The sequence below is a fragment of the Salinivibrio sp. YCSC6 genome (genome assembly GCF_004916735.1).
Lineage (GTDB): Bacteria > Pseudomonadota > Gammaproteobacteria > Enterobacterales > Vibrionaceae > Salinivibrio > Salinivibrio proteolyticus.
On sequence record NZ_CP039516.1, the window covers coordinates 1,612,784 to 2,074,156 of the forward strand.

The 461,373-nt window shown below is 49.5% G+C and carries 413 protein-coding genes, 9 tRNA genes, 1 other RNA gene, 5 pseudogenes, 1 riboswitch and 1 other annotated feature (2 of these 430 only partly in view); of the genes and pseudogenes, 152 read left to right on the forward strand and 276 right to left on the reverse strand.

Annotated elements, in window-relative coordinates:
* The 4 genes from E8E00_RS07360 to E8E00_RS07375 all read right to left on the reverse strand — a co-directional run.
* Positions 1–122, reverse strand: partial view of a DUF4144 family protein gene (locus E8E00_RS07360; protein ID WP_096628183.1) — the beginning only. 205 nt of this gene lie to the left of the window's left edge; 122 of the gene's 327 nt are visible here — the first part of the coding sequence; the start codon lies at positions 120–122; the stop codon falls past the left edge of the window.
* Positions 119–481: a DOPA 4,5-dioxygenase family protein gene (locus E8E00_RS07365; protein WP_096628180.1), complete on the reverse strand. Its 363-nt coding sequence runs from the start codon at positions 479–481 to the stop codon at positions 119–121. The genes E8E00_RS07360 and E8E00_RS07365 overlap by 4 nt, the downstream gene beginning before the upstream one ends.
* A gap of 185 nt (positions 482–666) precedes the next feature.
* Positions 667–3,108 (reverse strand): VolA/Pla-1 family phospholipase, encoded by a 2,442-nt coding sequence (locus tag E8E00_RS07370; protein ID WP_096628177.1) that lies wholly within the window; start codon positions 3,106–3,108, stop codon positions 667–669.
* Positions 3,109–3,121: 13 nt separating this feature from the next.
* Positions 3,122–4,363 carry an outer membrane protein transport protein gene (locus tag E8E00_RS07375; RefSeq protein WP_096628175.1) on the reverse strand — a complete coding sequence of 414 codons (1,242 nt, stop codon included), beginning with the start codon at positions 4,361–4,363 and terminating at the stop codon, positions 3,122–3,124.
* 293 nt (positions 4,364–4,656) lie between these two features.
* Between E8E00_RS07375 and E8E00_RS07380 the strand changes: the two genes are divergently transcribed.
* Positions 4,657–5,130, forward strand: coding sequence for a peroxiredoxin (locus E8E00_RS07380; RefSeq protein WP_096628173.1), 474 nt, complete (start codon positions 4,657–4,659; stop codon positions 5,128–5,130).
* A 42-nt stretch (positions 5,131–5,172) separates the two neighbouring features.
* Here E8E00_RS07380 and E8E00_RS07385 read toward each other — a convergent pair whose 3' ends face one another.
* The 6 genes from E8E00_RS07385 to E8E00_RS07410 all read right to left on the reverse strand — a co-directional run bounded on the left by E8E00_RS07385 (position 5,173) and on the right by E8E00_RS07410 (position 11,980).
* Positions 5,173–6,807, reverse strand: coding sequence for an acyl-CoA synthetase (locus tag E8E00_RS07385; protein WP_096628170.1), 1,635 nt, complete (start codon positions 6,805–6,807; stop codon positions 5,173–5,175).
* A 145-nt stretch (positions 6,808–6,952) separates the two neighbouring features.
* Positions 6,953–9,040, reverse strand: coding sequence for a TonB-dependent siderophore receptor (locus E8E00_RS07390; protein WP_096628167.1), 2,088 nt, complete (start codon positions 9,038–9,040; stop codon positions 6,953–6,955).
* A 153-nt stretch (positions 9,041–9,193) separates the two neighbouring features.
* A complete protein-coding gene (locus tag E8E00_RS07395) occupies positions 9,194–9,706 on the reverse strand; it encodes a prolyl-tRNA synthetase associated domain-containing protein (protein ID WP_096628164.1) in 513 nt (170 codons plus the stop codon).
* A 349-nt stretch (positions 9,707–10,055) separates the two neighbouring features.
* Positions 10,056–10,859, reverse strand: a complete 804-nt coding sequence (locus E8E00_RS07400) for an ABC transporter substrate-binding protein (protein WP_096628162.1) — start codon at positions 10,857–10,859, stop codon at positions 10,056–10,058.
* 83 nt (positions 10,860–10,942) lie between these two features.
* Positions 10,943–11,383: an N-acetyltransferase gene (locus E8E00_RS07405; protein WP_096628160.1), complete on the reverse strand. Its 441-nt coding sequence runs from the start codon at positions 11,381–11,383 to the stop codon at positions 10,943–10,945.
* Positions 11,384–11,395: 12 nt separating this feature from the next.
* Positions 11,396–11,980, reverse strand: coding sequence for a nucleoside deaminase (locus E8E00_RS07410; RefSeq protein ID WP_168174031.1), 585 nt, complete (start codon positions 11,978–11,980; stop codon positions 11,396–11,398).
* A gap of 292 nt (positions 11,981–12,272) precedes the next feature.
* On the opposite strand from E8E00_RS07410, the gene E8E00_RS07415 reads away from it, so the two are divergent.
* Together E8E00_RS07415 and E8E00_RS07420 are read left to right on the forward strand one after the other, a co-directional pair.
* Positions 12,273–13,307 carry an efflux RND transporter periplasmic adaptor subunit gene (locus tag E8E00_RS07415; RefSeq protein WP_240531878.1) on the forward strand — a complete coding sequence of 345 codons (1,035 nt, stop codon included), beginning with the start codon at positions 12,273–12,275 and terminating at the stop codon, positions 13,305–13,307.
* 10 nt (positions 13,308–13,317) lie between these two features.
* Complete coding sequence (locus tag E8E00_RS07420; protein WP_096628155.1) at positions 13,318–16,410, forward strand: efflux RND transporter permease subunit; 3,093 nt, start codon at positions 13,318–13,320, stop codon at positions 16,408–16,410.
* Between the two features lie 79 nt (positions 16,411–16,489).
* Here E8E00_RS07420 and E8E00_RS07425 read toward each other — a convergent pair whose 3' ends face one another.
* On the reverse strand, positions 16,490–17,383 hold the full coding sequence (locus E8E00_RS07425; RefSeq protein WP_096628153.1) for a LysR family transcriptional regulator: 894 nt from the start codon (positions 17,381–17,383) through the stop codon (positions 16,490–16,492).
* 90 nt (positions 17,384–17,473) lie between these two features.
* On the opposite strand from E8E00_RS07425, the gene E8E00_RS07430 reads away from it, so the two are divergent.
* Entirely contained in the window at positions 17,474–18,415 is a 942-nt protein-coding gene (locus tag E8E00_RS07430) for a DMT family transporter (RefSeq protein WP_096628151.1), read from the forward strand.
* Here E8E00_RS07430 and E8E00_RS07435 read toward each other — a convergent pair.
* Positions 18,408–19,100 carry a response regulator transcription factor gene (locus E8E00_RS07435; RefSeq protein WP_077765937.1) on the reverse strand — a complete coding sequence of 231 codons (693 nt, stop codon included), beginning with the start codon at positions 19,098–19,100 and terminating at the stop codon, positions 18,408–18,410. The two genes, E8E00_RS07430 and E8E00_RS07435, sit on opposite strands and share 8 nt — an antisense overlap.
* A 223-nt stretch (positions 19,101–19,323) precedes the next feature.
* Positions 19,324–20,565, reverse strand: a complete 1,242-nt coding sequence (locus E8E00_RS07440; protein ID WP_096628148.1) for an FAD-binding oxidoreductase — start codon at positions 20,563–20,565, stop codon at positions 19,324–19,326.
* Positions 20,566–20,943: 378 nt separating this feature from the next.
* Between E8E00_RS07440 and E8E00_RS07445 the strand changes: the two genes are divergently transcribed.
* Together E8E00_RS07445 and E8E00_RS07450 are read left to right on the forward strand one after the other, a co-directional pair.
* Positions 20,944–21,951 carry an amidoligase family protein gene (locus E8E00_RS07445; protein WP_096628146.1) on the forward strand — a complete coding sequence of 336 codons (1,008 nt, stop codon included), beginning with the start codon at positions 20,944–20,946 and terminating at the stop codon, positions 21,949–21,951.
* Positions 21,927–22,625, forward strand: coding sequence for a gamma-glutamyl-gamma-aminobutyrate hydrolase family protein (locus tag E8E00_RS07450; protein ID WP_096628144.1), 699 nt, complete (start codon positions 21,927–21,929; stop codon positions 22,623–22,625). Before E8E00_RS07445 ends, E8E00_RS07450 begins: the two co-directional genes overlap by 25 nt.
* 67 nt (positions 22,626–22,692) lie before the next feature.
* Here E8E00_RS07450 and E8E00_RS07455 read toward each other — a convergent pair whose 3' ends face one another.
* From E8E00_RS07455 to E8E00_RS07485, 7 genes are all read right to left on the reverse strand, one after another.
* On the reverse strand, positions 22,693–23,166 hold the full coding sequence (locus tag E8E00_RS07455) for a 2TM domain-containing protein (RefSeq protein WP_046073335.1): 474 nt from the start codon (positions 23,164–23,166) through the stop codon (positions 22,693–22,695).
* 148 nt (positions 23,167–23,314) lie between these two features.
* On the reverse strand, positions 23,315–23,530 hold the full coding sequence (locus tag E8E00_RS07460) for a VF530 family DNA-binding protein (protein ID WP_096628142.1): 216 nt from the start codon (positions 23,528–23,530) through the stop codon (positions 23,315–23,317).
* A gap of 100 nt (positions 23,531–23,630) precedes the next feature.
* Positions 23,631–24,188 carry a GNAT family N-acetyltransferase gene (locus E8E00_RS07465; protein WP_240531877.1) on the reverse strand — a complete coding sequence of 186 codons (558 nt, stop codon included), beginning with the start codon at positions 24,186–24,188 and terminating at the stop codon, positions 23,631–23,633.
* On the reverse strand, positions 24,181–24,702 hold the full coding sequence (locus tag E8E00_RS07470; RefSeq protein ID WP_096628140.1) for a GNAT family N-acetyltransferase: 522 nt from the start codon (positions 24,700–24,702) through the stop codon (positions 24,181–24,183). Before E8E00_RS07470 ends, E8E00_RS07465 begins: the two co-directional genes overlap by 8 nt.
* Positions 24,703–24,836: 134 nt before the next feature.
* Entirely contained in the window at positions 24,837–25,385 is a 549-nt protein-coding gene (locus tag E8E00_RS17305) for a hypothetical protein (RefSeq protein WP_096631368.1), read from the reverse strand.
* Entirely contained in the window at positions 25,385–25,921 is a 537-nt protein-coding gene (locus E8E00_RS07480; RefSeq protein ID WP_069361324.1) for a GNAT family N-acetyltransferase, read from the reverse strand. Before E8E00_RS07480 ends, E8E00_RS17305 begins: the two co-directional genes overlap by 1 nt.
* A 19-nt stretch (positions 25,922–25,940) precedes the next feature.
* A complete protein-coding gene (locus E8E00_RS07485; RefSeq protein WP_096628137.1) occupies positions 25,941–26,528 on the reverse strand; it encodes an N-acetyltransferase in 588 nt (195 codons plus the stop codon).
* A 210-nt stretch (positions 26,529–26,738) separates the two neighbouring features.
* Between E8E00_RS07485 and E8E00_RS07490 the strand changes: the two genes are divergently transcribed.
* Positions 26,739–27,386, forward strand: a complete 648-nt coding sequence (locus tag E8E00_RS07490; RefSeq protein WP_096631366.1) for an NAD(P)-dependent oxidoreductase — start codon at positions 26,739–26,741, stop codon at positions 27,384–27,386.
* A gap of 75 nt (positions 27,387–27,461) precedes the next feature.
* Here the strand turns inward: E8E00_RS07490 and E8E00_RS07495 are convergent.
* Positions 27,462–27,614, reverse strand: a pseudogene (locus E8E00_RS07495) (OsmC family protein); the annotation flags it as partial.
* 116 nt (positions 27,615–27,730) lie between these two features.
* On the opposite strand from E8E00_RS07495, the gene E8E00_RS07500 reads away from it, so the two are divergent.
* Positions 27,731–27,967: an RNA-binding protein gene (locus E8E00_RS07500; protein ID WP_096628134.1), complete on the forward strand. Its 237-nt coding sequence runs from the start codon at positions 27,731–27,733 to the stop codon at positions 27,965–27,967.
* 57 nt (positions 27,968–28,024) lie between these two features.
* Here E8E00_RS07500 and E8E00_RS07505 read toward each other — a convergent pair whose 3' ends face one another.
* Both E8E00_RS07505 and E8E00_RS07510 read right to left on the reverse strand, forming a co-directional pair.
* Positions 28,025–28,345, reverse strand: a complete 321-nt coding sequence (locus E8E00_RS07505; protein WP_077577889.1) for a HigA family addiction module antitoxin — start codon at positions 28,343–28,345, stop codon at positions 28,025–28,027.
* A 10-nt stretch (positions 28,346–28,355) separates the two neighbouring features.
* Positions 28,356–28,634, reverse strand: coding sequence for a type II toxin-antitoxin system RelE/ParE family toxin (locus E8E00_RS07510; RefSeq protein WP_069587542.1), 279 nt, complete (start codon positions 28,632–28,634; stop codon positions 28,356–28,358).
* Positions 28,635–28,757: 123 nt separating this feature from the next.
* Here E8E00_RS07510 and E8E00_RS07515 point away from each other — a divergent pair, with 123 nt between their 5' ends.
* On the forward strand, positions 28,758–29,009 hold the full coding sequence (locus E8E00_RS07515) for a hypothetical protein (protein ID WP_025739952.1): 252 nt from the start codon (positions 28,758–28,760) through the stop codon (positions 29,007–29,009).
* Positions 29,006–29,833 (forward strand): TauD/TfdA family dioxygenase, encoded by an 828-nt coding sequence (locus E8E00_RS07520; RefSeq protein WP_096628131.1) that lies wholly within the window; start codon positions 29,006–29,008, stop codon positions 29,831–29,833. Before E8E00_RS07515 ends, E8E00_RS07520 begins: the two co-directional genes overlap by 4 nt.
* A gap of 82 nt (positions 29,834–29,915) precedes the next feature.
* On the opposite strand, the gene E8E00_RS07525 is transcribed toward E8E00_RS07520, so the two are convergent.
* From E8E00_RS07525 to E8E00_RS07565, 9 genes are all read right to left on the reverse strand, one after another.
* A complete protein-coding gene (locus E8E00_RS07525; protein ID WP_077663068.1) occupies positions 29,916–30,476 on the reverse strand; it encodes a GNAT family N-acetyltransferase in 561 nt (186 codons plus the stop codon).
* 111 nt (positions 30,477–30,587) lie between these two features.
* Positions 30,588–31,094, reverse strand: a complete 507-nt coding sequence (locus E8E00_RS07530; protein ID WP_096628128.1) for a GNAT family N-acetyltransferase — start codon at positions 31,092–31,094, stop codon at positions 30,588–30,590.
* A gap of 62 nt (positions 31,095–31,156) precedes the next feature.
* A complete protein-coding gene (locus E8E00_RS07535; protein ID WP_096628125.1) occupies positions 31,157–31,636 on the reverse strand; it encodes a GNAT family N-acetyltransferase in 480 nt (159 codons plus the stop codon).
* A 56-nt stretch (positions 31,637–31,692) separates the two neighbouring features.
* A complete protein-coding gene (locus E8E00_RS07540; protein ID WP_096628122.1) occupies positions 31,693–32,226 on the reverse strand; it encodes a GNAT family N-acetyltransferase in 534 nt (177 codons plus the stop codon).
* Between the two features lie 360 nt (positions 32,227–32,586).
* On the reverse strand, positions 32,587–32,973 hold the full coding sequence (locus E8E00_RS07545; RefSeq protein WP_240531876.1) for a VOC family protein: 387 nt from the start codon (positions 32,971–32,973) through the stop codon (positions 32,587–32,589).
* A gap of 165 nt (positions 32,974–33,138) precedes the next feature.
* Positions 33,139–33,924, reverse strand: coding sequence for a GNAT family N-acetyltransferase (locus E8E00_RS07550; protein WP_096628117.1), 786 nt, complete (start codon positions 33,922–33,924; stop codon positions 33,139–33,141).
* 212 nt (positions 33,925–34,136) lie between these two features.
* Complete coding sequence (locus tag E8E00_RS07555) at positions 34,137–34,904, reverse strand: GNAT family N-acetyltransferase (protein ID WP_096628114.1); 768 nt, start codon at positions 34,902–34,904, stop codon at positions 34,137–34,139.
* 46 nt (positions 34,905–34,950) lie between these two features.
* Positions 34,951–35,466 carry a GNAT family N-acetyltransferase gene (locus E8E00_RS07560; RefSeq protein ID WP_096628111.1) on the reverse strand — a complete coding sequence of 172 codons (516 nt, stop codon included), beginning with the start codon at positions 35,464–35,466 and terminating at the stop codon, positions 34,951–34,953.
* Between the two features lie 182 nt (positions 35,467–35,648).
* Positions 35,649–36,059, reverse strand: a complete 411-nt coding sequence (locus E8E00_RS07565) for a GNAT family N-acetyltransferase (protein ID WP_096628108.1) — start codon at positions 36,057–36,059, stop codon at positions 35,649–35,651.
* Positions 36,060–36,207: 148 nt separating this feature from the next.
* On the opposite strand from E8E00_RS07565, the gene E8E00_RS07570 reads away from it, so the two are divergent.
* The gene (locus E8E00_RS07570; RefSeq protein WP_096628105.1) at positions 36,208–37,440 is read left to right on the forward strand and encodes an ISL3 family transposase; all 1,233 of its coding nucleotides are present in this window, start codon (positions 36,208–36,210) and stop codon (positions 37,438–37,440) included.
* A gap of 275 nt (positions 37,441–37,715) precedes the next feature.
* Here E8E00_RS07570 and E8E00_RS07575 read toward each other — a convergent pair whose 3' ends face one another.
* From E8E00_RS07575 to E8E00_RS07600, 6 genes are all read right to left on the reverse strand, one after another.
* Positions 37,716–38,414: a sulfite exporter TauE/SafE family protein gene (locus E8E00_RS07575; RefSeq protein WP_256369698.1), complete on the reverse strand. Its 699-nt coding sequence runs from the start codon at positions 38,412–38,414 to the stop codon at positions 37,716–37,718.
* 114 nt (positions 38,415–38,528) lie between these two features.
* Positions 38,529–39,134, reverse strand: coding sequence for a hypothetical protein (locus E8E00_RS07580; RefSeq protein ID WP_096628103.1), 606 nt, complete (start codon positions 39,132–39,134; stop codon positions 38,529–38,531).
* 543 nt (positions 39,135–39,677) lie between these two features.
* The gene (locus tag E8E00_RS07585; RefSeq protein ID WP_096628101.1) at positions 39,678–40,478 is read right to left on the reverse strand and encodes a Cthe_2314 family HEPN domain-containing protein; all 801 of its coding nucleotides are present in this window, start codon (positions 40,476–40,478) and stop codon (positions 39,678–39,680) included.
* A 111-nt stretch (positions 40,479–40,589) separates the two neighbouring features.
* Positions 40,590–41,651: a hypothetical protein gene (locus E8E00_RS07590; RefSeq protein WP_096628098.1), complete on the reverse strand. Its 1,062-nt coding sequence runs from the start codon at positions 41,649–41,651 to the stop codon at positions 40,590–40,592.
* Between the two features lie 471 nt (positions 41,652–42,122).
* Positions 42,123–42,213: transfer RNA gene (locus tag E8E00_RS07595), tRNA-Ser, on the reverse strand.
* Positions 42,214–42,392: 179 nt separating this feature from the next.
* The gene (locus E8E00_RS07600) at positions 42,393–43,601 is read right to left on the reverse strand and encodes a NupC/NupG family nucleoside CNT transporter (protein WP_069588359.1); all 1,209 of its coding nucleotides are present in this window, start codon (positions 43,599–43,601) and stop codon (positions 42,393–42,395) included.
* A gap of 443 nt (positions 43,602–44,044) precedes the next feature.
* Here E8E00_RS07600 and E8E00_RS07605 point away from each other — a divergent pair, with 443 nt between their 5' ends.
* From E8E00_RS07605 to E8E00_RS07615, 3 genes are all read left to right on the forward strand, one after another.
* Positions 44,045–45,316, forward strand: coding sequence for an NRAMP family divalent metal transporter (locus E8E00_RS07605; RefSeq protein ID WP_077640252.1), 1,272 nt, complete (start codon positions 44,045–44,047; stop codon positions 45,314–45,316).
* A 207-nt stretch (positions 45,317–45,523) separates the two neighbouring features.
* Positions 45,524–46,192: a Bax inhibitor-1/YccA family protein gene (locus tag E8E00_RS07610; protein ID WP_069588355.1), complete on the forward strand. Its 669-nt coding sequence runs from the start codon at positions 45,524–45,526 to the stop codon at positions 46,190–46,192.
* A gap of 192 nt (positions 46,193–46,384) precedes the next feature.
* On the forward strand, positions 46,385–46,714 hold the full coding sequence (locus E8E00_RS07615; protein ID WP_069588353.1) for a TusE/DsrC/DsvC family sulfur relay protein: 330 nt from the start codon (positions 46,385–46,387) through the stop codon (positions 46,712–46,714).
* 29 nt (positions 46,715–46,743) lie between these two features.
* On the opposite strand, the gene yccX is transcribed toward E8E00_RS07615, so the two are convergent.
* Positions 46,744–47,016, reverse strand: coding sequence for an acylphosphatase (gene yccX / locus E8E00_RS07620; RefSeq protein ID WP_069588352.1), 273 nt, complete (start codon positions 47,014–47,016; stop codon positions 46,744–46,746).
* 80 nt (positions 47,017–47,096) lie between these two features.
* Between yccX and E8E00_RS07625 the strand changes: the two genes are divergently transcribed.
* From E8E00_RS07625 to E8E00_RS07635, 3 genes are all read left to right on the forward strand, one after another.
* Positions 47,097–48,473: a methyl-accepting chemotaxis protein gene (locus E8E00_RS07625; RefSeq protein WP_069588350.1), complete on the forward strand. Its 1,377-nt coding sequence runs from the start codon at positions 47,097–47,099 to the stop codon at positions 48,471–48,473.
* Between the two features lie 188 nt (positions 48,474–48,661).
* Positions 48,662–49,849, forward strand: coding sequence for a class I SAM-dependent methyltransferase (locus tag E8E00_RS07630; protein WP_096628095.1), 1,188 nt, complete (start codon positions 48,662–48,664; stop codon positions 49,847–49,849).
* 112 nt (positions 49,850–49,961) lie between these two features.
* Positions 49,962–50,921, forward strand: coding sequence for a sensor domain-containing diguanylate cyclase (locus E8E00_RS07635; protein WP_096628092.1), 960 nt, complete (start codon positions 49,962–49,964; stop codon positions 50,919–50,921).
* A gap of 65 nt (positions 50,922–50,986) precedes the next feature.
* Here the strand turns inward: E8E00_RS07635 and E8E00_RS07640 are convergent, their stop codons facing one another.
* From E8E00_RS07640 to E8E00_RS07660, 5 genes are all read right to left on the reverse strand, one after another.
* Positions 50,987–52,918, reverse strand: coding sequence for a propionyl-CoA synthetase (locus E8E00_RS07640; protein WP_305794207.1), 1,932 nt, complete (start codon positions 52,916–52,918; stop codon positions 50,987–50,989).
* Between the two features lie 22 nt (positions 52,919–52,940).
* Entirely contained in the window at positions 52,941–54,392 is a 1,452-nt protein-coding gene (locus E8E00_RS07645; protein ID WP_096628086.1) for a bifunctional 2-methylcitrate dehydratase/aconitate hydratase, read from the reverse strand.
* A 43-nt stretch (positions 54,393–54,435) separates the two neighbouring features.
* A complete protein-coding gene (prpC, locus tag E8E00_RS07650; RefSeq protein WP_096628083.1) occupies positions 54,436–55,587 on the reverse strand; it encodes a 2-methylcitrate synthase in 1,152 nt (383 codons plus the stop codon).
* A 114-nt stretch (positions 55,588–55,701) separates the two neighbouring features.
* A complete protein-coding gene (gene prpB, locus E8E00_RS07655) occupies positions 55,702–56,571 on the reverse strand; it encodes a methylisocitrate lyase (RefSeq protein WP_096628080.1) in 870 nt (289 codons plus the stop codon).
* 70 nt (positions 56,572–56,641) lie between these two features.
* The gene (locus tag E8E00_RS07660) at positions 56,642–57,355 is read right to left on the reverse strand and encodes a GntR family transcriptional regulator (protein WP_077640358.1); all 714 of its coding nucleotides are present in this window, start codon (positions 57,353–57,355) and stop codon (positions 56,642–56,644) included.
* A gap of 229 nt (positions 57,356–57,584) precedes the next feature.
* Here E8E00_RS07660 and E8E00_RS07665 point away from each other — a divergent pair, with 229 nt between their 5' ends.
* Both E8E00_RS07665 and E8E00_RS07670 read left to right on the forward strand, forming a co-directional pair.
* Positions 57,585–58,196, forward strand: a complete 612-nt coding sequence (locus E8E00_RS07665) for a YitT family protein (RefSeq protein WP_077662922.1) — start codon at positions 57,585–57,587, stop codon at positions 58,194–58,196.
* 198 nt (positions 58,197–58,394) lie between these two features.
* Positions 58,395–59,267 (forward strand): ferric iron reductase, encoded by an 873-nt coding sequence (locus tag E8E00_RS07670; RefSeq protein ID WP_096628077.1) that lies wholly within the window; start codon positions 58,395–58,397, stop codon positions 59,265–59,267.
* Here E8E00_RS07670 and E8E00_RS07675 read toward each other — a convergent pair.
* Both E8E00_RS07675 and E8E00_RS07680 read right to left on the reverse strand, forming a co-directional pair.
* A complete protein-coding gene (locus E8E00_RS07675) occupies positions 59,264–60,379 on the reverse strand; it encodes an endonuclease/exonuclease/phosphatase family protein (RefSeq protein ID WP_096628074.1) in 1,116 nt (371 codons plus the stop codon). The genes E8E00_RS07670 and E8E00_RS07675 overlap by 4 nt on opposite strands.
* A 29-nt stretch (positions 60,380–60,408) precedes the next feature.
* A complete protein-coding gene (locus E8E00_RS07680) occupies positions 60,409–60,894 on the reverse strand; it encodes a hypothetical protein (protein WP_096628071.1) in 486 nt (161 codons plus the stop codon).
* A 317-nt stretch (positions 60,895–61,211) separates the two neighbouring features.
* Between E8E00_RS07680 and E8E00_RS07685 the strand changes: the two genes are divergently transcribed.
* Positions 61,212–61,667 (forward strand): methylglyoxal synthase, encoded by a 456-nt coding sequence (locus E8E00_RS07685; RefSeq protein WP_096628068.1) that lies wholly within the window; start codon positions 61,212–61,214, stop codon positions 61,665–61,667.
* Positions 61,668–61,731: 64 nt separating this feature from the next.
* Here E8E00_RS07685 and helD read toward each other — a convergent pair whose 3' ends face one another.
* Positions 61,732–63,813: a DNA helicase IV gene (gene helD, locus E8E00_RS07690; RefSeq protein ID WP_096628066.1), complete on the reverse strand. Its 2,082-nt coding sequence runs from the start codon at positions 63,811–63,813 to the stop codon at positions 61,732–61,734.
* Positions 63,814–64,052: 239 nt separating this feature from the next.
* Here helD and yccS point away from each other — a divergent pair, with 239 nt between their 5' ends.
* Both yccS and E8E00_RS07700 read left to right on the forward strand, forming a co-directional pair.
* Positions 64,053–66,257, forward strand: a complete 2,205-nt coding sequence (yccS, locus tag E8E00_RS07695) for a YccS family putative transporter (protein ID WP_240531875.1) — start codon at positions 64,053–64,055, stop codon at positions 66,255–66,257.
* A gap of 281 nt (positions 66,258–66,538) precedes the next feature.
* Entirely contained in the window at positions 66,539–67,708 is a 1,170-nt protein-coding gene (locus tag E8E00_RS07700) for a Card1-like endonuclease domain-containing protein (protein ID WP_077640364.1), read from the forward strand.
* A 77-nt stretch (positions 67,709–67,785) separates the two neighbouring features.
* On the opposite strand, the gene udp is transcribed toward E8E00_RS07700, so the two are convergent.
* From udp to E8E00_RS07725, 5 genes are all read right to left on the reverse strand, one after another.
* Positions 67,786–68,547, reverse strand: a complete 762-nt coding sequence (gene udp / locus E8E00_RS07705; protein ID WP_077456987.1) for a uridine phosphorylase — start codon at positions 68,545–68,547, stop codon at positions 67,786–67,788.
* 219 nt (positions 68,548–68,766) lie between these two features.
* Entirely contained in the window at positions 68,767–71,085 is a 2,319-nt protein-coding gene (locus E8E00_RS07710; RefSeq protein WP_096628063.1) for a zinc/cadmium/mercury/lead-transporting ATPase, read from the reverse strand.
* A 203-nt stretch (positions 71,086–71,288) separates the two neighbouring features.
* A complete protein-coding gene (gene gltS / locus E8E00_RS07715) occupies positions 71,289–72,515 on the reverse strand; it encodes a sodium/glutamate symporter (RefSeq protein WP_077675975.1) in 1,227 nt (408 codons plus the stop codon).
* 324 nt (positions 72,516–72,839) lie between these two features.
* Positions 72,840–74,204 (reverse strand): MATE family efflux transporter, encoded by a 1,365-nt coding sequence (locus tag E8E00_RS07720; RefSeq protein ID WP_096631360.1) that lies wholly within the window; start codon positions 74,202–74,204, stop codon positions 72,840–72,842.
* 208 nt (positions 74,205–74,412) lie between these two features.
* Positions 74,413–74,829: a CBS domain-containing protein gene (locus E8E00_RS07725; RefSeq protein WP_069588315.1), complete on the reverse strand. Its 417-nt coding sequence runs from the start codon at positions 74,827–74,829 to the stop codon at positions 74,413–74,415.
* Positions 74,830–75,212: 383 nt separating this feature from the next.
* Here E8E00_RS07725 and E8E00_RS07730 point away from each other — a divergent pair, with 383 nt between their 5' ends.
* Positions 75,213–75,977 carry a ParA family protein gene (locus E8E00_RS07730; protein WP_096628060.1) on the forward strand — a complete coding sequence of 255 codons (765 nt, stop codon included), beginning with the start codon at positions 75,213–75,215 and terminating at the stop codon, positions 75,975–75,977.
* Between the two features lie 32 nt (positions 75,978–76,009).
* Here E8E00_RS07730 and E8E00_RS07735 read toward each other — a convergent pair whose 3' ends face one another.
* Complete coding sequence (locus tag E8E00_RS07735) at positions 76,010–76,789, reverse strand: DUF2927 domain-containing protein (RefSeq protein ID WP_167314272.1); 780 nt, start codon at positions 76,787–76,789, stop codon at positions 76,010–76,012.
* A 243-nt stretch (positions 76,790–77,032) separates the two neighbouring features.
* Here E8E00_RS07735 and E8E00_RS07740 point away from each other — a divergent pair, with 243 nt between their 5' ends.
* The 4 genes from E8E00_RS07740 to E8E00_RS07755 all read left to right on the forward strand — a co-directional run bounded on the left by E8E00_RS07740 (position 77,033) and on the right by E8E00_RS07755 (position 84,395).
* Positions 77,033–79,039, forward strand: coding sequence for a M4 family metallopeptidase (locus E8E00_RS07740; RefSeq protein ID WP_096628054.1), 2,007 nt, complete (start codon positions 77,033–77,035; stop codon positions 79,037–79,039).
* A 188-nt stretch (positions 79,040–79,227) separates the two neighbouring features.
* Positions 79,228–81,027 (forward strand): Na/Pi cotransporter family protein, encoded by a 1,800-nt coding sequence (locus tag E8E00_RS07745; RefSeq protein WP_240531873.1) that lies wholly within the window; start codon positions 79,228–79,230, stop codon positions 81,025–81,027.
* Positions 81,028–81,173: 146 nt separating this feature from the next.
* Complete coding sequence (locus tag E8E00_RS07750) at positions 81,174–83,621, forward strand: M9 family metallopeptidase (protein WP_096628051.1); 2,448 nt, start codon at positions 81,174–81,176, stop codon at positions 83,619–83,621.
* 216 nt (positions 83,622–83,837) lie between these two features.
* Complete coding sequence (locus E8E00_RS07755; RefSeq protein ID WP_096628048.1) at positions 83,838–84,395, forward strand: sugar O-acetyltransferase; 558 nt, start codon at positions 83,838–83,840, stop codon at positions 84,393–84,395.
* Here E8E00_RS07755 and E8E00_RS07760 read toward each other — a convergent pair.
* From E8E00_RS07760 to E8E00_RS07775, 4 genes are all read right to left on the reverse strand, one after another.
* On the reverse strand, positions 84,392–85,363 hold the full coding sequence (locus tag E8E00_RS07760) for an ABC transporter substrate-binding protein (protein WP_096628045.1): 972 nt from the start codon (positions 85,361–85,363) through the stop codon (positions 84,392–84,394). The two genes, E8E00_RS07755 and E8E00_RS07760, sit on opposite strands and share 4 nt — an antisense overlap.
* Positions 85,364–85,516: 153 nt before the next feature.
* On the reverse strand, positions 85,517–88,372 hold the full coding sequence (locus E8E00_RS07765) for a twin-arginine translocation signal domain-containing protein (RefSeq protein ID WP_096628042.1): 2,856 nt from the start codon (positions 88,370–88,372) through the stop codon (positions 85,517–85,519).
* Between the two features lie 72 nt (positions 88,373–88,444).
* Positions 88,445–89,935 carry an aerolysin family beta-barrel pore-forming toxin gene (locus tag E8E00_RS07770; protein ID WP_096628039.1) on the reverse strand — a complete coding sequence of 497 codons (1,491 nt, stop codon included), beginning with the start codon at positions 89,933–89,935 and terminating at the stop codon, positions 88,445–88,447.
* 337 nt (positions 89,936–90,272) lie between these two features.
* On the reverse strand, positions 90,273–91,055 hold the full coding sequence (locus E8E00_RS07775) for a transcriptional regulator (RefSeq protein WP_096628036.1): 783 nt from the start codon (positions 91,053–91,055) through the stop codon (positions 90,273–90,275).
* A 374-nt stretch (positions 91,056–91,429) separates the two neighbouring features.
* Between E8E00_RS07775 and E8E00_RS07780 the strand changes: the two genes are divergently transcribed.
* Together E8E00_RS07780 and E8E00_RS07785 are read left to right on the forward strand one after the other, a co-directional pair.
* Positions 91,430–92,440: a hypothetical protein gene (locus E8E00_RS07780; RefSeq protein ID WP_371414182.1), complete on the forward strand. Its 1,011-nt coding sequence runs from the start codon at positions 91,430–91,432 to the stop codon at positions 92,438–92,440.
* Positions 92,441–92,563: 123 nt separating this feature from the next.
* Positions 92,564–93,622, forward strand: coding sequence for a hypothetical protein (locus tag E8E00_RS07785; protein WP_096628030.1), 1,059 nt, complete (start codon positions 92,564–92,566; stop codon positions 93,620–93,622).
* A 4-nt stretch (positions 93,623–93,626) separates the two neighbouring features.
* On the opposite strand, the gene E8E00_RS07790 is transcribed toward E8E00_RS07785, so the two are convergent.
* Positions 93,627–94,526 carry a LysR family transcriptional regulator gene (locus E8E00_RS07790; protein ID WP_096628027.1) on the reverse strand — a complete coding sequence of 300 codons (900 nt, stop codon included), beginning with the start codon at positions 94,524–94,526 and terminating at the stop codon, positions 93,627–93,629.
* A gap of 194 nt (positions 94,527–94,720) precedes the next feature.
* Here E8E00_RS07790 and budA point away from each other — a divergent pair, with 194 nt between their 5' ends.
* The 4 genes from budA (at position 94,721) to E8E00_RS07810 (ending at position 99,301) form a co-directional block, all read left to right on the forward strand.
* Complete coding sequence (budA, locus tag E8E00_RS07795) at positions 94,721–95,497, forward strand: acetolactate decarboxylase (protein WP_069590205.1); 777 nt, start codon at positions 94,721–94,723, stop codon at positions 95,495–95,497.
* A gap of 41 nt (positions 95,498–95,538) precedes the next feature.
* On the forward strand, positions 95,539–97,221 hold the full coding sequence (gene alsS, locus E8E00_RS07800) for an acetolactate synthase AlsS (protein ID WP_069590203.1): 1,683 nt from the start codon (positions 95,539–95,541) through the stop codon (positions 97,219–97,221).
* Positions 97,222–97,248: 27 nt separating this feature from the next.
* Entirely contained in the window at positions 97,249–98,007 is a 759-nt protein-coding gene (locus E8E00_RS07805) for an SDR family NAD(P)-dependent oxidoreductase (RefSeq protein WP_096628024.1), read from the forward strand.
* A 184-nt stretch (positions 98,008–98,191) separates the two neighbouring features.
* Positions 98,192–99,301, forward strand: coding sequence for a glycerol dehydrogenase (locus E8E00_RS07810; RefSeq protein ID WP_096628021.1), 1,110 nt, complete (start codon positions 98,192–98,194; stop codon positions 99,299–99,301).
* 93 nt (positions 99,302–99,394) lie between these two features.
* On the opposite strand, the gene yqfB is transcribed toward E8E00_RS07810, so the two are convergent.
* The 3 genes from yqfB to katG all read right to left on the reverse strand — a co-directional run bounded on the left by yqfB (position 99,395) and on the right by katG (position 103,529).
* Positions 99,395–99,709: a N(4)-acetylcytidine aminohydrolase gene (yqfB, locus tag E8E00_RS07815; RefSeq protein WP_069590200.1), complete on the reverse strand. Its 315-nt coding sequence runs from the start codon at positions 99,707–99,709 to the stop codon at positions 99,395–99,397.
* Between the two features lie 93 nt (positions 99,710–99,802).
* Positions 99,803–101,170 carry an anaerobic C4-dicarboxylate transporter DcuC gene (gene dcuC / locus E8E00_RS07820; protein ID WP_096628018.1) on the reverse strand — a complete coding sequence of 456 codons (1,368 nt, stop codon included), beginning with the start codon at positions 101,168–101,170 and terminating at the stop codon, positions 99,803–99,805.
* A gap of 181 nt (positions 101,171–101,351) precedes the next feature.
* Complete coding sequence (gene katG / locus E8E00_RS07825) at positions 101,352–103,529, reverse strand: catalase/peroxidase HPI (protein WP_136588376.1); 2,178 nt, start codon at positions 103,527–103,529, stop codon at positions 101,352–101,354.
* A 487-nt stretch (positions 103,530–104,016) separates the two neighbouring features.
* Between katG and E8E00_RS07830 the strand changes: the two genes are divergently transcribed.
* Complete coding sequence (locus E8E00_RS07830) at positions 104,017–104,934, forward strand: hypothetical protein (RefSeq protein WP_077457506.1); 918 nt, start codon at positions 104,017–104,019, stop codon at positions 104,932–104,934.
* Between the two features lie 83 nt (positions 104,935–105,017).
* On the opposite strand, the gene E8E00_RS07835 is transcribed toward E8E00_RS07830, so the two are convergent.
* Genes E8E00_RS07835 through E8E00_RS07855 form a run of 5 tightly spaced genes read right to left on the reverse strand, consistent with a single transcriptional unit; the run spans position 105,018 to position 109,188 of the window.
* Entirely contained in the window at positions 105,018–105,416 is a 399-nt protein-coding gene (locus tag E8E00_RS07835) for a VOC family protein (protein WP_096628015.1), read from the reverse strand.
* Positions 105,413–105,904: a GNAT family N-acetyltransferase gene (locus E8E00_RS07840; RefSeq protein ID WP_096628012.1), complete on the reverse strand. Its 492-nt coding sequence runs from the start codon at positions 105,902–105,904 to the stop codon at positions 105,413–105,415. The genes E8E00_RS07835 and E8E00_RS07840 overlap by 4 nt, the downstream gene beginning before the upstream one ends.
* Positions 105,905–105,932: 28 nt before the next feature.
* Positions 105,933–107,261, reverse strand: coding sequence for an anaerobic C4-dicarboxylate transporter (locus E8E00_RS07845; RefSeq protein ID WP_096628009.1), 1,329 nt, complete (start codon positions 107,259–107,261; stop codon positions 105,933–105,935).
* 46 nt (positions 107,262–107,307) lie between these two features.
* A complete protein-coding gene (locus tag E8E00_RS07850) occupies positions 107,308–108,183 on the reverse strand; it encodes a U32 family peptidase (RefSeq protein ID WP_096628006.1) in 876 nt (291 codons plus the stop codon).
* 9 nt (positions 108,184–108,192) lie between these two features.
* Entirely contained in the window at positions 108,193–109,188 is a 996-nt protein-coding gene (locus E8E00_RS07855) for a peptidase U32 family protein (RefSeq protein ID WP_096628004.1), read from the reverse strand.
* A 219-nt stretch (positions 109,189–109,407) separates the two neighbouring features.
* Here E8E00_RS07855 and E8E00_RS07860 point away from each other — a divergent pair, with 219 nt between their 5' ends.
* Entirely contained in the window at positions 109,408–109,914 is a 507-nt protein-coding gene (locus E8E00_RS07860; RefSeq protein WP_069590181.1) for an SCP2 domain-containing protein, read from the forward strand.
* A 248-nt stretch (positions 109,915–110,162) separates the two neighbouring features.
* Positions 110,163–111,776 (forward strand): ABC-F family ATP-binding cassette domain-containing protein, encoded by a 1,614-nt coding sequence (locus E8E00_RS07865; RefSeq protein WP_096628001.1) that lies wholly within the window; start codon positions 110,163–110,165, stop codon positions 111,774–111,776.
* Here E8E00_RS07865 and E8E00_RS07870 read toward each other — a convergent pair.
* Positions 111,700–112,617 (reverse strand): LysR family transcriptional regulator, encoded by a 918-nt coding sequence (locus E8E00_RS07870; RefSeq protein ID WP_096627998.1) that lies wholly within the window; start codon positions 112,615–112,617, stop codon positions 111,700–111,702. The two genes, E8E00_RS07865 and E8E00_RS07870, sit on opposite strands and share 77 nt — an antisense overlap.
* Positions 112,618–112,724: 107 nt before the next feature.
* Between E8E00_RS07870 and E8E00_RS07875 the strand changes: the two genes are divergently transcribed.
* Positions 112,725–113,363 (forward strand): NAD(P)-dependent oxidoreductase, encoded by a 639-nt coding sequence (locus E8E00_RS07875; protein ID WP_096631355.1) that lies wholly within the window; start codon positions 112,725–112,727, stop codon positions 113,361–113,363.
* Between the two features lie 7 nt (positions 113,364–113,370).
* On the opposite strand, the gene E8E00_RS07880 is transcribed toward E8E00_RS07875, so the two are convergent.
* The 4 genes and pseudogenes from E8E00_RS07880 to E8E00_RS07895 form a co-directional block, all read right to left on the reverse strand.
* A complete protein-coding gene (locus tag E8E00_RS07880) occupies positions 113,371–114,390 on the reverse strand; it encodes a S66 peptidase family protein (protein WP_096627995.1) in 1,020 nt (339 codons plus the stop codon).
* 71 nt (positions 114,391–114,461) lie between these two features.
* Positions 114,462–115,673 carry an L-2-hydroxyglutarate oxidase gene (gene lhgO / locus E8E00_RS07885; RefSeq protein WP_096627992.1) on the reverse strand — a complete coding sequence of 404 codons (1,212 nt, stop codon included), beginning with the start codon at positions 115,671–115,673 and terminating at the stop codon, positions 114,462–114,464.
* A gap of 22 nt (positions 115,674–115,695) precedes the next feature.
* Positions 115,696–116,142, reverse strand: coding sequence for a GNAT family N-acetyltransferase (locus tag E8E00_RS07890; protein WP_096627989.1), 447 nt, complete (start codon positions 116,140–116,142; stop codon positions 115,696–115,698).
* Between the two features lie 321 nt (positions 116,143–116,463).
* A pseudogene (locus tag E8E00_RS07895) lies at positions 116,464–117,096 on the reverse strand (cation transporter); the annotation flags it as partial.
* A gap of 270 nt (positions 117,097–117,366) precedes the next feature.
* Here E8E00_RS07895 and E8E00_RS17155 point away from each other — a divergent pair.
* Positions 117,367–117,513 carry a hypothetical protein gene (locus tag E8E00_RS17155; protein WP_155522538.1) on the forward strand — a complete coding sequence of 49 codons (147 nt, stop codon included), beginning with the start codon at positions 117,367–117,369 and terminating at the stop codon, positions 117,511–117,513.
* A gap of 20 nt (positions 117,514–117,533) precedes the next feature.
* Here the strand turns inward: E8E00_RS17155 and E8E00_RS07900 are convergent, their stop codons facing one another.
* The 9 genes from E8E00_RS07900 to E8E00_RS07940 form a co-directional block, all read right to left on the reverse strand.
* Positions 117,534–118,460 (reverse strand): YeiH family protein, encoded by a 927-nt coding sequence (locus E8E00_RS07900; protein ID WP_096627986.1) that lies wholly within the window; start codon positions 118,458–118,460, stop codon positions 117,534–117,536.
* 138 nt (positions 118,461–118,598) lie between these two features.
* Entirely contained in the window at positions 118,599–119,477 is an 879-nt protein-coding gene (locus E8E00_RS07905; RefSeq protein WP_069590163.1) for a LysR family transcriptional regulator, read from the reverse strand.
* A gap of 86 nt (positions 119,478–119,563) precedes the next feature.
* Positions 119,564–121,513 carry a methyl-accepting chemotaxis protein gene (locus tag E8E00_RS07910; RefSeq protein ID WP_096627984.1) on the reverse strand — a complete coding sequence of 650 codons (1,950 nt, stop codon included), beginning with the start codon at positions 121,511–121,513 and terminating at the stop codon, positions 119,564–119,566.
* 305 nt (positions 121,514–121,818) lie between these two features.
* Positions 121,819–121,905 (reverse strand) — tRNA-Leu (locus E8E00_RS07915).
* 360 nt (positions 121,906–122,265) lie between these two features.
* Complete coding sequence (locus tag E8E00_RS07920; protein ID WP_096627981.1) at positions 122,266–122,784, reverse strand: GrpB family protein; 519 nt, start codon at positions 122,782–122,784, stop codon at positions 122,266–122,268.
* Positions 122,785–122,910: 126 nt separating this feature from the next.
* Positions 122,911–123,264: a DUF805 domain-containing protein gene (locus E8E00_RS07925; protein ID WP_069590159.1), complete on the reverse strand. Its 354-nt coding sequence runs from the start codon at positions 123,262–123,264 to the stop codon at positions 122,911–122,913.
* Positions 123,265–123,410: 146 nt separating this feature from the next.
* Entirely contained in the window at positions 123,411–123,536 is a 126-nt protein-coding gene (locus E8E00_RS07930; protein ID WP_077456798.1) for a DUF2474 domain-containing protein, read from the reverse strand.
* Positions 123,537–123,544: 8 nt separating this feature from the next.
* On the reverse strand, positions 123,545–124,546 hold the full coding sequence (gene cydB / locus E8E00_RS07935) for a cytochrome d ubiquinol oxidase subunit II (protein ID WP_069590157.1): 1,002 nt from the start codon (positions 124,544–124,546) through the stop codon (positions 123,545–123,547).
* Positions 124,547–124,555: 9 nt separating this feature from the next.
* Entirely contained in the window at positions 124,556–125,920 is a 1,365-nt protein-coding gene (locus E8E00_RS07940) for a cytochrome ubiquinol oxidase subunit I (protein ID WP_096627978.1), read from the reverse strand.
* Positions 125,921–126,070: 150 nt separating this feature from the next.
* Between E8E00_RS07940 and E8E00_RS07945 the strand changes: the two genes are divergently transcribed.
* The gene (locus E8E00_RS07945) at positions 126,071–127,492 is read left to right on the forward strand and encodes a PLP-dependent aminotransferase family protein (RefSeq protein WP_096627975.1); all 1,422 of its coding nucleotides are present in this window, start codon (positions 126,071–126,073) and stop codon (positions 127,490–127,492) included.
* Between the two features lie 30 nt (positions 127,493–127,522).
* Here the strand turns inward: E8E00_RS07945 and E8E00_RS07950 are convergent, their stop codons facing one another.
* The gene (locus E8E00_RS07950; protein WP_096627972.1) at positions 127,523–128,908 is read right to left on the reverse strand and encodes a multidrug transporter; all 1,386 of its coding nucleotides are present in this window, start codon (positions 128,906–128,908) and stop codon (positions 127,523–127,525) included.
* An 851-nt stretch (positions 128,909–129,759) separates the two neighbouring features.
* Here E8E00_RS07950 and E8E00_RS07955 point away from each other — a divergent pair.
* Positions 129,760–130,902, forward strand: a complete 1,143-nt coding sequence (locus tag E8E00_RS07955; RefSeq protein ID WP_096627969.1) for an efflux RND transporter periplasmic adaptor subunit — start codon at positions 129,760–129,762, stop codon at positions 130,900–130,902.
* Positions 130,895–134,020, forward strand: coding sequence for an efflux RND transporter permease subunit (locus E8E00_RS07960; RefSeq protein ID WP_096627965.1), 3,126 nt, complete (start codon positions 130,895–130,897; stop codon positions 134,018–134,020). Before E8E00_RS07955 ends, E8E00_RS07960 begins: the two co-directional genes overlap by 8 nt.
* Here E8E00_RS07960 and E8E00_RS07965 read toward each other — a convergent pair.
* The 3 genes from E8E00_RS07965 to sohB form a co-directional block, all read right to left on the reverse strand.
* Positions 134,007–134,930 carry a TIGR01212 family radical SAM protein gene (locus tag E8E00_RS07965; protein WP_077456762.1) on the reverse strand — a complete coding sequence of 308 codons (924 nt, stop codon included), beginning with the start codon at positions 134,928–134,930 and terminating at the stop codon, positions 134,007–134,009. The two genes, E8E00_RS07960 and E8E00_RS07965, sit on opposite strands and share 14 nt — an antisense overlap.
* Positions 134,931–135,071: 141 nt before the next feature.
* Positions 135,072–137,705, reverse strand: a complete 2,634-nt coding sequence (gene topA, locus E8E00_RS07970; RefSeq protein WP_069590143.1) for a type I DNA topoisomerase — start codon at positions 137,703–137,705, stop codon at positions 135,072–135,074.
* A 399-nt stretch (positions 137,706–138,104) separates the two neighbouring features.
* Positions 138,105–139,157, reverse strand: coding sequence for a protease SohB (gene sohB, locus E8E00_RS07975; RefSeq protein WP_096631353.1), 1,053 nt, complete (start codon positions 139,155–139,157; stop codon positions 138,105–138,107).
* A 125-nt stretch (positions 139,158–139,282) separates the two neighbouring features.
* On the opposite strand from sohB, the gene E8E00_RS07980 reads away from it, so the two are divergent.
* Positions 139,283–140,026 carry a YciK family oxidoreductase gene (locus tag E8E00_RS07980; protein ID WP_069590141.1) on the forward strand — a complete coding sequence of 248 codons (744 nt, stop codon included), beginning with the start codon at positions 139,283–139,285 and terminating at the stop codon, positions 140,024–140,026.
* A gap of 43 nt (positions 140,027–140,069) precedes the next feature.
* Here the strand turns inward: E8E00_RS07980 and E8E00_RS07985 are convergent, their stop codons facing one another.
* The 5 genes from E8E00_RS07985 to E8E00_RS08005 all read right to left on the reverse strand — a co-directional run bounded on the left by E8E00_RS07985 (position 140,070) and on the right by E8E00_RS08005 (position 146,256).
* Positions 140,070–142,205, reverse strand: coding sequence for a TonB-dependent siderophore receptor (locus E8E00_RS07985; protein ID WP_096627962.1), 2,136 nt, complete (start codon positions 142,203–142,205; stop codon positions 140,070–140,072).
* Positions 142,206–142,288: 83 nt separating this feature from the next.
* Entirely contained in the window at positions 142,289–143,188 is a 900-nt protein-coding gene (locus E8E00_RS07990; protein WP_240531938.1) for an AraC family transcriptional regulator, read from the reverse strand.
* 179 nt (positions 143,189–143,367) lie between these two features.
* Positions 143,368–144,351 carry a 23S rRNA pseudouridine(2605) synthase RluB gene (gene rluB / locus E8E00_RS07995; RefSeq protein WP_077480182.1) on the reverse strand — a complete coding sequence of 328 codons (984 nt, stop codon included), beginning with the start codon at positions 144,349–144,351 and terminating at the stop codon, positions 143,368–143,370.
* 291 nt (positions 144,352–144,642) lie between these two features.
* Positions 144,643–145,263, reverse strand: coding sequence for an L-threonylcarbamoyladenylate synthase (locus E8E00_RS08000; RefSeq protein ID WP_096627956.1), 621 nt, complete (start codon positions 145,261–145,263; stop codon positions 144,643–144,645).
* A 90-nt stretch (positions 145,264–145,353) separates the two neighbouring features.
* Positions 145,354–146,256: a PHP domain-containing protein gene (locus tag E8E00_RS08005; protein ID WP_096627953.1), complete on the reverse strand. Its 903-nt coding sequence runs from the start codon at positions 146,254–146,256 to the stop codon at positions 145,354–145,356.
* A 416-nt stretch (positions 146,257–146,672) separates the two neighbouring features.
* Positions 146,673–146,767 (forward strand) — a sequence feature (Trp leader region).
* 82 nt (positions 146,768–146,849) lie between these two features.
* On the opposite strand from E8E00_RS08005, the gene aroF reads away from it, so the two are divergent.
* From aroF to trpA, 7 genes are all read left to right on the forward strand, one after another.
* Positions 146,850–147,863: a 3-deoxy-7-phosphoheptulonate synthase gene (aroF, locus tag E8E00_RS08010; RefSeq protein WP_096627950.1), complete on the forward strand. Its 1,014-nt coding sequence runs from the start codon at positions 146,850–146,852 to the stop codon at positions 147,861–147,863.
* On the forward strand, positions 147,860–149,464 hold the full coding sequence (locus E8E00_RS08015; RefSeq protein ID WP_096627947.1) for an anthranilate synthase component 1: 1,605 nt from the start codon (positions 147,860–147,862) through the stop codon (positions 149,462–149,464). The genes aroF and E8E00_RS08015 overlap by 4 nt, the downstream gene beginning before the upstream one ends.
* Entirely contained in the window at positions 149,461–150,075 is a 615-nt protein-coding gene (locus E8E00_RS08020; protein ID WP_096627944.1) for an aminodeoxychorismate/anthranilate synthase component II, read from the forward strand. Before E8E00_RS08015 ends, E8E00_RS08020 begins: the two co-directional genes overlap by 4 nt.
* A gap of 77 nt (positions 150,076–150,152) precedes the next feature.
* Entirely contained in the window at positions 150,153–151,157 is a 1,005-nt protein-coding gene (gene trpD, locus E8E00_RS08025; RefSeq protein ID WP_096627941.1) for an anthranilate phosphoribosyltransferase, read from the forward strand.
* Entirely contained in the window at positions 151,154–152,542 is a 1,389-nt protein-coding gene (gene trpCF, locus E8E00_RS08030; protein ID WP_096627938.1) for a bifunctional indole-3-glycerol-phosphate synthase TrpC/phosphoribosylanthranilate isomerase TrpF, read from the forward strand. Before trpD ends, trpCF begins: the two co-directional genes overlap by 4 nt.
* A gap of 121 nt (positions 152,543–152,663) precedes the next feature.
* Positions 152,664–153,857 (forward strand): tryptophan synthase subunit beta, encoded by a 1,194-nt coding sequence (gene trpB / locus E8E00_RS08035; RefSeq protein WP_046073436.1) that lies wholly within the window; start codon positions 152,664–152,666, stop codon positions 153,855–153,857.
* Complete coding sequence (trpA, locus tag E8E00_RS08040) at positions 153,854–154,675, forward strand: tryptophan synthase subunit alpha (protein ID WP_096627935.1); 822 nt, start codon at positions 153,854–153,856, stop codon at positions 154,673–154,675. Before trpB ends, trpA begins: the two co-directional genes overlap by 4 nt.
* 17 nt (positions 154,676–154,692) lie before the next feature.
* Here the strand turns inward: trpA and E8E00_RS08045 are convergent, their stop codons facing one another.
* From E8E00_RS08045 to cls, 4 genes are all read right to left on the reverse strand, one after another.
* The gene (locus E8E00_RS08045; protein WP_096627933.1) at positions 154,693–155,910 is read right to left on the reverse strand and encodes a GGDEF domain-containing protein; all 1,218 of its coding nucleotides are present in this window, start codon (positions 155,908–155,910) and stop codon (positions 154,693–154,695) included.
* 10 nt (positions 155,911–155,920) lie between these two features.
* On the reverse strand, positions 155,921–156,463 hold the full coding sequence (locus E8E00_RS08050) for a hypothetical protein (RefSeq protein ID WP_096627930.1): 543 nt from the start codon (positions 156,461–156,463) through the stop codon (positions 155,921–155,923).
* Positions 156,464–156,768: 305 nt separating this feature from the next.
* Positions 156,769–157,074 carry a hypothetical protein gene (locus E8E00_RS08055; RefSeq protein WP_069590104.1) on the reverse strand — a complete coding sequence of 102 codons (306 nt, stop codon included), beginning with the start codon at positions 157,072–157,074 and terminating at the stop codon, positions 156,769–156,771.
* Positions 157,075–157,297: 223 nt separating this feature from the next.
* A complete protein-coding gene (gene cls / locus E8E00_RS08060) occupies positions 157,298–158,758 on the reverse strand; it encodes a cardiolipin synthase (RefSeq protein ID WP_077458260.1) in 1,461 nt (486 codons plus the stop codon).
* A gap of 566 nt (positions 158,759–159,324) precedes the next feature.
* Between cls and E8E00_RS08065 the strand changes: the two genes are divergently transcribed.
* The 3 genes from E8E00_RS08065 to yciA all read left to right on the forward strand — a co-directional run bounded on the left by E8E00_RS08065 (position 159,325) and on the right by yciA (position 161,853).
* Positions 159,325–160,668 (forward strand): sodium-dependent transporter, encoded by a 1,344-nt coding sequence (locus E8E00_RS08065; RefSeq protein WP_096627928.1) that lies wholly within the window; start codon positions 159,325–159,327, stop codon positions 160,666–160,668.
* Positions 160,669–160,818: 150 nt separating this feature from the next.
* Positions 160,819–161,361 (forward strand): septation protein A, encoded by a 543-nt coding sequence (locus tag E8E00_RS08070; RefSeq protein ID WP_096627925.1) that lies wholly within the window; start codon positions 160,819–160,821, stop codon positions 161,359–161,361.
* Between the two features lie 93 nt (positions 161,362–161,454).
* Positions 161,455–161,853, forward strand: a complete 399-nt coding sequence (gene yciA, locus E8E00_RS08075; protein WP_069590096.1) for an acyl-CoA thioester hydrolase YciA — start codon at positions 161,455–161,457, stop codon at positions 161,851–161,853.
* A 70-nt stretch (positions 161,854–161,923) separates the two neighbouring features.
* On the opposite strand, the gene E8E00_RS08080 is transcribed toward yciA, so the two are convergent.
* The 12 genes from E8E00_RS08080 to E8E00_RS08140 form a co-directional block, all read right to left on the reverse strand.
* Entirely contained in the window at positions 161,924–162,319 is a 396-nt protein-coding gene (locus tag E8E00_RS08080; protein ID WP_136588377.1) for a DUF6232 family protein, read from the reverse strand.
* Positions 162,320–162,669: 350 nt separating this feature from the next.
* Positions 162,670–162,939, reverse strand: coding sequence for a Txe/YoeB family addiction module toxin (locus tag E8E00_RS08085; RefSeq protein ID WP_021024592.1), 270 nt, complete (start codon positions 162,937–162,939; stop codon positions 162,670–162,672).
* Entirely contained in the window at positions 162,926–163,186 is a 261-nt protein-coding gene (locus tag E8E00_RS08090; protein ID WP_096627923.1) for a type II toxin-antitoxin system Phd/YefM family antitoxin, read from the reverse strand. The genes E8E00_RS08085 and E8E00_RS08090 overlap by 14 nt, the downstream gene beginning before the upstream one ends.
* A gap of 208 nt (positions 163,187–163,394) precedes the next feature.
* A complete protein-coding gene (locus E8E00_RS08095) occupies positions 163,395–164,135 on the reverse strand; it encodes an SDR family NAD(P)-dependent oxidoreductase (RefSeq protein ID WP_096627920.1) in 741 nt (246 codons plus the stop codon).
* A 31-nt stretch (positions 164,136–164,166) separates the two neighbouring features.
* A complete protein-coding gene (locus E8E00_RS08100) occupies positions 164,167–164,562 on the reverse strand; it encodes a GFA family protein (protein WP_096627917.1) in 396 nt (131 codons plus the stop codon).
* Positions 164,559–165,056: an ASCH domain-containing protein gene (locus E8E00_RS08105; protein WP_096627914.1), complete on the reverse strand. Its 498-nt coding sequence runs from the start codon at positions 165,054–165,056 to the stop codon at positions 164,559–164,561. Before E8E00_RS08105 ends, E8E00_RS08100 begins: the two co-directional genes overlap by 4 nt.
* A gap of 21 nt (positions 165,057–165,077) precedes the next feature.
* Complete coding sequence (locus E8E00_RS08110) at positions 165,078–165,626, reverse strand: GNAT family N-acetyltransferase (protein ID WP_096627911.1); 549 nt, start codon at positions 165,624–165,626, stop codon at positions 165,078–165,080.
* 56 nt (positions 165,627–165,682) lie between these two features.
* Positions 165,683–166,021: a hypothetical protein gene (locus tag E8E00_RS08115; RefSeq protein WP_096627908.1), complete on the reverse strand. Its 339-nt coding sequence runs from the start codon at positions 166,019–166,021 to the stop codon at positions 165,683–165,685.
* Between the two features lie 153 nt (positions 166,022–166,174).
* Entirely contained in the window at positions 166,175–166,861 is a 687-nt protein-coding gene (locus tag E8E00_RS08120) for a GNAT family N-acetyltransferase (protein WP_168174029.1), read from the reverse strand.
* A 51-nt stretch (positions 166,862–166,912) separates the two neighbouring features.
* Positions 166,913–167,260, reverse strand: coding sequence for a hypothetical protein (locus tag E8E00_RS08125; RefSeq protein ID WP_096627902.1), 348 nt, complete (start codon positions 167,258–167,260; stop codon positions 166,913–166,915).
* Positions 167,261–168,043: 783 nt separating this feature from the next.
* Positions 168,044–168,346 (reverse strand): type II toxin-antitoxin system RelE/ParE family toxin, encoded by a 303-nt coding sequence (locus tag E8E00_RS08135; RefSeq protein WP_096627896.1) that lies wholly within the window; start codon positions 168,344–168,346, stop codon positions 168,044–168,046.
* Complete coding sequence (locus tag E8E00_RS08140; protein ID WP_096627893.1) at positions 168,343–168,624, reverse strand: type II toxin-antitoxin system Phd/YefM family antitoxin; 282 nt, start codon at positions 168,622–168,624, stop codon at positions 168,343–168,345. The genes E8E00_RS08135 and E8E00_RS08140 overlap by 4 nt, the downstream gene beginning before the upstream one ends.
* An 82-nt stretch (positions 168,625–168,706) precedes the next feature.
* Here E8E00_RS08140 and E8E00_RS17495 point away from each other — a divergent pair, with 82 nt between their 5' ends.
* Entirely contained in the window at positions 168,707–168,913 is a 207-nt protein-coding gene (locus E8E00_RS17495) for a hypothetical protein (RefSeq protein ID WP_371414233.1), read from the forward strand.
* Positions 168,910–169,188 (forward strand): type II toxin-antitoxin system RelE/ParE family toxin, encoded by a 279-nt coding sequence (locus tag E8E00_RS08150; protein ID WP_096627890.1) that lies wholly within the window; start codon positions 168,910–168,912, stop codon positions 169,186–169,188. The genes E8E00_RS17495 and E8E00_RS08150 overlap by 4 nt, the downstream gene beginning before the upstream one ends.
* A gap of 45 nt (positions 169,189–169,233) precedes the next feature.
* Here the strand turns inward: E8E00_RS08150 and E8E00_RS08155 are convergent, their stop codons facing one another.
* From E8E00_RS08155 to E8E00_RS08165, 3 genes are all read right to left on the reverse strand, one after another.
* On the reverse strand, positions 169,234–169,581 hold the full coding sequence (locus E8E00_RS08155; RefSeq protein ID WP_096627887.1) for a hypothetical protein: 348 nt from the start codon (positions 169,579–169,581) through the stop codon (positions 169,234–169,236).
* Positions 169,582–169,624: 43 nt separating this feature from the next.
* The gene (gene catB / locus E8E00_RS08160; RefSeq protein ID WP_096627884.1) at positions 169,625–170,257 is read right to left on the reverse strand and encodes a type B chloramphenicol O-acetyltransferase; all 633 of its coding nucleotides are present in this window, start codon (positions 170,255–170,257) and stop codon (positions 169,625–169,627) included.
* A gap of 338 nt (positions 170,258–170,595) precedes the next feature.
* Positions 170,596–171,072, reverse strand: coding sequence for a GNAT family N-acetyltransferase (locus E8E00_RS08165; RefSeq protein ID WP_096627880.1), 477 nt, complete (start codon positions 171,070–171,072; stop codon positions 170,596–170,598).
* Between the two features lie 30 nt (positions 171,073–171,102).
* Between E8E00_RS08165 and E8E00_RS17310 the strand changes: the two are divergent.
* A pseudogene (locus E8E00_RS17310) lies at positions 171,103–171,364 on the forward strand (IS110 family transposase); the annotation flags it as partial.
* 292 nt (positions 171,365–171,656) lie between these two features.
* On the opposite strand, the gene E8E00_RS08175 reads toward E8E00_RS17310, so the two are convergent.
* The 4 genes from E8E00_RS08175 to E8E00_RS08195 form a co-directional block, all read right to left on the reverse strand.
* Positions 171,657–172,178, reverse strand: coding sequence for a GrpB family protein (locus E8E00_RS08175; RefSeq protein ID WP_077640757.1), 522 nt, complete (start codon positions 172,176–172,178; stop codon positions 171,657–171,659).
* A gap of 161 nt (positions 172,179–172,339) precedes the next feature.
* Complete coding sequence (locus tag E8E00_RS08180; protein WP_069591324.1) at positions 172,340–173,284, reverse strand: D-2-hydroxyacid dehydrogenase family protein; 945 nt, start codon at positions 173,282–173,284, stop codon at positions 172,340–172,342.
* A 141-nt stretch (positions 173,285–173,425) separates the two neighbouring features.
* Positions 173,426–173,935, reverse strand: coding sequence for a hypothetical protein (locus E8E00_RS08185; protein WP_096627877.1), 510 nt, complete (start codon positions 173,933–173,935; stop codon positions 173,426–173,428).
* 148 nt (positions 173,936–174,083) lie between these two features.
* On the reverse strand, positions 174,084–174,521 hold the full coding sequence (locus E8E00_RS08195) for an NUDIX pyrophosphatase (protein WP_096627874.1): 438 nt from the start codon (positions 174,519–174,521) through the stop codon (positions 174,084–174,086).
* Between the two features lie 194 nt (positions 174,522–174,715).
* On the opposite strand from E8E00_RS08195, the pseudogene E8E00_RS08200 reads away from it, so the two are divergent.
* Positions 174,716–174,940, forward strand: a pseudogene (locus tag E8E00_RS08200) (IS110 family transposase); the annotation flags it as partial.
* 169 nt (positions 174,941–175,109) lie between these two features.
* Here the strand turns inward: E8E00_RS08200 and E8E00_RS08205 are convergent.
* The 3 genes from E8E00_RS08205 to E8E00_RS08215 all read right to left on the reverse strand — a co-directional run bounded on the left by E8E00_RS08205 (position 175,110) and on the right by E8E00_RS08215 (position 178,036).
* Positions 175,110–175,865 carry a hypothetical protein gene (locus tag E8E00_RS08205; RefSeq protein ID WP_096627871.1) on the reverse strand — a complete coding sequence of 252 codons (756 nt, stop codon included), beginning with the start codon at positions 175,863–175,865 and terminating at the stop codon, positions 175,110–175,112.
* A gap of 193 nt (positions 175,866–176,058) precedes the next feature.
* Positions 176,059–177,048 carry a DUF3644 domain-containing protein gene (locus E8E00_RS08210; protein WP_096627869.1) on the reverse strand — a complete coding sequence of 330 codons (990 nt, stop codon included), beginning with the start codon at positions 177,046–177,048 and terminating at the stop codon, positions 176,059–176,061.
* A gap of 130 nt (positions 177,049–177,178) precedes the next feature.
* Complete coding sequence (locus E8E00_RS08215) at positions 177,179–178,036, reverse strand: DUF6236 family protein (RefSeq protein WP_096627866.1); 858 nt, start codon at positions 178,034–178,036, stop codon at positions 177,179–177,181.
* 213 nt (positions 178,037–178,249) lie between these two features.
* Between E8E00_RS08215 and E8E00_RS08225 the strand changes: the two are divergent.
* A pseudogene (locus E8E00_RS08225) lies at positions 178,250–178,718 on the forward strand (transposase); the annotation flags it as partial.
* Between the two features lie 216 nt (positions 178,719–178,934).
* Here the strand turns inward: E8E00_RS08225 and E8E00_RS08230 are convergent.
* Together E8E00_RS08230 and E8E00_RS17315 are read right to left on the reverse strand one after the other, a co-directional pair.
* Positions 178,935–180,041, reverse strand: coding sequence for a PIN domain-containing protein (locus E8E00_RS08230; protein WP_096627861.1), 1,107 nt, complete (start codon positions 180,039–180,041; stop codon positions 178,935–178,937).
* Between the two features lie 187 nt (positions 180,042–180,228).
* Positions 180,229–180,468 carry a hypothetical protein gene (locus E8E00_RS17315; RefSeq protein WP_077675068.1) on the reverse strand — a complete coding sequence of 80 codons (240 nt, stop codon included), beginning with the start codon at positions 180,466–180,468 and terminating at the stop codon, positions 180,229–180,231.
* 173 nt (positions 180,469–180,641) lie between these two features.
* On the opposite strand from E8E00_RS17315, the gene E8E00_RS08240 reads away from it, so the two are divergent.
* On the forward strand, positions 180,642–181,766 hold the full coding sequence (locus tag E8E00_RS08240) for an IS4 family transposase (protein WP_240788871.1): 1,125 nt from the start codon (positions 180,642–180,644) through the stop codon (positions 181,764–181,766).
* A 238-nt stretch (positions 181,767–182,004) separates the two neighbouring features.
* Here the strand turns inward: E8E00_RS08240 and E8E00_RS08245 are convergent, their stop codons facing one another.
* From E8E00_RS08245 to E8E00_RS08280, 8 genes are all read right to left on the reverse strand, one after another.
* Entirely contained in the window at positions 182,005–182,988 is a 984-nt protein-coding gene (locus tag E8E00_RS08245; protein WP_096627858.1) for a hypothetical protein, read from the reverse strand.
* Between the two features lie 174 nt (positions 182,989–183,162).
* Positions 183,163–183,417, reverse strand: coding sequence for a hypothetical protein (locus tag E8E00_RS08250; protein WP_096627855.1), 255 nt, complete (start codon positions 183,415–183,417; stop codon positions 183,163–183,165).
* Positions 183,418–183,876: 459 nt separating this feature from the next.
* Positions 183,877–183,967, reverse strand: a tRNA-Ser gene (locus E8E00_RS08255).
* Between the two features lie 139 nt (positions 183,968–184,106).
* Positions 184,107–185,309 (reverse strand): enoyl-ACP reductase FabV, encoded by a 1,203-nt coding sequence (gene fabV, locus E8E00_RS08260; protein ID WP_077455154.1) that lies wholly within the window; start codon positions 185,307–185,309, stop codon positions 184,107–184,109.
* Between the two features lie 167 nt (positions 185,310–185,476).
* A complete protein-coding gene (locus E8E00_RS08265) occupies positions 185,477–185,701 on the reverse strand; it encodes a hypothetical protein (protein ID WP_069588915.1) in 225 nt (74 codons plus the stop codon).
* Between the two features lie 216 nt (positions 185,702–185,917).
* The gene (locus E8E00_RS08270; protein WP_096627854.1) at positions 185,918–188,218 is read right to left on the reverse strand and encodes an acyl-CoA dehydrogenase; all 2,301 of its coding nucleotides are present in this window, start codon (positions 188,216–188,218) and stop codon (positions 185,918–185,920) included.
* A 192-nt stretch (positions 188,219–188,410) separates the two neighbouring features.
* Positions 188,411–189,082, reverse strand: coding sequence for a TetR/AcrR family transcriptional regulator (locus E8E00_RS08275; protein WP_077455156.1), 672 nt, complete (start codon positions 189,080–189,082; stop codon positions 188,411–188,413).
* Positions 189,083–189,982: 900 nt separating this feature from the next.
* Complete coding sequence (locus E8E00_RS08280) at positions 189,983–190,822, reverse strand: SDR family oxidoreductase (RefSeq protein ID WP_168174028.1); 840 nt, start codon at positions 190,820–190,822, stop codon at positions 189,983–189,985.
* 322 nt (positions 190,823–191,144) lie between these two features.
* Between E8E00_RS08280 and E8E00_RS08285 the strand changes: the two genes are divergently transcribed.
* Together E8E00_RS08285 and pyk are read left to right on the forward strand one after the other, a co-directional pair.
* Positions 191,145–191,999, forward strand: a complete 855-nt coding sequence (locus E8E00_RS08285) for a MurR/RpiR family transcriptional regulator (protein WP_069588909.1) — start codon at positions 191,145–191,147, stop codon at positions 191,997–191,999.
* A 178-nt stretch (positions 192,000–192,177) separates the two neighbouring features.
* Complete coding sequence (gene pyk, locus E8E00_RS08290) at positions 192,178–193,623, forward strand: pyruvate kinase (protein ID WP_077480431.1); 1,446 nt, start codon at positions 192,178–192,180, stop codon at positions 193,621–193,623.
* 56 nt (positions 193,624–193,679) lie between these two features.
* On the opposite strand, the gene E8E00_RS08295 is transcribed toward pyk, so the two are convergent.
* Positions 193,680–194,294 (reverse strand): GNAT family N-acetyltransferase, encoded by a 615-nt coding sequence (locus E8E00_RS08295; RefSeq protein WP_069588905.1) that lies wholly within the window; start codon positions 194,292–194,294, stop codon positions 193,680–193,682.
* A gap of 34 nt (positions 194,295–194,328) precedes the next feature.
* Here E8E00_RS08295 and E8E00_RS08300 point away from each other — a divergent pair, with 34 nt between their 5' ends.
* Positions 194,329–194,799, forward strand: a complete 471-nt coding sequence (locus E8E00_RS08300; protein ID WP_240531871.1) for a methylated-DNA--[protein]-cysteine S-methyltransferase — start codon at positions 194,329–194,331, stop codon at positions 194,797–194,799.
* Between the two features lie 15 nt (positions 194,800–194,814).
* On the opposite strand, the gene tyrR is transcribed toward E8E00_RS08300, so the two are convergent.
* From tyrR to pspA, 6 genes are all read right to left on the reverse strand, one after another.
* A complete protein-coding gene (gene tyrR, locus E8E00_RS08305) occupies positions 194,815–196,356 on the reverse strand; it encodes a transcriptional regulator TyrR (protein ID WP_069588901.1) in 1,542 nt (513 codons plus the stop codon).
* Between the two features lie 340 nt (positions 196,357–196,696).
* Complete coding sequence (locus E8E00_RS08310; RefSeq protein WP_096627850.1) at positions 196,697–197,719, reverse strand: YcjF family protein; 1,023 nt, start codon at positions 197,717–197,719, stop codon at positions 196,697–196,699.
* Positions 197,720–197,730: 11 nt separating this feature from the next.
* Positions 197,731–199,122: a YcjX family protein gene (locus E8E00_RS08315; protein ID WP_096627848.1), complete on the reverse strand. Its 1,392-nt coding sequence runs from the start codon at positions 199,120–199,122 to the stop codon at positions 197,731–197,733.
* A 95-nt stretch (positions 199,123–199,217) separates the two neighbouring features.
* Positions 199,218–199,610, reverse strand: a complete 393-nt coding sequence (gene pspC, locus E8E00_RS08320; RefSeq protein WP_096627845.1) for an envelope stress response membrane protein PspC — start codon at positions 199,608–199,610, stop codon at positions 199,218–199,220.
* A complete protein-coding gene (gene pspB, locus E8E00_RS08325; RefSeq protein WP_069588893.1) occupies positions 199,607–199,837 on the reverse strand; it encodes an envelope stress response membrane protein PspB in 231 nt (76 codons plus the stop codon). Before pspB ends, pspC begins: the two co-directional genes overlap by 4 nt.
* Positions 199,838–199,857: 20 nt before the next feature.
* Positions 199,858–200,523: a phage shock protein PspA gene (pspA, locus tag E8E00_RS08330; protein WP_069588891.1), complete on the reverse strand. Its 666-nt coding sequence runs from the start codon at positions 200,521–200,523 to the stop codon at positions 199,858–199,860.
* A gap of 214 nt (positions 200,524–200,737) precedes the next feature.
* Between pspA and pspF the strand changes: the two genes are divergently transcribed.
* From pspF to E8E00_RS08360, 6 genes are all read left to right on the forward strand, one after another.
* Positions 200,738–201,751, forward strand: a complete 1,014-nt coding sequence (gene pspF / locus E8E00_RS08335; protein ID WP_069588890.1) for a phage shock protein operon transcriptional activator — start codon at positions 200,738–200,740, stop codon at positions 201,749–201,751.
* A 123-nt stretch (positions 201,752–201,874) separates the two neighbouring features.
* Positions 201,875–203,494, forward strand: coding sequence for an ABC transporter substrate-binding protein SapA (gene sapA, locus E8E00_RS08340; RefSeq protein ID WP_096627843.1), 1,620 nt, complete (start codon positions 201,875–201,877; stop codon positions 203,492–203,494).
* Positions 203,494–204,456 carry an ABC transporter permease subunit gene (locus tag E8E00_RS08345; RefSeq protein WP_096627840.1) on the forward strand — a complete coding sequence of 321 codons (963 nt, stop codon included), beginning with the start codon at positions 203,494–203,496 and terminating at the stop codon, positions 204,454–204,456. The genes sapA and E8E00_RS08345 overlap by 1 nt, the downstream gene beginning before the upstream one ends.
* Entirely contained in the window at positions 204,443–205,330 is an 888-nt protein-coding gene (gene sapC / locus E8E00_RS08350) for a putrescine export ABC transporter permease SapC (RefSeq protein ID WP_096627837.1), read from the forward strand. Before E8E00_RS08345 ends, sapC begins: the two co-directional genes overlap by 14 nt.
* Positions 205,330–206,337: an oligopeptide/dipeptide ABC transporter ATP-binding protein gene (locus E8E00_RS08355; protein WP_069588884.1), complete on the forward strand. Its 1,008-nt coding sequence runs from the start codon at positions 205,330–205,332 to the stop codon at positions 206,335–206,337. The genes sapC and E8E00_RS08355 overlap by 1 nt, the downstream gene beginning before the upstream one ends.
* On the forward strand, positions 206,321–207,136 hold the full coding sequence (locus E8E00_RS08360; protein WP_069588882.1) for an ATP-binding cassette domain-containing protein: 816 nt from the start codon (positions 206,321–206,323) through the stop codon (positions 207,134–207,136). Before E8E00_RS08355 ends, E8E00_RS08360 begins: the two co-directional genes overlap by 17 nt.
* Before the next feature lie 74 nt (positions 207,137–207,210).
* Here the strand turns inward: E8E00_RS08360 and pyrF are convergent, their stop codons facing one another.
* From pyrF to gyrA, 9 genes are all read right to left on the reverse strand, one after another.
* Complete coding sequence (gene pyrF, locus E8E00_RS08365) at positions 207,211–207,906, reverse strand: orotidine-5'-phosphate decarboxylase (RefSeq protein ID WP_069588880.1); 696 nt, start codon at positions 207,904–207,906, stop codon at positions 207,211–207,213.
* A 116-nt stretch (positions 207,907–208,022) separates the two neighbouring features.
* On the reverse strand, positions 208,023–209,192 hold the full coding sequence (gene lapB, locus E8E00_RS08370; protein ID WP_096627834.1) for a lipopolysaccharide assembly protein LapB: 1,170 nt from the start codon (positions 209,190–209,192) through the stop codon (positions 208,023–208,025).
* Between the two features lie 3 nt (positions 209,193–209,195).
* Entirely contained in the window at positions 209,196–209,483 is a 288-nt protein-coding gene (locus tag E8E00_RS08375) for a LapA family protein (protein ID WP_069588877.1), read from the reverse strand.
* A 288-nt stretch (positions 209,484–209,771) separates the two neighbouring features.
* A complete protein-coding gene (gene ihfB, locus E8E00_RS08380; RefSeq protein WP_069588875.1) occupies positions 209,772–210,056 on the reverse strand; it encodes an integration host factor subunit beta in 285 nt (94 codons plus the stop codon).
* Between the two features lie 72 nt (positions 210,057–210,128).
* Entirely contained in the window at positions 210,129–211,799 is a 1,671-nt protein-coding gene (gene rpsA, locus E8E00_RS08385) for a 30S ribosomal protein S1 (protein WP_069588938.1), read from the reverse strand.
* A 102-nt stretch (positions 211,800–211,901) separates the two neighbouring features.
* Complete coding sequence (gene cmk, locus E8E00_RS08390; protein ID WP_069588873.1) at positions 211,902–212,585, reverse strand: (d)CMP kinase; 684 nt, start codon at positions 212,583–212,585, stop codon at positions 211,902–211,904.
* Between the two features lie 158 nt (positions 212,586–212,743).
* Positions 212,744–214,027 carry a 3-phosphoshikimate 1-carboxyvinyltransferase gene (gene aroA / locus E8E00_RS08395; RefSeq protein ID WP_096627831.1) on the reverse strand — a complete coding sequence of 428 codons (1,284 nt, stop codon included), beginning with the start codon at positions 214,025–214,027 and terminating at the stop codon, positions 212,744–212,746.
* Between the two features lie 141 nt (positions 214,028–214,168).
* On the reverse strand, positions 214,169–215,251 hold the full coding sequence (gene serC, locus E8E00_RS08400) for a 3-phosphoserine/phosphohydroxythreonine transaminase (protein WP_077675816.1): 1,083 nt from the start codon (positions 215,249–215,251) through the stop codon (positions 214,169–214,171).
* A 182-nt stretch (positions 215,252–215,433) separates the two neighbouring features.
* Entirely contained in the window at positions 215,434–218,103 is a 2,670-nt protein-coding gene (gyrA, locus tag E8E00_RS08405) for a DNA topoisomerase (ATP-hydrolyzing) subunit A (protein WP_069588867.1), read from the reverse strand.
* A gap of 685 nt (positions 218,104–218,788) precedes the next feature.
* Between gyrA and ubiG the strand changes: the two genes are divergently transcribed.
* The 5 genes from ubiG (at position 218,789) to yfaE (ending at position 224,334) form a co-directional block, all read left to right on the forward strand.
* A complete protein-coding gene (gene ubiG, locus E8E00_RS08410) occupies positions 218,789–219,502 on the forward strand; it encodes a bifunctional 2-polyprenyl-6-hydroxyphenol methylase/3-demethylubiquinol 3-O-methyltransferase UbiG (RefSeq protein WP_096627829.1) in 714 nt (237 codons plus the stop codon).
* Positions 219,503–219,518: 16 nt separating this feature from the next.
* Entirely contained in the window at positions 219,519–220,178 is a 660-nt protein-coding gene (gene gph, locus E8E00_RS08415) for a phosphoglycolate phosphatase (protein WP_096627827.1), read from the forward strand.
* Between the two features lie 397 nt (positions 220,179–220,575).
* A complete protein-coding gene (gene nrdA / locus E8E00_RS08420; protein ID WP_096627825.1) occupies positions 220,576–222,861 on the forward strand; it encodes a class 1a ribonucleoside-diphosphate reductase subunit alpha in 2,286 nt (761 codons plus the stop codon).
* Positions 222,862–222,916: 55 nt separating this feature from the next.
* The gene (nrdB, locus tag E8E00_RS08425; protein WP_096627823.1) at positions 222,917–224,050 is read left to right on the forward strand and encodes a class Ia ribonucleoside-diphosphate reductase subunit beta; all 1,134 of its coding nucleotides are present in this window, start codon (positions 222,917–222,919) and stop codon (positions 224,048–224,050) included.
* Complete coding sequence (gene yfaE, locus E8E00_RS08430; protein WP_077480740.1) at positions 224,047–224,334, forward strand: class I ribonucleotide reductase maintenance protein YfaE; 288 nt, start codon at positions 224,047–224,049, stop codon at positions 224,332–224,334. Before nrdB ends, yfaE begins: the two co-directional genes overlap by 4 nt.
* Before the next feature lie 50 nt (positions 224,335–224,384).
* On the opposite strand, the gene E8E00_RS08435 is transcribed toward yfaE, so the two are convergent.
* On the reverse strand, positions 224,385–225,638 hold the full coding sequence (locus E8E00_RS08435) for a CinA family nicotinamide mononucleotide deamidase-related protein (RefSeq protein ID WP_240531870.1): 1,254 nt from the start codon (positions 225,636–225,638) through the stop codon (positions 224,385–224,387).
* 225 nt (positions 225,639–225,863) lie between these two features.
* On the opposite strand from E8E00_RS08435, the gene tyrP reads away from it, so the two are divergent.
* The gene (gene tyrP, locus E8E00_RS08440) at positions 225,864–227,036 is read left to right on the forward strand and encodes a tyrosine transporter TyrP (RefSeq protein ID WP_069588848.1); all 1,173 of its coding nucleotides are present in this window, start codon (positions 225,864–225,866) and stop codon (positions 227,034–227,036) included.
* Between the two features lie 86 nt (positions 227,037–227,122).
* On the opposite strand, the gene E8E00_RS08445 is transcribed toward tyrP, so the two are convergent.
* The 3 genes from E8E00_RS08445 to cysB all read right to left on the reverse strand — a co-directional run bounded on the left by E8E00_RS08445 (position 227,123) and on the right by cysB (position 230,253).
* On the reverse strand, positions 227,123–227,848 hold the full coding sequence (locus tag E8E00_RS08445) for a sulfite exporter TauE/SafE family protein (protein ID WP_069588846.1): 726 nt from the start codon (positions 227,846–227,848) through the stop codon (positions 227,123–227,125).
* A 142-nt stretch (positions 227,849–227,990) separates the two neighbouring features.
* The gene (locus E8E00_RS08450; protein ID WP_096627821.1) at positions 227,991–229,190 is read right to left on the reverse strand and encodes a methyltransferase; all 1,200 of its coding nucleotides are present in this window, start codon (positions 229,188–229,190) and stop codon (positions 227,991–227,993) included.
* An 88-nt stretch (positions 229,191–229,278) separates the two neighbouring features.
* Positions 229,279–230,253 carry an HTH-type transcriptional regulator CysB gene (cysB, locus tag E8E00_RS08455; RefSeq protein ID WP_096627819.1) on the reverse strand — a complete coding sequence of 325 codons (975 nt, stop codon included), beginning with the start codon at positions 230,251–230,253 and terminating at the stop codon, positions 229,279–229,281.
* A 387-nt stretch (positions 230,254–230,640) separates the two neighbouring features.
* Here cysB and E8E00_RS08460 point away from each other — a divergent pair, with 387 nt between their 5' ends.
* On the forward strand, positions 230,641–231,399 hold the full coding sequence (locus tag E8E00_RS08460; RefSeq protein WP_069588840.1) for a DNA repair protein: 759 nt from the start codon (positions 230,641–230,643) through the stop codon (positions 231,397–231,399).
* Positions 231,400–231,477: 78 nt separating this feature from the next.
* Here E8E00_RS08460 and E8E00_RS08465 read toward each other — a convergent pair whose 3' ends face one another.
* From E8E00_RS08465 to E8E00_RS08475, 3 genes are all read right to left on the reverse strand, one after another.
* On the reverse strand, positions 231,478–231,945 hold the full coding sequence (locus tag E8E00_RS08465) for a low molecular weight protein-tyrosine-phosphatase (RefSeq protein WP_096631347.1): 468 nt from the start codon (positions 231,943–231,945) through the stop codon (positions 231,478–231,480).
* Between the two features lie 76 nt (positions 231,946–232,021).
* Positions 232,022–232,327: a Dabb family protein gene (locus E8E00_RS08470; protein ID WP_069588837.1), complete on the reverse strand. Its 306-nt coding sequence runs from the start codon at positions 232,325–232,327 to the stop codon at positions 232,022–232,024.
* A 10-nt stretch (positions 232,328–232,337) separates the two neighbouring features.
* On the reverse strand, positions 232,338–233,102 hold the full coding sequence (locus E8E00_RS08475; protein ID WP_240531869.1) for a dienelactone hydrolase family protein: 765 nt from the start codon (positions 233,100–233,102) through the stop codon (positions 232,338–232,340).
* Positions 233,103–233,189: 87 nt separating this feature from the next.
* Here E8E00_RS08475 and cobO point away from each other — a divergent pair, with 87 nt between their 5' ends.
* Positions 233,190–233,780 (forward strand): cob(I)yrinic acid a,c-diamide adenosyltransferase, encoded by a 591-nt coding sequence (gene cobO, locus E8E00_RS08480; protein WP_096627814.1) that lies wholly within the window; start codon positions 233,190–233,192, stop codon positions 233,778–233,780.
* A gap of 62 nt (positions 233,781–233,842) precedes the next feature.
* On the opposite strand, the gene E8E00_RS08485 is transcribed toward cobO, so the two are convergent.
* The 5 genes from E8E00_RS08485 to apbC form a co-directional block, all read right to left on the reverse strand.
* Complete coding sequence (locus E8E00_RS08485) at positions 233,843–234,901, reverse strand: metal-dependent hydrolase (protein WP_096627812.1); 1,059 nt, start codon at positions 234,899–234,901, stop codon at positions 233,843–233,845.
* 58 nt (positions 234,902–234,959) lie between these two features.
* Positions 234,960–237,104, reverse strand: coding sequence for an AsmA family protein (locus E8E00_RS08490; protein WP_168174027.1), 2,145 nt, complete (start codon positions 237,102–237,104; stop codon positions 234,960–234,962).
* A 122-nt stretch (positions 237,105–237,226) separates the two neighbouring features.
* Positions 237,227–237,814, reverse strand: coding sequence for a dCTP deaminase (dcd, locus tag E8E00_RS08495; RefSeq protein WP_069588830.1), 588 nt, complete (start codon positions 237,812–237,814; stop codon positions 237,227–237,229).
* A gap of 83 nt (positions 237,815–237,897) precedes the next feature.
* Complete coding sequence (udk, locus tag E8E00_RS08500) at positions 237,898–238,542, reverse strand: uridine kinase (RefSeq protein ID WP_069588827.1); 645 nt, start codon at positions 238,540–238,542, stop codon at positions 237,898–237,900.
* Positions 238,543–238,686: 144 nt separating this feature from the next.
* Complete coding sequence (gene apbC / locus E8E00_RS08505) at positions 238,687–239,790, reverse strand: iron-sulfur cluster carrier protein ApbC (protein WP_096627807.1); 1,104 nt, start codon at positions 239,788–239,790, stop codon at positions 238,687–238,689.
* A 157-nt stretch (positions 239,791–239,947) separates the two neighbouring features.
* Between apbC and metG the strand changes: the two genes are divergently transcribed.
* Both metG and E8E00_RS08515 read left to right on the forward strand, forming a co-directional pair.
* Positions 239,948–241,984: a methionine--tRNA ligase gene (gene metG / locus E8E00_RS08510; protein ID WP_096627805.1), complete on the forward strand. Its 2,037-nt coding sequence runs from the start codon at positions 239,948–239,950 to the stop codon at positions 241,982–241,984.
* Between the two features lie 281 nt (positions 241,985–242,265).
* Positions 242,266–243,048, forward strand: a complete 783-nt coding sequence (locus tag E8E00_RS08515; RefSeq protein ID WP_077640828.1) for a hypothetical protein — start codon at positions 242,266–242,268, stop codon at positions 243,046–243,048.
* Between the two features lie 85 nt (positions 243,049–243,133).
* On the opposite strand, the gene serS is transcribed toward E8E00_RS08515, so the two are convergent.
* The 5 genes from serS to lrp form a co-directional block, all read right to left on the reverse strand.
* On the reverse strand, positions 243,134–244,420 hold the full coding sequence (gene serS / locus E8E00_RS08520) for a serine--tRNA ligase (protein ID WP_096627800.1): 1,287 nt from the start codon (positions 244,418–244,420) through the stop codon (positions 243,134–243,136).
* A 188-nt stretch (positions 244,421–244,608) separates the two neighbouring features.
* Complete coding sequence (locus E8E00_RS08525; protein ID WP_276306887.1) at positions 244,609–245,871, reverse strand: replication-associated recombination protein A; 1,263 nt, start codon at positions 245,869–245,871, stop codon at positions 244,609–244,611.
* 69 nt (positions 245,872–245,940) lie between these two features.
* The gene (gene lolA, locus E8E00_RS08530) at positions 245,941–246,570 is read right to left on the reverse strand and encodes an outer membrane lipoprotein chaperone LolA (protein ID WP_096627795.1); all 630 of its coding nucleotides are present in this window, start codon (positions 246,568–246,570) and stop codon (positions 245,941–245,943) included.
* Positions 246,571–246,585: 15 nt separating this feature from the next.
* Positions 246,586–249,327: a DNA translocase FtsK gene (locus E8E00_RS08535; protein WP_096627794.1), complete on the reverse strand. Its 2,742-nt coding sequence runs from the start codon at positions 249,325–249,327 to the stop codon at positions 246,586–246,588.
* Between the two features lie 239 nt (positions 249,328–249,566).
* Positions 249,567–250,061 (reverse strand): leucine-responsive transcriptional regulator Lrp, encoded by a 495-nt coding sequence (gene lrp / locus E8E00_RS08540; RefSeq protein ID WP_069588819.1) that lies wholly within the window; start codon positions 250,059–250,061, stop codon positions 249,567–249,569.
* A gap of 166 nt (positions 250,062–250,227) precedes the next feature.
* Here lrp and ald point away from each other — a divergent pair, with 166 nt between their 5' ends.
* The 7 genes from ald to infA all read left to right on the forward strand — a co-directional run bounded on the left by ald (position 250,228) and on the right by infA (position 257,801).
* Positions 250,228–251,352 (forward strand): alanine dehydrogenase, encoded by a 1,125-nt coding sequence (gene ald, locus E8E00_RS08545; RefSeq protein WP_069588818.1) that lies wholly within the window; start codon positions 250,228–250,230, stop codon positions 251,350–251,352.
* Positions 251,353–251,468: 116 nt separating this feature from the next.
* Entirely contained in the window at positions 251,469–252,428 is a 960-nt protein-coding gene (gene trxB / locus E8E00_RS08550) for a thioredoxin-disulfide reductase (RefSeq protein ID WP_069588816.1), read from the forward strand.
* 82 nt (positions 252,429–252,510) lie between these two features.
* Positions 252,511–254,280: a cysteine/glutathione ABC transporter permease/ATP-binding protein CydD gene (cydD, locus tag E8E00_RS08555; protein ID WP_096627792.1), complete on the forward strand. Its 1,770-nt coding sequence runs from the start codon at positions 252,511–252,513 to the stop codon at positions 254,278–254,280.
* The gene (gene cydC, locus E8E00_RS08560) at positions 254,273–255,991 is read left to right on the forward strand and encodes a cysteine/glutathione ABC transporter ATP-binding protein/permease CydC (RefSeq protein WP_096627789.1); all 1,719 of its coding nucleotides are present in this window, start codon (positions 254,273–254,275) and stop codon (positions 255,989–255,991) included. Before cydD ends, cydC begins: the two co-directional genes overlap by 8 nt.
* A 20-nt stretch (positions 255,992–256,011) precedes the next feature.
* Complete coding sequence (gene aat, locus E8E00_RS08565) at positions 256,012–256,731, forward strand: leucyl/phenylalanyl-tRNA--protein transferase (protein WP_096627786.1); 720 nt, start codon at positions 256,012–256,014, stop codon at positions 256,729–256,731.
* Positions 256,728–257,453, forward strand: a complete 726-nt coding sequence (locus E8E00_RS08570) for an arginyltransferase (RefSeq protein WP_096627783.1) — start codon at positions 256,728–256,730, stop codon at positions 257,451–257,453. The genes aat and E8E00_RS08570 overlap by 4 nt, the downstream gene beginning before the upstream one ends.
* 129 nt (positions 257,454–257,582) lie before the next feature.
* Positions 257,583–257,801 (forward strand): translation initiation factor IF-1, encoded by a 219-nt coding sequence (infA, locus tag E8E00_RS08575; protein ID WP_069588804.1) that lies wholly within the window; start codon positions 257,583–257,585, stop codon positions 257,799–257,801.
* Positions 257,802–257,868: 67 nt separating this feature from the next.
* Here the strand turns inward: infA and clpA are convergent, their stop codons facing one another.
* Positions 257,869–260,124, reverse strand: a complete 2,256-nt coding sequence (clpA, locus tag E8E00_RS08580; protein ID WP_077455191.1) for an ATP-dependent Clp protease ATP-binding subunit ClpA — start codon at positions 260,122–260,124, stop codon at positions 257,869–257,871.
* A gap of 43 nt (positions 260,125–260,167) precedes the next feature.
* Positions 260,168–260,488, reverse strand: coding sequence for an ATP-dependent Clp protease adapter ClpS (gene clpS / locus E8E00_RS08585; protein WP_069588801.1), 321 nt, complete (start codon positions 260,486–260,488; stop codon positions 260,168–260,170).
* 822 nt (positions 260,489–261,310) lie between these two features.
* Between clpS and cspD the strand changes: the two genes are divergently transcribed.
* On the forward strand, positions 261,311–261,532 hold the full coding sequence (gene cspD, locus E8E00_RS08590) for a cold shock domain-containing protein CspD (RefSeq protein WP_069588926.1): 222 nt from the start codon (positions 261,311–261,313) through the stop codon (positions 261,530–261,532).
* A gap of 112 nt (positions 261,533–261,644) precedes the next feature.
* Here cspD and E8E00_RS08595 read toward each other — a convergent pair whose 3' ends face one another.
* Both E8E00_RS08595 and E8E00_RS08600 read right to left on the reverse strand, forming a co-directional pair.
* The gene (locus E8E00_RS08595; protein WP_069588799.1) at positions 261,645–262,226 is read right to left on the reverse strand and encodes a thymidine kinase; all 582 of its coding nucleotides are present in this window, start codon (positions 262,224–262,226) and stop codon (positions 261,645–261,647) included.
* A gap of 129 nt (positions 262,227–262,355) precedes the next feature.
* Positions 262,356–263,939, reverse strand: coding sequence for a Na+/H+ antiporter NhaC family protein (locus E8E00_RS08600; RefSeq protein ID WP_069588798.1), 1,584 nt, complete (start codon positions 263,937–263,939; stop codon positions 262,356–262,358).
* An 85-nt stretch (positions 263,940–264,024) separates the two neighbouring features.
* Positions 264,025–264,205: riboswitch (Lysine riboswitch) on the reverse strand.
* Positions 264,206–264,481: 276 nt separating this feature from the next.
* On the opposite strand from E8E00_RS08600, the gene E8E00_RS08605 reads away from it, so the two are divergent.
* Positions 264,482–264,907, forward strand: coding sequence for an H-NS family nucleoid-associated regulatory protein (locus tag E8E00_RS08605; protein WP_069588796.1), 426 nt, complete (start codon positions 264,482–264,484; stop codon positions 264,905–264,907).
* Positions 264,908–264,985: 78 nt separating this feature from the next.
* On the opposite strand, the gene E8E00_RS08610 is transcribed toward E8E00_RS08605, so the two are convergent.
* Together E8E00_RS08610 and E8E00_RS08615 are read right to left on the reverse strand one after the other, a co-directional pair.
* Positions 264,986–265,960 carry a lytic transglycosylase domain-containing protein gene (locus tag E8E00_RS08610; RefSeq protein WP_069588794.1) on the reverse strand — a complete coding sequence of 325 codons (975 nt, stop codon included), beginning with the start codon at positions 265,958–265,960 and terminating at the stop codon, positions 264,986–264,988.
* Positions 265,961–265,972: 12 nt separating this feature from the next.
* Positions 265,973–266,248, reverse strand: a complete 276-nt coding sequence (locus tag E8E00_RS08615) for a YcgL domain-containing protein (RefSeq protein ID WP_069588792.1) — start codon at positions 266,246–266,248, stop codon at positions 265,973–265,975.
* A gap of 274 nt (positions 266,249–266,522) precedes the next feature.
* On the opposite strand from E8E00_RS08615, the gene minC reads away from it, so the two are divergent.
* The 3 genes from minC to minE are packed head-to-tail and all read left to right on the forward strand — an operon-like array spanning position 266,523 to position 268,286.
* On the forward strand, positions 266,523–267,185 hold the full coding sequence (minC, locus tag E8E00_RS08620; protein ID WP_069588789.1) for a septum site-determining protein MinC: 663 nt from the start codon (positions 266,523–266,525) through the stop codon (positions 267,183–267,185).
* A 17-nt stretch (positions 267,186–267,202) separates the two neighbouring features.
* Positions 267,203–268,015 carry a septum site-determining protein MinD gene (minD, locus tag E8E00_RS08625; protein WP_077455195.1) on the forward strand — a complete coding sequence of 271 codons (813 nt, stop codon included), beginning with the start codon at positions 267,203–267,205 and terminating at the stop codon, positions 268,013–268,015.
* 1 nt (position 268,016) lies between these two features.
* Positions 268,017–268,286, forward strand: a complete 270-nt coding sequence (minE, locus tag E8E00_RS08630; protein WP_069588784.1) for a cell division topological specificity factor MinE — start codon at positions 268,017–268,019, stop codon at positions 268,284–268,286.
* A 52-nt stretch (positions 268,287–268,338) separates the two neighbouring features.
* On the opposite strand, the gene rnd is transcribed toward minE, so the two are convergent.
* From rnd to E8E00_RS08665, 7 genes are all read right to left on the reverse strand, one after another.
* Positions 268,339–269,475, reverse strand: coding sequence for a ribonuclease D (gene rnd / locus E8E00_RS08635; protein WP_096627781.1), 1,137 nt, complete (start codon positions 269,473–269,475; stop codon positions 268,339–268,341).
* Between the two features lie 86 nt (positions 269,476–269,561).
* Positions 269,562–271,253, reverse strand: a complete 1,692-nt coding sequence (fadD, locus tag E8E00_RS08640; RefSeq protein WP_069588781.1) for a long-chain-fatty-acid--CoA ligase FadD — start codon at positions 271,251–271,253, stop codon at positions 269,562–269,564.
* Between the two features lie 121 nt (positions 271,254–271,374).
* Positions 271,375–272,319 (reverse strand): alpha/beta fold hydrolase, encoded by a 945-nt coding sequence (locus E8E00_RS08645; RefSeq protein WP_240531868.1) that lies wholly within the window; start codon positions 272,317–272,319, stop codon positions 271,375–271,377.
* A 3-nt stretch (positions 272,320–272,322) separates the two neighbouring features.
* The gene (locus E8E00_RS08650; protein ID WP_168174026.1) at positions 272,323–272,871 is read right to left on the reverse strand and encodes a Slp family lipoprotein; all 549 of its coding nucleotides are present in this window, start codon (positions 272,869–272,871) and stop codon (positions 272,323–272,325) included.
* Positions 272,872–272,893: 22 nt separating this feature from the next.
* Complete coding sequence (locus E8E00_RS08655; protein ID WP_131826808.1) at positions 272,894–273,193, reverse strand: hypothetical protein; 300 nt, start codon at positions 273,191–273,193, stop codon at positions 272,894–272,896.
* Positions 273,194–273,233: 40 nt separating this feature from the next.
* Complete coding sequence (gene tsaB, locus E8E00_RS08660; protein WP_096627776.1) at positions 273,234–273,929, reverse strand: tRNA (adenosine(37)-N6)-threonylcarbamoyltransferase complex dimerization subunit type 1 TsaB; 696 nt, start codon at positions 273,927–273,929, stop codon at positions 273,234–273,236.
* Positions 273,930–275,894, reverse strand: a complete 1,965-nt coding sequence (locus E8E00_RS08665) for an ATP-dependent DNA helicase (protein WP_096627773.1) — start codon at positions 275,892–275,894, stop codon at positions 273,930–273,932.
* A 156-nt stretch (positions 275,895–276,050) separates the two neighbouring features.
* On the opposite strand from E8E00_RS08665, the gene purU reads away from it, so the two are divergent.
* Positions 276,051–276,884 (forward strand): formyltetrahydrofolate deformylase, encoded by an 834-nt coding sequence (gene purU, locus E8E00_RS08670; protein WP_096627771.1) that lies wholly within the window; start codon positions 276,051–276,053, stop codon positions 276,882–276,884.
* Between the two features lie 39 nt (positions 276,885–276,923).
* On the opposite strand, the gene E8E00_RS08675 is transcribed toward purU, so the two are convergent.
* Positions 276,924–277,535, reverse strand: coding sequence for a VOC family protein (locus E8E00_RS08675; protein WP_205911753.1), 612 nt, complete (start codon positions 277,533–277,535; stop codon positions 276,924–276,926).
* A 245-nt stretch (positions 277,536–277,780) separates the two neighbouring features.
* Between E8E00_RS08675 and argS the strand changes: the two genes are divergently transcribed.
* Positions 277,781–279,511: an arginine--tRNA ligase gene (gene argS, locus E8E00_RS08680; RefSeq protein ID WP_096627765.1), complete on the forward strand. Its 1,731-nt coding sequence runs from the start codon at positions 277,781–277,783 to the stop codon at positions 279,509–279,511.
* A 63-nt stretch (positions 279,512–279,574) separates the two neighbouring features.
* Here argS and E8E00_RS08685 read toward each other — a convergent pair whose 3' ends face one another.
* Entirely contained in the window at positions 279,575–280,177 is a 603-nt protein-coding gene (locus tag E8E00_RS08685; RefSeq protein ID WP_069588763.1) for a DUF924 family protein, read from the reverse strand.
* 180 nt (positions 280,178–280,357) lie between these two features.
* Between E8E00_RS08685 and E8E00_RS08690 the strand changes: the two genes are divergently transcribed.
* Positions 280,358–280,789, forward strand: a complete 432-nt coding sequence (locus tag E8E00_RS08690; protein ID WP_096627762.1) for an HIT domain-containing protein — start codon at positions 280,358–280,360, stop codon at positions 280,787–280,789.
* Positions 280,790–281,118: 329 nt separating this feature from the next.
* Here E8E00_RS08690 and E8E00_RS08695 read toward each other — a convergent pair whose 3' ends face one another.
* The 3 genes from E8E00_RS08695 to znuA all read right to left on the reverse strand — a co-directional run bounded on the left by E8E00_RS08695 (position 281,119) and on the right by znuA (position 286,164).
* On the reverse strand, positions 281,119–283,827 hold the full coding sequence (locus tag E8E00_RS08695) for an AraC family transcriptional regulator (protein ID WP_096627759.1): 2,709 nt from the start codon (positions 283,825–283,827) through the stop codon (positions 281,119–281,121).
* Positions 283,828–283,943: 116 nt separating this feature from the next.
* Positions 283,944–285,281: a murein DD-endopeptidase MepM gene (gene mepM, locus E8E00_RS08700; RefSeq protein WP_096627757.1), complete on the reverse strand. Its 1,338-nt coding sequence runs from the start codon at positions 285,279–285,281 to the stop codon at positions 283,944–283,946.
* Positions 285,265–286,164 carry a zinc ABC transporter substrate-binding protein ZnuA gene (znuA, locus tag E8E00_RS08705; protein ID WP_096627755.1) on the reverse strand — a complete coding sequence of 300 codons (900 nt, stop codon included), beginning with the start codon at positions 286,162–286,164 and terminating at the stop codon, positions 285,265–285,267. The genes mepM and znuA overlap by 17 nt, the downstream gene beginning before the upstream one ends.
* Positions 286,165–286,245: 81 nt before the next feature.
* Between znuA and znuC the strand changes: the two genes are divergently transcribed.
* Positions 286,246–287,013: a zinc ABC transporter ATP-binding protein ZnuC gene (znuC, locus tag E8E00_RS08710; protein ID WP_077640810.1), complete on the forward strand. Its 768-nt coding sequence runs from the start codon at positions 286,246–286,248 to the stop codon at positions 287,011–287,013.
* Positions 287,006–287,794 carry a zinc ABC transporter permease subunit ZnuB gene (gene znuB / locus E8E00_RS08715; RefSeq protein WP_077640809.1) on the forward strand — a complete coding sequence of 263 codons (789 nt, stop codon included), beginning with the start codon at positions 287,006–287,008 and terminating at the stop codon, positions 287,792–287,794. Before znuC ends, znuB begins: the two co-directional genes overlap by 8 nt.
* Positions 287,795–287,888: 94 nt before the next feature.
* On the opposite strand, the gene sucD is transcribed toward znuB, so the two are convergent.
* The 8 genes from sucD to sdhC form a co-directional block, all read right to left on the reverse strand.
* Positions 287,889–288,761 carry a succinate--CoA ligase subunit alpha gene (gene sucD / locus E8E00_RS08720; RefSeq protein WP_069588376.1) on the reverse strand — a complete coding sequence of 291 codons (873 nt, stop codon included), beginning with the start codon at positions 288,759–288,761 and terminating at the stop codon, positions 287,889–287,891.
* Between the two features lie 2 nt (positions 288,762–288,763).
* Positions 288,764–289,930 carry an ADP-forming succinate--CoA ligase subunit beta gene (gene sucC / locus E8E00_RS08725; RefSeq protein ID WP_069588378.1) on the reverse strand — a complete coding sequence of 389 codons (1,167 nt, stop codon included), beginning with the start codon at positions 289,928–289,930 and terminating at the stop codon, positions 288,764–288,766.
* Positions 289,931–290,036: 106 nt separating this feature from the next.
* Positions 290,037–291,245: a 2-oxoglutarate dehydrogenase complex dihydrolipoyllysine-residue succinyltransferase gene (odhB, locus tag E8E00_RS08730; RefSeq protein ID WP_077640807.1), complete on the reverse strand. Its 1,209-nt coding sequence runs from the start codon at positions 291,243–291,245 to the stop codon at positions 290,037–290,039.
* A gap of 28 nt (positions 291,246–291,273) precedes the next feature.
* Positions 291,274–294,084 carry a 2-oxoglutarate dehydrogenase E1 component gene (gene sucA, locus E8E00_RS08735; protein ID WP_096627752.1) on the reverse strand — a complete coding sequence of 937 codons (2,811 nt, stop codon included), beginning with the start codon at positions 294,082–294,084 and terminating at the stop codon, positions 291,274–291,276.
* A 116-nt stretch (positions 294,085–294,200) separates the two neighbouring features.
* A complete protein-coding gene (locus E8E00_RS08740; protein ID WP_069588383.1) occupies positions 294,201–294,911 on the reverse strand; it encodes a succinate dehydrogenase iron-sulfur subunit in 711 nt (236 codons plus the stop codon).
* A 14-nt stretch (positions 294,912–294,925) separates the two neighbouring features.
* A complete protein-coding gene (gene sdhA / locus E8E00_RS08745; protein ID WP_069588384.1) occupies positions 294,926–296,692 on the reverse strand; it encodes a succinate dehydrogenase flavoprotein subunit in 1,767 nt (588 codons plus the stop codon).
* Positions 296,693–297,043, reverse strand: a complete 351-nt coding sequence (gene sdhD, locus E8E00_RS08750) for a succinate dehydrogenase, hydrophobic membrane anchor protein (protein ID WP_069588386.1) — start codon at positions 297,041–297,043, stop codon at positions 296,693–296,695.
* The gene (sdhC, locus tag E8E00_RS08755; RefSeq protein WP_069588388.1) at positions 297,037–297,429 is read right to left on the reverse strand and encodes a succinate dehydrogenase cytochrome b556 subunit; all 393 of its coding nucleotides are present in this window, start codon (positions 297,427–297,429) and stop codon (positions 297,037–297,039) included. Before sdhC ends, sdhD begins: the two co-directional genes overlap by 7 nt.
* A 400-nt stretch (positions 297,430–297,829) precedes the next feature.
* Between sdhC and E8E00_RS08760 the strand changes: the two genes are divergently transcribed.
* On the forward strand, positions 297,830–299,119 hold the full coding sequence (locus E8E00_RS08760; protein WP_069588389.1) for a citrate synthase: 1,290 nt from the start codon (positions 297,830–297,832) through the stop codon (positions 299,117–299,119).
* A gap of 60 nt (positions 299,120–299,179) precedes the next feature.
* Here the strand turns inward: E8E00_RS08760 and E8E00_RS08765 are convergent, their stop codons facing one another.
* Both E8E00_RS08765 and E8E00_RS08770 read right to left on the reverse strand, forming a co-directional pair.
* On the reverse strand, positions 299,180–299,938 hold the full coding sequence (locus E8E00_RS08765) for a Nif3-like dinuclear metal center hexameric protein (RefSeq protein ID WP_096627749.1): 759 nt from the start codon (positions 299,936–299,938) through the stop codon (positions 299,180–299,182).
* 109 nt (positions 299,939–300,047) lie between these two features.
* Positions 300,048–300,245, reverse strand: a complete 198-nt coding sequence (locus E8E00_RS08770; RefSeq protein ID WP_069588700.1) for a DUF2517 family protein — start codon at positions 300,243–300,245, stop codon at positions 300,048–300,050.
* Between the two features lie 127 nt (positions 300,246–300,372).
* Between E8E00_RS08770 and E8E00_RS08775 the strand changes: the two genes are divergently transcribed.
* A complete protein-coding gene (locus E8E00_RS08775; RefSeq protein ID WP_077640804.1) occupies positions 300,373–301,170 on the forward strand; it encodes a DUF1853 family protein in 798 nt (265 codons plus the stop codon).
* Positions 301,171–301,246: 76 nt separating this feature from the next.
* Here E8E00_RS08775 and pgm read toward each other — a convergent pair whose 3' ends face one another.
* Positions 301,247–302,893 carry a phosphoglucomutase (alpha-D-glucose-1,6-bisphosphate-dependent) gene (pgm, locus tag E8E00_RS08780; RefSeq protein WP_077640803.1) on the reverse strand — a complete coding sequence of 549 codons (1,647 nt, stop codon included), beginning with the start codon at positions 302,891–302,893 and terminating at the stop codon, positions 301,247–301,249.
* A 28-nt stretch (positions 302,894–302,921) separates the two neighbouring features.
* Entirely contained in the window at positions 302,922–303,464 is a 543-nt protein-coding gene (seqA, locus tag E8E00_RS08785; RefSeq protein ID WP_077455219.1) for a replication initiation negative regulator SeqA, read from the reverse strand.
* Positions 303,465–303,563: 99 nt separating this feature from the next.
* On the opposite strand from seqA, the gene E8E00_RS08790 reads away from it, so the two are divergent.
* The 3 genes from E8E00_RS08790 to fldA all read left to right on the forward strand — a co-directional run bounded on the left by E8E00_RS08790 (position 303,564) and on the right by fldA (position 305,272).
* The gene (locus E8E00_RS08790; protein WP_069588696.1) at positions 303,564–304,337 is read left to right on the forward strand and encodes an alpha/beta fold hydrolase; all 774 of its coding nucleotides are present in this window, start codon (positions 303,564–303,566) and stop codon (positions 304,335–304,337) included.
* A 60-nt stretch (positions 304,338–304,397) separates the two neighbouring features.
* Positions 304,398–304,619: a DUF2788 domain-containing protein gene (locus E8E00_RS08795; protein ID WP_069588694.1), complete on the forward strand. Its 222-nt coding sequence runs from the start codon at positions 304,398–304,400 to the stop codon at positions 304,617–304,619.
* Positions 304,620–304,744: 125 nt separating this feature from the next.
* Positions 304,745–305,272, forward strand: a complete 528-nt coding sequence (fldA, locus tag E8E00_RS08800) for a flavodoxin FldA (RefSeq protein ID WP_077455221.1) — start codon at positions 304,745–304,747, stop codon at positions 305,270–305,272.
* Between the two features lie 46 nt (positions 305,273–305,318).
* On the opposite strand, the gene E8E00_RS08805 is transcribed toward fldA, so the two are convergent.
* On the reverse strand, positions 305,319–305,804 hold the full coding sequence (locus E8E00_RS08805; RefSeq protein ID WP_069588692.1) for a DUF4442 domain-containing protein: 486 nt from the start codon (positions 305,802–305,804) through the stop codon (positions 305,319–305,321).
* A 196-nt stretch (positions 305,805–306,000) separates the two neighbouring features.
* On the opposite strand from E8E00_RS08805, the gene fcrX reads away from it, so the two are divergent.
* A complete protein-coding gene (gene fcrX / locus E8E00_RS08810) occupies positions 306,001–306,447 on the forward strand; it encodes a ferric iron uptake transcriptional regulator FcrX (RefSeq protein ID WP_096627746.1) in 447 nt (148 codons plus the stop codon).
* Between the two features lie 130 nt (positions 306,448–306,577).
* Here the strand turns inward: fcrX and glnS are convergent, their stop codons facing one another.
* Positions 306,578–308,245 (reverse strand): glutamine--tRNA ligase, encoded by a 1,668-nt coding sequence (gene glnS, locus E8E00_RS08815; RefSeq protein WP_096627744.1) that lies wholly within the window; start codon positions 308,243–308,245, stop codon positions 306,578–306,580.
* 212 nt (positions 308,246–308,457) lie between these two features.
* Positions 308,458–309,969, reverse strand: coding sequence for an N-acetylglucosamine-specific PTS transporter subunit IIBC (nagE, locus tag E8E00_RS08820; RefSeq protein ID WP_069588689.1), 1,512 nt, complete (start codon positions 309,967–309,969; stop codon positions 308,458–308,460).
* Positions 309,970–310,270: 301 nt separating this feature from the next.
* Here nagE and nagB point away from each other — a divergent pair, with 301 nt between their 5' ends.
* The 5 genes from nagB to asnB all read left to right on the forward strand — a co-directional run bounded on the left by nagB (position 310,271) and on the right by asnB (position 317,310).
* Positions 310,271–311,071 carry a glucosamine-6-phosphate deaminase gene (nagB, locus tag E8E00_RS08825; RefSeq protein WP_077455224.1) on the forward strand — a complete coding sequence of 267 codons (801 nt, stop codon included), beginning with the start codon at positions 310,271–310,273 and terminating at the stop codon, positions 311,069–311,071.
* 11 nt (positions 311,072–311,082) lie between these two features.
* The gene (nagA, locus tag E8E00_RS08830) at positions 311,083–312,219 is read left to right on the forward strand and encodes an N-acetylglucosamine-6-phosphate deacetylase (RefSeq protein ID WP_096627741.1); all 1,137 of its coding nucleotides are present in this window, start codon (positions 311,083–311,085) and stop codon (positions 312,217–312,219) included.
* A 7-nt stretch (positions 312,220–312,226) separates the two neighbouring features.
* Complete coding sequence (locus E8E00_RS08835; RefSeq protein WP_069588686.1) at positions 312,227–313,441, forward strand: ROK family protein; 1,215 nt, start codon at positions 312,227–312,229, stop codon at positions 313,439–313,441.
* 363 nt (positions 313,442–313,804) lie between these two features.
* A complete protein-coding gene (locus tag E8E00_RS08840) occupies positions 313,805–315,391 on the forward strand; it encodes a cation:proton antiporter family protein (protein WP_069588685.1) in 1,587 nt (528 codons plus the stop codon).
* 251 nt (positions 315,392–315,642) lie between these two features.
* Positions 315,643–317,310 (forward strand): asparagine synthase B, encoded by a 1,668-nt coding sequence (asnB, locus tag E8E00_RS08845; protein ID WP_069588684.1) that lies wholly within the window; start codon positions 315,643–315,645, stop codon positions 317,308–317,310.
* A 70-nt stretch (positions 317,311–317,380) separates the two neighbouring features.
* On the opposite strand, the gene E8E00_RS08850 is transcribed toward asnB, so the two are convergent.
* The 10 genes from E8E00_RS08850 to E8E00_RS08895 all read right to left on the reverse strand — a co-directional run bounded on the left by E8E00_RS08850 (position 317,381) and on the right by E8E00_RS08895 (position 327,913).
* Positions 317,381–318,682 carry an inosine/guanosine kinase gene (locus tag E8E00_RS08850; RefSeq protein ID WP_096627738.1) on the reverse strand — a complete coding sequence of 434 codons (1,302 nt, stop codon included), beginning with the start codon at positions 318,680–318,682 and terminating at the stop codon, positions 317,381–317,383.
* 89 nt (positions 318,683–318,771) lie between these two features.
* Entirely contained in the window at positions 318,772–319,746 is a 975-nt protein-coding gene (gene hemH / locus E8E00_RS08855) for a ferrochelatase (RefSeq protein WP_096627735.1), read from the reverse strand.
* Between the two features lie 181 nt (positions 319,747–319,927).
* The gene (gene adk, locus E8E00_RS08860; RefSeq protein WP_077455231.1) at positions 319,928–320,572 is read right to left on the reverse strand and encodes an adenylate kinase; all 645 of its coding nucleotides are present in this window, start codon (positions 320,570–320,572) and stop codon (positions 319,928–319,930) included.
* Positions 320,573–320,727: 155 nt separating this feature from the next.
* Positions 320,728–322,623 (reverse strand): molecular chaperone HtpG, encoded by a 1,896-nt coding sequence (gene htpG / locus E8E00_RS08865; protein ID WP_096627733.1) that lies wholly within the window; start codon positions 322,621–322,623, stop codon positions 320,728–320,730.
* Between the two features lie 194 nt (positions 322,624–322,817).
* A complete protein-coding gene (locus E8E00_RS08870; RefSeq protein ID WP_096627730.1) occupies positions 322,818–323,591 on the reverse strand; it encodes a DUF1524 domain-containing protein in 774 nt (257 codons plus the stop codon).
* A 172-nt stretch (positions 323,592–323,763) separates the two neighbouring features.
* Positions 323,764–324,372 carry a recombination mediator RecR gene (recR, locus tag E8E00_RS08875; protein ID WP_069588676.1) on the reverse strand — a complete coding sequence of 203 codons (609 nt, stop codon included), beginning with the start codon at positions 324,370–324,372 and terminating at the stop codon, positions 323,764–323,766.
* A 3-nt stretch (positions 324,373–324,375) separates the two neighbouring features.
* Positions 324,376–324,705 (reverse strand): YbaB/EbfC family nucleoid-associated protein, encoded by a 330-nt coding sequence (locus E8E00_RS08880; protein WP_069588674.1) that lies wholly within the window; start codon positions 324,703–324,705, stop codon positions 324,376–324,378.
* 24 nt (positions 324,706–324,729) lie between these two features.
* Positions 324,730–326,835 (reverse strand): DNA polymerase III subunit gamma/tau, encoded by a 2,106-nt coding sequence (dnaX, locus tag E8E00_RS08885; protein WP_096627727.1) that lies wholly within the window; start codon positions 326,833–326,835, stop codon positions 324,730–324,732.
* A gap of 77 nt (positions 326,836–326,912) precedes the next feature.
* Positions 326,913–327,458, reverse strand: a complete 546-nt coding sequence (gene apt, locus E8E00_RS08890; RefSeq protein WP_077456498.1) for an adenine phosphoribosyltransferase — start codon at positions 327,456–327,458, stop codon at positions 326,913–326,915.
* A 38-nt stretch (positions 327,459–327,496) separates the two neighbouring features.
* Positions 327,497–327,913, reverse strand: a complete 417-nt coding sequence (locus E8E00_RS08895) for a YbaN family protein (protein ID WP_077456496.1) — start codon at positions 327,911–327,913, stop codon at positions 327,497–327,499.
* A gap of 422 nt (positions 327,914–328,335) precedes the next feature.
* Between E8E00_RS08895 and E8E00_RS08900 the strand changes: the two genes are divergently transcribed.
* Positions 328,336–328,710 (forward strand): DksA protein, encoded by a 375-nt coding sequence (locus E8E00_RS08900; protein ID WP_136588379.1) that lies wholly within the window; start codon positions 328,336–328,338, stop codon positions 328,708–328,710.
* 114 nt (positions 328,711–328,824) lie between these two features.
* On the opposite strand, the gene E8E00_RS08905 is transcribed toward E8E00_RS08900, so the two are convergent.
* Entirely contained in the window at positions 328,825–329,472 is a 648-nt protein-coding gene (locus tag E8E00_RS08905; protein WP_096627720.1) for a DUF2057 domain-containing protein, read from the reverse strand.
* Positions 329,473–329,574: 102 nt separating this feature from the next.
* Positions 329,575–330,537 (reverse strand): porin, encoded by a 963-nt coding sequence (locus E8E00_RS08910; RefSeq protein ID WP_096627717.1) that lies wholly within the window; start codon positions 330,535–330,537, stop codon positions 329,575–329,577.
* Between the two features lie 520 nt (positions 330,538–331,057).
* On the opposite strand from E8E00_RS08910, the gene dinG reads away from it, so the two are divergent.
* The 6 genes from dinG to E8E00_RS08940 all read left to right on the forward strand — a co-directional run bounded on the left by dinG (position 331,058) and on the right by E8E00_RS08940 (position 337,681).
* On the forward strand, positions 331,058–333,130 hold the full coding sequence (dinG, locus tag E8E00_RS08915; RefSeq protein WP_096627714.1) for an ATP-dependent DNA helicase DinG: 2,073 nt from the start codon (positions 331,058–331,060) through the stop codon (positions 333,128–333,130).
* 15 nt (positions 333,131–333,145) lie between these two features.
* Positions 333,146–333,919 (forward strand): TSUP family transporter, encoded by a 774-nt coding sequence (locus tag E8E00_RS08920; RefSeq protein ID WP_069588660.1) that lies wholly within the window; start codon positions 333,146–333,148, stop codon positions 333,917–333,919.
* A 15-nt stretch (positions 333,920–333,934) separates the two neighbouring features.
* Complete coding sequence (locus E8E00_RS08925) at positions 333,935–334,489, forward strand: primosomal replication protein (RefSeq protein WP_096627711.1); 555 nt, start codon at positions 333,935–333,937, stop codon at positions 334,487–334,489.
* A gap of 83 nt (positions 334,490–334,572) precedes the next feature.
* On the forward strand, positions 334,573–335,478 hold the full coding sequence (locus E8E00_RS08930) for a histone deacetylase (protein WP_096627708.1): 906 nt from the start codon (positions 334,573–334,575) through the stop codon (positions 335,476–335,478).
* A 9-nt stretch (positions 335,479–335,487) separates the two neighbouring features.
* Positions 335,488–335,673, forward strand: a complete 186-nt coding sequence (locus tag E8E00_RS08935; protein ID WP_069588654.1) for a DUF2496 domain-containing protein — start codon at positions 335,488–335,490, stop codon at positions 335,671–335,673.
* Positions 335,674–336,250: 577 nt separating this feature from the next.
* Entirely contained in the window at positions 336,251–337,681 is a 1,431-nt protein-coding gene (locus E8E00_RS08940) for a sodium:alanine symporter family protein (RefSeq protein ID WP_069588701.1), read from the forward strand.
* Positions 337,682–337,762: 81 nt separating this feature from the next.
* Here E8E00_RS08940 and E8E00_RS08945 read toward each other — a convergent pair whose 3' ends face one another.
* The 4 genes from E8E00_RS08945 to E8E00_RS08960 form a co-directional block, all read right to left on the reverse strand.
* Entirely contained in the window at positions 337,763–337,966 is a 204-nt protein-coding gene (locus E8E00_RS08945) for a hypothetical protein (protein WP_069591341.1), read from the reverse strand.
* A 145-nt stretch (positions 337,967–338,111) separates the two neighbouring features.
* On the reverse strand, positions 338,112–338,843 hold the full coding sequence (locus E8E00_RS08950; RefSeq protein ID WP_069591340.1) for a 3'-5' exonuclease: 732 nt from the start codon (positions 338,841–338,843) through the stop codon (positions 338,112–338,114).
* Positions 338,844–338,852: 9 nt separating this feature from the next.
* Positions 338,853–340,730: a DUF294 nucleotidyltransferase-like domain-containing protein gene (locus tag E8E00_RS08955; RefSeq protein WP_077640781.1), complete on the reverse strand. Its 1,878-nt coding sequence runs from the start codon at positions 340,728–340,730 to the stop codon at positions 338,853–338,855.
* Between the two features lie 177 nt (positions 340,731–340,907).
* Entirely contained in the window at positions 340,908–342,524 is a 1,617-nt protein-coding gene (locus tag E8E00_RS08960) for a BCCT family transporter (protein ID WP_371414234.1), read from the reverse strand.
* 642 nt (positions 342,525–343,166) lie between these two features.
* On the opposite strand from E8E00_RS08960, the gene E8E00_RS08965 reads away from it, so the two are divergent.
* Both E8E00_RS08965 and yjjG read left to right on the forward strand, forming a co-directional pair.
* Complete coding sequence (locus E8E00_RS08965) at positions 343,167–344,390, forward strand: NupC/NupG family nucleoside CNT transporter (protein ID WP_096627705.1); 1,224 nt, start codon at positions 343,167–343,169, stop codon at positions 344,388–344,390.
* 143 nt (positions 344,391–344,533) lie between these two features.
* Positions 344,534–345,217: a pyrimidine 5'-nucleotidase gene (yjjG, locus tag E8E00_RS08970; RefSeq protein WP_096627702.1), complete on the forward strand. Its 684-nt coding sequence runs from the start codon at positions 344,534–344,536 to the stop codon at positions 345,215–345,217.
* A gap of 67 nt (positions 345,218–345,284) precedes the next feature.
* On the opposite strand, the gene E8E00_RS08975 is transcribed toward yjjG, so the two are convergent.
* Positions 345,285–345,590 carry a hypothetical protein gene (locus E8E00_RS08975; protein ID WP_077479139.1) on the reverse strand — a complete coding sequence of 102 codons (306 nt, stop codon included), beginning with the start codon at positions 345,588–345,590 and terminating at the stop codon, positions 345,285–345,287.
* Between the two features lie 370 nt (positions 345,591–345,960).
* Between E8E00_RS08975 and E8E00_RS08980 the strand changes: the two genes are divergently transcribed.
* The gene (locus tag E8E00_RS08980) at positions 345,961–346,455 is read left to right on the forward strand and encodes a fasciclin domain-containing protein (protein ID WP_077661768.1); all 495 of its coding nucleotides are present in this window, start codon (positions 345,961–345,963) and stop codon (positions 346,453–346,455) included.
* 127 nt (positions 346,456–346,582) lie between these two features.
* Here the strand turns inward: E8E00_RS08980 and choV are convergent, their stop codons facing one another.
* From choV to E8E00_RS09025, 9 genes are all read right to left on the reverse strand, one after another.
* Positions 346,583–347,785, reverse strand: coding sequence for a choline ABC transporter ATP-binding protein (choV, locus tag E8E00_RS08985; protein WP_096631342.1), 1,203 nt, complete (start codon positions 347,783–347,785; stop codon positions 346,583–346,585).
* Positions 347,786–347,795: 10 nt separating this feature from the next.
* Positions 347,796–348,638, reverse strand: a complete 843-nt coding sequence (gene choW / locus E8E00_RS08990; RefSeq protein WP_069588035.1) for a choline ABC transporter permease subunit — start codon at positions 348,636–348,638, stop codon at positions 347,796–347,798.
* 54 nt (positions 348,639–348,692) lie between these two features.
* Complete coding sequence (locus E8E00_RS08995) at positions 348,693–349,652, reverse strand: choline ABC transporter substrate-binding protein (protein ID WP_069588034.1); 960 nt, start codon at positions 349,650–349,652, stop codon at positions 348,693–348,695.
* A 19-nt stretch (positions 349,653–349,671) separates the two neighbouring features.
* Positions 349,672–351,396: a choline dehydrogenase gene (gene betA, locus E8E00_RS09000; RefSeq protein WP_077678252.1), complete on the reverse strand. Its 1,725-nt coding sequence runs from the start codon at positions 351,394–351,396 to the stop codon at positions 349,672–349,674.
* A 23-nt stretch (positions 351,397–351,419) separates the two neighbouring features.
* The gene (betB, locus tag E8E00_RS09005; RefSeq protein WP_096631339.1) at positions 351,420–352,880 is read right to left on the reverse strand and encodes a betaine-aldehyde dehydrogenase; all 1,461 of its coding nucleotides are present in this window, start codon (positions 352,878–352,880) and stop codon (positions 351,420–351,422) included.
* Positions 352,881–352,934: 54 nt separating this feature from the next.
* A complete protein-coding gene (gene betI, locus E8E00_RS09010; protein WP_069588030.1) occupies positions 352,935–353,537 on the reverse strand; it encodes a transcriptional regulator BetI in 603 nt (200 codons plus the stop codon).
* Between the two features lie 652 nt (positions 353,538–354,189).
* Complete coding sequence (gene cydB, locus E8E00_RS09015) at positions 354,190–355,188, reverse strand: cytochrome d ubiquinol oxidase subunit II (RefSeq protein WP_069588028.1); 999 nt, start codon at positions 355,186–355,188, stop codon at positions 354,190–354,192.
* Positions 355,185–356,528: a cytochrome ubiquinol oxidase subunit I gene (locus tag E8E00_RS09020; RefSeq protein WP_096631336.1), complete on the reverse strand. Its 1,344-nt coding sequence runs from the start codon at positions 356,526–356,528 to the stop codon at positions 355,185–355,187. The genes cydB (E8E00_RS09015) and E8E00_RS09020 overlap by 4 nt, the downstream gene beginning before the upstream one ends.
* Before the next feature lie 18 nt (positions 356,529–356,546).
* A complete protein-coding gene (locus E8E00_RS09025) occupies positions 356,547–357,110 on the reverse strand; it encodes a GbsR/MarR family transcriptional regulator (protein ID WP_069588024.1) in 564 nt (187 codons plus the stop codon).
* A 422-nt stretch (positions 357,111–357,532) separates the two neighbouring features.
* Between E8E00_RS09025 and E8E00_RS17440 the strand changes: the two genes are divergently transcribed.
* From E8E00_RS17440 to E8E00_RS09040, 3 genes are all read left to right on the forward strand, one after another.
* Positions 357,533–358,828: a PAS domain-containing methyl-accepting chemotaxis protein gene (locus E8E00_RS17440; protein WP_096631334.1), complete on the forward strand. Its 1,296-nt coding sequence runs from the start codon at positions 357,533–357,535 to the stop codon at positions 358,826–358,828.
* Positions 358,829–358,912: 84 nt separating this feature from the next.
* Positions 358,913–360,313, forward strand: a complete 1,401-nt coding sequence (locus E8E00_RS09035; RefSeq protein ID WP_240531961.1) for an HD-GYP domain-containing protein — start codon at positions 358,913–358,915, stop codon at positions 360,311–360,313.
* Positions 360,314–360,469: 156 nt separating this feature from the next.
* Entirely contained in the window at positions 360,470–360,946 is a 477-nt protein-coding gene (locus E8E00_RS09040) for a Dps family protein (protein ID WP_077640467.1), read from the forward strand.
* A 74-nt stretch (positions 360,947–361,020) separates the two neighbouring features.
* On the opposite strand, the gene E8E00_RS09045 is transcribed toward E8E00_RS09040, so the two are convergent.
* From E8E00_RS09045 to E8E00_RS09075, 7 genes are all read right to left on the reverse strand, one after another.
* Positions 361,021–363,282, reverse strand: a complete 2,262-nt coding sequence (locus E8E00_RS09045; RefSeq protein WP_240531934.1) for a glycoside hydrolase — start codon at positions 363,280–363,282, stop codon at positions 361,021–361,023.
* Between the two features lie 73 nt (positions 363,283–363,355).
* Positions 363,356–364,234, reverse strand: coding sequence for a DUF2861 family protein (locus E8E00_RS09050; RefSeq protein WP_084781316.1), 879 nt, complete (start codon positions 364,232–364,234; stop codon positions 363,356–363,358).
* Entirely contained in the window at positions 364,231–364,875 is a 645-nt protein-coding gene (locus tag E8E00_RS09055) for a response regulator transcription factor (RefSeq protein WP_069588018.1), read from the reverse strand. Before E8E00_RS09055 ends, E8E00_RS09050 begins: the two co-directional genes overlap by 4 nt.
* On the reverse strand, positions 364,872–366,269 hold the full coding sequence (locus E8E00_RS09060; protein ID WP_096631329.1) for a DUF3404 domain-containing protein: 1,398 nt from the start codon (positions 366,267–366,269) through the stop codon (positions 364,872–364,874). Before E8E00_RS09060 ends, E8E00_RS09055 begins: the two co-directional genes overlap by 4 nt.
* 173 nt (positions 366,270–366,442) lie before the next feature.
* Positions 366,443–366,539, reverse strand: an RNA gene (ffs, locus tag E8E00_RS09065) — signal recognition particle sRNA small type.
* A gap of 128 nt (positions 366,540–366,667) precedes the next feature.
* Positions 366,668–367,396 carry a hypothetical protein gene (locus tag E8E00_RS09070; RefSeq protein ID WP_069588015.1) on the reverse strand — a complete coding sequence of 243 codons (729 nt, stop codon included), beginning with the start codon at positions 367,394–367,396 and terminating at the stop codon, positions 366,668–366,670.
* Positions 367,397–367,437: 41 nt separating this feature from the next.
* A complete protein-coding gene (locus E8E00_RS09075) occupies positions 367,438–367,857 on the reverse strand; it encodes a YbaY family lipoprotein (RefSeq protein WP_096631327.1) in 420 nt (139 codons plus the stop codon).
* A gap of 99 nt (positions 367,858–367,956) precedes the next feature.
* Between E8E00_RS09075 and tesB the strand changes: the two genes are divergently transcribed.
* The gene (tesB, locus tag E8E00_RS09080; RefSeq protein WP_077457642.1) at positions 367,957–368,820 is read left to right on the forward strand and encodes an acyl-CoA thioesterase II; all 864 of its coding nucleotides are present in this window, start codon (positions 367,957–367,959) and stop codon (positions 368,818–368,820) included.
* 89 nt (positions 368,821–368,909) lie between these two features.
* Here tesB and E8E00_RS09085 read toward each other — a convergent pair whose 3' ends face one another.
* From E8E00_RS09085 to E8E00_RS09095, 3 genes are read right to left on the reverse strand one after another with little or no spacing between them, the layout of a single operon-like run.
* Positions 368,910–370,670: an ABC transporter transmembrane domain-containing protein gene (locus tag E8E00_RS09085; protein WP_096631324.1), complete on the reverse strand. Its 1,761-nt coding sequence runs from the start codon at positions 370,668–370,670 to the stop codon at positions 368,910–368,912.
* The gene (locus E8E00_RS09090) at positions 370,663–372,423 is read right to left on the reverse strand and encodes an ABC transporter transmembrane domain-containing protein (RefSeq protein WP_096631322.1); all 1,761 of its coding nucleotides are present in this window, start codon (positions 372,421–372,423) and stop codon (positions 370,663–370,665) included. The genes E8E00_RS09085 and E8E00_RS09090 overlap by 8 nt, the downstream gene beginning before the upstream one ends.
* A gap of 42 nt (positions 372,424–372,465) precedes the next feature.
* Positions 372,466–372,933 (reverse strand): Lrp/AsnC family transcriptional regulator, encoded by a 468-nt coding sequence (locus E8E00_RS09095; RefSeq protein ID WP_077457637.1) that lies wholly within the window; start codon positions 372,931–372,933, stop codon positions 372,466–372,468.
* 133 nt (positions 372,934–373,066) lie between these two features.
* On the opposite strand from E8E00_RS09095, the gene E8E00_RS09100 reads away from it, so the two are divergent.
* Positions 373,067–374,128 (forward strand): PLP-dependent cysteine synthase family protein, encoded by a 1,062-nt coding sequence (locus E8E00_RS09100; RefSeq protein WP_371414235.1) that lies wholly within the window; start codon positions 373,067–373,069, stop codon positions 374,126–374,128.
* Between the two features lie 43 nt (positions 374,129–374,171).
* Here E8E00_RS09100 and E8E00_RS09105 read toward each other — a convergent pair whose 3' ends face one another.
* The 3 genes from E8E00_RS09105 to dbpA form a co-directional block, all read right to left on the reverse strand.
* Complete coding sequence (locus tag E8E00_RS09105; protein ID WP_096631318.1) at positions 374,172–374,669, reverse strand: DUF1003 domain-containing protein; 498 nt, start codon at positions 374,667–374,669, stop codon at positions 374,172–374,174.
* 111 nt (positions 374,670–374,780) lie between these two features.
* Positions 374,781–375,197, reverse strand: a complete 417-nt coding sequence (locus tag E8E00_RS09110; RefSeq protein ID WP_069588005.1) for a nuclear transport factor 2 family protein — start codon at positions 375,195–375,197, stop codon at positions 374,781–374,783.
* 39 nt (positions 375,198–375,236) lie between these two features.
* Positions 375,237–376,619 carry an ATP-dependent RNA helicase DbpA gene (gene dbpA / locus E8E00_RS09115; protein WP_096631637.1) on the reverse strand — a complete coding sequence of 461 codons (1,383 nt, stop codon included), beginning with the start codon at positions 376,617–376,619 and terminating at the stop codon, positions 375,237–375,239.
* Between the two features lie 243 nt (positions 376,620–376,862).
* On the opposite strand from dbpA, the gene E8E00_RS09120 reads away from it, so the two are divergent.
* Positions 376,863–377,297: a thioesterase family protein gene (locus tag E8E00_RS09120; protein WP_231637397.1), complete on the forward strand. Its 435-nt coding sequence runs from the start codon at positions 376,863–376,865 to the stop codon at positions 377,295–377,297.
* A gap of 75 nt (positions 377,298–377,372) precedes the next feature.
* Here the strand turns inward: E8E00_RS09120 and E8E00_RS09125 are convergent, their stop codons facing one another.
* The 3 genes from E8E00_RS09125 to E8E00_RS09135 all read right to left on the reverse strand — a co-directional run bounded on the left by E8E00_RS09125 (position 377,373) and on the right by E8E00_RS09135 (position 378,531).
* A complete protein-coding gene (locus tag E8E00_RS09125; RefSeq protein WP_021024563.1) occupies positions 377,373–377,672 on the reverse strand; it encodes a type II toxin-antitoxin system RelE/ParE family toxin in 300 nt (99 codons plus the stop codon).
* Positions 377,660–377,917 carry a type II toxin-antitoxin system Phd/YefM family antitoxin gene (locus E8E00_RS09130; RefSeq protein WP_096631634.1) on the reverse strand — a complete coding sequence of 86 codons (258 nt, stop codon included), beginning with the start codon at positions 377,915–377,917 and terminating at the stop codon, positions 377,660–377,662. Before E8E00_RS09130 ends, E8E00_RS09125 begins: the two co-directional genes overlap by 13 nt.
* A gap of 89 nt (positions 377,918–378,006) precedes the next feature.
* Complete coding sequence (locus tag E8E00_RS09135) at positions 378,007–378,531, reverse strand: RES family NAD+ phosphorylase (RefSeq protein WP_096631316.1); 525 nt, start codon at positions 378,529–378,531, stop codon at positions 378,007–378,009.
* Between the two features lie 181 nt (positions 378,532–378,712).
* On the opposite strand from E8E00_RS09135, the gene queC reads away from it, so the two are divergent.
* Complete coding sequence (queC, locus tag E8E00_RS09140; RefSeq protein WP_096631314.1) at positions 378,713–379,408, forward strand: 7-cyano-7-deazaguanine synthase QueC; 696 nt, start codon at positions 378,713–378,715, stop codon at positions 379,406–379,408.
* An 85-nt stretch (positions 379,409–379,493) separates the two neighbouring features.
* On the opposite strand, the gene E8E00_RS09145 is transcribed toward queC, so the two are convergent.
* Together E8E00_RS09145 and E8E00_RS09150 are read right to left on the reverse strand one after the other, a co-directional pair.
* A complete protein-coding gene (locus E8E00_RS09145; RefSeq protein ID WP_096631312.1) occupies positions 379,494–382,643 on the reverse strand; it encodes a multidrug efflux RND transporter permease subunit in 3,150 nt (1,049 codons plus the stop codon).
* On the reverse strand, positions 382,643–383,764 hold the full coding sequence (locus E8E00_RS09150) for an efflux RND transporter periplasmic adaptor subunit (protein WP_096631309.1): 1,122 nt from the start codon (positions 383,762–383,764) through the stop codon (positions 382,643–382,645). Before E8E00_RS09150 ends, E8E00_RS09145 begins: the two co-directional genes overlap by 1 nt.
* Before the next feature lie 356 nt (positions 383,765–384,120).
* On the opposite strand from E8E00_RS09150, the gene E8E00_RS09155 reads away from it, so the two are divergent.
* The 4 genes from E8E00_RS09155 (at position 384,121) to E8E00_RS09170 (ending at position 384,525) form a co-directional block, all read left to right on the forward strand.
* Positions 384,121–384,205: transfer RNA gene (locus tag E8E00_RS09155), tRNA-Tyr, on the forward strand.
* Positions 384,206–384,227: 22 nt separating this feature from the next.
* A tRNA-Tyr gene (locus E8E00_RS09160) sits at positions 384,228–384,312 on the forward strand.
* A gap of 22 nt (positions 384,313–384,334) precedes the next feature.
* Positions 384,335–384,419: transfer RNA gene (locus tag E8E00_RS09165), tRNA-Tyr, on the forward strand.
* A 21-nt stretch (positions 384,420–384,440) separates the two neighbouring features.
* Positions 384,441–384,525 (forward strand) — tRNA-Tyr (locus E8E00_RS09170).
* Between the two features lie 57 nt (positions 384,526–384,582).
* Here E8E00_RS09170 and E8E00_RS09175 read toward each other — a convergent pair.
* Positions 384,583–385,557 (reverse strand): glutathione S-transferase family protein, encoded by a 975-nt coding sequence (locus E8E00_RS09175; RefSeq protein WP_096631307.1) that lies wholly within the window; start codon positions 385,555–385,557, stop codon positions 384,583–384,585.
* A gap of 242 nt (positions 385,558–385,799) precedes the next feature.
* Between E8E00_RS09175 and E8E00_RS09180 the strand changes: the two genes are divergently transcribed.
* Entirely contained in the window at positions 385,800–387,728 is a 1,929-nt protein-coding gene (locus E8E00_RS09180; protein ID WP_096631305.1) for a methyl-accepting chemotaxis protein, read from the forward strand.
* 50 nt (positions 387,729–387,778) lie between these two features.
* Here the strand turns inward: E8E00_RS09180 and arsJ are convergent, their stop codons facing one another.
* From arsJ to E8E00_RS09195, 3 genes are all read right to left on the reverse strand, one after another.
* Positions 387,779–389,005 (reverse strand): organoarsenical effux MFS transporter ArsJ, encoded by a 1,227-nt coding sequence (gene arsJ, locus E8E00_RS09185; RefSeq protein ID WP_096631632.1) that lies wholly within the window; start codon positions 389,003–389,005, stop codon positions 387,779–387,781.
* 73 nt (positions 389,006–389,078) lie between these two features.
* Positions 389,079–390,086 carry an ArsJ-associated glyceraldehyde-3-phosphate dehydrogenase gene (locus tag E8E00_RS09190; protein WP_096631303.1) on the reverse strand — a complete coding sequence of 336 codons (1,008 nt, stop codon included), beginning with the start codon at positions 390,084–390,086 and terminating at the stop codon, positions 389,079–389,081.
* A gap of 11 nt (positions 390,087–390,097) precedes the next feature.
* Positions 390,098–390,439 carry a metalloregulator ArsR/SmtB family transcription factor gene (locus E8E00_RS09195; protein ID WP_096631300.1) on the reverse strand — a complete coding sequence of 114 codons (342 nt, stop codon included), beginning with the start codon at positions 390,437–390,439 and terminating at the stop codon, positions 390,098–390,100.
* Positions 390,440–390,980: 541 nt separating this feature from the next.
* Between E8E00_RS09195 and E8E00_RS09200 the strand changes: the two genes are divergently transcribed.
* Positions 390,981–391,181 carry a hypothetical protein gene (locus E8E00_RS09200; protein ID WP_096631297.1) on the forward strand — a complete coding sequence of 67 codons (201 nt, stop codon included), beginning with the start codon at positions 390,981–390,983 and terminating at the stop codon, positions 391,179–391,181.
* Positions 391,182–391,299: 118 nt separating this feature from the next.
* Complete coding sequence (xthA, locus tag E8E00_RS09205; RefSeq protein WP_096631295.1) at positions 391,300–392,103, forward strand: exodeoxyribonuclease III; 804 nt, start codon at positions 391,300–391,302, stop codon at positions 392,101–392,103.
* An 80-nt stretch (positions 392,104–392,183) separates the two neighbouring features.
* Here the strand turns inward: xthA and E8E00_RS09210 are convergent, their stop codons facing one another.
* The 5 genes from E8E00_RS09210 to E8E00_RS09230 all read right to left on the reverse strand — a co-directional run bounded on the left by E8E00_RS09210 (position 392,184) and on the right by E8E00_RS09230 (position 397,010).
* The gene (locus E8E00_RS09210; protein WP_096631293.1) at positions 392,184–392,861 is read right to left on the reverse strand and encodes an ABC transporter permease; all 678 of its coding nucleotides are present in this window, start codon (positions 392,859–392,861) and stop codon (positions 392,184–392,186) included.
* 6 nt (positions 392,862–392,867) lie between these two features.
* Positions 392,868–393,608, reverse strand: a complete 741-nt coding sequence (locus tag E8E00_RS09215) for an ABC transporter permease (RefSeq protein ID WP_069589362.1) — start codon at positions 393,606–393,608, stop codon at positions 392,868–392,870.
* 38 nt (positions 393,609–393,646) lie between these two features.
* Entirely contained in the window at positions 393,647–394,423 is a 777-nt protein-coding gene (locus E8E00_RS09220; RefSeq protein ID WP_069589361.1) for an ABC transporter substrate-binding protein, read from the reverse strand.
* 76 nt (positions 394,424–394,499) lie between these two features.
* The gene (locus E8E00_RS09225; RefSeq protein ID WP_069589359.1) at positions 394,500–395,270 is read right to left on the reverse strand and encodes an ABC transporter ATP-binding protein; all 771 of its coding nucleotides are present in this window, start codon (positions 395,268–395,270) and stop codon (positions 394,500–394,502) included.
* A 573-nt stretch (positions 395,271–395,843) separates the two neighbouring features.
* Complete coding sequence (locus E8E00_RS09230; RefSeq protein ID WP_096631291.1) at positions 395,844–397,010, reverse strand: lipopolysaccharide assembly protein LapB; 1,167 nt, start codon at positions 397,008–397,010, stop codon at positions 395,844–395,846.
* Positions 397,011–397,498: 488 nt separating this feature from the next.
* Here E8E00_RS09230 and E8E00_RS09235 point away from each other — a divergent pair, with 488 nt between their 5' ends.
* Together E8E00_RS09235 and pflB are read left to right on the forward strand one after the other, a co-directional pair.
* Positions 397,499–399,010: a DUF3360 family protein gene (locus tag E8E00_RS09235; protein WP_096631289.1), complete on the forward strand. Its 1,512-nt coding sequence runs from the start codon at positions 397,499–397,501 to the stop codon at positions 399,008–399,010.
* 136 nt (positions 399,011–399,146) lie between these two features.
* Positions 399,147–401,423, forward strand: coding sequence for a formate C-acetyltransferase (gene pflB / locus E8E00_RS09240; RefSeq protein WP_096631287.1), 2,277 nt, complete (start codon positions 399,147–399,149; stop codon positions 401,421–401,423).
* Positions 401,424–401,603: 180 nt separating this feature from the next.
* Here pflB and E8E00_RS09245 read toward each other — a convergent pair whose 3' ends face one another.
* Entirely contained in the window at positions 401,604–403,226 is a 1,623-nt protein-coding gene (locus E8E00_RS09245) for a methyl-accepting chemotaxis protein (protein ID WP_096631285.1), read from the reverse strand.
* A gap of 333 nt (positions 403,227–403,559) precedes the next feature.
* On the opposite strand from E8E00_RS09245, the gene pflA reads away from it, so the two are divergent.
* Entirely contained in the window at positions 403,560–404,300 is a 741-nt protein-coding gene (gene pflA / locus E8E00_RS09250) for a pyruvate formate lyase 1-activating protein (RefSeq protein WP_077456180.1), read from the forward strand.
* A gap of 55 nt (positions 404,301–404,355) precedes the next feature.
* Here pflA and E8E00_RS09255 read toward each other — a convergent pair whose 3' ends face one another.
* A complete protein-coding gene (locus E8E00_RS09255; protein WP_069589352.1) occupies positions 404,356–405,261 on the reverse strand; it encodes a LysR substrate-binding domain-containing protein in 906 nt (301 codons plus the stop codon).
* Positions 405,262–405,468: 207 nt separating this feature from the next.
* Here E8E00_RS09255 and focA point away from each other — a divergent pair, with 207 nt between their 5' ends.
* On the forward strand, positions 405,469–406,923 hold the full coding sequence (gene focA / locus E8E00_RS09260) for a formate transporter FocA (RefSeq protein ID WP_371414236.1): 1,455 nt from the start codon (positions 405,469–405,471) through the stop codon (positions 406,921–406,923).
* Between the two features lie 92 nt (positions 406,924–407,015).
* Here the strand turns inward: focA and E8E00_RS09265 are convergent, their stop codons facing one another.
* Complete coding sequence (locus E8E00_RS09265; protein ID WP_096631283.1) at positions 407,016–408,203, reverse strand: MFS transporter; 1,188 nt, start codon at positions 408,201–408,203, stop codon at positions 407,016–407,018.
* A gap of 229 nt (positions 408,204–408,432) precedes the next feature.
* Complete coding sequence (locus E8E00_RS09270; protein WP_069589348.1) at positions 408,433–409,098, reverse strand: energy-coupling factor ABC transporter permease; 666 nt, start codon at positions 409,096–409,098, stop codon at positions 408,433–408,435.
* Between the two features lie 172 nt (positions 409,099–409,270).
* Here E8E00_RS09270 and E8E00_RS09275 point away from each other — a divergent pair, with 172 nt between their 5' ends.
* The 3 genes from E8E00_RS09275 to E8E00_RS09285 all read left to right on the forward strand — a co-directional run bounded on the left by E8E00_RS09275 (position 409,271) and on the right by E8E00_RS09285 (position 411,710).
* Positions 409,271–409,771 carry a YfbU family protein gene (locus tag E8E00_RS09275; RefSeq protein ID WP_096631280.1) on the forward strand — a complete coding sequence of 167 codons (501 nt, stop codon included), beginning with the start codon at positions 409,271–409,273 and terminating at the stop codon, positions 409,769–409,771.
* Positions 409,772–409,914: 143 nt separating this feature from the next.
* On the forward strand, positions 409,915–410,763 hold the full coding sequence (rlmA, locus tag E8E00_RS09280; protein WP_096631278.1) for a 23S rRNA (guanine(745)-N(1))-methyltransferase: 849 nt from the start codon (positions 409,915–409,917) through the stop codon (positions 410,761–410,763).
* Positions 410,760–411,710 (forward strand): ChaN family lipoprotein, encoded by a 951-nt coding sequence (locus E8E00_RS09285; protein WP_096631276.1) that lies wholly within the window; start codon positions 410,760–410,762, stop codon positions 411,708–411,710. Before rlmA ends, E8E00_RS09285 begins: the two co-directional genes overlap by 4 nt.
* A 165-nt stretch (positions 411,711–411,875) precedes the next feature.
* On the opposite strand, the gene yfbV is transcribed toward E8E00_RS09285, so the two are convergent.
* A complete protein-coding gene (yfbV, locus tag E8E00_RS09290; RefSeq protein ID WP_069589343.1) occupies positions 411,876–412,325 on the reverse strand; it encodes a terminus macrodomain insulation protein YfbV in 450 nt (149 codons plus the stop codon).
* A 357-nt stretch (positions 412,326–412,682) separates the two neighbouring features.
* Between yfbV and E8E00_RS09295 the strand changes: the two genes are divergently transcribed.
* From E8E00_RS09295 to E8E00_RS09305, 3 genes are all read left to right on the forward strand, one after another.
* Entirely contained in the window at positions 412,683–413,879 is a 1,197-nt protein-coding gene (locus E8E00_RS09295) for an acetate kinase (RefSeq protein WP_069589341.1), read from the forward strand.
* A gap of 107 nt (positions 413,880–413,986) precedes the next feature.
* A complete protein-coding gene (gene pta, locus E8E00_RS09300; protein ID WP_096631273.1) occupies positions 413,987–416,134 on the forward strand; it encodes a phosphate acetyltransferase in 2,148 nt (715 codons plus the stop codon).
* A 118-nt stretch (positions 416,135–416,252) separates the two neighbouring features.
* The gene (locus tag E8E00_RS09305; protein ID WP_205907390.1) at positions 416,253–417,407 is read left to right on the forward strand and encodes an amidohydrolase; all 1,155 of its coding nucleotides are present in this window, start codon (positions 416,253–416,255) and stop codon (positions 417,405–417,407) included.
* Between the two features lie 90 nt (positions 417,408–417,497).
* Here the strand turns inward: E8E00_RS09305 and E8E00_RS09310 are convergent, their stop codons facing one another.
* From E8E00_RS09310 to E8E00_RS09340, 7 genes are all read right to left on the reverse strand, one after another.
* A complete protein-coding gene (locus E8E00_RS09310; protein ID WP_096631267.1) occupies positions 417,498–419,765 on the reverse strand; it encodes a TonB-dependent receptor plug domain-containing protein in 2,268 nt (755 codons plus the stop codon).
* Positions 419,766–419,889: 124 nt separating this feature from the next.
* Positions 419,890–422,241 carry a hypothetical protein gene (locus E8E00_RS09315; RefSeq protein WP_136588380.1) on the reverse strand — a complete coding sequence of 784 codons (2,352 nt, stop codon included), beginning with the start codon at positions 422,239–422,241 and terminating at the stop codon, positions 419,890–419,892.
* Between the two features lie 203 nt (positions 422,242–422,444).
* Positions 422,445–423,995, reverse strand: coding sequence for a hypothetical protein (locus tag E8E00_RS09320; protein WP_136588381.1), 1,551 nt, complete (start codon positions 423,993–423,995; stop codon positions 422,445–422,447).
* The gene (locus tag E8E00_RS09325) at positions 423,992–424,573 is read right to left on the reverse strand and encodes an ECF-type sigma factor (protein WP_096631256.1); all 582 of its coding nucleotides are present in this window, start codon (positions 424,571–424,573) and stop codon (positions 423,992–423,994) included. The genes E8E00_RS09320 and E8E00_RS09325 overlap by 4 nt, the downstream gene beginning before the upstream one ends.
* Entirely contained in the window at positions 424,563–425,990 is a 1,428-nt protein-coding gene (locus E8E00_RS09330; RefSeq protein ID WP_096631254.1) for a chromosome partitioning protein ParA, read from the reverse strand. The genes E8E00_RS09325 and E8E00_RS09330 overlap by 11 nt, the downstream gene beginning before the upstream one ends.
* Positions 425,980–427,293: a serine/threonine-protein kinase gene (locus E8E00_RS09335; RefSeq protein ID WP_096631251.1), complete on the reverse strand. Its 1,314-nt coding sequence runs from the start codon at positions 427,291–427,293 to the stop codon at positions 425,980–425,982. The genes E8E00_RS09330 and E8E00_RS09335 overlap by 11 nt, the downstream gene beginning before the upstream one ends.
* Positions 427,294–427,360: 67 nt before the next feature.
* A complete protein-coding gene (locus E8E00_RS09340; protein ID WP_240531960.1) occupies positions 427,361–427,984 on the reverse strand; it encodes a LysE family translocator in 624 nt (207 codons plus the stop codon).
* Positions 427,985–428,250: 266 nt separating this feature from the next.
* Between E8E00_RS09340 and metN the strand changes: the two genes are divergently transcribed.
* From metN to E8E00_RS09360, 4 genes are all read left to right on the forward strand, one after another.
* Positions 428,251–429,285 (forward strand): methionine ABC transporter ATP-binding protein MetN, encoded by a 1,035-nt coding sequence (gene metN / locus E8E00_RS09345; protein ID WP_096631245.1) that lies wholly within the window; start codon positions 428,251–428,253, stop codon positions 429,283–429,285.
* Positions 429,275–429,961 carry a methionine ABC transporter permease gene (locus tag E8E00_RS09350; RefSeq protein ID WP_077661809.1) on the forward strand — a complete coding sequence of 229 codons (687 nt, stop codon included), beginning with the start codon at positions 429,275–429,277 and terminating at the stop codon, positions 429,959–429,961. Before metN ends, E8E00_RS09350 begins: the two co-directional genes overlap by 11 nt.
* 113 nt (positions 429,962–430,074) lie before the next feature.
* On the forward strand, positions 430,075–430,890 hold the full coding sequence (metQ, locus tag E8E00_RS09355) for a methionine ABC transporter substrate-binding lipoprotein MetQ (protein ID WP_069589332.1): 816 nt from the start codon (positions 430,075–430,077) through the stop codon (positions 430,888–430,890).
* A gap of 773 nt (positions 430,891–431,663) precedes the next feature.
* Positions 431,664–431,906, forward strand: a complete 243-nt coding sequence (locus tag E8E00_RS09360; RefSeq protein WP_240531933.1) for an addiction module antidote protein — start codon at positions 431,664–431,666, stop codon at positions 431,904–431,906.
* Between the two features lie 317 nt (positions 431,907–432,223).
* Here E8E00_RS09360 and E8E00_RS09365 read toward each other — a convergent pair whose 3' ends face one another.
* The 7 genes from E8E00_RS09365 to E8E00_RS09395 form a co-directional block, all read right to left on the reverse strand.
* Complete coding sequence (locus E8E00_RS09365; protein WP_096631240.1) at positions 432,224–433,324, reverse strand: reverse transcriptase domain-containing protein; 1,101 nt, start codon at positions 433,322–433,324, stop codon at positions 432,224–432,226.
* Positions 433,325–433,499: 175 nt separating this feature from the next.
* Complete coding sequence (locus E8E00_RS09370) at positions 433,500–435,617, reverse strand: retron Eco8 family effector endonuclease (RefSeq protein ID WP_096631237.1); 2,118 nt, start codon at positions 435,615–435,617, stop codon at positions 433,500–433,502.
* Between the two features lie 147 nt (positions 435,618–435,764).
* Positions 435,765–436,565 carry a TIGR02391 family protein gene (locus tag E8E00_RS09375; RefSeq protein ID WP_096631234.1) on the reverse strand — a complete coding sequence of 267 codons (801 nt, stop codon included), beginning with the start codon at positions 436,563–436,565 and terminating at the stop codon, positions 435,765–435,767.
* 159 nt (positions 436,566–436,724) lie between these two features.
* The gene (locus E8E00_RS09380; RefSeq protein WP_025674526.1) at positions 436,725–437,147 is read right to left on the reverse strand and encodes a CBS domain-containing protein; all 423 of its coding nucleotides are present in this window, start codon (positions 437,145–437,147) and stop codon (positions 436,725–436,727) included.
* Positions 437,144–437,494, reverse strand: a complete 351-nt coding sequence (locus tag E8E00_RS09385) for a P-II family nitrogen regulator (RefSeq protein WP_069587355.1) — start codon at positions 437,492–437,494, stop codon at positions 437,144–437,146. The genes E8E00_RS09380 and E8E00_RS09385 overlap by 4 nt, the downstream gene beginning before the upstream one ends.
* Before the next feature lie 9 nt (positions 437,495–437,503).
* Entirely contained in the window at positions 437,504–438,283 is a 780-nt protein-coding gene (locus E8E00_RS09390; RefSeq protein ID WP_077640423.1) for a DUF1538 domain-containing protein, read from the reverse strand.
* Positions 438,283–439,008, reverse strand: coding sequence for a DUF1538 domain-containing protein (locus tag E8E00_RS09395; protein ID WP_077457298.1), 726 nt, complete (start codon positions 439,006–439,008; stop codon positions 438,283–438,285). Before E8E00_RS09395 ends, E8E00_RS09390 begins: the two co-directional genes overlap by 1 nt.
* Before the next feature lie 235 nt (positions 439,009–439,243).
* Between E8E00_RS09395 and E8E00_RS09400 the strand changes: the two genes are divergently transcribed.
* Entirely contained in the window at positions 439,244–440,137 is an 894-nt protein-coding gene (locus tag E8E00_RS09400; RefSeq protein ID WP_077479685.1) for a TIGR01777 family oxidoreductase, read from the forward strand.
* Between the two features lie 133 nt (positions 440,138–440,270).
* Here the strand turns inward: E8E00_RS09400 and E8E00_RS09405 are convergent, their stop codons facing one another.
* A complete protein-coding gene (locus tag E8E00_RS09405) occupies positions 440,271–442,712 on the reverse strand; it encodes an ABC transporter permease (RefSeq protein ID WP_096631231.1) in 2,442 nt (813 codons plus the stop codon).
* Positions 442,702–443,388: an ABC transporter ATP-binding protein gene (locus E8E00_RS09410; RefSeq protein WP_077479687.1), complete on the reverse strand. Its 687-nt coding sequence runs from the start codon at positions 443,386–443,388 to the stop codon at positions 442,702–442,704. The genes E8E00_RS09405 and E8E00_RS09410 overlap by 11 nt, the downstream gene beginning before the upstream one ends.
* On the opposite strand from E8E00_RS09410, the gene tesA reads away from it, so the two are divergent.
* From tesA to E8E00_RS09425, 3 genes are all read left to right on the forward strand, one after another.
* Positions 443,387–444,001 (forward strand): multifunctional acyl-CoA thioesterase I/protease I/lysophospholipase L1, encoded by a 615-nt coding sequence (tesA, locus tag E8E00_RS09415; RefSeq protein ID WP_096631228.1) that lies wholly within the window; start codon positions 443,387–443,389, stop codon positions 443,999–444,001. The genes E8E00_RS09410 and tesA overlap by 2 nt on opposite strands.
* Entirely contained in the window at positions 443,998–444,858 is an 861-nt protein-coding gene (locus tag E8E00_RS09420) for an SDR family oxidoreductase (protein ID WP_240531932.1), read from the forward strand. The genes tesA and E8E00_RS09420 overlap by 4 nt, the downstream gene beginning before the upstream one ends.
* A gap of 392 nt (positions 444,859–445,250) precedes the next feature.
* Entirely contained in the window at positions 445,251–446,105 is an 855-nt protein-coding gene (locus E8E00_RS09425; protein ID WP_077479690.1) for a co-chaperone YbbN, read from the forward strand.
* Positions 446,106–446,126: 21 nt separating this feature from the next.
* Here E8E00_RS09425 and cueR read toward each other — a convergent pair whose 3' ends face one another.
* Entirely contained in the window at positions 446,127–446,573 is a 447-nt protein-coding gene (gene cueR, locus E8E00_RS09430; protein WP_077457310.1) for a Cu(I)-responsive transcriptional regulator, read from the reverse strand.
* 107 nt (positions 446,574–446,680) lie between these two features.
* Between cueR and E8E00_RS09435 the strand changes: the two genes are divergently transcribed.
* On the forward strand, positions 446,681–449,623 hold the full coding sequence (locus tag E8E00_RS09435; protein ID WP_240531931.1) for a cation transporter: 2,943 nt from the start codon (positions 446,681–446,683) through the stop codon (positions 449,621–449,623).
* Between the two features lie 12 nt (positions 449,624–449,635).
* The gene (locus E8E00_RS09440) at positions 449,636–450,073 is read left to right on the forward strand and encodes a DUF411 domain-containing protein (RefSeq protein ID WP_077457312.1); all 438 of its coding nucleotides are present in this window, start codon (positions 449,636–449,638) and stop codon (positions 450,071–450,073) included.
* Positions 450,074–450,128: 55 nt separating this feature from the next.
* Here E8E00_RS09440 and E8E00_RS09445 read toward each other — a convergent pair.
* A tRNA-Pro gene (locus E8E00_RS09445) sits at positions 450,129–450,205 on the reverse strand.
* A 126-nt stretch (positions 450,206–450,331) separates the two neighbouring features.
* Positions 450,332–450,408: transfer RNA gene (locus E8E00_RS09450), tRNA-Pro, on the reverse strand.
* A 305-nt stretch (positions 450,409–450,713) separates the two neighbouring features.
* Here E8E00_RS09450 and E8E00_RS09455 point away from each other — a divergent pair.
* A complete protein-coding gene (locus tag E8E00_RS09455) occupies positions 450,714–450,851 on the forward strand; it encodes a DUF3149 domain-containing protein (protein WP_069587366.1) in 138 nt (45 codons plus the stop codon).
* Between the two features lie 147 nt (positions 450,852–450,998).
* Entirely contained in the window at positions 450,999–451,583 is a 585-nt protein-coding gene (smrA, locus tag E8E00_RS09460; RefSeq protein ID WP_077457314.1) for a DNA endonuclease SmrA, read from the forward strand.
* A 102-nt stretch (positions 451,584–451,685) separates the two neighbouring features.
* On the opposite strand, the gene E8E00_RS09465 is transcribed toward smrA, so the two are convergent.
* The 6 genes from E8E00_RS09465 to E8E00_RS09490 form a co-directional block, all read right to left on the reverse strand.
* Entirely contained in the window at positions 451,686–452,300 is a 615-nt protein-coding gene (locus E8E00_RS09465; RefSeq protein WP_069587367.1) for a LysE family translocator, read from the reverse strand.
* A gap of 18 nt (positions 452,301–452,318) precedes the next feature.
* Positions 452,319–452,792, reverse strand: coding sequence for a Cys-tRNA(Pro) deacylase (gene ybaK, locus E8E00_RS09470; RefSeq protein WP_069587476.1), 474 nt, complete (start codon positions 452,790–452,792; stop codon positions 452,319–452,321).
* 98 nt (positions 452,793–452,890) lie between these two features.
* The gene (gene ushA / locus E8E00_RS09475; RefSeq protein WP_069587368.1) at positions 452,891–454,564 is read right to left on the reverse strand and encodes a bifunctional UDP-sugar hydrolase/5'-nucleotidase UshA; all 1,674 of its coding nucleotides are present in this window, start codon (positions 454,562–454,564) and stop codon (positions 452,891–452,893) included.
* 308 nt (positions 454,565–454,872) lie between these two features.
* On the reverse strand, positions 454,873–456,219 hold the full coding sequence (locus E8E00_RS09480) for a Na+/H+ antiporter NhaC family protein (protein ID WP_096631222.1): 1,347 nt from the start codon (positions 456,217–456,219) through the stop codon (positions 454,873–454,875).
* 321 nt (positions 456,220–456,540) lie between these two features.
* Complete coding sequence (locus E8E00_RS09485; RefSeq protein ID WP_096631219.1) at positions 456,541–458,088, reverse strand: DHA2 family efflux MFS transporter permease subunit; 1,548 nt, start codon at positions 458,086–458,088, stop codon at positions 456,541–456,543.
* A 2-nt stretch (positions 458,089–458,090) separates the two neighbouring features.
* A complete protein-coding gene (locus E8E00_RS09490) occupies positions 458,091–459,131 on the reverse strand; it encodes an HlyD family secretion protein (RefSeq protein ID WP_096631217.1) in 1,041 nt (346 codons plus the stop codon).
* Between the two features lie 131 nt (positions 459,132–459,262).
* On the opposite strand from E8E00_RS09490, the gene E8E00_RS09495 reads away from it, so the two are divergent.
* A complete protein-coding gene (locus tag E8E00_RS09495; protein WP_096631626.1) occupies positions 459,263–460,189 on the forward strand; it encodes a LysR family transcriptional regulator in 927 nt (308 codons plus the stop codon).
* 91 nt (positions 460,190–460,280) lie between these two features.
* On the opposite strand, the gene kdsA is transcribed toward E8E00_RS09495, so the two are convergent.
* Together kdsA and E8E00_RS09505 are read right to left on the reverse strand one after the other, a co-directional pair.
* Entirely contained in the window at positions 460,281–461,132 is an 852-nt protein-coding gene (gene kdsA, locus E8E00_RS09500; RefSeq protein WP_077457326.1) for a 3-deoxy-8-phosphooctulonate synthase, read from the reverse strand.
* 33 nt (positions 461,133–461,165) lie between these two features.
* Positions 461,166–461,373, reverse strand: partial view of a SirB1 family protein gene (locus E8E00_RS09505; RefSeq protein WP_069587373.1) — the final stretch only. The gene runs 599 nt beyond the window's last position; 208 of the gene's 807 nt are visible here — the last part of the coding sequence; the start codon falls outside the window, past its right edge — the gene reads right to left on this strand; it ends in the stop codon at positions 461,166–461,168.

Here is a 461,373-nt window from a genome sequence, read left to right on the forward strand (position 1 = left end):
CGATCATCTTCTGTGATCACGTTTTCGCTCAACGCCTTAAGCGACGCCGGATCGGAGGCAAACGAGAGTTCGTCATCGCCATGCCAAATCAGGAGTGCCGGATAGTTAAGAAACGTATTCATCGCTTGGGCTTAAACATGGCCAGATTGAGTTCAACAGACGAGCCCATCCAACCGACATGGTCAGTGTGATCTATATAGTCATCGCCCGTCACGCCATGCAAAAACACGGTTAAATCGCCCCGATGCGCCTCAAGCCATGCCATCACCTCATCGAAGGCAACGTTGTCAAAAGCGATCTGAAAGCTCCACTTTGGGTGTGGGCCGACACATTTGCGATGAAAGCGGCCAAGATCGATCGGCAGTGACGATGCAGCGGCTGCTTGATAGATAATATCCGCCTGCGCTTCGGTGTCGGCCTCATAGTAAACATGGGCGTGGTAAGCCTGATGAACATTGGGAAAAGCGTGTAAAGAAGACATAAGCATCATTCGATTCAACAAGATGGAATTGAGAATAGTTTACGTGAAACCAAGGCAAAGAAATAGTGACCAAGGGTGTGGCTATTCACTCATGGCGCTAATCAACGCTGCCTAACTAAAGGATAATAAGAAAAAGCGGCCGAGGCCGCTTTAGTTTGGTAACAACCTTTACGATAATGCGCCGGTTAATTCAACACACCGTTTGAGTTATCAATACTATCCAAGCTGGCGTTTCCACCAAAATCAACCGCTTGACGGATCATTTCAGCGTGCACGGCTTGTTCTGCAAGCTCCGCCGTTTGCGGGAAGATAAAGGTGCTATGGCTAGCGTTATTACCGGCAAAATCAACAAAGTTCTGGCCATCTTGTGCAGCGGGTGAGCTGGCATTGATGGTTGGCAAACCAAGTTTCGCGGCTAATGGCTCAGAGCCGGCAAAATTATCCACAATGCCCGGAACCGTGTAAGCAACGTCGTTCGGGACCGTATCATCACCATCAACTTGCAGCATATAAATCGGCGTGGTGCTGCCAGTAATATAGCTTGCATTTGTATATGGATCGACGGTATCGAGCAAGGTTTGGGCTGCATAGCTAAATTGCTGAATCACACCCTGAACCTGAGCATTTGCACTTGCTGAACCGGCTACCTCGAAGGTCTTGTAGCAGATCACATTGTTTTCTGCGCTATTATCGAGCGTACAATTGTCGCCGGCAAAGGTCTGGTAAGCGGCACTGCCTTTAAAAGCAACACTGTGCTTAATCAAAGGACCAAACTCGTCCGATCCAAGAAGCAAATTAGCAATTTGCCCCCCAGAATTTGCGACGCTTAGCGCAGAGAATTTATAAAGTGCATTCAGTTCAGTGCTGTTCGCACGGTTAGACGCGGCAAACGCAGTGGTACCAACGATACCGCCCAGCGAATGGCCTAATAAACGTGGCGCCGAGCTCACGAAAGAGGTTATCGTCTCTAATGGCGTCCCCGCGAATCCACCCGCCGACTTGGTGCGGGTCAAAGCTGCGCGCACACCCATTAGATCCAGCACACTTTGGCGTACATTGTCACGCGCTACAGCTAGGTTATTGAGGTTCAGGTACGCTGTCACATCTACGTTGGCAGAGCGCTTCGCATCTAAGCTACGCTCGCCATGAAGCGGCAAATCAATCGCCATAATGGCTTGATTGGCATTAGCAAAGTTAGGCGCAAAGAAGTAAGCATTTTCTTTTGCCGAGGTAATCCCGTGCTGATAAACCGTGAGTTGGGTATCGCTATCAACCGTTGCTGGCGTAAACAGCAAGAAAGGTACCTCTTGTACCGATTTAATCTGCGGTACAGGGCTATAACGGGTAATAATGCGCTCAGGGTCTAATTGACTGCCATCAGCTTTGGTCAGCGTCACGCCGGCCAGCTTGAAAAGCTCGTTGACGATCTGTGATTTATCGTTACCCGTTAATACAGCAACGTCGACACCCGCGCCTGTCAACTGAGCGGTGATGGTCGCCTGCTGTGCAGGGTCTTGCAGCGCATTCAGTATCTTAACCAAGCTAGGGGTGGCCGACTCAAACGGCTGACTATTCCAATTACTATCCGTTTCCAGATAGTAAGGTAGCTTGATGGTACCTTTGCTCACATTAACATTGACGCCGCTAAACGTTGTCTTGAGTATCTCTTTAATATTATCGGCATCATCGGCATCATTGGGATCAAAGTACTTAGTAAACTGGGCCTCGGCGTCCAATGCTGTGTCATAGTCCTGAGTACTGGTAATGTCGATGGTGTAGGCATCCGATAAGTCGGCATTATTAGGGTTGGCGCCCGCTTTCCATATTGCAGCAAGGTTCCCTAGAGGCGGAGTCAAAGCTTTCGCCGTCGCTAGCTTGGTGTAGTTTAAGCTGTCACCTACCGATTGGGTTGAAAACCAGGTGGAGTAGACGATTTTGGTCGGATCAACACCTTCTGCGGCTGCTACCAATTTTTCGACTCCCTGAATCACCGCTTCTGGTGCTTCAAGTAGTGAGTCCTCATAAGTGACAGTCTGGGATTTTAATCCCGCATAGCTCGATGGCATGCCAATCGGATCGCCGTTTACGTCCTGAATATCATCGGTTAGAGCAATAATGTACTCACTGCTGGCGTTGAGATCCTTAACAGGCAACACTGTCAGTGTGTCACTGGCCGCATCGCTCAGTACTTGAAAGTCGGTGCCTTGTTGGAGCACAGCTTTAACGCTAGGTGTTCCCGTCATTGATTCGGTCAGTTCAATGAGATAAACCCCATTAGTCACAAGCCCTGAATTGAGGCCTGCGCCACGGAAGTTAAATACCAAAGGCATCGAGGTTGACCAACCATCCATGGTATTCATAGCAGCCTTTGGGTTGGTAAGCGCGTTGTCACCTTCCGTGGGTATTTTTAGCGTCCCATCTTCACTGTCCATCAGCAAAAAGGTAGGAACAGGCATAGTCGGTTTAGCATCCACCAAGGTGAAGTCGACCGAAGTGGGTCGATCAATGGCGGTTTGAATATAACTTTCAAATTGAGGTGTGTTGGTATCACTGGCATTTTCATCGCCACACCCAGCCAAGATGATCGCAGTTGCCAAGACTGACAATTTTAACTGTTTTTTAAGCATCATGATATCCCGGTTAGAACTGGTAATTAAGCTGAACCGAGCTGATGTAAGCGGTTCCGTTAGAATCAAACTCGAGGTTTTGTTTCAGCGCATTTTGTTCTGTGAATGAGCCGTCACGGCTACGCACGATGGCAAAGCCGGCATCAATACTGAGATCGTTATCGTATTGGTAGGTCAAACCTGTGGCATACCAATAACGGTCAGCGTCTGGGATACTCAGCGTCGCCTCACCGGCTTGTTCGTCATAGGCAAAGCCGAGGCGGCCTGTCCAGTGTTGATTAAACTGATACGTCGAGCCAATTGACCAACGGTCGTTATCTTTGTACGACTCGTCTTTAACAAAACACACCTTGTTGTCGGTACATTCATCGGAGGTGGCGCGCAGCTCGGTAAAGCTGCTCCAATTGGTGTGTTGATAGCTATAGTGGACGGCAAACGCGTCGGTCAGTTGGTGAAAGCCTGACACTTCCCAGTAAGACGGCAAAGATAGCTCGAGGCGTCCTTTAACCGACGCTGCGTTAGTAAACATACCGTTGTTGCCATCAAAGGTCCCATCTTCAAATGTGCCGTCATCAAAATCGAGATCCACCTTGGAGCGATAGCCAACACCAAAACGGTGATTTTCATTGATTTCATACAACGCTCCAAGATTCCAACCGTACCCAAAGGTTTCACCTTTTAGACTCAGCAATTTTTCGGATGGACTGGTCGGATCTAAAGGTCCCTTATGACGGGTCAATGTTGCTTTGGCATAGGTGAGGTTAACGCCCGCGCCAAGGCTTAGTTCAGGGGTGACTTGATACGCAATCGCCGGGTTTAAGTTGGTTGAGAGCAAATCGGTGTCGCCGGCCAAGTCGCCTGCTTGAATATCGTCAGGGTAATCCGTCGCGATACCATAGGTGGTGAATAGGCCAATCCCCCACGTCCATTTACCCTCTTGCGGGCTAACATAGAAGCCTGCAGGGACGACCTTCATCGGCGCCACATCTTTGGCATATTCATTGTTGGTGCGATCTTTTACATCGACATCGGGATCAATCAGGGTCAACGCACCGGATAATTGGGCGCGATCAAATCGCATCATGGCTGCGGGGTTACGTGCCAATACGGCGGCATTATCAGCCACCGCGGCGTCGCCTGCAAAAGCGCGCCCTAGCCCTGACGCTGATTGCTCGGATACTTGAAACCCAGCACCGTAGGCTTGGGTTGCTGCAAATACGCTGAGCGCAATGAGAGAATAGTGCTTCTTGTTCACTAGTCAGACCTCCGAGGTCTTGTTTTAATATTGAGTTACAGATGTTAATTATTGGTAAACACCATGTCAAATCAGTCGATTACAACAAGATGTTAAAGAGTGCGGATTATAGAGGGCCGATATGTGAGATAAAGGAGAACTTAATTGGTAAGACCAGTTAAGCGGAAAAAGCGGCTATTTTGCAGGCAAAATAGCGAAAATCCGCAGTTATTGTCGGTATTTTTGTCAAAGCGTTAGGCGTACACTGTCACGGTAAATTATGCTTTTTTGCTATGACTTAACAAGGAGTCACCATGATTGAGCAAGGACAACCCTTACCCACTTCCACACTCAGCGAACTCACCGCTGAAGGAATGCAAACCCACAATATTCCTGACCTTTTCGCCAACAAGAAGGTTGTACTGTTCGCGGTGCCGGGTGCCTTTACCCCAACCTGTTCAGAGTCGCACTTACCGGGTTTTGTGGTGAAGGCGGATGAGATTAAAGCAAAAGGCGTCGATATGATTGCATGCGTTTCCGTCAACGATGCCTTTGTGATGCAGGCGTGGGGCGAAGCACAAAACGCCAATCAGATTCATATGCTGGCCGACGGTGATGGCAGCTTTACCCAAGCGCTAGGCCTAGAAATGGACTCAGGGAAGTTTGGGGGTATTCGCTCGCAGCGCTATGCGATGGTGATTGACAATGGCATCGTCACGCATTTGAACCTTGAAGCGCCAAAAAGCTTTGACGTCTCCAGTGCCGAGGCGATCCTCGCCCTGCTATAGCGGTGAGTTAGCGGTGGCGTTTTCTCGCCACCGCTTGATGATTTACACTGACTTTTCAGTGACTTTACGACGAAGCACATACTTTTGTACTTTGCCCGTCGATGTTTTCGGGAGCGCAGTAAAGATCACCTTTTTCGGCGCCTTGAAGTGCGCCATCTGCTCTCGGCAAAAAGCAATAATATCAGCTTCGGTGACGACGGATGCTTCGGTCGTTTTAACAAACGCACAGGGGACCTCACCCCATTTTTCATCGGGCATCGCAATCACCGCCACTTCTTCAATATCAGGGTGACGGTACAGGACATCTTCTACTTCGATACTGGAAATGTTCTCCCCGCCACTAATGATAATGTCTTTGAGTCTGTCCTTGATCTCGATGTAATTATCGGCATGCCATACCGCTAAGTCGCCAGTGCGAAACCAGCCGTTACTCATGGCGTCTTCCGTCGCGCTTGGATTCTTTAGGTAGCCTTTCATCACAATATTACCGCGAACAAAAATCTCACCCAGCGTGCCACCATTTTTTGCCACTGGTTTAAACGTCACCGGATCGGCAACCATCAGTCCACCTTGCATTGGGGCCCGTACACCTTGGCGTGCTTTCATGCGTGCTTTTTCTTGTTGCGAGAGTTGATCCCAGTGGTGTTGCCAGTCACACACCACACAAGGGCCGTAAGTTTCAGTGAGGCCATAAACGTGGGTCACTTCAACTCCCATCGCTTCCATCCCTTCAATCACAGAAGCTGGTGGTGCCGCCCCTGCGGTCATCGCTTTAACCGTATGATGAATCTCAGCTTTTAGCGCCGGATCTGCGTTATTCATCATGTTCAGCACAATCGGCGCACCACAAAAATGAGTCACTTTGTGAGTTTTTATCGCATCAAAGATAGGCTCTACTCTGACATGCCGTAGACTGACACTCACCCCCGCCGTTGCGGCCACCGTCCATGGAAAACACCAACCATTACAGTGGAACATGGGTAGCGTCCAAAGATAAACAGGATGCGCATCCATATTCCAAGACAACACATTACTCACCGCGTTCAGATGGGCGCCGCGATGGTGATACACCACCCCTTTGGGATTGCCGGTTGTGCCTGAGGTGTAATTAAGTGAAATGGCCTGCCATTCATCGTCTGGCAATGCGTACTGATAATCACCATCGCCTTGAGCTAAAAAGGTTTCGTACGTAGTCTCACTGATACATTCGCCATGTGGATAGAGCGGATCATCAATCGCAATCACCAGTGGACGGTGTTTGATCATTTTTAACGCCCGTTTTGCGACGGCTGTCATCTCTTTGTCGACGATAAAGACTTTGCTTTCTGCATGTTCAAGGATAAACGCGACGGTTTCCGCTTCCAGCCGGGTATTAATGGTATTGAGTACGCCACCTGTCATCGGCACGCTAAAATGCAACTCAAACACTTCGGGCAGATTGGGGGCCATCACCGATACCGTATCACCTAGCCCGATGCCGGCTTGACGTAATGCCGAAGCAAATTGACGGCATCGCTGATCCACTTGCTGCCAACTCCAGCATAGATGACCATGAACGCTAGCCGGATAATCTGGATAGACGCTAGCAGCTCGCTCGAGGAAAGAAAGTGGACTCAATGTTTGATAGTTGGCTGGACTTTTGTCCAAGCCAAGTTCATAGATGTTACTGGCTGACATAACGCACTCCTTGCTGACTTTGTCTAGATAACTAGATCAACCTAGCATGTCATCAAGCTTGCGCTATTCAACTTAAGTCGATATGGCGGCGATAACGCAAAAAGGCCCAGCAATGCTGAGCCTCGGTAATTAATGATGCGCGAAGTTAGAAGTGTAATGACGCGCCGAGGACGACTTTGCGCTCTTCGCCCAACGTGGTTTTATTTTGTACACCACCAGCGAGATAGCTTTCGTTGAAGAGGTTTTCAACATTCACACTCAGTTTCAAATCCGTTTGTTCACCGGCTTTGATGGTATGGCCCACACCTGCATTCACGGTGGTATAACCTGGCTTATGATAGGTATTTTTCATATCGCCATAACGATCACCGACATAACGCGCACCTACGTTCACATAGGTTTGGTTATCGATATCATAGCGAGACCAAATGCTGGCGCCCCACTCTGGCGTATCGGCAGGCTGTTTGCCATCGTTCGCAGGATTGAACGGGTCTTCGATGCGTGCATCTAAATACGTCGCTGAGCTATGCACTGACCAACTGTCAGTCACTTGACCGGCAAGGCTGACCTCAACCCCTTTATGCGTTTGTTTACCTAATTGTGTGGTGCGTGAAGTGAGACTGCCTTGTCCGGTGATTGCCTCTTTGACCACTTTATTTTCTTGTTCAATTTGGAACAAGGCGGCACTGAATAACGCTTGGTCGTTCAATAACGATTGTTTATAGCCAAACTCGTAAAGCTTACCCTTCACCGGCTTTAGCGCCATGCCGTCATTAATATCGGTATCACTATCAACCGGATTTTTTGGCTCAAAGCTCTCGGAATAGGTCACGTACAGGGTTTGTTCCGGTGACGGATGATACATTACCGCGGCTTTAGGCAACACGTTATAATACGTATCCGTCTCGTTATCCTCGCGATCGTAGCGAAGCCCTGCAAGCAGCTGCCATTGTGGATTCAATGTCATTAAGTCTTGCGCATAAAAGCCAATGGAATCAGTAGGCTCAGGGTCACGCGGAGTTGCTGTGCCATAATGAATATCCGGCTCCGGATACGCACCACCAATCACGGCGGTTTGGTTTTTCTTCATTACACGCTGACCGACATAGTCATTACGCAGCGCATTGGCGCCAATCAGCACCTGGTGGTCGATATTCCCGAACTGAAATGCACCGGTCACATCAAGATAAGCCGTATCCAGTACCCAATTGTCGTGACGGTCCATGGCAAAGTATTTGAACGATTGGGTATTCGCGTCGTATGTTTCGCGCTGTCCGAATCCTTCATGGTAATGACGTTTATAGTCTTGGCGATTGTAGCCTGATTTGACTTTCCAATCCGGCGTTAATTGGCTGACAATATCGACTCCGTAGTTCTCGACATCAATGTCCATGAACGACCAAGGCGCTTCCCAGATAAATTGGCTACCCAGTTGCGGTTTACCATTGATGATGTTGGCGCCGTTATCGCTATTACTGTCATCAATCACACGATCATAATGAAGAGAAAGCTGGGTATCGGGCGTGATGTCGTAATCTAGCATCAAGCCTGCAATTTGGCGGTCGAGCTCAGGTTCACTGCCATCTAAATAGCGACGTGATGATCCCTCGCTTTGTTTCGATAGCACCATCCGGCCACGTAAGGTGCCGCTCTCGTTGAGAGAACCCGACGCATCAGCGACGGTGTGTTGATAATCGTTAGTACCGACTTTCTGGCTGATTGACGCTTGGAACGCAGCTGTTGGTCGTTTGGTGACCATATTCACCAGACCGCCCGGTGCGGACTTGCCATAGAGCAAACCTGCTGGCCCTTTTAACACCTCAACACGTTCCATCAGCTCAACAGGATGTCGATAATAAGACCATTGCTGCTGGCCATTACGCAAGTAGCCTGTTCCGGTATCAAGTTCAAAACCACGTAGCATGAAAATCTCACGATTGCGGTCCGTACCACCAACACCAATGCTGGCGTCATTCACCAATACATCCCCTAATGTCGTGGCGTTTTGCTCTTGAATCAGCGTTTGATCCATCACAGCCACTTGGCCCGCTGTTTCTAGTTGGCTGACCTCCATTCGCATCGCCGTTTCATTGCTATTAGCCTTAAAACGTGCCTGATGGCCTTCAACCACATAGACTTCATCAACGGGTTCTGTCAGGTTGGTTGCGGCTGTACTGTTAAGGGGTGACAGCGCGACAGCCACAAAAACGGCAAGGGGGTGTTTCTTCAACATGAGACTTCCTGTAGCTAACGATTATTTGAACGCATTGGAACATAAACGATAACCAGTCTCATTTCTATTTGTTTTCACCCATACGCAACTGTTTGCGCTTTTTTTCGTCAGTATTGTATAAGTTATGTTACAAAGCTTTGAGGTTTCATCAACTTACTGATGATCTACCGTTTGATACCTTCGGCCTATACCTTGTAGCCAGCGAGCGAGATCTTGCGTGGCTATGACCCAAGTTTGATCATGACAAAAAGGCTGGCATTCCACCGCTTGGACTTGCCATATCGCATTCGCGATCACCAAACTAACGCGATGCTCAGGATCGTTCATCACATCAAATACCGATACGGCACCAGATTGCGCCTGCAAATAGGTGTCGAGTTGCTGCGATGAGGCAAACGATAAGCGAGACGTCCCCAAGGCTTCACTCAATCCGGCTAAATTAACGGTGGCTTTGCCCGGTAACACCACCAAGAAAAACTGTTTACCCTTTCTGTCTTTCAACAGTAAGTTCTTGGTCGGGTTTGCATCAGTATGCAAACCGAGCGCGTCTGCTTGTTCACACGTATAGACAGGCTGATGGCGGTATATTTTTACTGAAATACCGTGCGCTTTGAGGCTTTGAAGCAGCGCAGTCTGTTGACCTGAAAGTGGTGGCGTCCCTGTCATGCTGTTCCTTATTAGTTAGCTTATTCGTCTTCATCCGAGCCAAGGGCACAGACTGTTAGGTTTATAGTACGCCCAGCAAGCCCATATTCACTATTAGGATTTCTTATGTGACTTAAGAATAATTAAATACACTTATTTGGAATAAAAATGTAACTTTATCGCAACGTTAATCACAAGGAGAGAAACATGGTACTCAAGGTGAGTTTTCACTCGGGTCGTCAAGTGACCTATCATCGATATGCTAAAAAGCTACACACTCACTTAGCAACGACCAAGCTGCCCACACGCTGGGCCAAGCGCCCTCTACCCTCTGTGCGTAGCACACGATAACGCATTACTCTGACGTTGGTTACGGCTGGGGCTGCGAGGTAACTGACTGAAAATACTGAGCACGGAGTGCTTGTAACTCACCACGTTGAGCCGCACTGTCCAAATACGCGTCAATCTGCGCCACTAAGTCATTCGCTTGTGGCGCATATCGGCTCACTTGAGCATGAAATGCTTTCGGGTTGGGCAGCGAAATATGAGCGAGATCGCGTGAAAACTGATAGAGCCCGAGCCGTATTCCCCCTAAAACGGGCTCGATTTCACTGGCAAGAAAGCGACAACGACCCGCCTCTAACATTCGCAAGGCTTGCTGCAAAGTATTGGCTTCAAACCTCGGTCGGGGGTTGTCGCCAAATGCGGCATAGTTATAGCCGTTCACACCACAAACCGATTGTGTCGCCGATAAATTCGGTTGTGCTTGTGTGTCAGGTGCGCCCACGTACAGATAACCCAAGGATATCGAATAGAGTGGCTGCGTAAAGCGACTATATTGCGCTCGCTCGGGTTTGTAACTTGCATCCCAAGTAAGATCACAACGGCCGGATTCGCGCGCCAGTTCATGTTGCACGCGTGCCCAAGGCATAAAGACCAGCTGATAGGCAATGTCGTTACGCTCTAATGCGGTGAGCACCAAATCTGTCGCATAACCTGTCAAGGTGTCCGCTTTCTGCTGGCGCGTTTCTCCCTGCCAATAGGTGTATGGCGGCCAAGGACTACCGTCACCCACACAAACCTTAAGTGGCTGTGAGGTCGATGGCGCGGCCCATAGTTGAAAGGAGAAAAGAGTTAGCCAAATCGCAATACACGCTTGTGTCCAATGGGTCATCCAACCACTCACTATGTTGACTCGCTACGCTGTCTATAAGACTAGCATGCCATCTCTATCGACATGCTCAGGCGCTTTGCTCATTATTCGGACGTTGCGGTTAACGACAACGAAAGCGTGAGAACCGCATCTCGGCTGCGCCCTGTCTCCACAAACCCCAGCGCTTGATATAATGAAACGGCTGGATTTTCTGCAAAAACACGCAAGGCTAAATGCGCATAGCCAGACGTTTGAGCATAAGCGATCGCCCAAGCGATTGCCTCGCGGCCGATCCCTTGCCGCTGTTTACTCGGCTCTATCTGTAAATCGCGGATAAAAAGCGTTTCACCCTCTGCCTTCAAGCGAATCACACCACAACGCTTTCGCTCATGGCGAATTTCATAATTATCGAAAACTCGCCAACTTTCCATAAACCGCTGAGGGTTCCAAGCGATTTTCCTCGCTTCATAATACGGGGCCATGTTCTCTTGGGTCAGCTTTTGACTGTAATTAGCATCCGTGGTCGGACCAATCGCAACATCCATGTCGTTCTCCTCTCATTCACGCTTTGCTAAACGTGCCTTGACGGCACTTACACCTTGCCAATCTTCTAACTCTTGTTCGGGGTGATCGGCTCTAAATTGCTGATACAGCGCAATGCCCTGGGGATCTTCCAGCACATCAACCGTCACCCCTTTCGCTTGCAGCATCGTCTCGTTACCGCTCGCACTAGTGATATCTCCTACCACCACGCGAGAGAAACCGCGCATGGTGATCAGTGCCGCGCACACATCGCATGGGCTTAAACTGGTAAACAAGGTTGTTTGGCTAAAATCAATTCGCCCAGCATCGCGTATTGCCGCCGTTTCGCCGTGATTGTAGGGGTGATTTTCTTGTACCAAGGTATTGTGCCCTTTACCGACGATTTGACGTGTCTCATTGTCAACAATCACCGCACCGATGGGGCACCCTCCTTCATCAGCGCTTTTTTGGGCCAACAACACCGCGATGCGCATCAAATCCGCATCGGTCAATTTTTGGCTAAAGCTGTTATCCACCAGCACTGGCAAACTGCGCGTTGGCATATGCGCCACGGCACGCAGCGCCGCTTCCGTTACCGTGCTATTTGCATTGAGTAGCATCGACGTTCTCCTTATTCGGCTTCGCTGATGACACTGACCTGAGCTAATCCACAAGATCATCAATTTACCACCAATGAATGAACCAAACAGTGATAAGGTTTGTATTGGTCAGTTCGATATTTGTTATTGGTTAAATCAACCTTTTGCGCCTTCGTCTGTACTAAAAAGCCAAGGGTGGTGACAGCAATTCTGTTCAGGGATTTTTATGATAAAACGTTTGATTATTATGTTAGTCGCATGTGGGCTCGTTTTTGGGGGAATTTTTGCTTACAAAGCAGTAGGCAATCATTTTATGAACCAATTCTTTGACAACATGCCTGCCCCTACGGTCACCGTGACGGCCACGACAGTCTCAACCCACCCTTGGCGTGAACAACAAACCACCATTGGTAGTTTTGCGGCCATTAATGACACCCAGCTAACCACCGAGGCAAGCGGCATCGTCAACAATATCTTGTTCGACAATGCGACATCGGTGAAAAAGGGACAATTACTGGTCACCTTGGATGCCAGTGTTGATGAAGCAGAGCTTCGTCGGCTCGAGTCCGTCGCAGAGCTTGCTCAACTTGAGTTGAGACGCTATCAACGGCTGTTTAAAGACAAAAATGTCTCTGAATCTGAGCTAAAGCGCAAAGAAAGTGAAGCCAAGCAAGCGATCGCCGCCGTCGACAGCCAAAAAGCGCGCATCGAGCAAAAGGCGTTAACCGCGCCTTTCGACGGCATTATTGGGATCCGAGAAGTCAGTCTTGGCCAACTCATTGCGCCAGGGACAGCCGTTGCGACACTCACGTCAGTGACTCCCATCTACCTCAACTTTACCTTACCCGAGCAGCAGCTCAGCACGCTGAGAAATGGCCAAACCGTTTCTGCCACGATTAGCGCACAGCCCGACAAGGTCTTTACCGGCACAGTGACTGCGATTTCGCCGGTTGTGACGCCCTCAAGTCGTAGTGTCGACATTCAAGCCACCTTTGACAACCCAGATGCCATTTTACGGTCAGGCATGTTCGCACGCGTGAGTCTTGATCAAGGTGAAGAAGCTCAAAATGTCTTGCTGGCACCACAAAGCGCGATTCAATTTAATCCGTATGGCAACGCAGTCTTCGTGATCCAAGAGCAAGACGATGCATTGACGGTCCAACAGCGCTTTGTGCAAACAGGCGCGCGACGCGGTGACATGATTGTGATTAAAGACGGCCTTCAACCCGGTGACCGTATCGTTACCTCCGGCCTCCTCAAGCTCCGTAACGGCAGCAACATCAAGATCAGTGACAATGAGCGTGTTCAGCCGAGCGAAGATCTTGATCCCAACGTTGTGAATCAATAGGAGCGATTCGATGCGATTTACCGACGTCTTTATCAAGAAACCCGTCTTGGCCTCCGTGGTGAGCTTATTCATTATCTTGCTCGGCTTACGCGCTATCACGGACATGAATGTGCGCCAATTCCCCGAGATCAAAAATGCAGTGGTGAGTGTCTCTACCACTTATATCGGTGCAGATGCTGATTTGATTCAAGGGTTTATCACCACGCCGCTAGAGCGTGAAATTGCTGCCTCCGAAGGGATTGATTACTTAGTCTCGACTTCAACCGCCGGCGTGAGCACCATTGAGGCCTACTTGCGTCTCGATTACGATCCGAATGAAGCACTCACGCAAATTGCCGCACAGGTGAATAAGGTGCGCTCTGAGCTACCAGATGATGCCCGTGAGCCCGTCGTTACCCTGCAGGTGGGGGAAACCGTCGCGGCAATGTACCTCGCCTTCTACTCTGACGTCCTCACTGACAATCAAATTACCGATTACTTGGTCCGGGTGGTCGAGCCACAGCTGTCGACGATTCCGGGTGTGCAGCGTGCTGATGTGTTGGGTGCCAGTAGCTTTGCGATGCGGATCTGGCTCGACTCGGTCAAAATGGCCGCTTACGATCTCACCGGTACGGATGTGATTGCCGCCCTGCGCAGCAATAATGTGCTTGCTACGCTGGGGCGCACCAAAGGCCAAGACGTGGCGATTGATTTGAACGCTGCCACCGACATTCATGACGTTAAGCAATTTGAAGATTTGGTCATCAGCAGTGATGGCCAATCTGTTGTGCGTTTGAGTGATGTGGCAACCGTTGAGCTCGGCGCCGAAAGTTACCAAACATCGGTGAACTTTAATGGGCTTGATGCCACCTTTATCGGCATCGAAGTCTCGCCAGATGCCAACGCGCTGGATGTGATTGAGGCGGTGAATCAGGTGTGGGATGCCGACATTACCACCCAATTGCCTCAAGGGTTATCGGCCTATATCGCCTATGACTCAACCGAGTATATTGATAACGCCATTGATGAAGTGGTGATATCGATTATTCTCGCCCTAGCCATCGTGGTGTTTGTGATTTATGGCTTTTTGGGGTCGTTACGCTCGGTGGTTATTCCTGCGGTCGCGATCCCCGTATCGCTCATCGGCACCTTCTTTTTGATGTGGCTGTTAGGGTTTTCCATCAACCTACTGACACTGCTTGCCATGGTGCTTGCAATTGGTGTGGTGGTCGATGATGCGATTATCATGCTTGAAAACGTGCACCGCCATATCGAAGAAGGCAAAAGCCGAACACAAGCTGCGCTTGAGGGCGCGCGCGAACTGGCGTGGCCGATTATCACCATGTCGACCACCTTGGTCGCGGTATTCCTGCCCATCGGCTTTGTTGGTGGCTTAACCGGGGTACTGTTTGTTGAATTTGCCTTTACCCTCGCCGCGTCGGTGATCTTATCCGGTGTGGTGGCGCTTACGCTCTCGCCCATGATGTGTGCCTATGTGCTCAAGCCCTATCAGGCGGACAAAGCGACCCAAGAGCGCTCCCTTGAGCACTGGCTGGATAAGCAGTTTGACCGATTACATCATCGCTACCAACGCACACTCCATAGCTTGTTGAATACCAATGCGGTGATCCTCACGTTCGGCGCGATTGTTTTAGTGTCTTGCTATTTCTTGTTTATCACCAGTCCTTCTGAGCTTGAGCCCGCTGAAGACCAAGGGTTTGTGTTCTCCATACTCGAAGCCGACAGCCAAACCACGCTGGATGCGTTGTCTGCCAGTACTGACGAATTAAACCGACTGATTGACGATGTACCAGAAATCGACAACGTCTTTATTATCAATGGTTCTGGCGGCACCAATAACGCAATCGCGGGTATTGTACTTGCGCCATGGGATGAGCGAGAGCGCAGTACCCAAGCCATCTTGGAAAACGAAATCCAACCCTTTATGGACAGCCAACCGAGCTTAAGTAGCTTTGCCTTGGTGCCCCCTTCACTGCCGTCTCCGGGCGGCGGCACGCCGGTTGAATTTATTATCGGTTCAACACAACCCTTTGAAGCAATAAATGAAGTGGCGAACAATATCGTGGGCAAAGCGATGCAAACGGGGCGGTTTATCTTTGTCGATACCGATCTGAGCATTGACCGCCCCAAACAAACGGTCAACATCGACCGTGAAAAGGCCGCTTTGATGGGCGTGAGTATGCAACAGCTTGCCGCGGATATGGGTTCACTGTTATCCGGGGCGGATGCGGGACGCTTTTCACTGGAAAACCGCTCTTATCGAGTGATCCCCCAAGTGGCGCGTAATGAACGTCTCACGCCGGAACAATTGCGCCAGTTTTATACCCGCAACCAAAACGGTGAATTGGTTCAGCTGTCAACGTTAGTGACCTTAAAGGAAAGTGTGCAGCCCCAAGCATTGCGCGGTTTTCAGCAGCTGAATGCGGTGAAAATTTCCGGTGTGCCCCGCCCTGGCGTGCCTTTGGGGGAAGCGCTGGGTGTACTCGAAGAGATTGCGGCGACAGAATTGCCAGCAGGCTTTAGTGTCGATTATGCCGGACAGTCACGCCAATTTATGAGCGAGGGCCAGCAACTGGTCGTGACCTTCTTCTTTGCTTTGATTGTGATTTTCTTGATCTTAGCGGCGCAGTTTGAGTCGTTTAAAAACGCGATCATTATTTTGGCCACCGTACCAATGAGTGTCTGTGGCGCGCTGATATTTATCAGCCTCGGGTTTACCACCTTGAACATATACACCCAAGTCGGCTTGCTCACCCTCGTCGGCCTGATTGCTAAACACGGGATACTGATCGTCGAGTTCGCCAATCAGCTCCAGCAAGAAGGACGAACCAAACGTGAGGCGATTGAAGAAGCGACCGCCATCCGTTTACGCCCTATATTGATGACCACGGCAGCGACGGTGCTCGCCATGATCCCGCTCTTGATTGCCTCAGGCGCCGGCGCAGGCGCCCGTTTTGCGATGGGATTAGTGATTGCCAGTGGGATGACATTGGGTACCTTGTTCACCCTGTTCGTGGTGCCTGCCATGTATCTGTTCTTAGCCAAAACCATCACACCGGCATCCACCGAGTTGTCGCCAGCGCACACGCATCATGGTGATTAATCGTAAATCGTACCCATTGGGACCACTGAAACGTGGCCCCTTTATATCGGAAATCAGCCCTTTTATGCCTGATTACGCGCTAAGAGGATGTAAAACGCGCGAGGACGAATTCCACCAGCAACCGAACGCGCAAAGGCACTTGTTCTCGGTCTCGATAGAGCAAAAATAGCGTACGCGCCCGACTGCACCATTGCGGCAATACGCGCTGTAATTCGCCCTGTTCTATCAAAGGTAGCGCGGAATAATCAGGAATATAGCCGATGCCAAATCCGGCTTGCACGGCATGGGTTAACATTTGAATTTCATCCACTTCGGCACGTATGCCCGTGGTGGCTTGATAATCAAACGCTTCCCCCGTTTGCTGGTGTGTGAGCTCCCAAACCGTCATCGGATGACAAATCACCACCGGCTGACCACTCAGATCATTGGGTGAACGCACGTCGTGATAATCACTGTCAGGACTGGCACACAAAATGAAGTGAATATCGGTGAGCGGCCGTGCAATCCAATTTTCTACCACTGGATTCCCGACTCGAAACACCACATCCATGCCTTCCGCTTCAATGTCTATCAAGCTATTGGAAAAGTTAAGATCCAGTTGAATCTCGGGGTACTCACGCATAAAGTCGAAAAAGACGCGGCGTAAAAACTGTTTACCGGCATTGATCGGTGCGCTAATACGAATTTTGCCTTGGGGGTGATGCTTCTCGCTCACCAAGTCATCATTGAGTGCCTGCAACTCATCGAACAATCCGGCGGCACGATCAAAGTAGCGATGGCCAATTTGAGTCAGCGAGATACGATGTGCATCGCGATTGAGTAAACGCAGAGCAAGATCTTGTTCAAGCTGGCGAATACGACGACTTAGGGTGGATTGCGGCATAGCAAGCTGCTGCGCCGCGGCTTTAAAGCTCCCTAACTGCGCCACGGTACAAAAACAGCGCAAGTCGTCTAACGAATAGTTAGGTTTCATATTTGGAATCTACCGTTCTGATATTGCCGGTTTATTCATATTTTGAAACTTATACACTAGCGCACATCACTCAACAAGTCAGGTCTTGCTATGACAACTACTGCTTCACTGTGGAAAGCCGTTGCCCTTCTCATTTTATGTGCCTTTTTTTGGGGCAGCACGTTCCCAATTGGTAAAGATGCGCTGAATGAAGTGAATGCGCTCACCTTGGTCTTTTGGCGCTTTGCCGTCGCCGCAATGTGTTTAGGCTTTTATCTCAAGCTCACCCGTACCCGCGTCCCCACACTCAGCGCTAAACAATGGCTGTGGGCAACCACCGTCAGCGCCGTGGGGATTGGCGGCCTGAACCTCTGTTTGTTCACTGGGCTCGAGTACACCCAAGCGACCAATGGGTCATTAATCATGGCGCTCAGCCCGTTGGTGACTTCACTTATCGCCTGTATCGCAATTCGCGCATTGCCACGTAAAGGGCAAGTTTTCAGCTTGGTGGTGAGTTTATCGGGCGTGCTTGTGGTGATCACCAATGGTCAATGGCAGATGCTCAACCAATTAAACTTTAACCAAGGCGATAAGATGATTTTCACTGGCATGTTTGCATGGAGTGCATACACCTTCTTCAGCCAAGGCATTGGCCGCTGGATGCCGGTGATCCCCTACACGTTTTTGGGCATGCTGAGTGGCGCAACCGTCATTGGCATCATGTGTGCACTGACCCCAAAGGTTCATCCATTTGGCGAAGTCTGGGCTGCAAGTCCGCTGGCCGTCTCCGAACTCCTGTATATCGGTGTGCTGGGTACTGTCGCCGGTTACTTACTCTGGCTCAACGGTGTGCGCCATCTAGGCTCAGCCAATGCAGCACTCTTTTTTAACTTTGTACCTGTGTTCGCGGTACTCACCGCGTTTTTGATGGGACAAGCCGTGAGCCAACTTCAGGTAGTGGGCATTGTGATTGTGATCGCAGGGCTGTTGCTGCCACGCCTCCCTCACCCACGCTATTGGCGCGTTGCTCGAACCGCAAGCGACGCTAAATAAAACAGTAGCCTTTCCCGTGCGCAGTTTGGAGCCTTTCGGCAGGGAAGCCCGCATCGGCTAATTTTTTTCTGATCCGGCTCAGGTGCATATCCAGACTGCGATCATCTGGCGCGAAGGTTTTCTTCAATACTTGGCGATACAGCAGCGGTTTACTGAGGGTTGTGTCTTTGTGCTGCGCAAGGAGCCACAGCAACTCAAATTGAAGCGGGGTCAATTTTACTGGCTGTTCGTTAACACGCACGCGGTGCGTATCCTTTTGCATCCAGAGATTATCGATTTGTAGCTGCCCGGACGTATCTCGCATCGCAGACGTTGCATGGCGACGGTGCATGGCGATCGCTGAGCGCGCCAGACACTCTTCCAAATCAACGGGCGTCGATAATACATCATCAGCGCCAGCATTTAGCGCCGCGACACGGTCGGCCGCCGCTTGACTCGCCATTAACGCAATAAACGGGCATTGCTCACTAAGCCAGCGCAATGTTTTGGTTTGAGCACCACCTTCTGGCACCCAGCTGATTAGCTGAACCGTATCCCAATCCGGCATGGCATCATCAGGCCCAATCACAGTGACATCACAGCCATACTCGCGTAGTTTCGCTTCCAGAATGGCGATAAATGACATATTTTCCGGACCACGCACGACGATGGCGGGTTTGGCGATCGAGAAATACTCCTCGTACATGGATACTGTCCTAGCTGAGTTTGATAGCGGCGAAAATGCAGGGCCGCCATATCATCGATAGGCGACCTTGCAAGAGCAAAGCGATATTGTCTTATAGCTTCGGTATTTAAAGCAACTGAGAGTACGACGCCATTGGACGATTGGGTTCACTCATTCTGTTTAAATGCTGCGAATTTCACCTATACCAGCCCCGTTTGAACAGCAGAAACATCCGGACTCAGACTTAAAACCGGTCGACACGGTAAGGCTGCATATCGACCGATGTGTTCTCGCCATCCATCATTTGTCCGATAAGTTTTCCAGTGACAGGCCCCAGCGTAAAGCCTTGGTGCCCGTGACCAAACGCGAGCCATAATCCGGGTTTATTCGGCGTGGGTCCGATGACAGGCTTCATATCCGGCATACACGGACGCCCACCTTTCCAAGGCGCCGCATCCACGCGGTCACCTAGTGGATAGAGCTCGCGTGCTACCTTTTCCGCTGCCGATAATTGCCGCTCGTTCAAGGGAGCATCCAATGCTGTCAATTCTGCCCCTGTGGTTAATCGCACGCCCGCGCGCATCGGTGCGAGCAAATAGCCCACTTCAGCGTCCATAATCCAATGATTGAGCGGAGTGTTAGCGTCACCTTGGTAGTGCATGTGATAACCACGTTTGGTGAACAAAGGTACCTCTATGCCTTGTTGGCGTAACCAGTACGATGACCACGGTCCCATCGCCATCACAACCTGATCCGCACGAAGGCGCACGTGATCTGTTTCGATGACCCACTGTCCGTCCTCCTGCTTAAGTGCTCGCAAATTGGCACGCTTTATCTCGCCGCCTTTGGCGATAACATCGTCGGCGTAGGCTTGTACCAAGGCTCCGGGATCGGTGACAGTCCAAGGTTGTTTCCAATGAATTGCCCCCGCTAGCGGCGCGGCTAAATGCGGCTCCAACGTAGCGAGCTGCGCTTTATTGATCACCTCATACTCCACACCGTAACTGGCATAGTCAGACGCGGCACGCGAGCACTCTTCATCCAACGCTTTTTGGCTGCGGAATAACTTGAGGTAACCTTGCTTACGGATCAGTGAGGCCGCGCCCGCGGACGCGATCATTTCATCATGCGTATCGAGGCACTGCATGATCAATGCCGCATACTCGGGGACCAACTTTTTGTATTGGTTTTCACTCGAATGATGCCAATATTGCAGCAATGGATGCGCGGCACGCAGTACACTGGTGGGTCGATAGCGAATATCGACAGCACGATTAGGTAACACACGCAGCAAGGTCGCAAGGTCGCGTGGAAAGGCATAGGGTCGAACAGCTTCGCGCTGAATAATGCCTGCGTTGCCGAACGACGTTTCTTGCCCAGGCGCCATTCTATCGACGACCGTCACATCGTAGCCTCGCTTCAAAAGATGCCAAGCAACAGATACACCGACCATGCCCGCTCCCAGTACCACCACATTTTTGGCCATTTTTTCACTCCCTGAACACGCCAAGTCATTTGTCTCCGCAGCGAAATTTATTCGTGCAATCCCATGCTTTTACACATAACCAATAACGACATCAATATTAAAATGACGAGAAGTCAATCCCATCAAGACAATGATTAACCACATTTCTATTCTTGTGTCTCAAGAGCAAATCCAACTCGGTGACGCAAAGCTGGGCAAAAGACCGACATATCGCTTCTGCCTCACCCGCTGCTGCGGCACCATCCCATTGAAAGCACATTCAATGGCTTTTTCTATCTAGGTCGCAAACGGTTAATAGTTAGGCAGAAACACCTTTAATTCTGTCGATACCACCCTCATCACATTTACTAGGCTTAGCAATAAAGGTGAGGATATTAAATGAAAACGCACACATCACGACTCACCCAACCACCTCGGGAGCACAATGCGCAAGGTGAAGCGCGTCGCGTCGGAGTAGAACTTGAACTAAGCGGCATGGAGCTAGACGAGATCGCACGCATCGTCGCAGATAAGTTGTCGCTCACGGTTAAAAAAGGAGGCCGTTACGACCGTCATCTGACTGGGGATGACGCTGGCGATTGGGTGATTGAGCTTGATTATGCCAAATTAAAACGCCTTGGCCAGAGTGACAGAAGCGAGAAAACACTGGCCAATAAACTCGATCAGTCCGCCGAAGACGTTTTAGCGTGGGCAGCCAAGCTGGTCGTGCCGGTAGAAATTGTCACGCCACCTCTCCCACTAGACCGCCTCGATAGCGTCGAGGATTTAATTGCTTCACTGCGTCTACAAGGCGCCGAAGGAACCGAAGACAGCCCGGTTTATGCGTTTGGCATGCAACTCAATCCAGAGCTGCCTGATCTAACCGCCAAAACGATTTGTGCGCACTTAAAAGCATTCTTATGTTTGTATGACTGGCTTTTAAAACGCGCCGACATTGATCTATCACGGCGCCTAACTAACTATGTTGACCCTTTCCCGAAAGCATATATTGAACGTGTGCTAGCCGCTGATTATTGGCCAGATCTGACTACTCTGATTGATGACTACCTTGCGGATAATCCCACACGAAACCGTGCGCTAGATATGTTGCCCTTGTTCACGCATCTCGATCCTGAGCGCGTTAATGCGGCCGTCAACGACGGGCTGACTAAGGCGCGACCCACGTTTCATTATCGGCTGCCGGACAGCAAGGTCAGCCGGACTAATTGGGGCATTCACGAAGCATGGAACGATTGGGTGGAAGTCGAAAAACTCGCTGCCGATCCTGCGCGATTGGACGCATGTTGCAAGGCTTATTTGGGCTATCTCAGCGACCCATTAGCGCGTATCGTCAATAACTGGGCGGAAAAGGTGCACAATTTATGGATAAACCCGTCATCGCAATAACCGGCCCGAGCAAAGGCGCACGGCTGCCACGTTTTTTTGTTGCTGCGGCAGTCAAGCTCTATGGTGGCAAGCCGTTACAACTACACCCCGGCACCGCCTTAGATCCAGACGCCTATCATGGCGTAGTGATTACCGGCGGGCACGATGTCGAGCCTGTTTTGTACGCTGCGGAGCCCGAAGTCAAACCCAACTACGATTCTGAACGTGATGTTTTGGAAAGCGCGGTTATCAAAAGCGCACTGGCAAGCCAAAAGCCCTTGCTGGGGATTTGCCGAGGTGCGCAGCTTCTCAACATCTGTTTAGGCGGCACCTTGCACCAAAGCTTACGCGAGCAGCGTAAAAAAACCTCTCATCGCTGGACAATATTCCCAATGAAAACCTTGTGTATATTGCGTGATGTCAACGGCCACATCCAGCAACGGTTGGGGCAAGGCAGACGCAAAATAAATAGCCTGCACAACCAAGCGATTAACGCGTTAGGCGAGGATTTAACGGTTAGCGCACGTGATTTAGATGGCATTGTACAAGCCATTGAGTCGCCCAATCGTCCCTATACACTGGGCGTACAGTGGCATCCGGAATTTTTGCTTTATCTTGGCTGTCAGCGTGCGCTGTTCAAAGGCTTAGTCGAGCACGCAACGCGCTTCCAACAGCGACAAGCGGCATCTCAGTAAACATGTTTGTTAGTTGGTGAAAAACAAAAACGCCGAGGCACATTCGCTCGGCGTTATCAGGTAGCGATTAACGCTTAGACCGCGCGTTCAGTCGCTTCTCTATTTGGCGTTTTTCCCACTTATCACCAAAGAGATCGACAATGCCCAGAGCACTGACACCGTGGCTGACCACTGCAATCCCCCATCCCATTGCAGCCCACCAAGCCCAGTAATAGCCGGGGCTAGTTTGCCAGTTGATAATAAACAAAATCGCCATCACGACCACATAGCGCGTCAAATGAGAATAAAACCCGCCGAGGGCACGGACGCGATTGGCAATCGCTCTTTCTTCTGGACTCATTGAAGTATCTGCCTGCATGTCTGTCTCCTTTTGCAAATCACTAATGTCGATATCAAACACAGCAGCCAACGATTTCAGCGACTCCAATCCGGGTTTGTGGCCGCGCTCGATACGTTGAATCGTTCGAACACTTAACCCACTAAATTGTGCTAATTGGTCTTGCGACCACCCTTTTTGAACTCTGAGTGCTTTCACGTTCATCCTTGCTCCTTTGTGCTCTTCCCTATCGACACTATGCAAAATGGGGGCGACATTACCACGACAGCACCCCGACACCTTAATGACAGTTATTTAAAATCAATCACTTAAAAACAAAAACCACCCAATAGCCAATCCGCGTATTTTACCCTTAGCAAAAGGTATCAATATACAAGGCTTCGACCTTATCGCGCGCCCACTGCGTTTTACGCAAAAATTTCAACGATGATTTCATCGAAGGATCGTTAGAAAAACAGTTCACATTGATGTGTTGGTAGAGGCCTGACCAACCATAGTGTCCAACCAAACGGGTCAAAATGGTTTGTAGGGTTAACCCGTGCAGCGGGTTATTAGGTTGTGTATCCATAAGGGTTCTCAGCAACTCGAGCACGCGCTCGTCAATAAAAGCGCTACTCTACGTGACGATATTGCAAAACGCGAGATCAACTGATCCACTCAGTCTTATTTCATTCCGCCACTTTGGCGTATACAACAGTGCTAGAAATCGCACCGCTCGGCAAGATACGATCATTGGTAAGAATCGCCTCTTGGTGATACCCACAACGCTCGGCTACCGCGCGGCTGCGGGTGTTTTCGTAGGCGGTTTTGATTTCAACTCGCTTGGCATTAAGGCCATCAAACGCGTACTGCTCTAGCGTCCTCACCGCTTCGCTCATATAGCCAAGGCCTTCTTTGGAGCTCCGCAGCCAATAGCCTATTTCAAAATAAGGAATCGCGATGTTGCGGATGATTAAGCTGATCACACCCACCAGTTGCCCCGTCGATTTTTCAAAAATCGAGTAGCGCAGCTCATTAATAAACATGTCGAAGTCATCAATCGCTTGTTGGGTGTTTTCAATTGAGCTCGATTCGGTCAGCGCGTGCGGAAGCCAATCCATAAAAGGAGCAAGGGTGTGCTGGCTTTCCAATACGGCTTCTAAAATGAAAGGCTGATGGGCCATATTAGGCGCCACCAGCAACAGACGGTCACTGCCCAGTTGGTCCATGCGCGGGGAATCATCCATTAATGTCCACCCAGTACCGCGCCAATGATTCATTGAACACTTCACCATTGACGATGTTTTCCAACGTGCCGCCATTAGCTTCAATTACTTTGCGCGATGCCATATTGTCCTCATTCGCAGTGATGAGGGCGCGAGTGATCCCTAGCTCTCTCGCATTGGGCAGTGCTAAGGCTAACATTTGCTTGCCGCATCCGCGTCCACGGTATGACGGCGCAATATCGTAACCAATGTGTCCGGCTTCTTGAGATAGAAATGGCGTATTAATGTGATGGCGGATCCGAATCGCGCCAATGATTTGTTGCTCAGCATCAAGCAGCCAAAAATGACTACACGGCACATAACCTTTACGAAGGTTTTTACCCAATGACTCATCCGTTAACCGAGTCACGTAAGTGGGAAAATCGTCTTTCCCCGGCCGATAGTAATCGGCATTGTCGGGGTCAAACTGAACAAAGTCATCATAAAAGCGTGTAAAGGCTGCTTGATAATTGAGTGCGGGGACGACTAATTCCATGTGCTTATTCCAATTCCTGTCATAGAATAAGGCTATCTCATTGATATTGAGAAATAAACACTTATTGACCGCCTGTCATCCCACCGCCTTAGCGCTCGCCACCTAGATGTGATTGAGTTGTTGATTGCCGCGCATCACTGCCAACGCATCACCGCATCAAACGTTTGACAATGTTGAACCGCTTGCTCCGCCTCTTGCAGATAAACTTGTTGGGCACTTGAGGTTGGATAGGTTAAATACTCGGAACATTTCGCGCTTTGACCATTACCCACCACAATTTTGGCGCCCGGTTGCAAGGTGCACTGTACCAATTTATCGAGCGGCGACCATTGATAACAAATCTCATAATCTTGGCGATAATCCGCCACCAAGCCAGACGGTTGTGATAACGCCCACCAGTGACCAAACTGACTATGCGGGTTGGTGCTATTCCACGCGCGATATACTGTCACCCCTTCAGTCGCCTGATATACCTTGCCTTGGCAAAGCTTCCCTTCCAATGGCTGACCCAACGACGACGCCAGTAACGCTGGATCGTCCACAGCGACAAACTTGTCTGCCCATGCGCTTGGCAACGCCGTACTACCGACACATTCTGCAGCGTCGGTCGTTTCATTATCAACGGGCGCACTGGTACACGCTTGCAGTGTCACCATCAGTGCCCCAAGTAGTGCTTTTCTCATCATCCTTGCTCCCATTCGTGTCGTAATATGGCGTAAACCACCGTATCCCACCACCGTTCTTTAAAGAAACGATGCTGATGAAAATGGGCCTCTTGTCGCATGCCAAGTGAACGACAAAGCTTGGTTGCAGCAAGATTATCGTAAATGGTCTCCGCGTATAACCGATGCACACCCAGAGACTCAAAACCAAAGTCGGCCAGCGCGACAGCCGCCTCTCTCATTAGCCCCGCGCCTTGCGCCTCTACAGCTAGGCCGCATCCGATGGAAGCTTGATGGTTGTCCTCAAGCCTTAAACCGACGGTGCCTATACATTTTTCCGATTGCTTGCAGATAACCGCTAACTGATAAGCCACGCGTGGATTTGTGTTGGCTTGTTCGATAAAGCGCGCGTGTAAGTCTCGGTATGTCTCTGGCTGGCAGTCCGTTTCGCTATAAAAACGCTGGTACTTCTGGTGTTGCGTTAAGTGAACAAACGCCTCTTCATCGCTCGGCTGCATGTCACGCAGCACAAGTCGACGTGTTTCAATCATAAACATCCTTGTCTCTCTTGTTGTTTTAGTTCAGCGCCTTGACCATGGTGGTGGCGCCTGAAAAACCGACTAACCATTTTAGGTGCGGAAAGCGCTCTTCTTTAGTGGCGACAAAGCCTTTGGTTTCATAAAGCTTGCGGGCTCTGGGGTTACTATCAATCACATCCAACCGAACGCTTTCAAAGCCATGCGCTTGGGCATAATCCATAATGGCATCCAACAAATGGGAGCCAATCCCCTGCCCGCGTACCGCGCTATCAACAGCAATGCCATCCATCACCAATTCATTGGGTGCCGCTTTACGCTCAAACAGCGCCAATACTGCACAGGCCCAAGTACCCTTGATGGGCCCCAAACTATCGATCAACTGTTTCGCGTCCATGCCCTGTGTCAGTGCGCCGGTTTGAGTTTGAAACCCAGCCAACCCCACCACATTGCCGTTTTGCATAGCGGCAAACGAAAAGCCTGGGACAAAACACTGAGACAACACCGCCACGCGCACTGCCTGATTGGGGATTGCCCGTGCGAACTTCATCCCAAACGCCTGCTCATATAACTCAGCGACGTTTTGTGCTTGCTCAAGCGGCCATCCTTGCCGGATCGCTATCTCCATTGGCTCCCCTCTGTCTTCTTCAATAAAAAAACATCCACACATTTATCTTGACGTGAAGATTTTTGGTATTTATCTTTACATCAAGATAAATGGTTAATCACAACTTAATCAGTTCAGCATGGTTTAACCACAAGCGTATGACAGCCACCTTTTTACTGGCTATTGCGCGGCATAAGGACACACAGGAGTCATAACATGGAGACTAAAGTAATGAATATAATCGTATTTGGTGCCACGGGCGATATTGGCAGTCGAATTGTATCGGAAGCGTTGCAACGCGGCCATAAGGTCACGGCAGTGACACGTAACGAGGCAGCATTCAGCAAGCTACCCGACGGCGTAAAACCTGTCGCCGCCAATTTGAGCGATGCGGACAAGGTGGCATCGGTAATGGCTGGTCATGATCTTGCCATTACGGCGTTACGCCCACCGACAGGCGAAGAAGCGCAATTACCGGTGTTAACCCAAGCCGTCGTCCAAGGCGCAGCCCACCATCAAATGCGCGTTCTGATTGTCGGCGGTGCCGCTCGACTGATGATTCCAGGCACTGACGGTGAAACCGTGTTAAACACCGAAGGATTTCTCCCTGCTTCAGCGGTTGAGATTGCACGCGCGTGCCAAGTGCAATATGAGCAGTGCCTCGCCAGCCAAGATGTGATTTGGAGTTACCTCTCGCCTGCCGCCATGATCGCACCTGGTACTCGCACCGGTCAGTACACATTGGGGACAGACACCTTAGTGACAGATAGTGACGGACAGTCTCGCATTTCAATGGAAGACTTCGCGGTCGCCATGCTTGATGAGGCCGAAACACCTAAGCATCTGCAGCAAGCATTCACGGTGGGCTATGGCACCTAACAGGTGCTAGATCGTAAACGTAAAAAAGGAGCGCTGTGTTGAGCGCTCCTCACTATTCAATCTTTTCTTACCAGCTTAAACCACTGACAGCTCGACCTTAATATTGCCACGCGTGGCATTAGAATATGGGCAGACTTGGTGTGCTTGCTCAACCAACGAGTGCGCAGTATCTTTATCCAGATCACCGACAGAAACCGCCAACTTCACGGCAATGCCAAAGCCGCCATCACCATCGGAACACGAGTCTTTGATTCGCTTATTCGTCACATCGCCAAACTATTACTTGGTCCTGCCACCCTTTATTGAGACAATCGCCGCTGTTACTTCGACAATTACGGACAACAATGAAATTACTAGCTCGCAATCTTGCTCGCACCACTACCGAACACCAACTTCGTCAGCTATTTTCTGAGTATGGTGATGTCGCCGAATGTAATCTGGTGCTGGACCAAGAGACTGGCGAATCCAAAGGCTTTGCTTTCGTGACCATGCCTGATGACACACAGGCGAAAGCCGCGATGGCGGCGTTGCACTTAACCAGCGTTGCGAAAAGCAAAATCCGCGTTAAAGTCGCAAACTAAGCAAAAGGCTCCCTTGCACTTACATTGGCTATGAGGCGAGAGCGATAGCCAACACGATCACACGTGTTGGCTTTTGTTTATGGTCGAAACTTCTGTCCATGGGCGAATACTATTCAGCTGATCTTCGAGCTCATGTTCAGTAATTTCAGTATCATAGGCCACTTGAGCACGCAGCCAATAGCCCTTCGACAATCCAAAAAAACGGCATAAACGCAGGTCTGTATCAGCCGTTATAGCCCGTTTACCAGCAATAATTTGACCAATACGCTGTGCGGGCACTCCGATTTCTTTAGCCAAACGATATTGCGAAATCCCCATCGGGGTCAGGAACTCTTCTTTTAGTAACTCGCCAGGTGTGACAGCTTCTACAGTACGCATGAGCGACCTCTTAGTGATAATCAACGATTTCGACATCTTCCGCACCACCTTGAACCCAGCGAAAGCAAATGCGGAACTGATTATTGATTCGAATGCTAAATTGCCCTTTACGATCACCCTTTAGCGGCTCTAGTTTGTTACCAGGTGGTATTTTGAGATCATCTAAATCGGTTGAGATTTGTAGCTGGCGCAATTTTCTAAGCGCGACTCGCTCAAAATTGACGAAGCGCTTTACCCGCTTTCCCTGTGCTAGCTTTTCAGTATCTTTGCAATTAAACGTTCGAATCATAAACCCAATAGTAACGCATAACGTTAATAACGTAAAGCGTCATTAAACGATAGCTAATTGACAGCCTACGCCCGACTCGTCACTATCAAGCTTTCGGCATCTAGTGACGCTTGAGCAATCAACATGGCAAAGCCAAATAAAAAAGGGCCCACCAAAACCATCGATATTTTCTGTAAACGCTGTAATGCACCACTGTTTAAATACCGCAAAGGCGGCAAAGGTGCATTGGTGAAGTGCTTTAAAGAAAGGATTGTTGAGGATGCCACCACCACGCCGTGTCACTGCCCTCAATGCGAACAGCCCTTTGCGCGTGACACCTTGGTGCGAGGCACACCAGCCTATAAATTTATTGGCGGTAAGGTATGGTTCAAATGAAGATAACCCCTTTAGGCGATACATTAGGGGCACAAGTCGATAATATCGATTTATCCCAGCTTTCAGAGGCTGAGTTTGCGGCGCTGTACCAAGCGTTTTTACGCTACAAAGTGCTTTTCTTTCGCGAGCAGCCTCTATCTACCGACAACCATGTCGCACTGGCAAAACGCTTCGGCGAGCTTGAGCCACCTCACCCGTTTTTTCCGCACCTACCCGACAACGACCAAGTGGTCGTGATTGAAACCAGCCGCGGTAATCCACCCAGCCAAAGCTATTGGCACACCGACATGACATGGCAAGCGGTGCCGCCCAAGTGCTCGGTTTTACACGCGCAATATGTACCAGAACATGGCGGAGATACGATTTGGTGTGACATGGCAGCAGTATGGGCCGATCTCACCGACGAAGAAAAAGCCAAGCTACGCGAGCTCGACACCATTCACGCACTGCACGCCTTTGAAGGCAGTCGTTACGATCATCAAGACGCCGACGGCCAGAGTGTGGTCTCGAAACGCGCTCAAGACTACCCACCCATTCGCCGTGCCATGGTGCAAACCCACCCAGAAACCGGCCAAGAAGTACTATTTATTAACGAGCAATTTACTCGCACGATTGCCGACTGGCCAGAGGCTGACAGCCAACAACGGCTTGCGACACTGTTCAGTCAAGCACGCCAATCGAAATATCACGTTCGTTTTCGCTGGCAAAAACACTCGGTGGCAATCTGGGACAATCGCGCCACCCAACACTACGCAGTAACCGATTATGGCGACGCACCCAGACGATTACACCGTGTCACGGTTCAGGGTGAGCGGTCCCAGTAATCCAATAACGGTATTGAAGAGCTTTTGGGGCAACGGCGGATCTCATCCCAAGGCTTACATGCAAAAAGCCACATCGTTTTATCTAAGCAACTGTATCAATGTCACCGGCGCTGAATAACCACTCATGGGATAATACTGACATTACGGCTTTATCAACAAATTCACCATTGCGAAAGCCAGACTGACGCATCACTCCTTCGTGTTTGTATCCCGCCCGCTTATACGCACTGATAGCACGAGAGTTGAGAGTGCTAGCGGTGAGCTGCACGCGATGCAAACCTAGCGTTCTAATGGCATAGTCTGTGACTAATTTGGTCACAAGAGTACCTATGCCTTTTCCCCAAAACTGCTTGTTGCCGATTAAAATAAAAAATTCACCACTACGATTTAGTGTACTGATATCACTAATCCCTGCGTAACCAATCAGCTCATTCGTCGCTCTAGTACAGATCCCAAAAGAAACATTTTTAGGATCTGCATTAATGGTCGACAACCATGAGGAAATATCCGATCGAGACTGCGGATACGCATAGGCTGATAGGCTATAAATTGTTACTTCCCTATCTTGGGACCATTGATAAAAACACTCTGTATCACTGATATCCAGAGATCGTAAGTAATAATGTTCTGCTTCCAGCTGCATGGTTTACTGTATTCCCTATTATGCACCATTGCACTATGACCAAGCATAATCGCGATAGTTGAAAATAAGCTGGCTCTTGTGAACAAACAAAGAACCACTTTTGTTTATCTATTAACGGGTATATTCATACAGATTGTTGCTATGCCCATAAAGCATGATTGGGCGTTGTAGCCGAAACCCGAGCTTTTCGAGCAAGCGGTTGGAGGGTTGGTTGTCCGGTAAGGTCACCGCCTGAACCGTAGTCAGTCCGCTCGCTAACAGGGTTGCTTCAAGTACCGCCTCGGCGGCTTCTGTGGCGTATCCTTGCCCGGTATAACGCGATAAAAACGCGTAGCCTAAATCTGGGCATTCCAACTCATTGCGCTTGAGCACACCGCACATGCCGATGGGCTCACCATCTTCCCGCCGTTCTACCAGATTCAGGCCAAAGCCATGTGCTTGATAGCTCGCAAGCGGTCCGTGACGGAGATACTCGATCGCATCTTGTTCAGTACGCACCTTTTTATCTGCGATATAGCGTATAAACGACGCCTCATTAAGCAGCTCCACAATAAACGGCGCATCGTCGAGATGAAACTGTCGCACATTGAGCCTTTTTGACCGGCATATCAGTGTCATAAGCCACTCGCCTACTGAAACATTCTATCGCGCCATAATCGCATATTGGCGCGAATAAGTATCTACGCCGGCAACCAACACTGATAAAAATCAGTCTTCGCATGTTTGGGGTTAGCGCGAACAAATTCCCAGCCGTGCTGGCGATAAAAGGCTAACGCACGATGATTATCACGGCTTACAGATAACAACGCTCGCCGGCACCCCGCGTTTGTTAAGGTGGTTTCGATATAGCGCTGCAGCAAAGGGGCCAGCCCTCGACCACGAAAAGCAGGTGCAAGGTAGATGAGATGCACATAACCCGTCTCAGGCTCCGGTGACGTGCTGCGAAATTCAAGCTGCCCAGCCCATTCTCCATCGACAAAAATATGCCGATAAAACCACTCGGGCTGATTCATGCGTTCACTCACCCGTTCATAATAGCCAGTTAGAAAGTCTTCAATCCCCTCATCGGAGCCAAAGCTACACACAAAAGCGTCCCGACGTGCAGCCACACAATTAGCAAAATCGGTTTCAAGATTGATGGGACGGAAAGTCAGGTGCATGGGTGTATCCTTACTCAAGATAATCTCTATCTCCATGACGCGCGCAAAAGTCAGCGCTAGATAGCACGGGTCATCGTTAACTCATCGACTGAATGACCATCGATTCGATAACAATCCGACATATTGCCAATCACTTTAAAGCCACATTTTTCGTATAATCTATGAGCGGGTAGATTGTTAGAGAGCACGTTCAAGTCAAGCCATCTGACATGCTCTGTGTGTTGACAAAACACCACCACGGCATTAATTAATGCCGCCCCTACTCCTTGTCGCCTAATACGACTTTCAACCCCCATCCCAAGCATAACGCGATGAGCCTTGTACGGTTCGTTATACTGACGCAAGTCAATATGACCAACAATGGTATTATTCTCTTCTTTAGCCAACCATAGCTTTCTCCAGCCTGTCTGCCCCACCTCAAACTGAAAGCCGTCTTGAAACTTCGCTTTTAACTCTTCGGATACATAGCTACATGCTTTAGAAAGCGGCAGGAAGTTTGGCGCACTGTTGGTGTTATTTTCTTCAAGCTGAGCATTCAGATAGACAAAGAATGCTTCTAAATCTGCTGTCGTTGCCTCAACGATTTTCACTGGCTAGTTTCTCTGTCACATAAGTAATACAAAACATGGCGATCTTTTTACTCTTAATCACTTGACGAGCTTACTTGCATTAAACACTAAGTGACGTTTGGTTTACTAACATCACTTAACGAATGTTTTTCTTCAAAGTTATTACACTTGATATCTACTTCACGAGATAATATATCTGCGATTTTTGATGGTTCATAAAAGCTCGCTGACGGAATACGTATCAGTTTATGATGACCATAAAGCGCTTCATTTACGTACAGATCGCGTTCCTGTTTTTTCTTCCATTGAGAATCAATTCCATTGTAATTTTATTGAGATGACAACTCGTTGACTTTTTCCCTTGCTAACTCTTCTCATTCATCAAACAGGCCCACGGAGCCCAATGAGATTTCCAAATGGATCAGTGACTTGGCACATTGATAGTCCATGCTCGATCGCCATTGGACCGCGGTATAACTCAGCGCCAATCGCCTTAAAGTGATCTAGGGCGCTTAACAAGTCATCAACCTGCCAATACAGCACAGCCCCGCACTTACCATTGCGGACTTTTTCATCGGCTTGCACAATTTCCAACTGAAAACCATTTAAGTCGAGGGCGGTAAAATCAAAGTCTGGATAATAAATAGGCATTGCTTTAGGAAAAGCCTTGCGATACCACTCTAGCCCTTCATTCACGTTAGGTACATGTACAAGCAATGCAGATGGGTAAACGGACATACCATTGGAATAACCTTGTCTAGTATTCATTGAAAGTGACTCGCAAACTTCTCGATAAAAAATTAACTGTCGTAACCCAGTAATTCATCAAATCGTCTCAGCAATCAGCCGACGCCGCTATCGTTAGTGTGATTTAGACTCAATTAACATGATCTTACATGTGCCCCTAATCACACTGAGAGGGGAAGTTTAATATCAACAATGACTATCTCTATTTTTACACCATACACTTCTCACACCAACATGCCTAAAACCGACTAATTTACAGTTGCGACTACTCGTACTGTTTGGCATGACATCAGTCAGCACTACTTTGGAACCTAAAGAAATAGCATCTTCAATTCGTGCTCGAAGTAACGCAGTTTGACACCCTTTCGAACGATAACTCTCTTGTGTATACGCATTGGCGAGTATTACATATTCGCCCTCGATATAACTCGTTGCCCAAGCACATGGCTCACCGTTTATTTTCGCAACATAGCAACGAAACCTTTCTGTGCAGTAAAGCGGACGTTTCTTCTGCCAGATTTCGTTCGAACACTCTAAACCTGATGTTTTAAGTAAAGCTAAAAAATCATCAACATTATCATGTGACCATTGTTCAACTGACACTTGTTGGGATTTATCTGTACACGCTACATACTCATCAGGCTTCAGTTCGAGAAATTCATGCTCATATTCTGATACAAAGGCACGATTTAATAACCATGTTGTCAGCTCATTTGTTATTGCCTGCGGTTCGACGGATATTTCAGGGGGCAAGTCACGTGTGTAAAAACTCAGATAACTCTCTAAAGTCTCTATGCTAGAAAGTTCATGGATGATTATTTGATTATCATACTTACGTGTTTTGTCCACGAAAACAGAGCAACCCTCAGATTCAACCGAAAAAAGTTCACTGGCTAAATCAGTTGACAGTGTTCGTTCATTATTAAAGTGAAAGTAAGCGTTATAGGCGTCTCTTACTTTTTTATCTTGCATCGTTCCCTCGATACTATATTAAAAATTAACGGATTAGCCCTTTATTGATAATCAAAATCACTTAGACACGACCTTTAATACAGGAGGTAACTATATCTAAAAAATTAGTTTTAACGCTAATCTCTAAGTACCACTTTTAAGGTAACAGTATATACGCTTACTTATTGGCTGCTCTCGCGCTGAAAGAAGTGCCAGAGGCAGCTAATCGTTTATTATCTATTTGGTGAAGTGTATCCCGTTGTTGTCGCTACGACTTCAAAACCACGCTTTGATACGATTGGTTTACTCATATCTGAGGCATCGATTATAAGATATTTAACCCCTTTCGATTTCGCTTTAGAGATGCGTTTGTTAAGGACCAAACTATAATACCCATTACCGCGAAATTCTTCGATTGTGCTTCCGCCCCAAATACCGGCAAATGGGCTATTACCATTAAATGTTAGCCAAGCAGAGGTCACTGGTCGGCCATTTACATATACGACGTAGATAGATACAGAATCAGGAGAATGTTCCTTGAGGCTTACTAAGTAATTATATTGCCAATCAAAATCTCCACCCCAGACCTTTTCTTGAACTATTATTGCGTCACGAATACCCTCTCTATCAAATACTTCTGTGATCTGAGATTCATCGAAAGATAGGTTCGCTGTTTTTTCCAGGTCTAGAACCATAAATGATTCGGTATCTTCTTGTTCAAAACCATTTGCGAGTAATACACTGCCGATATTACTTGGTTTATCGGTACTGTACGTTTTCCATTCAAAGCATAAATTGCGCTTTTTAAAGTATGAAAGTTGCTCTTTAACTATTGATTCAGTGAGACTTTCGTCGAAGCTGAAGAATGAAACGTAGCTACCATGACGGTCATTTGATATGAACTTCGTCAGATTATTATCTGACTCCTTTACACCATTAAACGAGGGAAAAAGCTTTCGCTCAAACTCATTGTAGTCTCGCATTACATCCACTTTATTCAATTTATCCTCATTGATTGCTACCTTGCAGCAATACGCTAGTTATGAACTAATCAACACAACCAGGCATAGCATCCAACGTTTTTTCTAACCATATTGAACTAATATAATGTCCATTTTTTCTTGCGTACTCGTTGAAAACACCAACCTCTTTAAAACCAAAGCGTTTATGCAAAGCTATTGATGCATCATTTGGTAATGCAATACCGGACAATGCGCGGTGAACTCCGCATGTGCTTATCGATGAGAACAACTGCTTATACAGCCTAGTCCCTAAGCCTTTGCCTTTCGCCTCTGGCGCTAAATACACTGTCACCTCGACCGTATCGTCAAAAGCAGAATTCACCCTATACGGTTGGGAGCATGCAAAACCACATACTAAGCCGTTTTCTATCGCAACATAAAGCCGATGCTTCGTTCCACTTGAAAACTGCGAAAACCATTCTTGGCGATTCTCTACTGTGAAAGGATCTACCTCAAATCGAGCATTGGTATGTTCGATATAAAAGTTAAAAATGTCGGTAATAGCCGACACATCTGTATGCTTGCCAGTCCTAATTTCCATACAATATCCTTGTTCTATATCGCCGATGTTCACCATCACTCGAATTATCAAGACGACACCGTCTAGCTCGGCACTGTTTTAGGAGAAAAAAGTTGAGCTCGCCAAACACCACTTTACTCTTTATGCAGTGGTTAACTACAAAATATTCGCTAAAATTCAACGATTTATGGCATAGTCGTTCATTATGCGTGCGGCTTAAACTTTTTTGTCATACCTTCGCTGGATGGAGAGACTAGCTTGTAACCTAACTTCTCATAAAATACAGGTTCATCTGCAATCATTGATACATAAGAACCATCTAAAGCAACTGATGATAAATAACTATCTATATACTCCATAACTTTCCGGCCAAACCCTCGACCTTGGTAAGATGGATCAACTGCAACGTCTACTACCTCAAAATTACATGCACCATCGCCAACGACACGCCCCATTGCGATTAGATCATCGCCATTTCTTACTGAAATGCCGTATAAACTATTTGGTAAAGCGATTGTGGCCGCTTTAAGAGATTTTGGAGAGAGACCGGCTTTTACACGCATGTCACAGAATTCTTTTGGGCTAGGTAATTTTTCTTCAAACTTTATTGTCATCATTATGCTCCTATTGATTCACCTGAAGCATACACATTACCACTGTATAAATAAGGCTCTTCACCGGATGTGGTGGAAAGTGTTTCTTTTCAAGTTTTCCGATTAATTGGACAATAAGGAAACACTCTGCACTTGAGCCCTGAATCAGATGAAAGATACAGCACTCTATCAAGCGATCCTTGAACTGATTCCGCCATGGACTGTCGACTCTGTCCAGGTGGATAAAAAGAGCCAACGTATTACCGTGAACATCATGTACGAAAGTCCTTCAGGCGTTGCTTGTCCAACATGTTCGAAAGCGGTAAGAAAGCATGACTCTCGAAAGCGAATATGGCGTCATTTGGATACATGCCAGTACGAAACATATCTTGAGGCCCAAGTCCCACGTGCTGATTGTCCAAAGCACGGGGTTCAGACCGTTTCTGTTCCTTGGGCATCTCCTGGTAGTCGCTATACCGAACTCTTCGAGACAAAGATTATTGAAACACTTCAGTTCACTTCTCTTCACTCTGTATCTAAAGCCTTTCGACTGAGTTGGGGAGCCATTGATCGGATAATGAAAAAGGCTGTTTCACGAGGGCTCGCCCGGAGAAATTTAAATAAGGTAGAAGATCTGTTGGTAGACGAAACTGCCTTTTGCCGAGGGCATGATTATGTCACTGTGATGTCGAGCCGAACGGGCCAAGTTCTCGCTGTTGCCGACGGTAAAAGTGAACAAAGCTTAGCAAACTGCTATCGAGTGCTGCCTAACCTCGCTAGACAGCAGGTCCGCTCAGTCTCGATGGATATGAGCCAAGCTTTTATGAATGCAACCGAGTCCTTCTTTGGCTCACGATCTAAACGCTTGATTGCAGTTGATCATTTCCACGTAGCAAAAGTGCTCACCAAAGCTGTTGACGATGTTCGCAAGCAAGAGGTTAACCGTCTACCGCCATACCTTAAACGAGAGTGCTACAGAACGCGTTATGGCTGGCTAAAAAGAAATAGAAACCTCAAAGGTCGCCTGAGGGAGCGTATAAACAGATTGGCCAAGCTCATGATAGATACAAGCCTTAGCTGGTTGCTCAAAGAGCAAGCAAGACTGATCTGGTACGGAGGTTCGATCAGAAGCGCAAGGAATCAATGGCTAGAGTGGCTTGCTTTAGTTAAAGCAAGTGGAATTAAACCATTGATGACAGCAGCGGCGACAGTGAAAAAGCACTTACCAGCAATCCTTAATGCAATGCGGCTTAAGGCATCGAATGGCTTGGCGGAGGCTATAAATGCCAAGATCCAATACATGAAGCTTAGAGCTAAAGGCTTTAGAAACAAACAAAGGTTCAAGACAGCAATACTGTTCTATTTTGGGGGGCTTGATATGACTTTCCACCATGAACGATGAAGAGCCATAAATAAACAGTTTTACGATTACTCTGTTAAGCACGTATAACGAATGGCATGATATCGCTATTGAATAGGTACCATACGTGGGTACGGTTTTTATGGCATTGAACTCATTAAGCACCATTTTTCTCTTTACACGGTGGATGACTACCAAAAATCGCCATTATTACCTGTGTAAGTATGATGGTAGTGGTCTTACGTTCGATGCTTATAGACGGCGTGATGTGGGATAAAAACCTCGCTAAATTTTAGGATTGACGACATACTCGTTTGTTATAGTGCAACTTCACCTATCATTTTAACCGCAAGCAGCGTCAATAAAGCCTGGATTATTTTAATAATATAACCATTTTTTGTACTTAGTCGAAGCTTCGTTCCTATAAACGAGCCTAAAATAGCGCCCAAAACCATATAAACAATAAGATCTAAGTCAGAAAACATGCTCTCAGTGAACGACAAGTACACGGGGACTTTTGCTAGGTGACTAATTGTCATAAATAACGCGCTTGTTGCTATGATTTCATCCTTAGATTCCAGTTGTTTTGTTAACACGCTCAAACTCAAAGGTCCAGTTGCACCTACTACCAACCCTAACCCTGTTTGCAAAAAGCCGATCAGATAAAAGCTTTCGTATCGACTGACAGATGCTGAAAACTTTGGGCTCCATAGGTTAAGCAAAATATACAGGCCAATTGCAGCTGGGACATACTCCATTGAAATATGTGACAAACCATACCCGATCATCAACGCACCGACGACTGAACCAAGTAAGAAGCGAGGAACAAGCTGCCACCTAACATGTTTCAATGAAAACAGCATACGTGACGAGTTACTTGCCAATTGAACCAAGCCATGAATTGGTATGATCAAGGCAGGGCTTATGAAGACAGGAAGGACTGAAATTAGAAGCATTCCACCGCCAAATCCAACGATCCCAGCAACCATGGACGTCAGTAATGCTATTAATCCCAATAGATATTCGATCTTCGATTTCTCCTTGCGCTATAACGCCTGCAACACCGGAAAATTTTCAGCGCAGCGGAGAATTTTTCCGAGTGATTGAACTTGTTATACAAACCGTTACCCTTAACCACTAATATTGAGCAAACTGTTTAGTAAAGTAGAAAGCAACCAACCGACGAAACCGCCCACCAATAAGCCTGGAACTTGATTTTTTATCTTACTTTTTTCCTTGAGTTCTTCGGTCAAAACATCTACTTTACCTGACTGCTTGGTGATTTGCTCCGAAATCATATTGATTAAAGAGGAATCAACACCTAGCCCTAACTTCTCGATAACTTCTCGTTCCGCCATTAGTCTCGGTTTTCCATCCCTCAACGAGTACGGGCAGCCATCAGCGAATGCTAAAGAGTCTGCCTTCTCAACTTCTAATAAATATATATTCTGCAATCTGACTTGATGAGGGACACTATTAATCTCCACCCCTTCTATAAGGTTCTGAGTGTTCTTAACCAGATCAGCGTCTACATTTTGAAAACCCGAACCAACCCCCTTGTCTGAATAAGCTCCTAACAAAATATTCCCGCCAGTTTCATTGGCGATTGCAGAAATATATTTAGCGAGATCTACATCAGTTACAGATGCAGGCAATATAAATCTGTCTTCATAATTTGAGGTTTCCAGAAAACTTGAAGCCCAATCCTGGATTGATGTATCAATTCTTTTTAGCATTTTAACTCCAAAAAAGACTCCGATTTTTTATTGAATCTATAGTTTTGCAGATTTGGTATAACGAATGATATGGATTCCCCCTTTTGAAGATTTGTCACACTTAAGTGCGGCCTTTAATAACGGAGATAACCATATCTACTCAATTTTTGGTATTGATCTCGCCACGCACCACTTTTCTCTTCACGCGGTGGATGACTACAAAAAGTCGCCATTATTGCCTGTGTGCGGAAGATGGTAGTGATGTTAAATTAGATGCTCAGAGCCCGTGTAATGAGAGATAGCAATAGCGCAAAAAATTAACTATTGACGCCATTACCTCTTATTATGTTCGCACCTATAGCGCTATGACAGCCTCAATTTCTATCTGTAAATCCGCATGAATCAGTTTGGAAAATTCTGCCAATGAGAGACCTTCTATATGTGTTTGCCGTAAGCAATGACTTAATGGCGGAAATGACAGAACGAAGTAGACGACTTTGTTGTTCGAGAGCATTGGCTGCTGCGCAGCAAAAAAATGCTATTGCCTATTGACTGGAGAAGGGCTCATATGTGTTGGCTATTTTTTTCGCAGTGCAGAGGAAAATGTTGCGACACTCCCATTGCTGAGCCACGTGATAATCTAAGGTGTGTATCACGATAATGGGCATAGCAATTATCAACTAAGTTGATTGTAGCTTTTATTGCAACCAGTACCTCTTGCACAACTAATTCACTAATTTTGTCACGGGAACTTTCATAAATTCCAACTAAATCATAACCAGTATTGTCGATGACTTTGCCCTCCATCCATGACATATTTTTGAACATCTGGTCGTCACCTGTATAAAGCTCACTAAAACCTTTATGAGCTCGGTCATTGCGATCAGTCCTCAGTTCTTCACCCGTTTTATCTAAGATTATTAAGTCTTCAAGAATTTCTGGATGCTGAGCTTTAAGCGCCTTTTTCAACTGCTTTATATTCAACTGAAAATCGGAAAGCCCAAGTTCCAAAACTTCATTCACAAAGTGGAAAGCTATATCTCGCAAGCTGGAGAAACGAAATAGCGTCAAATCTACGACAGATTTAAGCCAGTCATATCTGTTTATATCTTGAACACTAGATTTCACCGGAACAGTCTCAACTCCAAGCATTTGAGGGATTACCCGTAAATCGATGAACTGTTGCTCAAGCATATTAAACCGAACATAAGTTAAATGTGCATAAGCCATGTGTGGGTCAGCTTCAGAAAACTCTTGCCAATTTTGGTAAGGCAAGTCATGGAGAAAATAACAATTTATCGAATCATATAAGACCGCTTTGAAGCGAGAATCTTCCAAATCCCACCAATAATATTCATTGTTCATAGATACTCACAATTTCCGATTGATAGCTAACACCAGCCATAAACGGCGGCCCGACCGGGACGTCCGGTGGAGGCCACGTCTTTTGTGGCCGTAACGAATTTGATGGCCTTGTTATATGTTGAATTTCTCATTCATGCGCTCGATTAAACTACGGCACTTTTCCGAATCAATGGAAACAGAAGTGCTAACCGGATGGTAGATGCCAAACTGCTGACGGACGGTCTCAGGTGAAATCCCCTCGTTTAAAGCCTTAGCGGTAGCCTTCCACTTTACCTGAAGCCTATGCCTGCAATTACCATCCAAACGGTCTCCCTTATCCCCCACTGCTATCAACCGATATTTAACAGGGTCTGTTACGACTCCCCACCCAACTGCTCCAAACCCTTTCGCGTATGCAACGACGACGTCACCCGGAATGTACCTTGTCAGGATCTTCTCACCTTGATCACCAGGCGAATCCTCGAAACAAGCCGGAATTTGCCGATTGTCTACCAGGAATGTCCACCAATCTTGGTCAGCTCTGGCAATATTGTGCCAATAGTAGCCGGGCTCCCGAACACTTGACGCAAAACTGACTGGATACAGCGCCTCGTTTGCTCTATCAAACACCACGGAAAATGAGAGTAATTTCTTGCCTTCTATTTCTACCGGGGAATAAGTTATACAGCGGAATGATATTCCTTTGGAGCTCAACCACTCCCCCATAGAGAACAGAGTTGAATCAAAGGATCTCGCCATCAAGATTACACGGGAGTTGCGGTTCAAATCTTCGATCTCGGCATTGTCCCCGACAAATCCGAGGATCATATCCTCGGAAAGCGTGTCCTTTTGTCCAAATTTCTTAACGAAATTCTTTCCTGAATAAGCTGAAAAATCCGCCAGATACTGAAGTGCTTGCGTTTCGACACCAAGATGCCCTTGGTCCCGCTTGAGCTCGATTACTACGCCGTTACCCGCTCGATCCATTGCGAGGATGTCGGCTCTTTTCTTGTTGCGAGTTCGTACTTGGTTGCTCAAAAGCAACAACGGCTCACCAAAAACAGCTTCAGAAAGAATCGGCGGGCCATCATCTTCTCTAGTGATGAGATATTTCTCTATATCGAGCTCACGCGGCATCCACGAAGATTTTACCGATCGTAGTACACCTGACTTCTCATCTACCTCGTAAAGCATCGATTACCCTCTGAGTGGATACATATAACATTGTATTAGTATGCGTGCTAGATTTGTCAAAATCGTTATACGCATCTTTTATCGTCTAAGTTACTGTTATCAAGAAAATTTTACCAATCAAAACAATCACCTCGCCTGCGAAAGTGTGCATGCCGCCTATCAAGGTTGAGGCGTTCACACCATCCGAAACGATACCAACTAACCCATCAAGCGTTACCACGCAGGAGCGTGGGAACGAGGTGACCAGCCCACAGCGACAATGAATTGGCTTTATTCCCCACGCTACCGCCCTCTGGTTGGCGGCGTCCAAAAGGCCATGTATGGGCGAGAATTTTAGGGGGCTTAGATTATCAAACGCTGGGTAATGTGTTTAGACAGAGGCGTCTAAAATGTTGGCGTGGTCAGGGTTTGGGGATTTGTGGGGGCATAAATGCAAAAAAGCCGCTGAATAATCAGCGGCTTTTAGATATGTGGCGGAGAGATAGGGATTTGAACCCTAGAAGGGCTATTAACCCTTGCCGGTTTTCAAGACCGGTGCTTTCAACCACTCAGCCATCTCTCCGGAACGCGGCGTATATTATTGGGTTCGCTGTGGCTTGTAAACCCTTTATTTGCCGCTTTTGGTCTGTTCGCTCAAGCCGTGATCAGGTTGGCGATATTGCTAGCAAAAGGCGATTAGCTTGCCGCCAATCGCCCTACTTTACTGAGACACTTTAACCGAGTCTCGTTACCGCGCAGTACTTATAGCGCGATAAAAATACCCGCCAGTGCGGCACTCATTAGGTTGGCAAAGGTGGCGGCAATCACTGCGCGCACGCCTAAGCTTGCCACATCTTTGCGACGCTCCGGCACCATCGCACCGATAGAGCCGAGCTGAATGGCAATCGAGCCGATATTCGCAAAGCCACACAAGGCAAAGGTCACAATAACTTGGCTTTGCACCGACAAGTTCGCTTTGATATCAGCAAACGATAAGAAGGCAACAAACTCGTTAAGCGCAATTTTCTGGCCAAGTAAGTTACCCACGGTGAAGATCTCGTGCACCGGTACACCGGTGAGTAGTGCCAGCGGTGAGAACAGGTAGCCAAACAGCATTTCTAGGCTTAGACCGTCAATGTCGACCAACTCACCTAAACTACTCAGCCCAGCGTTTAGCATCGCAATCACGCTGATAAAGGCCACCAGCATGGTGCCCACAGCCACCGCGACTTTCATGCCGTTCATCGCGCCGCTGGCGAGGGCGTCAATCGCATTGGCTTGGTCGCTGTCACTGATCTCTACATGGTTTTGTTCTGCGGGCGTCTGTGTTTCCGGCACAATGATTTTTGCCATCAAAAGTCCGCCGGGGGCAGCCATAAAGCTCGCGGCAATCAGGTATTTCAAATCGACACCCATCGCTGCATATCCGCCTAACACACTACCGGCGACCGAGGCCATGCCTCCCACCATCACAGCGAAGAGTTCAGAGCGTGTCATTTGGCTAAGAAAAGGGCGAACAACCAAAGGAGATTCGCCCTGAGAAAGAAAGATGTTGCTGGTTGCCACCAGAGACTCTGCTCGGCTGGTGCCGAGTAATCGCTGTATGCCACCGCCGAGAAGTTTAATAACCCACTGCATAATGCCGAGATGATAAAGGAGGGATATCAGCGCACTGATAAAAATGATTAGCGGCAGAACTTTAACAGCGAAAATAAACCCATCGTTGGCGAGAGGGCCAAATACAAACTCAATGCCTTCGTTGGCAAATGAAAGCAGCTTCGCCGCGCCATTGCTCATAGAGCCCAGCATGGCTTGTCCTACTGGAATGTAAAGCACCAGTGCGGCAAAACCCGCTTGTAGGCCAAATGCCCCAAGCACTGTACGCCAGTTGATCGCTTTACGGTTAGAGGAGAACGCATAGGCGCACAAAAACAGAGCGACGATGCCGGCCGCACTATAGAGAAGTTGCATAAATAGAATACCTTGCCGTGTTGTGTTGCACTTGCGGTACAGATGAGTACGACACGCTGCCAAGGTGGCAAGAGGTTCCATCATGCGTTTCATCGTACCGCGGGTTCGGTGAAGGTGGGCCCAACCTTGGACACTTTTTCTTCAGCCGCGAATCGCGACACAGCCACTCTTTGCCTTTGGGCTGGCGAAGAGCGCATGTTGGGCGGGCATTCTATTGTGATTTGAATCGCATTTCCAGCTAAATTTGGCCTTTGATCACATTTTATTCTCAGCCGCTCACTGAGCGCTACGACGATGGTCGGATAGGCTGCGAGACGGGTTTTTGGCAAGATTGATTGACACAGATCGCTCATATGTTATTGATAACCTGCTATTGACAATAAAATTAATCAAATAGCGATAAAAACAAACACAACAACGCAATTATTATAAAGGAAACAATCATGCAAACCGTCTCTCCTCATGAGGCCGGGTCGCGTTTATCTGTGATCCAACGTGTTCGCGCCTTGGGGCCGGGCATTATGATGGCCGCTGCAGCCGTGGGTGGCTCTCATCTGGTTGCCTCAACCAAAGCCGGTGCCATTTATGGTTGGCAATTGGCCGCATTAATCCTGCTGGTAAATCTCTTTAAATACCCTTTTTTCCGCGCAGGCGTGCAATACACGGCAGGAACCGGCGAAACCTTAGTAGAGGGCTATGCACGCCTCGGCCGCGGGTATCTGTGGCTTTTTATCGTGCTCAGCGCGGTATCCGGCGTGATCAATACAGCCGCACTGACTTTATTTAGCGCCAGCCTGCTAAGCTATTTTGTGCCGTTTGATCTTTCCCTGACCGCCCTTTCCATCATTATTGTAATGACTTGTTTGGTCATTCTAATTGCTGGCCATTACAAGGCGTTGGATTGGCTATCTAAAGTGATCATGGCGACGCTCACCTGTGCCACCTTGGTCGCGGTGACTGTAGCAATCGGCAACCCTGTCGCGGTTGAGCCTAATTTTCAGGCTCCGTCCATTTGGTCAGTCACGGCGATTGGCTTTATCGTGGTCACCATGGGTTGGATGCCCGCCCCGATTGAAATTTCTAGCATCACCTCGGTGTGGCTAAAGCGTAAAGCGCAATCTGAGCCCATTAATGCTAAAGCGGCGCTGTTTGATTTTAACGTCGGCTATATCGGCACCGCTGCATTGGCGATTGTGTTTCTATCGCTCGGTGCCCTGCTGTTGCATGGCAGTGGCGTTGAATTAAAGCAATCTGGGATTGGCTTTTCGCATCAATTGGTTGGCCTGTATGCCGCCACGATTGGTGAATGGTCCCGCTACTTGATTGCGGTAGTCGCTTTTTTCTGTATCTTCGGCAGCACCATTACCGTGATCGACGGGTATGCGCGGGTCGTGTCTGAATCGCAGCGCTTATTGCGTCGCCAGCCACAAGCCTCGCCACAGGTGACTCAAGGCTGGATGTTAATCACGGCCGTGTTAGCGCTCGGTATTGTCGCGTTTTGGACCGGTGCATTGCTAACCATGCTCGATTTCGCCATGATTGCTGCATTCGTGACCACGCCGTTCTTTGCATTGCTCAACTATATTTTGGTGACCAAACACCGCTTACCGCCTGAAGTGACCATGAGTAAGTCGATGCGCGCACTGGCGATCGTGGGCCTGATATATTTATTCGGCTTTTTAGCAGTATTTATCTGGTGGAAGTGGTTGATGTAACGAAGTTTACCTTGTTCACGCTTAAAGGGCTGGGTTAACATCCTTTTACAACTTCACCATCGGCGTTGAGCACGGATAAGGTATTATTTGCTTTATAAAAGCCAGTCATGGTTTAGGTTAAGGACGTGGGTAGCTTGAAAAAGTGAACGACTGCCCACATAACTGTCGTATTAAGAAATGGATTGTTAACCCAACCGGGAGAACGTTATGAACGATCGTATCGTTTCGCACAGCCAGTCACAGCAGAGTGCGTTATCTACTAACAAAGTGCTACGTAACACGTATGCACTGCTATCGATGACACTGATCACCAGTGCTATCGCGGCCTTTATCGCTATCGCTGTCGGCATCGGCCCAATGATGTCGCTAGGTATGACCCTAGGTGCGTTGGCGATCGTGTTCTTTGTGCTACCTCGCACTATGAACTCCTCCGCGGGTATCGTGTGGACCTTCGTGTTCACCGGCCTTCTGGGCGCCTCGTTAGGCCCAACACTGACCTATTACCTGAGCCTGTCGAGTGGCCCAGGGATTGTGATGCAGGCGCTTGCTACCACAGGTATGGTATTCCTTGGCCTGTCGGCTTACGCCATCACATCGAAGAAAGACTTCTCTTTCATGGGCGGTTTCTTGGTTGCCGGTGTGATTGCCCTACTGGTGGCGATGGTTGCGAACATCTTCCTACAGATCCCAGCGCTGAGCTTGGCGATCAGCACCATTGCGGTACTGATTTTCTCAGCCTTTATTCTGTATGACACCAGCAACATCATTAACGGCGGCGAGACCAACTACATCCGCGCCACCGTGTCGCTGTATTTGAATATCTTCAACATCTTCGTTCACCTGCTGAGCATTCTTGGCATCATGAACGACGACTAAGTGCCACACAAAAATTGTGTATGCACCACCAAAGCCGGCTATTGCCGGCTTTTTTTATAGCAGCACGCACAAGCGTGATGAAGAAACCTGTCCGCAATAAACGTCAGTTGCACTCATTCCAGTCGCTCGCTATGCTTTGCAGCCTTATCAACGGCGAGAACATCCGCTGGGATGACGAACAAAGGCAAGACTATGTTGGTGTATGAAGGTGAAACCGTTGCAACGGATGCGCAAGGGTATTTAAAAAACGTAGACGATTGGCACGAAGCGCTGGTTCCCTTGTTGGCTGAGCAAGAAGGCATTGCACTGACCGAGGCCCACTGGGAAGTGATCCACTTTGTCCGCCATTTTTACCAAGAATACAACACCTCACCGGCGGTGCGTTTATTGGTAAAATCGATGGAAAAAGAATACGGCCCAGAAAAAGGTAACAGCAAATACCTGTTTAAGCTCTTTCCGAAAGGCCCGGCCAAACAAGCGACCAAATTGGCAGGCCTCCCCAAACCCGCCAAATGTTTGTAACTAGGCCGCTTTAAAGACTGTCCTATGACCTACTGAATGGCAAACCCATCCACGGAACGCCATTCAGTATCTTCGTGTTTAACCTGATTCACGCTCGCGGTGGGCGGCCCTTGATCTAACCATGCAATAAGGGCATCAACCGACTCTTCGCGGCCACATGCCAACACCTCAACACGTCCATCTGGCAAGTTCTTCGCGTACCCAGTCAAAGACAGTTTTAATGCCTCGTGCGCGGTGTGATAACGAAAGCCAACGCCCTGAACGTGACCTGTAACATAGGCCTTGACGCATTTTTGAGACATCGGTCACCTCCACTGTATTTCCATTGCATAATGACATCTGTATAACGCTACATGAGACAGTCGTTTGACAGGATTACGTCATGAAAGAAGTAGCGTTTCGATGGATTGATAAATACCTCATCCACCTTCGGCTCCAAGAAAAATTTTACCTTATCTTTTTCCTTCCCCTCCTCGCAATGATAGTGATAGCGCTGACACTCGATGCAGCGTCGGACACGCGAGTGGCAACCAACATGCAAGCGGAAGGCCAAGCCATTCAGGCCCTAGTGGCGAAATACGATTTGCCAGCGCAAGAAGTACGCACGGTACTACAAAACCAGCAAAGCGGGTTTACGCTCACGCCGTCGGGACAGCTTGACTATCAGCCAGATGGCACCTTGTTCACCTACCTTGGCACACTCGATTGGAGCTTGCTGCTTGGCATGGTAGTGGTGATTGCGCTGTTGACCTATTACATCATGACCTTTATCGGCGGCGCGATGTACACCATGAACCAAGCTCTCTTAAAGCTAGCAGATGGGGAACTCAGCTACCGAATGAACTTCTTCCCAGTAAGGGATGAGTTCAGCCAGATCGCGATTACCATCGACAAAGTGCTTGAGCGTGAGCAAAACATGGTGAAAGCCATTCAGCAAAGCGCAGAGATGATGGATAGCTTGTCATCGAGCCTGCAGCAGCGCAGCGACGAAAGTGAATCACTGGGTGAAAGCCAACGTCAGTATCTTGATTCACTCGCCAGTGCCACCGAGGAAATGGCGGGATCGATTCGTGAAGTGGCGAGCCACGCCACCGATACGTCTACTCAGACCCAAGAGGCTACCGAGGCGGCTCAGCAAGGGCGTCAACAAGTTCAGCAAACCATGACGGCGATTAACGCGCTGGCCAGTGAGATTGCTCAAGCCGCTGATAAGGTGACCGAACTGAATCAAAATGCTGAGCAAATTGGCAGTGTGGTGACCACCATCAACGCCATCAGCGAGCAAACCAACTTATTGGCCCTGAATGCAGCGATCGAGGCTGCCCGTGCCGGCGAGCAAGGGCGTGGCTTTGCGGTAGTCGCCGATGAGGTGCGCACCTTGGCAAGCCGCACTCAAGAGTCCACGGTCGATATTCAAACCATGATTGAGTCGCTGCAAACGCATACCACTGAGTTGCGTCGCGTTATGGAGGGCACCGTCGAAAATGCGTCTGCCAGCGAAGCTGCGGTGCAAGAGATTGATGCCGAGATCAGCCAAATCGCCGCTCGTAGCAGCACGATTTCTGATCGCAGCACCGAAATTGCAGCCGCCGCCGAGCAACAAGGCAACGTGGCGAGTACGATATCACAAGATGTCGAACAGGTGCGCAGCCAGTCCACGCAAGTCGCACAAATGCTGCGAGATTCTGCGACCGAAGTCAGCGAGCTTGGCACGCAAGCCCAGCAATTGAAAACCTTGGTGGCAGGACTTCGTACCTAACTCCCTTGGTGTACCGTCCGTATGCTTCCTATCACGCGCCCACCTCTGGGCGCGTTTTTATTGCAATGACACCGGCCTTGCTCGACAATACCCGCCCTTTTTTGCTTTATCCGCAAGTCACGTCATGATGCAGGTGCCTTACTCAGCATTTTGACGTGTTTTGCACCATCAAATTGTTAGGAACGCCCATGACTGCCACTGTGTATCTCGCCAAAGGCCGCGATAAATCCATCAAACGCCGCCATCCTTGGATTTTCTCGCGCGGCATTGCCCGCATCGAAGGAAAACCTGCTTTGGGTGACACGGTCACTGTTTGTGATCATCAAGGTGAATTTTTAGGGCTAGGCGCCTATTCACCGCAATCGCAAATTCGAGTTCGCATGTGGTGTTTTGAAAAAACCCCCATCGACAGTGACTTTTTCCTTGCCCGTATTCGTGCGGCAAAGCCGCTGCGCACCATGCTCGCTCAGCGTGATGGGCTCACTGGTTATCGCCTATTAGCCGCTGAGTCTGACGGCGTCCCCGGTATCACCGTCGACAAGTACGATAACTATTTGGTGTGTCAATTGCTTAGCGCCGGCGCGGATGCTCAGCGTGATAACCTCGTCACTGCCCTGCGTACCGAGTTTCCAGAGTGCCATATCTACGAGCGTTCCGATGTGGCGATTCGCAAAAAAGAAGGCCTTAAACCGCGCACCGGCGTTTTACACGGTGAGGAACCGCCTGCGTCCGTCATCATCGAAGAAAACGGCGTGGCGATTGAAGTCGATATTGCCAATGGCCACAAAACCGGTTTTTATCTCGACCAACGGGATAGCCGCGAACAAGCGGTGAAATACATGGATGGCAAACGGGTCTTAAACTGCTTTTGCTACACTGGCGGTTTTGGCTTGTATGCGCAAAAAGGCAATGCTAAGCAGGTCACTAATGTGGATGTGTCACAGCCCGCGCTCGACAAAGCGAAAGCCAATGCGGCGCGAAACGGCTTTGATCTCACCCGCGCGGAATTTGTGAATGCCGATGTGTTCAAGCTGCTGCGCACTTATCGCGAACAAGGCGAACGCTTTGATGTGATTGTGATGGATCCGCCCAAATTTGCGGAGTCCAAATCCCAACTGACCGGCGCATGTCGCGGCTACAAAGATATTAATATGCTCGCTATGCAGCTTCTTAATCCGGGCGGTGTGCTGCTCAGCTATTCGTGCTCGGGCTTAATGGATGCGGGCCTGTTCCAAAAGATACTGGCAGACGCGGCATTAGATGCCGGTAAAAACGTGCAGTTTATTGAGCGCTTTGCACAAGCGGCGGACCATCCCACTCACAGTGCATATCCAGAAGGTTTTTACCTCAAAGGCTTTGCGTGTTTGGTGCAATAACACACGGTCTTTAACTGGTGTGCGGACGGGCGCAAAGCGCGTCCGCACTTCTGGACACAATTGTCTGATGAATCTACGTTTAAGTAAGTAGCGACCCGACAGGAGTGTTCAGATGCTAAGCCCCATTAAGCCCAACGACGAAGCTCAACGCCTCAAAAAATTACAAGACACTGGCGTGCTTGATACCGAAGACGAAGAGCGCTTTGATCGCATCACTCGCTTAGCTAAACGCCTTTTCGATGTCCCTATCGCCCTCGTCAGCCTCATTGACGATGATCGCCAGTGGTTTAAATCCTGCTTTGGCCTTAACGTGCGCCAAACGCCACGCGATATCTCTTTTTGTGGTCATGCTATTTTGGGCGATCAACCCTTTGTGGTGAAAGACGCCAGCCTCGATCCACGCTTCGCTGATAATCCCCTTGTTGCAGGCGAGCCACATATTCGCTTTTATGCCGGATACCCGCTATCGCTCGGCGACGGGAGCAACATGGGCACCCTGTGTGTGATTGATGATAAGCCGCGCCGTTTTAGCGATGAAGATCTGCGCTTTTTGAAGGATTTGGCCCTACTCGCCGAGAGTGAGCTCTCCTCAGCGCAAACCGCATATACCGATGATCTCACGGGAATATCTAATCGACGCGGCTTTATGCAGCTAGCCAGTCGCGCCGTACAGCACTGTCAGCGCATGAATTCGCCGTATTCACTCGCATTCATCGATTTAAACGATTTTAAAATCATCAATGATACTTATGGTCATTCTGAAGGGGATATCGCCCTTCGTCATATGGCTAATCTGCTGCGCGCCAACATGCGCGAATCCGATGTGTTTGCGCGGTTTGGTGGCGATGAGTTTGTGGTGTTTCTCTCCGGTGCTGGGCGTGAAGCCGCCGAGCAAGCACTCGACCGTTTTGCCGGTGTGGTGGAGCGGTTTAATCAAATCAATCGCCACACCTACCCTATCTCATTCAGTTATGGCGTGGCGACCAGTTCCATGTCGACGCCGCGCAGCTTGGATGACCTACTGGATGAAGCCGACACCAAGATGTACCAGCAAAAAAATGCCAAGATGTAAGCCAAAAAGCGGGGTGTAACACCCCGCTTTGCGTTAATACACGTGCGAATGCCTGCCTATCCCTATTAGGAAGAAGACAGCGCCGCTGCAATGGTCTCCAAACTGCTCGGATCGTCAATCGTCGAGGGGACTTGGTAAGATTCGCCATCCGCCATCTGACGGATAATACGACGCAAGATTTTACCTGAGCGTGTTTTAGGCAACTTCTCCACGATAACCGCGTGTTTAAAGCAAGCGATCGCGCCAATTTGATCCCGCACACGCTGCACCAACTCCCGTTCTATCTCGCCACTCACTGAGACAAAACCGTCTTTCAGTACCACCAAGCCGAGCGGCAATTGGCCTTTGAGCTCATCGTGCATGCCCACCACCGCACATTCGGCGACCGCTTCATGGCTGCCTAACACCTCTTCCATTTCGCCGGTCGATAAGCGGTGGCCCGCGACGTTAATCACATCATCAATCCGTCCCATCACAAATACGTAGCCATCTTCGTCCATGTAGCCGCCATCACCCGAAACATAGTAGCCGGGGAATTGGCTAAGATAGCCAGATTCAAAGCGATCGTGGTTGCGCCACACCGTCGGCAGGCAGCTGGGCGGCAGAGGACGCTTCACGGCAATGTACCCTTGCTGGTTTGGTGCGGCAGGATCGCCCATTTCATCGAGAATACACACCTGATAGCCAGGACTTGGCATGGTTGCCGATCCAGGCTTGGTCGCAAAGCAGGTTAACCCCAATGGATTGCCTGCAATCGCCCAGCCAGTTTCGGTTTGCCACCAGTGATCCACCACGGGTCGCTGGGTCTTTTCTTCCACCCACGCCAATGTCGGTGGATCAAGCCGCTCGCCGGCCATAAACACCGTACGTAAAGATGTCATCGGATAGCGCGCAAGGTGCTCACCATTTGGGTCTTGCTTTTTAATCGCCCGAAAGGCGGTAGGCGCCGAGAATAAGATGCTGACGTTATACTCATCACATACACGCCAAAACGCTCCCGCATCCGGTGTACCGACTGGCTTGCCTTCAAACATCACCGTGGTGCAGCCGTGTAGCAAAGGGGCATACACAATATACGAGTGGCCCACTACCCAGCCGACATCCGATGCGGCCCAAAACACTTCACCGGGTTTGACGTTGTAAATCGCGCTCATGCTGTACTTCATCGCCACCGCGTGGCCGCCATTGTCACGCACTACGCCTTTGGGTTTGCCCGTGGTGCCGGATGTATAGAGGATATATAAAGGATCGGTGGCATTGACGGGCACCGGCGCCGCAGGGGTGGCTTCAGCTAAGAGCGACGCCCAATCAGCATCACGCGGATTGTCTAAATTAGAACGACACATCGCACGCTGATAGACCACCACATGGTCGGGTTTGTAGCGACTGTCCATGATGGCCTGATCAACCATCGGCTTATAGGCCAAGGTTTTCGCGCCCTCGATCCCGCATGAGGCGGTGAGTACCACTTTAGGCTCCGCATCTTCAATCCGTACGGCCAGCTCGTTCGGGGCAAAACCACCAAACACCACCGAATGGATCGCACCAAGCCGTGCACACGCGAGCATCGCCACGGTGGCTTCAGGGATCATGGGCATATAAATCACCACGCGATCCCCCTTTTCAACCCCTAAGCCTGCAAGCATGCCAGCAACTTTCGCCACGTAGTCACGCAACGCGGCATAAGTGTAGGTAGTTTTTTTGTCAGTAACCGGTGAGTCGTAAATAAGCGCGGTTTGTTCGCCCCGACCTTGTTCAACATGCGCATCGAGTGCCATATAAGCGGTATTCATGGTGCCATCGGCAAACCAGCGCTCAATGCCATTATCGTCTTTGCTAAGAATAGTTTGTGGAAAGGTAAACCAATCGAGCTGCTTGGCCTGTGCCTGCCAAAATCCCTCGGGGTCACGACTGGCCCAATCCGCATGGTGTTGGTAACTTGCTTCTTGCATAAGCGGCTCCTTATCGCCCACCCTTGGCGGGCGATACGTTTGCAAGCAATGGATTCATTCCGCGTGCTTAGTTAATCACAAACAGCGACATAAATTCGTGCACCGGGGTTTTCTCCAGCGCGGCCTGATCGCTACACAAGGCAACGATTTTTTCACTCTGTGCGCGCGGGAAACGGGTCGCCAAGTTGGTGCGGAATTTTTGCTCCAGCACGGGGATCCCTTCTTCGCGACGACGGCGATGACCAATAGGATATTCCACGGCGACTTGTTCAGTGCTGCTGCCATCGGTAAAGAAGATTTGGATCGCATTGGCAATCGAGCGCTTGTCGGCTTCTAGGTATTCCGCGCTATAGCGTGGGTCTTCTTTTATCACCATTTTTTGCCGTAGCGCATCAATACGCGGGTCGGCGTGATGGAAGGCGTCTTCATAGTGCTCGGCCACTAGATTGCCGTATAGCAGCGGTACTGCCACCATATATTGCAGGCAGTGGTCACGGTCAGCTGGGTTAGCCAACTCCCCTTCTTTAGAAATGATGCGAATGGCCGATTCATGGGTGGTGATTTCAATACGTTCAATCTCATCCACCCGGTCTTTCACCTGTGAATGCAAGGTCACCGCCACTTCCACCGCGGTTTGAGCATGAAACTCAGCAGGGAAGGAAATCTTAAACAGCACGTTTTCCATTACGTAGCTGGCAAAGTCTTGTTTGACACTAAAAGCGTTGCCGTTAAATAGCACATCGTAATAGCCCCACTTAGGTGCGCTGAGCACCGACGGCAAGCCCATCTCGCCTTTCATGGTGATCATCGCCAACCGCACCGCGCGAGAGGTAGCATCGCCCGCCGCCCACGATTTGCGTGAACCGGCGTTTGGCGCATGGCGGTAGGTGCGCAGCGCACAGCCATCCACCCAAGCTTGTGAAACGGCATCAATGATCTGATCGCGATTACCGCCCAGCATTTTGGTGACCACGGCTGTTGATGCCACGCGCACTAATAAGACGTGATCGAGCCCGACGCGGTTAAAGCTATTCTCAAGGGCCAGCACGCCTTGGATCTCATGCGCTTTGATCATCGCAGTCAATACATCGCGCATGGTGAGTGGTGGTTTGCCTTCGGCCACGGCCACGCGGCTTAAATAATCGGCGGTAGCCAAAATTCCGCCCAAGTTATCAGACGGATGGCCCCACTCGGCGGCGAGCCAAGTATCGTTAAAATCGAGCCAGCGAATAATACAACCGATGTTAAACGCGGCGGTGACCGGATCAAGCTCGTGAGAGGTGCCCGGTACCCGCGCCCCGTGGCGTACTGTGGTGCCCGGCACCAGTGGCCCTAAGTGTTTGGTACATTCAGGGAAACGTAGCGCCAGCAAGCCACAGCCAAGGGTATCCATCAAACAGTTGCGTGCGGTGTTGTAGGCCTCTGCTGAGGTAATCGGCGTGCTATCGACATAGTCAGCAATTTGCACCAATAAGGCATCAGGGTCAGGGCGCTGGTTCAGTTCTACGTTGTTGCTCATGGTCAATTCCTTCTGTGATTTCAATCGGGTGAATGCGCGCTGATTAAGAGCGCTGATCGATAGGTAGCCAATCTTGGTGTTCAGGGCCGTCGTAATCGGCACTTGGGCGAATAATGCGGTTATTAGCGCGCTGCTCAAAGACATGCGCCGCCCAGCCCGTTACTCGGCTCATCACAAAAATCGGGGTAAACAACTTGGTCGGGATCCCCATAAAGTGATAGGCCGATGCGTGATAGAAATCGGCATTGGGGAACAAGCCTTTCTCGCGCTTCATCACTTGTTCAATCCGTTCAGACACGTCGTACAGCCAAGCGTCTGGTGCGTTTTTCGCCAGCTGTTCCGACCAATGTTTGATAAGCGCATTGCGGGGGTCGGACTCACGATAAATCGCATGCCCAAAGCCCATCACCTTGTCTTTATTGGCGAGCATTTGCATTAATCCTGCTTCGGCTTCGTCAGGTGTGCGCCATTGTTCTAGCATCGCCATCGCCGCTTCATTGGCACCACCATGCAATGGGCCGCGCAAGCTGCCGATGGCCGCGGTAATGCAAGAGTGCAAATCGGACAAGGTGGACGCGCACACACGGGCGGTAAAGGTCGAGGCATTGAACTCATGCTCGGCATACAGCACCAGCGAGCAATGCATCACAGATTCATGCAGTGGCGACGGCGTTTCATCAGTGAGCATTTTGAGGAAGTAACCACCAATGCTTTTCACCTCTGGCTGATAGGTATCGACTCGCACGCCATCATGCGAATAGCGATACCAATAGCAGATAATGGCCGGTAACATCGCCAACAGCGTATCGGTTTTATCCGCTTGCTCACTAAAGTCGGTTTCTTGATCCAAATTACCCAGCATCGAGCAGCCAGTACGCATCACATCCATGGGATGCGCATTGGCCGGGATCCGTTCCAACACCGCTTTTAAGGCGTCAGGCAGTCCCCGCTTGCCAACCAAGGTTTCGGTGTAGTCAGCCAGTGCTTGGCGATTGGGGAGTTGGCCTTTGAGTAGCAGGTACGCCACTTCCTCAAATTGGGCGTGATTGGCTAAATCGGTAATGTCATAACCCCGGTAGGTTAATCCAGTGCCGGTTTGCCCGACCGTACACAAGGCGGTGGTGCCGGCACTTTGGCCACGCAGGCCTGCGCCAGAGGTTGGTTTCTCGTTAGGTGCGACGGCGACATTTGTCATGATTGGCTCCTTTCCTTTGATGCCATCAGATTCAACCGCTGCATGAATCCGTGAACGTGATGATAATTCCAGTGGTGTAACCGACGTTTTCACACCGTGGGTGTGCGTCTGTGATCACTCTTTGCCAAATAGGCGATCCAATTGCTGTTCGTAGGCGTGATACCCCAAGAAGTCATAGAGCGCATCACGGGTTTGCATGGCGTCGACCACGTTTTTCTGGTGGCCATCCTCCAGCAGGTGTTGATACACATTGAGGGCGGCTTGGTTCATAGCACGAAATGCAGAGAGCGGATACAACACCATGCTGACCCCCACGCTCGCTAGTTCTTGACTGGTAAACAGTGGGGTTTGACCAAACTCGGTGATATTGGCCAATACCGGCACCTTTACTTGCTCGACAAAGGCTTGGTACTGCTCGAGCGTTTGCATGGCTTCGGGGAAAATCATGTCCGCTCCCGCTTCTACGTACGCTCTGGCGCGGGCGACGGCACTGTCCATGCCTTCCACCGCCAACGCATCGGTGCGCGCCATGATCACAAACTCAGGATCGGTGCGCGCGTCCACCGCCGCTTTAATGCGATCGACCATTTCAGCTTGGCTGACAATTTCTTTGTTGGGACGATGACCGCAGCGCTTTTGCGCCACTTGATCTTCCATATGCACCGCACCCGCGCCGGCACGCTCCATTTCACGAATAGTGCGAGCAATATTGAGCGCGCCGCCAAAACCGGTATCAATATCCACCAGCAAGGGCACGTCGGTCGCTGCGGTGATCCGGCGAACATCTTCCAACACATCGTTGAGAGTCGTGATCCCCAAATCCGGTAAGCCGTAAGAGGCGTTAGCAATCCCACCTCCGGATAGATAAATGGCTTGATGCCCCACCTGCTCTGCCATCATGGCGCAATAGGGGTTAATTGTGCCGACGACTTGCAGCGGGATATTGTTGCGTACCGCTTGGCGAAAACGTGCACCTGCACTCATAGCATTCTCCTTGTGAACTCATGGCTTAGCGGGTTTAACCGCCGGCATTTTGTAGCCAATAGCGTGTTAGTTAATCGGTAATTTGCTGTTCAATCAGTTGGCGACTGCGCTGAATATGTCGACGCATCAGCATTTCCGCCAGCTCGGCATCGCGCTCGCGAATTGCCGCTAAAATTTGCATGTGCTCTTGCAGCGCCTGCTTAGGGCGAGAATGCGCCCGCGGCGATTGAAACCGGTACATCCGCAAGAGGTGATACAACTCACCACACAACAGGTTGATCAGTTTCTGGTTATGGCTGGCTTTGATGATGCAATAGTGAAAATCAAAATCGCCTTGTTGGTGAAAGTAGGCCGCCCCTTCCACCCGTTCGATATAGGCATGGTGGGTGTCGAGCACCGCACTAAGCTGCTCAATTTCCGCATCGGTGATGTGCGCGCAGGCCAATCTTGCGGCCATGCCTTCTAACGCTTCTCGCACCGCGTAAATCTCAGCCAACTGTCGATGTGTGAGTGTCACTACTCTCGCGCCCACATGAGGGACGCGCTCGACCAACCCCAAGGCTTCAACGCGCATCATGGCCTCGCGCAGTGGCCCTCGACTGACGCCAAATGCAGCAGCCAACCCCGCTTCCGATACCTTGGTGCCCGCTGGGTAGGTGCCGGTGACAATCGCCTCGATAAGCTGCTCGGTCAGGCTGGCTGACTTGGTGGGCTCACGTGAATCAGCTGGCAACGATTGCGCGTGCTGCGCGAGAAATTGGTCATTTGTCGACAATAAAGACATAAATACCGCCTAATAACTTCAATAAAGCCAGAATAGAATAAGATTGTAGACAATGTAGATTAGACTTTGGTCTGTAGCGGCGCCTTTTTATCGTGATCAAAACCACAACGTAAATGATAATGTACGCATTGGATTGTTATTCACTTGTTATCAAACGGGCGTTTGACTCGACCTATTGCGAGAGCGGCGTATGGTAGTGCGGTCGTTTTAATAGGGATAGAACGCAAATATGGATAGAAATCATTCCAAGCGTGAAAACGCACTCGCGCTGCTTATCGGCAGTAGTTTGGTGTCACTCGGCATCTTCTTTTTCAACCAAGTAGGGTTATTGACCGGCGGCACCGCTGGATTAGCGCTGTTTTTACAGCGAGTCACTGACTTCAGTTTTGGTGAGCTTTTCTTCGTGATCAACCTGCCTTTTTATTGGCTCGCCTACACCCAAATGGGGAAACGCTTTACCTTAAGTACCTTGGTTGCGGTCAGCATCGTCTCATTTTGCGCCGATCACTTAACTGCAGTGCTAACCATCAACACCATTCATCCTGTTTATGCCGCGCTATTTGGCGGCGGGCTAATCGGCATGGGCATGCTAGTGATGTTCCGCCATCAGTGTAGTTTGGGTGGATTTAACACCTTAGCGCTGTTTTTACAGCAACGGTTTGGCATCCGTGCCGGAAAAGTGCAAATGGCGCTGGATTGCTCGATTGTGATCTTATCACTGCTGGTGGTCGAGCCTTGGCTAATTGGCTTATCGGTCGCTGCCGCGATCACGACCAATCTCGTCCTTGCTATGAACCATAAACCCGGACGCTACCAAGTTCAGCCACCCCAAGCCGCATAGCGGGCGTGACTGACACGGAAAACACAGATAAATATAGATAGAGGCGGCCTTCCGCCTCTTTTTTCAATCACTTCCTCTGCGACACCTTGTCCCCAATCGTTACGATATCGCCTCGATATCTAAATACGAATCACTCTTACAATTGATTGCTGCACATGCTAAATTTCGCCTTTTAGGCGCCAATCATAAGGAGTGTTGATGAACGCGGCCGATCCTAGCTTTGACACACCACAACTGCCTGCCGCGGTTGCACTGTCCCCTTTTCCCACTGCTTTAGGCTTGTCAGTGATCCCTGATGATGTGCAAGGCGTGTCGCTTCGGGAACAACTCACCACACCACAAGGTCTCGCACAATGTTTTGCCGCGGTAAACTCGACCTATGGCAATGCCGATAGCCGCGCTCAAGGCACGCTTTTTATCGGTGCCTATGCCTATGAGTTTTTGCTTCCGGTGCTGGCTAGCTGGCTTCAGGCTGGACAGCTCCCCTCGCTGGACTTAGATAACTGGCACGTTAAATACCAACCTACCCGCGTCACTAAACCGAATGGCAAGGAGCTGGTGTATCACAAGCCACATTTTTATCTCAATGCCTTGATTGGCTGGAAACAACCCGCGACAGAAGAGTGGCTAACTATTTTGCACGGCGCGTTGTTACGCCACTTTTCACCCATCGTCGATGCGGTCGCGGAACAAAGCGGTATGCGTGAGGGGCCACTTTGGAAAGTGGTTGCCGATTCAATCTGTATTGCCTTTTTGATGGTGGGTAAACATCGTGATTGCGAGCAGGCCGCACGTGACGCCGCGCTGTCGATCGTCCATCAACGCGGCACCCCGCTTTATAGCAAGCGCAGTGGTTTTCACGATGTCACCGTCTACGATCCGAACGACACGCAAACCGTATTACAAACCCACAGCTTCCGTTTGCGCGGCGGCTGCTGCCGGATCTTTACCGTGGATGAACACAGTTATTGTTCAACCTGCTGTTTTTTAAAGCCTGACGAACAAGCTAAGCGCCTCGCAGAAGTTGCGTGTCAGCGTGAAGGCGTGGCGCTGGATACGCAGCCTCGCTAACTCAGCGCCACATCGACCCAAACAAGACGATGATCGGAGTGAGCACGCGCATGCTCTTGGCCGTTTTTATCACAAATCAGTGGGTAGTCGGCATCATCAGGGGCAGGCCAAAATACGCCGGAGGCTATCACCGCGAGCTCACGCGAAGGTAGGACATAATCGAGACGTAACCCACCGTTATGGGTAGCAATTGCCCGTCCTTTCCCTTCGATAAAGCGAAACGCGTGAGACTGAGCCGCGTCACTTTTTGGCACCTGCGTGCCGATAGCAACCTCGGGATGCACTCGCGGATGGTGAAGCAAGGCGCCAATGGCTTGCTTATCCCCATCACCGTAGCTCGGGTCTGCATTTAAATCGCCAATCACCACAAACGGTGTCTTGGGAGAAAGTCCGCCGTGAGCGCCCTTGTCGTCCACCAACCAATCCGCGTTATCCAAAAGACCAATCAGTTGGTGAATTTCATCACTGTTGCGCCGCCAATTACGCTTTTCTGGCCCATCAAACACGGGCGGTGTGGGATGACACGCCACCACCTGTACTCGTTCATCACCAACCAAAATCGGCACTGAAACCAAGTTTTTCGAGGCGAGACGAAGCGCCTGTTGTGCTTGTTCAGTGTAATAGTCCGCAGGAAGTTGATGGTGAGGTAATTGATGCCACGCAAAGTGCTGCCAAGTGCGAATCGCATCATCTTCGATGGGGTAACGCGATAAAATCACATAGCCAAATTGACCATGATAGTCGCCAAAGCCATGACACTGCTGGGCATTCGTTAAGTGTTGATGTTTACTGACCGGCACCGTGAGTTTTAACCCTGTGTTGGTGGCGGGCAAGTAGCGATACGGATAATCAATCGGCATGTCACCGTGTTGCGATTCAGCCAAATGCCGCTCACAAAATGAGGCGAGCGCCCCATCATCACCGCCATCACCTGGATGATCAAACTCGCAAAGCACCACCACATCGGGGCGCACACGTTGTAAGGTCGCGGCGAGGTTTTTAATTTGCCGGCTGGGGGTGGGCGCTAACATCTTTGCTTTGATCTCGCCGGCCTGACGTCCCGCTAGAGACAGGTTGAATTGTGCCAACCTAAGGGTTGAAGGTGCTGTCATAACATCCCAACAATGCGCTACATGATGGGCTATTTTAACAAGCTATCGAGGGCACGACGAATTTGTCGCGCATCTTCTTCAGCACGATGCGGTGCTGGCCCCAACGCCTCCATTTCGCGGCTAAAGTCACGCCGATCGAGATCACTGTGCTTTTTTAGCCACTGATTCACCTCCATTAGGGTGAATGAAGGGCGCATGTAGCAGGCTTTGTAAAGCCGCCCCATCCAAAACAGATCCCATTGACTGTCGCACAAAACATGATCAAAAGGCGCGAGGGTCTGGTTGAGATGCTGGCATACATCGAGCACACTGATGCCTTCGCTAAAAAGGCGTTCACGCGAGATCCCATGTATTCGGGTTTCGGCTTCTTTGTCCCAGTGATTCCAGTGGCCACTGGCGGTGGAAGGGTCAATCAAAAAACTGTTGCTGTCGCCATTTGGCAACACGTATCCCACTTCGATGGGATAAGACGATAACGACAAACCGGATGCTTCAAAATCCAGTGTCACCCACATACGCGTACTCCTTGCTCATAAACTCTCCTGCATGACTAGGCACTTCCTTTGCCTTGTTAGTTAACTGTAGCCTTTTTGTTGCCACTTCGATGGGTTGTCGCGCTACTTTTGCGTGCTTGGTTAACTTGTGACTGAAAATCCTGACGTTTTTCATTGAATGCGTCAGTTTTTTCTTATTATGTGACACTCTAAACAGTGCTATGCCAAGGTTTTGTCAGCGGTACGCTATATTTCACTACCGGATTGAATTAGGCTTCGATAACACCCTGCTAAACGCAGTTTGACGTTAAACCGCCATGTTTTAAATAGGAAGCAGCATGAAACAAACGTCTCGCACCATGTCCGCGCGCAAACACGTTGCATTAGTGGCGCACGATCACTACAAAGACGCCTTGAGTGAGTGGGTGAAAGAACACCAAGATGTGCTCAGTCAGCATGAGCTTTATGCGACCGGCACCACGGGGCATATTCTTGCGCGCGAAACTGGATTAACGATCACACCATTGATTAGTGGCCCTATGGGCGGTGATCAGCAACTGGGTGCCATGATCTCTGAACAAAAAATCGATGCGATGATTTTCTTTTGGGATCCGCTCAATGCCGTCCCGCATGATCCAGATGTCAAAGCGCTACTGCGTGTCAGCACCGTATGGAATATTCCCGTTGCCACCAATCGCGCCACCGCAAGCTTTTTGATTACCTCACCACTATTTGGTCAAGAAGTGAATATTCAAATCCCTGATTATCAAGCTTATTTAGACGAGCGCTTGTAATCTTTTACCCCGCACTGTCCGTCGATGACTAATGTCGTCTATGACTAACAGTGCGGGGACTTTCTCACAGATACCCTTTCAGTTCCTCCACAAACGGTGAGGCATGGCCTTTTTGGTGTACTAGCCACACTTGTTTTTGGGCACGCGTCAGGGCGACATAAAACAATCGCCGTTCTTCTGCGTGTTCAATTGGCTCTTCATTTTTCCCTAATAAAGCCTCATCGAGTGAGAGCGAACGCGGCTTGGCAGGAAATACGCCCTCATCCATGCCGAGGATGAACACATAGTGGGCTTCTTGCCCCTTGCTGGCGTGTGCGGTGGTATAGCGAAGCGTCAATGATGGATAAGCATTCTGCCAGCTTTCTAGCGCGTCAGGACAAACGGCATGCGTACGACCTAGCAGCATCACACTCACTGCTTGCTCAGCTTTAGCGTGCTTTTTGGCAAGGCTTGCCAACGATTTTTCTAACTTGTCGTCCGTGATCACTTTGATCGCTTTAGGCGTTTTCGCCGATGCCTTGTCACGCGCGTAATCCAACTGTTTACTGAGCTGCTTGGGGTTTTGCTCAATGAACTGCTGTGCCACCTTCCCCAAAGTAGACGGATAGCGATAACAGGTGGTCAGCCAGCAAATTTCACTGTCACCGAAACGCTGCGCAAACTCTGTGGTTAAGCTGACATCGGCACCAGCAAAGCGATAAATAGCTTGCCAATCATCTCCCACCGCATATAACGAGGCGCGTGGTAATTGGGTTTCACTGTCCGCTTTACCGTGACACAGAGCCTCTAACATTGCCAATCGTGCAGGCGAAATGTCTTGGTATTCATCGACCATGACAAACTGGATCGGCGTGGTAAATTTTCGCTGCTGAAACAGCTTGGTGGCTTGGGTAATTAATCCGTCAAAGTCTACCGCGTTCTCCGCTTTTAGCGCCTGTTTGTAGGCTTGGTACAATGGCCAAATCACCGCCAGTTCATGTTTTAAGGCAGTCTGCTCCTCAAAGCTTGCCAGCTTATCGTTCAGCGCACGCTTGGTGGTATTGGCTTGGATCACTCGTGAAAGGCGCGACCAAACCCAAGTGTGTAACCGGCTGTCATGGGCACACGCAGTCAGTTCAGCGTTATCATCAAGCGGCAGTATTTGTTGCTGATGCAGTTTGTCCCAGCGTTTGCGGGTAGTGGGCTGTTGCCACTGTTCGGCGAGTGTTTGAGTCAGCCACGCCGCTTTGGCCGTCTCATCACTGGCGAGTGGAGAAATCATCGGCGCCTGCCCTTGGTGCTCGGCAAGTTGCTGGCGGGCAAAGCCATGAAAGGTAGTGACATTCACTTCATGGCCGGTTTTGGTCTTTATCCGCGTTTTCAGTTCTTCAGCAGCATCACGACCAAAGGCCAGCAGCAATAGCTGCTCTGGTTTGGCTTGACCACTTTCAATCAAGTAGGCGGCGCGTGCCACCAATACGCTGGTTTTGCCGCTACCGGGCCCCGCCACCACCAAGGTATGAGATTCATCGGTGAGCACGGCGGCGCGCTGCCCGTCATTCAATGGCGATGATTCGATGCGATCAAACCAAGCTTGCCACTGATTGAGCATCATCGCTTGCCATTGCTGATTGCGCGTCTTGAGCCACTGTTTATCCCCCCGCAAAACGGGTGCCAGTGTCGTTGCCATCACTTCATCTAAGCTAGCCAAGAATGAGGCGGGGATCCCCTCGCCTTCTAGCTTGTCGACCAGGATTTGTTGCGCCGCGCGAAATTGCGATAAGCGAACATAAGCGGGTGTATTCACCAGTGCATCATACTCTGCCAATAAACTAGGACGGATCAGCGCCAGCCGTTTTTGATAACGGGCGATATAGGCTTGATAACTGCGATAGATGGTTTGCCCTGCCTGCTGGGCGCGGTGCCAAGGCAAGCCAAAGACCTCAAAAGGCAGCGGATCGCCCTCGTCGTTATAACCGGTGAGCGAAATCGTTCCCCACAGCAACCCGCGCGACACCGTGAGCTGCCCATCCCATGCCGAAAAAGGAATGTATTGACGATGGTGGCGAGATTCGAGCAGTAAGCCGTCATCTTCGAGCTGCAAGCTGTAATGGTCGCCATAAACAAGCCATTGTGCCCAGCGGTTTGCGGAGAGTTTCATACTCATGAGTCAGTGCGTAAAAACGCGCTTTCCAGCCTTGATAAGATGACAGGCATGCTACTGCGCAACTCTCGATAAATCAATTCACTAGCAATATGGCTTCCCGCCGCATCACCTATAGCACGCTATGGATTTGACTTGTCGCAAGCTATTTCTAAAAAGCGTACGAAAACGCACGGATGACGCTTAGTTTTTCAGTATCTTTCTGCTATCTTGCCCTCATTGTTGGCTTAATCCGTGTTTTTATGTCCTTTTCGTTGCCACGCTTTCCTTCGATGCCACTGACGCTACGCGAATACTGGGCGAACCACCGCATCAATGACAGTATCCGCGTCCTAATCGCTTTAATGGGGGTTGCTCTTTACGCCGGATACGCTGGTCGCACCGATATTGTCACGCCTCTGGTGCTCGGGGTCATCGCTTCAGCATTAGCGGAAGTGGATGATCACCTATGGGGTCGGATAAAAGCCTTGGGCGTGACGCTCACCTGCTTCGCGGTCGCCTCTTTCTCGGTTGAATTGCTTTACGATTGGCCTTGGCTGTTTGCATTAGGGCTAACCGTTTCCAGTTTTGGCTTTATCATGCTGGGGGCTATTGGGGAGCGTTATGGCACCATCGCCTTTGCCTCATTGCTACTGGCGGTATACACCATGTTGGGGATGGAGCAAGGCAGTGATCTGTGGCTTCAACCCATGATGCTGCTCTCAGGCGCATTTTGGTACGGGTTACTATCACTGGCTTGGATTGTGATTTGGCCGCACCGTCCCGTGCAGCATCGGCTCGCAGCGGTCTTTCGCCAAACCGCCACGTACATGGAAACCAAGTCTAGTTTGTTCCATCCGGTTGCCGAATTGGTTCCGCAACCTACCCGCATCGCCGCCGCCAACCAAAATGCGCAAGTGGTGGCCGCGCTCAACCAAGCCAAAGCATCATTACTGGCGCGAGCACGACGCGGCCGTCTGACCCAGCGGCATCAAACCTTGCTGCAAACGTATTTTATCGCCCAAGACATTCACGAGCGGGTTAGCTCCTCCCATTATCGTTACCAAGATCTTGCCGCCCACTTTTTCCACTCGGACATTTTGTTTCGCTTCGAAGCACTGCTCAATGTGCAAGCGCGCGCGTGTCGTGAGGTAGCGCAAGCGCTCTCGTTGGGGATCAGCTATCAGCACCATCATGCAGGGCAGCAAGCGTTAACGGCTATCCAGCAATCGATGGCGTATTTGGCTAAACACCAAGACAGCCATACTCGCATCGCATTGCTAAATCAGTTGCAGTTTTTATATAAGAACCTGGAGACGGTTGAGCAGCAGTTGGCGAGTTTGAGTAACCTCGCAGTTGATAGCCGCGCCCAAGAAAATGAATTGGCTGATCCCGATGCGCGCTCGCTTGGTGAGATGATCTTTCGCATTCGCCAACAACTGACGTTTCGATCATTACGTTTTCGCCATGCGGTGCGCTTGTCGTTATCGCTCCTCGCGGGGTATGGCGTGATTCAAGGTCTATCACTCGAACATGGCTTTTGGATCTTGATGACCATTCAGTTCGTTTGCCAAACCAATTACTCAGCCACACGCAGTAAGCTTAAAGAGCGGATTGTTGGCACTGTGGCTGGCTTGCTACTCGGCGTGCCAGCCTTATACCTGTTTCCCGATCCCAGCAGTCAATTGGCCTTGATGGTCGTCACTGGGGTGCTTTTTTTCGCGTTCCGCACCGTTCAGTACACCCTAGCCACCTTGTTTATCACCTTATTGGTATTAATGTGCTTTAGCCAGTTCGGGGAGGGTTTCGCAGTGATCTTACCGCGTTTGGGCGATACCGTCATCGGCTGTTTAATTGCCGTTGCGGCGGTCCGTTATGTGTTGCCGGATTGGCAAGCGCACCGTCTCCGCGGAATCATGACAGAAGCCTTGCAAGCCAATCGGGACTATTTAGCCCACGTGATTGCTCAGTACCGAGTAGGTAAACGCGACACCCTTGCCTATCGGATTGCGCGGCGCCAAGCGCACAATGCAGATGCGGAGCTGACTACCGCGATCAGTAATATGTTGGCGGAGCCCGGCCGCTATCGCACCAATATCGAAGAAACTTTCCGTTTCTTATGTTTAAACAACGCGATGCTGAGCTATATCTCTGCCCTTGGCGCGCATCGAAGCCGGATGGATGATGAGGTCAACCATCAAAAAGTGGCCCAGCTTCACCGTGATATCCACCAAGGATTAACCCAATTAACCGAGCTACTGGCCCAGCCTACCAACCATGATGCACTGCTGGCGTTACAAACTACTGATGACATGCATCAGACTCACGGCGGCTACGGAGAGACTGTCGATAACACACCGCTGACGATGGTATTGCAGCAATTACAACTGATTCAGCGCATGCTGCCAGAGCTTAACCAGTTGACACTCACGCTGCGCCAACAGGCCTTGAAACAAAGTCGCGCATAATTAGCGGCGGGGCCAAGGTCCCGCCTTCGGTGACTCACCCTGTGTACCAATACTCGCGTTGCGTGCGGATACTCGGCTAGCACGCCAACGCTAAGTCAGCGGGATGTCAATTTACAACAATTTACGTTGTTGACGGTTGAAAGCCCTAGTCGTAGACCGGATATTATTAACAAAGCCACCTAAGTGACTTAACGCTATACCCAAATGACTCGTTTGGAAGCTAGGGTATACACTTATATTTTTAGCGGCTCGTTTAGCCGCATCGCCCGCCTGGAGCAATTATGGCTATTCATGTAGGAATCATCGACTCGGATCCCGTCCGATTGGTCACCCCCGTGTTACACCAGCAACTGCCGGTGAGCAAGTTGGTGTTAATAGGCACCCTTGAGCAAGACCTAGAATTTGAACGCCTCACTCGCGTACTTGCGCCAAAAGGCATCGAAACCGAGTTTTTTGAAATTTCCGATGATATCAATATCCGTGAATTAAAAAGCCAAGTGAAACAACTGGCCGAACAGCTTAGCACCACCTCTGAAGATATCCTTTTTAACGCGAGCTGTGGTCTCCGTCATCAACTGTTGTCTGCTTACGAAGTGTTTCGCACCTATCAATGGCCCAGCTATGTTATTGAACCTTATAGCGATGAATTATGCTGGTTGTATCCAGATGGGTTGCCACAACAACAAGTCGAAGACCATATTAGCTTGACTGAATACCTCACGATTTTTGGCGCCCGTTGTGAGCGTCATGATGACGATGTGATCGGTTGTTTAACCGATGATATTTATCGTTTGGGCGAAAAATGGGCCAGCAATGCTTATGAATTAGGACCCGGCTTGGCGACACTGAACTATTTAGCCACCACGTGTCGCAAGGAACAGTGCCTTGATGTGACCTTAAGCGAGAAACAGCAAGGCTACCGTGAACTCGGTATGCTGCTTGACGATCTGACTGAAGCTGGGCTCGCAACATACCAAAATGGGGTGCTAACCTTTAGTTGTGAGGAAGCGCGTCGCTTTGCCAATGGTGAATGGTTAGAAAGCTACGTCCATTACACCGTCACGTCTATTCAAAAAGAAATGCCAACCATTCAAGATAATTCACTTTCCGTGCAAGTGTATCGCCAGATTGGCGAGCGCGAAGTGCGTAACGAGCTTGATGTGGCGACTGTGGTCAATAACAAACTGCATATTATTGAGTGTAAAACCAAAGGCATGTCGAGCGATGGCGATGATACCTTGTACAAGTTAGAGTCACTGCGCGATCTACTTGGAGGGTTACAGGCGCGAGCGATGTTGGTGAGCTTCCGTCCGTTGCGCCATCACGATATTACTCGAGCTACCGATCTGGGCTTAGCACTGATTGGCCCTGACCAACTCGGTAACTTGCGTACCCACCTTTATGATTGGTTTGTCGCCGCCGGTGGCACCGTCGCGATTCGCACCAGCTAACTGGCGCACTTAAGACACTATAAAAAACGCGGCGCTCATGATGAGCGCCGCGTTTTTTTGATACCGCAATGTCTGAATTACAGCAGTTTACGAGCGGCTTCAACCACAATCTTGATCGAGCGCGTTTCGGTTTCTTTAAGCGTTGCGTGGTCAGGGATCTCTTTTTGGGTACGGTTAATAATCACACCCGCAACACAGCCCGCACGCAGACCTGAGCTAGCACACATGGTAAGTAGCGTGGCGGACTCCATTTCAAAGTTCAGCACGCCCATGTCTTGCCACTCTTGCATCGAGCCTTGGAAACGACGCACGACACGACCACTGAAGGTATCGTAGCGCTCTTGGCCCGGATAGAAGGTATCGCTTGACGCAGTCACACCGGTGTGAACCGTTGCGCCATCTTCATCAACCGCCGCTTTCATGGCCGTTGCCACATCGAAGTTAGCCACGGCTGGGAATTCCATCGGTGCAAAGTGGGTACTCGCGCCATCAAGGCGAACAGACCCTGTGGTGACGATCATATCGCCAACATTAATGTTAGGTTGAATAGCGCCGGTAGTGCCGACACGCAAGAAGGTACGCACACCCAATTGCGCCAGTTCTTCAACCGCAATCGAGGTTGATGGGCCACCGATACCGGTTGAGCAAACCACCACAGGCTTACCGTCTAACCAGCCTAGGTACAAGGTATACTCGCGCTGAGAGGCAAGAAAGGTTGGGTTGTCCATCAGGTTCGCGATTTTTTCTACTCGCGCAGGATCGCCTGGAATAATCGCAGTGGTGGCGCCTTGTAGGTCGGCATGGTTAACGCCAAGGTGGAATACAGGGGTATCAGACATAATCAGTCTCCTCGCTGGATGCTGTCAGCAGCATCTTCAAATGATTAAAGGCCTGCCAAAGCAGGCCTGAACTCGAAGTTGTTATGCGTCTAGGATACCCAATTCTTCGGGTATTTATGTGACTTTTATCGACCTATTACACTGTCAATCCTTACAGATTTCAGAATTTAGAGATCGCTATCACTTTATGACGGTGTATGAAGACAAGTGCTGTCAGATTTATTGGCGCTTGTCTCGCAACAGCCGTAATGCATTCAACGTGACCAGCGCCGTCGCGCCACTGTCCGCTAACACCGCCACCCAAAGCCCGGTGATCCCCAAGACACTCGTAACCAGAAAGACACCTTTTAGCCCTAACGCAATGGTAATATTTTGACGGACGTTCGCTTGCGTTGCGCGCGCCAGCTGTAAAATTCCGGGCAATTCAGTCAAACGGTTATGACTTAACGCCGCGTCGGCCGTTTCAAGCGCAACATCCGTACCACTGCCCATCGCTACGCCTAATTGCGCCGCTTTCATCGCCGGTGCGTCATTAATACCATCTCCCACCATAGCAACACGATAGTGTTTCGCTAAGGCTTCAACAGCATGAACTTTATCTTCCGGCAATAAGCCTGCGCGAAAGTCGATACCCAACTCTCCTGCAATCTCTGCTGCCGCAGCCGGATTGTCACCGGTTAGCATCACTGAATGAATGCCCAAATCACGTAATTGGTTGACGGTTTGCTTGGCATCGTCCCGCAAGGTATCACGCCAGCCAATCAGTCCGTATGGCGCGCCCTCAACCATTACGACCGCCACCGTGACACCTCGCTGTGCAATCTCTCCGGCTTGGTGTCGCTGATTCGGTGTCAACATATCATCTGTCAGTCGATCGAGTGCAATTAAGCTAATCCGGCACCCATCGACATCCCCTTTCACACCCTGTCCCGCCTGCGCTTGGATATTACGTGCTTCTGGCACTTCAATGCCTCGCTCGGCGGTATAAAGCACCAAGGATTTGGCCAGTGGATGATGACTGCCTCGCTCGATTGCCGTGGCATATTTAAGTAAATCCTTCTCGTCACCTTGCCATGTCAGCACATCAGTCACAGTCGGTTTACCCTCAGTGAGCGTGCCCGTTTTATCAAAAGTCACCGCATTGACACTGGCGAGCATTTCTAACGCCGCACCGCCTTTAATCAGTGCGCCTCGACGCGCTGCCGTCGCCAGACCTGATGTGATCGCTGCTGGCGTTGAAATCACCAATGCACACGGACAGGCAATCAATAGCAAAGCAAGGCCTCGATACAACCACTCTTGCCAACTGGCGGCAAAAAACAACGGCGGGACCACAACGACTAATGCGGCAAGCGCAATCATGGTCGGCGTATACCAACGGCTAAATTTATCGATAAACCGCTCAATCGGTGCTTTTTTCGACTCAGCCTGTTCGATTAAACGTAAGATCCGGTCAATCGCATTTTCGCCTTGTGCGGATGTGACGGTAAGCTGGACCGTTTTATCGGTCGCAAGGCTGCCTGCCATCACAGCATCACCGACCTCAATATCAACCGGGATGGGCTCTCCCGTCAGGGCGCTTTGATCAAAGCTTGCCATTGTCCCCATCAACTGGCCGTCTGCAGGCAAACGCTCGCCAGCGCTAATTTCAATCACATCCCCTGGTTGCAGTGCGCTCGCCGCCACGGTTTCACGCTCACCGGATGAATGAACGCGAGTCACTGTCTCAGGAACCAAGGCCATCAGTGACTGAATGCCATCTCGTGCCCGTGAGGCGGCATAACCTTCCAGCCTTTCACCAATCAGGAACAGTACCAGCACCATCGCGGCCTCGGTGGTCTCACCCAAGTACAAGGCCCCGAGTGCGGCGATGCTCATCAGTGTTTCAATAGAAAAAGGTGATCCGCTTTTTACCAGTCGGATCGCTTTGCCCACGATCGGCGCCAGTCCGACTAAGGTCGCCAAAGTAAACAGCGTCCCCGATAAAGGTTCAGACCAATAATGGAGTCCCCACGCCACCATCATGACCGCAATTAGCCCGAATAACAGCGCATCTTGCCGCCACTTATTCCATCCGGTTACCTCAGGTTGTGTTTGGTTGAGAGCGACGAGAGGAAAGCCCGCTTTTTGGGCGGCTTGTTCAACAGCACGTTCGGTAGAAGCCTGTGCATCGGCCGTATAAGTGACACGCAGTTTCTCCGTTGCAAACAGGACCTGTGCTTGCGCTACGCCTGACGTTGCCAGAATGGCTTTTTCGAGTTTCGCGGCACAGCTCGGACAGTCCATACCGGTCACGCCCCACTCGTGCGCATTCACTGAATCGATTGATGCGCGCTCAGAAGAGGTGTCTGCACGTTGTCGCTGAGCATGTGCGTGGCAATGCCCATCCGGGTCGTCATCGCCAGCGTTACCCTCGCCCTCCGCATGACTGCTACAACAGCCGCTGTCTTGCGCACATTGTGTGGTTTCAAGCGCAGAGGTGGTCGGATTTTGATGATGGGGTTGATGGCAATGGTGCGATCCACAGTGTTTACACATAATCGGCTCCTTATTGGCGGTATATCGAACGTTTATACCTACTATAAGGGTTGGAGCCCACTCCAGAGTCAAGCGATGATCGAAATTCATCGCATTTGTCTTACGTTGTGGGTCGGGGAAAGTGCTTGGATTAAGGGAAGCGCTGTGATGCGGGGAAAGAAAGCGAAAAGTGCGCTCAGTGATCAGCACTGAGCGCGTTCGGTTTACTGAATAATAAAAATGTAGCCCTGCAGAATGATAAGGTTCACGATATCGATGAAGAAAGCACCGACAATGGGCACCACCATAAAGGCTTGAGGTGCCGGGCCAAAACGATTAACAATCGATCCCATATTCATCACGGCTGTCGGCGTGGCACCTAGTCCAAATCCACAATGGCCACCGGCAATAACTGCCCCTGTGTAGTTACTTCCCATCAACTTAAATGTCACGTAATAGCTAAAGACACCGATTACGATCGACTGAATGGTAAGAATAATCAAGAAAGGGACAGCCAGGTCGAGAATATTCCAAAGCTTCAATGTCATCAGCGCCATGGCAAGGAATAGTGACAATGACACTGTTCCGACCATATCAACCGTTTCTGATTCCAGCTTTCTAAATTTAAAGATCTCAAGGGTATTGGTAACAATCACACCCAAAAACAAGGCATATACAAAGTCTGGGATCATTAACCACTGAATATTAAAGCTATTAACCCATTCCGATAAATAACGCGCGCCCGTAATACAAAGCAATAAGATGAATAAGACTTCGATCACTTTCTTTGCGGTTACTTTGTCTTCTTCATTTTCGTTATATGTCACCAACTCAGGATATTTCTGATGTGTCGTCGTGCCACGACCATATTCTGATTCTAATTGGTGCTTATTAATCAAGCGTTGCGCAACCGGGCTGCCGATAATGCCACCAATGACCAGGCCGAGTGTGGCGGAGGCCATTGCAATCTCGAGCGTGCTCTGGATACCGTATTCATCGGTCAATATCTGTGCCCATGCCGCGCCTGTGCCATGCCCACCAGACAAGGTAATGGAGCCAGCCACAAGGCCCATCAGTGGATCCAAGCCAAGCATCGATGCAAAGCTCACCCCAATCGCATTCTGAATAATAATGTAGAAAGAAGCGATAGCGAGGAACCAAAATACTTTTAACCCACCTTTCACCAATTGTTTATAATTAGCCGCTAAACCCACAGTGGCAAAAAACATTAGCATAAAGGTGCTTTTTAACGGCAAGTCAAATTTAAAATCTATACCGTTTGAATGCAGCACTGCAATAACACAGGCAATAATTAATCCGCCGACAATAGGTTCGGGGATATTAAATTTACGTAATGCAGGAATTTTTGAATTAACAAAATGGCCTAGAAAAAGCACACCAATGGCGATCAAAAATGACTCTAGTGCACCAATAGAATTGAGTTGATACATATAACCTCTTTGTTTCTCTCATCACATCCTCCCTGATAATCCAATTTGACCTTTGTCTTTTACCTCATGTTATTCACGTTGAAGTCAATGCTGGCTTCCACATCCCAACGACATCTCAGCATCCTGCTTATCGTTTTTAGTTGTTTAACACTGCGAGCATCGCCAACAGTTGCTTGACGCCTCGGTGTGTCTGATTCGCGGCACAATAGCAGAAATCTGTGATTTTGGCACCAAGTATCGAACTTTATGCGTCAATATCGCTGCTAATCATTGAATTAGCGAGGTTATTTACGTCATAGCCAGTGAGTAATGTTGTCGACATTTTCAGCAAAAATCGCCTACATTCGCATCTGTTTGCGACAAATGACGGAGGCGGCGCCGCAGATCGATCGCTAACCATGCCCCCACAGGTATTGCCAATGCCAAATTAGAGGCCGGATAGGCCAGCCAAACCCCATCCAATTGCCAATATGACGCAAAGAGAAACAAAAACGGGAGTTGCAGTACGATATTACCGATACTGATCATTAGCGCGGTTCGCCCGTGATGAATGGCTTGAAAGTACGCGGCGGCAACGACAATAAAGCCATCGAGAAACAGAAGGATCAGGTGCAACCGTAATCCATTGACTGTGCTATCCAGTAAGGCCGGATTGCCGCTGCCAACAAATACGCGTGCCAAGGTGTTGGGTAAGCCATTGATCACTGCCACAAAGGCAACGCCCGTCACTAAGACACAAGACAACGCCATCAATAAGCACCGCTTTATCCAGTGTGGCTGACTGGCACCCGCATAAAAGCTCACTAAAGGTTGCATCCCATTGGCTACCCCTTCGGCTAGCAAATAGTACACAATGACCACATAGCCGATCACGGCATACGCCCCTACCGCCAGTTTTCCGCCGTGCAGCATTAAAAGGTGATTGTGCACCGCCACCATCACAGCGCTATAACCGTACATAATCCAACTCGCCGCACCGATTGCACAGATATGCCGTGTGATTGACCAAGCCTGTGACCATGACGGCCAAATAACTTGCAACCGACTGCGCCGAGAAAAAAAGTAACTGACGCCTACCAGCGTTACCGCCGCTTGCGCTAACGCTGTGGCAATGGCAGCGCCGGTTAATGCCCACTCAAGCCAGACGATAAACACCAGATCAAAACCAATATTGAGCAACGCGCCTAACATCATCAATCGCGTCGCCAAGCCGGGTTGATCGTCGTTACGCAGTAAAATAGGCACCGCCATCGAACCGAGGGTAAACATATTGGCCCAAACCAGTACATCTAAGTATTGCACCGCAAAAGCCAGCGGCACCTGCTCTGCGCCTTGAAGTGCTAGTAGATATTGGCCCCACGCGACCAGTGCGAAGCTAAGAAAAACACTGAGAAGTAGCACTAATCCGATCGCGACCGCGAGCGTGTGATGCCCGGAGGGATCATGCCCTTTTCCTCGCGCAGCACTTATTTTCGCCCCAGCGCCAACACCAATCATCAGACCAATCCCTAACATGCCTGCGATCAATGGCCAAATCAGGTTAATGCCTGCCAAGCCATCAGCCCCCATGACATGACCGATAAAGATGCCATCAATGACTTGATAAAGACCATTAACCAACATAGCGGCCACGGTAGGTAACGTATAGCGCCAGAACTGACGTGACAGTGAATGAAGTTTTGCAGGCATTAATGAGCAGTGCGTCAGGGTATGATGATGAGTATCATACCCAATCGACGCCATAGTGCTGATCCCAAATCAGCACAGTTTGGGATAGCGCACGTGTGAGTGATATTGATAAGTCACATCGTTTCCTCGTACGCGAAAGCGCGCAAAGAAAAACGCCTTGGCCACTTCTCCCCTCAAAGAAACGGCACAAGACGCTTGAGTCTTTCATTTAGACAGGATGCGTGAGGCACTCTCCCATTTGAGTGCTGATCGCCCGGAGAACGTCTCGCCGAGTGATAATCCCTACCAATTTACCGTCATCAACCACTGGATACAGCTTAGGCTTGGTGGGCATCATCATTTCGGCCAGCTTAATGATACTGTCTTCTGATTGCACCGCGAGTGCATTCGGCGTCATACAATCAGACACAGAGTGGGAGTCTTGACAGTGATAGCTGTCTCTTAGCAATTGCTGCAGCATATCTTGCTCGGAAATAAACCCCACTAGACGCTTGTTGGCATCAATCACGGGTCCACCAGTTTGTTGGCTCCGCAGTAATTTTTCCAGCGCACTGGATAGCGGCATATCTGGCGAGAATGTCACCGGCCGCTTGTTCATATAATCTTTGACTTTGATCGACTCCATGTCGCCCCCTCTTCAATGCTTAACTCACGCCATATACCTGCTAACCACGTCATATCAAAATGTGTATGCCGCGTAGCGTGGCTATGGTTGTCCCGTTCTTTAAGTGTTGTCTAAGTTAGCGAAATGTCTAAATCACTTTGAACAATTTGTGTGATTGGACAAAGCAATGATGTGGCGTGATTGCTTTATACCAGCTTCACACGCCTCTCAGCCTCACTTGCAACAAGATAAGCTGGCACGCCCTTCTCTTTTTGTTTTGTCACAAATTGTTAAATAAAACAGCTAAAGAGGTAGATAGGGTTTCATCGATTTCATACCGTATCAAAACAAATGGATGATACTAAAAACGATGGCGATTCACGCATGGGGATGGGAAGAAAACGATGAAAATTATTGCGGTTTACAGTAACAAAGGTGGTGTGGGAAAAACGGCGACGTCGGTGAATATGGCACATTTGATGGCAGAAAGCGGCTATCGCGTCTTGCTTTGCGATCTTGACCCGCAAGGCGCGTCATCGTTTTACTTTAAGCTCAAACCATCCAAGCATTTAGGGCAAGACAGCTTCTTTACCCGAGATAAAAAGTTTAAAAAGTCCATTCAACCCAGTCACTACCCCAACCTTGATGTGGTGCCAGCGCACCATGACTTTAAAGACTTCGATATTTTTCTAGCTTCACAGAAAGGCGGGTCAAAAAGTCTCTTCAAACGTCGATTTAAAGCCGTTAAGGATGACTACGATATCGTGATACTCGATTGCCCACCCACTCTATCCGCGCTGTCTGATGCCGTATTCCGCCATTGTGATGAACTGCTGACCCCCGTGATCCCGACGACGCTTTCTGAACGCACACTTGAACAGCTTTATCAATATTTTATCGCCCATGATTTTGATGTGGCGCGTATTCACCCCTTTTTCTCGATGGTGCAGAAAACAAAGCGCTTACACGTCGACACCATGCATCGGATGCAGAAACAATACCCTGCTATGTTGGATGCCCATGTGCCCTTTAGTAGCGATATAGAAAAAATGGGCGTGACCTGTGCGCCTGTCACCGATATCGGCAAGGGAACCGCTGCAGCCATGTATTATCGTCGATTATGGCGGGAGTTCGCAGCGCGGGTGCTTTCCGATCAACACGCTGCATAGGCGGAGAGCCTAGGCGCGTAATCATTCGCGCATTACCAACCCAACAAGCGGTACAACTCGCCCGTTCTTACCGCGCGATGAGCCTGCGCAATGGTGCCGTCGCGCGCCCACGACTCAATAACCGGCGCAATGATTGGCTCCACCTGACGCCAATTTTGTCCGGCTTGTATGTCTGGCAAGTACAAAAGTCGCAGTAACAAGCCGTCTAAACCCGTTAATAGTTGTTCCGGTGTGCGATCATTAAAAATGGAAGGAAACACGTTATCGTCGTCATTGGGCAGCCCCATGATCTGGGTTAGCTCTTCAACCACACAGGCGACTAACTTACCTTTAGATCGCGCCAAATCAACTGGGATCACGACCGCTGCACGCCGTATCCAGCCGTTTTTATCAACGGCAAAATTAGCCGCACAGACCGCTTTGCGTAATGGGGTGACATCGTTGGTTTTAAAGTATTGTCGCGCATCGTCTAAAAAGCGTTGGTGGTTGGTAAATACAATGGTCAGATTAGCGGCTTTAGGGTGCGAAGCCGGGATAAAGTTTATCCCCGTCAAGCTTTGCAAATGGTCAAGGTGGTAGCGGACGAGTTTATCGTGAAGTTCGCTGTCGCTGACGACATGCGACACGGTATAGCGCACGGGCTCCTTCCACTTACGAACACCATGTTCACCTTCTACATATTCACTTTTCAGCGCAATGCGATAAAACGCATCTTGAATATAACTCGGTTGCTGCCAAGGTTGCTCAACAGCAAGCGTACTGAACGAGACCAGCCATACGATAAGCCCGATACTAACTCGACCCTTAAACAACAACCTTCACTACCTCAACCCCGCGCTTTCGATGCCTGTTTAGCGTAGCACACCAGTTGATAACCAACTGGTTGAATCGCGTGCTGTCTGTTTTTTCTTACCATATCTGTTGAATATGGAATAGGGATACCACTTTTCTAGACATTTTTTGAACCAGATCCTCAATTTGATAGCGATCACATTTTTAGTTATTCAGTAATGTGGATAGTAACGGGCGATTTGTCTCACTAACTCGAGGATTCTATGCGTAAAACAGCGCTCGCACTCTTACTCCCCTTTGCGTTTTCCGCCCACGCCGCCACCATCGTTGATGCCTCTGATTTGGATCTTAGCCAAGCACTAGACGCCAATACGGCACGCTCAGCAATGGCGGCAGCACCTGCACTCAGTTTTCGTGAAAAATCACGTCTGCAAGTGGGCAATCAATCACTGGTCCGCAAACAGCAACTGCATCATGGCATTCCGGTTTACGGTTATTCCGTGGTTGAAAACACTGCCGCACGGGGCTTTGCGCCAAGTGTTAAAGGTGACGTTGTCACTGATATCGAACAAGATATTGGTGGCACGCTACCCATGATTAACCAGCAGCAGGCCATTGCGATTGCTCAAGGTCAGACGGGCCAAGGCAATCGCCATTTTCATCAAGCGGATGCAAACACGGAATTGTTGATCTGGTTAGATGAACAACAAACAGCGCGTCTCGTCTATAAAGTTGACTACCTTGCCAGCGATAACGGTCATCCTTCGCGCCCGATGAAAATCGTCGATGCGAAATCGGGAAATATATTAGATAGCTGGGAGGGAATCGCACACTTAGAGGCCGGCGGACCCGGTGGTAACCAAAAAAGTGGACGCTATACCTTCGGCCCTAATACTCAACTGGGCGGCTTTGAAGTCAACCGCTACTGCCAAATGGACAGCCCCAACGTTGTCACGGTCAACATGAACAATCAGGAATGGGGTGGAAGTGTTCACCAGTTTAGTTGTCCCCAGAACAACTACCGCCAAGTCAACGGGGCTTATGCACCCATGAATGATGCGCAGTACTTTGGACAAAAAGTCTTTGAAATGTATCAAGATTGGCTCGGCGTACGCCCTATCCGTCAAAAGCTCACCATGCGTGTCCATTATGGTCAAGGCTACGGCAATGCATTCTGGGACGGACAACAAATGACCTTTGGTGACGGCAACGGCAGCATGTATCCGCTAACCACTTGGGATGTGATTGCCCATGAGGTCAGCCACGGTTTTACTGAACAAAATTCAGGGCTCGAATATCGCGGCATGTCGGGAGGCATGAACGAATCTTTCTCTGATATCGCCGCCGCGGCACTTGGTCAGTATGTTTATGGCGACTTCAACTGGAAAATGGGTGAAGACGTGATGAAATATAGCGATGCGATGCGCTATTTCATTAATCCAAGCCAAGATGGACGCTCCATTGGTCATGTCAACCGTTACTACCCAGGCATCGACGTGCACTTTAGCTCAGGCATCTTCAACAAAGCGTTTTACCATCTTGCCACCAGCGCAGAGTGGGATATCCAAAAAGCGTTTACCGCGTTTGCCACCGCCAACCAATTGTACTGGCAACCTAACTCGAGCTTCCAACAAGGCGCCGATGGCGTATGTGAAGCCGCGAAAGCGCTAAACTATTCGGCCGTTGCTGTCAGCCAAGCCTTTGCTGAAGTTGGCATCCAAACCCAAAGCTGCCAAGGAACCGGTGAAACGCCTACCCCAGATCCAGAGCCGCAGCCGACGCCTGAAGTGGTACCGCTCACTTTCGATCAGCCAGTGGAACTTCACGGCTACGCAGGTACGGCTCACCAGTTTGTGATTAAGAATGCACCACGCGGTACAGTATGGCTACAAACTTATCGTGGTCAGGGTGACATTGATTTATATACGGCGGTTGGCCGTCCAGCGAGCGCCGAAGATCATGACTGTGCGTCCACCAACGCGGGTAACGAGGAATACTGTGGTTTTAGTGAGATTCAGGGCATGGATCTATATGTCACTGTCACCAGCAAGGTGAACTACGCCACAAACGTAATCGCACGCCTTGATGACCGTGGTATCGAGCAAAACCGCTGTAGCAACGTCCCTAGCTGGGGAACCTACAACTATTACTACTCCGGCGTCAGCGTTCAATATCAAGGGCATCTGTTCCAAGCGACACAAGATAACTGGGGCATTGATCCATTCTCGAATCAATGGGTTTGGCAATATCAAGGAAGCTGCCAAGGTTAATATTGTTGTCTTGTGATTAGCGGCTAGCCACGGCTAGTCGCTTTTTTATGATTATCTCGCAGGCCGTTTCCTCACGACTGTGATCACGCCACGATTCTGCCTTCTTCTTGAAAGTGACATTCGCATTACTTCTTCTTTACATCTATGTTAATGATTATTGGTGATAATCAGATAATTGGGCAGATTGAATGCATCTGACGATTTTTTCTAACACATTTCGCGCCAAGCTTGTGGCGCTGCTGTTTTTATTGTGTTCCCCACTCGTTTGGGCCGCGCAAGGCAATGCTGAGAACATTCAGTATCCTAGCATGATCATGGGACTACTCGGTGGGCTGGCGCTGTTTCTCTATGGTATGGACAAGATGTCTAATGCCCTCAAAAGCGCCGCCGGTAGCCGCTTAAAAACCTTGCTCGCCAAACTGACCACCAACCGCGTGGCTGGGGTGCTCACGGGCGCCGGCATTACTGCCACCATTCAATCGTCTTCCGTCACCACCGTATTATTGATAGGTTTTATCTCAGCAGGCCTGATGTCACTTGCCCAAGCGACCGGGGTCATTATGGGTGCCAATATTGGTACCACGGTGACTGCGCAAATTGTTGCCTTTAAGATCACCAAAGCAGCGTACGTAATGGTCGCTGCCGGCTTTCTCACCCAATTTATCGCCAAAGCCGACCAAACCAAACACTACGGTAATATGCTGTTCGGCTTAGGTCTGATTTTTCTGGGCATGAACGTGATGAGCGATGCCATGTCACCGCTGCGCGATTATCAGCCCTTTATCGACGCGATGGCGACCATGGATAACCCTCTGCTCGCGATCTTACTTGCGGCGCTGTTCACCGCATTAGTTCAGTCGTCTTCAGCAACAACAGGGATCGTGATTGTCCTTGCCGGACAAGGCTTTATTTCGCTGGAAAGTGGTATCGCCCTTGCGATGGGCGCCAATATTGGTACCTGTGTGACAGCACTTCTCGCCGCTATCGGAAAATCCCGAGAAGCCAAACAAACTGCCAGCATTCATATTCTTTTTAATATCATCGGCGTCATGATTTGGCTGCCACTGATCTCGCTATTAAGTGATTGGAGCGTTGCACTTTCTCCAGCTTACCCCCAACTGACAGGTGTCGATCGTTTGGGCGCTGAACTGCCGCGGCAAATTGCTAACGCCAATACATTGTTTAATGTGCTCAACACACTGGTTATGTTGCCTTTCGCCGGTGGGTTTGTTTGGCTAGCGAAAAAGATTGTGCCACGCTCGAAAAAGCCACTCAGTAGCGAAAAGCCTATCATTACTCCTAAATATCTGGCGAAAGAGTTATTGATGACACCAGATATCGCGATGGATCAAGCGCAACTTGAGATTGGCCGTATTGGACGGCGGGTCTGTAACATGATGAATACCCTGCCGCCACTCACCTCGAAACTGGCAAGCCAACCACAACGCGACGCGGCGATCGCCGCATTAAAACAAATTGATGAAATTGAAAATCAAGTCGATGCCCTGCACGGACACATCCTGTTTTATTTAGGCAGACTGCGCAAAGAACCACTTAGTCACGCGCAAAGCCAACGCCAAATGGCATTAATTAGCATGACCGACCAACTGGAAAGCATTGCGGACCTGATCACTAATACGCTGCTCCCGATAATGGAAAAATCCCTCAATGCGGATATCACCATCAGTAATAAAATGCGTACGACGCTAGATGCCATGCAAGAAAAGGTGACTCATGCGCTGCTAGATTGTGTCAATGCGATTCGGCGAGGCGACGATAAGCGTGCCAAACAGGTCTTGCATGCGAAACGCGAGCTGAATGCCCTGCTTGATAAAGTTCTCGCCCATCAAGCTGAGCGTCTAGTCGAAGATGATGCCAACCGCTTACAGCTATTTAGCATTGAGATGGAGTGGACCGAGTCTCTCAAACGTGTTTATACCGTCACCAAAAGGATCGCGAAGTTGCATCTGCGCGAAAAAGAAGCCTAGTGCCGTATTGTTTGGGGAATATTGGTGCAGAAATAGCAGAATAGACAAAGAAAACGGAACCAAGCCCTAATTTTTGGGCTTTATAACCCAAGCATGTGGGTAAAATCGTTATAACGGCTCCGCCTAATGATATCTAGGAGCCTGAAATGTATACATTATTCCCTTCCCGACCTAAACCTTTATCGGCACTGATAGCCCTCGCTGCATTTAGCAGCACCAGTGCATGGGCTGATGCTCACTGTGAGATTGCCGATTTGGCAGTCAGTAACGCGCCTATCGAAGCGATTATGAGTGCTGACCGCAGTTGTTTTACCAGCTGGTATGACACCACGTCTATTCGATATAGCAACGTCTACCAAGAAACTTTTGTAAGCAAAGTAGCGCAGCGTTTATCGCAGACCATTGCCCATTATCAGGGTGAGGACGACCAAGCTCGCCAAATTGCTAACTTGGCTGAGTATGTGCGTGCCGCCTACTATGTTCGCTTCTATGGTGACAAGGCGAGTCCTGACTATTCTGACTCGCTAGGCGATCGCCTTGCGGATGCAATCAATACGTTCTTACGTTCGCCTTTCGCCACGGCGAAGGGCAGCGCCCAAACCGATGCTTTGCATGGTTTAACGCTGATGGCCGACAGCATCAAGCGCCTGCCGCAAACCCTAGACCTACAAATTCAACTGCTTGAAAATCTGAAACAAGACCGCTTAGACGAACGCCGTTATGCCGATGCACTCAATAACCTTTTCCGTGCTATGGCTGGCCACCAATCTCGTCAAGCCTTTTACGATGTGCTCGCCGCTGATCTCTCCTTGATTGACCGCCTTTATCAGTTCGTTATCAATCACCCTAAGCTGTCTAACAGCGACCACGGCGCGTTGTTGGTATCAAACACGGTCCGCGAAATGGGACGACTATTGATAGCCCCCCAAGCCAGCGTGCGAGATCGTGTGATTAGCCACTATAGAGATCTCTTACCCCGTTTCCCGTTGGGCGGTCAAAACGACGCCGTTTGGGTAGGCATGGTAGAAATGGTGGATGCTTATGCTCCCAACAAGATGGCCGAATTAGGCTTGTCTGATGCCAAAGCCACGCTAGAAGCCAAAGTGATGCCTTATCGCCACCAATGTGACGGTCCGGCGATCATTCGCTCACAGAGCATGACACAAGCACAAGCGCAACAGGCATGTGAAAGCCTGCACAACAAAGAAGTGGCTTTTCATCAAACGGTTAACTCAGGCTATCAAGCCGTCGCCGACGATCTAAACGACAACGTTGAAGTCGTGGTGTTTGATAACCCATCGGACTACAAAACCTACTCAGCATTTTTGTTTGGTAACTCAACCGATAATGGTGGCCAATACTTAGAGGGGAACCCTGCCGATCCAGACAACCAAGCCCGTTTTATCGCGTACCGGAATGATAATGGCCAATCGCTTTCGATTTGGAACCTCGAACACGAGTACATTCATTATCTCGATGGCCGATTTAATATGTACGGCGACTTCAACGACGTGCTTCGCCACGGTCATACTGTGTGGTGGCTAGAAGGCTTTGCGGAGTATATGGCCCATGGCGATGACTATGCCGAAGCAATTCGCTTAGGCAAAGAAGGCGGCTATTCACTCAGTGACGTGTTTGCCACCACCTACCAACATGATGTGAACCGCGTGTATCGCTGGGGATATTTGGCGGTACGCTTCTTGTTTGAAAAGCACCCAGAGGCTGTGGAAACTTTGCTTGATGCGGGTCGCACCGGGAAATTCGAGCAGTGGGCAAATTTAGTCAAAGACTATGGCCATCGTTATGACCAAGAGTTTGCACAGTGGCTGACCACCTTGGAAGACACCAATGGCGGCGAACCACCTCGTCCAGATCCTGAGCCGGAGCCAGAGCCAGAGCCAGAGCAACCAGAAGTAACAACACTGTCTCTCGGTCAAACTGTCACCATTAGCGGGCAAGCATACAGTGAACACCTGTATCAAATTGACCTCGCCCACTCTGCTAGCGCGCTGACATTCAGTATCGAAGGACAGGGCAACGCGGATCTCTACGTGGCAAAAGGCCGTCAAGCGCACTATTACGACTATGACGCCACCGAGTGGAACCAAACCAGTAATGAAACCGTGATACTAAATGATGTGAAGCCGGGTCGGTATACCTTAAGTGTCACCGGTCGTGGTGACTTTACCGATGTCACTGTCAAAGTGAATGCAGAAGGCCAAGTGCAACCCGAGCCAACCCCAGAACCAGAGCCTGAAACACCAGCAGGCACCGATGACTTGCGCCCAACGCAACTTAACGTCGCCAGCCCAAACAGTATTAGCGTTTATCAACGTCGCTATCTGTATGCCGATGTACCTGCGGGAGCCACCAAGGCGCAAGTGTGGGTCATGGCGGATGGTGACGCGGGGGATCTGAGCGTATTCGCCGCCGAGGATTACTGGCCCACGCAAGCACAAAACCAAGCAGCCTCTGACGTACCGGGCAGCAACCAGTACATCGAAGTTGATTTACGTGACCAGCAGCGTCTGCACTTGCTACTTGCAGGTGATGGAAGCCGAAGCCAAACCGATGTGCGTGTTTATTTTCGTTAAGCACTAAGCACTAAGCACTAAGCACTAAGCACTAAAAAAATGTTACCAAGCGCCACTGCCGAGTGGCGCTTTTTTGTTCGGTTGCCATATAAATGGGAAAAGAATAGAAAGAGGAAAAAGACGCAAGGGATGATTGCTGTTTTCTCTCCCACACAAATTGAGACAATGCGGCGAGAACCAACCTTTATCGCTATTCACGAATAATAAGGAGAAACCATGACCGAATGGGAAAAGATGTGCCAAGGACTTGTGTTTGATGACAGCGATGGCTCCATTGATATCCGACGGGACCACGCCACACGAACCTTGCAAGCATTCAACCAAAGCGTAGAGACGGCAACAAGAAAGCAACTGCTCAACACGTTATTACACACTATCGGCGAGGGTTCGGTGATCCAACCGCCGTTTTATTGTGAGTTTGGCGAAACCATACAGATTGGTAGTAACACCTTTATCAACATGAATGCCAATATGCTGGATGGGGCCCCGATCACGATTGGCAACCATGTGCTGATTGGCCCCAATACCCAGTTTTACACCGCAACCCACTCACTTGATTATCGAAGCCGCCGCGCTTGGGAAACCTGGTGTAAACCGATTGTGGTCGAAGACGATGTATGGATTGGCGGTAATGTAGTGATCTGTCAAGGCATCACGATCGGCGCACGCAGCGTCATTGCCGCCAACGCCGTGGTGAAACACGACGTGCCACCTGACAGTCTTTACGGTGGCACGCCTGCACGGTTAATCAAGTCGCTTAATCATCACGATTAATCAATATTGCGCCAGCCATTTGGCGCATTAAGTCTCCAGCGAGTAAACTCGGCCCCACTGTAAATGGCGCGTCCCTGTTTGCCATAAATCACCGAAATAGAGGACGCCTCTTCACCAGCCAGTATCCGATTGACGTACTCTCCCGCCTGAACGCCTTGCGATTCACCAAATAACACCACCCCACCTGCGGTTTGGCCTTTACCCACTGAAAAGTCCCAGAAACCAAACAAAGGGATCGCACTGTGTTGGTTGGTCCATGCCAACACCTTATCCGGGTCTACAACATTACCATTGCTATCACGGATAATTTGATAGAGTCCCACAACAATAATGTCGTAGCCATCGCTACTGTTGACCGAGGCTTTCCACGCGTCAAACGTCTCATGGTTTTCAATCGTGGCATCAATCCCCAGTTTATTCTTCAAACTTTGATACTGTTTACCGATATGGTCGGTGGCAATGGTTGCGGTTGTCCCCGCATCAAACATGATTTTGACAATCAGCTTATCTTTACCCAACATTTGCCCAATCTCTCGCATACTGCGCGCAAATAGCGGGCGCTCGAGCACACCGGTTACTCTCGCCTTACCGCTATATTTGGCCATCAATCGACGTGGGTTAGCATTGATACCTAAAAATACAATATCGATATCTTCATTTTGTAATCGAGGTAGCATGTAACCCAACGCATTATCGTCACCCAGTACCACTACATCGGGCGCGACCTGTTGATACATAGCAAAGGCTTTGTCGGCTTGACTGTCATAATCGGTTTTCGGTAAACGCTTCGTATCCATCTCAAAGGTATGTAAGGTCACATCATCGCCAAGCGTGTTTTCGAGCCCACGAATATAGCTTTTATCCCAGCCGTATTCTTTGTGATAGCTCTCAATCAATAGGACGTCAGCAGCCCATAACGGGCCTACTGAGGCAGCATAGACCACGATAATCAGTAGCCAGTTTTTCATACTCACGCTCCGTCTTTTTTCTTTCGTGCTATTAACCCTAGTCAAAAAGTGGACATCGAGAAAGCACATAGCCAGAGCGAGAAGTCAGTCATAACTAAAAAGGGAAGGAATATGGAAAAAGCCGCCACATTCGTGACGGCGATAGATAAGTGATTATCGGGGGATAAAGGTATTTTTGTAAAACCCATGGAAGCCCGAGTTCGGCACATAAAATTCGACCCCGCCGAATAAGCGCAGTGCTTTCCCCTCGCTTTGGGTCTGTTGCTTAGCCTCAATGGCACCAAAACGTTTATAGCGATTTTGTGTGACGAGAATAAATTCGTGTCTACCGTCATTGTCCCCTTCTGGTGGCGAGTAGTGACCGACAATTTGAAGCCCCCAGCTAGTCCCTCCTTCAGGTAACGGCATATCTTGCAGCAACCGTACTTGCGTAAAGTTATGTTGTTCATCGCGCTCGATAATTGTCTGATATAGGCGACGATCTTCTTCTGCAACACCATCCAGTTTAAGGGTATAGAAAATACTCACCATATCGCCAGTACAAACAGTCGTTAACGATGGGAAGTAGTCATCCGGGTAGCCATCGGTAAAATCTTCCGTGATGAGTGACACCCGTCCATCTTTGACTTGATATACATGCTTATCTTTGCATACCACAATAAAAATGCATGACTGTTGCTGGTGTACTGCAACAATATCAATAATATCCTGCGGGCGTGACGACGGAAGCTGAATGATATCGCTACTTTGTGGGGCCTCTTCGATACCTTGTGTGAAGTAAAGATTCTTCCTGTAACTACTATCTTCGCACAAGAATAGTGCCTGGCTATTGAAATAGCGGTTAACACATTCACTTGCTATTGTGCAGCGCTTTATATGCCAATCTGGGTTCCATTGTTCGTAGCTCAAACTATCATTAAAGCCATCGCTGAAAAATCGATCGGTACGACCAAACTCAGGGTAATCGAAATCACCGCCAAAGTAATAAGTGCGACCCGTGATTTGAGATGATATCATCGTTCCGAGTACTTCTCGGCCTTCAGTGTCTTCGACAGATTGAATGTACTCCCAGTCAGTATTCATTGTTTTTACATCAAATGGTCTAAAACAGACATGTCTATCCCAATATATCCGAGTGCTACAAATGTACTGACCAATGTCGGCATGAATAAGGTCTGCAGGTTGCACCACTTCATTGGTATAACGCTGTATCGGCGAAGGCTCGGGCTCCGGCTGACGTAAAGCATCGAAAATCCATTGTGCAATCGCGATCACGATCCCTACGATGGCGACCACAATACCTAGCGGTCCTGCCAGCACACTCCCCATCAGCGCCGCGACCGCAAGCCCAAATGCAGCACCCGATATCAAGAAGTTAACTGAAGCCCACACAATATCCGCTGTATCACCGCTGGCAATCGCCTGGCCGAGATTCCAGCCAGCAATACCGACTGCAATAAAGGCGAGCCCCACAAAACATTTACTCACTAGGCTCGATACTTTGCCGAGAAATAATGACTCCGCAATTCGACGCTCAACGTTGATAAACTTGGCGACACGACCGGTCAGTTTGCCCAGAAACTGACTAAATTTAGCCATCACTTTCGCGATCTCATCGGTTATCGGTGTCCCTTTACCGAATAAAAAGTGTGTCACTTTAGTCGCAAGGATCTCGTAGCTAATTTGCAGCGAGGTTTCGATAAATGCGGCTCCCAGCCCGATAAGCTCAACGGGACTATCCCACTCTTCTCTGTCTGTTGCGGATGCCCAAGTGAAATGCCCGACTCCCAATAACAAAGTCAGCGAGGATAGAACAACGTCAGTCATACTTCGCTGACCGCTGACCGGCGTTGCCAATTCAGGGTATTGTCTCGTCAACGCTTGCTGGGTGGCATCGTTACCCAAGGTCTCGTCGCGTAACCCAAGTCCTTTAAACGTATTCCAAACACTATACACGCCACCATTATTGCTAAAGAATTGCCGCCAGAATTGGCTTTGGATAGGCGAGTCATTGTTCTGCAGAATACGGGCAACGGCCAAGAAGTTCTCCTCATTGGCGAGCACGGAATACTGATCGCTCTCACTCCCCCAGCGCAAACTAAACGCGACGCCGTTAATCACAGTACCGAATAACACTCGCTCGATTTCACGCAGCGTGTTCTCCGTTTTGGGACGGCCTGCTGCAATATTTAAAGTGCGTATTTTCGCACTCGTCGCATTCACTTTTTGAACCGCAATATTGAAGCGGTTATCGGCATTGTCGTTTACCGCACAATCGTTAAGCAGCGACTCGAGCGTGCTATCTCGCTGGTAGTATGTGACCAGCTCATCTAACCAATAAGACGCATTTTGCTTGTACTGTCCCAGTACATTACTTTGACAATAGTTTGTCGCAATCGCGTAAAGCTCATCAATGATTTGTTTGAAGGTTTCCCCTTTCTCTGCCAAGTCGATATTGGCATGCGCTTTGATCATGTCCCAACTGTTATAGGCAAGGCGATCATTAACGTCCACATTCTCTTGCCCTTTGTAGCCATACTGCAAATATTGACTGATGTATTCAGCCATGTAGTCATTAAAGTAGGTTTGATAGCGCGCATAAACATCTCTCACTGACTGTTGGTTATCATGCATGGCTAACACATCATCATTTGGCTCAACCGCACCGCCTATGTCGGAACTTAGGCCACTGTGATGGATCCGAAAGTTATGTTTCATCATATTCTGAAACATCACATGCGCGAGATAATTGGCTTCGTCAGTGGGCGTCTCGAAATCCACTCGGTCTAACCCTAAACCGCGATGTTCTGATGAATCCGTGTAAAAACTGATCGCATCAAGCTCACTGAGTCCTGCTGACGTGGTCGGTGCGATCCACTGTGCCGCTTTGACAGACTTAGGCAACACGGTAGCTGCCGCCATGGTTAACACGGCCGCCGACGAGTGGGTTAAAAAACGACGGCGACTTTGGGAGCGAAGCCCTTCCCAGACATTACATTTGCTTTTCATGATCGTCCTCTTTTCAATCGGGATTATCTTGAATGGATAAAAAAACCCGCATCTTCGGATGCGGGTTTGAGGTTATTTAACCGGCTTGATGGTCAACTCGGCATTGTCGAAACCGAGGCTCGCCAGTTCATCGGGGTCAAAGTTAGAAATCAATTCCACCCCATTTGCTTCGCCAGTCGTGGTCATTGGCGAAATAGAGCGCTTAACGCGAGAGGAAGTCGCTTTGCCAATCGGCTTCGCTTGGCCAAGCTCAATGGTCCCGGCATACTGGGATTCCGCATAAAAATCACCCGACACATAGGAATAGAACGGACGCAAGCTCTTCCCTGTTGCCCACTGCATGCTTTCTAGGCCATATTTTTCAACTGCCCAGCTCCAGTCCCACCATTTTACTTCACCTGGGATGTAACGATGATGCCACTGGTAAGCAATATCGTGCTCAGGCTTGCTACTACGTCCCATCGTAAAGGTGTGGCTTCGTGTGGGACGGTTTTCAGGATGCGAATGCCACGCGTTACCTCCCCAGCGTAAAAAGCCGTCAAAGGTTACGTCATAACTAATATCGGCGCCAAAGCGGTACGGATAAGAAATGCTCGACCGATAAAGCTCAACGCGAATAGGGATCTCGGAGTTCGCCGGAACAAATGGACGCGCTTGTAACGTCACCTGCTCACTGCTCGAGCCACCATTGCTGTTAGCAAAGCTTTGATTCGCTTCAAATGAAATAGTGAGCTTGGTATCGCCAACCAATGGCCACTTAAATTCGTTTTCTGTTTGTACTTTTTGCGCAAATCCGAAGGTGTTGGTTTTCGACCAATTGGTGGCCTCATCGACCTTGAGGTCAACGACCACTTGTTGAGGCTCGTCGAGGTTGTTGCGAGCAACAGCAGAAATCGTTTTGACTAGCTGTTTATCGGACTCAACCACATCACCATGCCAGAAATCACTGTCATTTAAGGTATAAGCAAAGTTATCCACTTTGATGGTGGTTTTATCGCCACAGCGGTAGCCATCACACTCGCCATCATTGTTACCGCGGATCAACCATTGGTCACCAGAACGCCAAACGTTCATATCTTCACCGACATAATCACTTTGGTTACCGCCTACCCATGCGTAACCCAGGTAGTGCGCGAGATAGCTCAGTGGTTTGACAAATTCACTGCGGTTATTGACCAATGAATATTGGACATCGAGCTCAGTTCCTTCTGGTACGCTTTGAGCAGCGTAATCCGGAATCTCGCCCTCATCATTGATGGGATAGCACCATGTATCTTTCGTTTGGCCGTAGTGTTTGATTTCACCGTTATAGCCGCTACCCATGATCGCCCAATCGCCTTCAAGTCCAGCGATTTGCCATTTCCCCATTCGATCCATCAAAAAGTGGCGATGGGTACTCGCCTCGTCTGCTGTTAAGGGCCGATAATTAGCTCGACATTGGTCATCGCCTAAGGTATCGAGCACAATTTGGTCAGGATAGACTCTCGCCTGTGCAACTCCCGCACTGACGAGCACTGCGATGGTGGAGAGAGTCAAGGTTGTTGTACGTGAGATTGTCGCCATTTGACGTCTTCCTTTTGTTAGGTGTTATTAGAGTCTGCCGGCCATTCGAAAGCTGACCTTGTTGACCTTTTCATAGCCAATAACGAAAACAAAATGAAAAACGATGATTTAAATTCCCTTTATATTTCATTTCTTTAGGTTGAATTCATATTTATTCTAACAAAGTAAAACGTGATATTTATTCAGGAATAAAATTCACGCAAAACACAGCAAAAAAATAAATTAGAGTTAAGGCTCTATTATTTGAGTAAGGATATCTATGAGAGGAAGTCTAAATAATAAGATGTTGCAAAACACACTCGGCAAGGCTTATAAAAATAAAGCAAATACTCTATTTTTATTCCTCAGCGAGAAACTGCTCAATTTCATGAGTGGCATGCTCAATATTGAAAGGTGAATACCGGATAAGCACACTACGATTCGTCTTTCTTGAGACAAAATAAATCGTGGCATACTTGTGCTTTTTTTCTAGGTAGACGAGACAATCACACTGACTGTGAGTTAAAAATTGCTCCATAGGAAAGTCAAGGCGCGTGTCTTGGGGATAAAAAACGTAAAGGCTTCCGACTCGTTTCTGTGTCAGCCCGCCTCGCTGAACCAAATCACTCCAGCGCCAGCCATTGAGTTTTCCTACCACAAACACGCTGCTCGCCACACATGCCAATAACATCAACGCCATCATGGCACACTGACGTATCGGTTTACTCGCTACTGCCTTGTTTTCAGCATCATACCTCGACTCGTCAGTAGAGCTAGCTGTCGCGGCATTCGTCGTGACGGGGGCTACCTTAGTTTGTTCTAAGATTGCCTGTGACTCGCTGACAGTCTTGGTTTCTACCATACCCTCGACCATGCGATAGCCTTGCTTGGGTACGGTGACCACCAACGTCGGATCCGCGCTAATCGCCATGAGGCTTCGTCTCAGCGCACTGATTGATTTGGCTAACGATGTTTGACCAATGTATTCATTTCCCCACGCGTAACAGATCAAGGTTTGCTTACACACAGTCTTTGGGGCATGCAGCAACAAACATTCCAGCACTAAAGCTTCACGGAAGCCAAGTCGAGTGGATTTGTGGTCTTTATGGAGTTTCCTAGCAACAGCGTCGAAGTAAATCATAGGCTTTTTCTTTTTGATTATAAAAAACTCAATAAATCATTGCGATAGTAAACATTTTAATTCGAAACAAGATCACATTTTACATAAAAGTGAGACTCACTCTATTAATATAAAAAATAATAACCGCAATAAAATTAGGCGATTAGACGTATAAAACCGATAATAAATCGCCATCAATGGTTTATTTTCTATACAAAACAGACAAATAAATCAGATACAAATTTTGGAAAAATGTCAAATGATTGATTAGTGAGTGATTTATTACTATGGAAGTTATTGCATAGTAAGCTATATAATACTGAGTGTTTACTCAAAACAGGTTGGCAACAATAATGAAATATATTTATAAGATAACGATGGCAATCGCCCTACTTATGATGTCTTCAATAAGTTTTGCCGCCATCGGACAATACAACATTGTGTTAGTGCATGGTTTTCAACCCGCACAACTAAAAACGCGTCCCGATCACGATGAAGTCGTGCGTGATGGCAGTGACTATTGGCAAAACTTCTGGTTACAGCATGCTGATGCTAGGATTGACTGGCCTGCTCATGAACGCATCGAAGGGAAAATAGCTTCCGATTACCTATGGCCTGCATTGAAAAATCTTTCCGAGCAAGAAACCTGTCTGTCCGGCTGCATTTTAGTCACTCACTCTACCGGCGACCTAGTAGCACGCTATCTGCTCGATAACCAAGAAAACTGGCTGAGCAACGCAGGACTCGAGCCCCTCAATATTGTCGGCACCTTTGATTTTGCTGGCGCCGGTGGCGGTGTTGAGTTAGCCAACATCGCCGTTAACCTTGCCGAAGGTGGTGGCTGGTTAAACCATGCGATGAAAAAAGCCGTGTCACTTTGGATGGGACAAATGCCAACCAAAGACAACATTGGCGTACTGAACGACTTGAAAGTGGCCAATGCACGTCAATTGGCGATGTGGCCAGATAACCGTGTGCCGCGTATTCGCTTTGTGGGCAATGGTTCGGACTTTTTGGGTACTACGTCTCCCTTTATTCCGGGTAGTGATGATGGCGTGGTCGCCGCCCACTCAGCCTGTGGTGCCGCCGATGCCGATGAGTTTGACAGTTGCTCCACCACGATTGAGTTTGATGGTAAATTGGATTACGTCCATAAAGGCGTTAAACGCTTTATGCCGTTGCACTATCCGCTGTTGATGGGCGATAAGTATAGCCACCTCACCATCTTTAACCCTTGGCACAAGGGAAAAGTCACAGCAACTGATCCTGAGCTTGTGCTCGGTGATAATTCGCGGATTACCGTCGAAACCGTGGATAAAGATGGTTGGTTTGGTAAAAAATATCGCTTTGTCCGTGATTCCGACCGTGACACCTTGTCCGAGCTGGTTCATGCCCTTCCGCAATAATCTCGGTCATGCTGTGACCTGACCAACAAAGCTGCTCTTTTTTTCACAAAGAGCAGCTGGTCAGATTTATTCGCTTTTATCAGCTGTGTTAGTTTATTCACGAATCGTTAATTAGGGATTGCTATGACTAGACTGCTACTCGCAGTAACCTTGGTAGTATCTATTGGAGTTACTGCCTATCTATGGCTTGATGTTCCCGACGCTCCGCCTGCCACACTGACTGCTGAGCAGAACCATCAACCGCCGTCGCCTGACACTGCCGAATACGTACCGCCGACGCAAGCGTCTACCGCTCTAAATACGCAATATCGTCCCGAAGAGCCCGATATCGTGCAGACTTCGATGACACCCACACTCAGCTATATAGCGGCCGATTATGCGGAGCAAATCCAGCACCCCTCCTACTCGATCCCCATTCCATCAAAGCAAAGCCCTTATCTACACTGGAATCGGTATGTTTCGACGCCAATGCCTATTCTCGATGGCTCGGTAAAAGCGGCATTGAAGCTCAACCAATACCGTTACTTTTACCCAGAAAACATCCAAGCCTCACTGGTCACCCCAGCCTCTCTTAATCACGCGACCTTGTCGGTTATCGATGTCCAGTCCAATCGGGAATTGACCCGACTCGATGTCACAGATACACAGTGGAGTATTGAGCCCGAAGCCGATTGGCCTATTGAGCTTCGCCTCAAAGCGGCACTCAGTTTTGATGGTGGCGACGATGTACTCACCGCGGACTTCCGCCTCTACCAACCCATTGCGGAAGTGAAAGGGGTGAAGCCAGTTTTCGGCCGCGGGCCGGATATGGTCATTCCACTCGTTTTGGATATCGATAAAGGCGGTATCTATCGAGTGCGTGCCAATTTATTTACTGCTGACGATCAACCCGTTGCGGTGTTAACCACTAAGACACGCCTCAGTGAGGGAGAACAATCTCTGGAGCTGCGCGCATTTCGGGCTTCAATGAGCGGCTATGGTGATGAATGGCAACTGAAAGACGTGGTGATTGAACGTATGTCCGGCTATCCCGGTGAGCGAGCACAATTTGGCATCAGCCCTCAAGACCATTATTTCCTCGGCATTTTTGATACTGGGCAACTATCTGACGAGCCCTATCAAATGACTGAGCAAGAGCGGATGCAATTAGAGTTTTTACAGCATGCCGCTCAACGGTCTTAACGGCTCAGCTTGCCATCTGAGTGACTTGCTCTCGTGCGGTATGAATACATTGACGCACAACATGAGCGGTATTAGTTCGCTGCCACGCCAATACGACGTGACTCACTAAGGGCATGTCTTCAACCGCGACGACAGCGACATGGTCGCTCAGTTGCGTAGTCAATGACTCAGGTACTAAGGCAATCCCAAACCCCGCTGAAACCATCGCCGTTGCTGAATGCAATTGTGGCGCTAGCGAGGCATTCGATGGCGTCAAGCCCGCCCCTTTTAGGGCATCCACCAAGGCATCATGCAATCCTGGGCCAATATCACGCGGAAATAGAATAATCGGGTCATCGCCCAGTTGTGACAACGTCACTCTTTGTTGCTTGGCAAAAGCATGATTAGCAGGCACCACCAGCTTAAACGGATCAGGAAACAACGGCGTGTGTGCCACGTGTTCGCTGGCATAACATGGTAAGCGTAGAAAGGCGAGATCGACATCCTGTTGGCGCAAGGTTTCCACCAACGCTGGCATGGGTAACTCTATGGGTTGAAAATCAATGTCTGGATGGGCTTGCTGTAACCGCCGAACCAGTTCTAACACGGCTTGGCTCACGACCGTCGAGCTGGCAAATCCAAGCCGCAGTTGATTCCGCTCTCCTCGCGCCACTTGTTTGACCCGCTGTACCGCATGATCTAACTGCGCCAAGATCTTCACCGTATCATCATAAAGCACCTGACCGGCGGGTGTTAACGCCACCCCGCGAGATAAGCGTTCAAATAAAGGCACCCCCACCTCTTGCTCTAGCTTTTTAATTTGCTGGCTCAGTGGTGGTTGCGCAATGCCCAACTTTTCGGCTGCGCGGGTGAAGTGTCGGCACTCTGCCACCGTCACAAAATACCGTAAATACCTTAGCTCCATGACCCTGCCTTTGAGAAATCAATGATATTCAGCATCTTACCACGTTTTTTATGTGCCATATCTTTTCGATATCAAAGCCAACCTTTTTTGTATTGGATGCTATCCACGTCAGCTCGCATCATATCTATAGGTTTCATACAACAAACCGTTTGGTTATCAGAACGGTTGTTAAACACGGTTAACGAGGACGCTTTATGAGCACCCAAACCTGCCACTGTGCCGAGCACATTGCGGCCGCCTACGTTGAGCATCACCAACACACTGGAGAGGGCGAAATCTATCAAACCTCCCTGATGAGTGCCTTGATTGATGGCGTCTACGAAGGCGACACCACTATGGCCGATCTCCTCAAACATGGCGACTTCGGCCTCGGCACATTTAACCAACTCGACGGTGAACTCATCGCCTTTGATAAAACCATATTTCAGCTGCGCGGTGATGGCTCGGCGCGTCATGCCGACCCGGACCAAAAGACCCCCTTTGCGGTCATGACCTTCTTCAAGCCAGAGATCAGCCAGACTTTTGATCACCCCATGTCGCGCCAAGAGCTGCATGATGTCATCGATAGCTTGGTGCCAAGCGACAATATTTTTTGTGCGGTTCGTATCGATGGTGCCTTTGAGCATGTACGCACTCGCACTGTGCCCAAACAAACTCCGCCGTACAAACCCATGCTTGAGGCCATCGCTGCACAACCTGAGTTTCGCTTTGACCATGTCAATGGCGTGATTGCTGGCTTCCGCAGTCCACAATATACCCAAGGGATCAATGTCGCTGGCTATCACGAGCACTTTATCACTGACACACGCCAAGGCGGAGGCCATGTCCAAGACTACGAATTGGCGTGTGGCACCTTGCAAATTGGACGGGTCTCTAAACTGGTCATTGATCTTCCGACCAATGCCAGCTTCCTCGGCGCGAACTTAACGCCGGACAACATACACGCCGCTATCGAACAAGCAGAAAAATAATATCACCTCCCATCGGGAGGCAACCTCACGAGGAGCCCAACATGACTAAAAAAACACAGTGGGACAATGGCGCACAACTGATCGCAAATCACCTAGAACGCCAAGGCGTGGAATACATTTTTGGTATTCCTGGCGCCAAGATTGACCGTCTCTTTGACGCGGTTGAAGACACCAACATTAAGATGATCCCCGTTCGTCACGAGGCGAATGGTGCCTTTATGGCAGGCGTCGTCGGCCGTCTAACCGGCAAGGCGGGTGTGACCATGGTGACCTCTGGCCCTGGCTGTGCCAACTTGGTTACCGGTCTGGCAACCGCAACCTCAGAAGGCGATCCCTTGGTCGCATTAGGGGGCGCAGTGAAACGGGCCGATCAACAAAAACAAACCCACCAAAGCCTTGATACCGTGAGCGTATTCCGCTCCGTCACCAAATACAGCGCCGAGGTTCAAGCCAGCACTGCTGCGTCTGAGATCCTTGCCAATGCCTTCCGCTCAGCAGAAAGCGGCCGCCCCGGCGCAGCTTTTGTCAGTCTGCCCATGGACATTCTCAACGAACCCGTGGAAAGCGATATTCTCGCGCCAACCTTCCCCGCCCAGCCCGGCATGGCAGATACGCGAGCCATCAGCGAGGCAGCCAGTAAAATCAAAGCGGCGAAAAATCCGGTTTTCCTCCTAGGCTTACAAGCCAGTCGTCCCGAGAATGCCGCCGCTATTCGTACTCTGCTTAATCGTACCCAATTACCCGTTCTCGGCACCTATCAGGCGGCAGGTACCGTTGATATTAGCTACTACCAGCGCTTTGCGGGTCGCGTGGGTTTGTTCAACAACCAACCCGGTGATCTATTGCTTGCAGATGCAGATCTTATCATCACCATTGGCTTTAGCCCGATTGAATACGACCCTGAACTTTGGAATACCCAGCACACAGACATCGTTCATATTGATGTCGAGTCTGCGGAAATCGAGCACTACTATCGCCCCAGCGTTGAGCTCGTGGGTCAAATTGAGCCTACCCTGAAAGCACTCACCGAGCAGCTCGATCACCACTGGCTGATGCCGTCTACCACCGTCGATGTGCTCGAAGAAGTCGCCCACCAACGTCAAGCGATTCGGGCTTATAGCCAGTCACACCAAGAGTTTGCTTTGCATCCGTTACACCTAATCAAAGTGATGCAGGATGTGATCACCCCAGACACAACCTTGTGCTTGGACATGGGCAGTTTCCACATTTGGATTGCCCGTTACCTCAACTGCTTCCGTTCCCGTCAATTGTTGGTCTCGAACGGTCAACAAACCATGGGCGTTGCGCTTCCTTGGGGGATCGGTGCTAGCTTGCTCAACCCCGATCGCAAAGTGGTGTCCGTTTCCGGAGACGGTGGGTTTATGCAATCGAGCATGGAGCTTGAGACTGCTGTGCGCCTCAAATGCAACTTGCTACACATTATTTGGGTAGACAACGCCTACAACATGGTTGAGATGCAAGAGGTCAAAAAATATCAGCGCTTTTCCGGGGTGAAATTCGGCCCGATTGATTTTAAGGCCTACGCCGAAGCGTTTGGCGCTAAAGGCTTTGCGGTCACTCGCCAAGAAGAGCTCGCTAGCCAATTGAAACAAGCCATGGATACCGAAGGGCCCGCAGTGATCGCAATTCCTGTTGATTACAGTGACAACTACAAGCTGATGGCCCCTCGTGAGGCCGGCAGTATGGATCCGGTATTCGCCTAATAGATAAGCTAAATAATGGAGATAACTATGAAAGGTATTAATCAAAAAGTGGCATTGATAACCGGTGCTGCAAACGGCATTGGCGCAGCCATTGCCGATCGCCTTTATCAAGAGGGCGCTAAATTGGCCATTGCAGACTGGAACCAAGCAGCATTAAATGACACAGCCGCAAAATACGATAGTGATCGAGTCTTAAAGCTCTCTGTCGACGTATCAGACCCAAAAGCGGTAGAAGCGATGATTCAAGAGGTTGTGTCTCACTTTGGACAGCTAGATATGCTGATCAACAACGCTGGGGTCCACACACCCGGCTCTGTAATTGACGGCACATTGGCTGATTGGGAAAAAATTTCAGGTGTCGATATTGATGGTGTGGTCTTCTGTGCAAAATATGCCATGCCTGAGTTAATTAAAACTAAAGGCTCGATGGTAAACACGGCATCAGTATCAGGCCTAGGCGGTGATTGGGGCGCGGCTTTTTACTGTGCCGCCAAAGGCGCGGTTGTGAACTTGACACGTGCCATGGCACTCGATCACGGCCTTCAAGGCGTGCGCATCAATGCCGTATGTCCGAGCTTAGTGAAAACCAATATGACCAATGGATGGCCTGAGTCGGTTCGAGAAAAATTTAATGAACGTATCGCGCTTGGCCGTCCGGCAGAGCCTAAAGAAGTTGCTTCTGCGGTAGCATTTCTTGTCAGTGACGATGTATCATTTATCTCCGGTGTTAACCTCCCCGTTGATGGAGGCGCTACCGCCTCAGATGGCCAACCAAAAATCGTCTAACTCCTTCCATCCTATTTGTGTAGAACAAGGCAGCATCAAGATTGCTGCCTGTTTAAACCTCACCGCATAAGCTCAGCCATAATAATATTCGAGTCACTTCAAATATTTAGCACATAGGGCTCATTGCTTAAACCAACACATCTCTTAACATGAAGAAACTATCACAACGATAATGGAGTTCACTATGGCAACGACCCCTCGCACGGTAACCTCTCCGAAAAAATTCATCATCGGAACCGGTCTACTGGCCCAATTGCCAGAGAGCATTCAAGACTTTGGTTCTAACGCGTACATTATTTGCGATGAGTTCTTTCTCGATCAGGTGAATCAAACATCGCTTCCAGCCATTGAGCGCACAGAAGGCTTAGCCGCTCATGTCGAGAAATTTCAATACGAATGTACCCAGCAAGAAATCGATCGTAACCTTGGCATCGCCGAACAACAAAAAGCCAATGTCATTGTCGGTATTGGTGGAGGGAAAACCCTAGATTGCGCCAAAGCTGTCGCGTACGAGCGAAAAGTGCCGGTTATTTTATATCCGACCATTGCTTCAACCGATGCCCCCTGTACCGCCTTGTCAGTGATCTACAAACCTGACGGTGAGTTTGATCGCTACTTATTCTTGCCACAAAACCCAGATGCAGTGATTGCCGATACGGGCATTATTGCCAACGCGCCAGCACGCTTCTTTGCGGCAGGCGTAGGTGATGCATTGGCTACCTACTTTGAAGCACGCGCCTGTTATCGTGCTGACGGCGTTAACTTGGTCCAAAAGCGCCCTTCACGCACGGGCCTTGGCCTCGCTCAGCTTTGCTATGAGTTACTCAGCGAAAACATTGATGCCGCCATGGATGCATTAGCCAGTAAAGTCAGCACACCAGCACTGGAACAGATGATCGAAGCAACAATTTATCTAAGTGGTGTGGGCGCAGAAGCTGGCGGTCTTGCCGCCGCGCACGCGGTGAATAATGGAATGACCGCGGTGGCCGATTTGCACCATGCCCAACATGGTGAAAAAGTCGTCTTTGGCTTGCTAACCCAATTGGTACTGGAAAACGCCCCTAAAGAAGAAATTGATAATGTGGTCCGAATTATCAAAACAGCGGGTTTGCCACTCACGCTCGAACAAATGGGACTAAAAACCTTTATTGAAGAAGAGTGGCGTCAAGTTGCGCGCATCGCATGTGCAGACGGTGACACTATGGGCAATATGCCAATGACGGTCAGCGAAGACGATGTCTATCACGCCATGTTAGCCGCGAATAATATGACAAAGCGGTATTCCGCGGCCTAAACACATCAACCAACTGATTCACCAAGCGCCCGTTTTTCCCGGGCGCTTTTTAGTGGCGCACTGTCAATCCACGCGCTGCGAGCGCGCGAGCTGTTAAGCCAGATGAAAATCAATCACAAACAACGGTGGGCGTTCTGGGTAGATTTGCAAAATTAGCGCTTTCAGCTCAGTCAGCGACATTCCTTCTTGTTCAGCATGGCGGGCATTAATGTCCTCAAAAGCAAGCGGAGCAACGCTGTCGATCACAATGTCACACACATAATCATCGGTTTCTAGCTGATGCACCGCGACGCGCGAACCAGGTTGATAGTGACTTTCGGATTCATCGCGAATGGTGATGGTTTTAACACCGGCGGCCACCATGGGCGTTAAGGTGGAAAAAAAGGTGATTTTGGTCGGGGCAGTCATGTTGTTTTCTTCCAAAACTGTGTTGGCCTATAGTGCGATACGATTAAAAAAGCCCGCGAGCACTTGCACGCGGGCTTTCCATGTCTTGTGACGTTACGCCATCATCGGCACCAATACAAGCGTGCCAATAATCACGGTAATTAACCCGCAGATAACTGGTACCGAGGTGCGTTTAACCACCTCAAACGGGCTGAGTTTTGCCATCCCAGATGTCGCCACGATCACTCCCGATACAGGCGAAACCGTGCGGCCTAAATTAGATGCTTGCAACATGGGGATAATCAAAAAGGCTGGGTTAAGCCCCATCTTCGCGGCTAACGAGGGCGCGAGTTCGACAAACGCATAGAAAGGTGCATTGCCCGACCCGGTCGCAATCGCTGCCGCCACAGTGAGCAGGGTTAGCAACATCATCAGCGCGATACCGCCTGCGCCCGCACTTTCCGCTAGGCCCAATAAGTTGTCAATCGCACCAATCGACATCAAGCCTTGGGCAAATACGCCAGCAGCCACCAACAGCATCACGACGCCTTTAAAGGCGTCTGCCATGCCTTCATAGCAAGCATCGAGGTCTTCTAGCGTTCTTCTGCCATCAAATTTCTTGGTCGCAAAGTCCACCAATGCCCCCAAAAAGATCGACAAGACTACGATGGTATAAATATCAAGATATAGCCCCTCAATGGTTTTCCCATTAAATAGGAACACCCCGATAATGGGTAAAAACGGCAACACTGCGTAATAAGCAGGCGCGTGCGTTTCTATCTCAGAGACATCCACACGCTCCATCGGCGTGTTTTCTTTGTTATCCAGATATTTATTCCAAAAGTAAGCCGCGGCGGCCATCACGATGATCGCACAAATAGAGACCGGCAATACGGTTTCGACCGCAAACACATGGAGAGGCAACCCGGATTTTTCCGCCGCAATTACCACATCGCCCGACGTGGGTGACAAGATAATAGCAGCGGGAGATGCACACACCGCGGTGGCAGCAGGACGAGAAATGCCCATCGCGGTCATCATCGGGAACAAGGTGGCCATCAGAAGGACACCTAACCCAGTGGCAGAGCTGACCGCCAGCGACATCAAACAGGCCACGATGTAAGCCGCCACCAGCAGCACATAGGGTGACTTGATCACCGATAGCGGCTTAGAGAACTGTTTCACCACGACGTTGTTGGCACCAATATGCGACATATAGGCAGCAAAGCCGCACAACAACATAATTTGCATCCCGAGGCCACCACCCCGGTATTGCAGCATGTATTTCACGTATTCCAGCGAGTCAGTAAACAGATTCCCCGTTGACGTTAATTTATCCGGCAGCACACTGTGCCCGATTAACCCGGTGATAATCAGTAATAAAATCCCTGCGGTTAGCAAGGTGCTTGCAGCACGATAACCTTTGACAATGAAGTAGCCCACAGCCACTGTTACAACAAGCCCAATGAGCAGTTCTAGCATAATTCACTCCGCCAGATGATAAAGATAAAAGAATGGGATGGAATTTACTCAGCTCACTGTACTAAACCCCTGCCTGTAGCACGACAAGAACCAAACCCTGACTTGATTTAAGACAAATAAAAAGCCGCCTCTCAATAAAAGGCGGCTTGGCGATCACAGTTTGTCTTGATTAGGTTATCGGCTAGTGGTGGAGATCAAAACGGTCAGCATTCATCACTTTCGCCCACGCCGCCACAAAATCGTGTACAAACTTGGCTTGGTTGTCATCTTGCGCGTAAAACTCGGCATAAGCGCGCAAAATTGAATTAGAGCCAAACACTAAGTCGACGCGACTTGCCGTCCACTTCACCGCGCCAGAATCGCGTGCAATGATTTCATAGCGGTTGCGGCCGACGGGTTTCCATTGATACGCCATGTCTGTCAGGTTGACAAAAAAGTCATGACTTAGCTGGCCCACTCGGTCAGTCAGCACGCCTTCCGGCGCAGCGCCATAATTGGTACCCAGTACGCGCATTCCTCCCAGTAGCACCGTCATTTCAGGGGCCGTGAGTCCCATCAATTGGGCACGATCGAGCAGTAACTCTTCAGGCTGGACGGTGTAGTCTTTTTTCAGCCAGTTGCGGAATCCATCTGCAACCGGTTCTAACACCTCAAACGACGCCACATCAGTCTGCTCAAGCGTGGCATCACCACGTCCGGGTGCAAAGGGAACGTCGACGGGGAAGCCAGCCGCTTTCGCCGCTTCTTCAATGCCTTGGTTGCCCGCCAGCACGATGGTGTCGGCCAAACTAATCTGGTGCTTCTGGGCTATATTGCTCAGCACGTTAACCACTTTCGCTAGACGCTCCGGCTCGTTCCCTTGCCAATCTTTTTGCGGCGCTAGGCGGATCCGCGCGCCGTTCGCCCCACCCCGTTTATCGGATTGCCGATAAGTTCGCGCACTATCCCATGCGGTCGTCACTTTCTCTGCCAGTGTCAGATCACTGTTGGCAATATCCGCTTTTACCGCCGCGACGTCATAGTCGGTGCGTCCTGCCGGTACAGGATCTTGCCAAATCAAGTCTTCACTTGGCACATCTGGGCCGATATAGCGCGATTTAGGCCCCATGTCGCGGTGCGTGAGTTTAAACCAAGCTTTAGCAAAGGCATCCGCTAACTGCTCGGGATGTTGATAAAAACGCTCCGCAATGCTGCGATAGGTTGGGTCCATCTTGAGTGCCATGTCGGCATCCGTCATGATGGGATTACGACGAATAGAGGGGTCTTCCACATCGACAGGTTTATCTTCTTCTTTGATGTCGATGGGCTCCCACTGCCACGCGCCTGCTGGGCTTTTCTTCAATTCCCACTCGTAGTTAAACAACAGATAAAAGTAGCCGTTATCCCATTGCGTGGGATGGGTGGTCCACGCCCCTTCAATACCACTGGTGACCGTATCGCGACCAATGCCACGTGCTTGGTGGTTGTTCCATCCTAAGCCTTGCTCTTCAATCGCTGCACCTTCCGGCTCGGGGCCGAGCTGTTCCGCATCACCATTGCCGTGACACTTACCGACAGTATGGCCACCGGCGGTGAGCGCAACCGTTTCTTCATCGTTCATCGCCATACGCTCGAAGGTGACACGCATATCTTGTGCGGTTTTGAGCGGATCCGGATGGCCATCCACCCCTTCTGGGTTGACATAAATCAGCCCCATCATCACCGCTGCCAATGGATTTTCCAGATCGCGTTCACCAGAGTAGCGGCTGTTCTCAGCATCACTTGGCGCCAGCCATTCTTTCTCGGCGCCCCAATAGGTATCTTTCTCAGGGTGCCAAATATCCTCGCGGCCAAATGCAAACCCATAGGGTTTTAAGCCCATCGATTCATACGCCATCGTCCCCGCCAGCAAGATCAAATCTGCCCAGCTAATTTTGTTGCCATATTTTTTCTTAATCGGCCACAACAGGCGGCGGGCCTTATCGAGGTTGGCGTTATCCGGCCATGAGTTTAAAGGCGCAAAACGTTGATTACCGGTGGCACCGCCACCGCGACCGTCAGCAATGCGATAGCTCCCCGCGGAGTGCCATGCCATGCGGATCATCAAGCCGCCATAATGACCCCAATCGGCGGGCCACCAAGACTGACTCTCGGTCAGTAACGCTTTCACGTCCTTTTTTAATGCATCGATATCGAGGGTTTTAAGCGCGGCGTGATAATCGAAATCATCATCAAAGGGGGAGGTTTTACTGTCATGTTGATGAAGAATGTCGAGGTTTAGCGCGTTTGGCCACCAGGTTTTGTGTGCCATCGCTTCCGAGGTTTTGCTGCCGTGCATGACAGGGCACTGACCACCTGACGTTGAGCGTTGTTGAGACATTGCTTTCTCCTTGCTCTTATTGTTCGACAAGCTTTCTTCACAGCGAATCAGCTTGCGCATTGCGTTAATAGGCAATCAGGCGAAGTGCATGATTGTCCCGACTAATACAACGTTAATACGCATGAGACATCCGCGCTAATCTGTTTTGCCAATTACTGTGATTGCTGACACCACAGTTACCAGTCAGCATACGCTTAATGCCACACTGCTAATGCATTGATAAATAGACACGCCATTTCCTAACGCCTTGTGTTGTCATCAAAACACAACGGCAGCATGACTGCGTCAAATCAATGTCAATAAAAAGGCATTATATTTCAGTACTTAAAGGTAGACTCTCATCCCCCAAAGAAGATTATCTTCGTCACCTGATGGAAAATAAAACAAAGCAGACTAGCCTAATTTTGCAGGCAGGATTTTGTTGTTGCCCTAAGCGATTGAAGCTCATTCAATCACGATTCACATTGTCGCAATTAGGAACACAATTATGAACGCTTCAGATGCACAAAACCTGACATCCCAATTTGATACTTGGCTGAATAACCACCAACATTTGGTTTCTAACCAACAGCAACTGCAGCACAGCGCGCTCTTTGCAGTGCCGCGCGATGGCGACAGCACAGTATCAGGTCAAAACACCATCGGTGCCGGTAAAAATGCGCAAACAGAATCGGCGCAAGGTAAGAAATTGGATGATGCTATTAGCGCTGGCAATCACAGTGAAATTGTTCGCTTGCTCACCGAATCTACCGGTAACGCGGTGTCGAGCATTTTAGGCTTAGCTCAAAGCCGCACCGGCTGGAATCCGCTAGATCCAGATAATGACAAGAATGCCGAAGGGTTTCAGGAGTTTGTGAGCTCCATTCTTAAAGTGCCCTTTTTTAATGTCACCCAATCAGAGCGCACCACGGTGCATTACGAAGAAGAGAACTACAACTCTCTGATTGATAAAGTCGTTGGCCTCTATGATGGGATCACCGAGCAAGATGTTCCGCTGATTAAAAACAGTATTGTGAACCTTGCCAAGGCGTGTACTAGCCGAGTGAATACCCAAAACACCAAAACCTTGTTTGTCCAAAACACCATGAACGCGACTGGGACGGACATTGTCGTCGGTATTCAGCAAACCTTTATGATGATGGAGCGCAGTCACAGCTCAGGTAAAGGTGCGCCTAAAGACCAGTACAAAACTGAGATCACTGTAAATGTCATGGAATTGACCTTTAAAGGTGGCCTGTGGAATGAAAGTGCCGCGGAGAAGCTCGCCGATAAATTTGTGAAAAGCTGGGACGACTGGCTGGATGGCACTACAACGCCCGCGTCACCGAGCGCAGACCAAATTCAATTCTGCTTTGGTCCGGCACATCGCGCACGTCAAAAACAAGAAGCGGACGCGATCAAGTAATCACCCTCTGCTCCCTTTATTCAACGAGGGAGTATTGGCCCATCTGTAGGTAACACGGCAAGTCGATTGTTGGCTTGCCGTGTTTAATACGCCCACTTACGGTTTTGTAGTACCACTCGATAACCGTCTAGATCTTCAAAGGTACGCCCGTCTTTATCCCAGTAGCTATTGTAACTCGGTACAGGTTTAAACCCAGCGGCTTCAATTTGTTGACACGCAGTCTGCCACGCAGCGTGATCCGGCAAGTAAAAGACCAACAGGTTTTCCTGTGACGGTGCTGGACCGACATGGGTGCCGCGATGATGGGTGAATTCAAGGTGATAGTTGTGATGTGGGTGACCAATAATGGCACCATCAAAATCATTATGCCCAGAAAACGTCGCCAATAGCTCAAACCCCAGCCCATCACAATACATGTTAGTAATGTCGGCTAAATTGTCAGTGGGTCGTGCCACCCGCATCACGGTGTCTTTATCAATCATTGTGCTGGCTCCTCCGGCTCGCAATTCAATGTTTGCATCATGGTGATAGAGTCTGGGGAAAACCCCAGCGCATGGTAAAACGCCTGCGCATCCTGATTAAACGTCATCACTTCTAGTTTAATCACAGTGGCATGATTATCTTTCGCCCATTGGGTACACGCAGCCATTAACGCTTTGCCCGCGCCGGTTCCACGCGCATCACGGTCAACCACAATGGTATTCACATGACACATGGGATCATCGACCAGATGAGGAATGTGTACAAACGACTCCAGCCTTGCCGACAAAAAGCCAATCACTTTGTTTTGATGCTCTGCCACCCAAAAGTACTTATCCTCTTCTTGCAGCGCTTGCTGCAAAAACGCCCGACCGCTTGGGCCAGGCGTTGCAAACAGATGCGGCGCATGTTGATGGTGCATGTCACCAATTTGTACATTTAGAGCGAAGATGGCATCCAAGTCCTCAACCGAGGCACGTCTCACTTGCATCCTTGTGTCCTTTAAATCCTTTTGTGTATTAGGCGATAAAAATCTGCCCTAATACATAACCGAGCGCACAAGCGCTCACCACGCCAATTAAGCCGACCGCCATAAATGAATGGTTGAAATACCATTTACCAATTTTGGTGGTGCCGGATGCATCAAAATTCACTGTCGCAATATCTGAAGGATAGTTGGGAATAAAGAAGTACCCATACACGGCCGGCATAATACCGATAAGCAGCGCAGGTTCGAGCCCTAACCCAAGACCCACCGGCAACATCATCCGTGCGGTCGCGGCTTGCGAGTTAACAACCACTGACACGATAAACAAGGCAAGTGCAAAAGACCACGGATATTGAGTGACCATCTCCACAATTCCCGACTTAAATTGCGGCATCGCGTATTGGAAGTAAGTGTCTGACATCCAAGCAATCCCGAAGATAGCAATGGCCGCTACCATCCCAGATTTAAACACCACGCCATTCGGCACATTACGCGGATCCGTTTTGGTCGCCAGTAAGATGATCCCGCCAAAGCAGAGCATCATCATTTGAATAACCACCGACATGCTGATGGCCTTACTCGCCCCAGCTACCGTACGAATTTCTGGCCACATCGCGATAATCACAATGGTAACGATGGCACTGATGAACAGTAACACCGCATTGCGCGCGGAACGGGGTAATACCTCATCTAACGAGGTCGCGGTGGTATTTTCGATACGTTCGCGCCATTCGGGGTCTTGTAAGCGCGCTTGGTAATCCGGATCGTCATCCAGCTCTTTGCCGCGGCGCAAGCTATACAGAGACATCAGCAAGGTACCGAACAAGGTGGCGGGGACAGTCACCAACAAAATCGAGACTAACGTAACGTCATGTTGAATATCGGCAAGCTGTGCAAGGTAATACACCACCGCAGCAGAAATCGGCGAGGCCGTAATCGCGATTTGAGAGGCAACTGACGCCGCCGCCATTGGGCGTTCCGGACGAATACCATTTTTCAGTGCGACATCACCGATAATCGGCATAATGGAATACACCGCGTGACCGGTACCAAGCATAAAGGTCATGGCATAGGTGACAAACGGTGCTATCAAGGTGACGCGTTTTGGATTTTTACGCAATAATCGCTCGGCCACTTGCAGCATATACTTAAGGCCACCTGCCGCTTCCAAGATAGAGGCGCAGGTGACGACCGCAAGAATAATCAGCATCACGGTCACGGGCGGTGACGTTGGCGGCATCTGGAAGATAAACACTTCGATGACCAAGCCAATCCCTGAGACCACGCCCAGCCCAATGCCCCCGTATCGGGAGCCGATGTACAGCATTAGCAGTAAGAACAAGAACTCTAAATACAACATACCCTCACCTCTCTACCCGACTACGCAGGCTGTTTTTGTTATGCGTTTAGCCTAGAACTTGTGTCATGCCTGCCAAGTGGTGCCAATAGCCGTTGCAATCGTGGTTAAGCGGTAGCGGGTTATTGCCTGCTTGGTTAGCACGGAATTTGTCTACCCAGTGCAAGGTGTCAAGCGACAGTGGACTTAACCGCACCACATCCACCAGCCCTTGCATCGACGGTAAATCGTTAATGAGATTCGCGCACTGCCCAGACTGAGTTTGAATGCCATTCAGCACAAAGACCGCTTGCCCTTCTTGTGACTCGGTTAACCGTCCATTGGGGTAGTTGAGGCAGCACAGCTCGCAGTCATCTTTGGCACGGTTTTCTGAGCGCGCGGTAAAACAGCGTGCTGAATAAGCCAGTGGTAAGTAACCATAGCCAGTCACCTCCACCTCAAACTGGTCGCGAATACCCAGTGCATCGCAGCCGTTCAACATATTCACCAACCAATCGCGCGAAAGCTCCACCGGCATCACCCAGCGTGTCATGCCTAAGTCGACAAATTGCTTTAATGTTTGTGGGTTATAGCAGTTGATAGCGGCCCCCACCACAAAGGGCTGCCGACGCTCACTTAAAAACTGCACCGCGCTCACGTCATTCGCTTCAATGCGAATATCATCATTGTCACAGTAGCGTTTTAGCATGCTCAGCTCTGAGGGCGCTTCAATCAGCGCCATGGTCGACAGCACCACTTGTTTACCAGACTCAGCCAACTCACGCGCGAGCCCGATCCAGTCTTTGGTTTTCAGCTCTCGCCGCTTGGCACAGACGGTTTCACCGAGATAAATCACATCAGCTTGGCTGTCTCCTGCCGCTTGATAAAAGGCTTCAACCTCAGCCTTGGGCCAGTAATACAAGATCGGCCCGAGAGAAAATTGCATCATAATTCCTTATTGCCACTTGCGATGGTAAGCACCCAAACTGGTTTGCACCCCTTCAGAAAGACTATCGAGCGAGTGTGCCCAATCCGGTGCAATATCAAACGCATCAGGGTTTGCAACACAGCGATCAATCGCTTGACGCCATACCCGTGCAACTTGCTCCACATACGCAGGACTGCGCTGACGACCTTCGATTTTGACCGATTTGATCCCGGCGCGATAAAGCTCAGGCAGGACACTTAAGGTGTTCAAACTGGTGGGCTCTTCCAGTGCGTGATAGCGGTTGCCGTCAACACAGAAACGACCTTTGCACAGGGTGGGATACCCCGCTTTTTCATCGGCTTGGTACCGATCAATCAAGACGCCATTTAAGCGCGACTCCAGCCCTTGCTCAGTATCTTGCCAGCGCACGAATGCCGCCGGCGAGCAAGCGCCCACGGTATTGGGCGATTGGCCAGTAAGATAAGACGATAAATAGCAGCGCCCTTCGGCCATAATGCACAGGCTGCCGAAGGCGAATACCTCTAAATCGACGTTGGTATCGCGTGCCAGTTGTTTAACCTGATGAAGAGACAGCACCCGCGGCAATACCACCCTTTTAACGCCATATTGCTGCTGATAGAAACGGATTGCACCAGCGTTGGTGGCGGATGCTTGAACAGAAAGGTGTATATCCAAATCGGGATAGGTGTTGGCGGCGTAATCTAAACAGGCCATGTCAGCGAGGATCAGCGCATCAGCGCCATTTCCGGCGGCGCTATCAATCGCATATTGCCAACGGCGCCAACCATCAGGATGAGCAAAGGTGTTAATGGCAACGTGCAAGTCTTTGCCGTGGTCATGTACATACTGACTGGCACGCTGCAATTTGCTGTCGGTAAAGTTCAGCCCCGCAAAATGTCGCGCATTGGTATCATCTTTTAAGCCGACATACACTGCATCGGCGCCATGTTCGATCGCTTTTTTAACCGCCGGAATATTGCCCGCCGGACAAAGGAGCTCCATAACATTGCATTCCATTTTATGATTGTCCGGCTAAGATAAGGGCATTGCCAATGTGGGGGGTTGATGTGCATCAAGCTCACTTATCCATGATGATAAAAATCGCGATAAATGACGCTGTTGGCACAAAAACTCCTCTCATTTTTGACTCGGATCCAATGACGAAGCATTCAATCTCGCTACTCTAGTGGCAATCAACCATTGGCACCAAAGGAAAGCCAAATGCTCGTTAACCCAATCACCCAACAACCCCTTGCCCTGCCACTGCCTCAGCCCAACCTGATTACACCGGGGCTAAAAGCCATCACTCAGTTACCACATGGGCTGCAAGCTCAGATGCTGACCAAAGTCATGAATACCGCTTTTGCGGTGCCTCTGGCAGAGGACGAGTTCGACTTTCTTGCTGGCCGTACCATTCGCATTGGATTGCGCGATCTCAACGCGAATTGGTTCGTGTCGCTGAACGAAGACAACCAATTATTGGTCCGCTTGTCTGGGGAAGAAGACGCCAGTATCGAGGGAGATTGGTTAGCGTTTTTAAAAATGGCGACCCACTATTGCGATCCGGATACGCTGTTTTTCCAGCGCCAACTCAGTATCAGTGGTGATACCGAACTTGGGCTGCATGTGAAAAACCTGCTTGATAGCCTCGAAATCGACACCCTACCCAAGCCGCTGGCACGCTCACTGACGTTAAGCCATCACTACCTCACTAAACTCGCGTTGTAGTGCACGAGCGGCTGGGGTTGCAGACGCCCAGTCGCCTATTATATAGTTCTGTTTCCTTCCTTTAGCGGAGTCTGTGCCAATGAACAACTAACACTCATTACACCGTTTTTATATTCGGTATCTTGGGGTTAGTCGGTATTCATGGTCACTGGGCTTACGTTTTCTCTATTGCCAAACTGTCTCTACGCAGGTTTTCTGTGTAGCACATACCGCCGCCCCTTTGTGTTGCTTTACATAAAGGAGGCCTTATGCCTTACCTTATTACACATGATCTCAGCGTGACGCTGCCCGATGGGCGAGTATTGTTTGAACCTGTCTCTATCACCTTTGATCACGGCCCCATTGGCCTTGTGGGAGATAATGGCACCGGAAAATCACTCCTCCTCGCGCTGTTGGCAGGTCATACGTTGCCATCCGCGCAAGGAATTCATTATTCAGGCCATGTACAACGCGATGGCGATATTGCTTACCTATCACAGCATACTACCGCCCCAAAGACACAAACATTGGCTGAAGTACTTGGCATCAGCGAAAAGCTTCATGCGTTGTCGGCCATAGAGGCTGGAAGCGTCGACCCAACACATTATGAGCAAGTAAATGATGACTGGGATATCGCCGAACGCTATCAGGCAACACTGACCCGGTTAGGTATTGATGCCGCTTTGTCAGCGCCTTTGCATGAGCTTAGCGGTGGCCAATTAACCTTGTTGAGTTTGTATCGCGTTTTTCACTCCCAAGCGCATATCGTATTACTCGATGAACCGAGTAATCATCTAGATCGCGCTGCGCGTCATAAGCTCGTAAGCTGGATCGAAAACTATCCTGGGTTAGTGATCACAGTGAGTCACGACCAACAGTTACTTCGCCATATGCGAGCTATCTATGCTTTAACACCACAAGGTATCGCAAAATACACGGGCAACTATGACGACTTCATTCGCACACAACGGCAAGAACAGGAAGCACTCATCGCGAAACGCACGCACCTGAATCAACAGTATAAACAGGTGTTACGTCAACAGCAGCAAAGCGCTGAAAAGGCACAGAAGCGCGAAGCAAAAGGCAAACAGTTACGTAAGAAATCAAGTCAGGCAAAGTTGGTCCTAGATGGTCAAAAAGAAAGTGCGCAAGACGCTAAGTCTCGAGCGAAAACACAATTTTCTCAGCAACTTAAGCGTTACCAAAAGCAACTCGACGCGTTGGATACGCAGCTTCCGGAAAACAACCCAACGCTGTATATGCATCACTCAGAGCCAATGAAACGGCGACGGCTTATAAAAGCCACCCAGTGTCAGTTACCATTCGGACACACTGAACCGCTTGATTGGTCTGTCTACGCGGGGGAGCATTGGCTACTAACAGGGAGAAACGGTGCAGGAAAATCCACGTTACTGCGGACATTAATGGGTCATCACGCGCCTGTCAGCGGCTCAATCGACGTTGTCGGTGACTGTGTGTATCTAGATCAACACTTCTCACTACTGGATCCCAAACAAACACTGCTATCGTGTTTGCGCCATCATAGCGACTTGTCAGAGTCGGATGCTCGAACCTGCCTTGCTAGCTTGGGGTTACGTAGCGATCGCGTTTATCAAACGATTGATAGTTTAAGCGGTGGCGAAAAGATGAAAGTGGCGATGTTAGCGGTAGCCCACCAGCACGCCCAGCCACTATTACTGTTGGATGAGCCAGACAATCATCTTGACATCTCAGCCAAACACGCACTGGTCGACGCGCTTAATCATTATCAAGGTGCCTATATATTGGTCAGCCATGACGATGCCTTTACTGATGCGCTGCATCTGACCCACCAATGGGAGCTTGGATATCATGCTGCCAGCAGCTTGCCAAGTGATCGATAAAGTGGCGCACGACAGGCTGTTGATAACTACGCGATAAATAGACCGCCCACAGTGCACTGGGCGGTAAGCGATAATCGGTCAGCAAAGGTATTAACTCCCCCTGCTCCACATAGGGATTGGCTAAATCACATGGCACACGGACAATCCCTTTTCCCATTCGCGCCGCATTGACCAAGGTGCCTAAGTCGTTGGCGTGAATCGGCCCACTCACTCTTATCTCTTCTCGGCGACTGTCTTTAATAAACTGCCAATGATCACCGCTGACATGAATCAAGCACGGGTGATCAATGAGATCGCTCGGGTGATTAGGCTGGGACGCGTGGGCTATATATGCTGGTGACGCACACACGATAGAATCGATGGCCATGAGTTTGCGGGCAATTAAATGCTCATCCGGCTGAGGTGTAAAGCGCAGCGCAATATCGACCCGCTCATCTACTAAGGGCGTAAATTGGTCGGAGGCAATCACTTCAATCACGACCTCTGGATGCGCATCGGTAAATTGCGTTACTGGCGCAACAAGGATCCCTTGCGCTAAGCCGATTGGCGCAGCGACTCGAATACGACCGGTTAAGGCACCGTGTAATCGTCCAGTCGTCAACGTTAACGCCGCCGCTTCGTCTAAAATACGCTGGCAATGACCATAGGCTTGCTCACCGGCATACGTTAAGCTGACTTTACGCGTTGTTCGATGCAACAGACGCTGCGCAAGCCATTGCTCGACCTCTTGCACATGCCTTGAAACTTGCAAACGCGTTAGCCCAAGTTGTTCGGCCGCCCGCGTAAAGCTTTTGCAATTGGCCACTTCTACAAAACTACGTATTGCCGTAAGCCTATCCATATTGTCTCTTTAATTGATACAAACTGTATCTATTATGATTGTTTATCCAATAAATGGAAGCTAATAAGCTACATCCATCCAAGCAATCACAGCATGAGGAAGACAATATGAAAATCGCAATTATTGGTGCAACAGGTTGGATCGGTAGCCAAATCGTCGAAGAAGCGCGTCATCGTGGGCATGAGGTTATCGCTCTTGTCCGTCAGCCAGAAAAAGTGACCCGCAACGATGCCGAGGTGCGTCAATTCGACTTGCTGAATAACCATCACTCTGTACAACAGGCCGTTGCTGACGCTGATGCAGTCATTGCCGCCGTGGGCGGGCGCGCTGCAGGCAACCATGAGATGGTGGCAAACAGCGCTAAGCGCTTAATTGACGAATTACCCGCGGCTAACGTCAAACGTTTACTTTGGGTCGGCGGTGCTGGCTCGCTAGAAGTTTCACCGGGAGTCGAGCTGGTCAGCCTGCCCGACTTCCCTGACGCTTATAAAGCAGAAGCGCTCGCTCAAGGCGACGCTTTGAAGGTATTCCGTGAACACGCCCATACCCTAGATTGGACGTTCGTCAGCCCTGCTGCGGAGATTTTCCCGGGCGACAAAATAGGCCGCTATCGCGTTGGCGCGGATACCTTGCTTACCGATGACCATGGTGACAGCAAAATCAGCGTTGCTGACTATGCTATCGCGATGATCGACGAACTGGAAAGTGGCGCCCACCGTCGCCAACGTATCGGTGTGGCTTACTAATCCAAGCTCATTGCCCAGCGTGCTCACCCGCCAACCAAGGTTGCGTGAGTGAGACCGTCTGGGCATCAAAATCAATACAGGCTTGAGCCCCCAAAGGTATGGTTAACATCGGATGCGTATGGCAACTGTCAAAACCATCAACCACAGCGAGCGGCTTCCCATCGAGTATTTCTTCAAGAACGTTATAGGTTGAACGTCCCGTTCCTTTGTCATCAAACAGCTCGTGTTTACCAAGTAACACCGCGCCTACCGTATCAAAGACTCCGGCCAGTTTTAGGTGTGCGAGTGAGCGCTCAACCGTGGCAATATCCAACAAAGAGTCCTCAATCAGCAGAATATCGCCTGTTTCAATCGCTGGCATATAAGGCGTTCTCCAGATCCCATTCAGCGTATTGAGGTTGCCACCGATAATACGCCCATTTACCTGACCTTTACCCATAAATTGCCATGCATTCTCATAGGTCGGTTTTGCCTCTGTCTGTTCGCCCCAATCAATCATGACATCCGTCCATTGGGCAGGCATTTTATAGGTCATCGGCAGCGTTACATTCTCAGTTGTTACGGCTCGAAACGCATCAAAGGTTTCATCAACCAGTGGCGGAAACTCCCCTAAAGACGCCACTAATGCTGGCCCATAAAACGTGATTAATCCCGTTTTGGCATAGATACCGAGCAGTAAAGCAGTGAGGTCCGAATAACCCACGATAATCTTAGGATCATCAGCCAAAGCGGCATAATCGATATAGGGAAGTAAAGCATTGCTGTTCATTCCACCAATCGTCGACATGATGCAGCGCACATTCGGATCACGGATCAGCTGGTTGAGCTCTTCTGCACGCGCCTTGATCGAGCCTGAGCGATAGTGATCCGATTGCCCTGTCAATGCTCCCGTCTTCAGTTCAAAGCCTTGTGCTTTGACATAGTCCATCGCGCGTTCAAATCGTTGGGGCGCAAATACGGTGGCTGGTGATGATGGCGAGAAAAAGCCAATTGTCTCGCCTTTTTTAAGAGATGGTGGCAATAACATATTGTCATCCTTGATATTTTACCTCCCCGCCATTAAATCATCTGGACGAGATAGTCACAATACTCCGCCGATTAATCGCTGGGTGGCGTACTGATAGTCTGACAAATGTGTTCGGCAATTGGCATGGCTGAGGTCGCGGCTGGCGATGGGGCGTTACACACATGGAGACTGCGTGCAGATCGAACGAAGAGGAAATCGCCCACCAGCTCACCGCTATTCAACACCGCTTGGGCACGAATACCGGCTGGATAAGGGTGTAAATCATCCAATTGAATTGACGGGCAATACTTACGAACCTGCTTGAGGTATCCCGGTTTATAATGCGCATTCCACCATTCTTTTATACCGGTGCGCAGATTCGCTGCAGTGACTCGCCAAAATCCGCGAAAACGCAGCATATCAAGCGTATCACGCCAACTAAAATTGTATGTCGCATACCCCTCGCGTTTCCAGCCCTGAACGGCATTTGGGCCTACCGTCAAACCACCATCAACCATCCGCGTGACATGGACGCCCAAGAAAGGCAAATCTGGATCCGGTACTGGATAGATCAAATGCGACACTAACTCACGATGCTTTTCCGCTAGTTGATAATATTCGCCGCGATAGGGGATGATTTGAAACGATGTCGCTAACCCTTGCAGCTTCGCCATGCGATCAGCCATCAAACCGGCACAAACAACTAAAAATTCCGCGTGATAACGGTGCGACTCTCCCTGCGATTGGGTATCAATCACCACACCGTCGTGGTCTTCGTGTAGCTTCGTCACTTGAGTATTTAGCACGAGGTGCCCACCAGCTGCGACAAAGCGTCCGGCCATTTTTTCTGTCACTTGAGCATAATCCACAACACTGGTCGCTTTGACATAGATCGCGCCTAAACCACGCACATTCGGCTCAGCGCTGGCGAGTTGTTGGGCATCCCAACACTCACACTCGATCTCATTAAGCAAACAACGTTGATACAAATCATGCATCCTCGCCAGCTCTGTCTCTGTGGTCGCGACGATTAACTTGCCACACTGCTTATAAGGAATGCCCTCTTGCTCACAAAAAGCTTTGGTGGCAGCAGCGCCACGCTTACAAAAATCCGCTTTCAAACTACCGGGCGGATAATACACGCCAGCATGGATTACGCCGCTATTATGGCCCGTTTGATGTTGGGCCAAAGCAGGCTCTTTTTCTATCAATAGAGTGCGTTTGTTTGGATATCGCTGTTGCAACTGCCAAGCGGTGGCTACGCCGACGATACCGCCCCCAACGACCACAAAATCGTACGCCATTAGCTACTCCTTTCGTCACCCGTTAATCGGTCACGTCCAGAAAATAATACTGGCTAACGTCGCAAATAAAACCAAAAGATTCAAAAAGATGATGAGCGGCATGGTTGCTTTGATGGGTTTGTAGCAATAAGCAAGCGGCTTGGCGGGCACGAGCCTCCTTGAGAGTGTGCGAGATTAACGCCCGCGCGACACCTTGTCGCCGTGAATCCGGCTGCACGTACAAATCGTTAATAATTAAGCCACGGCGCGCCCTCGCCAATGAATACAAAGGCGTTAGGTGGACAAATCCCACCATGGAGGATTGGTAAGAAGCGGTCAATATACACGTGTCTTGCTCGCACAACCGTTGCTCAGTAAACGCCCTTGTTTGGCTGAGCGGAGGACGAATCGCAAGCCAGCGCTGGTACTGGTCAAATAACACCATGAGGGCGTCTAGATCATTTAACTCCGCTTTTGCTATATGCAACATTCTCTCTCTACTACAGCGTTTTGGTTACTTTTCAGTGTAAGCGCCGTCGCGACGTTCTGCTGTCAACACCTCAACAGACGAGCATAAAGAACAAAATGTATACCGTCACACTACGTTGAAATCGTTCACAGTATCTAGGTTAATATGAAAGCCAATTAAAAAAGTTATAGTGCATAAGGTGACATAAATAAGGCGGCTAAACGCCGCCTCAGCCTCTATCGACCCCTGCACGGATATAGGATCGTTTGGGTAGGTCCGTATTGCGTCATGTTCCGATTACGCCATTGAGCGGGTGCGATACCACTTTACTGTAACAGGCGCGAGCTCTTTTAACGCGTTACGCACCATGACGAATGGCACTTTGATGAAATAGAACGACATCAACACCATCATCATGGGATCTGCATAAACCGCATAATCCGACCAAGGTGAATGCGCCACTAACCAAGCACCTAGAAAGCCCAAGGTGACCGCCAGACTTAATAAGGTGTCCATTTGCCACTGGCGCGATTCCGCCTCTACTAACTGGCTTTGCCCTGCTTGGTTTTTACGTGCAATCATCCACCATCCGTAGCCACAGCCCACCACGTTGACAATACCAAATAGCACCGCCAATGACGGATTAACCGCACGTCCGCCTTCGACCAAGGAAGAGACCGCTTCATACAGAGAATAACTCACCAACAACATAATCACAGCGCCTTTAATGGCGACAACAAGCGGAGTAAGCAGCGCACGTGTGATCGGCCGTGCGTAACGCGAGTGGATATACCATGACGCCCCCAGTGACAACAAAGTTAACACTAGACTAATCAACGAGTAGATACCGTCGAACATAATCACTAAAGAGCCAGCAATCCATCCAACGGCAAGGCCGGCGATGGCAAACCCCAATGCGAGAAGGGCCGAAAACACTAATACTGACTTTTCATTGATCACGTTTTGAGGAGACATAAAACACCAAAAGTAGAAAACACGCACATATTCTTGGTGCTACTGCGCCGCTTTACAAACACGAACTTGCTGACATTTTCATCACTCTGTTAGGCGTCAAATAAAAATCATATTATTTCAATTAGTTACAAGAAAAAGTAACTGTCAATATTTCTGACAGTGAGTGTTCTAAACAAATTTTAGTTATGAGATAGCGCTAAATCGCATTTTGCTTGCATATAACTTTTACGCATACTAAATCTAAATTTAGATTCTTTATGGACTAAGAAGATGAGAAAAGGCGTGTTACTCGCGGCAATTAGCTTGCAGCTTTTCCTCGCGATAACCAGCACAGGATGGTGGCAGTTTGGTGCGGCACTCAGTGCGTTTCTGTTGGTCGCGGTATTACGTTTACCTCAGGACACGCCGCATGAGTGAACCTGAGGCAACGATGGAGACTAGGCAGCGAGCAGCAGCCAAGCAAGCGATGTACAGGAGATAATCACCCACAGCGCAACACCAAACAGTAAAGGCTTAGGGCCTGCCGTGCGTAGCTGGGTAAAAGAAATACTGCAGCCGATTAAGAATAAACACACCACTAATACTTGCTTTGAAATGGCGAAAATCACTTCATAGATAGGTTGCGCTTGGACAAAGACATCACTGATACCAATCGCCAGACAATAGAAAACGATAAAGTACGGAATCGTGATTTTTTTAGCGTGGCTGCGAAACATGAGTGCGCTGACAAACGCCACAGGCACAATCCATAATGCGCGCGCAAGTTTGAGGGTGGTCGCGGTCGTTAGTGCTTGCTCACCATAAGCGGACGCCGCGCCCACCACCGATGACGTATCATGAATCGCGATCGCCGCCCAGGTTCCAAACGTGTGCTGATCTAGCCCCAGCGCATGTCCTACCATAGGAAACACAAACAGCGCCAATGAATTCAACACAAACACCGTGCCTAACGCCAGACCAATTTGTTTATCATCCGCGTTGATAGCGGGAGAGACAGCTGCGATTGCACTGCCGCCACAAATCGCAGTACCTGAGGCAATCAGGTGACCGGTCTTTTTATCCAGTCCCATAAGTTTGGCCAGTAATGTGCCAAAAATCAGCGTGCCTGCAATGGTGGCAATAATCAGCCCTATCCCATCGCCTGTCACGGCGAGCGCCTCTTGCAGTGGGATACCAAACCCTAGACCCACAATCGAATAAGCCAGCAATTTTTTGGTGATTTTGGTGAGGGGGATTGCGCTTGGTACCCACCCCAAGGAGGTTAACAAAAAGCCCAGCACCAGAGCGATCGGCGAGCTTACCCAAGGGGTTAAACAGGCTAACACAGCCAATGAAAAAGGAAGATAACGCGTGTATGCGGTCATAATGATGCTCAGTAAAAATCAGTGACGGCATTGTAGCGCTCGGTAGGTGTTCAGAAAATCTTAAACTTTTTAACCTAAGTTAAGTTTTTCTTAACCTATATCGCAACCTATTGAAAAACCACTTATCGAGCCGTGTATTTAGAAATCAAACAAGTAGTTGGTAATGCTATCACTCAGCCATTGGATTCCCGGATGCTCGGCCATGCCCGAGGCGGTGAATAGACAATAGTCTTCTTGGGTCAAACCATAGGTATGTTTGATCACTGCTAAGCGCTGTTCTCGCAAGTATTGCCGGATAAGCGGCTCAGGCAACACGCCCCACGCTTCTTCTTGTAAGATGGTATTGAGCATATATTCAAAGCTCGAAAAGCCAATGTAGCGGCGTGAGAAAGGTTGAAGCTCGGGATTGTCTTTTTCATTGAGATAGACCATTACCGCTTGCATGGCATTACGCAATTGATCATCACTGACTCGACGCAATCGACTCAACGGGTGCTCACTGTTGCACACCGACATCATGCGAATTTTACCCAGCGGTTGATAGTTGATGCGCGGATCGTCAATCCGCTCGTAATCTACTCCAAAGGCAAAATCGACTTGTTGCGTTTCAACCAAATTGGCCAGGTCACCGCTCGACGCTAACACGAGGTTGAAGGACGTCGCGGTAAAGCGCTTGTTTAGCTGGTGCGCCCAGTCCTGCCAAAGTTGATCGGGGATCGCATCATCACGCGCAATCCACACTTCAGCATTAAAGCCCGCATTCGCTTGCTCGCACGTACGACGAATACGTGCCGCCGTGACCGATATGCTCTCGAAATCTTTGTACACAGCTTTGCCGATTTCCGACAGGGTTAGACGGTTACCGGTGCGATAAAACAATTCGGCGTTAAGTGATTGTTCTAGCGCTTTAATCGCCATACTCAATCGTGAACGATTCACATCCAGCTGACGTGCAGCTTCAGACACTGAGCCGGTCTCTGCGACTGCACAAAACGCATCAATTTGGGTTAGATTCATGCCGCCCTCCTCTCGCTATCCTACCGGAGTGCGGCAAAGACACAAAGCGCTATTACCGCTTGTCAGCGCTCTTGGACGCGCGGCGATTACGTATTCAACCCTTTAAACGCGCTGACTTTTTTAGTGAGCTCTTTCATGCGTAAATCAAACCCACTCACCGCCTGTTCACTTTGCTCAAACACTTCTTGAGTGCGGGTACCCTGCTGAGCAAGCTCTTCAATGCTCTGATTAATTTCATTCACCGCGCCGCTTTGCGTATTGGCCCCCTCGGCAATCCGCCCATTATGCTCAAACAATTGCTGCAAATGGCTATCCAAGGTGCGCATATTTTCTACCGCTTGTTGGTGAGTATCGAGACTATGCTGGCTATCCTGACTGACTTGGTTGATTTGCTCGGTCACATTATCCGATGCCGAGCGCAGTTGATTGATAATTTCTTGGATCTCACTGGTCGACTCACCGGTGCGCTGCGACAGCGAGCGCACTTCATCAGCTACCACCGCAAAGCCACGCCCATGTTCGCCCGCTCGCGCTGCCTCAATCGCCGCGTTTAGTGCGAGTAAATTAGTTTGCTCCGAGATGGTGCTAATCACCTCAAGCACGCGAAGAATATTCTCGATATGGTGATTCAACTCATCCAAACTGCTCTGACTCGAAGCCATGTTTTCACCCAGTTGCTCAATGTGCCGCAGGCTGGTATTCATGCCATTTAAAGCCTCTTGAAGCGCCGCATTCCCAGCCTGAGACAGCTCCCCGGCGTGATTGGCCGAATCCGTCACCTCGGTGGTGATTTCGGTGATGTCTTGACTCGCAGCAGAGATCGTTTGTAGCGACTGCTGCTGCACCATACCGGCTTGGTTCACCTCATGAGCCTGCTGCTTGAGGACACCAAATGCAGACTGTGACTCGTCCACGGTCTGGTTTACCGCTTGCAATGCATCTCGAATACGCGCCAGCAAGCCATTGATTTTGTTTGCTAGGCGACCGACTTCCGCTTGATCGTTCACTGCTATCTGGTGACTCAAGTCGAGTCGACTGGCAATTTCATCGACCTCGGCGGAAAGCTTTTTTATCGGCTGCGTCAAACTACTGATCACCCAATGGGTGACAAGGAGTGCAATAGCAATAAACACCAAGGTCACTAATAGAGACTGAATGAATTGATTCAGGATAGGCCCTGTGATTTGAGCTTTAGGGATTTCAACCACCACGAAACGGTCCAAGTCTGCGAGCCAATAAGACCCCAGCAGAAACGCTTCATCACCGATGGTCACTTCGCTGATCACTGGCTTATCCGTCCCCTTGGTTACCGCTTGGCGAAATGCGCTCGCATTATCCGCATTCAGTGCTGAATCTGTCGGTGCGACCTGCACACTGCCGTCGCGCGCGGCAAGCATGGCTCTTCCCTGCTCACCAATGCGAAACCCCTGTACCAGATTCACTAAGCTACTGACATTAAACCCTACTCCCGCTACAACGTACGGCTGACCCGTCGCAGGGTTTTCTGGCACGCTGCGATAGTTAATAAAAATCACATACTGATTGCCATTGGGATCTTTGTTCATGTTCAGCTCATAGGGCTGATTCTTACTCAGAAAATTCGGATAAAAGTCTTTGAACGGATAGGTAGTCATTGAGGCGCTGCGATGCTCGCCATCATAAGTAAAAATATACTTCCCTTGGCTGCTATCGAGCGTTGCAAATGCGTTGTCTGCCCCCAAACGCGTCTTGGCATTCGACAGCGCTTGATGAATTGGCGCGAGATTGGTCAGATCGCCGCCATTATCCACCCAATCAATCAGTCCAGAGTGATGGGCAAGAAAGTTAGAACCGGTGATCGCAGGTTGCAGTTCATTACTAATTTCAAACGCCAGCCCCCTCAGCTGGCTGGGTAATATAATATTTTTGAGATCATCGAGCTGCTTGTTTGCCGACAACATCGCTTGTTGCACCATCGCAATCAAGGTGCTGAGCACTAAGATAGTCGAAAGAACAATATAAATTCGCTTTCTGATTGAAAGAGTTTGCCAACGCATACGCCGTCCTTTTTATTATCATTACTAACCAACATATCAATATTAGTCAGCAAACTAGACAAGCATGACGGGTTAATGACAAACGACATAATATATGGTGCTTTGGTGAGATCACTGAGAAAAAGGAAGGGTATCGTCTAGAAGATCAGCACATTTACCCTACATTTCGATACAAATGTGCCATTATTCAACCCTGTTTATAACAAGGGAATTAGACTGAAAGGTTTCAAAATATGACAGCCGACACTGAAGAAGCGCGAATAAGAAAATGGAACTAAAAAATAGATAGGATAATAAGCATGCTATGGTGCCCCGGGCCGGACTTGAACCGGCACAGCGCGAACGCCGAGGGATTTTAAATCCCTTGTGTCTACCAATTCCACCACCAGGGCAACGCAGTTATGCGTGGTAGCACCATAGTCCGCAGACTGCGCTGCGAACGAGACTGTACTTTAATGAAATTTAACCCGAGGTCAATAGTCCTTTTATTCTTTTTGATTCAGATGGTTGAAAAGCAAACAGAGAAAGACGTTTCATCATCAGCGATCAATAAACACTCATGCATCACAAATGGTTTAACCGTATAAGCCTCATCATCCCTACCGGCATATGTACCATCACCAGTCAGTACCCCAGTAATATCGCTAAAACGTCCACAGCAACTGTAGTTCATCTACAAGCGTATGAATGTTTATAAGACCAAAGTATGTGATTATGATGAGCAGGCTAACGTGATCGTGGAGCGGTGTTTTTTACAAGTTCGCCAGCACCCCTTTCACAAAGGGGGCTTTGTGCTTAACGTAAACATCTTGATCACGCACACCTTGAGCGAGTATGGCGCGCTTTTCGTTTTCGTATTCAGCGCGCACACCAGGGTTATCGAGCAAATACTGTTTGTACGCAATTTGGCGATGATGCTCATCACTATCTTTTTCAATTACGTGGGCGTGCACCAGAAAACGCTCAGCTTGATAGATTACAGAGGCATCTTTACGAGGGCGGTGTTCGGGAAAAGGTTGATCGCTGTGCTGATCTTGAAAGCCGAGGGCATAGAGGTGAGCGACAGCATCGTCACGCTCGCCAGAACGATAGAGAATGGATAAATCAATAATCCCCTTCCCTCCCACTTTGGCAGACGTAGAGCCAAAATGCAGTACCTCAATACGAGGTGTCGAGATGTGGTCAGACAAGGTTTGGGCAACGTCTAAGTAAATAGGACGCCAAGGAGAGAAACTGGCGTCAACTAATTGGTAGGGCTCGAATGTGATCATGTGGCACCTTGCTGGAAAGAGGGATGCAGATAAATATGAGTAACTCGCCAAGCAGCCTATCGACTGTCATCAAGCTAGGTGTTTATCTTACCAGCAGTTCCCATGCAAACAAATCACACCTCCGTGCTAGACGCCTTCCACGAGCTTAGGATTAGAACCGTATTGATTGCTGTTTTGATCGCCTTCTAGCGCGCAGAGTACCAGTATGACTGCCATCCCAAGCAGAGGTATGAACAAAAGCAGTAGCCACCACGCTGAACGTCCTGTGTCATGTAGCCGTCTTGATGTCACCGCCAAGGTTGGCAGCAGCAAGGCTAATGAATACACCATGCTCAACACAACCAATCCCGAGAACTCTGCGACAATATTAATCGCCAACGAGATACAAAAGTTAACCAGAAAAAACATCCAGTATTCCTGGCGGTGCGCACGTCCAGAAAATGTAGCGTACTGGCGCAATACTTTTAAATACCATTCCATACGTTAATCACCTTTTAGCAATAAAGCCGATAATACGTATCTTAGAATGAGGAATGCCGTTAGGACCATGTCAGTGATAAGACATCTGACTGTTTTATCATCAGCTTGGGAGCCTTATCACTGATTTCTTACACAATAGAAGGCGGTTAGCTTTGCAAACCCGCTGCGTGCATCAAAAGCTTAAATAGCCAAGAGACAGCCCCCAATGCCGCTACACTGACTCCCCAGATAGCGATTAACCAAAGCCAACGCTGCCAAGTCGGTTTTGTCATACCAGCCATCAGTGATAGGCCTCGTCCGGATTCACTTTGCCACTAAAGACACGGTAACTCCAATAGGTGTACATCAAAATAACCGGGATGATAAATACCGCACCAATCAGCATAAATTGCAAGCTTTGTTGTGGTGAAGCAGCCTGCCAAATTGTGATACTGGGTGGAATGATATGTGGCCAAATGCTGATGCCGAGGCCAATAAACCCGAGCAGGGTGACACACAACGCCATAATAAATGGACGATGGTGAGCCTGATCAGGACGGGTACGCCAAAGACGGAGTAAACAAAGAGCGGTCAATAAAGGAACTGGGGAGAGAATGAGCAAATTTGGCAGACTAAACCAACGGTCGGCAACCCCCGGATACGCAAATGGCGTCCAGACACTGACTATCGCAATACTTATCGCCATCAACACAACCAGTCGACGGCTCAAGTGGTACATACGCATTTGCAACGCATGCTCCGTTTTCATGATCAGCCAAGTGGCTCCCAGTAAACCGTACGCAATGATCAGTCCTATACCGCAAAAGAGAGGAAACGGTGCCAACCAATCGAGGCCGCCACCAGCAAAAGCACGTCCTTCAACTGGAAAGCCTTCAATCACCGCACCCACAGTCACCCCTTGGAAAAAGGTGGCAAAAATAGACCCCGCCATAAAGGCGGTATCCCAAAAGCCATGATGCCCGGGCAACGCTTTGAAACGGAACTCAAACGCCACACCACGAAAAATAAGCGCCACCAACATCAAGGTGAGCGGGATTGTTAATGCATCAACAATCACAGCATACGCCAAGGGAAAAGCACCAAATAATGCCGCCCCACCAAGGACCAACCAAGTTTCATTGCCATCCCATACCGGCGCGACACTGTTAACCATCAAATCGCGCTCTTCGCGCTCAGTAATAAACGGCATCAGGATTCCGATCCCCAAGTCAAATCCGTCCATCACGATATACATTAAAGTGGCAAACACGATGATGCCAAACCAAATCATTGCTAAATCCATGTTTTCCCCTTAGACACGGCCAGAGACAGTTAACGGTTCATGCGGTGTATCATCATGCTGATCCGGACCTAATTTAATTTGATGGATCATATAGATGTACCCCAACCCAAAGACCAAGCCGTACACTACAAAGAAACTGATCAAGCTAATACTCATGTGCAAGTCACCGTGGGCAGACACCGCATCTTGGGTGCGTAAAAGGCCATGCACTACCCAAGGTTGGCGCCCTACCTCAGTGGTTACCCAGCCAGCTAGAATCGCGACCAACCCCGCCGGCCCCATATAGAAAGCAAAACGGAGCAGCCCTTGGTGTTCAAACAGACGTCCTTTATAGCGCTGCCACGCCGCCACTAGTCCAAGTGTGATCATCAATAGCCCTAAGCCCACCATCAGACGAAACGCCCAGAAGACCACGAGCGAATTGGGTCTGTCTTCCGCAGGGAATTCCTTTAGCGCTGGGATTTGCTCGGTCAAACTATGTTTTAAGATCAGGCTCCCCAAATAGGGAATCTCTAATTTGTAGCGGGTGGTTTCCGCCTCCATGTCCGGTAAGCCAAATAAAATAAGCGGCGTGGGTTCACCATGGCTGTTGTCCCAATGCCCTTCCATCGCTGCTATTTTGGCAGGTTGGTATTCCAAGGTGTTCAGGCCATGTAAATCACCAATAAACGCTTGAATAGGCGCGGTGAACAACAGCATCCACATAGACATCGAAAACATCCGCTTTACGGCTGGGCTGCGCTGCCCTTTGAGCAGGTGCCACGCCGCCGACGCACCAACAAATAAGGCACTGGATAAAAACGCCGCGACCACCATATGCGCTAAGCGATAAGGGAAAGAGGGATTAAACACCACCGCGAACCAATCTACAGGTACTACTTGACCATTGACGACTTCATGCCCTTGTGGCGTGTGCATCCAACTGTTGGAGGCTAAAATCCAAAAGGCAGAGATCACGGTGCCCAACGCGACCATGGACGTGGCGAAAAAGTGCAAGCGATCACCGACACGCTGCCAACCAAACAGCATCACACCAAGAAATCCGGCTTCTAAAAAGAACGCCGTAAGTACCTCATAAGTCAGCAGTGGACCAGTGATACTGCCCGCAAACTCGGAAAAGCCGCTCCAGTTGGTGCCAAATTGGTATGCCATCACCAACCCAGACACCACGCCCATCCCGAAGTTGACCGCGAAAATTTTTGACCAGAAAAGATAAAGGGTTTTGTACTCCTGCTCGCGAGTTTTAAGCCATAGCCCCTCAAGCACCGCAAGGTAGCAGGCAAGGCCGATAGTAATTGCAGGAAAGATAATGTGAAAAGAAACCGTAAACGCGAATTGAATACGGGCCAACATAAAGGCATCAAGACCAAACATACGTGAAGTCAACTTTAGTAATTAGACCAACGCGCATGGTAGAAGCCCATTTTTAATGTGCCCATACACAGACGACTCAGATTAACCTATAACAGTTTGATGTTTTCAGTGTTATAGTCTGGTTCACTTAGCGGTGATTATGGAAGGAAGATGTCTAAGTATCAGCAGCTTAGCGAGCAGATCAAACAACAAATTCAAGCCGGCATTTGGCATGTGGGAGAAAAGCTCCCCTCGCTGAGAAAACAGGCCGCTTATTCAGGGTTGAGTGTCATGACGGTACTCCAAGCCTACCAACTGCTAGAAAGCCAAGGGTGGATTGTTTCTCAGTCCCGCTCCGGTTACCGCGTCGCTCCCCATGCCGAACTCGACGATAACAAGCCAGACAGTGCGATTCACCCTGCAGAATCTGTCGATATCAATGACTATATTTTCGATGTGTTGCAAGCCAGCCGCTCGCCGGGCATGGCAAGCTATGGGCATGCCTATGTTGATCCCCTACTCGCCCCTCGCCATCAAGTAAACCGCTCGCTCACCACTGCGGTGCGTTTTATGTCGATTCATAGTGTGGTCGACAATCTTCCCCCGGGTAATGCCCAACTACGTCACCTGATTGCTCAACGCTATGCAGCGCAGGGGATGCAGGTTTCTCCCGATGAAATCGTGATCACCGCGGGCGGGTTGGATGCGCTTAACCTGAGCTTACGCGCGGTCACACAACCTGGCGATTGGGTCGCTGTTGAAAGTCCGGCGTTTTACGGTGCGCTACAAGCCCTTGAAAACCGGGGGCTCAAAGCGATGGCGATCCGAACACATCCGACGGAAGGGATTGATCTCGATGCACTTGAACGCGCCATGCAAACGCATCCAATCCGCGCTTGTTGGCTGATGAGCAATCATCAAAATCCGTTGGGATATTCGCTGTCAGACGCGAAAAAAGCACGCCTTGCCGAACTCGTCAAACGCTATCAGGTGTATTTAATCGAAGACGATGTCTATGGCGAACTCTATGATGGCGAACACAAACCGCACCCTACTAAAGCGTTCGATAACAGCGGTCATGTTTTGCACTGCTCGTCTTTCTCAAAAACCTTGGTCGATGCCTTTCGCCTTGGTTGGGTGGCAGCTGGTGATCAAGCCCAGAAACTACAAAAGCTGCAACTAATGAGCACAGTGACCACCAGCGTCCCCATTCAACTTGCCGTCGCGCATTATCTTCATAACCGCAACTATGAACACCACCTAAAGCAGCTGCGTCGCACACTGGCTGAACGAAAAAAAGCGACCTATCAGTTTCTGATCGCCCATTTACCGCAAGGCGTTAGTGTCATTAACAGCCAAGGAGGGTATTTTTTATGGATAACTTTGCCCAAAGGCAGTGATACTACCGCGCTTTACCACCTTGCACTCAAACACCATATCAGTATCGCGCCGGGTAATATGTTTGCGACACACGCACAGTTTGTTCATTGCTTTCGGTTGAATGCCTCTTACCCGCTCGATCATTCACATAAAAATGCGCTGGCAACCTTATGTGATTTGATTGCACAGCACATAAAAAAAGCTGAGCGCTAGGCTCAGCTAAAAGACAGTACCAAAAAGACCTTATTTAATGGAGAAAGGAATTGCTAAGGTTAATTTAAAATCGTCCTCATCTTGGAATAGATTGGTGTAGCCATTCCAGCTTGGTGCATCAGTATCATTGAAGTACTGCGTGAAGTAAAAACTGACCTTCGCATCTTTAAGTGCACCATTTTGAATCGCATAATTTGCAAACAGACTGTAGGAGTACTCTTTTAGATCATCATACCCTTTGGCGGATGATCCAAAGCCATAAGCACCGTTAAAGCCTGCACTAAAGCCTTTAGCCCCAATATCCGAGAAATCACGCGATAATGACCCAAATAGCGCCAGTTCTTCATCATGGTTAAAATCCGAGCGGTTATTCCACCAAATATCATAGGCACCATTAGAGCCGCCATATTGACTCGTCAAACGATACGCTAGATTTTGTACCTTAGCAGGGTCTCCTGAATCGGCCTCGGTATAAGTTGCTTCTGCTCGATACGAGTACTGACCTGATGACACACTAGTAAGCATCGCGAGTTGGAATGCCGTGCTATCATATTGCTCATCATCATCGACCACATAAAGTTGTGGCGACCAATACACGCCACCTTCGGTCGTGCCTTTCACTTTAACGTGCGCATTCCAGCGGTCACCATCAGTTAATGCACCATATGCTGCATCAATAGAAATACCGTTATCCAAAGTATAAACAGCACCTAGTGAATACGCTGTGCCAGCATCTTCTCCGTTGGTGGTTTGAAATTCATAGGTTTCTTTAAACCAAGGCGCCTTATAGCGCTCAGAAACGACAAGACCCATATTAAGATTATCGAACTTCAGGCCTAACTCCCCACCTACATGAGTGCCCGGCGCAAACGACCAGTTAACACCAATTGTGCTTGGCACAGAGGGCTGAAAATAACCAAGCTTCGCCGTGACATTGTCACCAAACTTAAATTTAGCCGCTGCGGTAGCCAGTGATACGCCATTATCCGTACATTCCTCGTCCCATGCGCCCGTACACTCGCTATCATCTGGCTGCTTGTCGTAGGGGTTATTCACGCCCCAAAAGTTCATTTCGTGGTCGGGGCCACCGTTTTGCCACATATCAAATGTACTAAAGGCCATCAGATCAAGGCCAACCACTTCCGCCGCGTAGCCTGAGTTAAAGGCAAGATTTGCGTAGATAGAGCCGTGGTCAAGGTTGGTTTCTTTGGCAGTATCGTTGCCATTGGCATCTGTACCTGCGCGATCACGGGCTCGCATCCAAAAGTTGAGATTGCCACTAATCGTCGCATCAGAGAAAAAAGGAGAGGTACTTGTCGAATAATCTGTTGTTGCTTCCTGTGAGAGTGCTGGCATTGCCACGCCAGCAGAGAGTACTGCCGCAGCTAATGCGGATAATTTAAAAATCTTATTCATGGAAAACTCCTGCTGCCTCCAAGATTTTTGGTTTTGCCTCTGTGCGTTATTTAGTGTTTTAGAGTTCAAAACCGATTTGAAAACCGAGCTTGTCGCCCGCGTTTTCGCCCCGCTGCTTACACATTTCGTGTAACCACATCTCCAGACTAAATACGCAGAGAAAAACATCAATATAATCTTATTTTTTGGTGCGAATAATATGATAGAGGGCAAGATTCTGACAGTTTCATGACATAGATCTTACTTTCAATGTAACCACTGATAAGAATATAAATAACTGATTTATAGAATAAAAAATAAATTTACGGCCAGCATGACATAGGATTCACGCTCCTGAGAGCTTGTCATCACAACCTCAGGCTTTTAATGCATAGGCTTCAACGCCTCACCGCTTAACTGACAAAAAACCTAGTAAAAACTGACGTAAAACCTCACAACTTGTTTAACGTTACAAATAAATGGCTTATTAAAACGCTCTAAAACTCTGTTAATTTACAACATAAATTATTTAATGACGCTTTTTAGCCGTGATCACCCGCACTAATTGATGAAACATGAAATTTTAAAACGAAAAATAAGTACAACTAATCAAAACCGTCCAACCATGTGCAACAGATGATAATAAGGATCGTCCGCTTAATTGAGACGTATCGCTAAACATGGCGATGGGCATGAACACATTACGGATGACAGGCAAAACGAATTAAACCATAAAAAACAAGACCATCATCAAAGGTTCATGGCGAACGTAGTCCGTCAAGCGGTGTTGCGTGATAAGTTGGTAAATACTTAACAGAGAAATCAGACACGTCGCATGTAACGTCAACCAGCTAAAAAGGGATCCACTGTAAATGAAAGGACTTCGTTGGGTTGCGCCACCACTTATTCTTGCCCTTGGCTACCTCGCCTATACGGCAATCGCTGCGACTGAACCTCAAACTGAGGCAGACGTTGTTTCACAAGCCGCGCCAGTGGTAGAAACTCAAGTCATTTCTCCGATGCAACACCAAGTTGTCCTCCGAGCACACGGTGAAGTAATGCCGGTTGAGACCACTCAAGTCGCGGCTCAGGTCTCAGGTGAAGTGGTCAGTTGGCATCCAAGCTTTGTCGCTGGCGGTATTGTGAAACGTGGAGAAATCCTTTTTGCCATCGAACCGGATAATTATGAGGCTGCTGTGCTAAGCGCTGAAGCGGATCTCGCCAGCGCCAAAGCCGCGCTGATTGAAGAACAAGCGCAAGCCGCTGTCGCTCAGCGACAAGCGAAGACACTCCCCGCCTCACAAGTGACAGATTTGTACTTGAGAAAGCCTCAAGTTCTCAGTGCACAGGCGCGCGTCAAATCCGCACAGGCTGCGCTCAAACGCGCAAAGCGCGATCTTGCTAACTGCAAGGTGACAGCACCTTATGATGCCTTAGTAGTGTCTCGCGAAATCGGGGTTGGCCAATACATCAACATCGGCACGCCTGTCGCGACACTCAACAATATTGAATCAGCGGAGATTCATCTCCCCATTCCCGGCTTTGATAGTGCTTTTCTGCCGACGCAGTTGGCTGGTATCGGGGCCACTATTACACGTAACAGTGCGCAACCCGTTTCTCGGCAAGGAAAGGTCGTTAGAGATTTAGGGGTGGTTGAAAAACGCACCCGAATGATGCAAGTGGTCGTAAGGCTTGATGACCCTTATGGGATCAATAGCGACGCAATGCCTCTTCCGTTCGGTAGCTATGTCGAAGTCACGTTTACGGGCACCACACTGAGTAACGTTTTTAAATTGCCTCAGGAGTTAATTCAGAATCGACAAGTTTGGGTGGTAAACGATAACAATGAACTGATGCCACGGACGATACGAGTCGTCCGCACGGAAGGCGAATTTATGTTTGCCGACCAAGGTCTAGAACCAAACGACAGGTTGGTCGTCACCCTACCGGAATTTCCAGAAAAGGGAACGACGGTGCGCCTCGCCTCTCAGGTAGCGGAGGCCAATAATGAGTGATTCGACACAATCACGTGGCCTGATCGCCTACTTTGCTCATAACCCGGTCGCCGCTAACCTGATCATGATTTTTATTATTGTGATGGGAGTCGCTAGCTACTTTTTTATCCAGCGTCAGATGTTCCCCAACATTGAAATCAATTATATCCATATCACCGCCGACTACCCTGGCGCCTCACCACAAGAAGTCGAAGAGAGTATCTTGGTCAAAGTGGAGGAAGCCATCAAAGATGTCAGCGGCATTGAGTCTGTGGTTTCTACGGCAAGACGAGGCTATGGCCGCGTCGCGATTGAAGTCGATGTCGGCGAAGATCTCAACCTTGTCCTTGATAGAGTCAAACAAAAAGTCGATGCCTTATCTAACTTACCCGGCAATATGGAACCACTGACTGTCGCGCAAGTTGAGTTTCGACAAACCGTGATAAGCATGGCGGTGGTAGGCGATAAACCTCTCACCGAGCTTAAGCCTGTGGCGCAGAAAATTGAAGATGAATTGCTCCAACTTGAAGACGTAACACTGGTTGAACTCAGCGCTCCTACCTATGAAATTGCGATTGAAGTCCCTCCACAGGTACTGCAGAAATACAATCTGACCTTGAATCAGGTCAGTGATGCTATCGCCCGTTATTCTGCGAACTTCTCTGCGGGTGAAGTGCGCACCAACAATGGCATGATCTCCATTCGGGTTGAGAACCAACGTTATCGTGGCGACGAATTCCGCTCGATTCCGATCAAAATTGGCCCCAATGGCAGCCGTTTGCTGCTTCAAGATATTGCCACTATCAAAGACGGCTTCACCGAAGGCGAGCTGTATTTTAAATACTCAGGGCAAAATGCCATTTTCTTAAATGTACAAGCGACAGCGTCCGAAAATATGGTGACGGTCGCCGACGCGGTGAACCAGTACATTGACGCCAAAAACCAGACCTTACCGCCAGGGTTAAAGCTAAAGTCGGTCGTTGATATGACCTACTACCTAAACGCTCGCCTCGATATGATGCTTAAAAACCTGCTTCAAGGGGCGGTATTGGTTGCGCTATTGCTTACCGTTTTCTTGCGTTTCAAGCTCGCGATGTGGGTAATGATTGGCCTACCGGTGTGCTTTTTAGGTGCCGTGATGTTAATGCCATTGATTGGCGTGAGCATCAATATTGTCTCGCTTTTCGCATTTATTATGGTGTTGGGGATTGTTGTCGACGATGCCATCGTGATCGGTGAAAGTGTCTACACCCAAGTTGAAAAAGTCGGCGGTGGCGTGGATAACGTGGTTAAAGGGGCACAACGCGTCGCGACACCCGCCACATTCGGCGTACTCACCACCATTGCGGTGTTCGCTCCCTTTATCATGTCCAGCGGCCCAGAGCGCGCCTTCTTCTTCGGTATCGCATCGATCGTTATGTTGTGTCTGGTGTTTAGCTTAATTGAATCTAAGCTGATTTTACCAGCTCACCTTGCACACACCCATTTTACGCCCCCCAAGCACCACAGTATAAGGGAGCGATTCAATCAACAGTTCCAACGTTTTATCCGTGGTCCATACCAACGAGCAGTCACATTCTGCGTGCATTGGCGCTGGTCGGTGCTTGCCTCCTTTATCACCCTGCTGGCGATTGCGATTGGTCTGGTTACTGCGAACCATGTGCGTATGGTGCCAACACCTAAAGTCCCGCATGACTTTCCCAGCATCAATCTGACCATGAATAACAATGCGTCCAGTGAACAAACCATTGACGCCCTCAAGGCTATCGAGAGCATGGTATATCGCGTTGATGACCAAATCGCGTTAGAAACTGGGCAACACATCATTAAAGATACCCTCGTATTTAACGATGGACGCACATCTGGCGAGTTGGTGATCCCCTTGGTCGATGACGACGTTCGTCCTTTCACCACCTTTGAGCTGTCTCGTCGTTGGCGCGAAGCAATGCCAGATATTCCCGGCGTGAAAACACTCACGATTCAGGATGATGTTAATGGCGGTGAAGACGGCGACGAGTTTGGCTACCTCTTGTTCGGACCCGATATCACTACCTTGAATCAAGCGGGGCGTGCACTGATGTCTCGACTTAATCAGCAGCCGGGCCTTTACGATATCTCCTCGTCAATTGACTCAGGGAGTCAAGAGGTGCTCATCTCACTGACACCCGTCGCTTATGATCTCGGGCTCGATCTGACCACCATTGCCACGCAGGTGGGAGGAAGCTTCTATGGCGGCGAAGCGCAACGGATGATCCGCGACGGCGAAGAGGTGAAAGTGATGGTACGTTACCCCAAACTCACCCGTGAAGCCTTCTCATCACTGCGTTATGCCATCATTACCACGCCATCAGGCCAACAAGTGATGCTAGGGGATGTGGTGGAGCTAAAACAACAGCCGGGCGTGAACAGTTTACGACGAGAGGCAGGATTCCGTACCGTATATGTGTATGGCGCGATCGACGAAGAGCAAGTGGAGCCTGGCGCGATTATCGACACCATCAATCAGGACATTATTCCCGATATTCTGGCGCGTTATCCCGATGTCACCACCGAGCTAAGCGGCTCAATAGAAGAGCAGCAAGCCCAGCAAAACGAGCAGATCTTGTTCTTTATTGCGGGGATGATAGTGGTGTATGCCCTGCTCGCGGTGCCGCTAAAAAGCTACACACAGCCGTTGATCATTATGTCCGTGATCCCCTTTAGCTTAACCGGCGCCATATGGGGGCACTATTGGTTTGATATCGATCTGAGCTTGATGTCGACATTTGGTCTGATCGCAGCTGCAGGTGTGGTGGTGAATGACTCCTTGGTGATGACGGATTACATCAATCGTGCTCGAGAAGCGGGAGTTGCGATAAAACAAGCGGTAATAGAAGCCGGTTGTGCGCGTTTTCGTGCCATTACGCTCACCTCTATCACCACCTTTGCAGGGGTGCTCCCCATCATGTTTGAAACCAGCCTGCAGGCACGGTTCGTGATCCCCATGGCGGTCGCGCTCGGTTTTGCAGTGATGTTTGCGACCCTACTGACGCTATTCTTGGTCCCATGCTTGTATCTTATTTTGCAAGACATTGGCCACCTTTTTCGCCGTCTTGCGGCGCGTTTGCTCCCCAAGCGTCATCACGCTAGCGAGGCATAAATGGCCGGCCGAGTGCTGCGCCTTGCGCCCCTGAGCTGTCCAGCTGGTTCGCGATTGCCGTCATCGCGAGCCAGCGGTTCTCGCACCATAAAGGGGCCAGCAATGTAGGTGGACGGGCACTGGCAGACACACGATGATATACCACCTCTGGCGGTGTTCGCTGGATCATCATGGTCGCGCTGCGTACATAGTCGTCTAAAGACATCGCAAACTGACGCCCTGCTCGCCACGCCTTCGCCATGGTACTGCCTTCGACAATATGCAATGGGTGGAGCTTAACCCCATCCGTCCCGACACCCACGACCCGATCAATGGTTTGCTGATGTGCCGCTAAGTCTTCGCCTGGCAAACCCACGATCAAATGGGTACAGACTTTTATCCCCAACGCACGCGCCTGCTGGGTAACAGCTTCATAGACGGCAACATCGTGGCCGCGATTAATGCGCTTTAGGGTTTTATCGTGAGCGGTTTGTAAGCCAAGCTCTAACCAGACCTCAAACCCTTGTTGGTGATAGTCTGCCAACAACGCCAATACGGCCTGTGGCACACAATCAGGGCGTGTACCGACACAAAGCCCCACCATATTTTCCCGCGCGAGTGCTTGCTCGTACAAGGCTTTTAAGCGTGTGACTTCGTCGTAAGTACTGGTATAGGCCTGAAAATAGGCAAGGTAGCGTCGAGCGCGATCAACTTCTTTAGCCCGTTGCTGCAATTGCTGGCTTACCGAGCCATGCTGAGCCTGCTCATCGGCAAACGAAGCCACATTGCAAAATGTGCACCCGCCTCGCCCAAGTGTGCCATCACGATTGGGACAGCTAAAACCGCCATGCAATGTGAGCTTATGAACACGTTCGCCATAACGATATTTTAAGTCTTGGCCCAGTGTATTGACTAATTGATGAAGCTCCATATGGCCTCAGAAAAGAAATGAAAGGCGGCATTTTAGCAAGTGGTATCGACAAGATATTGGGACGGATCAAGCAAAGGTTCACTCATGCCTACAACGAAAAAACCCGCCGTACTGGCGGGTTTGAATCACAAGCGCTGTGGCTTAGTCAGCCTTGGTTTTTTTCTTACGTTTGTCGGTGACTTCCCACTGACCATCAACAAAGAACGCTGACCAACCTGTCGGTTTTCCGTCTTCTTCACTGCGCACATAGTTTTCTTTTGTTTTGCGCGCAAAGCGAACCACTGTCGGACGTCCGTCCGGATCTTCCTGCGGCGCATCTGCTAAGTATTTGAACTTATCAGAAATACGGTCTTTAAAGCGGTGAAGCTCTTCAACCAAAGGTGCGCGCGTTTCACGAGATTTCGGAAAATTACTCGCGGCCATAAATAGGCCCGATGCACCATCACGCAATACGAAATACGCATCCGAGTTTTCACACGGCAACTCGGGGAAATGCACGGGATCTTCTTTCGGTGGAGCAATCTCACCATTTTTGAGGATCTTACGCGTGTTCTTACATTCCTCGTTAGTACAACCCATGTATTTACCGAAACGGCCATTTTTCAGCACCATATCGCTACCACACTTGTCGCACTCAACGACCGGGCCATCGTAGCCTTTTGGCTTGAATTCACCTTTTTCGACCACATAACCTTCACAGCTTGGGTTATTACCACAAACGTGCAGTTTTCGGTGCTGGTCGATTAGGTAAGAATCCATGGCGGTTTCGCAAATCGGACAACGCTTCATTGCTCGAAGATCGGCCGTTTCAACGTCTTCCTCAAGCACGTTGACAATACCATCTTCATCCATCAGGTTGATGGTGGTTTTACAACGCTCTTTCGGTGGTAACGCGTAGCCTGAACAACCAAGGAATACCCCTGTCGACGCGGTACGAATACCCATTTTACGGCCACAGGTTGGACAGTCGATATCTGTCATCACCATGTAGTTGGGCTTCATCCCACCGTCGTCTTCGTCTTGCTCTGCGGTTTCCAGCTCCGACGTAAAGTCGGCAAAAAAGTTATCGAGCACTGCCTTCCAATCGATATCACCGACGGCAATTTTGTCTAACGACGCTTCCATCCGCGCGGTAAAATCATAATCCATCAGATCAGCGAAGCTATGGTTGAGTCGATCGGTCACAATTTCGCCCATCTTCTCAGCGTAAAAGCGACGGTTTTCAACCCGCACATACCCGCGGTCTTGAATGGTGGAAATGATAGACGCATAAGTCGATGGTCGACCGATCCCTCTCTTTTCAAGCTCTTTTACCAGTGCGGCCTCAGTAAAACGTGCCGGTGGCTTGGTAAAGTGCTGCTTAGGATCAAGCTGCTCTAACTTGAGGGTTTCACCCACATCGACAGCCGGTAAGGTTTGATCCTCGTTCTTACCCGATGGGCGTTGAACGCGTGTCCAACCATCAAAGCGCAGCGTGCGACCCTTCGCTTTCAGCGAGAAATCACCGGCTGCGACGGTCAGTGTGGTTGAATCATACTTCGCCGGCATCATTTGACAGGCAACAAACTGGCGCCAAATCAAGTCATACAGACGATGGGCGTCTGGGTCCATGCCTTGCAGATCACTCGCGCTCACACCCACGTCAGAGGGACGAATCGCTTCGTGCGCTTCCTGTGCATTCGCCTTCGCACCATACACATTTGCAGACTCTGGCAAATATTGCTCGCCATATTCACTCGCAATATGGCCACGGGCTGCCTCGACCGCTTCTTTACTGAGGTTGGTTGAGTCGGTACGCATGTAGGTAATGTAACCGGCTTCATACAAACGCTGAGCCAGCATCATGGTCTTTTTCACCCCAAAGCCCAAGCGGGTACTGGCCGCCTGCTGCAATGTCGAGGTGATATAAGGCGCAGACGGCTTGCTGGTTGACGGACGATCTTCGCGATCGCGTACCACAAAGCTTGCATGCTCAAGCGCCGACACCGCCGCCATGGCCTGATCTTTGTTCTTCGGCTTGAACGCCTTGCCGTTTTGTTGTGCCACCAGCAAGCGAAGTGCCTGTGCGTTCGGCGTTAGGGTATCCGCATGCACATCCCAGAATTCCTCTGGAATAAAGGCTTTAATCTCATGCTCGCGTTCAACCAGCAGTTTTACCGCCACCGACTGAACACGACCCGCCGATAGGCCACGCGCAACTTTTTTCCACAGCAACGGCGAGACCATAAACCCGACGACACGGTCGAGGAAACGGCGGGCTTGCTGCGCATTGACGCCATCAATATTGATATCGCCCGGTGTTTCAAAGGCTTGTGTAATCGCATTTTTGGTGATTTCGTTAAACACCACACGTTTGAAGCGATCATGGTCGCCACCGATCAGTTCCCGCAGGTGCCAAGCAATGGCTTCCCCTTCGCGGTCCAAATCCGTTGCGAGATAAACGTGATCCGCTTTTTCCGCTAGCTGCTTGAGTTCGGCAACCACTTTCTCCTTACCCGGCAGGACTTGGTATTTCGCTTGCCAACCATTGTAAGGATCGACGCCCATCTTGTTGATGAGCGCCTTCTTTTCTTTTTCTTTCTTGATTCGCGCTTTTTCTTCGGCGCTGAGCCCTTTCGTTGACACTGGAGCGGCTTTTTTGCCGCCCTGCGTCGAACCAGTTGGCAGGTCACGAACATGCCCGACACTCGACTTCACGATGAAGTCTTTGCCGAGGTATTTGTTGATCGTTTTCGCCTTTGCTGGGGACTCCACGATGACGAGAGATTTGCCCATAATGACCTAATGTACGCCCTTTGCGCTAAAAACTGTCTATAATTCGTTGCGTTGCAAACTCATGATAGTGAGTAAGACGCTTTCTGTTTTACAATATTGAGCGAGTCTGACCGAATATCAACTAAATTCGCAGTAAAACACGCTGATTGCTTGTCCCTTCCACAATTGTTAGTTAATTGTGATCATTTATTGTGGTCCATCTTTTAAAGACAGATTCGGGAAAAAACGCGCTAATCATTACCATTGCGACCCGATAAATAGCCAAACAGAAACGATAATTTTTGGCTTGGCTCACAATATTTGTGTGTTTTGACTCCAATCATAGCCAATATTTTGCTCACTCCACGGTTGAAACCACACCATCACGGTGAAACGTGATGGTGTGGTGCCAAACAAGCGTTAAATCAAGGGACGCTGGCCGCGGCTGATCCATTTAAGTAACACGCGATCAGCAACCTCTGCTGATGCGCCTGCAAGCTTTTCTGCGATGTTTTTACGCTGATGATAGCTCACCGCAAGGATATGACGCTCGCTGTTTGCCGCCTCAAATAAGTATTCATCGCTGGTACTCACCGCATCGATAAGACCCAAGTCAATGGCTTGATTACCGAACCAATGCTCACCCGTTGCCACGGTATCCACATTTAATGTCGGACGATGCTCAGTGATAAACCCTTTGAAAAGGTCGTGGGTTTCTTCTAACTCGGTTTGGAATTTTTCACGTGCTTTATCCGTGTTTTCACCAAACATCGTCAGGGTGCGCTTAAATTCACCGGCGGTCAGTTGCTCAAACTCGATATCGTTCTTCTTCAGTAACTTATTAAAGTTTGGTAATTGCGCAATCACACCAATTGACCCGATGATGGCAAACGGTGCTGCAATGATTTTATCCGCCACACACGCCATCATATAGCCACCGCTGGCGGCGACTTTATCGACCGAAATGGTCAAACGCACGCCCGCTTTCCGAATTCTTGCTAACTGCGAAGCGGCAAGACCATAGCCATGCACCATGCCCCCGCCACTTTCTAGACGCACCAACACTTCATCGTCAGATGTCGCCACCGCGAGAATGGCAGAAATTTCTTCGCGTAACCCGTCCACTTCACGGGCATCGATACTGCCCTTAAAGGTCAGTACAAACAATCGCGGCTCTCGTGACGAGTTGTGCTCGCTGTCTTTCTTCGCCGCGGCTTTTTGGGCTTTCTTTTCCGCCTTCTTGGCTTTTTTCTCTGCCTTATCACGCGCCTTTAGCTCAGCCTCATTGTAAAGGTGGTGTTCCAGTGCTTCACGATGATGCTTAAAGCTCTCAGTCAGATCGGTGATCTTCAGGCTCCCCTTTTGTCCGCCCTTGTCGTTCGCGGCACGAACCAGGGCAACCAGTACCACTGCAGCCACTAAAAAGGTGATGACTTTGGCCAAAAACAGCCCATAATCCGCAATAAATTCCAATGTTGTATCCTCTTTGTCTCGCTTTGGTGGCAATGCCTTAATACAGCGCATCACGCGCTTGGTTGTCACACATCACCCGCAACCTTACAATAATCTACGTTTAACAATAAATAAGGATTTGTATCGTGGAATATCAAGTTACCTCAAATGCCCTAGCAGGTCGCGTCATTTTAGTGACCGGTGCAGGCGCAGGTATTGGCCGTCAAGCCGCATTAAGTTACGCCGAAAAAGGCGCAACGGTTATTTTGCTGGGCCGTACTGTGAAAAAGCTTGAAGCCGTATACGACGAGATTGATGCGATGGGCGCGCCACAGCCAGCCATTATCCCATTGGATATGCTCGGCGCCACACGTCAGCATTACATGGATATGGCCGATACCATCGAGCAACAGTTTGGTCGCTTAGATGGCGTATTGCATAACGCGGGGCTACTTGGCGTACTCAGCCCTTTCGACCAAATTGATGAGAAGTCGCACGATGATGTCATGCAGGTGAACGTCAAAGCGACCATGCTAATGACACAAGCCCTACTCCCGTTGCTGAAAAAGTCGGATGACGCGCGCATTGTATTTACCACATCAACGGTAGGCCACCAAGGTCGTGCTTATTGGGGCAGTTATGCGATATCTAAGTTTGCGACCGAAGGTATGATGCAAGTACTGGCAGATGAAATGTCTGACACCAAGGTCCGTGTTAATGCTATCAACCCGGGTGGCACCCGCACCAGCATGCGAGCCAGCGCGTTCCCCGGCGAGGATCCACAAACACTGAAAACCCCACTCGATATTATGCCGCTGTATATTTATCTGATGGCGCCAGAAGGTATTAACGAGCACGGTCAGTGTATTGATGCGCAACCGAAACGCTAATCGATAACGCCCCAAGACTGGGGCGCTTTTCGTGTTTCACTGGTTAAAAATCGACGCTGAGCTTGGCCTTGATATTTCGCTCATCGCCATACCAACAGTTCAACTCATCAAAACAGCTATATGTACTCTTATCGAACAAGTTCGTTGCAGATAGCGACACTTTCGCTCCCGAAAGCGACGAGGAAAGCTGCGATAAGTCATAGCGAATCGCGGTGTCAAACACCGTATAATCCGGCACGATAAAGGTATTGTTGGCGTTACCCTGTGACTCACCGACATAACGCACACCAACACTAATTCGTGTCCCCGCACTGACTTGATGATTCAACCAGGCACTGGCAGTTTGCTCTGGCACCCAAACAGGCGTTTTTCCCTCAAGATTAGGGTCGTCCGTAATTTCCATATCCATGTAGCCGTAAGTCAGTGACACGTCTGTGTCCACACTCAGCGCGTGATCGAGAGAGACTTCTATCCCACGAGATCGAATTTCACCGGTTTGAATTTTCGCATAGGAGTCGTTGGGATCATTGACCAAGGCATCCTGTTTTTTGAGCTCAAACAGCGCCAAATTGAATCCCGTCGTGCCATCTAGTGAAAGATATTTAAGCCCCGCTTCCCATTGTTTTCCCGTGGATGGGTCAAATACGTTACCGCGATTATCCATATCCGTGGGTTCAAAACTTTCTGAGTAGCTGAGATAAGGCGATATACCGTTGTTGAATTGATACATTGCCCCAGCACGAAATGCTAAATTGTAGTGGCGAATCGTTTTATCTGAACCACTGGGTGTCCCCGCATACAGGGTACGTTGATCGTCTTTTAACTCATATTCATCGTACCGCGCACCGGCAAGTAAAACCCATTGTTTCCAAAGGATTTGATCCTGAGCATAGATGCCTGTCTGCGCTACCTCGATATCGTGCTGATCTTGATAAACAAAGGTCAGGGCGCTTGGGTCAACCTGATGGTTATTGGGGTGAAAAATATCAATATCCGGCACGACACCCGCTAACGTGTCGTCATAGCTAACATCAGAAGACATATTCTGATAGTCGAGTCCAAATAAGGTGTAATGTTGCGCTTTCCCCCAACGTAAATCTCCTGATAGCTGGGTATCGACAACCCAAGACGTCATAGATTCGTCGGTAAGATAGGCATTGCGCGGGTAGTGCTGACCATCGCTGCTCTTCTGGTGATACATGTTTTTTTGCAGTAAATCTGCATCCGTGTAGCGTGCTGTGTGAAGCACTGACCAATCGGCAGAAAGCTGATGCTGCACCTTGTATCCGAGCATCAAGAATTCTCGATCGTAGGTGTTCCAATTATTATCACCGGAGAAACTGTCGCTCGATAAACGGCCTTTGTCACTGTGCAATACCGAGCCTTTAGCGGGTAATGAAGTATAAATCCCCGCCGCCGGATCCGCTTGGTAATAAAGGTTAACGTTCACCAAGGTATCTGGCGACACCCGCCAATCTAACGATGGGGCAACCACATACCGCTCTTCTTCCGAGTCACCCGCCTGACCGTCTTTTTGCCGAGCCAGTGCCACCATTCGATAAGCCAGTGAGGTATCTGATATTGCCCCCGTACTGTCGACCGACACTTCACGCAACGCGTCCGAATCGGTACTCACCGCCACGCGATGTGCAGCTTGCTGTTGCGGCGTTTTGGCGATCATATTCACCATGCCACCCGGTGGAATATTCCCGTATAACACCGATGTCGGCCCTTTAAAAACTTCGACTTGTTCGATGGCAATCGGATCGATTTGCGGCTGCAAATTCCACGTGTTGTATGGCACTGCGAGACCATCAAAGAAGTTTTGATAGTTAATAAAGCCCCGAATATTAAACAAATCGAGGCGCGTCACTGCCCCACCTCGCAACTCCGTATTAACGCCGGGGGTGTAGCGCACTACCTCACTTAATGAGCTGGCTTGGCGCTGCTCGATAGTGTCTCGGTCGATGACGGTAACCGCTTGAGGCGTCTCTTCTGGTGCCAGTACTGTTTTAGTGGCAGTATTTCGGTAGGTATCGCCCAGCACGTGAATGGTTTCAATATCACTCTGTTCATTCTCAGCATAGGCCAACGCACTGGTAAGTGTCCCCATGATAACAAGTGCTAACGGCGAGCGTCGCCAACCATTGGCGAATACGCGAGATGTTGGTGCCTGCATTAAAACGTCCTTCTTACAACTCAAACAACTTAAATGGAAAACGAAATCATTCGCATTGTAAGGGCAGGACTGATAAAAACTGTTCAATTTGGTGCAATGTGTGCGGTGTCGAGCGGCACCCAATAGTGCATCACAGCGTGCTTATCGGCAGGCTGATAGTGTGGAGGATAAACCTCTAACTCAACCCCGTCGGTACATGTGTAGCCAGATTGAGGCAGCCAGTGGTAGATAAAAGCCTTAAGCGTTTCCGGCAATGCACTCACCGGGCCAGTATGTGTGATCACCGCATAGGTTGTGGCAGGGATTATCCAGTGAGTAATTGCGTTGTCTTCAGGCGGATGCATTGTGACTTGACCGGCTAAATAGGGTAAAGGCTCACCCAGTGTCTCCGCTTGGGTAACGTTAATCGCGCCAATACTTTCACACTCACCGGCGTACCATAATGACTGATGGACGTGTTGCCAAAGCTCAGGCACGACATGGGTAAAGTCGGGCTGTGATGAAAATAATCCTCGAATATAGCCAAGCTGGCCTACTAGGTGCATTGGCTCTCGCGTTTGAATATGCACAGACAGCCAAGATGGTTGAGAGGTTGTCAGACTAGCAATATGCATCGGTGTGCGGATACCATCCATCACGCCGCGCTGCCGATAGTGACGCGGGGTCATACCAAAATGTTGCCGAAATGCACGCGAGAAGCTCGCCTCGGAGCCAAAGCCATACATCAACGCAATATCAATGACACGGCTTTGACCCATGACAAGCTGTTGCGCCGCTTGCCCGAGTTTTAGCTCTCGTACGTAGTGCGCAACATTGACCCCAGTTTGTTCCGAAAAAACTCGCTGCAACTGCCAACGTGACCAGCAACTTAACGCGGCTAGGTCTGCCACATTTAAGGGTTGGTCAAGGTTGGCATGAATATACGCCAACACACGTTCGATTCGGTTAAAACGTGTGGCGATGTGCTGCTCGGCCGCTTTCATCACATCCATTTACTAATAAAACGATAAGTAGCACATTATCACAAACAAGAATCGTTATCATGTAGATGGAAATAGAATGAGAGGCAATGCAGGTTGAAAAAAGGTAAAAACAGCGCATAAAAAACCCGGCAGGTGCCGGGCTTCAGGTAACGCTTTTTAAAATACCGCTTTATAAAACGTCATTTGCGGGTGCGCGGTTTACCTTTGCCACGCGGCGCGCCTGCTCGAGGGTTGCCTTGTTTAGGCTTAGGTCCACTGCCTTTCGGCCCACCAGCGGGTGCGTTACCACGACGCGCTTGGCGCGCTTTTTTCGGTTTGCTATCAGAATCAATACGTTCTTCATAGCGGCGAACAGCACGGCGAATCTTCTGGCGCGATTTTTTACGCTTCTGATCCTCTGGGGTGATCACTGTTTGCGATTCTGGTTTCATTTCAACCATTTCTCGCAAGTAGTTCACTTCTTTCAGCTCCATCTCGCGCCAGCCACCACGTGGCAAGTCTTTCTCGAGATAGATATCGCCATAACGAACACGCTTCAGACGGCTCACCGTCACCCCTTGGGTTTCCCACAAACGGCGCACCTCACGGTTGCGTCCCTCGGTGATCACCACATAGAAGGTATGATTCATGCCTTCGCCACCCGCGTAAACAACGTCCTCAAAACGCGCTACGCCGTCTTCTAGCTCAACACCAGAGACAAGATTACGCACCATGTCTTCGTTCACCTCACCAAATACACGTACCATGTATTCACGCTGCACTTGGCGGCTTGGGTGCATTAATCGGTTTGCTAATTCACCATCAGTGGTAAATAGTAGCAAGCCTGAGGTGTTTGCATCCAGACGACCGACAGCAACCCAACGGGCGTCTCTTAGCTTAGGAAGACGATCGAAGACAGTGCGGCGACCCTCTGGATCGCTACGCGTACACAATTCGCCTTCCGGTTTGTTGTATGCGAGGACTCGACACACAGACTCAGAAGGCGCACTCAGTTGAACAGGATGACCGTCTACACGCACCAGCGCACTCGGGTCATCAAGACGATCGCCAAGCTTGGCAACCACACCGTTCACACTCACACGCCCTGATTGGATATAGCTTTCCATCTCACGACGTGAACCTACGCCAGCACGCGCTAGCACCTTCTGCAATTTTTCGCTCATGTTTGTCTTACCTTACTGTCGCCTTCACAGGCGTCATCACTGTCACGGTTGGCATTAATTGGTTTGCTGACGGTTTTCGTCATCAGGAGGCGAATAATACCAAGAACCTAGGGGATAGAGAAACAGTTTCGGCTGGCTCTGACTTTTTAAAATAAAAAAACGCCCAGCAAGGCGGCTGGGCGGGAATGGAAGGTCAACATGACGCTGACACAACATCAGAACTAGCACATTGTCACAATGCAATTGCACTGTATAAGTAATTACGGCTCATGGTGACACTTGGTTCATTTTTTATTCAAATGGTTGTGGATCACCACTGCCGTGGCGGCGAATTTCTGGGTTGCCTTCACTAAAATCAACCACTGTGGTGGGGCGCTCACCCAATACGCCACCGTGCATAATCAAATCCACACTGTGTTCGAGATGATCACGAATCGCCTCAGGGTCTGATTCGGTAAAATCATTGCCCGGCAAAATCAATGACGTCGACATCAAGGGTTCGCCCAACGCCTCGAGCAAATCAAGCGCGATACGGTTATCCGGTACGCGAATACCAATGGTCTTACGCTTCGGGTTCATTAATCGGCGCGGCACTTCTTTCGTCGCCTTCAAAATGAAGGTGTAAGCACCGGGGGTGTTATTTCGAATCAAGCGAAACGCGGTATTATCCACCCGAGCGTAAAGCGATAACTCGGATAAATCACGACATAGCAACGTAAAGTTATGGTCTTTGTCGAGATCACGAATCCGGCAAATGCGTTCCAGCGCCTGTTTGTTTTCTAGTTGGCAGCCTAATGCATAGCCCGAATCGGTCGGATAAATAATAACCCCACCATTTCGGATAATCGCCACCGCTTGATTAATCAACCGCGCTTGCGGGTTCTCTGGGTGGACGTAAAAAAACTGACTCATGGTTCCTCCTGCTTTAGCTCTGCCACTTTAGGATGCTCAACCGCGATCCAGCGTTGGTGGCTAGCGCGCCGGATAATCCTTCTTATACGTCTATTGTAACGCGTCTGGCTTGTCGCTATCTAGTTGATTTACTGATTGCCATTTTTGTTCAGCCGCGTCTAACCATGTCCAATCATGCCAAACCGGCTGACTGTCTTTGGGTAGCCATAAATTGCGGCCCAGCTCTGTCCACGGAGAAGGATAATGAAAATCCGATCCCAGCGAGGCCAACAATCCATAATCTCGCGCGTAATCGGCCAGCAAACGACGCTCTTGTTGCGACTGCTGAGGAAGAGCGACTTCGATAGCATCGCCATTGGCTTCAGAAAATGCAGTCAGTAATCGTTTCAACCACTTGGCTTTGAGCTTGTATCGGCCTGGGTGAGCAAGCACCGCCTGCCCGCCGGCCTCATGGATCGCCGTAACCGCATCTGCAATCGAACACCAATTAGGCGGTGCATAGCCGGTATTTCCTCGGGTTAAAAAGCGCTTGAAACAGGCTTGCATGGTTTTCGCGTGACCCTGCTCGACCAACCAGCGTGCAAAATGGGCACGGGTCAGTGGTGCATCGCCAGCCAGTTCACGCGCACCCGCGAGCGCCCCTGTGTAATGCGAGCGCTCTAACCGCTCAGCAATCAGCTCAGCACGTTGTTGGCGTCGCTCAGCTTGCTCCACAATCAATGCGGTTAATGCCGGATGCTGGGGGTCGACATTTAATCCCACAATGTGGATATCAAAATTCTGCCACAAGGTCGAAATTTCAATGCCGTTGACCAGCGTAAGGGGCAAGTTTTGATGGTCGATTTCTGCTTGCGCTTCCACCAGCCCAGCGGTGGTGTCGTGGTCGGTAATCGCCAACACGCCCACGCGACGCTCGACAGCGCGCTGCACCAAATCTTTTGGTGATAGACGGCCGTCGGAGGCAGTGGTATGGCTATGTAAGTCAATGATCATGGTGTATCGGGTTTCCTTAATGCGCTCGCGCCCTAGCACTGTCGGTTTGTGTCTTATCAGCCTGAGGCTAAGTACGCGCCATGCGAGCTCTGTCGATGCGAATACGCCAAGTTAATCAGCGCTCGGCGGGCACGGTGAATATCTTTGTTGTTTATTATCGTGTGCTTATTCCGCACTTTTTCTGCATTCTTTTTGAATTCCCCGTTGACACAGAAGCAAAATATCAGTTTACTAGTACACAAGTTAACGCGCACCACTTCTCAGTCTCGGGGAGCAATATGGCGCTAAGGGTAACAGTCACGACGGAGTCTCGCAGCATGTATTTCAACGCCGCGTCTAGATCACATTCGATTCACACTGCACCCACTGCCGCACAGGCCGTGAGTGTGTTGGCGACATCCATGACCTCTGTTGCACTTATTTGGTGGCACGGCTCCTCACGGGCGGTGTGACGCGCTGTATAAACAGCAACCTTATTCACAACGCCCGCCACTGATGCGGGCGTTTTTGTCTCTCAGTTTTGCCATCACGCGTTATCGTGCCACTACGCATTCAGTCACGGTAACCCGCAACATAGTTGATAAGGATATTTGATGATTATTGTACTTAAACCCCAAGCCACCGAGCAGGATGCCAACGTCCTCCTCAATCAAATCGAACAATGCGGGTTAAAACCACTTTATATGCCGGGTGTAGAACGCATTGTATTGGGTGCACTGGGTGATGAACGTGTGTTGCAACAATGCCATTTTGAGGCCAACCCGCTGGTTGAGGAAGTCAAACCGATTTTAACCAAGTACAAACGCGTGAGCCGTGATGTGCAGCCGCATGACAGTGTGGTGCATATCGGCAATGTGCCTGTAGGCGGTCAACACTTCGTGGTCATGGCAGGCCCCTGCTCGGTGGAGTCGAAGTCTCAATTACTATCCGTGGCGGAGCGCGTTAAAACCCATGGTGCACGTGTATTGCGGGGCGGTGCCTTTAAACCACGCACCAGCCCTTATGATTTCCAAGGCATGGGGATTGAGGGGCTAAAGCTACTCAAACAAGCCAGTGAGCTGACTGGCATGCCAACCGTGTCAGAAGTGATGGAAATTAGCCAAGTCGACGCCGTGTGCGAGTACATTGATTGCTTGCAAATTGGCGCACGTAACATGCAAAACTATGGCTTACTCAAAGCGGTAGGCGAAACTGGCAAACCTGTCTTGTTAAAACGTGGGCTTTCCGCCACTATCGAAGAGTGTTTGCTGGCAGCGGAATATATTGTCGATGCGGGTAACCCCAATGTGATTTTATGTGAACGCGGTATTCGCACTTACGAAACCGCCACACGTAACACCTTGGATTTGAATGCCGTAGCCTTGATGAAGCAGCGTAGCCATTTGCCAGTGTTGGTCGACCCAAGCCACGGGACGGGCGTGCGAGAGCTTGTGACGCCACTATCACGCGCCGCAGCGGCCGTGGGCGCGGATGGCATCATTGTGGAGAGCCACTTAAACCCAAGCGAAGCACTGTCAGACGGTCACCAAGCCTTAACCGGCGATATGTTCGCGCAGCTAATGCAAGAACTCACCCCCTTTGTGCAAGCGGCAGGGAGAAAGCTGTGAACACTCATAATCCCCAACATGGCGAGCTCGATACGCTCCAACTCTCGGTGCCTTATGTGGCCGACCCAACCGAGTTGTATGCCGCCGTGTGCCAAGATAAGCCTTATAGCATGCTGTTGGAGTCGGCAGAGATTGACTCCAAACGCAACCTTAAAAGCCTGATGCTGATCGATGCCGCCGTGCGCATTGAATGCCGCGGGCAGCGCGTGACCTTACAAGCGCTTACCCATAATGGCAGTCATTTGCTGGAGAGCATCACCCAGAGCGCAGCGCTGAAAGCCCTCGCCTGTGAGGTAGCGCAGGCCAACGATGGAGACTTCCTCGCTTTGAAGTTGACGTTCCGCCATCCTAACGACAATGGCGCGCTGTTGGATGAAGACGCCCGTCTACGCCAAGCGTCGGTGTTTGATGCCCTGCGTGTTATCAAACAAAGTGTCGCGTTGAATAACCAACCTGACGACGCGCTCTTTATCGGAGGCCTTTTTGCCTATGATTTGGTGGCCAGCACTGAAACGCTGCCAGCGGTGGAGGGCATCGAGCACTGCCCCGACTACCTTTTTTATGTTGCAGAAAGCTTGCTGGTGATTGACCACCAGCACCGCCAAGCGCGCTTACAAGGCACCTTATTTGGGGGTGATAACGCCCGCGCCCACTATGTGGATTTATCGCGTCGTTTGCAAAGCATCAAAGAAGCCTGCTTATCGCCTGCGCCGCTTCCAAAAGCGCCCGTGATCACTGATCACAGCGTCGCGGTTTCTGTCTCTGATTCAGACTTTTGTCAGCAAGTTGACGCGTTGAAAAAGCACGTGATTGCCGGTGATGTGTTTCAAGTGGTGCCATCGCGCCGCTTTACCCTCGCATGTCCCTCGCCGCTCAATGCTTATCGAGCGTTGAAGCGTGGCAACCCTAGCCCGTATATGTTTTATCTGCGCGATAGCCAATTTAGCTTGTTTGGCGCCTCGCCAGAAAGCGCCCTTAAATATACTCAAGCGACTAATCAGGTTGAGATTTATCCCATCGCCGGTACACGCCGACGCGGAAAAATCGCCCAAGGCGACATTGACCACGACTTGGATAGCCGCATTGAGCTTGAGCTGCGCAATGATGAAAAAGAAAACGCCGAGCACATGATGCTGGTCGATTTGGCCCGCAACGATGTGGCGCGAATTAGCACACCCGGCAGCCGCCATGTTGCCGATTTGCTCAAAGTCGACCGCTATAGCCACGTCATGCATTTAGTTTCTCGGGTGGTGGGTCAGCTAAAACCCGATCTAGACGCGCTGCATGCGTACCAAGCCTGTATGAATATGGGTACGCTCACCGGTGCGCCCAAGCTTCGCGCGATGCAGCTTATCCGTGACACCGAACAGTGCCGTCGTGGCAGTTATGGCGGGGCCGTGGGCTATTTTACTGGATCAGGCGAGATGGATACCTGCATTGTGATCCGCTCTGCCTACGTTGAAAACGGCCTTGCCACCGTGCAAGCCGGTGCAGGCGTGGTGTTTGATTCTGACCCACAAGCCGAAGCGGACGAAACCCGCGGCAAAGCTCAAGCGGTGATCCATGCGATTCAAACCGCCCACCAAGGAGGCCAATCATGAGTACCCCGCAAGTGGACATCGTGCTGCTCGATAACATGGACTCCTTTACCTACAACTTGGTGGATCAATTTCGCGCACTGGGTTACCCGGTCACGGTGTTCCGCAATCATTTAGAGGCCGAGGCGATTGTTCGTCATATTCGCTCCCTGCCCCAGCCGCTGCTAGTGCTCTCGCCCGGCCCAGGTGCGCCTTCCGATGCCGGCTGTATGCCCGCGTTGATTGAAAGGCTGCGCGGCCAAGTGCCGATGCTAGGGATTTGCCTGGGTCAGCAAGCGATCGTCGAAGCGTACGGCGGCACAGTCGCCGGAGCTGGCACCATCATGCACGGCAAAGCCTCAGCCATGCACCACCAGCAACATGCGGTATTTGGCCCATTGGCATCCCCACTCACCGTGGCCCGTTACCACTCGCTGGTGGCCACTGAGGTACCTGCAAGCTTGGATGTCATCGCCACGACCTTGGATGGCGACGATCAGAAAGTAATGGCCGTGGTGAGCAATACCGACTACGTGGTCGGTTATCAATTCCACCCAGAATCTATTTTGACCGCACAAGGTGCTGCCCTGCTCACCCATACCATCGATTGGGCCAGTGGCTATTATCAGCGCTAACAACATTAGCGCTTACAACAACACGTGCCAGATAAGCACGGAGCTCGAACAGACAAATACCGAGGTTAAGTACAGTGATGGATCAACTACTAGAGACGCTCTACCAACAACAGTCACTCAGCCAAGTGCAAAGCGAGCAGCTGTTTAGTGCGATCATTCAGGGCGAACTCGAGCCAGCGCGATTAGCGGCCGCATTAACCGCATTAAAGATTAAAGGGGAAACGCCTGAAGAAATCGCAGGGGCAGCAAAAGCACTGACTGACAACGCCGAACCTTTCCCCCGCCCCAGTTATCCGTTTGCCGATATCGTTGGCACGGGAGGCGATGGCGCGAACACCATTAATATTTCAACCACGGCCGCCTTTGTCGCCGCCGCCTGTGGCGTGAAAGTGGCCAAACACGGTAACCGCGGGGTGTCGAGCAAATCGGGCTCATCGGATTTACTCGCTGCCTTTGGCATTGATTTGGCGATGCCTGCCGACCACGCCCGCGAGGCCTTGGATAATCTGGGCGTTTGCTTTTTATTCGCCCCGCAATACCACACCGGCGTACGACACGCGATGCCCGTGCGCCAAGCAATGAAAACACGCACCATCTTTAATCTGCTTGGGCCGTTAATTAACCCAGCGAAACCTAGCATCGAGCTGATGGGCGTGTACGACCAAGCCCTAGTTGCGCCGATTGCACAAACCATGCAAAACCTCAACATGACGCGCGCAGCCGTGGTTCATGGTGACGGTCTGGATGAAGTAGCTATCCACGGCCCCACAACGGTGGCAGAAATCACCCCGACCCACATTGAGCATTACACCCTAACCCCCAGCGACTTTGGTGTACCCGAATACCCGCTGGACAGCATTGCTGGGGGCACACCGGAGCAAAACCGCGCGATGATCAGCGCGATTTTGCAAGGTAAAGGCACAGACGCCCAGCAAGCGGCGGTGGCTGCCAATGTGGCACTATTGCTACGCTTATTCGGACAAGAAGACTTGAAAGCAAACACACAACAGGCCTTGGACGTGATGGCGTCGGGCAAGCCTTACACCATCATGCAAGCGTTAGCACAAAGGAGCGCAGTATGACCACCTCAGCCCTCAACGACACCATTTTAGGCCGCATTGTCGATGACAAAAAACGCTGGGTAGCCGCGCGCAAAAGTGCTCAGCCGCTGGATAGCTTTATCGACCAACTGACGCTCAGTGATCGCGATTTTCGTGCTGCACTGGCCGCGCCGGGGTCACAGTTTATCTTGGAGTGCAAAAAAGCCTCGCCTTCAAAAGGGTTGATCCGAGAAGACTTCGATCCAGCCAGTATCGCCCGTGCTTACCAACCCTTTGCCGCGGCCATTTCAGTCCTGACGGACGAGGACCACTTTCAGGGCAGTTTTGACTTCTTACCGATCGTGCGCGCACAAGTCGATGCGCCTGTGCTTTGTAAAGATTTTATTATCGACCCGTATCAGGTTTACCTCGCACGTCATTATCAAGCCGATGCAATCTTATTGATGCTGTCGGTACTCGACGACGCCGAATACCGCGAGCTGGCCGATTTAGCCGAGTCGCTAAAGCTGGGCGTGCTTACCGAAGTGAGCACCGAAGACGAGCTCGCGCGTGCCAATGCCCTAGGAGCGGTGGTGATTGGGATTAATAACCGGAATTTGCGCGATTTAAGCATCGATCGCGATCGCACCAAACGCTTAGCACCACAAGTGGGCGAAAAAGCGATCGTGATTTCAGAAAGTGGCATTCATAGCCACCGTCATGTGCGCGATCTTGCCCGCCATGCGGATGGCTTTTTGATTGGCAGTGCATTAATGGCAGAACCCGATCTGACCCTCGCGCTACGTAAAGTGATCTTAGGAGAGAATAAAGTCTGCGGGCTCACCACCGCCGACGATGCCCTCGCCGCCTATAACGCTGGCGCGGTCTACGGTGGACTCATTTTTGTTGAGCACTCACCGCGTGCTGTCACACCCGCCGTGGCCGAGCGCGTCCAGCAAGGCGCGCCGCTTCGCTATGTGGGCGTGTTCCAAAATCATGCGCTAGACACCGTGGCTGAGTACGCACAACAGCTCAGCCTTCACGCGGTGCAACTGCATGGGGATGAAGATGCAGCGTATCTACAAGCATTGCGTGAGAAGCTCCCTGAGCACTGTGAAATTTGGAAAGCGCACGGTGTCTCTGATGTCGCACCGGCTTTAGACGGCGTGAATGCTGACCGTCACCTCATCGACAGCCGAGTCGGCCAACAATCTGGCGGCACGGGTAAAACCTTTGATTGGCACCTGATCCCTAAAACTGCCAAAGACAAAGTCATGATTGCCGGCGGGCTCACCCCTGAGAATGCCGCCAAAGCGGCCGAACAAGGCTGCCTTGGGCTGGATTTTAACTCCGGTGTCGAGCATGCGCCCGGGGTGAAAGATGCCAACAAGTTAAACGCGGCGTTCCGCGCCCTTCGCCGCTATTAATTTTTCGAGATAGTTGATTTTCCGAGATGGTTGATTTCCCGAGATAATTTAGCTGAGAGGATAGATGTCGCCAAGACAGTCAACGTATCTCGGCCCCAGTTAAAGACGTAAAAGGATAATTATGAGCAAGCTTAACCCGTATTTTGGCGAATTTGGTGGTCAGTACGTGCCCCAAATTCTGGTGCCTGCGCTTGATCAGCTCGAACAGGCGTTTATTGATGCCCAAGACGACCCGAACTTTAAAGATGATTTTATCCGCCTGCTGCAAGAGTATGCCGGACGACCCACCGCGTTGACGCTTTGTCGTAACCTCACCAAGGGGACGAACACCAAGCTGTATCTTAAGCGCGAGGACTTGCTGCACGGCGGGGCGCACAAGACCAACCAAGTACTGGGTCAAGCGATGCTTGCCCAGCGTATGGGCAAATCAGAGATCATTGCCGAAACCGGGGCCGGCCAACACGGTGTGGCGACCGCACTGGCGTGTGCGCTATTGGGGCTAAAGTGTCGTATCTACATGGGGGCCAAAGACGTTGAGCGCCAAAGCCCCAATGTGTTTCGGATGAAGCTGATGGGTGCCACTGTGATCCCAGTACATGCGGGCTCTGCGACGTTAAAGGATGCGTGTAACGAAGCGATGCGCGACTGGTCAGCCAACTATGATACCGCCCACTATTTGCTCGGCACTGCGGCGGGCCCGCACCCCTTCCCGACCATTGTGCGCGAGTTTCAACGCATTATTGGTGAGGAAACCCGCGCGCAAATTCAGCAAGTAGAAGGCCGCTTGCCGGATGCGGTAATCGCCTGTGTGGGTGGCGGCTCAAACGCGATTGGCATGTTTGCTGACTTTATCGATGACAAAGATGTGCGTTTAATTGGCGTTGAGCCCGCGGGCAAAGGACTCGATACCGATCAACACGGCGCGCCCTTAAAGCACGGCAAACCCGGTATTTTCTTCGGTATGAAATCCCCATTGATGCAAGATGAATATGGCCAGGTCGAAGAGTCGTATTCTGTATCAGCCGGATTGGACTTCCCGTCGGTGGGGCCACAGCATGCGCACCTTAACGCCATTGGTCGTGCCGAATACCCGGCAGTCACTGACGATGAGGCCTTAGAAGCGTTTCAATCGCTTGCGCGCAACGAAGGCATTATTCCCGCGTTAGAATCTGCCCATGCACTGGCTCAGGCGCAAAAAATGATTGCCGCTGATCCTGAAAAAGAGCAGCTTTTGGTGGTCAACCTATCCGGACGTGGTGATAAAGATATCTTCACTGTATATGACATTTTAGAAGGCAAAGGAGAGCTGTCATGACGGCACCATCAACTCGATATCAAGCGATGTTCGCAAACCTGGATGCCAAACAGCAAGGTGCCTTTGTTCCTTTTGTCACCTTGGGGGATCCAAACCCAGAACAGTCACTCGCCGTGGTCGATGCCTTGGTTGAAGGCGGCGCCGACGCGCTGGAACTCGGTATGCCGTTTTCCGACCCATTGGCTGATGGGCCGACCATTCAAGACGCAACCTTACGCGCGCGGGCCGCTGGCACCACGCCCGATACCTGTTTCGACATGTTGGCAGCCATTCGCGCCAAGCATCCAACCATTCCGATTGGGTTGCTGATGTATGCCAACTTAGTCTACGCCCGCGGTATTGATACTTTTTACCGCCGGTGTGCGGATGTCGGCGTCGATTCGGTGCTTGTGGCAGATGTGCCGATTGCTGAATCTGCACCATTTCGTGAACAAGCCTTGGCGCAGGGCATTGATCCGATTTTTATTGCCCCACCTAACGCAGACGATGCAACCTTAGCTCAAGTGGCGGAGCTGGGCCGTGGCTATACTTATTTGGTGTCGCGCGCCGGCGTCACAGGGGCAGAGGCTAAGGCTGGCGCACCGGTTGAACACCTGCTCGGCAACTTACATCATCATGAGGCACCGCGCCCGCTGCTTGGCTTTGGCATCTCAACCCCTGAGCAAGTCAAAGCAGCGATCAGCGCCGGGGCGGCAGGCGCCATCTCTGGCTCGGCGGTGGTGAAAATCATCGAGCAACATCAACATGATGTGCCCGCGATGCTGGCGGCATTAACGGACTTCGTCAAAACCATGAAAGCGGCGACAGCACGCCAATAATATCAAGCTAGATAACACTAAGCGTTGGGCGATGTCTGTTCAGCATCGCCTTGCGAACGGCCACTTACCCAAGGTGTGGCTTCATCAAACCGCGATTCCTCACGACTGTGTCGTTTTCCATTGGGAGGCTGCATAGTGTCATGATACACGCGATATTGGTTCTTCCCTGCCCGCTTTGCCGCATACATTGCCGTGTCCGCATGAGTCAGTAAACGCTCCCCGCTCAGTTTGTCCTTTCCATGCGCGATACCCACGCTGGCCGACACTTGGCAGAGGTATGTGTCAATTGGGATTGGTTGATGCGCCACGTCGATAAGAACACGCGCAAGCAATCTCGACTCATCGTCGCGCTGATAAGGCATCACCACTGCAAATTCGTCACCACCTAACCGCGCAATGACCGCATGCGGCGGGAGTGCCATCGCTAGCTTTTCTGCCAACGCAGACAGAAAAAGATCGCCCACATCATGGCCAAAGTTATCATTAATCGCCTTAAAGCCATCAAGGTCAATCACCAACATCGCCATACTATGAGTGTTGAATACATAGCGACCGTTTAACGTATCAAACAGCCAATGGCGATTATGCAATCCTGTAAGTTGGTCTTCACGCGCTAAGCGATAATAGCGTTTGGCATCCAATGCAAGCAGCATCAATACTGTCGCGCCCACGGCTATCATCCCTAACGTCATCACGGTGGTCAGTTGTCCGAGCTGGTTAAGTAACCGCGTATGCTCGCGATAACCATGACCCGGCATGGCTAACGATTGCTGAAAAAAGCCATCGAGTAATTGACGCTGCTGGCGATAATGCGCAATCAGCTGGCTCATGCCCTGACTAGAAAAGCGCAAGGCATAGAAGCGGCTTTCATACGCTTTAAGATCAGCGAACAGGGTTTTTAGTAGCGCCGTCGGATGCCCTTGTTCCGCATCACCACGGTTCGCCATCGTGATCGCAACCGGAAAGCGGCTCCATAAGATCTCGTGCTGAATCGCCAACTGATCAAAGCTGCTCTTTCCTCCTTGGTAGCGTTCCAGCAAGGTAATCAGCGCATCGTACTCTTTGGACAAGCTGAGCATATACCACACCAACTTGCTTTGGCCGTTGGTTAGGCGCTCAGATAACGCGGTGATCTTATTGGTGGTTAACACCACACCGATTGCCATAATCGCAATACATACCACTAAAATAGTGCGTTTAATCGGCATCACCTTCAGTTGGGCATTTCTCATCATTCGTCACTCCTTAGGGCTGGCACGCTATGTCAGTCAGCTGCCACACCATTGCCGAATAAAATCGGTCATTCTGAATGGCCGGATATTGGTCGAGAGGAAACACTAACCAAAGTGGACCAAGTGTTCTGAGTGTCATCGCTTGCCCGTTGCGTTTCATCGCAATCACTGGCTGATAACGTGCCACCATGTCTGCACTGAGCATCGCTTGGTATCGATTCATCGCGCTCAGTTTTAAGTCAGCACATTCCCCCATTCCCGCAGCGTCCAAAACGTTTGATAGCGCCACACCCTCAAAACGTTGCTCACCTTGGGTAAATGGGGTTTGAGTGATGATTTGTGCCGAAGGTAAGGCCTCGAGCGCCTGTCGATTGAATCGCACACTGTGCTCTGGAGTAACACTGACGGTGAGATTGATCGGCACGCGCAAGGCGGCAACGGCGCTGAAGGTAATCAAAACGCCAATCACCACCATCGCGACATTGGGGGCTTGAACGAAACCACGCAGCAATATAATGGGTGCTGCAAGAAAGGCTGTGCGAGGTTTTTCTTTCATTTTTCACCAGTTACATCACAACGACAACCGGAGACTTGTCGGTCAGCAGCAAGGGGCTTGAGGCTGGCCTCACAAATGTAAGTCACGTGTCTGTATTACGTCACAGATGTGACGCTGTTGGGACTAGTGTGCTTGAAAGGGGTTAACGATTTATAGTGTTTGAGCCAGCATTTATTAACAAATCTCACAATTGAGATAAACTCGCAGCACAAAAAAAGTCAGGGGCTAGAAAGCAGACGGGGACAATGGGCTATAAACAAAAAAGCCTGCCGATACTCTGTGTACCGACAGGCAAACAACGCTGGTTAGCTAAGATCGCGCATTAATATTTCAAGCTCTTCCTGAGCCTGATCAATCAAGGACGCCAGCTCGTTTGCATCATCATGATGCATTGGCAGTGCCCAATTTTCTCGTCTTCCCGGCTCGACATGCTCTGCGACCAGCTGGGTGATTTTTCCCTTACGCTCAAACTTCACCTCATCAAATTCCGCGAGGTGCGGTTTTTTCTCGTTGGCAATCTGAATCAACACATTGCCATTTGGCACAACCCGCACGTGCGCCTTTCGCGCGGGCGTGGTGTTCAATGTATAACTGCGTGAACGGATAGACATGTCTACCTCCTGTCACTCGATATGGGGCATTAGTAAGTGTAGTAACTCTGCCCTCAAACGGCAGCGAAAGGCGCCGGATTTTTAGGATATAAGGGAATAAATGGTTGCCAATTGTGAGGCACTTAATAATCTTAATGCTGACAAGCGATTAGGATAACGCCCCCTATACGGTATGGCATAACCAACCGCACTGTATGCATGTTCAATCAAGTTCGCGCGCTGGTCATAACAACGGACTGAACATATAGAAAAACTGTTCAATCGGCTTGTGATAAACCGGTCGTTGTTGCCACGTTTTGGGTTCCACACGCAAAGATTGGCTGAGATAGCGCTGGTGTAGCGCGTTCACGCTGGCACAAAAATCGGGATCATCGACCGTGAGCGTTAACTCAAAGTTCAACCATAAGCTGCGCATGTCGAGGTTTACGGTGCCAATCAAACAGTACTTTTCATCAACCAACACAGATTTGGTGTGCAGTAAGCCACCGCCAAAACGGTAGATCTCAATACCTGACGCCATTAAATCGGCAAAGAAGGACCGACTGGCCCACTCAACCATTAAGGAATCGTTTTTTTCCGGCACAATCACTGTCACTTTCACGCCTCGTTGCGCTGCCGTTTGTAAGCTAAACAGTAGCCCTTCACTCGGCACCAAATAGGGCGTGGTAATGGTAATGCTGTCATGGGCTTGGTGGATAGCCAAGGTTAACACCTGTTGGATCATACCATCCGGCAAACCCGGTCCTGATGGAATGGCTTGCACAGCGTGATTGGCATGCTGGTGATCTTCAATAAGTGAGCATTCGGGTTGTGCGGGTAAATTTCGCAGTCCCGTTTCTACTTCCCAATCCCAAGAAAAAATGCTGCTGAGCACAGGAACGGTGGGGCCGGTAACACGTACCATCACGTCTACCCATTGACCCACGCCCGCATTTTGCTTAAAAAAGCGCGGATCGACCATGTTCATCGAGCCCGTGTATGCCAGATGATTATCGATGATCACCACCTTGCGGTGCTGGCGAATATCAAGGCGGCGGAAGAACATCCGAAACGGGTTGACGGCCAGAGCTTCAATCAACTCTATCCCCGCTTCTCGCATCACACTCGGCCATTTGCTGCGGAAAAACGTCTTACTTCCCGCAGAATCAAGCATGATACGAACCGGAATGCCTCGCTTCGCGGTATCACACGCGGCTTGCGCAACCTCATCGGCATGGCCGCCAGGATGCCAAATATAAAACACCATGTTTACGCTTTGCGTGGCGTGACGGATATCAAAGGCAATGGATTTGAGGATATCTGCCGGATCGGTCTGCAAGTGGAGTTGGTTGCCTGTTAATTCAGGGACACCAATCCGCGCTTGGCATAATTGGTTAACATGATGAGATTGCTCGCGCACGTGCTGAGGACGATGCGCCGGACACGCCTGTAAGCTGAGCAACCATTGCCGATACGGTTCAAACATCGCTTTGGCACGTACCGCACGCGTCTTCCCGAGATTGAGCTCGCCGAATAGCAGGTAGGCGATGACACCGACAATCGGCAGGATGTAAATAATCATCAACCATGCGATCGACACCCCGAGCGCACGACGCTTAAAGACCACACGAATAGTGACCGCCGCGATCGTTAGCCAATACGCGAGTAACAAAATAAGAGTCAGGATCTCGTAGACTTTTTCCATGCTTGTTTGCGCACACCTTATTGTTGGAATCGACAGGTTATCAACCACATGGTCTTCCCCTATTCTGCCTAGCTTGCCACTGGGTGCAAGCAGTGTTTTGTCTAGATTTATGACAACACAAGTCATCAAAAGTGAAGTGGCCCACAGTAGAAATGTCATAGATGAATAACCGACACATAAATACGTGACGCACCATCACCTTGTTAACATTGTGTTAAACCAATAATTGCGACAGAGAAAGCCACTGTGGTACTGACTATAGACAGTGAATCGCACTCGCTATCGGTGAATAAGTAAGCAGACGCGGAAAGAATATCGGGAAGTTGGCTCGTTTGGGGGTATTACATACGGCAAGATCTTCAAATTTTACGCATAAACTGTTTTACTTACGAGCCTTAGAGGAACGAATCACTAGCTTCACTCTGTAATTATAACTTTACACACCATAAGGTGTCGCTCACGCATCAGCGATGGGCATTATGAGCAGTATCAATCATCTATACCCAAGCAGCTGGACGCACTCGCGTAGAGTCAGACGGGTATGTCGCATAAACTGACGAGTAGATATGGCAAACACACAACGCGCACAATTTTCATCCCGATTAGGGTTTATCTTGGCGGCAGCCGGCTCAGCGATTGGGCTGGGCAATATTTGGGGGTTCCCGACTCAAACAGCTTCAAACGGCGGCGCTGTTTTTCTGTTCATTTATTTGATCATGGTTTTTGTCCTAGCGTATCCCCTTTTAATAGCCGAACTCACTATTGGACGCTACGGCAATGCTAACCCAGTTCGGTCTTTATCCTCAGTGGCAGGTGGGCAAAAGTGGTTGGGCCGCTTGCTCGGCTTAGTCGGTATGCTCGGAGCAACTGGTATCCTTAGCTTCTATGCCATTGTCGCCGGTTGGCTGGTCGGCTTTATGGTGTCACCACTGCTCACCGCGCTGGGCTTTGTTAATGCGGCGAACTGGTTAGAGTCATTCAGCGAAACCCGTAACCTCGCCCTCATGCTGTGCTTTATGGTACCGACCATTTTGGTGGTTCGTAACGGCATTGCTAACGGGATCGAGCGTTGGTCGTCTCGCTTAATGCCAGTACTGTTTTTACTCTTCGTAGTGATGGTGGTGTACATCTTGTTCCAACCTGGCGCGATTGAGGGATTAAAAATGTACCTGATCCCCGATCCTTCTCACCTCTCGCCAAGTCTGGTGGTAAGTGCAATGGGGCAGGCTTTCTTCTCGCTCTCCCTCGGTGTGTGCGTAATGATGGTCTATGGCTCTTACTTATCAAAGTCAGCCAGTATTCCCAAAACTGCCGCCCAAGTGGCACTGCTCGATACCGGTATCGCCTTTATTGCCGGACTATTGATTATGCCAGCGATGTTCGTTGCTCAGCATAACGGAGTGGCGATTTACAGTGAAAGCGGGGATCTACTCAGCAGCGATACGCTGGTGTTCAGCGTCTTGCCTGCCATGTTCGATACCATGGGCAGTGCTGGCTTATTTATCGGCTTCGCTTTCTTCTTACTGATGGTCATTGCGGCTCTCACATCGGCCATTTCAATGCTTGAAGTGCCCGTAGCTTGTGCAACCGAAGAACTGCGTCAGTCTCGCGAGAAAGCCGTTTGGTGGATTGGTGGTTTGATCACCCTAGCCTCTGCCACCATTGTGTATAACTTTGGCGAACTGTTCGGCTTGGTGGTTACCGTGACGACCGAATACGCACAGCCTATTCTCGGCCTGCTATTTGCCTTGGTCGCCGGTTGGTTGTGGCACCGTAATGAAATCTTGAAAGAGCTGGTGCAAGGTAGCCCTGAACTTGGCGAAACCTGGTTTTGGAAGATCTGGCCGGGTTATGTGCGGGTGATTTGCCCTATCTTAATGATCTTGGTCTTCGGTTGGGACTGGATCTAACCGCACACCGCTCAGTACATGACGTGTTATGTGCTGAGCGGTATCTTCTCTTCCCCCTTTTCAAGCCATTTCGTATTTCCTCCCCTCGCCGCAATTGGTTACACTGCCAATACATCTATTCAATCCGCCTAAAAGGCATCGTATCGTTTTATGAAACAACTGATTGATTTTATTCCACTCATTATCTTCTTCGCACTGTATAAGTTTTACGATATTTATGTCGCCACAGGCGCATTGATCATCGCGACCCTAATCCAAGTCGCCTTAGTGTGGGCGCTTTATAGAAAAGTGGAGAAAATGCAGATTGTCACTGCAGCTTTAGTGGCGGTGTTTGGGGGAATGACACTCTTCTTCCATGACGACAACTTCATTAAATGGAAAGTGACCATCGTCTACGTGTTGTTTGCGGTGGGCTTGGTAGCCTCTGAGCTGATGGGTAAACCCTTAATCAAAAGCATGCTCAGCAAAGAGCTGGACTTACCCGATCGCGTATGGCGCACCATTAACTGGGCGTGGGTGAGTTTTTTCTCGGTATTAGCCGGGGTCAATATTTACGTCGCATACAGCATGCCGCTTGATGTTTGGGTGAACTTTAAAGTGTTTGGCACCATGATCTTAACGTTCTTATATCTCATCGCGACAGGTATCTACATCTACCGCCATATGCCCAAAGAGAGCAACTCGGACCAATAAAAACTTGCCCAAATGCTGTGTCAGAGGTCACAATTCTAATCTTATCCTGAAAAAAAGGGGCCAGCCCCTTTTGAATAAGATGTGAAGAGAGCCATGTCTGACAATAAAAACAACTGCCCACGCGGCCAACTGTTGCTGCGTACACTTGCGATGCCAGCCGATACTAACGCCAATGGCGATATCTTTGGCGGCTGGATCATGTCTCAGCTCGATTTAGCCGGCGCGATCCTCGCCAAAGAAATCTCTGGCGGACGTGTCGTGACTGTCTCAGTGAACGAAATCACCTTCAAAGCGCCCGTTAGCGTGGGTGATGTAGTCTGCTGCTATGGTACATGCAGTCGCATTGGTAATACCTCGATGAGTGTCGCGCTCGAAGTATGGGTAAAACCGGTTAAGCATGACGGTGTCGGCGAACGCTACAAGGTGAGCGATGCCGTATTTAACTATGTTGCCATTGATGAAAGCGGCCGGCCGCGTCCGATCAAAAAATAACGTGTTTAATCACCAAAAAGGGCCTGTTAAATCTCAGGCCCTTTGTATATCCGCCCTATCAATAGCGTTGCTACGAGACCAACAACTGCTTTAATTGCGCGACGTGCTGCTCAAAAAGCAATTTATCCGTTTTTTTTCCACTTTTGGCGATAGCCAGCCACTGTACGCCCGTATCGTCTTGATGGTTATACTCAATACGAAGCACGTATTTTGCGCTGGTCAGCAAAGCCAACAACGCGCCTGCAACAAACCCCACGGCAGGTAAATACTCCGCGTAGGGCAGTTCACCCACTAACATAAAAAATAAAATGCTCGCGGTTAGTATCCCTAACCCTAACATCCTCAGCAGGTGATCTTTCCATGTAAGTTCTTCAACGCTGGCGTCAACAATATTGCGCATTGAATAACAATCATCATTCACACATAAATGGGTTGGCGTTTGCTTTATTACCACTGACTTTCTCATTTTTATTTCCATACTAAGATGCGTTATTGACTCACACTTTACAGGGCTCATCCGACTGCGGCGCTTATTATGTCTATTTTTGTCAACAGGGCGAGCAGGACTAAACGCAAACGTGACCCGTAACACTGAACATTTTACGCGCCCCTTGTTAACTATTTATACACGTGCTTACTACGCTTAACCCTGCTGGCAGCTTTTTCGGTCAGTGCACTGACCTCACCCATCGCCATTATTCAGTGGCGACGGTGATTTTATCCAGAGGCGTTATAAGGAGTGGTTTTGTATTGAGGGTGGTGGGCATGACGCCTCGCGCCTTCATTGTGCCATTATGCACCGTAGGCGCTAGCTGATTAATAGTGATATCGGCAAGATAGGATCGTAATAGACGTATCATCCACGGCGTAAACCAGCCGATTGGTATCATCAATACGCCGCGACCAAAAGCCGGTCAGGTTTTCTTTTAGTGCTTCGGGCTTACCTATTCCCTCGAATGGCGTTCGTTTTACATCGAGGATGAGCTTGTTGATTCGCTTGAGTGTTTTTCTATCCTGACTTTGCCAGTATACGTAGTCACGCCACGCATCATCCGTCCAGCAAAGTAAGCGACTACTCATCGTCATCGACTAACGCGTGCTCCATCGCTTTTCCCATCTTGTACTGAGTAATAGACCGATTTAGGTGCTCAGCATTGGCGGGTGAGCGCAACAGATGAACGGTTTCCATAAGGCTGTTGTAGTAGTCAAGCGACATCACCACCGCGTCTTCCGCATCACGTCGGGTAATGATAGCGGTATCAGCGTCATTAACCACCCCATCTAATACCGTTTTGAGGCTATTTCTCGCTTCAGTAAACGAAATGATTTTCATCGGATTGCTCCTATTCGTACACCATCGAAGTATAGAGCAACAAACCAGACATGTACAACTTAGAGAACATGTCTAGTGGTTATTCGCTGAGCACAACCGTCCCGCAGTGACAGCGGGCCAAGTATTCGGGTTGGATGGGTAGGCAATACGCTTATCTAGCGTTTGCATATTAATATAATTCTCTTAATCCTATTCCTATGTAAATGGCCTACACCAAAGAGAGGCCACCATCAACGACAAGTGTATGGCCGACGATATAACTGGCTTTATCCGAGAGCAAAAACTCAATGGCATCAACAACCTCCTCCACGCGTGCAAACCGCTTGGCGGGTACTTGCTCTTCAACATCGAGTTTTATTGTTGGTTGATGAGTCTGTCGCTCGTCCCACCTTGGTGTCCACGTTACGCCCGGCGCCACAGCGTTAATACGGATATTATTTCTGATTGCCTCTAGCGCGACGGATTGTGTTAGCCCTTCGAGGGCATGCTTTGCCGCACTGTACATCGCTGCATTTGGCGTTGGTCGCAAGCCATTGATTGAGCTGACATTGACAATGGCTCCACCTGTCTCCATTAACTTAATTTGGTACTGCAAGCATTGAGCGTGTCCCCAGAAGTCATTATTTAGCGTTTCTTTCAACGCAAACATATCAACTTGATGATAAAGACCACCAGAACCTAACGCCGGTGAGGCATTATTGATTGCAATATCTAACTGACCATATTGCTCGCGGATATAACGGAAAAGCTGCTCTAGCGAAGCCTGATCGGCTAAATTAGCTTGTTGATAATCAACAGCTTTAAGTACAGGGTATTCAGTAACAGCTGCCTGCCACACGTCTAGGTTGCGCGAGCACGTGATCACTTTATAACCTGCCTCAACTAGCCGCAGAACACAGCCTAAACCGATTCCTTTCGAACCACCCGATACAAATGCCAATTTCGTCATAGCCACTCCTCAAAACGATATCCGCGACATCCTAGCGATCTGCCGGATGGTGGATCCCATCCATCACAGGAATGTTCTCCAACTCAAACGGATTGACGCCATCTAAACAAGCGATATTGAATCCAAACTCACTCGGATTGGAGCGACGTTGGTGATGGGTGTAAATGCCACAGCGTGAGCAGAAGTAGTGCTTAGCCGTGTGGGTATTAAAGGAATACACACTCAGTAACTCACTGCCGGCAACGACACGCAATTGTGCAAGTTTGACCGAGCCAACAATGGCGCCGCGGCGTCGACACATCGAGCAATCGCAGCGTCTGGGGTTTTCAATGCCATTGGGTAACGCGAGGGCTAACACAACCGCCCCGCAGTGACAACGGGCCAAGTGTTCGGGTTGGATGGATGTTTGACCGACTTGTTTTATCATGCGCTTCCCTGCTCAGTTTCATGATTATCAAGCGGATAGACTTTCTTAAAACGCTCTAATACCAAAGGGGATTGAGTTGTAAACGGCACGCCAAGTGCCAGCCCCTCTTGCTCAAAAAATGCCAGATGCGCCTGCCGCCACCACGCATAACTCTTGTCGCCTTCACCTTCCGCAGCGGCAAATTCAGCAGTCACTTGATCAAATGGACACTCGCTCACTTCAGTCACCTTAATAATACAAACCGGCTGCTGCGCCCAGTTAAGCACCACGGTTAAACGTCCGACTTGCGGGTAAGGTTCGTTTTCGATCTCGTAGCAAGCTTTTAAGCTGCACGATGCGCGTTTTATGCCTTGATCAATCAAACGGGCGCATTCGTTAGCATTGTATTCATCCGCGCAAAAGTACTCAGCAATTGTTTCAGGCACCGCCTGACGTTCTGCTTCACTTAAGGTGGCAAGGTAGGCGTTTAAAAATGCCTGTTGTTCTGTATTCATGAGCATCCTTGATTTTTCTACCTAATCCGCGATTTGCCACGTAGCGCGATCTAAACCGTAAATGGCATGGTCGACAATGCGTCCGTTTAAATTTTCAGCACGACGTATTACGCCTTCGAGTGTGAACCCTAAACGCTCACAGACCTTTCGGCTTGGCGTGTTTTCCGTTGCCGCCGATATCTGTACTTTTTCCATACCAAACTGGGTAAACGCCAGCTCAATGAGCTTAGCCACGGCTTGACTCACAATCCCTTTCCCTTGGTGCAAAGAGCTCAGCCAATAGCCAATTTCCACCTTTTTAAGCGACTGATTGATAGTGTTGTAACTCACACTGCCTACCAATTGACCCTGATAAATAATGCCACATACCAATGATTTACCTTCTGCATAATCGTGAAGGGATTTTTTAATAAAGCTCAAAAAGAACGCTTCATCATGGGCATGCGGTGGCCACACTAACCATTGGCTTAAATACTCCTGATCGCGGGTAACGATATCCAGATAAATCGGCGCAAAGCGTGTATTGATAAGTTCCAGTTTTAGGTCACGATTAACATCCAATGTAAACATACTTTCCTCATTATTAATGCGACACAATTGTCGACGTTTATTATTTTCAGTACGATTTATTCAATCATCCAATTCGCAGCGCCAGCTCCCGCCTCCTGAAAGCGAAGTTTTATCGGATAGGTGTCGCCACAGCCTTCGACAATCCATAACTCTCGCCACATTCTTGTGCCTACCTCACCTGATGGCATTTCGCGCACATAAGGCACAAATTCATCCGGCTGCTCACAGCCTTGTGATGCCACCGTAACCAGCACCCCTGTCATGGCATCTTGGATCAATTTTTGATTAGCTAGCGATCCTGCTTGGATTGCGCCTTCTGGCAGCGACTGCGCCATCGATGAAAAAGAGACAGCCAAAGCCCCAAACACGAGTAAAGCCCGTAGCCAATTAATCATACTCAAAAACGCCCTTAAAAAATGAGTCATCAACAATCTCAATGGAGGGTTCTAAAGACAACATTAAATCTCCATGAATATCAGCCACAAACACCTCTCCCACTCATCATATTGCGATAACCCCACCAATGCGTATTGGGTCGTTGCCGCTACTCATAGTTTTGCCAGTATTTGAATATGACTGTGAGCAACAAAGCCTAACGACTCGCAAAGGCGTCGGGAGGCAATATTTTCCCGGTTGGCACGATATCTGGCGACACGTCCCCTCTTTTCAACCTCTTTAACCCACCTTGAAATCAGTGCCTTGCCGACACCACGCTGACGATAGCTTGGTGTCACCAAGATAGACAGCGATTCAAAGGGCTCGACGCCACAATATGACGCAATGATCCCAACAGGCTGCCCTTCTAGATATGCCATATAGAAATAGTCTGAGTCCAGACTAAAATCCGCTTTAAATAATTCTTCCTCATCAAACCTTGTGATAAATTGTTCGATGCGTTCTTGATGCGCTTCAAGCGTGAGCTGATCAATCTCTACGTTTGATTTAGCGTCACAAATATGACCTGATAGATAATAGTCAATATCATCGATATAGACCTCAAACGCTTGAGAGTTCACATCGTCGATATAGTCATACAGCGATCGCAGCTTAGATTTTTCTAGGTGTGTGCGAACGTCTGCATTGCAGCTGACCAGTGTCAGGTTATCAGACGCATACAGAAACGCTAAGTCCTCTTCGCCGCCTCGTTTATAATAGTCACAACCAGTGAAAACATAATTGCTCTCAATATAATTCACGCCCAAACGCGCAAGCCAAGATTTATCAATGCTATCCATCGCTTTATACTCCATACTTAGTCAAAAGTGCCAGCTACGCGACACGCATTATTAGTCGTACTCTCCGCGATTGTATGCCGTTAAAATAGCACGAAGCCTAGTCAACTTAACTTCTGTAAGTAGTACTGAAAAAAAAGAAGCTATAGCCATTGAAACAAATGCACAACTAATTAAAAATTTACCATTACCTTCATATATGCCCGAAAGACCCAAAAATAAAGAAAAACAAGCGAAAACCGTTATAATAGAATCGTTCGTTTTTACTTTGCATTCATCGTCAGATATATCTTTTACTATCGAAACTGGGTTTGAGAGACCGTCAAGTCTAACTGAAACTTTTCCATTTTTTACTCTGGCCTTTAAACCATTACTTTTTAATAAATCGGCTAAATCTTCCATAATGAGTATTTCCATTTATATAATGACATAAATAAAAACGAGGGTCTTATTTTGATTATTTACATTCAGTTTAATACAATTTCCAATATAAGAGATTACTATATCGAGTTAATTCTTTATAGCGTTCCTACACTCCTGCGCGGGTACGAGTTATAAACCTAGTCTAAACTTAGTGCTTGACGAAACAATCGTTTTTGATGTTAATTATTTTATTGTGAGGAAGGCTATCACCACACCGATTACTATTAATAAAAGTGGTGTATAATATCCAAGTATGATTAAATATACTGGCTCACCTCGGAATAGCCTAGTTCTTAGCTTGTCACCAACCTTAGTCGTCACATAATAGTTGCCAACCCATCCTAAAAGAAAGCATAAGAAGCTCAGAATATTAGCCACACCACCTTGGAAAAAATATGTCAATCCTGCGGGTATAAGTAGTATTACAGGAGTATATGGAATTGATGCTAATGGCCCATAGCCCATATAAGTATTCGAAAATGCGTTAACGATACTAACCTTCCGAATACTAGCTAACTTCTGCTTCAATGATGGATTACAATCTTCGCATATAGGCTTTTCCAATCCTTTCGCTCTGTAATATCTTTCTTGGCTCGGTTTATGTTTCCACCCGCATTTAGGGCATGTATATGCCATTTCCGCTCAATATCCCTTACTATATGACTAATTCTTACCATTCCGCCCAGCTCAACTGCCTGTTTGGAGCCGACAAGCGGTGGGAAGCAGAGCACCGCGGATTCAACTGCGAAGTGCAACCGCTGGTTAAGTTTCGTCACCACCGATCTCGGACATCCGCAATAACTGGCTACTGCGGCGTACTGTCAGTACATCGATCTGATCTTTGACGCTGTATATTACCCGATACGATCCAAATATTAGCTCTCTGATGCGAGGAGCCCCCACCTCAGGAACCATACGCCCGCTTTTAGGAAAATCAGCCAATCGCTCGACCGCGGCAAATAAGTCATCAACCCACTGTATCGCAGCAGCTGGGTTATCTTCTGCAATATACAGAGCAATATCCTCAACACGCTCCAGCGCAAACGGCGACCAAACTATCTTCATCGAGCCAGCCTGCTCAGAACACGTGCCTTCGCATCTTCGTGTGCAATACCATCCCCAGAGGCTATCTGTTCTTCCGCCTTATATACATCTTCCAGTATCTCCAGACGTTCCTGCATCTTCTCGTACTCGCGAACATCCAACAGTACGGCAACACCACGGCCTCTTTGTGTCAGCACCATAGGACGACGCGTTTCATGGATCTGCTTTACAAATGTCGCTACACCTGCTCGAAATTCAGACAGAGGACGGATATCTTCATCTACTCGAACCCTTGACATGAAATCACCTTAGTACGTTTATGTGTACAACTAAGAGTACGTTACTGCCCGACAGCAGGCAAGGTGTTTATAGTGGTGTCCTATATTGAGTGAGAGAATTCAACAAACTCGGCCACGATCCCCACATCATGGCCGCACGTTGAGTGATGCTTGTCGTGAACTTACTGAACAAGTAAACCATGCGGTTGAGCAGTTTGACTCAGGAAACTCCGTTTTCGTTGAGCACCAGACAGCTAAATCTCGAATGGAGGAACGCAAAGCCAAAATCCGTCATCGAGGTAAGCAGTGATTGTATGGGAAAAAGCGTCACTTAATGATCGTGAAAAGATCTTTAAGTTTCTCTATGACTTCAACCCTGAGGCCGCAGAGAAAACTGACAGCCTCATTGAAGCAAAAGTAGAAAACTTGATTGAAAAACCGCCGATGGGAGCACAGCGAGATGGTATCCGCGGACGGTTACTCATCATTCCTGAAATTTCGATGATTGTCTCTTACTGGGCTGAGGACGATTTCATCCGAGTGATGCGTGTACTCCACCAGAAACAAAAATTCCCTACGGATTAATTGCTTTCTCTGGGGAATTAACGCTAATTACAGAGACGACTCAGTCTAGTTATCAAAGCAAGGGTCTCCCTGCTGATATGACCAAGATGGCGAAACCGCCAATAATCTTTCGTCGTCGCCAAACTTCAGACCTACCCAGCCCACCCAGATACAGCCTTCTTTTTCATAAGTTTCTTGGTCTGTGACAGACTCGAAAGTAGCAACAATTTCGGCCTTTTCCTGAGAGGCTGCCAGCTTGGGTATGGAAGCCATAAGCTGCGCCTGTGTTTCCTGAAGCTTATCGATTGAGTCATCCCGATAAGCTGCCGTGATACCAGAATCTATCGCTTGGTAAAACCAAAACGCATTGGTTCCGACCAGCAGAATGATTAAGACAAATATCGCGATTTTCATAGAGACTTATAACTCTAGGACTTGGGGTGACAACAGCCGTTTGTTAGGCACCCGAGCGCTGCGAAAAATGGTACAAACCTTCAATATCGGACGAACACAAAAGAGGCATTGCTTCTTTAATTTTCTCCAACGGCCAATCCCACCACCTCATCTCTAGTAACATTGAAATTTCCTGTTCTGAAAAGCGCTTCCTTATCGCTTTTGCGGGGTTGCCACCAACAATTGTATATGGCTCTACATCTTTGGTAACCAAAGCCCGACTGCCAATTACCGCTCCATGGCCAACCTTTACGCCGGGCATAATCATGGCCTCGGACCCAATCCACACGTCACTTCCTATAACGGTATCACCTGCCTTTTGGAAAGCATCAAATGATTCCGAAAATGCCGGCTCCTCACTCATATAGAAAAAAGGGAATGACGTCACCCAATCATATCGGTGACCTTGATTGCCAGCCATGATAAAAGAAGCTCCCGATCCGATAGAGCAAAAGCTTCCAATTATCAATTTATCGACGTCATCACGATCAGGCAGGAGATATCGAGCGCAATCATCAAATGAGTGTCCATGATAATAGCCTGAATAATAGCTATAGCGGCCGACCTTAATATTGGGGTTCTTAACTTGCTCTATCAGAGTTTTCCCCTTGAACGGGCTCTCAAAGTAATTTTTCATTTAATTTTACATCCAATCCAGAATGATAACGTTGCCTAACGCCTCAATCTAGCGAACTCCCTAATAGATATCAATTGAAACAACGAGGTAGACACGCATCCCTCTCTCTTATCGAATGGATTTCGCCAAAAACACACTCGATACAGACAGATTCAATAGCGATGCTAACGATGCGTGATGACAAAGTCCTACTACAAACACTGTCAAAACAGTGCCACAAATTTCGCAAAAAGCGGCTTATGTCTCTTACTCTTGCCACTAACACTTTCTCGACGCTGCTGATTTAACCCTCACCAATATTTAGTGATTGAAGACATACTCGTTTGTTATAAAATGCCTCAAATAAAGCGCTGAAACTTACCATTATTAGCTTTAAAGCCTAGCTTGCTAAACAAAGCTTGAGAGCGGAAGTTACCCTCATCAATATCTGCAAACAATTTTTCAACCCCCAATGATTTAGTATGAGAAAATAATAACAAAAGAGCTTCTGACATATACCCCTGTCGCCAGTATGATGAATTCAGTAAGCATCCGACCTCACAGGCGTCACCGTTATCACTAAAGCTATGTAAGCCACAGGTTCCAATAACTTTATTTGTCGCTTTCTCCATTACCGCCCATTCCAAAGATTCACCTGATTTCTCTAGTCGGACGACGCTTTCTAGCATCTGAACTATCATATCTTTCGATGTAAAAACTGGATCTGAGGCAAATTCCATTGTTTGATTATCACTATAAATCTCAAACAGATCGTTGCAATCCTTAGATTGAATAGACCTCAATATGATTCTACTTCCGTGTAAATCCGGCTTCATTTTTCTCCTTAATCGTATAACGCTCAATTAATTCACGGCGGCAAAACCAAGAACGACCGCATTGATTCCTATAAGATTGCTTCTCTTCAGGGGTGGTAACTTTCCGCTAGCTTATATCTATCCAAAAGCACTGAGAGCCACTCGCGATTTGCTTCGCCGCCGAACCAAAATTATGCGTCACGGCGCTGATTTGAAAGCCCATGTCTCCAATACCTTCAGTCAGTACAATCATCCCGCACCTAACCTCCAACTGCGCTATCCCTACGCCAGAGAGCTGGTTCACAACCGCTTCAACGGACAACAACGTTGCTTACCCCAAACTGAGCCTGAAGATAACTGGAAAACAAACGTTTAGCCTTCTTTTTGAGTGGCGCCTGCTTGGGTTAACCGAATAATGTCTAATGGCCCTGTCACTGGATTGGCAGGTAGCGGTAAGACCGCAGTAAGAGACCTTCTATATGTGTTTGCCGTAAGCAATGACTTAATGGCGGAAAGGACAGAACGAAGTAGACGACTTTGTTGTTCGAGAGCATTGGTTGCTGGCGTAGCCAAAAAAATGCTATTGCCTATTGGCCTCATATGTGTTACGCAAACTTCCACGTGAGAGCCTTAGCCTCATGCTCTTTAATAAAGCTATCTTTATGGCGGCAATATACATCTATGTCATTGTTGCAGATTGCTGCACCCGTTTTCTTTAACACACCATACTCATCGGCCACTTCAGGAAAAGCAATAAGATACTCTTTAAAAGCAATGTGTCTTTGCGCTTCATGTGAACCTGTTAGAAAGGCGTGGACTTGATGAGTTCGTTGAACCCCACCTTTTTGAAAGTAGCGCCTACCCGGGATACCAAACTCACCTTTAGCGAGATAACCCAACGATTCCATCAGGTAGCTTTGCTCATCCAGCTCACTGAGACATTTAACTTCAAGCAGAATATCTATAATTGGTTTCGCACATAAACCTTCCACTGAAGTGCTACCGATGTGATGAACTCCCACCACATTTTCTTTGCTTAACGCATTACAGATTAGCGCTTTTTCTCGATTAAAATCATCAGCCCACGACGACTGAAAATCTACGACTTCAATTTTCCTTAAACTCACGTCTATCTCCATTTGCCTGAGGCTAGCCTAAGGGGCTGGCAACGCATAACAACCAAAACCAACAACTGTAATACGGTGGCTCAATGGGACTGGAAACACCATGCGTTGACAGAAGCTGCTTAAGTTTATTGTTATAATAACGGTTTCCTCGATGCTGATGTTTATGCCTTACCCCGCTCGAAAGCTAAAATATTCTCGAATGCTATTTTGAAGTAAAGCTCATAGCTGTTTTGCTCTACATACCCTAAATGTGGGGTAGCCGTTACGTTAGGTAACGATAATAAAGGTTCGCTATCAAGCGATGCTGGTTCATTGTCAAATACATCAACGGCAGCTCGCTTAGTTGGGGTCGCCACCAGTTCGTTGTATAACGCAGAGGTCGCGACAAGCTCTGAGCGACTAATATTTACAAATAAAGAGTCAGGCTTCATTAAGCTTAAGTCCTGAGCTGTTACACACGCCCTAGTTACCTCATTCAAACGTAAGTGAAGTGATACAATATCCGAACCAGAGAAAAATGCTTCCTTTGACGCAGCGGCCTCAAAGTCGTGTTCAATTGCAAGATTTCTTGATTGCGCACTCCCCCAAACAACCACTGACATTTCAAATGCTTTTGCATATTGAGCAATTCGTTGTCCAATTTTTCCGTAGCCCCAAATACCAAGCTTCAAACCCTTTAGAGTACGACCTAAACCAAGCACTCCAGAGTTTTGCCATTTATCATTTTGGAGATTAGCTGAATAAGTTGGTACGTGGCGACTTGCCGCCATAATCAGTGCCCAAGCTAATTCCGAAGGAGCAACAGGAGAGCCACGCCCCTCAAATACCTTTACTCCATATTTTTCGCATAAGCGGACATCAATATGATTGCTAACTTTACCTGTTTGACTGATGACTTTAAGGTTAGGTAACTGTGCAAGCAGTGACTCTGTAATGACTGTACGTTCTCGTATTAAAACAAGACACTCTGTGTGCTTTAGCTTAGCGACCAACTCCGACTCAGGAAATGTTTCGTTCAAAATAGACACATCGTGATGTGATAGTAATTCGAAACAATCTAACGTTCTCACCACATCCTGATAGTCATCTAAAACTGTTACGTTCACGAAAATCTCCCTGTTGTTATAATGCCGCGTTGGTAGTCAGCAGCGCTTACACCTGACCTAAACCATTACACCTTAACCACAAAATTCAATCTAAGCTGAGAATGACACGCGTTGCGAATCACTCTTAAACAGTTTGTATTGTTATGTTCGTAACTTTTGTAGTCCTCGAATCGCCCTGTTAGTCGACTCTACCAAGTCAGCCCGTTTCAATTTTTCTCGAATTGCCAATGCTTCTATGAACTGTTGCTCTGCCAGTTTATAGTTGCCAACCTCAACGTTCAATTTACCCAAATGCTGCAAGCTAAAGCTCAAAGAAAGCTCACAAGCAAAGTCCTGGCTTTTTAAGAATGCTTTTTCAGCGCCAATCATGTCACCTGAATATTGCAGAGCTATACCTGAAGTATGGGTTGACCAGAACTTGTTCTTAACACTAGACGTTGAAGTATGCACTTTGAAAGCCATCCGATAAGCTAACCTACAAAGCCCAATGATTCGTAAACAATCGGCGATCAAGATTAGCTGCCATTCTAGCTTCTCTTTTTTGTTAGAAAGCTTGAATACGAGGGCTTTATACAGCCCTACAACAAGTTTTTGAAAAACGCCAAAAGTTACCCTGTCCCTTTGATATTCCACCATGTCCTCCAAGAACATAACGCCTGCTTAAGGGGCAGACAACGCTACTACCAACTTACTGCATAACGCCGTAATCACAAAAACCAACGCATAGTAAAAATGCCACGCGTTGCGAATGATGTTGATCCACTTTAACGGACACGTCTTTCTTTAAGTACATTGTTTTTCAAAGGTTGCTATTAAGTCTTTGATTAAGCTCCCATAAGGCTATTCTGTTTGAGTCATATTTCAAAAGTTCACTCGCCTCTTGAAAACCACACCAACGAAATTTTGTATGCTCATTTGATAGCTGAGGCTCAGTAGACACCCGAACCGAAAAAGAATATTCAGGCACAACAAACTGATGATTAGTCCAATTTTCATGACCAGCATAGTACACTTTTGGGAGCATACACATTGAGTCCAATTGCTGCCAAGCACAGCCAATTAAACTAGTTTCTTCTTTAAGTTCACGCTTTGCTGCCTCGAGAATGGATTCACTATCTTCACCACCGCCTGAAATAGCTTGCCATGCACCATTATCACTTCGTTTTCCGATTAAATAACGAGGTTGTTCATTGAGTATTTGATACGGAAATACTAATACTTGAAATGGTGCTCTCATTGATTTTTCCTCTACTCGCATAACGCCTACAATAAGGTGTGCCACGTTGAACTAACCAAGCGCACCGGACTCTCTACCAAAAATACCGAGTGTAATGCATCACCTTGATTGTTTTGATACTCATTGAGCCTTCTCCTCCAGCTTAACCAGCAGGCTAAGCTGGAAGGCGACAAATCCAAAAAGGAGAAGACTCAATGAGATTTTATAACCAACAGCACGATTATTACTGCGGCATCGATCTGCATGCGCGCATTCTTTACGTCTGTATCATTGATTCTGCGGGTAACACCGTGGTTCATAAGAAAGTTGACGCCAACCCTGACGCACTCTTAGACACTCTTGCGCCCTTTCAAGACCAAATTGTTGTCGACATCGAGTGTATGCATTGCTGGTATTGGGTTAGTGACCTTTGTCGCGATAGACGGCAGTAAGAGACCTTCTATATGTGTTTGCCGTAAGCAATGACTTAATGGCGGAAATGACAGAACGAAGTAGACGACTTTGCTGTTCGAGAGCATTGGCTGCTGCGCAGTCAAAAAAATGCTATTGCCTATTGACCGGAGGAGGGCTCATATGTGTTAGGCAGCGCTACCACACAACTTTTCCACACTCACTTTGTTCAGCCGTCAAGCTCAGAACTTTAGCTTGGTAGTCGCGGACTTTAATCGGAATAAAACTAAAGTCTGCATTATTGCCATCATCGTCAGAGCAATGACCTGTATATAACCATATTTCGGGGAAATCCAACGACTCGCAATATTCTGAGACACTAGGTAACACAGAGTAAAAGTCATCCATTTCGAATGACATAGTACGGTTATCAATAATGAGCACTGTTTGCTCTTTACCCTCATGTCTCTTCGATGCCTTTTTTGAAATGCTATCCAAAAGCACTTTTTCAACAGTATCAACTTGATAAGGTAGCTTACTAATAAACAAGGCCCTTTCATTTGAAAACAAAGGGTTAAGGACTAGATTATTTTCATCAACACCTGCTTGTACAAACCCTTGAGCAATACTATTAATATCATCACGTGGAAAAAGTTTCCCTAGTTTAATAAGCTCGTGCAGGGGTATCTCTTTTTCCTGTGCCCACTTAGTGTAACGTTCTTCACTAGAGTAATTATTAAACACTTTATATGACTCAGCGATTGACGTTATTTCAATATTAAACTTTGAATTGTCGCTTGTTTCAATTTGAAAGTCCCAAGGTGCATCTCGAGAAATCAGATTAATACCTAAGTCATTGTTACAAAAATGCTTAACAAAATGGCGTAGATAATGTGTAAAAATAAGTGTTTCTCTATGAAAAGGGTCGATGACATCTAGAACAATTTTTTCCATAGCAGTTCCATCCCTTTTTATATAGTACACTCGTTTGTAGTTGTTCTTATCTTCTAGATCACACTCAGGATAGAAACTACTTTTTATCTTACTCAAATCGAATACCTCGAAGCTACTTTCGATGCCTAACGCCGGCGTAACGGGCCGGTTTGTGGAGCGGCAGCGGAACAAAGCGGTCCCGTTAACGCATTGGTTAGCTTTTTTTGGTGTAATGTTTATCAAACTCTTTGAGTATGTTGGGATTAAAGAAAACTTTGCTACCACTATCTGGATTAGATGGATTATACAATCTTTTGTGGCAGTATTTTTCATTATCTTCGTGGGACTTTCTAATTCTATGATAGTCTGCGTTAGCCTTAAAATCAGAGTATCTTTTTTTGAGGCGAGTGGTTAAAACATCGTAGTCCCAAGGATACTTATCCATTATCTCTTCTTCTGCAAGACGAACAACTGGGGCCTTTGCGTCATTTGTAATTTGAATAGGGACGCCAGAACCGCTTTTAACTTTCTTAAAGTTTACATCGATTCGGAGTGAAAGATTATAGTCAGAAAGTGACTCGTCATCGTACTCTTTCTCTATTGAGTCAATATACTCTAAAATCTTCTTCTCCGATGCATTAAGAGTTTCTCCATTAACGGAATCAAACCCTCTAAAAAAGGCCATAGGCATTAGATAAAAATTATATTTATCGAGCACTGGACCGAACCATTCTTGCACTAAATGCAAGTAGTTTTGCAGCGAAGCCGTGCCAATTTCCTGAACTTTTATAGCCAAAGTTAAGTCATCGTTTATGAAATAGATTGAGTTATCGCGTATTTCCGTAAGCGCTGCAATGTTGGTTTTTACCGCTTTATTAACCTTCACCCCATAGTCTTCAATTATGATCCTATGTGCTTCAAACAGGCTAACTGACATAGGATTCCCAGCTCTATTGGTTTTAATATATCTCTTTTTTGATTTCTTTCCTGTCTTTAATTGCCGGTGCTCCCATACGTACAAACTTGTGACTTGGTTTCTAGCAAGTTGGAGTACTTTTGCTTTAAACAGAAGCTCCCAAGAATTTATACATAAGACGGAAAAAGTTTCCGCTCTGTAGTTGAAGTCCGGCTTGTTGTATATCTCGATGGCAGAAAGCATCGCTGCGATAGACTTATCGAGCATAGTCCTTGCTCGTGACTTCATACTCCCTCCATAAAGCTAACGCCCAACTAAAGGGCAAAAACCAAAACCTATCAACTCAACTGAACCTGCCGTACCCCAAAAACAAACCAAACCAAAAATTCCGCGTATTTTTGTCCCTTTGAGTTGTTTGTTATACGAGCTCTTTCTGGATGCTTGAAAGATATGCAAAATGTTTGTACTCAACGGGTATGTTACGTCCAACGCTCAATTCGCGATAGCTAAATTTCAGTGCACATGCCCCTAAAGCTGCCACATTAAGCCCTTGCATATATGGTTGATAATTTTCTGGCAAATAACCATTACCTAACATCATTGCATTACTAACACCAAACCATGGATCAGTAGCTATTGCCGTTAAGGAACGCTTAACTCTTTTAAAGCCAGTTTCTTTCATAACGCGATTGAAATCATTTAAATCGCGATGAAGTTTATTAATTGCTTTGTTCTTTCGTTTAGGTATGTCTTGGCTTGTAACTACAGTATCTAAAATTGAATCCATGGCATCACGTAACGCTAAAAGCTCTGGTAACCTCTTATTCTTAAAGTCAATAATTTCTGGAAGAGGGACGTCACCTGTTGGAATTTGGATAGCATTATACAATTCAAATTCTAAACACCCCTGCGTTTTTGCATATTGCTGAGGAACAATTAGTTTATCCGTTGGCTGGGCAATACTCCACTCTTCATTTTCAAATTTGTTGTTTTCTTCGTAAGCTGCCATTTGAGTTGCTAGTGGTAAAAATCCATTTTGATCACCTCGTAACTCACGAAATCGTACCGCTGTAGATTTAGCAATCCCTTCCTGAATGAGGAAATCAACATCCTGGCCACCACCAATATGAATCATATTATTTGTTGGATAATCTATCTTGTCCCAAAAAAGAAGGTAGTTTCTGAGATTTATCGGCTCAACTGAGCCATTCATTTGTAATCCATGCCCATTATTCGAAATTGAATAATTTGGAGTAATTATTATACCGCGATCCATTTCACCTCCTGCTCGTATAACGCTTTGTTAAGGGGTGAGCCAACGCAACACCGATGTCTCCGCATACCACCTTAATCATTAAAACCAACGCATAGTAAAAATGCCACGCGTTGCGAATCCCTCTTGAACAACTTGATACTCATTGAGCCTTCTCCTCCAGCTTAACCAGCAGGCTAAGCTGGAAGGCGACAAATCCAAAAAGGAGAAGACTCGATGAAATTTTATAACCAACAGCACGATTATTACTGCGGCATCGATCTGCATGCGCGCATTCTTTATGTCTGTATCATTGATTCTGCGGGTAACACCGTGGTTCATAAGAAAGTTGACGCCAACCCCGACGCACTCTTAGACACTCTTGCGCCCTTTCAAGACCACATTGTTGTCGGCGTCGAGTGTATGCATTGCTGGTATTGGGTGAGTGACCTTTGTCTCGATTACGCCTTTGACTTTGTGCTCGGCCATGCCTTGTACATGAAAGCCATTCACGGCGGCAAAACCAAAAACGACCGCATTGATTCCTATAAGACTGCTTCTCTTCAGGGGTGGTAACTTTCCGCTAGCTTATATCTATCCAAAAGCAATGAGGGCCACTCGCGATTTGCTTCGCCGCCGAACCAAAATCATGCGTCACGGCGCTGATTTGAAAGCCCATGTCTCCAATACCTTCAGTCAGTACAATCCCGAATAATGTCTAATGGCCCTGTCACAGGATTGGCAGGTAGCGGTAAGACCGCAGTAAGAGACCTTCTATATGTGTTTGCCGTAAGCAATGACTTAATGGCGGAAATGACAGAACGAAGTAGACGACTTTGTTGTTCGATAACCTTGGCTGCTGGCGTAGCCAAAAAAATACTATTGCCTATTGACCGGAGAAGGACTCATATGTGTTATACCACTAATTTACCCGATAGATCGTCAAAGCATATTCATCGTATTTTTCCAATGGATTATTTTCAAATTCAAATAGATCATACGTAAAATCAAAGATACTTATATATTTTACATCATGAAAAGTATACTCCCATTCATCATCGAGTTTATGCCCTTTACTTTTGACTGCACTACTAATTAATTCATAAAAGTAGAAGTTTTCACTCAACATCTCAAACTCATGGTTACTCATCGAAAATTTACAAGTAAATTGAATTTTAACTTTTCCAGAGACAGTAAAATGCTGCCAATTTATATCTTGCTCAATGGTAGGCTCATCTACTATTTGACTATAGATAGATCCTTTATTTACCTCTGGTTCAAACCATAATTCACCGTAAAGTTCATCTTTATACAAAATCCCATCAATAATGTTAGCAACCATTTCATCAAAAAACGTTTCTAGATCAGAGCTATCAATTTTAAGAGATTTGAATGAACTATGACCCTCATGTAATTTTTGTATTATCGAAGGTAAACTCTCAGACACAAAGCGATTTTCACTCTCATAGTCAGTATGTATAGAGCTGATAGAGTCTTTATTGATTTTATTCGTATAGTCTTTGACGTTTTTGGTATATATAACAGACTCATTCCCATTGACATGCTCTAACACTGACATTGTTAGTAAAAAATCTTTATAGCCTCTTTCCATGTCCTTGTTAATAAATGGATATTTAGCATCGTACATTTTATTAACCACATTTTGATGGGAGATTTTGCAATAGGGAATAACATCAATTGATTTATCATTGATAAAATCGCTCAATACCTTCGAGTAGTATTCCTCTCTAGTAGATACCTCTTTGATCAGCTTATCAAAAGGAAAGTTATTTATATATCGATCATTCAGGAGTCGAGTTATATCTCTCTTTGATGTTTCTAGATTTCCAATAGCAGTCTTAAATGCTTTTCTATATTGACCTAAACATTCATCAATAACTATTTGGGGAATACAAACATTAACTTTATACAAACTACATATTTTGATGATTTTCCTTAAATCTTTACTTCTAAAGTCATAGTCCTTATGAAGAATGTTAGTGTCTAATATTAAATTTTTTATCATCATTAATCCCAAATTTACCAGCGTAACAGTGGTATAACGCCAAATTAAGGTGTGAACAACGCTAACCACCTACTTAAAGCATTGTGCCATAAACACTAAAATTGCTTGAAGTAAGAGCGATTAGCGTTGTGAATCACCCATAAATTCTATTGTTAGTTGTGAAACTTACCACCTGCCGAGATCTACAACCTTAATCTAGGTAGTCTGGTGTATGTAAGTTTGTACCGCAGACTTTGCACTTGTAATCACCTGAATGCTCACCTTCCATTAACGCATTCGCTATTGCTGCAAATAAGCCAGAAAAGAAACCCTTAACTTCTTTTCCCGTAGCTTCATTAGATTTAGAGAAGCTTTCATACTTATGAAGTGTCACCTTTTTGCAATTACAACAGAACGCTTTGGTCTCTTCAGCGCCGTATATTTGAACCAACTTGATTATCTCCAACAACCTAATTTTTCACCTAGCAACTAACGCTCTGCTCTAGCGAATCCCCTCATAAATATCTTTTGAAACAATGAGGTAGACACGCATCGCTCCCTCTGATCTAATGAATTTCGCCAAAAACACACTCGATACAGACAGATTCAATAGCGATGCTAACGATGCGTGATGATCAAATCCTACTACAAACACTGTCAGAGCAGTGCCCAAAAATTCACAAAAAACGGCTTATTTCTCTTACTCTTGCCACTAAAACCTTACTCGATGGCGCTGATTTAACTCTCACCAAGCTTGGGCGCGCACTTGAGACACAAACCTCAGTTAAACATGCGATTAAACGTATCGACCGCCTATTAGGCAATACGCTGTTACATCAAGAGAAAAATCTCATTTATCGCTGGCATACGCATCTGATTACGCGCGCCAATCCTTGTTCCGTCATCTTGGTTGATTGGTCGGATGTGCGTGAGCAATTGCGCTATATGACACTGCGTGCTTCTATCGCCGTGGATGGGCGTGCCGTCACTTTGTATGAGCAAGCCTTTGAATATGGCGACTATAACTCGCCTCGCACCCATCAACGCTTTCTCGATACGCTCCAAGGGATATTGCCTGACGGTTGCCACCCAATCTTGGTCACCGATGCGGGCTTTAGAAATACTTGGTTCCGACAAGTGGCACAAAAAGGCTGGTTCTGGTTAGGCCGCGTACGTGGCGAGGTCTCGATTAAAACCCATCAGCACCCGTGGCAATCCAATAAGCAGTTTTACCCTGACGCATCAGCTAAACCTCACACTCTTGGGCCCTGTTTATTAGCGAAGCGTTCGCCTCTTCATTGCTTTGCGTATCTCTACAAAGGTGCCCCCAAAGGACTCAAAGTGCATCGTCATAGCCGCACCTGCCAGCGTCATTCCGCCAACGCGCTTTATCAAAAAGGGAGCAGTGAACCTTGGTTGCTCGTAACGAATATCCCCACGCATGCAATGAATGCGGTCCAAATCACGCGGCTTTATGCCAAGCGTATGCAGATAGAAGAAGCCTTTAGAGACTTAAAAAGCACCGCCTACGGCATGGCACTTCGACACAACCGGACGCGCTGTGTAAAACGGCTCAATATCTTGCTACTCATTGCCCTGCTTGCCGATCTTAATGTGGTGGAATGGCTTAGTGGCGACCCAAGCAGGTTGGCATTATCACTTTCAAGCCAACACCATCAAGCATCGTCGCGTGCTCTCGATACCTCGTCTTGGTCGCGAGGTCAGAAACCATCGGCGATACCTGATTAAGCTAACCCAATATCAGTGGGCCATCAGGGAATATCAACGGCTAACGCATACGATGGGGCTCGGTCAATTATGAGGGGATCCGCCAGCGCCCAGTTAACCCGAAAATTACGGAGGGCGAAGCCCGGCGTGATTCTCGGGTTGAACTGATCGTTAGAACGACACTCCACCGAAACCTCTAATCGGAAAGCGAAAACAAAACCGACGAATTACCCTGATCAATTACGACCAAGCCGAAACACTAAACAAGCCCGACGTGATTCAAGGCCACGCGAGGGTCCAAATAATCATTTACATCCTCGGGAAGCACCACTTCTGCTATCTGAAGAGGCGCCTTCAGAACTGGATAAAAGCCCCTCTGTCTTTCAATGTGTTTGCCGTATATATCAGAAAAAATAGCATGAGCCTCTTGCTCTACTGATATTTCAAGAGCTAGGACTTCAATCAAGTATAACAGAGAAAGCGCCACGCCATAGAAACAGTCTTTAATGTCATCAACACCGGACTTATTGCGGATGCACAACGAAAGGGAGTGTACCTCGTTATTAAACTTGTCGAGTGCGACCGACGAATCCGCGCTCTGACTCAACATGCCAGCACCAGCGAGCAAAATATTTTTTTTAACGGAATCCTTAACAAGGTCTTGGGCAAGCCGAGCAATTATTATTTCTTCATCCCTCGAGAAAACCACCTTATCGACCGCAGGAATTTTAGAGTTGGCGGCAATTGAAAGGGGTGATCGTCGTATTTGGCTATCTTCTAAAAAAAGAAACCCCGGACACCGAGTCACGTCTCTAAGCGCAGCCCTTATATCGGGGCAGTTACTCGGAAGGCTCTCTTTTTTTAGTCTGCCCCGCCAAGCACCGAACACTTCCGATGCGGGCCCCTCATTCAACACATCCTCAATCTGTGCGACTGCCTGCCTCAGAGTACGCATCTTTAGGTTAAGAGAATTACTAAAGCGCATGAATGCTGCGTTATAGGCATCTGTGTCAGCATCATGTCTTTCAATTAAAGCTTCGTATAATCGCCTTTTGTCCCTCAATTTCTCTGCCAACTGTTGCACTGAAAGCACAACAAGAGAAAACCACAGGGGAAGCGTTGCACCAATCAACCCAAGCCAGTTACCTTGATCGACTCCAACCAAAGGAGAAAAGTACTCGGCGTTCAGCGCCATAATAATTGGGAGCAACGCTGAAACGAATATTACCAACACCCAAATCATAAGTATCCCTTTAGTTTCAGAGGCTTTCACGTCGTGGACAGGCACACATATATTCAACAACCCATTCCAACACCTTCTAACGCCCAGCTAAGCGGCGATAAAAGTTTGGCTAAAATCAAGAGGAACGAGTGAAGCCAAACTTTTAGCGTCCTTTGCTTGAGCGCCTTGTTATGTTTACCTTGCTCTCCGATCAACTTGAGTTTGTAAATCATCAAATTGCTCAGGAGTTGTCCCTTCTGGGATTATTACTTCGTAGTTTGTAGGGGAAAGCTTATTAATGACAGTCCCTTTCCATTTTTTATTAACATACGTTTTAACAGTATTTGGTTTCCAACCAGTAGCTTCAACAAGACCATCAAGGTCTATATCATTCCCTTGGTTTTCAATAAAGTAATCATAAGCTCTTTTGGCTTTATCACTTAATGGCATAACATCTCCTTGTAAACATTACATTGTATTAGTGCGCGCGCTCGATTTTCCCAAACCGTTATACGCGCCTTTTTTTATCTAACTACTTATGATTAAACATATTTTTAACGCTCGAAGCAATCACCTTGTCTGCGAAAGTGTGCATACTTTCATCTCGGCTCAAGAATCACACTTACCCCAACCATCGAAACTTATCCATAACTCGTTACCACGCAGGAGCGTGGGAACGAGGTCGGATATCACAAGCCCAATGGATTTGCTTTAACGTCCACGCTACCGCCCTTCGGTTGGCGGCATCCAAAAGACCATGTGCGGGAGATATTTAAGGGACGTAGACTACCAGAGCATGAGAAAGGTGTTTAGACAGAGGCGTCTAAAATGTTGGCAATGTCAGGATTTGCATGATTGCGGGGCAGAAAACGAAAAAAGCCGCTGATTTCTCAGCGGCTTTTCGGTATGTGGCGGAGGGATAGGGATTTGAACCCTAGAAGGGCTATTAACCCTTGCCGGTTTTCAAGACCGGTGCTTTCAACCGCTCAGCCATCCCTCCGGAACGCGGCGTATAATATGGGTTTCCCGTTGGCTTGTAAAGTAAAAAACCAACATTCGCGGTGCGTTTGGTCAGCTTTCAGCCAATAAAAAAGAGGCCAGCGTTAGGCTGGCCTCTTTGGTGTGTTTTTTAAACCGTTTTAGATGTTTTCGACATCAAATTCAACCACGGGGCTGATGTCTGCCTCGTAGTCTACGCCTTCAACACCAAAACCAAACAGTTTTAGGAATTCAGCTTTGTATTCTTTGTAGTCAGTCAGCTCACTGAGGTTATCAGTGGTGATCTGTGGCCACAAGTCACGACAGTGCTGCTGAATATCGTCACGCAGTTCCCAGTCATCTAAACGCAGACGGTTTTCGCTGTCTACCTCTGGGGCGCTGTTATCGTCTTTATAGAGGCGTTGGGTGAACATGCGATGGATTTGCTCCATGCAACCTTCATGGACGCCCTCTTGACGCATTTTTTTGAATACCATGGCGATATAAAGCGGCATAACTGGAATAGCCGAGCTCGCTTGGGTGACCACGCTTTTCAATACGGCGACGTTGGCACTACCGCCTTTTGCCGAGAGCGTATTGTTCAGTGCTTTTGCGGCGCGATCGAGATCCATTTTCGCTTTACCCAACGCACCTTCCCAGTAGATAGGCCAAGTGAGCTCGGTACCGATATAGCTGTACGCGACGGTTTTGCAGCCTTCGGCCAATACACCAGCGTCGTTCAGTGCGTTAATCCAAAGCTCCCAGTCTTCACCGCCCATCACGGTGACGGTATCTTGAATTTCTTGCTCGGTAGCCGGCTCGACACTGGCTTCGATGATTTCATCTTTGTTGGTGTCAACGGCGGTTGAGGTATAGGTCTCACCGATTGGTTTGAGTGATGAGCGCACCAGCTCGCCGCTGTCAGGTAGCTTACGCACTGGCGAAGCCAGTGAATAGACAACCATATCGATTTGCCCCAAATCTTGTTTGATCAAATCAATGGTTTTTTGCTTAGCTTCATGCGAGAACGCATCGCCGTTCAGGCTTTTGGAATACAGGCCTTCTTGCTTGGCAAACTTGTCGAATGCGGCAGAGTTGTACCAGCCAGCGGTGCCAGGCTTTTTCTCGGTGCCTGGTTTTTCAAAGAACACACCAATGGTTGCCGCACCGCCACCGAAGGCAGCCGCAATGCGTGAGGACAAGCCATAACCGCTGGATGCCCCTACCACCAAGACACGCTTAGGCGCATTGGCAATCGGGCCTTGCGCTTTGGTGTAGTCAATTTGTTCTTTTACATTGGCTTCACAGCCGATCGGATGGGTGGTCGTACAGATAAATCCGCGAATTTTAGGTTTGATGATCATATTCAACGTCCCTCACAAAATTGAGGCTAAGGATAATTACTAACGCCGACCTATGCATCCCCTTTTGCGGAAAAATGACGAAAATATCCAGTGGTTGGAGGTGTTGCAGACAAGATTAGTGGACGAGATCGCGATCAGCGCCACCGAAATGGCGCAAAGACGCACTCTTAACGACGACGGTTAAGCGGCCAATACATAAACCAAGAGGCATAAGGGTTCGGCGAGATGAATTTATCATTGTCTTGCGCGTTTTCTTTATTGCCACTTTGCTCCCACGCATTCGAGAAGATATGTTGGCCCCAGTTAAACGCAATGTTACCGGTTAAGCCAAATTCAGGGGGTGTTGGGGTTGAGCTAGCGTCTGTATCTCGTGGTTGATGGATTTTACTCACAGTGACTTACCTCTTTAGTTCGACACGCTTGATCGATGTTGGCGTCTTGCCATCACGACACTGCCAAGGAACATAATAAGTAAAAAAGAGCAGACTTGCATCATTTATGTGATTTTAATCACACTGGTTGGAGCAGTCATAGTAAGCCGCTGTCTCATAAAAAAGCGCCTGCCGAAGCAAGCGCTTTTTGTCGTCATGGTGCGGTTTTCTTCGCAGTTAAGCCGCTTTGTTTGGGTTCGGCTTTTTAATCGCACCACCTTCTAGCTGGTTAGATGCAAACCATTCCGCTTTAAAATCATCAACTTGAACCGCATATGCACGTAGCGCATCAGCCTCAAGCAGTTTCTCTCGTGCTTGCGCGGTAATGATGTTTTGATCCACGGCCTGCTGTGAGCGATCAGCCAAACTGGCTTTCCCGTCGATTTGCTTCGCTTTGGCGGCTTTGATCAACGCCTTGTCGGTATCGCGTGATTCCCACATTGCTACAAAGGCACGCTCCATCACGGCAACAGGATCTTCAGGCTTGTCACCCACATAGCAAATGTGTGTCCAGCGATCGCGATCCGCGCTCGGTGTCATCAGCTGCTCTGCAATTTGGTTAAGCAATTTATCCGATGGCATTTTGTAGTGCATGCCCAACGGGAAGAGAAGTACACGTAAGCTGCGACCCACACCGTTACGTGGGAAGTTATTAAATGCGCCATCAAAGGCTTTCGCACACTGAGCTAAACAGTATTGCAGCGCATAGTGCACCATTGGCAAATCAGCACGCGGACGTCCTTCATCTTCAAAGCGCTTCAGTACTGCAGAAGCCATATAAAGATGACTTAACACATCACCTAAACGGGCTGAGAGCATTTCACGGCGTTTCAGCTCGCCGCCGAGAGCCAACATGGCAACATCGGTGGTCACAGCCAATGCTCGGCTCATTCGTGTCAGATGACGGTAGTATTTCGCCGTTTCGCCACTCACTGGCGCGCGATTAGTCAGGGAGCCGGTTAGCGCGTTAACCAAGCCCAACACACTGTTTTTACTCGCGTGACCGATGTGCTTAAACAGCAGCTTATCGAACGCTTGCGCACCAGCTTCTTGGTCAGGGTTCGCCGCCGCTTCCATTTCTTTGAGTACATATGGGTGACAACGGGTCGCCCCTTGACCAAAGATCATCAGGTTACGGGTCAAAATGTTAGCCCCTTCTACCGTGATCGCGACCGGAATCCCAAAGTAGTGATGGCCAATATAGTTAAGTGGCCCCAATTGGATTGCACGCCCAGCATGGATATCCATGGCATCGTTTAAGATGGTGCGCGCCAGCTCTGTCATGTGGTATTTCGAGATCGCGGTGATAATCGCTGGCTTCTCACCTTTGTCGAGCGCTGTGGTGGTCAACGTGCGGGTCGATTCGAGCAAATAGGTCAATCCGCCCATCCGTCCTAACGCTTCGGCGACTCCTTCAAAGCGACCAATATGCATTCCGAACTGTTTACGTACATAGCTGTATGCACCCGTGGTTCGGCTAGCCAAATGGCCCACTGCCGTACCCAACGCCGGTAAGGAGATGCCGCGCCCTGCTGATAAGCACTCCACCAGCATCCGCCAGCCGCGGCCGACATAATCTTTGCCCCCGATCACCCAATCGATAGGGATAAAGACATCTTCGCCCTTGGTAGTACCGTTCATAAACGCCATGTTGAGCGGGTTATGGCGATCACCAATTTCAACGCCGGGATGATCCGCAGGCACCAGCGCACAGGTGATCCCGAGCTCTTTTTTCTCGCCGAGCATGCCGTCAGGGTCGTCCAGTTTAAATGCCAGACCAACCACAGTGGCCACCGGCGCGAGAGTAATGTAACGCTTGTTCCAGCTTAAGCGAATACCCAGCACTTCTTTGCCCTCGTATTCGCCCATGCACACCACGCCACGGTCAGGAATGCTTCCCGCATCCGAACCGGCTTCTGGGCCTGTCAGGCCAAAACAGGGCACTTCACGGCCATCCGCTAAGCGAGGCAACCAATAATCACGCTGTTCTTGGGTACCATAGTGAGTCAGTAGTTCACCCGGCCCCAAAGAGTTTGGCACCATCACGGTCACTGCAGCACTTAAACTACGAGTGGCAATGCGCGATACAATGGTCGAGTTGGCAAGCGCCGAGAACGCGAGGCCGCCGTATTCTTTGGGGATGATCAGTGAAAAGAAGCGCTCTTTTTTGAGGTATTCCCACACTTTTTCCGGCAGGTCTTTTTGCTCTTGAACGATTTTAAAGTCGTCGAGCATCGCCAGCAGCGTTTCCAGCTGGTTGTCGATAAAGGCTTGCTCGTCTGCGGTTAGTGATGGCTTGCCGTACTGGTGTAGGGTTTGCCAATCTGGCGAGCCGGAGAACAACTCGCCGTCCCACCATACGCTACCGGCTTCCATCGCCTCACGCTCGGTCGCTGATAGCGGCGGCAGTACCTTTTTGAAGAAAGAAAACGCTTTATCACTAATCAGTGATCGACGCATTGACGTTTGAGAGCTCATGATTCAGGTCCTTTTGTTGATCATGGTTGCACTCTTTTTGGTGTTATTGTGCGACCAGAACGGGTTTTCACTTGGCACTTAGGGTGCCGCTTACGGGTTGTTACAACAGCGCGATGCACGACTTAAATCCCATCGCTCTTTGACTGTCCCTTGCGCTTATTTTTTCGCCATCAGCCCAAAGGTAATCGTGCGTTACTCTGCGGCAAATGCCACGATGTTATCTTGCGACGCTTGTCTTGGTTTGGCGTTCATCCCTGCAGCTAGATACGGAATAAGTCGGTCAACGATCGCTTCTGAATCTAACGTGCGTCCAAAATCGTTTTCGGCGATGTCGCGTAATGCCTCACTCGACGCCATGGTGAAAATCGCCGCGCCCAAGGTGAAATGTAAGTGCCAAAAAACCGCTTCTGACGTGAGATCTGGATTGGCTTTGCGTACCGCTTGGTTAAACAATGAGAGCACATGCTCATAGCGGGTGGTAATAAACCAACGCAGGTGCCCTTGTACATCGCTGTACCCACGTCCAATTAGCTGCATAAATGTCGCGGCGCCATGCGGGCGATACTTATCAAGAGCAAGCACAGGTTGTTTTGCACAGGCAAACACTTGTTCCATCGTGCAATGGGGCTCACTGAGCAGCGCTTGCAGTTGCTCTCCGAGCGCGGGCATGAACGCCTCGAGATAACGGCTTAATACTGCCCGAACCAGTGATTTTTTATCCCCAAAATGGTAGTTCACCGACGCGAGGTTAACGCCCGCTTTGCCGGTAATCGTTCGAAGTGAGGTTTCCTTAAACCCATGCTCGGCGAAGAGTTGCTCCGCGGCATCCAGAATTTTTGCTTTGGTTTCGCCTCGTCCTGCCATTTTCATTCACCTGTATTAAACGCTTGTTTAACTTTATAACGCAATGTCAGGTTTAACAAGATAGAAACACACCATCATCACATGAGTAACATCACATTCCTGAATATCGAGCGCGGTAGGTTCAACGGTGTTATGAGCAAGACGCGTGGTAGGCACTGTTCCGAGCGACACTCGGTCATGTATTTGGGCGACTTACCGTGGTGAAAAGGAGTCACTCGACACCGAGTAGCACAAGGCAACGAATCGATAGCGTATGGTGGTTGGTAAAAAATAGGACGGTGATTTCTGCCGCCAATCCCCGCTATGACACTGAATGTCGGGGGCAAAAGAGCAACGTCAATATGCAACGAGGAGAAAAAGGCGATTTTTTGTGCAAAATTGGGAACCCTTTCGCATTAATGGCGGTCACACTCTGTGCCACTGCTTTTTCTAGAAGACTTTTCTTCTACGCCCACTCGCTCGTTGCTTGTGGGCTTTTTTATGTGCGTGCACTCAATCAGCGCCGCATCAACATGCTAACTCGCCACGCTAAGTCGGTGACGAGACAAAAGAAATATTGCCATTCACCTCCTCTAATGCACAATTTTTGTGAGAAAAATCACGAATTAATCGCGTATTAATAAATAATTGCCAGTTTTTCTCAACCTAAGGAACTTCTTCAATTTCGCCCAGTCCTAATGGGTGCATCGGTAAGAAATGCCTTATCTCCCTCAGCGATTGAGGGCGCATGATTTCTCTTTCTTTCCGACCTGCTGCTGCTTTTTCTACTCACTTTAGAGTTTGTTTGTCTCTACCTTTATTTTTTGCCCACCTTGTGTGGGCTTTTCTTTTTTTAACGGCACTAACCGCTTTTGATCTTTGCTTATTTATCTTGGGCGCACTTATCTTCGCTCACCGTGTTTAATCAGGGCTAACAGCACCATTGGCAATCATTTGATAGGGCGAGCCATATCGCAACGTCAAGCCAAGGGCCTTTAACGTTTCTGAAGCATCAATCCATTTACCATCCCCCGCACTGACGGTAAATTGCGGCGGCGTTAGGCCCATTTCCCGTGCGGCCCACGGATAATACGTCGCTTTGGGAGGATGAAGCTCTGCACACAAATGAAAGGTGTGTCCCCATTGTTGCTGATGAACAATTGCGGCAATGGTGCTAATTACATCCGCCCGGTGCACCAAATTGACCGGCTCATTGGCACCCGCCAAGTCGCTCCGCCCTGCCAATGTTTTCGACGGATGACGGTCTCCACCAATCAATCCAGCCAAACGCAGCACCGTCGAGGTATTACCGTAATGAGCACGAAGGTGCGCTTCAATCGCGTGGTGAGCTTTTCCAGATGCAGTCTGTGGTGCCGGCATCGAGTGTTCTGTCACCTGCCCTTTCAAATCACCATACACAGAGGTGGTGCTAATAAAGAGGACATGCTTAACCTCGGCGGCAAACAATGTGTCGATAAATGCGGTCATGGCCGCTTGATAGGCATTGAAGTCTGCGTTCCGCCGTCCGGCAGCAATGTTGATTACGACGATATCGCAGCCAAGTAAGGATGCCGCGGAGGTGTAATCGGGTTTCATCACATCAAACGGCACCACGTCGCACCCAAGCGTCTCGCTGAGCGCCCGTGCATCAGCCGCATCACGCTTTGTCCCTACAACATGATGGCCCGCTGCCAGTAACTGTTTGGCCAAAGACGTGCCTAACCAACCACAGCCACAAATACCTATTTTAAAACCCGTCACAGTCACTCCTTTTGTTACGTAATTATTTTTCAATGTAATGGATAACAGCGCCGTTATTTCGCCTATTTTGGTCTATTATTTATTTCACGCTGTAAATATATTCCGTGATCCTGAAAGGAAATAACCAAAAGCGTGAATGGCGACAAAGTTTTCATGCTCGAATGGTCATAATAATGTCATTAGCAGGCGCGAGAAGATAGACTAAATGCCACGAAACGGTAGTCAAAAACCGTGTTGATATACGTAGTTAACATCGAATTTGGATCGTGGATAACGTCACGATTGTTTTACATTCTGGTCACGAACTTAAGCGGTAACTCGAATGAATACTCTGGAAAAAATACAAAAAAATCTCGAAAACTTCAGCAAATCTGAAAGAAAAGTTGCTGAGGTGATTGTTGCCTCGCCACAAACAGCGATCCACTCTAGCATTGCCACACTGGCTAAGATGGCGGATGTGAGTGAGCCAACCGTGAACCGCTTCTGTCGCCGACTCGACACCAAGGGTTTTCCTGATTTTAAATTGCACCTTGCACAAAGCCTCGCGAACGGGACACCTTACGTCAATCGTAACGTAGAAGAAAACGATGGTGCTGACGCTTATACCGCTAAAATTTTTGAATCCACCATGGCCTGCTTGGATGTCGCGAAAAACAGTATCGATACCCACCAAATTAATCGCGCGGTGGATTTACTGACCCAAGCCAAAAAGATCGCTTTTTTCGGCCTCGGTGCTTCGGCGTCGGTTGCGCATGACGCACAAAACAAATTTTTCCGCTTTAACATCCCCATTGTTTGCTTCAACGACATCGTAATGCAGCGTATGAGCTGTATTAACTGTAACGATGGGGACGTCGTGGTGGTGATCTCGCATACTGGCCGCACCAAAAGCTTGGTCGATGTGGCGAACTTAGCGCGTGAAAACGGCGCGACGGTTATCGGCATTACCCAGCGTGACTCACCGCTGGATAAAGTGTGTTCACACACCATACAGCTTGATGTCCCGGAAGATACCGACGTCTATATGCCCATGGCGAGTCGCGTCGTGCAAATGACCGTCATTGATGTGCTAGCGACTGGCTTCACGCTTCGCCGCGGTCCCGGGTTTAGAGAAAACTTGAAACGTGTGAAAGACGCGATTCGCGATTCACGCTTTCACAAAGAGTCGTTGACTTAATACGCAGGAGTGCCCTCGGCACTCCTTTTTTGTGTCATACGATCGACGCTTTCCCTGCGCTACACTGGATGCAATGTGCTTGGTTGCACGTTGAGCTTCATGATGTTTTTGCTGTTGCACCTCACTATCCAGGTCTATGCGCGGTCTGGGCGTAGCCCAATGAAAACAGGAGTTAAACATGTCTGCAAAACTGAGAAGAACCAAGATAGTTACAACACTCGGCCCTGCCACTGATAAAGATGATGTGTTAGAAGCAGTGATTAAGGCAGGCGCAAACGTGGTTCGCCTCAACTTTTCTCACGGCAGTGCAGAAGATCATATTAAGCGTGCCGAACAGGTACGAGCCATTGCGGCCAAATTAGGTCGTCATGTCGGTATTTTAGGCGACCTACAAGGGCCGAAAATCCGTGTATCGACGTTTAAAGACGGAGCAATCCAACTGGCCGTTGGTGATAAATTTACCCTAGACGGTGACTTATCACCGGGTATGGGTGATCAAGATGCAGTCGGCCTCGACTACAAAGCGCTCCCTCAGGATGTGACCAATGGCGACATCCTGTTGCTTGATGATGGCCGAGTTCAACTCAAAGTGTTGGCGGTAGACGGCGCGAAAGTGCATACCGAAGTGACGGTCGGTGGCAAGCTGTCGAACAACAAGGGCATCAATAAAAAAGGTGGCGGTCTATCGGCGCCGGCATTGACTGAAAAAGATAAACAAGACATTCATACTGCCGCCAAAATTGGCGTGGATTACTTAGCAATTTCGTTCCCGCGCAACGGTCAAGATATGAATTACGCGCGTACCTTGGCCCGCGACGCAGGCCTTGAGGCGCGATTGGTTGCCAAAGTTGAGCGTGCTGAAACCGTGGCAAGCGAAGCCAGCATTGATGACATCATCGAAGCATCAGATGTGGTGATGGTGGCACGTGGCGATCTCGGCGTTGAAATTGGCGACCCTGAATTGGTGGGAGTCCAAAAGCAATTGATTCGCCGCGCCCGTAGCATGAACCGTTTGGTGATCACAGCAACTCAGATGATGGAGTCGATGATTTCGGCGCCAATGCCAACTCGTGCGGAAGTCATGGATGTGGCGAACGCCGTCCTCGACGGAACAGATGCCGTCATGCTCTCTGCAGAAACCGCGGCGGGGCAATACCCCGTTGAAACCGTTCGCTCTATGGCCGAAGTCTGTATGGGGGCGGAAAAAATGCCGTCCGTCAATGTGTCGAATCACCGTCTGGATCGTCAATTTGATAGCCAAGAAGAGACGGTTTCGATGGCGACCATGTATGCGGCGAACCATATGAAAGGGGTGAAAGCCATGGTCTCGTTGACCGAGTCGGGCCGAACCGCCTTGATGATGTCGCGTATTTCGTCAGGTAAACCTATCTTCGCGCTCTCACGTCACGAGCACACACTCAACCGTGCCGCGCTGTATCGGGGGGTCACTCCGGTGTACTTTGACAGTGATAGCGGAGCTGGCCTACAAGTTGCCGAGCGCGCGCTGCAAACCCTCAAAGAAGGTGGCTTCTTGGATGAAGGGGATCAGGTCATTATGACCCAAGGTGACCAAATGGAAGTGATCGGCTCAACCAACACGATGCGTGTCCTAACCGTGAAATAATTGAGGCTATCAGCCATGACCAAGGGCGCTGCGGCGCCCTTTTTCGTCACCAACCGTTAGCCAAGAGAGGTCGCGTTTTGCGTGCTCTCAGGACGAGGTGGCTGCCAACGCGGATTAATGTGGGCCATTAAGATATGATCTTCCCAGTGTCCGTTAATCAGCAAATAATCGCGCGCACGCCCTTCGCGCTCAAACCCAACCGCTTCTAACACCTTGGCGCTTTTTTCATTTTTCGGCATATAAGAGGCGCAGACGCGATGCATATTCACGTTATCAAACAGCCATTGGTTGGTGGCTGATAACGCGCGCCGCATAATTCCTTGCCCTTGAGCGAGCTCATCTAATGAGTAACCCACAGTGCATGAGTAAGACGGATACTGCATCATGCTGGTGTAAGAGATTACACCTAGCACCTGCGGTGAAGTTGGCTTCGCGATTAAAAAGTAATAAGCCAGCTGGTGTTTTTGCAACTCCATCAATTGCAATACGCGGCGTTTCCAGCCCTGCTCGGTATAAAAACCATCGGTGCGTGTCGGCTCCCACGGGGTCAAGAAAGTGCGATTACGTTGGAAGTATTGAACAATACGCGTCACGTCTTCGTGACAGATCGCATCAATCCGTAAATCATCGACAATGATACGCGGGAAACGGCTTATACTGGGATCAGACATTCTGTGGTTCCGAACGATTATGTTTTTTGACTGCATGACAACACCGCTAGGGCAAATCAGCTTATTAGCGGACGAACACGGACTAAGACAGCTGACCTTGTCGGTGTATCACCCCTTTGAGCCCAGCCGTGAGTGGCAACATGACCCAAGAGCACTCCACCGCTACAAAACGCAGCTGTTCGAGTACCTCTCAGGGCAACGGACTGAATTTTCACTGCCCTTGTGCCCGGAAGGCAGCCCGTTTCAATGTCGTTTGTGGCAGCAAATACAGCAGATCCCCTACGGTGATACCTGCACCTACCGAGAATTAGCCGCTGCACTGGGTGAGCCACATATGCTCAGTGCTGTATCGATGGCCTGCAACATGAATCCGATTCCCATCATCATCCCTTGCCATCGAGTCCTTAACGAGCACCACCAAGTGGGTGATTACCGTTATGGCGCTGAGCTCAAGCACGCCTTATTGGCACTTGAGCAAGGCGAGCCCCTAGAGGGGCCCGCTTAGTGCGCGTCGAGTTGACTACTTTTTGCCAATCCCGTAGTCACGCAGCTTATTCGCAATCGCGGTATGCGACACGTCCAAGCGTTTGGCGAGTTTTCGGGTCGACGGATAACTCCGATAGAGATTATTTAAGATCCCTGATTCATATCGCTTCATGATTTCATCCAGCGAACCATCCAGAGACTCTTCACTGATGAATTGGGTATTTTCGATCTCCGGTAACTGAACGTCGTCGATCGTCATCACTTCTGCGTCAATTTGAGTCATGGCATGAAGCAAAATATTGCGGAGCTGACGAATATTACCCGGCCACGCATAGTGGGTTAGGTAATCAGCCAGTGCGTTATCAATTCGTGGTTTAGATTGCCCCAAATCGGCGGCGAACTGTTTGATAAATAGTTCAGCCAAAGGCATGACGTCTGCGGTACGCTCGCGCAAAGGAGGCACGGTCAACGACAAGACATTAAGCCGATAGAACAAGTCTTCACGGAATTGCTGCGCCGCGACCAGTTCAGGCAGATTCTTTTGTGTCGAGCAAATCACGCGCACATCAACGTGCATTTCACGCTCTTCGCCAACGCGACGGAAGGTGCCATCTTGCATAAAACGCAATAGTTTTACTTGCAGATGACGGCTCATTTCGCCGACTTCATACAAGAAAACCGTCCCGCCATCAGCTTGCTCAAGGATCCCTTTTTTGGCTGTGCCGCCATTTTCCGCCGCCGCCATACCAAATAATTCAGTTTCGGCGGCGTTATCTGGCATAGACACACAGTTGACCAATAAGAACGGCTTATCCGCACGCAGCGAATGGCGATGACAAGCCCGAGCGATCATCTCCTTGCCGGTACCCGTTTCTCCTTGGATTAATAATGGCGCGTCGAGCATGGCAAGCTTTTTCGCTTGGCTAATCAGCTGTTTAAACTTGTTAGATTGGCCTACCAAATGCTCAAAACCGTGATCGCTAGGGGTACGGAACACGGTTTGTGGCGTATTGTTCATTGCCACTTGCTTGAGCTGGACAACGGCGCTGACCAGCACGGGCTGATCACTCTCATCGTTAATGTGAACCGGCATCACTTCCATCAGAAAGTCGAGCCCGGCCATCACAACCATGCGGCAACTTTGGCTTGCTTCTTCTTTTTCTAACCAGTGAGAAAATTGAAAATCAGGGAACACACTGTTGGCGTGCTCACCCACTAATTGATGCTCGCTTGAGCTAATCAAATCCAGTGCCGCTTTATTGGCCATATCGATATAACCATCGAGGTTAATCGAGAACACAGGATCAGTCAGACTTTCGAGCAGAGCGCGCAGTTCACGGTGCTCGCGTTCGGCAGGCAGAAACTGGATTTTACGCACATCGGTCACGCCTGAAATCAAACGGATTTCAGACATTAGTTGGCTAAAGGCTTCGAATTCAATTTCAGGGCAATTGAGGTAGATAATGCCGACTTGATCGATCTCGATACCACGCAGGTCGATTTCACGCCGTACCAAGATATCGAGTAGTTCGCGCGTTAGCCCGATTCTGTCTTCACAACAGACTTTCAGTCTCATAATGGATTCCTGTAACTTGACAGTGATACCCAATACCGGCTCGTCACATCGTTGGATGAGTGGGTTAAAAAAACGGCACTCATCAGTCAGTTAGGTAAGAGGTCAAACAGTTTATCTGTCGGAGCCGAATTAGCTGTCAGGATAAGTTGACACTGAAGCGGAGTTTGAGCGGGTTGGCGGAAACAGTCAAGCCCTGATGCGATTTTTGCCACCTGATATCACGTTTGTAGCACACTGTCCGTTTGGGTAAATTTTTGATTATAAAGTTGAATTACCTAACAGCTCTGAGAGTCTGTCGCGCCCTTGGCATCGCGACGAGTTCGCGGCCAAGGGCGACCCATTACGACGCTGAGCGTTCAGCTTTACCCAAAAGCCGTTTAACTAACTCGCGACGAAGTTGTGACAAACTCGGAGCGGGCTGGCCATGCCAAGGCAGCGGACGCATTAAGGTCATGGTTTTAAGACCCAAGCGTGCCGTCAGCAGCCCAATTCCCAAGCCTTGCGCCACACGTCCGGAGACGCGACCGGCCATATTCACCGACAGGACATCAAATCCCACATCGGTCATCGCCTCACTGGCGCCTGCCAAGGCCATATTGGTTAGCACCATTTTTAGCAAGGTGAAGCGTGCTTTGACACCCAATTGAATACCGTAAATCTGCGCAATCCGTGTCATTAAATGCAAGTTGCGCCAGGCCACCAGCAACATATCGGCAATCGCAAGTGGGCTGACCGCTACCATAAGTGCCGCTTCTTGCGCGTATTTGGTCACTAATAACCGCGCAGCTTTATCTTGGTCGGTTAACACATTTTGCTCATACAAGGCCAACACTTCGCCATCGTTATGCGTGGCCGAGATTTGGCTTTGCCAGTGGGCAAACCCTGCAGTATGGGTTTGCTGTGTGCGCTCAGCCAGCGTCCGACAAAAGGTCTCTCCCTGCCCAACCGACTCAGAAGCCAGTAATTGCTCGGCATGTTGGCGGGTTTGCTCGCGCTGCACTAACTTACGCATGGCTCGCCATTCACGGCCCAGCACCGCAAGCCCAGTCGCGGCCACCGCCACCAACAAGCTTTGCCACGCTAAACTCAGCCAATCTTGCGACTGCCACGATTGGTACACACTCACACCGGATTGCACAACCGCCAAGAGTACGCCGAGTAACACCAAAAAAGGCCACACACGGCGACGCCTACGCGTAGGGGTCAGCGTCGCTTCCAGATCCGATTCGAGTGTCGACGAGGCTTCAGGCAAAAAGTCAGCCTGTGCATCAAATTCAGCACGGTGTTTCACATCATGAAAAGCACTCGCCTCATCATTATCGCCATGATGAGTGAACGTTTGCTTGGGTTTATATTGCGTCATCTCACCCTCTCTTATCGAAATTTATCGCCGAGCAAATAGTCGAGCGCTTTGTCCATGCGGATGTGTGGCAACGGCGCATCTAATGGCACATGAGGTGGCCTAAATGATGGAAAATCAAAGCCTTGATGTTGCCAAAAATCCGCATCGGGGAGTTGGTTTGGTACATCGCCCGGATACAGTGTCACCCCCGAGCCGTCGTCTAATTCGCCTTTCAGTGCAGCGTGTTGGGTGCCTTTGACATCAACGAAACCGGGCGTCGTTGCCGCCACGGATGCGACACTTTGGCAGCGCATCTCTATGCCTTCGAAAGCCGCTTGTTGCCATGCTTGGTGGACAATTTGTTGCAGTAAGCTGACCATATTCGGATGTTGTTCGGGCGTAACGTGATCGGCTTTGGTTGCCGCAAACAAGACTTTATCGATCCGCGGGGAGAACAGCCGTTTGAGCAACCCAGATTTACCATATTTAAAGCTCTGCATTAATTGCTCAACCGCCAAACGCATATCGTGAAAGGCATCCGGCCCCACATTGAGCGGCTGCAACGTATCAACCAAGATCACTTGGCGATCGATCTTAGCGAAATGCTCGCGGTAGAACTGAGCCACCACGTGCTCACAATAATAGTCGTAGCGTGCCTTCAGTAAGCCATAGTTGGTGTGCTTGTCCGCTTTAGCTTTGATATCGTCAGTTAATGCCCCCATCCAAGGGAAGAACTGCACGACCGGCGCGCCGGCTAATTCACCGGGTAACACGAACCGTCCCGGCTGAACCCAATGTAAGCCACCATGCGCTTTGCAAGCATGCAAAAACTCAGTAAAGCTTGCCGCGACCTCTTCCAATTGTTTTTCATCTGCCGGCGCAAGCGGGTCCAGTTGAGCCGCTTTCGCTTGCCACACCTTGGCAAGTTCCGCGCGTTTCCCCGTTAACATACTGGACTGCTTTTGCGACCACTGGGGGTAACTTTGGCTCAGCAAGGGTAAATCCAACAACCATTCGCCCGGATAATCGACAATATCGACATACAAGGTAGCCATGTCATTCAACGCGCGCATGGCGGCAGATTGAGGGCGATAGCGCACGGCCACTCTCACCTCACTCACATCTCGCGTTGGCGAGGGCCACGTCGGCGGTGTCATTTGCAGGGCATGCATGGCGTTTTCATAATCAAACGCGGGAAGATGCATGTGAGGGTGTGGCTCACGACGTGCGCCCAGCGCGCGCCCTTGCTGCACCAGTTGCAGTAACGGCAAGTTTGGCTGGGTGCCTAAATGGGTCAGCTGATTAATGAGTGAGGTAATAAACGCGGTTTTACCCGCGCGAGATAAACCGGTAACGGCGAGACGCACATGACGGTCAGCCCCGCGGCTTACCCACTGCTTTACGCGCCTTTTCACTGATGGCATCGGTTAGATTGACTCCTTTATGACCACGCTGTCCCGAGAGAAATCCGATGGGACAGCGCGAATAAGTTCTGTGTAGCTGTTAAGTCATAAACGCTTTACAGCTTTTTAAAGGCTTGGTCGACATTGAATGCCGAGGAGGTGACATAAGCTTCCATCTGGCCAACTTTTGCTTCCATCTCGCTAAACTCGCGATCGAGATCCGCAATCAGTTGGCTCGCCGGCTTTCCCGATTGCCACGCCTTTTGTTTCACTTGGTGTTCAGGCTGCGGTGTCGCATCGGGTTGTTCATTAGGCTGGGTCGGCTTTTTATCGAGGATCAACATCGCAGCGATATACGCAACAATCACAAAAAAGCCAAAACCAATCAGAAACGCAGAAACCGTCAAGATACGCACCAACCAGGTTTCCATGCCAAAGTAATTGGCAATGCCAGCGCACACACCGCCAATGCGTCCATTTTCCGGGTCACGATACAGGGTTTGACTCATGCGCGTTGCCTCCATTGGGGTGCTTCAGCATCGAGCAAACGCTCGAGGTTATCCACACGGGTTTGCAGCTTTTCAGCACGCTGCGCCAGTGATTGCAGCGTTTCATAATCTTGTCCACTCAAGCCTTGCCCAATTTGACGCTTACTACGATAGTGCAGCATCAGCCACAACGGGGCGACAAATAGCAAGAAAATCGCCAGTGGTATGCCTAAAAAGAATGATGACATGTTCGCTCCTATCGTGGTTGTTATTGCTTATCGTTCATTTTGGCTTTTAGTGCCGCCAATTCTTTTTCAATTTCATCTTGAGCTTGCAGATCGGCAAACTCATCTTCGAGTCGCTTGCCTTTGCCCATTTGATAGCTGTCTGCTTCCGCTTCTAGTTCGTCAATACGACGCTCATATTGTTCAAACTTTGCCATTGCCTCATCAGCACGGCCGCTTCCTAAGTGGCGACGCACGTCACGGCGATTTCCGGCGGTTTCACGTCGAATAGCCAGCGACTGCTGACGCGCGCGGGTATCCGTCAGTTTGGTCTCAAGGGCGGCGATTTCACCGCTCAGCTTATCGACACTCTCTTCGATTAAGCTTAACTCTTCTTCCAGCGCGACTTTGATATCATGCGCTTTTTGTTTTTCGATTAATGCTGCTCGCGCCAAATCTTCCCGATCTTTTTGCAGCGCCAAGGAGGCTTTATCTTGCCATTCTTGGAGCTGGCGATTGACGTTTTCAATCTTACGCGCCACTTCTTTTTTATCCGCGAGCGCTTTCGCGGACGATGTGCGTACTTCGACCAGCGTGTCTTCCATCTCTTGAATAATAAGACGGATCATTTTTTGTGGATCCTCTGCCTTATCTAACAGCGAATTCACATTAGCATTTACGATGTCGGCGAAACGAGAAAAAATACCCATCATAGACTCCTTAATGATGCACCAAAGCAGTAGATTACATGCTCATTGTGCCTGATTCGTCTGAGCGCCATCGCTCAGCCATAGTTTGCTAGCCAATGTATAATCAACTAACGTGCCAACTTTTTAATCTTTATATTTCAGATGCTTAAAATTTATTGCATCCTGCCATCAAACGCGCCATGATGAATAAAACCACTATTTGGTAAAAATCGCCATGCGTGAACAAGACAATTTAATCGGAGAATCCGATCGCTTTTTAGCCGTGTTGGACCACGTCTCGCGGCTCGCGCCATTAAATCGTCCCGTGCTGATCCTTGGCGAGCGCGGTACCGGCAAGGAGCTGATTGCCCAACGCTTGCACTACTTATCACATCGCTGGTCTCAGCCCCTCGTCAGTTTAAATTGCGCCGCATTAAGTGAAGGTCTGATCGATTCTGAGCTGTTTGGTCACGAAGCGGGCGCCTTCACGAGCGCCAAAGGGCGTCATGCGGGTCGCTTTGAGCGTGCCGAAGGTGGCACCTTATTTTTAGATGAAGTCGGCACCGCCCCCTTGGGCGTGCAAGAAAAGCTCCTTCGCGTGATTGAGTATGGCGAATATGAGCGTGTGGGAGGATCTCAGCCCAAGCAGGCGGACGTGCGCTTGATTTGTGCGACCAATGAAGACCTTCCTGCGATGGCAACGCGTGGGGACTTCCGGCCTGATCTGTTAGACCGCCTTGCGTTTGACGTTGTCCATCTGCCGCCACTGCGTGAGCGGCGACAAGATATCTTATTACTCGCTGAGCATTTCGCTCTAAAAATGGCGGTCGAGTTAGGCTATAGCTACTTCGCCGGTTTTTCTGCCCAAGCCCAAGCACAGCTACTTGCCCACCCTTGGCCTGGCAATGTCCGCGAGCTTAAAAACAGTGTGGAACGCGCCTTGTATCGCCACAATGATCCCGATACGCCGGTTGAATCACTGTGTCTGGACCCGTTCACACCACCTTGGCAAGCCGAGATGATCTCGCCACGTCAAACCAATGCGGCGGCCGACAACCAAGGCGGGACGCTCCCTGCGTTACCGGTAGATTTGCGGGAGTGGCAAACCGAGATGGAAAAGGCCATGCTGATGGCGGCGATGACACAGGCCAAATATCATCAAAGAAAAGCCGCGCAGTTACTCGGCCTCAGCTACCATCAACTCAGGGGGCTGTTACGGAAACACAATGTGGGCAACGACGAACAATGATGTAAGCCAATACGTACATCACTGGGAAAATGATACGCGACATTGCCCTTACTTTGCTTGGTGGTAAGGCCGTTTCGGTGGTAGATTACGGGGTTTACTTTGATAGCTGATTTCACTTGGTTTATGCGCGTTTTCATCCAATTTTTGATCCTTGGGGTCAGCGGCTTGATCCTCGCAGGCTGTGATGCCTCCACGGACCAACGTGCGGCCGACAATCGTGGCTTTGTTTTTTGTGGCCCGGGCCAGCCCACCACGTTTAACCCTCAATTGACCGACGGCGGCCTCACGGCCGACACTTTATCGAGCCAGCTTTACGATCGCCTTTTGCGTCTAAACCCTAAGACGTATCAGCCCGAACCCATGTTGGCGAAAAGCTGGGAAGTCAGCGAGGATGGTAAAACCTACACGTTCTCTCTGCGACGGGGCGTTGCGTTTCATCGCAGTGTGCAGTTTACGCCTTCACGCTACCTCAACGCTGATGATGTGGTCTTTTCGTTTCGCCGTCTCATCGACAACAATCACCCTTACCATCCTGTCTCCGGTGGCCAGTACCCTTGGTTTGATAGCATGGACTTCTCGGGGTTATTGAAAGACGTAAAAGCTTTGGACACTTATCGCGTTCAATTTACGCTCTCACGCCCTGATGTGTCTTTTTTATCCACTTTGGCAACCAACTTTTCGGTGATCCTCTCGAAAGAGTATGCGGATCAACTTCTTACTGCTGGCACCCCAGAAAAGATAGATACCTATCCGGTCGGTACTGGCCCATTTGCACTGGCAGAGTTTCAGCCACGCGAATTTATTCGCTTGCGTCGCCATTGGCAGTATTGGCAGGGCCCAGCACCCATGGAGCAGGTGGTATTTGACGTCTCAACGCGTGGCACAGGCACCTTAGCAAAAATGCTGACTGGTGAGTGCGATGTGCTCGCCTCGCCGGTTGCTAGTCAATTGCCTGTGGTCGTCGATGACAAGCGTTTTCATTTGTCATCTCAAACCGGCATGAACGTCGCCTTTATCTCCTTGAATACCCGCCATCCGGCCTTGTCTGAAGTGGAAGTCCGTCAAGCGATTAACCTTGCCATTGATCGCAATGCCCTACTCAGCTCGGTGTATTACGGCACTGGCGCTCCGGCCACCAGTTTGCTGCCGCCCATGTCGTGGGCTTACGATCCCAACAGCCAAACCGAATACAACCCGAAATTGGCCGCCGCACTCCTTGCTAAAGCGGGCTATCGCCAAGGTTTTAGCGTTGATTTGACCGTGCCAATGAAACCCACCGCTTTTAACCCAAGCCCACGAAAAACGGCGGAACTGATTCAAGCCGATTTAGGGGCGATCGGTATTCGCGTCAATATCATTCCGGAGAAAACAGTCAACCGCGTGGCTATTCGCGAAGGCGATGATGCGCATGACATGGTGCTGACCGGCTGGGTGGCAGACAATGGCGATCCAGACACCTTTTTGCGTCCACTACTGACATGCAATGCAAAGTTTACTGGCTGGAATATGTCAAACTGGTGCAACCGCTACTTTGATCAAAAACTCAATGAAGCGATTGCGACAGAAGATACCGAGGCACGCAAAGCCTTGTATATCGAAGCACAAACCATTCTAAATCGTCGTATGCCCGTCGTACCTTTAGCGCATGGCATTCAACATCAAGTGCGTGACGCAAGCCTAAAAGGCTTAACCATGACGCCATTTGGCGCCGACAGCTTTGCTGACGTATCTCGGGGGCGCTAATGCTGATTTATACCTTACGACGCCTCAACCTGTTCCTAATCACCTTGGTGATCCTCACCTTGGTTGGCTACAACATTATGCTGTTGGCGCCTGACTCAGTGTGGCATGGCTTTGATTACTGGATTGGCTGGTTATATTACCTACGCCAATTAGTGGAGGGGCATTTAGGCATGGCCGCTAACGGCGAGCCGGTAATGGTCACCCTTACGCATGTCGCCCCAGCCACCTTGGAGCTATGCCTTGCCGCATTGGTGATAAGCTTTGTGGTTGGCGTGCCACTCGGCACCTTAGCGGGCCTGCGCAGTCAAGGGCCAACAGATAAGCTGATCTCCTCGCTCGCTGTGGTGGTTTTTTCAATTCCCACCTTCTGGCTGGCTATTTTGTTTATCATGCTGTTTTCGCTCGACTTACAGTGGTTTCCTGTGTCTGGGCGCTATAATCTTTTATATGAGATCCCTCATATTACCGGCTTTGCGTTGGTGGATTTATGGCTGTCGGATTTACCGCTTCAAGGCAAAGTCGCCACTGATATCATGCGTCATCTCGCCTTGCCAACGCTGACACTGGCGGTGGTGCCCACCACGGAAATCATCAAAATGGTGCGCAACTCGATGGCGCATGTGATGAGCCAAAATTACATCAAAGCCGCCGCGACTAAGGGCCTGTCTAAAACCGAGATCGTGTTGCGTCATGGCATGAAAAACGCCATTCCACCCATAATTCCTAATTTTGGTTTATTGGTATCAACCATGGTCACCTTCGTGATCATTGTGGAGTCGGTATTTAACTGGCCGGGCATTGGTCGTTGGCTATTAGATGCCCTGATCGCAAAAGACTACGCGTCTGTTCAAGCTGGCGTTCTGGTGATTGGTGGCTTTGTGTTACTGATAAATATCATTTCAGATGTTGTGGGTGCGTTTATGAACCCTCTGGTAAGGAAGGAATGGTATGCCCTCAAATAATGTCTATGTCGAGCAGCATATTCCCACCCAGCTCGAGCGATCGTGGGCGGCATTTCGTCGTAACAAGCTGGCCGTGATTGGTTTTTGGTGCCTTGTCGGCTTGATCTTGGTGACGATATTCGCTCCCTTATTAGCGCCTTGGAGTCCACAGCATCAAACTGGTCACCTGTTGATGGCGCCGTCTTGGGTGCAGTCGGGTCAAATTGAATACTTCTTGGGCACAGACGATCTGACCCGCGATATGCTCTCTCGCCTGATCGCCGGCTCACGTTTAACCTTTGGCTATGCGCTGATGGTGGCAATTGGCGCGGGTATTGTCGGTGTGGGCATTGGGGTGCTAGCCGGCATGACGAAGGGACTAAAGTCGAGCTTTTTGAACCATATTCTCGACAGCATCCTCTCGATTCCTTCGCTGTTGCTTGCCATCATTGTGGTCGCTTTTTTAGGAGTGGGAGAAATGCAGATGCTACTTGCAGTCTGGCTCTCTCTGATCCCTCGTATTATTCGTGCGGTGTATACCGCCGTACACAATGAGATAGAGAAAGACTACATCATTGCCGCGCGCCTTGATGGTGCTAACGACTTTTATCTGCTCTATCACTCCATTTTCCCGAATATGGCGGTGGTGCTGAGCACTGAAATGACCCGAGCAATTTCCGTCGCCATTCTTGATATTGCAGCATTAGGCTTTTTGGGCCTCGGCGCCCAGCCACCCGCACCGGAATGGGGCGCGATGCTGGGTGATTCGGTCGAACTCATTTTTACCGCGCCTTGGACAGTTACACTCCCGGGAATGGCCATTGCGTTTAGCGTTTTGGTTGTTAACCTTGTTGGTGAAGGGGTCAGCCAAGCTATCAACGCAGGAACAGAATAATGCCGTTATTAGATATTCGTCACCTGACCATTGAAATCGACACCCCGCAAGGGATGGTGAAAGCAGTTGACCGTATGAGCCTAACCATCAATGACGGAGAGATCCGTGGCTTAGTGGGAGAGTCTGGCTCAGGAAAAAGTTTGGTCGCCAAAGCCATTTGTGGGGTTACCAAAGATAGCTGGCATGTGAGCGCCGACCGGTTACGATTAGGTAATATCGATCTACTTGAGCTTCCAGCACGAGAACGTCGTCATGTGGTCGGTAAAGACATTGCGATGATCTTTCAAGAGCCCTCGACCTGTTTAGACCCCTCTGAGGTCGTCGGGCATCAGCTGGAAGAGGCCATTCCGCCTGCCTCGTTTTCAGGTAGCTGGTGGCAACGTTTAAACTGGCGCAAACAGCACTCGATTGCCTTATTGCATAAAGTGGGCATCAAAGATCATAAACGGGTGATGGACAGCTATCCGTATGAGCTCACCGATGGAGAATGCCAGAAAGTGATGATTGCGATGGCGATTGCCAACCGCCCTCGCCTGTTGATCGCTGATGAGCCAACTAACGACCTCGATCCTATCACGCAATCGCAGATTTTCCGGTTACTCAGTCGTACCAATCAGCTTTCTAACACCACCATTTTGCTGATCAGTCACGACTTAACCTTAGTAACACAGTGGGCGGATCGTATTACCGTGATGTATTGCGGCCAATCGGTTGAATCAGGCAACCGTGAGCAAATACTTACCACGCCGCATCATCCCTACACGGATGCTTTGCTGCGTGCGATGCCCGATTTCAGCCAAGATATTCCCCATAAAAGTAAATTGGAAACATTACCGGGCTCGATTCCTCCGTTACAGCACTTACCGATTGGTTGTCGCTTGGGGCCTCGGTGCCCTTACGCGCAACGTAAATGTGTTGAAGTGCCGCATACACAGAAAATCAAAAACCATAAGTTTGCCTGCCACTTCCCATTAAATATGGAGAATAAAAATGACCGCTCTTCTTGAAGTCGACGGGTTAAGCAAAGATTATTACCACCGCACTGGCTGGCTAAGAAAACGCGTCACCCATGCGGTGAAGCCCGTTTCTTTCCAGCTAGAAGTCGGCGAAACCATCGCTTTTGTGGGGGAAAATGGCTCGGGAAAATCGACCCTAGCACGTATGATTGCAGGCGTGATCGAACCAACATCGGGGCAGATTCGGGTCAATGGTGAAGAGCTGACGTTCAAAGATTACCAAACCCGCTGCAAGCTCATTCGCATGATCTTTCAAGATCCTAATACCTCGCTCAATCCAAGAAACCAGATCGGGCAAATTCTTGAAGGACCGCTGAAACGAAATACCAATATGACGCCGCAAGAGCGAGGCAAGCGCGTTAAAGAAACCCTGCTACGGGTTGGTCTATTACCTGAGCATGCCTACTTTTACCCGCAAATGCTCGCCACGGGGCAAAAGCAGCGCGTGTCGCTGGCACGTGCGTTAATCTTGCAACCGAGTGTGATTGTGGCCGATGAAGCCTTGAACGGGTTAGATATGTCAATGCGCTCACAGATCATCAACTTGCTACTCGAGCTCCAAGAAGAGATGGGACTGTCCTATGTTTACGTGTCTCAACATATGGGCGTGATTAAGCATGTCACCGACAAGGTGATGGTGATGCAAAAAGGGGAAGTGGTCGAGTCAGGTAGCACAGAGTCCTTATTCGCCAATCCTCAGCATACATTGACCCAGCGTCTGATCGATAGTCACTTTACTGCACCCATCCTTGATAGACGCTCGCGTAAATCTGCGTCGACGCGTACCTAGCTTTATCACTGATCCAGTCACGATAAAGGCCACACATGTGGCCTTTATTATCTCAAGTAGTTTTGCGCCTGATGTTACGCTAAACTTTGATTGATTTGTGCAAGGACGGCCGCCGGGTCATCGGCTTGTGTAATCGGACGCCCAATCACTAAGTAGTCGGAACCCGCTGCAACAGCTTGTTCTGGGGTCATAATTCGGCGCTGATCACCAGCCGCACTGCCCACAGGCCGGATCCCGGGCGTCACCAACTTAAAGGCATCGCCACACTGGGCTTTCAGCAAACTGGCTTCTTGCGCTGAACACACCACACCATCCAATCCCGACTGTTGCGTCAGCTTGGCAAGGTGCTGTACCTGCGCTTGTGGTGAGCGTTGTACCCCACTTTGGCGCAAATCCGCGTCCGTCATACTGGTCAATACGGTAACGCCGATAAGCAATGGACGGTTGCCGCCATATGGCTCAAGCGCCTCACGTGCTGCACTCATCATCCGCTCACCGCCTGAGGCATGAACGTTCACCATCCATACGCCTAGCTCTGCCGCGGCCGCAACCGCTTTCGCACACGTGTTCGGAATATCGTGAAACTTCAGGTCAAGAAAGACATCATGACCGTATGCGTGTAATTGTTTAACCAATGCAGGCCCAAATAAGGTGAACATTTCTTTGCCCACTTTTAAACGACACGAGCCCGGCTCAATTTTATCCACAAAGGCCAATGCTTGATTCATGTCTGCATAATCTAAGGCGACGATGACTTTCGGGTCTTGCATTATTGCTCCTGATTCCTTCACAAGGTTGTTATTCTCGCACTCCGCGTGCTCCCCAGCTGTCGCAGCCATTCGCGGTGACAGCAAGATAAAAAAACGGCGATGCCACTGCATCGCCATTATTCCCCATCCAAGCCCCGAATTGGCTTAATCGCTCCCCAATTTTTACATGAGGGGCACTGCCAATAAAGCGCATGGGTGGAAAAGCCACACTTACGACAACGGTAATGCGGCTTAACTTTAATCTGTTCTGCAACAAGGTCTTTGAGGGTATTGAGGCTGGCTTTCGCGCGCCCTTCTTCCGCCTGTTCCACATGGTATTCCATCAGCTTGTGGAAACCACGCATGGTCGGGTTACGGGTTAGTTGGCGGGTCAGGAAGCTTTGTGCCATCGCGAGGTTCTCATTGGCACTGATCACCTCTGAAAGCATCAGTTCAGCGCTGACGCCGGCTTTTTTCTCAATGCATTCTTTTAAGAAACGGACAAGCTGCATTTCGCGTCCCAAGGCGCGATAACTTTGCGCGAGAAGCGGTAAAGCCTCGCTGACAAAATCAGCATCTTGCTCGAGAATGTTTTCCAGCTGCTTAATCGCCCCTTTATAGTCCTCGTGCTGAATATCAAGCTTAGCTAGCATCAGGCTGGCTCTGACACAGCCTTTATCATAGGACAGGGCGCGCCGTAGCAGTTGTCGGGCTTTGTGCTCATTCCCCTCACCCATCTGCTGCATCGCCAACTCACAGTGAAAATGAGCAATGTCTTTACGCAGTTTGCTCTTACCCAATTTAACCAGTTTGGCCGCGGTGTCTATCGCTTTTTCCCACTCACGTGTTTGTTGGAAAATCGCCAAAAGCTGTTGCAGCGCAAACTCTTTGTAGTCAGGCTCATCGACCAATTTGACAAAGATTTTCTCTGCACGGTCGAAAAAGCCCGCCACCATGTAGTCTTTCGCCAACTGTTGCATGGCGAGATTACGTTGGTCGAGGGTCAGGTTAGGACGAGCAATGAGGTTTTGGTGAATGCGGATCGCTCTGTCGACTTCGCCGCGAGAGCGAAACAAGTTGCCCAACGCGAGGTGAGTATCAATCGTTTCATTATCGACTTGGAGCAGTTCAATAAAGAGATCGACCGCTTTATCCGACTGCTCAGACAGCAGTAGATTGAGTCCCGTGACATACTGACGAGACAGATGATGTGACTGTTCTTGCCGTCGATGACGAGCATTCCTGTTACCCATATACCAGCCATAACCGGCCGCTATTGGCAATAACAGAAACAACAGCTCTAGCATGAATTAATGTTCCTTAAGCGGGTCCGTACGCAATTTATCAAGTTCTTTGCGTTGTTTCTCTACCTGCTTACGCAATCCTCGCGCCGTTAAGCGCGCTTTGAGGTACAGCGCTCCACATACCAGCCAGCCTATGCCAAAGCCAATGACAAAGACAATGCCCAAGATGACTGACAGCTTAAATTCACCTTGCGCGATAAGATAGTTAAAGTTAATCACTTCTTGGTTTTGCGCTCCCAGCGCCAAGGTGATCAAAAAGCATAACACCAGAAACAGAATGCCGAGTATTTTCACAAGTATTCCCTCATTGCGAAAGGCCTAGCGCCCCATCAATCATGATAAACCTGCCAGATGCGAGGCATCTGTCACTGTGATAGTTCCTGTGAGTTAAGCCAAGCTGCGCACCGTATTAAAGGTGTGCGTGTATCAAGACGTAACATCCGGCGCCTGACCTTGTGATGACTGGTACGAGATCTCACACAGGAGGTATGATTATGCAGGAAATTCATCACGCAAGCTATGATCGATAGACATAAAAAAACGGCACACCTACAGCATGCCGTTTTTTTCAGCGCACATCGCTTAACTGTAAATGTTAACGCGATCGCGAAGTTCCTTACCCGGTTTAAAATGCGGAACGTACTTACCGTCCAATTCCACTTTTTCGCCCGTTTTAGGATTACGCCCCACACGAGGCGCACGATAATGCAGTGAGAAACTACCAAAACCACGGATCTCGATGCGGTCACCGCTCTCGAGTGTGGTCGCCATGTGCTCAAGGATTTCCTTGATGGCATCCTCTACCTGCTTTGCAGATAGATGGGTTTGCTGACTACAGAGCCTTTCAATCAACTCAGATTTGGTCATAAACACCCCGCTTTAGTATGTTTCTCAACAGTATAAATGCAGAGAGGGAAAATTTCCCCCTCTTATTGTGCATTATTCGCTCTTCGCTGCTTTGAACGCGTCAGCCATAGCGTTACCGAACGCGCCTTCTTCGGCTTTGTTCAGGCTAGCCATTGCTTCTTGCTCGTCAGCTTCGTCTTTCAGACGTACAGACAGGTTCAGAACGCGGTTCTTACGGTCAACACCGGTGAACTTCGCTTCAACACTGTCACCAACAGCAAGTACTTGAGTCGCGTCTTCAACACGATCACGAGCCGCTTCAGAAGCGCGCAGGTAACCTTCAACACCTTCTGCTAGCTCAACAGTTGCGCCTTTCGCGTCAACAGCAGTCACTGTACCGTTAACGATAGCACCTTTTTTGTTGGCTGCCAGATAGTTGTTGAATGGGTCTTCTTCCATTTGCTTGATGCCCAGTGAGATACGCTCACGCTCAGCATCAACCTGAAGAACCACTGCAGAGATCTCGTCACCTTTCTTGTATTCGCGAACGGCTTCTTCGCCAGCCACGTTCCAAGAGATGTCAGACAGGTGAACCAGACCGTCGATGCCGCCGTCTAGACCGATGAAGATACCGAAGTCAGTGATTGACTTGATCTTACCAGTTACACGATCGCCTTTGTTCTGAGTTTCAGCGAATTGCTGCCATGGGTTGGCTTTACACTGTTTCAGACCTAGGCTGATGCGACGACGCTCTTCGTCGATGTCCAGAACCATAACTTCAACTTCGTCACCCACGTTAACAACTTTAGATGGGTGGATGTTTTTGTTGGTCCAGTCCATTTCAGACACGTGTACCAGACCTTCAACGCCTTCTTCGATTTCAACGAAGCAGCCGTAGTCAGTTAGGTTGGTTACGCGACCAGTCAGCTTGTGACCTTCTGGGTAACGGTTAGCAATTGCTACCCATGGATCTTCACCCAGTTGCTTCAGGCCTAGTGATACGCGAGTGCGCTCACGGTCAAACTTCAGAACTTTAACGTTGATTTCGTCACCAACATTAACGATTTCTGATGGGTGCTTAACGCGCTTCCACGCCATGTCAGTGATGTGAAGCAGGCCGTCAACGCCGCCCAGATCAACGAACGCACCGTAGTCAGTCAGGTTCTTAACGATACCTTTAACTTCCATGCCTTCTTGCAGAGAAGCTAGCAGCTCGTCACGCTCAACGCTGTTTTCTGACTCGATAACCGCACGACGAGAAACAACAACGTTGTTGCGCTTCTGGTCAAGCTTGATTACTTTGAACTCGAGCTCTTTGCCTTCCAGGTGAGAAGTGTCACGTACTGGACGAACGTCAACCAGTGAACCCGGTAGGAACGCACGGATGCCGTTCAGTTCTACGGTGAAACCACCTTTCACTTTACCGTTGATGATACCCATCACGGTTTCAGCTTCTTCGTACGCTTTCTCTAGCTGGATCCAAGCTTCGTGACGCTTAGCTTTCTCACGAGAAAGCTGAGTTTCACCGAAACCGTCTTCCACTGCGTCCAGGGCTACGTCTACTTGACCGCCAACTTCAATTTCAAGTTCGCCAGCAGCGTTCTTGAATTGGTCAGCTGGGATAGCAGATTCAGATTTCAGGCCTGCGTCAACCAGAACGAAACCGTTCTCGATAGCAACAACAGTACCCTTAACAATAGAACCTGGGCGAGTTTCGATTTCTTTTAGAGACTCTTCAAAGAGTTGAGCAAAAGATTCAGTCATTATATTTAAATCTTCAATTTGATAAACGTCCACGGGTATCCTACCGCATGGGGTTGTTAAATATGTTAGCCATCATCCTTGCAGCTAACGGTTATAGACTGCTTATGCAGCCGATAATTTGCTTTCAATAAACGCCAGCGCTTGCTCGATCACCTCGTCAATTGACAGTGAGGTTGAATCTAGCACCAATGCATCTGGCGCGGGGCGTAATGGTGCCACCGCTCGGTTGCGGTCGCGGTCATCACGCTCTTGAATTTCACTTAAAAGGCGGTCAAAGGTAACATTAACCCCCTTTTCTTGCAACTGCTGCTGACGGCGGCGGGCACGCTCTTGTGCACTGGCATCTAAGAATATTTTCACTTCGGCCTGCGGAAAGACCACGGTGCCCATATCACGGCCATCGGCAATCAATCCCGGCTCGCCGGCAAACGCGCGTTGACGACGCAACAGTGCTTCACGCACACGTGGTAACGCGGCAACTTTTGACGCCTGATTCCCGACTTGTTCGGTACGTAGCGTCGCGGAAACGTCTTCGCCTTCCAGAATCACTTTTACCAGCTCACCTTCGGCGATGAACTGTACATCTAGGTTAGCAGCCAATGGCACTAATGCATCTTCTGAGGTGGTGTCCACATCATGGTGAATCGCAGCCAATGCCAATACACGGTATATCGCGCCAGAATCCAACAAATGCCACTGCAGTTTTTCTGCCAGTCGCATACATAAGGTTCCTTTTCCAGCACCACTTGGGCCATCTACTGTAATAACAGGCGCCTGTGTCGGCATAAATCTCTCCACATTTGGTTGAGTGCGTCGACGTTGCGCTATCCAAGCGCCCTCATACAAAGGGAAGCAACGCCGATAAATCGGCGCTTATTATAGAAGAAAGCGAGGAGGAAATCACCGCCACCGTCAGTTTATCCGTACGTATGGCGGTGGGATATTCAAGACTGACTAATGGCCGCGAGTTTTTCAAAGTAGTCTGGGAACGTTTTTGACGTACAACCCGGGTCATTAATGGTAACTGGCGTGTCGCTCAACGCCACCAGCGAGAAGCACATCGCCATCCGATGATCGTCATAGGTATCGATCGCCGCATGAGTGAGCTGCTGAGGCGGTTCAATGTAAAGGTAATCATCCCCCTCTTCGACCACCGCTCCCACTTTTTTCAATTCGGTTGCCATCGCATGTAAGCGGTCGGTTTCTTTTACTCGCCAATTGTAAACGTTACGAATACGCGTGGGACCTTTGGCAAACAGCGCCGCTACCCCAATAGTCATGGCCGCGTCAGGGATGTGGTTGAAGTCCATGTCCACACCATGAAGCTCGCCTTTGCGTGCAATGACGTAATCATCACCCCACTCGATGTCAGCGCCCATTGCCGCTAACGCATCGGCAAATTGGATGTCACCTTGCACACTATGACGACCAATACCGGTGACCTTCACGGCACCGCCTTTAATGGCCGCGGCCGCGAGGAAGTAAGAAGCTGATGACGCATCGCCTTCTACCATCAGATGGCCTGGCGATTGATAGCGTTGCCCCGCCGGAACCACAAACCGCTGATAGTTATCGTTATGTACCTCGACGCCAAACTGGGCCATGATCGCCAAGGTAATATCAATGTAGGGTTTCGATACCAAGTCGCCTTTAATGGTGATCCGCGTTTCTTCACGAGCTAACGGCGCGGCCATCAACAGGGCGGTTAAGAATTGGCTAGAAATACTGCCATCGATACTGACATCGCCGCCAGCGAGACCCGTGCCTTTAATATGTAATGGTGGGTAGCCTTCGCTCTCTAGGTAGCGAACCTCTGCCCCTATGGCATTGAGTGCCTCAACAAGGTGGCCAATGGGACGCTCTTTCATACGCGGCTCACCGGTTAGAGTGATCTCACCTTCACCCAAACACAGCGCGGCCGTTAATGGACGCATGGCCGTACCAGCATTGCCTAAAAACAGCTCCAGTGGCGCTTGGGTATGAAAGGCTTGTCCCAACCCTTCCACAACACACTCAGTGCGATCGTCAGACAGCTGATAAGACACGCCTAAGTCAGTAAATGCATTGAGCATATGACGCACATCGTCACTGTTGAGCAGGTTGGTTAAGCGCGTCGTACCGGATGCTAGCGCGGCCAGCAGTAAAGCGCGATTAGATACACTCTTTGAGCCGGGAAGGTTAATGTGACCATCGATATGAGAGATCGGGGAAAGTGTCAGTTGCTCCATTCTGGTTTAATTTCCGTGATGCTTTGTGCAACCAGAGTAACCAAAATACAAGCCATCTCACAATTATTATTTTTATCAAAGTAGAAACAAAAACGTCCCAGACGCAAAAAGCGGCTGGGACGCAAACCGTTTTACACCGTGTTAGGCGTATTTTTTCTCAAACTTCACCATGAAGTCGACTAATGCCTGAACCCCTTCAAGGGACATTGCATTGTAGATTGACGCGCGCATTCCTCCGACATCTCGATGCCCTTTCAGCGCATGCAATCCATGCTCCATCGCTTCGGCGAGGAAGGTGTCGTCCAGCTCACTGTTAGCGAGTTGGAAAGGCACATTCATCAGTGAGCGATTATCTGGGTGAACATCATTGCGATAGAAAGAAGAGTTATCGATGCAATCGTACAACAGCGCCGCTTTTTGCTGATTGTGCGCATAAATAGCCTCAACTCCCCCTCTCTTTTTCAGCCATTTAAAGACTTCTGCTGCCAGATACCAAGCAAAGGTGGGTGGTGTATTGAACATGGATTCTTTATCGGCCAAGACTTTGTAGTTCAGCACACTCGGCAACACATCTTTAGCAAGGTGTAATAAATCATCACGCACAATCACCAAGGTCAGCCCCGCCGGACCGATATTCTTCTGCGCCCCCGCATAGATCACGCCATACTTGGACACATCTATCGGGCGAGAGAGAATGTTCGATGACATATCTGCCACGATGGGTTTGTTGGTTTCCGGCAGATCCGTGATTTCAATCCCATCAATGGTTTCATTGGGGCAAAAATGCACATATGCGGCATCATCACTTAACAACCACTCGTTTGCCGGCAGGATAGCGCGTTTACCATCACGCTCGCGCGTCACATTGATCACATTGGGAGTGCAGTAGCGCTTGGCCTCTTTGACGGCACTCGTCGCCCAGTAACCGCCATCGACATAGTCAGCAATGGTGTTGTTACCCAGTAAGTTCATGGGTACCGCCGCAAACTGAGCGCGTGCGCCACCTTGGCAAAAGAGAATGTGATAATTGTCTGGGATCACCAGTAGTTCACGTAAATCTTGCTCTGATTGACGAGCAATGGCTAAAAACTCTTTACTGCGATGAGAGATTTCCATCACCGAGGTGCCAAGACCGTTCCAATTGGTGAATTCTTTTTGTGCTTTTAGCATTACCTCGCGGGGAAGCATCGCGGGTCCGGCAGAAAAATTGTATACCTTGTCCATGTTGTGGAGGGGCTCCTGCTGTTTTTTATCTGCAAGACGTATCTCGCGTTTTGACGAAGATACATCGTTGAAAGGCGTAGCTATTGATTTAACACGTTTGCATGGGCTTTGGAAATATAGCGCGTAAAAAAGGGCGCAGATCACTGCACCCTTTTATCGTTTTATGATTGCAACACGAAGACTTAAGCGTCTTGATCGCTATCCGTCTCACTCGGTGTGTCATCATTGTCCTCAGAGCTGCTCTCAGAGGCTGGTGCGTCACTGGTTGCATTGGCATTTGCCGCCGCTTCGTTAGCCAGTGCTTCCATTTCCTCTTCATCCGGCTCTTCGATACGCTGAAGACCAACCACTTTTTCATCATCACTGACGCGGATCAGTCGTACGCCTTGGGTATTACGGCCCACTTGGCTGACTTCTTCCGCGCGGGTACGTACCAGGGTACCGGCATTGGTGATTAACATCAGTTCATCACCGGTGCATACCTGGATGGCACCGACAACGTCACCATTACGCTCAGAGACTTTAATCGAGACCACACCCTTGGTCGCACGGCTCTTCGTTGGATATTCTTCCAGCGCCGTACGTTTACCAAAGCCGTTCTCTGTCACCGTCAGGATGTCACCATCCGACTGCGGCACAATCAGGGAAACAACTTGGTCTTTCTCTGCGAGCTGAATCCCGCGGACACCTGCCGCGGTACGGCCCATTGCCCGTACTGTCTCGTTAGACGCCACAAAGCGCACCACTTTACCGAATTGCGAGAACAGCATGACTTCGCTGTTATCATCAGTCAGCTGCGCGCCAATGAGGCTATCACCCTCACGCAGGTTCACGGCAATAATGCCCGCGCTGCGTGGACGGCTAAAGTCAGTCAGCGGGGTTTTCTTCACGGTGCCGTGCGCAGTGGCCATGAAGACGTATTTGTCTTCTGCATATTCACGAACCGGCAGAATAGTGGTTATCCGCTCATCGTCTTCCAATGGCAGCAAGTTGACGATCGGTTTACCGCGTGCGTTACGCGACGCATGTGGCAGTTGATACACTTTCAACCAGTACATGCGGCCACGTGTTGAGAAGCACAAGATAGTGTCGTGCGTATTTGCTACCAACAGACGCTCAATGAAGTCTTCATCTTTCATGCGCGTGGCTGATTTACCTTTACCACCGCGACGCTGCGCTTCATAGTCACTCAAGGCTTGATATTTCACATATCCCTCGTGTGACCATGTCACGATGACATCTTCTTCGTTGATCAGATCTTCGATATCAATGTCAGCGCTTGCCGCCGTGATCTCAGTCAGGCGCTTATCGCCATAACTATCACGAATCGCCTCAAGCTCTTCGCGGATCACTTCCATCAAACGCTCGGTGCTGGCCAAGATATGCATTAATTCAGCAATTTGTTCCAGCAGCGATTTGTATTCATCAAGGATCTTGTCGTGCTCGAGCCCAGTCAGCTTATGCAGACGCAAATCCAGAATCGCTTGCGCTTGTTGCTCAGTCAGATAGTAGGAACCGTCATCACGTGCACCAAACTCAGGCGCTAACCACTCAGGGCGTGCAGAATCAACACCCGCCGCTTCCAACATGGCAGACACGCCACCTAAGCTCCAGCCTTGTGCTTGTAGCTCTTGTTTGGCAACTGCTGGGGTCGGCGCTCGGCGAATAAGCTCGATCACTTCATCGATGTTAGCCAGCGCAACCGCTAGACCTTCAAGGATGTGTGCACGCTCACGCGCTTTGCGTAATTCATACACGGTACGACGCGTGACCACTTCACGGCGGTGATTGACAAAACACTCCAACATCCCTTTGAGGTTGAAGAGTTTTGGCTGGTTGTTATCCAGCGCCACCATGTTGATACCAAACGACGTTTGCAACTGAGTCTGGGCATACAGGTTGTTGAGAACGACTTCTGCCACCGCGTCGCGGCGACATTCGATCACAATCCGCATCCCGTCTTTATCTGACTCGTCACGCAGCGCTGAAATGCCTTCAATTTTCTTATCTTTGACAAGCTCAGCAATCTTTTCAATCAGGCGCGCTTTGTTAACTTGATACGGGATCTCATTGACAACAATGGTTTCTTTACCATGTTTATCCGCTTCGATCTCCGCCTTCGCACGTAGATAGATTTTGCCGCGACCGGTCTTATAAGCATCTTCGATGCCTTTACGGCCGTTGATCATCGCCGCGGTCGGGAAATCAGGACCCGGAATGTGCTCCATCAGCTCATCGATGGTGATATCTTCGTTATCGATATACGCCAGACAGCCGTTGATCACTTCGGTGATATTATGAGGTGGGATGTTGGTTGCCATCCCCACCGCGATACCAGAGGCGCCATTCACTAACAAGTTAGGCACGCGCGTCGGTAAAACATCAGGGATTTGCTCCGTACCGTCATAGTTAGGTACGTAGTCCACTGTTTCTTTATCTAGATCCGCGAGGAGCTCATGGGCAATTTTTGCCATGCGCACTTCGGTGTAACGCATCGCCGCGGCCGAGTCACCATCAATGGAGCCAAAGTTACCTTGGCCATCCACCAACATATAACGCAGTGAGAAAGGCTGCGCCATACGAACAATAGTGTCGTAAACCGCGCTATCACCGTGTGGGTGGTATTTACCGATTACGTCACCGACCACACGGGCCGATTTTTTATATGGCTTGTTCCAGTCGTTGCCAAGTACATTCATCGCGAATAAAACGCGGCGGTGTACTGGCTTTAGGCCATCACGCACGTCAGGAAGAGCTCGGCCAACAATGACAGACATTGCATAGTCGAGATACGAGCTTTTCAGCTCCTCTTCGATATTGACTGGCGTGATCTCTTTAGCAAGATCGCTCATGGAGCCAACATCCCTCAAATAATGTTTGCGTATTCAAATACGTGACCACGGAGGATAACACAAAGCCACTCGCTAGACACGTGAATATGGCTAAGATGTATCATAGATCTCGTTAGAAAAGCCTCTCAACGCGTCTATGCGGGTAAAAACCCATCACTTCCGTGTCTGGCTATCAAGAATTAAAAATAAAAGCCCAGAAACGTCCTCAGCGCTTATTTACTATTTCTATTTACCGTATAGCAGCGTCATCTTCACCCTTTATCGCTTCCTGTTTGCTGTCATTTCAGCCATCTTGGCCCATACTTAAATCGTGAGAACGCGTGACATACGACGCGTAGAAAGGATTGTTGTCGACACGTTCGACTAAGGAGTAAGCAGCATGCTGACTCGTATCGTGAATGCTATCGGAATGTGCTTGATTGCCGGTAAATACATGTTAGCGTGCATCATTGCTGTCAGTGCAATGATGACTGCAACCTTGTAACCACTATCACGCGGCCGGGCTGGCGAGCCGCGTTTATCGCTCACCGACACTTGGCGGGACCACTAAACTCGCTTATCCTGCAGCGCCCTTTTGCGTGCCCAATACCACCAATTACACTTCCTTTGTTCCACGCGTTCCCGAGCTGCAACGACACAGCATTTGGGTATATAATGCAGCAAAACCAATAAGGAAGCTGTATTTATGAGCCACGTAGCTAACGTTGACCCGGCAGAAATTCAAAAGTTTGAAGACATGGCATCACGCTGGTGGGATTTGGAAGGTGAGTTTAAACCCCTCCACCAAATCAACCCGCTACGCTTGCAGTACGTGATAGAAAAAGCCGGCGGCCTGTTTGGTAAAAAGGTGTTAGACGTTGGCTGCGGCGGAGGCATTCTTGCCGAAAGTATGGCTCGCGAAGGCGCCGAGGTCACGGGACTAGATATGGGCAAAGAGCCACTGACCGTTGCACGCTTGCATGCGCTTGAATCCGGTATTGACGTACAATACATTCAGTCGACCGCTGAAGAACACGCTGACAGCTACGCCGGCCAGTACGATGTGGTGACCTGCATGGAGATGCTAGAACACGTGCCAGAACCTGCCTCAGTGATCCAAGCGTGTGCGAACATGGTCAAACCTGGCGGTCATGTTTTCTTTTCGACGCTGAACCGCAATACCAAGTCGTGGCTATTTGCCATCGTGGGCGCTGAGCACCTGCTCAAACTGGTACCGAAAGGCACTCACGACCATCATAAGTTTATTCGTCCCTCTGAACTGATGGCGATGATCGATACCACTGCCCTCCAAGCGCGTGGTATGACCGGCTTACACTACAACCCATTAACCGGCATCTATAAGTTATCCAACGCCAATGTCGACGTGAATTATTTGCTCCACACTGTCAACCCCGCTTAAAGAGTTGAGGCATTGTATGACCACCCCCGCAACGGTTTTGTTTGATCTCGATGGCACGCTGCTAGATACCGCACCGGATATGGGCATGGCGGCGAACCGCGTGCTCGCAGAGTACAACTTACCACCTCTTAGCCAAGAGCAAATCTACCGCCATACCAGTCATGGGGCGCGCGGCTTACTGACCGCAGGGTTTGGTGATAAAGCCAAAGAGCAAGATCCCATCGCCTTGCGGGCCCGTTTTCTGCATCATTACGGCCAAGCGATTTGTGCGGGGACGACTTTGTACGAAGGTATCGAAGCGCTCCTCGACCTGTTAGAGCATCAGGCCATCCCGTGGGGCATTGTCACCAATAAACCTGAAGGGCTCACCCATCAGCTGTTAACCTTTTTTCCACGCCTGCAGCAGGCACAGGTTATTGTCGGGGCTGACACTTACGCGCACGCCAAGCCTCACCCATTGCCGCTTCTCGAGGCAGCGAAAACGCTTAATTGTGCACCAGAGCACTGCTTCTATGTCGGAGATATTGAAAATGACATGTTAGCCGCGCGTGCGGCCAATATGGGTGCCGCGGTCGCCGCGTGGGGATACACAGGTGGTGATGATGTAATCAGTAAATGGGAAGCAGATCATATTTTCGCCACCCCACACCATCTCAGTGCCTTTATTGGATCCTAATCACACCCCACAAACCGTGGGGTTTGTTGCCTTTTCAATCAGTTAAATCGGATCACTGTTCGAGCCCAAGATCAATCAAAATAAATTTTTTTTCTTGGCCTTTTTACTGTTTCAACGATTGAAATTCTCGCTAATCTTGGCGCACTTGGAACGCTAGGTTGGTGATTACTAACTTGCGTTATAACATCCCCAAGATATCCACACCTCATCAGCGTGTCGCTCTCTTGCAATATCGCGGTTATATCACTATCTTGTAACGCATCGACAAGCCGACCCCTATATATAGTGTATGAGCGACGCAACGTCCGCATAGAGGCCGACCAAAAAATCATCAGGCATTTTATAAAATCTTGCGAAAATAGCAGTTTGGCAAGGAAATATTGGGAAAGCACACAAAATGAACCAAGAAATAACCGTACTTAAGCGTGATGGACGCAAAGAAAATTTAAACCTCGATAAAATCCATCGCGTTGTTACTTGGGCTGCAGAAGGCCTCACCAACGTCTCCGTTTCTCTCGTCGAGATGCGCTCTCACATCCAGTTTTACGATGGCATGCGTACTGAAGACATTCATGAGACGATCATCAAAGCTGCAGCGGACCTGATTTCGGAAGAAAGCCCAGATTATCAATACCTTGCTGCTCGCCTCGCGGTGTTCCACCTGCGTAAAAAAGCGTACGGACAGTTCGAGCCGCCCACGCTCGTGAAGCATGTGAAAAATATGGTTGAGAAGGGTAAATATGATGCCCACATTCTCGAAGACTACAGCGAAGACGAGCTCGACACCCTAGACAGCTATATCGACCACTGGCGCGATATGAACTTCTCATACGCAGCCGTTAAACAGCTGGAAGGCAAGTACTTGGTTCAAAACCGTGTGACCGGTGAAATCTACGAGAGCGCCCAGTTCCTGTATATGATGGTTGCTGCGTGCTTGTTCGCTGCCTATCCAAAAGAAACGCGCCTTGATTATATCCGTCGTTTCTATGATGCGGTTTCTCAGTTCAAGATCTCATTGCCTACGCCAATTATGTCTGGGGTACGCACACCAACGCGCCAGTTTAGCTCGTGTGTACTGATCGAGTGCGACGATAGCCTAGACTCGATCAACGCGACCTCTAGCGCCATTGTTCGCTACGTATCTCAGCGCGCGGGGATTGGTATCAATGCCGGCCGTATCCGCGCGTTAGGTAGCCCAATTCGTGGAGGTGAAGCTTTCCATACGGGTTGTATTCCATTTTATAAATATTTCCAAACTGCTGTTAAATGCTGTTCGCAAGGCGGTGTGCGCGGTGGTGCAGCCACCTTGTTCTACCCTATTTGGCACCGTGAAGTTGAATCCCTGCTGGTATTGAAAAATAACCGTGGTGTGGAAGAAAACCGTGTTCGTCACATGGATTACGGCGTGCAAATCAACAAACTGATGTACACCCGCCTATTAAAAGGTGGCAACATCTCCTTGTTCTCGCCGTCTGATGTACCAGGACTGTATGATGCTTTCTTCGAGGACCAAGAGAAGTTTGAGCGCCTGTACACCCAGTATGAAGCGGATGCCTCTATTCAGCGTGAAACGGTCAAAGCTGTCGATCTTTTCTCTTTGATGATGCAAGAGCGCGCGTCAACCGGTCGTATCTATATCCAAAACGTGGATCACTGTAATACGCACAGCCCATTCGATGCGTCTGTGGCACCAATTCGCCAGTCTAACCTGTGTTTGGAAATTGCACTGCCGACCAAGCCACTCAACAATGTTGAAGACGAAAACGGTGAAATTGCGCTGTGTACCCTCTCTGCATTTAACTTGGGTGCGCTGGAGTCACTGGACGAGCTTAGCGAGTTGGCCGATCTGACCATCCGTGCGCTGGATGCCCTGCTTGATTACCAAGACTACCCGCTACCGGCAGCACGCAAAGCGACCATGAACCGCCGTACCTTGGGTGTCGGTGTGATCAACTTTGCTTACTACCTAGCGAAACATGGTGTACGTTATTCCGATGGCAGCGCAAACGGTCTGACTCACCGTACCTTTGAAGCGATTCAGTATCACTTGCTTCGCGCCTCTGTTGAACTTGCAAAAGAAAAAGGCGCATGCCCTGCGTTTAACGAGACCACCTATTCGCAAGGTATTCTGCCAATTGATACCTACAAGAAAGATCTGGATGGTATCTGTGACGAGCCTCTGCACTTAGATTGGGAGACACTACGTAAAGACATTCAAACGCATGGCTTACGTAACTCAACATTGACCGCCTTGATGCCATCAGAGACGTCATCACAAATCTCAAATGCCACCAATGGCATTGAGCCACCTCGTGGTTACGTATCGGTAAAAGCATCGAAGGACGGTATCCTCAAGCAGGTCGTGCCGGAATTCCATAAATACAAGAATAACTACGAGCTGCTCTGGAACATTGGTAGTAATGATGGCTACTTACAGTTAGTCGGTATCATGCAAAAATTCGTCGATCAGGCGATTTCCGCCAACACCAATTATGATCCGAGCCGTCATCAAAGTGGTAAAGTTCCAATGAACCAACTACTCAAAGACCTGCTCACCGCTTATAAACTCGGGGTTAAAACCCTGTACTATCACAACACCCGTGATGGTGCGAGCGATGGTCAATCGGATCTGAGTACTGCGCAAGCAGACGATGATTGTGCCGGCGGTGCATGTAAGATCTAACAAATTGGGGTAAGGGCCTGCCCTGCGGGCCCTTTTCTAGAGGTTAATAGGATTCATGACTTACAGTACGTTTTCTAAAGTCAACAACGACCCATTGAAAGAGCCAATGTTCTTTGGCCAATCGGTCAACGTGGCGCGTTACGACCAACAAAAATATGAAATTTTTGAAAAGCTGATCGAAAAACAGCTTTCTTTCTTTTGGCGCCCAGAAGAAGTTGACGTGTCAAGTGACCGCATTGATTACAACAAGTTACCCGAGCATGAAAAGCATATTTTCATCAGTAATTTGAAGTATCAAACGCTGCTCGATTCTATCCAAGGCCGTAGCCCGAATGTCGCCTTGCTTCCTCTGGTATCAATTCCTGAGCTAGAAACTTGGATTGAGACGTGGAGTTTCTCAGAAACCATTCACTCACGCTCATACACCCACATTATCCGTAATATCGTTGCCGATCCGGCGATTGTATTTGATGATATTGTGATGAATGAGCACATCCAGAAGCGCGCCAACGACATTGCGCAGTATTATGACGACCTCATTCAAACTACTAACTACTATCACCAGTTAGGGGAAGGCACTCATACTATTAATGGCAAAACCATCAGCTTAAGCCTGCGTGCGTTAAAACGTAAGCTGTACCTGTGCCTGATGTCAGTGAATGCACTCGAAGCGATTCGTTTCTACGTCAGCTTTGCTTGTTCATTCGCCTTTGCGGAGCGTGAACTGATGGAAGGCAACGCCAAAATCATCAAATTTATTGCCCGTGATGAGGCGCTTCACCTTACAGGCACCCAGCACATGCTGAATATTCTGCGTAGCGGGCAGGACGATCCAGAAATGGCTGAGATTGCCAAAGAGTGCGAGCAAGAGTGTTTTAATCTCTTCAAAGACGCCGCTGAGCAAGAGAAAGACTGGGCAGAATACCTGTTCCGTGATGGCTCTATGATTGGCTTGAATAAAGACATTCTTTGCCAGTACGTCGAATACATCACCAACTTGCGTATGTCGGCAGTCGGCCTTGCCCCTGCGTACGATAACGCCACCCAAAACCCGATTCCGTGGATCAATGCGTGGCTATCTTCCGACAATGTGCAGGTTGCACCGCAAGAAGCCGAAATTAGCTCATACCTCGTGGGTCAAATCGATAACGAAGTGAGCGTTGAAGACTTTGGTGACTTCGAGCTATGACCCGAATCACGATTGAAGTGAACGGTATCAAGGTGGGTGGCAACACCCACCAAAGTTTGCTTGAACAACTTGAGCAAGCCGGTATTCAACCCGAATATCAATGCCGCAATGGCATGTGCGGTGCGTGCCGTTGTCAATTGCAACAAGGTTCGGTCAAACAAGAAGATGCGATGGCATTTGTTCGTCCCGGCGAAATTCTTACTTGCCAAAGTGCGCCACAGACCGATGTGTCAATTGAATTTGAATACCAGCCCGCAGCGAAAGCAAAAGTCGTTAATGAGTAGTGAGCCTACGCCCACTACTCCTCTCACCTTAGCGCCCAACAAGCATCGATTTAAGCAATCGTCTCAGCATCAATAAAAATGTCATCATGGCGCGCTAATGATGCGTAATCGGCAATCACCGGCTGCCCATGAAGATAACGCCTTAACATGTCCAGCAATACCGTCGCCATATAACAGCGCGCGTTGTCATGGGAGAAATGGCGTTTAAAGCTTAGTCGCTGTCCCCACTCTCCCTCGGGGGTGGAAATCGCCACGCAAATTTGTCCATGAAGCTCAGGACCACATGCTAAACCAATTTGATGCTGGCCTTGTGCAATGGCCGCGCTGGCCATTGCTAATGAGGCAGCGAGCGGGTTGGCAACGGCTTGTTCGGGCACATGCGCATTTGACATGACCCAGCCTTGCTCGACCAAGTGTGCAGCTTGACCGTTTAACGTGCTAGCTAACCATCCGCCCGTAAATTGCTCCACCACCTTTAATACCGCACCTTGACGATTGAGATCGGCGGCCAGCGCTTGCACCATCGCTTGGTTACAACTGACAACATGATCGCCAAGGCATGATTGCACCGCATCAATGAGCTGCACTTTATCGGGATGGTCGTCAGCCATGAAGAGTTTCACTTCAATAAACGGCAGACTCGAGCGATAACCCAGCGTCACATCGTCAGGCAACGAAACAGATGCCATGGCATCGCTGATCCCCGATTCGGACAAGCCAAATGTGAACAAACGGTAACAAGAACGCGCACTGGGTGCATAGTTGTGGCTTAATTCAGGCAGAATCTGCTGCTCTACCATGCAGAAAAATTCTGAAGGCACCCCGGGTGTAAAATAGAAGTGACAGCCATTTAAGTGGCAATAAAAGCCACAGGCAGTGCCATTGGGATTATCGATGAGGCGAGCGCCCTCAGGGAGCATGGCTTGTTTTAGGTTGCTTTGCGCCATAGGACGGCCATGACGCTCGTAGCGCTGCTTTAATTCATCCAGCCAGGTTTCATTGAGTGTCAGCTCTACGCCCATCGCCGACGCCATCGCTGCCGTGGTTAAATCATCGGTGGTTGGCCCTAACCCACCATTCACAATCACCACATCCTCGGTTTGAGATAGCCGAACAAGCTCAACCGCCATCTCATCGAGCTCATCCCCGACGGTGACCCGCCGAGACATCGCAAATCCATTTTCGTACAGCATGCGGGACAGCCAAGCCGCATTGGTATCTGTGATATCGCCAAGCAAAACTTCTTCACCGGTCGACAGCATCGCGATACGTGGCATGGGTGTTTTATGTTGTTGATTGTCCACCTAGCCGCTCCTTTTGATTAGTATCCTAGAGCATTGATTATGACATCACACGCCATTACGCACTAGCCCAAGCCAATCGTACACTTTATTTTACGGTGCCGTATCTGTATCATTACACTCATCAGTTTTTTAATCTGCATAAGCAGTGCACAATACGCATAAATTCACGTTATCTTTTGTGCGAACACAACAATTAACTTTTTATTTACACTGGTTAAACATTATATGAACAAGGTACTAGGAAGTTCGCTAATCATTGCAGGTACGACCATTGGCGCAGGCATGCTCGCGTTGCCGCTTGCCTCTGCAGGAATAGGGTTTGGCGCATCGATGGCGCTGATGGGAGTGATGTGGGCCTTAATGACCTACACCGCATTGTTGATGCTAGAAGTGCACCAATACGCCGACGCTGACGCCACCCTACACAGTCTCGCAAAACAATTTTTAGGGGATAAAGGCAAATGGCTGGCATCGTTCGCGATGCTGTTTCTTTTCTACTCGCTTTGCGCTGCTTACATTGCGGGCGGTGGTAGCCAGTTGAATGAGAAACTTGCACAGTGGTCCTCGATTCAACTCCCACCCGCAGCGGGCGCGGTGCTGTTTACCTTGGTGTTTGGATTGGTGGTGACACTAGGAACCAGCAAGGTAGATTTAATCAATCGTGGGCTATTCACGCTAAAAGTGGTGTTCTTGATCTTGGCTCTAACACTACTCACTCCCCATGTATCAAGCATTAATTTGGTCGAAATGCCGGTGGAGAAAGGCTTGATGGTTGCCGCACTCCCGGTCATTTTCACCTCGTTTGGCTTCCATGGCAGCATCCCTTCGATTGTACGTTATGTGGGGATTGATTTGCCCTCTTTGCGCAAGGTGATGATTATTGGTTCAACCTTACCCCTCGCCTTGTACATTTTTTGGCAGGTCGCGAGCTTGGGGAGCGTGGCGCAGTCAATCTTGCTACAAAACGGTGAGTTGTCACAATTTGTGAAAGTCATTCAGGCAGTGGTGCAACAAGACTATATTGCCTCTAGCATTTCGCTGTTCGCAGACTTGGCACTCGCCACGTCATTCTTAGGCGTGAGTTTAGGGTTGTTTGACTTTATTTCAGACAGCTTTAAGCGTCAGGACACAGTCGGCGGTCGACTGCAAACAGCAGCAATCACTTACTTACCACCGCTTGTTTTTGCGCTGTTCTATCCACAAGGCTTTATCACTGCCCTTGGCTATGCTGCCATCGCACTGGTTATTCTTGCAGTCGTGTTGCCGGTGCTAATGGTACGTAAGGCTCGCCAGACCGTCTCTACCGACAACCATTATCAGGTCATTGGCGGTAATTTAGGCCTGAGTTTGGCGATGGTCGGCGGTATCGCTGTGGTGGTTGCGCAATTTATGGCGTAAACCTCCCGCTCACCGCACACTATCAAAACGCCCAGCTTTGGCTGGGCGTTGCTTATGGGCAATGACACGCCTATCGCTATGTGCCTCTACCCACCTAAAAGCCCTCTGACCAAGGTACTCACCCCTGCTAACGTACACAGTACCAACATAGCGCGCCGAACCAGTACAGGCTTCACCTTCGGCGCGACACGGTAGGCTAACCACGTTGCGAGTAAAACCGCGGGCACCGCGAATGCGGCTTGCTGAACATGCCACCAACTAAGATAGTCCGTCGCGCCCAGCGCAATCAAAGACAAGATACAGCTAATCACAAAGTAGCCGGCCAAGCAGGCACGCATCTTATTCACTTCCGCATGCTGTAATACCAGTGCCATCGGCGGCCCACCGATGCTGGTTGTGGTGCCCATGACCCCCGATGTAAACCCAGCAATAAAGAAGTTGAGGCGATTCGGTGCAATGTTGAGGCGTGCCATACTGGCAAACACTGCCAGTAAGACCGCCGTGCCAATGATGATTTCTAGCATTTGTGTCGTTACCACCAACATAATGGCGCCTGCTAGCATGGTGCCAGGCACACGCCCCAAGTACGCCCAGCTTAAATCACGAAAGGACAATTGGTGGCGATACTGCCACGCATTGATACTGGCGAGGGTCAGCCCCACCATTGAAATCGTGGTAGGGACCAATTTCGGATCAATCATAAGCAGCAGCGGCGCAGCGACAATCGCCATGCCAAAACCAATTAAACTTTGCACAAAACAGCCCAAGCCTAGGATCACGGCCACGGCAAATGACACGCTTAAATCTGCCATAGTAAAGCTTCTTTATATTAAGTTATTTGCGCGAAATTCTAGCGGCTAAGCGCACGCGATACTATCACTCATTAACAGATTGATTACTCAGGCGTGTCAATTCTACGTAACACGTAAGCAACGTGCTGGCGAAGCGCTTCCCTTAGCGACGCGTGGCATGAATAAGCAGGTTGCGTGGCGTTAAGCTCGGCGCACAAAACTGGACGAGATCGACGTGATAGTTATGTTGCTCAAGATACAGCACCCGATCGAGCGCTAGCCAAAGCTCTAAGGCCCGGCGGAACGCAGACTTCACGACATTGATTTGTTCCAAAATCACAAATCGCGCCTCTCCCCGAGCCAAATACGGCGAAAAGTCGGTATCGCTAGATACGGGTAAGCCTTTTTGCGCCGCGCCCCAATGACAAAACGCTTCAAAGCCATCATTCAGTTGCGACTTTTGAATCGCCGGCAGCGGTAAATACTGGTCAGACTGAAAAGCGTCACGCTGCCACTCATCAAACCCTAACCGGTACGTGACTTCTTGATAGCGCTGACGACGGACACGCTCACCACCGGTGGCCGCTTCTTGAACTGCGATTTTAAGATCGGTTTTGCTCAGGACCAACCCTGCTTGCTGCCCTGCATCTGACAGAGGTTGATCCGTCTTATCCGTGATCAATTGATAACAACACGGTGATATGCTGATCGCGTTAAGATCGGTCGCAACCGCTTGGCGCAATAGGTGCACATGCAGATCGCCACAAGCATGCAGCGCCAAGGCATGATCGCAGCGATGAATCACGGGTAATGCCGCATCACTAAAGGCATCTAGGTGATGAAACTGCATCGGCAACTGGTGCTGTTCAGCATAGGCTTGGCCTTGTTCACAAAGCGCCTGCTGCCACTCTAAACTGTCCACCCGCGCGGGTGTACTTGCCGCCACAGCCCGACCTAAATATCCTTTCCCCGCACACCACTCTAGATATCGTTGCGTTGATGGTTGTGTGGGGACGGCGCTCAAGTAAGCGTGAATTTGCGCCCACTTCCGCCCGGGGACACCCACGCCAAGCCGCTCATCCATAGCCACTGCTGCCATCTTAGCCTCTGGGACATCCGTTATGCGTGGAATCGCGGCCAACGCTGGCCACCAGTTCGCCAGTTGCTCTGCCACTTGATTCGGCGCCGCCTTCCATTGAGCGGCCTGTGAAATGTCGAGCGTTGAAAGCCATTCACACAGTTCAGGACACGATGACCAAGGCAGACGCGCATGTGCCATCGGCATGGGTCGCCATAACCACTGATACTCCACCAGCAATTCGGTCAGTTGCTTAAATTGAACAAGATATAACGAGTTAGGCATCGGGCTGGCACCTTGATTGCTCGACAAATAGCGGCGTCACTGGGATCAAAAAGGGCTGCCGAAGCAGCCCTAATGGCAATCTATTATTTTATCGAATTGGCAGTGGAATGTCCTTAAACATTGCCTCAATTTCGTCGTTAGAGCGTAGTGCAACAGCTTGGTCAACAACGTTGCGCGTCAAATGAGGCGCGAAACGTTCGATAAAGTCGTACATATAGCTTCGTAAGAAGGTTCCTTTACGAAAGCCAATCTTGGTGGTGCTGGCGCCAAAGATATGGCTCGCATCAATCGCTATCAAATCGGTATCTGTATGACTGTCCATCGCCATACTGGCAATCACCCCGACTCCGAGCCCCAATTTCACGTAAGTTTTTATCACATCGGCATCGGTCGCGGTGAAGACAATTTTGGGGGTGAGATGGGCGCGATGAAAGGCTTCATCTAGCTCTGAGCGACCAGTAAAGCCAAACACATAGGTCACCAGTGAATAGGCCGCTAAATCTTCGATGGTGATCTGCTTTTTCTGCGCCAGTGGGTGATCTGGGGTAACGATAATTGAGCGATTCCAGTGGTAACAAGGTAGCATCACCAGATCTTCATAGAGGTGAAAGGCTTCCGTTGCAATCGCAAAGTCCGACGTCCCTTTAGCGACCGAGTCTGAGATTTGCGTGGGTGTGCCTTGATGCATATGCAACGACACTTTCGGGAAACGCGCAGTGAAGGTTTTGATCACCTCAGGCAGTGCATAGCGCGCTTGGGTGTGCGTGGTTGAAATGTTCAGGTTCCCCATCTCTGGGTGGGTGTGCTCGCTTGCCACCGCCTTAATGCTCTCAACCCGTGAGAGAATATCTTGCGAAATAGAGACAATCGCCTCACCTGCTGGTGTCACTTTGGTTAAGTGCTTACCGCTCCGCTCAAAAATCTGCACGCCCAGCTCATCTTCTAACAACCTGACTTGTTTACTGATCCCTGGCTGAGAGGTATATAAACTCTCTGCCGTCGCAGACACATTCAAGTTATGATTGACGACTTCAACGATGTATCTAAGCTGTTGTAGTTTCATAGTGCAGACGCATGAGCCTCGTAATAAAAGTGACCGCCTTGGGATTTCTCTTCTTCATTTATATACCCAAATTCGATTATTTAATAGGCTTTGGTTATATAAACGTTAGTGATTGCACATTCACTAATCGATCCTGTGCCTATGGTGTGAGAAGGATGGAATATTCCTGCGAGGAAAACCCAGAATCAAGCAATTAGAGTCGCGAATTCCACCAACATGGGCCACACTCAAACAAACTGACGCGAGATCGAACGTAAGTGAGGTTGAAACTCAGGTTAGAGACGGATCACTGAACCGTGTTAACACCTGTATTCATGCTATCTCTGACCTTAGAGATCGTGTATCTTAATCAGTTGAGTTTATTACAAGGAACATCGACGCTGAATTATGAATATTGCCTTGATAGCTGGCCTTTGTGTCATATTGCTCGGCCTGATTGTCGGCTACAACATTTTGGCTCAACAGCGCAAACAGATTGAATCGCATAAGCGTCAAGAAATGGCCAAACACATTGCGGTAATCGACGCTACCGAAGAGCTAATTGGTAACGCTCACAACCTGCCTTATAGCGGGACTTTGCTGGTTTGCTTGAACAAGAAGATCCTTGATTCACTTAAAGCGATGCATGAGATCGATAACTCAGATAAATCTATTCCGCAGCGTATCAGCGCCACGCAAGCGCAAATTGACCAAATTAAACAGAGTTTCTCGAACAAAGAATCGACATCATTTCGTGTCCCAGATAGCGACCGCCAAGCCATTTCCATGCTGAAACTGGTAAAGCGCCTTCGCTCAGTGATTAAAGCAGAGCACTCAAAAGGCCGTTTACAAACCCAAGCCTTTGTGGCTGAAAATGCGCGCCTTGAGCAGATGCAGCTCAAAATCAATATTGAGAACGTGGTGAAGCGTGCTAACGAAGCGAAGCGCAAAGGCCAGTTAGGAACGGCACAACAATTGTTGAAGAAAGCGATCGATGTATTGAGTACCAAAAACGACAATTACTCGGCGCAAATGAAAGAACGCCTTCAGCAAATGCACACTGAAGTGACACAAACACTCAACACTGGTCACGAAAAGAGCAAGTCCGATCAAGAGCAAGAGAAAAGCGAACTCGACGAACTCTTCGCACCAAAGAAAAAATGGTGATGGGCTCAAAGCGAACAATAGACTCAAAAAAGGCGCTTATCGCGCCTTTTTTATTGGCTTAACGCCGACATCTCCGGCTTAAGCGCTAAATCGCATTTTGATATGGTCAAGCACCCCATCCGACGCTTCTTCCAGCAAATCCAAGACTTTTTCAAACCCCTGCGCGCCACCGTAGTAGGGATCGGGGATTTCCTGTTCTTCTCCCTCACTCCAACTTAAAAACAAAGAGAGCTTAGATTGATGCGCGTCCGGACACATCATTTGTAAGTCGGATAAGTTGCTCTGATCCGCCGCCAATATCATATCGTGTTTTGCAAAATCATCGGGCTGGATCTGTCGAGCACGAATACCTGCGAAGGAATACCCTCTCGCTTCTCCCGCTTTTTGACTACGTGGGTCGGGCGGATTACCTTGGTGGTATCCCGCCGTCCCTGCCGAGTCGATACGAACCGCCAGTCCTCTAGCCTCAGCACGTGCTCTTAGCACGGCTTCAGCTGTCGGTGAGCGACAGATATTGCCTAAACATACCACCAACACACTGGGTATTGTTGCCGCTTCCTTCATTCACTATTACTCCTTTTGCCTGCGAGCTCACAGTGTATCAGGCCGTCTATTTGCGCGACTAGCTTAGTGCCACCGTATAATCAATCACAATTAAATCCTCAATCACGGGACGAAACACTTCCTTTAACGCTTCGTGTGCAGGATGGGGCAAGTAGGTTTGTCGCGCCGTCTCATCACGAAAGGTCATTAAAATCACATGGCTGTAACCTTGGTTTTTCCCCTCTGGGCTATTGTTTTCGCCCCACTCCACAGACTCTACACCTTCAATGGTTGAGGGCATCGCCTCGAACGCATCACGGACAGCCTGAATCTGCGCATCGCGTGCATTGGGCACAAACCGTACTACCAGTACATGACGTATCATTTTAAATTCCTTATTGATTTGCCAAATCGACGCTCAATTGTTCGGAAAGGAACTGATTGAATGCTTGCCAAGACTGTTTGTCGGCTTGTTCGCGATAACGCTCCGAACCAAAGACAGTAAAGGCATGAGGCGCCCCAGCATACACTTGCGACCAGTAATCAAGGTTGGCAGCTTCGAGTTCATTAATCAGCTGCGCAAATTCACTCATGGGAACAGCTTTATCCGCACCACCGTGAGCAATAAAAAGTGGTGCAATATCTTGTGAATACGCCTGTCCACTTGGGGTTTCCAAGCCACCGTGAAAACTGGCATAACCACTGACTGGCATCTGCTGCGGATTGCGTGCCAGTTCGAGTGTCACTGTCCCACCAAAGCAATATCCTGCCACCACAGGCGCCTCAATCCCTTGCGACTTTGCCGCTTCCATGCCCGCTTGAATTAAGGTTTGCATCCGTGCTCTATCTTTATAAAGCGCGCCTGTCGCCGCCCGCTTCGCCTCTAGCGTTTGAGGCCGGTTCCCTTTACCGAACATATCAAGCGCAAAAACACGATACCCCATTCCCGCCAACATGTCCGCTCGTTGCTGCTCATACTCAGTCAGCCCATCCCAGTCATGGATGATCACCACACTGCCCTTTTCAACCGAGCTAGGAGTCGCTAAATACCCGGAAAACATCTCATTGTCCCATTGATAATCGATCTGCTCTCCCGCCAATACCGGAAGTGAGAAAAGACATGTTACTGCCGCTAGACGTCGCATTGTTTGTTTCATCATTTCATCCTTGGTTGGTCTATGTATGGGTGGTGTTCAGTGCATGGTCTCTTTACTATAGACACAGGTTCATCGTTTATTGGAAATCAAATGTCTGAACAGGGTCATAAAAAACGCCAACAAAAGCTCAAAGAGATGGTTGATGCCCGCGTAGAAGCGGCTCAGCAAGAAAAAGGATTACTGCTGATAATGACGGGGAATGGAAAAGGCAAATCAACCTCTGCCTTTGGTACAGTAGCACGAGCAACGGGCCACGGGCTCAAATGCGGGGTGGCGCAGTTTATAAAGGGAATGTGGGCATGTGGCGAGCGCGATCTGCTATCGCAGCATGGCGTTGACTTTCACGTGATGGGCACCGGATTTACATGGGATACCCAAGACAAAACCGCGGATACGGAAGCCGCGCAGCAAATCTGGCAACACTGCCAAGCCATGCTAGCTGATCCAAACTACGACTTGGTCGTTCTTGATGAGATCACCTATATGATCACCTACGGTTATATTGAACTAGATAGCGTGGTCGCCGCATTACAGGCAAGGCCCGCCGACCAATCAGTGATTATCACCGGCCGAGGTGCCCACCGCCAGTTGGTAGATATGGCCGATACGGTCTCAGAAGTCCGTAACGTGAAGCATGCGTTTGATGCTGGGATCAAAGCGCGCCAAGGTATCGACTGGTAGTTCTGGTTTAACCATAAAAAATGGGCGAATACGCCCATTTTTAGTGATGCTGCTGCCCAACCTCAGGAGGCTGAACGGACCTTTGCCTGTTGTTCCTCATTCGGGTAGCAATCTTTTTGATTACACAACAAAGCATCAATCGACTGGTCGCCGAGTAAGCGCCGCCAGAGGGCAGGGATAGTGCGTGGCAAGACCGGCCCTGGCTCTAGCTGACGCGGGGGAACAGGACGCCATTCTCCTTGGTCACTTTGCTCGGCAAGCAAAAACTGGAACGGCCGATAGTTCGCCATACCTAATCGCAAGTCTGTGACAACTTGCTGCCCCCCACGATTTTCATAGCGTAAAAAGTCTCGTGCAAAAAAGCGCAAGGCGGTCAATGATTCTGACTCCGCCAGTGGCCATCCTTGCTGCTCAAACGCCATCCAATCGATCTCTGGTGTTTTATCCAATCGCGAGGCAAGCCCTTCCCAATAGGTCTGCTCCCCTCTTACCACAATACGCCAAAGCACCGTATTAAAGGGCGTAGGGGTAATAAACATAGGCTTTCCTGCCAGCTCAGTACCTTGGGTTTGTTGCGCCACGCGCGCTTTTATTTGCTCAAGCTGATACACAGAGCTTAATAAATAAAGACTCGAGGCGATCAGTCCAATCACGCAGAGCCTTGCTGCGTTGGCTCTCCAAACTAGCGCCGCAAGCACACCGATCAGCAGTGGCAGCGTATACAAGGGGTCGATGATAAAGATACTAGCGACCGCAACAGGCGGCTTATCCAGCGGCCAAAAGAGTTGCGTGCCATACGCCGTCATAGAATCAAGCAATGGATGGGTAACCAACACACTGACCACCAGCACCATCAGCTGCCATAAAGGCCATGTTTTATCACTCAAGCGCCACCAGAGTGCCGCTATCGCGACACCCAAGGGTGGTAACACAAACAGTGAATGGCTAAAGCCCCGGTGGTTTACGGTATTCGCAACCGGATCGCCATAATCAATGACGACGTCGAGATCTGGTAAGGTTCCTAGCAGTGCCCCCGCCAAGAGCACCTTGGGGCTACAGCGTCGGCCTGCGACCATACCCGCGACAGCCGCGCCCAAGGCAGCTTGTGTTACAGAATCCATATCCGATATCTGTCCTTTATCCTGTTTGTATTAGATAGCTTGGTGCCGCATAAAGCGATCATTGAAACAGGTTGAGTAGCTTGTCAGCCGCCTCTTTCACTTTCTCGTCATCGGCTTTATCCCCGAGCAATTTTTTAATGCCGCGTTGCGCTTCTTTACGCGCTTTCTCTTCCAGCACTTTATTGCTACTCAGTAGCTTTTTAATGTCGAGTTTATAGCTAGGCGCCTGCCATGTTCCCGCAACATCAACGGGAATGGTCACATCCCGCAGTTCATCGATGTCTTTGCCGCCTTGGCCTTTGCTGGTCTCGACCACAGAGGTATACACCGCAAAATCGAGCGTCTCTTTCAATAAATCTGTCTGCCCTTCACTGCGTACGCGCAACGCAGGTGCTTCCAGCAATAAATCGTTGGTCCGCGCCACCCCATTTCCAAGCACAAAGCTTGCGGTCAGCGCACTGAAGTCTGTTTTACGAACCTCGTCAACATATTCCGACTTCTCACCTTTGAGCGTTGCCTTGGCTTCACGCAGCATCTGCGCCAAATTGATCCCATTGATTGCACCGTCTTCAAAGAAGATCGCAACACGGCCATTGATGGCTTCACGCAATGCATAAGGAGATAGCCCCTTACCTTGTACATTGACGTCAACGTTTCCTTTGCCTGCCAATAGATCAACTTCGGCAGCGCCTTGAAGCAGCGGCAGCACCTCGATACCTCGCGCGCGCTTGCTGACCTCGTACCGTGCCGGCGTGACTGACGCATCCAATACCGCACTTGCCGATACCGTACCTTGATAGGCCTCTGTCACAAAGCGCGATAAGGTGACTTTACCCCGGTTAATGACCACTTCGGCTTCAGTTTGACCGAGTTCGACATTAGCGACTTTGAGTCCTTGAAGGGCAAGGGTTCCCGCTACATCCAATTGTTGTAGCGCGGATAGATCAGGCTCTTCTCGACTCAATGCTAGCGTGGTTTGCGCTTGTGGGGCAGCCGATGATGAAGGCGCCGAAGCGGCATTGCCTTTATCTTGTTGGGGCGCCTCTGTCGTGGTGGGCAGTAATGCATCCACATCAATGCGGTTGGTGTTCAGCGCAAAACGAACTTGGGGAATATCAGTGAGCTTGACGGCCACTTTGCCATCCACGATCACTTGGTCGGTGTTTAAACGACCAACAAGATCCGTCACCGTGACAGCATTCGCGTCCATATCATAATCAATATCCGCTGACAGCTGCTGCGTAATTGACTGGTTAGGCACCGCCTCACCCGAGACCGTAGTCAACATATCCAGCCCTTGAATCGCAAACTGCTTCAAAGACGACGCAACCGTGACTTGCGCTTTACCCGACGTTTCCACGTCCATATCTGCGGTCTTTAACTTGGCGTTAAACCCAAGCGCTGAAGCTTCACCCAGCGCAAAGCTTTCTAAGGTAAGATTTGCTTCGCGCAGTGTCACGTCTCCCGATTGCGCAGATAATGCCATCGCAAACTGACGTAACTGACTTTGCATGGGATCCGTCATCAGTTTCACATCACCTTGGCCTTGCAGGGAAAAGGTTTCTGCATTTTGGCTTCCCACCAGCGAAACGCTTACCGGCGTCCACACCGCCGGTGCCAAATTGCCAATCTCTACATTCACCTCATCAAGACGCGTCTGTGTACTCGCTTGATCATCTTTGAGCAGCACACTGGCATTACTGACACGCAACCCTTGTAGCGTTATATCCCAGCCAGCAGCCTGTGTTTCGGCTGGTGATGCTGAGTTGCTCGGTGTCACAGGTGTGCTTTCCGTGGTGGTTTCAGACTCGGCTTGCTGTGGAGTAAGGTTAGTTTCACCATTGGCAAGCGTTTGGACAAAAATACGCGGGTCTTGCAGTAAGATTTCACCCACATGGAGCTGCTGAGACAGTAAAGGCAACACATCAATAGACATTTGCGCGCGAGACAGCGCGAGCAAGTTTGGCTCATCAAACCCGGGGCGGTTTTTCACTGCCACATCCGCCACTGAGAAGCCCAAGCTCGGCCAAAACTGCCAATCGATATCACCATCAATGACCAAATCAAAGCCAGTTTGCTGCTTCACTTGCTCAACTAACATCGGCTTAAATTGATTCGGGTTAATGGTGGCGACAACGGCGGCCAGACCGCCGATAAGGATGACCAGTAACCCAGCCACTATCGCCGCAATTTTCTTTACCATCACTGTATGCTCCTTGTTCGCGTGGCGAAAATAACGCGTTATATTTGATAGCGTTATCGACCACAGTTCGACAATCTGGTTCCATTTCATCAAAAAATGCGCCCGTAGGCGCATTTTGATAGTTAAGCCTTATCTTGGCTAATTCGCGAGGCGACCGCCCCTTGTTGGTTCTTATATTTGGCGTTATCACGCTTATTGTAGGGTTGCTCTGCCGGCCCTGACATGGGCTCAAAACTAAGCGCGCCAATGGGCATGCCTGGGCGCAGTGCAAGCGGCAAGCGGCCATTATTATAAAACTCTAACACAATGCGGCCCGACCAACCTGGATCGATACGATGCGCGGTCACATGCACCATCAGTCCCAAACGCGCCAATGATGAACGGCCATCAAGCCAGCCAACAATATCATCGGGTAACGTCACGGATTCATGAGTGACTGCCAGAGCCAGCTGCCCGGGGTGCAAATAAAATGCCTCTCCTTCAGCAACCTCGATTTCATCACTCATCACCTTTTCGAGTTGCGCATTGACCTCTTCTTTTGGGCCAGACAAGTCGATATAGGGGGCGCCATGATCATTAAAGACACGAAATTGGTTACCTAGAGTCACATCAGCCGTGACACCTGAAATCGATGCATCAGCCGGACGCGGATCAATTTTGATGCGGCCATCATCGAGGTGCTCTTTGATATGCCTGTCGCACAGTCGCATCGGGGTTCCTCACTGTAGATGGTTTTAGAACACGGCATCACGCAAGGTCGCATGTGCCGCTATTCGCTAGATTATCGGTTGGTTTACGCTTTTAGCAAACGGGCAATATGCGCTTTTAGCACATCAATGGCAATCCGGTTTTTACCCCCGCGAGGCACAATGATGTCTGCATATTGTTTTGACGGCTCAATAAACTGCATAAACATAGGGCGGACCGTCTTTTGATATTGCTCCATGACAGAATCCATGGTGCGGCCACGCTCGGCAACATCACGTTTCATGCGGCGTAGCAAACAGATATCAAGTGGGGTGTCCATAAAGACGCTAGCGTGGATCAAATTGCGAAGACGAGGATCGGTGAGCAGCAGAATACCTTCGAGGATAATGACTTTTTTCGGGGTCATCGTCGTGGTTTCCGCCATTCGGGTGTGCTCAGAATAACTATAAACCGGCACATCAACCGACTGACCGGCGACCAATGCTTCCAAATGCTCACACAACAGATCGTGATCCAGTGCCTGTGGGTGGTCATAATTCGTTTTTACGCGCTCTTCCATGCTGAGGTGGCTTTGATCGCGGTAGTATCTATCTTCCGTGATCACGCCGATTTGATGATCGCCGACTTTTTCCTTTAATTCCTTATAAATGGTGCTGGCGATAAGGCTTTTACCGGATGCAGAGGCGCCTGCGATGCCGATAATAACGCAGTGGTGGTTGTTATCACTCATAATATGAATACCCAGAGGAAACTTGGCGGAATCAACATAAACCGCCTGATTATAGGGAGTTGAGCCGGCTGGCGCCAGTGAAAATCTTGCTTGATCGCCACATCAGCCGGCATTCGCGTCTCAACAGCGGTCCGTGCTCAACCTCTAGGACAAGGTTTGTACAGCTATCTGTTCAGGTCGCGTTTCACCTTGCCAATACAGTTTACTCGCCACCGTGCTCGCCATATCACGATACGCATGGGTGTGCTCGCTCTCAGGACGTGCCACCACACTTGGCTTTCCGCTATCAATGTCTTCACGAATGGATACATGCAATGGCACCTGCGCCAACACTGGCGTGCCTTGCTGTTTCGCCATTTTTTCCGCGCCGCCCGTGCCGAAAATTGCCTCATGATGCCCACAGTGAGAACAAATGTGATAACTCATGTTTTCAACCACCCCTAACACAGGGACCGAGACTTTCTCAAACATCGCCACGCCTTTTATCGCATCGGCGAGTGCAAGGTCTTGCGGCGTCGTCACGACCACCGCGCCGTTTACCGGAAACTGTTGCGCCAAGCTTAATTGAATGTCGCCCGTCCCCGGTGGCATATCTACCACCAAATAATCCACGTCAGGCCAGCGGGTTTCATTGATTAATTGAGCGAACGCTTTCGACGCCATCGGACCACGCCAGACTGTCGCGTTGTCGGCCGGGACAAGATAACCAATCGAATTCGAGACAATGCCATAGCGCGACACAGGCTCCATCAGTTTGCCATCGTGGGTTTGCGGTTCGCTATGCTGTGCACCGAGCATGAGAGGCACAGATGGTCCATAGATATCTGCATCCAACAGCCCCACACTTGCCCCTTCCGCGTGCAAGGCGAGCGCTAGGTTCACCGCTGTGGTGGACTTACCAACGCCCCCTTTTGCCGAACTGACCACAATCAGGTTTTTCACCCCTTTTACCGGCGCTTTGTCACCGGCTTTCAGCGGAGCGACGCGCTGGGTCAATGAAAACTGGCTTGCGTTTTCCGGTACCTGTACGGCGAGCCAGTCAGAGAGCGCTTGGATGATCGACCCCGCGGCAAAAGGAAACACCACCTCAATACTGTTTTCATGACCCTTGACCCAATGCGGCTGGCTGGCCCATTGGTCGATCAATCCCGGATGAGAGAATTGATTGAGTAACGTCACCGCTGCGTCTTGGCTCATCACTGATGCCGCTTTTTTCGTTGATTTGTTCTTTTTGCCGCCAAAAAACATGCTTCACCGTCCAATTTATTCATTATTTGGGTCCGCGTCCCTAACCAATTATGCGTAAACGCCTTATGACACGGCCTTGCTCTAGGCAAGGCATATCGTATCAGGTAAGATTTCCGCAATCATTCCATTCATATCATAAGAGCGAACAAACAAGATTATGGCTGCAAACCCACGTAAAATTTTGGTGACCTGTGCGCTGCCTTATGCGAACGGCTCAATCCATTTGGGCCACATGCTCGAGCATATTCAGGCAGATGTATGGGTCCGCTATCAGCGCCTGCGCGGCAATACCACTCACTTTATTTGTGCCGACGATGCTCACGGCACGCCTATTATGTTGAAAGCGCAGCAAATGGGCGTGGAGCCCGAAGCCATGATCGCCGATGTGCAAAAAGAGCATAAAGCCGACTTTGATGGCTTTAACATCAGCTTTGATAACTATCACAGCACGCACAGCGAAGAAAACCGCGAGTTGGCGTCATTCATTTACACCCAATTGCGTGATAAAGGGTATATCACCAGCCGTACGATTTCACAGCTGTTCGATCCTGAAAAAGAAATGTTCTTACCGGATCGTTTCGTCAAAGGTGAGTGCCCGAAATGTCACGCTGACGACCAATATGGCGATAACTGTGACAACTGTGGCGAAACCTATGCACCCACGGAGCTCATTAATCCTCGCTCGGCGGTCAGCGGTGCCACCCCTGTGATGCGCGACTCTGAGCACTTTTTCTTTGATTTGCCGCAGTTTGAGCAAATGTTGAACACCTGGACCAAATCAGGTGCGCTGCAAAGCGAAATTGCCAACAAAATGAACGAGTGGTTCGACACCGGTCTGCAACAGTGGGATATCTCGCGTGATGCGCCCTATTTTGGTTTTGAGATCCCAGACCAACCCGGTAAGTTCTTCTACGTTTGGCTCGACGCCCCAATTGGTTATATGGGCTCGTTCAAAAACTATTGCAACAAGCACAACGACATCGACTTTGACGAATACTGGAAAGAAAATAGCGAAGCCGAGCTTTATCACTTTATCGGTAAAGATATCGTCTATTTCCACAGCTTGTTCTGGCCAGCGATGCTGGACGGCGCTGGATTCCGTAAGCCAAACAACGTCTTTGTGCATGGCTATGTAACCGTAAACGGCGCGAAAATGTCCAAATCGAAAGGGACATTTATCAAAGCCAGCACTTATCTAAAACATCTCGATCCTGAGTGTTTGCGTTACTATTACGCCGCGAAGCTAAACAGCCGTATCGATGACCTTGACCTGAGCTTGGATGATTTCATCCAACGCGTAAACTCAGACATCGTCAATAAAGTGGTCAACCTTGCTTCGCGCAACGCTGGTTTTATTAGCAAGCGTTTCGATGGTCAATTAGCCAATACCTGTGCTGAGCCTGAGCTTTATCAGTCATTTGTCGACAAAGCCGAGCACATTGGTGCGCTTTACGAAGCACGCGAATACAATCGCGCTATTCGCGAGATCATCGCCTTGGCAGACAAAGCAAACCAGTATGTCGATGAGAAAGCCCCTTGGGTGGTTGCTAAAGAAGAAGGCAAAGACGCCGAGCTTCAAGCTATTTGTTCCGTCGGCATTAACCTATTCCGCGTGCTCATGACGTATCTGAAACCTGTGATGCCTCAGCTTGCAGAGCGTGCCGAAGGATTCTTGAATGACACCCTGACTTGGGAAAGCATTGCTCAGCCACTGACAGGCCACGCCATTAGCAAGTTCAAAGCGCTGTTTAGCCGTATCGATCCGAAAGCGGTGGATGCCATGATTGCCGACAGCAAAGAAGATGTCGCGGCGGAAGAGGCAGAAAAAGCGAAAGCGCAAGGTCCTTTAGCGGATGATCCTATCGCTGAGGAAATTGAGTTTGGCGATTTTGCAAAAGTCGATCTGCGTGTGGCTAAAATTTTGGAATGTGAATCCGTGCCTAAAGCGGACAAGCTGCTCAAGTTTAAGCTCGATATTGGTGGTGAAACTCGCCAAGTGTTCTCTGGGATTAAATCGGCTTACAAGCCTGAGGATTTAGTCGGTAAACACACGGTGATGGTCGCAAACTTGAAGCCACGCAAAATGAAATTTGGCATGTCAGAAGGCATGATCCTCGCTGCGGGACCGGGTGGCAAAGAGTTGTGGATCCTTGAACCACACGAAGGCGCCCAAGCCGGCATGCGTGTGATGTAAGCCAAGACTCACTGGCACCGCGCCACCTTGCGGTGCTGAGATGAGCGTAAAAGAGAGCCTTGATGGCTCTCTTTTTTATGCGCGCTTTTTATCAGGTATCAGTGAAACATTCGCCAATGCGTCAAAACAGTGCATTACTTCACCAGCACAGTGCGAAAACGGCGCAGTTTTCTTTCATTATCGGCTGCCTAGCCCCTTGCACAGGGCGTGATAAATCTCTCATTTTAGGCACGATTCCTGCTGGATAGGCCATATCAGCGAATGAAACGCAGGGAGCGACTATGGAATGGCTATTAATGGTAGGAACATTAGCATTGAGCATCGCGGTGGTGGTAGCGGTACAGCTTTTCCGTCAGCGCCCAGATTTGCATTTACACCAACTGCATGAACTACGTGTGCTGTTACAGCATGCTCAGCACCTAGCCACCCAACCCAGTATTAGCTCAGACGACTACCAAGTGCTGTTAAGCCAAACGCGTCACCTTCACCAACTGGCTCCTCAAGCGCAAAAGCCGATGTATCGACTCTTTTTTCACCACCTTCATGCCTTACCGTCTTACGACAACGACACCCAAACCCGTATGAAAAATCGGGCTCTGCAACATATCGTCTACTTGGTGGATGAAGCAGTCCCGCCAGCATTGATTGCGCAACGCGACGACACCCGTTTGGAGAGCTATCAGCAAATCTGGTATGCGATTTTAGAACTATTACAAGCAAGGCAGCGTTACAGCCATGCGGCATACCAAGAGCAACAATCCGCGCGCAACGCCCAGCAATCTCTCACCTTGCACCAGCAAATACTCGCGAAGCGCTTACGTCAACTCCACGCCTTGTCATTGGCGGACGACATCCAAAAAGAAATCACCGAGGTGTTAAACCAGCTCGCACAGTCAGAACAACTGCCCTTTGAGCATAAAGTTGCGCTATCGCAGCGCGTAAACCGAATTATGCTTCACGTGCTCGACAGCTTTATCGCACGTGTACTGACGCGCTATCCCTGCCAACACGATGATGCACTTAGCCCCATCGCGCCGTTTCCTCAGTCAGGTTCGGGGCAATGACCTGCCTCAACAGCGTGTCGTCACCCCAATAAAAAAGGGCCGGCAATCATGCCGACCCTTTGTTCTTTAACCCTGACTCACTTCATTAGCCAATGTGCGTTTGACCGCCCATGTATGGACGCAATACCTCAGGAATTTCAATGCGGCCATCTGCTTGTTGGTAGTTTTCTAAAATAGCTACCAGAGTACGACCAACGGCCAAGCCAGAACCGTTCAAGGTATGCAGTAACTCAGGTTTTTTCTCACCTTTGCGACGGAAACGCGCCTGCATTCGGCGAGCTTGGAAATCCATGGTGTTTGAGCACGAAGAAATCTCACGGTAGGTGTTTTGTGCAGGTAACCAGACTTCAAGATCATAGGTTTTCGCCGCACCAAAGCCCATATCGCCGGTACACAGCAACACTTTACGATATGGCAGGTTAAGCAGTTGTAACACCTTCTCTGCATCCGCAGTGAGTGATTCAAGTGCTTGCATAGAATCTTCTGGCTTAACGACTTTGACCAGTTCAACTTTGTCAAACTGGTGCATACGAATCAGGCCACGGGTATCGCGACCATAGGAGCCTGCTTCTGAACGGAAACACGGTGTGTGTGCCGTCATGCACAGCGGCAAATCCGCCTCATCGACAATTTCATCACGCACCATGTTAGTCAGCGGTACTTCCGCGGTTGGGATCAAGGACATCCCTACCCCTTCTTCGGTGGCCGGTTTGGTGTTAAACAAATCTTCACCAAATTTTGGTAACTGACCTGTGCCATAAAGACTGTCTGCATTCACCAAATAAGGCACGTACATCTCAGTATAACCGTGCTCGTTGGTATGTAAGTCGAGCATAAACTGGGTCAAGGCACGATGCATACGCGCCATCTGCCCTTTCATCACGATAAAGCGTGAGCCCGACAGTTTCACCGCACTGGCGAAATCAAGCCCGCCAGAAAGCTCGCCCAAATCAACGTGATCTTTGATTTCAAAATCAAACTGACGCGGCTCACCCCAACGAGACACCTCGAGGTTTTCAGACTCGTCTTTACCCGTTGGGACTTCATCGGCTGGCAAGTTTGGCACCGCCATTACCACGTCGTTCACTTTCTGTTGCAGTTCAGCCAGCTCGGCTTTTGCAGCGTCCAGCTCGTCACCCAAGTTCGCGACTTCTGCTAGTAGTGGCGCAATGTCCTCACCCTTCGCTTTAGCCTGGCCAATGGACTTCGATCGGGAGTTACGCTCTGCTTGCAATTGTTCGGTGCGAATCTGCAGGGATTTACGTTGTTCCTCGAGTTCACGTATAGCGTCAACATCGAGCGTAAAGCCACGACGAGCGAGTTTTTGAGCCGTTTCTTCCAGCTCAGTTCGAAGTAATTTGGAATCCAGCATGCTAATCCTGTGCTTTTCGGGTTGATTAGTTGATTATCACTTGTCATCACGATTTGAAGACAAGCTGCGATCGTGCGTATTGTATAACGCGATTGGCCGAGGGTGACCGTGGATGTCACCACTACTAGGCGACTGCGCCTTGATGGTGCAGCCGCACTTTAAACCTTACCCAAAAAGGGTGAAGTTGCCTAGCGCTTTTGCGGGCTTTTTGCGTCAAGCTCGTCCAGAAAGGCGAGCTTTTCAGCGATTTTAATTTCTAGCCCGCGATTAACGGGCTGGTAATAACGCACATCACTGACTTCATCGGGCAAATAACGCTCACCGGCGGCGTAGGCATTCGGTTCATCATGGGCATAACGATACCCGTCGCCATGTCCCAAGCTTTCCATCAGGGCCGTCGGTGCATTACGAAGGTGCATAGGGACAGGTGCATTCGCCGTCGCTTTTGCATCGCGCAGCGCTTGTTTCCACGCGGTGTAGACTGCATTGCTTTTAGGAGCACAGGCAAGATACACCGCAGCTTGTGCGATCGCGCGTTCACCCTCCGCCGGCCCGACGCGGGTAAAGCAATCCCACGCGTTCAATGCAACCTGCATGGCACGCGGATCGGCGTTACCCACGTCTTCAGAGGCAATCGCTAACAATCGACGCGCCACGTACAAGGGATCCCCTCCCGCGGAAACGATGCGGGCATACCAATACAAGGCTGCATCTGGGTTAGAGCCGCGCACGGACTTATGAAATGCTGAAATGAGGTCATACCATGCATCGCCTTGCTTATCGAACTGTGCCACCTTCTCCCCAGCGACGTCTTTCAGCATCGCCATAGTCACCGCACCATCAGCCATATCAGCCAACATTTCCAACAGGTTCAAAGCCATGCGCGCGTCGCCACTACAGGTGTCCGCCAGAGCGTCTTTCACCCCCGTATCAAAACGTAGCTCTCGCTCACCGAGCCCTCGGTTTTTATCCGCCAAAGCTTGGTCAATCACCGCAATCAAATCATCACGCTCAAGCGCACTCAGCCGGTACACCCGCGCACGAGATAGCAAGGCGTGGTTTAGCTCAAAAGAGGGGTTTTCAGTCGTGGCACCAATAAAGGTGACTGTCCCCGCTTCAACATGCGGTAAAAACGCGTCTTGTTGGCTTTTGTTGAAACGGTGAACCTCATCAACAAACAGGACAGTACGTACTCCGGCTTGTTTATTCTGCTCTGCACGCAAAATCGCATCGCGAATTTCTTTCACGCCCGAAGTCACCGCAGACAATCGTTCGATTTCCGCATTGGCTTGACGAGCAGCGATATCTGCCAAGGTGGTTTTGCCTGTGCCCGGTGGGCCCCAAAAAATCATTGAATGCAGACTGCCAGATTCGATGGCGCGGCGAAGAGGCTTGCCCTCGGCCAATAAATGCTGCTGGCCAATGTACTGATTTAACGAAACCGGCCGCATGCGAGCAGCAAGCGGCCGAAAGTCGTCAGCAAAATCTAGCGGTAGTGTCGACAATCTTCTCTCCCGTGATTAACGCGGCTGACGTTGATCATCCACCAGCACCGAGTCCGGTGGCGTAAATTCAAACAAGGACGCATCCGGTGCCTGACGGCTAAACTGGCTGAGCGTGAACTGGCTTTGCTGCCCATCTTGCTCGGTCACCCGAAAATGGGTCAAGGTGCCATCCGGTTTTACCGTCACGGCAAACGTGCCAATGCTCCCTACCGTTTTGGGGGTCAGGGTAAAGGTGTCACCTTGCTGGGTAATAGTGTACATCTGCCAATCGTCTGGCTGATTGCGGGTTAACAACACAAACGGGGTTTGTGCGGTCGCATCGTCTAACCACATGGCAGTGACTTGCTCGACAAACGGGCTGTAGTACCACAATGTTTCCCCATCAGAGATCATGATATTTTCATCGGGTGTGGTCGTGGTCCAATTGAACAAGTTGGGACGTTCAATGGATAGTCGTCCTTTTGCAGCGTGGATCTGCTCCCCTTCCGGGCTGATCACAGCCTGTTCAAAATTGGCGCTAAAGGCATCCACTTTACTCAATCGGTCCATCAGCTGCTGCTGGGCAGTGGATTGCGCTTGAACAGCAACCGCAAACATCAGCGTCAGCATCGCGATTAGGTGGCGATAAAAAGCTTTCATTTTCATACAACGTCCATCTGATTACGCTTTCGGTGGCGGTGGCGCCAACACTTCTCGGTTACCGTTATGGCCCGGAGAACTTACGACACCGTGTGCTTCGAGTTGTTCCACAATTCGAGCCGCACGGTTATAACCAATTTTAAAGCGGCGTTGCACCCCTGATACAGAGCCGCGGCGGCTTTCGGTGACAAACTCAACCACTTGGTCAAACAGCTGATCCAGCTCTTCGCCATCCGCGCCCGTCGGAGTTTCTCCCGGCAATAAGCTATCGGAACCCTGATCGCCATGAGTGATCTCTTCGAGATACTGCGGCTTACCGCGCGCTTTCCAGTTGTTCACCACACGGTGCACTTCTTCGTCACTGACAAACGCACCGTGCACTCGGATAGGATGGTTAGAGCCGTTGGGCATGAACAACATATCCCCCATGCCTAACAGCGACTCTGCGCCCCCTTGGTCCAAGATGGTGCGCGAGTCAGTTTTCGTGGAAACGGTGAAAGCCATCCGGGTCGGAATGTTCGCTTTGATAAGGCCGGTGATCACATCAACGGATGGGCGCTGAGTGGCAAGCACTAAGTGAATACCCGCTGCTCGGGCCTTTTGCGCCAAACGGGCGATCAGCTCTTCCACTTTTTTGCCCACCACCATCATCAGATCAGAGAACTCATCAACGACCACGACGATATAAGGCAGCTTTTCTAGCGTAGGGGCCGTTTCATCCATGCTGTCACTCGGTTTCCAGAGTGGGTCTGGAATCGGGTTATTCGCCGCCTCAGCGGCTTTGACTTTCTCGTTAAAGCCTTTGAGGTTACGAACACCTAACGCCGACATCAGCTTGTAGCGTCGCTCCATCTCGCCAACACACCAGCGCAATGCATTGCCCGCATCCTTCATGTCGGTGACCACTTCGGTGAGCAAATGCGGGATCCCCTCATACACGGAAAGCTCCAGCATTTTCGGGTCGATCATGATAAAGCGGACATCTTCCGGCGCCGCTTTATAGAGCATACTGACAATCATAACGTTCACACCCACCGACTTACCCGAGCCAGTAGTACCGGCGACCAGTAAGTGAGGGGCTTTGCCTAAATCGGTCACAATCGCTTCACCAGCAATGTCTTTTCCTAACACCACAGAAATCGGCGACTTGCTGTTCTTAAAGCGCTCGCTGCCAACCACTTCCGACATAAAGACGGTCTCGCGGTTTTCATTGGGTAGCTCGAGTCCGATATAAGGTTTACCTGGGATCACTTCCACTACCCGCACCGCGGTGGTCGACAAAGAACGCGCTAAGTCTTTCGACAATCCAGAAATGCGCGACACTTTGACACCCGGCGCTAAGTCCAGCTCAAAACGCGTAATCACGGGTCCGGGATAAACCCCCACAACACGCGCTTGGATTTTATAATCCTCAAGTCGTGCTTCGACTAACCGCGCGATTTGTTCAAGCTCTTCCCGTGTCGCCTGTGAAGCGGTTTTTCGCGCAGGATCGAGCAAATCTAAGGTCGGGAAAGGCTCCGCAGGTTTTGGCAAGTTTGGCTCATCTTTGACTAAGAAAGGATGATCAAGCCCAGCAGCCTGTTGCTGGGCTTGCTGCGCTTTACGAATCGTTTCTTGGAACGGATCCTCATCGTCCTCAGCCGCCCCAGCGGCTTGCTCGGCACGCTCTAACTCAGACAAACCGTCTTGATTGCCATAGGTGGTTTCATGTGATACCGGCTCACTCGCCACCTCTTCACTTTCGTCACTTCCTTCACTTCCAACACTTCCATCGCTGGAAGCATCGGTCTCTTGCCACGGCGGTAATGTTTCATCCTCCGGCGCGTCATCCGGCAGTGGTGCGTTCGGTTGGGTTGGTTCGTCTTCTGGCTCGACAACCCCTTGCCACTGTCCCAAGCTAGGCTCAGGGTCATCCAGTGTTGTACCATCGTCATCGACGTGTGTTGACGCTTGTCCCCCAAAGATAATCGGCGTGCTTGGCGCGGATGATGCCCTATCCTCTGGGACTTCTTGCACGCTCGGAGACGGGGTGAAGCGGCGCAAATCACTTAATTCCATCGGCTCTGCCGCGTCAGTGGCCTTGTCTGACTCAGTGACGGTTTGTGCAGCAGGCTTGCCAAGCTCAGTCACCTTATCGCCACGGAGGCGGTTAACCAACCAAGTAGTGGCCCTTAAGGTCACCGCCCCTAGGTTATCCACAATGCTTAGCCAAGAGATCCCAGTAAACAATGTAAACCCTGCTGCCCAACAAAACAGCATCACCAATGTGGTGCCTAGTACGTTAAGCAGTGGCAATGCCAAACTGTTGGTGACATCGCCCATCACTCCCCCAGAGGAGAAATGCCAAAAATCATCAAAATTGAGATCGGCTAGCGAACAACTGGTTAGGAATAGAACGAAAAGCCCTAAGATCCTCGCGGCTAAAATCGTGTAGTTGAGTGGCTCGTCGTCGCCACGGCGGCGCAAGAAAACCCAACCACCCAGCATGGCAGCTGGCGGTAATGGGTAGGCCAAAATACCGAATGAGAAAAAGAGGCTGTCGGCGACCCACGCCCCTAATGAACCTGCCGCGTTGTGCACATCACCGTGCCAAGCAGTTTGTGACCAAGAGGGATCAGCCGGATTAAAAAACAGTAGCGCAACCATCACAAAGACGGCCGCTGCCAGCACCAAGATAAAGCCACACTCTTTCAAACGCTGAGCGCCATCCAATCGCACCTTGGGCTGAGCCGATTTGGGCTCACGACGCAAAGAAAACTCCATCATCACCTGTTTAATACTTTTCGTTATTCGCATTCCCCACCATGGTTTGAGGTTTGCATTCGCCACTGCACTGACTTTACCACATTCGTGCCTGAACGGCAGGCATGATGCGAGTCAGCGATGAATCTTTACCGAGATATCACATAATTGTTGCTGATTAAGACAAAAAAGAAACCGAGCACGGTGGCTCGGTTTCATCGTTTGGGGATCGACACCAATGTGGCGATTGGCAAACAGGTTTAGCGGGTGCGAATCACCAAATGATTGCTCTGCTTCACCTCTTCCATTACCACGTAAGTGCGTGTGTCATTCACACCGGGCAAACGCAGCAAGGTTTCACCCAATAACTTGCGATATGCCGACATATCAGCTACTCGTGTTTTAAGTAAGTAGTCAAAATCACCGGAGACAAGATGACATTCTTGGATGTCTTCCAATGTTTGAACCGCTTTATTGAATTGCTCAAACACATCTGGTGCGCCACGGTTCAAGGTGATTTCGACAAACACCAGCAATGATGCGTCGAGAAACTGGGGATTGAGCAGCGCCGTATAACCAGTGATATAGCCTTGGCGCTCCAAGCGACGGACACGTTCGAGACAGGGGGTAGGAGAAAGACCGACTCGTTTAGATAACTCAACGTTTGAAACACGCCCATCCTTTTGGAGCTCATTCAGGATGTTGCGGTCAATGCGGTCCAATTCCTTGGAGGGCTTTTTTTTGGTATCTACCATTTTTTATTCCACCTTGTTACTTCCTTGCAAAAAGATATACCGAATTAAATAACATCTTTATAAATTTTAGCATCAAATGCTGATTTTTTCCCTTTATACTAGCCTGAAAATTGACAATATCAACAACTAGCCAGCCGATAACACTGAATAAACAAGAGGTGACAGCATGATCATTGGCGTTCCAAAAGAGATCAAAAACCATGAATACCGCGTTGGTATGGTTCCAGCAAGTGTCCGCGAACTTATTTCTCACGGCCACTCCGTTTACGTAGAGACCAACGCTGGTAACGGTATTGGCTTCTCTGACGACGACTATAAAGCCGCCGGCGCATCTATCCTTCCTACCGCGGCTGACGTATTCGCCAAGGCCGAGATGATTGTTAAAGTCAAAGAGCCGCAAGCGGTTGAGCGTGCCATGCTCCGTGAAGGACAGATTTTATTCACCTATCTGCATCTTGCACCAGATTTTCCACAAACAGAAGACTTAATTAAGAGTAAAGCCGTCTGTATCGCCTATGAAACCGTAACAGATTCTAAAGGTCGATTGCCACTCCTTGCGCCTATGTCTGAGGTAGCGGGCCGTATGTCTATTCAAGCAGGTGCACAAGCACTGGAGAAATCACACGGCGGTTCAGGCATGCTACTAAGTGGTGTTCCAGGCGTTGAACCGGCGAAAATTGTGGTACTCGGCGGTGGTGTTGTCGGTTCAAACGCAGCGCGCATGGCCGTTGGCCTACGTGCTGATGTGACTATTTTAGACAAAAATGTCGACACACTGCGTCGTTTGGATGAAGAATTCCAAGGTCGCGCAAAAGTGGTCTACTCCACAGAAGAAACACTGGAGCAACACGTTCTCAATGCTGATCTGGTTATCGGTGCGGTACTGATCCCAGGTGCAGCCGCGCCAAAACTGGTTAACGAAGACCACATTAAGCGCATGAAACCAGGTGCGGCGGTCGTCGATGTTGCCATTGACCAAGGTGGCTGTTTCGCGACGTCACACGCGACCACCCATGCGGATCCAACCTACATTGTTGATGATGTGGTTCACTACTGTGTCGCTAACATGCCAGGCGCGGTTGCTCGCACCTCTACCGTTGCTCTCAACAACGCGACCCTGCCTTATATCGTGAAGTTGGCCAACAAAGGCTATCGCGATGCCTTGGTAGAAGATCAACACCTGCGCAATGGTTTGAACGTTATTCATGGTCAAGTCACCATCAAAGAAGTGGCTGAAGGCTTTGAACTTCCTTATGTGGATGCCATGGACGCATTAAAAGCCGCACATTAATGTGCGTTTTGTACCCTACAATCAAAGGGCACCGTCACGGTGCCCTTTCTTTACCCGTCCAATTTACCTACAATCAGGCCATTCAAAACGAACCTCTATCCTGCCCGGAGACGTGAATGAGTAACATTAAGCATGCTAACCTATTGATCCTTGGTTCAGGCCCGGCTGGCTATACCGCCGCTGTTTATGCGGCACGTGCCAACCTGAATCCAGTTATGATCACGGGTATGCAACAAGGTGGCCAGCTAACCACCACCACAGATGTAGAGAACTGGCCTGGCGATCCAGAAGGCCTCACGGGTCCAGCCTTGATGGACCGCATGAAAGACCATGCGGAGAAATTCGACACCGAGATTATTTTTGATCACGTCAACGACGTTGATCTGTCTCAGCGCCCATTTCGTTTAAAAGGCGACAGTGGTGAATACACCTGCGATGCCTTAATTATTTCGACAGGTGCATCCGCACAATATCTTGGTTTGCCATCAGAAGAAGCCTTTAAAGGCCGTGGGGTCTCCGCCTGTGCAACCTGCGATGGCTTTTTCTATCGCAACCAAAAAGTGGCTGTGATTGGCGGGGGTAATACCGCGGTCGAAGAAGCCTTGTATTTGTCTAACATCGCCTCTGAAGTCCATGTTGTACACCGCCGTGATAGCTTCCGTGCGGAAAAAATCCTTGTGGATCGCATGATGGACAAAGTTGAGAACGGTAACATCGTTTTACACACTGACCGTGTGCTGGACGAGGTACTCGGCGATGAAATGGGCGTCACTGCTGTACGCTTAAAAGACACCCAAAGTGATGCGACAGAAACGCTGGATGTAATGGGCGTCTTCGTCGCTATCGGCCATAAGCCAAACACTGACATTTTTGCCGGTCAATTAGAGATGGAAAACGGATACATCAAAGTGGCTTCCGGCCTGAACGGTAACGCCACACAAACCAGCATTGAAGGCGTTTTTGCCGCTGGCGATGTGATGGATCATGTCTACCGCCAAGCGATCACGTCAGCCGGCACCGGCTGTATGGCAGCGCTCGATGCTGAGCGCTACCTTGACGGGTTAGCTGAGAAGTAACCCTCGCGCGATCCCACGCAGGCTGCCCCTGAGCAGCCTGCTCTGCCTCACTCGCAGGCCTTTCATAAAATAATAAGACGATATGGATAAATCTAAACAGCGGGCGCTAACGAAATGGCTCAAGTCGCAGAGCGTGTTAGCCAAACCCTGGTTAGTTGCGACGATTGGCATAGCCTTTACATCTGGACTGCTACTCATTGCCCAAGCAGCGCTCCTCGCCCATTTGCTTTATCAGCTCATTATCGAACAAGCCGATAAATACAGTTTACTGCCCAGTTTCTTTGGTCTGGGGGCCGTAGTATTACTGCGTGCGGCCTGTAGTTGGGCCAAAGAGCGAACGGGCTATCGCTGTGGCCAAACCATTCGCCACCATATTCGCCAGTTGATCTTGAATCGTCTTCATGAACTCGGCCCCGTGAGTATTCAAGGTCGTCCGGCGGGCAGCTGGGCTAGCTTGCTCCTCGAGCAAGTCGAAGAATTACAGGACTTCTTTGCCCGCTATTTACCGCAAATGGCGATTGCCGTATTGATCCCCGTGGTGATTCTCGTCACCGTGTTCCCCATCAATTGGGCCTCCGGCTTGATATTCTTGATTACCGCGCCGCTGGTGCCCTTTTTTATGGCCTTGGTGGGGATCAAAGCCGCCGACGCAAATCGCAAGAATTTCAAAGCACTGCAACGAATGTCAGGCTATTTTTATGACCGTTTGCGTGGCTTACCGACACTGCGACTGTTCAATCGCACTGATGCAGAAGCCGAACAACTGCATCTAGCGTCACACACCTTCCGCAAACGAACCATGGAAGTGCTACGACTGGCTTTCTTGTCGTCCGCCGTGCTCGAGTTTTTTACGGCCATTTCCATTGCAGTCGTGGCCGTCTATTTCGGTTTCAGTTTCATTGGTGAACTTAACTTTGGCCACTATGGTGCCCCGATATCGCTATTTACCGGCCTATTTGTGCTGGTGCTCGCGCCTGAGTTTTACCAGCCATTACGTGATCTTGGCACGTTTTATCACGCCAAAGCCCAAGCGATTGGGGCTGCCGAATCCATCGTCGAGTTTCTCGATGCGCAACCCGATACCGGCACACAAGGCCAAGAGACACCCGATCTCGAGGCTGTGACCATCACCGCGCGCGATCTCGAAGTGCTCAGCCCTGATGGCCATGTCTTGGCTGGGCCGCTCAACTTTGACGTCAAAGCCGGTGAGCATATTGCACTTGTCGGCGTCAGTGGCGCAGGCAAGTCGAGCCTGTTGAATGCACTGCTCGGCTTTTTACCCTATCGCGGCAGTCTGGTCATTAACGGTTGTGAGCGCCGAGCGCTCTCACTCACCCATTGGCGCCAAGCGATCAGTTGGGTAGGCCAAAATCCACAGCTATTCCATGGCTCTATTCGTGACAACATTGCGCTCGCCAACCCTGATGCCACGCCAGAGTCAATTAATCATGTAATGACACAAGCCTATGTCGATGAGTTTGTCATGCGCCTGACCGACGGACTGGCTCATCCCGTTGGCGACCGCAACGGCGGACTGTCAGTCGGCCAAGCACAGCGTATCGCGGTTGCACGTGCTTTATTGCAAGACGGTGCACTATGGGTATTGGATGAGCCGACGGCAAGCCTCGATGCCCACAGCGAACAACTGGTCAATTTGAGCTTACACACAGCGACCCAAGGAAAAACCTGTATTCAGGTGTCACACCGCCTCGATGCGCTCGACAACTGCGATCAGGTTTGGGTCATGGCTGATGGCGCCATCACTCAGCAAGGCAAATTCAAAGATATCGCCGCTCAAGGGCAGCTTGCTGACATGCTGGCCTCAGCAGACAGGAGAAATCTCGATGCGTGAACTACTCCCCTACTTACGCCTGTATAAGCGTCACTGGTTTGGTCTTAGCTTGGGCATGGTGTTGGCGTTTGCTACCTTGTTTGCCGCGATTGGCCTATTAACCTTATCAGGCTGGTTTATCGCTGCGGCGGCCGTGGCTGGACTCACTGGCATGGCCACCTTCAATTACATGTTACCCGCTGCTGGCGTGCGTGGTTTTTCTATCGGCCGTACCTTTGGGCGCTGGGCAGAGCGCGTCGTCAGCCACAATGCCACGTTTAAATTGCTTGCCGACCTTCGGGTAGCGTTTTTCCGTAAGCTTGCGCCTTTGGTGCCGGATCAAACCCTGAATGTGCGTGATGGCGACCTGCTCAATCGCATGGTGGCCGATGTTGATGCGATGGATCACGTCTATCTGCGCTTGGTTAGCCCCATGGTTGTTGGCGCCCTCGGTGTCCTTGCCGTGAGTCTGTTTTTGGGTTGGTTCGACCCAACCTTAGGGCTAGCGTTGGGCGGCTGTTTATTGGCGTTACTGCTGGGGTTACCCGTTATTTTTTACCATCTTGGTAAGCAACATGGACGCCAGCAATTAGAACAAAATGCCGCTACCCGAATCGCCCTACTCGATTGGCTGCAAGGCCATGCCGAACTCGCCCTTTTTGGCGCAGAATCCCGTTATCGTGCACGGGTTGATGACAGTGAAAAATCCATGCTAGCCGCGCAGGCGAACATGGCAAACGTCACCGGCTGGGCGAATGCGGTGCTGATGGCGGCAACCGGTTTAACCTTAGTTTTGATGATTTGGTTAGCTGCCGATGGTGTGGGTGGTCGCTTGCCCGATCCGCTTATTGCAATGGTCGCGTTTACCACTATGGCAAGCTTTGAGTTGATGATGCCCATCACCGCGGCTTTCCAATATTTGGGGAAAACCCTGACCGCGGCTAAGCGGCTCAACCGGATTACAGAGCGTACACCCAGTGTCTATTTTCCGCCGCAAGGACATGCCGATGCGGTGCAAGGTGAGCTCAAGCTGGATAACGTCAGTTATCAATACCCAGAAACTGCAAACCCTGCATTAAACCACATTTCTTTGCACGTACATGCGGGGCAAAAAGTGGCGCTACTCGGTCGGACCGGATGTGGAAAATCAACCCTGCTTAGCTTGTTAACGCGCGCATGGGATCCAAGCAACGGCGAGATCCATCTTGATGGCAAGCCTTTACGTCAATGGTCAGAGCCGGCGTTACGCCAAGCGATTTCTGTCGTCACACAACGGGTAGACATGTTTAACGGCACCTTGCGCGATAACCTGATCTTGGCATGCCCGCAGGCCAGCGACGAGACGCTGACGCAAGTGTTAACCCAAGTAGGCTTGCAGACCTTGCTGGCCGAGCCAGGACTCAATGCATGGATGGGAGATGGAGGCCGACAGCTTTCTGGTGGCGAGCGACGACGGATTGGTATTGCGCGTGCCCTTTTGCATGACGCGCCTATCGTTTTATTAGATGAGCCAACCGAAGGGTTAGATGTGCAAACGGAGGCGCAGATCCTATCCTTACTACAGCAACATTGTGCAAACAAAACCGTGGTGTTTATCACTCACCGCTTGGTCGGGCTTGAGCAAATGGACACCATTTGTCTCATGGATGCCGGTGAGATTGTCGAACAAGGCGATCATGCTGCACTCATGGCGGCAAACGGACGCTATGCACAACTGCGACAACGCTTGTAACACATGGAGAGACTGCGGGTATGACCCTCTTTTTGCCGCCATTAGCGGCAGATGATTTTCGCTTTCCTCCGGTGAGCGATGCACTCGCTCATCCAGATGGCCTGTTAGCTATTGGCGGCGATCTCTCGGCTGCACGGCTCATGTCTGCCTATCGTAGCGGTATTTTCCCTTGGTTTGGTGAAGAAGACCCGTTACTGTGGTGGTCGCCAAGTGAACGGGCCATCATTCGTCCCTCTGACTTTCACGTCAGCCGCAGCTTGCGCAAAGCGGCGCGCAAAAGCCAAGTGACCGTGACCGTCAATCACGCCTTCGAGGCAGTGATTCATCAATGTGCCGCCATCAGGGGCCCTGAGCAAACTTGGATCACCGACCAGATGCGCGAGGCCTACCTCGCCCTCCACCACCAGCACGATGCGCACAGTGTCGAGGTGTGGCAAGAGGATCAACTCGTAGGGGGATTGTATGGTGTCGCCGTAGGACAGTTTTTCTGCGGTGAATCCATGTTTTCGCTTATCGATAATGGCTCAAAATTCGCGCTTTGGCAGTTTTGTCGTCACTTTCAAGCTCAAGGTGGGCAGTACATCGATTGCCAAATGATGACGCCCCACCTTGCCTCTCTCGGCGCCAAGGCGTGGCCTCGGGATGAGTTTATTCACGCCCTATACGCGGCGCGAGACACGCGCTTAAAGGCCGCATATATGCCGCACGTTATCGCGGACTTTCGTGAGAGGCAGTCATGAGCGTCGCGCTAAAAGTCGGCCTTACTCCAGCTTCTCGCTGCCAATATATATCGACAGAGAACGAACAGCTCGCGGTCGTGTTATCCCCCGACATGCACCATCCTGCGGGTTACCAACAACTGATCAACGCCGGTTTTCGCCGCAGTGGTAACATGATGTATCGCCCGCATTGTCCTCACTGTAATGCGTGCCAATCCTTGCGCATTGATGTTGGCGCGTATCAACCAAGTAAAAGCCAAAAGCGCCATCGCAGCCAACTAAAACGGCTGCGGGTAAAGATTAGCGACCAGCTCGACCCAAACTGGTTTTCACTTTACGATCAATACATCACCGCGCGCCATGCTGATGGCAATATGTACCCAGCTAAAGCGGAGGACTTTATTACCTTCACCCATAGCGACTGGCTTCACCCCTGCTTTATTCATTTGTATGAGCCTAATAACGGTGAAGAGACCTTGGTTGCGATTGCCGTTACTGATGTGCTGAGTGACGGTTTAAGCGCCTTATACAGCTTTTTTGATCCGTTCCATCGTTTTTCATTAGGACGCGTCTGCATTCAAGCTCAACTTGAATATGCCAGCGCCGAGAAAAAATCGTGGCTTTATCTGGGCTATCAAATTGATGATTGTCCAGCCATGCGTTATAAAGCGGATTACTTCCCGCACCAACGCTTTATAAATCACCAATGGCGACCCTTTAGCTTGCCCATATCCACCGCTTAGTGGCTATTTTTTCTAGCAAGCTTGGCGTCGACAGGGTAAAATTCGCACCCGAACTTTACAGACTTTCAGAATAGAGGCATTATCTGTCGGTCAAAAAATTGGCTAAAACAGTAAGCCTAAGAGGATTCAATGGCAAAAGAAGACGTAATTGAAATGCAAGGTACCGTGCTAGACACGCTACCTAACACTATGTTCCGCGTTGAGCTAGAGAACGGTCACGTGGTGACTGCCCACATTTCAGGCAAGATGCGCAAAAACTATATCCGCATCCTGACCGGCGACAAAGTCACTGTTGAAATGACCCCTTACGATTTGTCGAAAGGTCGCATCGTTTTCCGTTCGCGTTAATCCTCATAACGCGATCAAAAAACCCGGCGCATGCGCCGGGTTTTGCTTATCAGACTTATCCTACGCTTTATGCAGGTTCCATCTGGTCGCTGAATTGGAAATCCAAGCGGTTGTTTTTAAGCACAACACGCACTGTCCCACCGTTCACTAGACAGCCAAACAACAGCTCGTTTGCCAACGGCTTTTTCAGGTTGTCTTGAATCACCCGGCCCATTGGACGCGCGCCCATGGCTTTGTCATAGCCCTCTTCGGCAAGCCAGCGCTTCGCTTCGGAGGTCACTTCCAAAGAGACCCCTTTCGCATCCAGCTGAGCTTGTAATTCAACAATAAACTTATCAACCACTTGCAGAATGACCGTTTCATCAAGGTGATTAAACCAAATGATGTTATCTAAACGGTTACGGAATTCCGGTGAGAACACCTTTTTGATTTCCGACATCGCATCGTGACTGTGATCTTGTTGAATCAAGCCAATAGACTTACGGACCGTCTCTGCCACACCGGCGTTGGTTGTCATGACCAAAATAACGTTACGGAAATCCGCTTTACGACCGTTGTTATCGGTCAGCGTCCCGTTATCCATCACCTGTAACAACAAGTTGAACACGTCCGGATGCGCTTTTTCGATTTCGTCCAGTAACACCACCGAGTGTGGATGCTTGATCACTGCATCAGTTAACAACCCACCTTGATCGTAACCCACGTAACCTGGAGGCGCACCAATCAGTCGACTCACAGTGTGGCGCTCCATATATTCGGACATATCAAAGCGCTGTAACTCGATTCCCATGGCACGTGCCAGTTGCACCGTGACTTCGGTTTTACCCACACCGGTTGGCCCTGCGAATAAGAACGAACCCACAGGCTTGTTCTCCTCGCCTAGCCCCGCTCGGCTCAGCTTAATCGCTTCCGACAGCGCCGTAATCGCCTTGTCTTGACCGAACACCAGCATCTTCAGCTTATCTTCCAACGACTGAAGCACATCTTTGTCCGAGGAAGATACTGATTTTTCTGGGATACGCGCCATCTTGGCAATCATCGACTCGACGTCCGCAACATTCACGGTTTTCTTACGCTTGCTCGCTGGCGCCATCCGACAACGCGCCCCAGCCTCATCAATCACATCAATCGCTTTATCTGGCAAATGACGTTCATTGATGTATTTAGCCGACAGTTCAACCGCCGCACGGATCGCCTTGTTGGTATAGCGAACTTCGTGGTGCGCTTCATATTTCGGCTTCAAGCCCATCAAAATCTTCGTGGTGTCATCGATAGACGGTTCAATGACATCGATTTTCTGGAAACGACGTGCCAAGGCACGCTCCTTCTCAAAGATGGAGCCATATTCTTGATAGGTTGTTGAGCCAATACAACGTAACTTCCCGCTGCTTAGCAATGGCTTAATCAAGTTTGCGGCATCAACTTGTCCACCACTCGCCGCCCCTGCACCGATAATGGTGTGGATTTCGTCGATAAAGAGTACGGCATGATCTTCTTTCTCAAGCTGCTTCAAGATGGACTTAAAGCGCTTCTCAAAATCGCCACGATATTTGGTACCCGCAAGAAGCGAGCCAATATCCAGCGAGTAAATCACGCAATCTTTGATGACATCAGGGACTTGCCCTTCTACGATTCTCCATGCGAGGCCTTCAGCGATAGCGGTTTTACCCACGCCGGCTTCGCCGACTAACAGCGGATTGTTCTTACGACGGCGGCACAGCACCTGAATGGTGCGTTCCAGTTCCTTATCACGACCAATCAACGGGTCAATGCCCCCGACCCGCGCGAGCTGATTCAGGTTGGTGGCAAAGTTTTCCAGTTTATCTTCACCGGGCTCGCCACTCGCCTCTTCAGCGCCCATGTCGCTACTCGGCAAATCGTCGTTGTCATCTTTCGTGGTGCCGTGAGAGATGAAATTCACCACATCCAAGCGACTCACGTCGTTCTTTTTCAATAGGTAAGCCGCGTGAGACTCTTGCTCGCTAAATATCGCGACCAATACGTTCGCACCACTCACTTCACTGCGCCCTGACGATTGCACATGGAACACCGCACGTTGCAGTACGCGCTGGAAACTCAATGTCGGTTGCGTTTCGCGTGATTCATCATCAACAGGGATAAGAGGGGTCGTTTGCTCAATAAACGCATCGAGCTCTTTACGCAGGCCATCTAGGTCTGCGCGGCAAGCTGTCAAGGCTTCTTGAGCGGCGGCGTTGTCAATTAACGCGAGAAGCAGGTGCTCCACCGTCATGAATTCGTGGCGCTTTTCACGCGCACGTGCAAAGGCTCCGTTGAGACTCGCTTCAAGTTCTTTGTTCAGCATAAGGCACCTCCCTCAATAACCGCGCTAAAGCGTGCCGGAGAAATCATGCTTTCTCCATGGTGCACAGCAATGGATGACCATGCTCTTTGGCGTACATCATCACTTGTGCCACTTTTGTTTCCGCTACCTCTGCGGTGAATACACCGCAAACGGCTTTTCCTTCGTAGTGCACCGTCAGCATGACTTGCGTCGCTTTGTCCACGTCCATGGCAAAAAACGTCTGGAGCACTTCAATGACAAACTCCATCGGCGTGTAGTCATCGTTATTCAGCACCACCTTGTACATAGATGGCGGTTGTAGCTTCGTCTTCTCTGACGCTGCGATGTCAGCATCAGGGAGCGCCCACTCGTTCCAATTACTCATAACCACTTACAATGCATTGTTTGGGTGTCTAGGCTGTCGTTGTGGCGGGGCGTTGCTGCCATCCACTGATCCCGTCCACCTATCTTTAAAGTTAAGCCACAGATTGTATTCCAGCAACCCTTTCAATGCGAACAAAGTGTGTCTGCACAATTGTTAGTCACTTACTGATATATCTAGGGGTAACAGTGCTAAAACGTTCACTGTTCAACAAAAACATCTCAGCCCCCACCATAAAGAATGTACAAAAATAAAGACATTCCACGGCTGTAAAGTGGAAATAACTGTGTTGATGGGATTGAAAAAGGGATTTTCGCTAAATCTATCTCAGTATTTAGACGTAAGAAATTATTCATAAAACAATAAAATTTATTACACCCAATGAATGCGATTTCATTCACGCCACTAGGTTATATCATCTTGTGTAGTGAGATAAACAACTCTAGATACAACACATAAACAGCTGAATTTATACCAATTAATCGACATCTCACCTATAACAGACAGCCACGTACCGAGCATCCATAGTGAGAGGTGACTCGATAGATTCATGAAAATGACATTATTGTTTTTTATGCATTTATTGTCAGGCTCTCACACTTTTCCGGATTACTATGAAAATGTTGTTATAAGTTATTATCGATACTTGACTGCCTAAAAGTATCTACTACAGTGGGAATTGTGGTAGATAAACTAACCACTTTTTGATCGCACGCTCACCATCTTGAGCAAATGCTGTCTGATGCGTGCTAGCGCAGAGGTCATGAGTGGGCACTTAGTTTATTGCAAGGTATGCAAAAGTTTGATGCAAGAGGGATGTTTCGCATGGAAACTGGTACAGTAAAATGGTTTAACAATGCCAAGGGATTCGGCTTTATTTGTCCTGAAGAAGGAGAAGGCGACGTTTTTGCGCATTACTCAACAATCCAAATGGATGGATACAGGACGTTGAAAGCGGGTCAGACCGTCAGCTACGAGGTTCAAGAAGGACCGAAAGGCTACCATGCGAGCCAAATCGTCCCCGTTGAACAAGAAGCAGCGAAATAACAACGCGTTATTCGCGACGGTTGCAAAGGAAAAAGCGAGCGCAATGCGTTCGCTTTTTTTCGTACTCGGCGCGCTCTACCTTATCGAGACACTCGCCCATCGCAGGGCATACTCATAGTAAGCCAAGAGCTTCCTTATAGTGCAACCGGCACACCGACACATAACGCTCGTTGCCACCGATCACAACTTGATCGCCATCAGCGATCGCATTGCCATTTGCATCTTGGCGGATCACTCGATTAGCTTTACGACCACAATGACAAACCGTTTTTAGTTCTACTAACTTATCCGCCCAAGCGAGTAAGTATTGAGAGCCTTCAAATAGCTCTCCTCGAAAGTCTGTGCGTAATCCATAACACAACACAGGAATACGCAATTTATCGACCACATCAGTTAACTCAAGCACTTGCTGTTTGGTGAGAAACTGGCTTTCATCCAGTAACAAGCAGTCTACTTTTTCGTGTTCTTGAATGGCTGAAACATGTTCGAATAAATTGGTTTCATTGTGGTATAGGTGCGCCTCTGTCTCTAAACCAATTCGTGAGCTAATTTTTCCCTGACCATATCGGTCATCGATTGCCGCTGTATATAACAGGGGCTGCATGCCTCGCTCTTGATAATTAAAGGCTGATTGCAAAAGTGTTGTCGACTTACCGGCATTCATTGCGGAGTAATAAAAATAAAGCTGCGCCATTGTTATCTCGGATTATTCGGTCATCAGGCTTAAAATCAATCCAGCATGCTACCGGATCTCATCAAAAAGGAAAGCCCCGACCAGCGGGGCTTTGCGCTCAATCCTATTATGAGGTAGTCACGAGCGAGATTAGGCCATGGCTTTGCATGGGCGCTTTTTCAGCCACAGTAGCGCAAAACAAAGCGCGACAAAGGCCAGTGTCGTGGCAGCAAATGCCAACCATAGTGATGCGGTAAAGCCAAGGACCAGAAAGCCAACCGCGGACACCAGAGCGCCACCAATCGCATAAGGCAACTGTGTCGAGACATGATCAATATGCCCACAGCGTGCTCCTGTAGATGACAAGATAGTGGTATCTGAGATCGGTGAGCAATGGTCACCAAACACCGCACCAGCTAATACCGCCGACAGCATAGGTAACATCAAGGAAATTTCCGTCGCCGCAGCCAGATCGCCCGCGATCGGTAGCATGATACCAAAGGTTCCCCATGAGGTGCCGGTCGCAAATGCCATCACTGCCGCGAGTGAAAAGAGCACAACAGGGAGTAGCTCAGATGGCATATTGCCCTGCACCAATGAAGACAGATATTTACCCGTTTGCAAGTCGCCGATGATATGGCCAATAGACCATGCAAACAGCAGAATAAGAATGGCCCCAAACATGGATTTCGCCCCGACCCATAAGGTTTTGCTGATCGCAGGCGCACCAATCCCTTGTTTGATCGTCATGGCTAAAGCAACGATAAGTCCCGCTGCGCCTCCCATCAGAAGGGACATGCCTACATCAGTATTCTCAAACGCGCCGAGTACTGAGAAAGATACATCGTCACCCGCTAACGCTTGTGCACCGGTGTAGAGCATCGCACTGATGGTCGCCACAACGAGGACCACAATCGGTAACACCAGATCAGAAACCGTGCCGTGCTCGCTTTCTTCAATCCCAAGATCGTCACAAAGATCGGCACAATTGTCGCTTTCATCCCCTAAGCGACTGCCTTTTTTTGCTTGGTATTCAAATTGACGCATGGGGCCAATATCAAGCTGAAACCAAATCACTGCAAAAACCAGCAGAAGCGCAAAGATTGCATAGAAGTTCATCGGGATCATGGTGACAAAGGCGCCGAGCGGCGTGTAATCAGTCACCCCATGTGCGACTAAAATCGAGCCGATGACGGTAATGATATAAGCGCCCCAGCTCGAAGCGGGGGTGATAACACACATAGGTGCAGCAGTCGAATCGAGAATATACGCAAGCTTCGCTCGAGACACATGGAAGCGATCGGTCACAGGGCGCGAAACAGCCCCCACCGCCAAGCTATTAAAATAGTCATCTACGAAAATAAATACGCCCAAAAAAGCCGCCAGTAGCTTTGCTCCTCGTTTGCTTTTAATTCGGCTCTGTGCCCAATTTGCAAACGCTCGTGTTCCTCCAGAGAGCGACAATAAAGCGGTGATCATCCCGAGTAGTACGAGGAAAGCAAGAATACTCATATTCCAGCTATTAATGCTGCCGTCAGCCACAAATAGGCCGGCAACCACATCAAAAAGGTATTGCGCCGATGTCCCTAGGGAAAAGTCAGCGAGTAGTAAGGTACCGAGTACAATCCCCATGCCTAGCGACAACAGCACGCGGCGTGTTGCAATGGCAAGGCCCAAAGCCAGCAAGGGTGGAAGTAACGATAAAGCGGATGAAGAAAAGTCTGTTAAGTTCATGATCTCAATATCAACCAATTGGTTGGAGATCTACTGCAGAAACGAAGACTGGTAAGGCGTGGTAACACACAGCAAACAACTTGCCTCCTACAGTAGCGCTCCATAGTGTGTCCTAATTACTATGGCAGTGCTGCTCCTATTCGGTAACAGCCCCAGCACAGTCGGCATGATGGCCTTACTGGCTTCGGCGTTGGCTCCTTTCATGTGCGGTCACTGGCATCACCCTCGTGCACATTACTTATAAACAACGCACCTCTACGTTAAGAGTGGAGCATTCTACACAAGATGTTCACTATCGCAACTGTTCACGCACAAAAAGCCACCACTTAAAACGTCACACTATCAAGTGTCGATGAAATCAGTCGCAATCACTCAAAATTTGGGCATATTTAAAAAAACACCCTTAAATATGGGTAACAAATATTGCGAACAGAAAATAAATAATGAAAAATAGGCATTAACTATTTTATGTAATATTGTATATTTCACTTATACTGTTACCATCCGTTCAATTAACATATAAATCAAATAGGAACCCAATAATGTCTGATGCAATGAAAGCGTTACTTAACCTACGCAGCTTACGTGCTGTCGCGAAAGAAATGACCGCCGAGCAACTTAAAGAAGCGTTAGAAAAGCTGCAAACCGTCGTTGAAGAACGTGAAGAGATTGAGCGTCAAGCGCAAGAAGAAGAAAAAGCACGCCTAGCGAAACTAGAAAAATACCGTGAGATGTTAATCGCCGATGGTATTGAACCTGATGAACTCATGAAATTATTAGGTGGTGCAAGCAAGTCTAAATCAACAGGCAAGCGCGCGGCACGCCCTGCTAAATATCAATACACTGATAGCGACGGCTCGGTAAAAACATGGACCGGTCAAGGTCGTATGCCGAAAGTGATCCGTGAAGCAACCGAAAATGGTAGCGCGAAATTAGAAGACTTCTTGATCCCTGGTCAACAAGCCTAAGTGTTGCACATAAAGATAAAAAAAAGAGGCCGGACGGCCTCTTTTTTTGTCTGATTCGTAAAACTCTGTCATCATCCATTAACCAAACTTTATCCGGTCTGCCAAATGACTGACTGCTAACGCAAAGTAGTGCGAACGGTTCCATTTCAACAAGCTTTGATAATTGTTATAAACCAAATAAGCTCGTCCAAGTTCATCATCAGGCTGAATCAACCAAGCTTGAATATCGACATTCGGCAACGCTTGGCCATTAAGACGCGTTACACCTAATGCTTGCCATTGATTCAATGACAGCGCCTTATTACTTTCGACACCAAGTTTATTCCTATCTATATGCTTTGGTAATTTAACTTGGCGTCCCCATGTGTACGTATCGTCCCAGCCAGCTTGTTTTAGATAGTTCGCCGCAGAAGCAAAGACATCAGCTTCCGTTTGCCAAATATCTTTTTTACCATCTTGGTTCCCATCAACCGCATAATGAAGGAAAGACGTCGGCATAAACTGGCTTTGCCCCATTGCACCGGCCCATGAACCTTTCATGTTTTCAGGCGCAATATGCCCTTCTTGCAATATGGTCAGTGCTGCCATTGTTTGTTGGCGGAAAAAGGCTTCTCGACGCCCATCATAAGCCAATGTGGCCAATGCTTCGATAACATTGTAGTTGCCTTGCAGTTTGCCAAAATTACTTTCCACGCCCCACAAGGCTACAATGAAACGAGGCTGAACCTGATATTCCTCACCGACTTTTTTTAGCGCCGCATAATGTTTTTTATACAGCGCTTTCGCCTGATCGACTTTCCAATCCGGTACGGCGCGGGGAATGTATTCATCCAAGGTTAAACGCCGCTCAGGTTGATTTCTATCGGCACTGACTGCCCGTTCATGATACTCAATGCCAGCAAACGCGCGTGCCAGTATATCGTCATCAATCCCTGCTTGACGCGCTTCCTCTTTCAATGATTCGACGTACTGATCAAACCCTTCTTTTGCAAATAGCGGCCCCGAGGTAAAAACTGAGGCTGCAACCAATGCTGAAATCAAACCTTTGCGCATACGCTTCCCTAATTACAATTTTTCATTCTTGTTTCGGATAGCCTGCAACGCCGCATCCGGTGGCGGTGGTAATTGTAGAAAGAACCCTTCGTTTTGCAGACTTTGTTTCACTTTCTCAATATCAACAACCGCAAGTTTTTCTCGCTTACCGAGATCAATCATCATGGCAAACTCTGGTTGTCCAAAACTGTTCATTAATGCTTCTGGCACATCATCGAATTTATCTCTCCCCGGTACATAAAGATAGGTGCCTTCTTTCTTTTTGCTACGATAAATTGCGCAATACATCTCAATGTCCTCATCAGCATGCCATAACGATGGCGAAATAGTGTCATCGACGAGTTAAGGTTTGTTAGGCTTTGCCGCAAAATGTGTCACACAATGCTCACTAAACGCGGCTCACATCGCGCACCATGACAAGAAATCGCCAAAATTAGGGGGCAATGTCCGCCGAATATCAAACCCTGCTTGCCGCATCGATGCTGTGAATATACCATGCTATCCAACGTCTGATAATGCGCGTCTGACTCGCGTTTCAACGATATAACCGGAATCAAACAACATGCACAAACACCCGGAGTTGAAAGGCTCAACTTTTACTTTGTCTGTTCTTCATCTTGTGGATGACAATTTTACTGAAGCGGCCGCCATTTTGGCTGATAAGGTTTCCCAAGCCCCCGCATTTTTTGAAGGCGCGCCTGTGGTGGCGGATGTCAGCCGTTTAAAGCTATGCCCAGATCTCACCGCTTTAAAGCACTGTTTAAGTGAAACTGGGATGATTTTAGTCGGCCTTACTGGCGTCACGCATAACGATACCCGCCAGCAAGCCAAATCGGTGGGGCTTGCGGTACTCAAATCGAGCAAGCAATCTCGTGTTGCCGATCCGATTCAAACTCCCACTAAAGTGGTCACGAATCCCGTGCGCTCAGGACAGCAAATCTATGCCAAAAATGCTGACTTGGTGGTATTGAACCATGTCAGTGCCGGGGCGGAAGTCATTGCTGATGGCAGTATTCATATTTACGGCGTGCTGCGCGGCAGAGCCATTGCCGGCGCCAGCGGCCAGCAGCAAGCGCGTATTTATTGCCAGAATTTACAATCAGAATTATTGTCAGTAGCCGGTAGCTACTGGCTAAGCGACAAAATTCCATCTGAGTTTATTGAGCGCCCCGTCATGGTCTCGCTCAATCAAGAAAGCTTACAAATAGACCCCCTCACGCTATAACAGAATAAGGACGAGGAATGGCACGAATTATTGTAATTACCTCCGGTAAAGGCGGTGTTGGTAAAACCACGTCGAGTGCAGCACTCGCGACGGGACTCGCCATGGCTGGCAAAAAAACCGCAGTGATTGATTTTGATATTGGTCTTCGTAATCTCGATTTAATTATGGGATGTGAGCGCCGCGTGGTATATGACTTTGTCAACGTGATCAACGGCGAAGCCAACCTTAATCAAGCGCTGATCAAAGACAAACGGGTTGAAAATCTATTTATTCTTCCAGCCTCACAAACTCGTGATAAAGATGCGCTCACCAAAGAGGGCGTCGAACGGGTGTTAAAAGAGATGGATGAGCTTGGGTTTGAATACATCATCTGCGATTCGCCTGCGGGTATCGAAGCTGGCGCCCTCATGGCCCTTTATTTTGCCGACGAAGCCATCGTCACGACCAACCCTGAAGTCTCTTCGGTGCGCGACTCTGATCGCATTCTGGGCATTCTCGATTCAAAATCTCGCCGCGCCGAGAACGGTGAGGAACCGGTTAAGCACCACTTGCTCTTAACCCGTTATAACCCAAGCCGCGTGACCAACGGCGAGATGCTCAGTGTGTCGGATGTTGAGGAAATCTTACGTATCCCACTGTTAGGGGTCATCCCAGAAAGCCAGTCAGTACTGCATGCCTCAAACAAAGGCGAGCCCGTGGTTCTCGATCAAGAATCGGATGCGGGACAAGCGTATGAAGATGCCATTGCAAGATTGCTTGGCGAAGAGCGCCCATTCCGCTTTATTGAGGAAGAGCGCAAAGGTTTTCTAAAACGCTTATTTGGAGGCTAATGTGGCATTGCTAGAGTTCTTTCGGCCAGCCAAGAAAAAATCCGCCAACATTGCAAAAGAGCGCCTGCAAATCATTGTTGCGGAGCGACGCAGTGCAGATAGCCCTGCCCCAACCTATTTGCCACAGCTCAAGCAAGATATCTTAGATGTGATCCGTAAATATGTGGATATCGGTCCCGAGCAAGTCTCCGTGAGCCTCGAGCAAGGGGACGACGATCTTTCCGTCTTAGAGTTAAATGTGACTTTGCCGGAAGAAGGGAAAGAGAGCTAAAGCGTGAGCCTCGTTCGCTGATTGTAGAAAAGCGGTGCCAAGCACCGCTTTTTTAATGCGTCACTGGCGCACTGGGAATCATCGCTATCAGGCGCTTGCCAATCAGAGTATATCGCCACCCTTGTGCGAGGTCTGGGCGTTTATCCTCCGCTTTATGCTCTCGCCATACCCAACTGATCAACTGATTCAATTGCTTCTTTGAGCCAATAAACTCCGGTACAAAACCCAGCTCATCCGCACACTGTTGAACGCTTTCTTTGAGCGTCTTAATCACGGCTTTGTAACCCGGCTCATCGACTAAACGCGTGATGGGTTGTGGCCACTTCGCTTTAGGAAGCTTCTCAGCTTGCTTCGCCAGCGTGATCAAGGTTTGGGCATGATAGCGAATCTCAAATTTATCAAAATCATGCGCTTGCATTTGCTCAACGCTACGAATTCCAAATCGCGCCATTTTCCAAAGGTGAAGCTCTTTCACAATAAAATTAAGCGCGATATCGCGACGTCGTGCCTCTTTCGCGCGCCACTTTGCAAGCGATTGGAGTACCGCCAATTGATTCGGCTGCAGCTGCCACGCATATTTAATATCAAGATATGCCAGCGAATCCTCTTTAGGTTGGCGTTTTTTGTCACATAAGCGGGTACATTCTTCTTGCAACGCCGCTTGCCACTGTGTTTTTGCCAAGGCTTTCTCAAGCGCTTGGTACAGAGGCATCAAATAATACACATCCGCCGCCGCATAATGCTTTTGCTTATCGGTTAGTGGGCGCGCACACCAATCAGTGCGTGATTCGCCTTTATCAAGCGCCACTCCCACATAAGTATTCACCAAACTCGCAAATCCTTCTGATACACCGTGCCCTAAAAAAGCAGCCATCAGCTGGGTATCAACCATAGGGGTGGGTAAGGTACCGGCATAGTGTTGGAACACATCCAAGTCTTCACTACTGGCATGCAATACTTTGGTGACATTGGTGTCAGCCAGCAATGCCCACAATGGGGAAAGATCTTCGATTTCAATCGGATCGATGAGTACAAGTTGCTCACCATCATACAATTGCACCAACCCAAGTTGCGCGTAAAACGTACGGGTACGCACAAATTCGGTATCGACCATCACAGCAGGTTTCTGGCGCATTTTTGCGCATACGTCGACAAGTTGTTGATGTGATGTGAGTAGTTGATAATTCACAAGTTAGCCTATAAAGAAAATGCCGGCAATGCCGGCATTTCGTGATTCGTTACGCTCCAGTTTACCCTTTTCGCGGGCAGGACGCATCAAGCAGACGCTTTTTGCGGCGCCTTAGGGGCTTCATCGCGTAACTCTCGGCGCAAGATTTTACCTACATTGGTTTTCGGTAGCTCATCGCGGAATTCAACGACGCGAGGCACTTTATAACCGGTCAGGTGCTTACGGCAGTGCGCTATCAGATCATCACGGGTCAGCGACGGATCCTTTTTCACCACACAAATCTTAACGACTTCGCCTGAGTTTTCGTCTGGCTGACCAATCGCGGCCACTTCCAATACCTTATCATGCAGGGCGACCACATCTTCCACTTCATTGGGATAGACGTTAAAGCCTGATACAAGGATCATGTCTTTTTTACGATCGACGATGTGTAAGAAGCCGTCATCATCAAACTGCACCACATCACCGGTTGCCAACCAACCGTCTTCATCGATACTTTCACGCGTCGCCTCTGGTCGGTTCCAATAACCTTGCATCACTTGCGGACCACGCACCAACAATTCGCCCGGTTGGTTATCGGCGACATCTTCACGATTCTCATCCACAATACGGACTTCCGTAGATGGGACGGGCAAACCGATCGACCCGTTGTAATCACGCAAATCATAAGGGTACGCCGCCACAAGCGGTGAGCACTCGGTTAAGCCATAGCCTTCTAGGAGGTGCTTACCGGTCAGTTTTTTCCAGCTTTCTGCGACAGCGCGTTGTACCGCCATGCCGCCACCAACAGTAAGGCGTAAGTTGGAAAAATCTAACTCATGAAAATCTTCGTTGTGTAGCAAAGCGTTAAAGAGGGTATTCACCCCTGTAATCGCCGTAAATGGATATTTTTGTAGCTCTTTGATAAAGCCCGGAATATCACGCGGATTGGTGATCAACAGGTTCTGTCCACCCATTTCAATAAACAGCAGGCAGTTTACGGTTAGGGCAAACACGTGATAAAGCGGTAGCGCGGTCACTACCAACTCTTCGCCGACGTTTAGCACCGGTTGATAGGTGCCTTTCGCTTGGTAGACGTTGGCCAACATGTTGCGGTGCGTCAAGATAGCGCCTTTCGCCAATCCAGTGGTACCACCCGTGTACTGGAGGAAAGCGACATCATCACCTTTTAAGAAAGGTTTTACATACTGCATACGGCGGCCACGGCGGAGCGCATTACGCATCGACGTTGCGTCCGGCAAATGGTATTTCGGTACCATTTTCTTGACGTACTTGACCACAAAGTTCACTAACGTGCCTTTCGCACGAGGGAGCTGGTCCCCTAAACTCGTAAGGATCACGTGCTTAACGGGTGTATTCTCCACCACCTTTTCCAAGGTGTGAGCAAAGTTGCTGACAATCACAATCGCTTTCGCACCTGAGTCAGTCAACTGATGCTCCAACTCTCGCGGCGTATATAAAGGGTTGACGTTAACCGCCACACAGCCTGCTCGCAAAATACCGAACAACGCAATCGGATACTGCAGCAAATTCGGCATCATGATCGCCACACGATCGCCTTTTTGTAATTTCAGCTCGTTTTGCAGGTACGCCGCAAATGCGCGGCTACGCTCTTCGAGCTTACGGAAGGTCATGACCTGGCCCATGTTAATAAAGGCTGTTTGGTCAGCGAACTTTTGCACTGAGTGTTCAAACATCTCAATCAAAGAGCGATGGGCATCTGGATCTATTTCCGCCGGCACATCCGACGGGTAACGATTAAGCCAAACCTTTTCCACTGGCTTTCTCCTATGTGTTAGCTTGCAGGCTATACTGCCCGCTTCGATCGACGCGAGATTCTATTCAAACAGGTGTTTAACCCGTCCACCATAGCGTTAACATTATTTTTACACGAGCATTTTAAGTGCGCGTTTGAATTTTGGTCACAAAATCTGTTACCCACGATGCAGCCTGTTGCGGTTGTTGAAGGTGACAGTGATGCGTACCCGGCAGGTCCACCACCTGTAATTGGCGAAACCCATGCATCCGTTGCTGAGCATCCTGCGAACGCAATGCAGGATAGCCATCCGTTCCTCGAATGGCGAGAGCAGGACAGTGAATTGCCCGGATAATCGATTCACAATGCGCGGGCGACATCCGGTAAAGCGCATCCCCGCGCAAATGAGGATCGTGTCGCCAAGTGATACCTTGAGGAGTCTCCATCAATCCGCGAGCGACTAATGGCAAAAGCAGTTCAGCCGCCACTTTATTGATGGACGCGCGTAATTGTAGCGCCTGAAATGCAGAATCAAAGTAGCGTTGGCGCTTTTGACGCTGCTTTAAGCGTTGATCAAGACTTTTCGCCAATCGGTTGGTTATCTGTTGAGCAGGTTCAGCCATCGGGCCGAGCGCTTCTATCATTACCAGTGCAGCAATGCGGTCTGGAAAAGCAGCGGCATAGCAACTCGCCACCAGCCCACCGAGTGAGTGGCCGACCAAGATCAGTGGGCCGGAGAAGCGCTGTTGATGGAGTACTTGGTGCAAATCATCCAAGTAGTCGTAGAAGGGGTAGTAGTAGTCGCCCGGTTTATGTTCTGACAGACCGTGTCCGGGCCAATCAAACAATAATAATCCCCACTTGCTGGGTAAATAAGGCACCAGAGCATGGAAACTGGCTAGGTTATCTTGCCAGCCGTGAAGCATGACCAAAGTAGGCGCACCGCTTGCCGCCGGACGGGCAGCTCCCGCGACACGCGTTGAGGCCAGTGAGAGCGTGAGTGGTTCCAATCCGTTCGACAGGCCGATCATCGCTGGATTTGCCTGAAGTGCCTCATCAAGTTGCGCCGACAGTGGAGAATGCATCATTGGTTAGGGTAAAGTGATCACGCTTTGTACTCGCCCAGTCCCGACGCCTACCCGAACGCGCGAGCAATATAGTCCATAACAATAAGGGCGATCGTCATCGATAACCTTTTGCTCAATGTTCCACAGCTGGTGTCCTTTGACTGACAATACAGGGTAGGCATATTCATAGTCCCCGACTTTACCCGTTTGCTGTTCAACAAATTCACCCAGCACCGTAATAGGACGCCCTTTCGCATAGTCTGCAGGATCGACAAAACCGCTAAAAACCGCTTTAAATCGACCCAGTGACGACGCACCAATATCGGGGCGCCCCGCACTGGAGGTGGGCAACGCGACGATTTCGACTACCGAGTCCGCTTCGCGGTTTTCAACACTGGCGATCATGCCGCCCATGCGCACTTCTTCACCCTGATTGGCTGCGGTCATACTGGCTACGACCGGGTACTCAGTTACCGGCTGATCCATACGACCTTTTAAGCTATCAGGCAAGGTGCTGCAACCGGTTAACAATAGCGCCCCGATCATCAGCAATCCGGTTGATATTAGCTTCATCACACGTACTCCTCTCTCGACGTCATACATAGATATCGACCCCGACGAGGTTAAGCAGTTCCTCTCGCCGCGCATGGTTAAGCACCGCTAAGTAAGACGACATTGCCTGACGACCGCGGCCATCGGGTAAATCATACTGAATATGTTGTTTAGCTTGCTCTGCCTCTGAGACAGAGACATGTTGCACCTTTTGCCGCACTGCCTTGGCAACTTGGCTCGCTTGCGGGGTTTGTTTACGCGACGCTTTCTCCGAGGATGAAGGGCGCCGCGTTTGATTCGGCCGGTTAGGCGGTGAAGAAGGAATTCCGTTAATCGATACCATACTTGCTTCCTATGCGAGGCAAACCGACCCAAACAGACTCTTACTCGCGTCCGGGGAGCTTCTTCCACGTGACCTTGTCACGCAAGTAGGTGGGCGTCGCGAGCTCAGCGGCGACAGCCTCACCACGCTGGTAGGCGTATTTGGCAATAACCAGCATGTCTTGTGCTTGTGGATACAACACGCCCGATTCTGTGGTGGTCAGATCCAACCCTGTCGCTAATTCAGGATAGGCAGGCCAACCGGTTCCTGCCAGTGCCCACGTACCGTCGGTCGATTCAAGGCACAATGCATCAGGCGCCACAACCGCTTCATCAGCCAACGCATGCCAATCGCCATTTTCTTGACGTTGATACTGGGCAAAGTATAGCTCTCCCATTCGCGCATCAATCGCCGTGAGTACTTGCGTTGCGCCATGAGTACGGTGCGCTTGCTCGGCCATCGCCGCTAGCGTCGATACGCCCAGCACGGGTAAATCAGCACCAAACGCTAAACCTTGTGCAATCCCAATGCCAATTCGCACACCAGTAAAACTCCCTGGACCCCGGCCGAAGGCGAGTGCATCGAGTTGCGTGAGTGATACGCCCGCCTCCGCGAGTACCTCATCGACCATGGGTAAGATTTTATTGGTGTGTTCACGCGGCGCAATGTCACTGCGCACCATCATCTGATCGCCGATACACAGCGCAACAGAGCAGTTTTCCGTGGCCGTATCCACGGCAAGCATTTTTAGCGTCATTTAACCCTCAATCGGTGATTGCAATGCAGGCATCTCTGCATCGGTATGGTCAGCATTTATGGCTGATAAAAAGTCGTCAATATTATTTAGATCGCGCGTACGCGGTATGGGCGGTAAGCTGCGTAAAAAGGTGGCGCCATAAGGGCGCGTCACTAGGCGGTTATCACAAATGATCAACGCGCCTTGGTCACGCTTATCGCGAATCAAACGCCCTACCCCTTGCTTGAGCGTGATCACCGCTTCTGGAATTTGCACTTGCGAGAAGGGGTCGCCGCCTTGCAACTTACAATCTTCAATACGCGCTTTGAGCAAGGGGTCATCGGGCGACGCAAACGGCAGTTTGTCGATGATCACGCAACTGAGTGCCTGTCCACGCACATCGATCCCTTCCCAAAACGCGCCGGTTGCCACTAGCAACGCATTCCCCAGTGATAAGTATTCTGCCAACAGGCGCTGTTTCGGCATTTCGCCTTGCATCAACACGGGAATCGCGAGTTGGTCGCGAAACAATGCTGTTAAGTCTCGCACCATTTGATGCGACGTACACAAAAAGAAACAGCGCCCTTGATTACGCTCAATCACAGGCCCTAACAAGGTTGCCAGCTTATCGGCTCGCCGATAGCTATTGGTTTCAGGCACATGGCGTGGCACACACAGTCGCGCTTGTGAGGGGTAGTCAAAGGGGCTTTCTAACGTCATCTGCTGTTGTGCTGAAATGCCAAGTCGATGACTAAAGTGGCTAAAATCACCTTCCACGGCGAGTGTCGCCGAGGTAAAAATCCATGCCCCACCTTGTTCATCCATTTGTTCGCGGAAACGATCGGCCACCGAGAGCGGCGTAATATTGAGGCTGAAGTGATAGCGCGTACATTCATACCAGTACGAATAGCCTGTGATCGACGTATCACGCAGTCGCGATAAACGTGCCTTAAATAAGGTGATGCGATCAAACGCCGCATCCAATAGTTGGCTGCGACCCAATGACAGTTTGACCACGTCATGGGCCAACTCCAGTGCATCGGTTAAGCGTACTAATTCTTTCTCGACAGCCGGTGAAGCTTGAAGCTCTCGCCAATTGCCACGAAAGCCGGGCTCTCCCATCACTAAACGCATATCCATCGCCGCTTGCGATAAACGATCGGCAACTTTTTCCAACTGTCGGGTATCACGCAATTCCGTACGATAAGCAATGTGGATGTCTTTCGCAGCGTCTTGTAACTGGCGACTAGACAGCGACTGACCGAAATATTGGCTGGCAATATCAGGTAATTGATGCGCTTCATCGAACACCATGATATCCGCATCTGGGATCAATTCCCCAAACCCAGTTTCTTTGATCGCCACATCAGCCAAGAACAAATGGTGGTTCACGACCACTACATCCGCCTCCATCGCGCGACGGCGCGCCTTGACGACATAGCAGTCTTCATAGCTTGGACAGTCTTTGCCAAGGCAGTTGTCGTTGGTCGACGTGATCACGGGAATGAGCGGACTGTCTTCCGCCAACGCGTCACATTCACTCAAATCCCCCGACTCTGTATACGAAGACCATTCGCGGATTTTGACCAGTTGGCTTAGTTGGCTCGGATCGCTATCTGGGCGATGACACTCACTGATTTGACGACTCAAGCGCTCTGGACAAAGGTAGTTCACTCGCCCTTTCAACAGCGCCGTGGTACCAGTGAACCCCAGCGCCGATTTCATCAAGGGTAAATCGCGATGATAAAGCTGCTCTTGCAGGTTCTTTGAGCCCGTGCTGATGATGGCTTTTTTACCACTCAACAATACAGGGGCAAGATAGGCATACGTTTTCCCTGTTCCTGTCCCGGCCTCGACCACCAACTGTCCTTGCTCGCGGATCGCGGCATCGACCGCCATCGCCATATCGGTTTGCGGCTGTCGAGGCACAAAGCCATCAATTGCTTTTGCCAGCGCACCGGCATCAGAGAAAACCTTTCGGATCATTGGATAAATACACAGGGGAAAGCGGGCATTATGCCAAAGCCCCCAAGAGGATGAAACCACTTCCCCTCGGATGTTCGGCGATCAGGGTAAATTCACTTTGACCTTGGGGTGTAGACAGGGTAAAACCGAAGGACTATTAAGCAACATCACATCAACATGGAACGAAAAACATTACTCACGGATTGTCCCGATGCCCAAGGCCTGATCGCCAAGATCACCAATATTTGTTATAAGCACCAACTCAACATCGTCCATAATCGCGAATATGTCGACAATGCCACGGGTCGATTTTACATGCGCACCGAATTGGAAGGGATTTTTAATGACCACACGCTGTTGTTAGATCTCGACCAAGCGCTTCCTGCTGGAAGTCACCGTCAGCTTATCAGCTCACGGCGAAAGCGCGTTGTGATCATGGTGACCAAAGAGTCGCACTGTTTGGGCGATATTTTAATGAAAGCCTACGATGGCTCTTTGGATATCGAGATTGCTGCCGTGGTGGGAAACTATGACAAGCTACAGACGCTGACTGAGCGCTTCGATATTCCTTTCCACCATGTTTGCCATCAAGATTTATCGCGTGAGGCACACGAGCAGGCAATGTTAAAGGCAATCCAGCCGTACCAGCCCGACTACATCATACTGGCCAAGTATATGCGCGTGCTCACCCCCGACTTTGTCGCGCAATATCCACACAAAATCATTAATATTCACCATAGCTTCTTGCCGGCATTTATTGGCGCACGCCCCTATCATCAAGCTTTTGAGCGTGGTGTCAAAATCATTGGTGCGACCGCTCACTTTGTTACCAACGACTTGGATGAGGGCCCCATTATTGGTCAAAACGTGATTCATGTTGACCACAGTTTTAATGCGCAAGATATGTCCAAAGCCGGACGTGATGTGGAAAAAAGCGTGCTGAGCCAAGCGATTGCCCGAGTGGTGGATGACAAGGTATTTGTTCACGGCAATAAAACCGTGATCCTATAATCACATATCGCACTCCCGACAGCCCCATGAAGCCAGTGCTTAGTCACTGGCTTCGCTTGCAATAATCTCAGCCAGCGGAAAAGGGTGAAACTTCACGCAAACATCTTGATACTTAAAAGCAATGGTCGGATTAGGTAACCGCTCGCCTTTCACACAAGGTTCGCTGCACTTCACCGTGATGGTATGTCGCTGTTCTGCACGCGCAAATATGCCTGGAAACGCGCGCTGCAATGCTTGCTTTAGTCCTGCCATGTCAGCGGTGGTACAGGGCAGCACAAACTCAACGTGCTCCCAGCTTTGCCGCGGATACCGTTTGTGGTTAGGAAACGGAAGCTCAACCCAATGCGTTTGCCATTGACCAATGGTTAATGCCCGGCCCAGTGCATAAATGTGGATTGGCCGACCGTTGACGATCGCCTCAGAGCACAACTTACCTTGCGACGCGAGCTCACTGGCCAAAGATTCGGTTACCGCGATATCGTGGGTGCGTATCGCGACATGATCCAGTGTCAGCTCCGCGCAATCGATCGCAAGCAAATCAAGCAACTGATTGATTTTATCTGCAAAAGCTGCTTTATCTCGCATCAGGGTAGTTAGGTTCGTGGCATCATGCATGGTGACCTCTTGAAGGTTAAACGTCGCCCGTTTCATTTCAGCGCGTAAAGATATCAGTGTTGACGGTGAATAACTATTGCCAACCCCTGCTAGTTTATGGGTATCATTAGGGTTTACCCGCGTCAGTTGACGCCACGGTTCGCAACAATACAGCATCCCGCCAACACTGTGCTTGTACGCCCAAGGCTCAGTGCAGTGTTGGCGGATTCTTGTATCTGTAAGCTGGAAGCCCACACAACGGGCAGTTAACAATCGGCCCGGTTAGTAGTAAAGGTAAGCAAGTGAATATTCAAAGTCTTCTTAACGAGAAAGTTTCTGCCGCCATGGTTGCGGCGGGTGCGCCTGAAGGCACACCGGCGGCGGTACGTCAGTCTGCTAAACCTCAATTTGGTGATTATCAGGCCAACGGCGTGATGGGCGCAGCAAAAAAATTAGGGTGTAATCCTCGCGAGTTCGCACAAAAAGTACTAGATGCCCTCGACCTTGGCGATATGGTCAGTAAAACCGAAATCGCTGGCCCTGGTTTTATCAACATTTTCTTAAACGACCAATGGCTAGCGACGCAAGCTGACCAAGCGCTCGCGGATACGCGGTTAGGTGTCGCCACTGAAGCGACCCAAAACATTGTGGTCGATTACTCTGCACCAAACGTTGCCAAAGAAATGCACGTGGGCCATCTGCGTTCAACCATCATTGGTGATGCCGTTGTCCGCACCTTGGAATTTCTAGGCCATAAGGTCACCCGCGCCAACCATCTCGGCGACTGGGGCACGCAGTTTGGTATGTTGATTGCCAACTTGGAACTGCATGAATCTCGCGGTGATGACATCTCGATGGAACTGGGCGATATCGAAAACTTCTATCGTGAGTCCAAGCGTCGTTACGACGAAGACGAAGAATTTGCTGCCACAGCGCGCCAGTATGTAGTGCGTCTTCAGCGTGGTGATGCATACTGCAAAGAAAAATGGGAAAAATTAGTGAAAGTGACGTTGGAACAAAACCAACGTAACTACGACCGTCTCAATGTGTCATTGACTGACAAAGATGTCATGGGTGAAAGCCTTTACAACGATATGCTGCCAGGCATTGTCGAAGACTTAAAAGCGAAAGGCATCGCAGTTGAAGATGACGGCGCCCAAGTCGTGTTCTTGGATGAATACAAGAACAAAGACGGCGAGCCTATGGGTGTGATCATTCAAAAACGTGATGGTGGCTTTTTATACACCACCACCGATATTGCCTGTGCCAAATACCGCTATGAGCATTTCAATGCCGATCGCGTCTTGTATTTTATTGACTCACGCCAACATCAACACCTGATGCAAGCGTGGACTATTGTGCGTAAAGCCGGTTACGTGCCTGATTCTGTCAGCCTCGAGCACCATGCGTTTGGTATGATGCTTGGCAAAGATGGCAAGCCATTTAAAACGCGTGCAGGTGGCACCGTTCGTCTTGCTGACTTACTCGACGAAGCTGAAACCCGCGCCAAGGCACTGATCGCCAAGAAAAATCCAGACATGGATGAAGCTGAGCAGCGTGAAATCGCCACCACCGTAGCAATGGCGGCGGTGAAATATGCGGACCTGTCTAAGCACCGCACCACGGACTACATCTTCGACTGGGATCATATGCTAGCATTTGAGGGCAATACAGCGCCTTATATGCAGTACGCCTATACCCGTGTTGCTTCTGTGTTTGCAAAATCAGGCGTTGACCGTGATGCACTTGAGGGTGGAATGGTCATTGAGCATGAGAAAGAAAAAGCATTGGTTGCCAAGCTATTGCAATTCGAAGAAGCGGTTAAGTCTGTTGCTCGCGAAGGCCAACCACACCTGATGTGTAGCTACTTGTTCGATTTGGCGGGACTTTTCTCTAGCTTCTATGAAGCGTGCCCAATTCTATTGGCTGAAGGTCAAACCCGTCAAAGTCGCCTGCGTATGGCGGCACTGACAGCAAAAACGATCAAACAAGGTCTTGCGCTACTGGGTATCAATACCCTTGAGCGCATGTAACCTAACCTTGTTCAACCGATAGCTGATATGAAAGCCCACCTTAGCCGGTGGGCTTTTTAATGGTTAGCCTTGCCCGAAACGCTGTTCGGTTTCGCTTAGCCAAAGCCGCTCCTCTGGGGTGGATAAGCGCCCCATGACGGCATTACGATGTGGAAAACGGCCAAAGGCCTCGATAATGTCATAATGCTGACGCGCGTAATCGTAGCATTGTTCAAACCAAGCTTGATTCTCTGGTTCAACCGCTTGTCGAAGTTGATTAAAGCGAAACAGAGCTTCTTGCTGATCGTCTTCACCCTCTGCGTGCTCGAGCGGCATGTAAAAGAAAACACGCTGTAAAGGCGTCAGTGCCTGATCATCCCCTTTCGCTAACCCCGCCTTACAAATGGCTAATGCTAATGCATCATAACGATACGCCGCCGCTAACCCTCGGTATAAATTGCGTGGGAATTGGTCCAGCAAGATAATCAATGCAAGACGGCCTTGTGGGGTCTGCGCCCACGCATTTAATTCTCCCGCTCCCGCTGCGCTAACCCATGTTTGAAACATTGCTCGAATCTGTTCATCAGTTTCTGGATTGCCACCAAACCACAACGCATTGCACTCTGGCGCTGGCGCTTGCTCAGCGCTTTGACCAAACCAAAACGAAAGGACTTCTTGATAGTGCATCTTGCCTCCTACCCCCAGCCTTAATCGTTATCACGATCAAGCCATTCAATGCTCTTCTCTATTCAAGCGTACTTGGTTTTGGTTGTCCCCGGTTCAAATCAAACAATCTCATCGGTACTTTGTGACCCATCAGTAAGTTGTGATGTAAGCTAGAGCAATACATTTCATTAAGGAGCCACCATGTCTTTTTCTCTTCATGATCGCCTCGCCGCAGATAGTGCCTACGTGGGCGACTTTGATTTATGCCAATTACGTCTTGCCCATGCAGATTTTGGCCCTTGGCTAATCCTGATACCACGTAAAAATGATATCCACGAAGTGCATCACCTCAGTGATGAGGATCAGCAACAGCTATGGCGAGAGTCTGCTGCCGTCTCGCAATGTTTGGAGCACGGTTTCCACCCCGATAAGCTCAACATCGCGGCGATCGGCAACCTCGTTCCACAACTTCATGTCCATCATGTCGCACGCTACCAAACCGATAGTGTGTGGCCGAACCCTATCTGGGGACATCTTAATGTGGGCCCTCGCGCTGACGATAAACAAACTGCCTTGATTCAAACCCTACGAACCACGCTGATGCCAGATGGATTGCATGTTAATCCGGCATAAAACGCTTCGTTATTTTCGTCAAAATGGAAAATCATAGCGATAAAAACCAATAATTTCAGACATTTAAGAAGCATTGCACTTTTAACGAAAGATGGCGGAATTCTCCTAACCCTTCCTGAACCACACAGGCTACATTAGTGACTCTTTCATAACCTTTTCAACCGGGTGGAGTGTCCGCTCCGCCCCCGGCAGCAAGCGAAGGTGTCGTTGACACCCGTGGTATGGTCTCCCCGGTCATACCACGTTCCTTTTTCCTTTAGGTATAAATTCCAATACAGGTCACTGCCAGATAGGCACAGGCATGCATATGCCTTGTTGGCGTAGCAGATTTAATCGGTTGGGCTAGTGAGTACTTGAGGGAGGATGCGATCACGATACTGTGAGGGGCTCACACCAAAGTATCCTTTAAATCGCTGACTGAAATACGCCGGGTCACGATATCCGCACGCTTCGGCGGTCTCAGTAATACTCATCCCTTGTTTTAACAACCCGCTCGCATAGGTCAATCGCTTTTGGGTGATATAGCTGGTGACCGTGATATGAAAATACTGGCGACATTTGCGTTGTAAGTTCCGCTCCGACATCGCTAACGCGGCAGCCAGCTCATGGGTAGAAAAGTCAGGATTGGTAAAGCCGTTTTCCACCGCTTGCATAAAACGCGATATCCATGCGGAACGCAGCTGTTGACACTGAGCGCGGCGTTTAGCGTGATGCCCACTCATCTCGACGACAACAGCGTCAGGTTGAGCCGCGATGGGATCAAATATTGGCTGTGTTGTGCGATGTTGTTGAAGACGCTTGCTTTGTTGTCGGGCCTGATAGCGCTGTTTAAACGCTAATCCAACCGCTAACAACACAATACTCACAAAGACAGCAAGGATGGCCCCACTCATCATGTGTGGCAACATGGGGAGAGAAATATCAAGATTCAACACCGTGTGCGACGCACCATCGCGAGGAATGGCAATGCGCAGCTGATAATCTCCCCCTGCCATATTCGCCAGCGTAATGGTATCGCTACTGGTTTGTTGCCATGCGGCAAGCTGGCCAGCCATTGGGTTTCCCGGATGGCGCTTCGCGATCAGCTGATAGTGGACACGACTGACCTGCCGCTCGGGAGGCCAACTTCCCCATTCAAGCTGAGTCGGATTGTTTTCTAGCAATGTCATTGCCGTTTGCTGGCGCGGTGCAATACGCCAACGTCTGTCCTGTTGCCACACAGCGCCAATCACAACCTTCGGCGGTTTTCGTAGTGAGAACGCAAGTTGATCGGTATTAATCACAAAACGCTCAGCGCCGGAAAAAATGGTCAACTGATGCGGATTAGATACGCGACACACCACCTGTCCCATTGGCGTAGGTAGTCGGAATGTCCGCACAACGCCTCTTGGTGCTATATGGACGATAGCTTGGTTGCTGTACGCCCAAACACCGTCCTTATTACCGGTAATACAATGAAACTGCTCATTGTTTAACGACAGATAGGCTGCCGACACCGTATCCGGTGTGGTATGGTCATACTGATAAATGCCTTGCGCACTGGCGAGCCAAAGGCGGCCCCGTTCATCGGTATACAAATCAGACAACGGCAAGAGAGAGACAGGTAACCGAATCGCTTGAAACTGCCCATCTCGATAACGTGTCAAACCTTGCTGCTGACGGATCCAAACGCTACCGCGGCCATCATCATAAAACCCTTCAACGTCACCCTCGTCCACTTGCCATCCGGTTCCGTAGTCAACAACCGTTTCTGAAGCCGGCCAGTAACGGATTAACTGAGGCCCTTTTGCCAACCAAAGCGTCCCTGCCGCATCGGTATACAAGTGCTCAGCAGCGAAGTTGGCAATAGGTTCTGGGAGCGTTAAACGCGAACCTGTTCGGGTGTCTAAGCCAGCCACACCATTTTCTGTCGACCACCACAACTGTGTCGCTTGTCGTGCAGCACTCTTGATCTTATCGCCGTTTTGATCTGGCATACGCGCCAACCAACGACCACTCAAATCACGCCAATGACGACCTCTTAGCAGCCAAGGGTCACTGGCCTTTGCGAAGCCTTGGGTGATCGCTTGTGGAAAGGGACCATGCTGATGCGCAATCCAGCGCTGTCCGGCTGCGCGATAACGTAATGACTGGTCGGTGGAAAACCAAATTCCCCCTTCGGCATCGGCGCGTAAAAAAGTCACCCGTGTGCCATCTATTGCACTCTGACCCGGCGTCCATACCGGTGATGCACTCCCATCGAGTGACAGGAGAAAAAGCCCTTGCTCATTAGCAGCCCAAACGCCTCCCGCCCCTGAGGCAAGATAATGAAACCCACCCTGCTGCGTCAGTATATGCTGCCCCGTCACTGAGTCTTCATCGAGAGCAAGTAAATACACCGCATTGTGGGTGCTCACCCAAGCCCGCGAGTCTTGCCCTGTGATCGCAGTTATCGGAGAGTTGAAGCGGCGTATCTGGTGAATGCCTTGCTCACTGACTTGGTAGAGCGCTTGGCCGATGGCAATCAAGCGATGCTCGTTCGTCATCCAAGTCAGCTCTGCTCGCCATTGTCCTGCGCGCCAAATTGAAAAGCTGTTATCTTCCACCACATAGCGGCTGAGTTGACCGTCACTAATATGCCAAAGTTCACCGTTTATATTTGCAAGTCGTGACTGTGCATCCGATTGGCGAGCCAACACGGTCTGTGGCAGGCGATAACGTGTGACAATATGCTGTCCCGATTGGTAGCGATAAATAAAGTTCTGCCCTGCCATCCAAAGGGCATCATGCGCAAAAGCAATCGCCGTTACTTTTTCTTCGGGCAGACTGAGCACATCACTGAGTGGATGGGTTTGGTGGCCGTCAAAAAAAACGACCTCTCCTTGATGATTAAGCAACCAGACGCCACCGCCCGGCTGGTAGGCGATGTCACGCACGTTCGCGACCGCCTGCAAGCCCGGATAAGCTTGGAACGAGGTTTCCAACCCATGATTTGCCTGCAAAGGCAGACAGAAAAAGGTGCTAATTACCCAAATCAGGCAGAGCAATAGGCGTTTCATGCAACTAAGAGAGGAATAAGGGTCGCAAAATTAAGACGGGTATCATCCTGTGTAACCATACAAAATGGAACCCTGCGACCCTCAATGTGAGCTAGGCCTCACATTCTTGAGATTTATTAGCTGTTAAGAACTTGAGACAGCTGCTGATGAGCGCGTCTTGCTTGACGCTTGAAGTCGTCTTGCTCGCTACGCGGCACCGGATGCGCTTCAGGTAAAGGCACCTTCATGGCATTCACTGGATGGCCATATTTAATCAGCTCAAAATGCAAATGAGGGCCAGTCGAGCGTCCAGTGTTACCACTCAATGCGATTTTTTGCCCCATAGAGACGTGATCACCCGGCTTCACTAAAATACGGTGAAGGTGCAAATAGCGGGTCGAGTATTCGCGACCATGTTTGATCACGACATAGTTGCCTGCCAATGGATGCTTGCGCGCTTTGACCACTACGCCATCGCCTGCTGCCAAGACGGGCGTCCCCACCGGGGTGGCGAAATCGGTGCCGTTATGCGGTGAAATACGTCCGGTGATCGGATGTTTACGATGGGGGTCAAATGACGAGCTGATACGGTAACGCTTGGCGGTTGGGAAGCGACGTAAAGCACGATCCAGACTATGGCCCTGCTCATCATAGAAGCGACCATCGGTGTGGCGATAGACAAAGATATCTCGATCGCCCGCTTGATAAAGCATCGCCGTCACTTCGCCAGACGATACCGCTTTATTATCGATAAACTCTTTGTTGACCAATACTGAAAAGCGATCCCCACGATGAGATTCTGCACCAAAGTCAAAGCGCCATTGTAAGGCTGAGACCAAGTTCTGAATTTGGTTAGGCGTCAACCCTGCTTGTCGCGCTTGCTGGTAAAAACTACTTGTGACGCGGCCCGACAGAGTGACTTGCTCGTAGACTCCGGTCGTTTCAAGTTGCTCGTAGCCCACCCCATCCGCACCGAAGACATACTGATCCCGATATTTAATCGATTGATAGACAGTGAGTGAAGAAAGCTGTCCCTCATCATCAATTTGCCAATCAATTTTTTGTCCAAGCCGAATATCGCCCGCCTTCTGATTCACATCGAGGATCTGGTACATCTGACGTAGCGGTAGGCCGTACTGTGAAAAAATCGCGCCCAAGGTATCACCAGAGGCAACCGTGTGGGTGTGAATACGGGCCGCTTCTGAAGTGATATCTTGCTCGAGAGCATCTTCAGGCACTGTCAGTGCTGGATCATCAGCGTCTAAACCAACTTCAATCGGCTCACTGTTTTCCAGCGGCATCGATGCCTGTTGCTCATCGATTAGCGGCAATGAGCGACGTTCATCGTGATGTGTAAAAGGATGTGGCTGCCACATGAGTGCGGCAGCAACGAGTAACGATAATGAGGCGAGCGCCAGCTTGTGCTGGCGAGGTAGCCGAGCGGTCGCGGCTGACCAGTTAGTGAGTAGTTTCATGCTTTAAACAACGTGCGAAGCGGTTTCCCATATCTTTCAAAAAAACCTGATAACCATCAGGCGCAACTCGAATAGCAGTTGCCAACGGATCCAAAGCAATCACAGTAACGTCATCGTTTCGGGTCACAGCATCGACCAGTGAGGGATTAAACTGCGGCTCGGTGAAGATACAGGTCGCGTCATGATTTAGCAATCCTCTCCGGATAGTTACTAGGGTCTTTGCACCCGGTTTTTGGCTGGGATCGACGGTAAAGTGGCCCGTTTTCTTCAAACCAAATGCTTGTTCAAAGTAACCGTACGCATCATGAAATACGAAATATCCACTTTGCTGGCGTTGCGCCAATGCCGCATGAATATCGGTTACTGTCTCATCCAGCTGGGCGTTAAAAATGGCTAATTTATCGCGATATTGGTCAGCCTTTTCAGGCGCGGCTTTTATCAAAGCTTGGGTAATCGCCTGTGCTGCGACGCGCGCCGACTCTGGGCTCATCCAAATATGAGGGTCGATACCATGGTGGTCATGGTCGTGATCATGATGGTGGGTTTCTGCTTCACCGTCATAATGACGAAGCGGGATCCCCTCTACTTGAGTGAGGGTTAATACATTAGGCTGCTCTTGCAAAAGTTTACTCAAGAATAATTCAAGCTCCGGTCCCACCCAAACTGTCAAATCAGCCGCTTTCAAATTGCGAATATCAGAGGGTTTTAGCGCATAACCGTGTGGTGATGCGCCGGGCGGGAGCAACACCTCTACCGTATCGTCGTCTGCGACTAACCCTTTAGCAATCAGCTGCACCGGCTTAATCGTGGTCATCACAGTGACAGCCTGCGCTGGCAAGGCCAGTAACAGCGCAAAAAATAGTCCAATAACACGCACACCCATGGTTTACCCCAATTAATCAGTTTCATCAGCGATGCGAAATGTTATAATATAACAATTCCAATTCACAATGCTTTTTTCTCTATGACTGACTCGCTAGTCACCCTCGATGCGGTGACGGTGACCTATAACGGCCGCCAGGTTCTGGATAATGTGTCGCTAGACTTAAAACGCGGCAATATCACCACATTGATTGGCCCTAATGGCGCGGGAAAATCCACCCTTGTAAAAACACTGATTGGCTTGGTTAAACCCAGCCAAGGCGCTGTGAGGCTTAAAAAAGGATTAAAGATCGGTTATGTGCCACAAAAGCTTCAGCTTAACCAAACACTGCCCTTAACGGTAGACCGATTTATCCGCTTAGGGACGCGATACACCAACGCTCAAATTACGCAAGCGCTAAGCACCGTCAATGCGGCCGCACTGCAATTTTCTAACATGCATACCTTGTCCGGCGGGGAAACCCAGCGGGTATTGCTTGCCCGTGCGATACTTAAATCCCCCGATCTTTTGGTACTGGACGAACCCGTGCAAGGTGTGGATGTCAGTGGCCAGCTTGAAATGTATAGCCTTATCGCGACGCTGCGCGACACACTCAGCTGCGCCGTTTTGATGGTCTCACACGACCTGCATTTAGTGATGGCGAAAACCGATGAGGTGATCTGTTTGCAGCACCATGTGTGTTGCTCAGGGGCGCCTGATGCGATTTCTCAACATCCCTCTTATGTCGCGATGTTCGGTCGCCAAACCAGCGAACAGCTTGCTTTGTATCACCACCATCATAATCACGATCACGATTTATCTGGACAGCCTGTTAATGGCTGCCAACATCAGGAACACCAGCATGATTGAGTTTTTAATGGCACCTATTCTAGGAGGGGTGCTAATTGCCGCCATTGCAGGTCCACTGGGCTCTTTTGTGGTATGGCGTCGAATGGCCTATTTTGGTGACACCCTCGCCCATGCGTCGTTGCTTGGGCTCGCCGTCGGCTTTTTGTTGCAAATTGACCTTAATCTTGCGCTCATCGCAACCTGTCTGTTACTCGCCATTGTGCTGGTTGGCTTACAACGCCAGCATTTGGTCGCCACTGATACTCTGCTCGGTATTTTGGCGCACAGTGCTTTATCGTTAGGGCTCGTTGCAGTCAGCTTTCTTGATACGGTGCGCGTGGATTTAATGGCGTATCTGTTTGGGGACTTATTGGCCGTAACCTATACCGATTTAACCTGGTTAGCGATTGGTGCTTGCTTCACATTTGCGGTGTTGGCCTATTACTGGGAACCTTTACTCTCGATGACCGTCAGCGAAGAGCTGGCTCAAGTTGAGGGTATTGATGTAGAACGCTTACGGCTGCTACTCATGCTGCTTATCGGGCTTGTGATTGCACTGGCGATGAAATTTGTTGGCGCCTTGATCATTACGTCGATGCTAATCATTCCCGCAGCGACAGCGCGACGTCTCTCCGCCACGCCCGAGCAAATGGCGTCTTTGGCGAGTTTAATTGGTATGGGCGCCGTTTTTCTCGGTATGGCGGGCTCTTGGTTTTACGATACTCCAGCCGGTCCATCGGTCGTGGTTGCGGCCGCAGGCGTATTTATGCTGAGCCAACTGATCCCGATTCGGCGCCGCTAGCGGCTCATCCATTCTGTTAGCCTTGTGCTCAGACAATAACAATACAAAAAAGCCGCTCACACGAGCGGCTTATCATCATGCTAAAACGGCGTTTTTACCATCCAGTTTTGTCGCGTAATGCTTGACCGATTTCTGCCAAACTTTTCACTGTGGTGACGCCTGCAGCTTCAAGTGCTGCAAATTTGTCATCGGCTGTTCCTTTACCACCAGAGATGATCGCACCCGCATGGCCCATGCGTTTACCCGGAGGTGCGGTAACACCGGCAATGTAAGAAACAACAGGTTTGGTGACATGCTCTTTAATGTAAGCCGCCGCTTCTTCTTCAGCGGTACCACCGATTTCACCAATCATGACAATCGCTTCAGTCGCTGGATCTTTTTCGAACATTTCGAGGATGTCGATAAAGTTAGAACCTGGAATAGGATCGCCACCAATCCCCACACAGGTTGACTGGCCAAAGCCTTCATCCGTAGTCTGCTTCACCGCTTCATAGGTCAAGGTACCTGAGCGTGACACGATACCGACTTTACCTGGCTTATGGATATGACCTGGCATGATGCCAATCTTACATTCACCCGGGGTGATTACGCCTGGACAGTTTGGACCAATCATGCGAACGCCAGCTTCATCAAGCTTCACTTTCACTTCCAGCATATCCAGCGTTGGGATCCCTTCGGTGATACACACAATCAGCTCGATACCCGCATCAACTGCTTCGAGGATCGCATCTTTACAAAATGGTGCTGGCACGTAGATCACCGACGCCGTTGCACCCGTTGATTCCACGGCTTCTGCTACTGTGTTAAACACCGGCAAACCAAGATGGGTGGTTCCCCCTTTACCAGGAGATACCCCGCCAACCATTTGCGTACCGTATTCGATCGCCTGCTCAGAGTGGAAGGTACCCTGTCCACCCGTAAAGCCCTGACAGATGACTTTGGTGTCTTTATTAATCAGCACTGACATTGTTATTTACCCTCCGCTGCAGCAACGACTTTCTGTGCGGCTTCTGTGAGTGAGGTGGCCGCGATGATGTTCAAGCCGCTATCGGCTAGTTTCTTCGCACCTACTTCGGCATTATTGCCCTCTAGGCGAACGACAACAGGCACTTTCACGCCCACTTCTTCTACTGCGCCAATGATGCCGTCAGCAATCAAGTCACAGCGAACGATGCCGCCGAAGATATTCACCAATACTGCCTTCACATTGCTGTCAGACAGGATAATCTTGAATGCTTCAGTCACACGCTCTTTCGTCGCGCCACCGCCGACATCCAAGAAGTTAGCAGGGCTACCGCCGTGCAGATTAACAATATCCATGGTGCCCATCGCAAGACCTGCACCATTGACCATGCAGCCAATGTTTCCATCGAGGGCAACGTAGTTCAGTTCCCACTGTGCCGCATGCGCCTCACGGGCGTCTTCTTGGCTTGGATCGTGCATCGCGCGAACCTGTGGCTGGCGATAGACCGCATTGCTATCAATCGACAGTTTTGCATCCAAGCAGTGCAGGTTGCCCTGATCCGTAATCACCAATGGGTTCACTTCAACCAATGCGACGTCTTTATCAAGAAACAGCTGTGCAATCCCCATAAAGATCTTGGTGAACTGCTTGATTTGCTCACCTTCAAGGCCCAATTTAAATGCCAGTTGACGGCCTTGATAAGGCTGAGGACCGACTAAAGGATCAATCGAGGCTTTGTGAATTAATTCAGGCGTCTCTTCCGCCACTTTCTCAATTTCCACACCGCCTTCTGTTGACGCCATGAAAACCACGCGACGTGAGCCACGGTCAACGACCGCACCGAGATATAGCTCTTTGGCGATATCAGTGCAGGATTCAACAAGAATTTTGCTAACCGGTTGGCCATTCGCATCTGTTTGGTAAGTAACGAGGTTTTTACCTAACCATTGTTGTGCGAACTCGCGAATTTGTTCTTTAGAGGAAGCCAGTTTTACGCCGCCCGCTTTACCGCGACCGCCCGCGTGGACCTGACATTTGACGACCCATTTGTCGCCACCAATTTTGTCGGCTGCTTCGGCAGCTTCTTGTGGTGTGTCGCAAGCATAGCCCTCTGAAACTGGTAGACCATATTCAGCGAACAGCTGCTTTGACTGATATTCGTGCAGATTCATGATGTTCTATCCGTGTTAATGTCCATTATTGTGTCTTTGTGCTTTCCAAATGAGGGGACTCCGTCCCCTCGGCTGACAGCCAGTACATCACGTACTGGCCAGTCAGTTAAACGTCCAATAGCAGACGTGTTGGGTCTTCAAGAAGCTCTTTGATGGTAACCAGGAAGCCAACCGATTCACGGCCGTCAATCAGACGGTGATCGTAGGAAAGCGCCAAGTACATCATTGGTAGGATCTCTACCTTGCCATCTACCGCCATTGGGCGGTCTTGAATTTTGTGCATACCAAGAATGGCTGCCTGAGGTGGGTTAATAATTGGCGTCGACATCAGCGAACCAAATACCCCACCGTTAGTGATCGTAAAGTTACCCCCGGTTAGCTCATCAACGGTTAGCTTACCGTCTCGGCCTTTGACCGCGAGATCACGGATCCCTTTCTCGATATCTGCGAAGCCTAGCTTATCGCAATCACGCAGCACTGGTGTGACCAAACCGCGTGGTGTTGATACGGCCATGCTCACATCGAAGTAGTTGTGATAAACGATGTCATCACCGTCGATAGACGCATTCACTTCCGGGTAACGCTTGAGCGCTTCAACCACTGCCTTCACATAGAAAGACATGAAGCCGAGGCGAATATCATGGCGTTTTTCGAAGCTATCACGATACTGCTTACGCAGTTCCATAATCGGCTTCATGTTGACTTCGTTGAACGTGGTCAACATCGCGGTGCTGTTTTTCGCTTCTAACAAGCGCTCAGCAACACGCTTACGCAAACGTGTCATTGGCACACGTTTTTCACCGCGCTCAGCCACTGCAGGGACGTCTTGTGCAGGTTTGTCTTGCTCGCCACCTTTTGGCTTGTTCTTCAGGTAAGCATCAACATCTTCTCGGGTAATACGCCCACCCACACCTGTGCCTTTCACCGCATCAGGAGAGATATCATGCTCGGCCAGTAAGCGACGCACGGCTGGGCTCAGTGCATCATTAGATTCTTCTTCCAGTGATGCTGTATGGCGCTTATCCGGTGACGCTTCTGATTCAGCAGGCACGTCTTTGGTCGGCTCTCCTGCCACAGCGCCTTCTTTCAACTTCGCGATGGCTTGTTTCGCCAACACGGTTGACCCTTCATCTTCAATGATTGACTCCAACACGCCATCAGCAGGCGCGGGCACTTCCAGTACCACTTTATCCGTTTCAATATCAACCAGTACTTCGTCACGGGTTACCGAGTCACCTGGCTGTTTGTGCCATGTGGCAATCGTTGCGTCAGCCACAGATTCGGGTAAATCGGGAACCAGAATTTCGATTGTCATATCGTAGTTATCCTTAATGTTCTAGTTCTTACTTGAGGGTCAGAGCGTCTTCGACTAACGCTTTTTGTTGTTTCTGGTGTACGGACATATAGCCTACCGCTGGCGATGCTGATGCCTCTCGTCCTGCGTAGGTTAAGGTAGCATCATCTGGAATCGCCGCACGGAAATTGTGTTGGCTGCTATACCAAGCCCCTTGGTTTTGAGGCTCTTCTTGGCACCACACAAAGTCTTTCGCATTGGTGTAAGGGGCGATAGCGTCTTTCACCGCATCCAATGGGAACGGATAAAGCTGCTCAATACGGATAATCGCCACATTATCGATTTCCGACTTACGACGCGTTTCCAGTAGGTCGTAATACACCTTGCCTGCACACATGACGACGCGTTCAACCTTGTTCGCATCCAGCTCATCCATCTCGCCAATTGCGGGGAGGAAATCACCATCAGATAAATCTTCAAGGCTCGACACACACAGCGGGTGACGCAACAGCGACTTAGGCGACATCACAATCAACGGACGACGCATGGGACGAACCACTTGGCGACGCAGCATGTGATAGACCTGTGCAGGCGTTGAGGGTACGACCACTTGCATGTTTTGTTCGGCACACAGCTGTAGATAGCGTTCAAGACGCGCCGATGAGTGCTCTGGGCCTTGTCCTTCATAGCCGTGAGGCAACAGCATGGTTAATCCGCACATACGGCGCCATTTTTGTTCCCCAGAGCTGATGAACTGATCAATCACCACTTGCGCACCGTTGGCAAAATCACCGAACTGTGCTTCCCAAACGGTGAGACCACCAGGCTCTGCCGTCGCGTAGCCATATTCGAACGCGAGAACCGCCTCTTCAGACAACACAGAGTCAAACACTTGGAATGGCCCTTGTTTGTCGTGAATATTCGCCAGTGGCAAATAGGTACTGCCGTCGGTTTGATTGTGCAAGACCGCATGACGGTGGAAGAAGGTACCTCGCCCGGAGTCTTGGCCGGTAATACGGATACGTTTACCATCATCCACCAGCGTCGCATACGCCAAGGTTTCCGCCATACCCCAATCTAGCTTTTTCTCACCTTCCACCATGGCTTTACGATCGTTATAAAGCTTGGCGACACGGCTATGAAGCTTGTGGCTTTCTGGCAATTGGCAAATCCGATGGCCGAGCTCTTTCAGACGCTTAGCATCAAACTTATTCGCCCACTCTACGGTCCAATCGTGCCCAAGGTAAGGGGTCCAATCAACCGAGTGCAACGCCATCGGGCGCCATTCTTTGACCACACATTCACCGCGGTCAAGCGCATCGCGATACTCGTTGATAAGCTCGGTCGCTTTCTCAAGATTCGCAACACCCTGCTGATCAAGAACGTCCGCATAAAGCTTACGCGGTGTCGGATGCTTCTTGATCTTTTGGTACATCATAGGCTGTGTCGCGTTGGGCTCATCCGCTTCGTTGTGACCGTGACGGCGATAACACACCAAGTCAATGACCACATCACGCTGGAATTCGTTACGGAAATCAAGCGCTAAGCGAGAAACAAAGGCAACAGCTTCAGGATCATCCGCGTTTACGTGGAAGATTGGCGCCTGCACCATTTTGGCAATATCAGTACAGTATTGCGTAGAACGAGAATCAGCTGGGTTCGAGGTGGTAAAACCGATCTGGTTATTGATGACGATACGTACCGTGCCGCCAACTTGGAAGCCACGCGCTTGAGACATGTTAAAGGTCTCTTGCACGACCCCTTGGCCAGCAATCGCCGCATCACCATGAATCGTGATCGGTAAGACACTCGAACCGGTGGCGTCTTGGAGACGATCTTGACGAGCTCGGACTGAGCCCATGACCACAGGGTTGACGATCTCAAGGTGAGATGGGTTGAAGGCAAGCGCTAAATGCACATCACCACCTGGCGTGGCAAAATCAGACGAGAAGCCTTGGTGATATTTCACATCACCGGTGCCCCAGGTTTCGTCCTGTTTACCCGCAAACTCGTCAAACAGTTCTGACGGCTTTTTACCCAGCACATTCACCAACACGTTCAAGCGGCCGCGGTGAGCCATACCGACCACCACTTCACGAGCACCTTTACCACCAGCGTGGCGGATGAGCTCTTTAAGCATCGGGATCAGTGCATCCCCCCCTTCGAGAGAGAAGCGCTTTGCGCCTGGGAACTTCGCGCCCAAATAGCGCTCTAGTCCTTCAGCCGCGGTCAGTTCTTCTAGGAAGGTCAGCTTTTCTTGTTCGTTGAATTGCGGCTGCCCAACCACAGACTCTAATCGGCTTTGGATCCAACGTTTCTCTTCCGTGTCAGTAATATGCATATATTCAGCACCGATAGACCCACAATAGGTCTTCTGCAGTGCTTCATAAAGCTCGCCCAGCTGCATATTGTCTTTACCAATTGCAAATGAGCCGACATTGAAGGTTTCGTTGAAATCCTGCTCGTTAAGTGAGTGGAAAGCAGGTGATAGATCGGGTACTTGATTACGCTTCCATAAACCCAGCGGGTCAAGATTGGCCTGCTGATGGCCGCGGAAACGAAATGCGTTAATAAGTTGAAGGACTTTGACTTGTTTCGCGTCTACGTCGGGGTCATTGACTGAGGCATTTGCACGCGCTGTCTCGGTAGCTAAGCGTCGAAAGTAATCACGAACGCGAGAGTGGGGTTGTTCTACCGCGGTTTCATTCACCGCTGGTAGTTGGTCAAAGACCGCTCTCCATTCTTGATCAACTAACTCCGGGTCACTGAGGTACAGTTCGTAGAGGTCTTCTACGTAAGTTGCATTGGCGCCAGCCAAATGAGAAGACTCCATCCAAGCCTTCATCACGCCATTTTGCATTGTTATCCCTTAACCACTAGTTATTTATCCAAACACCGGTTCTAAGCCGGGTTACCTGTTATTTAGCCCCGTCCGTGGACGGGGCTTTATAGTTCACGTTAATGTACGAAAGCGTTTTAAACGCCACGCTGAATCAGCATCGACTTAATGTGTCCAATTGCTTTCGTTGGGTTCAAGCCCTTAGGACACACACTGACACAGTTCATGATACCGTGGCAACGGAAGACACTAAAAGCGTCGTCCAGATCAGATAAGCGCTCTTCAGTCGCGGTATCACGGCTATCCGCTAACCAACGATACGCCGCGAGCAGCCCTGCCGGTCCCACAAATTTATCTGGGTTCCACCAGAAAGAAGGGCAAGAGGTGCTGCAACACGCACACATGATGCACTCATACAAGCCATCTAACTCCGCGCGGTCCTCAGGGGCTTGTAAGTTCTCACGTGATGGCGGTGTGTCATCGTTGATTAAGTAAGGTTTAACCCGCTCGTAGTTCTCATAGAATTGACTCATATCGATGATAAGGTCACGCACAACGGGCAAACCGGGCAATGGACGGATCACAATTTCTGATTTGTCCATCAGTGATGAGAGTGGCGTGATACACGCCAATCCATTCTTACCATTCATGTTCACGCCGTCCGAACCGCACACACCTTCGCGACATGAGCGACGGAATGCTAACGTTGGATCTTGCTCTTTTAGTTGAATGAGCGCGTCCAATAGCATCATGTCCGACCCTTCAGGCACGTCGAGCGTGTAATCCTTCATGTATGGCGCATCGTCCACATCTGGATTGTAGCGATAGACTGAAAACTTAACGTTCATCGTTTTCGACCCCCTTAGTAAGTACGCGCTTTCGGTGGGAAAGCGTCACGATGCACTGGCGCCATGTTGACGTCGCGCTTCGACATAGATTCCGTTTCTGGATTGTAGATGGAGTGGCATAGCCAGTTCTCATCATCACGCTCTTGATAATCAAAGCGTGCATGAGCACCACGGCTTTCGGTACGATAGTTTGCCGCTACCGCTGTTGAATAAGCGGTTTCCATCAGGTTCTCCAGCTCCAAACACTCGATACGCTGAGTGTTGAACTCAGTCGACGTATCGTCCAATCGTGCGACTTTCAAACGTTCACGGATTTCTTGCAGTTCTTTGAGGCCTTTTTCCATCGCCTCACCTTCGCGGAATACCGAGAAGTTTTCTTGCATACACGCTTGGAGATCTTTACGGATTTCTACAGGGTCTTCGCCTTTTTGCGTGCTGTTCCAGCGGTTCAAGCGCGCTAAAGAGGCTTCAATATCAGATTCGCTTGCATCACGCGCTTCAACTTGCGCGGCCAAGGTTTCACCAAGGTGTAGACCCGTTGCACGGCCAAAGACCACCAGATCAAGCAATGAGTTACCGCCCAAACGGTTTGCGCCATGGACAGACACGCTAGCGATCTCACCACAGGCAAACAGGCCTTGTACTTCAACGTCGTGTCCCATTGGATCTTGTTTGATCGCTTGACCAGACACTTGCGTTGGAATACCACCCATCATGTAATGGCAGGTTGGAATGACTGGAATTGGCTCTTTGACCGGATCCACGTGCGCAAAGGTACGAGACAGGTCCAAAATACCTGGCAAGCGTGATTCAAGAACATCCTTACCCAAGTGGTCTAGCTTAAGCTTGATGTGTGGACCCCAAGGGCCGTCACAACCTCGGCCTTCTCGGATTTCGATCATCATTGAGCGTGCAACCACATCACGACCAGCAAGGTCTTTTGCGTTCGGCGCGTAACGCTCCATAAAGCGTTCGCCGTCTTTATTAAGCAAATAGCCACCTTCACCACGGCACCCTTCGGTCACCAAGACACCGGCACCAGCAATGCCTGTTGGGTGGAACTGCCACATTTCCATGTCTTGCATCGGAACGCCTGCTCGCAACGCCATACCGACACCGTCACCCGTGTTGATGTGCGCATTGGTGGTGGATTGATAAATACGCCCTGCACCGCCCGTTGCAAGCACGGTCGCTTTAGATTTGAAGTAGCAAATCTCACCAGTTTCCATGCACATCGCGGTGGCACCAACCACCGCACCGTCTTGGTTTTTCACCAAGTCGAGGGCATACCATTCCGAGAAGATGGTGGTTTTATTTTTGATATTTTGCTGGTACAGCGTGTGAAGCAATGCATGACCAGTTCGGTCTGCCGCTGCGGCTGTACGTGCCGCCTGTTCACCGCCAAACTCTTTCGATTGGCCACCAAACGGACGCTGATAGATAGAGCCGTTTTCAAAGCGCGAAAACGGTAGGCCCATTTTTTCGAGTTCAATGACCGATTGCGGGCCGGTTTTACACATGTACTCGATGGCGTTTTGGTCTCCGATATAATCCGACCCTTTCACCGTGTCATACATGTGCCATTGCCAGTTATCCTTGTGTGAGTTACCCAGTGCTACCGTAATACCACCCTGCGCAGATACAGTGTGAGAACGAGTCGGAAAGACTTTTGATAACAACGCACAAGACAGGCCTTGTTCAGAAATTTGCAGGGCGGCGCGCATACCTGCACCACCTGCGCCAATAACGATTGCGTCAAATTCGCGAACTGGAATACTCACTTACACACCCCACAGTACAAAGAAACCGGCAAACACATAGATCAGCAGCAAGGCAACTACACCCAATTGAAGGAGGCCACGCAGCAAGGCAGGCTTGATGTAGTCAGTTAACACTTGCCACATACCGATCCATCCGTGAATGAGAATCGACACCAGTGCCAGCATGGTAAACACCTTAGTGCTGGTTTGGCCGAAAAAAGCTGTCCATGAGGCGTACGTAATGTCCGGCCCAAATGCAGCAAATCCGACCATATAAAGTGTGTAAAGTGTGATGATAATCGCAGTGGCCCGAATGAGTACAAAATCATGTACACCATTACGCCCCACCGATGAAATGTTTTTCGCTACCATACCAAAATCCCCGCCAGTACAGACAACACGCCGGTCAATGCAAATGCCACCTGAGCGCTTTTCGCACCCGATTCTAACTCTTCAAAATAACCGATATCCTGCATGAGGTGGCGGATACCACCTACGATGTGATAGGCAAGCGCCGTGAGGATGCCCCAAAGGACAAACTTAACGAAGAAGCTATCGACGATGGCAGACGCAGTTTCAAAACCGCTAGGTGAAGAGAGAGACAGGCTAAGCAGCCACAATAGGATGGCGATCGAGACGAAGGTGATGACACCTGCTACTCGATGCATGATAGACGCAATCGCTGTGATGGGGAAACGAATGGTCTTAATGTCGAGGTTTACGGGTCTTGACTTTCTTTCTTTCACGATATTGCCCACTCAGCTCCATTGAGCATTTATAGTTATTTACACTCTCTGAACCTCAGTACTCAAAGCGTAAGACCTGCAACATCTGTGTAACGTGCTTTGCGTACCTTATTGCTATTAACTGCAACTTTGAGCAAATGGATCACGTCAATTTAGAAAGGTGTTTGAGCCCCTAAACGCTCTAGGATACTGATATGCCCAGAGACCTCGCAAAAGTATACGCGGCGTAACAAGCAATTACAAACGCTCAAAATTGACAGGAATCTCACAACAGATATTTAACCCGCATTGCAAATAAGTTATTAACTCGCGCACACATCGTTAGGTTAAAAATTGACATCACCTAGGCCGATCGGTAAAACGGTCGGGTCCGTATCCTGGATGGGATTATAAAATAACAAAGGAGATTGTTATGGCAGAGAAGAAAGCTACCCTACATATTGAAGGGCAAGCACCAATCGAACTGCCGATCATGGGGGGCACTGTCGGGCCAGAGGTCTTGGACGTACGTGCATTAGGTGCAAATGGATATTTCACCTTTGATCCGGGCTTTGTCGCCACGGCATCATGTGAATCGCAAATCACCTACATTGATGGCGCTGCAGGCGTTTTGCTGCATCGCGGTTACCCTATTGATCAACTCGCCAATAACGCTGATTACTTAGAAGTCTGTTATATCCTTCTTTACGGTGAAGTCCCTACGAAAAAGCAATATGAAGAATTCCGCTCGTTAATCGTGCGCCACACCATGGTACATGAGCAAATCGCGAGTTTCTTCCACGGGTTCCGTCGTGACGCTCACCCTATGGCCGTCATGGTCGGTGTCGTCGGTGCACTGGCTGCTTTTTACCACGACTCACTGGATATCAATAACGACCAGCACCGCGAAATCACCGCCTTCCGATTGCTCTCTAAAATGCCGACACTCGCGGCAATGTGTTACAAGTACTCGATTGGCCAGCCATTCATCTATCCGCGCAACGACCTAGATTACGCAGAGAACTTCCTCCACATGATGTTTGCAACGCCTTGTGAAGAATATGAAGTTAACCCAGTGGTTGCGCGTGCAATGGACAAAATCTTTACGCTGCATGCCGATCATGAGCAGAATGCGTCCACTTCGACGGTCCGTCTAGCCGGCTCTTCAGGTGCTAACCCATTCGCGTGTATTGCCGCAGGGATCGCGTCACTTTGGGGGCCAGCTCACGGTGGTGCCAATGAGGCCTGCTTGCGCATGCTAGAAGAAATCGGTCATGTCGATAACATTCCTGAATTTATTGGCCGAGCAAAAGACAAGGATGATCCTTTCCGTTTGATGGGCTTTGGACACCGGGTGTATAAAAACTACGATCCTCGCGCTACTGTGATGCGTGAAGCTTGTCATGAAGTATTGGAAGAACTGAGTATCCAAGACCCACTTCTCGATGTGGCGATGGAGCTCGAGCGTATTGCACTGTCTGATGATTACTTTATCGACAAGAAACTGTATCCGAATGTGGACTTCTACTCGGGGATCATCCTCAAAGCGATTGGTATTCCAACGTCGATGTTTACTGTGATTTTCGCAATGTCACGAACCATTGGTTGGATTGCACATTGGAATGAAATGCACTCCGATCCCAACAATCGTATTGGTCGTCCGCGTCAGCTCTATACTGGCTACACGCAACGTGAATTCACACCAATGAAACAGCGAGACTAACACCTTGCTTGCAGAAAAACGCCGCCTAAACGAGGCGGCGTTTTTGTTTTCGTCAATCACTTATACCGGGTTGTCGATATCAATAAAATCAACCGTTAGGCCATACTGTTCAGCCAACCACTCACCCAGCGCTTTAACACCATAACGCTCTGTCGCATGATGGCCTGCGGCAATATAGTGCACACCTTGCTCGCGCGCTGAGAACGTTGTCCGTTCTGACACCTCACCTGAAAGATAGGCATCCATATTCTGGCTAGCCGCTAAGTCGATAAAGTCTTGCGCACCGCCCGTGCATAAACCGACCATTTCAATACGACGGGTGTGGCCGCCATCAATAACCAAAGGGGCTCGGCCTAGCACCGCCGCCACTTGATGTTCAAACTGGGCTAAGGTCATCGGCGTCGAGAGCTTTCCGTAAACAGGAATCGATACTGGGTTACCGGGTTCTAACCCGCCAATCAACTCAATCCCCAATCGCTTAGCCAACTGTGCGTTATTTCCCATGGTAGGGTGAATATCCAACGGCAAATGGTAGCCATATAAATTAATGCCATTTTCAATCAACGCTTTGATCCGTTGATACTTCATGCCACGAATTTGCTGTGGTTCACCGCGCCAGAAGTAACCGTGGTGTACCAAGATGGCATCCGCATTCTGCTCAATCGCCGCATCGATCAGATCTTGGCAAGCCGTGACACCGGTAATCACTTTTTGTACTTGCTCACGTCCCTCAACTTGTAACCCATTCGGGCTATAGTCTTTGATTTGATCGGGCTTTAGCTCTGCGTTTAGGATTGCTTCGAGTTCGAGGTTATTCATGATGTCTCTTTCGTCGCTTTGAGATGTTGTATGTTAGTGTAACGTGCGGAATCGACATAAAAAAGCGGCTAACGTTTCCGTTAGCCGCTCAACCAGTAAGGCGTGATGTTTATAAAAAACCGCCCGCTTTCTCAGACTCAGCCAGCCAGACCGGCTTAGTACTATCTTTTAACCAGACTTGATGAAGATGACTATAAATACGCGATGCCAAAGGTGGCACCACTAATGTAGGCGCACATACAATACCTGCAACCACAACAGCGCTGCGACGCAAAACGACTTGGGTTTTATCGAACGGTTTATACATGACTAACCTCACTCATCTGACCAGTTGTGAGGAAAGTATACCATCCGTTTAGTATGTTTACTACATATTAGCGCAAAAATCGTTCAGCTACGACGATACAATCGATTAACAAGGTAATAAAATTACAATGACGACATCACTACTGTTTGCCCGTCGGCAGCAAATCGCAAAGGATATGGCTTGGATTCGCTCCCAACCGCCTTTGTTATCCTCAGCGGATTTCCCCATGGTCAATACCTCGACGTGGCAAGTCGCTGATAACACCTTGGCAGAGATGTCTTATCGCGGACCACACCGCATTGGCTTTTACTACCAATGGCTATTAGCAAACCTGATTGCACAGCAACCTCACCTTAATGTGGTTGCTGAAGAGATACAGATTAATGATGCAGGTAAAACGGTTGGCGCCGTGGATTTCTTGATTGAAAATGGTGAGCAACTCGAACACTGGGAAGTCGCAGTAAAGTTTTATCTTGCCCATCAAGGTCGCTGGCTGGGTCCAAATGCTAAAGATGCATTAGACATTAAAGCTGCGCGTATGATGAACCATCAGCTTGCTATGTCCGATCATCCCCGCTTTTTAGCCGACCACCCACAATGGCGACCGCAAAAGAAGCGACTGTGTATCCACGGCCGTTTGTACCAGCCGTTTCACCAAAACGCACCACTCCCAGATGCACCCAGCGTCAATCTCGATTGTATTACCGGTTGGTGGTGCTGGCCTGATGCCTTACCCCAAGACCGTCGTTATGCGTCTTTATCACGCGATCAGTGGTTGAGCATCCCTGATTTTCATACTTTACCCCGCTTTGATACAGCGGCGTTGGCTTCGCTGACACGCACTTGTCATTTGGTTGATGAGTATCTCACGCCCTGGTTTGTCGTCACCCCGGACTGGCCTCAAACTCAACCGCCTAAAGTATAGTGGCCGCCAGACGCACATAAAAAAGCCGCACCTTAACGGTACGGCCTTTACAACGCGCGAGGGGATATTTGGCGTGTTATACCCCTTGCTCAGCAAAAACGTTATCCACGATCTGTTGCGCTTCTTTTTCGATCATGCGCAGGTGCGCCTCACCTTTAAAGCTCTCACAATAGATCTTGTAGATCTCTTCCGTACCAGAGGGGCGAGCAGCGAACCACCCAGAGTCAGTGACGACTTTTAAGCCACCAATCGCTTCACCATTGCCTGGCGCGTGAGTCAGCTTTGCAGTAATGATATCGCCCGCTAACGTCTCCGCGGTCACCATTTCAGGGCTTAACTGGCTAAGCACTTGCTTTTGCTGCTTGTTCGCCACCGCTTGTAAACGGTTATAGGCGGGATCACCATGCTTATTCACCAGTGTTTGATAGTAAGCATGAGGTGTCATGCCGGTCACCGCGAGGATCTCAGCTGCCAGTAAACACAGAATAATGCCGTCTTTGTCGGTCGACCAAGGCTGTCCATCCAAGGTTAAGAAAGAGGCACCCGCACTTTCTTCGCCGCCAAAGCCAAGCTGGCAGTGATGCAAGCCATCAACAAACCATTTAAATCCAACCGGGACTTCCACCAGCTTTCGATCAAGATCCGCAACTACTTTGTCAATAATGGCACTCGACACGAGTGTTTTACCCACACCTAAGCGACTCGGCCATTGCTGACGATGGCGGAAAAGATAATCAATACAAACCGCCAAGTAATGGTTAGGGTTCATCAAGCCATCTGGTGACACAATACCGTGGCGGTCAAAATCAGGGTCATTCCCAAACGCAAGATCATAGTGGTCTTTGTGTGCTAACAATCCCGCCATCGCATAGGGTGAGGAACAATCCATGCGGATCACACCGTCGCTGTCGAGAGGCATGAAGCCAAAAGTCGGATCGACTTTCTCATTCACGAGGGTAATATCGAGCTGATAATGCTCAGCAATTTTTTGCCAATAGCGAATCCCAGCTCCGCCCAGAGGATCAACAGCCAGTTTTAATCCTGCCGCTTGAATGGCTTTAATATCCACGACACGCTCGAGCCCAGCGACATAAGGCGTCACTAAGTCTTGCTCTTGGTAGTAAGCGCTTGCTCGTGCTTCGTCGATAGCCAACCGTTTCACGCCTTCTAAGCCGGCATCAATATAATCATTGGCTCGTGCTTCAATCGATTTTGTGATAGCCCCTTCTGCTGGGCCGCCATGCGGAGGGTTGTACTTAATTCCCCCATCTTGCGGTGGATTATGTGAGGGGGTGATCACAATCCCGTCCGCTTGCTCAGCATGATCACGGTTATAAGCCAGAATTTGTTGGGAAATGCCCGGCGTTGGCGTATAGCCCTGATCTGCTTGCGCAATAACCTCTACCTGATTGGCCGTCAATACTTCAACCACGGCACCGAAAGCGGGCTCGGACAGCGCATGCGTATCTTTACCCACAAAGACAGGTCCCGTGATACCAAGCGCACGGCGCTCATCACAGATGGCCTGAGCAATCGCGTGAATGTGATCACGGTTGAATGTTGTATTTAGTGCACTGCCACGGTGGCCTGATGTTCCAAACGCAACGCGCTGCGCCGGGTTGCCGGGGGTTGGCTGGGCCTGAAAAAAGCGCGTGACTAGCGCTGGAATATTGCATAAATCAGCGGCGTCTGCGCGCTGCCCTGCTTGGGGATGCACTGCCATAAATCTCGTCTCCCATGAGTGGCATAGATTAAATCGCGTTGACAACCTTTTCGATCAAATCGCTGGGGAACTGCATTTTTTCCATCAGCTGCTCCACCATTTGGCGCTTACGGCCGGTGTTGGTGTTGGTGATCACCCAAAAAGGTGTCTCTGGAATTTGCTTCGGCTTGGTGGTTTTGCCACTTTCTAACAACGTTTGCTGATTGTCAGCAAAATACAGACGGGTACGTCCTTTTAGTGCCATCCCATCAGCAAAACCTTGCTGGTCCACACGATATAGGGTGGTCAAAACGAGCATAAAGCGGCCAATTGCACGCTCTTGCGCTGCAAACTCATCCGAGATCAATAGCGATCGCATCGCTTTAACGCGATCAACAGACGCACTGCGTCCTGCATCTTTACTCACTACGATGCCGCTGGAACGAGAGGGTGTCGGTGCAGGCTGTGTTGACTGCTGCGCCGAATCCGACAGCAATAAGCGGCGCAAAATATCTGATGCGCTCTCACCAATATGCTGCGTTTGGCTGGCAATGTACCGGTATAGCTCCTCGTCAACCTCAATCGTCTTCATTGTTTTTCATCGAGTCCTGTTTGTCGTTTAACGGGGCGATTATACAGAGATAGATAGGTATACTCTACGCCAAAGCCAGTAATCTGAGAGAAAAGCAACGTGTTATTAAACGAAAAGTCTCGCGGTGAAGGCTCACCGCTCGTATTGATCCACGGTTTATTTGGCAATCTCGACAATCTAGGCGGATTAGCAAAAACCTTGGCTGATCACTTTTGTGTTTATCAAATTGATCTACCTAATCACGGCCAGTCCTATCATACTAAGCAGGTCGATTATCAGGCACAGTCGGATGCGGTTGTCGCATGGATGGATCACCATCAACTCGACAAGGTGACGCTGGTCGGTCACTCAATGGGCGGGAAAGTTGCTATGGCTATCGCACAGCGCTTTCCTGAACGCGTGACACAGTTGGTGGTCATGGATATTGCCCCCGTCGACTATCAAGTTAACCGGCATGATGCGGTGTTTACGGCGCTAAAACGCACCCAAGACACTCCCCTGACTAGTCGCCAACAAGCACAATCGATTATGGATGAGACGATTGAAAACCCAGGCGTGACACAATTTTTATTGAAATCACTCTATAAAACCGATCAAGGTCACTACGCCTGGCGCTTCAATATTGATAATCTTTATCACGGTTATCGCGATATTATGGGCTGGCAGGCATTCGGACAGTATTCAGGCCCGACTCTGTTTGTAAAAGGGCAACAATCTGAATACATTTTGCCCGAGCATCGTGATGCGATTATAGAACAGTTCCCGCATTCGAAAGCGCACATGGTGGCAGGAACAGGCCATTGGCTACATGCTGAAAAACCTGCCGTGGTTGCCAACGTTATTGAGCGCTTTTTAATGCCAGGGGAGCGTTAACAGGTCTGTGACCCTTGTGGTATATTGCGCCGCATATGTCGGTGCTCAATGGAGGCACGCATGCTTTACGAGCACTTTCAATTGCTCGAAAAAATTGGCCTAGACCTCGTTTTTGCTGCCATTTTCTTTTTTATCGGAATGGCAATCAAAGACGTACTTAAAGAAGGCAATGTGCCAGTTTTTGGTCGACGTATTGTCTGGTTTGTTCTCACACTAGGCTGTGTTGGTTTTATTACAAAAGGGGTTATTCAACTGGTATGGGAAGGTGTTGGCATCGGCTGACTTTCCTAAACGGAGAATGATCCCACGTACGCTCTAGCGTATAGGAGTGTGAAAAAGCACCGCTTTTTCTTTAATTCGAGTTAGTTGCAAACAGCAACCCACTGAAAAAAACGGGTATTTTTTATATGGCGAGTGTAGGTCTCTTCTTTGGTAGTGACACAGGTAACACTGAAGCAATTGCAAAGAGCATTCAAAAGCAACTGGGCAAACAGATGGTCCATGTGCAGGATATTGCGAAAAGCAGTAAAGAAGATATCGATAACTTCGATCTTCTCCTGCTGGGTATCCCAACTTGGTACTATGGCGAAGCCCAGTGTGATTGGGATGACTTTTTCCCAGAACTTGAGCAAATTGACTTCTCAACCAAATTGGTCGCCATCTTCGGCTGTGGTGATCAGGAAGATTATGCAGAATATTTCTGTGACGCAATGGGCACGGTACGTGACATTGTTGAAGCAAAAGGCGCGACCATCATTGGCCATTGGCCAACCGAAGGCTATGAGTTTGAAGCCTCTAAAGCCTTGGTGGACGACAATCACTTTGTCGGCTTGTGCGTGGATGAAGACCGCCAACCTGAACTGACCGATGAGCGTGTCAGCAAATGGGTGAAACAGGTCTACGAAGAAATGTGTTTGGCGGAATTAGAAGACTAACTCGTCAATGAACCACAAAAACGCCAAGACTCTCTTGGCGTTTTTTCTATGCGGCATCTTGGGTTAGGTCACGGTATTGACGTTTTTTCCTCACATATAAGGTGCGCTTCACTTCAGCTACCACCTCCCCCTTCGCGTCTTTGACATGCACAACAAACTCGGGTAACACTTTATCCCCTCTTCCAGCCTGTTGCTGAATGTCTTGCAATACTGCATCGCTAATCACAAAGTCAGCAAATAAGTCGGTAGTGCCCGGTTTGATGAAATTAATATCCGCTTGTTTATCCCACACATGGTACTGTGGACCGAGTATGCCCATTAACATCAAGGCATAAACAGGATCGGTCAGTGAAAAGATACTGCCACCATATTGTGTTCGATTCGCGTTTTTGTTCCACCAGCGCAGTTTTAACCGCATATTGACGCACTTAAAGTCGTCACTAATAGACTCAATATGGATCCCCGCTCCCCAGAAGGGAGGCCAACTATTTAATGCCCACTTCACAATTCTTGGTTTATAGAACCGATACATAACTGATTGACGTCCTTATCTGGTCTTACCAGACAATATTTACATCTCGAAAACATTGTTGCAACCAAGAATGATCAAAATTCGTTCGTCTAAGCGTTCCTTGCTGTGGCGAGCGCCGAGCAATTTTGATAGTCTTAATAAATATTTTCCTTGCTAATCAAACTGTCTCTCGCAGGCAGAAAACAGGTAGATACACATGTCAGACAATAACCAGGCGTTGAAGCAAGCTGGGCTAAAAGTCACGCTGCCACGGCTCAAGATCCTAGAAGTGCTGCAACAGCCCGATTGCCAGCATATCAGTGCCGAAGACCTGTATAAGAAGTTGATTGATCTAGGCGAAGAAATTGGCCTAGCGACGGTATACCGCGTCCTCAACCAGTTTGATGATGCTGGCATTATCACCCGTCACCACTTTGAAGGTGGAAAATCGGTGTTTGAGTTAGCGACTCAGCACCACCATGATCACCTCGTCTGTCTTGACTGCGGTAAAGTCATTGAGTTTTCGGATGATTTGATTGAAGAGCGTCAAAAGGAAATTGCCGGTCGTTTTAATGTTCGTCTTACCAACCATAGCTTGTATCTCTATGGTCACTGCCAAGAGGGCGACTGTAAAGCCGATCCTTCGATTCACAATGATGACTGAATGATCAAAGTTTGAGTGACTTGATGTTGTCATAAAGAAGCTCTCTTTATATCAACGAATTTCAGGACGGGACAAACCCATAAAAAAGCCGGCAATGCATGCCGGCTTTTTCGTTGCGTAAAGACAAAGGTTACTTACCTTCAATCTTCGCCCATGTGTCACGTAAGCCTACGGTACGGTTAAAGACTAATGCATCCGCACGACTGTCTTTGCTATCCGCACAGAAGTAGCCCGTGCGCTCAAATTGATAGCCAGCTTCAGGCTGCGCGTCTTTCAAGCTAGGCTCAACGTACCCGTGCATCACTTGCAAAGAGTCTGGGTTAATCGTCTCTACGAAGTTTTCTGCACTTGCAGGATTTGGCACAGTAAAGAGGCGATCGTACAAGCGGAACTCAGCCGGAACAGCATCTGTGGCCGATACCCAATGGATTACCCCTTTTACTTTACGTCCATCCGCAGGGTCTTTTCCTAGCGTCTCTGGATCGTAGCTACAATAGACCGTAGTGATGTTTCCGTGCTCATCTTTCTCGCAACGCTCGGCTTTGACTACATAAGCATTACGTAGGCGTACTTCTTTATCCAACACCAAACGCTTATATTTTTTGTTAGCCGATTCACGGAAGTCTTCGCGCTCAATCCAGATCTCGCGAGAGAAAGGCACCTGACGCTGTCCCATCTCTGGTTTGTTTGGATGGTTAGGGGCACTTAGCCATTCAACGTCATCCGTTTTGTTTTCAATCACTAGCTTGATAGGGTCTAGAACGGCCATCGCACGCGGTGCGCGTTCATTCAGATCATCGCGAATACACGACTCCAGTGCACTCATTTCGATGATGTTATCTTGCTTGGTGACACCAATTCGTTTGCAGAACTCACGAATAGACGCTGGCGTATAACCACGACGACGTAGACCAGAAATCGTCAACATACGTGGGTCATCCCAGCCATTGACGAGCTGCTCTGACACCAGTTGGTTGAGCTTACGCTTCGACATCACCGTGTATTCCAAGTTTAGGCGACTAAACTCGTACTGATGCGGGGTGCAATCGATGGTGATATTTTGCAACACCCAATCGTATAAGCGGCGGTTGTCTTGGAACTCCAGCGTACATAACGAGTGAGTGATCCCTTCCAATGCATCCGAGATACAGTGGGTAAAATCATACATCGGATAAATACACCACTTATCACCCGTCTGGTGGTGATGAGCAAAACGTACGCGATAGATAACCGGATCGCGCATCACCATGAAAGGTGACGCCATATCGATTTTGGCGCGAAGACACGCAGTGCCCTCGGCAAATTCGCCCGCGCGCATTTTTTCAAATAATGCGAGGTTTTCTTCCACCGCACGATCACGATAAGGGCTCGGCTTGCCCGGCTCTGTCAACGTACCCCGGTACTCGCGGATTTGATCTGGGCTCAATTCATCGACATACGCCAACCCTTTTTCAATCAGTTCAACCGCAAAGCCGTACAACTTATCAAAATAGTCTGATGAATAGCGCTCTTTACCTGCCCACTCAAAGCCAAGCCATTGCACGTCGCGTTTGATCGAGTCAACGTACTCAACGTTTTCTTTTTCTGGGTTGGTATCATCAAAGCGCAAATTGCACTCACCTTGATAATCCTGTGCAATACCGAAGTTCAGGCAAATAGACTTAGCGTGACCGATATGCAGATAGCCATTAGGCTCCGGCGGGAAACGGGTCACGACTGATGTGTGTTTTCCCTCCGCCAAATCTTTATCAATGATTTGACGAATAAAATTGGTTGGACGAGCTTCAGCATCACTCATCAAGGTTACCTCGTATCAAAACAGTGCGAATTTTACAGCTACATGGATACTATGATCTCTTATTCCGGCACTTTACTCAACCAGTTGTTGTTAAACTCACCCTCGCATGCCCCTAAATGCGCTTTTTTTGCTCATTCCACCTGCCGTGCATAAAAAAACGCCCAGCGTTAGCCGGGCGTTTTCGGGTTAAGAGTGTCTTTGTGTGTGGTCGCTTATGGCAATTTCACTGCAGACAAATCTTCATTATCCGGGATTTGCTTCATCTCACCGGCAATGATTTCGGCCAATGGGCCAAGAATGACTTGCAAGTTGTTATCCCCTAACTTCACGACACCCATCGCGCCAATGGCTTTGAGTTTCGCTTCATCGACGATTTCACGGTTTGCTACCGATAGGCGCAAGCGTGTGATACAAGCGTCGATAGATGTCAGGTTTTGGTGTCCGCCTAACGCTTTGAGGTACTTACGTGCTAGCTCACGGTTATCGCTGGTTTCATTTGTATTCGCGTTTCCGGCAGATGCGCCTTCAATGCTGTCATCTTCACGACCCGGGGTTTTCAGGTTCATGGCCATGATAGCCGCACGGAATGTCGCGTAATAAAGCACGAAGAATACCAAGCCCATCACAGGTAGCATGTACCACTCGTTAGCAACGGGGTTTTTTGACGACAACACCAAGTCGACAAGACCTGCAGAGAAGCCAAAACCGGCAGTCCAGTTAAAGGTGGCCGCGATGAACAAAGAGATGCCTGTCAAGAACGCATGCAACACAAACAACACAGGTGCCACGAACAGGAAGGCAAACTCGAGTGGTTCAGTGACACCGGTAAAGAATGAAGCAAAACCGGCTGCAATCATGATAGATGCCACACGTGCTTTGTTCTCTGGACGCGCAGTGTGGTAAATCGCTAGTGCCGCCCCAGGTAGACCAAACATCATCACAGGGAAGAAGCCGGCCATGTACATGCCTGTGGTTCCCTTAATTGCTTCTCCAGAAGCAAGACCTTGTGCGCCCATCCAGAAGCGGCCCAAGTCATTGATACCCACAGTGTCGAACCAGAATACCGCGTTAAGCGCATGGTGAAGACCAACTGGAATCAATAGGCGGTTGAAGAATCCGTAGATACCTGCACCCGCGGCGCCTAAGTTAGTGATACTTTCACCGAAGTGAACCAGACCACCAAATACGACCGGCCATACAAACATCAACACGAACGAAATCGCAATAGCGACGACAGAGACAAGAATGGGAACCAAACGTTTGCCGCTGAAGAACGCCAGTGCTTTTGGCAACTCAACGCCGCTATAACGGTTGTAAAGCTCCGCCGATACCACACCAATTAAAATACCAATAAATTGGTTGTTGATTTTGCTAAACGCCAGCTCATTGTTGTCTAGTGCAACATCCACGAGACCAATTTGGCTTACAGCACCAGGCGCACAAAGCGTGGTGATCACCATAAAGCCGACGAAACCTGCCAAGGCAGCCGCACCATCTTTATCTTTTGACATGCCGTAAGCCACACCAATGGCAAAAAGTACGGACATATTGTCAATGATCGCTGCCCCTGATTTAATCAAGAAAGCAGCCAATGCGCTGTTACCACCCCAACCTGTTGGGTCAAGCCAGTAGCCGACCCCCATCAAGATCGCTGCGGCTGGTAGTACCGCTACCGGCACCATCAACGCACGACCTATACGTTGCGCGTATCCAAGAATATTCACCTTCGTTCCCCCTATGTGTTCTCAGAGCCATGCCGCAGTATTTGTTGTTTTCTGCGTCTGGCGTATCGCGTGAGATAATGACCAAAGCACTTTTTTTGTCAAACAATGTTAGTCAATTGCAGTTTATGCCAATAAATTCGCCTCGCAAATTAAAACCCCCTTATTTGTGAGATTTATCACCGATCCACACCAAACACAGAGAAATATGTTAGCCAGATCATAAAACTTATTTTATGATAAAAATAAATGAGCATATTCGTTATGCTGTACCCGTAAGCCCACTGATTTATCGAGGTGTCCTGTGCGACTCATTCCATTACAAACCAGCCATGAGGTCGGCCTATGGTCGGCTAGATATATCGTTGATACTATTAATAAATTCGCTCCAAGCGCCGAACGCCCATTTGTGCTCGGATTGCCAACAGGCGGTACGCCACTGAATACTTATAAGCAACTGATCACCCTGTTCAATCAGGGCGAAGTGAGCTTTGAGCATGTGGTAACGTTCAACATGGACGAGTACTGCAATATCCCAGCCGATCATGACCAATCATATCGCACCTTCATGTATGAAAACTTCTTTAAGCATATTGATATTAAAGAAGAAAACATCAACTTACTGAACGGAAATGCGAGCGATGTTGATGCGGAATGCAAACGTTATGAAGACAAGATCAAATCCTACGGCAAGATCCACCTCTTTATGGGCGGTGTAGGTAACGACGGTCACATTGCGTTTAACGAACCTGCCTCTTCGCTGGCTTCTCGGACACGGATCAAAACCTTGACCGAAGATACCCGTATGGCAAACTCTCGCTTCTTTGATAATGATATCAATCAAGTACCTAAGCACGCGCTTACCATTGGCGTCGGGACGCTACTCGATGCTGAGGAGATCATGATTTTGGTCACTGGCCACAATAAGGCTCAGGCGCTTCAAGCAGCAGTGGAGGGGTCAGTCAATCACTTATGGACTGTTTCCGCGCTGCAGCTGCACCCTAAAGCCATGATTGTGTGCGATGCGCCTTCAACTGCCGAACTAAAAGTAAAAACAGTGAAGTATTTTCAGGAGCTTGAAGCCCAGAACATTCATAATTTATAAGGAATAACAGCATGTATGCGTTAACCCACTGCCGGATTTTTACTGGTCATGAAGTGCTTGATGACCACGCTATTGTCATCCGTGACGGCGTGATTGAGGACGTTTGCCCGCAACATGCGCTGCCGACAGAGATAGAAAAACGCTCACTCGACGGAGCTTACGTTAGCCCGGGCTTCATTGATCTGCAGCTTAATGGTTGCGGTGGTGTCATGTTTAACGATGCGATCACAACAGACACTATCGAAACCATGCACCAAGCAAACTTGAAGTCTGGGTGTACCAACTTCTTACCAACTCTGATCACGAGTTCAGATGATGACATGCGTGCGGCGATCAACGCGATGCGCGAGTACAAAGCCCACCATCCGCATCAAGCCTTAGGCTTACACTTAGAAGGGCCTTACTTAAACAGCGCAAAAAAAGGGATCCACAGTCTCGACTATATTCGCCCCAGCAACGACAAGATGATTGCGTATTTGTGCGACAACGCCGACGTGATTACCAAATTGACGCTGGCGCCCGAACTCGCTCCCAAAGCGCACATTCAGGCGCTCACCAAAGCAGGCATTATCGTCTCCGCTGGCCACACTAACGCAACCTATGAGCAAGCACGCGAAGGCTTTGCTAATGGGATTGGGTTTGCGACCCACCTGTTCAATGCAATGACGGCGACTACCGGTCGAGAGCCCGGCATGGTTGGCGCGATTTATGATACGCCCGAGGTTTACACCGGCGTTATTGCTGACGGCTTCCATGTGTCTTACGCCAACATTCGTCTTGCACATAAAGTAAAAGGTGAGAAATTAGTGCTAGTTACTGATGCTGTGGCACCAGCAGGAGCCGACATGGATCACTTTATTTTTGTAGGCAAGAAAGTATATTACCGTGACGGCAAGTGTGTTGATGAGAATGGTACACTTGGCGGCTCTGCACTGACGATGAACGAAGCGGTTCGTAATAGTGTTGAGCATATAGGTATCGCCTTGGATGAGGCCCTGCGCATGGCAACGCTGTATCCTGCGCGCGCTATTGGTGTCGATCAGCTTTATGGCAGTATTCGCCCGGGGAAAATTGCGAATCTTGCTATTTTTGATCGTACACTCAACATCCAAGCGACGGTGGTTAACGGACAATATACACATAGCTAGGACATTTATGACTGGCGGACAAATCGGGAATGTCGACCTGGTAAAGCAGCTCAACGGAGCTGCCGTTTATCGGTTGATCGATCAACAAGGGCCCATCTCTCGCATACAAATTGCAGATGTGAGCCGTCTAGCACCCGCAAGTGTGACAAAAATAACCCGCCAATTGCTCGAACGTGGCTTGATCAAGGAAGTGGCTCAGCAAGCGTCAACCGGCGGTCGCCGAGCTATTTCTTTGACCACAGAGTGCGCCCCATTCCATACCCTTGCGGTAAGACTGGGGCGTCATTTTATCGAGCTTTCACTCTATGACTTGAGTGGGACATCGCTTGCTGAACACGGGGAAGCTTTTCACTATCACGATCAGAACGAGTTAGTGAACGGCCTGATTCAGATTCTGAGTCAGTTTATTGACACCCACCAACAATCCATCAAAGAGCTGATTGCCATATCGGTCGTGATGCCCGGCCTGATTGATCCTGAATCTGGGGTCGTCGAATATATGCCTAACATCACGATTCAACAGCTGGCCCTTGCCGACACACTCCGTGAGGAGTTTGGTGTGCAGGCGTTTATTGGTAACGATATTCGCGGACAAGCATTGGCAGAGCACTACTTTGGCGCCAGTCAAGCCTATTACGATTCGATGCTAGTCAGTGTACACCATGGCACTGGCGCTGGGATTATCGTAAACGGGCAAATATTCTTGGGCCATAACCGCAATGTAGGCGAATTGGGCCATGTGCAAATTGATCCTTTGGGCAAGAAATGCCAATGCGGCAATTTTGGTTGTTTAGAAACAGTGGCCTCTAACGAAGCCATTATCGAACATGCACAACAGCTATTGGCCCAAGGACACCCGAGCACACTCAAACACGATGACAGTTTAACGATCGAAGCCATTTGTGAGGCCGCCGAGCAAGGTGACGAACTGGCAAGACAGGTATTGGTAAAAGTTGGCAATCATCTTGGCAAAGCCATTGCTATGACCGTTAACCTGTTCAATCCTCAACTTGTGGTCATTGCAGGTAAAATTACCGCAGCACAAAGTGTCGTTTTCCCTGCCATTCAGCGCTGTGTTGAAAACCAGTCACTGCCGAGCTTTCATCAAAAGCTAGAGATTGTAAGCGCGAAGCTAGCAGAAAAGCCTACCATGGCCGCTTTCTCGTTAGTTAAACGGGCCATGCTCAACGGCGAACTGTTACAAAAACTGCTCGAAGAGTGATCGTTTAGCGGGTTTGACGTCTTGCTACGCAAACCCGTTTTCTCCACAAATAAAATCTCACACTTTCCCTATCTAGCGTGTACATTATATACCCAAGCTACGGTGCGCGATAAGTTGGCAATGCGCCACGATCCTATCTCTTTTTTCAAAGTCGCATAGGCATCAACGCGTCTTGCTCCTTATCGCTAAACCTCAGAGGAGCCAAGCTCAAACAAGCTATTACTAAGGAGACCCATCAATGTCTCAAATTCATATCTTTAGTTGATTCAAAACTTTAAGATAATTGTCGATGCTGTGTTTATTGGCTTTTGCACAAAAACACGGATTCTGTTTGCTCGCTAACTCACATAATAAGCATACGATATGGAATTGGTTTACATCTCAGCAGCCTTCATCAGCGGCTATATTCTGATGCGTTGTCACTTGCCACCTCTCGTTGGCTTTTTGATTGCCGGCTTTGCGCTACATGCGTTTGGCTACGAATCAACCCCTGTGATCTCTGATCTGGCCGATTTGGGTGTCACCTTGCTGCTTTTCTCAATTGGATTGAAGTTGGATGTCAAAACCCTACTGGCCAAGGAGATTTGGTTTGGTGCGACCGCCCATAACCTGCTGACTACGGGGTTGTTCACGCTGTCCTTGCTCGGCTTGAAAGCCCTAAGCGTGCCTATGCTTGCTGGATTGAGCTTATCAGAGTTAGCCCTGTTGGGTTTTGCCCTCTCCTTCTCCAGCACCGTCTTTGCCATTAAGGCACTCCAAGAGAAAGGGGAGCTTAACGCCACCTATGGGACTCTGGCGATTGGCATTCTGATCATGCAAGATATCTTTGCGGTAATCTTTATCACCGCCACGTCCGGAAAAACGCCTGAGCTCAGTGCATTACTGCTTTTTGCATTGCCTTTGCTTAAACCAGTGTTCAACAAAATACTGGACAACGCGGGGCACGGTGAGATGTTGGTGCTCTATGGCATTTTCTTAGCGTTAGTGGCGGGAGCAGGCTTGTTTGAGCTTGTTGGCGTTAAACCCGATTTAGGGGCGTTAATTTTAGGAATGTTATTGGCAAGCCACCCTCGCGCCTCGGAAATGGCCAAGTCGCTCTTTAATATGAAAGAGCTTTTCCTCGTGTGCTTTTTCCTCAACATTGGCTTGTCCGAACAACCTACGTGGCAAAGCTTTAGCTTTGCGTTAGTCATCATGCTGCTTTTGCCTATCAAAGGGCTCCTCTATTACTGGATTGTCAGTGGTTTCCGCTATCGCGTTCGGACTGCCATGTTCACTACGCTCACTTTATTTAACTTCAGTGAGTTTGGCTTAATCGTGGGGGGCTTTGCGTATAAAGCCGGTCTTATGCCTGGACCTATATTAGTGTCCATCGCTATTGCAGTGTCATTGAGTTTTGCGTTCTCCGCCCCGCTCAATACCTTCAGTAACCAGCTCTATACTTGGGCATCGCAGTGGTTAAAAGACAAACACCCCGATAAGCTTCATCCTAGTGATCAGCTGATCAATCTCGGTGATGCCTCAATTCTGGTGCTTGGAATGGGTCGAATTGGTTCAGGGGCGTATGACGAGCTCTCTGCCACTCATCACCAACCCATTATTGGCATTGATAACCGAGAAGATTCAGTGGCACGCCATCAAGAGGAAGGACGACGTGCGATTCTTGGCGATGCCACCGATCCTGACTTTTGGTCACGCGCCATTTCTGATGGGCAGATCAAATTAATCTTACTGGCAATGCCACACAGTCAGGCCAATATGCTTGCGCTAGAGCAAATCCGGCAAACCAACTTTAAGGGCAAGGTCGCCGCCATTGCAAAATATGAGGATGAAATTGAGCAGCTCAAAGCGCTCGGCGTTGACGAAGCGTTCAATATCTATCAAGAGGCCGGTAGTGGATTTGCTCGACATGTGCGAGAGCAGTTTACCACGCCAGCCAACAACGCCTAACCCACCGTTATTCCAATACCCAGGCCGCTCTTTCGAGCGGCTTTTTTCATCGATGTATAGTCATTTTGTACACACACTGCACCGTAATTAAATTTCATTCGGTAAATAGGATTTTATTTCGAATAACATTCACCCAAAGAGGCTTTTTGATAAAGAAATGCTTTTTGAGGCTTGTCTATCCTGACCGTGCAAGGCAGAGTGGTTGTCAACCTGTTATCGCCTTGTTGGCTTGATGAATTTGAGAGGAAAGTATGTGTTCAGTGTTTGGGGTGCTTGATATAAAAACCGACCCACAGCAGCTCCGTGAAGTAGCTTTAAAGATGTCCAAAACCATGCGTCACCGTGGTCCTGACTGGTCGGGTATTTACTCATCCGAGAAAGCTATTTTGGTCCATGAGCGTTTAGCGATTGTCGATCTAAACAGTGGGGCCCAGCCTTTATATAACCAAGATAAAACCCAAGCATTAGCGGTCAATGGCGAAATTTACAACCACAAAGAATTGCGTGCTGAGTTTGCTCCTGACTATCCATTTCAAACCGAGTCGGATTGCGAAATCATTCTCGCTTTGTATCAGCAAAAAGGCCCTGAGCTGCTTGACTACCTCAACGGTATCTTCGCGTTTATCCTTTATGATGAGGAGCAAGATGCCTACCTGATTGGCCGTGACCACATTGGTATTATTCCGCTTTACCACGGTCATGATGAACACGGCAACTACTACGTGGCTTCGGAAATGAAAGCCTTAACGCCAGTGTGCAAGAGCATCAGTGAATTTCCTCCGGGCCATTTCCTATGGAGTAAACAAGGCGAGCCGGTGCGCTATTACAAGCGTGATTGGATGGACTATGACAGTGTGAAAGAAAACACAACCGATAAAGCGGCGTTGAAAGAAGCACTCGAAGCCGCAGTTCACCGCCAACTGATGACCGACGTACCTTACGGCGTGTTGCTTTCTGGTGGACTCGACTCGTCCGTGATTTCTGCCATCACCAAACAGTTTGCTGCCAACCGCATCGAAGATGACGATCAAAGCCAAGCATGGTGGCCTCGTCTTCACTCGTTTGCTATCGGCCTTGAAGGCGCCCCCGATTTGAAAGCTGCCAAGGAAGTGGCGGATCATCTTGGCACGGTTCATCATGAGTTTACCTACACCATTCAAGAAGGGCTGGATGCGATTCGTGACGTGATTTATCACATCGAAACCTATGACGTCACCACGATCCGTGCCTCCACGCCGATGTACCTGATGTCTCGTAAGATCCGCGCGATGGGAATCAAAATGGTGCTCTCCGGTGAAGGTGCCGATGAAGTGTTTGGAGGGTATTTATACTTCCATAAAGCCCCAAGCGCTAAAGAGTTTCACGAAGAAACGGTGCGTAAGTTACTTGCTCTCAACATGTTTGACTGCGCACGTGCCAACAAATCCATGGCAGCATGGGGCGTGGAAGCACGCGTACCTTTCCTCGACAAAGCCTTCTTAGAAGTGGCGATGCAGATCAAGCCAGACGATAAGATGTGTGGCAACGGAAAAATGGAAAAGCACATTATCCGCGAATGCTTTGGAGACTTACTTCCTGATTCGGTAGCATGGCGCCAAAAAGAGCAATTCAGTGATGGCGTTGGATATGGTTGGATTGATACCTTAAAAGCGATTGCCGAAGAGAAGGTGACGGATCAGCAGCTCGAGACCGCGGCTTTCCGGTTCCCTTATAACACGCCAACCACTAAAGAGGCGTATATGTACCGCGAGATCTTTGCAGAGCTCTTCCCGCTCGACGATGCGGCGAAATGCGTGCCGGGCGGCCCGTCAATCGCGTGCTCAAGTGCTAAAGCGATTGAGTGGGATGAGTCTTTCAAAAACCAAGCTGATCCGTCTGGTCGTGCCGTACGCACTGTGCACGAAAAAGCGTATCAGTAATCGCAAAATGATGGGCACACCATCGATTAGAAACAAAAAAACCGCCGATTGGCGGTTTTTTTCTAGCGGCTTATCGCTCCCAATACGCCTCTTCAAGGCTATCCTCTCGCTCTGGCAGCCCACGTGATAAACGCGGTGAGTGCTGCGCCAACACTTCATAGCTGACGCGGTTGGCATACTTGCACACTTGCGAGAAAGAGGAGTAGGTCATAAATGGGTATTGGTGCTTACTCGAATTGGGCACATTGTCACGATGATAGCGATTCGCAGACATATCATGCAGCAACGCTGATAGAGCACCATCTCCAGCACCATTGGTGTTCTTAATCCGCTCAGGCCCCCCCATATAGGGAGCAATGTGAGAATAAATTTTAATCGGCGTTTCACAGTCCGCTTTCATCATCGGACGGCTGAATTCATACATGTTGAATTCAGGGATCGCACCTGGCAGCAACGGCAAGGTGGTTTGACGTTTAGACTTATCCTCGGTGTAACCGGCCATATACAAACCAATTGGCCCTGCGGTACACAACACCATATCCACCCACTGCAGTGCAGCATCGGCCGCCAAGAGCGGATCGCTCTCACCAGTTAAGGCTTCACCTTCATCTTCATTCATCGCCACGACGCTAACGTGCTCGGAAAGAAAATCACGCCACCATTGTGGGTTTTGCTCAATCACAAACTTGGTGCCAAGCGTCATAACCACGGGCACGTTGTACTTTTTCGCATATTCAATGGCGCGCATGGTCGCTTGCGGCATAGGATCACCTTCTTTACAGCGAACCAAATACGCAGTGAGTACCAACGCAGAAGCGTTTTCAAAGATATGCTCAGGAATCGAATCAGGATGGAGTTGGTTCATCAAGCCTTCGTTGATGGCGAACGTGCGCTCACCACAATCGCCAATCAACGCGTAGCAACGACCAATCGGGCCTTGCACCGGCTGCAGGTAATTAAGATCCATCCGGCTTGAGGTGTTGCACAGGTAGCGGTAAGAATAGCTACCAATTCGAATATCTTGGCTCATCACCCCCAGCAAGATAGATTGGTCATCCGCCAGCGCTGAATAGTTGTGCAAGGTGTTACCGATGGTACCCCCCGCAAACTCATGAGTGACAAGGTTGTTATCTTTCAATTCTTGATACAGTGCTTCTGCGCGCTCATCGTCGATGACGAGCGAGTGCCCTTTACTTAACTGATACCGCTCCAGAAATTCATCAGGCACTTTTGCTTCAATGTCGACCAAGGTTTGGTCGATACCAATCACGTGCGGGCGCTTAAAGCCACGTTCGCTGGCTGGGTTGAGCAAAGGATCACGGGCGTGAACCGGAAAATAGTGCTTAGACTTACGTTGTCCTGGAAATTTCATGGTTCGTGTAACTAGCTAATGGAAGGGAGGCGCGAATTCTATCACAGAATTCGCGCATGCGTAGCGTCTACACGATGAAATTTATTGCCCTACCAACCTTGTGTATGTTGGGCCACCAGCGACGCCATCAGGTGAATATGAGCCTCATCGTCGTTTAAGCATGGAATAAATCGGAAGCGTTCGCCACCTGCCTCGAGGAAGGTGTCACGACATTGCTCGGCAATTTCTTCTAGGGTTTCAAGACAATCAGCGGAAAAAGCTGGGGTCATAATATCGAGGGTTTTCACCCCTTTGCTGGGTAACGTCTCTAAGGTCTTATCGGTGTAAGGCTTGAGCCACTCTTCTCGTCCGAAACGCGACTGATAGGTCATCATGATCTCGTTATCCGCAAGCCCGAGTTCCACTTGTAGCAGCGACGTGGTTTGCTCACAGTGCCGAGGGTAAGGGTCGCCATTATCGGCAAAACGCTGCGGTATGCCGTGATAAGAACACAGTAGCAAGTCACCTTTCCCATGCGCTTGCCAATGCTGCTTCACCGATTGGGCTAACGCGGCTTGATAAAACGGATGATCATGATAGTGGTTCACGTACCGCAACGCAGGGATCACTGGGCGCCCTTTCAATGATTTAGCCACTTTATCGAACACCGCCGCAGTGGTGGTGGCAGAGTATTGAGGATAGAGCGGCAAGACCAACACCTTGTCGCAGCCCTTTGCTTGCAGCTCATCAAGCCCTTGAGCAATGGACGGATTACCGTAGGTCATTCCAAGCGCAACCGGAGCCGACACCTGTTCAGCCAGCGCTTTTTGCTGACGCTTGGCATACACCATCAGTGGCGATCCCTCCTCCATCCAAATACTTTGATACAGCTTAGCCACTTTCGGTGAACGAATCGGCAATATCACACCGTGTAACAATGGGCACCATAACCACCGGGTTAAATCAACCACACGATGATCATGCAGGAATTCAGAAAGAAAGGCTTTCACTGACTGTGATGTCGGCGCTTCTGGGGTTCCGAGGTTGACCAATAGCACACCGACTTGATTGTGTTTTTCCGTCATTTTGATTGTATTCCTTGGCGGCAATCTTAGAACAGACTGGCGTATAAACGATTTACCCGAACCAGTACGGTAACAATTTGATTTTGGGCTAGCTTGCCATAAAAAAACCGGAGCGACTAATCGTCTGCTCCGGTTTCTGCAATCGATATACTCAATCTTCTCCTTGGGAGAACATCCAGTGTTAGCCTAGGGCTTTTTCAATCTCAACACTGACGTCTGCTACCGCTTGGGTACCGTCAAAGGTGAAGTACTGCGTATTGCCTGCATCTGCTTCTTTTTTGTAGTAAGCAATCAAAGGCGCAGTTTGATCATGATAAACCTTCAGGCGCGCACGCACTGTTTCTTCTTTGTCGTCATCACGAACAACGAGCTCTTCGCCAGTCACATCGTCTTTGCCTTCCACTTTTGGTGGGTTATACACCACGTGGTAGGTACGGCCCGAAGCCAAGTGAGCACGACGACCACTCATACGCTCCACAATCACATCGTCTGGCACGTCAAACTCGAGCACGTAATCAATCGCTACACCGATTTCTTTTAGACCATCCGCTTGTGGAATTGTACGTGGGAACCCATCTAGCAAGAACCCTTTGGCACAATCATCTTGCGAGATACGCTCTTTAACCAGACCCAGAATGATGTCATCTGACACCAGCTCGCCAGCATCAATAACCGCTTTGGCTTGTTTGCCCAGCTCAGTGCCCGCTTTAATCGCGGCGCGCAGCATGTCACCGGTAGAAATCTGCGGAATCCCGTATTTTTCCATGATGAACTGCGCTTGCGTCCCTTTACCCGCGCCCGGTGCACCCAACAGAATGATGCGCATAGTGATCCCCTTTTATCGTTTTTGGAGTTTCGTAAAACTGCGTCTATTCGCAAAGACCCGAAACATACACGCTTCACGAAACGCTATCAAGCCCGGCAATCCGGCCGGGCTTGTTGGTCGCTGTTCAGTATGTCGCTTTCACAGCGCGTTGTCGATTATACCTTAGTCAGAAGCTTGTTCACCGACGCCAAGAACTCAGACGGATCATCCATGCTTCCTTTTTCTGCCAGCATCGCTTGACCTAGCAGCATTTCCACCCAGGTACCAAACTTCTCTTCATCGCTCTCATCCGCCATACGCTTGACAAGATCATGCTCTGGGTTGAGCTCGAAGATGTACTTCACTTCCGGTGCTTGTTGCCCCGCAGCTTCAAGCAGTTTCGCCATCTGAGTACCCATCTCAAACTGGTCAGTTACCACAACTGCAGGCGTACCGGATAGTTTGAACGTTGGACGAACATCTTTCACGCGCTCACCTAAATGAGACTTCACGCGCTCAACCACAGACTCAAACGCTTTTTCGGTTTCTTCACGCTTGGCTTTGGCTTCTTCGTCATCGAATTGGCTAAGATCGAGGTCTGCTTTGGTAATCGCTTGGAATTGCTTACCATCAAACTCAGTGAGATAGCTCATCAGCCACTCATCGATGCGATCGTACATCAAGATAACTTCAATGCCTTTAGCCTTGAATTGCTCAAGGTGAGGGCTGTGCTTCGCAGCGTTGTAGCTATCTGCAGTGATGTAGTAAATCTTCTCTTGCTCGTCTTTCATGCGCGACACGTAGTCCGCCAATGAAACGGTTTGCTCCGCACTGTCTTCGTGCGTCGATGCAAAACGCAACAAGCCCGCAATTTTTTCTTTGTTGCCAAAGTCTTCAGCCGGACCTTCTTTAAGTACCAGACCAAACTCACGCCAGAAGGTTTGATACTTCTCCGCGTCGTTTTTAGCCAGCTTCTCGAGCATAGATAACACGCGCTTAGTGCAAGCACTGCGCAGTGATTGGGTGATCTTATTATCTTGCAAGATCTCACGAGAGACGTTGAGCGGCAGATCGTTCGAGTCAATCAGACCACGGACAAAGCGCAAGTAACTTGGCATAAATTGCGACGCATCATCCATAATAAACACGCGTTGCACGTACAGTTTCAAACCGTGTTTGTGTTCACGGTTGAACAGATCCCACGGCGCTTTTGACGGGACGTATAGCAAGCTTGTGTAGTCATTTTTACCTTCGACACGGTTGTGGCTCCATGTCAGTGGCTCCGCGAAATCGTGTGAGACGTGCTTATAAAACTCTTTATACTCGTCAGCGCTAATGTCTGATTTAGAGCGGGTCCACAAAGCTTGAGCTTTATTGACCTTTTCCCATTTGCCTTCGCCAGTTTCCTTGCCTTCGTCGTCTTTTTCGACAGTCCACATTTCAACCGGAATACCGATGTGATCAGAGTATTTGCCAATCACCTCGCGCAGGCGCCAGTCGTTGAGGAATTCTTTCTCATCGTCATTGAGATGCAAGATAATATCGGTGCCGCGTTCAGCTTTCTCGATAGGCTCTAGGGTGTATTCGCCCTCACCCGTAGATTCCCAGCACACGGCTTGGTCTGCCGCCAAACCGGCAGCACGGGTGTGCACGGTCACTTTGTCGGCAACGATAAAGGCAGAGTAAAAGCCCACGCCAAACTGACCAATCAAGTTGGAATCTTTGCTTTGATCTTCATTGAGTTGCTTTAGAAACTCTTCCGTCCCTGACTTAGCGATGGTCCCAAGGTTGGCGATCACATCATCTCGGCTCATACCAATGCCGTTATCAGAGATAGTCAGCGTACCTGCATCCTTGTCTACTGAGAGGCGTACGCGTAAATCCCCATCATTTTCGTACAATTCAGGGGCCGAAAGTGCTTTAAAACGAAGCTTGTCAGCCGCGTCTGACGCATTCGAGACCAGCTCACGCAGGAAAATCTCTTTGTTTGAGTAGAGTGAATGGATCATCAATTGCAACAGCTTGGATGTATCAGAGCCAAACTGGTGTTTTTCTGGGGTTTTCACGCTCATGTCAATCTACCTAAAGCTATGATAATTAAACGCCAAGTGAGCCCGAAGCGGACTACCTGATGACGAATTGGATAAAGTCTCTTTGGATATAGGGGCCGCTCGCGACGCTTTCAAGGCTTAACTGACCAAAAATAAATCACTTAGTCATCTATTCGCGTCATCAAGCAAAGCAGCCACCAGTTGACCCAGCCTTGCTATCCCCGCGGCCCGTAACCACAGGCAGCAAGCCAATGGTTTACGGCCTCGCGCTCACTGGGCACGTAGTGGAGTTGGTAACGGGCGACGATACGATCAAAACGATAGACATAGTCACAACGTAGTGTCTCGACCGGTGGTAGCCATTCATCTGGCCCTTTCGCGCCTTTTTGTGCATTCAGCGCATCATCGGCGATCAGCAGGTTGTCGGGGTCATTGGCAAATTGGGCTTTTTTCTTCCGAGACCATACCTCGCCACCGTGACCGTGGGCCCACTTCAATGGCACAAGGTGATCAATGTCGACATCACTGGCTTGGGTAAACGACTGGCCCGTCAACGCGCCAACCCATAATCCCGTGGCAACCGTGCAGCGATTATCCCGTGTGTAGGTCACAGGCACTTGGCTCCGGGCAATCAGGACTTCAGCACGGGTGTTTTGGCAATCTTTGTCCTCGTCCAACCAATGGGGCCAATGGTCTCGCTGATAGGGTCCAGAGAAAGGACGCCCATCGCGCAACGCCGCGTTGGTTTCTTGATGGACAAGCGCTTTTGGAGAAGACGTCGCACGCTTAGGTAAGCGCCCGCCTGCCTCAAGACAGGCTGACAGCGAATCGAATGCGGTAAATCGCGTGACGCGGGTGTAATAAGGACTATTGGTGTCGTGACAAATGCCCGATTTCGAGCGCTTGACTGGCTCGGCCTGAGCCAAGTTACTGACCAATGCGCTTGCGAGAAAGAAGTTTACAAGAAAGAAAGAGAGAAGACGCTTCATACGTTAAGCACGTTTAGTAATGAGTGCTTACACAACAGCGTTTAACGACTAGTTTGTCAACAAACAAATGATTGATTGCACATTTGCTCGTCAAAGCGGAGAAAAAAGAAAAGCCTGACCAAGTCAGGCTTAAAGATTAGTGCGTCACGGTACCGCGCGTCATGCTTCTCAGCTAGTTATAGCTTAAGCGCTGCCGGCCAATGATCGAGTGTGACAGTGTGGTACCGTCCACCAACTCAAGCTCTCCACCCATCGGCACACCGTGGGCAATACGGCTGGCTTGCACATCGTGTTCTCGACACAGCTCGGCAATATATTGCGCCGTAGCTTCGCCTTCAACGGTTGGGTTGGTAGCGAGGATCAATTCTTCAATGGGCTCATGCGTGAGGCGTTTTTCCAACACGTCTAAGCCGATATCGGCAGGACCAATACCATCTAATGGCGACAAATGCCCCATTAGCACAAAGTAACGCCCAGAATATTGCCCGGTCGCTTCAACCGCAGCGATATCCGCAGGGCTTTCAACCACACAAATCAACCCCGTTTGCTGACGTCGAGGATTGTCGCAAATCGCACAAACCTCTTCTTCAGTGAAAGTTCGACACTGGCTGCAGTGACCAATCTCTGTCATCGCTGCAGTCAGCGCTTGCGCCAACTCGATACCACCTTGACGATTGCGTTGAAGCAGATGATAGGCCATACGCTGCGCTGATTTGGGGCCGACCCCAGGTAAGCAGCGCAGCGCGTCCATCAGTTGTTCAAGTAACTGACTGGTACGCATGGATTAAAACGGCATTTTCATGCCTGGTGGTAACTGCATACCACCTGTCACTTCGGCCATTTTCTCTTTTTGCTGCTCTTCGGCACGACGTGCTGCGTCATTGAATGCGGCTGCAATCAGATCTTCCAGCATGTCTTTGTCGTCTTCCATTAGGCTGTCATCGATTTCAACTCGACGAACGCTATGGCTACCCGTCATGGTGACTTTTACCATGCCTGCGCCTGACTCACCGGTGACTTCCATATTGGCAATTTCTTCCTGAACTTTTTGCATGCGCTCTTGCATTTGCTGCGCCTGCTTCATCAGGTTACCCATTCCGCCTTTACCAAACATAATTCTCTCTCTTGGTTAGGTGTTCTAAATTGGTCGAATGCTGTCTTCATCCAGTTCCGCAGCAAAACGCTGAAGAATAAAACCGACATTCGGATCATTATGCAAGCTCTGTGTCGCCTGCGCTAATTTTTGTTGATAGAGATGTTCTCGCCACTCTAATGGCGTTCGCCCGCTATCGCCTAAATGGACTTCTAATGTTATGGGGGCATTTAGGGCCTGAGACAAGGCCTGTGCGAGCTGTTGTTGTGCTTTTTCTTTATTGAGGTGAGCCTGATCAGGACGTAAGGTCAACACTACCGTATTGCCCTCACGCACCATCGACGCATTCAGTGCCATTTGCTTCACCAAGCGCGGCACCGCCAAACTGTCTGCCAACGCACACCAGTGATCCTCCGCGTTAGCTTCTTGGACAAGCTTATCCCGCATCGCTGGTGTTTTTTCATGCTCTAGCGCCTTTTTCAGCGCATTTGGCGTTAAATGCGTGGCTGTTTCTTTCTCGGGCTGCGGTTGAGTCGGCGTCCATTGATAAGGCTCGTCAGACACCGGCGCCGTTTCAGCCGTTTTTTGATGAGACAATGCCGCCGGCGCTTGCTCAAAAGACGAGTCGGACACCGGCGACGCAGGCTGGGTATTCGCAGTAATACGATCCAGCACTGACAACGCATCTTGCTTGGCCGATGTCCGTTCAGTCTTTTTTGGCGTGTTATCCGTCTGACTCGATTGACGTTTCATACGACTACGAAGTTGATTCCGCGCCTGAATCAAACTAGATGCCGCAGATTGAGGGGTAGTCTGTGCTTCCTCCGCCCTATCCGGCTGCGTCGACGCTGGCTGTTGCGCCTGTGGCTCAGGTTGTGATTGATGTGGCGCCGATTGGGGAGCTGGCGCAGTCTGCTCCCTTGGAGCCGATGTTGCTTGCTGCACCTGCGCTTTTAACGCCCCAATCGCCTGAGACGGATCGGTGTGCGGTTTCTGAGTCGCAGCCTGTTGCGTTTGAGGGGCTTGGGCCGGCACAGAAATCGCTTTGGGTTCATAGGGGACAGTTTTGACCGGCTGGAATGCCAACATCCGCAACAACACCATTTCCAGCCCCGCACGTCCATCGGGAGCATACGGTAAATCTTGACGACCCTGCAGCGCCATTTGGTAGCACAATTGCACATCTTGGGGCGATAGTCGGGTCGCCAGTGCATGCAAGCGTGCTTTGTCCGGTGACGCCTCGCTATGCGTATTAGGTAACGCTTGCAGTAAGGCGATTTGATGCAGTTGCCCAGCCAGCTCTTTGAGTAAACCGTCCCATTCAACGCCAATGTGCGCAATCTGCTCTAAGGCACTCATCAGCTCCACCGCATCATGGTTAACCAGCGCCTCAAGTAGCAGCAATGCGTGATCGGTGCTCAGTGTACCCAGCATGTCGCTAACCGATGCCGTAGTAATTTGGCCGTTGCCTAGCGCAATCGCTTGGTCGGTTAAGCTCAGAGCATCACGCATGCTGCCTTCAGCCGCGCGAGAAAGTAGCATCAACGCACGCGACTCAGCGTCTACGCCCTCTTGCGCCAAGATGGTTTCTAACTGGGTTTGAATTTGGCTGGCACCGAAATGTTTTAAGTGAAATTGCAAACAGCGTGACAGGATAGTCACCGGCAGCTTTTGCGGATCCGTAGTGGCCAATAGGAATTTCACATACTCAGGCGGCTCTTCCAGCGTTTTGAGCAGTGCATTGAAACTATGACGAGACAACATATGGACTTCGTCAATCAAATACACCTTATAGCGACCACGCGCGGGCTTGTACTGAACGTTATCCAGTAACTCACGGGTATCTTCAACCTTGGTGCGCGATGCCGCATCGATCTCTAATAAATCGACATAACGCCCTTCATCAATCTCTCGGCACGTTTGACACTGACCACAAGGTGAAGAAGAGACGCCTTGCTCGCAATTCAGCCCCTTGGCAAAAATACGCGCGATGGTGGTTTTACCTACCCCACGGGTACCGCTAAATAAGTAAGCATGATGCAAACGGTCGTGGTCAAGTGCGTTGGCAAGCGCAGTCAGCACATGTTGCTGCCCTGCCACGGTATCAAAGCTATGTGGCCGCCATTTACGTGCGAGTACTTGATAACTCATGTTTCTCGGCTTCCTATTTGAATATCCAATGAGGCGGAGCGTAACAAGGGCGCACAGCGCCCCGGTATGGAGAGAGGCTAGTGACCATCAAATTGGCACAGGCTGAATACGTTAACACCCATTTGGGCAAGTTTATCCTCACCACCAATATCGGGTAGGCTGATGACAAAGCCCGCATGCTTCACCTCACCGCCTAGACGACGCACAAGTTTTACTGTCGCCTCAATGGTACCACCGGTCGCCAGTAAGTCATCAATGACAAGCACGTTATCACCGCTGCTAATCGCGTCACGATGAATTTCTAGCGTGTCTTCGCCATATTCAAGTTGGTAGCTTTCACTAATAACTTCACGGGGTAGCTTACCGGGTTTTCGTACCGGGACGAACGGCAATTTCATCGCCAGTGCCAGTGGAGCGCCAAATAAAAAACCGCGCGATTCGGTACCGATGATTTTGGTGAACCCCATGTCACGATACTGGTTCGCGAGTGTATCTATGGTTGCCTGATAGGCGATTGGATCTTCCATCAAGCTGGTTACGTCGCGAAAAAGGATCCCGGGCTTTGGGTAATCAGGAATGGTTTTGATGCTTTGTTTAATGACATTCAAGCTGTCGTTGCTCATGGCCAATACTCGCCGGTAAAAAAACGCAAACCGCAATGTTATGAATTTTCAGCCGAGGCGGCAACAGATTCTGTCTCGGGCAGACGGAGAAACCAGCATAACAGCACAATTAAGCAAATTAGCAGCATGACTTTTAGCCAAGCAAAGCTGACGATATAAATAGAAAAAGTGAAACTGGCCAGTATCATCACGGTGGCCCGTATTTTTACCTTACGGCTAATGGCGCGTTTTTGATACCAATCAGTCAAGATAGGCCCAAAGGTAGGATGTGCATGCAGCCAGTTAGCAATACGAGGCGAACCACGCATAAAGCAGCCACTCGCGAGTAGTAAAAACGGCGTCGTCGGTAGCACCGGTAAAAAAATACCCGCTGTGCCTAAACCGACCCACAGCCAACCAAGGCTATTCCAAAGCCAGCGCCAACGGGGGGAAGAAGATGGCAGTGAGTGTTGCATGCTGTGGTCTCGCAAAGTTCTGGCCTGACAGTGAAATGAAACACATTAACAAGTGTAGTGACCCTCACCCGGCCAGTACAGCACAATACCGCATTTAACCGCTGAACGCGGTCTATCAGGATAATTAACGACCAAATACAATACCAATCCAAGTCAGGCTTGCTGGCAAGGTGGGAATAAGGAGTACCAGCAAAAATCCAATGAAATACTTCAGACTATACGGCTCTTTAAAATCATGTTCCATTTTGTTATCTCTACTCACAACAACTTAACAACAGTGAAGCGCTACTATAGCTCAGCTTTCGACCGCTAAAAACGGACCTTTTGTAAGGTTTTATCGCTATTCTTGATTTACATCAGGGTAACAAGTGGGGTGGGTGATCCATGATAAACGTCATTTCAGCCAATCAAGCGAACTGACCATGGATACAAAAACCCTCGCACAGCTTCGGTGTGAGCTCGAAACCGAGCAAGCGGAGCTGATCGCAACCTTAACCACTCGATTACGAGAAGATTGGGAAAAGGAATGCGATAATCTCAATGTGACTGACTTAATTAAAGAAAGTCAAAGCCTGCCAGGCGCGATTCGTTGCCTAGGCGATCGTTTGGAGAAAGTGGACGCCTCTTTGTGTGCCATGGATTTGGAAATCTACGGCCTGTGCGCCGATTGTGAGAGCCAAATACCGCTCAGTGATTTGATGCAAGATGCGGCAGAGCAACGTTGTCCTCAATGTCGTACATCAAATTATTACCATCACGATCCCGCGCAGCGTCGTGTTGCGACGGACCCTCACTAAATCGGTGATGCTGTGTCGGTCTACTTTCGCTTGTAGCCTGTCTCTCGCTGTTTAAGCGACGAACGCCCAGCTTTGGCTGGGCGTTTTTTTGCGTTTGAGCCAAACGAAGCCACATTATTCTTGGTCGATAATCCAGCGGCGGAAAGACTTGCGTTCTTGATCGCTAGCTTTGGTATACCAAAGTTTAAGTTGTGAGAGCGCATCGCCCTTGATGGATGCTTTGCCTTCCTCATCCACCTCGACCAAAACATCATTGAGGTTTTTGCTTTCACCTTGGTCGAAAATAATGCCATTGGCACGGTTATAGTCAGCCACTAACGCTTCCATATCCGCGTAAGCAGCAAAGCCGTCACCTTTAAGCTCAGTCGCGTTCAACGGCATCACCTCTCCACTCTCAAACTCCGCTTGCCATTGTGGGCCTGAAGCAAAATAGCTCGACGCTTGGCTTTGTGCCGAAAGGCGGGTATCAATATCAATGGTGGCATCACGTCCATCGACATTAAAATCAAACACATAAGGGCGAGAGGTAAATACAACATCTTTGCTGCCGCGCTTCACTTCCCCTTCATAGCGCATCACTAACTGGTGTGTGCCATCGCTTAGTTCAACACTTTGCTGAGGCGCCCAGCTGTCAAATTTCACTTCGGTGCCATCAATCACCAAAAACTCAACACCCCGTGCTGAGGTAATCGTTGCGGCCTGAGCGACACCTGACAACAAGGTGACACCCAACGCTAGTCCAGCCCATTTCAACTGCTTCATTATTCTTTTCTCACTGATTCGCCAAAACCATGAATAAAAAAGCCGCCCGAAGGCGGCTTTTAAAAAGAGCACTACATACTGTAGCGGTATCGTTAAGCTCGATTAGAACTTAACTTCCATACCTGCAACGTAGCCCCAATCGTTGTTGTCAGCGTCGTTATCGCCTACTTCAGCGTACACTTTAGCATTGCTGTGCAGTGCATAAGTTACGTTCGCGTAGTAACCAGTCTTGTCTTCAGTGCTGTCGTTGTCTTGGTTGTCAACACCGATAGCAAAGGTAGTTTTGCCCATGGTGTAATCAGCTGCAACAGAGAAGAAATCTGTTTCAGTTTTTACTGAACCAGTGTCGTTAGTGTTAACACCGTAAGAAGCCGCTAGACCTACGTTTTCGATACCTTTGTATTCGATTTCGAAGTTGTAGTTTTCTACGTCACCTTTTGAGTTGTAGGCGTAGTCATCATTGCCTAGGTTTGCAGCAGCATCATCTACGTAGAAATAGTAAACACGCATATCGATGTCAGCAACACGGTAACCTAGACGACCGTCATAGATTTTGTACTCGTCAGTACCTTCTTTACCATCACTGTTTTGCAGAGTAGAGAAACCTGCGTAGAAAGTGCCGTTGTCGTAAACGTACTTAGCAACTTGATCACCCTCGGTACGCAAAGTACCGTTGTTCGCAGATGCTAGCTCGTAGTCTTTGGTGATACCCATGTCATCGTTGATCAGCAGTTGACGACCGAAGGTGATAGTACCCCAGTTGCTACCTTTAAAACCAACGTATAGCTCGTCGTTTGTGGTCGCGCTTTCTTCGAATTTAAATGCGAAGTGACCGATAGCTGCTAGGTCGTCAGAAACCGCAACTTCAGTGTTAACCGCGAAGTCACCGTCATCTAGACGCCATTGACCGTCTTGGTTCTCACCGATAGCTTGGAAATATTGAACTTCTGCTGCACCAGACGCGTCTACTTTAACGCCGTCTGCGTCATACAGGTTGATGCTTGCAGATGCTGAGCCAGCAGCCAGCAGAGCTGGAACTGCCATTGCTAGAATAGTCTTTTTCATGGTTAATCCACTGCCTTTTCTATTTAGTCATTATGAGTTCCTTCGTGGAACTCTGTTTTATGGTGGCTGTCATAATGTTGCGAAGAACAAAATGCCAGACCACTGAAACTTCGTGGCTAATCGTGCAGAACATTCTGGATTCTGTCAACTAGCCCGAAACCGCGCAAATCATAACCCACAAAACATAAAAAACAAACAGTTAGCCACTCCACCTGAATTAAGATCACAGTTTACGATTACAAAATCAGCAGATTTGATGAAAGTTAACAACACAACAAAACAGATTAATATATCGAAAGATCAACTTATAACCATAAAATTCAGAATATATAACCAATCAATTACTTAAATCAGGTGTATTAGTAATCACAAGACAGATCAGCAAGATAGGGTTGATTGGTTCAATATAAATTCGTGACTGCGATCTCATTAATGTAAAGAAATCTTGCAGTTCGGGATCGTTTTCACGTTTTTGAGTCGTGTTATACTGCCCGCCACTCTTCCTTAGCCGGACTTATTGATGCTTAGCCCTGCCGTAAAATCAGACATCCGTGCGTGCTATCAAACCCTACAAGCGCAACTTCCCCATTTTGTCCCTAGAAAGGTACAAAACTATCTCGTGGCAGAACTTGCAAAAACGCTAGCAGGCGATTACGACAACAAGCGCCGGCTATTTGTGGCAGAGGCGGGTACGGGTGTGGGCAAATCGATGGCCTATCTTATGGGGGCCATCCCCTTTGCGCTAAACAACAATAAAAAAGTGTTGATTTCGACCGCGACAGTGGCTTTGCAAGAGCAGTTAGCCAATAAAGACATTCCATTTTTTCGTCGCATCTGCCCAAAACCGTTTGATTTTATTCTGGCAAAAGGGCGTCAACGATATTGCTGTGCACACAAATTGAGTGCGGTGGCGGATACAGACAGCATCCAAGGCGCGCTGTTCACCCAAAAGCCCAAGCAAAACGAGCAACGGCTACTCAATGACATGTACTCGGCATTTAGCCGCGGAAAATGGGATGGCGACCGCGATAGCTGGCCCAAGCCGATTGCCGATCATCTCTGGCAAGCCATTGCATCGGACAAACATACTTGCCACGCTGGATTGCACGCTCATCGTCAGTGCCCCTTCGCCAAAGCGCGCGAGGCGATGGACAAAGCGGATGTCGTGGTCGTCAATCACAGTCTATTATTGGCCGATCTCGAGCTAGGTAGCGGGGTGATCTTACCCGAGCCAGAGCAATGTCTTTATATGATTGATGAAGCCCACCATTTGCCGACGGTCGCACGCGACTTTTCTGCCGCCAATGCCAGTTTACTCGGGGCGACTGGATGGCTGGAAAAGCTCAACCAAACCACGGTTAAGCTCGGTAATACCGCGGATATGAAGCGCGCAAACCGCTTCGTGGATAGCTTATTAGACGCGATCCAAGTGCTGATCCCCACTTTACGCGACACCAACCAAATTATTAGTGGCTTACCCCTCAATGAGGATGGCTGCTACCGTTTTGTTGATGGCGAACTGCCTGACGCCTTGGTCGAGCCCTGCCAGCAATTGAAGCAGGCGAGTAAAAAAGCCAACCAAAGCTTGGCGAAAATTCACGATTTGATCAACGAGCGACTGAAAGAAAATGACATATCGGCCAAGCTCGCCGACCCTGCGCTTGCGGAAAGTGCCTTTTTCTTACAACGGCTTGAGAACCTAGAAAAAGTCTGGTCACTGATGGCACAACCCAACGCAAACAAAGGTGCACCTCTCGCGCGCTGGATACAGCGTTGCCAAGAGCGCGAAGATGACCGCTGGGTCCACGTCTCGCCGTTGGAAGTCGGCTGGCGTCTTGATCAAATGCTGTGGTCGCGGGCAGCCGGTGTCGGGCTGTTTTCTGCCACATTGCGCGCACTCAATCGGTTTAGCTATTTTTGTCGCCAAGTCGGTCTAAGCGAAAGCGATGGCACGCGCTATTTGGCGTTACCCTCCCCCTTTGACTATGCCAACCAAGCAAGGCTGATAGTGCCTGCGATGCCCTGTGAGCCACAAGCAAAACAGTTTACCGATGTGCTTGGCGACAAAGTGCTTGAGTATTTGGAAGGCGAAACCGCATCACTGGTGCTATTCGCCTCCTATTGGCAAATGCATCAAGTGGCTAAAACCTTGGAGCCGCACTGTCGCCGTCATCAATGGCAACTACTCTGCCAAGGCACCCTGTCACGTAGTGCACTGTTAGATCAACACAAAGAGGCGGTTGCCGCCGGGAAAACCAGTATTATTTTTGGGACCGGCAGTTTTTCTGAAGGGCTAGATTTACCCGGCAAACTACTGACAAACTTGATTATTACCAAAATTCCCTTTGCTGTGCCCACCTCACCGGTGGAAGAGGCCCACGCCGAATACATTGAAAAATGTGGTGGCAATCCGTTTTTGCAAATTTCGGTTCCCGAGGCAAGTAAAAAGCTAGTGCAATCGGTCGGGCGTCTACTGCGAAAAGAGGAAGACTCTGGTAGAGTGGTGCTTCTTGACCGGCGTATTATCACCCGCAGATATGGCCAATCATTACTCGACTCGCTACCACCCTTTAAGCGCGTCGTCGAACAATAACTAGAAAGAATTCGCATGCTTGAACTGATTGACCTCTCTACCCTGATTATTTTAGGGCTTACGGCGTTTGTCGCCGGCTTTATTGATGCGGTAGCTGGCGGTGGTGGAATGCTCACTGTTCCCGCCTTGCTTTCCTTAGGCTTGCCGCCACATATTGCCTTAGGGACCAATAAACTTGCCGCCACTTTTGCGTCAAGCACCGCGGCCTTTACCTATTACAAGAAGCGGCTTTTTTCGCCTCGGTTCTGGCAGCATGCCTTTTGGGGGACCTTAATCGGTGCCACGTTAGGCACTTTGTTGGTCGACGTATTGAGCACCGAGTGGCTTGAAAAGGCGATTCCTTTGGTGGTGCTGATCGCTGCGGTTTATACGGTATGGCACCCTCAGCCCAAGGTCGATAACCATAAATTGCCCACGCCCTGCCCGAAGCTCCCCATTAAGCAATGGGGGCAAGGCCTATCACTAGGCTTTTATGATGGGGTGGCAGGACCTGGAACGGGCGCGTTTTGGACAGTCTCGACCATGTCGATGTATCGCATGAACATTTTGCTGTCATCAGGACTTGCCAAGGCGATGAATTTTACCAGTAACTTCACCTCCTTGGTTGCCTTTGCACTGCTGGGGCATGTTAACTGGGCACTCGGGCTAACCATGGGTGTCTGCTTGATGTTAGGCGCTTTTATTGGGGCCCATTCTGCCATTCGCTTTGGTAGTCGATTTATCCGTCCGATTTTTGTCACGGCCGTGGTCGTGCTCGCGGGTAAGCTTGCATTAGACGCATGGTTTTAAGGTAATTTAATCATCATGAAAGCCCAGCTCGAAACAATGCATCAGTTACTCGACCAACTGGCCAAGCGTGCCGCTGAGGTCGATAGACGTCGCGGAGAAGCAAACGCGCCTTTGTTCTCTATTCAGCTTTTTCAGTGCCAAGGCAAGCTGCTTACCCCTTGTGTAAACGAAGCGCAAGGGCTGCTTAATGTGATGCGACGCGACGACGAACAAGGGCTATTGACCGAAGCACGAGCGACACACATTTGTGAAACCTTATTGGCACAAATCAGTGCACTGCAACGTGAGCTGGCAACGCTACCATTACGTAAACAAGAACAAGCGACCCGTGGACGTCGACGCCAATCCATAGGTGAACTTTACCAAGAGCTCGCCAAACACCAAGATTGGGAACGACGCTTGGAAGACAAGCTCAGAGATGCGAATGCCAGCGTCGATGCATCAAGCAGCCCGGCAGTCCGCCAAGACTACCAGAAGCAAGTTTTAGCCTTAGAGCAACGCTTAGCCCGTTGCCGCCAAGCTCGCGAGCGTATTGAAAGTACCATCAGTTATCGTGAGCGCAAGACCTAGGGGCGCACGGGGTAAATCCAACATCATAGTAAATCTGTTACGGCATTAGCCAATACGCGCAAATCAGCACAAAGGAGCTTAGGGTGTTACCTCTGATTTACCATCCTATTTATTCTGACTTCCCGCTCCCTGAAGGTCATAGGTATCCCCTTCAGAAGTACCGCCTTCTATACGAGCGTCTCAGCGCATGCAACTTGCCAGTCACGTTCGATCAGCCGACAGCGGCAGACCGTCGGGTGATCGAACCCGTGCATGACCACGGCTATATCAGTCACTTAATCAAAGGCGAGCTACCGCTGGCCAAAATGCGTCGAATCGGTTTTCCATGGAGTGAGGCCTTAATCACGCGTAGTCTTACCTCGTTAGGCGGCACTACATTGACCGTTGACCATGCGCTTGAGACCGGACTTGCTATTCATCTAACCGGTGGTTACCACCACGCTCACTACGATTTTGGCAGTGGTTTCTGCTTATTTAATGACTTAATGATTGCGGCACGCCACGCATTGTCTCACCGTGGTATAGATAGGGTGTTAATTGTTGATTGTGACGTACACCATGGCGATGGAACAGCCGCTTTAGCGGCAGATCACCCTGATGTCATCACGTTTTCAGTTCATTGTGAGAAGAATTTCCCCTCGCGTAAGCCACCGTCGACGATCGATTTACCGTTACCTAAAGGCACCGGTGATGATGACTACCTCAGCGCATTTTTGCCCTTGCTCGAACTCGCCATCGCTCAGTATCGTCCTGACATGGTCATTTATGACGCCGGGGTCGACATTCATCGGGACGATGCACTCGGCTATCTCGACGTCTCAACAAACGGCATCTATCAGCGCGATCTGGGCGTACTCTCGTGTTGCAAGCACAACCAAATCCCTGTCGCGGCAGTCATTGGTGGTGGTTATCACGATAATCACGACACCCTCGTCCCACTTCATGAACAACTGATCCGTGCCGCGTTACACGTGACCGAAAAGCAATAAGGAGCCCTCATGAACAAAGACGCCTCCCACACTCCGAGCGGCCTTGAGAACGCTCCCGATGACGTTAAGCTCGCCGTCGACCTGATTTATTTGCTCGAAAGCCATCACATTGATGTCGACGTTGCACTGTCAGCGCTTGACATGGTTAAAGCGGATTTGCTCAATAAAAAAGGCAGCGCATCAACACAAAACTAGGCAGGCATGGCTTGCTCACTTCATTCGTGTGGCGACATTTTCATCAAACCCACGTGTTTTTGATCACAATTTTACGCGCGCTGACATAGTCCGTCTTTAGTCGCTTTTAACGAAAATTTATGCAACATAGCATTTTACTAAATCGCGTAAGTTCAAGTAATTAGCATGAAAAGCATTACATTTTATTTACAGTCAATATCACCAAAATCAACATATTGAGCAGGTTAATTTTTAATCAAACCGCCCTTCTCATAGTGTTTTGTCTCACAAATATCGGTATTATCCGGTGCGCTCCGCGTTGTGTACCTACTCATTCAATCATGGTGCATAACTAACGTGAGAGCACTCTGGCAACAGTCGAGCATGGATTCAAAATGCTGTTGCACACCACGCTGGTTCCACGTTAGGCCACCAACCTAACCGCCCCTCAAGATGGGGACCAGCTGTTCGCCTGCATGGACTGCAGTTAAGTCACATGGACAGTGGTTGTCGGCCTTGACACTTGTCGTCACCTTTGCAAACACTCGACTTTTCAAGCTCAAGGCGTCTCCCAACAGACGAAAAACAGAGTTTTATGATGGAACTACTAGAAAACCTATTTGTGTCCATAGTCGATACAGGTAACAGCCTCCTTTGGGGAAGCGTACTGATTTACTTATTGATTGGTCTAGGTCTGTACTTCACTGTACGTTCCGGCTTTATTCAATTCCGTAACTTTGGTCACATGTTCAAACTCATGGCCAATAGCCGCGATGGCGCCTCAGGCGGCATTTCCTCTTTCCAAGCATTTAGCACCAGCTTGGCAGCACGCGTGGGTACCGGAAACATGGCCGGTGTCGCTGTGGCGATTTACTTAGGTGGCCCTGGCGCTATCTTCTGGATGTGGTTAACCGCATTGGTCGGTATGGCCACCAGCTTTGTCGAGTCCACCCTCGCGCAAGCTTATAAAGTCAACCACAAAGACAACAGCTATCGTGGTGGTCCGGCGTATTACATTGAAAAAGGTCTTGGCCAGCGTTGGCTCGGTATCGCCTTCGCCGTGTGTCTGATTATTGCATTCGGCTTGGCCTTTAACGGGGTACAATCCAACTCAATTGCCGCTGCAATGAATACGGCATTTGGGGTCAATGAACTCGCTGTCGGGATCGCAATTACACTGGTCACCGCACCGGTTATTTTTGGTGGCATGCGCTCAGTGGCACGTGTAGCGGAGCTTATCGTTCCGTTCATGGCACTTGCATATCTTGCCGTGGCACTGTTTGTCGTTGCGATGAATATCGAGCAGCTTCCTGCCGTTATCTCGATGATCGTTAAGAGTGCACTGGGCGTTGAACAAGCTGCCGGTGGTGCAATGGGTTATGCTATTGCGCAAGCAATGATGCAAGGTATCAAACGCGGCCTGTTCTCAAACGAAGCCGGTATGGGTTCCGCACCCAATGCCGCAGCAACAGCCACCACTAAGCCTAACCACCCTGCTGCACAAGGCTATGTTCAAATGTTGGGGGTGTTTGTCGACACCATTGTGATCTGTACTGCAACCGCCTCGATTATCTTGATGTCTGGCATGCTCGACCCAGAGAGTGGTCTTACCGGCATTGCACTGACTCAAGAAGCGTTGGTGAGCCAAGTGGGTGACTGGGGTGCAGGCTTTATTGCCATTGCAATTTTGTTGTTCGCCTTTACGTCTATCATTGCGAACTACTCGTATGGTGAATCTAACATCGAGTATATCTTTAAGTGTCGTAAAGCCATCACTTTGTACCGTATCGCGGTTCTCTCTATGGTATTGGTGGGGTCAATTACTGACTTGCCGTTGATCTGGAGTTTTGCTGACTTATCGATGGGTATGATGGCGGTGATCAACTTAGTGGCGATTGCGCTACTATCTGGCATTGCGTTTGCGTTGATGAAAGATTATGAAGACCAACGCCGAGCGGGTAAGAAGCCAACGTTTGATCGTACTAAGTTCCCGAAACTGGACAAGCAAATCGATAAAGACGTGTGGTAACGACACCGATCTGTCGGTATCAACCTACAAAAACCACCGCTCAAGCGGTGGTTTTTTTATCGTTAAAGTAAGCGCGAATCATCACCAAGTGAGCCAATAGGCAATTAACAGCGCAAACACAATGCACGCACCAGCATAAAAGCCCAACTCAATTTTACGTGCCGTCATGTCTTCCGCCTCTTCAGGCTTTAACGTGAGTCCCCAGTAAGCAAAGCCAATGCCTGATGACAACAACAACACCCCAAGGCCAAACACGAGCCCTTCTACTGCATGGATAAATGTCATGTGCTTTCCTCTGATTATCAGTCGCTGGTGTTGTAGCACATTATTATTGCACTGAAAACCAGCACGCGACGTGCTATTACCTATCAACAGGTTTACGAACCATCCGCGTCTACGGTTCAATAACAAAGCGATAGCCGTCTAGACCTTAGCTCCATACGTCGCTAATCGGTGTGTCAGGGGAAAAGTCGTGGGCCACTTGTGCTTGCAACAACTCTGCCGTGGCGATGGCATCGGTCAAGGCGTGATGACTTTGATAAAAAGGCAACTGATACCGAGTACGGCTATCGGCTAACCGAATCGACGCCAGGGGACGACGCATAATACGGTCCATCAAGCTGCGCTTCCCAGTACGGTGTTTCCGCGCCTCAAGCTCCATGGTGTCGACCATCGGAAAAATAATCCCTTCCCCTAAACGCTGCTTAATCGCGCGGTCAAGGAACTCTCGCTCGATACGGCGGTAATGCACCACAACGATCGCACCGGCGAGCGCACTTAGCAGTGGTTCAATCACATGAGAAAAGTCTGGTGCATTCATAATGTCTGAATGGGTGATCCCATGAATAACAATCGAAGACTCCGCCAGCGGCCGATTGGGATTCACAATCCAGTGCTGCGCCTGTTGGCAGCGAATACGACTAAGGGTAAAAGGCACCAGTCCAATACTGACAATGGCATCCTTTTCACTGTCTAGACCCGTAGTTTCAAAGTCGAGTGCGACAAAGGGCACATCCTTAAGAGGCGTATCTGGTGCTACCCAGCCTTGTTGATAAAACGCTTGTAGCGTTTCATGTTTCACCTGCTCACGTTTGGTATCCAGCATGGCTTGCCAGTCCACGTGTTGCGCCGGGGCTTTCTTTTTCAGATCCAAATGCAACATGCCCTCCCCTTATGACCGATTCGGCTGATAGCGGAATTTCAAGAACTTCTGAGCGTTACTTAAAATCTGGAATGCATCTTTGAGGTTACGGCGCTCAAAATCAGATAAATTCTCCGGTTCCACATTGTTATCTGGTTCACGTCCCGCTTCGATATCCAGCGCTTGGTGACGAATACGCACCATGGAAATAAACTCCATCGCATCTCGAAGGTCAGGCCCTCGGCCTTTGGGCAAGATCCCAGATTCAATAATGTCATCTAAGCGCTCAAACGAGTTTTGTGAGCGTGAATCGATAGCCAATGCGTGTACACGGATAAGATCGGCTAATGGCGCTGTGCCGCGGCGTTTGAGGTTAATAGAGTTATTGTGTCGCCCATCTTGCTCCATCACGAAATCTTTAAAAAAGCCCAAGGGCGGTGTGCGATTTAAGGCATTGCGCGCCATTGATGCTAAAAAGCGATTATTGCGACGTGCACGGCGACCAATGAAGGCTTTGAGTTGTTCAGCCCAGTTAGTTCGACCATAGACACCATCTAAATCAAAGAAAATATTGCTGTCGAGTAACGAGCGTGGGCTCGGATTATCAATCCAATCGGCGAAGCATTGTTCCCACTCTTTCAGTGTTTTCCGCCACTCAGGGTTAGTCGCCATGATATTACCAGTACAATAGGTATACCCGCAGGCATCGAGCCCATCAGACACGCGCTTCGATAGTGCCTCAAAATACGCGTTATGCTCGTCGTGGTTGAAGCTATCATCCAAGATAATGGCATTATCTTGATCGGTCACAATCAGCTGCTCATCGCGTGCCATCGATCCCATCGCCAAAAAGCAATACGGGATAGGCGGCTCACCCAGTTCTTCTTCTGCCAACTCCAACAGGCGCTGCTTAAAACTGCGGCCAATCACAGACATCGCAGACCCTATCATGTGTGAGTTCGCGTCCTCATTGACCATGCGTACAAAGCAATCTTTGACTTGTTTCGCCAACACCACTAAATCGTCTACCGATTGTTGACGGAAAATACTGGCGACGAGGAACAAGCTGTTTTGCGATTCGTAACGTGCAATATCTGATAGCGCGACCACACCCAGTGGTTTGCCATGCTGTAATACCGGTACGTGGTGGAGGTTTGAGCGCAGCATAGTGAGCATGGCTTCAAAGATGTAAGCATTATGATCGAGGGTGATCAGCTGGGGCGACATGATTTCTTGTACCGGCGTTTCATAAGGCAAGCCTTCTGCTAACACGCGATTACGTAAGTCACGATCAGTAATGATCCCCAGCACGGGATTGAAGCCGGTTTCGGGATCGGGCTCATCGCCCATCACCAAAATTGACGAGACCGCTTCTTGCGACATAACTTGCGCTGCATATTGTACCGAGTCGGTACTATCGATCATCACGGGGTCGCGAATAATCAGCTTCTTAACTTTGGACGTCGTCAGATCATTGGCTTCATTATGGCTCGATACCGCCTGACGTAATCGCGTCCGGTCTTCGACCTCGACAAAATCGGCAAAGTGTTCAAATTCATCAAACAAGCGGTTAAATGTCGCCTCAGGGATGAAGTACACCAAGGTGTCTTCGATCGCCTTGGCGGGCATACGCACCCGGTTGTTCATCAAAAGCCCCATCTGACCGAAAATATCCCCCTCGGCGATACGGTTGTACAAGGTGCCATTACGACGATACAGCTCGACAGCACCGCTACGGATCATGGCTAAATCATGAATCTCATCGCCGTAGGCAAAAATCGTCGTGCCCGCTCGGTGATAACTAATTTCGATGCTTTGCGCGACCTCAGCAACCACCTCTTCGGGAATCGATTCAAAAGGGGCGTATTGGGAAAGAAATGTCGCAATTTCAACTTGTTCAGCTTCCATGATGCTCACCTAGCGTTGCGAGAAAGTGCAAGGGTATGCGATTGAATATTCACAATAGATGAAACCTAAAAGCTTAGTCTCACCCATCACATATCAAGGTTGTTGGTAATAAAAAAGGCAGTCCCGAGGGCCTGCCTTTTTCATCATAGCTAACTGTTAGTTACTTAGCACGTACAGTTACTTAGCGCGCGGCTCTGATGCTAACCCTTTGAACAAGGAAGCAGTCGCTACCAGTAGTACAATCGTGAACGGGAAGCCAGTTGAAACCGCCATCGCTTGTAGGGCAACCAAGCCACCACCAAGGATAAGCGCCACCGCAACTAGGCCCTCGAAAGACGCCCAGAAAACACGTTGTGGCACTGGCACGTTCACTTTACCGCCTGCAGAGATGGTATCGATAACCAGTGAGCCTGAGTCAGACGAGGTCACAAAGAACACGATAACTAGAATGATACCGATGAATGAAGTAATCGATGCCAACGGCAAATCATCCAACATTGCAAACAGTTTCAGTGACAGTTCAGCGTCTACAACTGCGGTGTAACCTTCGTTCACAAATTGACCAATCGCGGTACCACCGAATGCGGTCATCCACAACACACAAGCAGCAGATGGGATCAGCAATACGCAGGTGATGAACTCACGCACTGTGCGGCCACGAGAAACACGCGCAATAAACATACCTACAAATGGAGACCATGAAATCCACCATGCCCAGTAGAACGAGGTCCAGCCTTGCGTAAAGTTGGCATCTTCACGTGCAAACGGCATAGACAGCGCAGGCAAGTTTTCTAGGTACGCGGCGAGGTTACCAAAGAAACCGGTCAAAATGGCTAGCGTTGGACCCACTGCAATCACAAAGATAAGCAGTAGCAGTGCAAGCAACATGTTGACTTCGGAGAGGCGTTTCACCCCTTTATCTACCCCAGCAACCACAGACAGGATGGCCATACCGGTGATACCCATGACAAGCAGCACCTCTGTGGTGTTACCCAGTGGCGTATCAAACAGATAGTGAAGACCAGCAGACGCCTGTGAGGCGCCAAGGCCTAGTGAGGTTGCAAGACCAAAGAGGGTCGCGATGATCGCAAGAATATCGATCACGTGGCCGGTCCAGCCCCATACACGCTCGCCAAAGAGCGGGTAAAAGACTGAACGCATGGTCAAAGGCAAGCCTTTGTTATAGGCAAACAGAGCCAAACCTAGCGCCAAGACAGCGTAGATGGCCCAAGGGTGAAGACCCCAGTGGAAAATCGTTGCAGACATACCTAGGCGTCGAGCCGCTTCAGCATCTCCGGCTGCTGCGCCCAACGGTGCCCAGTCGGTACGAATACCGTTTGCATCAACAGCGGTACCGCCCAATGACGTTTGGAAGTGTGTTAACGGCTCTGATACACCGTAGAACATCAAACCAATACCCATACCGGCGGCAAACAACATCGCAAACCAACCCGCATAGCTATAATCCGGCTTAGCTTCTGTTCCGCCGAGACGAACGCGACCCAAAGGTGACACAATCAGTACTAGACAGGCGATAACAAAAATATTACCTGCAGAAAGGAAGAACCAGTCTAGATTCGAGGTCAACCAACCCCGAAGATCACCAAAAACAGGGCCGATTTGGTTTTGAAATGCCAAAGTGACAAATACAAAGGCCATAATGGCCAGCCCCGAGACCATAAATACTCGGTTGTGAATATCAAAACCAAACGGGCCAAGTTTAACGGCCACATTATCCTGACCGACCTGGTAGTCAGTATCGATCGGGTTAACTTTCCCGTCCGGTTTCATCATATCTTCATGGCTTTTATCGCTCACGAGTTAACTCCTTAGTCCGTTTGTTCGGAAGCCTGTGAGTGTCGGTGGCCTGTGCGCTCAATTGGCCTTTTCATCGCAAAACGCGGATAAAAAAGTTGACCAGCAGCAAGAACCGCAACATCCACACAGCTCACTACCCTAACATAAATGCGTAACGATTTAATTAGGGTACTAACCAAATGTCGATTTTATAACCAGCTATTAATCAATATATCCACTCAAACCCCAGCCTAGACGCGGCCTAGAACTCATTTGAACTCTTTATTTCAGAGCTATAAAGGATCGTGTCATACACTTTCCTCTTCTAGGTTTAGCGGAAATACGCCGTATCATAAAAAGAATTCATTGATAGTGCTCACAAAAAATACCTATGTTCACCAGCAAAACTTTTGATGGATCACAAAGACATCGTGAATAGCATGCGTCTGTTCAAGTACCTATCGTGAAGCCGCTCTGAGCTCACACGACTCGCCTACGAGCACATAACCTCCAGGCCACAAAAATGCAAAACAATGCAACAATATGATTTATTCGTGATACTTGTCACACTGAGAAAAATAAGTACAATACCGCCGCAATCGTTTTCCATCCCAGTTTAACGTTTGCGGAGCAAGCATCATGCAATTTGGCATCGGCCTTTTGGGGATTAGCGTCCTCTTTCTAATCGCGATTGGATTTTCAGAAAATCGTCGTGCGATCAACTGGCGTACCGTCGGTGGCGCTTTCATTATTCAAATCGTCTTTGCCGGGTTTATTATCTCCGTCCCGCTTGGTCAGCATATTCTGGCTAACGCATCAGAAGCCGTGTCCGCAATTATTAGCTTTGGCGATATTGGTGCTGAGTTTCTGTTTGGTGATCTCGCGAAATTTAAACTTGGCTTTATCTTTGCTTTCAACGTTTTACCAACTATCGTCTTTTTCTCCGCTCTGATCGCCGTGCTTTATCACTTAGGGATCATGGCTTGGATTATTCGCCTGATCGGTGGCGTACTACGACGCGTACTCGGCACTTCGCGCACTGAATCGATGTCAGCCACTGCCAATATCTTTGTCGGATCGGTAGAAGCCCCTCTTGTCGTGCGCCCTTTTCTCGCCTCAATGACGCGCTCAGAATTATTTGCAGTCATGGTCGGCGGATTAGCCTCCGTGGCTGGAGGCACCATGGTTGGATACGCAGGCCTCGGTGTTGAAATGAAATACCTGATCGCTGCCGCTTTTATGTCCGCACCAGCCGGTCTAATGATGGCAAAAATTATGGTCCCGCAGACCGAAACGCCTATCAGTCATACCCAAGCGCAAGCCGAGCAAGATAACCACGATAAGCCTGTCAACTTGATCGATGCAGGTACACAAGGTGCTTTAAGTGGATTACAAATTGCGATGGCAGTCGGGGCTAGCTTGCTGGCCGTGATCAGCATGATTGCGCTGATCAACGGCGGGTTGGGCAAACTTGGCCCGATGATCAATATGCCTCAATTGAGTCTGGAGTGGATATTCGGCTATGTGTTTGCACCAGTCGCTTGGCTCATCGGTATTCCGTGGGGGGAAGCAATGACTGCTGGTACCTTGATTGGTAAGAAAATTGCGGTGAATGAATTTGTGGCGTTTGCTGATTTTATGAACCTAAAAGGTGCACTTTCTCCCCATAGCCAAGCCATTGTTACCTTTGCACTGTGCGGCTTTGCCAACCTCACTTCGATCGCGATGTTGATGGGCGGACTGGGCGGTATTGTTCCAGAGCGCCGAGGTGATATCGCCAAATTAGGAATGCGTGCCATTCTTGCCGCCACCTTAGCGAATCTGATGAGCGCAACATTGGCAGGGCTGTATCTGACTTTGTAACCTCAATCACGCTGGATAATTTTGCCATCACTTTGACGGTGCAGTGTTTCTCACCAAGGACGGTGAGTGCACTAAAAAGTCTCGAAGAGAAAGGGCTTTATCTGTTACACTTCATTTACTTAACGTAAAGAGATGTAGTCACCATGCGGTATCCTTGGGTTCTTTTTGATGCAGATGAAACACTGTTTCACTTTGATGCGTTTGCAGGACTGCAACGCATGTTTTCACACTATGATGTCGATTTCGACCAGCACGCCTTTGCCGAATATTCAGAACTAAACAAACCTTTGTGGGTGCAATACCAAAATGGCGAAATAGACGCACACACGCTGCAAACCAAACGCTTTACCCACTGGGGAAAGCAGCTCAGGGTGGCTCCGACAACGCTAAACCAGCATTTTTTGGATGCGATGGCCGAAATCTGTGAGCCTCTCCCAGGCGCAGAAGCACTGCTAAACGCGATTCGTCCACACGCACACATTGGTATTATCACCAATGGCTTTACCGCGTTACAGGATGTGCGCTTGGAAAAAACAGGGTTCAAGCCCGCCATATCTACTCTCGTGGTATCCGAGCAAGTCGGTTTTGCCAAACCTGACCCTCGCATCTTCGAGCATGCATTTGCAAAAATGGGCCATCCACCTAAGTCTCAAATCCTCATGGTCGGCGATAATCCAATGGCAGATGTCCTCGGTGGCATGCGCGCAGGCATAGACACATGCTGGTTGAATCGCGACAAAAAGCCACTACCAGAAGGCGTGACGCCTACCCACCAAGTGGACTCACTGCATGCACTCCAAGCGTGGCTCATGCCTGACAACGCCTAATCATAAAAAAAGAGAGCCAATGCTCTCTTTTTTGCTTTCCAACGATGTCTTTGCCTAGTGGGGCAAATTAGCTGCGGTCACCGGCAACAAAAGCGGCTTTTTCTGCTTGTTGGCCTTGGTCGGTATTTGCAACATAAGTCACTGAACCACTGTTTTGGTCTTGGCTGTAAATGAATACACGACCTGATTCGTCAGTCACTTTGCTGTCCATGCTCTTTGAGCTGGTTACTTTCGCGCCTTTAACGGCTTGACCTTGTTCAGTCACTGATACCCAAGCACCGCCTTCTGCAGGTTGTACGTCAAGGTTAAGGCCGCTCGCCATTACTGAGGTTGATGCGAGTGTCAGTGCAAAAATAGCTGCTAATTTTTTCATGGTTGTTTCCTCTCTCGTTGTCGATTGATTGTTATTAAACGCCAATCTCGGTGACCAATTGTCACCACAATGTCTCTATTTAAAGATTTTCTTTGCGACCTTTCGTCGCGGGACGAGAGAGAATGTACGCCGATAAAAGTGTGCTCACAATCACAGTTATGCGAATGACTTGTTCGAAAAATTGCACGTGATTTCACGATCAATCAAGCGTAGAAGATCACAGATATGTGCCTATCCTTACCTCCAAAAGTGATCTTCTTTCTCCTTTCACCCGTTTTGCCAAGAGCCACGACATTCCTGAGCAGTCACTCACTGTCATTGCTGATGATGGTTTGGTGAGGAATGATCAATCGATGAAAAGGAGAGCAACATGTTAAAACGTACCTTCACGAAATTTGCGGTGACTGCCGCCCTGATTCTAGGAATGGGAAGCGCGATGGCTGCGCACCACAAAGGCGGCCACGATATTGTGGACACAGCTGCAAAAAATGATGACTTTTCTACCCTTGTCGCCGCCGTCAAAGCTGCAGGGTTAGTGGATACCCTCAAAGGAGAAGGGCCATTTACGGTCTTTGCGCCCACGAATGCGGCATTCGCTAAGCTGCCAGAGGGGACGGTCGACATGCTTCTCAAGCCCGAAAACAAGGATAAGCTGGTCGATATCCTCACCTATCATGTCGTACCGGGTAAGGTGACCGCAGAACAAGTGATGGGTATGTCGTCCGCCACGACGGTACAAGGCAGTGACATTATGATTAAGACCTCTTATGGCAAAGTTAAAGTCGATAACGCGACCGTGACCAAAGCCGATATTATGACGTCAAACGGCGTGATACATGTGATTGATACCGTGATCATGCCTTAGCGACCACGCTACTGAGCCTACGACTGTACAGATAGTGACTTGACCTGTGCGGTCAGTCGTCAGTGATAAAAAAGCCTGCTCCATGAGCAGGCTTTTTCGTTAGTTAGGATTTATTCGCTGACGTGAGTCAAGCCGCTTGGCTATCGCACGGCTGCTGATACTTGCCGAGCAAGGCATGGTAGAAATCGTGATCGGAAAGCGTGCCAACCAATTTGCCATTTTCTACCAGTAGTACGGGTTTGTTGGTGTGATAGCGGATTTCAATCGCATCACGCATTTCGATATCAGGCGATGCCATTACAATGGTATCCGAGCTTACTTGTGACAAGTCTGCCATGTCTTTTTTCCACTCAGCCACACGCAAATGCTGTGTGCCCGCCATGGCCGACAATGCACCCTGAGGCTCTACTGTCACCCAGATATCACGCTGATCGCACACCTTCCAACGGTTTTCAACGTGCGGCATGGTGTCGATATCTTTCATCATTGAGCGACCTTTCAGTACGTTCAACGGATTAGTGTGCGCCACAAAGTCGCGAACATAGTCCGTTTCTGGGCGCAAAACAATGTCTTCAGGTTTACCGTGCTGAATAAGCTGACCGGACTCCATGATGGCAATGTTGTTACCAATTTTCAGTGCCTCGTCCAGATCGTGGCTCACAAACAAAATCGTTTTGTTGAGTTTTTTCTGCAGCTCCAGTAGCTCGTCTTGTAGCTGAGCACGGATCAAGGGATCCAATGCGGAAAACGGTTCATCCATCAGTAGGATGTCACTGTCCATCGCAAAGGCACGGGCCAAGCCAACACGCTGCTGCATACCGCCAGACAATTCGTGTGGATACTGATAGGCCCAATCCGCCAATCCCACCATTTCAAGTTTTTCTAATGCTTGCTTACGGCGTTCTTTTTTACTGATGCCTTTCATTTCTAGACCGAAGGCAACGTTATCCACCACGGTTAACCAAGGCATCAGAGCGAATTTTTGGAATACCATTGAGGCACGGTTGGTACGCAGATGACGCAGCGTTTGTGCATCCACACTCGCCATATCCACCATTTGGTCACCATCGCGCACTTCAAGGCTGCCACGGCTAATCGGGTTAAGGCCATTCACTGCCCGTAATAAGCTCGATTTACCTGAGCCAGATAGGCCCATCAATACGCAAATCTCACCTTCTTTTACATTAAGTGACACATTGTCCACACCCACGACTTGACCAGTTTGATCGATGATCTCTGATCGCGTTAAGCCTTTGTCGAGCAGGTCGAGTGCTGGTTGTACGTTGTCACCGAAAACAACATCAAGATTTTTAATTGCGATTGCGTCCATGGTATCCCCCTTATTCATGGCCTTGGTTTGGTGCTTTACACAGGCGGTCAAGAATGATGGCTACCAATACAATCGCCAGACCCGCTTCAAAACCTTGAGAAATGTTGACAGTGTTTAGTGCGCGAACCACTGGCTTACCGAGGCCGTCAGCCCCCACTAGTGCGGCGATAACTACCATCGACAGTGACAACATAATACATTGCGTCACGCCCGTCATAATGCTTGGCAGTGCCGCGGGCAATTCCACTTTAAACAAAAGCTTCATGCGGTTGGCGCCAAATGCACGGCCAGCTTCCACCAACTCCTCTGGCACACGTGTAATGCCGAGATAAGTCAAGCGAATCGGTGCTGCAATCGCAAAGATGATGGTGGAAATCAGTCCCGGTACAATCCCTAAGCCGAAAAGAACCAGCGTTGGAATCAAATATACAAAAGGCGGTACCGTCTGCATTAAGTCCAAGAGTGGACGCATGATGGTATACGCTAAGGGCCGGTGAGCAGCCATTATCCCAAGCGGTATGCCAATTAATACGGAAATCGTTGTCGCGGCAAACACCAGAACAAAGGTTTCCAGCATCTCTTGCCAGTAGCCCAGGTTGAGGATCAACAAGAGCGCACTCACAACAAAGATCACGATGGAAATTCGACGCTGCAGGTACCACGCTAACGCAGCAGTCATGATGATAGGCATTGCAGGTGGCATCCATTTAAAGATGTCGACCAAAAACATGATGCTGGTATCTAAACCAATCGAGATGGCATCAAAGAAGCCCGCGGCGTTCATGGTTAACCAGTCAACGCCATTTTCCATCCATTGACCGAGTGGGATCTTGTTATCTGTAATAATATTCACAATAAAACCTTAGGGGGCGGCGATTAAACCGCCCTCTCCTTCTACACTTTTTTGTTACGCTTCAGTCTTTTTAAGATATTCAGTCACAGCTTCTACGGCGTTTTTACCGTCTAGTGTGGTGATACCGTCTAGCCACTTGTTCAACACACTTGGGTTGTTACGTAGCCATTCGCGCGCTGCAACCTCTGGCTTCTCGCCGTCGTTCAGGATTTTGCCCATCATTTCGTTTTCCATCTTGAGGCTAAACTCAAGTTGCTCGAGCATTTGACCCACATTCGAACATTGCTCGACATAGCCACTACGAACATTGGTATGAACCGTGGCACCGCCGTAGTTAGGGCCGAAGTAGTCATCTGCACCAGACAGATACTTCATATCAAAGTTGCTGTTCATTGGGTGTGGAGCCCAACCTAGGAAAGCAACCCATTTGCCACGACGAATAGCACGTGAAACTTGCGAAATCATGCCCGCTTCGCTTGATTCGATCAGACGGAAATCACCCAAATCAAAATCATCGGTATCGATCATTTTTTGAATTTGCGTGTTGCCATCATTGCCTGGCTCAATGCCATAAATGCGAGAGTCAAACTTGTCAGCGTATTCCGCGATATCTGCAACACTGGTCACACCCGCATCGTAAACGTACTTAGGCACGGCAAGGGTGTATTTCGCACCCGTTAGGTTGGCGCGCAGGCTATCTACAGTGCCGTTTTCAATATACTTTTTGATATCGCCCGTTTGGGTTGGCATCCAGTTACCGAGGAATACGTCGATGTCGCCCGACGCCAGAGATGAAAAAGTCACAGGCAGTGACAGCAAGTCTGTCTCTGTTTGGTAGCCCATGCCTTTTAGCACTTCTGTGGTGATGGCTGTGGTTGAGGTCACGTCCGTCCAACCGATATCCGAGAAACGTACCGTCTCACATTGGTTGGCAGCGGCGCTAAACGCCACCATAGAGCTCAGGCCAACCGCGGTCATCAGGGTTTTGGTGGTCTTACGTTTGTTCATTGACATCTTGGATTCCTTGTAATGCTTACTGATTAGTTTCCAGTGAAGGCGCACCTTCGGTGGCTTTCTCACTTTGCGCGTTCTGATTGCGTTGCTTTTGCTGCCACTCAGCCGCAATCCATACTGGCACCTGCTCAGCAGGCAAGAGTGGCTTGTCGAGAATCATGTCAGCGGCGCGCTCCGCTACCATGATGGTTGGGGCATTCAAGTTGCCATTTGGAATGGTGGGGAAAATCGATGAATCCACCACGCGCAAACCTTGAATCCCTCGAACACGGCACTGCTCATCGAGTACCGCCATCGAATCGTTGTCTGCACCCATTTTGCAGGTACACGATGGGTGATACGCACTTTCCACGTTCTCTTTCACCCAGCGATCAATCGCTTCGTCTGTGGTGACATCACGACCCGGTTGAATCTCTTCACCACGGAAGGGATCCATAGCACTTTGATCCATGATTTCACGGGTCAAACGAATGGTGTCGCGCCAGTCTTGGCGATCTTGTTCGGTAGTAATGTAATTAAACAGGATCGACGGTTTATCTTGCGGATCCGCTGACTTGATACGTACGTGGCCGCGGCTTTCAGGCTTGTTTGGGCCCACATGGACTTGGAAACCATGCCCATCAAACGCCGCTTTACCGTCGTAACGCATCGCTGCAGGTAAAAAGTGGTACTGGATATTTGGCCACTTCAACCCTTTGCGTGAACGGATAAAGGCACATGATTCAAAATGGTTGGTGGCACCCAAGCCTTTACGGGTCAAGATCCACTCGGTCCCGATCATTCCCTTGCTAATTAATCCCAGCTTGCTGTTGAGCGTAATCGGCGCTTTACAATGGAATTGGAAGTAAACTTCAAGGTGGTCTTGCAGGTTTTCACCCACACCCGGCAACTCGTGCTTGACGTCAACACCGGCATTTTCCAGTACGTCACGCGCACCAATGCCTGAAAGTTGCAGCAGTTGCGGTGAGCCCACTGATCCCGCGCTGGAAATGACTTCTTTGTCTGCCATCACGCGTTCAATTTTGCCGCCCTTTTCAAATTCCACACCTACCGCACGTTTGCCTTCCAGCAAGACACGACGAGTCACAACACCCTTTTTCAAGGTCAGATTGCTGCGCTTCAGCGCGCGACGTAGGTAGGCATTTGACGTTGAAGCACGCACACCCTTATCAACCGTCATATGCATCGGCCCAAAGCCTTCTTGCTGATAACCGTTGTAATCTTTGGTTTCTGGGTAGCCCGCTTCGACACCCGCATCAATAAAGGCTTGATAAAGCGGGTTGAGTTTCATGTCGTTACCGTTACAAGTACCGACAGGGCCCTGACCACCACGGTAAGTATCTTCACCGCCCGACCAGCTTTCTGCACGCTTGAAGTAAGGCAAGCAGCTAGCGTAATCCCAGCCATTGGCTCCGTGCTCAACCCATTCTTCAAAATCGCATGCGTGACCACGCACATAGACCATGCCATTAATGGATGAACTACCACCCAGCACTTTACCGCGTGGGCAATGTAGCTGACGGCCATCCAAGCCTGGCTCAGGCAAAGACTCAAACTGCCAGGCATAGCGCTTGGTATTCATGGGATAAGACAGCGCCGTCGGCATCTGAATAAAAATGCTTTTATCGGTGCCCCCGGCTTCAAGCAATAGCACTTGATGTTCGCCGGACTCGGTGAGCCGATCCGCCAGCACACAGCCGGCCGAACCCGCGCCGACGATAATATAATCGTAGCGTTGTGACATATTGGTCGCTCCGTTAACTGAGGTTAGGCGTATGGGCTAGCGAAATCGCCTAGCTCAATCAGCACACTCTTGGTTTGGGTATAGTGAGTCAGGGTCTCGACACCATTCTCACGGCCGATGCCTGATTGCTTGTAACCACCAACAGGCATTTCTGCTGGCGAATCACCCCAGGTGTTCACCCAACAAATACCGGCTTCAAGCTGATGGATCACGCGATGCGCGCGCGACAGGTTTTGGGTAAAGATGCCAGCGGCCAAACCATAATGGGTATTGTTGGCACGGCGGATGACCTCTTCCTCGTCCGAGAAACGCAACACTGACATCACAGGGCCAAAGATCTCGTCACGCACATGCGCCATGCTGTCATCACAATCGGTGAAGATAGTCGGGGCCACAAAGTTACCTTTGTCGAGACCATTCTCCATTAAGCGTTCGCCGCCAGTTAGCAGAGTTGCACCACTTGCTTTCGCGCCTTGAATGGCCGTCATCACTTTTTCAAGGTGCTCGGTTGAAATCAATGCACCGACTTGGGTGTTCATATCCATTGGATCACCGACGACCAGTTTCTCGGTGCGCGATTTCAGCTGCTCGACAAACGCGTCATAAATGCTGTCGTGAACAAAGACACGGGTACCGTGTGTACATACCTCACCTTGAGTATAGAAGTTGGCGACCATAGCCGCAGATACCGCATTGTCTAAATCCGCATCATCAAACACGATACAAGGTGACTTACCACCCAGTTCCATGGTGACTGACTTCAGGGTCTTTGCGGCATCACCCATCACGGTTTTACCGGTACCGACTTCACCGGTGAAAGAAACTTTGGCAATCTCTGGGTGTGCTGTCAGCATTTGGCCAACACGGTAATCACCTTGAACCACGTTGAATACGCCGTCAGGCATACCGGCTTCAGTGAAGATCTCTGCCAACTTAAGGGCTGTGAGCGGGGTTTCTTCCGATGGTTTAAACACCATGGCATTACCTGCCGCTAATGCTGGCGCTGATTTCCACATCGCAATTTGAATTGGATAGTTCCACGCACCAATGCCTGCACACACGCCAAGTGGCTCACGACGGGTGTAGAAGAATTGGTTCTCAGACAGCGGTTGCTGCTCACCTTGCATGGATGGCACCAGATTAGCGAAGTATTCAATCGCATCAGCACCGGTTACCACATCAACCTCAATCGCTTCTTGCAACGGCTTACCCGTATCAAGGACTTCCAGCTTCGCCAGTTCATCATTGCGCTCACGCAATAAAGCAACCGCCTTCAATAGAATTCGGCTACGCTCCATCGCGGTCATGCGAGACCAAACGGCAAAGCCTGCTTTTGCGGCATCAATCGCTTTCTGCACATCGTCTGCAGAAGCTTGGCCGATCTGTGCCAGTGTTTCACCCGTTGCAGGGTTCACGGTGGCAAAGTATTCACCACTGGATACGTCAGTTAACTGACCATTAATAAAAAGCGTTTTCGCGTCCATGATTAATCCTGAATTCTTTTCTGTTCGTGTGTGCATGTCAGCTGCTATCCCGGGTTAGCCCTGAGGACGACCATAAAAGGTCAGTTGCTTATCTAAATAGTCATTGATAATGGTGCGAGCGTTATTGGCATCAATACCTTTAGGGTTCAATGCACCGCGCAACCAAATACCATCAATCAATGCTGCAATCCCCTGAGCAACCATGACAGCCTGCTCGACCGGCAATAGCGCTTTAAGCTCAATGCGCAAATGCGACAGCAAGCGCTTCTCGTTCACGCGCTGTAAACGGTGTAACTCATTGTCATGCATGGCATATGACCAGAACGCGAGCCAAGTTTTCACCACATCAGACTGGGCCTGAAAACCTTCAAAGTTCGCGTTAATGATCGCATTAATACGCGCTTGGTGGTGGTGACGAGGGATCCCACGCAGCGTGTTAATGACAGTGGCTGAAAGCTCGCGCAATACCACGCGCATTGTTTCTTCCAGCAAACCATGCTTACCACCAAAATAGTGGTTGATAATGCCTGTTGATACGCCGGCTTCCTTACTAATCAAAGAGATACTTGCCGCATGCAGACCAACGCGGCCAATCACAGTCATGGTGGCTTTAACGAGCTGCGGTTTACGTACTTCCGGCATCCCTACCTTAGGCATTGTTGCTCCCATTCGTTTTTAATTGAACGATTAGTTAAATATAATCTTACACGCTAATATTTAGATCTCAAATAGATTTTTTAACCAAATCGCTACACGACCAACCCTCGAAAAACAGAAACATACAAATACAACAATGATTTAGGTCAATTTCAAAAAGGTTTGTTCCAGATCAAATCTTTTGTACTGATAGCAGTATTTATGAACAAATCGGTTAAAATACCACCAGAAAAACATAGTAACGCAGGAAATGATAAGGGGAGTAATGATTCATTTTCACTCAATGCTGGCCAAAACCAACCGCGAGTCAATGCCTCACACTAAGTAAGAAATGCGAAGAAAAATAAAAATAAGCACCATATGACCGACATTCGCTACAAAAAGGGCAGATTGCCGTTTTGAAAGCACGCATCAGGTGATAACAAATCATGATGGGCCACTCCGGTTAGAGCGTCGAGAAGCACAAACTATAACGAGATATAACCTTTCGCGAGACCAATATTTAGGTCCCGAAAGATTGATCAAAAAGACAGGTTACCGCTAACCGTTTTATCGTGACGGGCATACCATCGCTATCACACTCAAAAGCCGAGCAAAAAAAAGCCCAGCGTCTATCGCTGGGCTCATCGATTAGAGGTGTGTTACGTATGGCTTACTCGTAGTTAAGCTCGGTGGCTTTTCCTGAGAAGACACGGTACACAAAGAGGGTGTATAAGAAGATCATCGGTAGCACGAACATCGCACCATAACCGACAATCAACAAGGTGCCAGTGGCACTCGCCGCCTCTTTCGCCGTCATCACGCCGGGGATAATGTCAGGGAAGAAGCTGTATGCTAAGCCAAAGAAGCTCATTGCAAACAAAATGATCGCACCAATGAATGGGAACTGATAACCCACATCATTTTCGACCGGCACGTGGCGCAGATAGCGGTCTACGAGCAACATAATTGCAAGACACACCAGTGGCACGGGTGCCAGTAATAAAATCTCAGGGAAGCCAAACCAACGCTCGGCCACTGTCTCACTCACTAGCGGATTGACAATACTGATGGCTAATACGCCAAGCGCCGCAAGCCAGCCACCGCGGCGAGACCATTTCGCCGCGCGCTTTTGCAAGTCCCCTTCCGTTTTCATCACCAGCCAAGTCCCACCAATATAGATGTAGGCGGCGGTCACACAAAGGCCACTTAACAGTGCAAACAAATACGCACCTGTGCTGTCATCAAACGCCAGTACATAGCGGCCAATCATGTAGCCTTGTGTCATCGACGCGATAAATGAGCCCGCTTTAAAGCAGCGGTCCCAAAGGTCTTTGCGCTCTGGTTTCACTTTGGCACGAAAATCAAACGACACGCCACGTAGAATAAGACCCGCCAACATCACAGACGTAGGCAAATACAATTCGGTCAAAATCATGCTGTGTGCCGCAGGGAAGGCAATCAACAACAAACCTACCGCCAGTACCAACCAAGTCTCGTTCGCATCCCAGAATGGGCCAATCGAGGCAATCATACGGTCTCGCTGCGCTTGGTTGCAGCTCGGCAACAGCATCCCTACGCCAAGGTCGTAGCCATCGAGCACGGCATACATAAATACCGAGAAACCAAACAGCAGCAGATAAATTTCAGGCAGATAAGGAGTTATGCTCATGCGTTCACCTCTTTATTCGGCTGAGCGTGGTTGTCTGACTGGTACTCGGGCAGACGTTTTTTGGCTAAGAAGAACAAGGTACGGATGTACGCTACCATCAACACTACATAGAGTGTGAGGTAGATAGTCAACGTAATGCCGACATGCGAGCTTGCCACGGGTGTCACCGCATCCGCCGTTTTTAGCACACCTTGTACTAGCCAAGGCTGACGACCGATCTCTGTGACATACCAGCCCGAAAGCGTCGCTACCCAGCCCGAGAATGTCATGGCGACCAGCCCCATCAAGTGCCACTTCGGCATCGGTTGATTACGCCAAACGCGATATGCGGTAAACCAACTCACCACCAGCATAAGCACACCCACTCCGACCATGATGCGGAAGCCGAAGAACAACGGCTTCACCGGTGGATGATACTTAAAGCTTTCTAAGCCTTTGATCTCACCATCGAGTTTGTGAGTCAAAATGAGGCTTGCCAGATTCGGGATCCCCACTTCAAAGTCGTTAGAGCGTGTTTCTTCGTTTGGAACCGCAAACAGCAGCAAAGGCGCACCTTGCTCGGTTTCCCACACACCTTCCATCGCCGCAATTTTTTGTGGTTGATGCTCAAGTGTGTTTAGGCCGTGCATGTCACCAACCAGTACTTGTAATGGGATCAGAATTGCCGCAGCAGTGATACCCACTTTTAAAGGCTTGTCCGATACACCTGAGGTCGGTGACTTTAATTTCTGATAAGCAGAGATCCCCGCGATTAAGAAAGAAGCCGTCAAACCAGACGCTAATAGCATGTGGCTTAAGCGATATGGCATCGACGGATTGAAAATCACTTCAAACCAGCTAGTTGGGTGCACCACACCATCAATGATTTCAAAACCGGTTGGGGTATGCATCCAGCTATTGAGCACCAAAATCCAGAATGCAGAAATGGTGGTACCAATCGCTACGAGCAAGGTTGCGAGGGTATGAACCCAATTCGGCACACGGTTCTTACCAAACAACATAATGCCAAGGAAGGTGGCTTCCATGAAAAATGCCGTCATCACTTCATAACCCAATAATGGGCCAGCGATGTTGCCGACTTTCTCCATAAATCCGGGCCAGTTGGTCCCGAATTGGAAGCTCATCGTGATGCCGGACACTACGCCCAGCGCGAAGGTCAACGCAAACACTTTGACCCAGAAGTAATAGGTATCTAGCCAGATTTGCTCACCGGTACGGTTATATCTGAACTTGAAAAACACCAGCATCCACCCTAAGGCGATCGTTATAGTGGGAAAAAGGATGTGAAAGCTGATGTTGGCCGCAAATTGGATCCGCGACAACATTAAGGTATCTAACATGACATTACCCTCAGGAGTTTAACTGCCCGATTGTTCGTTGGACTTACTGTGAAACAACTTGCCAGACAGCTCGAGAAGCTTGCCGACACTGCTGCCCAGTTTCATCAGGTTCTTCAAATGCTCAGGTTTCATTTGCTGAACATCGTCAAACCAATGGTTAAACAGCTCGAGAAGATCGTGGATCTCATGTAACTGCTTAACCGAATGACTCTCAGCGTCATCTTCACTTCGCATAAAGTGTGCACGCAGCATAGATAAGGTGGGATCCACCTCTCGCTTCTTCCTCTCAGCGAGTACCTGCTGCGCCAACTCCCAGATGGTGCCGTTAGGCACAAAGTAGTCCTTTCTGTCTCCGGGGGTACGCTGTGAGCGAATCAAGTTCCAGCCATGCAATTCCTTGGTTGCCATGCTGACATTGCCACGAGATATGTTGAGCGCCGACACAATATCATCGGCACTTAACGGTTTTTCACTCAACACAATCAGTGCCAGCATTTCGCCGACCGAGCGGTTAAATCCCCACCGACTTCCCATTTCGCCGAAATGCATCACCACATTTCTTAGCTCTTGCGACAGCTCCATCTTGATCTCCCTCACAGTGCTTCTGGGGAATGATACGGAGTTTCTTTGCTGAGGATCAATGAATATTTCGAATTTTCAGAAATTATTGAAAATAAAAAAGTCGATTTGTAACAAGGAATGAAGAAGGGTTATGAATACGTTACATTTGCGGGCAGATGAATCGACTAAGACCGCATAGGTTAAGCGCTTTCGCCGCACAGCGAAAGAGCGATGACACACTCAGATACATATTTGATAGATTTATAAACAACGGTAGTCGTTTGAATCGCCAACAAATAAGGTAGCTATCATTATTAACGATGAATAATTTTCTGGAAAAACTACGTTTAGCCTGCCCCTGACATCTACACTTTTACGAGCAGATGTGAAGTCTATAAAAAGATAATGACTTCGCGGGTTTGGACAACGGGAAGTAAGTAGTTATGTTCAAAAAGACTCAACGCGCGTTAGACGCTTGCCAGAAAGAAAAAGCAGAGCTTGAAGCAGAGCTCAGCGCTCTCCAACAACACATCGCCTCAATTTTATTTACGCCCGACGGGACGGTCATCGATGTGAATGATCATTTACTTGCCATTATCGGTTACCAGCGAGACGAGGTAGTCGGTCAGCATCACCGCGCAGTCTGTTTTGAGGACACGGCAAATTCGTCAGAATATCGCCAGTTCTGGCAAGCACTGGCGCAAGGGAAACCCCAGCAAGGCATATTTAGGCGCCGCCACAAAGAGGGACATGAAATCTGGATGGAAGCGACCTATGTTCCTATCAAAGATGAAAATGGGAAAGTCACTAAGGTGCGTAAACTTGCTGCTGACGTTACCGAGCGGCACCAGCAATCAAAACGTCAAGACGCCATATTGGAAGCCATTGATCGCTCGTTGGCGGTAATAGAATTTAAGCCTGATGGCACCATTATTCGCGCCAATAAAAACTTTCTCAGTACGGTCCACTATAAAGACAGTGAGATTACCGGCCAGCATCACCGTATCTTTTGCGACCAAGACTTCTACGATGAGAACCCCCACTTTTGGCAATCACTGGCTGACGGTCAGTTCACCGCAGGACAATATCTTCGCCGCGACAAGTACGGCAATGAGGTATGGCTAGAAGCCACGTACAACCCTGTGTTCGATGCCAATGGACAGGTGGTGAAAGTGATTAAGTTTGCCACCAACATCACGGATACCGTCAAGAAAAATCAGGCTGTGAATCATGCGGCCGAACTGGCGCAAGCGTCGTCTGAGCAAACGCTAAAAGACAGTGAAAGCGGCAGCGTACTATTGCAAGAAGCGGTACAGCTGTCGCAAAACGTTTCTGAACAAGCGATAGAAGCCTCGAATCAGGTCAACCAACTGAACCAGCATGCACAAAGCATTGAAAATATCGTCACCACCATCAAACAGATTGCCGAGCAAACCAATTTGCTCGCATTGAATGCCGCTATTGAGGCTGCTCGCGCCGGCGAACAAGGACGCGGCTTTGCGGTTGTAGCCGATGAAGTACGCGGTTTATCACAGCGAACCAGTAAATCGACCACTGAAATCGCGGATGTGGTTGATGAAAACCTGCAACTGATTAAGGGAGTCAGTGAGGCGATGGAGAGAGTGAGTGAACAGTCCTCGCTCGGGCAAGAGAAGGTGACAGCGGTCGATGAAGTGATGAAAGATATCCATGCCGGCGCGCAAGAAGTCTCAGATACGGTTCGAGGCCTGACTCACTGAATGAACGATACATCGTCAACTGGCGTATAGTTAACTAATAACCTAACACCGAGCCATTGGATTATGCATCAGCAATCAGATCAGATGAGCGTGCCAGATATAACTTGCCAACCATCGTCTGAGTTACGTCTATCGGAACTCATCGTTGCGCTGAGTACTGCGCTCGACATGACCGAAGGCCAGCCCCCCGAGCACTGTATGCGTTGTGCTTGGATGGGCATGAAGCTGGCCGATGCGCTCGATTTTTCGCCCCAGCAACGTCACGACCTTTTCTATACCTTGCTATTAAAAGACGCAGGATGTAGCAGCAATGCCGCACGGATCTGCGAACTTTATCTCACTAACGATTTAGCCTTTAAACAAAGCTATAAAATCGTCGATGGCAGTTTGTCTAGTGTGCTCAATTTCGTGCTCAAAAATACCGGTGTCAAACGGGGCTTCATGGAAAAGCTTTCTACGACATTAGATATCATACGAAACGGTGATATGTATGCCCAAGAGCTGATTGAAACACGTTGTACGCGTGGTGCAGAAATTGTGCGCGAACTGAGGTTTAGCGAGGCAGTTGCCAACGCGGTTTACGCTCTAGACGAACACTATGATGGAGGCGGACGCCCTGACGGTTTAAGCGGTGACGCGATCCCTCTTTATGCACGTATCGCCTTAATGACCCAAGTGATTGATGTTTTCCGCACCGAATCCGGCATTGAAGCGGCACTGCAAGAAATTAAAGCGCGGCGTGGCACCTGGTTTGATCCTCACCTGGTAGATACATTTATTGAATGCGCGAGCGCCCCCCACTTTTGGCAGCATCTTGATGCCCCCCAACTAAAAGAACAAGTCCTATCGATGGCACCCGCTACCGCAACGATTTGGGTGGATGACGACTATCTCGATGCGATAGCCGCTGCCTTTGGCCGTGTTGTCGATGCCAAAAGCCCGTTTACGTCCGGACATAGTGAACGTGTCGCTGTGTATGCAAGTTTAATCGCAGACGCGCTTGGCGTGAGCGAGCAGGATAAAAAGTGGCTAAAACGCGGCGCGTTGCTCCATGACATCGGTAAACTGGGTGTTAGCAACGATATTCTTGATAAACCCGGTAAACTTGACGACGACGAGTGGGAACAGGTCAAGCAACATGCCGCCTTGAGTAAAACGATTCTCTCGAAGATCCAGCAATTCCACGATCTCGCCCAATTCGCGAGCGCGCACCATGAGAAGCTCGATGGTACCGGTTATCCCGATGGAATACAGGGCGAGCATATATCGCTTCTAACACGCATCATTACTACCGCAGATATATTCGATGCCATTACTGCAGAGCGGCCGTATCGTGGTCCTATTCCCGTGGATAAGGCGCTGAGTATCATGCGCGAAGAGGTGGATACGGCAATCGACCAACGCTGTTTAGACGCGCTCATTGCTGGACTCGACACCCTGCCCGATCACTTTATGGTCCACGACGCTACGTCGATCACATCATAGGCACGCCCTATCAGCTATATAGGTTTAACCCATTTTCTTTTTTGATATCGGGTAGTTATCCTATTTCCATCATTTGAAGCGACACCGTTTCCAGTGCTTGGCGTTTGCTATCTGTAGACGTCAAACACATTGATTTTGCCACTAAGGAGGCATTAGATGAGTAAACAAGCAGCATTGATTGGACTAGACAGCAGCAAAGCCGCCGATCTGGGCGCGCGTTTGGATACGCTATTGGCGAACTATCAAGTGCTTTACACCAATGTGCGTGGTTTTCACTGGAACATCAAAGGTAACGATTTTTTCGAGTTGCACACTAAATTTGAAGAAATTTATACCGATCTTCAAACCAAGATTGATGAAGTGGCTGAGCGTATTCTCACCATCGGTGGTACCGCTGAGCACCGCTTCAGCGAGTATTTGAAAGTCAGTGAGATCAAAGAGCACGATCCTGAAGCGAATGGTCAAGCCGGTGTGCGCGCACTGGTCGAAGGCTTCAGTGTTCTGATCGCCCTACAGCGTGACATCATGAACCTAGCCGGTGATGCAGGCGACGAAGGGACATCGGCGCTGATGAGCGACTATATCCGAGAACAAGAAAAACTGATGTGGATGCTCAACGCTTATCTCAACTAATCATCAATCAGTAGGATTCAGCAAAAAGCCCGCGCAATGCGGGCTTTCTTATATCCTGTTAGCGTACCTTAATCCTACTCAGACACAGACCAAACCACTTGCGTTCCATCACTCAACTGCGCCACCAAACCTTTTCCGGGCACAGTGATGTCTGACATACCGACTGGTTGGTCGGTAAAGTTGGCGGTTAGCGTCGACCCATCGCTAAATTGGGTCTGCTGCACGCGTCCGCGTTCGTCCAACCAGCGAAAGTCTACCAAGGCTTTGTCCCAAAGGGCTTGATGAATTGGCATAAAGCCCTGTTGGTAATGTTTAATCGCACGAATCCGAGGTTGCGATGGCGACGTTGCTTCATCACGACTTAAATGCACCATGGCGGGCACATTATAAAGCATGGCTATTAAGTCTCTCTCAGCACGCACATTGGTAAACTTTAGGCTATCGCTATGCCAATGGTGGCTATTGATCACCTCATCATGGAACACCGCTTGATAAAGTGGAATACGATATTGCGGATCAAACAAAAGAGCTTGATAAAGCGGCTTCACTTTCGCCGACTGAAAGAAAAAGGCGGGCTTGTTGTCAGGAAACCAAGGGCCAAGGTAATAGGGCGAAGAGCGATTAGACTTCATGTCTTCATCCCGCCATCCAAAACCAATCGTTTCTAAACCATGTGCAAAAGCGATGCCCTGCGTGGTCAAGCTATTGCCATCTTCCGACCCCAACACCACCGCTTGACGATTTACGATCGATTTCATACGTTGGTTGAACGCCGCGAGCATATCGACTTCGCGCGTATCACGGCGATAATCTTCTCGCGCCATCGCCGTCGCATCCACATCAATGAACAAACTATTAAACTGTCCATATTTAATAATATCGGCGACACGCTGCGCGACATAATCGGCATCACAGGCAGGGTTGAGATAGAAGCCGTTGCCACGGAACCCTTTTTTCAAGTTGCCATTGCGCTGTTCAATCGCACACGATGTGCGCATCGCATCCGGTAATTGTGCAGTCAGCCAGCTATCGTTCACCCCACGTGGGATCGCGGTATTGTAAGAGTCATAGGGACCAATTAAATAGCCCGCTTGCTTGGCCTTTTCAACGACGTGCGGCTGATAAAATGCCGGCATCCAATTGTCCAAGCCTAACCATAATTGACGGATACCCGCTTTTTGTAAGCTGTCGATCATCTCAGTGGAAAGCCCCTGCCCCCACTGTTCAGCCGGTTTAAGGTACTGTCCTGCGTGCGCGGCTAACCACTTTTTACGTTGCTGCGCGGCCTGGTACTGCTTTTTAATGGTATTGTCTTTTTCCGTGGGCGCTGTCACTGGAAAGGTCTCTGCCAACGCACGATTAATGCCATTCACCAAGGTGTTTTTATGATATTGGCTAAACCAACCCTGCTCACTTGAAAGCTCCCCGAGTGCCGCTTTGGTCTCATCATCAAACGGCAATGATGACGCATTAAGCGCCCAATCTTTCAGCCCCCACCAATCCTTCACATCATCTCGAGCAAGCGGCCCTCGTCCAAATAGATACACATGGGTCGCGCCAATTAGTTTGGCCGTTTCAGGGTTTTGCTTCACTTTTTGGGCCAATGAGGTTGCTTGATGCTGCTCTTGCCGCCACTGGCGATACCATTTAGCCCCATCCAATGGATGCTGACCCAGTTTAACCCTTACCACAAAGGGGTCGTGGCGATTTAATGGTGTAAAGGTATGAACCGCGCCCATCGCAAGTTTGTCGTGTTTGCGTGCAAAACTCAGTCGGTTATTGGTAGCGGTAACCAGATGGTAGCTAACATATTGGCGACCTATCTGAGCCGTCCAAAACGGCATCTTTAAATCTTGCGTGGTATTCGTGCCATCTCGGCTGGCTTGCAAGTAGTCAATCCATTGCGAATGATCGGTAGGCACCCGCATCCCTTCGCTAAACGGCAATAATAAGGTCTGAGTGTCCTCGACAGGCAAATCAAACCAACGCAATGTAACGGGATGCTGGCGCGTCACTCGGGCGTTTTCATCCAACGACATAGACAAGGTCAAGGCGTCATCCAAGGTGGCAGACACCTCGATATTAGCTGGCTCCCAGCGCCAGCGAAATTGATTGGGCGCGGGATGACGTACATCCACCACCTGCTGGGGCTGCTGATCTACGGATAAACTGGCGTCGTTAATGGGTACGCTGTCCCAACGCATCATGAGATCACTCGGGTCAATGGTGACGTGTGTCTCTTGATGGATCAAAGTGAGAGGCGCTGCGTAGGGAGTTAAGCTGAATAGCGTCAAGCTCAACGCAACACAAGAACAATAAAAAGATGGTAGGTTCACGCGATGTCTCCTGTTGATATCAGCGCGCTATTAAATGCCAACCTCGTCCCTTATTTGTCACCTCACTGTCTCTTTATTCGCTATTCACTGCGTCAGTGCGCTCGACAGCATTGGGTAGGGGGAGTGCCAATCGCTCAACATAGCTCACCTTGATCGCGCCTTGGTATTCAAAGTGACTCACGGTTGCACTCAAATGGCTTGCAGTAGCAGGCGGAGACGTCGGCAAATCAACCTTAACGGGTAATGCCCCCTCAGCGGTTCGTCCAGAGGCATAAATCGGCGCTTGATCCACCCAACGATAGGCATCGTCCAGCCATAACCAATACGCCGTGGCAGGGGCACAGTTTTGCGGCGTTGTCGGCAAATCAATCGCCAGTTGCATATCAGGATGCCCGGTGAGTTGTACCCAAGGACGACGCGGGAGTCCGTAAATCACTAAGCTGTAATGCTGATTACCTAGCTTGAGTTCGTAAACGCCCGGATCCACTTGGGTAAACAATTGACCCGACTCAATCTCTTGATAGCTGGCTTGCGCCGTGAGTGTGGCGCTTAACACCATTTGCCCACTCGGATCCATAAGCGTGACCCGCGTTGTGTTTGCCACCTGCTCCGCCGAGAGCTTGATTTCATAGCCCAGACTCGACGCCCCTGCGCGACGTACAAAAGAGATGGTCAAACCATGAGGGATCCCTTTGCCATTAGGCTCGGTCAAACGCTGTCCGCAATCAGTTTGATTAATAATGGCATGTTTTAGTGTCGCCCAATGCGACTCGTCAACGGGCGCTTGCGTCAGCGCAAACATCAACTCTTGCCAAGCCAATGTGGGCTGTTCGACCAGCAACGCCTGATAAGCCTCGCGCATGGGCGTATCTGTAAACCAAGATTGCTCAGCCTGCGCGCTGATGCTAGTCAAGCCCCACAGGGCTACGATACCGAGACGATGCCACATCATTGTGCTATCAACCTATACCCCACCCCACGGTGAGTCTCGATGGCAAGGTCCGGGAGTTTTTGCCGCAAACGCAAGACATGATTATCCACGGTTCGAGTCGTCGGAAAGGCTTGATAACCCCAGATTTTATTAAGGAGCTCCTCGCGGTGGAACACCCGACCTTGGTTTTGTAAAAGCAACAGTAATAAATCAAACTCTTTGGGTTTTAGCGTGACCGCTTCATTTTGCCAGTATACCGCGCGTGAACCGGGCTCGACCTTGATGCTGCCATACAGCAGTTGACTCTCTCCCAAAGGACGAAGCTGAGCATAAATGCGGGCCAACAGCTCTTGATGTGCAAATGGCTTGACCACATAGTCTTTAGCGCCCGCCATTAAGCCTTCAACCCGTTGTTCAACCTCAATTTTGGCGGTTAACACGATGACAGGTAACGCTTTCAATGCCAGCCAAGTAGGGAGATGCGCCAAGCTATCGCCATCTGCCAATTGGCGATCCAAAATCACTAAGTCCGCGTGATACCAATGCTTCTCAACCTTTGCGCTTTCCATCAACCAAGTACAGTTGAAACCTTGCGTTTCTAAAAACTGACGTAGGCCCTCACCCAATAATTTATCGTCTTCAATCAATAACACGTGGCTCATTGGGGTAACTCCAAAATACAGCAAGTCGGGTGCCGTTTTATCAATAGCTTTCCGCCCATTTGACGCATTAAACGCGCCACCAAAAACAATCCAATGCCCATATTGTGTTCCGAGGTTGGCGCCCGACAGCGCCGCCATAATCGATGCCACCATGACGGAAACACACCATCATCATAGACACAAACACGGACACGTTTTCCCACACACACACGAATCCATACGGTTTCCCCACCATGTTGGTGCGCGTTTTTAATCAAGTTTTCCAAGCAAATCGATAACCAATAGAAGGGTAGCGTCAGCGTGCGATCGTCCTCGAGGGTATAGTCAATATCAAAGGGGTCACATACGTGATCGAGCCAATCAGACAGCGATGCCGTTTGCGTCTTAAACTGTTCACTCTTATCCGTACTCAGATAACCTTTACTGGTTTCGGTCAATTGACTCAGCCTTTGATGATCAGCCAACAGTCGCCACAAGACATCTTGCGCATCTTCGCTGAGTTGATCGAATTGGTTGCGAAGCATTTCGACGGTTAACCCCAAGCTGGCAATTGGCGTGCGTAACTCATGCGTTAGCAGTTGAAGTATAAACTGTCGTTCACGACGCTGTTGATAACGATCATACACACTACGCGCAAGCCCGATGACTAGAGCAATACAGACCAGCACGAGTATCGCGGTAAATACACCTTGATAAGCCGGATGGAGTTGGTTGCAAATATTGCCATAGCGATAGTCACAGCCAGTCGACTCGGTCGACAAACTGAGTCGATAATGTTCTGCAATCGGCGACCACACAGATTGAGGCAATACCTTCCACCCCAATTCGCCATTCAACCACAGCTGGTGATTATCTAGATAGGCACGATAGCCACTCAGTAACGCGTCACGCCCTTGCGCACTCAGGTCACTCAATGATTGATGTAGGGGGTGCTGTGGGTTATCGAGAGTCAGCCGTTGGAGAATGTCAGATGGTGGTGATGTCATCGGATAGGCGGCAAGATAACGGTCCGCATAGCTGCCTCCCGCTGGGTGCAATAACGGATTTTCCACAAACCATGCTGGCGGTAATGACTGACCGTTGCACAAAGCAAGTTCAAAGCGCTGCGCAATCAATAACTGAGGATCGACAATGCGGGGATTGGCTTGACACCGCTGCGTCACCTGATGCAATGCAACCAGATCTTGCCAGTTAAAATGCGTAAAATCGGGGTACTGTGCTTGGCTTTGCAGCAGGTTTTGCGAGTACGCATTGAGCGAAGGCTGAGCCACCACCAAATGACCGGCCTGCCACGCTTCATCATAAAAGCCCTTGAGTTGCGTTTGTAGCTCACTGGCCGCCACTTGACTGCTTAGTAAAGCGAACAGTAACGCGGCTAACGCTCGAAAACCCAATCGATTCTCCCCAGACCTATCATTGCGACTAATGATTAAATCATAGCTAAGCGGTAATGGGCTGTGTCACCCGAGTGTCAACATCAACGTTGTCAATGAAGCGTATCGCATAAATGGATTGAGGGGTACGCGACAAAGAATAAGAGAAAAGCGAAGAGCAGAAAGGGCGGAGGCCTCCCCAGCTACATCCCGGCACACACGTCCCAAGCGCGGGCTGCTTCCTTCCGGACCTGACCCAGTACACAAGATAGTGTTGCGGGAGAACCAAGGAGGCCTCCATCGATATGTCGTTAAGCTTGCTTAACTGCGGGGCATTATGTGGCATGGCTGGATGCAATGCAAGGAGGATTGATAGCTTCGCCGCTTAACTGTTGATCTTATGAGCAATATCCACCCAGTCAGTCGTCCGGCTCTTCCAAAAACAAGTATTCCCCGATCCAAATTGCCGCTAGCATCGTTGCCCACGCGACCAAAAGCGACATGGTAAGTTGTGAGGGTGTCACTAACGTGATCACCAAAAAAGGAACGCAAGGTAATACATGTAAAGCGATGGGACGCGAGGAAGCAAACCTTGGCGTCAGCCCTATCCACTGCAATAACCAGATCACCGCCACAACAGAAACACACCAAAGCGCAGTCGGCCAACCAAGCAGCACGGCAAGCACTGGTAGCAAAAGCCATGCACTTTGCCGAGGTGGCATGTACAAGCACCATTGCTGTAGCGCGCCCCATGCCACGACTAATCCCAGCAGCAAGACAGTGAATACCCAAGGTGAACCGGCGAGTTTTGCCTCCGATTGCAGCGCCATAATACCAGTCAGCATCGCAATCATCACTGAGCCCAGCAATAGTTTGACATGTAGATGCCGCAAGGGGTTCATCAACAATGACAAGGCGGGCAGCATCAGTAAACTGGTTGCACTGAGCAATGCAGGCAGCTGGGGCATGGCATAGGCAAACGCCCCCATCGCCAACACAAGTAACCAACTCGTGAGTGTCTCGGGGTAAAAGAAAAAAACAGCCGGGACGAAAATCGCCCAACTGGATAACGAAAAACCGGAGACCAAACTGGCTGCCGCTGCAATGGCGACAAGCAACGCAGGCCAAAGCAAAGAAGAGATCCGCATGCACACTCCTTGTGCTCCACTCACTCTTCTCAGTGTAGTGATTAGTTGCCGACTCGCACCAGTGTCAGGGTGGGATCAAAGGTATGATTCGTATCCGTGATCACCTTATTGATGGTATTGGTGATAAACAGCGGGCGTTCGTTCACATCAATTTGTGCCGTGACGATGTATGTGTGTGTTGGAGAAATTTGGCTCGGATCGTAATTCAGTGAAAAGTGAATAGGCACTTGCTGGCCTTCGGTTACGAATGATTGTCGGCTAATCTCTTTACCGGGTGAACCCATTTTTTTCATTTCTACCAAACGGACCGTGACGCTGGCATTCTCAGGTAAAGCAAGTCGCTCACGATACACTAAAGTGCCAGAAACACTCGCTAAATCATTAGGTTGACTATTCCCTGAACAGGCAGTAAACACTAGGGCAGTGAATAAGGCGAACAACAGAAACGATAGTTTCTTCATTAAAGAATCCTCACTGGTACGCGTTTGAATGCGGCAAAAACGCTAAGGTTATGATAGCTTGATCAATAACACTGGAAGCATAGCACGTATCAAGGACTTATGAGCCAACCACTGACAGAACTCTTACAATTACTGCAGCTTGAGCGGTTAGATACTGGCCTTTACCGAGGTCAAAGTGAAAACCTTGGACTGCCACAGGTGTATGGTGGACAGGTCATTGGGCAGGCCCTATCAGCCTCTAAAACCTCGGTCGACCCTGATCGCTTCTTGCATTCATTCCACAGTTATTTTCTGCGCCCAGGCGATCCTGAGCAGCCGATCATCTACGACGTTGAGATACTCAGAGACGGAAAAAGTTTCAGTACGCGACGGATAAAAGCGGTGCAAAACGGCAAACCTATCTTCTATTTGACGGCGTCTTATCAAGAAGAGGAAGAAAGCTTTGAGCATCAAAACACCATGCCGACCGACGTGCCAGCGCCCGAGACCTTGCGCTCGGAGCAGTCACTTGTCAATGATATCGCCCACAAACTACCGCCTAAGGTGGTCAAAGCGTTTGGGGGCGACAAGCCGATCGAAGTACGACCTGCCACGGTGATCAACCCACTGAAGCCCCATGCGGCGCCGGCTAAGCAATATTTATGGATCCGCGCCAATGGTGAAGTGGGAGACGATTTTCATGTCCACCAGTATTTACTTGGCTATGCCGCCGATTGGGGCTTTTTGGTCACGGCCTTGCAGCCTCACGCAGTGACGCTGCTTACGCCGGGCATGAAAGTGGCCACCATTGATCACTCCATGTGGTTCCACCGTCCGTTTAGAATGGATGAGTGGCTGTTGTTTGCGATTGAAAGCCCCTCCGCCAGTGGCGCGCGTGGCTTTGTACGCGGCGAACTTTTCAATCAGCAAGGCGATCTTATCGCCTCAGCCACCCAAGAAGGCTTGATGCGTAAGCTCTCCTAACCATCAGCGTCTCAAGCGTGAGCGAGTCTGAGCAGCACAAAAAAGGGGCATTGCGCCCCTTTTTATCTGTTTCACCCATGACTGAACCGCTACACCTGCGCCTCTTCCTCTAATGCGGCTAAATGCGCGCTGGCTTGCTGGAGTTGATACATCTGCCAGTAGCGGCCTTGGTGACGCAGCAGGCTTTGATGGCGCCCTTGCTCAATCACGCGGCCACGATGCAAAACGAGGATGTTATCGGCCTCGGCAATGGTCGATAAGCGGTGCGCAATCACTACCACTGTCATCTGTTGACGTAACCTGTTCAGCGCCTGTTGCACAAGCTCTTCGGTGCCAGAGTCGATATTGGCGGTGGCTTCATCAAGGATCAGAATTTTAGGCTGACGCACTAACACGCGCGCCAGAGCCAACAACTGGCGCTGACCGGCAGAAAAGGTCATTCCGCCCTCACCAAGTAAGGTATCCAGCCCCGCTGGCAATCCTTTCACGTAATCTGCCAACGCCACTTGCTCGAGGGCATGCCAAATTTTTTCATCGTCCAGTGTCTGTCCCAGCGCGATGTTTTCTCGCAAGCTCCCCGTCAACATATGTGGGTCTTGTTGCACCATGGCAACGCCTTCACGCAAGCTTTGATGACTCAAGCTTTCAATTGGTAATCCACCCAGCGTCAGCGTCCCCTCACCTGCGCGATAAAATCCCATCAGTAACGACGCCAACGTTGATTTACCGCTGCCCGTATGACCGACCAACGCTAGAAAACCGCCGGCAGGGACGTCTACATTCACGTCGGACAATACAGGTGTTTCACCATCATAGGAAAACGATACATTCTGCAGTGCAATGGCACCATCAGGGATTGGCGTGGTGTCATGGCCATATTGCTCAGGCGGCGTATCCATCATTTCAAAAAGCCGCTCACCGGCCGAGATAGCCTGCTGAAGCAGTGACAGTTGCTGCATCATTTCAATTAATGGCTCGGTGATCCGCCCCAAATAGCTTAAAAAGGCGTACAACACCCCAACTCCAATCACTGCCGTGCCGCTAAAACCGAAGATAGCCACCAAAGACAGCAACGCGGCCCCCGCCAATAAATCAATCAAAGGGCGGAGATAGATCCCGTTGAGGCGTTGAATGGTGACCATGGCATCCAAGTGATCCGCGGTCATATCACTGAATCGCGAGGAGAACGCCCGCTCTTGCTGCATTAGCTGGATCAAATTCATGCCGAGCACAGATTCATTCATCACCCCGTTGATATCTGCTAGCCGATCTCGTGCCCGACGATACGCAGGCGCTGAGCGTTTTTGATAGCGCGCCATCACCAGCACCACACACGGCAGTAGCACCAACACCACCATTGTCAGTTGCACACTGAGCATTAGCATCGCCACCAGCATCACCCCAATCAGCGCAATGTTGCGTAAAAAGGTTGAAAGCACCGACACATACAGCTCTTTCAACGACTCGGTGTCATTGGTCAAACGCGATACAATCCGCCCCATTGGCACATAGTCAAACGCTGACAGAGGCTGTTTAATCACGTTGGCGAACACCGCTTTACGAATACGTTGAATGATGGCCACCGCCATGGTGTTAAAACGCAGTTCGTACTGATACTGAAAGCCCGCGGAGACAATGGTCGATACGATATAACCGACTGCCAGTGCCCACATGATCATCGCCGGATAATGGTCTTTGGCGACATAATTATCGAGAAAGATTTGCACCAAATAAGGGCCCGTCACTTCCGCCACCGCCGCGACTAGCAAGAAAATCGTGGCAATCACAAATTGACGCCTGTCGCGGCGCATGTAGCTTAGCAATCGAAATAAGATCTCTCGCTTAGTCATGGCGCGGCTCCTCATCGGCTTCCAATGCCGCTTCCAGCTGCTGATATTGGTGCATTTCTTGATACCATCCTGGCTGTTGAATCAATTGGCGATGTTGGCCACGCTCTCGGATTTGCCCATGACTGAGCACCACAATTTCATCGGCATTTTCGAGCGCCGATAAGCGGTGGGCTATCACTATCGTGGTACGGGTATGCTGATGCTGTTGCAGGTTCTGCAAAATGCGGTGCTCGGTGTCACCATCAACTGCCGACAAGGCATCATCCAAAATCAAGCACTCCGCTTCCACCAACAAGGCGCGAGCAATCGAAATACGCTGCTTTTGACCGCCAGATAAGGTGATCCCTTTTTCACCCACCGCAGTTTCATACCCGTGCGGCAGCTGACGGATATCTTCATCGATGCAGGCAAGTGTCGCCGCCTGCTCGATTTCTGCTTGGGTCGCATCCGGACGACCAAGGGCGATGTTTTCCGCAATCGAGCGAGAAAACAAAAACGGCGTTTGCGTCACTACCGCGAAACGTTGTCGCCATGACGACAAATCAGCCTCCGCTATCGACACATCACCATAGCGAATATCGCCCTTTTCAAGCTGGGTCAGATGAAGCAGCAATTGCAATAAGGTTGATTTGCCACTGCCGACTGGGCCGGCAATCCCCAACATGGCTCCAGGCGGAAGCGTCACATGGATATCTTTAAGGGCAAAACTGTCATCCGGTTGCCACTTAAACTGCTCAATCGCCAGCGTCAACGGCTGCATGGTGTCAGGCAGCGGCGTGTCACCGCCAACAATGTCTGGCTGCTCTTGCAGCAACGCATCAATCCGCGTCCAAGCGGCACGCCCACGCTCAATGATATTAAACAGCCACGCCACTGCGAGCATCGGCCAAATCATCAAGCCTTGATACAAGGTAAATGCGGTAAGATCCCCTAATGAAATCTCACCGTTAGCGACTAAGTAGCCGCCGCCAGACACGGTTAGGAAAAACGAGGCGCCAATGGTGCCTTGGATCACCGGCGAAAACAGCGCATCAACCCGCGCCACCGCGAGGTTTTTCTCCCCAGTGCGATCGGCGACTTGATCAAACTGATTCATTTGGTGCTGCTCTAAGCCAAATGCACGCACCATACGCACTGCTGACAGTGAGGACTGACTCACCTCTGACAGCTCAGAAAATGCCGCTTGTGATTCGGTGAACGTATGATGCAAACGACGACCAAAGCGATTGACCAGCACCGCCATCACCGGCATCGGTAGCAGCGCTAAAAGCGTCAGCTGCCAGCTGATTTGGCTCACCATCACAATCAGCACCGCCGCGCCTGTGATAATGGAATCCCCCGCGGTCAGAACCCCTTCACCGGCGGTCATTACCACTGCTTTTACATCATTGGTAGAGCGCGCCATGATATCGCCACTCGGGTAGCGACGGAAAAAATGCGGGGATTGGCGAGTAAAATGATCATAAAGCCGGTTGCGCAGCACAGTACCCAGCTCGGCCGCGGCACCAAATAGCCACACTCGCCACACAATGCGTAGCACATACACCACCATCCAAATGGCCAGCATACCCGCGAGTAGCCACATCAGTAGCTCAGTAGAAATCTCTCCCGCGACCACGCCATCAACCACATGGCCCACGGCCATCGGTGGAATGAGCTCGAAGACAGAGACAAATACCAAAATAATCATGGCGCCGACATAACGACGCCATTCACGTTTAAAAAACCAGCCTAACTGCCAAAACACCTTCATGAGGTCTCCTTTTTATCCCCGCCTTTTTATCATCAGAACGACCTATCGGATCGGTAAGGCGGTGGTGTACTTAAGCGCTTCCATGGCGAATGTTGATGTCACATTATTCAGACTTGGCACAGAATTGACCAGCTTTTTATAAAAATGATCAAATCGAGTCATATCAGCTACCTGCACCTTCATCATGTAATCATACTCGCCTGCCATGCGGTAGAATTCCATCACCTCAGGGAACTCGGTCACCACCTCGGTAAAGGTCTTGTACCACTGCTCACTATGATCATTGGTTTTGATATGGACGAAGGCGGTAAATGCGAGGCCAACGGTTTCGGGGTCAAGCAATGCCACCCGCCCGCGGATCACTCCTTGTGATTCCAGCCGTTTCAGCCGCTTCCAACAGGGGGTCGTGGTTAGATTCACCCGTTCTGCCAGCGCAGACACAGACCAGTTGGCATCTTCCTGCAGCGCCGCGAGTAACGTGCGATCTATCTCATCTAAAGTGACAGTCATGAAAATTTATTTCCATTAAGTGTTATCTAGGAGTTCATTTTTCTATTTTGGCGTCATTATAGAGCAAAAATAGCAAGGTTTTTATCCCACTCTTTACGTAAACTGGTGCTAATTACGTATTCGGAGACGCATGATGACAACCTCACATCCTTGCCATACTTGGGTCGGTAACGCGATTCGCCTGATTGAAGCCGACTTTAAACGCTCTGCAGATACCCATTTAATTAAGCTCGATCTCCCTAGCTTTACGGACATTGATATCTATTTAAAAGACGAGAGCACCCACCCGACCGGTAGCTTGAAGCACCGCTTGGCGCGTTCTTTGTTTTTGTACGGCTTGTGTAATGGTTGGATTGATGAGCACACCACCATCATTGAAAGCTCATCAGGCAGTACTGCTATTTCCGAAGCGTATTTTGCCCGTCTGCTTGGCTTGCGTTTTATTGCCGTAGTGCCCAAAAACACTGCGTGTAAGAAGATTGAACAAATTCGTTTTTATGGCGGCGAAGCGCACTTTGTCGAGCGGTCAGATCAGATCTATGCCGAGTCTCGCCGCCTTGCTAAAGAGCTCAATGGCCATTACATGGATCAGTTTACCTATGCCGAGCGCGCGACCGACTGGCGGAGCAATAACAACATTGCCAACCGCATTTTTGATCAAATGCAGTACGAGCGCTTCCCTATCCCTCGCTGGATTGTGATGAGTCCGGGCACCGGTGGCACCTCAGCGACCATTGGCCGCTACATTCGTTATCGTTGCCAACCGACTCAGCTGATGGTGGCAGATGCTGAGCACTCGGTGTTTCACGATTATTACCTCACCGGCGACAGTGCACTGACCACCGATAAAAGCAGCCGCATTGAAGGGATTGGACGACCACGTGTCGAGCCCAGCTTTATTCCCGGCGTGATTGATAGAATGATCACAGTGCCGGATACCCACAGTATCGCCACCATTCACTGGCTAGAAAGCCAGCTTGGCCGCAAAGCTGGCGCGTCCACCGGTACCAACCTATACGGCGTCTTGATGCTGGCCAATGAAATGCGCGCCAACGGCGAGAAAGGCTCTATTGTCACCTTGTTATGTGACAGCGGCGAGCGCTACCTAGACACCTATTACAACCCTGATTGGGTACGTGAGCACATTGGGGATCTCGACCAAGCGACCCATGATTTGCAGACCTTGTTGGGGTAACACGCCATCGTCTCTAACTGGGTTTCACGAAAAGGCGAGTGAATTATTCTGGCTCGCCTCGACGGACATCGGCCTGCAGGGCATCAAACTTGTCGTGCAGGCGCATTAGTTCAAGCTCGAGTTTTAGATTGATTTCGTAGGTGGCTTTTTGCTCCATCCTATCTTTTGCCGCTTGGCGGTTTTGCGACATCATGATGATCGGCGCTTGGAAAGCCGCCAGACTGGATAACCCAAGGTTCAGCAAAATAAAGGGATAGGGATCGAATGACGCGTCTCCCACTAACCAAACCGTATTCACGACAATCCAGCCAATGATGAATGCGAAGAAAAGCCCGATAAATGACCAAGAGCCACCAAATGAGGCAATTTTGTCCGCCACCATTTGCCCAGTGGTCAGACTTTCGTGGAAGGACTTGTTGACGTTCTCAGACACTGCCGTGTTATTGGCAATGCTTTCAATGACTTTCTGTTCTCCCGAACTAAGGCTACCAAATGGCCGGCCGAGCAAAGCTTTGGCTAAGTTCTCAAAATATTTTTTCATCTATGACTCCATGCCAACACGCACAATACCAATGGGGTATGATGCAGCGCTTATCATTAAGCGATTGAAATAGAGTAGATTAACGTAGGGACTCCGCAAGTGATGCCCTTCTTATCGCGATTGCGATCCGTGCTTAGAAAGATTCAGACCATTGCCAACACGCCTCCCCCAATTGGATCGCCATTCAGGTGCTGGCATGTCGTCAGGCCAAAACTCTTGTTGATACGCGATACGACCAGCCTTCAGTGTATGAAAAGTGATGACTCGATCGTTCACGACACCATCAGTCACTCCAACATCTGTCACCACCCTATCGCCTTCAGCGACGCAAGAGTAAACAGAGAATTGCCATAGACCATTTGCAGGATAGGCCGTGTTTAGTGCGACAAAGTCATCGCGCCCAACGATCAATTCTCCTGACTGAGGCCAGAAGCATTGATAGTCATCACTGAAATACTCACTCGCTTTTGAGAAGTCATTTCGTTGCATGGCTTCCCAAAACGCGAGAACAACATCCTTGTTCGTCATGCTTATTCCTTGGTTATGTCTTTGATGCGTTCTTACAAACTAAATCCGGCGGGCGCGGATAGTGCGTCCTTTAACTTTTCCATCATTGAGCTTACGCAACGCGGCTTTAACGCAGGATTGGGACACAGCAATAAACGCCACATTGTCGAGTACATTGATTTTACCCACCTGCTTACCGTCAATGCCCGCTTGGCCCGTCAGCGCGCCCAAAATATCACCCGCGCGTACTTTTTGTTTTTTACCTGAGTCAATCATCAAGGTTGCCATCTCAAGCTGATAGGGCACGGTGCCGAGCAAATCTTGCGACGGCAGGGCTTCAGGGAGAAAATCGCGGTCATACTGATCGCCAATCATCGCCAGCTTATAGTGCTCGGCATCGTTATATAGCGAACACGCCACCCCTTTTTTGCCAGCGCGACCGGTACGGCCGACGCGGTGTACATGAGTTTGCGGATCGTGGGCGAGTTGATAGTTGATCACCATATCCATGTCATCAATGTCTAAGCCGCGCGCAGCCACATCAGTGGCCACCAGCACAGACGCACTTTTGTTGGCAAATTTTACCAAGGTGCGCTCACGGCCACGCTGTTCAATATCGCCATGCAAGGCAACGGCGCTAAAACCATCATCTTCTAGGTTATCGCAAACTTGTTGGGTTTGAGCTTTGGTTGTACAAAACACCACACAACTTTGCGGCTGAAAGTGTAATAACAGTAGCTTTAACGCTTGATAACGCTGCTTGTTGTCATCAACTTTATAAACGTGTTGCGAGATTGTACTTTGCGTTTGCACCTCATCCACTTTAACGGAGACAGGGTGGCTCAACACTCGCTGGGCAATCGCATTGATCGAGCGCGGGAAGGTAGCGCTGAATAACAAGGTTTGGCGATGAGCAGGAACACGCGCAATGATAGCATCCAAGGTATCTTGGAAGCCCATATCCAGCATCTGGTCGGCTTCATCCAACACCAACGTCTCAACGTCATCGAGACGCAAGGTGCCCTTACGTAAATGGTCATCCACACGCCCCGGAGTGCCGACAATAATGTGTGCACCATGCTCCAATGAGCCAATTTGTGGGCCAATCGATACTCCACCGCAAAGCGTCAGTACTTTGACATTATGACGACCACGCGCCAACTTACGCATCTCAACCGCCACTTGCTCGGCCAGCTCACGGGTTGGACACAGCACCAAAGATTGCACGCGAAAGCGTTTTACGTTCAGTTTGGCTAACACGCCCAGGCTAAACGCCGCCGTTTTCCCCGAGCCGGTTTTTGCTTGGGCAATAATATCTTTCCCACTGAGCACAGACGGTAAGCTCTGCGCCTGAATGGGCGTCATGTGCGTATAACCCAAGGTTGCTAAGTTATCGAGTAAATCAGCGGGTAACGCAAGCGAGGAAAAAGCGGTATCAGTCAAAGTCGTATCCACAACAAAAGTAAATCATGCCGCGCCCAAGCACGGCCAAAGGGGGCGTATCATACCAGAATCTGATTGCTGCCACATTAACCGATTAGCGCCACCCGTGTTGAGAACCGCTTTGTCGAGTCATGTATTTTGTTACGTCATTGTTAGACAAAGCTCCGTATTTATACCTGCTCAACTTGTCTTGTCATTGGGCTTGGTGTGCAATCAAGGCACACAATTAAGGAGGATTGTCTTGTGGCAAATATCCCAGTAGAAAACTACCCGCTCTCTCATACGCAGGCGATTGTTTGGAATGACATGGATGCCCTGCAACATATCAATAACACCGTGTATTTTCGCTACTTTGAAGATGTACGCGTGGTGATGCTTGAAAAATTGGAAGTGTTCGAGCTAGCCAAACGACTGCATGTTGGCCCCGTGGTCGCCTCAACCCGCTGCGATTATCGCGCCCCTTTGGTGTATCCAGATACCATCACCACCGTCGCTTGGGTCGAGGATATTCAAGAAAAGCGCTATGCGATGAAGTATGAAATCTACAGCCACAATCAAGAGCGCTGTGTGGCCGAGGGCGAGGCCTTGATTGTCTATTGCGATTTTAAAACCGGTAAAAGCTGCCCTATCCCAGCCGAGACGCTCGAAGGGTTAAAAGCTTTTGTGGCGAAACAGTAAGCATAGAGACGAGCACTGCGCGTTGCATGACGCGCAGTCAGTAATCAATAAAGATTTTTGAGTGTAATGACAGATTTAACGCGATAGTAAGAACTTACGTAGATCCTGTTCTGAACGCATGACGAATAAGATAAACACCGTGTCTTCTTCTTGCTTATAGAAAATACGACAAGGATTCACCACCACCTCTCGATAATTCAAGTGCGGTAGTTCAGGTGGCACTCGACCAGAATCAGGAAAAAGCACTAACCGCTCCACTGCGGTAAAGGCCGCTTGCACTAGCGCTTTAGCTGCAACCAGGTTGTCCAGTGCAACATATTCAGCAACGTCATTCAGATCTGCCAACGCAGGCTCAGTCCAAACTATTTGAGCCATCTGGACATTTGTTCCTTGGCATCATGGTGACTCACGAGCTTCTCTTCAGTAATGGCGCGCTCGCCACGCGCGATCCCTTCTAAGATAGCAAGACGGCGCTGCATTAATTCGTAATCATCCACACTTAATAAGTATGCTGAAGGCTTACCATGTTCGGTGATCAAAACAGGCTCTTTATTCGCCTTCAATTCAGACAAAATTTTGGTTGCCTGACGCTTCAGTGTGGTCACAAGTTCTACTTTCATCGCTCGCCCGGATAGTGACATTAAAGTATCAGTATTGTAGCACTTAAGTATCACTGAAAAAGTTTTTTGATTCGCCTTACCAGCGACCGTCATTTCAAGCTAATCTCTTCAGGCTCGCCCACTCTGGTCACAGACGGCACGCCTGGGGCGTTCCAGCGAAACAAGGTGATATGCCAAGTGCTGGGATCTTTTCGCGACGGGTCAATCAAGCCAATTTCATTACCACTTCTCAGTTTATCGGCCACCCACCAACTGGATGGAGATTCGCCTTTTGCTAAGGCCGCTTGCCAATCAACGCTGGATAAGGTTTTGTATTGCTGGAGTTCAGGATGACGCAAATCTACCAGCTCACAGGGCTCAACCTGATACCGCACAAGCACGCGTGGCGTTGTGATCTGGCTGGCGTACTTTTGCATGGCTACGCGCGCACTCTCTGCACTCTCGGTTAAATACAGCGCGCTTTCCCCCTGACGATTATACCGACCGTTCGGTCTGTCTTTACTTTCTCGCATCAAGACAGCGTCGATGTGCTCAGGGTGACATACTCTGACAAAAATACCCGAGATGGGCGTGCGGCACAGGCTGGGGATAGCTTGCGGTTCAAGTCCGTCCATAACTTGTGAATGTCCTTTATAAATCAACCATCAAGGCGTAGCTTAGCAAACAAAGAGGGGACAAATTGCGTGCTGACTAACGTATTGCATCATCGCATCTGGCTTGCTGTCGATACCACACAGGGGTACCATCCGTGCTCTGTGTAACACTGGGTAAGTAGCACCGCCAAAGGACAAACCAATGAAGAAAGCCGTTGTGGTATTTAGCGGAGGACAGGATTCAACCACCTGTTTGATTCAAGCGCAGGCAGAGTACGACGAAGTGCATTGCCTCACTTTCGACTATAACCAGCGCCACAAGCAAGAAATTGATGTTGCCCGTGAGATTGCTGCGAACCGCAAAGTCAGTGCGCACAAGGTATTGGATGTTGGTTTGCTCAATGAATTGGCGATTAGCTCGCTCACACGCGACAACATTCCTGTTTCCAATGCACTGAACGAAAACGGCCTGCCCAATTCCTTTGTGCCGGGACGTAATATCTTGTTTTTGACTTTAGCGGGTATCTACGCCTATCAAATTGGCGCAGAGGCGGTGATCACCGGTGTCTGCGAAACCGACTTTTCTGGCTACCCAGATTGTCGTAACGATTTTATTCAATCAATGCAGCAGGCTCTTGAGCGCGGCATGGACAGAAAACTCGCCTTAGTCACACCATTAATGTGGCTGAATAAAGCTGAAACGTGGGCACTGGCCGACCAGTATCACGCTCTCGATTTTGTGCGCGACCACACCCTAACCTGTTATAACGGCATTAAAGGCACTGGCTGTGGTGAATGTCCAGCCTGCCACTTGCGTCAGCGTGGCTTAGATGAATACCTCGCCAACCAAGCGGACGTACAAGCAGCACTGCAACGCAAACAAGCCGAAAACGCGTAGCTGCGCGCATCTACTGGCAGCAACAAGAAATAAAAAACCGCCTCACAATGAAGAGGCGGTTTTTGTGTCGAGAATACAACAGCGGTTATTTATGCGGCTCATCATGCGGGTGGGTATCAAACTCACCATGACTGGCCCGATGCACAGTTTCCACCGCGAGCGCTTTATCCAACTGCTGTGCCACATACTCCGGCGAGTGAGTATGAATGGAGAGCAGACGATACATCGCAGGGATCACCAGCAAGGTGACAAAGGTCGCAAAGGCCATACCGGTGAAGATCACCGTCCCAACCGCGATACGACTTTCAGCCCCCGCGCCAGTGGAGAGGATCAGTGGGATCATCCCTGCCAAGGTAGTAAACGCCGTCATCAGAATCGGTCGCAAGCGACGGACTGACGCATCGATAATCGCTTTTTCAAATGCAATGCCGCGGTCACGCAATTGGTTGGCAAACTCCACGATCAAGATACCGTTTTTGGTCACCATCCCAATCAGCATGATCAAACCAATTTGGCTGTAGATATTGATCCCTTGGTTGGTAAGCCATAGGCCTAAAAAGCCGCCCAGCATCCCCATGGGCACCGTCAACATCACCACCAAAGGGTTAATAAAGCTTTCAAATTGTGCCGCTAACACCAAGTAAGACACCAAGAGCGCTAAACCAAACACCACCAGCACACTGGTTTGGTTGTCACGAAAATCTTTCGACTCCCCTGAATAGCCCACCGAAATATCAGCTGGCAAATTCTCAGCCGCGATTTTATCCAGATAATCGAGTGCTTGGCCCAGCGTCACTCCCTCACCTAAATGCGCCGATAAGGTGATCGATTTTTGCTTGTTGGTATGGCTTAAACGCTGCGCGGACGCTGTTTCTTCCACCGTGGTCACTGCATCGAGCGAAACCAACTTTCCGCTGCGGCTGCGCATATAAATCCGACTGAGATCGCCTTTACTGCTAAAGGCCTTTTCATCGCCGCGCACATACACATCGTACTCTTCACCGCGATCCACATAACTGGTCTGGGCACGGCCGCCAAGCATCACTTCTAAGGTGTCGGACACATCCCGCACCGAAATGCCGAGTTCAGAGGCACGACGACGATCTACTTTCACCACGAGCTCAGGGGTAGTTTGGTTGTAGTCGTAATCTGGGCTATCAATCATGCCCGCCTCTCGCCCCATTTCGCCCAGTTTTTCCGCCCAGCGGTGAAGCTCAGGATAGTCTGGGCCACTCAATACAAACTGCACGGGCTCTGAACTCCCCCCACCAAAGCCAGGCGCAAACGGGAACACTTGCACGTCTGGCACACCATTTAACACCTGACGGACTTCCGCCAAGATATCCTGTGCAGAGCGATCACGCTCATCCCAATCCGGCAATAGCATGATCACAAAGCCCGTTTGATCTCCCGCTCGACCGCCAAACGCCGGTGTCTGTACGCTGACCGAGCTCAAGGTCCCCGCCTCGACCAAGGGCATTAAACGCTGCTCAATTTGCTCGATGTTACCTACCATACGGTTGTACGCCGTGCCTTCCGCACCACGGACAAATGCCAGCAACACCCCACGATCTTCTTGTGGCACCAATTGCGATGGTAAGTGCTGCATCAACACACCACTACCACCAATACAAAGCAGAATGACCACAGGTGCCACCCAACGCCAGCGCAGTACATGCCCCAACGCACGGCGATAGTAGCCTTCAAGCACATCGAACCCACGAGTGATAACACGGTTTACGGGAGTCGATGCCACATTTAAGCGCAGTAATTTACTGCCAAGCACCGGCGTTAGCGTTAACGCAATGAGGGACGAACAGAGCACAGTGACGGCAAGCATCACGGCAAACTCGGTGAACAGCTTACCAATCATGCCATCCATGTAGGTAATGGGGAGGAACACCATCACCAACACCGCCGTGGTGGCAATCACCGCAAAACCCACCTCCCGTGCGCCACGGTAAGCGGCCACCAAAGGTGGATCGCCTTGCTGTAAGTGGTGGAAGATATTTTCGACCACCACAATGGCATCATCCACCACCAGACCAATCGCGAGAATGAGCGCCATTAAAGTCAGCAGGTTGATGGAAAAGCCCATCGCCGAGGCAACGATAAAGGCGGATATCAAGGACACAGGCACAGTCACTGCTGGGATCAAGGTGGCGCGCGCTTGGCCAATAAAGATATACAGCACTAACACCACCAATGCCCCAGTGATAAACAGGGTGCTGTACACCTCTTCAATCGAGCGATCAATAAATACCGTGGTATCGTAATCGACCCAAAGGCGCGTGCCTTCGGGCAGGAAGGCCTGCATTTCATCGACAAGCTTATGTGCCCGTGCGGATATGTCGAGCGGGTTGGCATCGGATTGTGGGATCAGCGCCAAGCTTAAATTATTGATACCATTGTTTTTGTAGGTAGCATCTTCATTACGTGAGCCAATTGCCACCTCCGCCACATCCGACAGATAAATCGCAGTGCCATTCGCCGTAGTGCGCACCACCAGTTGTTTAAAGTCCTCCGCATCACGGTATAACCGATCACTACGCACTGGCATGGTCATCACGTCATTGCGGATTTCCCCGCCCGGACTTTCTAAGTTTTCATCCCGCAATGCATCAAGAATATCTTGAGTGGTGACACCGTGCCCCGCCATTTGGGTCGGATTCAGTTTGACATACATCACTTTATACAGCGCGCCGTATAAATCGACCGAGCTCACGCCTGAGATCAAACTGAATCTGTCTTCGAGAGTACGTTGGGCATATTCCGTCAGTTGGTTACGGTCCATTTCTGACGAGGCCAGGTTAATATAAACCGCCGCTTCGCCGGTGCCATTGTCTTTGTACACAATCGGATCATTGGCATCATCGGGCAGTCCTCCTTGTGCGCGTGCCACGGCATCACGCACATCACTCACCCCTTCGGTCAGCGGATGATCGAGCTTAAACTCCACCGTGATCCGTGATGAGCCATTGCGACTGACCGAGGTGATCTCTTCAATACCGCTAATGCCGGAGAGCTCATCTTCAATCAATTGCGTGACTTGGCTTTCCATAATGCTCGCCGAGGCGCCGGAATAGCCGGTGTAGATACTCACCACCGGGCTATCAATATCAGGCATCTCACGCACAGACAAGGTCGAGAAAGAGACCGCCCCAAAGACACATAACAGCAAACTCAACACAATCGCCATCACTGGCCGTTTTACCGAGACATCAGACAACCACATTAGCTAGCCTCCGTCTCAGAAACGGTCTCAGTCACACGGCTTTGATCATCAGCTTGGTTTTTACGCGCTTCCGCATTTAATACCGAGACTTGCGCCCCATCACGCATGTTCACTAAACCTTGCACCACAATGTGCTGACCCGGCTCGAGTCCTTTACTTACCACCACTTGGTTATCAATCCGCGCGCCAAGGGTGATTTCAGTACGATGAGCAATGCCTTCATCATCAATCCGGAAAACATAACGTCGTGTGCCGGAATATTGCAGAGCTTGCACAGGCACTATCACCGCGTATTGCTCAGGCAAAGTCAGTTTCGCCTCCATCAGCATACCGGGCTGCAATTGACGTTCAGGATTATCTAGCGCGACGCGAACACTGACCGATAACGCGTCTTTATCCACCCGAGAATCCACCACACTCACCGTGCCGGTAAAGGCCTCATCGGGATAGGCTTGCGACGTGACCGCCACTGGCATATTGGGGTACAGCAACCCGATATATTGTTCTGGTACTTGAATATCGAGGTTCATCTGAGAAAGATTATCGAGACTAAAGAGCGATTCGCCCACATCCACGCGCTGGCCGACACTTAAATCAAACAGGCCAATGCGACCTGAAAAGGGCGCAACTAAACGGTGATCATCTAAATCAGATTGCGCCGATTGCAAACGCGCCTTGGCGATATTGACACTCGCTTGCTGTGCATCCAACTCGGTTTGCGTTAACGCACCACGCTGCGCCAGCTTGGTATACTCTTTGAGCTTGCGCTGCTCGTCATTGAGGTAAGCCGACGCTTCCAGCACCGCGGCTTGAGCTTTGGCGCGATTAAAGGTCACCAACGGCGCCCCTTTTTGCACGGTTTCGCCCGGCTTGACGTGAACAGTTTCAATGCGCGCCGACACTTCCGATTCAATATTAACCTGTTGGTGGGCTTTGACATTCCCCACCAAAGATAACGACGGCGCAATCGGTCTGGTTTCCACTTCCGCTGTCATCACATCCACAGCGCGCGCGCTTGGAGCGGAGGTTGCCGTATCTTCGTTCGTGGGCCCCGCTCCACTCCATAACCAGAACGCAACGCCGGCCAATATCACGGCGCCCAGTAGCATCCCTTTTTTCATTGCATCACACCTTATAATTTGAATAGCACCAGTGTACTGATCTGCTTTTTTTTGTCCTTAAAGAATTGTAAAGACGCTATTTTTTATACTTATTACATCCAAATATGAGATTCGATCAGAATGTATAATTCCTTTTTGATTTATCTATCAGCGATATGCAGGATTATGATCTCCCACACATCATCGAAACTGGGCATAAGACTGCGGCAATAAGCAACGGTTTCAAAAAACGCATAAAATTCGATGTTGGCGGTTAAAAACGCCGTAAAGCGTTGAAAAAAACATCAACCGCTACACGGGATCAAGAAAATCCTTTACAGCACCAATCGGTTTGATAATATTCGCCCCGTTCGCGTGGTGGGATTCCCGAGCGGTCAAAGGGATCAGACTGTAAATCTGACGGCTCAGCCTTCGAAGGTTCGAATCCTTCTCCCACCACCACTTTTACAAAGCAAGACTCCGTGGTGGAGTTCCCGAGCGGTCAAAGGGATCAGACTGTAAATCTGACGGCTCAGCCTTCGAAGGTTCGAATCCTTCCTCCACCACCACTTTTACAAAGCAATACCCCGTGGTGGGATTCCCGAGCGGTCAAAGGGATCAGACTGTAAATCTGACGGCTCAGCCTTCGAAGGTTCGAATCCTTCTCCCACCACCACTTTACAAAGCAAGACTCCGTGGTGGAGTTCCCGAGCGGTCAAAGGGATCAGACTGTAAATCTGACGGCTCAGCCTTCGAAGGTTCGAATCCTTCCTCCACCACCATCTTTAAGGGCCAGCATCTGCTGGCCCTTTTTCGTTGTTGTGTCGTTAACTACCCTATCATTTCCCACTTGTTAGTGATGCCCGCCCATGCGGCGACCATAAATCTTGCTCCGGTCCTTTCGGTACAATTCGGGTTGGATTGATATTACCGTGGCTGTAATAGTAATGGGTTTTGATGTGCTGCATATCGACGGTCTCAGCCACCCCTGGCACTTGAAACAGCTCTTTCATGTAGCAGAACAAATTGCAGTAATCGGCAATACGTTGCTTGTTACATTTAAAGTGGCCCACGTAGACAGGATCAAAACGAATTAAGGTGGTGAACAAACGCCAATCGGCTTCTGTGATCTGATTTCCGGCAAGGTAACGGTGACGACTTAAATGATCGTCCAATACCGTCAAGGCAGTAAATAACTTATCAAAAGCGTCTTCATAGGCCGCTTGCTTAGTGGCAAAGCCGCATTTATACACGCCATTGTTCACATTGGGATAAACAAATTCATTCCACTGATCAATCGCTGCACGTAGGTTTTCTGGGTAATAATCGTCATGATTGCCCGTAATACCATCAAATGCCGAATTGAACATCCGAATAATGTCGGCGGATTCATTACTGACAATGGTCTCGGTTTGCTTGTCCCATAAAATTGGCACAGTGACCCGTCCGGTGTAGTCAGGTTTGGCTTTGGTATACAACTGGTGCGCGTAGTCAAACCCATATAAGGGCTCTGGCTTCGAAAACGTCCAGCCATGTTCTAGCATCTCAGGCGCCACCACAGTGACAGCAATATGAGGCTCAAGTCCTTTCAAATGACGCATAATCAGGGTGCGATGCGCCCACGGGCATGCCAAAGAGACATAGAGATGATAACGTCCTGATTCTGCTTTAAAGCCCGCGCTCCCGCTGGACCCTGCATTACCATCAGGCGTTATCCAATGACGAAACCCAGCGTCTTCACGGATAAATCGGCCGCCGGATGATTGGGTGTCATACCACACATCGTGCCACACACCATCGATCAGTTTTCCCATACGTCCTCCTTTTTCTCTTTGCAGTATAAAAAGCCACAACGAGAAAGTCGGCCGTTCAGCTTGTTGGAGTTATTCGAAAAAGCTGTTCAAGTGGCTGAGCGTCGCAGAATGGAAGGAGTACGAGGCCACCGAAAAATCATACGCCGAGGCACACACCATAGTGTCCCCTTAGAGTGAAAACATGTCAGTTAGTAAAATTCCACTATATTGAATAAGTCCCACCTCAACTGAATAGGCGCCCAATGAAATGGATGTATAACCTTAAAGTGCGGCTTAAGCTAATGATCGCATTTGGTATTTTGGTGTTATTAACCGCATTGGTGACACTGAACGCTGTCACCGGCGTGGCTCAGCTTAATAATGAAGTCTCGGCAGCTGATGATCTCAATCGAATAGTAAAATACATAAAAGAAGTACGGATTACCGAAAAGAATTTTATTTTGCGCCGCGACAACAGCTACGTGGCGGAAATTAAACAACTCACTGATACCATCAATCAGCAAGCGACCACCACAACTGCCAAAGTCAGTGATCAACAAACGAAAACGCTGCTCTCGCAAATCATGGCTGAAAATAAAGCGTACCAAACGGCGATGGATCAGTATGTGGCCCAGTATGACAAGCTTGCGCAAGCGGAAACGGGGATGCGCGATCAAGCTCGGCGGGTTGAGCAAGCGCTGATAACCATTCGTCAAACGCAAAAGGATCGCGTCAATCGTTATCTTGCCCAAGGGCGCTCGCCGGAAGTGATCATTGATACGTTAAAAATTGCCGATGAAGCGAATCGCTTAATTAAATGGATGCTAGAGTCTCGTCGCGCCGAGAAGAATTATATACTGTCCAGCGATGCGCAATTCACGGAAGCCGTGAACCAAAAGCTAGCCGACATGGATAAGCTGATCGATACCCTTCCAGATGAAATAGACACGTCAGCCGTTCGACAAGGCATCGCATCCTATCGCAACGCATTCCAAACCTACGTCAGTGCATATCAACAACGTCGAGCGATTAACGACACCATGTTAACCAAAGCGAGAGCGGTGGAAGATCTCGCTGAGAAAGGCCGTGACATGGGTAAACAAAAACTCGCTAAAAATGAGCAAAGCATGCTGATCACCAATATCGTGCTTGCTGGCGTCGCCATTGCAATCGGTATTGGCGTCTCTTGGCTGATGACCGCCATGATCGTGCCGCCTTTACAGCGCGCAGTGGCAGCGAGTCAGAAAATTGCCAATGGCGATTTAAGCGTCAACATTGCGACCGATAGGAAAGATGAAATTGGTGAGCTGCTCGGATCCATTTCCACTATGTCGACCCGCCTAAAAACCATGATTGGCGATTTGTCGGACAACATTACCCGCATCGCCAATTCGTCAGAGGAATTGTCTTCGCTGACCAACGAAACCTCCCACGGCGTGAAGACACAGAAGCAGGATATTGAACAAGTGGCCGCGGCAGCAACACAAATGAGCGCCTCAGCACAAGAAGTGGCACATAAAGCCGAGGCAACTTCGGACTCCGCCCATCAGGCGAACGATCAAGCGCAACGCGGTAACGCGTTAGTGAGCACCACAGTCGCCGGTATTTCGACCTTAGCGGAAGCCATTGGACAGTCCGAGTCAGTCATTAACACAGTAAAAGATGACAGTGAGAACATCGCGTCTATCTTGGATGTGATCAAGGGGATTTCGGATCAAACCAACTTACTCGCACTCAATGCCGCCATCGAAGCCGCCCGCGCGGGTGAGCAAGGTCGTGGCTTTGCAGTAGTGGCGGATGAAGTCCGTTCACTGGCACAGAAAACCCAAGAATCGACCGTCGAGATCGAAAAAATGATCGAGACCCTTAAAGCAGGTGCCGAATCCGCCGTGAGTGAAATGGTGAAAAGTAAGCAACAAGTCGAAGAAGTGGTCGAGCAAACCGAACAAGTTCGTGAAGCGCTTGAGTCTATTTCAGCAGAAATTAGCAATATCACGGAAATGAACACCCAAATCGCACAAGCCGTCAAAGAGCAAGGGCACGCGGCGGAAGATGTCAGTCAACGCATGAATACCATTCAAGATGTGGCCGACCAGACCTCACAAGCCTCTGAGCAGACCTCGGTAGCCAGCCAGGACTTGGCATCCGTCGGTGAAGAGCTGCGTCGCCTCAGTACCGTGTTTAAATGGTAATCAAAATGCCACCCAGCCTGCTGGGTGGCATTTATCTCATTCTGCGGTTATTACGAAGGCGGCAAAGGCTGTGGTTGACGGTTCGGTAACCCCAGCGAAATGACCGTGGTTACGGTAAGAAATCCAAACGACACCCAAAGGCATGCCGCCAGTCCCCATACTTGGAAAACCCAACCGGATAACACGGTGCCAATTAAGCGTCCCATGGCGTTCGCCATATAATAGAACCCCACATCCAGCGACACACCATCGCCTTTGGCATAACTGACAATTAAGTAGGAATGCAGGGAAGAGTTAATTGCAAAGATCGCCCCGAATACCATGAGTCCAACGATAATCACCCCTTGCGGATACCACTGTTCGCCAATCGCGTAAGCAATAATCCCCGTCACCACCGCCAATAAACCTGCCCAACCTAACGCCGCTTTACCGCCCGGCGAATGGCCAGCTTGGCGCCCGGTAATTTTCGGGGCAATCCCTTGCACCACACCGTAAGCGATCACCCATAGCGCAAGAAAGCCGCCCACCGCACTGTGGCTCCAACCAAATGTGGTGCCAAGATAAATTGGCAAGGCCACCACAAACCAAACGTCTCGAGCGCCGAAAAGAAATAAACGTGCTGCCGAGAGGATATTCACGCTGCGAGACTTGGAAAAGATTTCCGAAAACTTAGGCTTATGTTTCGCTTTCCCCAACTCCGCATTGAGCGATACCACACTGCCGACAAACACCAAACTCAACACACCCGCCATCGCCGCCACCGCATACTGAAAGCCAATCAATGAGAGCAAGGCGCCACCGACAAAAAAGCCCACACCTTTGAGTGCATTCTTCGAGCCGGTCAAGATTGCAATCCACTTAAACAGCGCTCCTTGTGCGTTGTCAGGCACTAAGGTTTTGATCGCACTTTTAGCACTCATCTTGTTCAGATCTTTCGCAATTCCAGACAAGGCTTGAGCCGCCATCACCCAAGGAATGGTGAGCCAACCGGCTGGCACGGCTAACATGGCAAGCGCGATAATTTGCATGCCAAGGCCAATATTCATGGTGCGATTAAGGCCTAAACGCGCACCGAGCCATCCACCGATAAGGTTAGTGACCACCCCGAAAAATTCGTAAAACAAAAACAGCGATGCGATTTCTAACGTGCCGTAGCCCAACTCATAAAAATACAGCACCACCAGCATCCGCAGTGCACCGTCGGTGATGGTGAAATTCCAATAGTTAAAGGTGACCAGCATATACTGGCGTACAGATTGGCTTAATTGAGCAAACATAGTGGTCATCGATTCACATACCAAAAAGGGCGATGAGGCACTGGGCACGCATCGCTACCCGATAAAAAAGCGATTACTGATCAACGCCGCCGACGTTGCGCACCAGCTCAGCAGTGCGCGTGGCATACCCCATTTCGTTGTCATACCACGCATAGATTTTGACCATACGCTTTCCCACCACCATGGTGGATAAACCATCGACAATGGTGGAGTGCTGATCACCACGGTAATCAATCGAGACTAAAGGACGCGCCTCAAAGCCAAGAATGCCGTTGAGCTCGCCGTCCGCGGCTTCTTGCAACAGTGCGTTCACCTCGTCGGCGGTAGTATCGGTTTCCACATCAAAGATCACATCCGTCAGCGACGCATTGGCAAGGGGCACACGCACCGCATGGCCATTAATCTTGCCTTTTAGATCCGGGAAGATTTCTACGATAGCGGTCGCCGACCCCGTGGTAGTCGGGATCAAGCTCATGCCACAGGCGCGAGCGCGACGTAAGTCTTTATGCGGCGCATCCAAAATCGTTTGGGTATTGGTTAAATCATGAATGGTGGTGAAGGTCGACTGCGCAATCCCCAGCTTTTCATGGATCACTTTCACAATCGGTGCCAAGCAGTTCGTGGTACACGATGCTGCGGTAACGATCCGATGTTTGCTGGGATCAAATATCGCGTCATTCACTCCCACCACGATATTCGCCACACGCTCATCTTTGACCGGCGCAGAGACCACCACGCGCTTTACGCCTTGGTCCAAGTACTGTTGCAGCAAATCCGCGTCACGGTGTTTTCCCGTTGCTTCAATCACCACATCGCAACCTGACCAGTCGACGGCATCAATCGCTTTTTCTTGGCTTGTCGTCAGTGTCTTGCCGTTAATCTGCACGCGGTTGCCTTCTGCACTCACCGCGTGATGCCAACGCCCTTGTACCGAATCAAACTCCAGCAAATGCGCCAGTGTTTCGGTATCTCCCGCCACATCGTTGATATGCACAAACTCGAGCTCTGGCCAATCAAATGCTGCCCGCAGTGCCAAGCGACCAATACGGCCAAACCCATTGATCCCGACTTTAATTGTCATTGCTTTCTCCTTTACACACAGCAGGTAGGGCGAGACGCCATCTTGGCAAGCCGCGTGATATCTTCTTGATAAGTGTCTTTTAGGCAGTTGGAATCAACTAAACCCTGAATTTGTTTGCGCATCCAGCCGGGTAAATCAGCGGCTAAGCGATAAAACACCCATTGCCCTTGGCGCGTATCAACCAACACACCATTGGCCCGCAGTTGCGCTAAATGACGTGAGATCTTCGGCTGCGAGGTGTCCAGCGCTTCGGTGAGCTCGCACACACATAACTGCCCTTCACGGGCAATAAGCAGTAAACACCGCACACGTGTTTCATCGGCCAATAATTTGAAAAACTGGTGAGGCAACATAGGCTCTCTCACTACACTTAATTAAATGCACATATGGATATGCGTATATTATAAAGCCTAAGCATGCACGCAACCCTGACAAACAAGAATTCACAAAAGCTTCATATTAGAGAATCAGCCGATAGCGCTATAAGCCCTTTACATCCGCATAAAATGCTGTAATGTGGCCAAATCTCTAGATACGGAGCATCAAAAGACATCAAGTCAAAGTCGAGACAGACCACGCTATTTCCCGTATAGACTCTCTGCAGCAATCCACTTTCGCTTTTTTCCTAGATTGATAACCCGTTAACCACCTCTTTTGCTATCACTCATTGGTGGGTATCACCGTATTGATGGTGATCGCTCATTCCAAAGGGACCGGCGCATTTGCGCAGCTCATGATGGATAACCACTGAGGGGGCAGAGCAATAATCATTTAACTCACGGAGATAAAATATGGCCGCTACTAACGGCAGACTGCGTCACTGGTATCATTTACGCCGTACGCAAACACAAACGAAAACGTCTCACAACACAACTAAAACAGTAAGGAACGCCATTGATAGTTAACTTTTCACTCCCTAACCTTGCCAACTGGCAGGTCGCGATCCATCAATTTAATGGGGATATTATCCTCAAGCACTTGCTCCATCGCCTACCGACATTACCCCAACCGACGCTACAATTTGATCCCAGCACCGAGCTTGGCACTATTTTTAGCCAAGGCGAATGCTTGGGTGCGTTTTCTCTCGCACACTAACGCTTAGCGCATATCGCGCGTTTCCGTAACCGGTAGAAATAGAGGCCGCCTTTCCGTTCATTGAACGAAGCTGGTAAAGTGTCTTGCTATTAACAAGACAACAAAGGCAGCCTCACACGTGAAAATCATTTCATTCAATATCAATGGTATTCGTGCTCGTTTGCATCAATTGCAAGCCTTAATTGAAAAGCATCAACCTGACGTGATCGGATTACAAGAAACCAAAGTTCATGACGACGCCTTCCCGCTCGCGGATGTCGAAGCGATGGGTTATGAAGTGCACTTTCATGGCCAAAAAGCCCATTATGGCGTGGCAATGCTATGCAAAAAGTCCCCTATCAGCGTGCAAAAAGGCTTTCCCACTGATGACGAAGACGCCCAACGCCGGATGATCATGGCGACCTTTGAAGACGAAAACGGCAAGCCAATTACTGTGCTCAACGGTTACTTCCCGCAAGGGGAAAACCGCAGCCATGAAACCAAATTCCCCGCCAAGCGTAAGTTTTATCAAGACCTAATGACTTATTTGTCTGGCCGTGATCCCAGTGAGCAGCTGGTGGTGATGGGCGATATCAATATCAGCCCGAAAGACGATGACATCGGCATTGGTGAGCAAAACGCCAAACGCTGGCTACGCACCGGTAAGTGCTCTTTCTTACCCGAAGAGCGTGAGTGGCTGGGCACTCTTATGGATTGGGGGTTTGTTGACACTTTCCGTGCCCTGCACCCAACCGTGAACGATCAGTTCTCGTGGTTTGACTATCGCTCCCGCGGCTTTGACGATAACCGCGGCCTGCGTATTGACGTGATTCTGGCCACTCCAGATCTAGCGAATCAATGCATCGATGCAGGCATTGACTACGAGCTCCGTGCGATTGAAAAACCGTCAGATCACGCGCCGATTTGGGCAACCTTTAAGTAAGCCCCAAGGCATGCGCTGGATAAAAAACGCCGCAGATGATCAGGTGATCACTGCAGCGTTTTTATTGCAGATTGAGCCGATTAGCTTAGCGGCCTTAAATGGCGTAGGAAACGGCGCTCTGCTAAGCGGAACATCCAAAGAATGCTAAAAGTCAGCGCCATATAGAACACACCCGCAGTCAAAAACGACTCGAACGGCGCATAGTAGCGAGAGTTAACAATCCGAGCGGCACCGGTTAAATCGACAATGGTGATAATTCCAGCCACCGCTGAGCCGTGTAGCATAAACACCACTTCGTTGCTGTACGCGGGTAACGCACGACGCATCGCACTCGGCAATACAATGCGCGAAAAGGCTTTATAAGGGCTCATGCCATAAGCGATCGCTGCCTCGACTTCCCCTTTAGGAAGGCCATTAATCGCGCCACGAATGATTTCGGCTGTATAAGCGGCTGTGTTGAGCACAAAGGCCACCAAGGCGCAGAACCAAGCATGCTGCCATAAGGTGTTCTCAACATTGATCACCTGACTTAAACCGTAGTAAATCAGATACAACTGAATTAACAGCGGTGTACCACGAAAAAAATAAATAAACGCCCACGCTGGATAGCGCCATAAAGGAAATTGCGCGTTGCGTGCTACCGCTACCGGCACCGCCACCACTAAACCAATTACCAATGCCAGTGATACCAGCCATACAGTGGTCCACAATCCCTCGAGGTAGATGGGCCACGTTTCCAGAACAAGTGAAAAATCCATAAGCACCTACCGCGTGTGAATACTAAAGCGACGCTCCATCCAACGCAGTCCCGTGGTCGAGATACTGGTGAAGAGCAAAAAAATCAGCGCGACAGTAAAATAGAAGGTAAATGGCATTTGGGTGGATCCCGCCGCCAATGCCCCTTTTCGTACCATGTCATCAAGACCGATGATTGACACCAGCGCGGTGGTTTTAAGTAGCACCAGCCAATTGTTACCGAAGCCGGGTAACGCGTGACGGATCATCTGCGGCAAAAGAATACGGCGAAACGCTAAACTGCTGCTCATGCCATAGGCACGTGCCGCTTCCATCTCTCCTGAATCCACCGCCATAATCGCGCCACGGAAGGTTTCCGCCATGTAAGCGCCAAAAATAAACCCGATGGTTAGGATCCCGGCGATAAATGGGCTGACATCGACGTAATCCGGCAAATAAGACGTCCACTCATGACTGGGATTCTGGCCTGCCATATACTCATTGAGCCACTCATTCATCCCATACAGGCTGTTATTGAGTAGCATTTGTCCGCCATAAAAAATCAGCATCATCAAGACAAGGTCAGGGATACCGCGGATCACTGTCGTATAAAGGGTGGCCACACCACGCAACGTTGAAAATTTTGACAGTTTTGCCAACGCCCCGAGCATACCCAGCAACATGGCAAGACCTAACGAGAGCAGCGCAACCTGAAGGGTCACCCATGCCCCTTCGAGCAGGGACCACTCGTAACCTTTCAAATCAATCATATGATTCGGGCAGCACTTTCATGCTGCCCGCCTGCCTATTACTCGCCGTATACGTCGTAGTCGAAGTACTTGGCTGCAATCTCGTCATACACGCCTTTTTCGCGTAACGAATCGATCGCTTGGTTAAGCTTCTCAGTCAACGCTTTGTCTTGCTTGCGTGTCGCAATGCCAAAACCTTCACCAAACCACTCAGGATCGGTTAATGACGGGCCAATAAACTCAAACGCATCACCGCCTTCTTTATCAAGCAGGCCTTGTTGCAGTGCTGACGCATCGCCAAGAATCGATTCGATACGGCCTGCTTTCAAATCAAGGTAAGCTTCATCGAAAGTGCCATAGCGAACGATATCGACCGCATCGCCATAGTTATCCGTCAGGTACTTATCATGGGTGGTTGCGCGCTGAACACCAATTTTAACGCCATCTAATCCCTCTTTGGTAAAGGTCAGATCCGTGCCTTTTTCAGCCACAAATTTGTTCGGGATGAGGGCGTATTTGTTGGTGAAATCGACTTTCTTTTTACGCTCTTCGGTGATAGACATCGCCGCGATGATCGCATCGTATTTACGCGCTAACAGTGAGGGAATGATGCCATCCCAATCCTGAGCGACGATTTTACACTTCGCTTGCATCTCTTCGCACAGCGCATTGGCCATATCCACATCAAAGCCTTTCAGCTCGCCTTCATTGGTGGTCCAACTAAATGGAGGGTACGCCCCTTCGATCCCAAAACGTACGACCTTCCAATCCTTGGCTGCTACGGAGGTTGACCCAACCGCGGCCATCACGGCGGCGGCAACTAGCCATTTTTTCATTTTCCTTTCTCCTGTCGTTATTACGATGTTGTGCGGGCTACGCCCATTTGCATGGTTATGCTATTGATATATTTAATTAATAGATTGATGAGATAAACTGCTTCAGGCGTTCTGATTCCGGGGCATTAAACAACTCTTTCGGGTCACCCTGCTCCTCAACCAACCCTTGATGTAAAAACATCACATGATTCGAGACATCACGTGCAAAGCTCATCTCGTGGGTAACCACCAGCATGGTGCGTCCTTCTTCAGCCAGTGAACGCATCACTCCCAGCACCTCACCGACTAACTCAGGATCCAGCGCGGAGGTTGGCTCATCAAACAGCAAAACTTCTGGCTCGACGGCGAGTGCACGCGCAATCGCGGCACGCTGTTGTTGGCCACCGGATAAATGGCCTGGGTAGTAGTCGCGCCGCTCATACAATCCAACGCGATGCAACAAGGCCTCAGCTTGTTCAATGGCTTCAGCCTTGGGCACCCCCAATACATGAACAGGCGCTTCAATGACGTTTTGCATCACCGTCATGTGTGACCAAAGATTGAACCCTTGAAATACCATGGCAAGACGCGAGCGAATGCGTTGCACTTGTTTGTCACTGACGGGAACAGGCTCACCAGCGCGATTGTTTTTCATTTTGATCAACTCACCATTGACCCAAATTTCGCCACCGGTAGGCGTCTCAAGTAAATTGATACAACGCAGAAAGGTGCTTTTCCCGGATCCGGAAGAGCCAATAATAGAGATAACGTCGCCACGGTGGGCGTCGAGAGAAATGCCTTTGAGCACTTGGTGCTGCCCAAAGCTTTTTTTGAGTGACTTAACCTGTAGCGCTACAGCTTCCGTCATGCGCTAGCTCCTATCATCCATGAAATCTGTTGTGTTTACGTACTGCCCACATCAAATGCGCGCTTATTATTACTCACTGCTGGGTGAGTGCCTGACTCCTCACCATCGTTGGTGATTAATTCGACATCTTGCAATCGAAAATATCACCCCTCCATCTGATGAGCAACATTTTGTTAACCTTGAAAAGGGAATTATTATAGTCAATATTATTGCATAAAAAGTCAAATGCAAAATTTACTGCTGAAAAAGTAACCAGTACATTCATCACATCGAGATCGTCGACATACCAACACAGTTACAACTGTCATCTTTCTCTACCCCGCTCCCAACAGCCAACCGTCGGCAGTATGGGCGAGATACACAAGGGCAAACGTGCGATATCGTTTAACAATAAGCATAGCGCAGCGCATTGTTTTTAAGGAAATAAAGTAGGCACTGAATAGAAACCCATGTTCTCACGCACGAGTTGTGAAAGCTTTTCAGTGTTAATGCGCACCAAGAAGTAACAAAACTGTGAAGGGGCGAACGCTAAGACCATGATGGCAGACAAAAGCGCCCGCATTGTAAGACAGGTTAGGAGATAGATAGATCAGACAAGCTCGCGCGACCCGCTTTAAGTAATTCCAATGTTTCTCGCCACCGTTCTGCCAAGCCTGAGGTATCCCTTGCCTGCCACTCATTTAAGGCAAAGTCAGCCAACGCATAATCTCCCGCTTTGATGGCGCTAATAGATAGCCACTGCCAAAGCATCCTATCTTCTTTTAGACCATGAGAAAGCGCCACTTGGGACGTATCAATCACCTCTTGCCAGCGCTTGAGCTGATACGCCAACATCACTTGCAGCTTAAGGGTTTGTTTATCAGGCGCGCTCAGGTTGATCTCGCTGACCCGATTAAGTGCCGCGACACGCTGGTTGTTTTGCAGCAGACACTGCACCAACAGCAGTTGCTCATCTCGTGTGGGAACGCGATCCAGTTGGCTTAACCCTTGCTGCCAATAAGCCAGGGCTTCTTGAGGTTGGGTTTGTTCGAGTTGCTCTAACGTCAACGTGCGATACAAAGCAATATCGGCTCTCGCTCTCGCTAAGTATTGACGGGCTTGAGAGTGCGATCCGGCATGGGCATGTGCTCGCGCAGCCTGAGCCAACCATTTCGGCGCAACATCGTCTTGCTGAGCCAATACATCAAAGGTACGTGCCGCGGCGGAAAACTGCGACAAAGCCATTTCGCTCAACCCTTTGGTTTGCAGAGTAAACGCATCTGCATTACCGCTCTTTTGTAGTCGCGACGCATAGTCTATCGCCACATCATAGCGAGATAATGCGTAAGCAGACTGCATCGCCAAGCGGCTGGCATGCGGTGATAATTCATGGTGGTCGGCCATTTGCCGCGCATAACGGAGCACTTCATCATATTGCTTAACGCGGTAGGCTAAGGTAACCACTGCTGATAAGGCGTCCGCTTCGCCGTCTTTACTTAATGCATTGAGCGCGAGTGCCTGACGATAACTGCGATACGCCTCTGCCCGTTGCTGTAAATACAAATGCGCGACGCCTTGCAGGCGCAACAGCTCGGCACGCGCTGAACTATCCAGTGCTGCATCATCCTCCGCGGTCAGCAACGTTTGGCTATTTTGCAACGCCTGCTGATACGCCCCTTGTTGAATCAAACCACTGACTGCGTCCACACTGGCAGCTTGTTGTCCGTACGCGGGTGCCAACACCAACATACTTGCCAGCATACAAGCGTGAATTCCCTTACTCGAAAAAGCGCTTCCTAAGTTCGAAATCAGTCGCCGCACCAAACTCATCCATTATTCAACCATGATGGGATGACTATAACGTAATTTTTCTTTATCAGCAGCGCTTGCCGTCATGCTGTCTACATTCCTTGGCGTGTGATCGCGTTCCTCGCGTCAGTCACTCACTTTCACCCTCGATATTCGCCTGTTTTGTAGCACATTTTAGGCGTGATTTTTGGTAAAAAAATTACAAAACTCCGACATGGGTGGCTTTTTAGGCACATTTAGCGCGCTAAAAAGCGCCGATAACCGGCCGTGGCACGTAAAAAAATTACACGGTAATGATCTAAGTCAACATTCAGAAAATCCTCTATTGTTAGCATGCTGATAACGAAACAGAACACGGCCACAAGGCCAGCGTAAAAACACTATAAAGACTGGCTAAACCACTGTTTCGAAAGCTTTTGCTTTCTGTAGACGAGGAAATTATGGCAACACATGCTCAAGACCGCAGTGTGAGTCACGAAGAAAAAAGCGAATATCAAAAGAAGCACAAGCCGGCTTCATCGTTCGCCTCCCGCGCTGACTACCTGAATCACGAACTACAAATCATGCGTCCGCGCCGTTGGGGACTAAACCTGCCCGGCCGTGACTTCCGTTTTGAACTTGAAGATCTCGTTCCCGCGCTAGCAGGTACCATCGGCATCATCGCAATGTATTCTGCGGTAATGATGTCATGGGCTGAGGGGCTAACCGCAGCGTGGGATCACATCACACTAGGAAAAGCATTTGCCGTCGAGGTTGCTCGCGTGGAAATGTTGATACCGGCTTTATTGTTTTGTGTGTTACTGTGCGGCTTTATCAACCCCCGCGCGAACTTAGCCGGTAACCACGGTCCGATGATCCCGTTAGTAGGAACCATCGCCTTGGCCGGTGCTCATCCACTTGCTCTTGGTATTCTGATCGGTGTATTTGGCCTGACCTTAAGCTACCTCAAAGGCGGATCCAAACTGGTGAACCTCACCAGTCAGGGTGTGGCCGGTGGCTTGCTGATTTTCCTCGGCTTTGGTGGCGCAAAAGGGCAAATTGAGAGCCTGTTGGCATGGGGCGCAGAGATCAACATGGGCTATGTCTCCATCTTGATCCTTGCCGTGTCGATTGTGATTTATGCCTTCTTGGCACGGATTGGTAAGCGCTGGCTGGCGATCCCTGTGTGTGCCATTACTGGTGGTTTAATTGCTACCGCGCTAGGTGCGGGCTCGTCGTTAGAGTTCGTCACCCAACCCGGTATCCCGAACCTCAACCCTGTGTACTGGTGGGGATCGACTGAACAAGGTTGGCAGCTAGGTTTGCCCAATGTATCGCACTTCTTAGCGTCATTACCATTTGCTTTACTCGCGGTTGCGATGTGGTCGCCAGACTTCCTTGGTCACCGTATTTTCCAGGAACTAAACTATCCTAAGAAAGCCGAAAAAGTACTGATGGATGTGGATGACACCATGACAGGCTGCTCAATTCGCCAAATGGTCGGCGCCTCTGTAGGTGGCGGTAACATCACCTCATCATGGGGCACCTATATGATCCCGGCTGCGATTGCTCGCCGCCCTATCCCAGGTGGTGCCATTATTCTCGGTTTACTGTGTATCGGTGTGGCTTTGATTGGTTACCCAATGGACGTTGCCACTTGGCCTCCAGTGATGACTATCGCACTGCTTTCAGGGGTATTCCTACCCTTGCTTGAAGCTGGTATGCAAATGGTCAAAGACGCCAAGTCAAGTCAGTCAGCCGGTATTTGTATTTTCGCCTCCATGGCTGTTAACCCAGTCTTTGGTTGGGCAGTCACAATGCTTTTGGACAACAACGGCCTTATCGGTGACAAAGAGCGTCCTAAAACGCTGTCAGCGGTTGACCGTCTGGTGATTCCAACCGTCACTGTGATTATTTGTATTGCTGCCATGTTGGCAGTTGGAATGATTCCCGGCATTCCAGCGTTATTGTAATAACTCAGCCCCGCTTACGGGCGGGGTAATCCGGATTTAAATCGATGGGTCGCAGGCGTCAGCCATACTGACAAACACTATGACTGAACCTGGTCCCGATAAACTTCTTTTTGAAAAGAGTACAGGTAGGTGCAACATGTCTGAGCACGTTTCTAATGCATGGGAAGGATTTGTTGAAGGTAACTGGAGCAAAGCCGTTGATGTTCGCGACTTTATCCAAAAAAACTATACCCCTTACGAGGGCGACGAATCATTCCTAGTCTCTGAGCCAACTGACGCGACTCGCCAACTGTGGGCCCGCGTGATGGAAGGCATCAAGCAAGAGAACGCGACGCATGCACCGGTTGACTTTGATACGTCTGTGGTTTCTACCCTGACTTCTCATGACGCCGGCTACATCGAAAAAGATCTGGAAAAGATTGTTGGTCTACAGACTGACGCGCCGCTAAAACGCGCCATGCTGCCTTACGGCGGTATCCGCATGGTAGAAGGTTCTTGCCACGCTTATGGCCGTGAGCTTGACCCACAAGTGAAGAAAGTTTTCACCGAGTATCGTAAAACCCATAACCAAGGCGTTTTCGATATCTACACCCCTGAAATCATGAAGTGTCGTAAGTCTGGCGTATTGACTGGTCTTCCTGATGCCTACGGCCGTGGTCGTATCATCGGTGACTACCGTCGCGTCGCGCTATACGGTATCGACTTCTTGATGAAAGACAAAAAAGCGCAGTTCGATTCTCTGCAAGAGAAATTCGAAAACGGCGAAGATCTGCAAATGACCATGCAACTGCGTGAAGAAATTGCAGAGCAGTACCGTGCACTGGGCCAACTTAAAGAAATGGCAGCGAAATACGGCTGTGATATTTCTCGCCCAGCAGAAAACGCGCAAGAAGCCATTCAGTGGACTTACTTCGGCTACCTCGGTGCAGTGAAAACCCAGAACGGTGCAGCAATGTCACTGGGCCGTACGTCAACCTTCCTAGATATTTATCTAGAGCGCGACATGGCCGCTGGCAAACTGACTGAAGAACAAGCGCAAGAGCTGATCGACCACTTCGTAATGAAACTGCGTATGGTTCGTTTCCTGCGTACGCCTGAGTATGATGATCTCTTCTCTGGCGACCCAATTTGGGCAACTGAATCAGTAGCTGGTATGGGTCTGGACGGACGTACTCTGGTATCTCGTACCAGCTTCCGTTTCCTTAACAGCCTATACACTATGGGTCCAAGCCCAGAGCCAAACATCACTGTGCTTTGGTCTGAAAAACTGCCTGAAGGCTTCAAAAAATTCTGTGCCAAAGTGTCTATCGATACCTCGTCTATCCAGTACGAGAACGATGATCTGATGCGCCCAGACTTCGAGTCAGACGACTATGCCATTGCATGTTGTGTATCACCAATGGTGGTCGGTAAGCATATGCAGTTCTTCGGTGCTCGTGCCAACTTGGCGAAAACCCTGCTTTATACCATCAACGGTGGTATCGATGAGAAGCTGAAAATCCAAGTTGCGCCTGAACACGCGCCAATGACTGACGAAGTGTTGGACTATGACAAAGTCATGGACCGCATGGATCACCTGATGGACTGGCTGGCGAAGCAATATGTGACTGCCCTGAACAGCATCCACTTCATGCACGACAAATACAGCTACGAAGCGGCGCTGATGGCACTGCACGATCGTGACGTACGTCGCACTATGGCATGTGGTATTGCAGGTCTATCCGTTGCGGCTGACTCACTGTCTGCGATCAAATACGCAAAAGTGAAACCTGTTCGTGACGAAGACGGTATTGCAATCGACTTTGAAATCGAAGGCGAATACCCAACGTTCGGTAACAACGATGAGCGTGTTGACCAAATCGCTTGTGACCTGGTTGAGCGTTTCATGAACAAAATCCGTTCACTGAAAACATACCGTGACGCTATCCCAACACAGTCTATCCTGACTATCACCTCGAACGTGGTATACGGTAAGAAAACCGGTAACACACCAGATGGTCGTAAAGCGGGTATGCCTTTCGCACCAGGTGCTAACCCAATGCACGGCCGTGACGAAAAAGGCGCAGTTGCGTCGCTGACTTCTGTTGGTAAGCTGCCATTTGCCCACGCCAAAGACGGTATCTCTTATACCTTCTCTATCGTGCCAAATGCTCTGGGTAAAGATGAAAACACCCAGCGCGCTAACCTTGCCGGTCTAATGGATGGTTACTTCCACCATGAAAGCGGTCAAGAAGGCGGCCAGCACTTGAACGTGAACGTGATGAACCGTGAAATGCTACTCGATGCGATGGAACATCCTGAGAACTATCCTCAGCTGACTATCCGTGTTTCTGGTTACGCGGTACGTTTTAACTCGCTGACCAAAGAGCAGCAGCAAGACGTCATCACTCGTACCTTCACCTCTTCACTGTAAGAGATGATCAAGAGCCCTTCGCGCAAGAGGGGCTTTTGAAAAGAAAAAACCGCCGGCAATGCTGGCGGTTTTTGTTTATCACCTGTTTCCCTTTCACGATTTAGTCAGCAACGCATCTGCAATCCATCTAAGTTCCAACCAAGGCACACCCGTTGCCAGACTCGCTCGTTTACTCAGGCACTAGACCACCTCAAAGTGATCGAGTTTGCTATCCAACTCTCGCGCGGAATCAGCCAATAGTTGGCTTTGTTCGGCAAGGTGGGTGGCCGCACCACTGATTTCATTGGCCGAGTTGTGAATGTTGCTCACATTCTGATTCATCTCTTCTGAGACAGTGCCTTGCTGCTCTGCAGCCGCCGCAATTTGCACCACACGATCATTAGACTGATGCAAGGCCGCCACCATGTCTTTTAGCTGCTGTTGTGTTTCGAGCGCCGTATCCACACTCTCTTCACTGGATTGATGGCTCGACTTCATCGCTTCGGCGGCTTCAATCGCGTTATTGGTCAGCTCCTCAATGGTGCCTTGAATTTCAGTGGTCGACTTCTGGGTGCCTTGCGCCAACGAGCGCACCTCATCGGCAACCACCGCAAAGCCACGACCTTGTTCACCCGCTCGCGCCGCTTCAATCGCCGCATTTAGAGCTAACAGATTGGTTTGTTCAGAGATGCCTTGGATTACTCCCGCCACATCACTGATTTGCATCACACCTTGTTTCACTTGGTTCACTAGCTTATCGGCACTGGCAATACGCTCCGCCACCTCGCGAATACTCGCCACCGTACTGTCTAATTTGTGGTTACCCACTTCGGCCATATCGGCAATTTCATTGGTCGCTTGCGCCGTTTGCTCTGCATGGTCAGCCACATCCGCCACCGTTGCCGTCATTTCGTTCATCGCTGCTGCCAGTTGCTCCAGTTCAGCGCGCTGCGATTGGATACTTTGCGCACTTTGCTCGCTGGCCGAGGCAATCGACGACGCCATAGTGGACGATTGTTTGGCTTCATCATGCGCGATACGTAACGCTTCACGGACGCTGGTCATCGCCGTATCCATTCGACGTGCCAATTTGCCGATTTCATCCTCGCGTGTGTAGCCACATTGTACGCGCAAGTCACCACCGGCAATTCGGTCAAATTTTTCCACCAGCTCATCAAGCGGCATCACGATATCACGGCTCACAAACGCGCCCGCCACCAATAAGATCACCGCCGCGATCAACGTCATACCCGCGATCTGCCACGCCGAGGTAATAAACTGTTCTTCAATATCGCTGACGTGCACGCCTGAACCAATGATCCAATTCCAGCCGCTTACGCGCTTCACGTAAGAGATCTTGGGTTTTAACTCCCCTTCTGGCGATCGCCACGTGTAATCCAGCACCCCGCCTTCCGGCGGTTGACTCACTTTTACCATTTCACGCCAATGAAAACGGCCATCACCGTCCGTCAGTGAGCTAGCACTGGTCCCATTCAAGTTCGGCTTGATGGGGTGCGTCACTATGGTGAGATCAGGCTTCAACACCCAAAAATAGTTATCGCCGTCGTAACGCAGTTTATTTAACTGAGCAATCGCCTGCGCCTTGGCGGTTTCTTCACCCAATTGCGCCGCTTGCTGGCGATAGTAGTTCACCACACTTTCAGCAACCTCCACGTTATTACGTAACGAGGCAGTCCGCTCGGTATACGCCTGGTCTTTTTCTTTTGAAATAGTGTAAGCACTGATTGCGCCAAGTAATGCAATGGCGACTAACATAAGTGCAATTAGCTTGTTCTTTACCCTTAAATCACTAATTTTTTTCATTATTGATTCCCAACTTTTTCGGCTTCAACACGTCAACGCAGCAAGCCCTCGACGTATTCACACACATCCTTACCCGTCCATGTCTGTTTTCTCGATGTGTTGCACGTAAGTTTGGGCAGACATAAGAGTTACCTCAATATCGACATGGTTTTTTCCTCGGTGTGATCTCATTGTGATAAGACCAAAAAATGGAACTGTGATCTAAGTTGGTAGGCACTGCAAACGGTGATTCAGACAACTTACAAAATCGCGAAAAAGACGCGAATTCCCTTACGTTGAGGCGGGGTTTTGTAATAAAATAACGACATAGCAATTCGCAGTCTGGAGACACTTATGTCGGCAGTTGGTCGCATCCACTCGTTTGAATCCTGTGGCACCGTAGATGGCCCCGGAATCCGTTTCATTGTCTTTATGCAAGGCTGCTTAATGCGGTGCAAATACTGTCACAACCGTGATACCTGGGACACGCATGGCGGCAAAGAAGTCACCGTCGATGAAATCATGAAAGATGTGCGTGCCTACCGCCACTTCATTACGGCATCGGGCGGCGGTGTGACCGCCTCAGGGGGAGAAGCCATGCTTCAACCTGAGTTTGTGCGTGACTTTTTCCAAGCCGCGAAAGCGGAAGGGATCCACACCTGTTTAGATACCAATGGGTACGTGCGTAAACACACTCCAGTGATTGATGAAGTGTTAGACGCCACAGACTTGGTGATGTTAGATCTCAAACAACTGAATGATGAGATCCATGAGAATTTAGTTGGCGTATCAAACCGCCGCACGCTCGACTTTGCCAACTATCTCCATAAAATTGGCCAAAAGACGTGGATTCGTTACGTGGTTGTCCCGGGTTACACCGACGATGATGACTCCGCCCACCGTCTCGGCCAATTTATTAAAGAGATGGATAACATCGAGAAAGTGGAATTACTGCCCTACCACCAGTTGGGGGCCCACAAATGGGAAGCACTCGGCTACGATTACGAGCTGCAGGACGTTGCTCCACCATCAAAAGAAGTGATGGATAACGTCAAAAACATCATTAGTAGTTATGGGCATACGGTCACCTACTAATTAATCCCGTGGATAGACCACGAGTAGCCGGCCATTTGGGGCCGGCTTTTTTGTATTACATATCGCGTCGACGCGCTTTGGTCATCCGTGTCGCTTCGCGAATAATGCAGTCGCGTAACGGGTTCGCTGCCGCATCCGCGCGCCAAATAAACGAAAGCGTCCGCCGCATATTCAGCTCAGGTACATTCAAAGCCACCAGCTCGTCGCGCTCAATCCATTTTTCTACGTCCAAGTAAGGTAAACAGCTGAGATAACTCGAGTTTGCGACTAAGGTTCTCAGCACAGGCACTTGCTCATACTCGCGGCGCACATCCAGATCTTCAATCACACCGTGAATCGCACTATCAAAGCTATGTCGCGTCCCTGCGCCGGGTTCGCGTAATACCCATTGTGCCTGCTCGAGTTGCGCCAAGCTAACGTGGTCAAGCTGCGCATAAGGGTGATGCTTTGCCGCAACCACGACAAGATGGTCATGGCACCAAACTTGTTGCTTTAAGCGGCTATCGTCACAACGCCCCTCGATGATCCCCAAATCATGTTGATATTGGCGCACACTGTCGATCACCTTCTGGGTATTTTTCACCGTAAAGTCGATTCTAAGCTCTGGAAAGTCACTATCAATAATACTGATAAGGTCAGGAATAAGATGCTCGGCCGCCGTTTGACTGGCAATTAAGGCAATATCGCCACTGACCACATGCTGGCCGTCAAACCCTGCTTCAATTTGCTGCGCATCAAACAGTAACTGGCGCGCCTTCGGACGTAGCCACGCTCCCCAGTAGGTCAGCTGCATTTGCTTTCCCTGCCGTTCAAACAGCGGCCGACCCAATAATTTTTCCAACTGTGACAAGGCCATACTGGTGGCTGATTGCGTCAGTGCCAATTGGTCGGCGGCTCGACTCACACTGCCACTGGCTGCAACCGCTTCAAAAACGGCTAATTGCTTCAGTGAGTAGCGCATGTTTTTTTACCCTTCTACGATGCCTGATTTCAATGACACCACACTATCAACTTTTGTGATTATTACCCTAAGCAATATCAATTTTACTCCTTATATCGCGCCGCTTAGTCTGGATGTATTCACAATCCGTCTAAAAAGGAGTACAACCTGTATGTTGATATGTCTTAGCCCTCGGGCAGAGTGTGCCGCCAGAGGAGACAGCCAATGGTGAGTGCAACTCAAATCAAAAAGCCCGAAGGACCCGCGGCGTTACTCGCTCAAGCTGAAGAGTATGCGGTGAGTAAAACCCGCAAATCCACCCGAATGGCGATTGGGCTCGCCATGATGGCCGGTTTGTTTATCGGGTTGGCATTTGTGTTTTATCTCACGGTTACCACTGGCAGCAACGCTGGCTGGGGGATCACCCGCTTGTTGGGTGGATTAGCATTCAGTATGGGCTTGATTCTGGTGGTACTGGGCGGCGCAGAATTGTTTACCAGTACCGTGCTCTCCATGCTGGCGCGTGCCAACGGCAAAATCTCAACCGCGGGCTTACTGCATACCTGGGCGAGAGTCTATCTCGGCAACTTACTCGGCGCCTTGTTGCTGGTGTTGATCGTGATGACGGCGGGGTTATATCAGCTTGATGATGGCCAATGGGGACTCAATGCGTTGCACGTTGCCCAACACAAGCTCCACCACACATGGATCCAAGCTTTTGCACTGGGTGTGCTTTGTAACTTGCTGGTTTGTCTTGCGATTTGGATGACGTTTACCTCGCAAAACCCACTCACCAAAGCGGTGATGGTGATCTTGCCCGTGGCCATGTTTGTCAGTACCGGCTTTGAGCACAGCGTCGCCAACATGTTTATGGTGCCGCTGGGCATGAGTATTGCCACCTTTGCCCCTGACAGTTTTTGGCAGGCGGTGGGAGCCAGCCCAGACGCATTTAGCGATTTAAACTTGGTCCGATTTATCAGCGCCAATCTGATCCCTGTCACCCTTGGCAATATCCTTGGGGGCGCAGGACTGGTCGGCATGGGCTACTGGCTAATTATTAACCCTGAAAGAGAAAAGAAAACAGCGCAGATTGCTTCACTCGCTCTGCCTTCGGCTTCCTATTCTGAGAGTGCGATTATGACCCAAGAAACATTAACCATCGAAAAACACATGAAACCCGCTCAGTGCGCATTGAACGCACGCCAGTATGTCGCCGATGCACTAGAAAAGCTTAACCAATATCAGTTATCCGGCGCACCGGTTCTCGACGATGACGGTGATCTGGTGGGCTTTTTCTCGGTGCAAGATGTTCTCGTCGACCTGTGGTGGAACGATTATCAGCCGGATATGGATGCCAAAGTTGAATCCCTGATGCGCACTGAAGTACAAACCGTGGATGCCGAGCAATCAGTGATTGAACTGGCGCAATATATGAGCATTGATAACAAAGTGGTTTATCCGGTCAGCGATACCGGGATCGCCACCCACTTTACCAATCAATCCGCGCTAGAGCGTGCGAAAACACAGACGGTCTCGCGCCCTTATATCTATCCAGTGATGCGCGATAATCAGCTGGTTGGCGTGATTACCCGTGCCGATGTGGTCCGAGCGCTAGCGCCCTTATATGGTAATGCCATGGATATCTTGCCAGCAGACGCCAAAGAAGGGCTCGTCACCGCGTAACAGACAGAGACGCTAAGCCTCATATAACAACGCCCCAGCCAATGACCGGGGCGTTTCTTTATCGTTTGTTGCCTTATCGGTTCTGAGCGATGTTAAGCCGCACTGAGGTCGGGCATTTGACGACGCTCTTTCACATACATCACCAACATATAAACCGCCGTACTTAACAAACAAACGGCTAAATAGGTCATCAAACCATCGGTGCCAGAAAATGCGTTATCTGCCAGCAACGGGCCTGATACGGAGCCAACGCTATACGCGAGCAGCAGTACTTCGGTGGCCGCCACGATTTTCTCAGCGGCCAGCCCGACACAGGCATAGGTAATCGCTACAGGATAAATCGCAAACACAGCGGCACCCAACACAACTAGTCCGATACCCATTTGCCATTGACTGCCCGCAAAAGCAATTAAGGCGACAGCCGCAGTGCCAATCACACATAGCCATGTCATCAGCAGCACTTTACTCATTCTTGCCGATACCAGACCAATAACGGGCTGTACGGCCATCCCGCCGACAATGACGAGCGCCATCATAGCGCCCACTTGTTGGTGATCACTGACTCGCTCAGCCAAATACAGTGGTAATAGGCCATAAACGGCACCGAGTGTCAGTCCAGACACCAAGCAACCAATATAGGCCGCTTTACGCAAAGATTTGAGCGATCCTAAACGTGCACTATGGCCTTCCTCACGGCGAGGTTCGCCATGACGTGCAAACAAAGGCACCATGATCGCAAGCGTAATCAGTCCACCAATAAGCCAATAAGGCTGATTGCCAGTCACGCCGACATAGCCCACGCCGAGCTGCCCTAAAGCATTACCGCCGTACAAAGCCGCCATGTAAAAACCTAATCGCTTCGCACGCTGGCGATCAGAATCGGCCATCAGCAACCAAGACTCAACCACCACAAAGACACCGGCAATGGCAACGCCCGCCACAAAGCGCGCAAGCAACCAGACGCCCTGCCCTTTAATCGCCGCCATGGCGGTAATGGAGAGCAGCACAATACCCAAAAACATCACCAGCGCACGGCGATGCCCCAGCGTCGCAACAATACGTGCACTGAACGTCGCACCCAATAACAAACCGGCGTAAAACGCACTGGCTAGCCATGCGGCTAGATGCGGCGCCAACCCCAAAGGTGCAAGGGCAAGCGGAATCAAGCTCATCAAATAGCCACTGGCAATCGCAAAGCCGGTTAAACTCACCAACGGCACCCAAGGGAAAGCCGACGGAGTCACGCAACCACCATGAGACACAGAGGAAGTCTTGTTCATTTAAGTACGCTCATTATATTGGAGAAATCAGGCACGAACGGGCCGAGACGCGCGCACTATGACGCCGCTTTTCGCCAAGGTAAAGCGAGTAATTTCTTTGCTGATGATAAAAAATTTTGATGGAAGGATTCACGGGCGCCTATAGATAAAAACGCCATAAAGTCAGAGGGATAAACGTAACACCTGCCCGCTTTTTTTAACGACTTTGTCAGCAGGTGTCACGTCTTTTTTATCGCTCAGGCGATAAATACTCGCGATCATAAAAGGTGCGTAACCAATGCGGCCGATACACCGCCATCACGGTCACCGCCATCCCATTTAGTAGCGCTTCAGGGAACCACATCAGCAACGCAATTTGCAGATAATTGTGTACAATTTCTTGCCAGCTATAACGGTCCGCCGCCCAATACCATAGCGAACTCACCGACAGCTGAAACACAATGGTCAGCGCAGCGCCCAAAAAAGCGGCAATAAAAATGTAGATAAATAAATGGCGCGTTAAATAATGATAACTCAGCGCAAAAATGGCATAGCTAAACAGAATGGGGAGCACGGCTGTGGTCAAGGCCGTCATACCAATATCGCCAAGGGGCACAAACCCAAACACCGCCATAAGCGTCAAAGGCACCGTGGTAATCCAAATGGCGATTCGCCAGCCGTGGCACAGAGCCAGTGTCGTGACACCTAAAAAATGGATATCGAGCCCTTCTTTGATCCCTGCTTGCAAGGCCCAAAGTACGAACAGTACAACCGCGGACGAAAACGCCAAATGCTGGTAACCAACTTCCTGACGGAGTTTAGGGAAAAACTCCCGTGGGTAAGTGACATAAAGCACCGCCACAAACACAATCCAACCCAGCCATTGCCAGCCACTTAGCGCGGCTAAATCACTCATATCGCATCCTTACTAAAGGCAAAATCAACAATTGCACATGAGCGGGTGAAAAACGTGCTACGGACATGGTCCAGATCAAGATTTGCCCATCGCGCAACTGATAATCTTCTCTTATTGTTTGTCATCTTTGATAGACGCTATTTTACCTTTATTAGTGAAGAGGCCAACCGCGATGGATATGACCCCTGCTCAACGTCTTATTTTATCTAACCAATACCAATTGATGTGCCACCTCGATCCCTCAAACAGTGAAAAATATCGCCGTTTGCAGACCATTATCGAGCGCGGCTACGCATTACAAATGGCAGAGGTGATCAGTCAATTTGAAGCACTGTGTGAAACCCAGTGTCGCGAAGTGATTGATATTATGGAAATGCACCACGCAATGCAGGCCTCTTACAACCTATTGGATGACGCTAGCCAAGCCGCGTTGTCACCACGCCGCGTCCAATTCTGGGGCTTTGATGCCGCCACGGAAGGCGCGTTAGTGCACTACGTGCGCTTCTTGGTTGATACCGAAGAGCTATATACCCAATTCGATCAAGGCGAGCATCGCTTTAATAGCCAGATGCCTATGCTGGAAAAATACCGCCGAATGCTCGAAATTTGGCGCCACTGCCCGCGCCAATTCCACTTAAGCCTGACCGAGATTGAGCGTATTCTCAACGCGTAATGTCTCGCCGCTGAATCTCAGCATCAAGCCGCCTTATTGGGCGGCTTTTTGATGGATTGTCCCCTTGGTTGGCTTATCTGGCTTGTCGAACCGTTAACAACGCCGTACCCTAAAGCGCATCAAAGCCAAGATTCTGACCAACCATGATTTATCGATGCCCACTGTGCCAACAAACCTTGCACACTAACGCGCGTGGTGTTCACTGCGACGCCAACCACCAATTTGATCAAGCCAAAGAAGGCTACCTGAACCTACTGCCGGTTCAATTTAAGCGCTCCAAAGATCCGGGTGACAACAAAGCCATGACGCAAGCGCGTCGCGCCTTTCTTAATGCAGGGCATTATGCACCGATGCGCCAAGCGATGATTGATGCGCTAACCCAAGCGCTGAATGGCGAGCACAAGGCTATCTTGGACGTGGGCTGCGGCGAAGGCTACTACACCCACGCGATTGCCGACCAAACCGCAGATAAACACTGGTCCGTGCACGGCCTTGATATCGCCAAAGTGGCGGTCCGTTATGCCGCCAAATGGTATCCACAGTGTCAGTTTTCAGTGGCGTCCTCACAGCGACTGCCCTTTCACGACAACAGCCTCGATGGCGTCGTCCGTATCTACGCGCCCTGTAATGGCGAAGAGCTCGACCGCGCGGTGAAAACGCAAGGCGTGGTGGTCACCGTCACCCCCGGCCCTCGTCATCTTTATCAACTCAAAGCGGGGATCTATCAGGATGTGCGGTTACATGAAACACCGCCAGAAACGCTGCCTAACTTTGTGCTTGAGAAGGAGCAATCGCTGCACTACACCATGACGCTCGCCGGTGAGCAAGCTCTCACCTTACTGCAAATGACACCATTTGCGTGGCGTGCCAGTGACGCATGGCGTGACACCTTAGCGAACAGCGACGCCTTCGAGTGCGAAGCAGACTTTACATTGCGCGTTTACCGTCACCAAGGAACGGACAGCCACTCAGAGGAGACACCCAAGCCATGAACCGAACGTTTGCTACAAAAGCGCGTGGTTGGCTGTTAGCCGCGAGCTTGGCTTGTCTGGCATCAACAGCCAGCGCCGCCCCACAAGCGCTTAACACCCTATTTGATTATCAAGTCAGTACGCCAGACGGCAAAGCACTGACCTTGGCAGAGGTCGCCAAACACGTGGATGATGCGGATATCGTCTTAATCGGTGAATGGCATGGTCACCTCGGGGTACACCGCTTTCAAACAGAGCTGTTGCAAGCCCTGTCCAAGCGTCATGCTGTTGCGTTATCTATGGAACAATTTAGCCGCGATGCCCAGCCTGTGCTCAACCGCTACCTGGCTGACGAGCTGGGCGAAGATAGCTTTAAACGCGAGGCCAACGCATGGGATAACTATGATGGCAGCTACCGCCCACTGATTGAATTTGCCAAACAGCATAATATCGACGTGCTTGCCGCCAACGCCCCCAAACGCATGGTGAGCTGCATTGGGCGACAAGGGCTGAGTTATCTCGAAACACTTCCTGTGGCGCAACGTGCATGGTTTGCAGACACCATCGACACCCGTGACTCAGCGTACAAATCGGTTTTTAAAGCCAACATGCACCACGGCACCCCGAGTCAAACCGAATCGCAATACGCAGCCCAATTAGCTTGGGATGCCACCATGGCCGAAAGCATGGTGCACTATCACCAAACGCATCCTGAGACACAAATTGTCCATGTGGCTGGCCGCTTTCACATTGCCGAAGGGCTTGGCACCGCACAACAAATTCGTCAGCGCAACAACAAGCTGCGTATCGCATTAATCACCCCCGTCAGTGATGAGGCGCCGCTTGCCGATAACGCCCCAGACCTCCGCTTGAAGGTGCAGCCTCTTCCTGCACGTTGGCGCTCAATGGATGAAATGCGTGAGGCCGTTAGCGCCATGAAAGGCACCTCTTCCTCGGTGTGTGAGTAACGCGTCCTCACGCTGTTGATCCGCTTAGGCTAGCTATTGGTCAGCGCCGGCTGTACGCAAAAAGCCATTGTGTTGCAAAGCGCCTGGCTACCCAAAAGCACCCATAAAAAACGCCGACCTGCGGGTCGGCGTTTTCGTATTCTCAATATTAAAAAGGGTGAGCGGCTAGAACCAACGCTCCAACGCGGCACGGTCTACTTTAAACGCGCGACTTAACGCTTGGGCCAACTCTTTATAGCGAGGTTGGCTTTTCAACGGTTGCATGGCATGACCTTGGCTGGTGATCTTCTGATGCAATTCGCGGTACCAGCCCGCTAACGCCGGCGGCAGTGGCGTATCACGACGCTTACCCAACCACCAAAGCCCTTGCAGCGGCAAACTCAGCGCAAACAACGCCACAATCATGGCTTGCGGCATCCCTTGGTAGTTATAGGTCGCCATTTGCAACAACACGCTGATGGCAGCAACGGCAGGCATTACTTTCATCGCAAAACGCGTGGTTTTAATCACCCGGTTTTCTGGGAATACCGGGGTGAGCTCCTTACGCATCGGCCACTCTTTCATATACTTTTGGCCGTCTTGCAGGCAGCGCCAGATTGACTTGTTCGTTGCCATACCTACCTCACTTGCTTAGCGTGACCGCGATGGCTGTCACTAAACTTTTACAATAAAAACTAAACAAAATGTTCAAAAACTTTCAAAAATAGCCAGTATTACTCAAAAAATTTTTGTTATCTGTATCAAGTCCCGCTATCCTTAGCGCACTTTATCATTGTTGCTCGGATTTGATTGTCTCGCAACCTAATCCGGTTGTGCTCAATGGAGCGAATGCCTATCCAGGACGGATAAGATGCATCCTTTCCCCGCGACAAAGCATGAGATAATTCTTTTTTGAAAAGGTAGTGTCTCAGTTTGTCCACTATCCTTTTCAGTTACACACTCTACTTCTCACGACAAAATAGGTAGTCATACATGTCAAAGCTGGTTCTCGTACTCAACTGCGGAAGCTCCTCTTTGAAGTTCGCGATTGTCGATGCACAATCTGGTGAAGAGCATCTTACCGGTCTTGCCGAATGTCTTAACCTTCCAGAAGCCCGCATTAAGTGGAAAATGGACGGTAAACACGAAGCCCAACTGGGCGCTGGCGCGGCCCATACCGAAGCCCTGACCTTTATTGTTGACACCATTCTCGCCTCAAAACCTGAGCTTGCCGAGAACCTGGGCGCGATTGGTCACCGTGTAGTACATGGTGGCGAGCAATTCACCCAATCAGCCTTGATTACGGATGAAGTGCTAAAAGGGATCCAAGATGCAGCAAGCTTCGCACCGCTGCACAACCCAGCACACATCGTGGGCATTGAAGCAGCGAAGAAAGCCTTCCCTGCGCTGAAAAACGTGGCTGTGTTCGATACTGCGTATCACCAAACCATGCCAGAAGAGTCTTACCTTTACGCGCTGCCATACAAGCTCTACAAAGAGCACGGTATCCGTCGCTACGGTATGCATGGCACCTCTCACTTCTTTATTGCTAACGCGGCCGCTGAGCAGCTTGGCAAGCCAGTAGAAGAAGTGAACATCATCAACTGTCACCTTGGCAACGGCGCGTCTGTTTGTGCGATTAAAAATGGTAAATCCGTTGACACCTCAATGGGTATGACCCCATTAGAAGGCTTGGTGATGGGTACGCGTTCAGGTGATCTTGATCCTGCGATCATTTTCCACCTGCACGATGCACTGGGTTACAGCGTTGAGCAAATCAACACCATGCTGACCAAAGAGTCTGGCCTGCAAGGCTTGACCGAAGTGACCTCTGACTGCCGCTTTGTTGAAGACAACTACGGTGAGAAAGAAGAAGCGACCCGTGCCATGAACGTATTCTGCCACCGTTTGGCGAAATATGTTGCCGGTTACACTGCTAGCCTAGACGGCCGTCTTGACGCGATCGTCTTCACCGGTGGTATCGGTGAGAACTCTGGCCCAATCCGTGAATTGGTGCTTGAGCGTCTTGGTCTTCTGGGTGTGGAAGTGGACAAAGAGCGCAACCTAAAAGCACGCTTCGGCGGCGAAGGTGTGATCACCACTGACAACAGCCGTGTACCAGCCATGGTTATCTCTACCAACGAAGAGTTGGTGATTGCGCAAGATACTGCGCGCCTGACTGGCCTGTAAGGCTCACTTTTCCAACGGCTGATTCCACTCAGCCGTTTTTGTATTTGTGCCGGCTTTCCGGCACATCCATCAGATAGTAAGAGGAAGTCAACGTGTCCCGTACTATTATGCTAATCCCAATCGGCTCGGGTGTCGGTCTGACAAGCGTCAGCCTCGGCGTACTGCGAGCGATGGAGCGTAAGGGCGTTCGCGTCTCGTTTTTTAAACCTATTGCCCAGCCACATCACGGCAGCGACACTGATGTGACTGACCTCACTACCGAAATCATTCACGCTAATAGTGACATGAAGGTAGCCGAGTCCATGTCGATGCACGAAGCAGAAAACCTGCTGCGCTCTGATCAGGAAGATGTCCTGTTGGAAGAAGTGCTGGCTCGCTTTACTCGTGCGACAAAAGACGCGGAAGTAGCATTGGTTGAAGGCTTGGTCACCACGCGTAACCACCCATTCGCTAACCAAATCAACTACGAGATCGCCAAAACGCTGGACGCGGAAATCGTGTTTGTCACCACCCCAGGTACAGACAACCCAGCCCAGCTGAAAGAGCGCATTGAATTTGCTTGCACCAACTTTGGCGGCAGCAAAAACGGCAACATCTCTGGTGTGATCATCAACAAGCTTAACGCCCCTGTTGACGACGCTGGCCGTACCCGTCCAGACCTATCCGAAATCTTTGATGATGCGGATGCTGCACGTCCAACCAACGTTGAAGTCATGCAAATCTTCAACTCTAGCCCAATTCGTGTGCTAGGTTGCGTGCCGTGGAAAATCGACCTGATTGCCACTCGTGCTAGCGATATGGCGAAACACTTGAATGCCACCATCATCAACGAAGGTGAAATTCAAACCCGTCGTATCAAGAGCATCACCTTCTGTGCGCGTTCAATTCCAAACATGGTTGAACACTTCCGCCCAGGTTCATTGCTGGTTACCTCTGCTGACCGCCCTGACGTGATTGTGGCGGCCTGCTTGGCTGCGATGAACGGCGTGGAAATTGGTGCGCTGCTGCTGACCGGTGGCTATGCTATCCCTGATCAGCTCAAAGCATTGTGTGACCGTGCTTTCGAAACTGGCCTACCAGTATTCACCACCGCGGGCAACACATGGCAAACCTCTCTCAACCTGCAAAGCTTCAGCCTTGAAGTACCGGCTGATGACAAAGAGCGTGTTGAGTTTGTGAACGACTATGTAGCGAGCCACATTGACGGCAACTGGATTGAGTCTCTGTCTGAAGGCTCTAACCGTGAGCGTCGCCTAAGCCCACCGGCTTTCCGTTATCAGCTGACCGAATTGGCTCGCCAAGCAGCGAAGCGTATCGTACTGCCTGAAGGCGATGAGCCTCGCACCATTAAAGCAGCGGCGATTTGTGCTGAGCGTAAAATTGCTGAGTGTGTGCTTCTGGGTAACCCAGAAGAAATCAAACGTGTTGCTGAGCAGCAAGGCGTGACACTGGGCGCTGGCGTTGAAATTATCGATCCGGCCAAAGTCCGTGACAAATACGTTGCCCGCTTGGTTGAGTTGCGTAAGAGCAAGGGTATGACAGAGGTGATCGCGCAAGAACACCTCGAAGATACCGTGGTACTGGGTACCATGATGCTTGAAGCCAACGAAGTTCAAGGACTGGTTTCTGGCGCGGTTCACACCACCGCCAACACCATCCGTCCACCGCTGCAAATCATCAAAACCGCACCGAACGCCTCATTGGTATCGTCAGTGTTCTTTATGCTGCTACCTGAGCAAGTGCTGGTATACGGTGACTGTGCGATCAACCCGGATCCAAATGCAGAACAACTGGCTGAAATTGCCATTCAATCTGCAGATTCTGCCGCGGCATTCGGTATTGAGCCTCGCGTGGCGATGATCTCCTACTCGACCGGTAGTTCAGGTAAAGGGGCTGACGTGGACAAAGTTCGCGAAGCCACCCGTATCGCGAAAGAGAAGCGCCCTGATCTGGTGATTGATGGCCCGCTTCAGTACGATGCTGCAATCATGGAAAATGTCGCAAAATCAAAAGCGCCTGACTCCCCAGTTGCGGGTAAAGCCACTGTGTTCGTCTTCCCAGACTTGAACACTGGTAACACCACGTACAAAGCGGTACAGCGTTCTGCTGAGCTGGTTTCAATTGGTCCAATGCTGCAAGGCATGCGTAAGCCAGTCAACGACCTGTCTCGCGGCGCCTTGGTAGACGACATTGTTTACACTGTTGCACTGACCGCTATCCAAGCGAAACAAGCAGAAGACAACGGCCAAGCGTAAGCCCCGCCTCGTCTTTGATTCAAAAGCCAGCACTCGTTGCTGGCTTTTTTGCGTTTGGGTTCACAACGCGATGCCTTCACCCGATCTAGCATAAGGGTCCATCCTTGTTTTGGAGTCGATGATGGCCACTCTATTTGATCCCGTGAGCCTGCGCCGTACCCTGCACCAATACCCTGAACTGTCCAACCACGAAGCGCAAAGTGCGCGCACCCTTGCCGCCCAATTGCGCGCCTTCGGATTTACGCCACACACCGAGATTGGTGGACATGGCATTGTGGTTGAGATTGCCGGCAAAGCAGCTGGCCCCACCACCTTACTGCGTGCCGATTTTGATGCGCTTCCCATCCATGAACGCACCCAATGTGCTCATGCCTCAAACCATGAAGGCGTTATGCACGCATGCGGCCATGATGGCCACGCCACCGCCTTATTAATGGTGGCGAACACCCTCGCGCAACAACCGCCACAACAAGGCAAAGTACTCCTTGTTTTTCAACCCGCCGAAGAAACCGGTGAAGGAGCGGCGCGCATGTGTGCTGATCCCTATTTAGCGACGCAAGAGATCGATCATGTCTATGCCTTTCATAATCTGCCGGGCTTTACTCAACATCACATCGTAGTGCGCTCAGGCACCTTTGCCTGCGCATCAACCGGTGTCGCGATACACCTTCGAGGCAAAACCTCCCATGCCGCTTACCCAGAACGCGGCATCAGCCCAGCCAGTGCCATGACAGAGATTATGACCGCCTTGATGCAACTACCAGAACAACATCACCCTGCCTTCAGTCTGGTCACCTTAGTGCACGCACAGCTAGGTGAACCCGCCTTTGGTGTTTCGCCCGGTGATGCCACTGTGATGGCGACGCTACGCAGCGATGACAACGCGACCTTCCACGCGATGAAAGCCAGCCTGACCACCACAATTAACGCAATCGCGCAACACGCGGGGCTAGAGGTATCCATTGCATGGCACGAGCCTTTTATCGCCGCCTACAACCATCCGGATTATTACGCCCATGTGGTTGACGCCGCCCAAACACTTGGTTTGTCAGTTCAAACACTTACCGAGCCGATGCGGTGGTCAGAAGATGTGGCCGAATTTCTCGCCCGTTGGCCCGGCGCGTTGTTTGGGATTGGCAGCGGAGAGCATCACCCACAGCTGCACAACCCTGACTATGACTTTCCGGATGCGATTTTATCGACGGCACATGATCTATTCTGCGCCTTGGTGGCTCGCCATCACGGCATGGCTGCACCCTCAGCGCCACAATGAACACGGGAAAAATAAAAAACAGGCCTGTTACGGGATCCGTAAAGGCCTGTTCATCCTGCTCAACGCCGAGTCAGTGCTAACTCCCCACCTTTAGAACGACCACTGGGTGCCGAGAGTAATGGTACGACCCGGATCCGGCATGCTCACTACCGAGCCTGGTTGAATGGTGTAACGGTCCGTCAGGTTATTCACCGTCATAAAGACACTGACATCCGGCGTGATGTCATAGTGACTATAAATATCGACCAAGTATTCTGATGCGATAGCCTCCACCGGGCTTGCGGCACCGGTGCCTTTTAGCCAATCCGCGGGGTTCGACTTGCCACTGTGATAACGCACTGTTGTACCGATATCGAGCCGATCATCTAACCATTTATGGCCAATATTTAGGTGCCATTTGCGCTCAGGTGGAATACGAGTCGGTGTGGTGCCCCACGCAAAGCCTAAGCTGTTACAGCGGTCCATACCTGAACGTTCGGCTTGATCTTGCGAACACACCTGCACCCTGTCGTAAAACGTGGCAGAGAAGTGGCTATAAAACCCTTGATACGCGTAATGCGCTTGCAACTCGATGCCAGACAGCGACAGCTCATCATAATTGGTAAAAGTAAAATTACTGCGCCAAGACGGCATCCCCGGCGTGCGATCGAGCACACCTCCAGAAATAAAGTCACTGACGTGATTATTAAAGTAGGACACCGTCATGGCGGCACGGCGTGTTTGCGCAAGCCCCAGTTCCTGCAACCAAGCTCGGCCGTCTAAGCTCACACCGTACTCTTGGTTAAACGACACTTCAGGATCGAGCGGGTTATACGGGTTGTAGCTAAACACCTCGTTAGAAATGGTGACTTCATATAAGCTCGGTAACCGCGCCGTACGAGAGAGTTTGGCAAACACAGAAGCCGAAGCGTTGATGTCATAATGCAGCTCACCCAATAAGTCCCATTCACCGCGATAGTGCAAAGATTGCTGGGTTTGCTTATCCAGTGATTGCGCTTCATGCCAGTTGACCCCAAGCTTTGCCGTCACCGGCGAGAAGTCAATTTCACTATTGGCAAACACACTCCACTCAGAGCGTTTCCCATGACGAGAGGTCGGCTCTTTAGAATAAAATCTATCTGTATCGCCAATTGGCGCTAAGGTTTCTTTGGTGTAAGACACACCATAATCCACACTCACCGGCACACTTGACCATTCACTGCGGTTAGCGATGCTCGCGCCATGACGGTCGTTTTGATACTCATGCAGATACTGCTCTGCGTTACTACCTTTCGCCCAGAGCCCGTTGTATTGGTTCAGCTTGGCGGACGTGTGCCATGCATTCGCATGCAGATTCAGCCAGCTTTGTGACGGCGAGGTATACCGGTAGTTTGCGCTATAAGCATCCACATCCGCCGTCCCCAATCCCCATTGGGGCATAACGGTGCCTTCTTCCCGCTCATCGGTATACCAGTAGGCCATCAGCACCTCGCCCGCCTCTTGGCGGTGGTGACGATAGCTAATATCTGCCTGATGACCATTGCCGAATTCTTTGTCTAGTTTGGCGAGCCAAGAATCACTCTCAAAACTGGTATTACCCACCTCTTGGCCTGCACCAATCACGGGCTCTTCGTAGCGTTCAATGCCCTTTTTGCCGGCAAAGTGGTTGCCTTTTTTGCGATGGCTAAATGCCAGCACACCACCAAGCCCATCACTCTGATAACCCAGCCCTACCATCGCAGACCCGTTATCAAATCCTTGATGATCACTGCTATCGGCCAAACGATAACGCAGTTGTTCCGTAGCATCGTCACTCACTCGCGGCGAGCGGGCGTTGTTGTGGGCACGTAGTTTCACCACCGCACCAAAGCCCTCGCCATCACGAACAATGTCTGTTGCATTGAGTGTGGTAGCGGTAATGGTGCCGCCAATCGCGCCGCTGGCATAAGGCGACCGCCCAATTGTGGCACCTTTGTCTACCGACAGCGACGACAATAAATCAGTATCAATATAGGTGCGATCACTCACCCCCTGATAACCACGAGAGGTATGCGTCGACTGCAAACTACCATCAATCAACATCGCAACCCGCCCATGCCCTTGCAAACCACGGATGCCGGGGTCAATCGCACCGGCTTCGTTGTGCATGTTATTGAGCTGAATACTGGTGTTGCCCGAAAAGACATCCGCGTTACTGATCCCGCGAACCTTATCCAAATCCTCGCGCATCATCAGCGCATCGGAAAAGCGATCGGCATTGACCACCACGGTATCGATCGGCGCATCGTTTTCAGATGCATTCTCTGCCGGTGCGGCAAGCGCGAGAGAAGGAAAAGCAAAAAAGGTAAGAATAAAAGAGGCGATTGGCTTTAACTGCATTGAACATTCCCCGTCAATAAAAAGCGACGGGGATGATAATGCAAATGGTTATCATTTTATAGCATTATTTGTGATCAAAAAAGCCCTCGCTCAACGAGGGCTCTTCACAACACCTTGTATTCAATTACTCTTGAATTAACGGGAGGTTGTCCATGATATCTAGCATCACCTGCTTGTTATCACTAGAAAGGCTGTAGTTTGGCAACGACGTTCCACCGTTATCTTGAGACCACGAAATCCCCACTAAAACATCGCCTATTTTGCGGTTAATGTAGCGATGACGCTTTTTCTGATCCTCACTCGATTCCTGTTGAATAAGCAACTCATTGCCGAATTCATCTTGAATAACACGCCATTGACCACCGGTAAAAAAGTCATCTTTTGACTGTGTTTTATAATCGATGGATTGAGATTCGTAGTAACCATTGCTTTTGAAGCGATTCATTAATATCGAGTATTGCAAAATCGGATCTTCCCCATCGAAACTTTGGGTGACACCGGTTTGCTCAACCATCAATCGATATTCTTCAACACCAGGGTAAACAAATGAGTCAACCTGAGCTGATTGATAAAAAGGAGTATCTGACGAGTCTAGCCAGAACAACTCATCATTAAACGCTTTCATAATCAATTGCTCTTGACCCTCAGCGTCTACATGGTGATAGAGACGCTCCATCACTACCGATTGATCCGCTCCATCTAAGGTAAATTGTAATTTGCCTTCGTTTAGCGTTACACTGCCGCAACGTTTATGTTCATAGTCAACATAGCCTGTTACATGATCAAGAGAGACCAACATCTGTTGAACAGATTGTGGATTCGTTAATGACCAATCGGTCTTACGACTAATGTTTGTCTTGTAGGCGTCGGGCACCTCGTCGTTGCCGCCCCAGCAGAACTGATAATCTCCACCATTTTGTAGGAACATGGCATAACCAATTTCACCATCGGAATCTGCCAAACTACCCATCTTCCACACGCGATTATCGTCAAATAACGCTTGGGTAAAGCCGTTTTCTGGTTCAGTCACTGGTGGCTGATAGCCCTCTTTAACGTCAGGAAGGGAGAACACGGTTGACGTCATCGCCCCTTTATTATCTTTCGCAGAGATAACGAGTTTTGTCCCCGACTGACGCGCATTTTTCGGGACACCCGTGACACGTACGAGACCTTGTTTATCCACGGAGGCAACGAGACCCTCGAGATTAAACTGATCGATGTGATAGGACTGGATCGCTCCATCGGCGTCCTTGAACAGAGCTGCAACACTAAACGATTGCTCAAAAACGTCACCTTGCTGGATATACCAATTATCAAGGATATCCTGCAATTCGGTTTTTTCTTGAGTATCCACAACTGGCGCTTTGTTTGATGTGCCAACTGTGAACTGAAGTGTCACTGCTTGTTTACCAACTTTTTTATTATCACTGTTAAAATCGTCGGCCAAAAGGGTTAGAACAACAGGGCCTGCTTTTAACGCTTCACCATTACTCGAAAGCTTAAGTATATTCTCGCGATAAGAGATCTGAATTCCCATATCTGGCGACAATGAGTCTACCGACCACGCAACTGGTGCTGTGGTGTCTTTATCACTGAATAGATTCGAAATATCTAAATCAATGACTGGAAAACTGTCGGTATCCATTAATGACGTCGTTTTGTCACTCAGTTTTTTCTGTAGTTTAGCTAAAGCATCAACATTAACTTTCACTGTGTGGTTTTCAGTGACTTTAAAGCTGCCGTTGTTATCATCACGCGTAATCACTGGCTTATACGTCGCGTCCTCCAACTGCTCGTCAGTCAAGGTCTCAACATGTTGAATCGCCTGGTTAGCGATTTCTAAAACCATTTCATCGTACTTAGCTCTACTGTCAGCCTTTGAAACTGTCAGTACCTGAGCAACTTTATGCAGCTTTTTATTTTTGCCCACATAGTCATCAAAGATTTCTGTAGAGTCTTCAACGCCTAATGCCGATTGCACCGCTTCAATTGCAACGTCTTCACTTTCACCTCGGCGCACTCTACTTGCAACCAAATCAGACAATGGTGAAATAACAACATTTTTGTTCTTAAGAGTAGAAATCGGCGTCATTAACGCGACTTCTCTATTGAGTGTTTGTCCTTTCAAATCTTGGTCAATCGTCGCTTGAGGATCCAACCCTAACTCTTCGAGCCAATTCAGTTTAGGACTGCCTTCAGCGATAATCTGTATCCCGATAAGTCCTTTGTCTTTAATCTTTTCACGTTCAACCTGAGCCTTACCATCACTATTCGTTTGTGCAATCACGGGCTCAGATTTATTCCAGTTACCGTCGTTATTTTGGTCGATAAAAACGACAGCGTTGCTCAAATAACCATCGATTGCCGTAATGGTTACCATATCTTTCGATGGCGTCGATTGCTCAGAAGAACCTGAGCCATTACAGCCAGTTAATACAATCGCAACGGATGCCGCAAGAAGTGTTTTTTTATTCATCTTTGTCCCTGAAATAAACTGCAAAAAATACGCGCACAATCAAGCGATGTACGCATTTTCGTTCATTCTGTTGCTAGCACCTTGCTAGTACAAGACACGCAAAGCTATACAAAAACCGTAATTTTTTTTAGTCTTTTTTGTGTTAAAGGTGCTGTTCGAATGAAAATCAGGCCAAGATAGATAAAATCTGTCTATATATCATACTATTCCTGTGGTTCAGCATAGAGAAGATTGATCTTAAACGTCTCTAAGCGATCCTTATATTCAGGCTTAGGATGAAACAGATAAGAGTAAACACGCCCATGAATCGGTATATCACTCGGGTCAAAAGAAAAGTCTAGGTAGAGCGCCACTCTCGTCGGCGTTTGTTGGTACGTACCACATTGGGGAGGATAATTTCCCATGGGATCACCACTTGTGCTGATGAGCGTGTTGTATTGTGATGGACCAATCAACACTGAGTAGCCATACCAGCGCTCAATGTCAGCGCACGTCATACTATGAACAGGATGGGCAATATTCAGATCGGAGTCTGCAGGCTGATAATAACTTGGATCATCAATACGGACGTTATAGATGTAATTCATCATGCCCACCAAGTAATAGTTACCCTCAGGATCCATTAACAAGTGGTCAAAATAACGGCCTTCATAGATATGATGCCCAGTATGCATATTCAACCGTGCTTCTACCGCACGTTTGTTATCAAAAAGTGTATCGGTTTGGTATTGCCCACCACGTCGTTGCGTGACCAAGTAGTGGTGTGCACTTGGCCCATAATAAGCATCATAATCAAAGCGTAGTAGCCAAGTGATCTCGAAGGCTTCACGCGAGAATTGGATTAAAACAGTATCGCCTTCGACTCGATAAGTTCCCCGCTGCGCAATATTTGATATATCTGGACATTTTAAACGATCTTGGCTTATGGCATACCAAACCTCATCATCACGAAGTAAGAAAACCTCGCATTGCAAGATATCATAAGCGACACCATTTTCATCGCGAATTCGTGTTGTTGTTAAACGATACAAGGGTTGATCAACGAGCATCTCTGCCTTGTGAGGTTTCTCCTCAATGTTCGGCATAGGAAAACGAGCAACAACCCAACTCTCTTCGTTACTGCCATGGTGATTATCTCTCGCCCTGATTACTAAAGTTAAACGCTCAAGATGATCATGCGGCGTGCCGCTCACTACAATCTGGCTTGATAATAATTGGACAGAAATCGACTGTGTTTTTGCTCCCTCAATGCCGACTTGGTAACTTAAGAAATCATCTTCAGCATCAATAAATAAATTTTGGAACGAAACCCGATGATACATGGTAATGTCTTGCTCCAAACGCCACGTTGCAACCTCCGCGGATATTTGAGAAAAAACATGAGGATCGATGGTTGGTTTGCTGTTACTAGGCTTCTGATAACCAACCGCTTCTCGTGACGACGCTTGTGTCGTCAACAATGCCACTTCATCCTCAACACTGTCATCGGGAGATATTTTTGGCTTTTTGACTGGAGCGATAGAAGCTTGGGAAATTGTTTCTTCTAACGTTTCTTCTACTTGTATGCCCTGCTCAGGACTCAATAGAGGAGCTGGTGAGAAAAAAGGGAATGACGCTTTATTTTTGCTTTTTAGCGATCCAACTGTCTCAAGCTTAGTTTTTGTTGCTTTTTCTTCGGCACCTTCACTTTCTGGTCTTAAGATAAAGAAGGACACACATAAAATACACGTTATAACAAATAGCTTCCGCTTCATTGAGCACGCATCCTCGATGCAAACCATCCTTTCGAGAATTTAAGATCCTTTTCGATCAAGCTTTTGCTGCAACTCAACGTCTGGCTAATTTCATCCACTTTCATTCCAACCAGATACTTCATTTTTAAAACATCAGCTTGCCTAGGATAGCGATGCCCAAACTTCTCGAGCTCCATATCAAAAACTAGCATTCTATCTAATCCACTCAACTGATTTTTATCTACGAAAATTCTGGTCGATTTTCTCTTACTAGCATGTAATTTTCTTGCTTGTTCAATCAATACCTGACGGATAATTTTTGCAGCCATGAGATAGAATGATTTTCTATTATTCACGTCTGCTAAATCCACTTGCGTCATTTTGATATAAGCTTCATTAACAAGCATAGTATCACTGTGAATAGCATCACTAATAATCGTATTTTCAACACCAAAGTTTTCGCTACTTCTTTTGCTTTCACGTGCCGCTAATTGCTTTAACCTAGAATAAGCCAGATGGTACAGTTCCGATTCAGATTGTCGATCACCTTGCTTCCATTGTAAAAGAAGCTGTGTGAAATCAGCGTTTTTATTCATCATATTTTGTATACATACTTGTGTTAATGGTTTTTAAACTGGGCAAACCATGTTTATCTAATATTTTTATTTGATTGTATTGATAGATAGTCCCGCCTAACCAACTTTCATTAACTGGCAAGTACTCCCAACTAGTGTATTGATAGCCCTTATCTATATCAAACCAACTCACAGTAACATTGAGTGCAGACAAAGTGGTCTTACTCGTTTCATTCAGCCACCAAGCATCTCGATACAAAAACTTATCCATTAACTGATAGCTCGATTCTGTGATCGGACAATGATCTGTTTCTTTAGGCCCTTCTAGGATACGATCACCTTTCATTAACACGCATTGAGATGAGGTTTCTCTGCCATTAAATGTTTTCTTTATCCATACTCCAGAATAATCAATAAAACTCTCTTTATTCTTCGGATAAATAAAAGACACGCCTGCAGCAACATTGTTGTGATCAACGTGCTTTTTTTTACCTAACCCCTGAGATTTCTCCATTAAAAGATGCGTTTTCTCATCGTAATTTATGGCAATAGAACGATATTTCCAATCGCTACCATCTTGTCGATCGTCAATGTAAAAGCCATTCAATTGATATTGTCGACAGCCCTGCTTGGCACAACTTACTAGGCCTCGTTCACCACCAAATTCATTGAGTGGGCTGACCACTACCTTCTGAACGTTATTGGGAACAAGCTGGCATCCTTCGAATCTATCGCCTATTGAAGGATATTCTATGATCGTATCATCTTTTATCTCAAAAGTCGTTTTCCCTATCGGAGCGTGGTAATAAGGGTTCCTTAGTTGGTCAAGATTAATGGCGCAGATACTCCCTTTATAGTCTCTTTTCTTGACGGTTTCATAGATGAATACTGTATCTTTTGCATCAAGCACTTTATGCTCTGAAGCAAATCTATCCTTAATATACTCGTGGCTTTTTTTAAGGTGACGAGCAGCTTCTTCGATGGATACAAATGCAAGTTGAAACTCATCTAGGTGACTATCTAAATAGCTCAAGTCGAGATTGTTTAGTGTGTTTATTAACTCAGTATTACTCCTCACACTGTCGTCAATCGTGATGTTATTACGGTTATTTGGTGTACTATCCAGTGACATCAGTAAGCGAGTAAGATTAATACTTCTACTTAGCTGAGTGGAAATATTATTAGGAGTCACAATTTCTTGACCTGAAATTGCACTAATTAAAGCTCCGCGGTTATCTTGACCTAAATAAAATTTAACAGCGTCACCCTCATCATATTCAAATCGACCTTTATCCGTAAAGCCTTGATGCCCCGAGGATGTTTCGTAATATAAACCTGTAACAGGAGCATCAATAAAGTAGCCACTTAATTTCGGTTCACTTTGCGCTGGCAGTATCACACTCATGTAGGATAGTAAAAACAGTGTAATTTTATTTTCCATTTTTTGACGTACTCGGATGAGGGACCATCATAGCGACAATTAATTTTTGTTTAACATCATCAGAGACATGGGGATTTGCAAGAATTTGACGACGAGAAAGATCTAACATCACCTCAAAACTAACCGGGTGGTCGTACGTTTCTTTACCATGAAACATCAGCTGTGTCAGATGCATAACCAGCTCTTCAGATGCCTGTTTTTCAGAATAAAGCTGCTGATTTTTATTCACTAACACTAGGCTAAACACAAACGCAGACACGACCAACACAGTCGATAAAAATAGAGGGATAGGCCGTCGTCGTACTAAACAGCGTAATTGATAGAGCCAATTATCTTGCTTAACAGAAATCGGCTTTTTATTCATCACATGAATAACGTCATTACGAAGCTGGTTGACAGTCACGTAGCGATTATCTGCCTCTTCTTCTGTCGCTTTAGTAATTACCAATGCCAACTCTTGATTGGGCTTTTTACCGTCCGCAGTCAACAGAAATGCTAACAATTTGCCTAATGCGTATACATCTGTTTGTTGGGTAAGGTATTCGCCACGTTTTTGTTCAGGGCTTGCATAACGCTCACTGTAGGCCAACACACCATCGTCACTATCAGGGCTTGGATAGCATTCAAGTTTCTGTGTGAGGTTAAAGTCGATAATTTTAGCCTGTCCGTCTCTATCAATCAGGATATTATCCGGCTTAATATCACCATGAATCATTTGGTGGCGATGCGCATGCTCAATCGCTGAGCAAATCGACACAAACAAGGATAGTCGTGCCTTGTGCGACGTTGGCTGCGTTGCTATCTGCTTTCCAAGCGTGCATCCATCCACATACTCCATGACAATATAAACACACCCGTCACTGATCCCGCCATCAAACACCTTTGCGATACAGGGGTGACTTAAACGCGCCAACATCTGTGCTTCTTTGAACAGAGAATTTCTACCGATAATAGGGTACAAAGAAGGGTGGATACACTTTATGGCAAGTTCTTGTTCAAACGTACTATCATCGCGATAAGCGCGATACACAACCCCCATTCCACCGCGGCCAATCTCCTCACCGAGACGATATTTATCCAACGTGGTATTCGGTTCAAACGGCTGTGATGCGATGAAAGATTGAGCCCCATCTGACCAAATTTGGCTCAGCAATGGCTGTGTATCGCAATGATAGAATGGCAAGAGTTGTGCGTATTGAGAGGGAGACGTGACTTTCAACCGACTTAACCATACTTCCTGTTCTTCCTCGGACAGATCGAGAAAATCATAAACAAGCTGCGTCTCAGCCCCACTAAATTGCACAATAATCGACCAAGTCTATGAATTTAAGTGGTTATTTTAATTATTTGCAGAATTATTAAAAGTTAATTCACCCCAACGCCAGCCAAAATCCGACCCCAATCATCAGGGTGCCGGCGATTCGGTTCAGCAATTGTACATTGCCCTTTTGCTGCAAAAACTGACGCAAGGTACGCCCACCGCTGGCATACAGCATAAGACAACTGAATTCCGTGCAAAGAATGATCAACACCAGCACGCTCAACTGACTGGGTAGTGACATTGCAGGGTTAATAAACGGCGGCAACAGCGAGATCATAAACGCCCAACCTTTCGGGTTGGCAATGGCGGTCACAAAGCCTTGCGCGGCCAACGACAATGCCGAGGCTTCATTGGGGCTATCGTTATCCTCATTTGGGATCGCCATCTTGCCGCGAGAGCGCCACATTTGTACGCCTAAATACGCCAAGTACACACCACCGACATATTTAAACACCTGAAATACGGTGGGATAGTTCAGCATCACCGTCGCCACACCAATGACAGAGGCTATCGCGACCAGCCCCACGCCGATAAGCTCGCCCCACATCATATGTAAGCTACGCTTAACGCCAATTGTCATGCCAAGGGTCATCGATAACGTCATGCACATGCCGGGCGTAACCGACACAAAAAAGAAGGTGGGAATAAACAGCGTCAGCATGGTGGTATCAATCAACAGGGGAGACATAAAAACAACAGTCTTAACAGTTAGGTACGGAGACTATCAGTTAACGCGCTTTCCCTGCAGAGATCAAGCCCTTCGCTCACTTTATAACCGGACGGTTAGACTTATTGCCATTTGGACGTCTAGAAGTAAAAATATCCATTGACTTGTTTTTAACGAACCCATAGCATCAATAACCAGAGAGACCCGACAGCCAAGGTGCAAGGCGCTGGACAGCTGCGAGATGTCATAAGATTTATCGCTAAGGACATGTGATGATTGAGATAAAACAACTCAACAAGGTATTCGAACTCGGGGAGCGCCGAGTTCATGCCCTTAAAGACATCAATTTATTTATTCCGAAAGGAAAAGTGTTTGGTGTGATTGGCGCCTCTGGCGCGGGCAAAAGCACGCTGATCCGGATGGTTAACCTGCTTGAGCGCCCAACCAGCGGCTCAGTGACCGTGGGTGGCGTCAACCTTACTGCGCTGCCTAACCGTGAGTTAACCCAGGCGCGCCGTAAAATAGGCATGATCTTCCAACACTTTAACCTGCTGTCTTCGCGCACCGTGTTCGACAATATCGCCCTGCCGCTGGAGCTCAGTGGTACGCGCCGCGATGAGATTGAAACGCGCGTCAGCGAATTGCTGGATTTGGTCGGCTTGGCCGATAAGCGTGATGTGTATCCCGCCAGCCTCAGTGGTGGACAAAAGCAGCGTGTCGCTATCGCTCGCGCGCTGGCGCCAAGCCCAAATGTATTGCTCTGTGATGAAGCCACCAGCGCACTGGATCCAGCTACAACCCAATCGATTTTGTCACTGCTACAAACCATTAATGAAAAGCTCAACCTCACCATTTTGCTGATCACCCACGAAATGGATGTGGTGAAGCGCATTTGTCACGACGTGGCGATTATTGGTGATGGCGAACTGGTTGAGTCTGGCCCCGTAGGCGATATTTTTGCTCATCCTAAATCCGAGTTAGCGAAAAACTTTATTCGCTCCACCTTGGATTTGTCGGTGCCACATGACTACGCCCAACGCTTACAAAAAGACTACTTTAAAGGCAGCTATCCGCTGGTACGTCTAGAATTTACAGGCGCCACCGTCGACGAGCCACTGATCAGCCAGATGTCGCGCTTATTTAATATTGATATCAGCATCTTAAGTTCTGACATTGATTACGCCGGCGGCGTGAAATTTGGTCTACTCTTGGCGGAGATTATGGGCCCGAAAAGTGCTGTTGATGATGCAATTCACTACCTAAAAAAACACCATGTCGCCACGGAGGTACTTGGCTATGTCGATTGATGCGTTAACCCAATGGATTGGACAAAACCAAGCACTGATTGAACTGCTGGCCGATGCCACCGGCCAAACCATTTACATGGTGTTGGTCTCCGGACTGCTTGGCTTTGTATTCGGGATCCCACTTGGCGTGCTGTTGCACATCACCAAAAAAGGCGGACTGAAAGCACAGCCACGGGTTAATCAAATTTTGGGCGCTGTCGTTAACATCGGCCGTTCCATTCCGTTTATTATTTTGTTGGTGGCTATCATCCCATTCACTCGCTTTGTGGTGGGCACCTCCATCGGCACCGCGGCAGCGATTGTGCCGCTGACAGTCGGCGCAATTCCATTTATTGCGCGTTTGGTAGAGGGTGCGCTTTTAGAGCTACCCGCAGGGTTGGAAGAAGCCGCAAAAGCGATGGGCGCAACCCCAACGCAAATTATTTACAAAGTGCTGCTGCCCGAAGCCCTACCGGGGATCATCAATGGTGCCACCATCACCTTAGTCACCTTGGTGAGCTATTCCGCCATGGCGGGCGCTGTCGGCGGTGGCGGCCTCGGGGATGTGGGCATTCGCTACGGTTATCAGCGCTTTGATACCACCGTCATGCTAATCACGGTTGTGATGCTGGTCGTGCTGGTACAAGCGATTCAATCATGCGGAGATTACTTAGTGCGTCGCACAAATCACCGCTAAACACCCAAACACATAAACACAACATTTGTCCCAGCCACTTGGGATGACACACGGCCACAAGTGGTGCGGGACTACCGTCAAAACGGATACGTTTTTTAAAAGGGAGACAGACAATGAAAACCACGATTAAAACACTGCTTGCCACACTCGGACTGGCCTCAACCCTTGCCCTTACCGGCTGTGGTGAAAAAGAAGCTGCCGTGCAAGACAACAGCAAAATCACCGTTGGCGTTATGGCCGGTGAAGAAGCACAAGTGGCCGAATATGCGGTTCAAGAAGCCAAAAAACTCGGCCTTGAGGTGAAGCTCATTACCTTTACCGACTATGTGTCCCCTAACGCCGCCCTCGCCGATGGTTCTGTGGACGTGAATGCCTTCCAGCACAAACCGTACCTCGACGCACAAATCAAAGACCGTGGCTACGAGTTTGCGATTGCAGGCAACACCTTTGTGTATCCAATTGCGGCCTACTCTTACAAACTTGATAGCGTGGCCGATTTGCCTGAAGGCGGCAAAATTGCCGTGCCTAACAACCCATCGAACCTTGGCCGTTCGCTGGTATTGCTGGAACAACAAGGCATTATCAAACTTAAAGAAGGCGCTGGCATTAACGCCACTAAACTGGATATCGTTGAGAACCCGAAAAACGTGGAAATCATCGAGCTAGAAACGCCACAACTGCCTCGCTCACTGGAAGACGTGGACATTGCGATCATCAACAACACCTTTGCCGCGGGCGTGGGCCTAACCCCAAGCAAAGACGGCCTGTTTGTTGAAGACAAAGAATCGCCTTACGTGAACCTGATTGTGGCGCGCAAAGACAACGTAGACGCTGAAAACGTGAAAAACTTTGTTAAAGCCTACCAAACCGACGCGGTTTACAACGCCGCAATGGAAGTTTTTGACGGCGCAGTGGTAAAAGGCTGGTAAGCCAGTCCGCTCACCACACTTAAATACTCAAGCCCGCGCTGAAAAGTGCGGGCTTTTTGGTATCCGCTGAGTGATGATTTGGGTGCCAAAGAGTAAGGTATGTTTTTTGTTAAATCGAAGCCTTTATCTGTTGCTCTAATGTAAAGGATGACGTATCTAGTGGAAAACTATGAGAGATTAATTCAAAAAACCACGAATGCCTTCACTTTTGCCCAAAACGGTTGGTACATTTAGACACCCCAAAATCTAGATATGAAGCCACATAGGGCGAAAAGATAATGCCAACTCATTACATTTTATCGAAGAAGGTTTATGAGTAAATCTGACAAATACCTTTCATTAATCACATTCTTATTTATCACTCTCGCTATATCACTGACTAGTGGCTATCAATACATTGGTGATTTTGTAGAGAAAGGATTAAGCGCACTAAGCATGTTCATCGGCTACTTTGTCCTTATCGCATTGTTTTCCATTTATAAAGACGTATCTTTGTTTACTAAAAAACAGCTGATGTCTATTGCGTTTCTATCAGTATTCATCACACTCGCGTCTTATATCTATCCATATTTTAAATACTCAGAGCAAAACCCAAGCGACCTAATGTCAACTTTAATCTATGACATTGTAATAAACGTGATAATTTTTACTCTTCTCTTTAAGGAATCAAAGCGTGAACGTAGCCAAAGCATTCCCGAGCAGAAGATTATCTAGTCCCAAGCTACACTGTCATCAGCAACCCGATTGATATATTCGCATGGAGACAGACCGTTATGACAACAACGCCCAAACCTCCATTGAGCACTTTTGATCCAGCGGAGTTCTTGGATAACCAAGAAGCACTTCAAGCTTACTTAGACGAAGCGGTGCAAACGGGCGATCCCGCATTTATCGCCGATGCACTCGGTGTGATCGATCGTGCCAAAGGAATGGCAGATATGGCCAAGCACACCGGTCTTTCACGAGAAACGCTCTACCGTACTTTCAGCCAAAAAGGCAATCCCTCAAGACACTGATCGCGATTGTGAATGCGTTAGGGGTGGAGTTAAGATTTGGTGATTCGAAGTCAGTGAAGTCATAGCGGCGATAGCGGTGCTGCTATAGCAAGCCCCGCATTGAAAATGCGAGCTTTTTGGTGGTGTAACGCGAAAAGGATAAGTCGGACGTCGCTCTGACTTGGAAATGGACATTTTCGTGTTACGAATAGGATCAATACGCATTCGACTCGGATGAAAAAATATATGGATAACATCTATACTCATGTTCAATGTTACGGAACCACTACAAGGACTGCAATAGGCGTTAGCTATTAAGCTAGCGCCTTTATCTTTAACTATTTTATATTGGACTCGAAAACACGAACTAACTCTTTTACTTTGACGATACAGTTATTGGCTACACATCCGTATTTTTCATTGTATTTAATCAAGGAAATCAAATATGACCGATAACCTTTTATCTTATTTTGCAACTGGTCATCAGAGTACTGGATGTAGAAGTTTATGTTTTCGCCGTATGTTCTTTTAAATTTGTTATAGTTCAACTGAAAAATATTCTCCATGATATAGACAGGATCTCTATTTTTTCTTAAAAGTGCAGATAGTTTTTTTAATTGTTTTAGTTTTTTATCAGAGAGTCTAATTGAACCAATGGGATCTTGTTTGTAAACATTAAAGAACAGGTTTTCCTTTAACTTGGTATTCTGAATTACATACCCATTAAGCGATATAGTATTCTCTACTGCCTTTCTTTTTCTTTTTTTTAACTTAAGAGAAAGAGTGGAGACAAATATAGAGATGTCTCTTTCAAACTGCTCAGAATGGAGGTATCGACTCTTGCTCGATGAAAAAAGCATATCATCTGCATATCTACTGTATACAATCCCTTTATCTTCACACAGTTTCTGGATTAAAATATCGATTCTTCTAAAAATTATATTAGAAACGACAGGGGAAGACGAAAAGCCGATAGGAAGTATTTCTTTTCCTTTTATGTCATCATCGTCGAAATTATTATTAACTTTGTGAGTAATAGACATATAAGCAATGTCTAATGCCGAGTATTTTGCACCTTTTTTGTCATCACTGAAGTACTGACTCAGGAGGTTTTTAACTTCCAACACAGATATGGAGTGGAAAAACTTCTTTATATCGAGTCTTAAAAAGTAATAACCACTGATGTGTGGTCTTAGAAAGTCATAATAAGACTTACCAGGGACAAAACCGCAAGCAGAAGAGTTTACAGGAATCTTGGATAGAACAAACCTTGTAATTCTATCATTTACGATTTTGTGATCAGAATCTTTTAATATCTCGAAAAATATATCAGCCCCAGACTTTCGTTCAATGACACTGGTAGAAAAATCATCTAACAATGCTACATTACCTTTTAGAATGGCGTTATTAAAGAATTCATCACTAACTTTTTTATTCATTATATTGCTTCAACCCGATACAAAAGAACACTATTACACCGTAGGTGTGTACTATCAGACACATTAATCAGCGCGACCAGATTAGTAACTATTGGGACTGTACTCAAAGTTACTGGAAGACGAACTCCCAGAAACAAAGAGAGGGAGGGGCAAGCCCTCAGATACTCGTGAAAACTCATATCTCCCCTCTACTATCGGGTTGAAGCATACGAATAATATCATAAAGCTCAGGGAAGTAAACCTTGAAGGTACTTCCAAATGTCTGATTCTTATGCAAAGATTGAGTTTCTATATATTCAACGGCATAGTTAATATAGTTAGTTGTCCATCCGTCTGTTTTCTCGAGATCTTTATTTTTAACAGTGGCTTGCTCTAGTAAACCCATTAGCAATTTAGCGTGTCTAGATGTGTATCTTAGTTTTCCGTTTACTTTATTACCTTTTTGCATGGTTTGTTTGTACGCTTCAACATTAAAGTGACTATAGTCAGTAAGAGCTTTAGACTTTCCATTGAAAATAACTCGTATATAATCAATTAACATATCTTCGGTTATGAACTTACTATTATTAATCCTAGTTATAATTGATTGAGTATTAGTGCCATACTTTTTGTCTAACCAACTATATAGAATCTCAGCACTGCTTTTCTGAATTAGACATCCTTCCAAAGTTGTTCTATTAATGTAGATGTTTTTTTCCAATAAGCGCTTTTTTACGGCGGAAAAAATTTTATCAAAATCACTTTCCTTTAAGAAATCTTGTTTTGTAGGATCAACTTTAAGATTCTTTTTATCACACGACAATAAATATTTAACATTCTCCATTTTGTCTTTTTGTTTTTTACTAAATCCGAGTTTGTATTTATTAAACTCAGCCTCTAAAGTCTTCTTCCAGAAGTTAAAATAATTACCGTTTTTTTGTAGTTTCAATTCAAAACTATTTGGTTGACCTTTAACTGATATAGCCTTATCAGCATCAAAGAGAAACATGTAGGGGATCGCGGAGTTAGAGTAAGAAGGGTTAACTCTCTCCCCAATGACATTACTACTACTCTTATATATATCGATATTTCTTAGATGTGGAAAGTGCTCTGATAGCCTCATATTGCCAAATACTTCTAATTCGCTTTCCCCCTCAACAAATAGAATATAATCACTAAAAAATAATCTAGCTTCATTATCGCTAAATGTGTTAATAAAGCTTTCACTATCATACGTTGAATTTAGAGTATGAATCGATGTTGTTGAGTCACTTCTCTTTTGAAAACAAAATACTCGTTGATAATCACGAAATTTCTTGATTATCTCTTTTACAATATTTGGTGAATGCGTAGTCAAAAACACTCTTGGTCTTGTTACTTTATGATCACGACCGTTATTGTACTTATAGCTGTTATAGATATCGTGAATTAACACCTCATTCATTTTTGGATGAAGCCCAAGCTCAGGTTCGTCAATAAATACAAACGGTGTTATATACTCCCTTCGCGAAATTGTAATTAATATTTTTAAAAACGTCTTAATGAAATGAAATGAATTTGTACCATCTGAGTGATATTTAAGATCATTTTCATCTATCTCAAATCGATATCCTTTTAAGCCCGCCTTAATATAGCTTAATAATTTTTCTTTTTGTGTGCTCGGTTTGGTAGAAATCGTGCTATTTAGTTCGGATATATAGTTTTTATATGAACTTTCACCATCAGCGTTAATGGACTTGTCAAAAAAGTCAATTATAGTTTGATCATCTATTTTTGACAGATTGAATGACTTCAATCGTGATATAAGATCCCATAAGCTATCCCATTCATGTAGATCCATATGCCTAGGTTCAATATGGAAAAAAGGGAAAAGGTATAAAATCAGATTTAGCGTCTGCTTATCATTTGTTGACCACTTTACCTTTCCATCGTTATATATATTCAACGTTAACGTATAAGTAGTATGGTCGTTATCGTATCGCATCAATGTAAACATACTTCGTTTATGCAATGGAACGAGTTTTCTAATTATGAATGCGAAATACGTGTTAGTTGGTTGCTTCCTAGCGATTCTAAAGATTCTAGTCATATCAAAGGTTATTGATATCGAACCTTTATATGAATAGTTTGAGTTGAGCTTGGGCGGCAACTCTTCTTTTCCTTCTAATTTGTTGTAAAAAAACTTTAAGACTTTAAGTAAATTAGATTTACCTACATTGTTCCTACCAACAATACAGTTCATATCATTCAAGTTATTGACGACCAGTTCATCGAATGATAGTAAATTAGTAATTTTTATTGCTTGTACAGTCATAATACACTCGAATATATTTTTATTCACTATATCATGATCTTAGAGATTTTTCTCCACTCAAGAGCCTACACAAAGGGAATTTAGGTGCTAGAGAATAATGTATCAATAGTGGGCGGGGTATTTTTGTTCTATGAGTCCAAAGTGAATTTATGCTTTCACAGCAATATCCAATTTTCTATGTATGAATGATGTGGTAGACAAAACATCTAAAGCATCTTGTTCGCTCATTACCCAGTACATTTTGGGTGCATGAGCAACTGGGTTGCGTACTGCCCCAAAAATTCCAACAAGCATATTGCTAAAGCCTTTCTGTTCGCTTATTTCTGTTTCTGTAGTTAAAGAGTTGATTTTTAGTACAGGGTTTTTAACAGAAAATGCTGTATTTACGAGTTCAGCACCATCAGTTGTTAATAGGGACATATCCCGAATTCTTTGCGCTATACCTTTTATGGCTTCTAGAACTGCATGAAAGTAGTTTTCATCGAGTAATTCAGCACGGCAATACTTAAACACTTCAGTGTGAGCACCTCTATCTTCAAGCTTTACTCTTAGCGCTCCAGCTCTCTCTCTTGCTCCTTTAAGGGTCGCCTCTTTGTCTGTTCGGATAGTTTTTCCATCCTCTCGGACATGAAAACCAGAGAAAGACAGAACCACATTCAGCTCAGACCGACGCCATTCAAATTTTTCTTTATCACGAGCATAGTTAACAGGATTCAATGCACGATTAATAAACATAATTAGATGGTTACCAACTTGATACGTATTTTGAGCACTGACTAAAGCGTTAAACAACCTCTTCCATTTGGTCATCGTTGGGCTGATATCAAGGATTTTGCAATCCTGAATTAAATATCCTAACTCTGCTCCTGTTAAGCCTCTTTCAGTGTCAGCAAGCACTCGGCAAGCTGCCTCTAAAGTTTGTGCATTGAATGGTTCAATTCGTTCCATGACTTTGTCTGTATAATTTCATTTGATCAACTTGTTTTATAATCTGCTATTAGGAAAAGTAGGTCAAGAACTGGCGCGAGAGATTAGTCATAGATCTGGAGCTAGCGCATTTTGGGGCAAAAGTGAGCTAGCTCCGCTTCCCCCAAACCACCTATCCCCCTAATCCTTTCTATGCTGGCTCTCCACTTCTTCAGCGAGCATGCCGTAGATCACGATGAGGTTATAACTGACCATACCGAGGACTTGGCCGTTTTCGATAACGGGGGCTCGGCTGATGCCGAAGCGTTCGAATAAACGGGCGCAGTATTTCACGTTCATATTGGGAGAGACGCTAAGCGCGGGTTTGGTCATAATTTCATAAACATTCACCCGTGATGGGGCGCGGTTTTTGGCGAGCACTTTTTTGGCAATGTCGTTCATTAACACAATGCCGAATTCGTCATGCTCATCGCGTTTATTGACGATAATCGCTTTCACTTCTTGTTCGCGTGCAATGCGGATCGCTTCTTCGACCGTGGTGAGCCCATCAATACACACGGCGTGGGCATGCATCACATCTCTTACCGTTTTATGTTGTTTCATAACTCATCCTTCACCACTTCGGTTAATTCTCGCATTTGGTGGGCAACGCCCACGGCATCTTCCACATCAATTTGCACCGCAATGCCACTGCCGGAGGTGGCATCAAACTCGCCCACGTCATTAATGGTTTCGAGAATAGCGCGTGATAAGTGCTCTTCCACCAGGAAGATGGCCACGTCTCGCTGCACATCCAGCGTCAGCCCTAAAAAGGTTTTCTTTTTCACCAAGCCTTCGCCACGCGCGTTGTTAATAATGGTCGCGCCGGTAGCGCCGGCTTGTCTGGCGGCATCGAGCACCGCATCGGTTTTGGCATCTTCAATAAACGCCATGATTAATTTGAACCGCATAGGCTCTCCTTACGATGAACGCTGTGCGTGCTTTTTTTGTAAATAGGCTGTGATTTGGGCATAACCCATCACGGTGATCATCGGAAACAAACTGGCAAACGCAATTAAGCCAAACCCATCGAGCATCGGGTTTCTTCCCGGTACGGTAGAGGCTAGCCCCAACCCCAGCGCCGTCACCAAGGGCACGGTGACGGTTGAGGTGGTCACCCCTCCAGAATCATAGGCCAAGGGCACGATAAACGGCGGGGCAAAATAGGTTTGGATCACCACCACCACATAGCCGGTGATGATGTAGTAATGGAGCGGGTCGCCCACCACAATGCGATAGCACCCCAAGGCAATTCCCATTGCCACGCCAAGCGCCACCGAGGCCCGCAAGCCGTTCACTCGAATCGCCCCACCCGACACTTTGGCCGCTTTGATCGCCACCGCGATCAATGAGGGTTCGGCCACCGTGGTGCTAAAACCTATCGCGGCACCAAATAGGTACACCCAGTAATAGGCTTGCCAATTAATCTCGCCGCCCGCTTTGAGTGCTGCGCCGACAAAATCAGTGGCAGTGAGCTGCTCGGCCATCGAGGCCCCGAGCGGGAATAGCGCCAGCTCCAGCCCCATTAAAAATAGGCTCAAGCCCAAAATGACATAGAAAAAACCAAACAAGATCCGTTTGGGGTTGTTGAGCGCTTTGCGTAACACAAAGAGTTGAAAGCCAAAGATGATCGCGATAATCGGGATCACATCGCGCACGGTGGAGAAAAAGGTGTCGATAAACAGGCGCAGACCATCCATCACGCCACCACCATGCCGTAAGCCATCACAAAGATCATCGGTGATAGCGAGGCGAATGCAATCAAACCAAAGCCATCCACCATCGGGTTACGCCCTTTGATCACGGTTGCCAACCCCACGCCGAGCGCGGTCACCAGTGGCACTGTAATCGTGGAGGTGGTTACCCCACCCGAGTCATAGGCAATACCGATAATGCTGGGCGGTGCCACCATAGTCATCGCCACCACCAGCAAGTAGCCGCCGATAATTAAGCGGTGGATCGGCCAACCTTTAATAATCCGCACTACGCCAAGCACAATCGCAAAGCCAACAGAAAGCGCCACGGTTAGCCGCAGCCCATTAGCGTAGCTGTCTTTGGCTGCCTCTGTGGTGTTTATCATCCCGCCATTGGCGGCCACATCTGCCGCTTCCGCCGCCACCGCGGTGAGTGCAGGTTCCGCAATCGTGGTGCCAAAGCCAAGTAGGAAGGCAAACGCAATTAACCACCCTAAACTGCCTTTGTGGGCCAGCGAATGCGCCATCGATTCGCCAATCGGGAACAGCCCCATGTCTAAGCCGTACACAAATAAAGTCAGCCCAACGACCACGAGCACTAGCCCAATGGTGATGGATAACCAATTGGGCAATGGCTGGTTAAGGACAACCACTTGAAAGAAACCAATCACTAAAATGATGGGTAAGAGATCGCGAAAACTGCCAAGTAGTGATTTGAACAACGCCTGCATGTGGGTGACATGACTCCCTGCGTAACGAACATCGACCTTGAAAAGGCACAGTGTTTATATGCCTATTTATGTTAGCACTCCCAATGTGCGGTGCGAGTGACAAAGCAGAAAACTGCGCGATCAAACCAATTTTCGCTGCCACACGTAACAGGATACAAAGCAACCACTTGCGCTTAGTGGAAAAGCCCCTTAGCGTTAACAGCAGAGATTTCGTCACCCTTTTAGGACTCTAGGCATGAATATTTTAATCACAGGTGGCACGGGCCTGATTGGCAAAGCCTTGGTCGCCAAGCTGCAGCCTCAACATCAACTCACCGTGCTCTCGCGCGACAAAGAAAAGGTGACAAAGATATTCGGGGACTCGGTCGCCGCGATAGAGCGTCTTGACGACCTTCCCCACCTGAATGATTTTGATGCTGTGATTAACCTTGCCGGTGAGCCAATTGCCGATAAGCGTTGGAGCGAGCAGCAAAAAGGGATCATTTGTACCAGCCGTTGGGGGCTAACAGAAAAGCTGGTCGAGAAAATTCATGCCAGCAGCACGCCACCCCACACCTTTATTAGTGGTTCGGCAGTGGGGTACTACGGCGATCAGCAAGACCATCCGTTCGATGAAACGTTGGTGGTCCATGCCGATGATTTTGCTCAGCACGTGTGTCATCAGTGGGAAAAAATTGCCTTAAAAGGCGCCTCGCAACACACGCGAGTCTGTCTGTTGCGTACCGGTGTGGTGTTAAGCGCTGAAGGCGGCGCGCTAAAACGGATGATGTTGCCCTACCAACTTGGCCTTGGTGGCCCGATTGGTAAAGGCCAGCAATACATGCCGTGGATCCATATTGATGATATGGTCGCAGCAATCATACATTTGCTCGACTCGCCTGCGCTGCAAGGGCCGTTTAACTGCACCGCGCCAGAGCCGGTCACCAATAAACGCTTTAGTCAGGCGCTAGCCAGTGCCTTAAAACGCCCGCACCTTTTCTTTGTGCCTACCGTGGCGATTAAGGCCATGATGGGGGAAGCCTCGCACTTGCTGCTCGATAGCCAGCGCGCCCTGCCCCATGCTCTTGAAGATTCAGGGTTTAAGTTCCAACACCCCAAAGTAGAAGAAGCGATGGCGTCACTGTTTTAATCGCCCATTCGCTTTTCGCCTAAGCGTGTTGCTGGTTAGATTTCTCGGGCGTTCTCCACAACAAAGCGGGTATCAAAAAAATTGATACCCGCTTTTTGCATATGAAAGGCGAACGCTTGCCCGCCGCCCCGTGTTAACGCCGCTGTGGATCAATCAGTTTGCGCAGCATCGAGGCGACCGTGACAAACACCAGCGCGACGGCCAACACCGGCAATACCGCCCAAAGCTCAGGATGCAGGCGCACCTCCATTTCAAAGCCCCATTTCAGCAGGCCGACCATCGCCGCTTCCGCGCCCAACACCGCCATCAGGCCCGATACAAAGGCCATCACGCCATATTCGCTCCATAAGGTGCGCTGAATACGGGTGCGGCTCGCGCCCAAGGTGCGATAGAGGTTTATCTCCTGCTGACGTTCGCTCAGGCTGATACGCAGCAAGGTGAGCAACAATAATAAGCCGCTGATCACCGCCAGACCCGCTAACACCGAAAGCGACAAGCCAATTTGACGCAAAATCGATTGAATACGGCTGCTCATGGTACGCAAATCAAGCAACGTGACGGTCGGGTACTCCCGTGCCAAGCGATTGAGCAAAGGCGTTTGTGATTCATCAAGCCTGAAGCTCACCAGCCAGTTAGCCGGTTTATCGGCAAGCGTCTCGCGGTCGAAAATAAAGTAGAAGTTAGGCCGCATATTGCGCCACTCGACTTCACGAATCGAGTTCACCGTGGCAGTAAAGTCTTGACCGGTCACGCTAAAGGTCAGGCTGTCGCCAATCTCAATCCCCAAGCGCTCGGCAATGTCTGCCTCCACCGACACGCCATTCTCGGTTGGCCAGTCTCCGGCAATCACCTCATTGTGCGACGGCAAACTGTCTCGCCAAGTGAAATTAAGCTCGCGACGTAGTGCTTCATCCACTTCATCACGCTCAACTTCATCGGTTGGGATCTGGTAACGCTCACCGTTTTTGCCCACCAGCCGGCCACGCACTATGGGGTAGGCATCAGATCGCATCAAGCTGGCGTCATCGAGTTCACCCACATAGCCTTGCTGCTCGCTCGGAGCAATATTCAGCGCAAACACATTGGGCGCATCGGGCGGCAGCATCCGTCCCCAATCAGCGAGCAAATCGGTGCGCAGCAGCCAGATGATCGCCAACAGCATAAAGGAGATCGCCAGCGCCCCTAATTGCACGCTGCTAGCCAGTTTGTTGCGGGTAATTCGGCTAAGGGCCAATTTCACCGAAGGGGCACGCACCCGTGATTTCACCAACCGGAGCAAGCCTAACCCTGCCAGCGCCAGCAAGACGATCATCACTGCCATCGCCCCCAGCACTGTCCATAGCAAGGTGTTGTCGAACGCCCACAGTGCAAGTGCTCCCACCGGTATCGCGATTAAGATCGCCGCAGTGCCGCGACGTTGACGCCCACGGGCAGCCTGCGATTGCACCGCGGCCAACGCAGGCGCATCCAGCAATTTAAGCAGCGGCACACCCAAGGCAGGCAGCGCCACCAAAAGCGCAACACCGGGCGCAAGCACCCAAGGCACCCAGCCATAGCTTGGCAGCGGTGAAGGCAGCACATCGGTCAGCGGCAAGCGCAATAACACTTCAAGCGTGTACCCCGCAGCCAAGCCCACAGCGGTAGCAAGGACAAACAATAAGGTTAACTGCCGTGCTAACCAGCGTCGCACCCATTGTTGGCTGGCGCCGAGGCTTTTTAGCATCGCCACCAAATCCGCGCGGCTTTTAGCATAGTGTTGACAAGTTAAGGTTAACGTCGCCGCGGCCATCACAATCACCAGTACCACGGTTAATGACAAGTACTGACGGCTGCGGTCCAGCATATCCCCAGTGCGATCAGAGGTGTTTTCATCCACCCAGCGCTCACCATCTTGCAGCGTGTAGCTGGCTTTAGCCGCGCTTAGGCTGGGCTCGTCACCGGTTAAAAAGTAGCGATAACGCACCCGACTGCCTTCGCGTACCACGCCAGCGGCAGGTACATCGGCTCGATGCATCATCACCGCGGGCATTTGGCTAAAGGGGTTAAACGAGAGCTCCGGCTCCGCGGCCAAGGTACCGCTAACCGTTAAATCGAGGTTACCAATCGATACGGTGTCGCCCGCTTTCACATCCAGCAAGCTAAACACCCGCTCAGACAGCCATAGCTCACCGGGTTGAATGCGTCGGTCACCACCAATGGCTTGGCCGTTTTGCTCCAGCACCAAATCGCCGCGCAGCGGATAAAGGCTATCCACCGCTTTCACGCTCACAAGCTGCATCTTTTGCTCGCTGAATGCCATGGTGCCAAAGCGGGTTTGGGCAGATACTGTGGCGCCAGCTTGTTTAAACGCCTCAATTTGCTCGGTGTTAAGCGGCTGACGAGTACGCAGCACGGTATCGGCGGCAATCAGGTTGCGCCCTTGCTGGGTGAGCACGTTTTCAATGCGATCGGCCAATGCTGATAGCGCAAACACACAGGTGATGATCAGCGCCAACGCCACCGCCACGGGCCAAATTTGCCCGTGTAACAGTTCACGCCACGCCCAGCGATTGAGTAGTCCGTTTTTACTCGCCATTCACTCGCTCCTGTAGCTTGCCGCTGTCCATCATCAAGGTACGCTGACAACGCTTTGCCAGCGCCGGATCGTGGGTAACCAACACCAAGGTGGTGCCATGCTTTTCGTTCAGCTCAAACAATAAATCGATGATGGTCGCCGCGGTTTTTTGGTCAAGGTTGCCGGTCGGCTCATCGGCAAACAGCACCTGTGGGCGGATAATAAAGGCACGCGCCAAGGCCACCCGTTGTTGCTCCCCGCCAGAGAGTTGCGACGGCAAATGGCTTTCGCGCCCTTGCAAACCCACCGAGGCCAGCAGTTGCTTGGCGCGGGTTTCGTCTTCTTCCTCACCGCGAATGGTGAGCGGCAGCATCACGTTCTCAAGCGCGTTCAGTGACGGCACCAGTAAAAAACTTTGGAACACAAACCCCACCGATTCGGCCCGCAGTGCGGCGCGCGCATCTTCATCCAAGGTGGAAAGCTTGTGGCCGAGCAGATCGACCTCGCCTTCACTGGGCGTATCTAATCCTGCAAGCAAGGTCATTAAGGTGGATTTTCCTGCGCCGGACACACCCATTAATGCAATCGACTCGCCTGCCTCGATTTGTAGCGAGACATCCTGCAGAATGGTAAGCGGCTGTTCGCGTGTCACGACATGTTTTGCAATTTTTTCGGCTCGAATAACAGGAGAGGCCATGTTACGCATCCTTACTTTGTTGTGTTTTTTGTGGGTGAGCAGTGCCAGTGCACAAACGCTCCTTGTACTTGGTGACAGCTTAAGCGCTGGCTACCAAATGGCGGCTGAACAAGCCTGGCCTGCTAAGCTACCGCGCGCGCTCAACGACCATGATGTCGAGGTTGAGGTGATCAACGCCAGCATTTCCGGCGATACCACCGCCAATGGCCTGCAGCGTATGCCTCAATTATTAGAACGCCACCAGCCCGAATGGGTGCTGATTGAACTCGGCGGCAACGATGGCCTACGCGGTTGGCCGTTTAACCGTATACGAGACAACCTTGAACAATTGATCACCCAAACTCGCGCGGCCGATGCCACGCCTTTATTGGTACAAATCCAAATTCCGCCAAATTATGGCCAGCGCTATGCACAAGGATTTGCTGATATTTATCCTACACTGGCAGAGCAAACACAAACCCCCTTGCTGCCCTTTTTTATGGAGACTGTGATCCAAAAGCCTGAATGGATGCGTGATGATGGCATTCACCCGATGCCGGAAGCACAACCTTGGATTGCCGATTTTATGGCGGAAAAGCTCGCGCCTTATTTGTCCGACGCGCCACAATCATGAGTGAAGATGTCATGGAAACGGCTTCGCCATTAAACAACGCCATTTTAATCACCGGCTGCTCCACCGGCATCGGCTATGCCTGCGCCAAAGCTTTGCATGAGCAAGGGCACACGGTGATCGCCAGTTGCCGAAAGCCTGACGATGTCAGCCGTTTACAGCAAGAAGGCTTAATCTGTATTCAATTGGATGTATCAGATACGGCCAGCATCAACCAAGCAGTCGAAGCGGTCGAGCAAATGACAGGCGGGAAACTCTTTGCACTGTTTAATAACGGCGCTTACGGCCAACCGGGCGCGCTGGAGGATTTGCCCACCGATGCCTTACGCGCCCAATTTGAGACCAATGTGTTTGGTTGGCACCATTTAACCCAAGCCTTGTTGCCGATGCTGCTCAATTACGGCGAGGGGCGCATTGTGCAAAACAGCTCGGTGCTAGGCATCGTGGCATTGAAATATCGCGGCGCCTATAACGCCAGCAAGTTTGCTCTCGAAGGCTGGACCGATACCCTGCGTTTAGAGCTGAGCGATACGCCCATTAAGGTGAGCTTAATTGAGCCTGGTCCAATTGAAACCGCGTTTCGTGCCAATGCGCTCAGCGCCTTTAAACACTGGGTCAACCCCAATAAAAGTCGCCACCAGCACGCATATCAAAGCCAAATCGACCGTCTTGCTGCAGACGAAGGCGGCAACAAATATACCCTGCCCGCCGACGCGCTCGTTGCACCACTGACGCATGCGCTGTTCTCGCCGCGTCCCAAGGTGCGTTATCGCGTGACACAACCGACAGTGTGGATGGCACTCCTCAAACGGCTCCTTCCCAGCCGTTGGCTCGATCGGGTCTTGCTCAAAGGCAGTTAATGCAATGGGAAGATGATCGCAAAAAAAACGTGTTTTATGTCGCAATTGTCACATCAATGTCATAGATCGCGATTAATCTAGCTTGCATGAGTGGAAGCGGCCACTTGCTGACACGCTTTCCTTCATTGGCAGCCAAGCTGCCAAGCCAATAACACCGACAATAATAAACAACAGGAGCCGGCTGATGACCTTGCATCAATTGAACTGGCTCTGCTTGAGCGTCGCTTTGTGCGTGGTGCTCGTGTTGTAACCCGCACTCGTCATCTTTGATGGACTCGCTTGCAGACCGACGAAATAGGCCACCCTTGGGTGGCTTTTTCGTATCTCAGCTGCTTGAATTTCGACGCATTTGCCCCCACCCTTATTGCAAACACACTTCGTCGGGATCCATGATGCACGCAAACTATATCGTTGAATTAACCGAACATAATTTTCAGCAAATTCTTGAGTCTTCTTCACGCACGCCGGTACTGGTATATTTTTGGGCAAACATGATGCCCGAAAGCGTTGAGCTGAAAACGGTTGTCGAGCAGGTGGCTCACGATAGCCACGGCACCTTTACGCTCGCCACGATCGACTGTGAAGCGCAGCAGCTGATTGCCGCCCAGTTTGGCGTCCGCGCACTGCCAACGCTGGCTCTGTTTAAAGATGGTCAACCGGTGGATGGCCTTGCCGGCCCGCAAAATGAAGAGACGGTGCGCGAAATGCTGAATAAGCACCTGCCAAGCCCAGAAGATCAAGCGTTTGACCAAGCGCGTCAATTGATGGCGGAAGGCAATTACACCGATGCCTTGGTGATCCTAAAACCCCTTGAGAGCAGCCACGGTGAGAAGGGAGACTTTAAACTGGCGCTGGCCGAATGTCTGGTCGAGACCCAGCAGTTTGATGCAGCGCAAGCCGTGCTCGATACGGTGTTGATGCAAGATCAAGACGCGACCTACAAAGGGCTGATCGCGAAAATTGAATTGCACAATCAAGCAGCTGACGCGCCAGAGATCCGCAACTTGCAAGACGCACTGGCCGAGAACCCAGATAATGCAGATATTGCCTATGAGCTTGCGGTGCAACTTAACCAAATCAATCGCAGCGAAGACGCACTTGAGCTGCTGATGAACATTCTCCGTCGCGATATGAATCACGCCGATGGAGAGGCCAAGAAAACCTTGATGGATATTCTGGCCGCATTAGGTCAAGGCAACGAGATTGCCTCACGTTATCGCCGTCAACTGTACTCGCTACTGTACTAATTTTTTACCCACGCTTGGCAGCTATTTCGCCGACGCTTGGCAGCACTGACTTTCGGTGAGACCAATGCTGCCTAGTTCACTGTCTCCGCGCAGGGCTTCGATGATCGGGCACTGCGCGTCACCATCACCGGGACACGCTTGGGTAAGCGCCTGAAGGGTGGTTTTCATCGCCGCTAGCTCGGCGATTTTTTCATCGATCTCCATCAATTTACTCTCGGCGCGTGCCTTCACATCGGCACTGCGTAAAGAAGGATCGCGCGATAACGCTAACAAATCCGCACTTTCTTCCAAGGTAAACCCCACCAATCGCGCCCGACGGATCATTTGCAACTCACTCACGTGCTGAGCGCGATAATCACGATACCCATTGTCGGCGCGGTGTGGCGGCGTGATCAGCCCTTTCTGCTCGTAAAAGCGGATGGTTTTGGTGGTTAAACCGGTTTTTTCGGCGACTTGCTGAATTTTCATTCTCGCTCCTTGACCTTCCAGTAGCTATAAGGTTTATGGTTCAGTTTACTCGATGTTGCGACGTTTCCCCAACACGTGCGCCGTGTTGTGATCATTAAGGAGCGGAAATGACAACCATAGATACCACCATGACTTATTACACCTTGCCTCTCGACGGGCTGAGCTGCAACGGGTGTGTGAAAAAAGTGACCCAAGCAGTGGGAACAGTCGATAACGTCCGCATAGAAAAGGCGGATACACAAGCTATCTCGCTGGAAGTGCTCGGAGATAACCCTGAAGCGACGCTTAAACAGGCCGTCGACGCGATCGAGGCACTGGGATATCAAGCCGGTTTTCGTCATGCCTTAGCGTTAAGTGGGCTGAACTGTGGACGCTGTGTCGCCAAAGTGGAAGCGGCATTGGATGCCCTGCCCACCGTGTTTTCGCACTCGGTAACTAAAACCCATGCAGATATTCATACCAGCTTGAGCTTGGACTCCATCATCCAAACCATTGAGAACCTTGGCTATCAAGTCGGTTATCAGCATGAATTGGCATTGTCGGGGTTAAGCTGCGGTCACTGCGTGGCGAAAGTGGAGCGTGCGCTCGATGAAAACGATGCCGTTTTTGACTATCAAGTCAGCAAAGACGCGGCGACCGTGCGCACGACGCTCAGCGCCGAGACGCTGATTGAAACGATCGCAGCGTTGGGCTTTGGGGCCACACTCATCGATCCCAGCCAAGCAACGTCCTCATCAACCGAGCCGCATCAAACGCAAACCGAGACCGCCGAGGTTGAGCAACAAGCCAAAGCCCAGACGCGCACTGAACCTTCATCCAGCCACTCACGCATGCAGTTTGTGTTATCCGGCATGACATGCGCAAGTTGTGTCAAAAGTGTTGAAACTGCTATCAGCAGTGTGGACGGCGTGGCCAATGTTAGCGTGAACCTTGCTGAGCGTAGTGCCATTGTCAAAGGCAATGCGACAGCAGAGAAGATTATTCAAGCAGTAGAAAACGCAGGCTATGGCGCCGAAAAGGTGGAAGATGATAATGACCGCCGAGAACGCCAACAGGTTCAGCAAGCCTCTGAGTTGAAAAGCTTTAAACGCAGTACCCTTGCAGGGTTAGGGCTCGGCGCACCACTGATGGCATGGGGGATATTGGGTGGCAGTATGACCATTCAATCGACCCAAGATCAGTGGGCGTGGGGCGTGATTGCCGTGCTAACGCTGATATTGCTTGCAACCGGTGGTCGACACTTCTTCGCGAATGCGTGGCAAGCGTTGATGCACAAACGCGCCACCATGGATACCTTGGTCGCGCTCGGCACGGGGGCGGCGTGGCTGTACTCAACCGCCGTCGTCGTGGCACCGGCATTATTCCCTGAACAAGCACGTCATGTGTATTTTGAAGCCTCGGCAATGATCATTGGTTTGATTAGCTTGGGCCATGCGATTGAAGCGCGCGCACGTGCCAATACCTCCAAAGCGCTAGACCAGCTGCTTGATTTGCAACCGCCCACTGCCCTCGTGATTGAAAATGGCCAAGAAACCGAGCGCCCATTAAGTGATGTGGAAAAAGGCATGACTCTGCGTGTGAAACCGGGTGCCAAAGTCCCTGTGGATGGTGAAGTGATTGATGGCAGCAGCTATATCGATGAATCCATGCTAACTGGAGAACCGGTACCGGTGCATAAGCAAGCCGGCGACACCTTACATGCCGGAACCGTGAACCAACAGGGTGGTTTAACCTTTAAAGCCACCGGCGTGGGCAGCGACACCATGCTGGCACGGATTATCGATTTAGTGCGTGAAGCCCAAAGCAGCAAGCCTGAACTAGCCAAGTTAGCGGACCGCATCTCCTCTGTGTTTGTGCCTGTGGTCGTGTGCATCGCGTTACTTACCGCTGCCATTTGGTATCTTGTCGGCCCTGAGCCTTCTGTGAGCTATATGCTGGTGACAGCGACCACGGTATTAATTATTGCTTGCCCATGTGCGCTTGGGCTGGCGACACCACTATCGGTCACCGCCGCAGTAGGACGCGCAGCTGAAATTGGGGTGTTAATCCGTGATGCGGACGCACTACAAACGGCCGCTAAGCTACATACCCTAGTGTTTGATAAAACCGGTACGCTGACACGTGGCCAGCCTGAGGTGACGCATATTCATGCCCTTCATGGCGAACAAGATCGCCTCATGGCTATCGCGGCGTCCATGGAACAACATTCCGAGCACCCCTTAGCAAGGGCGATTGTGGACTATGCCAAGGCACAGACACTCTCATTGCCCGAATCAAGCGACTTTAACAGTGAATCCGGCAAGGGGATCCAAGCCAAAATTGACGGCGAGCGTTACTACATCGGCAACCACGCATGGATGCGTGCTCAAGGACTGGATACCCGCCCCTATCAACAAGATATTGACGCCATGACCCACCGCGGTGAGACCGCGATTTATCTTGCCAATGATCAGGCAGTGCTGGCGCTTATCGGGATCAGCGATCCGATTCGGGACGATGCGATTGATGCCGTCGCGCGGCTGCAACAACAAGGGCTCGAAGTCATCATGCTATCAGGCGATCACCCCGATACTGCCAATGCGATCGGTCGCCAATTAGGTATTGATCATGTAATTGCAGGTGTACTTCCGGATGGTAAGTCCGAGCAAATTCAAGCGCTGCAACAGCAAGGTAAGCGTGTGGCAATGGTGGGCGATGGCATTAACGACGCCCCCGCTCTCGCTCAGGCGGATGTGGGTGTCGCGATGGGCGGCGGCAGTGATATTGCGATTGAAAGTGCGCAAATTACGTTAATGCACCAACATCTTGGAGCACTTGCCAACGCGATTGCTTTATCTCAAGCCGCCGTGCGCAATATGAAGCAAAACCTGTTTGGTGCCTTTGTTTACAACACGCTGGGGATCCCGGTAGCGGCCGGTATTCTTTATCCCTTTACTGGCATGTTACTCAGCCCCGTGATTGCCGGCGGCGCAATGGCATTGTCTTCGATCACTGTGGTGACCAACGCCAATCGACTACGTTTTTTCAAAATAAAATCAGACGAGAAGTAACAAGGAGCGATAATGAAGCGTTTACAACGACTTGTAGCAACCGTAGGCCTGATGAGTGCCTCAGCGATGGCCGCAAGCGGCGTGGTGTATAAATCGCCCAGCTGTGGCTGTTGCGACGATTGGGTTGAGCACATGGAGCAAGCCGGCTTTGAGCTGGAGGTTAAACCGCACAACAATATGGCGGCCGTCAAACAAGAGATGGGCGTGCCTGCCGACATGCAATCATGTCACACTGCACGCATCAACGGCTACGTGATTGAGGGCCATGTGCCCGCACAGGAAGTGAAAAAGCTCCTTGCCACCCATACAGGCTATGAAGGTCTCGCTGTTGCCGGCATGCCGATCGGCTCGCCGGGTATGGAATATGGCGATCGTCACCAGCCATATACGGTGATGGCATTTGACGAGACAGGTCATACTGAGGCTTTCCAGCACTATCCTAAGCCTTAAGTACTCACCTGCAATAAAACGAAAAAACCCCAGCCGAGAGGCTGAGGTTTTGTATTGGTCGGTGAAGAGGGATTCGAACCCCCGACCCTCTGGTCCCAAACCAGATGCGCTACCAAACTGCGCTATTCACCGTTAATGCTTTTTACGTCAACTAAGTAACCTTTGATCACTCAGTTTAAAATAGTGGTCGGTGAAGAGGAATTCGATGTGACCGGGCTCCCGGACCCCGACCAAATACGCTCTCCACTAACTGAATAGTGGTCGGTGAAGAGGGATTCGAACCCCCGACCCTCTGGTCCCAAACCAGATGCGCTACCAAACTGCGCTATTCACCGACATATGACAAGTTGTACGAATTGATGTTTATCTTGTCAAGCGTAGGGCTATGCGACCAAGTGCATCCCCGCGCTGAGGTGGCCTATAATACTCAAGCCCACCGAAACCTCAAGCCCTGTCCGATAAATTTTTTCTTGTTCACGCTTAAGCGGTGAAAGAAACGTCAGTTACGCAGAGACTGTGATCCAATTCCCGTTAACATATGTTTATTATTTGTTCGCCCTATGACTTGATCCTGATCAGTATTCAACCAGCTTCCTATTGGCATCCTGACCCTACATTAACGGACACGAGGGTACAGACTATGGACTTTTGGCTTGATCTCCTTTTCGGCAACGCAGTCGGTTTGTCATCCATGATTGTCATCATCTGTACATTTGGCTTAATCAGCTTTTTCGGCGGTTATTTCATCTATAAAGTGATGACGTCCAAACCTCAGTAACCTGTTTTTTATTGCCTACCTAACTTTAAGCATTCTTGCTTAGTCCAGGGTCACATGGTTGGTCACAGAGTGTGGCTCTGGGTTTCTTTTTTTAATTTCGTTTATACTGTCCCCAAATCGTATCAAACCACACATGGCATAAGAGCGATGAGTGATAAAAATGAGTTTGATTTGTTCCGCGAGATGATGTCTGACGTTGACCCCATTGAGCAGGACAAAGTAGAGACCCAACCGGCATCTCACCAACCAACTGAAGCACAGCTGGCACGACAGCAAGCGGCGCAAAAGCTGGCCGACAGCGACCCTGAGTATTTGTCGTTGGATTACGCCACCATGGTGAAACCGGACGAAGTCATGGCCTATAAGCGCGCGGGTGTGCAAGAAGGCGTGTTCCGTAAACTGCGTTTAGGGAAGTATGACATTCATGCAAGGCTCGACCTGCATAAGATGTCGTTGGAAAAAGCGCGCGATGAAATTTTACGCTTTTTAAAACAATGTCAGCGTATGGATATTCGTACCGTGGTGATTGTGCATGGTAAAGGAGAGCGCAGTAACCCGCCGGCCATGATGAAAAGCTATGTGTGCCAGTGGTTACAGCAAATCTCAGATGTCCTTTGTTATCACTCGGCGCTGCGCCATCAAGGTGGCTCGGGAGCGCTTTACGTGATGCTGAAAAAAAGCCAAGAGAAAAAATTGGAAACGCGCGAGCGCCATTTGAGCCGCCGCGCCTAGCGAATGTGCCCCAACACGACACGGCGCTGTCTTGCGCCAAAGAAAAAAGACTGGTGAGCCACCAGTCTTTTTTTTGTACTTATGTTTCGGCCGTTATGCGGTTTAAAGCGTCACCACCACCCGAACTGATAGCGCGATTAACACTACGCCTGAGAGCTTATCCACCCACACGGCATGTTGGCGTAGCTTATCGACCACACTGGCGCTGGAGAGCAGAAACGCGATCAGGGTATACCATAAGCCATCAATCAGTAGCGGTGTTAAAACAATCACACTGCGACTAAAGAAATCGGTACCAATGGCGACAAACTGACTAAATAAGGCAATGAAAAAGAGCGCCAGTTTGGGGTTAAGCATCGAGATCATCGCACCATCCCGCGCTGCCTCACCTAAGCTTGCCGGTTTACCCGCTTCAAGTTTGGACGCCACGCCACCTTGGCTCAACAAAGATTTGACGCCAAGCCACGCTAAGTAAGCCGCCCCTGTATAGGCAATACCTGTGAAGAGTAACGGCGATTGTTTGAAGATCACAGCTAAGCCCAACATGGTGATCAGCGCATACAAACCGACGCCAAGCGCATGCGCCCAAGACGCAACAATACCGTGTAAGCGACTGTTGGCGAGGCTATGTTTCGCCATCACCACTAAACTCGGCCCGGGCGACATCGCGCCGAGCATACACACAAGCGCCAATGAGGCCCAAATGGTGAATGTCATACTGGATTATCCTTATGGTTATTCGCCGATCGCCGCGTACTTTCCCGCAGTCAACGCCAACAAATCCGCTGGCGATAGTTCTATTTCTAATCCACGACGACCGGCGCTGACACAGATCGTCTCAAACTGTTGTGCAGACGCATCAAGTAGCGTTGGCAAGCGTTTCTTTTGTCCCAGAGGGCTGATCCCGCCAACCAAATAGCCTGTCACCCGTTGTGCATTCGCCGGCTCCGCCATCACCGCCTTTTTACCGCCTGCAGCTTTGGCTGCCGCTTTCAGATTGAGCGAGCCTTTCACCGGCACGACCGCGACCGCTAGTTGTTTACTGTCACCATTGATGCAAAACAACAGCGTTTTGAATACCCGCGCAGGATCTTGCCCAAGTGCTTGCACCGCTTCTTCGCCAAAGTGTTGGTTGTTAGGATCGTGTTCATATTGATGAACGTTAAACTTAATCCCATGTTTTTCAGCTAATTTAATCGCTGGTGTCATCATGCTTCTCTACAGCTAAAACACATCGCACTATCATTGCATAAAAAAAGCGGCACCGCATCGGTACCGCTTTGTCATCATGGCAATCTTAATCAGATTTACTTGTAAACAATTTCGCCCTTCGGTGCGTAGTCGTTCACATCAATTGGGCTGTGCGCTTCTAGGTAGTCTTTCAGCACTTCAGCATCCACGAAACCTGTATTTACGTTACCTGGATGGTTGGTCAGTTTTGGATAACCGTCACCACCCGCTGCGTTAAAGCTTGGCACAGTGAAGCGGTAAGTTTTGTCCATATCTAATGGCTCACCACCGATTTTCACATCGTGAACTTTACCGTTTTCAACCACCATCGAGATACCGGCAAACTGTACATACGCACCAGAATCAACCGGCTTAGTGCCGACAACATTCAGGTAGTCCAGCACTTCTTTACCGCTCATATCGGTGTACGTCACCATGTTGCCAAATGGCTGTACTTTCAATACGTCTTTGTAAGTGATGTCGCCAGCAGGAATTGAATCACGTACACCGCCGGAGTTCATCACCGCAAAGTCTGCTTTCGCACGCTCCATGTGTGACATGGCGATCAGGCGACCAAGGTTGGTTTGTTGGAAACGCACCACATCACGATCACCTTCAAGCTTGCCATTGCTCTTAGCAATTTTGACGTTGAGTTTTTCTTGGCCTTTGTCTTGGTATGGCTTCAAGAAGTCATACAGCGCTTGATCTTTCGCGATTTCATCTTGGATGAATACACGTTTCTTCTCACCGTTCACCTCGATTTTTTTCTTCAGGTTCACAGGGATCAGATCATAGCTAACGAGGTTCAAATCGCCGTTTTGGAATTCAAACTCCGCCTTACCGACATATTTGCCCCACTCGTGCGCTTGCATGATCCACGCACCGTTTTGCTGGTCTGGCGTACATGCATCACCCGGCTGGAAGTTTTTGTTGTACATGTTTGGACCTTCCATGCACACCGGCTCTTGCGAGTGTCCACCGATGATCAGATCCAAATCACCTTCGTCAATATAACGCGCGAGCGCCACATCACCCGGTGCGTTCACACCGCTTTTACCATCGGCATAGTGGCCCATGTGTGTAGCAGCAATGATGATGTCTGGGTGCTCGGTTTCTTTCAACTCTGCGATCAGTTTCTTCGCTTCCGCTTTTGGATCCCGGAATTCCAATGAACCGATATACTCTGGGTTACCGATTTTGGCGGTATCTTCCGTGGTTAAGCCAATCACAGCAATTTTAAGGCCGTTGCGCTCAAACATTTGATAAGCTTGGAATTTGCGCTCGCCTGTCTCTTTATCATAGATGTTGGCTGACAGCATTGGGAAGTCGGCCCATTGCATTTGCTTTTCAAGCACGCTCAGTGGGTTATCAAACTCGTGGTTACCGATCGCCATTGCATCGTAACCAATTTGCGTCATGCCTTTAAAATCTGGTTCCGCTTGTAGCAAGTCAGACTCAGGCACACCGGTGTTGATATCACCGCCTGAGAGCAATAGCACCTCGCTGCCTTCTGCTTTTGCTTCGGCACGCAACTCATCAATCAGCGTTTTGCGCGCAGCCATGCCGTATTCGCCGTAGCGGTTGTGCCAGAAACGACCGTGGTGATCGTTGGTATGAAGAATGGTTAACTTATAAGTGGTATCTGGCGCCCAACCGTGTTCTGGTGTTTCTGAGCCTGTATTGGCGCACCCTGCCAATGACGCAATTAACGCAGCACTGACCGCTGCCTTCAAAGAAAGACGTTCCTTCATGATCTAAGACCTTATTAGCGATGGATAAGCCACCATCGACGACTGTCGACGATTAGAAAACGCCGACTAGTTTAAAAGAATTCATGCTATCCCGCTGGTCTATTTCATTATTTTGTTGCGATGATCACCGTCAGTTGGGCAAAAATCGTCACTTTGGTGATCGAGTCATAAGTTATAGAGCCTAAACTCTAATCAATAGCGAAATCGGCGCATCCTTTGCTTGCGATTTCGCTAGGGCCAACAAAAAGCCTTTGCGTTAGGCAAAGGCTTTATGAGGTGAGCCATTTTAATAGTGCGTTATCAGGCCATTACTGCTGACGGGCGTTAAACCAGTGTCGGCTGGCAATGGCAAGCAGTGCAGAAATGGCAAGGAAGAAGCAGTAGTACGAATGGCTTACAATCACCAGTGGCGAGAGGCCAAAGCTGGCACCCAGCAGCAGGATTTGCGCGCCATAGGGAATCATACCCTGTACCACACACGAGAAAATATCGAGCAGGCTGGCACTGCGTTTCGCTGGCACCTCGTGTTCGCTAGCAATGTTCTTCGCCACTTGCCCTGACACTACGATAGCAACCGTGTTGTTGGCGGTACACACGTTGGCGAATGACACCAACAAGGCAATTCCAAACTCGCTGGCCCGTGAGTGGTGGTTGCCTTGGTTTTTCTGGAAACGGGCAATCACTTTATTGACCGTGTTGGTTAAAAAGCTTAATCCACCTTGGCAGCGCATCAGCTCTGCAATACCGCCAATCATCAAAGACAAGATGAAGATCTCTTGCATGCTGGCAAAGCCGTCTTTGACATGCTGGCTAAAGCTCATCAAGGTAAAATCTGGCGTGCTCATTAGCCCGACGCCCATCGCCAGCAAAATCCCCGCAGTCAGCACCACAAACACATTCAGCCCTGCGAGCGCCAAGACGATGATAGAAAGGTACGGCACAACCGCGAGATAGTTAATGCTTTCAGGCGCGTCCACCGGCGCACTTTGGTTGTTGAACACAAATAAGATAATGGCAGCAATGGCGGCAGGAATGGCTATCCCGACGTTCTCTTTAAACTTGTCGCGCATGCTACAGCCTTGTGAGCGTGTTGCCGCGATCGTGGTATCGGAAATAAACGACAGGTTGTCACCGAACATCGCACCGCTGAGCAGCACCCCCGCCATCACTGCCGGTGACTGACCGGTCGCGGTCGCCATGTTCAATGCAAAGGGAGCCAGTGCGGCAATGGTGCCCATTGACGTACCCATTGCCGTGGAGATAAAGGCCGCAATCACAAACAGTCCCGGCAGAATCAGGCTTTCTGGGATCAAGGTCAGCCCCAGGTTGACCGTCGCCTGCACACCACCCGTGGCGTCAGCCACTGATGAGAAGGCACCCGCCAGCAGGTAAATCATACACATGGCGATAATATCACCATGGCCCATGCCACGGATAAGCTGTTCAATCGCGGTATTCAGTCGCTCACGGCTGAGAGCAAGTGCCACCATCACCGCTGGTAAAATGGCGACATGTGCGGGCAATTGATAGAAGGCGTAGTCCGCGCCTTCTAAGGTAAAGTAAACGCCTGCACCAATAAAAAGGGTTAAGAATAATAATAGGGGCAGCAGTGCAAGGGCAGAAGGCTGCGGCGTTGTGTTTGCAGATGTTGTCATGGCAGTTTTTGTAATACCTCTTATAAAACTGTGATCCAGATTACAGCCCTCTAGCCATCCAGTCAACAAATAGACGTCTAAACATCTAAAAATCTTAACGGCTCGTACTCGCTGCTAGACAGTGTTTCGCAACCAAGGCTGAACTTGCCCGCAAGGCGACCCCGAACAAATGACACGGTGGCAGACGAAAAGACAGCGACAATAGCCGAATACATCGGATAACACCGTTTGTCGGTCAAGTTACTTAGACTTATCAGGAAGGATAGCGAAGGAAGCGGCAGTACACCGCTCCCATTTTGCGTGGTGACTATCGAGCGGGAGTTAGTCTTCGAGCGAGAGGATCACTACGGCTGCCAATGCTAAAAAGCCGGTCATCACCATAAAGGCATCGTTGTACGCCATAATCGCGGCGTCACGTTGCATCACACTCAACACGCTGGCTTGTGCTTGATGCAACGCAGTGGTGGCATCACTGCCTGTGGCGATAAACCAATCTGTTTGTTGGTGCAAACGCTGCCAACCTTGCTCGCTCACTGTGGACAAGGTGGCTTTGATGTTCGCCAAGTGCAAGCGTGTTTGGTTATCTAGCAAAGTCGCTATCATGGCAATGCTAAACGCACCGCCCAAATTACGCATCACATTGGTGAGTGTGGAGGCATCTGGCGTGTCATCACGCTGGATATGCTTCAGTGCCACTATCGACAAAGGCACCATAATAAATGGACTACCAATCGCACGCAGGATCATGGATAAAACCAGCTGCTGACCACCAAAATCGACGGTCATGTGTGTATTGACGTAACAACTTAACCCAAACATTACAAAGCCAAATGTCACCATGTGAGTTGGCCGAAACACGCGCATTAACTTAGGCACGAGCGGAAAAAGTAACAACTGTGGCAGCCCCATCCACATCAGCACTTGGCCAATTTGCATCGCGTTGTAGTGTTGGATTTGGGTGAGATACAGCGGCAACACGTAAATCGAGCCCAGTAAGGCCATACCCAAAATTAAATAGGCAAAGCAGGATAAGGCAAATTGCTTGTCTTTCAGTAGCCGCAAGTTCACCAGTGGACGGGGGTGTTGCAGTTCGTTAATCACAAAGTAGACGATGTTCACCACGGAAATCGCACTGAGCGTGAGAATAAATGACGAGCCAAACCAATCTTCACGATTGCCCTCTTCAAGCACCACTTCTAAGCAGCCAAGCCCTAATGCCATAGTGGCAATTCCGACCCAATCGGCCTTTTTCAGCAATGACAATGATAACGGCGTATCCTCAAGCCCGTAGCGGATCATGGCTATCACCAGCATTGCTGGTGGAATATTGATGTAGAAAATATAGTGCCACGACAGATTTTCCGTCAGCCAGCCACCAAAGGTCGGTCCAATAGCAGGCGCAAACGTCGCCGTGACACCGAACATCGCCATACCAATCGCCCGTTTGTTGGCAGGTAGCAGTTGCACCACCAGCGAGAAAGCCAGTGGGATCAGCGCGCCGCCACTAAATCCTTGCATGGCGCGAAACACGATCATCGCACTCATGTTCCATGACAGTGAGCACAAAAAAGATGACAGCGTAAACACCGCAGTGGTCCATGTCAGATAGCGCCGTACGCCCAGCGCCCGCGATAACCAGCCACTGAGCGGGATCGCAATCATCTCAGCCACCAGATAGGAGGTCGAGATCCACGAGCTTTCGTCCAAGGTCGCCGACAGCGCTCCTTGAATATCTTTTAGCGATGCATTGGTGATTTGAATGTCGAGAATGGCCATAAAGGCCCCAATCAACCCACCCAAGAGGGCAATCCAGTTTTTGAGCGGTACCCGATCGCTGTAGGCATCGGCGGTTAACGCAGTCGCGGTCATCTTCAGCCTCGTGTATCTACCGTTGCAATCACGGATAGCCCAGGCAATAACTTGGCTTTAAGTGGCTGATCGGGGATCCGGACTTTAATCGGCACCCGCTGAACAATTTTCGTAAAGTTCCCGGTGGCATTTTCAGGGGGCAGCAGCGCAAACTGTGCGCCCGTGGCTGGCGAGAAGCTATCGACCACACCATGCAGTGCTTGTCCGGGAAACGCGTCCACTTCAATATCCACCGATTGCCCCGGCTGAATATGCGCGAGCTGTGTTTCTTTAAAATTCGCTTCAACCCACACCTCCCCTTGAGGCACCAAGCTGACTAACGGCATACCCGGCTGAACCAGCATGCCAACGCGCAAGCTCCGTTTACCAATCACCCCATCAACGGGCGCATAAAGGCGGGTATCATCCAAGTTAAGCTGCGCTTGAGTCAGCTTAGCGGTGGCGTCATCAATCGCAGCTTGGGCTTGTTTCAGCTCACTGGCTAACACGGCCAATTGGTCACTGGCGGCATGATGCGCGGCTTTAGCTTGTTCTAGCTGGGCGAGTCGTACTTTTTGCTGCGCAAGTTGGGCATCCAATTCATCTTCAGAGGAATAATGCTGCGCGATTAAACGCTGGGTACGGGCCACTTGCTGCTTGGCGCGATCGTACTCAGCTTGCGCGGATGCCATCTGACTCGCGGCTTGGCGGATCTTACTGTGCTGTAAGGTTTGCTGTGCGTGCAGATGCTCGACATTCGCGCTTGCCGAGGCGAGTGCTGCTTTAGCTTGGGAGACCGCGGCACGATAATCGCGATCGTCAATTTCGGCCAATAAGGTTCCGGCTTTTACAAATTGGTTGTCGTCGACATATCGGGCAACGATATAGCCAGAGACTTTGGGACTGATGGTGACAATATCCCCTTTTAGGTAGGCGTTATCGGTCGACACATGATACTGCCCCTCCATCCACCAGTACCCGGCACCAAGCGCACCAATCACGAGGAATATCAAGGTCGCCAATAGTGGCTCTTTAACGCGTTTCGAAGCGGTTGAGGCTGTCATGAGGTCTCACTAATGTTAATTAAATCAATACCAAGCAAAGTGTTTCGAATTGTAAACCAATCTTATTAATTAATAATCGCGCTATAATCAAAAACACTGTTGCACAAATTAACCTAATCAGAGGAAGGATGTTGGACTTCAATGCGCTCGCCATCCTAGTGAAAGTGGTGGAATTAGGCAGTTTTACGCAAGCGGCTGAGGCACTGGGAATGACAAAATCGACGGTCAGTCGAAAAATTTCTGATCTTGAGCGCAATTTAGGCGTGCGTTTGATCACGCGCTCCACGCGCAGTTTAAAGCTGACCGCAGAGGGCGAGCGCTTTTACCAATCGTGCCTGTTGGCGAAAGACATCATGGAGCAGGCAGAAGTTGAAATCACCGCTCACCAAGAATTGATCCAAGGGGATTTAAATGTGGTGATGCCCGTTGAGCTCGGTCATCAGGTATTGGGGCCTTACATCAACGAGTTCATCAAGCTGCACCCGCATATTCGCGTGCACCTTGAGATGAGTAACCGTGAAGTCGACATTATTGGTGAAGGCATTGACCTCTACGCGCAAGTGGGGACACGCAAAGACTCAAACCTCGTTTCACGCCTGCTCACCAATTCAACCCGTGTGGTAGCGGCAAGCCCAGCGTATTTAGCCGAAACTGGCATGGTGCAAAGCCCTACCGATCTTCGTTCACCGCATCGCCAAGTCAAAGTGTATAACCAAGCGGTTAAGCTGCTGGCGTGGGAGTTATTTGACAAGCAAGGTCAGAGTTTTAGTGTCGACCTCCCCTATCAGCTGCGGGTCAACACCATCACGGCCTCGTTGCAGGCATGCCTTGATGGCCTCGGCATTGCGGTATTGCCGACGTTCTTATGTCGTCCTCACTTTGAGTCAGGTCGTTTAGTCCAACTGCTTAGCGACTGGCAAATGCCGACGGTACCCATCAGCTTGGTGTATGCCAATCGTACCTTGATGCCCAAACGACTCCGCACTCTGATTGACTATTTAGTAACGCGCCTAAACGAAGACATGCAACAAGGTGTGAGTGCCACACGTATCGGCTAACAGGCGACCGCTCGCCGTGAAGGCGTGACCGCAAGCCGCGAATAAAAAAAGCTGCCAATAGGCAGCTTTCTGGGTCTCGGTCATTCGCCAATTAGCGAATATCAATCTCTGCAAAGTTTTTAATCACATCATCCAGCGCTTTCATTTGCGCAAGGAAAGGCTCGAGTTTATCCAGCGGTAGTGCTGAAGGGCCATCACAACGTGCGTTATCTGGATCTGGATGCGCCTCAATGAACAAGCCCGCAATCTTGGTTCCTAAACCAGCACGCGCTAAATCTACTGTTTGTTGGCGACGGCCACCAGATGCAGCGCCCATAGGATCGCGACATTGCAGGGCATGAGTAACATCAAAGATGATCGGGCTGCCGTTAGAGGCCTTTTTCATCACATCAAAGCCCAGCATATCTACGACCAAGTTATCGTAACCGTGGCAGCTGCCACGCTCACACAAAATCACTTTCTCGTTGCCGCACTCCGCGAATTTATCCACGATATTCCCCACTTGCCCAGGGCTCATAAACTGGGGTTTTTTCACGTTGATCACCGCATCGGTTTTAGCCATCGCTGCCACCAAGTCGGTTTGGCGGGCCAAGAACGCTGGTAGCTGGATCACGTCCGCCACTTCCGCTACGGGTGCCGCTTGCTCTTGCTCATGAATGTCGGTGATCACTTTGACGCCAAAGGTGCTTTTCAGCTCTTCAAAGATCTTCAGGCCTTCTTCCATTCCCGGTCCACGGTATGAGTGTACGGATGAACGATTCGCCTTATCAAAGGAGGCTTTGAAGACATAAGGGATGCCCAGTTTGTCCGTTACCTTGACGTAGTGCTCACAGATTTGCATCGCTAAATCGCGAGACTCCAGCACATTCATGCCAGCAAATAGCGTAAAAGGACGGTCGTTAGCCACTGGCATATCGCCAATATGAACGGTTTTTTGCGTCATGGTCAGTTCCTTGGTCGCACTAAACGTAGCGCGCTAATGTAAAGTCGGTTGTTCTTCGTTGAGCACTTTCACTTGCATCTTTAACAGCTCTGCCGCCGGATCATCCGGGCATTGCTCAATAAAGTACTCATAGTCGGTCGCCGCAACCCGATCACAATCGAGTTGCTGAAAGATATAGCCGCGATCGCGAATCTCGTATGGGTCGTCAGGGCTAAAGGTTAGCGCGAGTTCGCTACAACGT

Coding starts and splice junctions, on each gene's coding strand:
- E8E00_RS08945 (WP_069591341.1), bottom strand. CDS start 337,966: ATGACATTTATCCATGCAGTAGAAGGGCTCGTGTTTGGCCTTGGGGTG.
- E8E00_RS08760 (WP_069588389.1), top strand. CDS start 297,830: ATGGCAGAGAAGAAAGCTACCCTACATATTGAAGGGCAAGCACCAATC.
- E8E00_RS08770 (WP_069588700.1), bottom strand. CDS start 300,245: ATGTATAAACCGTTCGATAAAACCCAAGTCGTTTTGCGTCGCAGCGCT.
- yciA (WP_069590096.1), top strand. CDS start 161,455: ATGTCTGACAATAAAAACAACTGCCCACGCGGCCAACTGTTGCTGCGT.
- E8E00_RS09040 (WP_077640467.1), top strand. CDS start 360,470: ATGAGTAAACAAGCAGCATTGATTGGACTAGACAGCAGCAAAGCCGCC.
- E8E00_RS07775 (WP_096628036.1), bottom strand. CDS start 91,055: ATGATTTACTTCGACGCTGTTGCTAGGAAACTCCATAAAGACCACAAA.
- gph (WP_096627827.1), top strand. CDS start 219,519: ATGACCACCCCCGCAACGGTTTTGTTTGATCTCGATGGCACGCTGCTA.
- adk (WP_077455231.1), bottom strand. CDS start 320,572: ATGCGCATCATTCTGTTGGGTGCACCGGGCGCGGGTAAAGGGACGCAA.
- E8E00_RS08445 (WP_069588846.1), bottom strand. CDS start 227,848: ATGGCAGATTTAAGCGTGTCATTTGCCGTGGCCGTGATCCTAGGCTTG.
- pflA (WP_077456180.1), top strand. CDS start 403,560: ATGTCGGCAGTTGGTCGCATCCACTCGTTTGAATCCTGTGGCACCGTA.
- E8E00_RS09395 (WP_077457298.1), bottom strand. CDS start 439,008: ATGCAGGCGTTGTTCAAATCACTACTTGGCAGTTTTCGCGATCTCTTA.
- E8E00_RS08250 (WP_096627855.1), bottom strand. CDS start 183,417: ATGCCATTAAGTGATAAAGCCAAAAGAGCTTATGATTACTTTATTGAA.
- E8E00_RS08245 (WP_096627858.1), bottom strand. CDS start 182,988: ATGATTTGGGTGTTGGTAATATTCGTTTCAGCGTTGCTCCCAATTATT.
- E8E00_RS08135 (WP_096627896.1), bottom strand. CDS start 168,346: ATGAAGATAGTTTGGTCGCCGTTTGCGCTGGAGCGTGTTGAGGATATT.
- E8E00_RS08100 (WP_096627917.1), bottom strand. CDS start 164,562: ATGATAAAACAAGTCGGTCAAACATCCATCCAACCCGAACACTTGGCC.
- dcd (WP_069588830.1), bottom strand. CDS start 237,814: ATGCGACTGTGCGACAGGCATATCAAAGAGCACCTCGATGATGGCCGC.
- E8E00_RS09175 (WP_096631307.1), bottom strand. CDS start 385,557: ATGGGAAAACTGATCGATGGTGTGTGGCACGATGTGTGGTATGACACC.
- E8E00_RS08020 (WP_096627944.1), top strand. CDS start 149,461: ATGAGTACCCCGCAAGTGGACATCGTGCTGCTCGATAACATGGACTCC.
- cueR (WP_077457310.1), bottom strand. CDS start 446,573: ATGAAAATTCAGCAAGTCGCCGAAAAAACCGGTTTAACCACCAAAACC.
- E8E00_RS09100 (WP_371414235.1), top strand. CDS start 373,067: ATGACAACCTCACATCCTTGCCATACTTGGGTCGGTAACGCGATTCGC.
- E8E00_RS08880 (WP_069588674.1), bottom strand. CDS start 324,705: ATGTTTGGTAAAGGCGGAATGGGTAACCTGATGAAGCAGGCGCAGCAA.
- sapC (WP_096627837.1), top strand. CDS start 204,443: ATGCCCTCAAATAATGTCTATGTCGAGCAGCATATTCCCACCCAGCTC.
- metQ (WP_069589332.1), top strand. CDS start 430,075: ATGAAAACCACGATTAAAACACTGCTTGCCACACTCGGACTGGCCTCA.
- E8E00_RS08050 (WP_096627930.1), bottom strand. CDS start 156,463: ATGAAAGAAAAACCTCGCACAGCCTTTCTTGCAGCACCCATTATATTG.
- E8E00_RS08355 (WP_069588884.1), top strand. CDS start 205,330: ATGCCGTTATTAGATATTCGTCACCTGACCATTGAAATCGACACCCCG.
- E8E00_RS08995 (WP_069588034.1), bottom strand. CDS start 349,652: ATGTCAATGAACAAACGTAAGACCACCAAAACCCTGATGACCGCGGTT.
- E8E00_RS07625 (WP_069588350.1), top strand. CDS start 47,097: ATGAAAGAAGTAGCGTTTCGATGGATTGATAAATACCTCATCCACCTT.
- E8E00_RS08950 (WP_069591340.1), bottom strand. CDS start 338,843: ATGTTGCATTTGGATCTGAAAAAGAAAGCCCCGGCGCAACACGTGGAC.
- E8E00_RS07460 (WP_096628142.1), bottom strand. CDS start 23,530: ATGGATACACAACCTAATAACCCGCTGCACGGGTTAACCCTACAAACC.
- glnS (WP_096627744.1), bottom strand. CDS start 308,245: ATGAGTGATGCTGAAGCTCGTCCAACCAATTTTATTCGTCAAATCATT.
- trpD (WP_096627941.1), top strand. CDS start 150,153: ATGGATCAACTACTAGAGACGCTCTACCAACAACAGTCACTCAGCCAA.
- E8E00_RS08695 (WP_096627759.1), bottom strand. CDS start 283,827: ATGAAACGCCTATTGCTCTGCCTGATTTGGGTAATTAGCACCTTTTTC.
- rpsA (WP_069588938.1), bottom strand. CDS start 211,799: ATGACTGAATCTTTTGCTCAACTCTTTGAAGAGTCTCTAAAAGAAATC.
- E8E00_RS07740 (WP_096628054.1), top strand. CDS start 77,033: ATGCGTAAAACAGCGCTCGCACTCTTACTCCCCTTTGCGTTTTCCGCC.
- choV (WP_096631342.1), bottom strand. CDS start 347,785: ATGGACGCAATCGCAATTAAAAATCTTGATGTTGTTTTCGGTGACAAC.
- E8E00_RS09490 (WP_096631217.1), bottom strand. CDS start 459,131: ATGACAGCCTCAACCGCTTCGAAACGCGTTAAAGAGCCACTATTGGCG.
- E8E00_RS08185 (WP_096627877.1), bottom strand. CDS start 173,935: ATGTTCTTGGAGGACATGGTGGAATATCAAAGGGACAGGGTAACTTTT.
- E8E00_RS07745 (WP_240531873.1), top strand. CDS start 79,228: ATGCATCTGACGATTTTTTCTAACACATTTCGCGCCAAGCTTGTGGCG.
- E8E00_RS07830 (WP_077457506.1), top strand. CDS start 104,017: ATGAACGCTTCAGATGCACAAAACCTGACATCCCAATTTGATACTTGG.
- E8E00_RS07855 (WP_096628004.1), bottom strand. CDS start 109,188: ATGGAGCTCCTTTGTCCGGCGGGCAATATTCCGGCGGTTAAAAAAGCG.
- lhgO (WP_096627992.1), bottom strand. CDS start 115,673: ATGGCGTACGATTTTGTGGTCGTTGGGGGCGGTATCGTCGGCGTAGCC.
- E8E00_RS08360 (WP_069588882.1), top strand. CDS start 206,321: ATGACCGCTCTTCTTGAAGTCGACGGGTTAAGCAAAGATTATTACCAC.
- E8E00_RS08005 (WP_096627953.1), bottom strand. CDS start 146,256: ATGATCATTGACTTACATAGCCATACCACTGCCTCCGACGGCCGTCTA.
- E8E00_RS09425 (WP_077479690.1), top strand. CDS start 445,251: ATGCACGCAAACTATATCGTTGAATTAACCGAACATAATTTTCAGCAA.
- E8E00_RS07395 (WP_096628164.1), bottom strand. CDS start 9,706: ATGACAGGGACGCCACCACTTTCAGGTCAACAGACTGCGCTGCTTCAA.
- E8E00_RS07990 (WP_240531938.1), bottom strand. CDS start 143,188: ATGAAAGCGGCCGAGCAGCACATCGCCACACGTTTTAACCGAATCGAA.
- E8E00_RS08905 (WP_096627720.1), bottom strand. CDS start 329,472: ATGAAGCAGTTGAAATGGGCTGGACTAGCGTTGGGTGTCACCTTGTTG.
- apt (WP_077456498.1), bottom strand. CDS start 327,458: ATGAGCAACGACAGCTTGAATGTCATTAAACAAAGCATCAAAACCATT.
- serS (WP_096627800.1), bottom strand. CDS start 244,420: ATGCTGGATTCCAAATTACTTCGAACTGAGCTGGAAGAAACGGCTCAA.
- E8E00_RS09440 (WP_077457312.1), top strand. CDS start 449,636: ATGAAGCGTTTACAACGACTTGTAGCAACCGTAGGCCTGATGAGTGCC.
- E8E00_RS09410 (WP_077479687.1), bottom strand. CDS start 443,388: ATGGCCTCTCCTGTTATTCGAGCCGAAAAAATTGCAAAACATGTCGTG.
- E8E00_RS09225 (WP_069589359.1), bottom strand. CDS start 395,270: ATGACGGAAGCTGTAGCGCTACAGGTTAAGTCACTCAAAAAAAGCTTT.
- E8E00_RS07840 (WP_096628012.1), bottom strand. CDS start 105,904: ATGCAAGTGAGACGTGCCTCGGTTGAGGACTTGGATGCCATCTTCGCT.
- E8E00_RS08980 (WP_077661768.1), top strand. CDS start 345,961: ATGTTAAAACGTACCTTCACGAAATTTGCGGTGACTGCCGCCCTGATT.
- E8E00_RS07380 (WP_096628173.1), top strand. CDS start 4,657: ATGATTGAGCAAGGACAACCCTTACCCACTTCCACACTCAGCGAACTC.
- nrdB (WP_096627823.1), top strand. CDS start 222,917: ATGACTTACAGTACGTTTTCTAAAGTCAACAACGACCCATTGAAAGAG.
- E8E00_RS08690 (WP_096627762.1), top strand. CDS start 280,358: ATGTCTTTTTCTCTTCATGATCGCCTCGCCGCAGATAGTGCCTACGTG.
- ihfB (WP_069588875.1), bottom strand. CDS start 210,056: ATGACCAAATCTGAGTTGATTGAAAGGCTCTGTAGTCAGCAAACCCAT.
- E8E00_RS07850 (WP_096628006.1), bottom strand. CDS start 108,183: ATGCAATTTTCTCTCGGGCCGATCTTGTATTACTGGCCCAAGGCTGAG.
- E8E00_RS08515 (WP_077640828.1), top strand. CDS start 242,266: ATGGAATGGCTATTAATGGTAGGAACATTAGCATTGAGCATCGCGGTG.
- tyrR (WP_069588901.1), bottom strand. CDS start 196,356: ATGAGACTGAAAGTCTGTTGTGAAGACAGAATCGGGCTAACGCGCGAA.
- E8E00_RS07425 (WP_096628153.1), bottom strand. CDS start 17,383: ATGAAACCTAACTATTCGTTAGACGACTTGCGCTGTTTTTGTACCGTG.
- pta (WP_096631273.1), top strand. CDS start 413,987: ATGCTAATCCCAATCGGCTCGGGTGTCGGTCTGACAAGCGTCAGCCTC.
- E8E00_RS07985 (WP_096627962.1), bottom strand. CDS start 142,205: ATGCAGGCACCAACATCTCGCGTATTCGCCAATGGTTGGCGACGCTCG.
- E8E00_RS09085 (WP_096631324.1), bottom strand. CDS start 370,670: ATGACTAAGCGAGAGATCTTATTTCGATTGCTAAGCTACATGCGCCGC.
- E8E00_RS08570 (WP_096627783.1), top strand. CDS start 256,728: ATGAGCGTCGCGCTAAAAGTCGGCCTTACTCCAGCTTCTCGCTGCCAA.
- E8E00_RS08965 (WP_096627705.1), top strand. CDS start 343,167: ATGCAATTTGGCATCGGCCTTTTGGGGATTAGCGTCCTCTTTCTAATC.
- E8E00_RS07710 (WP_096628063.1), bottom strand. CDS start 71,085: ATGTGTAAACACTGTGGATCGCACCATTGCCATCAACCCCATCATCAA.
- E8E00_RS09180 (WP_096631305.1), top strand. CDS start 385,800: ATGAAATGGATGTATAACCTTAAAGTGCGGCTTAAGCTAATGATCGCA.
- E8E00_RS09020 (WP_096631336.1), bottom strand. CDS start 356,528: ATGTTAGATACCTTAATGTTGTCGCGGATCCAATTTGCGGCCAACATC.
- E8E00_RS08065 (WP_096627928.1), top strand. CDS start 159,325: ATGGCAAACACACAACGCGCACAATTTTCATCCCGATTAGGGTTTATC.
- dinG (WP_096627714.1), top strand. CDS start 331,058: ATGCTTAGCCCTGCCGTAAAATCAGACATCCGTGCGTGCTATCAAACC.
- E8E00_RS09350 (WP_077661809.1), top strand. CDS start 429,275: ATGTCGATTGATGCGTTAACCCAATGGATTGGACAAAACCAAGCACTG.
- yqfB (WP_069590200.1), bottom strand. CDS start 99,709: ATGACTGCCCCGACCAAAATCACCTTTTTTTCCACCTTAACGCCCATG.
- E8E00_RS08095 (WP_096627920.1), bottom strand. CDS start 164,135: ATGACGAAATTGGCATTTGTATCGGGTGGTTCGAAAGGAATCGGTTTA.
- znuA (WP_096627755.1), bottom strand. CDS start 286,164: ATGGGTGTGCGTGTTATTGGACTATTTTTTGCGCTGTTACTGGCCTTG.
- E8E00_RS07725 (WP_069588315.1), bottom strand. CDS start 74,829: ATGGAGTCGATCAAAGTCAAAGATTATATGAACAAGCGGCCGGTGACA.
- E8E00_RS09330 (WP_096631254.1), bottom strand. CDS start 425,990: ATGGAAAATAAAATTACACTGTTTTTACTATCCTACATGAGTGTGATA.
- recR (WP_069588676.1), bottom strand. CDS start 324,372: ATGCGTACCAGTCAGTTACTTGAACAACTGATGGACGCGCTGCGCTGC.
- prpB (WP_096628080.1), bottom strand. CDS start 56,571: ATGAGTGCAGGTGCACGTTTTCGCCAAGCGGTACGCAACAATATCCCG.
- E8E00_RS09255 (WP_069589352.1), bottom strand. CDS start 405,261: ATGCGCTACTCACTGAAGCAATTAGCCGTTTTTGAAGCGGTTGCAGCC.
- E8E00_RS07760 (WP_096628045.1), bottom strand. CDS start 85,363: ATGAAAAACTGGCTACTGATTATCGTGGTCTATGCTGCCTCAGTAGGC.
- E8E00_RS07660 (WP_077640358.1), bottom strand. CDS start 57,355: ATGTCTTTATTGTCGACAAATGACCAATTTCTCGCGCAGCACGCGCAA.
- E8E00_RS07605 (WP_077640252.1), top strand. CDS start 44,045: ATGCAAACCGTCTCTCCTCATGAGGCCGGGTCGCGTTTATCTGTGATC.
- E8E00_RS08675 (WP_205911753.1), bottom strand. CDS start 277,535: ATGAAACGGGCGACGTTTAACCTTCAAGAGGTCACCATGCATGATGCC.
- E8E00_RS07600 (WP_069588359.1), bottom strand. CDS start 43,601: ATGCAACTTCTCTATAGTGCGGCCGGCATCGTCGCTCTGTTTTTGTGC.
- E8E00_RS07875 (WP_096631355.1), top strand. CDS start 112,725: ATGAAAATCGCAATTATTGGTGCAACAGGTTGGATCGGTAGCCAAATC.
- E8E00_RS07730 (WP_096628060.1), top strand. CDS start 75,213: ATGAAAATTATTGCGGTTTACAGTAACAAAGGTGGTGTGGGAAAAACG.
- cydC (WP_096627789.1), top strand. CDS start 254,273: ATGCGTGAACTACTCCCCTACTTACGCCTGTATAAGCGTCACTGGTTT.
- tyrP (WP_069588848.1), top strand. CDS start 225,864: ATGAACAAGGTACTAGGAAGTTCGCTAATCATTGCAGGTACGACCATT.
- E8E00_RS08600 (WP_069588798.1), bottom strand. CDS start 263,939: ATGAACTTAACAGACTTTTCTTCATCCGCTTTATCGTTACTTCCACCC.
- E8E00_RS07680 (WP_096628071.1), bottom strand. CDS start 60,894: ATGTGGGTGACACTGGATTTTGAAGCATCCGGTTTGTCGTTATCGTCT.
- E8E00_RS08475 (WP_240531869.1), bottom strand. CDS start 233,102: ATGATGAAACAAACAATGCGACGTCTAGCGGCAGTAACATGTCTTTTC.
- gltS (WP_077675975.1), bottom strand. CDS start 72,515: ATGTATCAACTCAATTCTATTGGTGCACTAGAGTCATTTTTGATCGCC.
- E8E00_RS09380 (WP_025674526.1), bottom strand. CDS start 437,147: ATGAAACAACATAAAACGGTAAGAGATGTGATGCATGCCCACGCCGTG.
- E8E00_RS07930 (WP_077456798.1), bottom strand. CDS start 123,536: ATGACAAAACCGACTTGGCAGCGTTGGCTTTGGTTAATCGCTATCTGG.
- E8E00_RS08655 (WP_131826808.1), bottom strand. CDS start 273,193: ATGGTATCGATTAACGGAATTCCTTCTTCACCGCCTAACCGGCCGAAT.
- sdhD (WP_069588386.1), bottom strand. CDS start 297,043: ATGGTAGCGAAAAACATTTCATCGGTGGGGCGTAATGGTGTACATGAT.
- E8E00_RS07465 (WP_240531877.1), bottom strand. CDS start 24,188: ATGGATGATTCCCCGCGCATGGACCAACTGGGCAGTGACCGTCTGTTG.
- E8E00_RS07400 (WP_096628162.1), bottom strand. CDS start 10,859: ATGACCCATTGGACACAAGCGTGTATTGCGATTTGGCTAACTCTTTTC.
- E8E00_RS08645 (WP_240531868.1), bottom strand. CDS start 272,319: ATGATGCATTCTCCACTGTCGGCGCAACTTGATGAGGCACTTCAGGCA.
- E8E00_RS09025 (WP_069588024.1), bottom strand. CDS start 357,110: ATGGAGCTGTCGCAAGAGCTAAGAAATGTGGTGATGCATTTCGGCGAA.
- E8E00_RS08085 (WP_021024592.1), bottom strand. CDS start 162,939: ATGACGATGAGTAGTCGCTTACTTTGCTGGACGGATGATGCGTGGCGT.
- E8E00_RS07785 (WP_096628030.1), top strand. CDS start 92,564: ATGACTAGACTGCTACTCGCAGTAACCTTGGTAGTATCTATTGGAGTT.
- yfaE (WP_077480740.1), top strand. CDS start 224,047: ATGACCCGAATCACGATTGAAGTGAACGGTATCAAGGTGGGTGGCAAC.
- E8E00_RS09230 (WP_096631291.1), bottom strand. CDS start 397,010: ATGCTGGCAAGTATGTTGGTGTTGGCACCCGCGTACGGACAACAAGCT.
- prpC (WP_096628083.1), bottom strand. CDS start 55,587: ATGACAAATGTCGCCGTCGCACCTAACGAGAAACCAACCTCTGGCGCA.
- E8E00_RS07405 (WP_096628160.1), bottom strand. CDS start 11,383: ATGGATGTTGCGATTGGTCCGACCACGGATGCTAATTACAGTCAAAAG.
- E8E00_RS08460 (WP_069588840.1), top strand. CDS start 230,641: ATGAATATTGCCTTGATAGCTGGCCTTTGTGTCATATTGCTCGGCCTG.
- E8E00_RS09050 (WP_084781316.1), bottom strand. CDS start 364,234: ATGATGTGGCATCGTCTCGGTATCGTAGCCCTGTGGGGCTTGACTAGC.
- E8E00_RS08940 (WP_069588701.1), top strand. CDS start 336,251: ATGGAACTACTAGAAAACCTATTTGTGTCCATAGTCGATACAGGTAAC.
- E8E00_RS09270 (WP_069589348.1), bottom strand. CDS start 409,098: ATGAGTGATTTAGCCGCGCTAAGTGGCTGGCAATGGCTGGGTTGGATT.
- pyrF (WP_069588880.1), bottom strand. CDS start 207,906: ATGCAAGACCCGAAAGTCATCGTCGCCTTAGATTATGCAGACATGAAT.
- E8E00_RS08835 (WP_069588686.1), top strand. CDS start 312,227: ATGACTGGCGGACAAATCGGGAATGTCGACCTGGTAAAGCAGCTCAAC.
- lapB (WP_096627834.1), bottom strand. CDS start 209,192: ATGCTAGAGCTGTTGTTTCTGTTATTGCCAATAGCGGCCGGTTATGGC.
- E8E00_RS08345 (WP_096627840.1), top strand. CDS start 203,494: ATGCTGATTTATACCTTACGACGCCTCAACCTGTTCCTAATCACCTTG.
- E8E00_RS07945 (WP_096627975.1), top strand. CDS start 126,071: ATGTCTAAGTATCAGCAGCTTAGCGAGCAGATCAAACAACAAATTCAA.
- E8E00_RS08115 (WP_096627908.1), bottom strand. CDS start 166,021: ATGATTAATTGGCTACGGGCTTTACTCGTGTTTGGGGCTTTGGCTGTC.
- E8E00_RS07670 (WP_096628077.1), top strand. CDS start 58,395: ATGAACGCGGCCGATCCTAGCTTTGACACACCACAACTGCCTGCCGCG.
- E8E00_RS07480 (WP_069361324.1), bottom strand. CDS start 25,921: ATGTTTATGATTGAAACACGTCGACTTGTGCTGCGTGACATGCAGCCG.
- E8E00_RS09360 (WP_240531933.1), top strand. CDS start 431,664: ATGACAACAACGCCCAAACCTCCATTGAGCACTTTTGATCCAGCGGAG.
- E8E00_RS07610 (WP_069588355.1), top strand. CDS start 45,524: ATGAACGATCGTATCGTTTCGCACAGCCAGTCACAGCAGAGTGCGTTA.
- E8E00_RS07720 (WP_096631360.1), bottom strand. CDS start 74,204: ATGCCTGCAAAACTTCATTCACTGTCACGTCAGTTCTGGCGCTATACG.
- E8E00_RS09215 (WP_069589362.1), bottom strand. CDS start 393,608: ATGATTGATTTGAAAGGTTACGAGTGGTCCCTGCTCGAAGGGGCATGG.
- E8E00_RS07365 (WP_096628180.1), bottom strand. CDS start 481: ATGTCTTCTTTACACGCTTTTCCCAATGTTCATCAGGCTTACCACGCC.
- cobO (WP_096627814.1), top strand. CDS start 233,190: ATGTCTGAACAGGGTCATAAAAAACGCCAACAAAAGCTCAAAGAGATG.
- E8E00_RS09375 (WP_096631234.1), bottom strand. CDS start 436,565: ATGGAACGAATTGAACCATTCAATGCACAAACTTTAGAGGCAGCTTGC.
- E8E00_RS17305 (WP_096631368.1), bottom strand. CDS start 25,385: ATGAGAAAAGCACTACTTGGGGCACTGATGGTGACACTGCAAGCGTGT.
- E8E00_RS07665 (WP_077662922.1), top strand. CDS start 57,585: ATGGATAGAAATCATTCCAAGCGTGAAAACGCACTCGCGCTGCTTATC.
- E8E00_RS07535 (WP_096628125.1), bottom strand. CDS start 31,636: ATGCACCTGACTTTCCGTCCCATCAATCTTGAAACCGATTTTGCTAAT.
- E8E00_RS08300 (WP_240531871.1), top strand. CDS start 194,329: ATGACAACACCGCTAGGGCAAATCAGCTTATTAGCGGACGAACACGGA.
- E8E00_RS07455 (WP_046073335.1), bottom strand. CDS start 23,166: ATGAACGTGAAAGCACTCAGAGTTCAAAAAGGGTGGTCGCAAGACCAA.
- cls (WP_077458260.1), bottom strand. CDS start 158,758: ATGGAAAAAGTCTACGAGATCCTGACTCTTATTTTGTTACTCGCGTAT.
- E8E00_RS07905 (WP_069590163.1), bottom strand. CDS start 119,477: ATGAATCTAACCCAAATTGATGCGTTTTGTGCAGTCGCAGAGACCGGC.
- seqA (WP_077455219.1), bottom strand. CDS start 303,464: ATGAAGACGATTGAGGTTGACGAGGAGCTATACCGGTACATTGCCAGC.
- E8E00_RS07530 (WP_096628128.1), bottom strand. CDS start 31,094: ATGACACTGATATGCCGGTCAAAAAGGCTCAATGTGCGACAGTTTCAT.
- E8E00_RS08295 (WP_069588905.1), bottom strand. CDS start 194,294: ATGTCTGATCCCAGTATAAGCCGTTTCCCGCGTATCATTGTCGATGAT.
- E8E00_RS07525 (WP_077663068.1), bottom strand. CDS start 30,476: ATGCAGCTGGAAGCAGAACATTATTACTTACGATCTCTGGATATCAGT.
- E8E00_RS07505 (WP_077577889.1), bottom strand. CDS start 28,345: ATGCGTACTGTAGAAGCTGTCACACCTGGCGAGTTACTAAAAGAAGAG.
- lrp (WP_069588819.1), bottom strand. CDS start 250,061: ATGGTAGATACCAAAAAAAAGCCCTCCAAGGAATTGGACCGCATTGAC.
- E8E00_RS08910 (WP_096627717.1), bottom strand. CDS start 330,537: ATGAAAAAGACTATTCTAGCAATGGCAGTTCCAGCTCTGCTGGCTGCT.
- E8E00_RS07390 (WP_096628167.1), bottom strand. CDS start 9,040: ATGTTGAAGAAACACCCCCTTGCCGTTTTTGTGGCTGTCGCGCTGTCA.
- sucD (WP_069588376.1), bottom strand. CDS start 288,761: ATGTCAGTGCTGATTAATAAAGACACCAAAGTCATCTGTCAGGGCTTT.
- E8E00_RS07910 (WP_096627984.1), bottom strand. CDS start 121,513: ATGCGTTGGCAAACTCTTTCAATCAGAAAGCGAATTTATATTGTTCTT.
- E8E00_RS08105 (WP_096627914.1), bottom strand. CDS start 165,056: ATGAATACAGAACAACAGGCATTTTTAAACGCCTACCTTGCCACCTTA.
- E8E00_RS09070 (WP_069588015.1), bottom strand. CDS start 367,396: ATGCGGATCTCTTCTTTGCTTTGGCCTGCGTTGCTTGTCGCCATTGCA.
- htpG (WP_096627733.1), bottom strand. CDS start 322,623: ATGAGCGTGAAAACCCCAGAAAAACACCAGTTTGGCTCTGATACATCC.
- gyrA (WP_069588867.1), bottom strand. CDS start 218,103: ATGAGCGATCTTGCTAAAGAGATCACGCCAGTCAATATCGAAGAGGAG.
- E8E00_RS07520 (WP_096628131.1), top strand. CDS start 29,006: ATGAAGATAACCCCTTTAGGCGATACATTAGGGGCACAAGTCGATAAT.
- rluB (WP_077480182.1), bottom strand. CDS start 144,351: ATGAGCGAAAAATTGCAGAAGGTGCTAGCGCGTGCTGGCGTAGGTTCA.
- pspC (WP_096627845.1), bottom strand. CDS start 199,610: ATGAGTCAAACCCTGTATCGTGACCCGGAAAATGGACGCATTGGCGGT.
- tesB (WP_077457642.1), top strand. CDS start 367,957: ATGAGCCAACCACTGACAGAACTCTTACAATTACTGCAGCTTGAGCGG.
- E8E00_RS07560 (WP_096628111.1), bottom strand. CDS start 35,466: ATGGAAATTAGGACTGGCAAGCATACAGATGTGTCGGCTATTACCGAC.
- queC (WP_096631314.1), top strand. CDS start 378,713: ATGAAGAAAGCCGTTGTGGTATTTAGCGGAGGACAGGATTCAACCACC.
- E8E00_RS07865 (WP_096628001.1), top strand. CDS start 110,163: ATGCCTTACCTTATTACACATGATCTCAGCGTGACGCTGCCCGATGGG.
- pflB (WP_096631287.1), top strand. CDS start 399,147: ATGTCTGAGCACGTTTCTAATGCATGGGAAGGATTTGTTGAAGGTAAC.
- E8E00_RS08740 (WP_069588383.1), bottom strand. CDS start 294,911: ATGAACGTTAAGTTTTCAGTCTATCGCTACAATCCAGATGTGGACGAT.
- E8E00_RS07510 (WP_069587542.1), bottom strand. CDS start 28,634: ATGATTCGAACGTTTAATTGCAAAGATACTGAAAAGCTAGCACAGGGA.
- dnaX (WP_096627727.1), bottom strand. CDS start 326,835: ATGAGTTATCAAGTACTCGCACGTAAATGGCGGCCACATAGCTTTGAT.
- tsaB (WP_096627776.1), bottom strand. CDS start 273,929: ATGACGCTAAAAATGCTTGCCGTGGATACGGCCACGGAAAACTGCTCT.
- E8E00_RS08870 (WP_096627730.1), bottom strand. CDS start 323,591: ATGAAGCGTCTTCTCTCTTTCTTTCTTGTAAACTTCTTTCTCGCAAGC.
- E8E00_RS08110 (WP_096627911.1), bottom strand. CDS start 165,626: ATGTTTACATTGGATGTTAATCGTGACCTAAAACTGGAACTTATCAAT.
- E8E00_RS09285 (WP_096631276.1), top strand. CDS start 410,760: ATGAACCGAACGTTTGCTACAAAAGCGCGTGGTTGGCTGTTAGCCGCG.
- E8E00_RS08925 (WP_096627711.1), top strand. CDS start 333,935: ATGAAAGCCCAGCTCGAAACAATGCATCAGTTACTCGACCAACTGGCC.
- catB (WP_096627884.1), bottom strand. CDS start 170,257: ATGAAAAATTACTTTGAGAGCCCGTTCAAGGGGAAAACTCTGATAGAG.
- E8E00_RS08840 (WP_069588685.1), top strand. CDS start 313,805: ATGGAATTGGTTTACATCTCAGCAGCCTTCATCAGCGGCTATATTCTG.
- E8E00_RS08960 (WP_371414234.1), bottom strand. CDS start 342,524: ATGATGAAACCGGACGGGAAAGTTAACCCGATCGATACTGACTACCAG.
- E8E00_RS09455 (WP_069587366.1), top strand. CDS start 450,714: ATGGACTTTTGGCTTGATCTCCTTTTCGGCAACGCAGTCGGTTTGTCA.
- cspD (WP_069588926.1), top strand. CDS start 261,311: ATGGAAACTGGTACAGTAAAATGGTTTAACAATGCCAAGGGATTCGGC.
- znuB (WP_077640809.1), top strand. CDS start 287,006: ATGATTGAGTTTTTAATGGCACCTATTCTAGGAGGGGTGCTAATTGCC.
- mepM (WP_096627757.1), bottom strand. CDS start 285,281: ATGAAACTACTCACTAACTGGTCAGCCGCGACCGCTCGGCTACCTCGC.
- E8E00_RS09400 (WP_077479685.1), top strand. CDS start 439,244: ATGAATATTTTAATCACAGGTGGCACGGGCCTGATTGGCAAAGCCTTG.
- E8E00_RS07780 (WP_371414182.1), top strand. CDS start 91,430: ATGATGTCTTCAATAAGTTTTGCCGCCATCGGACAATACAACATTGTG.
- E8E00_RS07880 (WP_096627995.1), bottom strand. CDS start 114,390: ATGTTATTGCCACCATCTCTTAAAAAAGGCGAGACAATTGGCTTTTTC.
- E8E00_RS08155 (WP_096627887.1), bottom strand. CDS start 169,581: ATGAAAATCGCGATATTTGTCTTAATCATTCTGCTGGTCGGAACCAAT.
- katG (WP_136588376.1), bottom strand. CDS start 103,529: ATGTCTCAACAACGCTCAACGTCAGGTGGTCAGTGCCCTGTCATGCAC.
- E8E00_RS09075 (WP_096631327.1), bottom strand. CDS start 367,857: ATGAAGAAACTATCGTTTCTGTTGTTCGCCTTATTCACTGCCCTAGTG.
- pyk (WP_077480431.1), top strand. CDS start 192,178: ATGTCTGCAAAACTGAGAAGAACCAAGATAGTTACAACACTCGGCCCT.
- E8E00_RS09265 (WP_096631283.1), bottom strand. CDS start 408,203: ATGAACAAGACTTCCTCTGTGTCTCATGGTGGTTGCGTGACTCCGTCG.
- E8E00_RS09195 (WP_096631300.1), bottom strand. CDS start 390,439: ATGTTGCCTCACCAGTTTTTCAAATTATTGGCCGATGAAACACGTGTG.
- E8E00_RS07805 (WP_096628024.1), top strand. CDS start 97,249: ATGAAAGGTATTAATCAAAAAGTGGCATTGATAACCGGTGCTGCAAAC.
- E8E00_RS09480 (WP_096631222.1), bottom strand. CDS start 456,219: ATGACAACATCTGCAAACACAACGCCGCAGCCTTCTGCCCTTGCACTG.
- fldA (WP_077455221.1), top strand. CDS start 304,745: ATGGCGAGTGTAGGTCTCTTCTTTGGTAGTGACACAGGTAACACTGAA.
- E8E00_RS09135 (WP_096631316.1), bottom strand. CDS start 378,531: ATGGACGGACTTGAACCGCAAGCTATCCCCAGCCTGTGCCGCACGCCC.
- E8E00_RS07860 (WP_069590181.1), top strand. CDS start 109,408: ATGCTCGTTAACCCAATCACCCAACAACCCCTTGCCCTGCCACTGCCT.
- hemH (WP_096627735.1), bottom strand. CDS start 319,746: ATGACGGAAAAACACAATCAAGTCGGTGTGCTATTGGTCAACCTCGGA.
- E8E00_RS07870 (WP_096627998.1), bottom strand. CDS start 112,617: ATGGATAGGCTTACGGCAATACGTAGTTTTGTAGAAGTGGCCAATTGC.
- E8E00_RS09190 (WP_096631303.1), bottom strand. CDS start 390,086: ATGACAATTAAAGTCGGGATCAATGGGTTTGGCCGTATTGGTCGCTTG.
- E8E00_RS09035 (WP_240531961.1), top strand. CDS start 358,913: ATGAGCGTGCCAGATATAACTTGCCAACCATCGTCTGAGTTACGTCTA.
- pspF (WP_069588890.1), top strand. CDS start 200,738: ATGCGTGAACAAGACAATTTAATCGGAGAATCCGATCGCTTTTTAGCC.
- E8E00_RS08665 (WP_096627773.1), bottom strand. CDS start 275,894: ATGATCCGAAAGGTTTTCTCTGATGCCGGTGCGCTGGCAAAAGCAATT.
- E8E00_RS08615 (WP_069588792.1), bottom strand. CDS start 266,248: ATGTATTGCGCAATTTATCGTAGCAAAAAGAAAGAAGGCACCTATCTT.
- E8E00_RS08165 (WP_096627880.1), bottom strand. CDS start 171,072: ATGAAGCCGGATTTACACGGAAGTAGAATCATATTGAGGTCTATTCAA.
- E8E00_RS07765 (WP_096628042.1), bottom strand. CDS start 88,372: ATGAAAAGCAAATGTAATGTCTGGGAAGGGCTTCGCTCCCAAAGTCGC.
- E8E00_RS08525 (WP_276306887.1), bottom strand. CDS start 245,871: ATGCGGCCGGTTTCGTTAAATCAGTACATTGGCCAGCAGCATTTATTG.
- nagA (WP_096627741.1), top strand. CDS start 311,083: ATGTATGCGTTAACCCACTGCCGGATTTTTACTGGTCATGAAGTGCTT.
- arsJ (WP_096631632.1), bottom strand. CDS start 389,005: ATGTTTGCTCAATTAAGCCAATCTGTACGCCAGTATATGCTGGTCACC.
- E8E00_RS07965 (WP_077456762.1), bottom strand. CDS start 134,930: ATGGAGCTTCATCAATTAGTCAATACACTGGGCCAAGACTTAAAATAT.
- ybaK (WP_069587476.1), bottom strand. CDS start 452,792: ATGACACCAGCGATTAAATTAGCTGAAAAACATGGGATTAAGTTTAAC.
- E8E00_RS09145 (WP_096631312.1), bottom strand. CDS start 382,643: ATGTGGTTGTCTGATGTCTCGGTAAAACGGCCAGTGATGGCGATTGTG.
- E8E00_RS07500 (WP_096628134.1), top strand. CDS start 27,731: ATGAAATTACTAGCTCGCAATCTTGCTCGCACCACTACCGAACACCAA.
- E8E00_RS07810 (WP_096628021.1), top strand. CDS start 98,192: ATGGCAACGACCCCTCGCACGGTAACCTCTCCGAAAAAATTCATCATC.
- pspA (WP_069588891.1), bottom strand. CDS start 200,523: ATGGGTATTTTTTCTCGTTTCGCCGACATCGTAAATGCTAATGTGAAT.
- E8E00_RS07515 (WP_025739952.1), top strand. CDS start 28,758: ATGGCAAAGCCAAATAAAAAAGGGCCCACCAAAACCATCGATATTTTC.
- E8E00_RS07615 (WP_069588353.1), top strand. CDS start 46,385: ATGTTGGTGTATGAAGGTGAAACCGTTGCAACGGATGCGCAAGGGTAT.
- E8E00_RS08850 (WP_096627738.1), bottom strand. CDS start 318,682: ATGAAATTTCCAGGACAACGTAAGTCTAAGCACTATTTTCCGGTTCAC.
- E8E00_RS09390 (WP_077640423.1), bottom strand. CDS start 438,283: ATGGATGGTCTGCGCCTGTTTATCGACACCTTTTTCTCCACCGTGCGC.
- E8E00_RS07585 (WP_096628101.1), bottom strand. CDS start 40,478: ATGAACAATGAATATTATTGGTGGGATTTGGAAGATTCTCGCTTCAAA.
- trpB (WP_046073436.1), top strand. CDS start 152,664: ATGAGCAAGCTTAACCCGTATTTTGGCGAATTTGGTGGTCAGTACGTG.
- E8E00_RS09315 (WP_136588380.1), bottom strand. CDS start 422,241: ATGAATAAAAAAACACTTCTTGCGGCATCCGTTGCGATTGTATTAACT.
- betI (WP_069588030.1), bottom strand. CDS start 353,537: ATGCCTAAGGTAGGGATGCCGGAAGTACGTAAACCGCAGCTCGTTAAA.
- E8E00_RS09435 (WP_240531931.1), top strand. CDS start 446,681: ATGACAACCATAGATACCACCATGACTTATTACACCTTGCCTCTCGAC.
- E8E00_RS07685 (WP_096628068.1), top strand. CDS start 61,212: ATGAAACAAACGTCTCGCACCATGTCCGCGCGCAAACACGTTGCATTA.
- E8E00_RS07440 (WP_096628148.1), bottom strand. CDS start 20,565: ATGGCCAAAAATGTGGTGGTACTGGGAGCGGGCATGGTCGGTGTATCT.
- E8E00_RS07835 (WP_096628015.1), bottom strand. CDS start 105,416: ATGATTGATAAAGACACCGTGATGCGGGTGGCACGACCCACTGACAAT.
- cysB (WP_096627819.1), bottom strand. CDS start 230,253: ATGAAACTACAACAGCTTAGATACATCGTTGAAGTCGTCAATCATAAC.
- E8E00_RS08230 (WP_096627861.1), bottom strand. CDS start 180,041: ATGATGATAAAAAATTTAATATTAGACACTAACATTCTTCATAAGGAC.
- trpCF (WP_096627938.1), top strand. CDS start 151,154: ATGACCACCTCAGCCCTCAACGACACCATTTTAGGCCGCATTGTCGAT.
- E8E00_RS07435 (WP_077765937.1), bottom strand. CDS start 19,100: ATGTACGAGGAGTATTTCTCGATCGCCAAACCCGCCATCGTCGTGCGT.
- E8E00_RS09295 (WP_069589341.1), top strand. CDS start 412,683: ATGTCAAAGCTGGTTCTCGTACTCAACTGCGGAAGCTCCTCTTTGAAG.
- E8E00_RS08270 (WP_096627854.1), bottom strand. CDS start 188,218: ATGAGCTCTCAAACGTCAATGCGTCGATCACTGATTAGTGATAAAGCG.
- E8E00_RS09325 (WP_096631256.1), bottom strand. CDS start 424,573: ATGATGAATAAAAACGCTGATTTCACACAGCTTCTTTTACAATGGAAG.
- cydB (WP_069590157.1), bottom strand. CDS start 124,546: ATGGATTTAGCAATGATTTGGTTTGGCATCATCGTGTTTGCCACTTTA.
- E8E00_RS08955 (WP_077640781.1), bottom strand. CDS start 340,730: ATGGAAGCTGAACAAGTTGAAATTGCGACATTTCTTTCCCAATACGCC.
- clpS (WP_069588801.1), bottom strand. CDS start 260,488: ATGAGTAATTGGAACGAGTGGGCGCTCCCTGATGCTGACATCGCAGCG.
- E8E00_RS08310 (WP_096627850.1), bottom strand. CDS start 197,719: ATGACGCAATATAAACCCAAGCAAACGTTCACTCATCATGGCGATAAT.
- E8E00_RS07570 (WP_096628105.1), top strand. CDS start 36,208: ATGAAAGATACAGCACTCTATCAAGCGATCCTTGAACTGATTCCGCCA.
- fabV (WP_077455154.1), bottom strand. CDS start 185,309: ATGATCATCAAACCTAAAATTCGCGGATTTATCTGTACGACCACCCAT.
- E8E00_RS08920 (WP_069588660.1), top strand. CDS start 333,146: ATGCTTGAACTGATTGACCTCTCTACCCTGATTATTTTAGGGCTTACG.
- serC (WP_077675816.1), bottom strand. CDS start 215,251: ATGGACAAGGTATACAATTTTTCTGCCGGACCCGCGATGCTTCCCCGC.
- E8E00_RS09365 (WP_096631240.1), bottom strand. CDS start 433,324: ATGAATAAAAAAGTTAGTGATGAATTCTTTAATAACGCCATTCTAAAA.
- E8E00_RS08275 (WP_077455156.1), bottom strand. CDS start 189,082: ATGGCAGGACGAGGCGAAACCAAAGCAAAAATTCTGGATGCCGCGGAG.
- cydB (WP_069588028.1), bottom strand. CDS start 355,188: ATGAGCATAACTCCTTATCTGCCTGAAATTTATCTGCTGCTGTTTGGT.
- E8E00_RS07845 (WP_096628009.1), bottom strand. CDS start 107,261: ATGTTGTATTTAGAGTTCTTGTTCTTACTGCTAATGCTGTACATCGGC.
- E8E00_RS08805 (WP_069588692.1), bottom strand. CDS start 305,804: ATGTATCGGTTCTATAAACCAAGAATTGTGAAGTGGGCATTAAATAGT.
- pgm (WP_077640803.1), bottom strand. CDS start 302,893: ATGGCAGTGCATCCCCAAGCAGGGCAGCGCGCAGACGCCGCTGATTTA.
- E8E00_RS07770 (WP_096628039.1), bottom strand. CDS start 89,935: ATGGCGACAATCTCACGTACAACAACCTTGACTCTCTCCACCATCGCA.
- E8E00_RS09130 (WP_096631634.1), bottom strand. CDS start 377,917: ATGAAAGTAGAACTTGTGACCACACTGAAGCGTCAGGCAACCAAAATT.
- E8E00_RS07385 (WP_096628170.1), bottom strand. CDS start 6,807: ATGTCAGCCAGTAACATCTATGAACTTGGCTTGGACAAAAGTCCAGCC.
- cmk (WP_069588873.1), bottom strand. CDS start 212,585: ATGCCGACACAGGCGCCTGTTATTACAGTAGATGGCCCAAGTGGTGCT.
- alsS (WP_069590203.1), top strand. CDS start 95,539: ATGACTAAAAAAACACAGTGGGACAATGGCGCACAACTGATCGCAAAT.
- E8E00_RS08215 (WP_096627866.1), bottom strand. CDS start 178,036: ATGGATCGCGGTATAATAATTACTCCAAATTATTCAATTTCGAATAAT.
- infA (WP_069588804.1), top strand. CDS start 257,583: ATGGCAAAAGAAGACGTAATTGAAATGCAAGGTACCGTGCTAGACACG.
- E8E00_RS07370 (WP_096628177.1), bottom strand. CDS start 3,108: ATGCTTAAAAAACAGTTAAAATTGTCAGTCTTGGCAACTGCGATCATC.
- E8E00_RS07920 (WP_096627981.1), bottom strand. CDS start 122,784: ATGATCACATTCGAGCCCTACCAATTAGTTGACGCCAGTTTCTCTCCT.
- E8E00_RS08120 (WP_168174029.1), bottom strand. CDS start 166,861: ATGGATAGCATTGATAAATCTTGGCTTGCGCGTTTGGGCGTGAATTAT.
- metG (WP_096627805.1), top strand. CDS start 239,948: ATGGCTGCAAACCCACGTAAAATTTTGGTGACCTGTGCGCTGCCTTAT.
- E8E00_RS09235 (WP_096631289.1), top strand. CDS start 397,499: ATGGCAACACATGCTCAAGACCGCAGTGTGAGTCACGAAGAAAAAAGC.
- E8E00_RS08470 (WP_069588837.1), bottom strand. CDS start 232,327: ATGATACGTCATGTACTGGTAGTACGGTTTGTGCCCAATGCACGCGAT.
- E8E00_RS08685 (WP_069588763.1), bottom strand. CDS start 280,177: ATGCACTATCAAGAAGTCCTTTCGTTTTGGTTTGGTCAAAGCGCTGAG.
- E8E00_RS07960 (WP_096627965.1), top strand. CDS start 130,895: ATGAGTGATTCGACACAATCACGTGGCCTGATCGCCTACTTTGCTCAT.
- E8E00_RS08055 (WP_069590104.1), bottom strand. CDS start 157,074: ATGTCTATCCGTTCACGCAGTTATACATTGAACACCACGCCCGCGCGA.
- E8E00_RS08485 (WP_096627812.1), bottom strand. CDS start 234,901: ATGGATTCTGTAACACAAGCTGCCTTGGGCGCGGCTGTCGCGGGTATG.
- E8E00_RS08080 (WP_136588377.1), bottom strand. CDS start 162,319: ATGAGAAAGTCAGTGGTAATAAAGCAAACGCCAACCCATTTATGTGTG.
- E8E00_RS09105 (WP_096631318.1), bottom strand. CDS start 374,669: ATGAAAAAATATTTTGAGAACTTAGCCAAAGCTTTGCTCGGCCGGCCA.
- E8E00_RS07550 (WP_096628117.1), bottom strand. CDS start 33,924: ATGCAAGATAAAAAAGTAAGAGACGCCTATAACGCTTACTTTCACTTT.
- udk (WP_069588827.1), bottom strand. CDS start 238,542: ATGAGTGATAACAACCACCACTGCGTTATTATCGGCATCGCAGGCGCC.
- E8E00_RS08650 (WP_168174026.1), bottom strand. CDS start 272,871: ATGAAGCTAATATCAACCGGATTGCTGATGATCGGGGCGCTATTGTTA.
- E8E00_RS08595 (WP_069588799.1), bottom strand. CDS start 262,226: ATGGCGCAGCTTTATTTTTATTACTCCGCAATGAATGCCGGTAAGTCG.
- E8E00_RS07890 (WP_096627989.1), bottom strand. CDS start 116,142: ATGTTGCATATAGCAAAAGCGGAGTTAAATGATCTAGACGCCCTCATG.
- nrdA (WP_096627825.1), top strand. CDS start 220,576: ATGAACCAAGAAATAACCGTACTTAAGCGTGATGGACGCAAAGAAAAT.
- E8E00_RS07700 (WP_077640364.1), top strand. CDS start 66,539: ATGGCTATTCATGTAGGAATCATCGACTCGGATCCCGTCCGATTGGTC.
- E8E00_RS08775 (WP_077640804.1), top strand. CDS start 300,373: ATGACGACATCACTACTGTTTGCCCGTCGGCAGCAAATCGCAAAGGAT.
- E8E00_RS08535 (WP_096627794.1), bottom strand. CDS start 249,327: ATGGAGTTTTCTTTGCGTCGTGAGCCCAAATCGGCTCAGCCCAAGGTG.
- E8E00_RS08765 (WP_096627749.1), bottom strand. CDS start 299,938: ATGAATAACCTCGAACTCGAAGCAATCCTAAACGCAGAGCTAAAGCCC.
- E8E00_RS09245 (WP_096631285.1), bottom strand. CDS start 403,226: ATGAAAAAAATTAGTGATTTAAGGGTAAAGAACAAGCTAATTGCACTT.
- ubiG (WP_096627829.1), top strand. CDS start 218,789: ATGAGCCACGTAGCTAACGTTGACCCGGCAGAAATTCAAAAGTTTGAA.
- aroA (WP_096627831.1), bottom strand. CDS start 214,027: ATGGAGCAACTGACACTTTCCCCGATCTCTCATATCGATGGTCACATT.
- cydD (WP_096627792.1), top strand. CDS start 252,511: ATGGATAAATCTAAACAGCGGGCGCTAACGAAATGGCTCAAGTCGCAG.
- E8E00_RS07565 (WP_096628108.1), bottom strand. CDS start 36,059: ATGACAATAAAGTTTGAAGAAAAATTACCTAGCCCAAAAGAATTCTGT.
- E8E00_RS08610 (WP_069588794.1), bottom strand. CDS start 265,960: ATGCGCAAAGGTTTGATTTCAGCATTGGTTGCAGCCTCAGTTTTTACC.
- E8E00_RS07675 (WP_096628074.1), bottom strand. CDS start 60,379: ATGACAGCACCTTCAACCCTTAGGTTGGCACAATTCAACCTGTCTCTA.
- E8E00_RS09420 (WP_240531932.1), top strand. CDS start 443,998: ATGAGTGAAGATGTCATGGAAACGGCTTCGCCATTAAACAACGCCATT.
- E8E00_RS08045 (WP_096627933.1), bottom strand. CDS start 155,910: ATGATGAGAAATGCCCAACTGAAGGTGATGCCGATTAAACGCACTATT.
- E8E00_RS08795 (WP_069588694.1), top strand. CDS start 304,398: ATGCTTTACGAGCACTTTCAATTGCTCGAAAAAATTGGCCTAGACCTC.
- E8E00_RS09220 (WP_069589361.1), bottom strand. CDS start 394,423: ATGAAAAAATGGCTAGTTGCCGCCGCCGTGATGGCCGCGGTTGGGTCA.
- udp (WP_077456987.1), bottom strand. CDS start 68,547: ATGTCTGATACCCCTGTATTCCACCTTGGCGTTAACCATGCCGACCTA.
- E8E00_RS09310 (WP_096631267.1), bottom strand. CDS start 419,765: ATGCAGTTAAAGCCAATCGCCTCTTTTATTCTTACCTTTTTTGCTTTT.
- E8E00_RS08125 (WP_096627902.1), bottom strand. CDS start 167,260: ATGGAAGATTTAGCCGATTTATTAAAAAGTAATGGTTTAAAGGCCAGA.
- budA (WP_069590205.1), top strand. CDS start 94,721: ATGAGCACCCAAACCTGCCACTGTGCCGAGCACATTGCGGCCGCCTAC.
- trxB (WP_069588816.1), top strand. CDS start 251,469: ATGAGTAACATTAAGCATGCTAACCTATTGATCCTTGGTTCAGGCCCG.
- E8E00_RS07955 (WP_096627969.1), top strand. CDS start 129,760: ATGAAAGGACTTCGTTGGGTTGCGCCACCACTTATTCTTGCCCTTGGC.
- E8E00_RS17440 (WP_096631334.1), top strand. CDS start 357,533: ATGTTCAAAAAGACTCAACGCGCGTTAGACGCTTGCCAGAAAGAAAAA.
- E8E00_RS07420 (WP_096628155.1), top strand. CDS start 13,318: ATGCGATTTACCGACGTCTTTATCAAGAAACCCGTCTTGGCCTCCGTG.
- smrA (WP_077457314.1), top strand. CDS start 450,999: ATGAGTGATAAAAATGAGTTTGATTTGTTCCGCGAGATGATGTCTGAC.
- E8E00_RS07430 (WP_096628151.1), top strand. CDS start 17,474: ATGACAACTACTGCTTCACTGTGGAAAGCCGTTGCCCTTCTCATTTTA.
- kdsA (WP_077457326.1), bottom strand. CDS start 461,132: ATGACGCAAAAAACCGTTCATATTGGCGATATGCCAGTGGCTAACGAC.
- sucA (WP_096627752.1), bottom strand. CDS start 294,084: ATGCAAAATGGCGTGATGAAGGCTTGGATGGAGTCTTCTCATTTGGCT.
- lolA (WP_096627795.1), bottom strand. CDS start 246,570: ATGAAAATGAAAGCTTTTTATCGCCACCTAATCGCGATGCTGACGCTG.
- E8E00_RS07750 (WP_096628051.1), top strand. CDS start 81,174: ATGTATACATTATTCCCTTCCCGACCTAAACCTTTATCGGCACTGATA.
- E8E00_RS07485 (WP_096628137.1), bottom strand. CDS start 26,528: ATGGAGATAGCGATCCGGCAAGGATGGCCGCTTGAGCAAGCACAAAAC.
- E8E00_RS09095 (WP_077457637.1), bottom strand. CDS start 372,933: ATGACTGTCACTTTAGATGAGATAGATCGCACGTTACTCGCGGCGCTG.
- fcrX (WP_096627746.1), top strand. CDS start 306,001: ATGTCAGACAATAACCAGGCGTTGAAGCAAGCTGGGCTAAAAGTCACG.
- E8E00_RS07450 (WP_096628144.1), top strand. CDS start 21,927: ATGGATAAACCCGTCATCGCAATAACCGGCCCGAGCAAAGGCGCACGG.
- aat (WP_096627786.1), top strand. CDS start 256,012: ATGACCCTCTTTTTGCCGCCATTAGCGGCAGATGATTTTCGCTTTCCT.
- E8E00_RS08090 (WP_096627923.1), bottom strand. CDS start 163,186: ATGAAAATCATTTCGTTTACTGAAGCGAGAAATAGCCTCAAAACGGTA.
- odhB (WP_077640807.1), bottom strand. CDS start 291,245: ATGACAATCGAAATTCTGGTTCCCGATTTACCCGAATCTGTGGCTGAC.
- E8E00_RS07755 (WP_096628048.1), top strand. CDS start 83,838: ATGACCGAATGGGAAAAGATGTGCCAAGGACTTGTGTTTGATGACAGC.
- E8E00_RS08315 (WP_096627848.1), bottom strand. CDS start 199,122: ATGCCATCAGTGAAAAGGCGCGTAAAGCAGTGGGTAAGCCGCGGGGCT.
- E8E00_RS09485 (WP_096631219.1), bottom strand. CDS start 458,088: ATGACCGCGACTGCGTTAACCGCCGATGCCTACAGCGATCGGGTACCG.
- E8E00_RS08195 (WP_096627874.1), bottom strand. CDS start 174,521: ATGAGAGCACCATTTCAAGTATTAGTATTTCCGTATCAAATACTCAAT.
- purU (WP_096627771.1), top strand. CDS start 276,051: ATGGAACGAAAAACATTACTCACGGATTGTCCCGATGCCCAAGGCCTG.
- metN (WP_096631245.1), top strand. CDS start 428,251: ATGATTGAGATAAAACAACTCAACAAGGTATTCGAACTCGGGGAGCGC.
- E8E00_RS07950 (WP_096627972.1), bottom strand. CDS start 128,908: ATGAATAAGATTTTTAAATTATCCGCATTAGCTGCGGCAGTACTCTCT.
- E8E00_RS08975 (WP_077479139.1), bottom strand. CDS start 345,590: ATGAAAAAATTAGCAGCTATTTTTGCACTGACACTCGCATCAACCTCA.
- E8E00_RS08140 (WP_096627893.1), bottom strand. CDS start 168,624: ATGTCAAGGGTTCGAGTAGATGAAGATATCCGTCCTCTGTCTGAATTT.
- E8E00_RS07940 (WP_096627978.1), bottom strand. CDS start 125,920: ATGTTTGGTCTTGATGCCTTTATGTTGGCCCGTATTCAATTCGCGTTT.
- trpA (WP_096627935.1), top strand. CDS start 153,854: ATGACGGCACCATCAACTCGATATCAAGCGATGTTCGCAAACCTGGAT.
- E8E00_RS07410 (WP_168174031.1), bottom strand. CDS start 11,980: ATGCTACTCAATGCAAATAGCACGGTAACGGAAGCGGCGCTGCGTGCC.
- E8E00_RS09370 (WP_096631237.1), bottom strand. CDS start 435,617: ATGACTGTACAAGCAATAAAAATTACTAATTTACTATCATTCGATGAA.
- betA (WP_077678252.1), bottom strand. CDS start 351,396: ATGTCACAACGCTACGATTATATTATCGTCGGCGCGGGTTCGGCCGGC.
- sucC (WP_069588378.1), bottom strand. CDS start 289,930: ATGAATCTGCACGAATATCAGTCAAAGCAGCTGTTCGCTGAATATGGT.
- E8E00_RS07900 (WP_096627986.1), bottom strand. CDS start 118,460: ATGACCGCATACACGCGTTATCTTCCTTTTTCATTGGCTGTGTTAGCC.
- E8E00_RS07470 (WP_096628140.1), bottom strand. CDS start 24,702: ATGGAATTAGTCGTCCCCGCACTCAATTATCAAGCAGCCTTTACACGC.
- E8E00_RS07415 (WP_240531878.1), top strand. CDS start 12,273: ATGAACCAATTCTTTGACAACATGCCTGCCCCTACGGTCACCGTGACG.
- E8E00_RS07445 (WP_096628146.1), top strand. CDS start 20,944: ATGAAAACGCACACATCACGACTCACCCAACCACCTCGGGAGCACAAT.
- E8E00_RS08900 (WP_136588379.1), top strand. CDS start 328,336: ATGGATACAAAAACCCTCGCACAGCTTCGGTGTGAGCTCGAAACCGAG.
- E8E00_RS08605 (WP_069588796.1), top strand. CDS start 264,482: ATGTCTGATGCAATGAAAGCGTTACTTAACCTACGCAGCTTACGTGCT.
- pspB (WP_069588893.1), bottom strand. CDS start 199,837: ATGTCATCATTCTTTTTAGGCATACCACTGGCGATTTTCTTGCTATTT.
- minD (WP_077455195.1), top strand. CDS start 267,203: ATGGCACGAATTATTGTAATTACCTCCGGTAAAGGCGGTGTTGGTAAA.
- E8E00_RS17155 (WP_155522538.1), top strand. CDS start 117,367: ATGAGAAAAGGCGTGTTACTCGCGGCAATTAGCTTGCAGCTTTTCCTC.
- E8E00_RS09275 (WP_096631280.1), top strand. CDS start 409,271: ATGGATATGACCCCTGCTCAACGTCTTATTTTATCTAACCAATACCAA.
- E8E00_RS07645 (WP_096628086.1), bottom strand. CDS start 54,392: ATGAGCAACAACGTAGAACTGAACCAGCGCCCTGACCCTGATGCCTTA.
- E8E00_RS07490 (WP_096631366.1), top strand. CDS start 26,739: ATGAATATAATCGTATTTGGTGCCACGGGCGATATTGGCAGTCGAATT.
- E8E00_RS09385 (WP_069587355.1), bottom strand. CDS start 437,494: ATGCGGTTCAAATTAATCATGGCGTTTATTGAAGATGCCAAAACCGAT.
- E8E00_RS09320 (WP_136588381.1), bottom strand. CDS start 423,995: ATGAAGCGGAAGCTATTTGTTATAACGTGTATTTTATGTGTGTCCTTC.
- E8E00_RS07630 (WP_096628095.1), top strand. CDS start 48,662: ATGACTGCCACTGTGTATCTCGCCAAAGGCCGCGATAAATCCATCAAA.
- E8E00_RS08070 (WP_096627925.1), top strand. CDS start 160,819: ATGAAACAACTGATTGATTTTATTCCACTCATTATCTTCTTCGCACTG.
- E8E00_RS07635 (WP_096628092.1), top strand. CDS start 49,962: ATGCTAAGCCCCATTAAGCCCAACGACGAAGCTCAACGCCTCAAAAAA.
- E8E00_RS07925 (WP_069590159.1), bottom strand. CDS start 123,264: ATGGAATGGTATTTAAAAGTATTGCGCCAGTACGCTACATTTTCTGGA.
- apbC (WP_096627807.1), bottom strand. CDS start 239,790: ATGTTTTTTGGCGGCAAAAAGAACAAATCAACGAAAAAAGCGGCATCA.
- yfbV (WP_069589343.1), bottom strand. CDS start 412,325: ATGGCAACGAACAAGTCAATCTGGCGCTGCCTGCAAGACGGCCAAAAG.
- ushA (WP_069587368.1), bottom strand. CDS start 454,564: ATGAAGGAACGTCTTTCTTTGAAGGCAGCGGTCAGTGCTGCGTTAATT.
- E8E00_RS08000 (WP_096627956.1), bottom strand. CDS start 145,263: ATGAGTCAGTTTTTTTACGTCCACCCAGAGAACCCGCAAGCGCGGTTG.
- E8E00_RS08935 (WP_069588654.1), top strand. CDS start 335,488: ATGAACAAAGACGCCTCCCACACTCCGAGCGGCCTTGAGAACGCTCCC.
- E8E00_RS07580 (WP_096628103.1), bottom strand. CDS start 39,134: ATGCTAAAAAGAATTGATACATCAATCCAGGATTGGGCTTCAAGTTTT.
- ald (WP_069588818.1), top strand. CDS start 250,228: ATGATCATTGGCGTTCCAAAAGAGATCAAAAACCATGAATACCGCGTT.
- minC (WP_069588789.1), top strand. CDS start 266,523: ATGCACAAACACCCGGAGTTGAAAGGCTCAACTTTTACTTTGTCTGTT.
- E8E00_RS09465 (WP_069587367.1), bottom strand. CDS start 452,300: ATGACATTCACCATTTGGGCCTCATTGGCGCTTGTGTGTATGCTCGGC.
- asnB (WP_069588684.1), top strand. CDS start 315,643: ATGTGTTCAGTGTTTGGGGTGCTTGATATAAAAACCGACCCACAGCAG.
- E8E00_RS07545 (WP_240531876.1), bottom strand. CDS start 32,973: ATGAATACTAGACAAGGTTATTCCAATGGTATGTCCGTTTACCCATCT.
- E8E00_RS09150 (WP_096631309.1), bottom strand. CDS start 383,764: ATGAAAAAAGGGATGCTACTGGGCGCCGTGATATTGGCCGGCGTTGCG.
- E8E00_RS08895 (WP_077456496.1), bottom strand. CDS start 327,913: ATGCAACACTCACTGCCATCTTCTTCCCCCCGTTGGCGCTGGCTTTGG.
- E8E00_RS08450 (WP_096627821.1), bottom strand. CDS start 229,190: ATGCCTAACTCGTTATATCTTGTTCAATTTAAGCAACTGACCGAATTG.
- znuC (WP_077640810.1), top strand. CDS start 286,246: ATGACTGACTCGCTAGTCACCCTCGATGCGGTGACGGTGACCTATAAC.
- topA (WP_069590143.1), bottom strand. CDS start 137,705: ATGGGCAAATCTCTCGTCATCGTGGAGTCCCCAGCAAAGGCGAAAACG.
- E8E00_RS08285 (WP_069588909.1), top strand. CDS start 191,145: ATGAATACTCTGGAAAAAATACAAAAAAATCTCGAAAACTTCAGCAAA.
- aroF (WP_096627950.1), top strand. CDS start 146,850: ATGATTATTGTACTTAAACCCCAAGCCACCGAGCAGGATGCCAACGTC.
- sapA (WP_096627843.1), top strand. CDS start 201,875: ATGCGCGTTTTCATCCAATTTTTGATCCTTGGGGTCAGCGGCTTGATC.
- E8E00_RS09125 (WP_021024563.1), bottom strand. CDS start 377,672: ATGGCTCAAATAGTTTGGACTGAGCCTGCGTTGGCAGATCTGAATGAC.
- E8E00_RS09110 (WP_069588005.1), bottom strand. CDS start 375,197: ATGACGAACAAGGATGTTGTTCTCGCGTTTTGGGAAGCCATGCAACGA.
- clpA (WP_077455191.1), bottom strand. CDS start 260,124: ATGCTGAACAAAGAACTTGAAGCGAGTCTCAACGGAGCCTTTGCACGT.
- E8E00_RS07790 (WP_096628027.1), bottom strand. CDS start 94,526: ATGGAGCTAAGGTATTTACGGTATTTTGTGACGGTGGCAGAGTGCCGA.
- E8E00_RS08240 (WP_240788871.1), top strand. CDS start 180,642: ATGCGTGATGATCAAATCCTACTACAAACACTGTCAGAGCAGTGCCCA.
- betB (WP_096631339.1), bottom strand. CDS start 352,880: ATGGACGCGAAAACGCTTTTTATTAATGGTCAGTTAACTGACGTATCC.
- E8E00_RS08490 (WP_168174027.1), bottom strand. CDS start 237,104: ATGGTAAAGAAAATTGCGGCGATAGTGGCTGGGTTACTGGTCATCCTT.
- E8E00_RS09305 (WP_205907390.1), top strand. CDS start 416,253: ATGATGGCCACTCTATTTGATCCCGTGAGCCTGCGCCGTACCCTGCAC.
- E8E00_RS09405 (WP_096631231.1), bottom strand. CDS start 442,712: ATGGCGAGTAAAAACGGACTACTCAATCGCTGGGCGTGGCGTGAACTG.
- dcuC (WP_096628018.1), bottom strand. CDS start 101,170: ATGCTAGAACTGCTCATTGGGCTTGTTGTAACAGTGGCTGTGGGCTAC.
- tesA (WP_096631228.1), top strand. CDS start 443,387: ATGTTACGCATCCTTACTTTGTTGTGTTTTTTGTGGGTGAGCAGTGCC.
- E8E00_RS09090 (WP_096631322.1), bottom strand. CDS start 372,423: ATGAAGGTGTTTTGGCAGTTAGGCTGGTTTTTTAAACGTGAATGGCGT.
- E8E00_RS09210 (WP_096631293.1), bottom strand. CDS start 392,861: ATGGATTTTTCACTTGTTCTGGAAACGTGGCCCATCTACCTCGAGGGA.
- rlmA (WP_096631278.1), top strand. CDS start 409,915: ATGATTTATCGATGCCCACTGTGCCAACAAACCTTGCACACTAACGCG.
- E8E00_RS08210 (WP_096627869.1), bottom strand. CDS start 177,048: ATGAAGTCACGAGCAAGGACTATGCTCGATAAGTCTATCGCAGCGATG.
- yjjG (WP_096627702.1), top strand. CDS start 344,534: ATGCGGTATCCTTGGGTTCTTTTTGATGCAGATGAAACACTGTTTCAC.
- helD (WP_096628066.1), bottom strand. CDS start 63,813: ATGAGTATGAAACTCTCCGCAAACCGCTGGGCACAATGGCTTGTTTAT.
- yccS (WP_240531875.1), top strand. CDS start 64,053: ATGTCCTTTTCGTTGCCACGCTTTCCTTCGATGCCACTGACGCTACGC.
- yccX (WP_069588352.1), bottom strand. CDS start 47,016: ATGTCTCAAAAATGCGTCAAGGCCTATGTTACAGGTCACGTTCAGGGC.
- E8E00_RS08205 (WP_096627871.1), bottom strand. CDS start 175,865: ATGGAAAAAATTGTTCTAGATGTCATCGACCCTTTTCATAGAGAAACA.
- E8E00_RS07590 (WP_096628098.1), bottom strand. CDS start 41,651: ATGCTTTACGAGGTAGATGAGAAGTCAGGTGTACTACGATCGGTAAAA.
- E8E00_RS09055 (WP_069588018.1), bottom strand. CDS start 364,875: ATGAGCCACGTGTTATTGATTGAAGACGATAAATTATTGGGTGAGGGC.